Annotated in this window: 423 protein-coding genes, 12 tRNA genes, 3 rRNA genes, 2 other RNA genes and 10 pseudogenes (2 of these 450 only partly in view); 210 read left to right on the top strand and 240 right to left on the bottom strand. The window is 48.2% G+C overall.

The window, feature by feature from the left end; genetic code table 11:
- The 3 genes in view from GJV52_RS11185 to GJV52_RS11175 are tightly spaced (at most 21 nt apart) and all read right to left on the bottom strand, a layout consistent with a single transcriptional unit that may run on beyond the window.
- Positions 1-766, bottom strand: the 5' portion of a protein-coding gene (locus GJV52_RS11185) for an ISL3-like element ISPpu12 family transposase (protein ID WP_154212903.1). It extends 524 nt beyond the left edge of the window; the window shows 766 of its 1290 coding nt (coding positions 1-766); the start codon lies at positions 764-766; its stop codon lies beyond the left edge, outside the window.
- A gap of 21 nt (positions 767-787) precedes the next feature.
- A complete protein-coding gene (lspA, locus tag GJV52_RS11180; RefSeq protein ID WP_008609163.1) occupies positions 788-1300 on the bottom strand; it encodes a signal peptidase II in 513 nt (170 codons plus the stop codon).
- 3 nt (positions 1301-1303) lie between these two features.
- Positions 1304-2200, bottom strand: a complete 897-nt coding sequence (locus GJV52_RS11175) for a cation transporter (RefSeq protein WP_100564565.1) — start codon at positions 2198-2200, stop codon at positions 1304-1306.
- Positions 2201-2295: 95 nt separating this feature from the next.
- Between GJV52_RS11175 and cadR the strand changes: the two genes are divergently transcribed.
- Entirely contained in the window at positions 2296-2703 is a 408-nt protein-coding gene (cadR, locus tag GJV52_RS11170; RefSeq protein ID WP_154212902.1) for a Cd(II)/Pb(II)-responsive transcriptional regulator, read from the top strand.
- Positions 2704-2790: 87 nt separating this feature from the next.
- Here cadR and GJV52_RS11165 read toward each other — a convergent pair.
- A pseudogene (locus GJV52_RS11165) lies at positions 2791-3651 on the bottom strand (IS30 family transposase); the annotation flags it as partial.
- A 183-nt stretch (positions 3652-3834) separates the two neighbouring features.
- On the opposite strand from GJV52_RS11165, the gene argS reads away from it, so the two are divergent.
- Both argS and GJV52_RS11155 read left to right on the top strand, forming a co-directional pair.
- Positions 3835-5553 carry an arginine--tRNA ligase gene (gene argS / locus GJV52_RS11160; RefSeq protein ID WP_095501743.1) on the top strand — a complete coding sequence of 573 codons (1719 nt, stop codon included), beginning with the start codon at positions 3835-3837 and terminating at the stop codon, positions 5551-5553.
- A gap of 240 nt (positions 5554-5793) precedes the next feature.
- A complete protein-coding gene (locus tag GJV52_RS11155) occupies positions 5794-6378 on the top strand; it encodes a DUF2238 domain-containing protein (protein ID WP_100564417.1) in 585 nt (194 codons plus the stop codon).
- 78 nt (positions 6379-6456) lie between these two features.
- Here the strand turns inward: GJV52_RS11155 and GJV52_RS11150 are convergent, their stop codons facing one another.
- From GJV52_RS11150 to GJV52_RS13325, 8 genes and pseudogenes are all read right to left on the bottom strand, one after another.
- Positions 6457-7263, bottom strand: coding sequence for an aldo/keto reductase (locus GJV52_RS11150; protein ID WP_198511420.1), 807 nt, complete (start codon positions 7261-7263; stop codon positions 6457-6459).
- 160 nt (positions 7264-7423) lie between these two features.
- Positions 7424-7780: a SpoIIAA family protein gene (locus GJV52_RS11145; RefSeq protein ID WP_095501741.1), complete on the bottom strand. Its 357-nt coding sequence runs from the start codon at positions 7778-7780 to the stop codon at positions 7424-7426.
- 15 nt (positions 7781-7795) lie between these two features.
- Positions 7796-8684, bottom strand: a pseudogene (locus tag GJV52_RS11140) (DMT family transporter).
- Between the two features lie 104 nt (positions 8685-8788).
- Positions 8789-9544, bottom strand: a complete 756-nt coding sequence (locus GJV52_RS11135; RefSeq protein ID WP_095501740.1) for an alpha/beta hydrolase — start codon at positions 9542-9544, stop codon at positions 8789-8791.
- Between the two features lie 103 nt (positions 9545-9647).
- On the bottom strand, positions 9648-10229 hold the full coding sequence (locus GJV52_RS11130; RefSeq protein WP_095501739.1) for a class I SAM-dependent methyltransferase: 582 nt from the start codon (positions 10227-10229) through the stop codon (positions 9648-9650).
- An 84-nt stretch (positions 10230-10313) separates the two neighbouring features.
- The gene (locus GJV52_RS11125) at positions 10314-11264 is read right to left on the bottom strand and encodes an NAD(P)H-dependent flavin oxidoreductase (RefSeq protein WP_100564415.1); all 951 of its coding nucleotides are present in this window, start codon (positions 11262-11264) and stop codon (positions 10314-10316) included.
- A gap of 150 nt (positions 11265-11414) precedes the next feature.
- Positions 11415-12422: an NtaA/DmoA family FMN-dependent monooxygenase gene (locus tag GJV52_RS11120; protein WP_229436870.1), complete on the bottom strand. Its 1008-nt coding sequence runs from the start codon at positions 12420-12422 to the stop codon at positions 11415-11417.
- Positions 12307-12762 carry an LLM class oxidoreductase gene (locus tag GJV52_RS13325; protein WP_229436872.1) on the bottom strand — a complete coding sequence of 152 codons (456 nt, stop codon included), beginning with the start codon at positions 12760-12762 and terminating at the stop codon, positions 12307-12309. Before GJV52_RS13325 ends, GJV52_RS11120 begins: the two co-directional genes overlap by 116 nt.
- A gap of 169 nt (positions 12763-12931) precedes the next feature.
- Between GJV52_RS13325 and GJV52_RS11115 the strand changes: the two genes are divergently transcribed.
- The 3 genes from GJV52_RS11115 (at position 12932) to arsB (ending at position 14723) form a co-directional block, all read left to right on the top strand.
- Entirely contained in the window at positions 12932-13234 is a 303-nt protein-coding gene (locus GJV52_RS11115; RefSeq protein ID WP_014550505.1) for an ArsR/SmtB family transcription factor, read from the top strand.
- A gap of 64 nt (positions 13235-13298) precedes the next feature.
- Positions 13299-13703, top strand: coding sequence for an arsenate reductase (glutaredoxin) (arsC, locus tag GJV52_RS11110; RefSeq protein ID WP_095502049.1), 405 nt, complete (start codon positions 13299-13301; stop codon positions 13701-13703).
- Positions 13704-13706: 3 nt separating this feature from the next.
- On the top strand, positions 13707-14723 hold the full coding sequence (gene arsB, locus GJV52_RS11105; protein ID WP_100564413.1) for an ACR3 family arsenite efflux transporter: 1017 nt from the start codon (positions 13707-13709) through the stop codon (positions 14721-14723).
- A 212-nt stretch (positions 14724-14935) separates the two neighbouring features.
- Here arsB and GJV52_RS11100 read toward each other — a convergent pair whose 3' ends face one another.
- The gene (locus tag GJV52_RS11100) at positions 14936-15550 is read right to left on the bottom strand and encodes a cation diffusion facilitator family transporter (protein WP_100564411.1); all 615 of its coding nucleotides are present in this window, start codon (positions 15548-15550) and stop codon (positions 14936-14938) included.
- Positions 15551-15621: 71 nt separating this feature from the next.
- Between GJV52_RS11100 and GJV52_RS11095 the strand changes: the two genes are divergently transcribed.
- Positions 15622-16020, top strand: a complete 399-nt coding sequence (locus tag GJV52_RS11095; protein WP_100564409.1) for a Cd(II)/Pb(II)-responsive transcriptional regulator — start codon at positions 15622-15624, stop codon at positions 16018-16020.
- Positions 16021-16128: 108 nt separating this feature from the next.
- Here the strand turns inward: GJV52_RS11095 and GJV52_RS11090 are convergent, their stop codons facing one another.
- Positions 16129-17031 (bottom strand): zinc-dependent alcohol dehydrogenase family protein, encoded by a 903-nt coding sequence (locus tag GJV52_RS11090; protein WP_095503800.1) that lies wholly within the window; start codon positions 17029-17031, stop codon positions 16129-16131.
- Positions 17032-17122: 91 nt separating this feature from the next.
- On the opposite strand from GJV52_RS11090, the gene GJV52_RS11085 reads away from it, so the two are divergent.
- From GJV52_RS11085 to tadA, 5 genes are all read left to right on the top strand, one after another.
- Entirely contained in the window at positions 17123-18082 is a 960-nt protein-coding gene (locus GJV52_RS11085) for an IS30 family transposase (RefSeq protein ID WP_154212901.1), read from the top strand.
- Between the two features lie 544 nt (positions 18083-18626).
- The gene (locus tag GJV52_RS11080; protein ID WP_100564383.1) at positions 18627-19757 is read left to right on the top strand and encodes an aminotransferase class V-fold PLP-dependent enzyme; all 1131 of its coding nucleotides are present in this window, start codon (positions 18627-18629) and stop codon (positions 19755-19757) included.
- Between the two features lie 429 nt (positions 19758-20186).
- Positions 20187-21485: a 3-phosphoshikimate 1-carboxyvinyltransferase gene (gene aroA, locus GJV52_RS11070; RefSeq protein ID WP_100564379.1), complete on the top strand. Its 1299-nt coding sequence runs from the start codon at positions 20187-20189 to the stop codon at positions 21483-21485.
- Positions 21486-21576: 91 nt separating this feature from the next.
- Complete coding sequence (gene miaA, locus GJV52_RS11065; protein ID WP_100564377.1) at positions 21577-22527, top strand: tRNA (adenosine(37)-N6)-dimethylallyltransferase MiaA; 951 nt, start codon at positions 21577-21579, stop codon at positions 22525-22527.
- A gap of 1 nt (position 22528) precedes the next feature.
- Positions 22529-23248 (top strand): tRNA adenosine(34) deaminase TadA, encoded by a 720-nt coding sequence (gene tadA / locus GJV52_RS11060; RefSeq protein ID WP_100564375.1) that lies wholly within the window; start codon positions 22529-22531, stop codon positions 23246-23248.
- Between the two features lie 58 nt (positions 23249-23306).
- On the opposite strand, the gene GJV52_RS11055 is transcribed toward tadA, so the two are convergent.
- Positions 23307-23966 (bottom strand): cytochrome b/b6 domain-containing protein, encoded by a 660-nt coding sequence (locus GJV52_RS11055; protein WP_095503208.1) that lies wholly within the window; start codon positions 23964-23966, stop codon positions 23307-23309.
- A gap of 76 nt (positions 23967-24042) precedes the next feature.
- On the opposite strand from GJV52_RS11055, the gene GJV52_RS11050 reads away from it, so the two are divergent.
- A complete protein-coding gene (locus GJV52_RS11050; RefSeq protein ID WP_100564373.1) occupies positions 24043-24957 on the top strand; it encodes an NAD(P)H-hydrate dehydratase in 915 nt (304 codons plus the stop codon).
- Positions 24958-25176: 219 nt separating this feature from the next.
- The gene (locus GJV52_RS11045; protein ID WP_100564385.1) at positions 25177-26118 is read left to right on the top strand and encodes a bile acid:sodium symporter family protein; all 942 of its coding nucleotides are present in this window, start codon (positions 25177-25179) and stop codon (positions 26116-26118) included.
- Positions 26119-26413: 295 nt separating this feature from the next.
- Here the strand turns inward: GJV52_RS11045 and bfr (GJV52_RS11040) are convergent, their stop codons facing one another.
- A complete protein-coding gene (gene bfr, locus GJV52_RS11040) occupies positions 26414-26887 on the bottom strand; it encodes a bacterioferritin (protein ID WP_095503133.1) in 474 nt (157 codons plus the stop codon).
- Between the two features lie 19 nt (positions 26888-26906).
- A complete protein-coding gene (gene bfr / locus GJV52_RS11035; protein WP_100564371.1) occupies positions 26907-27371 on the bottom strand; it encodes a bacterioferritin in 465 nt (154 codons plus the stop codon).
- Positions 27372-27804: 433 nt separating this feature from the next.
- Between bfr (GJV52_RS11035) and typA the strand changes: the two genes are divergently transcribed.
- The 4 genes from typA to GJV52_RS11015 all read left to right on the top strand — a co-directional run bounded on the left by typA (position 27805) and on the right by GJV52_RS11015 (position 32543).
- Positions 27805-29616 carry a translational GTPase TypA gene (gene typA / locus GJV52_RS11030; RefSeq protein ID WP_095503135.1) on the top strand — a complete coding sequence of 604 codons (1812 nt, stop codon included), beginning with the start codon at positions 27805-27807 and terminating at the stop codon, positions 29614-29616.
- A 76-nt stretch (positions 29617-29692) separates the two neighbouring features.
- Positions 29693-30775 (top strand): magnesium/cobalt transporter CorA, encoded by a 1083-nt coding sequence (gene corA / locus GJV52_RS11025; RefSeq protein WP_100564369.1) that lies wholly within the window; start codon positions 29693-29695, stop codon positions 30773-30775.
- 79 nt (positions 30776-30854) lie between these two features.
- Positions 30855-31334 (top strand): acyl-CoA thioesterase, encoded by a 480-nt coding sequence (locus tag GJV52_RS11020; protein WP_095503137.1) that lies wholly within the window; start codon positions 30855-30857, stop codon positions 31332-31334.
- Between the two features lie 249 nt (positions 31335-31583).
- The gene (locus tag GJV52_RS11015; protein WP_154143172.1) at positions 31584-32543 is read left to right on the top strand and encodes an IS30 family transposase; all 960 of its coding nucleotides are present in this window, start codon (positions 31584-31586) and stop codon (positions 32541-32543) included.
- 68 nt (positions 32544-32611) lie between these two features.
- Here the strand turns inward: GJV52_RS11015 and metW are convergent, their stop codons facing one another.
- Both metW and metX read right to left on the bottom strand, forming a co-directional pair.
- On the bottom strand, positions 32612-33193 hold the full coding sequence (gene metW / locus GJV52_RS11010) for a methionine biosynthesis protein MetW (protein WP_095503138.1): 582 nt from the start codon (positions 33191-33193) through the stop codon (positions 32612-32614).
- A complete protein-coding gene (gene metX / locus GJV52_RS11005; protein WP_100564437.1) occupies positions 33190-34329 on the bottom strand; it encodes a homoserine O-succinyltransferase MetX in 1140 nt (379 codons plus the stop codon). The genes metW and metX overlap by 4 nt, the downstream gene beginning before the upstream one ends.
- 131 nt (positions 34330-34460) lie before the next feature.
- Here metX and GJV52_RS11000 point away from each other — a divergent pair, with 131 nt between their 5' ends.
- The 4 genes from GJV52_RS11000 (at position 34461) to GJV52_RS10990 (ending at position 38201) form a co-directional block, all read left to right on the top strand.
- The gene (locus GJV52_RS11000) at positions 34461-34661 is read left to right on the top strand and encodes a protein MIGRI (protein ID WP_100564435.1); all 201 of its coding nucleotides are present in this window, start codon (positions 34461-34463) and stop codon (positions 34659-34661) included.
- Positions 34662-34909: 248 nt separating this feature from the next.
- Complete coding sequence (locus tag GJV52_RS10995) at positions 34910-36496, top strand: YdgA family protein (protein ID WP_100564433.1); 1587 nt, start codon at positions 34910-34912, stop codon at positions 36494-36496.
- Positions 36497-36744: 248 nt separating this feature from the next.
- A complete protein-coding gene (locus GJV52_RS13395) occupies positions 36745-37095 on the top strand; it encodes an alpha-amylase family glycosyl hydrolase (protein WP_198511422.1) in 351 nt (116 codons plus the stop codon).
- 2 nt (positions 37096-37097) lie between these two features.
- The gene (locus tag GJV52_RS10990) at positions 37098-38201 is read left to right on the top strand and encodes an alpha-amylase (protein WP_198511421.1); all 1104 of its coding nucleotides are present in this window, start codon (positions 37098-37100) and stop codon (positions 38199-38201) included.
- Positions 38202-38284: 83 nt separating this feature from the next.
- Here the strand turns inward: GJV52_RS10990 and kdsA are convergent, their stop codons facing one another.
- From kdsA to hda, 5 genes are all read right to left on the bottom strand, one after another.
- Entirely contained in the window at positions 38285-39127 is an 843-nt protein-coding gene (gene kdsA, locus GJV52_RS10985) for a 3-deoxy-8-phosphooctulonate synthase (RefSeq protein ID WP_100564431.1), read from the bottom strand.
- A gap of 113 nt (positions 39128-39240) precedes the next feature.
- Positions 39241-39624, bottom strand: coding sequence for an aspartate 1-decarboxylase (gene panD, locus GJV52_RS10980; protein WP_095503144.1), 384 nt, complete (start codon positions 39622-39624; stop codon positions 39241-39243).
- 91 nt (positions 39625-39715) lie between these two features.
- Positions 39716-40039, bottom strand: coding sequence for a divalent-cation tolerance protein CutA (cutA, locus tag GJV52_RS10975; protein ID WP_095503145.1), 324 nt, complete (start codon positions 40037-40039; stop codon positions 39716-39718).
- A gap of 12 nt (positions 40040-40051) precedes the next feature.
- The gene (locus tag GJV52_RS10970; RefSeq protein WP_100564429.1) at positions 40052-40720 is read right to left on the bottom strand and encodes a histidinol-phosphatase; all 669 of its coding nucleotides are present in this window, start codon (positions 40718-40720) and stop codon (positions 40052-40054) included.
- On the bottom strand, positions 40717-41385 hold the full coding sequence (gene hda / locus GJV52_RS10965) for a DnaA regulatory inactivator Hda (RefSeq protein ID WP_095503147.1): 669 nt from the start codon (positions 41383-41385) through the stop codon (positions 40717-40719). Before hda ends, GJV52_RS10970 begins: the two co-directional genes overlap by 4 nt.
- Positions 41386-41575: 190 nt before the next feature.
- Here hda and GJV52_RS10960 point away from each other — a divergent pair, with 190 nt between their 5' ends.
- Entirely contained in the window at positions 41576-42160 is a 585-nt protein-coding gene (locus GJV52_RS10960) for a YqaA family protein (protein ID WP_100564427.1), read from the top strand.
- Positions 42161-42250: 90 nt separating this feature from the next.
- Here the strand turns inward: GJV52_RS10960 and GJV52_RS10955 are convergent, their stop codons facing one another.
- The 5 genes from GJV52_RS10955 to GJV52_RS10935 all read right to left on the bottom strand — a co-directional run bounded on the left by GJV52_RS10955 (position 42251) and on the right by GJV52_RS10935 (position 45733).
- Positions 42251-42673 (bottom strand): YidB family protein, encoded by a 423-nt coding sequence (locus tag GJV52_RS10955; protein ID WP_095503149.1) that lies wholly within the window; start codon positions 42671-42673, stop codon positions 42251-42253.
- Between the two features lie 158 nt (positions 42674-42831).
- Positions 42832-43299, bottom strand: coding sequence for a Holliday junction resolvase RuvX (gene ruvX, locus GJV52_RS10950; protein WP_095503150.1), 468 nt, complete (start codon positions 43297-43299; stop codon positions 42832-42834).
- Positions 43292-43840 carry a YqgE/AlgH family protein gene (locus GJV52_RS10945; RefSeq protein WP_100564425.1) on the bottom strand — a complete coding sequence of 183 codons (549 nt, stop codon included), beginning with the start codon at positions 43838-43840 and terminating at the stop codon, positions 43292-43294. The genes ruvX and GJV52_RS10945 overlap by 8 nt, the downstream gene beginning before the upstream one ends.
- Before the next feature lie 12 nt (positions 43841-43852).
- Positions 43853-44428, bottom strand: a complete 576-nt coding sequence (locus GJV52_RS10940) for a CreA family protein (protein ID WP_369832076.1) — start codon at positions 44426-44428, stop codon at positions 43853-43855.
- A gap of 162 nt (positions 44429-44590) precedes the next feature.
- The gene (locus GJV52_RS10935) at positions 44591-45733 is read right to left on the bottom strand and encodes an RNA-guided endonuclease InsQ/TnpB family protein (protein WP_095503172.1); all 1143 of its coding nucleotides are present in this window, start codon (positions 45731-45733) and stop codon (positions 44591-44593) included.
- 44 nt (positions 45734-45777) lie between these two features.
- On the opposite strand from GJV52_RS10935, the gene tnpA (GJV52_RS10930) reads away from it, so the two are divergent.
- From tnpA (GJV52_RS10930) to GJV52_RS10920, 3 genes are all read left to right on the top strand, one after another.
- Positions 45778-46194: an IS200/IS605 family transposase gene (gene tnpA / locus GJV52_RS10930; protein WP_095503171.1), complete on the top strand. Its 417-nt coding sequence runs from the start codon at positions 45778-45780 to the stop codon at positions 46192-46194.
- Between the two features lie 224 nt (positions 46195-46418).
- Positions 46419-48269, top strand: a complete 1851-nt coding sequence (locus tag GJV52_RS10925) for a murein hydrolase activator EnvC family protein (protein ID WP_095503152.1) — start codon at positions 46419-46421, stop codon at positions 48267-48269.
- Positions 48270-48498: 229 nt separating this feature from the next.
- The gene (locus GJV52_RS10920; protein ID WP_095503153.1) at positions 48499-49974 is read left to right on the top strand and encodes a S41 family peptidase; all 1476 of its coding nucleotides are present in this window, start codon (positions 48499-48501) and stop codon (positions 49972-49974) included.
- A 327-nt stretch (positions 49975-50301) separates the two neighbouring features.
- On the opposite strand, the gene GJV52_RS10915 is transcribed toward GJV52_RS10920, so the two are convergent.
- Positions 50302-52014 (bottom strand): proline--tRNA ligase, encoded by a 1713-nt coding sequence (locus GJV52_RS10915; protein ID WP_095503154.1) that lies wholly within the window; start codon positions 52012-52014, stop codon positions 50302-50304.
- Positions 52015-52443: 429 nt separating this feature from the next.
- Positions 52444-52807: a transfer-messenger RNA gene (ssrA, locus tag GJV52_RS10910) on the bottom strand.
- A 205-nt stretch (positions 52808-53012) separates the two neighbouring features.
- Here ssrA and GJV52_RS10905 point away from each other — a divergent pair.
- Positions 53013-53516, top strand: coding sequence for a DUF1841 family protein (locus GJV52_RS10905; protein WP_095503155.1), 504 nt, complete (start codon positions 53013-53015; stop codon positions 53514-53516).
- Between the two features lie 55 nt (positions 53517-53571).
- Here the strand turns inward: GJV52_RS10905 and radC are convergent, their stop codons facing one another.
- Both radC and GJV52_RS10895 read right to left on the bottom strand, forming a co-directional pair.
- Positions 53572-54249: a RadC family protein gene (gene radC / locus GJV52_RS10900; RefSeq protein ID WP_100563829.1), complete on the bottom strand. Its 678-nt coding sequence runs from the start codon at positions 54247-54249 to the stop codon at positions 53572-53574.
- A gap of 156 nt (positions 54250-54405) precedes the next feature.
- On the bottom strand, positions 54406-55200 hold the full coding sequence (locus GJV52_RS10895) for a peptidase (RefSeq protein ID WP_095503157.1): 795 nt from the start codon (positions 55198-55200) through the stop codon (positions 54406-54408).
- 483 nt (positions 55201-55683) lie between these two features.
- On the opposite strand from GJV52_RS10895, the gene GJV52_RS10890 reads away from it, so the two are divergent.
- The 3 genes from GJV52_RS10890 to GJV52_RS10880 are packed head-to-tail and all read left to right on the top strand — an operon-like array spanning position 55684 to position 58679.
- The gene (locus GJV52_RS10890) at positions 55684-56808 is read left to right on the top strand and encodes an ABC transporter ATP-binding protein (RefSeq protein ID WP_095503158.1); all 1125 of its coding nucleotides are present in this window, start codon (positions 55684-55686) and stop codon (positions 56806-56808) included.
- Between the two features lie 15 nt (positions 56809-56823).
- Positions 56824-57801 carry an ABC transporter permease subunit gene (locus tag GJV52_RS10885; protein WP_095503159.1) on the top strand — a complete coding sequence of 326 codons (978 nt, stop codon included), beginning with the start codon at positions 56824-56826 and terminating at the stop codon, positions 57799-57801.
- The gene (locus tag GJV52_RS10880) at positions 57801-58679 is read left to right on the top strand and encodes an ABC transporter permease subunit (protein WP_100563831.1); all 879 of its coding nucleotides are present in this window, start codon (positions 57801-57803) and stop codon (positions 58677-58679) included. Before GJV52_RS10885 ends, GJV52_RS10880 begins: the two co-directional genes overlap by 1 nt.
- A gap of 119 nt (positions 58680-58798) precedes the next feature.
- Here the strand turns inward: GJV52_RS10880 and GJV52_RS10875 are convergent, their stop codons facing one another.
- The gene (locus GJV52_RS10875; protein WP_100563833.1) at positions 58799-60340 is read right to left on the bottom strand and encodes an L-lactate MFS transporter; all 1542 of its coding nucleotides are present in this window, start codon (positions 60338-60340) and stop codon (positions 58799-58801) included.
- 203 nt (positions 60341-60543) lie between these two features.
- Here GJV52_RS10875 and nadE point away from each other — a divergent pair, with 203 nt between their 5' ends.
- From nadE to GJV52_RS10860, 3 genes are all read left to right on the top strand, one after another.
- A complete protein-coding gene (nadE, locus tag GJV52_RS10870) occupies positions 60544-61335 on the top strand; it encodes an NAD(+) synthase (protein ID WP_100563836.1) in 792 nt (263 codons plus the stop codon).
- Between the two features lie 62 nt (positions 61336-61397).
- On the top strand, positions 61398-61775 hold the full coding sequence (gene gloA2, locus GJV52_RS10865) for an SMU1112c/YaeR family gloxylase I-like metalloprotein (protein WP_095503163.1): 378 nt from the start codon (positions 61398-61400) through the stop codon (positions 61773-61775).
- A gap of 105 nt (positions 61776-61880) precedes the next feature.
- Complete coding sequence (locus GJV52_RS10860) at positions 61881-63785, top strand: ATP-binding cassette domain-containing protein (protein ID WP_100563838.1); 1905 nt, start codon at positions 61881-61883, stop codon at positions 63783-63785.
- A 51-nt stretch (positions 63786-63836) separates the two neighbouring features.
- On the opposite strand, the gene GJV52_RS10855 is transcribed toward GJV52_RS10860, so the two are convergent.
- Both GJV52_RS10855 and GJV52_RS10850 read right to left on the bottom strand, forming a co-directional pair.
- A complete protein-coding gene (locus GJV52_RS10855; RefSeq protein WP_100563840.1) occupies positions 63837-64322 on the bottom strand; it encodes a hypothetical protein in 486 nt (161 codons plus the stop codon).
- Positions 64323-64437: 115 nt separating this feature from the next.
- Positions 64438-67629, bottom strand: coding sequence for a DNA translocase FtsK (locus tag GJV52_RS10850; protein WP_100563842.1), 3192 nt, complete (start codon positions 67627-67629; stop codon positions 64438-64440).
- A gap of 149 nt (positions 67630-67778) precedes the next feature.
- On the opposite strand from GJV52_RS10850, the gene GJV52_RS10845 reads away from it, so the two are divergent.
- Together GJV52_RS10845 and crcB are read left to right on the top strand one after the other, a co-directional pair.
- Positions 67779-68456 carry an energy-coupling factor ABC transporter permease gene (locus tag GJV52_RS10845; protein ID WP_095503167.1) on the top strand — a complete coding sequence of 226 codons (678 nt, stop codon included), beginning with the start codon at positions 67779-67781 and terminating at the stop codon, positions 68454-68456.
- Between the two features lie 24 nt (positions 68457-68480).
- Complete coding sequence (gene crcB / locus GJV52_RS10840; protein WP_095503168.1) at positions 68481-68852, top strand: fluoride efflux transporter CrcB; 372 nt, start codon at positions 68481-68483, stop codon at positions 68850-68852.
- A gap of 24 nt (positions 68853-68876) precedes the next feature.
- On the opposite strand, the gene GJV52_RS10835 is transcribed toward crcB, so the two are convergent.
- From GJV52_RS10835 to GJV52_RS10825, 4 genes and pseudogenes are all read right to left on the bottom strand, one after another.
- The gene (locus GJV52_RS10835; RefSeq protein WP_095503169.1) at positions 68877-69509 is read right to left on the bottom strand and encodes an NAD(P)H-hydrate epimerase; all 633 of its coding nucleotides are present in this window, start codon (positions 69507-69509) and stop codon (positions 68877-68879) included.
- Positions 69510-69662: 153 nt separating this feature from the next.
- Entirely contained in the window at positions 69663-72491 is a 2829-nt protein-coding gene (locus GJV52_RS13585; RefSeq protein WP_456152478.1) for a YadA-like family protein, read from the bottom strand.
- A 1214-nt stretch (positions 72492-73705) separates the two neighbouring features.
- Positions 73706-73781: pseudogene (locus GJV52_RS13530) on the bottom strand (hypothetical protein); the annotation flags it as partial.
- Positions 73782-74457: 676 nt separating this feature from the next.
- The gene (locus tag GJV52_RS10825) at positions 74458-75915 is read right to left on the bottom strand and encodes an ESPR-type extended signal peptide-containing protein (RefSeq protein WP_100563846.1); all 1458 of its coding nucleotides are present in this window, start codon (positions 75913-75915) and stop codon (positions 74458-74460) included.
- A 734-nt stretch (positions 75916-76649) separates the two neighbouring features.
- Between GJV52_RS10825 and GJV52_RS13320 the strand changes: the two genes are divergently transcribed.
- Together GJV52_RS13320 and GJV52_RS10820 are read left to right on the top strand one after the other, a co-directional pair.
- On the top strand, positions 76650-76829 hold the full coding sequence (locus tag GJV52_RS13320; protein ID WP_198511403.1) for a hypothetical protein: 180 nt from the start codon (positions 76650-76652) through the stop codon (positions 76827-76829).
- Positions 76795-77115: a Dps family protein gene (locus GJV52_RS10820; RefSeq protein ID WP_198511404.1), complete on the top strand. Its 321-nt coding sequence runs from the start codon at positions 76795-76797 to the stop codon at positions 77113-77115. Before GJV52_RS13320 ends, GJV52_RS10820 begins: the two co-directional genes overlap by 35 nt.
- A 99-nt stretch (positions 77116-77214) precedes the next feature.
- On the opposite strand, the gene mpl is transcribed toward GJV52_RS10820, so the two are convergent.
- Complete coding sequence (gene mpl, locus GJV52_RS10815; protein WP_100563850.1) at positions 77215-78591, bottom strand: UDP-N-acetylmuramate:L-alanyl-gamma-D-glutamyl-meso-diaminopimelate ligase; 1377 nt, start codon at positions 78589-78591, stop codon at positions 77215-77217.
- A gap of 127 nt (positions 78592-78718) precedes the next feature.
- On the opposite strand from mpl, the pseudogene GJV52_RS10810 reads away from it, so the two are divergent.
- The 3 genes and pseudogenes from GJV52_RS10810 to GJV52_RS10800 all read left to right on the top strand — a co-directional run bounded on the left by GJV52_RS10810 (position 78719) and on the right by GJV52_RS10800 (position 81094).
- Positions 78719-79838 (top strand): annotated as a pseudogene (locus tag GJV52_RS10810) (S-(hydroxymethyl)glutathione dehydrogenase/class III alcohol dehydrogenase).
- A gap of 102 nt (positions 79839-79940) precedes the next feature.
- A complete protein-coding gene (locus GJV52_RS10805; RefSeq protein WP_100563122.1) occupies positions 79941-80297 on the top strand; it encodes a helix-turn-helix domain-containing protein in 357 nt (118 codons plus the stop codon).
- Positions 80201-81094, top strand: a complete 894-nt coding sequence (locus GJV52_RS10800; protein ID WP_154212900.1) for an IS3 family transposase — start codon at positions 80201-80203, stop codon at positions 81092-81094. Before GJV52_RS10805 ends, GJV52_RS10800 begins: the two co-directional genes overlap by 97 nt.
- On the opposite strand, the gene GJV52_RS13460 is transcribed toward GJV52_RS10800, so the two are convergent.
- Positions 81064-81426 (bottom strand): TolC family protein, encoded by a 363-nt coding sequence (locus GJV52_RS13460; RefSeq protein WP_100564131.1) that lies wholly within the window; start codon positions 81424-81426, stop codon positions 81064-81066. The genes GJV52_RS10800 and GJV52_RS13460 overlap by 31 nt on opposite strands.
- Positions 81427-81724: 298 nt before the next feature.
- Positions 81725-82510 carry an inositol monophosphatase family protein gene (locus tag GJV52_RS10790; protein WP_095502890.1) on the bottom strand — a complete coding sequence of 262 codons (786 nt, stop codon included), beginning with the start codon at positions 82508-82510 and terminating at the stop codon, positions 81725-81727.
- 194 nt (positions 82511-82704) lie between these two features.
- Here GJV52_RS10790 and GJV52_RS10785 point away from each other — a divergent pair, with 194 nt between their 5' ends.
- The 7 genes from GJV52_RS10785 (at position 82705) to GJV52_RS10755 (ending at position 88358) form a co-directional block, all read left to right on the top strand.
- Positions 82705-83511: an RNA methyltransferase gene (locus GJV52_RS10785; RefSeq protein ID WP_095502891.1), complete on the top strand. Its 807-nt coding sequence runs from the start codon at positions 82705-82707 to the stop codon at positions 83509-83511.
- A gap of 51 nt (positions 83512-83562) precedes the next feature.
- Positions 83563-84417 (top strand): DUF1853 family protein, encoded by an 855-nt coding sequence (locus GJV52_RS10780; RefSeq protein ID WP_095502892.1) that lies wholly within the window; start codon positions 83563-83565, stop codon positions 84415-84417.
- Positions 84418-84524: 107 nt separating this feature from the next.
- A complete protein-coding gene (locus GJV52_RS10775; protein ID WP_100564129.1) occupies positions 84525-85781 on the top strand; it encodes an RsmB/NOP family class I SAM-dependent RNA methyltransferase in 1257 nt (418 codons plus the stop codon).
- A 175-nt stretch (positions 85782-85956) separates the two neighbouring features.
- Positions 85957-86265, top strand: coding sequence for a Grx4 family monothiol glutaredoxin (grxD, locus tag GJV52_RS10770; RefSeq protein WP_096295380.1), 309 nt, complete (start codon positions 85957-85959; stop codon positions 86263-86265).
- A 119-nt stretch (positions 86266-86384) separates the two neighbouring features.
- Positions 86385-87011 (top strand): uracil phosphoribosyltransferase, encoded by a 627-nt coding sequence (gene upp / locus GJV52_RS10765; protein WP_100564127.1) that lies wholly within the window; start codon positions 86385-86387, stop codon positions 87009-87011.
- A gap of 84 nt (positions 87012-87095) precedes the next feature.
- The gene (locus tag GJV52_RS10760) at positions 87096-87413 is read left to right on the top strand and encodes a DUF2322 family protein (RefSeq protein WP_095502896.1); all 318 of its coding nucleotides are present in this window, start codon (positions 87096-87098) and stop codon (positions 87411-87413) included.
- A 141-nt stretch (positions 87414-87554) separates the two neighbouring features.
- On the top strand, positions 87555-88358 hold the full coding sequence (locus GJV52_RS10755; RefSeq protein ID WP_095502897.1) for a DUF4198 domain-containing protein: 804 nt from the start codon (positions 87555-87557) through the stop codon (positions 88356-88358).
- 82 nt (positions 88359-88440) lie between these two features.
- On the opposite strand, the gene GJV52_RS10750 is transcribed toward GJV52_RS10755, so the two are convergent.
- The gene (locus tag GJV52_RS10750; RefSeq protein ID WP_100564125.1) at positions 88441-89001 is read right to left on the bottom strand and encodes a pseudouridine synthase; all 561 of its coding nucleotides are present in this window, start codon (positions 88999-89001) and stop codon (positions 88441-88443) included.
- Between the two features lie 144 nt (positions 89002-89145).
- Positions 89146-89238 (bottom strand) — tRNA-Ser (locus tag GJV52_RS10745).
- A 325-nt stretch (positions 89239-89563) separates the two neighbouring features.
- On the opposite strand from GJV52_RS10745, the gene GJV52_RS10740 reads away from it, so the two are divergent.
- The 8 genes from GJV52_RS10740 to GJV52_RS10705 all read left to right on the top strand — a co-directional run bounded on the left by GJV52_RS10740 (position 89564) and on the right by GJV52_RS10705 (position 98373).
- Positions 89564-91789 carry an NADP-dependent isocitrate dehydrogenase gene (locus GJV52_RS10740; RefSeq protein WP_100564123.1) on the top strand — a complete coding sequence of 742 codons (2226 nt, stop codon included), beginning with the start codon at positions 89564-89566 and terminating at the stop codon, positions 91787-91789.
- A gap of 399 nt (positions 91790-92188) precedes the next feature.
- Entirely contained in the window at positions 92189-93565 is a 1377-nt protein-coding gene (locus GJV52_RS10735) for an MATE family efflux transporter (protein ID WP_095502900.1), read from the top strand.
- A gap of 114 nt (positions 93566-93679) precedes the next feature.
- Positions 93680-94717 (top strand): UDP-N-acetylmuramate dehydrogenase, encoded by a 1038-nt coding sequence (gene murB, locus GJV52_RS10730; RefSeq protein ID WP_154143180.1) that lies wholly within the window; start codon positions 93680-93682, stop codon positions 94715-94717.
- 24 nt (positions 94718-94741) lie between these two features.
- Entirely contained in the window at positions 94742-95386 is a 645-nt protein-coding gene (locus GJV52_RS10725) for a TetR/AcrR family transcriptional regulator (RefSeq protein WP_095502902.1), read from the top strand.
- Between the two features lie 78 nt (positions 95387-95464).
- Positions 95465-96049: an LOG family protein gene (locus GJV52_RS10720; protein WP_095502903.1), complete on the top strand. Its 585-nt coding sequence runs from the start codon at positions 95465-95467 to the stop codon at positions 96047-96049.
- Between the two features lie 14 nt (positions 96050-96063).
- Complete coding sequence (locus GJV52_RS10715) at positions 96064-96837, top strand: SDR family oxidoreductase (RefSeq protein WP_100564133.1); 774 nt, start codon at positions 96064-96066, stop codon at positions 96835-96837.
- Positions 96838-96879: 42 nt separating this feature from the next.
- Positions 96880-97449, top strand: a complete 570-nt coding sequence (locus GJV52_RS10710; RefSeq protein ID WP_095502904.1) for a ubiquinone biosynthesis accessory factor UbiJ — start codon at positions 96880-96882, stop codon at positions 97447-97449.
- Positions 97450-97482: 33 nt separating this feature from the next.
- Positions 97483-98373 (top strand): NAD(+) kinase, encoded by an 891-nt coding sequence (locus GJV52_RS10705; RefSeq protein WP_100564121.1) that lies wholly within the window; start codon positions 97483-97485, stop codon positions 98371-98373.
- Between the two features lie 63 nt (positions 98374-98436).
- Here the strand turns inward: GJV52_RS10705 and GJV52_RS10700 are convergent, their stop codons facing one another.
- Positions 98437-99597 carry a CdaR family transcriptional regulator gene (locus GJV52_RS10700; RefSeq protein WP_100564118.1) on the bottom strand — a complete coding sequence of 387 codons (1161 nt, stop codon included), beginning with the start codon at positions 99595-99597 and terminating at the stop codon, positions 98437-98439.
- A 194-nt stretch (positions 99598-99791) separates the two neighbouring features.
- Here GJV52_RS10700 and GJV52_RS10695 point away from each other — a divergent pair, with 194 nt between their 5' ends.
- The 3 genes from GJV52_RS10695 (at position 99792) to recN (ending at position 104219) form a co-directional block, all read left to right on the top strand.
- Positions 99792-101051, top strand: coding sequence for a GntP family permease (locus GJV52_RS10695; RefSeq protein ID WP_095502907.1), 1260 nt, complete (start codon positions 99792-99794; stop codon positions 101049-101051).
- Between the two features lie 141 nt (positions 101052-101192).
- Positions 101193-102326: a glycerate kinase gene (locus GJV52_RS10690; protein WP_100564116.1), complete on the top strand. Its 1134-nt coding sequence runs from the start codon at positions 101193-101195 to the stop codon at positions 102324-102326.
- 231 nt (positions 102327-102557) lie between these two features.
- Entirely contained in the window at positions 102558-104219 is a 1662-nt protein-coding gene (recN, locus tag GJV52_RS10685) for a DNA repair protein RecN (RefSeq protein WP_095503131.1), read from the top strand.
- A gap of 90 nt (positions 104220-104309) precedes the next feature.
- Here recN and GJV52_RS10680 read toward each other — a convergent pair whose 3' ends face one another.
- From GJV52_RS10680 to hisS, 13 genes are all read right to left on the bottom strand, one after another.
- Entirely contained in the window at positions 104310-105092 is a 783-nt protein-coding gene (locus GJV52_RS10680) for an IS3 family transposase (RefSeq protein ID WP_229439518.1), read from the bottom strand.
- 14 nt (positions 105093-105106) lie between these two features.
- The gene (locus GJV52_RS10675; RefSeq protein WP_100563122.1) at positions 105107-105463 is read right to left on the bottom strand and encodes a helix-turn-helix domain-containing protein; all 357 of its coding nucleotides are present in this window, start codon (positions 105461-105463) and stop codon (positions 105107-105109) included.
- An 89-nt stretch (positions 105464-105552) separates the two neighbouring features.
- The gene (locus GJV52_RS10670; RefSeq protein WP_100563124.1) at positions 105553-105981 is read right to left on the bottom strand and encodes a TOBE domain-containing protein; all 429 of its coding nucleotides are present in this window, start codon (positions 105979-105981) and stop codon (positions 105553-105555) included.
- Positions 105982-106033: 52 nt separating this feature from the next.
- Positions 106034-106906, bottom strand: coding sequence for a site-specific tyrosine recombinase XerD (gene xerD, locus GJV52_RS10665; protein ID WP_100563126.1), 873 nt, complete (start codon positions 106904-106906; stop codon positions 106034-106036).
- Positions 106907-106965: 59 nt separating this feature from the next.
- A complete protein-coding gene (locus GJV52_RS10660; protein WP_095503456.1) occupies positions 106966-107406 on the bottom strand; it encodes a peroxiredoxin in 441 nt (146 codons plus the stop codon).
- Between the two features lie 30 nt (positions 107407-107436).
- Positions 107437-108072, bottom strand: a complete 636-nt coding sequence (locus GJV52_RS10655) for a deoxynucleoside kinase (protein ID WP_095503455.1) — start codon at positions 108070-108072, stop codon at positions 107437-107439.
- Between the two features lie 115 nt (positions 108073-108187).
- Positions 108188-108685 carry a 2-amino-4-hydroxy-6-hydroxymethyldihydropteridine diphosphokinase gene (gene folK / locus GJV52_RS10650; RefSeq protein ID WP_095503454.1) on the bottom strand — a complete coding sequence of 166 codons (498 nt, stop codon included), beginning with the start codon at positions 108683-108685 and terminating at the stop codon, positions 108188-108190.
- 13 nt (positions 108686-108698) lie between these two features.
- Positions 108699-109070, bottom strand: coding sequence for a SirB2 family protein (locus tag GJV52_RS10645; protein ID WP_095503453.1), 372 nt, complete (start codon positions 109068-109070; stop codon positions 108699-108701).
- A gap of 49 nt (positions 109071-109119) precedes the next feature.
- The gene (locus GJV52_RS10640) at positions 109120-109689 is read right to left on the bottom strand and encodes a class I SAM-dependent methyltransferase (RefSeq protein ID WP_095503452.1); all 570 of its coding nucleotides are present in this window, start codon (positions 109687-109689) and stop codon (positions 109120-109122) included.
- Between the two features lie 87 nt (positions 109690-109776).
- The gene (gene hfq / locus GJV52_RS10635) at positions 109777-110067 is read right to left on the bottom strand and encodes an RNA chaperone Hfq (protein WP_095503451.1); all 291 of its coding nucleotides are present in this window, start codon (positions 110065-110067) and stop codon (positions 109777-109779) included.
- A gap of 312 nt (positions 110068-110379) precedes the next feature.
- Positions 110380-111849 (bottom strand): ribosome biogenesis GTPase Der, encoded by a 1470-nt coding sequence (der, locus tag GJV52_RS10630; RefSeq protein ID WP_100563128.1) that lies wholly within the window; start codon positions 111847-111849, stop codon positions 110380-110382.
- 176 nt (positions 111850-112025) lie between these two features.
- Positions 112026-112655 carry a YfgM family protein gene (locus GJV52_RS10625; protein WP_100563130.1) on the bottom strand — a complete coding sequence of 210 codons (630 nt, stop codon included), beginning with the start codon at positions 112653-112655 and terminating at the stop codon, positions 112026-112028.
- Positions 112656-113951 carry a histidine--tRNA ligase gene (hisS, locus tag GJV52_RS10620; RefSeq protein ID WP_095503448.1) on the bottom strand — a complete coding sequence of 432 codons (1296 nt, stop codon included), beginning with the start codon at positions 113949-113951 and terminating at the stop codon, positions 112656-112658. It lies immediately after the preceding gene.
- A gap of 142 nt (positions 113952-114093) precedes the next feature.
- On the opposite strand from hisS, the gene GJV52_RS10615 reads away from it, so the two are divergent.
- Positions 114094-115017, top strand: a complete 924-nt coding sequence (locus GJV52_RS10615) for a pseudouridine synthase (protein ID WP_100563132.1) — start codon at positions 114094-114096, stop codon at positions 115015-115017.
- 56 nt (positions 115018-115073) lie between these two features.
- Here GJV52_RS10615 and ispG read toward each other — a convergent pair whose 3' ends face one another.
- The 9 genes from ispG to cmk all read right to left on the bottom strand — a co-directional run bounded on the left by ispG (position 115074) and on the right by cmk (position 124022).
- The gene (gene ispG, locus GJV52_RS10610; protein WP_095503446.1) at positions 115074-116339 is read right to left on the bottom strand and encodes a flavodoxin-dependent (E)-4-hydroxy-3-methylbut-2-enyl-diphosphate synthase; all 1266 of its coding nucleotides are present in this window, start codon (positions 116337-116339) and stop codon (positions 115074-115076) included.
- A gap of 2 nt (positions 116340-116341) precedes the next feature.
- Positions 116342-117205, bottom strand: a complete 864-nt coding sequence (locus tag GJV52_RS10605) for a helix-turn-helix domain-containing protein (protein ID WP_095503445.1) — start codon at positions 117203-117205, stop codon at positions 116342-116344.
- 3 nt (positions 117206-117208) lie between these two features.
- Positions 117209-117964, bottom strand: a complete 756-nt coding sequence (gene pilW, locus GJV52_RS10600; RefSeq protein ID WP_095503444.1) for a type IV pilus biogenesis/stability protein PilW — start codon at positions 117962-117964, stop codon at positions 117209-117211.
- 3 nt (positions 117965-117967) lie between these two features.
- On the bottom strand, positions 117968-119062 hold the full coding sequence (rlmN, locus tag GJV52_RS10595; RefSeq protein WP_100563135.1) for a 23S rRNA (adenine(2503)-C(2))-methyltransferase RlmN: 1095 nt from the start codon (positions 119060-119062) through the stop codon (positions 117968-117970).
- Positions 119063-119289: 227 nt separating this feature from the next.
- Positions 119290-119715 (bottom strand): nucleoside-diphosphate kinase, encoded by a 426-nt coding sequence (ndk, locus tag GJV52_RS10590; RefSeq protein WP_100563137.1) that lies wholly within the window; start codon positions 119713-119715, stop codon positions 119290-119292.
- 122 nt (positions 119716-119837) lie between these two features.
- On the bottom strand, positions 119838-120980 hold the full coding sequence (gene zapE / locus GJV52_RS10585; protein WP_095503441.1) for a cell division protein ZapE: 1143 nt from the start codon (positions 120978-120980) through the stop codon (positions 119838-119840).
- Between the two features lie 153 nt (positions 120981-121133).
- Positions 121134-121448, bottom strand: coding sequence for an integration host factor subunit beta (locus tag GJV52_RS10580; protein ID WP_095503440.1), 315 nt, complete (start codon positions 121446-121448; stop codon positions 121134-121136).
- 11 nt (positions 121449-121459) lie between these two features.
- Positions 121460-123142, bottom strand: coding sequence for a 30S ribosomal protein S1 (gene rpsA / locus GJV52_RS10575; protein ID WP_100563139.1), 1683 nt, complete (start codon positions 123140-123142; stop codon positions 121460-121462).
- Positions 123143-123362: 220 nt separating this feature from the next.
- Positions 123363-124022 (bottom strand): (d)CMP kinase, encoded by a 660-nt coding sequence (cmk, locus tag GJV52_RS10570; protein WP_095503438.1) that lies wholly within the window; start codon positions 124020-124022, stop codon positions 123363-123365.
- Positions 124023-124223: 201 nt separating this feature from the next.
- Between cmk and GJV52_RS10565 the strand changes: the two genes are divergently transcribed.
- On the top strand, positions 124224-125450 hold the full coding sequence (locus GJV52_RS10565) for a uracil-xanthine permease family protein (protein WP_095503437.1): 1227 nt from the start codon (positions 124224-124226) through the stop codon (positions 125448-125450).
- 213 nt (positions 125451-125663) lie between these two features.
- Here the strand turns inward: GJV52_RS10565 and GJV52_RS10560 are convergent, their stop codons facing one another.
- Positions 125664-126266, bottom strand: a complete 603-nt coding sequence (locus GJV52_RS10560; protein ID WP_100563141.1) for a DUF4230 domain-containing protein — start codon at positions 126264-126266, stop codon at positions 125664-125666.
- A gap of 226 nt (positions 126267-126492) precedes the next feature.
- Between GJV52_RS10560 and ribBA the strand changes: the two genes are divergently transcribed.
- Positions 126493-127827, top strand: coding sequence for a bifunctional 3,4-dihydroxy-2-butanone-4-phosphate synthase/GTP cyclohydrolase II (ribBA, locus tag GJV52_RS10555; protein ID WP_100563143.1), 1335 nt, complete (start codon positions 126493-126495; stop codon positions 127825-127827).
- 133 nt (positions 127828-127960) lie between these two features.
- Positions 127961-128227, top strand: a complete 267-nt coding sequence (locus GJV52_RS10550) for a GNAT family N-acetyltransferase (RefSeq protein ID WP_229436971.1) — start codon at positions 127961-127963, stop codon at positions 128225-128227.
- Between the two features lie 266 nt (positions 128228-128493).
- Here GJV52_RS10550 and GJV52_RS10545 read toward each other — a convergent pair whose 3' ends face one another.
- From GJV52_RS10545 to GJV52_RS10510, 8 genes are all read right to left on the bottom strand, one after another.
- On the bottom strand, positions 128494-129837 hold the full coding sequence (locus GJV52_RS10545; RefSeq protein ID WP_100563145.1) for an aldehyde dehydrogenase family protein: 1344 nt from the start codon (positions 129835-129837) through the stop codon (positions 128494-128496).
- A 174-nt stretch (positions 129838-130011) separates the two neighbouring features.
- A complete protein-coding gene (locus GJV52_RS10540; RefSeq protein WP_100563147.1) occupies positions 130012-131184 on the bottom strand; it encodes a uroporphyrinogen decarboxylase/cobalamine-independent methonine synthase family protein in 1173 nt (390 codons plus the stop codon).
- Between the two features lie 164 nt (positions 131185-131348).
- Positions 131349-132011 (bottom strand): MarC family protein, encoded by a 663-nt coding sequence (locus GJV52_RS10535; protein ID WP_095503431.1) that lies wholly within the window; start codon positions 132009-132011, stop codon positions 131349-131351.
- 3 nt (positions 132012-132014) lie between these two features.
- Positions 132015-133154, bottom strand: coding sequence for a rod shape-determining protein RodA (gene rodA, locus GJV52_RS10530; protein WP_100563149.1), 1140 nt, complete (start codon positions 133152-133154; stop codon positions 132015-132017).
- Positions 133147-135159 (bottom strand): penicillin-binding protein 2, encoded by a 2013-nt coding sequence (mrdA, locus tag GJV52_RS10525; protein ID WP_229436969.1) that lies wholly within the window; start codon positions 135157-135159, stop codon positions 133147-133149. The genes rodA and mrdA overlap by 8 nt, the downstream gene beginning before the upstream one ends.
- 43 nt (positions 135160-135202) lie before the next feature.
- Entirely contained in the window at positions 135203-135703 is a 501-nt protein-coding gene (gene mreD / locus GJV52_RS10520) for a rod shape-determining protein MreD (protein WP_100563151.1), read from the bottom strand.
- Positions 135704-135707: 4 nt separating this feature from the next.
- Positions 135708-136559, bottom strand: a complete 852-nt coding sequence (gene mreC, locus GJV52_RS10515; RefSeq protein ID WP_095503427.1) for a rod shape-determining protein MreC — start codon at positions 136557-136559, stop codon at positions 135708-135710.
- Positions 136560-136574: 15 nt separating this feature from the next.
- Entirely contained in the window at positions 136575-137615 is a 1041-nt protein-coding gene (locus GJV52_RS10510) for a rod shape-determining protein (RefSeq protein WP_095503426.1), read from the bottom strand.
- Between the two features lie 234 nt (positions 137616-137849).
- On the opposite strand from GJV52_RS10510, the gene gatC reads away from it, so the two are divergent.
- The 7 genes from gatC (at position 137850) to glnD (ending at position 146421) form a co-directional block, all read left to right on the top strand.
- The gene (gatC, locus tag GJV52_RS10505) at positions 137850-138140 is read left to right on the top strand and encodes an Asp-tRNA(Asn)/Glu-tRNA(Gln) amidotransferase subunit GatC (protein ID WP_095503425.1); all 291 of its coding nucleotides are present in this window, start codon (positions 137850-137852) and stop codon (positions 138138-138140) included.
- Between the two features lie 70 nt (positions 138141-138210).
- Entirely contained in the window at positions 138211-139656 is a 1446-nt protein-coding gene (gene gatA / locus GJV52_RS10500; RefSeq protein WP_100563153.1) for an Asp-tRNA(Asn)/Glu-tRNA(Gln) amidotransferase subunit GatA, read from the top strand.
- A complete protein-coding gene (locus tag GJV52_RS10495; protein WP_100563155.1) occupies positions 139656-140534 on the top strand; it encodes a VirK/YbjX family protein in 879 nt (292 codons plus the stop codon). Before gatA ends, GJV52_RS10495 begins: the two co-directional genes overlap by 1 nt.
- Positions 140535-140616: 82 nt before the next feature.
- Positions 140617-142047, top strand: a complete 1431-nt coding sequence (gatB, locus tag GJV52_RS10490) for an Asp-tRNA(Asn)/Glu-tRNA(Gln) amidotransferase subunit GatB (protein WP_100563157.1) — start codon at positions 140617-140619, stop codon at positions 142045-142047.
- A 79-nt stretch (positions 142048-142126) separates the two neighbouring features.
- Entirely contained in the window at positions 142127-143134 is a 1008-nt protein-coding gene (locus GJV52_RS10485; RefSeq protein WP_100563181.1) for an FAD-binding oxidoreductase, read from the top strand.
- Positions 143135-143537: 403 nt separating this feature from the next.
- Complete coding sequence (locus GJV52_RS10475) at positions 143538-143825, top strand: helix-turn-helix domain-containing protein (RefSeq protein WP_095502157.1); 288 nt, start codon at positions 143538-143540, stop codon at positions 143823-143825.
- A gap of 34 nt (positions 143826-143859) precedes the next feature.
- Positions 143860-146421 carry a [protein-PII] uridylyltransferase gene (gene glnD, locus GJV52_RS10470; protein WP_095502158.1) on the top strand — a complete coding sequence of 854 codons (2562 nt, stop codon included), beginning with the start codon at positions 143860-143862 and terminating at the stop codon, positions 146419-146421.
- 54 nt (positions 146422-146475) lie between these two features.
- Here glnD and GJV52_RS10465 read toward each other — a convergent pair whose 3' ends face one another.
- Positions 146476-146847 carry an Mth938-like domain-containing protein gene (locus GJV52_RS10465; RefSeq protein WP_100563159.1) on the bottom strand — a complete coding sequence of 124 codons (372 nt, stop codon included), beginning with the start codon at positions 146845-146847 and terminating at the stop codon, positions 146476-146478.
- A gap of 283 nt (positions 146848-147130) precedes the next feature.
- Here GJV52_RS10465 and GJV52_RS10460 point away from each other — a divergent pair, with 283 nt between their 5' ends.
- Together GJV52_RS10460 and GJV52_RS10455 are read left to right on the top strand one after the other, a co-directional pair.
- Positions 147131-148438, top strand: a complete 1308-nt coding sequence (locus tag GJV52_RS10460) for a homoserine dehydrogenase (RefSeq protein ID WP_100563161.1) — start codon at positions 147131-147133, stop codon at positions 148436-148438.
- On the top strand, positions 148431-148859 hold the full coding sequence (locus GJV52_RS10455) for a hypothetical protein (RefSeq protein ID WP_095502419.1): 429 nt from the start codon (positions 148431-148433) through the stop codon (positions 148857-148859). The genes GJV52_RS10460 and GJV52_RS10455 overlap by 8 nt, the downstream gene beginning before the upstream one ends.
- 212 nt (positions 148860-149071) lie before the next feature.
- Here the strand turns inward: GJV52_RS10455 and GJV52_RS10450 are convergent, their stop codons facing one another.
- On the bottom strand, positions 149072-150250 hold the full coding sequence (locus tag GJV52_RS10450) for a sugar transporter (protein WP_095502418.1): 1179 nt from the start codon (positions 150248-150250) through the stop codon (positions 149072-149074).
- Positions 150251-150464: 214 nt separating this feature from the next.
- On the opposite strand from GJV52_RS10450, the gene GJV52_RS10445 reads away from it, so the two are divergent.
- The 4 genes from GJV52_RS10445 to GJV52_RS10430 all read left to right on the top strand — a co-directional run bounded on the left by GJV52_RS10445 (position 150465) and on the right by GJV52_RS10430 (position 154220).
- Positions 150465-150674: a heavy-metal-associated domain-containing protein gene (locus GJV52_RS10445; RefSeq protein WP_100563163.1), complete on the top strand. Its 210-nt coding sequence runs from the start codon at positions 150465-150467 to the stop codon at positions 150672-150674.
- 272 nt (positions 150675-150946) lie between these two features.
- Complete coding sequence (locus tag GJV52_RS10440; RefSeq protein WP_100563165.1) at positions 150947-153115, top strand: heavy metal translocating P-type ATPase; 2169 nt, start codon at positions 150947-150949, stop codon at positions 153113-153115.
- 187 nt (positions 153116-153302) lie between these two features.
- A complete protein-coding gene (locus tag GJV52_RS10435) occupies positions 153303-153548 on the top strand; it encodes a hypothetical protein (protein WP_369832022.1) in 246 nt (81 codons plus the stop codon).
- A 105-nt stretch (positions 153549-153653) separates the two neighbouring features.
- Positions 153654-154220 (top strand): SGNH/GDSL hydrolase family protein, encoded by a 567-nt coding sequence (locus tag GJV52_RS10430; RefSeq protein WP_095503598.1) that lies wholly within the window; start codon positions 153654-153656, stop codon positions 154218-154220.
- A gap of 76 nt (positions 154221-154296) precedes the next feature.
- Here the strand turns inward: GJV52_RS10430 and pepP are convergent, their stop codons facing one another.
- The 8 genes from pepP to GJV52_RS10390 all read right to left on the bottom strand — a co-directional run bounded on the left by pepP (position 154297) and on the right by GJV52_RS10390 (position 160476).
- On the bottom strand, positions 154297-155607 hold the full coding sequence (pepP, locus tag GJV52_RS10425) for a Xaa-Pro aminopeptidase (RefSeq protein ID WP_100563167.1): 1311 nt from the start codon (positions 155605-155607) through the stop codon (positions 154297-154299).
- Between the two features lie 79 nt (positions 155608-155686).
- On the bottom strand, positions 155687-156067 hold the full coding sequence (locus GJV52_RS10420) for a VanZ family protein (protein ID WP_100563169.1): 381 nt from the start codon (positions 156065-156067) through the stop codon (positions 155687-155689).
- Complete coding sequence (locus GJV52_RS10415; RefSeq protein ID WP_095503595.1) at positions 156048-156272, bottom strand: dioxygenase; 225 nt, start codon at positions 156270-156272, stop codon at positions 156048-156050. The genes GJV52_RS10420 and GJV52_RS10415 overlap by 20 nt, the downstream gene beginning before the upstream one ends.
- 26 nt (positions 156273-156298) lie before the next feature.
- Complete coding sequence (gene pth / locus GJV52_RS10410) at positions 156299-156877, bottom strand: aminoacyl-tRNA hydrolase (RefSeq protein WP_095503594.1); 579 nt, start codon at positions 156875-156877, stop codon at positions 156299-156301.
- A gap of 69 nt (positions 156878-156946) precedes the next feature.
- Entirely contained in the window at positions 156947-157225 is a 279-nt protein-coding gene (locus tag GJV52_RS10405) for an RnfH family protein (RefSeq protein WP_154212897.1), read from the bottom strand.
- Positions 157218-157649, bottom strand: a complete 432-nt coding sequence (locus GJV52_RS10400; protein WP_095503604.1) for a type II toxin-antitoxin system RatA family toxin — start codon at positions 157647-157649, stop codon at positions 157218-157220. The genes GJV52_RS10405 and GJV52_RS10400 overlap by 8 nt, the downstream gene beginning before the upstream one ends.
- A gap of 162 nt (positions 157650-157811) precedes the next feature.
- Positions 157812-159791: an ATP-dependent zinc metalloprotease FtsH gene (gene ftsH, locus GJV52_RS10395; RefSeq protein WP_229439417.1), complete on the bottom strand. Its 1980-nt coding sequence runs from the start codon at positions 159789-159791 to the stop codon at positions 157812-157814.
- Positions 159792-159855: 64 nt separating this feature from the next.
- Positions 159856-160476 (bottom strand): RlmE family RNA methyltransferase, encoded by a 621-nt coding sequence (locus GJV52_RS10390; RefSeq protein ID WP_100563174.1) that lies wholly within the window; start codon positions 160474-160476, stop codon positions 159856-159858.
- Positions 160477-160586: 110 nt separating this feature from the next.
- On the opposite strand from GJV52_RS10390, the gene yhbY reads away from it, so the two are divergent.
- Positions 160587-160871 (top strand): ribosome assembly RNA-binding protein YhbY, encoded by a 285-nt coding sequence (gene yhbY / locus GJV52_RS10385; protein ID WP_100563177.1) that lies wholly within the window; start codon positions 160587-160589, stop codon positions 160869-160871.
- Between the two features lie 72 nt (positions 160872-160943).
- On the opposite strand, the gene GJV52_RS10380 is transcribed toward yhbY, so the two are convergent.
- The 6 genes from GJV52_RS10380 to GJV52_RS10355 form a co-directional block, all read right to left on the bottom strand.
- Positions 160944-161387 carry a DUF4149 domain-containing protein gene (locus GJV52_RS10380; protein WP_100563179.1) on the bottom strand — a complete coding sequence of 148 codons (444 nt, stop codon included), beginning with the start codon at positions 161385-161387 and terminating at the stop codon, positions 160944-160946.
- 123 nt (positions 161388-161510) lie between these two features.
- Entirely contained in the window at positions 161511-162188 is a 678-nt protein-coding gene (locus GJV52_RS10375) for an IS1595-like element ISNme3 family transposase (protein WP_154212896.1), read from the bottom strand.
- A 47-nt stretch (positions 162189-162235) separates the two neighbouring features.
- On the bottom strand, positions 162236-162712 hold the full coding sequence (greA, locus tag GJV52_RS10370) for a transcription elongation factor GreA (RefSeq protein WP_095503589.1): 477 nt from the start codon (positions 162710-162712) through the stop codon (positions 162236-162238).
- Positions 162713-162984: 272 nt separating this feature from the next.
- Positions 162985-163536 (bottom strand): single-stranded DNA-binding protein, encoded by a 552-nt coding sequence (locus tag GJV52_RS10365; RefSeq protein WP_100563959.1) that lies wholly within the window; start codon positions 163534-163536, stop codon positions 162985-162987.
- 1 nt (position 163537) lies between these two features.
- Positions 163538-164920: an MFS transporter gene (locus tag GJV52_RS10360; RefSeq protein WP_100563977.1), complete on the bottom strand. Its 1383-nt coding sequence runs from the start codon at positions 164918-164920 to the stop codon at positions 163538-163540.
- Between the two features lie 135 nt (positions 164921-165055).
- On the bottom strand, positions 165056-165688 hold the full coding sequence (locus tag GJV52_RS10355; RefSeq protein WP_095503587.1) for a lytic transglycosylase domain-containing protein: 633 nt from the start codon (positions 165686-165688) through the stop codon (positions 165056-165058).
- Positions 165689-165892: 204 nt separating this feature from the next.
- Here GJV52_RS10355 and ppx point away from each other — a divergent pair, with 204 nt between their 5' ends.
- The gene (gene ppx, locus GJV52_RS10350) at positions 165893-167401 is read left to right on the top strand and encodes an exopolyphosphatase (protein WP_100563960.1); all 1509 of its coding nucleotides are present in this window, start codon (positions 165893-165895) and stop codon (positions 167399-167401) included.
- A 59-nt stretch (positions 167402-167460) separates the two neighbouring features.
- Here ppx and GJV52_RS10345 read toward each other — a convergent pair whose 3' ends face one another.
- From GJV52_RS10345 to GJV52_RS13105, 3 genes are all read right to left on the bottom strand, one after another.
- Complete coding sequence (locus tag GJV52_RS10345; protein ID WP_095503585.1) at positions 167461-167895, bottom strand: MarR family winged helix-turn-helix transcriptional regulator; 435 nt, start codon at positions 167893-167895, stop codon at positions 167461-167463.
- Positions 167896-168037: 142 nt separating this feature from the next.
- On the bottom strand, positions 168038-169090 hold the full coding sequence (locus GJV52_RS10340) for an NADP(H)-dependent aldo-keto reductase (protein ID WP_100563962.1): 1053 nt from the start codon (positions 169088-169090) through the stop codon (positions 168038-168040).
- 59 nt (positions 169091-169149) lie between these two features.
- The gene (locus GJV52_RS13105; protein ID WP_195690091.1) at positions 169150-169686 is read right to left on the bottom strand and encodes a hypothetical protein; all 537 of its coding nucleotides are present in this window, start codon (positions 169684-169686) and stop codon (positions 169150-169152) included.
- A 90-nt stretch (positions 169687-169776) separates the two neighbouring features.
- Between GJV52_RS13105 and GJV52_RS10330 the strand changes: the two genes are divergently transcribed.
- The 3 genes from GJV52_RS10330 to GJV52_RS10320 all read left to right on the top strand — a co-directional run bounded on the left by GJV52_RS10330 (position 169777) and on the right by GJV52_RS10320 (position 171955).
- Positions 169777-170400, top strand: coding sequence for a LysE family transporter (locus tag GJV52_RS10330; RefSeq protein ID WP_198511407.1), 624 nt, complete (start codon positions 169777-169779; stop codon positions 170398-170400).
- Positions 170401-170546: 146 nt separating this feature from the next.
- Positions 170547-170960 carry an NfeD family protein gene (locus tag GJV52_RS10325; protein ID WP_095503583.1) on the top strand — a complete coding sequence of 138 codons (414 nt, stop codon included), beginning with the start codon at positions 170547-170549 and terminating at the stop codon, positions 170958-170960.
- Positions 170961-170983: 23 nt separating this feature from the next.
- The gene (locus tag GJV52_RS10320) at positions 170984-171955 is read left to right on the top strand and encodes an SPFH domain-containing protein (protein ID WP_095503582.1); all 972 of its coding nucleotides are present in this window, start codon (positions 170984-170986) and stop codon (positions 171953-171955) included.
- 62 nt (positions 171956-172017) lie between these two features.
- Here GJV52_RS10320 and GJV52_RS10315 read toward each other — a convergent pair whose 3' ends face one another.
- The 3 genes from GJV52_RS10315 to clpB form a co-directional block, all read right to left on the bottom strand.
- Positions 172018-172677 (bottom strand): transporter substrate-binding domain-containing protein, encoded by a 660-nt coding sequence (locus GJV52_RS10315; RefSeq protein ID WP_198511408.1) that lies wholly within the window; start codon positions 172675-172677, stop codon positions 172018-172020.
- 318 nt (positions 172678-172995) lie between these two features.
- Positions 172996-173490, bottom strand: a complete 495-nt coding sequence (locus GJV52_RS10310) for a hypothetical protein (RefSeq protein ID WP_100563965.1) — start codon at positions 173488-173490, stop codon at positions 172996-172998.
- Between the two features lie 153 nt (positions 173491-173643).
- Entirely contained in the window at positions 173644-176217 is a 2574-nt protein-coding gene (gene clpB / locus GJV52_RS10305) for an ATP-dependent chaperone ClpB (RefSeq protein WP_095503579.1), read from the bottom strand.
- A 258-nt stretch (positions 176218-176475) separates the two neighbouring features.
- Between clpB and trpS the strand changes: the two genes are divergently transcribed.
- Together trpS and GJV52_RS10295 are read left to right on the top strand one after the other, a co-directional pair.
- The gene (trpS, locus tag GJV52_RS10300; RefSeq protein ID WP_095503578.1) at positions 176476-177486 is read left to right on the top strand and encodes a tryptophan--tRNA ligase; all 1011 of its coding nucleotides are present in this window, start codon (positions 176476-176478) and stop codon (positions 177484-177486) included.
- An 87-nt stretch (positions 177487-177573) separates the two neighbouring features.
- Positions 177574-178299: a hypothetical protein gene (locus GJV52_RS10295; protein ID WP_154143287.1), complete on the top strand. Its 726-nt coding sequence runs from the start codon at positions 177574-177576 to the stop codon at positions 178297-178299.
- 41 nt (positions 178300-178340) lie between these two features.
- Here GJV52_RS10295 and GJV52_RS10290 read toward each other — a convergent pair whose 3' ends face one another.
- Positions 178341-178610: a YihD family protein gene (locus GJV52_RS10290; RefSeq protein ID WP_095503576.1), complete on the bottom strand. Its 270-nt coding sequence runs from the start codon at positions 178608-178610 to the stop codon at positions 178341-178343.
- A gap of 143 nt (positions 178611-178753) precedes the next feature.
- Between GJV52_RS10290 and ung the strand changes: the two genes are divergently transcribed.
- A complete protein-coding gene (gene ung, locus GJV52_RS10285) occupies positions 178754-179413 on the top strand; it encodes a uracil-DNA glycosylase (protein ID WP_095503575.1) in 660 nt (219 codons plus the stop codon).
- A 91-nt stretch (positions 179414-179504) separates the two neighbouring features.
- Here the strand turns inward: ung and ilvA are convergent, their stop codons facing one another.
- The gene (ilvA, locus tag GJV52_RS10280) at positions 179505-181031 is read right to left on the bottom strand and encodes a threonine ammonia-lyase, biosynthetic (RefSeq protein ID WP_095503764.1); all 1527 of its coding nucleotides are present in this window, start codon (positions 181029-181031) and stop codon (positions 179505-179507) included.
- A gap of 318 nt (positions 181032-181349) precedes the next feature.
- Here ilvA and GJV52_RS10275 point away from each other — a divergent pair, with 318 nt between their 5' ends.
- Positions 181350-182771, top strand: coding sequence for a D-alanyl-D-alanine carboxypeptidase family protein (locus GJV52_RS10275; protein WP_100563967.1), 1422 nt, complete (start codon positions 181350-181352; stop codon positions 182769-182771).
- 208 nt (positions 182772-182979) lie between these two features.
- Here the strand turns inward: GJV52_RS10275 and GJV52_RS10270 are convergent, their stop codons facing one another.
- The gene (locus GJV52_RS10270) at positions 182980-183474 is read right to left on the bottom strand and encodes an REP-associated tyrosine transposase (protein WP_095503766.1); all 495 of its coding nucleotides are present in this window, start codon (positions 183472-183474) and stop codon (positions 182980-182982) included.
- A gap of 117 nt (positions 183475-183591) precedes the next feature.
- On the bottom strand, positions 183592-185625 hold the full coding sequence (gene uvrB, locus GJV52_RS10265; RefSeq protein WP_100563969.1) for an excinuclease ABC subunit UvrB: 2034 nt from the start codon (positions 185623-185625) through the stop codon (positions 183592-183594).
- Positions 185626-185933: 308 nt separating this feature from the next.
- On the opposite strand from uvrB, the gene aqpZ reads away from it, so the two are divergent.
- The 3 genes from aqpZ (at position 185934) to GJV52_RS13455 (ending at position 187515) form a co-directional block, all read left to right on the top strand.
- A complete protein-coding gene (gene aqpZ / locus GJV52_RS10260; protein WP_095503768.1) occupies positions 185934-186629 on the top strand; it encodes an aquaporin Z in 696 nt (231 codons plus the stop codon).
- Between the two features lie 119 nt (positions 186630-186748).
- Complete coding sequence (locus GJV52_RS10255; protein WP_100563971.1) at positions 186749-187087, top strand: general secretion pathway protein GspG; 339 nt, start codon at positions 186749-186751, stop codon at positions 187085-187087.
- A complete protein-coding gene (locus GJV52_RS13455; RefSeq protein WP_195690039.1) occupies positions 187087-187515 on the top strand; it encodes an NF038104 family lipoprotein in 429 nt (142 codons plus the stop codon). Before GJV52_RS10255 ends, GJV52_RS13455 begins: the two co-directional genes overlap by 1 nt.
- A gap of 67 nt (positions 187516-187582) precedes the next feature.
- Here GJV52_RS13455 and GJV52_RS10245 read toward each other — a convergent pair whose 3' ends face one another.
- On the bottom strand, positions 187583-188164 hold the full coding sequence (locus GJV52_RS10245; RefSeq protein ID WP_100563973.1) for a superoxide dismutase: 582 nt from the start codon (positions 188162-188164) through the stop codon (positions 187583-187585).
- Between the two features lie 169 nt (positions 188165-188333).
- Between GJV52_RS10245 and dnaB the strand changes: the two genes are divergently transcribed.
- The 4 genes and pseudogenes from dnaB to GJV52_RS13525 all read left to right on the top strand — a co-directional run.
- Complete coding sequence (gene dnaB / locus GJV52_RS10240; RefSeq protein ID WP_095503771.1) at positions 188334-189740, top strand: replicative DNA helicase; 1407 nt, start codon at positions 188334-188336, stop codon at positions 189738-189740.
- A gap of 159 nt (positions 189741-189899) precedes the next feature.
- Positions 189900-190565: a GspH/FimT family pseudopilin gene (locus GJV52_RS10235; protein WP_095503772.1), complete on the top strand. Its 666-nt coding sequence runs from the start codon at positions 189900-189902 to the stop codon at positions 190563-190565.
- 2 nt (positions 190566-190567) lie between these two features.
- Positions 190568-191212, top strand: a complete 645-nt coding sequence (gene pilV, locus GJV52_RS10230; protein ID WP_229436967.1) for a type IV pilus modification protein PilV — start codon at positions 190568-190570, stop codon at positions 191210-191212.
- A gap of 2 nt (positions 191213-191214) precedes the next feature.
- Positions 191215-191289: pseudogene (locus GJV52_RS13525) on the top strand (prepilin-type N-terminal cleavage/methylation domain-containing protein); the annotation flags it as partial.
- A gap of 627 nt (positions 191290-191916) precedes the next feature.
- Here GJV52_RS13525 and GJV52_RS10220 read toward each other — a convergent pair.
- The gene (locus tag GJV52_RS10220; protein WP_154212829.1) at positions 191917-192723 is read right to left on the bottom strand and encodes an integrase core domain-containing protein; all 807 of its coding nucleotides are present in this window, start codon (positions 192721-192723) and stop codon (positions 191917-191919) included.
- Between the two features lie 60 nt (positions 192724-192783).
- Between GJV52_RS10220 and GJV52_RS10215 the strand changes: the two genes are divergently transcribed.
- Genes GJV52_RS10215 through GJV52_RS10205 form a run of 3 tightly spaced genes read left to right on the top strand, consistent with a single transcriptional unit; the run spans position 192784 to position 194076 of the window.
- A complete protein-coding gene (locus GJV52_RS10215) occupies positions 192784-193062 on the top strand; it encodes a hypothetical protein (RefSeq protein ID WP_154212894.1) in 279 nt (92 codons plus the stop codon).
- Complete coding sequence (locus GJV52_RS10210; protein WP_095503774.1) at positions 193041-193613, top strand: pilus assembly PilX family protein; 573 nt, start codon at positions 193041-193043, stop codon at positions 193611-193613. The genes GJV52_RS10215 and GJV52_RS10210 overlap by 22 nt, the downstream gene beginning before the upstream one ends.
- 1 nt (position 193614) lies before the next feature.
- Entirely contained in the window at positions 193615-194076 is a 462-nt protein-coding gene (locus tag GJV52_RS10205; protein WP_195690038.1) for a PilX family type IV pilin, read from the top strand.
- 218 nt (positions 194077-194294) lie between these two features.
- On the opposite strand, the gene GJV52_RS10200 is transcribed toward GJV52_RS10205, so the two are convergent.
- From GJV52_RS10200 to GJV52_RS10190, 3 genes are all read right to left on the bottom strand, one after another.
- The gene (locus GJV52_RS10200) at positions 194295-194867 is read right to left on the bottom strand and encodes a 50S ribosomal protein L25/general stress protein Ctc (RefSeq protein WP_100564612.1); all 573 of its coding nucleotides are present in this window, start codon (positions 194865-194867) and stop codon (positions 194295-194297) included.
- Between the two features lie 67 nt (positions 194868-194934).
- The gene (locus GJV52_RS10195; RefSeq protein WP_095503778.1) at positions 194935-195924 is read right to left on the bottom strand and encodes a ribose-phosphate pyrophosphokinase; all 990 of its coding nucleotides are present in this window, start codon (positions 195922-195924) and stop codon (positions 194935-194937) included.
- A gap of 307 nt (positions 195925-196231) precedes the next feature.
- Positions 196232-197374 carry an RNA-guided endonuclease InsQ/TnpB family protein gene (locus tag GJV52_RS10190; RefSeq protein WP_095503172.1) on the bottom strand — a complete coding sequence of 381 codons (1143 nt, stop codon included), beginning with the start codon at positions 197372-197374 and terminating at the stop codon, positions 196232-196234.
- Between the two features lie 44 nt (positions 197375-197418).
- Here GJV52_RS10190 and tnpA (GJV52_RS10185) point away from each other — a divergent pair, with 44 nt between their 5' ends.
- On the top strand, positions 197419-197835 hold the full coding sequence (gene tnpA, locus GJV52_RS10185) for an IS200/IS605 family transposase (RefSeq protein WP_095503171.1): 417 nt from the start codon (positions 197419-197421) through the stop codon (positions 197833-197835).
- A 121-nt stretch (positions 197836-197956) separates the two neighbouring features.
- Here the strand turns inward: tnpA (GJV52_RS10185) and GJV52_RS10180 are convergent.
- The 6 genes from GJV52_RS10180 to GJV52_RS10155 form a co-directional block, all read right to left on the bottom strand.
- Positions 197957-198032, bottom strand: a tRNA-Gln gene (locus tag GJV52_RS10180).
- An 11-nt stretch (positions 198033-198043) separates the two neighbouring features.
- A tRNA-Gln gene (locus GJV52_RS10175) sits at positions 198044-198119 on the bottom strand.
- A 12-nt stretch (positions 198120-198131) separates the two neighbouring features.
- Positions 198132-198207, bottom strand: a tRNA-Gln gene (locus tag GJV52_RS10170).
- 10 nt (positions 198208-198217) lie between these two features.
- A complete protein-coding gene (gene ispE, locus GJV52_RS10165; protein ID WP_095502751.1) occupies positions 198218-199063 on the bottom strand; it encodes a 4-(cytidine 5'-diphospho)-2-C-methyl-D-erythritol kinase in 846 nt (281 codons plus the stop codon).
- A gap of 9 nt (positions 199064-199072) precedes the next feature.
- Complete coding sequence (gene lolB, locus GJV52_RS10160; RefSeq protein WP_100564208.1) at positions 199073-199657, bottom strand: lipoprotein insertase outer membrane protein LolB; 585 nt, start codon at positions 199655-199657, stop codon at positions 199073-199075.
- Between the two features lie 63 nt (positions 199658-199720).
- A complete protein-coding gene (locus GJV52_RS10155; RefSeq protein ID WP_095502752.1) occupies positions 199721-201598 on the bottom strand; it encodes a tetratricopeptide repeat protein in 1878 nt (625 codons plus the stop codon).
- A 245-nt stretch (positions 201599-201843) separates the two neighbouring features.
- Between GJV52_RS10155 and GJV52_RS10150 the strand changes: the two genes are divergently transcribed.
- Entirely contained in the window at positions 201844-202443 is a 600-nt protein-coding gene (locus GJV52_RS10150; protein WP_195690037.1) for an NUDIX hydrolase, read from the top strand.
- A 34-nt stretch (positions 202444-202477) separates the two neighbouring features.
- Here GJV52_RS10150 and GJV52_RS10145 read toward each other — a convergent pair whose 3' ends face one another.
- Positions 202478-203296: a GIY-YIG nuclease family protein gene (locus GJV52_RS10145; protein ID WP_100564210.1), complete on the bottom strand. Its 819-nt coding sequence runs from the start codon at positions 203294-203296 to the stop codon at positions 202478-202480.
- 103 nt (positions 203297-203399) lie between these two features.
- On the bottom strand, positions 203400-206186 hold the full coding sequence (gene gyrA, locus GJV52_RS10140) for a DNA gyrase subunit A (protein WP_100564212.1): 2787 nt from the start codon (positions 206184-206186) through the stop codon (positions 203400-203402).
- Between the two features lie 334 nt (positions 206187-206520).
- On the opposite strand from gyrA, the gene leuC reads away from it, so the two are divergent.
- The 10 genes from leuC to GJV52_RS10090 all read left to right on the top strand — a co-directional run bounded on the left by leuC (position 206521) and on the right by GJV52_RS10090 (position 213489).
- Positions 206521-207927, top strand: coding sequence for a 3-isopropylmalate dehydratase large subunit (gene leuC / locus GJV52_RS10135; RefSeq protein WP_095503414.1), 1407 nt, complete (start codon positions 206521-206523; stop codon positions 207925-207927).
- Positions 207928-208061: 134 nt separating this feature from the next.
- Entirely contained in the window at positions 208062-208199 is a 138-nt protein-coding gene (locus tag GJV52_RS10130) for an entericidin A/B family lipoprotein (RefSeq protein WP_095503413.1), read from the top strand.
- A 34-nt stretch (positions 208200-208233) separates the two neighbouring features.
- Positions 208234-208371: an entericidin A/B family lipoprotein gene (locus GJV52_RS10125; RefSeq protein ID WP_095503412.1), complete on the top strand. Its 138-nt coding sequence runs from the start codon at positions 208234-208236 to the stop codon at positions 208369-208371.
- A gap of 80 nt (positions 208372-208451) precedes the next feature.
- Entirely contained in the window at positions 208452-209090 is a 639-nt protein-coding gene (gene leuD / locus GJV52_RS10120; protein ID WP_095503411.1) for a 3-isopropylmalate dehydratase small subunit, read from the top strand.
- A gap of 139 nt (positions 209091-209229) precedes the next feature.
- Complete coding sequence (locus GJV52_RS10115; protein WP_100564214.1) at positions 209230-210030, top strand: cation transporter; 801 nt, start codon at positions 209230-209232, stop codon at positions 210028-210030.
- Between the two features lie 49 nt (positions 210031-210079).
- On the top strand, positions 210080-210544 hold the full coding sequence (locus tag GJV52_RS10110; RefSeq protein ID WP_095503409.1) for a YhcH/YjgK/YiaL family protein: 465 nt from the start codon (positions 210080-210082) through the stop codon (positions 210542-210544).
- A 37-nt stretch (positions 210545-210581) separates the two neighbouring features.
- Positions 210582-210887, top strand: a complete 306-nt coding sequence (locus tag GJV52_RS10105; protein WP_095503408.1) for a hypothetical protein — start codon at positions 210582-210584, stop codon at positions 210885-210887.
- Between the two features lie 64 nt (positions 210888-210951).
- Positions 210952-212022 (top strand): 3-isopropylmalate dehydrogenase, encoded by a 1071-nt coding sequence (gene leuB, locus GJV52_RS10100; protein WP_100564215.1) that lies wholly within the window; start codon positions 210952-210954, stop codon positions 212020-212022.
- 190 nt (positions 212023-212212) lie between these two features.
- Positions 212213-212776 carry a YceI family protein gene (locus tag GJV52_RS10095; RefSeq protein ID WP_095503406.1) on the top strand — a complete coding sequence of 188 codons (564 nt, stop codon included), beginning with the start codon at positions 212213-212215 and terminating at the stop codon, positions 212774-212776.
- A 146-nt stretch (positions 212777-212922) separates the two neighbouring features.
- Complete coding sequence (locus GJV52_RS10090; RefSeq protein ID WP_100564217.1) at positions 212923-213489, top strand: peptidylprolyl isomerase; 567 nt, start codon at positions 212923-212925, stop codon at positions 213487-213489.
- A gap of 48 nt (positions 213490-213537) precedes the next feature.
- On the opposite strand, the gene GJV52_RS10085 is transcribed toward GJV52_RS10090, so the two are convergent.
- Genes GJV52_RS10085 through GJV52_RS10070 form a run of 4 tightly spaced genes read right to left on the bottom strand, consistent with a single transcriptional unit; the run spans position 213538 to position 216026 of the window.
- Positions 213538-214740: a molybdopterin molybdotransferase MoeA gene (locus tag GJV52_RS10085; RefSeq protein ID WP_229439415.1), complete on the bottom strand. Its 1203-nt coding sequence runs from the start codon at positions 214738-214740 to the stop codon at positions 213538-213540.
- Positions 214737-215315: a molybdenum cofactor guanylyltransferase MobA gene (mobA, locus tag GJV52_RS10080; RefSeq protein ID WP_095503403.1), complete on the bottom strand. Its 579-nt coding sequence runs from the start codon at positions 215313-215315 to the stop codon at positions 214737-214739. The genes GJV52_RS10085 and mobA overlap by 4 nt, the downstream gene beginning before the upstream one ends.
- Positions 215312-215776, bottom strand: coding sequence for a molybdenum cofactor biosynthesis protein MoaE (locus GJV52_RS10075; RefSeq protein WP_095503402.1), 465 nt, complete (start codon positions 215774-215776; stop codon positions 215312-215314). Before GJV52_RS10075 ends, mobA begins: the two co-directional genes overlap by 4 nt.
- 1 nt (position 215777) lies before the next feature.
- Positions 215778-216026 carry a MoaD/ThiS family protein gene (locus GJV52_RS10070; protein ID WP_095503401.1) on the bottom strand — a complete coding sequence of 83 codons (249 nt, stop codon included), beginning with the start codon at positions 216024-216026 and terminating at the stop codon, positions 215778-215780.
- Between the two features lie 204 nt (positions 216027-216230).
- On the opposite strand from GJV52_RS10070, the gene GJV52_RS10065 reads away from it, so the two are divergent.
- Together GJV52_RS10065 and GJV52_RS10060 are read left to right on the top strand one after the other, a co-directional pair.
- A complete protein-coding gene (locus GJV52_RS10065) occupies positions 216231-218117 on the top strand; it encodes a histidine kinase (protein ID WP_095503421.1) in 1887 nt (628 codons plus the stop codon).
- Positions 218114-218770, top strand: coding sequence for a response regulator (locus GJV52_RS10060; protein WP_095503400.1), 657 nt, complete (start codon positions 218114-218116; stop codon positions 218768-218770). Before GJV52_RS10065 ends, GJV52_RS10060 begins: the two co-directional genes overlap by 4 nt.
- Positions 218771-218840: 70 nt before the next feature.
- On the opposite strand, the gene pflA is transcribed toward GJV52_RS10060, so the two are convergent.
- A complete protein-coding gene (gene pflA / locus GJV52_RS10055; protein ID WP_369832073.1) occupies positions 218841-219683 on the bottom strand; it encodes a pyruvate formate lyase 1-activating protein in 843 nt (280 codons plus the stop codon).
- Between the two features lie 212 nt (positions 219684-219895).
- A complete protein-coding gene (locus GJV52_RS10050) occupies positions 219896-221038 on the bottom strand; it encodes an RNA-guided endonuclease InsQ/TnpB family protein (protein ID WP_095503172.1) in 1143 nt (380 codons plus the stop codon).
- A 44-nt stretch (positions 221039-221082) separates the two neighbouring features.
- Here GJV52_RS10050 and tnpA (GJV52_RS10045) point away from each other — a divergent pair, with 44 nt between their 5' ends.
- Positions 221083-221499 carry an IS200/IS605 family transposase gene (gene tnpA, locus GJV52_RS10045; protein ID WP_095503171.1) on the top strand — a complete coding sequence of 139 codons (417 nt, stop codon included), beginning with the start codon at positions 221083-221085 and terminating at the stop codon, positions 221497-221499.
- Positions 221500-221638: 139 nt separating this feature from the next.
- Here the strand turns inward: tnpA (GJV52_RS10045) and pflB are convergent, their stop codons facing one another.
- From pflB to GJV52_RS10030, 3 genes are all read right to left on the bottom strand, one after another.
- Positions 221639-223924: a formate C-acetyltransferase gene (gene pflB, locus GJV52_RS10040; RefSeq protein ID WP_100563624.1), complete on the bottom strand. Its 2286-nt coding sequence runs from the start codon at positions 223922-223924 to the stop codon at positions 221639-221641.
- Positions 223925-224189: 265 nt separating this feature from the next.
- Positions 224190-225488, bottom strand: a complete 1299-nt coding sequence (locus GJV52_RS10035; protein WP_095503398.1) for an adenylosuccinate synthase — start codon at positions 225486-225488, stop codon at positions 224190-224192.
- Positions 225489-225511: 23 nt separating this feature from the next.
- Positions 225512-226666 carry an ATP phosphoribosyltransferase regulatory subunit gene (locus tag GJV52_RS10030; protein ID WP_095503397.1) on the bottom strand — a complete coding sequence of 385 codons (1155 nt, stop codon included), beginning with the start codon at positions 226664-226666 and terminating at the stop codon, positions 225512-225514.
- Between the two features lie 362 nt (positions 226667-227028).
- Between GJV52_RS10030 and iscR the strand changes: the two genes are divergently transcribed.
- The 15 genes from iscR to GJV52_RS09950 all read left to right on the top strand — a co-directional run bounded on the left by iscR (position 227029) and on the right by GJV52_RS09950 (position 238989).
- On the top strand, positions 227029-227475 hold the full coding sequence (iscR, locus tag GJV52_RS10020; protein WP_095503395.1) for a Fe-S cluster assembly transcriptional regulator IscR: 447 nt from the start codon (positions 227029-227031) through the stop codon (positions 227473-227475).
- Positions 227476-227507: 32 nt separating this feature from the next.
- Positions 227508-228722: an IscS subfamily cysteine desulfurase gene (locus GJV52_RS10015; RefSeq protein WP_100563622.1), complete on the top strand. Its 1215-nt coding sequence runs from the start codon at positions 227508-227510 to the stop codon at positions 228720-228722.
- A gap of 107 nt (positions 228723-228829) precedes the next feature.
- Positions 228830-229213, top strand: coding sequence for a Fe-S cluster assembly scaffold IscU (gene iscU, locus GJV52_RS10010; RefSeq protein WP_095503393.1), 384 nt, complete (start codon positions 228830-228832; stop codon positions 229211-229213).
- 68 nt (positions 229214-229281) lie between these two features.
- Positions 229282-229602, top strand: coding sequence for an iron-sulfur cluster assembly protein IscA (gene iscA / locus GJV52_RS10005; RefSeq protein ID WP_095503392.1), 321 nt, complete (start codon positions 229282-229284; stop codon positions 229600-229602).
- A 112-nt stretch (positions 229603-229714) separates the two neighbouring features.
- Complete coding sequence (locus GJV52_RS10000) at positions 229715-230125, top strand: hypothetical protein (protein WP_100563620.1); 411 nt, start codon at positions 229715-229717, stop codon at positions 230123-230125.
- 20 nt (positions 230126-230145) lie between these two features.
- Positions 230146-230646, top strand: coding sequence for a Fe-S protein assembly co-chaperone HscB (gene hscB / locus GJV52_RS09995; protein WP_095503419.1), 501 nt, complete (start codon positions 230146-230148; stop codon positions 230644-230646).
- 101 nt (positions 230647-230747) lie between these two features.
- The gene (locus tag GJV52_RS09990) at positions 230748-231464 is read left to right on the top strand and encodes a DUF6973 domain-containing protein (protein ID WP_100563618.1); all 717 of its coding nucleotides are present in this window, start codon (positions 230748-230750) and stop codon (positions 231462-231464) included.
- Between the two features lie 223 nt (positions 231465-231687).
- Positions 231688-232692, top strand: coding sequence for a porphobilinogen synthase (gene hemB / locus GJV52_RS09985; RefSeq protein WP_100563615.1), 1005 nt, complete (start codon positions 231688-231690; stop codon positions 232690-232692).
- A 414-nt stretch (positions 232693-233106) separates the two neighbouring features.
- Positions 233107-234522, top strand: a complete 1416-nt coding sequence (locus GJV52_RS09980) for an SLC13 family permease (protein WP_095503388.1) — start codon at positions 233107-233109, stop codon at positions 234520-234522.
- 112 nt (positions 234523-234634) lie between these two features.
- The gene (locus tag GJV52_RS09975; protein ID WP_095503387.1) at positions 234635-235144 is read left to right on the top strand and encodes a peptidylprolyl isomerase; all 510 of its coding nucleotides are present in this window, start codon (positions 234635-234637) and stop codon (positions 235142-235144) included.
- A 175-nt stretch (positions 235145-235319) separates the two neighbouring features.
- Complete coding sequence (gene ypfJ, locus GJV52_RS09970; RefSeq protein WP_100563608.1) at positions 235320-236156, top strand: KPN_02809 family neutral zinc metallopeptidase; 837 nt, start codon at positions 235320-235322, stop codon at positions 236154-236156.
- A gap of 112 nt (positions 236157-236268) precedes the next feature.
- Positions 236269-237114: a 23S rRNA (adenine(2030)-N(6))-methyltransferase RlmJ gene (locus GJV52_RS09965; protein WP_095503385.1), complete on the top strand. Its 846-nt coding sequence runs from the start codon at positions 236269-236271 to the stop codon at positions 237112-237114.
- Between the two features lie 143 nt (positions 237115-237257).
- Positions 237258-237458, top strand: a complete 201-nt coding sequence (locus GJV52_RS09960; RefSeq protein ID WP_100563607.1) for a hypothetical protein — start codon at positions 237258-237260, stop codon at positions 237456-237458.
- Positions 237459-237563: 105 nt separating this feature from the next.
- On the top strand, positions 237564-237953 hold the full coding sequence (locus tag GJV52_RS09955) for a hypothetical protein (RefSeq protein ID WP_095503383.1): 390 nt from the start codon (positions 237564-237566) through the stop codon (positions 237951-237953).
- A gap of 61 nt (positions 237954-238014) precedes the next feature.
- Positions 238015-238989 carry a class 1 fructose-bisphosphatase gene (locus GJV52_RS09950; protein WP_100563605.1) on the top strand — a complete coding sequence of 325 codons (975 nt, stop codon included), beginning with the start codon at positions 238015-238017 and terminating at the stop codon, positions 238987-238989.
- Positions 238990-239056: 67 nt separating this feature from the next.
- Here GJV52_RS09950 and cls read toward each other — a convergent pair whose 3' ends face one another.
- Positions 239057-240550: a cardiolipin synthase gene (cls, locus tag GJV52_RS09945; RefSeq protein WP_095503418.1), complete on the bottom strand. Its 1494-nt coding sequence runs from the start codon at positions 240548-240550 to the stop codon at positions 239057-239059.
- Between the two features lie 221 nt (positions 240551-240771).
- Between cls and ptrA the strand changes: the two genes are divergently transcribed.
- On the top strand, positions 240772-243714 hold the full coding sequence (gene ptrA / locus GJV52_RS09940) for a pitrilysin (protein ID WP_100563627.1): 2943 nt from the start codon (positions 240772-240774) through the stop codon (positions 243712-243714).
- A 61-nt stretch (positions 243715-243775) separates the two neighbouring features.
- Here ptrA and hemE read toward each other — a convergent pair whose 3' ends face one another.
- From hemE to dnaQ, 9 genes and pseudogenes are all read right to left on the bottom strand, one after another.
- Entirely contained in the window at positions 243776-244837 is a 1062-nt protein-coding gene (gene hemE, locus GJV52_RS09935; RefSeq protein WP_095503381.1) for a uroporphyrinogen decarboxylase, read from the bottom strand.
- A gap of 162 nt (positions 244838-244999) precedes the next feature.
- Positions 245000-246223: a heme biosynthesis HemY N-terminal domain-containing protein gene (locus GJV52_RS09930; protein WP_095503380.1), complete on the bottom strand. Its 1224-nt coding sequence runs from the start codon at positions 246221-246223 to the stop codon at positions 245000-245002.
- Positions 246220-247518 carry a uroporphyrinogen-III C-methyltransferase gene (locus GJV52_RS13300; protein ID WP_229439516.1) on the bottom strand — a complete coding sequence of 433 codons (1299 nt, stop codon included), beginning with the start codon at positions 247516-247518 and terminating at the stop codon, positions 246220-246222. Before GJV52_RS13300 ends, GJV52_RS09930 begins: the two co-directional genes overlap by 4 nt.
- 294 nt (positions 247519-247812) lie before the next feature.
- Positions 247813-248415: pseudogene (locus tag GJV52_RS13295) on the bottom strand (uroporphyrinogen-III synthase); the annotation flags it as partial.
- Positions 248416-248551: 136 nt separating this feature from the next.
- Entirely contained in the window at positions 248552-249220 is a 669-nt protein-coding gene (locus tag GJV52_RS09920; protein WP_100563583.1) for a thermonuclease family protein, read from the bottom strand.
- A gap of 68 nt (positions 249221-249288) precedes the next feature.
- Positions 249289-249960, bottom strand: a complete 672-nt coding sequence (gene rpiA, locus GJV52_RS09915) for a ribose-5-phosphate isomerase RpiA (RefSeq protein ID WP_100563582.1) — start codon at positions 249958-249960, stop codon at positions 249289-249291.
- Positions 249961-250056: 96 nt separating this feature from the next.
- Positions 250057-250545 (bottom strand): 2-C-methyl-D-erythritol 2,4-cyclodiphosphate synthase, encoded by a 489-nt coding sequence (ispF, locus tag GJV52_RS09910; RefSeq protein ID WP_095503376.1) that lies wholly within the window; start codon positions 250543-250545, stop codon positions 250057-250059.
- 73 nt (positions 250546-250618) lie between these two features.
- A complete protein-coding gene (gene ispD / locus GJV52_RS09905) occupies positions 250619-251296 on the bottom strand; it encodes a 2-C-methyl-D-erythritol 4-phosphate cytidylyltransferase (protein ID WP_095503375.1) in 678 nt (225 codons plus the stop codon).
- Positions 251293-252018 carry a DNA polymerase III subunit epsilon gene (gene dnaQ, locus GJV52_RS09900; RefSeq protein WP_100563581.1) on the bottom strand — a complete coding sequence of 242 codons (726 nt, stop codon included), beginning with the start codon at positions 252016-252018 and terminating at the stop codon, positions 251293-251295. Before dnaQ ends, ispD begins: the two co-directional genes overlap by 4 nt.
- Positions 252019-252354: 336 nt before the next feature.
- Between dnaQ and GJV52_RS09895 the strand changes: the two genes are divergently transcribed.
- From GJV52_RS09895 to clpP, 8 genes are all read left to right on the top strand, one after another.
- A complete protein-coding gene (locus GJV52_RS09895; protein WP_100563580.1) occupies positions 252355-252831 on the top strand; it encodes a hypothetical protein in 477 nt (158 codons plus the stop codon).
- Positions 252832-252976: 145 nt separating this feature from the next.
- Complete coding sequence (locus tag GJV52_RS09890) at positions 252977-253666, top strand: 16S rRNA pseudouridine(516) synthase (protein ID WP_100563578.1); 690 nt, start codon at positions 252977-252979, stop codon at positions 253664-253666.
- A 550-nt stretch (positions 253667-254216) separates the two neighbouring features.
- Positions 254217-254414: a CsbD family protein gene (locus GJV52_RS09885; protein ID WP_095503371.1), complete on the top strand. Its 198-nt coding sequence runs from the start codon at positions 254217-254219 to the stop codon at positions 254412-254414.
- A 307-nt stretch (positions 254415-254721) separates the two neighbouring features.
- Positions 254722-256086 (top strand): sodium-dependent transporter, encoded by a 1365-nt coding sequence (locus tag GJV52_RS09880; protein ID WP_095503416.1) that lies wholly within the window; start codon positions 254722-254724, stop codon positions 256084-256086.
- A 262-nt stretch (positions 256087-256348) separates the two neighbouring features.
- Positions 256349-258673, top strand: coding sequence for a DNA translocase FtsK (locus GJV52_RS09875; protein ID WP_369832010.1), 2325 nt, complete (start codon positions 256349-256351; stop codon positions 258671-258673).
- A gap of 169 nt (positions 258674-258842) precedes the next feature.
- A protein-coding gene (locus GJV52_RS09870) for an IS5 family transposase (protein WP_195690028.1) occupies positions 258843-259594 on the top strand; the annotation gives its coding sequence in 2 pieces (ribosomal slippage) (positions 258843-259062 and positions 259062-259594; 753 coding nt in all).
- Between the two features lie 258 nt (positions 259595-259852).
- On the top strand, positions 259853-261163 hold the full coding sequence (tig, locus tag GJV52_RS09865; RefSeq protein WP_095502197.1) for a trigger factor: 1311 nt from the start codon (positions 259853-259855) through the stop codon (positions 261161-261163).
- A gap of 270 nt (positions 261164-261433) precedes the next feature.
- Complete coding sequence (gene clpP / locus GJV52_RS09860; RefSeq protein WP_095502198.1) at positions 261434-262063, top strand: ATP-dependent Clp endopeptidase proteolytic subunit ClpP; 630 nt, start codon at positions 261434-261436, stop codon at positions 262061-262063.
- A 178-nt stretch (positions 262064-262241) separates the two neighbouring features.
- On the opposite strand, the gene GJV52_RS09855 is transcribed toward clpP, so the two are convergent.
- From GJV52_RS09855 to GJV52_RS09840, 4 genes are all read right to left on the bottom strand, one after another.
- Positions 262242-264719 carry a glycogen/starch/alpha-glucan phosphorylase gene (locus GJV52_RS09855; RefSeq protein WP_369832067.1) on the bottom strand — a complete coding sequence of 826 codons (2478 nt, stop codon included), beginning with the start codon at positions 264717-264719 and terminating at the stop codon, positions 262242-262244.
- Between the two features lie 274 nt (positions 264720-264993).
- Positions 264994-266988, bottom strand: coding sequence for a glycogen debranching protein GlgX (gene glgX, locus GJV52_RS09850; RefSeq protein ID WP_100563897.1), 1995 nt, complete (start codon positions 266986-266988; stop codon positions 264994-264996).
- Positions 266989-267294: 306 nt separating this feature from the next.
- A complete protein-coding gene (glgB, locus tag GJV52_RS09845; RefSeq protein ID WP_100563895.1) occupies positions 267295-271611 on the bottom strand; it encodes a 1,4-alpha-glucan branching protein GlgB in 4317 nt (1438 codons plus the stop codon).
- A 251-nt stretch (positions 271612-271862) separates the two neighbouring features.
- Positions 271863-272342 carry an FKBP-type peptidyl-prolyl cis-trans isomerase gene (locus tag GJV52_RS09840; protein WP_100563893.1) on the bottom strand — a complete coding sequence of 160 codons (480 nt, stop codon included), beginning with the start codon at positions 272340-272342 and terminating at the stop codon, positions 271863-271865.
- A 518-nt stretch (positions 272343-272860) separates the two neighbouring features.
- Here GJV52_RS09840 and GJV52_RS09835 point away from each other — a divergent pair.
- Positions 272861-273154 carry a hypothetical protein gene (locus GJV52_RS09835; protein WP_095503106.1) on the top strand — a complete coding sequence of 98 codons (294 nt, stop codon included), beginning with the start codon at positions 272861-272863 and terminating at the stop codon, positions 273152-273154.
- Between the two features lie 159 nt (positions 273155-273313).
- The gene (locus GJV52_RS09830) at positions 273314-274684 is read left to right on the top strand and encodes an FAD-binding oxidoreductase (RefSeq protein WP_095503111.1); all 1371 of its coding nucleotides are present in this window, start codon (positions 273314-273316) and stop codon (positions 274682-274684) included.
- A gap of 619 nt (positions 274685-275303) precedes the next feature.
- Here the strand turns inward: GJV52_RS09830 and GJV52_RS09825 are convergent.
- The 5 genes from GJV52_RS09825 to dndC form a co-directional block, all read right to left on the bottom strand.
- Complete coding sequence (locus tag GJV52_RS09825; protein ID WP_100563891.1) at positions 275304-277535, bottom strand: DNA internalization-related competence protein ComEC/Rec2; 2232 nt, start codon at positions 277533-277535, stop codon at positions 275304-275306.
- A 110-nt stretch (positions 277536-277645) separates the two neighbouring features.
- Complete coding sequence (locus tag GJV52_RS09820; RefSeq protein WP_095501660.1) at positions 277646-279217, bottom strand: FtsK/SpoIIIE domain-containing protein; 1572 nt, start codon at positions 279215-279217, stop codon at positions 277646-277648.
- 30 nt (positions 279218-279247) lie between these two features.
- A complete protein-coding gene (locus GJV52_RS09815) occupies positions 279248-281293 on the bottom strand; it encodes an AAA family ATPase (protein WP_100563889.1) in 2046 nt (681 codons plus the stop codon).
- Between the two features lie 3 nt (positions 281294-281296).
- Positions 281297-281515, bottom strand: a complete 219-nt coding sequence (locus GJV52_RS09810; RefSeq protein ID WP_095501662.1) for a DNA modification system-associated small protein — start codon at positions 281513-281515, stop codon at positions 281297-281299.
- Entirely contained in the window at positions 281512-282630 is a 1119-nt protein-coding gene (dndC, locus tag GJV52_RS09805; protein ID WP_095501663.1) for a DNA phosphorothioation system sulfurtransferase DndC, read from the bottom strand. The genes GJV52_RS09810 and dndC overlap by 4 nt, the downstream gene beginning before the upstream one ends.
- A 73-nt stretch (positions 282631-282703) precedes the next feature.
- On the opposite strand from dndC, the gene GJV52_RS09800 reads away from it, so the two are divergent.
- Positions 282704-282967, top strand: a complete 264-nt coding sequence (locus GJV52_RS09800; protein WP_095501701.1) for a helix-turn-helix domain-containing protein — start codon at positions 282704-282706, stop codon at positions 282965-282967.
- 83 nt (positions 282968-283050) lie between these two features.
- On the opposite strand, the gene metE is transcribed toward GJV52_RS09800, so the two are convergent.
- The 9 genes from metE to GJV52_RS09755 all read right to left on the bottom strand — a co-directional run bounded on the left by metE (position 283051) and on the right by GJV52_RS09755 (position 291836).
- On the bottom strand, positions 283051-285324 hold the full coding sequence (metE, locus tag GJV52_RS09795; protein ID WP_100563887.1) for a 5-methyltetrahydropteroyltriglutamate--homocysteine S-methyltransferase: 2274 nt from the start codon (positions 285322-285324) through the stop codon (positions 283051-283053).
- 60 nt (positions 285325-285384) lie between these two features.
- Positions 285385-286278, bottom strand: coding sequence for a methylenetetrahydrofolate reductase (metF, locus tag GJV52_RS09790; RefSeq protein WP_095501665.1), 894 nt, complete (start codon positions 286276-286278; stop codon positions 285385-285387).
- A 538-nt stretch (positions 286279-286816) separates the two neighbouring features.
- A complete protein-coding gene (locus tag GJV52_RS09785) occupies positions 286817-287155 on the bottom strand; it encodes a hypothetical protein (RefSeq protein ID WP_100563885.1) in 339 nt (112 codons plus the stop codon).
- Positions 287155-287349 (bottom strand): Fe-S cluster assembly protein IscX, encoded by a 195-nt coding sequence (gene iscX / locus GJV52_RS09780; RefSeq protein ID WP_095501667.1) that lies wholly within the window; start codon positions 287347-287349, stop codon positions 287155-287157. Before iscX ends, GJV52_RS09785 begins: the two co-directional genes overlap by 1 nt.
- A gap of 204 nt (positions 287350-287553) precedes the next feature.
- Positions 287554-287895: an ISC system 2Fe-2S type ferredoxin gene (gene fdx, locus GJV52_RS09775; RefSeq protein ID WP_095501668.1), complete on the bottom strand. Its 342-nt coding sequence runs from the start codon at positions 287893-287895 to the stop codon at positions 287554-287556.
- 18 nt (positions 287896-287913) lie between these two features.
- A complete protein-coding gene (locus tag GJV52_RS09770; RefSeq protein ID WP_100563882.1) occupies positions 287914-288297 on the bottom strand; it encodes a TIGR02328 family protein in 384 nt (127 codons plus the stop codon).
- Between the two features lie 36 nt (positions 288298-288333).
- Positions 288334-288771 (bottom strand): tetratricopeptide repeat protein, encoded by a 438-nt coding sequence (locus GJV52_RS09765; protein WP_095501670.1) that lies wholly within the window; start codon positions 288769-288771, stop codon positions 288334-288336.
- 53 nt (positions 288772-288824) lie between these two features.
- Positions 288825-290687 (bottom strand): Fe-S protein assembly chaperone HscA, encoded by a 1863-nt coding sequence (gene hscA, locus GJV52_RS09760; protein WP_100563880.1) that lies wholly within the window; start codon positions 290685-290687, stop codon positions 288825-288827.
- A gap of 189 nt (positions 290688-290876) precedes the next feature.
- Positions 290877-291836, bottom strand: coding sequence for an IS30 family transposase (locus GJV52_RS09755; protein ID WP_154143172.1), 960 nt, complete (start codon positions 291834-291836; stop codon positions 290877-290879).
- 159 nt (positions 291837-291995) lie between these two features.
- Between GJV52_RS09755 and hpnD the strand changes: the two genes are divergently transcribed.
- From hpnD to GJV52_RS09740, 3 genes are all read left to right on the top strand, one after another.
- Positions 291996-292844, top strand: coding sequence for a presqualene diphosphate synthase HpnD (gene hpnD, locus GJV52_RS09750; protein ID WP_100564329.1), 849 nt, complete (start codon positions 291996-291998; stop codon positions 292842-292844).
- Positions 292845-293271: 427 nt separating this feature from the next.
- Positions 293272-294597, top strand: coding sequence for a hydroxysqualene dehydroxylase HpnE (gene hpnE / locus GJV52_RS09745; RefSeq protein WP_095501673.1), 1326 nt, complete (start codon positions 293272-293274; stop codon positions 294595-294597).
- Between the two features lie 124 nt (positions 294598-294721).
- Positions 294722-295441, top strand: a complete 720-nt coding sequence (locus tag GJV52_RS09740) for an SDR family oxidoreductase (protein WP_100564331.1) — start codon at positions 294722-294724, stop codon at positions 295439-295441.
- Between the two features lie 249 nt (positions 295442-295690).
- Here GJV52_RS09740 and GJV52_RS09735 read toward each other — a convergent pair whose 3' ends face one another.
- Positions 295691-295987: a HigA family addiction module antitoxin gene (locus GJV52_RS09735; protein WP_095501675.1), complete on the bottom strand. Its 297-nt coding sequence runs from the start codon at positions 295985-295987 to the stop codon at positions 295691-295693.
- A gap of 28 nt (positions 295988-296015) precedes the next feature.
- Positions 296016-296294 carry a type II toxin-antitoxin system RelE/ParE family toxin gene (locus GJV52_RS09730; protein ID WP_095501676.1) on the bottom strand — a complete coding sequence of 93 codons (279 nt, stop codon included), beginning with the start codon at positions 296292-296294 and terminating at the stop codon, positions 296016-296018.
- A gap of 361 nt (positions 296295-296655) precedes the next feature.
- Between GJV52_RS09730 and cysD the strand changes: the two genes are divergently transcribed.
- Together cysD and GJV52_RS09720 are read left to right on the top strand one after the other, a co-directional pair.
- Positions 296656-297570 (top strand): sulfate adenylyltransferase subunit CysD, encoded by a 915-nt coding sequence (gene cysD, locus GJV52_RS09725; protein ID WP_095501677.1) that lies wholly within the window; start codon positions 296656-296658, stop codon positions 297568-297570.
- 96 nt (positions 297571-297666) lie between these two features.
- Complete coding sequence (locus GJV52_RS09720; protein WP_095501678.1) at positions 297667-298560, top strand: LysR family transcriptional regulator; 894 nt, start codon at positions 297667-297669, stop codon at positions 298558-298560.
- 384 nt (positions 298561-298944) lie between these two features.
- Here GJV52_RS09720 and GJV52_RS09715 read toward each other — a convergent pair whose 3' ends face one another.
- The 3 genes from GJV52_RS09715 to GJV52_RS09705 form a co-directional block, all read right to left on the bottom strand.
- Complete coding sequence (locus tag GJV52_RS09715) at positions 298945-301395, bottom strand: heavy metal translocating P-type ATPase (RefSeq protein WP_095501679.1); 2451 nt, start codon at positions 301393-301395, stop codon at positions 298945-298947.
- 22 nt (positions 301396-301417) lie between these two features.
- A complete protein-coding gene (hflX, locus tag GJV52_RS09710) occupies positions 301418-302629 on the bottom strand; it encodes a GTPase HflX (protein ID WP_100564333.1) in 1212 nt (403 codons plus the stop codon).
- Between the two features lie 132 nt (positions 302630-302761).
- On the bottom strand, positions 302762-303610 hold the full coding sequence (locus GJV52_RS09705) for a phosphatidylserine decarboxylase (RefSeq protein WP_095501681.1): 849 nt from the start codon (positions 303608-303610) through the stop codon (positions 302762-302764).
- 160 nt (positions 303611-303770) lie between these two features.
- Here GJV52_RS09705 and uvrA point away from each other — a divergent pair, with 160 nt between their 5' ends.
- Positions 303771-306620 carry an excinuclease ABC subunit UvrA gene (uvrA, locus tag GJV52_RS09700; protein WP_154212893.1) on the top strand — a complete coding sequence of 950 codons (2850 nt, stop codon included), beginning with the start codon at positions 303771-303773 and terminating at the stop codon, positions 306618-306620.
- A gap of 299 nt (positions 306621-306919) precedes the next feature.
- Here the strand turns inward: uvrA and GJV52_RS09695 are convergent, their stop codons facing one another.
- Positions 306920-307726: an integrase core domain-containing protein gene (locus GJV52_RS09695; RefSeq protein ID WP_154212829.1), complete on the bottom strand. Its 807-nt coding sequence runs from the start codon at positions 307724-307726 to the stop codon at positions 306920-306922.
- Between the two features lie 321 nt (positions 307727-308047).
- Here GJV52_RS09695 and GJV52_RS09690 point away from each other — a divergent pair.
- Positions 308048-308799, top strand: a protein-coding gene (locus GJV52_RS09690) for an IS5 family transposase (protein ID WP_195690036.1) whose coding sequence is annotated in 2 segments (ribosomal slippage) — positions 308048-308267 and positions 308267-308799 — 753 coding nt in all. Because the reading frame shifts where the segments join, the coding sequence is not laid out codon by codon here.
- A gap of 102 nt (positions 308800-308901) precedes the next feature.
- Here the strand turns inward: GJV52_RS09690 and GJV52_RS09685 are convergent.
- Positions 308902-310330 (bottom strand): annotated as a pseudogene (locus GJV52_RS09685) (SLC13 family permease).
- A gap of 314 nt (positions 310331-310644) precedes the next feature.
- Positions 310645-310741, bottom strand: an RNA gene (ffs, locus tag GJV52_RS09680) — signal recognition particle sRNA small type.
- A gap of 284 nt (positions 310742-311025) precedes the next feature.
- Between ffs and GJV52_RS09675 the strand changes: the two genes are divergently transcribed.
- Both GJV52_RS09675 and waaF read left to right on the top strand, forming a co-directional pair.
- A complete protein-coding gene (locus tag GJV52_RS09675; RefSeq protein WP_100564075.1) occupies positions 311026-314856 on the top strand; it encodes a DUF3683 domain-containing protein in 3831 nt (1276 codons plus the stop codon).
- A gap of 105 nt (positions 314857-314961) precedes the next feature.
- Positions 314962-315978: a lipopolysaccharide heptosyltransferase II gene (waaF, locus tag GJV52_RS09670; RefSeq protein WP_095501997.1), complete on the top strand. Its 1017-nt coding sequence runs from the start codon at positions 314962-314964 to the stop codon at positions 315976-315978.
- An 85-nt stretch (positions 315979-316063) separates the two neighbouring features.
- On the opposite strand, the gene GJV52_RS09665 is transcribed toward waaF, so the two are convergent.
- A complete protein-coding gene (locus GJV52_RS09665; RefSeq protein WP_095501996.1) occupies positions 316064-317329 on the bottom strand; it encodes a DUF2254 domain-containing protein in 1266 nt (421 codons plus the stop codon).
- A 144-nt stretch (positions 317330-317473) separates the two neighbouring features.
- Here GJV52_RS09665 and GJV52_RS09660 point away from each other — a divergent pair, with 144 nt between their 5' ends.
- The 3 genes and pseudogenes from GJV52_RS09660 (at position 317474) to GJV52_RS09650 (ending at position 322441) form a co-directional block, all read left to right on the top strand.
- On the top strand, positions 317474-318733 hold the full coding sequence (locus GJV52_RS09660; protein WP_095501993.1) for a glutamate-5-semialdehyde dehydrogenase: 1260 nt from the start codon (positions 317474-317476) through the stop codon (positions 318731-318733).
- Positions 318734-318987: 254 nt separating this feature from the next.
- Complete coding sequence (locus GJV52_RS09655; protein WP_095501992.1) at positions 318988-320298, top strand: sulfate adenylyltransferase subunit 1; 1311 nt, start codon at positions 318988-318990, stop codon at positions 320296-320298.
- A 116-nt stretch (positions 320299-320414) separates the two neighbouring features.
- Positions 320415-322441, top strand: a pseudogene (locus GJV52_RS09650) (LTA synthase family protein).
- A 56-nt stretch (positions 322442-322497) separates the two neighbouring features.
- Here GJV52_RS09650 and GJV52_RS09645 read toward each other — a convergent pair.
- Positions 322498-322836 carry a P-II family nitrogen regulator gene (locus GJV52_RS09645; protein WP_095501990.1) on the bottom strand — a complete coding sequence of 113 codons (339 nt, stop codon included), beginning with the start codon at positions 322834-322836 and terminating at the stop codon, positions 322498-322500.
- A gap of 226 nt (positions 322837-323062) precedes the next feature.
- Here GJV52_RS09645 and purL point away from each other — a divergent pair, with 226 nt between their 5' ends.
- The 3 genes from purL (at position 323063) to gloB (ending at position 328886) form a co-directional block, all read left to right on the top strand.
- Positions 323063-326956 carry a phosphoribosylformylglycinamidine synthase gene (purL, locus tag GJV52_RS09640; protein WP_100564077.1) on the top strand — a complete coding sequence of 1298 codons (3894 nt, stop codon included), beginning with the start codon at positions 323063-323065 and terminating at the stop codon, positions 326954-326956.
- Positions 326957-327082: 126 nt separating this feature from the next.
- On the top strand, positions 327083-328108 hold the full coding sequence (locus tag GJV52_RS09635) for a hypothetical protein (RefSeq protein ID WP_095501988.1): 1026 nt from the start codon (positions 327083-327085) through the stop codon (positions 328106-328108).
- Positions 328109-328130: 22 nt separating this feature from the next.
- Positions 328131-328886 (top strand): hydroxyacylglutathione hydrolase, encoded by a 756-nt coding sequence (gloB, locus tag GJV52_RS09630; protein ID WP_100564079.1) that lies wholly within the window; start codon positions 328131-328133, stop codon positions 328884-328886.
- Between the two features lie 293 nt (positions 328887-329179).
- Here gloB and GJV52_RS09625 read toward each other — a convergent pair whose 3' ends face one another.
- The 6 genes from GJV52_RS09625 to rluD form a co-directional block, all read right to left on the bottom strand.
- Positions 329180-329701, bottom strand: a complete 522-nt coding sequence (locus tag GJV52_RS09625; protein ID WP_100564081.1) for an RDD family protein — start codon at positions 329699-329701, stop codon at positions 329180-329182.
- Between the two features lie 297 nt (positions 329702-329998).
- Positions 329999-330418 (bottom strand): hypothetical protein, encoded by a 420-nt coding sequence (locus GJV52_RS09620; protein WP_095501985.1) that lies wholly within the window; start codon positions 330416-330418, stop codon positions 329999-330001.
- A 151-nt stretch (positions 330419-330569) separates the two neighbouring features.
- The gene (gene holA, locus GJV52_RS09615; protein WP_100564083.1) at positions 330570-331571 is read right to left on the bottom strand and encodes a DNA polymerase III subunit delta; all 1002 of its coding nucleotides are present in this window, start codon (positions 331569-331571) and stop codon (positions 330570-330572) included.
- Positions 331572-332051 carry an LPS-assembly lipoprotein LptE gene (locus tag GJV52_RS09610; protein WP_095501983.1) on the bottom strand — a complete coding sequence of 160 codons (480 nt, stop codon included), beginning with the start codon at positions 332049-332051 and terminating at the stop codon, positions 331572-331574.
- A 186-nt stretch (positions 332052-332237) separates the two neighbouring features.
- The gene (gene pgeF / locus GJV52_RS09605; RefSeq protein ID WP_100564086.1) at positions 332238-333014 is read right to left on the bottom strand and encodes a peptidoglycan editing factor PgeF; all 777 of its coding nucleotides are present in this window, start codon (positions 333012-333014) and stop codon (positions 332238-332240) included.
- 50 nt (positions 333015-333064) lie between these two features.
- Entirely contained in the window at positions 333065-334189 is a 1125-nt protein-coding gene (rluD, locus tag GJV52_RS09600) for a 23S rRNA pseudouridine(1911/1915/1917) synthase RluD (protein WP_095501981.1), read from the bottom strand.
- Here rluD and GJV52_RS09595 point away from each other — a divergent pair.
- Positions 334188-334991 (top strand): outer membrane protein assembly factor BamD, encoded by an 804-nt coding sequence (locus GJV52_RS09595; protein ID WP_095501980.1) that lies wholly within the window; start codon positions 334188-334190, stop codon positions 334989-334991. The genes rluD and GJV52_RS09595 overlap by 2 nt on opposite strands.
- A 95-nt stretch (positions 334992-335086) precedes the next feature.
- Here GJV52_RS09595 and GJV52_RS09590 read toward each other — a convergent pair.
- The 7 genes from GJV52_RS09590 to GJV52_RS09560 form a co-directional block, all read right to left on the bottom strand.
- A protein-coding gene (locus tag GJV52_RS09590; protein ID WP_096121706.1) for an IS5-like element IS1301 family transposase occupies positions 335087-335838 on the bottom strand; the annotation gives its coding sequence in 2 pieces (ribosomal slippage) (positions 335087-335619 and positions 335619-335838; 753 coding nt in all).
- 178 nt (positions 335839-336016) lie between these two features.
- Positions 336017-336304: a ComEA family DNA-binding protein gene (locus tag GJV52_RS09585; protein ID WP_095503827.1), complete on the bottom strand. Its 288-nt coding sequence runs from the start codon at positions 336302-336304 to the stop codon at positions 336017-336019.
- A gap of 186 nt (positions 336305-336490) precedes the next feature.
- Positions 336491-336604, bottom strand: a 5S ribosomal RNA gene (rrf, locus tag GJV52_RS09580).
- A gap of 120 nt (positions 336605-336724) precedes the next feature.
- A 23S ribosomal RNA gene (locus tag GJV52_RS09575) occupies positions 336725-339616 on the bottom strand.
- 424 nt (positions 339617-340040) lie between these two features.
- A tRNA-Ala gene (locus GJV52_RS09570) sits at positions 340041-340116 on the bottom strand.
- An 11-nt stretch (positions 340117-340127) separates the two neighbouring features.
- Positions 340128-340204: transfer RNA gene (locus GJV52_RS09565), tRNA-Ile, on the bottom strand.
- A gap of 127 nt (positions 340205-340331) precedes the next feature.
- Positions 340332-341872: ribosomal RNA gene (locus GJV52_RS09560) — 16S ribosomal RNA — on the bottom strand.
- Together the 16S, 23S and 5S rRNA genes with 2 tRNA genes alongside form the textbook arrangement of a ribosomal RNA operon.
- Before the next feature lie 513 nt (positions 341873-342385).
- Here GJV52_RS09560 and coaBC point away from each other — a divergent pair.
- Positions 342386-343567 carry a bifunctional phosphopantothenoylcysteine decarboxylase/phosphopantothenate--cysteine ligase CoaBC gene (gene coaBC, locus GJV52_RS09555; protein WP_095502109.1) on the top strand — a complete coding sequence of 394 codons (1182 nt, stop codon included), beginning with the start codon at positions 342386-342388 and terminating at the stop codon, positions 343565-343567.
- 65 nt (positions 343568-343632) lie between these two features.
- Here the strand turns inward: coaBC and GJV52_RS09550 are convergent, their stop codons facing one another.
- The 3 genes from GJV52_RS09550 to GJV52_RS09540 form a co-directional block, all read right to left on the bottom strand.
- Complete coding sequence (locus GJV52_RS09550) at positions 343633-346239, bottom strand: restriction endonuclease (RefSeq protein WP_100564477.1); 2607 nt, start codon at positions 346237-346239, stop codon at positions 343633-343635.
- 12 nt (positions 346240-346251) lie between these two features.
- Positions 346252-346854, bottom strand: a complete 603-nt coding sequence (locus tag GJV52_RS09545; RefSeq protein WP_157798132.1) for a hypothetical protein — start codon at positions 346852-346854, stop codon at positions 346252-346254.
- A gap of 100 nt (positions 346855-346954) precedes the next feature.
- Positions 346955-348448, bottom strand: a complete 1494-nt coding sequence (locus GJV52_RS09540; RefSeq protein ID WP_100564473.1) for a recombinase family protein — start codon at positions 348446-348448, stop codon at positions 346955-346957.
- A gap of 169 nt (positions 348449-348617) precedes the next feature.
- On the opposite strand from GJV52_RS09540, the gene GJV52_RS09530 reads away from it, so the two are divergent.
- Together GJV52_RS09530 and GJV52_RS09525 are read left to right on the top strand one after the other, a co-directional pair.
- The gene (locus GJV52_RS09530) at positions 348618-349277 is read left to right on the top strand and encodes a helix-turn-helix domain-containing protein (protein WP_198511423.1); all 660 of its coding nucleotides are present in this window, start codon (positions 348618-348620) and stop codon (positions 349275-349277) included.
- A 123-nt stretch (positions 349278-349400) separates the two neighbouring features.
- Positions 349401-351218, top strand: a complete 1818-nt coding sequence (locus tag GJV52_RS09525) for an ABC transporter ATP-binding protein (RefSeq protein WP_001085751.1) — start codon at positions 349401-349403, stop codon at positions 351216-351218.
- Positions 351219-351832: 614 nt separating this feature from the next.
- Here the strand turns inward: GJV52_RS09525 and GJV52_RS09515 are convergent.
- From GJV52_RS09515 to rnc, 14 genes are all read right to left on the bottom strand, one after another.
- Positions 351833-352252 (bottom strand): hypothetical protein, encoded by a 420-nt coding sequence (locus GJV52_RS09515; protein WP_229439406.1) that lies wholly within the window; start codon positions 352250-352252, stop codon positions 351833-351835.
- Positions 352253-352648: 396 nt separating this feature from the next.
- Positions 352649-353020 (bottom strand): hypothetical protein, encoded by a 372-nt coding sequence (locus GJV52_RS09510; protein ID WP_001277639.1) that lies wholly within the window; start codon positions 353018-353020, stop codon positions 352649-352651.
- Positions 353021-353060: 40 nt separating this feature from the next.
- Positions 353061-353812 (bottom strand): IS5-like element IS1301 family transposase gene (locus tag GJV52_RS09505; protein ID WP_096121706.1). Its coding sequence is split into 2 segments (ribosomal slippage): positions 353061-353593 and positions 353593-353812, totalling 753 coding nucleotides; the frame shifts between segments, so codons are not numbered across the junction.
- Positions 353813-353983: 171 nt separating this feature from the next.
- A complete protein-coding gene (locus GJV52_RS09500) occupies positions 353984-354235 on the bottom strand; it encodes a recombinase family protein (RefSeq protein ID WP_000582200.1) in 252 nt (83 codons plus the stop codon).
- Positions 354236-354896: 661 nt separating this feature from the next.
- Positions 354897-355538: a dihydrofolate reductase family protein gene (locus tag GJV52_RS09490; protein ID WP_456152474.1), complete on the bottom strand. Its 642-nt coding sequence runs from the start codon at positions 355536-355538 to the stop codon at positions 354897-354899.
- Positions 355539-355666: 128 nt separating this feature from the next.
- Positions 355667-356023: a WYL domain-containing protein gene (locus GJV52_RS13580; protein WP_000374054.1), complete on the bottom strand. Its 357-nt coding sequence runs from the start codon at positions 356021-356023 to the stop codon at positions 355667-355669.
- Positions 356024-356046: 23 nt separating this feature from the next.
- Complete coding sequence (locus tag GJV52_RS13575; protein ID WP_001079938.1) at positions 356047-356619, bottom strand: helix-turn-helix transcriptional regulator; 573 nt, start codon at positions 356617-356619, stop codon at positions 356047-356049.
- A gap of 275 nt (positions 356620-356894) precedes the next feature.
- Positions 356895-357689 carry an aminoglycoside O-phosphotransferase APH(3')-IIIa gene (gene aph(3')-IIIa, locus GJV52_RS09465; protein WP_001096887.1) on the bottom strand — a complete coding sequence of 265 codons (795 nt, stop codon included), beginning with the start codon at positions 357687-357689 and terminating at the stop codon, positions 356895-356897.
- Between the two features lie 92 nt (positions 357690-357781).
- The gene (gene sat4 / locus GJV52_RS09460) at positions 357782-358312 is read right to left on the bottom strand and encodes a streptothricin N-acetyltransferase Sat4 (RefSeq protein ID WP_000627289.1); all 531 of its coding nucleotides are present in this window, start codon (positions 358310-358312) and stop codon (positions 357782-357784) included.
- On the bottom strand, positions 358309-359217 hold the full coding sequence (locus GJV52_RS09455; protein WP_001255864.1) for an aminoglycoside nucleotidyltransferase ANT(6)-Ia: 909 nt from the start codon (positions 359215-359217) through the stop codon (positions 358309-358311). The genes sat4 and GJV52_RS09455 overlap by 4 nt, the downstream gene beginning before the upstream one ends.
- A gap of 32 nt (positions 359218-359249) precedes the next feature.
- A complete protein-coding gene (locus tag GJV52_RS09450; RefSeq protein ID WP_456152477.1) occupies positions 359250-360806 on the bottom strand; it encodes a DNA methyltransferase in 1557 nt (518 codons plus the stop codon).
- Between the two features lie 501 nt (positions 360807-361307).
- Entirely contained in the window at positions 361308-362237 is a 930-nt protein-coding gene (gene era / locus GJV52_RS09445) for a GTPase Era (RefSeq protein WP_095502112.1), read from the bottom strand.
- Between the two features lie 261 nt (positions 362238-362498).
- A complete protein-coding gene (locus GJV52_RS09440) occupies positions 362499-362948 on the bottom strand; it encodes a DUF2489 domain-containing protein (protein ID WP_100563421.1) in 450 nt (149 codons plus the stop codon).
- Positions 362949-362960: 12 nt separating this feature from the next.
- Complete coding sequence (gene rnc, locus GJV52_RS09435; RefSeq protein WP_095502114.1) at positions 362961-363677, bottom strand: ribonuclease III; 717 nt, start codon at positions 363675-363677, stop codon at positions 362961-362963.
- Positions 363678-363864: 187 nt separating this feature from the next.
- On the opposite strand from rnc, the gene GJV52_RS09430 reads away from it, so the two are divergent.
- The 3 genes from GJV52_RS09430 to nusB all read left to right on the top strand — a co-directional run bounded on the left by GJV52_RS09430 (position 363865) and on the right by nusB (position 365222).
- Positions 363865-364188 (top strand): DUF2185 domain-containing protein, encoded by a 324-nt coding sequence (locus tag GJV52_RS09430; RefSeq protein WP_095502115.1) that lies wholly within the window; start codon positions 363865-363867, stop codon positions 364186-364188.
- Positions 364189-364242: 54 nt separating this feature from the next.
- The gene (ribH, locus tag GJV52_RS09425) at positions 364243-364728 is read left to right on the top strand and encodes a 6,7-dimethyl-8-ribityllumazine synthase (protein ID WP_095502116.1); all 486 of its coding nucleotides are present in this window, start codon (positions 364243-364245) and stop codon (positions 364726-364728) included.
- A 68-nt stretch (positions 364729-364796) separates the two neighbouring features.
- Positions 364797-365222, top strand: coding sequence for a transcription antitermination factor NusB (gene nusB, locus GJV52_RS09420; RefSeq protein WP_096295558.1), 426 nt, complete (start codon positions 364797-364799; stop codon positions 365220-365222).
- A 63-nt stretch (positions 365223-365285) separates the two neighbouring features.
- On the opposite strand, the gene pyrC is transcribed toward nusB, so the two are convergent.
- From pyrC to GJV52_RS09405, 3 genes are read right to left on the bottom strand one after another with little or no spacing between them, the layout of a single operon-like run.
- Complete coding sequence (pyrC, locus tag GJV52_RS09415; protein ID WP_100563419.1) at positions 365286-366320, bottom strand: dihydroorotase; 1035 nt, start codon at positions 366318-366320, stop codon at positions 365286-365288.
- 58 nt (positions 366321-366378) lie between these two features.
- Positions 366379-366969, bottom strand: a complete 591-nt coding sequence (locus GJV52_RS09410; protein WP_100563417.1) for an NMCC_0638 family (lipo)protein — start codon at positions 366967-366969, stop codon at positions 366379-366381.
- A gap of 10 nt (positions 366970-366979) precedes the next feature.
- Positions 366980-367204, bottom strand: a complete 225-nt coding sequence (locus GJV52_RS09405; RefSeq protein ID WP_095502120.1) for a sulfurtransferase TusA family protein — start codon at positions 367202-367204, stop codon at positions 366980-366982.
- A 106-nt stretch (positions 367205-367310) separates the two neighbouring features.
- Here GJV52_RS09405 and GJV52_RS09400 point away from each other — a divergent pair, with 106 nt between their 5' ends.
- Positions 367311-367922 carry a CNP1-like family protein gene (locus GJV52_RS09400; RefSeq protein ID WP_095502121.1) on the top strand — a complete coding sequence of 204 codons (612 nt, stop codon included), beginning with the start codon at positions 367311-367313 and terminating at the stop codon, positions 367920-367922.
- Positions 367923-368025: 103 nt separating this feature from the next.
- On the top strand, positions 368026-368439 hold the full coding sequence (gene cueR, locus GJV52_RS09395; protein ID WP_095502122.1) for a Cu(I)-responsive transcriptional regulator: 414 nt from the start codon (positions 368026-368028) through the stop codon (positions 368437-368439).
- A 94-nt stretch (positions 368440-368533) separates the two neighbouring features.
- On the opposite strand, the gene GJV52_RS09390 is transcribed toward cueR, so the two are convergent.
- The 16 genes from GJV52_RS09390 to sdhC form a co-directional block, all read right to left on the bottom strand.
- Positions 368534-369640 carry a porin gene (locus GJV52_RS09390; protein WP_095502123.1) on the bottom strand — a complete coding sequence of 369 codons (1107 nt, stop codon included), beginning with the start codon at positions 369638-369640 and terminating at the stop codon, positions 368534-368536.
- A gap of 98 nt (positions 369641-369738) precedes the next feature.
- Positions 369739-370047 carry a hypothetical protein gene (locus GJV52_RS09385; RefSeq protein ID WP_095502124.1) on the bottom strand — a complete coding sequence of 103 codons (309 nt, stop codon included), beginning with the start codon at positions 370045-370047 and terminating at the stop codon, positions 369739-369741.
- 14 nt (positions 370048-370061) lie between these two features.
- Complete coding sequence (locus tag GJV52_RS09380) at positions 370062-370445, bottom strand: phage holin family protein (RefSeq protein WP_100563416.1); 384 nt, start codon at positions 370443-370445, stop codon at positions 370062-370064.
- 89 nt (positions 370446-370534) lie between these two features.
- A complete protein-coding gene (locus GJV52_RS09375; protein WP_100563414.1) occupies positions 370535-370969 on the bottom strand; it encodes a DUF883 family protein in 435 nt (144 codons plus the stop codon).
- Between the two features lie 258 nt (positions 370970-371227).
- Positions 371228-371515: a hypothetical protein gene (locus tag GJV52_RS09370; protein ID WP_095502127.1), complete on the bottom strand. Its 288-nt coding sequence runs from the start codon at positions 371513-371515 to the stop codon at positions 371228-371230.
- A gap of 99 nt (positions 371516-371614) precedes the next feature.
- Positions 371615-372082: a hypothetical protein gene (locus tag GJV52_RS09365; RefSeq protein ID WP_095502128.1), complete on the bottom strand. Its 468-nt coding sequence runs from the start codon at positions 372080-372082 to the stop codon at positions 371615-371617.
- Positions 372083-372155: 73 nt separating this feature from the next.
- Positions 372156-373586, bottom strand: coding sequence for a dihydrolipoyl dehydrogenase (gene lpdA, locus GJV52_RS09360; protein WP_100563411.1), 1431 nt, complete (start codon positions 373584-373586; stop codon positions 372156-372158).
- 49 nt (positions 373587-373635) lie between these two features.
- The gene (locus tag GJV52_RS09355) at positions 373636-373920 is read right to left on the bottom strand and encodes a hypothetical protein (RefSeq protein ID WP_229436886.1); all 285 of its coding nucleotides are present in this window, start codon (positions 373918-373920) and stop codon (positions 373636-373638) included.
- A gap of 34 nt (positions 373921-373954) precedes the next feature.
- Positions 373955-375151 carry a 2-oxoglutarate dehydrogenase complex dihydrolipoyllysine-residue succinyltransferase gene (gene odhB, locus GJV52_RS09350; protein ID WP_095502130.1) on the bottom strand — a complete coding sequence of 399 codons (1197 nt, stop codon included), beginning with the start codon at positions 375149-375151 and terminating at the stop codon, positions 373955-373957.
- 91 nt (positions 375152-375242) lie between these two features.
- Positions 375243-378071: a 2-oxoglutarate dehydrogenase E1 component gene (locus GJV52_RS09345; RefSeq protein WP_100563409.1), complete on the bottom strand. Its 2829-nt coding sequence runs from the start codon at positions 378069-378071 to the stop codon at positions 375243-375245.
- A gap of 201 nt (positions 378072-378272) precedes the next feature.
- Positions 378273-379556, bottom strand: coding sequence for a citrate synthase (gene gltA / locus GJV52_RS09340; RefSeq protein ID WP_100563408.1), 1284 nt, complete (start codon positions 379554-379556; stop codon positions 378273-378275).
- 117 nt (positions 379557-379673) lie between these two features.
- The gene (locus tag GJV52_RS09335; RefSeq protein ID WP_095502148.1) at positions 379674-379922 is read right to left on the bottom strand and encodes an FAD assembly factor SdhE; all 249 of its coding nucleotides are present in this window, start codon (positions 379920-379922) and stop codon (positions 379674-379676) included.
- Positions 379923-379924: 2 nt separating this feature from the next.
- On the bottom strand, positions 379925-380632 hold the full coding sequence (locus GJV52_RS09330; RefSeq protein ID WP_095502133.1) for a succinate dehydrogenase iron-sulfur subunit: 708 nt from the start codon (positions 380630-380632) through the stop codon (positions 379925-379927).
- Positions 380633-380756: 124 nt separating this feature from the next.
- Positions 380757-382520 (bottom strand): succinate dehydrogenase flavoprotein subunit, encoded by a 1764-nt coding sequence (sdhA, locus tag GJV52_RS09325; protein WP_095502134.1) that lies wholly within the window; start codon positions 382518-382520, stop codon positions 380757-380759.
- A 2-nt stretch (positions 382521-382522) separates the two neighbouring features.
- The gene (gene sdhD, locus GJV52_RS09320; protein WP_095502135.1) at positions 382523-382864 is read right to left on the bottom strand and encodes a succinate dehydrogenase, hydrophobic membrane anchor protein; all 342 of its coding nucleotides are present in this window, start codon (positions 382862-382864) and stop codon (positions 382523-382525) included.
- Complete coding sequence (sdhC, locus tag GJV52_RS09315) at positions 382858-383235, bottom strand: succinate dehydrogenase, cytochrome b556 subunit (protein WP_095502136.1); 378 nt, start codon at positions 383233-383235, stop codon at positions 382858-382860. Before sdhC ends, sdhD begins: the two co-directional genes overlap by 7 nt.
- Before the next feature lie 510 nt (positions 383236-383745).
- Here sdhC and GJV52_RS09310 point away from each other — a divergent pair.
- Positions 383746-384123: a YkvA family protein gene (locus tag GJV52_RS09310; protein WP_100563406.1), complete on the top strand. Its 378-nt coding sequence runs from the start codon at positions 383746-383748 to the stop codon at positions 384121-384123.
- Positions 384124-384174: 51 nt separating this feature from the next.
- Here the strand turns inward: GJV52_RS09310 and GJV52_RS09305 are convergent, their stop codons facing one another.
- The 4 genes from GJV52_RS09305 to dapF all read right to left on the bottom strand — a co-directional run bounded on the left by GJV52_RS09305 (position 384175) and on the right by dapF (position 387306).
- Positions 384175-384672: a lipoprotein gene (locus GJV52_RS09305; RefSeq protein ID WP_095502149.1), complete on the bottom strand. Its 498-nt coding sequence runs from the start codon at positions 384670-384672 to the stop codon at positions 384175-384177.
- Between the two features lie 153 nt (positions 384673-384825).
- The gene (cysK, locus tag GJV52_RS09300) at positions 384826-385758 is read right to left on the bottom strand and encodes a cysteine synthase A (RefSeq protein ID WP_095502138.1); all 933 of its coding nucleotides are present in this window, start codon (positions 385756-385758) and stop codon (positions 384826-384828) included.
- A 95-nt stretch (positions 385759-385853) separates the two neighbouring features.
- Entirely contained in the window at positions 385854-386456 is a 603-nt protein-coding gene (locus GJV52_RS09295) for a hypothetical protein (RefSeq protein ID WP_100563404.1), read from the bottom strand.
- Between the two features lies 1 nt (position 386457).
- Positions 386458-387306 (bottom strand): diaminopimelate epimerase, encoded by an 849-nt coding sequence (gene dapF, locus GJV52_RS09290; RefSeq protein WP_100563402.1) that lies wholly within the window; start codon positions 387304-387306, stop codon positions 386458-386460.
- A gap of 690 nt (positions 387307-387996) precedes the next feature.
- On the opposite strand from dapF, the gene GJV52_RS09285 reads away from it, so the two are divergent.
- The 3 genes from GJV52_RS09285 to GJV52_RS09275 all read left to right on the top strand — a co-directional run bounded on the left by GJV52_RS09285 (position 387997) and on the right by GJV52_RS09275 (position 389311).
- Positions 387997-388344 (top strand): TonB family protein, encoded by a 348-nt coding sequence (locus GJV52_RS09285; protein WP_095502141.1) that lies wholly within the window; start codon positions 387997-387999, stop codon positions 388342-388344.
- Positions 388345-388539: 195 nt separating this feature from the next.
- Positions 388540-389043, top strand: a complete 504-nt coding sequence (locus GJV52_RS09280; protein ID WP_095502142.1) for a membrane lipoprotein lipid attachment site-containing protein — start codon at positions 388540-388542, stop codon at positions 389041-389043.
- A gap of 192 nt (positions 389044-389235) precedes the next feature.
- Positions 389236-389311, top strand: a tRNA-Asn gene (locus tag GJV52_RS09275).
- 89 nt (positions 389312-389400) lie between these two features.
- On the opposite strand, the gene GJV52_RS09270 is transcribed toward GJV52_RS09275, so the two are convergent.
- Positions 389401-390891, bottom strand: coding sequence for a subtype B tannase (locus GJV52_RS09270; RefSeq protein WP_100563400.1), 1491 nt, complete (start codon positions 390889-390891; stop codon positions 389401-389403).
- A 117-nt stretch (positions 390892-391008) separates the two neighbouring features.
- Between GJV52_RS09270 and fdhD the strand changes: the two genes are divergently transcribed.
- Positions 391009-391806, top strand: a complete 798-nt coding sequence (fdhD, locus tag GJV52_RS09265) for a formate dehydrogenase accessory sulfurtransferase FdhD (protein ID WP_095502144.1) — start codon at positions 391009-391011, stop codon at positions 391804-391806.
- Positions 391807-391880: 74 nt separating this feature from the next.
- The gene (gene fdhE / locus GJV52_RS09260; protein WP_095502145.1) at positions 391881-392801 is read left to right on the top strand and encodes a formate dehydrogenase accessory protein FdhE; all 921 of its coding nucleotides are present in this window, start codon (positions 391881-391883) and stop codon (positions 392799-392801) included.
- A gap of 91 nt (positions 392802-392892) precedes the next feature.
- Here the strand turns inward: fdhE and GJV52_RS09255 are convergent, their stop codons facing one another.
- A complete protein-coding gene (locus GJV52_RS09255) occupies positions 392893-393255 on the bottom strand; it encodes a hypothetical protein (RefSeq protein WP_095502146.1) in 363 nt (120 codons plus the stop codon).
- A gap of 857 nt (positions 393256-394112) precedes the next feature.
- Here GJV52_RS09255 and GJV52_RS09250 point away from each other — a divergent pair.
- On the top strand, positions 394113-394790 hold the full coding sequence (locus tag GJV52_RS09250; RefSeq protein WP_095503842.1) for an IS1595-like element ISNme3 family transposase: 678 nt from the start codon (positions 394113-394115) through the stop codon (positions 394788-394790).
- A 74-nt stretch (positions 394791-394864) separates the two neighbouring features.
- On the opposite strand, the gene GJV52_RS09245 is transcribed toward GJV52_RS09250, so the two are convergent.
- From GJV52_RS09245 to GJV52_RS09225, 5 genes are all read right to left on the bottom strand, one after another.
- Positions 394865-395038: a type II toxin-antitoxin system prevent-host-death family antitoxin gene (locus GJV52_RS09245; protein WP_095502086.1), complete on the bottom strand. Its 174-nt coding sequence runs from the start codon at positions 395036-395038 to the stop codon at positions 394865-394867.
- A gap of 272 nt (positions 395039-395310) precedes the next feature.
- On the bottom strand, positions 395311-395634 hold the full coding sequence (locus tag GJV52_RS09240) for a protein kinase family protein (protein ID WP_198511398.1): 324 nt from the start codon (positions 395632-395634) through the stop codon (positions 395311-395313).
- Positions 395635-395638: 4 nt separating this feature from the next.
- Positions 395639-395818: a hypothetical protein gene (locus GJV52_RS09235; protein WP_198511399.1), complete on the bottom strand. Its 180-nt coding sequence runs from the start codon at positions 395816-395818 to the stop codon at positions 395639-395641.
- Between the two features lie 95 nt (positions 395819-395913).
- Positions 395914-397023 carry a tyrosine-type recombinase/integrase gene (locus GJV52_RS09230; protein ID WP_100563805.1) on the bottom strand — a complete coding sequence of 370 codons (1110 nt, stop codon included), beginning with the start codon at positions 397021-397023 and terminating at the stop codon, positions 395914-395916.
- Between the two features lie 197 nt (positions 397024-397220).
- Positions 397221-397305, bottom strand: a tRNA-Leu gene (locus GJV52_RS09225).
- Positions 397306-397473: 168 nt separating this feature from the next.
- Here GJV52_RS09225 and GJV52_RS09220 point away from each other — a divergent pair.
- The 6 genes from GJV52_RS09220 to GJV52_RS09195 all read left to right on the top strand — a co-directional run bounded on the left by GJV52_RS09220 (position 397474) and on the right by GJV52_RS09195 (position 400752).
- On the top strand, positions 397474-398148 hold the full coding sequence (locus GJV52_RS09220; protein ID WP_100563806.1) for a hypothetical protein: 675 nt from the start codon (positions 397474-397476) through the stop codon (positions 398146-398148).
- Positions 398141-398740, top strand: coding sequence for a GTP cyclohydrolase II (ribA, locus tag GJV52_RS09215; protein WP_095502083.1), 600 nt, complete (start codon positions 398141-398143; stop codon positions 398738-398740). The genes GJV52_RS09220 and ribA overlap by 8 nt, the downstream gene beginning before the upstream one ends.
- Before the next feature lie 108 nt (positions 398741-398848).
- Positions 398849-398924 (top strand) — tRNA-Val (locus tag GJV52_RS09210).
- Positions 398925-398958: 34 nt separating this feature from the next.
- Positions 398959-399035: transfer RNA gene (locus GJV52_RS09205), tRNA-Asp, on the top strand.
- 155 nt (positions 399036-399190) lie between these two features.
- Positions 399191-400285, top strand: a complete 1095-nt coding sequence (locus GJV52_RS09200) for a conjugal transfer protein (protein WP_100563807.1) — start codon at positions 399191-399193, stop codon at positions 400283-400285.
- Positions 400286-400287: 2 nt separating this feature from the next.
- Positions 400288-400752 carry a low molecular weight protein-tyrosine-phosphatase gene (locus tag GJV52_RS09195; protein WP_100563808.1) on the top strand — a complete coding sequence of 155 codons (465 nt, stop codon included), beginning with the start codon at positions 400288-400290 and terminating at the stop codon, positions 400750-400752.
- A 127-nt stretch (positions 400753-400879) separates the two neighbouring features.
- Here GJV52_RS09195 and GJV52_RS09190 read toward each other — a convergent pair.
- Positions 400880-401796, bottom strand: a pseudogene (locus GJV52_RS09190) (LysR family transcriptional regulator).
- 275 nt (positions 401797-402071) lie between these two features.
- On the opposite strand from GJV52_RS09190, the gene GJV52_RS09185 reads away from it, so the two are divergent.
- The 4 genes from GJV52_RS09185 (at position 402072) to GJV52_RS09170 (ending at position 407001) form a co-directional block, all read left to right on the top strand.
- The gene (locus tag GJV52_RS09185) at positions 402072-403166 is read left to right on the top strand and encodes a 4-oxalomesaconate tautomerase (protein WP_100563809.1); all 1095 of its coding nucleotides are present in this window, start codon (positions 402072-402074) and stop codon (positions 403164-403166) included.
- A gap of 396 nt (positions 403167-403562) precedes the next feature.
- Positions 403563-404399: a shikimate dehydrogenase family protein gene (locus GJV52_RS09180; RefSeq protein ID WP_100563810.1), complete on the top strand. Its 837-nt coding sequence runs from the start codon at positions 403563-403565 to the stop codon at positions 404397-404399.
- An 89-nt stretch (positions 404400-404488) separates the two neighbouring features.
- Complete coding sequence (locus GJV52_RS09175; protein WP_100563811.1) at positions 404489-405853, top strand: MFS transporter; 1365 nt, start codon at positions 404489-404491, stop codon at positions 405851-405853.
- Positions 405854-405972: 119 nt separating this feature from the next.
- Positions 405973-407001, top strand: a complete 1029-nt coding sequence (locus GJV52_RS09170; protein WP_095502077.1) for a 4-hydroxyphenylpyruvate dioxygenase family protein — start codon at positions 405973-405975, stop codon at positions 406999-407001.
- Between the two features lie 80 nt (positions 407002-407081).
- Here GJV52_RS09170 and GJV52_RS09165 read toward each other — a convergent pair whose 3' ends face one another.
- Entirely contained in the window at positions 407082-407900 is an 819-nt protein-coding gene (locus GJV52_RS09165) for a sugar phosphate isomerase/epimerase family protein (protein ID WP_100563812.1), read from the bottom strand.
- A 57-nt stretch (positions 407901-407957) separates the two neighbouring features.
- Positions 407958-409769: an FAD-dependent oxidoreductase gene (locus tag GJV52_RS09160; RefSeq protein ID WP_198511400.1), complete on the bottom strand. Its 1812-nt coding sequence runs from the start codon at positions 409767-409769 to the stop codon at positions 407958-407960.
- 272 nt (positions 409770-410041) lie between these two features.
- Between GJV52_RS09160 and GJV52_RS09155 the strand changes: the two genes are divergently transcribed.
- The 9 genes from GJV52_RS09155 to GJV52_RS09115 all read left to right on the top strand — a co-directional run bounded on the left by GJV52_RS09155 (position 410042) and on the right by GJV52_RS09115 (position 419036).
- Positions 410042-411373 carry an MFS transporter gene (locus GJV52_RS09155; protein ID WP_100563814.1) on the top strand — a complete coding sequence of 444 codons (1332 nt, stop codon included), beginning with the start codon at positions 410042-410044 and terminating at the stop codon, positions 411371-411373.
- Between the two features lie 110 nt (positions 411374-411483).
- The gene (locus GJV52_RS09150; protein WP_095502074.1) at positions 411484-412515 is read left to right on the top strand and encodes an amidohydrolase family protein; all 1032 of its coding nucleotides are present in this window, start codon (positions 411484-411486) and stop codon (positions 412513-412515) included.
- Between the two features lie 2 nt (positions 412516-412517).
- Positions 412518-413216, top strand: coding sequence for a 4-carboxy-4-hydroxy-2-oxoadipate aldolase/oxaloacetate decarboxylase (gene ligK, locus GJV52_RS09145; RefSeq protein WP_095502073.1), 699 nt, complete (start codon positions 412518-412520; stop codon positions 413214-413216).
- Positions 413217-413388: 172 nt separating this feature from the next.
- A complete protein-coding gene (gene pobA / locus GJV52_RS09140; RefSeq protein ID WP_100563816.1) occupies positions 413389-414558 on the top strand; it encodes a 4-hydroxybenzoate 3-monooxygenase in 1170 nt (389 codons plus the stop codon).
- A 49-nt stretch (positions 414559-414607) separates the two neighbouring features.
- Positions 414608-415531: an amidohydrolase family protein gene (locus GJV52_RS09135; RefSeq protein WP_100563818.1), complete on the top strand. Its 924-nt coding sequence runs from the start codon at positions 414608-414610 to the stop codon at positions 415529-415531.
- Between the two features lie 104 nt (positions 415532-415635).
- Complete coding sequence (gene ligA / locus GJV52_RS09130) at positions 415636-416031, top strand: protocatechuate 4,5-dioxygenase subunit alpha (protein WP_095502070.1); 396 nt, start codon at positions 415636-415638, stop codon at positions 416029-416031.
- Between the two features lie 20 nt (positions 416032-416051).
- Positions 416052-416906 (top strand): class III extradiol dioxygenase subunit beta, encoded by an 855-nt coding sequence (locus GJV52_RS09125; RefSeq protein ID WP_095502069.1) that lies wholly within the window; start codon positions 416052-416054, stop codon positions 416904-416906.
- A gap of 78 nt (positions 416907-416984) precedes the next feature.
- The gene (locus GJV52_RS09120; protein ID WP_195690035.1) at positions 416985-417938 is read left to right on the top strand and encodes a Gfo/Idh/MocA family oxidoreductase; all 954 of its coding nucleotides are present in this window, start codon (positions 416985-416987) and stop codon (positions 417936-417938) included.
- Between the two features lie 111 nt (positions 417939-418049).
- Positions 418050-419036, top strand: a complete 987-nt coding sequence (locus GJV52_RS09115; protein WP_100563822.1) for an aldo/keto reductase — start codon at positions 418050-418052, stop codon at positions 419034-419036.
- A gap of 74 nt (positions 419037-419110) precedes the next feature.
- Here the strand turns inward: GJV52_RS09115 and GJV52_RS09110 are convergent, their stop codons facing one another.
- From GJV52_RS09110 to GJV52_RS13270, 3 genes are all read right to left on the bottom strand, one after another.
- On the bottom strand, positions 419111-419857 hold the full coding sequence (locus tag GJV52_RS09110; protein ID WP_095502067.1) for an amino acid ABC transporter permease: 747 nt from the start codon (positions 419855-419857) through the stop codon (positions 419111-419113).
- 217 nt (positions 419858-420074) lie between these two features.
- Positions 420075-421475, bottom strand: coding sequence for a surface lipoprotein assembly modifier (locus tag GJV52_RS09105; RefSeq protein WP_229436894.1), 1401 nt, complete (start codon positions 421473-421475; stop codon positions 420075-420077).
- Between the two features lie 75 nt (positions 421476-421550).
- On the bottom strand, positions 421551-422747 hold the full coding sequence (locus GJV52_RS13270) for a Slam-dependent surface lipoprotein (RefSeq protein ID WP_229439404.1): 1197 nt from the start codon (positions 422745-422747) through the stop codon (positions 421551-421553).
- Between the two features lie 138 nt (positions 422748-422885).
- Between GJV52_RS13270 and GJV52_RS09090 the strand changes: the two genes are divergently transcribed.
- Positions 422886-423269 (top strand): transcriptional regulator, encoded by a 384-nt coding sequence (locus GJV52_RS09090; RefSeq protein WP_229436896.1) that lies wholly within the window; start codon positions 422886-422888, stop codon positions 423267-423269.
- Between the two features lie 274 nt (positions 423270-423543).
- Complete coding sequence (trhP, locus tag GJV52_RS09085) at positions 423544-424899, top strand: prephenate-dependent tRNA uridine(34) hydroxylase TrhP (RefSeq protein ID WP_095503792.1); 1356 nt, start codon at positions 423544-423546, stop codon at positions 424897-424899.
- A gap of 85 nt (positions 424900-424984) precedes the next feature.
- Here trhP and GJV52_RS09080 read toward each other — a convergent pair whose 3' ends face one another.
- On the bottom strand, positions 424985-425989 hold the full coding sequence (locus GJV52_RS09080) for a right-handed parallel beta-helix repeat-containing protein (protein WP_157798120.1): 1005 nt from the start codon (positions 425987-425989) through the stop codon (positions 424985-424987).
- A 346-nt stretch (positions 425990-426335) separates the two neighbouring features.
- Here GJV52_RS09080 and GJV52_RS09075 point away from each other — a divergent pair, with 346 nt between their 5' ends.
- The 4 genes and pseudogenes from GJV52_RS09075 to GJV52_RS09060 all read left to right on the top strand — a co-directional run.
- Positions 426336-427073: a methionine ABC transporter ATP-binding protein gene (locus tag GJV52_RS09075; protein ID WP_095503476.1), complete on the top strand. Its 738-nt coding sequence runs from the start codon at positions 426336-426338 to the stop codon at positions 427071-427073.
- A gap of 1 nt (position 427074) precedes the next feature.
- Entirely contained in the window at positions 427075-427761 is a 687-nt protein-coding gene (locus GJV52_RS09070; protein WP_095503474.1) for a methionine ABC transporter permease, read from the top strand.
- 93 nt (positions 427762-427854) lie between these two features.
- Complete coding sequence (locus GJV52_RS09065) at positions 427855-428796, top strand: MetQ/NlpA family ABC transporter substrate-binding protein (protein WP_100563827.1); 942 nt, start codon at positions 427855-427857, stop codon at positions 428794-428796.
- 158 nt (positions 428797-428954) lie between these two features.
- Positions 428955-429527, top strand: a pseudogene (locus GJV52_RS09060) (IS30 family transposase); the annotation flags it as partial.
- A 55-nt stretch (positions 429528-429582) separates the two neighbouring features.
- On the opposite strand, the gene GJV52_RS09055 reads toward GJV52_RS09060, so the two are convergent.
- The 4 genes from GJV52_RS09055 to GJV52_RS09040 form a co-directional block, all read right to left on the bottom strand.
- The gene (locus GJV52_RS09055; RefSeq protein ID WP_100563956.1) at positions 429583-430149 is read right to left on the bottom strand and encodes a DUF411 domain-containing protein; all 567 of its coding nucleotides are present in this window, start codon (positions 430147-430149) and stop codon (positions 429583-429585) included.
- Positions 430150-430374: 225 nt separating this feature from the next.
- A complete protein-coding gene (gene speB, locus GJV52_RS09050; RefSeq protein WP_095503085.1) occupies positions 430375-431304 on the bottom strand; it encodes an agmatinase in 930 nt (309 codons plus the stop codon).
- A gap of 65 nt (positions 431305-431369) precedes the next feature.
- Positions 431370-433262 carry a biosynthetic arginine decarboxylase gene (speA, locus tag GJV52_RS09045; protein WP_100563954.1) on the bottom strand — a complete coding sequence of 631 codons (1893 nt, stop codon included), beginning with the start codon at positions 433260-433262 and terminating at the stop codon, positions 431370-431372.
- A gap of 214 nt (positions 433263-433476) precedes the next feature.
- Positions 433477-433941, bottom strand: a complete 465-nt coding sequence (locus tag GJV52_RS09040) for a universal stress protein (protein ID WP_095503087.1) — start codon at positions 433939-433941, stop codon at positions 433477-433479.
- Between the two features lie 186 nt (positions 433942-434127).
- Between GJV52_RS09040 and GJV52_RS09035 the strand changes: the two genes are divergently transcribed.
- From GJV52_RS09035 to pncB, 3 genes are all read left to right on the top strand, one after another.
- Complete coding sequence (locus GJV52_RS09035; RefSeq protein WP_100563952.1) at positions 434128-434904, top strand: tRNA threonylcarbamoyladenosine dehydratase; 777 nt, start codon at positions 434128-434130, stop codon at positions 434902-434904.
- Positions 434901-435761 carry a segregation and condensation protein A gene (locus GJV52_RS09030; RefSeq protein ID WP_100563950.1) on the top strand — a complete coding sequence of 287 codons (861 nt, stop codon included), beginning with the start codon at positions 434901-434903 and terminating at the stop codon, positions 435759-435761. The genes GJV52_RS09035 and GJV52_RS09030 overlap by 4 nt, the downstream gene beginning before the upstream one ends.
- A gap of 77 nt (positions 435762-435838) precedes the next feature.
- Positions 435839-437062: a nicotinate phosphoribosyltransferase gene (pncB, locus tag GJV52_RS09025; protein WP_100563948.1), complete on the top strand. Its 1224-nt coding sequence runs from the start codon at positions 435839-435841 to the stop codon at positions 437060-437062.
- 67 nt (positions 437063-437129) lie between these two features.
- On the opposite strand, the gene GJV52_RS09020 is transcribed toward pncB, so the two are convergent.
- From GJV52_RS09020 to GJV52_RS09010, 3 genes are all read right to left on the bottom strand, one after another.
- Positions 437130-437654 (bottom strand): hypothetical protein, encoded by a 525-nt coding sequence (locus tag GJV52_RS09020; protein ID WP_100563946.1) that lies wholly within the window; start codon positions 437652-437654, stop codon positions 437130-437132.
- A 404-nt stretch (positions 437655-438058) separates the two neighbouring features.
- Positions 438059-438133, bottom strand: a tRNA-Glu gene (locus tag GJV52_RS09015).
- A gap of 21 nt (positions 438134-438154) precedes the next feature.
- A tRNA-Arg gene (locus GJV52_RS09010) sits at positions 438155-438231 on the bottom strand.
- A 119-nt stretch (positions 438232-438350) separates the two neighbouring features.
- On the opposite strand from GJV52_RS09010, the gene GJV52_RS09005 reads away from it, so the two are divergent.
- From GJV52_RS09005 to GJV52_RS08960, 10 genes are all read left to right on the top strand, one after another.
- Positions 438351-439742, top strand: a complete 1392-nt coding sequence (locus tag GJV52_RS09005; protein WP_100563944.1) for a 3'-5' exonuclease family protein — start codon at positions 438351-438353, stop codon at positions 439740-439742.
- 173 nt (positions 439743-439915) lie between these two features.
- The gene (locus tag GJV52_RS09000) at positions 439916-440707 is read left to right on the top strand and encodes a Cof-type HAD-IIB family hydrolase (protein WP_095501887.1); all 792 of its coding nucleotides are present in this window, start codon (positions 439916-439918) and stop codon (positions 440705-440707) included.
- 384 nt (positions 440708-441091) lie between these two features.
- Complete coding sequence (locus tag GJV52_RS08995; protein ID WP_100563942.1) at positions 441092-444763, top strand: nitrate reductase subunit alpha; 3672 nt, start codon at positions 441092-441094, stop codon at positions 444761-444763.
- Between the two features lie 129 nt (positions 444764-444892).
- Positions 444893-446449: a nitrate reductase subunit beta gene (narH, locus tag GJV52_RS08990; protein WP_100563940.1), complete on the top strand. Its 1557-nt coding sequence runs from the start codon at positions 444893-444895 to the stop codon at positions 446447-446449.
- Complete coding sequence (gene narJ / locus GJV52_RS08985) at positions 446449-447108, top strand: nitrate reductase molybdenum cofactor assembly chaperone (protein ID WP_369832025.1); 660 nt, start codon at positions 446449-446451, stop codon at positions 447106-447108. The genes narH and narJ overlap by 1 nt, the downstream gene beginning before the upstream one ends.
- Positions 447109-447121: 13 nt before the next feature.
- Positions 447122-447805 (top strand): respiratory nitrate reductase subunit gamma, encoded by a 684-nt coding sequence (narI, locus tag GJV52_RS08980; protein ID WP_095501891.1) that lies wholly within the window; start codon positions 447122-447124, stop codon positions 447803-447805.
- A gap of 98 nt (positions 447806-447903) precedes the next feature.
- On the top strand, positions 447904-449127 hold the full coding sequence (locus GJV52_RS08975; protein WP_095501892.1) for an MFS transporter: 1224 nt from the start codon (positions 447904-447906) through the stop codon (positions 449125-449127).
- 73 nt (positions 449128-449200) lie between these two features.
- Positions 449201-450583 carry a NarK family nitrate/nitrite MFS transporter gene (locus GJV52_RS08970; RefSeq protein ID WP_100563938.1) on the top strand — a complete coding sequence of 461 codons (1383 nt, stop codon included), beginning with the start codon at positions 449201-449203 and terminating at the stop codon, positions 450581-450583.
- A gap of 97 nt (positions 450584-450680) precedes the next feature.
- Positions 450681-452579 (top strand): type IV pili methyl-accepting chemotaxis transducer N-terminal domain-containing protein, encoded by a 1899-nt coding sequence (locus GJV52_RS08965; RefSeq protein ID WP_100563936.1) that lies wholly within the window; start codon positions 450681-450683, stop codon positions 452577-452579.
- Positions 452576-453229 carry a response regulator gene (locus GJV52_RS08960; RefSeq protein WP_095502191.1) on the top strand — a complete coding sequence of 218 codons (654 nt, stop codon included), beginning with the start codon at positions 452576-452578 and terminating at the stop codon, positions 453227-453229. The genes GJV52_RS08965 and GJV52_RS08960 overlap by 4 nt, the downstream gene beginning before the upstream one ends.
- A gap of 55 nt (positions 453230-453284) precedes the next feature.
- On the opposite strand, the gene GJV52_RS08955 is transcribed toward GJV52_RS08960, so the two are convergent.
- Together GJV52_RS08955 and GJV52_RS08950 are read right to left on the bottom strand one after the other, a co-directional pair.
- Positions 453285-455135 (bottom strand): lytic transglycosylase domain-containing protein, encoded by a 1851-nt coding sequence (locus GJV52_RS08955; protein ID WP_100563934.1) that lies wholly within the window; start codon positions 455133-455135, stop codon positions 453285-453287.
- 193 nt (positions 455136-455328) lie between these two features.
- A complete protein-coding gene (locus GJV52_RS08950) occupies positions 455329-455925 on the bottom strand; it encodes an adenine phosphoribosyltransferase (RefSeq protein WP_369832068.1) in 597 nt (198 codons plus the stop codon).
- 101 nt (positions 455926-456026) lie between these two features.
- Between GJV52_RS08950 and gmk the strand changes: the two genes are divergently transcribed.
- The 3 genes from gmk to GJV52_RS08935 all read left to right on the top strand — a co-directional run bounded on the left by gmk (position 456027) and on the right by GJV52_RS08935 (position 459263).
- Positions 456027-456644, top strand: a complete 618-nt coding sequence (gene gmk, locus GJV52_RS08945; protein ID WP_095502194.1) for a guanylate kinase — start codon at positions 456027-456029, stop codon at positions 456642-456644.
- Positions 456645-456697: 53 nt separating this feature from the next.
- Positions 456698-456904, top strand: coding sequence for a DNA-directed RNA polymerase subunit omega (gene rpoZ, locus GJV52_RS08940; protein WP_095502195.1), 207 nt, complete (start codon positions 456698-456700; stop codon positions 456902-456904).
- A gap of 202 nt (positions 456905-457106) precedes the next feature.
- Positions 457107-459263 (top strand): RelA/SpoT family protein, encoded by a 2157-nt coding sequence (locus GJV52_RS08935; RefSeq protein WP_100563930.1) that lies wholly within the window; start codon positions 457107-457109, stop codon positions 459261-459263.
- Positions 459264-459313: 50 nt separating this feature from the next.
- On the opposite strand, the gene GJV52_RS08930 is transcribed toward GJV52_RS08935, so the two are convergent.
- Positions 459314-460273 carry an IS30 family transposase gene (locus GJV52_RS08930; RefSeq protein WP_154212888.1) on the bottom strand — a complete coding sequence of 320 codons (960 nt, stop codon included), beginning with the start codon at positions 460271-460273 and terminating at the stop codon, positions 459314-459316.
- Between the two features lie 427 nt (positions 460274-460700).
- Between GJV52_RS08930 and rpsU the strand changes: the two genes are divergently transcribed.
- On the top strand, positions 460701-460913 hold the full coding sequence (gene rpsU / locus GJV52_RS08925; RefSeq protein WP_003680926.1) for a 30S ribosomal protein S21: 213 nt from the start codon (positions 460701-460703) through the stop codon (positions 460911-460913).
- A gap of 126 nt (positions 460914-461039) precedes the next feature.
- Positions 461040-461373 carry the 5' portion of a GatB/YqeY domain-containing protein gene (locus GJV52_RS08920; protein ID WP_095503702.1) on the top strand. Its footprint extends 116 nt past the window's final position, so only the first 334 of its 450 coding nucleotides appear in the window; the start codon lies at positions 461040-461042; the stop codon falls past the right edge of the window.

Below are 461373 nucleotides of genomic sequence, written 5' to 3'. Positions count from 1 at the left end.
GGCTCTGGGACGGTTTCAGCTCCTTTCTGAGGCCCTTGCGCACTCTCTCTAGGGCATCGTTGGCCATGCGCACCACATGGAACTTATCGACCACGATACGGGCCTGGGGCAGCACAGCCTTGACCGCTGCCCGGTAGGGGTTCCACATGTCCATGCTGACGATCTCGACCTTCTGCCGGTCTTTCAGCTTCATCAGGTAGTTGGTCACTACGTCCTGGCGGCGGGTGGCCAGCAGGTCGAGCAGGGTTCGCTCCTCAATGTTGGTCAGAATGCAGCGGTAGCGCTTGTTCAGGTATAGCTCGTCAATGCCCAGGATGCGGGGCGTCTCGAAGCGGTGCCAGCACCCCAGGAACTCGGCGCGGGCGTTGAAGATGTCGCGCACCGTCTTCTCGTCCAGGCCGGTCTGTGCCGCCACAAAGGTGTAGGGGTGGTTGAAGGATTCCTTCTCCACGTACTCATGCAGCCGCAGTGTCATACGGAATCCGTCCACCATCTCCGGTAGCTGGGGCCTGAATGTTGTCTTGCAGGCCCGGCAGGTGTATCGGCGGCGGACCACCCAGAGAGTGACCCGTTTGCCGTGGATGAGCAGATCACGATAGGGAACGTCACGCTTGCCGAACCGTACGAACTCACCCTGCATGCCGCATCCCTCGCAGGCGATGGGATCGGGCACGTCCACCTGGAAGTGCATTTCGTCGTCGGTTGATTTGCAGCCCAGTACTTGGTATTGCGGCAGGTGAAGGATGTTGTCGGGAAGTTCGGTCATGGTGTTGTATAGGCGTAGGTGTCAGTCAGATCCATCCGGCTCGGCATTGGTGTTTGCTTTTTTACCCAACAAGCTGCTGGAAACGAAAAGTAAGGCACCGAGGACAATTGCAATATCAGCCAGGTTGAAGGCCGGCCAATGCCAGTCTCGCCAATAGAAATCAAAGGAATCCACAACATAGCCGCGAAAGACCCGGTCAATCAGGTTACCCATGGCGCCACCGAGGATAAGACTGTAAGCGATGGCTTCTCCTTTATGACGATTTTCAAGGATCAGCTTGATCAGAAAAATCGAGACCACTACCGCGATTCCGATAAAAAAGTAGCGCTGCCAGCCTCCACCATTCGCAAAAAGACTGAATGCGGCACCGGTATTCCATACGTGTACCCAGTTAAAGAATGAGGTCACTGAAATAGACTCGCCATATGCCATTGATTGTTGCACCAGCCATTTTACGGCCTGATCAGACGCTGCCAGCAGGCCCGATATGGACAACAGAGCGTACGGTGACAGATGTTTGCCAAAAATGGACATTGCTTAATCCTTGAGTGCCAGAATGCGTCTGGCACCGTTAAGTACAATTACCCCCGCGATGGTGCCGATAATCAGATCCGGATAATTGGACCCGGTCCACGCGACCAGAGCGCCGGCGGTGATGACCCCCAGGTTGATCACCACGTCGTTGGCCGAGAATATCCAGCTTACCTTCATGTGCGCCCCGCCTTCCCGATGTTTGGATATGAGCAGCAGACAACTGGTATTGGCAATCAATGCGACGAATGCGATAGCCATCATCACCAGCGATTCAGGCTCACTACCGAATACAAAGCGTCTCACCACCTCGACGAGCACGCCCACAGCCAAGATCAGTTGCAGTACACCAGCAAGATGCGCGGCACGTACCTGCACTTTCACGCTATGTCCAACCGCATAAAGGGTAAGCCCGTACACCGCCGCATCGGCAAAATTGTCCAGGGATTCTCCAATCAGGCCGGTGGACCGGGCGATCAGACCGGCAGTCATTTCCACCACGAACAGAAGTGCATTGATGCCGAGCAACCAGCGCAGGGTCCCGGATTCTTGCTTAGCAGAAGCTGCCGAAAACTCGGCGGCCTTGATGGTCTCCGGATTTGCAGCGACGGTTTCCTGAAGCGAGGCGCCTAGCCCCAAGGTCTTCAGTTTCGCGGTAATGGGCTCAGCCTCGCCGTCATGCACGACCTTCAGCCGGCGGTTCGACAAGTCGAAGGACAGTGCCCGAATCTCCTCAACGCCGTTCAGGGCCAGGCGAATCATTCGTTCTTCTGATGGACAGTCCATCTTCGGCACGGCATAAACACTGACCCATCTCCCTGGCCCCTCGGAGGAGGCCTGTATATCGGTATCCGCTGCGGACGTTGCATCACCGCCACAGGCGCCACCACAGGATTTACTCATGATATGACTCCACTTGAACAATGTTGTGGTACCATTTTAAACTATAAAGCTACTATAAGGTCAATAGAGTAAAGAATCCGTTGGGGAGGAGGCTGATGCGCATTGGTCAGTTGGCACAGTTGGTAGGGGTCGAAACACAGACGATCCGCTTCTATGAACAGCAGGGCTTGTTGCCGCCGCCTGATCGGCAGGACAACGGTTACCGTGTCTATACCGAGAAGCATGGTGAGGGGCTGGCCTTCATTCGTCGCTGCAGAATCCTAGGCCTGTCACTGGCTGAGATTCACGAACTACAGAGCTATCAGGACGACCCTCATCAGCCTTGTACCGCCGTCAACACCTTGCTCGATGATCACATCTCTCATGTGCGGTCGCAGATAACCGCTCTGCAAGCGCTTGAGAAACAACTCGTTTCACTGAGAGCGAGTTGCAACGATGACCGGGAAATTGAGGCGTGTGGGGTTCTTGCTGGAATTAGCGAAGGAAACATGCACCAGCAGTAGGTGAAGCATCAACCAGATAATCCGATGAGATGCCGGTCTGTCTCACTCTCATGCAAAGGTAAGATCAACCATTTAATCCGCTTACCCAATCTTTTTAGCACCCAGTTTCCTAAAATCCGTCCCCTTTGGGAAGTATTGTCTGATCAGCCCGTTGGTATTCTCCACCAAGCCTTTTTCCCAAGAATGGTATGGACGGCAGAAGTAAGTTTCCGCACCCAGGGCTTTGGCAAAGGTTTTATGTCGGTAAAACTCTTTACCGTTATCCAAAGTAATCGTTTGAATGATATCTTTAAACGGCTTCAATGCCCGAATCACTACCCGGGCTACATCTTCTGCTTTGAAATTGCTGATTTTGCGGATAACGACAAATTTGGTTTTTCTTTCAACAGCAACCACCAGTCCGCTTTTTTGGTCTTTACCGACAATGGTGTCCATCTCGAAATCGCCGACCCGCTCTTTTTGATCGACAATGGCAGGTCTGTGTTCAATGTCGGTTCTGTCCGGTACGCTGCCTTTTGTCCATGCGCCGCTGCCGTATTTTCTGCGGTAGGGTTTGGAAACGATACGCAGATGGGTGTACAGGTCGCCGCCGTTTTGACGGTCTTTGGCGAGATAGCGGTAAAGGGTGCTGTGGTGCAGTTTGATGTGTTGATGTTTCAGCAGGTAGCCGCAGACTTGTTCGGGGCTGTATTTTTGGGTAATCAGTTTGTTAACAGTCTGTTTGACGGCAGTAGTCAGTTTGGTTGGCTTTTTGTTTTTCTTTTTAACTTCGCTTTGCTGTTGTGCTTTTCGGTAACAGTAGGTTCCGTTGACGGAATGCCGTCTGATTTCCCGACTGACGGTGGCGGGATGACAACCGATGTTCTGTGCGATTTGGTTTAGGGGTAGGTTGCGGTAATGTCTGGAAATGTAGTATCTTTGGTGTGAGGTCAGTTGTGTGTAGGCCATATTGCAATCTTTCTTGTCAGGAAAGGCAGTATACTACCGCATACTGGCCTTTTCTGTTATTGGAAATTGCACTTGTTAGGCGAATGTAAGGGCCTTTATGCTGTTTTAAAGCACCGATTTCCCTTAAAATACCGCCTGAACAAACGACCGCATGACTTGCATTTATTAAGAGACTGAAACACCATGAATTTACACCAAACCGTAGCGCGTGAAGCCGAAGCCGCTTTCGCCGTCGCCAATATTGCCGGTGCGCCTGTTGTATTGCAACCGGCCAAAAATGCCGATTTCGGCGATTTCCAAATCAACGGCGTGATGGGTGCGGCCAAACAGGCCAAGCAAAATCCACGCGAACTGGCACAAAAAGTGGCCGATGCGCTGGCTGGCAATGCCGTTATCGAATCTGCCGAAGTGGCGGGTCCGGGCTTTATCAACCTGCGTTTACATGCTGATTTTTTGGCACAAAATATTCAGACGGCCTTAAACGACACCCGATTGGGCGTGGCTGAAAATACCAACCCGAAAACCGTGGTCATCGATTATTCTTCGCCCAACTTAGCCAAAGAAATGCACGTCGGCCATTTGCGTTCGAGCATCATCGGAGACAGCATTTCGCGCGTATTGGAATTTTTGGGCGACAACATCATCCGTCAAAACCACGTCGGCGACTGGGGCACGCAATTCGGCATGCTGGTGGCCTATATGGTGGAGCAGCAAAAAGACAATGCCGCATTTGAACTGGCCGATTTGGAGCAATTTTACCGCGCCGCCAAAGTGCGCTTTGACGAAAGCCCTGAATTTGCCGACACTGCGCGCGAATATGTGGTGAAACTGCAAGGCGGCGATGAAACCGTATTGGCCTTATGGAAGCAGTTTGTCGAGATTTCCTTAAGCCACGCGCAAGCCGTTTACGACACGCTGGGTTTGAAGCTGCGCCCTGAAGATGTGGCGGGCGAATCAATTTACAACGACGATTTGCAGCCGGTGGTCGATGACTTGGTGGCGCAAGGTTTGGCGGTTGAAGATGACGGCGCGAAAGTGGTGTTTTTGGAAGAATTCAAAAACAAAGAAGGCGAACCAGCGGCGTTTATCGTGCAAAAACAAGGCGGTGGCTTTTTGTATGCATCCACCGACTTGGCTTGCGTGCGCTACCGTGTAGGCCGTCTGAAAGGCGAGCGCTTGCTGTATATCGTTGACCACCGCCAAGGTTTGCATTTTGAACAGCTGTTCACCACTTCACGCAAGGCCGGCTACTTGCCGGAAAACGTAGAAGCGGAATTCATCGGCTTCGGCACCATGATGGGCAAAGACGGCAAACCGTTCAAAACCCGTTCGGGCGATACGGTGAAGCTGGTGGATCTGCTCGATGAAGCGGTTGAGCGTGCCACCGAATTGGTGCGAAGCAAAAACCCGGATTTGAGCGCGGAAGAAGTCGCCCAAATCGGCCAAACCGTCGGCATTGGCGCCGTAAAATACGCCGACTTGAGCAAAAACCGCACCAGCGATTATGTGTTCGATTGGGATGCGATGTTGAGCTTTGAAGGCAACACCGCGCCTTACCTGCAATACGCCTACACCCGCGTGCAAAGTGTGTTCAAAAAAGCCGGCGAATGGGATGCAGCCGCCCCTTTGGCTTTGACCGAGCCTTTGGAAAAACAACTGGCGCTGGAGTTGCTGAAATTTGAAGACGTATTGCGCAGCACCGCCGAGAGCAGCCATCCACACTACTTGGCCGCCTATCTTTACCAAGTGGCCACGCTGTTCTCACGCTTCTACGAAGCCTGCCCGATTTTGAAAGCCGAAGGCCAAGCACGCAACACACGTTTGCAGTTGGCCAAGCTTACCGGCGATACGCTGAAACAAGGTTTAAATTTGCTCGGCATTGAGACCTTGGAAGTCATGTAATTAATTAGTTAATGATGATTAAAGCTGAGACCTTTGCAAATCCCTATCTTTGGCACATTTCTTCGTTGTGCGCTGCTCGAAAGCTTGCCTATCTTTATGATATGTCTGCGCTTTCTGCGCTGCTCTACAACTTTGAACTGTACTCAAATCTAGGGTTTTGCAAAGGTCTCAGGCCGTCTGAAAACATATTTTTCAGACGGCCTTTTTGCTATTATGCCATTTTGATTCCTTAAGATACTTATGAACCGTTATCATCTGATGCTGGCGATTGTCGGCGCGACGTTAATTTGGTCGGGCATCAGCCCAAAAGACTACCCGACTTGGGGCTTGGAAGTGGCGCCGGCTATCATCGGCACGGTTTTGCTGCTGGCAACCTACCGCCGCTTTCGCTTCAGCGATTTTGCCTATTGGGTGATGACGTTTCACGCGGTGGTGCTGATTGTCGGTGGGCATTATACTTATGCCGAAGTGCCACTGTTTGACTGGCTGAAAGAGCCGATGGGCTGGGAGCGCAACAATTACGACAAACTCGGCCACTTTATGCAGGGCTTTTCACCGGCAGTCATCGCAGCGGAAATTTTGTGGCGAAACCAAGTCATCACCAGCCGAAAATGGTTGGTTTTCCTCAGCCTTTGCGTGTGCATAGCGATTAGCGCGGTGTATGAATTGATTGAATGGCTGGTGGCGGTGTTGAGCGGCCAAAGCGCGGAAGCATTTTTAGGCACGCAAGGCTATGAGTGGGATACGCAGGCCGATATGATGTGGTGTGGTATCGGTGCATGCGTGATGTTAGCTTGCTTGGTGTGGAAAAAGCATTTTCGCTAAGAAGCTGACTGACTCTCTTTAAGTTGGCATCCTTCCTCTTATGCAGGCATAAAAAGGCAGGATGCCAAGTCCCGACCATTAAGGCACTTCATGCCCCAATGCGGCAGAATACACATTAATCCATGCTTCTTCGCTGAAGCGGATAGTCAGCGCATCAACGGCATTTTTCACGCGCTCGATTTTGCCGGAGCCGACAATCGGCATCATGCCACTCGGGTGGTTGAGCAGCCAAGCATAGGCCAGCGTGTCGATGCGGGTTTCGTTGTAAGCCTCGCCTGCTTTCAACAAAGCTTGGGCAACGCGTTGGCTTTGTTCATCACTGCCATCAAACAATTGACCGCCGGCCAAAGGCGACCATGCCATTGGTTTGACGCGTTTTTCCAAGAGATAATCCAAGCTACCGTCTTCAAATGGGACGATGTGCAAAGGAGAAATCTCGATTTGGTTGGTCGCCAAGGTTTGGTTAACATATGATTGCAACATATTGAATTTTTGAGTGGAATAGTTTGACACACCAAAATGGCGCACCAAGCCACGCGAATGCAGGTTATCAAACGCTGCCGCCACTTCTTCTGGGTTCAGGCAAGGTGGCGGACGGTGCATCAGCAATAAGTCGAGATGATCGCAATTTAATTCTTTGACCGAACGCTCGGCCGACCAGATAATATGTTCCGCGCTGTTGTCATAAAATTTGCTTTTCATCTGTGGCAAGGCTTCGTTGGGGAACGAAATGCCGCATTTGCTCACAATCGTCATTTGATCGCGCAGGCTTTTTTCCAATTTCAATGCTTCGCAAAATTGGCCTTCGTTGATGAAACCACCATAACACGCGGCATGGTCGAAAGTGTTGATGCCTAAATACAACACCTCATGAATCAGCTTCAAATAGCCTTGGGCATCTAATTACCATTCATGCGCGCGCCAGTAGCCATGCACCAAACGGCTCATGTTTAAATCTTGGTTAATCGTGTGGTAATGCATATTCGTTCCTTTATGTTTGCAAAGCGAAAAGCCGTCTGAATCATGTTCAGACGGCCTTAAATCATTATTTGGAATTGCGCTCCAACAGCCAAGCTTGCGCTTCGGCCACATCATCAAAATATTTCGGATGCTGGTTGGTAATCAGGCTGGATAAACGTGCGCCGAGCTTAATCCAAATGTCGTCGGTCACCACCGCCACACGGCCGAAATCGTCTTCGTGTTCGTTTAAAAACTTAATCTGCTCCACCGCCATATCGATGGTGAAATCTTTCAGCAGCGTCATATCCAAAAGCATATCGGGCAGACGGATTTTTTGTTTGCAGTCAAGCAAAGCCTGCTCCAATTCGCGGAAATCATCTAAGGTAAATTCGTTGTACAAAGCCACATTCAGGCCGTAAGACTGCTCGCGGATAGAAATCATGTTTTGCTCCTCGTTTTATTTGAAAAAAAGCCGCTTTATCCAAACCGGCTTAATGCCGCTTAATACACCGCTAGCCACAATAATAATCATACCGAGCACTTCCTGCCAAGTGATTTTATCGCCCAGCAGCCACATGCCCGACAAAGCAGCGAATACCACCGTTAAATACGACAAGGATGCCACGGTAAATTTGTTGCCCACTTTATAAGCATGGGTCATGCACAACTGCGCCACCGTCGCGCTGGCACCAATCCCCAGCAAATACGGGGTACTGCCCCACGATAACGCATGCCAGCCGGAAACACTCGCCCACACCGCCGACACTACCATGCCGGTAATCGACAGGAAAAACACCACCCGCCAGCCCGGTTCGCCCAAAAGCGACAATTCGCGCACCTGCATATATGCCCAACCCGACATCGCACCACCGGCCAAACCAATCAGCGCCGGAAACACCTGACCGCTCTCAAACGACGGGTTCAGCAACACCACCACGCCGATAAAGCCCAACACCAACACCGCCTGCGTATAAAGCGCAATACGTTCTTTCAACACCAAAAACGAAAACACCGCCAAAAAAAATCGACGAGGTATAGCCCAGCGTCACGCCCGTGGCCAGCGGCAAATGCATCACCGCGTAGAACAGGCACAACATCGCCAAGGTGCCGACGACGCTGCGGTTAAGATGCAGCTTCCAATGCGGAGAGCCGAATGTTTCGCCACGCATTTTCGCCATCAAGCCCAACACCAGCGCGGCAAAGCTCATGCGCCAAAACACCAGTTCGCCGCTATTCAAGCCAAATTCCTGCGAAGCCGCTTTGATGCACAGGTTCATAATGGTAAAACCCACCGCGGCCACAATAATCCAAGCGGAGCCGAGCAGGTCTTTGTTGCTTTCAGTCATGTTGACAGAGTTCAAAAAATTAATCGGTTAATATTATAACAAAGGCCGTCTGAAAATACGCGGTTCAATCGCATCAGCAAAAAATATTCAGCGTTCAGACGGCCTTAATCGGCGAAGAAGCCGATAATCTTCTGAATCGCCACGTCCATATGCTTGGGTTGGGAAAACGGATGATCCGCGCCCTCCACCGCAATCAATTCGACCACATTGTTTTCAGCAAAGGTTTTCGATACACCAATGTCGATCATCTCGTCGACCGTACCGTGTAGAATTAACAGGTTATCCGCATCGTCCAAATAATCATGCTGCATCACGTCCGCCGCTTGCAAGGCATCCAAAAAATCCCTGCCAATCTTCATTTTGCGCTCAAAGCCGAGCAACACTTCCTTGCCCTTCTCCACCTTGCTACGCTCGTCTGCCGACATATTGTCCAGCAGAGTTTGATACATTTGAATCGCCGGCGCGCGCAATGCCACTTTGTGAAACGGATTGCCGTTTTGCGCCATATAATTCAGCGTGAGATAGCCGCCAAAACTATTGGCATAAGCATAAACCCGCTTGGCACCAAGCTGCGTTTGCGCATATTCAACCACCAGCGACAAATAAGCAAGGCATTCATCCAGCAGCAATTTTTTACGCGCATCCGCCCCATGACAAGGCCAATCAAACGCCAGCGCGGCATAATTGTGATACTTGGCAATCAAACGCTCACCAAATTTCACCGTCGAGCGGCCGTCTTTACTGCTGCCGAAACCATGCATCACAATCACCACATTTTCCACCGCATGCAGGTCTTTTTCGTAAAATAATTTACAACGCACGCTGTAACCGCGCTCGTTGATGTCGAATAGTTTTTCCATATTGATTCACATCATTTCATTCTTCATGATTGGCATCATAACGCTATTGGCTTGCCGATAAAAGGCTGAGGCCGTCTGAAGTGAAAGCCTGAGACCTTTATTTTCAGACGGCCTTTCGTCCCAATAAATAAATCACCGATTTGGCATCATCGCCTTCGCCTGTGCGATGGTGTTCGGCAATCAACCAATCTAAGCCGCTAAAGGCTGTCTGAAGCGTAGCCAAATCAGCCAACATATTGATATCGCTAGGCCCTTTCACCAATGCCGCCTGCTCGGGATGAAAAAACACACCGGCAAACAGGCCGTCTGAAACCAGCGCGTTAACGATATTTTGCGCCACGCGGCTGCGCACCGGTTCGGCAAAATGACAGTTGACCGAGCTAATCACCGCATAGGTTTCAGACGGCATCGCCATCTCAGCAACATCAGCCACGCGTGCGGCAAAATCCACACCTTTCAATGCCGCCAACCTTTGCGCCTTGGCAATACCCACCGCCGACAAATCCACCCCTTCCGCCAGCAAACCCTGCTGCACCAGAAACACACCGTTGCGCCCTTCACCGGTCGCCAAATCCAATGCCCGCCCTGAAGCAGGCAAATACGGCTGAATGCGGCGAATAAACTCATGCGGCTCGGTGCCGAAAATAAATTCATCGGCGGCGTAGCGTTCGTCCCATTTGCTCATGGCTGCCTTTCTATCGGCAAAAGCGTATTTTAACGCAAAAGGCCGTCTGAAAAATCACTTTCAGACGGCCTCAATTTAAGCATTTCAGTTCATCAATTCATCCACCAATTCCTGCACGGTTTTGATTTTATCGATGGCGGAAATGCCGTTGCCCACCGACACATAACCCTGCTCAAAATTGCCTTCCAGCATGCCCAAACGCATGCCTGTGCCGGCGTTCATCAGCTTGGCGATTTCGCTGCGCGGTGCACCGCTTTCGCTCAATTCAAAACATTGTTTGGCCAATTCGGTCGGCAGCGAGCGGTAGTAATAAGGCTCGGTGCGGAACAGCAATAAATCGTTGGCGCTTGCATCCACAATCCAATCTTTCACTTTTTCGCTGGCGCGACATTCTTCGGTGGCGATAAAGGCCGTGCCAATCCACACACCTTCTGCACCCAAAGTATAAGCCGCCTGCACGCTGCGTTTATCGGCAATGCCGCCCGCCAGCATAATCGGCAAATCGACTTTGCCGACAAATTCGGCCAACACAGAAAAGCTGCCCATTTCTTTCATCGGCAAGGTGCCGCCTTCATCAAAACCGGTCAACACCAAAATATCTGCGCCCAATTCCTGCGCTTTCAAAGCGTCGGGCAAATTCGGATTCGGTAAGCGGCAAATAATTTTGATGCCGGCCTGTTTGAATTTGGCGTAAATATCCGCGTCCAACCAGCCGTTATCCAACACCACCGGCACGCGCTCTTCAATAAACAAATCCACCATGTGCGGAATCAGCGAAAAATCGTAAGACAAAATAAACGGCACACCAAACGGTTTGTCTGTCAGCGCTTTCACTTTGCGAATCTCATTGCGCATACGTTCAATCACATCTTTATTGGAAGTGGGATTTGTGGTTTGCCCTGCGTGCGGTGCCAAAAAGCCCAAACCGCCGGCTTCGGCCACCGCCGCCACTAAGCGCGCATCAGTCAGCCAAGACATCGGCGCTTGCACGATAGGATGTTTGATATTCAGGATTTCAGTAATGCGGTTTTGCATGATATTTCTCGTTGCTTGATTAGGATGGGTGTATTTTATATTTCTAAAATAAAAATAAGAATAGCGATAAATCGAAATATTATTTTCATTATTGGAAACCTTAAACCATAAAAAGGCCGTCTGAAAAAATTCTTTTCAGACGGCCTAGCTTTATGTTTTTAATCCATATTGATACGGCACATCCAAATGCTCTCGCAAAGTTGAACCTTCATAATCAGTATGATAAATCCCACGCTCTTTCAAAATCGGCACGACTTTTTCCACAAAATCTTGCACGCCTTTTTGGCTGTCTGGGGCAAGCGAAAAGCCGTCTGTTGCCCCTGCTTTAAACCACTTTTCCATAAAGTCCGCTACGTCTTTTGCCGTGCCGACCACCACAGGGTGGTAGTTAATCACGCCATTGGCAAGGGCTTCTTTGGGCGACATGCCTTGCTTGATAAGTTCTATCGCTCGTGGCGAACGGGGGTCATGCGGGTGCGGTGTCGCTTGATTTTGCAAATGTTTTGGCAAAGGCTCATTCAAATCAAGCCCGTGTAAATTCACGCCAATCATCGCCGATAAATAGCGGATTTGCCCATAAAATTCATCATCACTCATAAAATCAATGAGCTTCATTCGGCGAGCCAACGCTTCTTCGTAAGTATCGCCAATCGTGAACATAAATCCGCTAAACATATTGATGTCGTCAGCGTTTCTGCCGTGCTGTATGGCACTTTGTTTGAGTACATGGCGGTAGGTTCGAGCTTCGTCAATCGTAAACGGATTGGCATACACACCACTGGCAAAACGTCCAGCCAGCTCTATCCCCTCTGGGCTTGGCCCTGCCTGAAAAATCGGCGGTTGCCCCTGTGGTGTCGCTGGAATGGGCAACGCCCCTTTGACTTGGTAATGCTTGCCTTTGTAATGGGCAGGTTTGATTTGGCTCATGTCGGCAAATACGCCTGTGGTTTTGTCGGTGATGTAGGCATTTTCGCCAAAACCGCCCCACAAGGTTTGCACCGCTTCCACCATTTCGTGTGCCATTTCGTAGCGTGTGGTCGTGTCAGGCAGGGGCTTGTCGCCAAAATTGTAGGCGGTCTCTCGTGTGCCTGTGGTTACCGCATTCCAGCCGACACGCCCTTTGCTTAATGTGTCTAGCGTTTTTAATTGACGAGCCAAATTGTAAGTCGTGGAAAAAGTCGCCACCATGCCGATTTTTTTGTGTGGCGTAGGCAACGGCAGAGAACATCACCATCGGTTCAAGCGGAAACGCAGGCGAACGCGTGGCAATGTCTGCACCACCGCCAGCCCCACCAAACGAAGGTGTATCGGCAATAAACAGGGTGTGGATTTTGCCTTGTTCAGCCGTTTTTGCCATTTGGACATAAAAATCAATGTCGGTATAGGCACGCTCGTTGCTGTCGGCAAGTCGCCACGACTGGAACTCACCGCCATAACCTGAAACCAGTTGTAGGGCGAGTTTGATTTGTTTGTTGGAATTATCAAGATAGTCGGTCATTTTGGGTTCTCCCATTAAAAAATATGGGGATATTATAGGATTTTATTTTTAGAAACAGAATGGCGATTTTTGGGAAAGTGATTTTTGGATTTGGAAAGGTGGTTTCGGGTAATTAAAAAACATTTCAATCATACTTGAAATATTGAAATTTCTTGTTATAATTACGCCTATGAATACGATACAAGCAAGCAAACTCTTTGAGAGCCTGTCTTCTCCGATAAGACTGGCGATTTTTCAACAACTTACCGCCGCAGGCAGTACTGGCATGATTGCTGGCGACTTGGCAAAACAGCTTAACCTTGCCCCGAATAATGTGTCTTTTCATCTAAAAAGCCTGTTGCATTCAGGGCTTGTGCGTGTGGTGCAGGAAGGACGGCACATGCGTTATTTTGCCGAGCTGGATTTGATGATGGCATTGACCCATTTTCTGACCCAAAACTGCTGTTCTCAAACAGGCGAATCTTGCCAGTGATTTTCAGGCAGCCTGAAAAATTATTGCCAAATATTTCTATATTTCTTGAAAGATTGGAGTAACTATGAACATTACCATTTATCACAACCCAAACTGCGGTACTTCACGCAATGTGCTGGCACTCATCCGCCACGCTGGTATTGAGCCACAAGTGATTGAATATTTGAAAAATCCGCCAAGTGAAACGACTTTGCGTAATTTAATCAAACGCATGGGCATCACGCCCCGCCAGTTACTTAGGACGAATGTAGTGCCGTATGAAACGCTTGGTTTGCAAAACGAAAAGTTAAGCGATGACGAACTCATTTCCGCCATGCTTCGTGAACCGATTTTAATCAATCGTCCGATTGTGGTGAGCGAAAAAGGCGTGAAATTATGCCGTCCGTCCGAAACAGTTTTGGCATTTTTACCGCCTTTTGCGATCCCGTTTATCAAAGAAGACGGCGAAATTATTAATCATAAGGAGTAAATCATGGGGTTGTTTGAACGTTTTTTAAGCCTTTGGGTGGCGTTGGCGATTGTGCTGGGCGTGGTTTTGGGTGTTTGGTTTCCCAATGTATTTCAATGGGTTGCATCTTTGGAAGTGGCTCATGTGAATTTGCCTGTGGCGATACTGATTTGGCTGATGATTTATCCGATGATGATTCAGATTGATTGGTCGGCAATCAAAGACGTGGGCAAAAAACCAAAGGGCTTATTTTTAACCTTATTTATCAACTGGTTGGTCAAGCCGTTTACGATGGCGGTGTTCGGCTGGTTATTTTTTCGGGTGTTTTTTGCAGGTTGGGTGGACGCACAGTCGGCACAAGAATACATTGCCGGCATGATTTTGCTGGGTGTGGCACCGTGTACGGCAATGGTGTTTGTGTGGTCGCAACTGGTCAAAGGCGACCCCAATTACACTTTGGTGCAGGTTTCGGTCAATGATTTGATTATGATTGTGGCGTATGCTCCGATTGCAGGCGTATTGCTCGGCGTAAGCGACATAGAAATTCCGTGGAATACCTTGATTTTAAGCACGATTTTGTATGTGCTGTTGCCCTTGCTGGCTGGGTGGTTTACCCGCTCTTATTTACAAAAATCGGGTAAATCGGTGGCACAATTTTCAGGCAGCCTGAAACCTTTTTCCATTACGGGTTTGATTTTGACGGTGGTGTTGCTGTTTGCCTTTCAAGCCCAAACCATTATTGCCAATCCCTTGATTATTTTGCTAATTGCCATTCCCTTGCTGGCGCAAACTTACGGCATTTTTGCCTTGGCTCACGTTTTGGCAAAATGGCTCAAATTACCCCACGAAATTTCCGCCCCTGCGTGCTTGATTGGCACGAGTAATTTTTTTGAATTGGCGGTGGCGGTGGCAATTTCTTTGTTCGGTTTGCATTCTGGGGCGGCATTGGCAACGGTGGTCGGTGTGCTGGTGGAAGTGCCTGTGATGCTCTCGCTGGTGTGGTGGATAAACCGAAAATCGCTGGAAAATAAAGGGGTGTAGGTTTTTCAGGCAGTCTGAAAGTTACAGCTAGCAAAATTAAATTTTACTACACAAACCACTCGCCCTAAGCTTGTCAAAAATTCGGTTTCTTCTATGGTTTGACAGGCTTTTCATGAGTGGAAAGCGTAGCACTTTTTCATTTTGCAGAGTGTATTTTGCAAAATTTAAAAATAAAAACACCGCTTGAACATCAATCCAAACGGTGTTTTAAATTAACTGACTTTTAATTCCGCCCAAGCCCTTTTGATGATTTCTTGGCTGGCTTGTAACGCCAAAAATGCCAAAACAAACGCCACAATTAAATCAGGATATTTTGATTGAAAAAAATAAACTGCCATACCCGCCAAAATTACCGCCACATTACCAATCGCATCGTTTCGGGAACACACCCACACACTGCGGACATTGCTGTCGCCATCACGAAATTTTAATAATATCAACAATGCCGACACATTGACCAATAACGCCAAAAATCCCACAATACTCATTTCAGAATAACTGGGCATTTCCCCATAAAACACACGATAAATGGTCGTCATTAAAATAAATAAACCAAAACCGCCCATCGTTAGCCCCTTAACCATAGACGCTTTGGCACGGTAACTTAACGCCATTGGCAAAACAATCAAACTTATCAAATAATTGGCACTGTCGCCCAAGAAATCCAAACTGTCCGACAACAGCGAAATTGAACCCGATTTAACCCCCATCACAATTTCCACAAAAAACATTGATAAATTTAATATCAAGACAATCCACAAGGCTTTTTTGTACTTGGACGATTGATGAATGGGCTGATTTGAAGTGCAACAATTTTGGCACGCCATTTTTTTGCTCCTGTTTTGAGATGAAATTTGCTATACTATAAACTCCGTAGTCATTACAGGGTCAAGCCAAAATGTCAAATTTTTTTAAAATAAAACAAGCCAGTGAACAAACAGGCGTACATTTGGAAACCATTCGTTATTATGAAAAACAAGGCTTAATCACCCCTACACATCAACAAAATGGCTATCGTGTGTTTGATGAAAATCAGTTAGAACAATTACGCTTTATTAAAACTTGCCGTAATATCGGTTTTTCTTTAAGTAACATCAAAACGCTGTTGCAATTACAACAAACGCCTAACAAACAATGCAATGAAATCGATGCACTTGCCGAGCAACATTTGGCATATTTGGACGAACAAATCACAGAACTACAACAAGTTAAAACTTTTTTAATGCAATTTGTGGGTTGTGAAAATAAAACTGTTGATAAGTGTCAGATTATTCAAGGTATTAAAGAAAAAGAGTAGCGGAATATTTTTCAGGCAGCCTGAAAACAAAAATGCCGTCTGAAAATTTTCAAACGGCATTTTATTTCATTTAAAAAACAATCAAACCTTAACCACAATCTTACCAATCTATTGATTGCTTGCCATATATTCGTGGGCTTTGACCATTTCATCAAAGGCAAAGATTTTGTCAATTTCTGGGTGTAACTGACCGCTTGCCAAGCCGTCATAGACAAATTGTTTGGCTTTGGCGAGTTTTTCAGGCACGGTGGTGATTTCAAAGAGTTCATAACCCCGCACCGTCAAATGTTTGCCCAAAATCGGGAACACAGGCACGGCAATGTCATCGTGGCTTAATGCTCCGTAAATGATGTAGCGACCGTCTTGTGCCATTCCCTGAAAAATGTGCGATGCCCCTTGCCCGCCCACAGGGTCAAACACCACATTCACGCCTTTGCCATTTGTGATTTTAAGAAGTTGGGCGGTTACATCGTCTTCGCTTGTGACAATCACAAAATCCGCTCCTTTTTCCAAAAGCACATCGCCTTTGGCGTGGGTGCGAGATAAGGCAATCACGGTTGCCCCTTGCATTTTGGCGATTTGGATACTGGCTAAACCAACCGAACTGGTTGCACCGCCCAGCAGCACCACATCGCCTTTTTGTATTTTGCCAAACTCAATCAGTCCGCCATAAGCGGTAACAAACGCCATCCAACTGGCGGACGCTTGTTCCATTGTCAGCGTGTCAGGGTGCTTGACGACTGCGTGTTTGGGCATATTAACAATCTCGCCATAAGTGCCGTATTCAGTAAACATAAAAGACGGAATAATGCTGACCTTATCGCCAATGGCAAATTCGCTCACGCCATTGCCAATCGCTGTTACCACGCCTGCCCCTTCGTAGCCCAAAATCGCAGGGAATACAGGGTCAATCACATACGCCCCTTCTCGGTACATCATTTCGGCACGGTTTAAACCAATGGCGTGGATTTGGATTTGTACTTCATTTTCTTTTGGTGCAGGAACTGCCACACTTACATTCGCCTAACAAGTGCAATTTCCAATAACAGAAAAGGCCAGTATGCGGTAGTATACTGCCTTTCCTGACAAGAAAGATTGCAATATGGCCTACACACAACTGACCTCACACCAAAGATACTACATTTCCAGACATTACCGCAACCTACCCCTAAACCAAATCGCACAGAACATCGGTTGTCATCCCGCCACCGTCAGTCGGGAAATCAGACGGCATTCCGTCAACGGCACCTACTGTTACCGAAAAGCACAACAGCAAAGCGAAGTTAAAAAGAAAAACAAAAAGCCAATCAAACTGACTACTGCCGTCAAACAGACTGTTAACAAACTGATTACCCAAAAATACAGCCCCGAACAAGTCTGCGGCTACCTGCTGAAACATCAACACATCAAACTGCACCACAGCACCCTTTACCGCTATCTCGCCAAAGACCGTCAAAACGGCGGCGACCTGTACACCCATCTGCGTATCGTTTCCAAACCCTACCGCAGAAAATACGGCAGCGGCGCATGGACAAAAGGCAGCGTACCGGACAGAACCGACATTGAACACAGACCTGCCATTGTCGATCAAAAAGAGCGGGTCGGCGATTTCGAGATGGACACCATTGTCGGTAAAGATCAAAAAAGCGGACTGGTGGTTGCTGTTGAAAGAAAAACCAAATTTGTCGTTATCCGCAAAATCAGCAATTTCAAAGCAGAAGATGTAGCCCGGGTAGTGATTCGGGCATTGAAGCCGTTTAAAGATATCATTCAAACGATTACTTTGGATAACGGTAAAGAGTTTTACCGACATAAAACCTTTGCCAAAGCCCTGGGTGCGGAAACTTACTTCTGCCGTCCATACCATTCTTGGGAAAAAGGCTTGGTGGAGAATACCAACGGGCTGATCAGACAATACTTCCCAAGGGGGACGGATTTTAGGAAACTGGGTGCTAAAAAGATTAAAGCGGTTGAGGAGGCCCTTAACCGCCGACCGAGAAAGACATTGGACTATGAGACACCGGGTGATCTGTTTTCAGCAGCCCTTGCCAATGGCATTTGAGCGTTGCACTTGAAATGCGAATGTAAGGCCGTCTGAAAGATTCAGACGGCCTTTAAAAGCATAGTCAATACAAAAAAAGAGCGGTATGACCGTCTTCAAAGCCATACCGCTTAAGTTTGCGACACACGCAAGTTGTTAACCCGAAACCTCGTCTGACACTATCGGCAAGTGCCTGTCGTTGACGCCATTAAAAACGCAAGCATGCAGTTTGGCTAATTTTCTTTTTTGATAATTTCGATTAGTTTTACTGATAATTTGCTCAAATATATAATAATTTCAAAATCTTAAAATATTCAAAACCAATCAAATTTATTCACTCTTCGCTTTGGTATTTTTTAAAGGCCGTCTAAAAATCAAATTCAGACGGCCTGAAACTTTTGCAAGACTGATGAATCATTAATAAAACCAAAAATGCCGTCATTAGCTTCATTTTTGTTTACACTGACTTTCAAAAGCGTTTCGCAAAGGTTTCGGCCTTTTATTTGCCTTTTTTAAATGATATGATTTCCGCACAACATCCAACTACAACGCAAGGAGAAACGCCATGTCCGCCCAATTGCCTCGCCCGGAAATCGATTCAGACGGCCTGCTGGAATATTCGGTGGTTTATACCGACCGCGCTTTAAACCACATGTCGCAAAAATTTCAGACGGCCTTACGCTATATTTCCGCCACCTTAAAATCTGTTTACCACGCCCAGCACGTTGCCGTGATTCCCGGCAGCGGCACCACCGGCATGGAAGCCGTGGCTCGCCAATTTGCCCGCGACCAAAAATGCCTGATTGTGCGCAACGGCTTTTTCAGCTACCGTTGGACGCAAATCATTGAGCAAGGCCGCATCACCGACGACATCAAAGTCTTGACTGCCCGCCAAGCCGACGAATACCAAGCGCCTTTTGCGCCCGCACCGATTGACGAAGTATGCGCCGAAATCGCCGCATACCGTCCAGCCGTGGTGTTTGCGCCGCACGTTGAAACCGCATCCGGCATTATCCTGCCCGACGACTACATCGCCCGTTTAGCCGAAGCCACGCATGAAGTCGGCGGCTTGCTGGTGATTGACTGCATTGCTTCTGGCTGCATGTGGCTGGATATGGAAAAGCTCGGCATCGACGTGTTGATTTCCGCACCGCAAAAAGGCTGGAGCGGCTCGCCGTGTGCCGGTTTGGTGATGTTGAACGAAGCCGCCTACCAAAAAGCGCAAGAAACCCAGTCCGACAGCTTTGCTGTGGACTTGAAAAAATGGCTGCAAATCATGGAAGCCTTTGAAAACGGCGGCCATGCTTATCACGCCACCATGCCGACCGACGGCTTGTTCCGCTTGAGCGAAGTCATCCGCGAAGCCGAAGCCATCGGTTTTGAAACCCTACGCGACCGCCAAACTGAATTAGGCAACAAAATCCGCCGTTTATTGGCCGGACGCGGCTTTCCGAGCGTGGCTGCTGAAGGTTTTGAAGCACCGGGCGTAGTGGTGGCCTACACCGACAATCCCGATATTCAAAACGGCAAAGCCTTTATCGCACAAGGCCTGCAAATTGCTTCGGGTGTACCGCTGCAAGTGGGCGAGCGCAGCGATTTCCAAACCTTCCGCTTAGGCTTGTTCGGCTTGGATAAGCTACAAAACATCGACCGCACCGTTGCTTCATTTGCCGATGCCTTAGCCAAAGTAGGCTAAGCGCAATATCAATCAATAGATAGGCTGAGACCTTTGCAAAACTTCAGATTTGAGTATAGTTCAAAGTTAGAGCAGCACCGAAAGCGCAGGCATATCACTTAGATAGGCAAGCTTTCGAGCAGCGCATAACGAAGAAATGTGCCAAAGATGAAGATTTTGCAAAGGCCTCAGGCCGTCTGAAAGCCAATAACTTTCAGACGGCCTTTTTAATCTTGGCCACACCCAATCATTTATATTTTTATTTATCCAAGTTGCGCCATTTTCATGCGCGATTGAGCTATTTTCTAATACAAGGCCGTCTGAACATGGATTCAGCTTCATTAAAATAGCGCAAATCCACATCAGCCTTGCAGAATGCTTATCCGTAATCAAGGCGAACTGTGTATAATGCGTTTATTCTGTTAGCCCACTATTTTCATTCTCAACATCATGACTGAATCCATCCGCTTACCCGCTTCCCGCCTCAAACCCTCCACCGTTGCCCTGCCCGGCTCAAAAAGCATCAGCAACCGCACGTTGCTGCTGACCGCGTTGTCCGACAATGTCTGCGAAATCCGCTCGCTGCTCAAATCCGACGACACCGACCGCATGCTTGAAGCCTTAGACAAACTGGGCGTAAAAATTGAATGCTTAGAAACAGGCCGTCTGAAAGTACACGGTACAGGCGGTGCGTTCCCTAATCGCGAAGCCGATTTATTTTTGGGTAATGCCGGCACCGCATTCCGCCCATTAACCGCTGCCTTAGCCGTTTTGGGTGGCAATTACCATTTACACGGCGTGCCGCGTATGCACGAACGCCCGATTGGTGATTTGGTCGATGCGCTGCGCATTGCCGGTGCCGACATTCAATATTTGGGCAACGAGCATTATCCTCCGCTGCAAATCAACACCTTCACCGACAACGGCACGCGCGTGATTCCGATTAAAGGCAACGTATCCAGCCAATTTTTGACCGCGCTGTTGATGGCGTTGCCGCTCACCGGCGAAGCGTTTGAAATCCACATGGTCGGCGAGCTGATTTCCAAGCCCTACATCGACATCACGCTGAAGCTGATGGCGCAGTTCGGCGTGAACGTGGCCAACGAAGACTACCGCGTGTTCAAAATTCCGGCAGATGCGCGTTACCATGCGCCCGATGTTCTGCACGTCGAAGGCGATGCCTCAAGCGCGTCTTATTTCTTGGGTGCCGGCCTGATTTCCGGCGCACCGATTCGCGTGACCGGCATTGGTTTGAACAGCATTCAGGGCGACGTGGCTTTTGCGCGCGAATTGGAAAAAATCGGCGCCGATGTGGTGTGGGGCGATAATTTTATCGAAATCTCACGCGCAGAAAATCAAGCGGTAGAAGCCTTTGATTTGGATGCCAACCACATCCCCGATGCAGCAATGACTTTGGCCGTGATAGCCTTAGCCAGCGGCAAGCCCTGCACCCTGCGCAATATCGGTTCATGGCGCGTTAAAGAAACCGACCGCATTGCCGCAATGGCCAATGAATTGCGTAAGCTCGGTGCGGAAGTAGTGGAAGAGGCCGAAGCCATCCACATCACACCGCCGGCGCAATTAAACGCCGATGCCGCTATCGACACCTACGACGACCACCGCGTCGCCATGTGTTTCTCGCTGGTGTCGCTGCTGGGCGTGCCGGTTGTCATCAACGACCCGAAATGCACGCATAAAACCTTCCCGACTTATTTTGACGTGTTCGGTGAGATTACCGAAGCGTTGTAAGATTTAATATGCCAAGGCCGTCTGAAACTTCAAAACGTTCAGGCGGCCTTTTTGTTATAATTTACCGTTCTATATTATTTGAATCGTTTTTATGAACACGCCCAAAGCCTTTGCCATTCTCGGCCCGACCGCCAGCGGCAAAACCGGCCTCGCGCTTAAAATCGCCGAAACCCTGCCGGTGGAAATCATCAGCTTGGATTCGGCGCTGGTGTACCGCGACATGGACATCGGTAGCGCCAAGCCCACCGCTGAAGAACGCGCCGCCGTGCCGCATCATATGATCGACATCATTTCACCGCTGGAAAGCTACAGCGCGGCGGAATTTGTCACCGATTGCGTGCGCTTGATCAACGAGATTCATGCGCGCGACAAGCTGCCTTTGATTGTCGGCGGCACCATGATGTATTTCCACGCGCTGACCGAAGGTTTGAACGATTTGCCCGAAGCCGATGCCGCTGTCCGCGCTCAGCTTCAAGCCGATAAAGCCGCGCACGGTTTGGCGCATTTGTATCAGCGTTTACAGGAAATCGATCCCGAAACTGCAGGCCGTCTGAAAGCCAACGACAGCCAACGCATCGAACGCGCTTTGGAAGTGTTCATGCTCACCGGCAAACCCTTAAGCCGACATTTTGCCGAACAACCCGCCCACACGCCGCCGCTGGATTTGTGCACCATTGCGCTGATTCCCGAAAACCGCGCCTTATTACACGCGCAAATCGGTAAGCGCTTCGAACAGATGTTGGCACAAGGTTTTTTAGACGAAATGCAGATGCTCAAAAGCCGCTATCCTGAATTAACGCCCGATTCCACCGCCATGCGCTGCGTCGGCTACCGCCAAGCATGGGATTATCTCGACGGCCTGACCGATTACGACACCTTTGTCGAAAAAGGCATCATCGCCACGCGCCAACTAGCCAAACGCCAGCTCACTTGGTTGCGCAAAATCCCTTTTGCCCACGCGCTTGATCCTTATGGCGAAGACGATTATGTTCAGACGGCCTTGAATTTGGTGCGCCAGCATTTTGATCAACAGGCCGTCTGAAATGAAATTAAGCACTCCGCCCATCGCCCCAAAAACCTTAGCCATGCTGAATCGCTTGGGCATCGAAACCTTAGCCGATTTGCGTGAAGTTGGTTCGGCCAAAGCCTTTTTACTGCTCAAAGCCGCCGGTTGCACGGTTACCCAAAGCACCTTATGGCAACTCGAAGCTCTGCTGTTGGGCATTGCCGCTACCGATTTGAGCGATGCCCAAAAAGCGGCATTAAATGAACACATTAAGCAGCATCCGCCCGTAGCCGTGTTCCCTACGCCGTCTGAAATAGCAGAATTTATGCAAGCGGCGTTGCAGCAAGCCGAGCAGTCTGCCCAAATGGGTGAAATTCCCGTCGGCGCGGTGGTGGTGCACAACGGCCAAATCATCGCCGCTGCCCACAATACTTGCGTGCACGACCACAACATCAGCCACCACGCCGAAATCCGTGCATTGGCGCAAGCAGGCGCGGCATTAGGCAATTACCGCCTTGACGACTGTGATGTCTACATCACGCTCGAACCCTGCGCCATGTGCGCGTCCGCCCTGATTCAAGCGCGGGTGAAGCGGGTGATTTTCGGCGCATCCGAACCTAAAACCGGCGCAGCGGGCAGCGTGTTGAATTTGTTTGAAAATAGTTTGCTCAACAAGCACACCGCCGTTTTGGGCGGCGTATTGGCAGATGAATGTCGAAATTTGTTACAGGATTTTTTTCAGAAAAGACGCAATTAAACTAAAGGCCGTCTGAAAGAAAATCTTTCAGACGGCCTTTAGTTAATGAAACATCGATTTAACCGATATTCGCCACAATCGCCACCACAATCACCGCCACCGCCAAAGCCGCAATGAATTTGCCGGAACTGGCAAATTTCAGCAATGGCAGCTTGCCTTCTAATTCTTTATAGCCGGTAATCATCGGCGTAATCAAATTGTGTTTTTTCAAAAATTTATACGCCAAAATGGTGATGATGTGCACCGCCGCCAAAATCAGCAGCAGATTGAAAAAGCCAAAGTGGATTTTGCGCATGGTCGCGCCAGTGCTGCTGCTCACCAAGCTGTTTAAATAGCCGTTGTAAATAAAGGTATTATCATCGGGTGAAAACAAGCCGGTCGTCACTTGCACCAACACCGCGCCTAACAAAGCCAACACCATCAATGCCCCCAATGGATTGTGGCCGGGCTGCTCGTTTTCAGTGATTTCGCCTTTAAGGTAGCGGATAATCTGTTTCGGCCCGCGCACAAACTGGCTGAATTTGGCCGTATCGCTGCCCCACAAACCCCAACACACACGAAACACCACCAAAGCCAAAATCAACAGGCCGCAGCGTAAATGCCAAGCCAGTAAGTTGCCGCCAGTTTGACCGCTGTACCACATAAAGGCAATCGCCAACACCAGCGTCCAGTGAAAAATACGCGTAGGCAAATCCCAAACTTTGATTTTCTGTTTCATTGTCGTGTTCTTTCTTATAAGATGGAAATAAGTTTGTGTTTGCCCTATTTTAACCAAATTTGCCAACGGTATCATCATGATTTATCCACCTTATCACATTCTTAACCCGGAACAAATTTTTCAGACGGCCGCGCAATTTCCCAATGTGTTCCGTCCGCGTGAAGCCGAATCCCACAAAGGCACTTACGGCACTTTAGCCATCATCGGCGGCGCGACAGGCATGAGCGGCGCCGTTGTGTTGGCCGCCACAGCGGCGATGTATCAAGGCTGCGGCAAGGTTTGGGCAGGATTTAACCAACCCGGTTTGCCCTTTGCCGTGATTCCCGAGCGGCCTGAAATCATGCTGGCCACGGCAGAGCAACTCCACCAACGAACAGACATCAGCGCATGGGCAGTCGGCTGCGGTTTGGGTTTGCATGAAGAATCGGAACACATCATCACATGGGCGTTGCAACACACCCAAAACCAGCCTTTATTGCTCGATGCCGATGCGCTCACCTTACTCGCCCACTCGCCGACCAGTCGCGAATCAGCCAAACAGCACGGCCGATTGGTACTGACACCGCACCCTGCCGAAGCCGCGCGATTATTGCAAGCCACTACCGCCGATATTCAGGCCAACCGCATGGAATCAGCAAAAACGATTAGTCAAACATTCAATGCCGTCACCGTATTAAAAGGCCATCAATCCTTGGTCGCCACACCCGATGGGCAGGTTTACACTAACTTCAGCGGCAATGCCGGATTAGCGACGGCAGGCAGCGGCGATGTGTTGAGCGGCATCATCGGCAGCTTGTTGGCGCAAGGGATTGAGGTACAAGAAGCCGTGCAAGCCGGTGTGTGGCTGCACGGGGCAGCGGCAGATGTATTGCGCGACAGCCAAATCGGCGAAATCGGTATGCTGGCCGCTGAGATTGCACCGGCTGCGCGTTGGCTACGCAATTGGCTCGCCAATCAAACGATGAATCCGGTGAAGCTTTGGCATGCCTAATGATTAAATGTTGAATAACAGGCCGTCTGAAAATAGAAAACTCGTTTTCAGACGGCCCGATACCTTTGTAAAACCCTTGATTTGAGTACAGTTCAAAGTTGTAGCAGCGCACAACGAAGAAATGTGCCAAAGGTAGGGATTTTGCAAAGGTCTCGGCCTATTTTGCATTCTGCCGCCAAGGCGTGTATGCTTGCGATTTTTATTTTATTGTCAACAATCATGAATAAACTTACTCAAATCAGCCATTTCATTGGCAAAACCTTTGCTTTTTGGGCAGCCTTGTGCGCCATCATCGCGTTTGTTTCCCCTGAAACCTTTAAATGGGTGCTGCAATATGTGCCGATTTTGCTCGGCGTGGTGATGTTCGGCATGGGTTTGACGCTCAGCCCATCAGATTTCAAAACCATCACCCAACATCCCAAAGCCGTGATTATCGGTGTGGTGGCGCAATTTGTGATTATGCCGCTGGTGGCTTATCTGCTCACCCGATTATTTAGCCTGCCACCTGAAGTGGCTGTGGGTGTGATTTTGGTCGGCTGCTGCCCGGGCGGTACATCATCCAATGTGATGACTTATCTTGCGCGCGGTAATGTGGCCTTATCGGTAGCGGTGACTTCAATTTCTACCTTGCTGGCACCGATTTTCACACCGATGATTTTTATGCTGCTGGCCAACGAATTGCTCGACATCAATGCTACGGCGATGTTTGTATCGATTCTAAAAATGGTATTGCTGCCGATTGTATTGGGTGTGATTGCGCATACGCTATTTAAAACCCAAACCGAAAAAGCCGTCGGCGTATTGCCGTTGATTTCGGTGATTGCGATTGCGCTGATTATCGGTGCGGTGGTCGGCACCAGCAAAGGCAAAATCGTCGAAAGCGGCTTGTTGATTTTCGGTGTGGTGGTTCTGCACAACGGCATCGGTTATCTGCTGGGCTTTTTGGCAGGCAAATTCTGCAAACTGCCTTACGATGCACAAAAAACCTTATCCATCGAAGTGGGCATGCAAAATTCCGGCTTAGGCGCAGCTTTGGCGGCGGCACACTTTGCTGCGGCACCGGTGGTGGCTGTGCCGAGCGCGCTGTTTAGCGTATGGCACAATATTTCCGGCTCGCTGCTGGCTTCTTATTGGGCCGGTAAAGCGGATAAAAACGCTTAATTCTTGCTGAATTAAAACAAGGCCGAGACCTTTGCAAAACCCAAGATTTAAGTACAGTTCAAAGTTGTAGCAGCGCAGAAAGTGAAGACATATCATCAAGATAGGCAAGCTTTCGAGCAGCGCACAACGAAGAAATGTGCCAAAGATAGGGATTTTGCAAAGGTCTCAGGCCGTCTGAAAAGTTCATGACTTTCAGACGGCTTTTGATTGTCAATCATAAAGAAAACGGCATATCTTCGCAGATATGCCGTTGATTGGGTTAAGAGAACCGCTATATAGGGTAGTGGTTTGTGTTTTAGTCCTCTTGCGCCCCGGTTTGCAGGTAGTTTGCCAAACCAATTTTGGCAATCAATTCCTGCTGGGTTTCGAGCCAGTCGATTTGCTCTTCGTTGGTGTCTTTTTGTTTTTCCAACAAGTCGCGGCTGACGTAATCTTGTTTTTCTTCACACAAGGCAATGGCAGCAGCCAAGGCTTCGTGTTTTTCGTTTTCTTTGGTCAAATCGCAAGCGATGATTTCTTCGGTGCTCTCGCCAATCAGCAATTTGCCCAATTCTTGCAGATTTGGTAAACCTTCCAAAAACAAAATACGCTCAATCAAATCATCGGCTGCTTTCATTTCGATGATGGATTGTTTGTAGAAATGTTTGCCCAAATCCTCAAAGCCCCAGTTTTTCAAAATACGGGCATGTAAGAAATATTGGTTGATGGTTACCAAAAGCAAGCCTAAGTTTTTATTCAGCTCGCGGATAACTAAACGGTCGCCTTTCATAGATAGCCTCCTCGTTCAATTACATTTGGCTTTGGTAATAATTGCCTTCACCGATCAATTCGATCAGGCGCAATTGTTGCTCCAGCCAGTGAGCGTGATCTTCTTCGGTGTCTTTCAATTGCTGAATCATCAAGTCGCGGGTCACGTAGTCTTGAACTTCTTCACACAATTTGATGCCTTTTTTCAACGCATCGCGTACTTCGTATTCGGTGTTTAAATCTGCTTGCAGGCAGCTTTTTACATCGGTACCGATATTGATTGCGGCAGGAACCATTTTCGGGGTGCCGCCCAACATCAAAATACGGCGGATGAAGTCTTCAGCGTGTTGGGTTTCTTCTTCCATCTCGTGATTCAGACGTTCGAACAATTTGGTGTAACCCCATTCTGAATACAGACGCGAGTGGATAAAATATTGATCACGGGCGGCCAATTCGCCGGCCAGCAATTCGTTCATATAGTCGATAACTTGTGGATTGCCTTGCATGGTGTTTCCTCTTTCTTGAAATGCCGCCTCGGGCAAATGTGTTGGTTTTGGGATTGAGTGTATTGTAGTAAAGATTGCGGCCCAATACAATTTTTCTATTTAAAATACAAACAATTATCAAAAATATCTTGAAGTAAAAAGGCCGTCTGAAAAAATCAATTGGCTGATTTTTATCGCTTTTTATTGCCATTGGTATTAAGAATCTGTTACAACGCAACCATATATTTACATTCCTTAACCATAAATAAAAGCAAATAAAGCAACAAAACCCATCAAATTTAATTATGAATTATTCTCAACTGCTTTTAGGCAATTTCCTACAACACCTCCTCTCCCAAGCATGAAAAATATCCGCCCCAATCCAACGGCTTTAATTTTATCGTGCTATAATGCCGAGTTATCTTAAAAATCTTATTAAGGCACGATTCAAGCCATGAAACAAATTCGCAATATTGCCATCATCGCACACGTCGACCACGGCAAAACCACATTAGTTGACCAATTATTACGCCAATCAGGCACCTTCCGCGACAACCAGCAGGTTGACGAGCGCGTGATGGACAGCGGCGACATCGAAAAAGAACGCGGCATCACCATCTTGGCCAAAAATACCGCCATCGAATACGAAGGCTACCACATCAACATCGTCGATACCCCGGGACACGCCGACTTCGGCGGTGAAGTAGAACGCGTATTGGGCATGGTTGATTGCGTGGTGTTGTTGGTTGATGCGCAAGAAGGCCCTATGCCGCAAACCCGTTTTGTGACCAAAAAAGCTTTGGCTTTGGGTTTGAAACCGATCGTTGTGATCAACAAAATCGACAAACCAAGCGCGCGCCCAAGCTGGGTAATCGACCAAACATTCGAACTCTTCGATGCATTGGGTGCGACTGACGAGCAACTCGACTTCCCGATTGTGTACGCTTCCGGCTTAAGCGGCTTTGCCCGCTTGGAAGAAGACGGCACCGAAAACGACATGCGCGTGCTGTTTGAAACCATTTTGAAACACACACCGGCACCAAACGGCAGCGCCGATGAAACGCTGCAACTGCAAATTTCCCAACTCGACTACGACAACTACACCGGTCGCTTAGGCATTGGCCGCATTTTGAACGGCCGCATCAAACCGGGCCAAGTCGTTGCCGTGATGAACCACGACACCCAAGTTGCCCAAGGCCGTATTAACCAATTGCTCGGCTTTAAAGGCTTAGAACGCGTGCCATTGGAAGAAGGCGAAGCCGGTGACATTGTGATTATTTCCGGTATCGAAGACATCGGCATCGGCGTGACCATCACCGAAAAAGACAATCCTAAAGGCTTGCCTATGCTCAGCGTTGACGAACCAACCCTGACCATGGACTTTATGGTGAACACTTCTCCATTGGCCGGCACCGAAGGCAAATTCGTGACTTCGCGCCAAATCCGCGACCGCTTGCAAAAAGAATTGCTGACCAACGTTGCCTTGCGCGTGGAAGACACCGATGATGCGGATATTTTCCGCGTTTCAGGCCGTGGCGAATTGCACTTGACCATTTTGTTGGAAAACATGCGCCGCGAAGGCTACGAATTGGCCGTCGGCAAACCGCGTGTGGTATACCGTGAAATCAACGGTGAAAAATGCGAGCCGTATGAAAACCTGACTGTTGACGTACCTGACGACAACCAAGGCGCGGTAATGGAAGAATTGGGTCGCCGTCGTGGTGAATTGACCAATATGGAAAGCGATGGCAACGGCCGCACTCGCTTGGAATACCACATTCCGGCGCGTGGTTTGATCGGTTTCCAAGGCGAGTTCATGACCATGACCCGCGGTACCGGCTTGATGAGCCACGTTTTTGATGACTACGCACCGGTGAAAGCCGACATGCCGGGTCGTCACAACGGCGTGTTGATTTCGCAAGAGCAAGGCGAAGCCGTGGCTTATGCTTTGTGGAACTTGGAAGACCGCGGCCGTATGTTTGTGTCTCCAGGCGAAAAAATCTACGAAGGCATGATTATCGGCATCCACAGCCGCGATAACGATTTGGTTGTGAACCCATTAAAAGGTAAAAAACTGACCAACGTGCGCGCAAGCGGTACTGACGAAGCCGTCCGTTTGACCACGCCAATCAAGCTGACTTTGGAAGGCGCGGTAGAATTTATCGATGATGATGAACTGGTTGAAATTACGCCGCAATCCATCCGCTTGCGTAAACGCCACTTGAGCGAGCAAGAGCGTCGCCGTCACTTTAAAAAAGTAGATTAATTTCGGTTTAATCATACAAAGGCCGCCTGAAAAGCTATAATGCATTTTTCAGACGGCCTTTTTTAATTTGTCTAATATGATTAATCCTTCCGCTCAAACTGCCGATGGCGAACACATCGACACCAATGTCGAACAAACCGCCCCACGCAGCAACACCAGCAACGCGCCCAAAGCCGCCATTCACCAAACTTTATATACTGCCGACAGCTTTGCGCAACATGATTATTTAGCCAAAGGCAAAAAGCTACCCAAAATCACACCGGCTGAAGTCGGGCAAACCAATTGGCTGCACTTTGTCGGCATCAACAATATCGAGCTGCTCAGGCACGCGCTTCAACCCTACGGCATTCACGAATTGGTGATTGAAGATATTCTCAGCCGTAAGCAGCGCCCAAAAATCGAAGATTACGGCCACTATATCTTCATCGCCGCACAAGTGTACAATTACGGCACCACCAAGCTGCATTCCGACCAAGTGTATCTGGTCATCGGTAAGGATTTTGTGTTGTCGTTCCAACAAAAGCCGTTGGGTTTGTTCAGCCAATTCCGTCAGATTATGCGACACAACCCGCATCACGTTCTGGACAAAAACGCCGCATTTTTGGCTTATTATCTGCTCGACCGCATTGTTGATGACTACTTCATCGTCTTGGAAGATTACGATAACCGCGTCGAAGCCATCGACAAAGCCCTATTCAAAAATGAAAACGGCGACACACTGTTAAGCCGCATCCACCGCCTCAAACGCGATGCCGTACGCCTGCGCCGCACCCTACTGCCCATGCGCGACGTGTTTTACCAGCTTGCCATGCGTGGCGACTACGATATCTTCGAAGGCGGATCCACCGTTTACCTGCGCGACGTGTACGACCACAACCTGCAATTAATCGAAACGCTGGAAGCCTCGCGCGATATGGTAGTCGGCATGATGGACGTGTATTTGTCGTTCCAATCCAACCGCATGAACCAGCAAATGCGTGTCTTGACCGTCATCACCATTATGTTTATGCCATTAACCGTGCTCACCGGCATCTACGGCATGAACTTCGACAATATGCCCGAATTGCATTGGCATTACGGCTATTACGCCGTGCTTGGTTTGATGGCCACCATCATCATCGGCCTGTTAATTTTCTTCTTCCGTAGAAAATGGTTATAGCTAAATTTATAAATTAAATTGGATTATATCTTTTAATTTACTATAATCATTAAACCTATAACAAACACAAGTCATCCATATGGAAAATACCCAACGCCAAGCATCACACGAATTGATCATGTCCGAGCTGATGATGCCCGACACCGCCAACTTCAGCGGCAACGTCCACGGCGGCGACTTACTGCGCTTGCTCGACCAAGTGGCCTATTCATGCGCCAGCCGTTACAGCGGATACTATTGCGTCACCCTTTCCTGCGACCGCGTGTTGTTTAAAGAGCCGATTCACATCGGTGAACTGGTCACATTCTACGCCAGCGTCAACTACACCGGCTGCACGTCCATGGAAATCGGCATCCGCGTCGAAGCGCAAAACATCCGCACCGGCGCCATCCGCCACACCAACAGCTGCTATTTCACCATGGTTGCAATGGAAAACGGCAAAACGGTTGAAATTCCGCAACTGGAAGTAAAAACCGAATTGCAACGCTGCCGCTGGGAAAAAGCCAAAAAACGCAAAGAAATGAGCCTGCAAAGCAGCAAGATTTCCTGCGAGTCTTAATGCTTAGACCAAGTTAACAATGCCGTCTGAAACTTTTCAGACGGCATTGTTATTGTGATTCAGAATAGCAAGATTTTTTATAAAATTCAAAACACTCAAAAATTACCAATTACTATGATTAAATTCAATCCGATAATTCAATATAGAAATCATCAGGCCCTTACATTCGCCTAACAAGTGCAATTTCCAATAACAGAAAAGGCCAGTATGCGGTAGTATACTGCCTTTCCTGACAAGAAAGATTGCAATATGGCCTACACACAACTGACCTCACACCAAAGATACTACATTTCCAGACATTACCGCAACCTACCCCTAAACCAAATCGCACAGAACATCGGTTGTCATCCCGCCACCGTCAGTCGGGAAATCAGACGGCATTCCGTCAACGGAACCTACTGTTACCGAAAAGCACAACAGCAAAGCGAAGTTAAAAAGAAAAACAAAAAGCCAACCAAACTGACTACTGCCGTCAAACAGACTGTTAACAAACTGATTACCCAAAAATACAGCCCCGAACAAGTCTGCGGCTACCTGCTGAAACATCAACACATCAAACTGCACCACAGCACCCTTTACCGCTATCTCGCCAAAGACCGTCAAAACGGCGGCGACCTGTACACCCATCTGCGTATCGTTTCCAAACCCTACCGCAGAAAATACGGCAGCGGTGCATGGACAAAAGGCAGCGTACCGGACAGAACCGACATTGAACACAGACCTGCCATTGTCGATCAAAAAGAGCGGGTCGGCGATTTCGAGATGGACACCATTGTCGGTAAAGACCAAAAAAGCGGACTGGTGGTTGCTGTTGAAAGAAAAACCAAATTTGTCGTTATCCGCAAAATCAGCAATTTCAAAGCAGAAGATGTAGCCCGGGTAGTGATTCGGGCATTGAAGCCGTTTAAAGATATCATTCAAACGATTACTTTGGATAACGGTAAAGAGTTTTACCGACATAAAACCTTTGCCAAAGCCCTGGGTGCGGAAACTTACTTCTGCCGTCCATACCATTCTTGGGAAAAAGGCTTGGTGGAGAATACCAACGGGCTGATCAGACAATACTTCCCAAAGGGGACGGATTTTAGGAAACTGGGTGCTAAAAAGATTAAAGCGGTTGAGGAGGCCCTTAACCGCCGACCGAGAAAGACATTGGACTATGAGACACCGGGTGATCTGTTTTCAGCAGCCCTTGCCAATGGCATTTGAGCGTTGCACTTGAAATGCGAATGTAAGGCCGTCTGAAAACCATGTTTTCAGACGGCCTGCTATTCATCTCAACCCACGCGGTAAAACGCCAAACTGCCCAACAAATTCGGCAAATATTTGACCTGCTTGCTGCCGGCCATCACTGCGCGTTCCTGCACGCGGATTTTGTTTTTTGCACACAGCAAATCGAAATCTTTGAGCGTACACCAATGAATATTCGGCGTATTGTACCAATGATAAGGCATGCGTTCCGACACCGGCATATGGCCGCCCAACGCGATTTGAATGCGGTTGCGCCAATAGCCGAAATTCGGGAAGGTCACAATAGCCTGTTTGGATACGCGCATCAGGCTTTGCAAAATCAATTCGGTATTCTGCATGGCCTGAATGGTTTGGCTCAACACAATCACATCAAACGAATTGTCACCAAACTCTTCCAAGCCGCGCTCCAAATCGGCCTGAATCACGTTCACACCGCGCGCCATGGCGGCGATGATGCTGTCGGTGTTGATTTCAATGCCGTAGCCGCTGCAGTTTTTGTGTGCCACCAAAGCGGCCAGCAATTCGCCGTCACCGCAGCCCAAATCCAATACGCGGCTGCCTTCTGGAATCCAATCATAAATCAATTGTAAATCATCGCGTAAATTCATGATTGAATCTCCTTGGCAACATTGTTCATATAAGCGGCAACAGCGCGGATATAGGCATCGTCTTCCATCAAAAAGGCATCATGGCCGTGGTTGGACTGCACTTCGATATATTGCACCGATTTACGCGCGGCAATCAGCGCCTTGACCAATTCTTTCGAGCGCTCGGGTGCAAAACGCCAGTCGGTGCTGAAGCTGGCTACAAAAAATTTGGCCTGCACATTTTGCAGCGCTTTACTGAGATTGTTATTAAAATCGGCCGCCGGATCGAAATAATCCAAGGCTTTGGTCATCAATAAATAGGTGTTGGCATCAAAGCGACCGGCAAACTTATCGCCTTGATAGCGCAGATACGATTCAACTTCAAATTCCACGCCGTAGCCATATTGATAGCCGTCTGAATGCAGCTCACGACCGAATTTTTTGCCCAACCCTTCTTCGGCCAAATAAGTAATATGCCCCATCATGCGGGCAATGCGCAGGCCGCGGGTTGGAATTTTTTGTTCGCGTGCATAATGCCCTTCATTGAAATCAGGGTCGGTTAAAATCGCTTGGCGGGCAACATCGTTAAACGCAATATTTTGTGCGGAAAGTTTTGGCGCAGAAGCAATCACCAAAGCGTGGCGCACGCGTTCGGGAAAATCAATCGTCCATTGCAAGGCCTGCATACCGCCCAAACTGCCGCCGACAACCGCTGCCCATTGTTCGATGCCCAAGGCATCTGCTAGCATGGCTTGTGATTTCACCCAGTCTTTGACCGTCACCACCGGAAAATCGGCGCCGTAATCTTGACCGGTAGCCGGATTTTCCGACAAAGGCCCTGTTGTGCCATGGCAACCGCCCAAATTATTCAGCCCGACCACAAAAAAACGCTTGGTATCAATCGGCTTACCGGGGCCGACCATGCTGTCCCACCAGCCGGGATATTTGTCCTCAGGCGTATGGTAGCCGGCAACATGATGGTTGCCCGATAACGCATGGCAAATCAATACCGCGTTGGATTTTTCCGCATTCAATTCGCCATAGGTTTCAATCATCAAATCAAAACGCGGCAAAGTCCGGCCGTTTGCCAGCGTCAAGGGCGTTTCAAATGCCATTTTTCGGGGTGTGACAATGCCCACCGATCCATTTTTATTCATGATTATTCCAAGGGTCATGCAAAAAATGTATTATAACGTTTAGCCAACATTTTGACATATCTTGACCATAAAATTCCTTTACTGCCTTCTTTCAGACGGCCTTATTTAAAAAACCACCAAAGAGCCACCCCATGATCGGCCGCCTGCTGCGAATCTTTTTCCTTTTTGCCATCATTGCCCTGATTATCAACCGCCTGTTCAGCCGCAAGCAGAAACGCGCCATGCGTGAAGTGGCGCAAATCAGCGCGTGGGTATTGGTGGGGGCTTCGGTGGCGACGCTGATTTGGTATTTGATTATGCTGTATTTCAAGCATATCCCGAACAGTTATTAATTAATGTAAAAGGCCGAGACCTTTGCAAAACCTTAGATTTGAATACAGTTCAAAGTTGTAGCAGCGCAGAAAGCGCAGACATATCGTAAAGATAGGCAAGCTTTCGAGCAGCGCACAACGAAGAAATGTGTCAAAGATAGGGATTTTGCAAAGGTCTCAAGCCGTCTGAACAGCCTTTACTCAAGACAAATCCACTAAAAAATGCTATGCTTTGTGCTTTAAATCTGTCGAACTGATTGTTTGAAGCAATGAAAAAGTTTCTTATTCCGACTGCTGCTGTGATTATCGCCGCAGCCCTCGGCACACCTTATTATCTGGGCATTCAAGCCGAAAAAAGCCTGACTTCGCAGCAAAAATTACTGCAAGAATCGGGCTTTCTCACGGTTGAATCACACGATTACGACCGCGGCTGGTTCACCTCCACCGAAACCACCATCATCCGCTTGAAGCCAACCTTGCTGCAAAACACGCAAAAATACCTGCCTGACAATCTGAAAACCGTGTTAAAAGAGCCGATTACCGTGGTCAACCACGTTACCCACGGCCCTTTTGCCGGTGGCTTTGGCACGCGTGCCAAAGTGGATACCGAATTCCAATACCATCCTGAAGCAGCTAAAGTATTGGCGCGATTCTTCGGCGACAAAACACCGGTCAGCATGACCAACACCGTTTATTTCAACGGCAACGGCGTGATGAAGCTCAGCATTCCGGAATTCGACTATGAAGAATTGTCCGGCATCAAGCTGATTTGGCAAGGCTTGAGCGGTCAAACCGATTATGAAAACGACTTTGTCGGCTATGCGCACGATTATGCTGCGCCTTCATTGCAAGTGAAATTGGCCGACAAAGGCGATATTTCCCTAGAAAACCTACATTTCAAATCGGAAACTTCAGACGGCCTCAACAAACTTTCCTTAGGCAAAAGCAGCATCACACTGGATAAATTCCTGCTGCAATGGAAAGAAGGCATTGATTACAATGTCAAATTAAACGAATTGGTGAATCTGGTGACCAATCTGCAAATCGGCGCGTTTATCAACCCGACCGGCACAATTGCCCCTTCCACCATTGAAGTGGCTAAGCTGAAATTTGAAACCCAAACCAATGAAGTGGACAAATTCATCAACAGCGAAGGCCGTTTCCAATTCGATACACTCACCTACGGCAAAGACCGCTACGGCCCGCTCGATATTAATGTTGCTGCCGAGCATTTGGATGCGCAAGGTTTGCTGGCGCTCAAATCTAAACTGGCGCAGATTTCCGATAAGGAAATGAGCGAAGAGCAAATTCAAAACGAATTGATTCAGACAGCCAAGACCGATGCATCAGGCTTGTTTACCCAAAATCCGGTGTTAAACGTGAAGACGTTTAAATTCACCATGCCGCAAGGCAATGTCGATGCTTCCGGCACATTGGCCTTTAAAGGTTTGGCACAAAAAGATTTGGATAATCTGGCCGATATGCTGAAGAAAACCGAAGCCGATTTCAACCTGCAAGTGCCGCAAAAATTGCTGGAGCAAATGGCCATCAACCAAGCACACAGCATTTTCAGCGTGAATCCTGAAGACGAAGCCGCCGGCCGCGCCACCATTGAAGATATCAACGAAACCTTGCGCTTAATGGTCGACAGCACCATCCAAAGCATGGCACGCGACCAATACCTGACCTTGCAGGATAACCATGTCAAAACGCATCTCAATCTGCAAAACAGCGAATTGAAGCTCAACGGCAAAGTATTGGAAACCGAACCGGAAGCGGCATTTGACGAGAGTGATATGCTACCCGATGAAGCATTTGAAAATGAAGCGGCATCGGCAGTCTCTGCTGCTCCTTAAATCTTTTATTACCATCTAAATAGGCCGTCTGAAACACACGTTTTCAGACGGCCTTTTGCATCACTTAATCTTTTACTGATGATAAAAAAATCAAAGCATTAGTGATGAATACCGATGCCCAACATGCCTAATGATTAAATTTAACGAACTATTCAAAAATAAGTTTGGCGCTTTACCAAAATTGGTGCCACATTCAAACTGTTCAAAACAAAATAACAACGAAACAAACTTTCAATCAGAGGTCGCCCATGAAAAATCAAACCATCATGCAATATTTCGAGTGGTATTTGCCCGATGACGGCAAACACTGGCAACGCTTAGCCGACGACGGCCAACATCTGGCCGATATCGGCATCAGTAAAGTCTGGCTGCCACCTGCCTGCAAAGCCACCGGCACCAATGATGTCGGCTACGGCATTTATGATTTATACGACTTAGGCGAATTCGACCAGAAAGGCGCCATCCGCACCAAATACGGCACCAAAGACGAATATCTTCACGCCATCGCTACATTAAAAGAGAAAAGCATCCACCCAATTGCCGATGTCGTGTTAAACCACAAAGCCGGAGGTGATAAAAAGAAGCGTTCAGCGTATTGAAAATGAACCCCGATGACCGCCAACAACCGATTTCCGAACCTTACGAAATCGAAGGCTGGACGCATTTCACCTTTCCCGGCCGCAACAATCAATACAGCGATTTCCAATGGCACTGGCACCATTTCAGCGGCACCGATTACGATGCCAAGAATAAAGAAACCGGCGTTTTCATGATTTTAGGTGAAAACAAAGGCTGGGCGGATAACGAATCGGTCGATTCCGAGTATGGCAATTACGACTATTTGATGTTTACCGACATCGATTACAAACATCCCGATGTGACCGCCCACGTGCGCGACTGGCTAAAATGGTTTGTCGACACCACCGGCGTGACCGGCTTGCGTTTAGACGCCATCAAACACATCGATCAAAATTTCATGCGCGAGCTGATTCAATACGCCAAAGAACTTTACGGCGATGAATTTTACGTGTTTGGCGAATATTGGCACGGCGATTTCGACACCAAAGACAATTATTTAACCAGCACCGACTTTACCTTCGATTTGGTCGACGTGGGCTTACACATGAATTTCTTTAATGCCGCCCAAGCCGGTGAAGGCTATGATTTAACGCAGATTTTTCAAGGCAGCTTGGTCGAGTATATCCCGACTTTAACTGTCACCTTTGTCGATAACCACGACACCCAGCGCGGCCAATCGCTGCAATCCACCGTGGATGATTGGTTCAAACCCATGGCTTACGGCATTATCTTGCTGCGTGAGCGTGGTCTGCCCTGCGTGTTTTACGGCGATTATTACGGCATTGATGGCGAATTCGGCCAAGCCTCTTTCCGCGAAGTTATCGACAAATTGCTTTATTTACGCGGACATCATGCCTACGGCGAACAAATCGATTATTTAGACGACCCCAACTGCATCGGCTGGACGCGCTTAGGTAATGAAGAACATCCCGACGGCTTAGCCGCCATCATCAGCAACAGTGCCGAAGCAGAAAAAAGAATGCACGTCGGTATTCTCAACGCCAGTAAAACCTTTGTCGATTATCTTGGTCATCACGATGCCGAAATTCAAATTGATGAAAAGGGCTGGGCAGTGTTCCCTGTACGCGGCGGCAGCATATCGGTATGGGCGGTGAAACAGATGTGATGATTAGCCAGCCTTCACTTTAAATCAAAAGGCCGTCTGAAACACAATTTTTCAGACGGCCTTTCGCTCAATCACCAAAAATCTTAATCAATTACCAACGGCAGGAATGATTTCACCGTTTCATCAACCGCTTTCACGCGCAGCAAGAAATCTTCCAATTGTGCCAACGGTAATGCACTCGGGCCGTCGCAACGGGCTTGGTCGGGATTTTCATGCGCTTCCAAAAACAAACCGGCCAATCGGGTCGCCATACCGGCCAGAGCCAAATCGACCACTTGTGAGCGGCGGCCACCGGAAGCGGCGGCACCGGAATCACGCGTTTGCAGCGAATGGGTCACGTCGAAAATAATCGGCGTTTGCTCGCAGGTTTTCTTCATCACGCCGAAACCAAGCATATCGACCACCAGATTATCGTAGCCGAAATTGCTGCCGCGTTCGCACAAAATCAATTGGTCGTTGCCGGCTTCTTTGAATTTTTCGATGATGTTTTTCATCTGCGACGGGCTTAAGAATTGCGGTTTTTTGATGTTGATGACATTGCCGGTTTTCGCCATCGCCACCACCAAATCGGTTTGGCGCGCTAAAAATGCCGGCAATTGGATCACATCGCACACTTCCGCTACAGGCGCGCATTGGTAAGGCTCATGCACATCGGTAATCACAGGCACATTAAATTCACGCTTCACCGCTTCAAAAATCTTCAAGCCTTCGTCCAAACCCACGCCGCGGAAGGAATGAATCGACGAGCGATTAGCCTTGTCAAAAGATGCTTTAAACACATACGGAATGCCCAATTTATCGGTTACTTTAACGTAATGCGCGCAGGCTTTGAGCGTGGAATCCATGTCTTCCAACACATTGATGCCGCCAAACAGGGTAAACGGCAAATCGTTGCCGACTTGGATTTGATTGATTTGAACATTCATGGCTGAATCCTTTTCTAGGCCGTATGAACATAACGGCGCTCGTCACTATTTAAAAACTACTGAATATTAAAAGGCCGTCTGAAAGTATCAACCGTTCAGACGGCCTGTGTACCTTACAAAACCGTATGCGGCGGCTCATACGAAATCACATCGCGGATTTTATTGCGCTCGTCCACCAGCACCACTTTTGGCTCATGGTTGGCGACTTCTGGTTCAGACAACATCACATACGACATAATAATCACGATGTCGCCCTTTTGCACCAAACGCGCCGCTGCGCCATTCAAGCACACCACGCCGCTGCCGCGTTCGCCGGGAATGGTGTAGGTTTCAAGGCGTTCGCCATTGTTGTTGTTGACGATGGCGACTTTTTCGTTAACACAAATACCGGCGGCATCCAGCAAATCTTGGTCAACGGTGATGCTGCCGACATAGTTTAAATCGGCTTCGGTTACGGTGGCGCGGTGAATCTTGCCGCCGAGCATGGTACGGAACATGGGTTTCTTTTTCTTTCTCAATCAATTTGGGTTTACAGCATTTCAAACGGCCTCAAGCGTTAACTTAGGCCGTCTGAAAAATAAACCGCTATTATAACCCCATTTGCGTCTTCATCCAGCGCAAATATGCCGATAAACCACGCGATACCGGCTGCATCACAATTTGTGGGCAATCGTAGCTGTGGTTGGACAAAATCAGCTTTTCCACCGCTTTATAATGACAACGCGAAGATTTAATCACCACGCGGATTTCTTCATCGCAACACACTTCTCCCTGCCACACATAATGGCTGCGGATGGCTTCATACTGCACGCACGCGGCAATTTGGTTTTGCAACAAAGCCATGCCGATTTTCTCGGCTTCTTCACGCGTGGCGGTTGTGGTGGTAATGATAACGGGCTTGAATGCGGGCATTTCAGACGGCCTTTATTTAAAATTCAACACCGGCCAGCCTTTTTCTTGCGCTTCGGCCAGCAATTCGGCATCCGGATTCACCGCCACCGGCTCGTTCACATGGCGCAGCAATGGTAAGTCGTTTTTGGAATCGCTGTAGAAATACACTTTGTCGTAGCTGTCTAAGGTTTCGCCACGCGCGGCCAGCCATTCGTTCAAGCGGGTAATTTTGCCTTCTTTCAGGCTCGGTGTGCCGTGATAATTGCCGGTATAGCGGCCGTCTGAACCGATTTCAAGCTGGGTGCCGATGACGTTTTCAATGCCGAATGCGTGACAAATCGGGGTAATGATGAACTCGTTGGTGGACGAAATCACCAATAATTCGTCGCCGGCATTTTTGTGGCTGTCCACCAGCATACGCTGCATCGGCGTGATGTTCGGGATGATGAATTCGGTCATAAATTCGCGATGCATTTCAGCCAATTGTTCCATGCTGTATTCTTTCAACGGAGCAAGATGGAATTTGAGAAATTCATCGATATTCAAGCAGCCGTTGCGGTAATCTTGGTAGAATTTTTCGTTTTGCGCTTCGGTGTATTCGACATCGACCAAGCCTTTTTTCATCAGGTATTGCGGCCATGTGTGGTCGGAATCGGTGTTGATTAAGGTGTTGTCGAGGTCGAAGATGGCGAGGTTTTTCATTCTGTTTCCTGTTGTTTTAAAAGTTGGCGCAAAAGCGGTAAGGTGATGCGTTTGCCCATCATCACGGCGTAATGGTCGAGCGTGTCGAGCATTTGCACGAGACTGTCCATGTCGCGCCGCCAATGGTTTAAGAGGTATTCGAAGATTTCGGTGTCGATGGTGACTTGTCGCGCGGCGGCCATGCTGGCGAGAGCATCGATTTTTTCTTGGTCGGTTAAGGGTTTCACTTCGTAAACCAAGCAATAAGCCATGCGGGTACGTAAATCTTCACGAATCACCAATTGTTGCGGGGTGTATTCGGAACCAAGCAGTAGAAAGCCTTTGCCGCTGTTGCGAAAGCGGTTGAAAATGGCAAACAGCAGGGCTTGTTCTTCATTATTCAGCCGCTCGACTTGGTCGATGGCCAAATAGTCGGCATCAAAGGCTTTTTCGGTTAAGGGGTGAACGGCGGCATCGATGTACACGGCATTTTTACCGGCTTCTAAGGCTTGGGCGATCCATGCTTGCAGCAAGTGGCTTTTGCCTGCGCCCTGCTCGCCCCAAACGTAGATAAACTGACCGTGTTTATGCCGCAAAACGTACACCAGCTCGGCATTTTCGGTGCCGAGAAATTTATCAAAGCTGGGGTAATCGTGTGCGGCAAAATCGAAAATAAGCTGGTTCACGGAAATATTTTGGCCTGTATGGGAATCGGGGTTATTTTACGTTGTTTTAGCGGCTTGTATCAAGGTTTCAGACGGCCTGCAAACTTAAGCAAAATTTTCTTGTCTAAGCCTGCATTTGGTTTAAAATGCTCGCTGATTTTGGCGGATGCTTCGTGCATGGCCGCCGTTTTTCTTGTTTGAAAGCCCTTTAATGAAAATTTTTGAATCCGTTTACGACAAAACGCTGCAATGGTCAAAACACCGTTTTGCGCCGTTTTGGTTGAGTTTTGTCAGCTTTATCGAAGCCATTTTCTTCCCCGTGCCGCCGGATGTGATGTTGATTCCGATGTCGATGGCCGAGCCGAAAAAAGCCTTGCGCTTTGCAGTATATACCACGCTGGCATCGGTTTTGGGCGGCATGATTGGCTATGCCGTCGGCTATTTTGCCTTTGATTGGGTGTCGGGCTATATTCAAAGCTGGGGCTTGCAGGCCAAATTCGATCAGGCGCAGCTTTGGTTTGAAACGTGGGGCGTGGTGGTAGTGTTTTTGGCAGGTTTCTCGCCAATTCCGTTTAAAGTCTTCACCATTTGCGCCGGCGTGATGAACATGGCATTTTTGCCGTTTGTATTATCCGCCGCCATTTCCCGCTTTGCCCGCTTCTTCTTGGTGGCCAGATTATCCGCTTGGGGTGGTGAAAAATATGCAGATAAAATCCGCCACTACATTGAAATGCTGGGCTGGGGCACGGTAGCCTTGGCTGTAATCGGTTATGCGGTGTATAGCTTTACCCATTAATCTATCTAAAGGCCGTCTGAATATTCAGACGGCCTTTAAACGATTAAAAAACCTTGGATAAAATTTATCCAAGGTTTTTTATTTCAGCGCTTATTTGATGAAGTTTTTCAACACCAATGACGCAATGTCGTCCAAGCCGAAACCGTCGGCTTCTTGCGGATTACCGTTTGGCGTGGCGCTGTCTACCAAGTTTGGCAACACTTGCGCCAACAAATCGCTGGCTTGCTGGCCGTCCATACCGAATTTTTGTGCCACTTGGCCAATCACATCGCTGCCCAAGGCGCTTTGCAATTCATTGCCTGAAACCGGCGCATTGTCTTGAGAAGTAGAAACCCAGCTACCCAATGCATCACCTAAGCCACCTTGTTGCAATTGGTTAATCAAGTTGCCCACGCCGCCTTGCTGTTGCACCAAATCCATCGCCATATCGATCAGCGGGTTTTGGCTGGTGCCGTTGTTATTGTTGTTCAGGGCTTGGGTTGCCACGTTCAACAAAGTATCCATTAAAGCCATGATGTATCCTTTAAATGATGTGTTGTTGTAAAACGACTTGAGTGTAGCAAACATTGGCGCGTTTACCTGTTTTCTTAACGCAAATATACGCAGGCCTTCTGAAAAGATGTTGCACAGCACAATCGGTTTATTTCAGACGGCCTCAATCAAAAGCCTTTTTATTTACTGTCTTCCGCTTCCCGACCATTAAAATATTCCGCCGCACCGCCTTCAAAAAAGCCCTGCAAAATGGCTTGCGCCGCCACTTGATCCAACACCGATTTCTGTTTGCGGCCAAACACCTGCGCTTCAGCCAACAAACTTTCGGCATACAGCGACGACATGCGTTCATCCACCCAATACACCGGTAGATTAAACCGCCCCTGCAAACGGCGGCCAAACTTGCGGCTCAAGCGCGTTAAGTCGTGCTCGGTGCCGTCGGTATGCGTGGGCAGGCCAACCACCAATTGACGCGGCTGCCATTCTTTCACCAGCTTGGCAATGGCTTCAAACTTGGCATCGTTGCTATTGCCGGTGACGGTTGCCAGCGGATGGCTCATGCCCAATTCGGCATCGCCCTGCGCCACACCTATGCGTGCTTCGCCAAAATCAAACGCCAGCGTCGTGCCTTTGGGTGCTTTATGCATGCCCTGCCCCTGTAACCAAACGGTCAGGCTGAATGCCGAGCTTTTCAAACACAGCCGCATAGCGGTGTTCATACGGCACGTCAAACAAAATATGCTCATCGGCAGGCACGGTCAGCCACACATTATCGGCCAATTCGCGTTCCAATTGCCCTTTGCCCCAGCTTGAATAACCAATGCTCACCAAAGCTTTATCCACCGCACCGGGCTCGGATAAATTTTCGATAATGTCGCGCGAAGAGGTTAGCGCCACGTTATCGGTTACCGCCAGCGTGCTTTGCCAATTGCCCAAAGGCGTATGCACCACATAGCCGCGGTCAACCTGCACCGGCCCGCCCATCATCACGCTTTCGTGCTGCATGCGCAACGGAATATTGCGGTCGCTCACGGCAAAAATCATGTCCATCGTAATCGGCGACGGCTTATTGATGATAATGCCCAATGCGCCTTCTTCATCATGCTCGCAAAGATAAATCACACTGTCTTGGAAAAGCGGGTCATCCATATTGGGCATGGCCACCAAAAAATAGTTTGCTAAATTCATATGCTCTCTTGATTATTTAGGTTGCGCCGGTGCCGCCACTTCAACAATACACGCACCATGCACTTCTTTATTGGCCAAACCGGTGATTTCTTTTTCATCTACGCGCTGCCCATCGAAGCAGGAAATCGCGCTCAAAGAATTTTTCGGTGAACCTTGCACAATTTTATCGCTGTACACCAAATAGGCGAAAGCCTTACGCTTCGGGTCGTAATAACGGATAATCTGCTGGCTCTTAAAAGCTACGCTGGCACTGCGCTTGAAAACCTGCTTCGGCTTGGTAACTGCTGCTTCATTGTAGCGGATGATATTGGCAGACTGTACACACGACACCGAAGCATCGCTGGCGTCTTCTTCCAAATTCACGGTTTCTTTCAAGCCACCTTTTTTGGCATAGGAAATATAACACGCCACACCCTGCACATCAGGGTCGTCAAACGCTTCCACTTCAATGCGGTCGTTTTTACCCAGCATGTGAAACACCGTACTGGCCTTACCGATTTTATCCGAATCGCTGCCACCGCAAGCCGCCAACAATGCCGCTGTAATCGCGGCCAACGTTAATTTTTTCAACATCGCTACTTTTTTCATCCTTGACGTCCTTCCCTCCCTGAAGGGAGGGAATTCCTACGGCGATTTGTGAACGGCATTGAGCCATTCACAAATCGCTTCGGTGGGTTTCTGCTGCTGACCGCCTTACTGCACGGTTCACTTCACAGACGCTACGGGCACGTCCTGCCCTGAAACTTCATTTTACTTTTGCGCTGCCAAAATCTCTTGACCGCGCTTTAACACATTGATTGCACCCACAATATCCGCATTGTTTTGATAGCCACATTGCACACATTCAAAGTTTGCCTGTGTTTGACGGTTATCTTTGGCAGTATGTCCGCAAGCTGGGCAACAACGACTGGTATTTTGTGGCGGAACAGCCACCAAATGCCCACCGCGCCACAACAGCTTATAGTCCAACTGACGGCGAAACTCAAACCAAGACTGGTCTAAAATCGCACGGTTTAAGCTTGATTTGGCAGCAACGTTTTTTCCATGCTGCACGGCGTTGCCTTTAGCGGATTTGGACATATTCGCCACCTGCAAATCTTCCACATACACAATCGCGTGGTTTTGGCTGATTGCGCTGCTGATTTGGTGCAGGTAGTTTTTACGGATATTGCTGATTTTGTGGTGCAAACGGCTGATTTTTGCTTTCAGTTTCTGCCAGTTTTTGCTGAATTTGGTTTTGTGTTTGAACTGTTTTTGCAGTTTTGCTAGTTTGCCTTTCAACGTTTTGAATGCGTTGATTGGCTCAAAAAACTGACCATTGGACAATGTTGCAAATTTGGCAACACCCATATCAATCCCAGTTTCGCCACCGTTTGGCTGCGCGATTTCCTGCTCGGTTTCGGTTTGCATAGATACAAACCATTTACCGCATTTTTGCGATACGGTTACGTTTTTCAGGCTGCCTGAAACGTGTCGGCTGTTGCGATAGCGCACCCAACCGATTTTGGGCAAATAGATACGATTATTTTGCTGCTCCAATTTACAGCCTTGCGGAAAGCGGAAACTGTCTTTTTCGCCTTTGCGTTTGAATTTGGGGAAATCTGCGCGTTTGGCAAAGAAGTTTTTGAATGCGCTTTCCAAGTCTTTCAAACTTTGCTGCAAAACTTGGCTGTGGCAGTCTTTTAGCCAGTCTAATTCTCGTTTCCATTCAGGCAGCAAATTTGCGATTTTGGTGTAGCTAAATTTGAACGAATTATCTTGTTGATATTGTTCGTTTTGATACGCCAAAGCACGATTGAATACGAAACGCGAACAACCGCAAAATTGTTTCATTTTGCGGATTTGCTCGCCGTTTGGCATCAGTTCAAATTTGAATGTTTTGAGTATTAACATGATTTCATGGATAATGGAATTTTTAGCAATTTTACACTTGGTCTATGGAAAAAGAAACTGATTTAAGACGTGGTCGGCACGTTGTTTTTAATCTTCATGTACATTTGGTATTTGTCGCAAAATATCGCCGAAAAGTGTTCACAAAAGAAATTTTGGACGATATGCGCGGTATTTTTGAGAGCGTCTGCACCGATTTTGAAGCGCAACTGGTGGAATTTGACGGCGAAGATGACCATGTTCATTTACTTGTGAACTATCCGCCCAAAGTGTCTATTTCAAAACTGGTGAACAGCTTGAAAGGTGTATCTAGCCGCATGATTAGACAGAAAAATTATCCAAGCATCAAACAAAAATTATGGGGCGGTGCGTTGTGGTCGCCGTCTTATTTTGCAGGTAGCTGTGGTGGTGCGCCGATTACGATTATTCGGCAGTATATTGAACAGCAGAAAACGCCTGATTAACTGAATATCAACGGTTTTAGGACTGCTACGCAGTCCGCGCCTTATATCTCCGCCGTGAACGGCGAAGTTTTACGGCGCAGCCTGATAAAATTTACGGATACTATATAAGACCGTTTAATAAGATTGCAAGCATTTGTGAAACGCGTTTAAATAAGATTTTCAGACGGCCTGACAATCAGTATAATCGGGCTTTGTCGCTTTTAATGACTTTAAGAAAATACATTATGCGTTACACACCTCTTTTACTCGCCTTATTGCTCTGTTTCGCCGCTCCTTCATTCTCAGCCAACGATTCGGCCAAAGAAAAAGCCGCTGCCGCGAAGAAAAATACCCAAACCAAAAAAGCAACCGCCCCAAAAGAAGCGGCCAAAGCCAACGATAAAAAAACCGCTGCCAAAGACAAAAAAGACAGCGGCAAAACCGCATCAGCCAAAACCAAAGAAAAAGCAGACAACAAACCAACCGAAAAAGCCAAAGCTGTTGCCAAAAAAGACGATAAAGTCGACAACAAAAAAAGCAACGCCAAAGGAGCAGACAATAAAAAAGCAGCTGCCCAAAGCAAAGAACAGCCAGTGAAAAAAGCTGCCGCGAAAAACACTAAAGAATCAGCCAAAGAAAAAGAAAGCAACAGCAAGCAAACCAACAAAAAAGCCGCCGCCAAACCTGAAACGGCAGCAAAAAAAGACAATAAAAAAGAAGCGGCCAAGCAGCCTGCCAAGCAAGAAACGGCTAAAAAAGAATCTGCTAAAAAAGAGCCGGTAAAAAAAGCAGCTGATAAAAAAGAAACAGCCAAACCAGTCGCTAAAGCCAATGCGGCCAATGATAAAAAATCCGCTGCCGCACCAAGCAAAGACAGCGACGAATTACGCTCCGCCGTCAGCGCCGCCACTAATGATTTGAACGCCAAGCAAGCTTTGAACAAACGCACGGCCGATTTCTTGGTGCGCGTGAATGCTGATTTGAAAAAGCTGCAACAAACCCGCAACAGCTTATCCAACATCAACCGCCAACAGCGCGATGCATGGAACAAATTGCAACAATTGGATAAAGATTTAACCCGTCTCAAAGCCGAAGTGGGCAACACCCGCGCACAGATTTCGCGTTTTGTTTCAGGCAATTATAAAAACAGTCAACCGAATGCCGTTGCCCTATTCTTGAAAAATGCCGAACCGGGCCAGAAAACACGTTTCCTGCGTTACACCCGCTACATCAATGCTTCTAACGAAAAAGTGATGGCGGATTTGGCCAAGCAGCAAAAAGAATTGGCCGCACAAGAAACCAAAATCAACAATGAATTAAGCCGTCTGAAACGCCTGCAGGCCAATGCGCAAGCGGCGTTGAAAAAACAAGGCGCAAAAAATACTCCTGAGCAAGTCGAAAGCCGCCGCCAAAATGCCGCGATGGCCAAAGACGCCAAAAAATCAGTTACCCAAAAAGACAACGAGCAGCGTTTGAACAATCTGATTAAAGATTTGGACAAACAAAAAGCCGAGCAGCGCAAAAAAGAGGCCGAAGCGCGTAAAAAAGCAGCGGAAGCGCGTTTGGCCGCTGCCGAAAAAGCACGCCAAGCCGCCAAAGCGAAAGAAGAGCAAGCCGCGAAAGAGCGTGCCGCCATGTCAAATCTCACCGATGAAGACATGAAGCTGCAAGCACCGAAATCCGGCAGCTTTGTGACCATCAGCAATCCAAATAGCTTCAGCCGCATGCAAGGCCGTCTGAAAAAACCGGTCAATGGTATGCTCTCAGGCTTGTTTGGTCATCAGCGTGAAAGCGGCGAAATGTGGAAAGGCGTGTTCTACACCACGCCACCTGCTGCGGTGAACAGCATTGCCGCCGGTAATGTGGTATATGCCAGCGAACTAGAAGGCTACGGCAATGTGGTCGTGGTCGATCATGGCGACAAATACGTCAGCGTGTATTCAGGCTTGAGCGAAATCGGTGTGGTGAAAGGATACAGCGTCAGCCAAGGCCATAAAATCGGCACCAGCGGCACCCTACCAAGCGGCGAAGAAGGCCTGTATTTGGAAATCCGCTACAACGGCCAAAACATGAATCCGCTCTCTTGGATTAATTGATGTTCAGACGGCCTTTATATGCAGATTCAAAGCATACTGAACATTCATGAATGGTGATTAACATGACGAATTTGCTGCCAAGCAAACAGTTGCTAGCATTTTTTTACCCTAAAACGGTTGTTTCATCGGGCCAAATCGCCTAAAGTTTCACGAACGATGACTTAGGCCGTCTGAAATAACCCCACCTTTTCAGACGGCCTCACAAAGCACACAAAGAAAGTTAACAATAATGTCAAAATCCACTTTGAAAAAAGTTGCACTTTACACCTTGGGCGCGTTCAGCGGCGTGGCACTCAGCCTCAGCGTTCAAAGCATTGCCGCCGAAAAAAGCGCTAAAGACGAATCTTTACCGGTAAAATCCATCCGCACCATGGCCGAAGTTTACGGCCAAATCAAAGCCAATTATTACCAAGACAAATCCGATGAAGAATTATTCGAAGGCGCGATGAAAGGCATGGTTGCCGGCCTTGACCCACATTCGGAATACATGGATAAAAAAGGCTATTCCGACCTGAAAGAAAACACCAGCGGCGAATTTGGCGGCTTAGGCATGGAAATCGGCCAAGAAGACGGCTTCATCAAAGTAGTTGCCCCGATTGAAGACACACCGGCCGAGCGTGCCGGCGTAAAAAGCGGCGACTTCATTGTCAAAATCGACAATACTTCAACCCGTGGCCTGACCGTAAGCGAAGCGGTGAAAAAAATGCGCGGCAAACCGGGCACCAAAATCACCCTGACCCTGTCGCGTAAAAATGCCGACAAACCAATTGTGGTGAATCTGACCCGCGCCATCATCAAAGTGAAAAGCGTACGCCATCACCTGCTAGAACCGGGCTACGGCTACATCCGCGTGACCCAGTTCCAAGAGCGCACCATCGCGGGCGTGAATGATGCTGCAAAAGATTTAACCAAGCAAAACGGTGCGCCATTAAAAGGCTTAATTTTAGACCTGCGTGACGACCCCGGCGGCCTGCTTAACGGTGCAGTCGGCGTATCGGCTGCTTTCCTGCCGAATGATGTGAATGTGGTCAGCACCAAAGGCCGCGACGGCAAAGCCGGTATGGTATTAAAAGCCACGCCTGAAGATTACATCTTATCCAGCGGCAAAGACCCGCTTGATGGTTTACCTGCCGAGCTGAAAACCATTCCGATGACGGTATTGATTAACTCAGGCTCTGCTTCTGCTTCGGAAATTGTGGCCGGTGCGCTGCAAGACCACAAACGCGCCGTAGTCGTTGGCACACAAAGCTTCGGCAAAGGCTCAGTGCAAACCGTGATTCCGTTGTCCAACGGCAGCGCGGTTAAATTGACAACTGCCTTGTACTACACGCCAAATGACCGCTCGATTCAAGCGCAAGGCATTGTGCCGGATGTGGAAGTGAAAGACAAAGACCGCGCCTATGAAAGCCGCGAAGCCGACTTAATCGGCCATATCGGCAATCCGTTGGGCGGCGCCGATGTCAACAGCAGCAACGAAATCCCTGAAACGGTTGAAGAAGCCTTGAAGCAAGAAGCCAAACCGAAAACCGACAAGGAAAAAGAAGAAGACATCATCGCCCGCCGGACACCGAATCCGGCTAAAGACGACCAATTACGCAAAGCTTTGGATTTGGTGAAAAACCCGACCGAATGGCAAAAATCCTTAGGTTTGGCAGCGAAAAAACCAGCACCGAAAAAAGACGATAAAAAAGAAGATAAGGAATAATCCTTAATCCACATTTAAAACCAAACAGGGCAGAATGTTTTCTGCCCTGTTTTTTGCTATCTTTCATCATTAAATAAAGGCCGAGACCTTTGCAAAACTCAATTTGAAGCGAGAAAACTTATACTTGTCATTCCCGCGCAGGCGGGAATCCAGTGCGTCAAATTACTAAAATAGTTAAACATTCCTAAAGCCGATAGATCTGGATTCCCGCCTGCGCGGGAATGACGGTTTAAAGATTTCTAAAAATTAATGAGTTTTGCAAAAGCCAAAGGCCATCTGAAATTATTCTTTTCAGACGGCCTTTTTGACTATAAACACAATAAATACTTAAGCTTTCAGCGCCGCTACAACTTGCGCCACCACATCACCAGACGCAATGCTTTGCGATTCGGTATCACGGCGTTGCGCATATTCTACATTGCCTTCTTTCAAACCACGGTCGCCAATCACGATACGATGCGGAATGCCCAACAATTCAGAATCGTTCAGCAACACACCGGCGCGCTCATCACGATCGTCCAGCAACACATCCACACCCTGCGCTTGCAGTTCGGCATAAATGCGGTCAGCCGCTTCACGCACCGCTTCAGATTTTTTGTAGTTCATCGGCACAATCACCACTTCAAATGGCGCCATGGCTGGTGTCCAAATGATGCCGCGTTCGTCATGGTTTTGCTCAATGGCTGCTGCCACCACACGCGTCACACCGATGCCGTAGCAACCCATTTCCATGATTTGCGATTTACCGTTGTTGTCCAAGAAAGCGGCATTCAAGGCTTTAGAATATTTATCGCGCAATTGGAACACATGTCCCACTTCAATGCCGCGCGCCAGTTTCAGACGGCCTTGTCCATCCGGGCTGGCATCGCCCTCCACCACATTACGCAAATCAACAAATTCAGGCTCTGCCGAATCGCGGCCGAAGTTAAAGCCGGTATAGTGGTAGTCGTCTTCATTGGCGCCAATCACCCAATCCGCACCTTTTTCAGTGGCGAAATCGGCATAAATCTTGCCCTTAAAGCCAACCGGCCCCAGCGAACCACCATTGGCACCAAATTGCGCCAAAATCGCTTCCGGAGCCGCCATGCTCAAAGGCGATTTCACACCGGCCAATTTTTCCGCTTTAATGTCGTTAAACTCATGATCGCCGCGCAACAGCAGCAACACGATTTCGCCCTCTTCCTCGCCTTCAACCACGATCGATTTCAGCGTTTGCTCAATCGGAATATTTAAAAATTCCACCAACGCCGCAATCGTTTTCACATTCGGCGTATGAACCTTATCCAATGTCGCTTGCGCTGCCGCACGCTCACCGCTCAAAGGCAGCGTCGGCGCCAATTCAATATTGGCCGCGTAATCAGACGCATCGCTATAGGCAATCACGTCTTCACCGCTGTCAGCCAACACTTGGAATTCATGCGAACCGGTACCGCCAATACTGCCCGTATCCGCTGCAACAGGCCGGAAATCCAAGCCCAAACGGTTGAACACGCGGCAATAAGCGTCATACATATCCTGATAAGTGGCCTGCAAAGACTCAAAATCCGCATGGAACGAATACGCATCTTTCATCACAAACTCACGCGCGCGCATCACACCGAAACGCGGGCGGATTTCATCACGGAATTTGGTTTGGATATGGTAAAAATTCTTTGGCAATTGCTTATAGCTGCTGATTTCCTTGCGCACAATATCCGTAATCACTTCTTCACAAGTCGGCCCCATACAGAAATCAGCATCTTTACGGTCTTTCAAGCGCAGCAATTCCTTACCGTAAAACTCCCAGCGGCCAGATTCCTGCCACAATTCAGCAGGCTGCACCACCGGCATCAGCAATTCCACACTGCCGGCACGATTCATTTCCTCGCGCACCACGTTTTCCACCTTACGCAACACGCGTAAGCCCATCGGCATCCAAGTATACAAACCCGACGCCACCGATTTAATCAAACCGGCACGCAGCATTAATTGATGGCTGGCAAGCGAAGCTTCCGCAGGTGCTTCTTTTAAAGTAGAGATAAAAAATTGACTGGCTTTCATGATGTCTGGTTCGAGTGTTCAAAATAAACGGCTATTGTAACGCGATTGGCAAAAATTTAATAATTTTTCAGCTGTCAACGAAAATTTGTACACACCTTTACAGCGCTTTGTTTTACTTAGAAATTTTATTTTCAGACGGCTCGAAATATCAAAAATACATAACCTATTGATTTTATTGAATTTAAATTGATTAATTTTTAAGCAACTTAACAGCATGATTGTCGCTAAAACGTTTTTTTTGTTTATTCAAAGTTTACCCACAAGGTTATCCACAGAGTTTGTGTATAGATTTTCACGCTTCTGCAATATAAGCTTTTGTCATTCGAATGACTGTCAAATTGCAATCATATACATGCGTTTGTCAAGATTTTTTCTCAGCTAATACAAAATAAAAAACGCCATGTTTAGCAACATGGCGTTTAGAGAATCTGGTGGAGGCGGGGGGAATTGAACCCCCGTCCGAAAGTCCTCTACAAAGCGTTCTACATACTTAGTCTTGCCTACTTAAAATCTTGCTCCCCTTGCGCCGACAGACAGGCTCTTGGGAAACCAGTTACCTTAAATCTTATTTTCCGCCAAGTAACCCGACGGAAAACCAGCCAATGTAAAATGACGTTGCCGTAGGTTTGACCCTACACAGCCCATCGGCCAACTGCTGCAACGGCTAGCCTTAAGCGGCTAAAGCGTAAGTTTCGTCGTTTGCGACTATTTAGATTCAGTGTTTTACGGGAATCTGAGACCCCGGTATGCCCGCATCTGCTTCGCAACCCCCGTCGAAACCAAGATCGCCCCCAGATAGGAAAGTGTTATTATACGCAGTGTATGCGGTTTTGCCAATCTTTATCAGGCCGTCTGAAACGATTGTTTATGGCAAGCCGGATAAAAAAGGGCTACACTCTCTCGATTATTTCGCAACACCTACTTAATTTTCAGACGGCCTATTGATATATTTGTTTCAAATAGCAATAACGCAAGGCCGTCTGAACAGGATAACCACTATGTATGATGTTAACACACACGATGTGCGCCGTTTCTTTGCCTATGTTTGGCAACACCGCTTCACGCCGCTGCAACTAGATGGCTTGCAACAAAAGGCTTTGCGCATCATTGAAGCGCATCCGGAATATGAACATTATTTGGCTGACATCGACAATTATTTAGATAAAAACTGGCTGCCGGAAGATGGGGAAAGCAATCCTTTTTTACATATGTCGCTGCATTTGTCTTTGCAGGAACAAGCGGCCATCGACCAGCCGCCGGGCATTCGGGCGATACATGCGCAATTGTGCGCGCGTTATCATGATGACTGGATTCGCGCCGAGCATGAGATGATGGACGCGCTGGCGGAAACCTTGTGGGAAGCGCAGCGCTATGGTCGCGGTTTGGATGTGAATGCCTATATGACACGTTTGCGTAAACTAGTCGGCTTGGGGCAGGAAGAGCACGCGCGGTTGAATCCGCATGACGTGGGTTTGTCCGATAAAATCAGTGAGCGTGAGTAACAGAATGATGAGGCCGTCTGAAAGTTGATTGGCTTTCAGACGGCCTTGTTTCATGTTAGCCCATCAACCCCGCCTGCCGCATGGAATAAGCCTCCTGTGCTGTCACTACAAAATGATCCAACAACGAAATATCCACCAAATTCAACGCCTGCGCCAATCTCTTGGTAAACTGAATATCCGCTTCAGACGGCCTCGCATGTCCGCCCGGGTGATTGTGGGCGAGAATCAAGCTATCGGCGTATTCTTCAAGCGCCAGTTTGACGATCTCTCGGATATAAACCGTGTTTTCCGCCACCGTGCCGCGCGACAATTCACGCACGGCAATCAGTTGGTTTTGACGGTTAAGCAACAAAGCCAAGCTGACTTCGACTTTTTCGTACCCTAAGTTGAGCCGCAAATAATCACCGGCAGCCTGCGGATTATCGAGCGTCATGTTTTGCTGCAACTCTTCGCTTAAAATCCGCCGCCCGATTTCTTTAACCACAGCAAACTGGGTAAAGCTGGCCAAGCCCATGCCTTTATGTGCCGCCAATGCACGCGCATCCGCATTCATCAGCTTGCCCAAGCTACCAAACTGTTGCAGCAGATAGCGCGCCAAATCCACTGCGCTCATGCCGCGTGTGCCTACTCTGAGCAAAATCGCCAGTAATTCTGCATCGCTCAATGCTGAAGCACCACGCGCCAATAATTTTTCACGCGGCCTTTCCCCTTCCGGCCATTCTTTAATACTCATACAAACCTTAATAATTACTTTTATTATAGTTTTATAGTATATTAATTTAAGACAGTATCCAATCTTTCTTTATTCAAAATATAGAAATCATGGCGAATGCGTTTGCTGCATACAACAATGCCGTCTGAAATTAGTTTCAGACGGCATGGATACGTTTTAACTGCCTAATTTGCCATAAGCCTGATAATCACTCAAACGCAGCACGCCCACGGTTTCACCGTCTTTTTGATAAGGGTAAAGCAAAACATAATGTCCATTTGCATAATCAAAACGCGGCGTATTGGCTTGTTGTTGAAAGGCAGTGTTTAAATATTCGCGCTCGGCCAAATCGGTGGCATAAAGAAAATCACTTTTACCGGCCAATTGAGTTTTGTCACCCAAATAAGCCATTTTATCCAGACTTAAGTTCAGCAACACCGCTTTGCCATTAATCTGATCAGGCACAATCAAGGAAACCTGAGTAAACGAGCTGTCTTGTTTGTTCAGCAGGGTCAAAATCTCTTTGGCCGTCTGAAACTGTTCGGGCGCAAAACGATAATCCGCAAGCCATGCCACTTGTTGCTGATTATCTTGAATCAGGCTTTGCGCAGAATGTTCTAACAACTGATGCTTTTGCTGAATGGTCTGGTAATTTCCGCCGAATAAAATTGCCGCCAACACAGGAAACACCAGCAATACGCCATAAATCAGTTTCTTACTGCTGGCAACGGCCACTTCCTGCCCACGCTCGGCAATGCGCGTTAAATTAGCCATGATATTCAACATCAATGCGCCGGCCATCAAAGCCAAAATACCCAAAATGCTCAAGCCGAACATGCCGGTCATATGTTCACGGAAAACTTTCAGCCCAAACACTTCAATCAACACAAATGCAAACACCCAATACATCAACAACAATATCGAAATCAGGCCGATGATGTTGCTGATTTTGACTAATTTTTTGAGTTCCATCTCTTTCCTCCCATGCTGCCATACAATCTGCTTATGCTTATCTTAGCGAAAAATTCAGGCTAAATATATGCTTGTCACTATTTTGCTTTCAGACGGCATTCTAGGCCATCTGAAAACATCATCGGCTTAAATCAATCAATTTTCCACCTTATCCCTTTTTTGCCACTAAATCACGGCAAATCTATTTAAATAAGCCATTAACAAAAATTTAATATTGCCCCCAACCCACTTAGGCTAATATAATATCGAGTTCACTTAACATCTTTTCACGTCTTCAAAATTAAATAGTCTGCGAGTCAGCCAGTTTATTTAATTTTGGGAACGTTGTTCCCCTTTTCCCGCTGCCCGTGCGCTTTGCAAGCGTTTTCAGACGGCCTTTTTTTATGCCGTCTGAAAACGCCCTCCAGCAATCAAACAGCTTTTTATCACCCATCGAAAATCCGTTTTGCCGGTACTCGTTTCAATTTTTGGAGTATTGCCATTATGACCGCAACCACTGCGTCTTCTGCCAAACCTTATTTGCAAATCCAAGGTTTGGTGAAAAAGTTTGGTGACAATTACGCTGTCGATAACATCGACTTGGATATCTATCAACACGAAATCTTCGCCCTTTTGGGCAGCTCGGGCAGTGGTAAATCGACGCTGCTGCGTATGCTGGCGGGCATGGAAATCCCGAATCAGGGCAAAATTATTCTGGATGGCCAAGATATTACCAAGCTGGCGCCGTATGACCGCCCGATTAACATGATGTTCCAAAGCTATGCCCTATTCCCGCACATGACAGTCGAGCAAAACATCGCCTTCGGTCTGAAGCAGGACAAAATGCCCAAAGGCGAAATTGATGCGCGCGTGGAAGAAATGCTGCGCTTGGTGCAGATGACCAAATTTGCCAAACGTAAACCGCATCAAATGTCCGGCGGTCAACAGCAGCGTATCGCCTTGGCACGCAGCTTGGCAAAGCGCCCGAAAATTTTGTTGCTTGACGAACCATTGGGCGCACTTGATAAAAAACTGCGCCAACAGACCCAATTGGAATTGGTGAACACGCTTGAGCAAGTGGGCGTAACCTGCATCATGGTGACACACGACCAAGAAGAAGCCATGACCATGGCAACGCGCGTGGCCATTATGTCTGACGGCCAATTGCAGCAAGTCGGCACCCCAAGCGATGTGTACGATTACCCAAATAGCCGCTTTACCGCTGAATTTATCGGTGAAACCAATATTTTCGAAGGCGTTGTGGTGGAAGACCATGCCGATTACGCGATTATCCAATGCGAAGGCTTGGAAAACCATGTGCGTATTGACCACGGTTTGGGGGGGCCTGCCGAGCAAGATTTGTGGGTGAGCATTCGTCCGGAAGACATCGATGTATACAAAGACAAACCTGAGCATTTGGGCAATTACAACTGGGCGCAAGGCACGGTTAAAGAAATCGCCTACTTGGGCAGCTTTGCCATCTACCATATCCAATTGCCAAACGGCCGCGTAATTAAGAGCCAAGTACCGGCGCCTTACTGGTATGTGCGCAATATTACCCCGCCGACTTGGGATGAAACCGTTTACGTAAGCTGGCCTGAAAACCAACCTACTCCGTTGTTCCGATAAACAAGGAATACCGCGATGAATTTAACCCAATTAAAGAAAAAGCTGTTCCGCAAGCCGGGGCAGCGCATGGTGATTGGCATCCCGTATTTGTGGCTGCTGGTGCTGTTTCTGATTCCGTTTGCGATCGTGCTGAAAATCAGCTTCGCCGAGCAGGAAATTGCGATTCCGCCGTTTACACCGCTCACTACTTACGATGAAGATTTCCGCCGTCTGAATATTCTGCTCAGTTTCCAAAACTATGCGGATATTTTCCAGAATTTCTGGGCGACGTTGGGTCAATTGCTTAATCCGTTCAGCAACAGCAACGGCGAAAACATTTATCTGCTGACTTATTGGTCTTCGATTAAAACCGCGCTGACGACAACCATCATCTGTCTGCTTATCGGCTATCCTACGGCCTATGCCATTTCCCGCGCTAATCCGTCGATTCGTAACGGCTTGCTGCTGGCGATTATGTTGCCGTTTTGGACATCATTCTTGCTGCGTGTTTACGCATGGATGGGCTTATTGGGACACAACGGCATCATCAACAACTTCTTGATGAAAAACGGCATCATCAGTCAGCCGCTGGATTTGTTCTACAACGCATTTTCCTTAAATCTGGTGATGGTTTACGCCTATTTGCCGTTTATGATTCTGCCTTTGTACACGCAATTGGTGAAACTCGACGGCCGCTTACTGGAAGCCGCTTCCGATTTGGGCGCCGGACCGATTAAATCATTCTTCACCATTACCCTGCCGTTGTCGAAAACCGGCATCATTGCAGGCTCTATGCTGGTATTCGTACCGGCAGTTGGTGAATTTGTGATTCCGGAATTGGTTGGCGGCTCAGAAAACCTGATGATCGGTAAAGTATTATGGCAGGCATTCTTTGACCAAAACAACTGGCCGCTGGCTTCTGCCGTTGCCGTGGTGATGGTGATTCTGCTGGTGATTCCAATTGCGCTGTATCAGCATTACGACAACCGTCAAATTGAAGAAGGATCGAAATAATGCATAAACAAAAATTATCTTGGTTCTTAAAGCTGATGCTGTTTATTTCATTGGCGTTTTTGTATATCCCGCTGTTTGTGTTAGTGATTTACTCATTCAATGAATCCAAACTGGTAACGGTTTGGGGCGGCTTCTCCACCAAATGGTACTCAGCCCTGATGCAAAACAGCACCATCTTGGAAGCTGCTTGGTTGTCGCTGCGTATTGCTGTGGTTTCATCATTGGCCGCGGTGGTACTCGGCACACTGGCCGGCTATGCCATGGCACGCATCAAGCGTTTCCGCGGCAACACCTTGTTTGCCGGCATGGTTTCCGCGCCGATGGTGATGCCGGATGTAATTACCGGCTTGTCGATGTTGCTGCTGATTATTCAGGTGCAGATGTTCCTGCAAAACAGTGAATGGCTGCAAGCGCTCTACTTCGACCGTGGTTTTTTCACCATTTTCTTGGGTCACACCACCTTATGTATGGCCTACATCACCGTGGTGATTCGCTCGCGTTTGATTGAATTGGATCAATCACTGGAAGAAGCGGCCATGGACTTAGGTGCACGCCCACTGAAAATCTTCTTCGTGATTACCCTGCCACTGATTGCGCCTGCGATTGCTTCCGGCTTCCTGCTGGGCATTACCTTGTCGCTGGATGACTTGGTGATTACATCGTTCTTGTCGGGCCCTGGTTCTTCAACCTTACCGCAAGTGATTTTCTCCAAAATCAAACTGGGCTTAGATCCGCAGATGAACGTATTGGCAACCATCTTTATTGCTGTGATCGGTACGCTGGTTATCCTTGGCAACTATTGGATGATGCGCCAAGCCACCAAGCGTGATCGTGAAGCTGCCGAAGCTTACCGTCAAGAAAAAGCAGCTATTCAATAAATCAGCTGCATGATGCAGAAAAAGAGCCACTTTTATAGTGGCTCTTTTTATTAGGTGTATTAAGTACGTCCCAAACAAACAGAGGCCGTCTGAAACATTTCAGACGGCCTCTCATTAAACTAACGGAACAAATCCAATGATTTCACGAACACCATCACGATGCCGTAAAACAACGGAATCCCCACCAATGCCCAGCGCCACCATACTGAAAAACCACCGCGCTTAATGTTTTCTTGCAGCAGATAAGCATCGGAAATTGCGGTTTCATCATCAGGATTACTGCTGGCAGCGGCTTTGTGAATATCGATTTCATGGTGTTTTTCATGCACGGCTTTCACGCATAAATTACACAGCAAACCCACCAACAGCAAACCGGCCATAATATACATGGTCACGCTATACGCCTGCGCCGCCGGAATGCCGCTGTCGATTTGACTTTGGCGGATATAATTGACCAATACCGGACCAATCACCGCGGCCGTTGACCAAGCCAGTAAAATCCGGCCGTGAATCGCACCCACTTGGTAAGTGCCGAATAAGTCTTTCAAATAAGCCGGAATCGCCGCAAAACCGCCGCCATACATCGACATAATCACGCAAAAGCAAATCACAAATAAGGTTTTGTTGCCACTGGCGCCAATCGACGGCACGGCAACATACAGCAGCGAACCGAGCACGAAGAAAATGGTGTACACATTTTTGCGGCCGATTTTATCGGAAATACTCGACCAGAAAAAACGTCCGCCCATATTAAACAAGCTCAACAAGCTTACAAAACCTGCCGCCGCCCCCACACTAATCGCCGCCTGCTTGCCTACTGAAGCTTCAGAAAACAATTCCTGAATCATCACCGCCGCCTGCCCCAATACACCGATACCGGCGGTAATATTCAGGCACAACACCCAAAACAGCAGCCAAAATTGCGGCGTTTTCATCGCTTGGTTGACGTTGACATGATTGCTGCTGACCAGTTTATTGTTCACTTTCGGTGCAACATAGCCTTCCGGCTTCCAATCCGCCGCTGGCACGCGAATGGTAAACGCACCAAACATCATCAAAGCAAAATAAATAAAAGCCAACACCACAAACGTCTGCGCCACGCCTACGGAAGTATCGCTGCTGAACAACCCCATCAGCCACACCGACAAAGGTGATGCCACCATCGCGCCGCCGCCGAAACCCATAATCGCCAAACCCGTGGCCATACCCGGTTTATCGGGGAACCATTTCATCAAAGTCGAAACCGGTCCGATATAGCCCAACCCCAAGCCAATGCCACCAATCACGCCATTGCCTAAATACAGCAAAGCCAAATTGTGGGTGCTGACGCCAATGGCCGACACCAAAAAACCCAAGCTGAAACAACAGGCCGCCACAAACATCGCTTTTCTCGGGCCGACACGCTCCATCCATGTACCAAACATCGCCGCCGATGCGCCCAATACTGCTAAGGCAATGCTAAAAATCCAGCCGACCGTGGTCAGCTTCCAATCGCCCGCCGTCGATTCGGTGATCCCGATTACTTTCGTCAGCGGCGCATTAAACACAGAATACGCATAAATCTGGCCGATGGCCAAATGCACGGCCAATGCCGCAGGCGGCACCAGCCATCGATTGAAACCCGGCTTGGCTATGGTAGCCTCACGGTCTAGAAATTTCATGGCAACCTCAAATGATAATGGATTAACTGATTGATTTTACCCATAAATCGGGAAAATTGTCGACAATTATATCAGTTTTCAACCTTTTCTCTATGCCACAAAATAACTATTTTTAACAAAAATCCCCACAAAATTGCCTGATTTACTTTCAGACGGCCTCAAATAGCATTATCATCTTACTTCCCGCTATCAGGAGCTGATTTATGCAAACCCAAGCTGTTGTCCGCCATATTGTCGATTGGTTGAAAAATTATGCCGAAAGCGCACGCGCCAAAGGCTTTGTAGTAGGCGTATCCGGCGGCATTGATTCTGCCGTTGTGTCCACGCTGGCCGCCGAAACCGGTCTGAACGTGTTGCTGATTGAAATGCCGATTCGCCAAAAAGCCGAGCAAGTCAACCGTGCACGCGAACACATGGAAAACTTGCAGCAACGCTACACCAACGTCACCGCCATGAGCGTGGACTTAACCCCGACATTTAACACTTTTGCCGAAACCGTTGAAGTCGATGAAAGCGCGTTTCCAAACAAACAACTTGCGCTAGCCAATGCCCGATCCCGCCTGCGCATGGTCACACTTTATTACTACGGCCAACTGCACGGCCTGCTCGTGACCGGTACCGGCAACAAAATCGAAGATTTCGGCGTGGGCTTTTTCACCAAATACGGCGATGGCGGCGTGGACATCAGCCCGATTGCCGACTTAACCAAAACCCAAGTTTACGAATTAGCTAAAGAACTGAATGTCATCCAATCCATTCAACAAGCCGTGCCGACTGACGGTTTGTGGGATACTGAGCGCACCGATGAAGAGCAAATGGGCGCAAGCTATCCCGAGCTCGAATGGGCGATGAGTGTTTACGATACCCATCAACCTGAAGATTTCAGCGGCCGTGAGCGCGAAGTTTTGGAAATCTATACGCGCTTGCATAAAGCCATGCAGCACAAAATCAACCCGATTCCGGTTTGTAACATTTCGCCTAAGTTAATGAAATAAATTCAAGGCCGTCTGAAACTTCTTTTTCAGACGGCCTGATTAAAAAAGAAAACCATCCAACCATGCGCCTACGCCACGTCGCCTTAATTTGCGCAGATTACGCGCGAAGCAAACATTTCTATACCGAGATTTTAGGCCTAAACATTCTCGCTGAGCACTACCGCGCCGAGCGAGATTCTTATAAATTGGATTTGGGAATCGGTTCGCATTATGTGCTGGAGCTTTTTTCCTTCCCCAATCCACCGCCACGCCCAAGCTACCCCGAAGCCTGTGGCCTGCGCCATTTGGCTTTTGCCGTGGATGATGTCGCTGCCAAACACGATGAATTAAGCGAAAAAGGCATTGCCTGCGAAGACATCCGCATCGATGAATACACTGGCAAAGCGTTTTTCTTCTGCCAAGATCCCGATGGTTTGCCGATTGAGTTTTATCAGGAATAAACTAGGCCGTCTGAAACTTTGCTTTCAGACGGCCTGTCACCTTATAAACCGCTGCAAAATCAGTTAAAATACGCCCTTTCTGTTACTTTACCTACCGCTACCGTTATGAATATTCTGCAAGTTGAAAACGCTTCTTTTGCCGTCGGCCATGTCGCTTTATTGGATAAAGCCGCTTTCCAGCTCGACAGCGGCGAAAAAATCGGCTTAATCGGCCGTAACGGTGCGGGTAAATCTTCGTTTTTAAAAATCCTTGCCGGCGTGCAAAAGCTGGACGACGGCCAGATTATTCTGCAAAACAACCTGAAAATCGTTTATGTGCCGCAGGAATCGTTTTTTAATAACGCGGCAACGGTGTTCGACATCGTGGCTGAAGGCTTGGGCGAAATGCGCGGGCTGTTGAGCCGTTATCACCAAGTCAGTCATCAGCTGGAAAGCAGCAGCGATGAAAGTTTATTAAAAGAACTCAATGAATTGCAGCTAAAAATTGAAGCACAAGACGGCTGGAAACTCGATGCGGCGGTGAAACAAACCATCAGCGAATTGGGCTTGCCGGAAGACGAAAAAATCGGCAATCTTTCCGGCGGCCAGAAAAAGCGTGTGGCCCTGGCGCAAGCATGGGTGCAAAAGCCTGATGTATTACTGCTTGATGAGCCGACCAACCATTTGGACATCGACGCGATTATCTGGCTGGAAAACCTGCTGAAAAACTTTGAAGGCAGCTTAGTGGTGATTACCCACGACCGCCGCTTTTTGGATAATGTCGCCACCCGCATTGTTGAGCTCGACCGCGGCACGCTGCGCTCCTATCCGGGCAGCTTCTCCAAATACAGCGAGAAAAAAGAGCAGGAATTGGCCGTTGAAGCCGAACACAACCGCTTGTTCGACAAATTTCACGCGCAGGAAGAAGCGTGGATTCGCAAAGGGATTGAAGCCCGCCGCACACGCAACGAAGGCCGCGTTCGCCGTTTGGAAGAATTGCGCCGCCAACGTGCCGAGCGCCGCAATGTGCAAGGCCAAGTCAATTTCAAGCTCGACAGCGGTGAAAAAAGCGGCAAAATCATCGCCGAATTGGAACACGCCTCTTTTCAATACGGCGACAAAGTCATCATGGATAAATTCTCCGCAATCATTCAGCGCGGCGACAAAATCGGCTTAATCGGCCCCAACGGTATCGGCAAAACCACGTTTTTGAAACTGATTTTGGGCGAATTGCAACCAACTTACGGCCGCATCCGCATCGGCTCCAAACAGGAAGTGGCCTATTTCGACCAATTCCGCAGCGCGTTGAACGAAAACGACACCGTGTTCTACACGCTCGGCCAAGGCAATGATTTTGTCGAAATCGGTGGCAAAAAACGCCATGTCATGAGCTATTTGGAAGATTTCCTGTTTCACCCCGCGCGCGCGCAATCGCCGGTTTCTTCACTTTCCGGCGGCGAACGCAACCGCTTGTTGCTAGCAAAATTATTCACCAAACCAGCCAATATCTTGGTGCTGGACGAGCCGATCAACGACTTGGACATCGACACACAAGAATTGCTGGAAGAGCTGCTGCGCGATTACCAAGGCACGGTGTTTTTGGTCAGCCACGACCGTATGTTCCTCGATAATGTGATTACGCAAAGCATTGTTTTTGAAGGAAACGGCCGTCTGAAAGAATACATCGGCGGCTATGAAGACTATCTCGATGCCAAAAAGCGCGAGCAAACCCTTCAGACCGCCTCAACCCCGAAAGCGGCAACCGAGCCGGTGAAAGAAAAGCCCAAAGCCAACCGCACAGTGAAATTATCCTATAAAGAACAGCGCGAACTCGATGCCCTGCCCGATGAAATCGCCGCGCTAGAAGCCGAACAGGCCGAGCTCAATACCCAGCTTTCTGATCCGGAAATTTTCAAAGACTACGAAAAAGCCGGCGCATTACAAGCGCGCGCGGAAGAAATAGAAATGCTGCTGTTGGATAAGCTGGAATTGTGGGAACGCTTGGAAGCCAAGCAAAATGGTGTGCAGTAAGGTTTCTCTTTCCAACAAAATGCCGTCTGAAACTTTTCAGACGGCATTTTTTTAATTTTTCGGCTGCTTTTTTAAAAAACATATTCCATGAAATAAACCGATACATAAGCCATATACAGCCAATGGAACCACGATAAACATGACCAGCCAAGCCAACCATCCTGCCACCTGATTGTCTTGTGGCAACGGTGTTTCCAGAAAAGCTGCAATACACACTGCCCAATATAAACAGCAACTTATCCAGAAAAAGGCTTTGATGATTCTTAAAATATCATACCTGACTATAGGTTGAACTACCGAAGTAAGTAATTGTGGTTGGGATAAGCGTGGTTGAGCTTTTAATTTGATATGCGGTTTGATTTTATAGGGTTTTGCTGAATGATATTTTTCTTTTTGCATCAAGCCTAATAACAAACCGATGATGAGAAAAATGGTTTTCCAATCCCAACTCCAAATCCATATGATTAATGCAGATAAGACAATAAACCCGACCCAAAACGCAAAAACACTCATGACAATACCGATTAATGCACCCATTATTTTGCTTTCTTTTTAATCAAGTACATTCTCATTATAAACCACCCCATAAAATAAGGCCGTCTGAAAATATTTAAATCAAATATTTTCAGACGGCCTCGATTGAATCTAAACCTTAGTCCAAATGACTGCTACTTGGTGCCAATACGGTGCGGTTGCCGTTGGCTTCTGCCGATGACACAATGCCGTCGGCTTCCATTTGTTCTACTAAGCGGGCGGCTCGGTTGTAGCCGATACGCAATTGACGCTGCACACCGGAAATGCTGGCTTTACGCGTTTTCACCACATAGGCAATAGCTTCGTCATACATCGGGTCTTGGTCGCTGTCGCTGCGGTTGCCCATGCCCGGTAAATCCTCGGTCATGCCACCGCTCAGAATTTCTTCAACGTAATCCGGTTCGCCGAATTGTTTCAAGTATTCCACCACGCGGTGCACTTCGTCATCGGAAGCAAACGCGCCGTGAACACGCTGCGGATAGCTGGTTCCCGGCGGCAAATACAGCATATCGCCTTGGCCTAACAGATTTTCCGCGCCCATTTGGTCAAGAATGGTGCGGCTGTCGATTTTGCTGGAAACCTGAAACGCGATGCGGGTCGGGATATTGGCTTTAATCAAACCGGTAATCACGTCCACGCTCGGGCGCTGGGTGGCCAAAATCAAATGGATACCCGCAGCACGGGCTTTCTGCGCCAAGCGGGCAATCAATTCTTCGATTTTCTTACCGGCCGTCATCATCAAATCGGCAAACTCATCCACTACCACCACGATAAACGGCAGCTTTTCCAAATACTCCGGATTATCCGGCGTGAGCGTAAACGGGTTGACGATTTTCTCGCCACGCGCTGCGGCTTCGGCAATTTTTTGGTTGAAACCGGCCAAATTCCGCACGCCGGCATGGCTCATCAGGCGGTAACGTTTTTCCATTTCGTTGACGCACCAATTGAGCGCATTGGCAGCCAGCTTCATGTCGGTCACCACAGGCGCGAGCAGATGCGGAATGCCTTCGTAAATGCTCAATTCCAGCATTTTCGGGTCAATCATAATCATACGCACATCTTCCGGCGAGGCTTTAAAGAGCATCGACAGAATCATCGCGTTCACGCCCACCGATTTGCCGGAGCCGGTGGTACCGGCCACCAGTAAGTGCGGCGCTTTGGCCAAATCGGTAATGACCGGTTCACCCGTAATGTCTTGCCCCAAGGCCAAAGTCAGCTTGGATTCTGATTCGGTAAACACCGGTGAATTGAAAATTTCACTTAAGCGTATCATTTGGCGACGCGGGTTCGGCAATTCCAAGCCCATGCAGGTTTTACCCGGAATGGTTTCGACCACACGGATAGAAGCCACGCCCAAAGAGCGTGCCAGATCTTTTTCCAAATTAATCACCGCGCTGCCGCGCACGCCGACATCCGGCTCGATTTCGTAGCGCGTAATCACCGGGCCCGAATAAGAATCCACCACCTTAACCTTGACTTTAAATTCAGCCAGTTTGTCTTCAATGATGATGCCGTTTTCAATTAAGGCTTCTTCGGTTTGCGTCGCTGTCGGGTCGAATTGCGGCGGCAACAATAAATCTACGCTCGGCAGATTCATTTCAGACGGCATTACCACTGCTTGCTGAAGCGCAGGCGCTGGTTGGCTGATGGCATGGGGGGCTTCAGCAGATACAGGCGCGGCAAGCTCATCATTTTCTTCAGGCCATTGGTCGGCTAAAGATGGCTCTTCATCATAACGCCCATCTTGCGCCGCTGCGTATTCATCCGAATTCGCCGCATCATCGTACAAGTGTTCAGACAACATAGACTCATGTTCAACTGAATGTCCACGCTGCTCAAACACGGATACGGTTGCCTCATCCAAGGCCGTCTGAACGGCAGGTTTCGGCTCGGTGATGATTTCTTCGGTTTCACTGATTAAAAAGTCTTGCAGCGAACGCAACGGGCGGTTGCTTACATGCGCATTGACCGACACTTCCGGCAAGGTCACGGCAGGCGGCTCTTTGAACGCTGGCGGCTCGGGAATATTCACCGGCACAGGATCTACTTTCGGCACGACAGGCGGCTCGACTACCGTCGCATTCGGCGCAGGCGGGCGCGAGATAAAGGCTTCGTTATTTTGGAAACGCGATGCTTTCGGCGCCGGTTTGGCAGGTTGCACCACTGCGCTGCTTTTCTCAACCACCACCGAATCAGGAATCACGCTTTCACGCGTACGGGTATCGATGCGGCGAATTGGCTGCACGCGGCGATTGAGCGGCGAAGTGCTTTGCGACAGGTTCGCTAAAATTTCATCATCTTGAATAATGGTCGGCTGATAATCTTGAATCGGCGCAACCGCAGCGGCCAAGCGGCTGCGGGCGGCGGTTTGGCGCGCCAGATTTGAGTGGATTTTTTCCACGTCAATTTCATCCCAACGGCTCGGAATGTCTTTGACCGGAATGGTTTCACGCTCCACTGTACGCAAAGCATTTTGCGCCGATTCAATGCGCGGCTTTTGCGCCGGATTGATGTGGATTTCCTCCACTTGTGCCAACACACGCTCGCGAGTGCGGCGCAAAGCCGGATCATCGAAATCAATCACTTCTAAATCTTGGCGCGGACGGCGTGACGGCTGGAATGAGGCCGTCTGAACCGATTGCTCTTCAGAGAATACTTGTTTTTTAACGTTTTTTTGCTCCGTTATTTCCTGCAACACGGCTTCGCTTAACGAACGGGTGGCATCTTCCAAAGTGATTTCTTCAAAAGCTGCGCCCTGCACCTTGCGCGGCACATATTCGGGAATATCGGTTTCTTCAAACGGCACAATCACCGGATCAGGCACGGCAGACAAGCGTTTGGACGCGCGCGCAGGACGGATAAATTCTTGCACCTCCTCCAACGGCTGCACGGGTTTATTGACTTTTTGATAGGTATGTTGCTGAAACTCACGCTGAAATTCTGCTTCTTCTTGAGCTTGCGCCAATTCGGCTTCATGGTAAGACTGCTCGGAAAAAGCAGAAGAATCATCCACATAATCTAATTCTTGCGTTTGATTATCTGCTGATTTGGCACTGTGGCGTTGCGCCGCCAACAGACGCAAACGGGCGACGGTTCTGCTGTAAGCAGCTTTGGCTTGATGGCCGAACTTGTGTGCCGCTTGCGCTTCTTCAGGATTTTCGGCGTATTGTGCCAATTCGGCTAAGTCATCGCCTTCGCCTTTTTCCATGCGGCCAAGCTCCTGCCGCCATTGTTGGTCTTGTTGGTAATGGAACCACAACAATCCGCCGATAGCGCACAACAGAAGGAAAATCAACACCGTCCACAACATAGGAAACCTTAATATCCGATTCAACTACAAAGGCGGTTATTTTATCGTGTTTCCGCATTAAAAAGAATAAGTAAAACCGCTATCGGCGCAATATTTTAACGATTCGGCGTATAATAAGGCCGTCTGAAAATATTGAGCGCGTATTCCTTATGATTTTTCAAGCCGAATGGTTTTCATCTGCTGCTTTGATTGCGGCATGGCTCATCTTGGCTGCCTTGCTAGCGGCGTGTGCCAAACCTGCTTTCAAAGCTATTGCCGCACATCGCTCGGCCGTGACCTTGGCTATTTTGATTTTGACCACAGCATGGCTTTTGAGCGCGACACCTGATGACGGCCAACTTGCCGGCATGAGCTATCACCTTTTGGCAATGAATTTAGTGGCACTCATGATTGGCACACCAGCGGCTTTTTGGTTGGGCGCATTGCTGCTTTTTTCTTATGTATGGCTGTTTGGCGGTGATTGGCAGGTGTACCCTATCAATGCTTTGGCGCTATTACTACCGCCTCTGGCCATCAATATTTTATTTCGCCGCTTGGTGAATATGTTGCCGGCCAATCTGTTTATTTTTATTTTCGTCAACGGCTTTATCGGCTCGGCAGCCAGCATCTTGTTTACCGGCTTGGTGTTGGTCACAGTTTTGGATTGGGCTGCAGCCTTTCCTAGCGAAGTATTGTGGTCCACCGCCCTGCCCGTTTTTATTCTGATTGCTTGGGCGGAAGCCTTTTTAAGCGGCATCACCACTGCGATTTTTGTGGCGTTACGGCCGCAATGGCTCAATACTTTCGACGACAACCGCTATTTAAAATCAAGCAATCAAATTTGGTAGCTTCAGACGGCCTTAAGGAACCATATGTCTCCCGCTTCTTTTCTGCCGATTGCTATTGGCGCTGCATTTGGTGCCGGTATCCGCTGGCTGTTCGGCCTTTATTTTGCCCATATCACCACTTCATTTGCTTTCGGCACTTTGGCGGCAAACTGGGTCGGCGCACTGCTTATCGGCATTTGCGCCGAATTGGTGCAACATCCGCAATGGAAGCTGCTGCTGATTACCGGCTTTCTCGGCAGCTTGACGACATTTTCCAGCTTTTCGTTGGAAATGGTTCAGCTTATGCAGGCACAGCGTTGGGGCGCGGCTTTTGGCGCAGCGACCTTGCACGTTTTCGGCTCTTTTGTGCTGACGGCTTTAGGCATGTGGCTGGCACAAATGTTTAAGGCCGTCTGAACGTTCAGACGGCCTATAGTTAAATTAATCTATTCCAATTTCCAAGCACACCACTTCTCCACAAAATGCCTGCGCAGTTTCATTCATATGCGCGGGCTTGTATGCGCCAAAAGCGTAAGTCATGTCGGCGCAAAAAGTGTGTTCATCGCATTCAGCCGTATCGCCGTTTAAACCTGTGGGCATATCCAAAGCAATTTTGAGGCCGTCTGAAGCATTTAGTGCTTGGCAGACAGCAACGATATTTCGCGGCAAATTCCCGCTGAAACCAGTGCCGAATATACCGTCAATCACCACATCATAAGCATTTCTTGTTTTCAGACGGCCTAATAAATCTTCTTCATCTAAAAAAGTGATGCCTGACAACCCTTTTAAACGTCGGCGATTAAGTTCTGATAAATCCGATAATGTATTGCCGCAGACCAAGGCAATATCCACTTGCCAGCCATGCCGCTGCAACACGCGTGCAATCACCAATCCATCACCGCCATTATTACCTTTGCCACACACAATCAATACTTTTTGCCGACCAGCACAATGCTGCAAAATATCCGCTGCCGCCGCTTGCCCCGCGTTTTCCATCAACTGCTCAAATGATGTGCCTTTATCCACCGCGGCTTGCTCGGCGGCACGCATTTCTTTGGCATTGTAAATTTTCATATCCGCGTCCGATTCAGAATAGTCATCATAAAATTATAGTCTTATCACAGCGAAATCGCTTACTTTCATGCGCCCATTTATATCAATCAATAAAAAGGCCGTCTGAAACATCCAGTTTCAGACGGCCTTGATTCAAGCTAAGGCTCGATTAGATTACCATTGGTACAACGCACCTGCACCCACGCCCACATGGCCGCCGGTATTGGTTGAGAAGTTACCTTTGATAATCCAGTTGCCACCATCGCTCATCGAAGATACACCGATGGCCATAGCAGATTCGCCACCGTAGTGACCACCACCGATACCCAAGCCGGTCGCACCCGGACGGGTTACTTGCGGAATTGAGCTTTGGGCAATCGCACCAGCCACACCGGCATAAGCTTTCTTGCCGACATTGTCAATGTTTTGTTGCAACTGATTACCCATACCAACCAACTGATTCACGTTGACCGCATCGGTACCGTTTTTACCCGGTGCCACGTTGGTAATGGTATTACCACCGTTATTCAGGCCGATCGGGCTGATGCTCACGGTATTTTGCGGATTGGCTTCAGTTGGCGCGGCAATGGTCACACCGTTGTTGTTAACCACGGTATTACCGGTAGTCAGTGAACCTTCTTGACCCAGATTCACATCTTTAGCCAATTTCACTTCCAAGGTATCGCTACCATTGGCTACCACACCGATGTTGCCGTCTGAAAGCTTGGCAGTATCGGTTACGCCGCCTTTCACATTCACGGTTTGACCCAGCTTGCGGTTAACATTGTCACCACTGTCACCAGCAAAGGTAAGCGGCTGATTCACGGCTTTGTCCAAACCACTAATCGCATCGCCGACATTATTCACCGCAGTTGTGCTGCCATCTGCAGGATTGGTCAAGGTATAGCTAGGGGCGCTTACCGTACCATCTGCATTCACAGTCGAGCCGCCACCCAAATGGTTGGCAACGCTGTTGGCTGTAGCATAGAGCTGGCTGCCATTGACCGCATCTTTGCTGTCTGCGGCAACCTTACCGGCTGCTACGTTGGTGATCTTTTTATCAGCGGCATCAATACCTGTCTTCGTTACGCTCGGGCCATTATTAATGGTTAGGCCGTCTGAATTCAGGGTACTGTCACCAGTGGTTACCGTCTTGGCTGTAACGGTGTTGAAATCAACATCGTCTTTAGTGGCAACGGTAAAGTTAGCACCGTCACGTTTAATGGTGATGTTTTTACCATCAACGAAGTTCACTTCATCACCTGAGCTGATGAATTCACCTGTATCACCGTTTGCTTTAGCAGTAAAGCCAGAGTTATTGATGGCATCGGTCACCGTTTGGGCAGTCGCCAGCGCATTAGGCATGGTCGTGCTGGCATTGCCTTTACCGTCAGTAGTGATGTCACCAGTGATGGCGGCAATGTTGCCGTTAGTATCAACTTCAGTGGTTACACCGTCGGTTTTGGCTGCAACGGTGTAAGTGGTGCTGCCGTCCTGTTGGCTTACTTTAGGAGTAACAGTTACACCCTGATCACCTCCAACCTTAGTAGTCGCCGCAGCTTGAGCTGCTTTCAGCTGACTAACGTTGACTGCATCGGTATCGGCCTTGCCAGCTTTCACATTGGTGATTTTATTACCACCGTTGTCTAAGCCATCTTTGGTCAATGTAACAGGTTTACCTGCTGTACCGTTATTGATGGTAATGCCATCTTTAGTCAGGCTGGTGTCACCGTTCTTAACACCCTCATTACTGATGGTGGTATCACCGGCTTTAACGCTGTCAACGGTAATGTTTTTAGCAAGATTGTAAACAACATCATTACTATCAGCTGATTTACTGATCACGATATTGCCATCAGTATTTTTCATATCAACTGTTGAACCCGGTTTTACCAATGAGCCATTTTCACCTTGAGCGGTCAAAGTAAAACCAGAATTGTTGATGGCTTCTGCTACGTCACCTGCGGTGGCCAATGCAGTCGGGGTCGTTGCGCTAGAAACACCTTTGTCGTCTGCAGTAATGTCGCTGGTTACAGCGGCAATATTGCCTGCTTTATCAACTTTGGTGGTCACACCGTCGGTTTTAGCCGCCACGGTGTAAGTGGTGCTGCCGTCCTCTTTACTTACTTCATGGGTAACAGTTACACCTTGGTCACCTTCAACTTTGGTAGTCGCTGCTTTTTGGGCTTTTTCCAACTGACTTACGTTGACCGCATCAGTTGGTTTTTCACCTGCTTTCACATTGGTGATTTGGGTGCCAGCTGCATCAATACCTGTCTTCGTTACGCTCGGACCATTGTTAATGGTCAGGCCGTCTGAATTCAGGGTGGCGTCACCAGTAGTCACTGTAGTTGCTTTAACAGTATTGAACTCAACATCATCTGCAGTAGCGTAAGTAAATACGTTGCCTACGCGTTTAACAGTCAGGTTCTTACCTGCGTTAAACTCAACTTCTTCGCCTGGGTTAATCAAGGTTGCTTCGGCTTCGTCACCATCAGCTTTGTTACCGCCTGATTTAACGTTGAAGCCTGAAGCGTTAATGGCTTCGGCTACGTCACCTGCGGTGGCCAATGCAGTCGGGGTCGTTGCGCTAGAAACACCTTTGTCGTCCGCAGTAATGTCGCTGGTTACAGCGGCAATATTGCCTGCTTCATCAACTTTGGTGGTCACACCGTCGGTTTTAGCGGCCACGATATAAGTTTTGCTGCCGTCTCCGTTGTCCTTAGGGGTAACAGTTACACCCTGATCACCTTCAACTTTGGTAGTCGCTGCTTTTTGGGCTTTTTCCAACTGACTTACGTTGACCGCATCAGTTGGTTTTTCACCTGCTTTCACATTGGTGATTTTATTACCCGCAACATCCACTTTCTCTTTGGTAATGGTTGGACCATCTGTGATGGTTATACCATTGTTGTTGATGGTGGTATTCCCTGCTTTAACACTGTCAACCGTGATATCTTTGGCTAATTTGATATCCAAAGTGTCACTACCATTAGCTACCACGCCAATGTTGCCATCTGAAAGCTTAGTGGCATCAGTTACACCACCTTTAACATTAACGGTTTCACCCAACTTACGAGTAACATTATTACCACTGTCGCCTGCAAAGGTTAGTGGTTTAAATGCTTGAATTGCAGTTTGGTTGATGGAATCATTGATGTTATTAACAGTAGTGCCGTTTACAGTAACAGGGGCGTTGGTTACGGTAACATCGCCAACTTTTAAGCCATCGTTGTTGATGGTGGTGTTGCCTGTGGTTACAGAACCAGTGTTGCCTAAGTTTAGGTTATTTTTCAATGCGACTTTATACTTTTTGCCACCTGTGTCGTTGGTGCCATCTTCGGTGACGGTTACGTTATCACCGGCTACAACGCTTTCTTCTTTGGCGATTTGTGCTTTAGTTGCATCAGACAAATCCAGTGCGTAATCCGTGGTCACTGCTTTTGTAGTCGCATCTGTAACAGACGTTTCTGTTTTCTTCAATGCATCGCTTACTGATACCGTCGCTTTGTCTGCACTAACGGTGTATTCAGTGTTGTTACCATCAACTTTAGATTGAACATGAGTATTGCTGCCGTTTACCACTGTAGTAGTTTTTTCAGTGCGCTCAGCTGCCTCATTAATAGCATTGGCAACATCTGCTGCAGTTGCAAAATTATCACCTGCAGTATTCGCGGTAACTTTACCTGCTTCATCGGTTGTCAAACCGCTCTTATTCACATCAAAGGTAATGTCAGAGCCTGAAGCACGTGCAGTTGTACCAGTGCCGTTTACAAAACCAATGTCCTTGTTACTTTGATTCAAAGTTTCAACATTGTTTCCGTTCACCGAAGTAGTCAATTCTTGGACAGCAGTATCCGCTTTGGCCAAAGAATCCTTAGAAGCTTGTGACAAATCAACTTTGTAATCGGTCACGTTCTGCTTATCTTTTTTACCGGCGAGAACTGTTACAGCCTCAGAACCATTGCTCACAGTTGTGCCATTGGCATTAACAGTATAAGTTTTGGAACCATCCGCATTACCTGTAGCAACAACATCAGTCACATTCGTACCAGCAGCTACCGTAGATTTGGCAGCTTTAATGGCATCGTGAATATTATTTTTACCAGTATCACCAATATTGGTAAACGTAATATCGCCTTGTTTATCAGGATTTAAGGCTGCATTACCACCAAAGTTATTTACAACTGCCTTAGCAACATTACCTAAACGATCTTGAGTAAGGTAAAGTTGGCTACCGTTAATCGCATCAGTCGAGGTAGATGAGATTTCACCGGCTGCAACGTTTTGAATACGGCGCTCTGCGCCAGCAGCACCAACTGAAACGGCGCCCACGGCTGTTTGACCAGCAAAAGTACTGTAGCTGATGCCATTCACTTTAGCTGTGCTTACTGTGCCGGTTGCACCGCCGGTAGTGGTCGCTCCTGCCGCAGTAGCGTTTTTCGATGCGTTAAATAGCGTACCTTTGCCCTGTTCTGTAACAGAGCCTGCACCTGCAGTGACCGAGCTGTCATTACCTAAATACACTGAGTTAGCAACGGTTTCACCCAATCGAGTTTTACCATCTCCACCAGTATTGATGCCGCTACCCAATACATAAGTATCTTTAGAAGTAATGGCATTATTGTTACCTACTACACGTGAGCCGGTTGCATCAACAGTGTCTGCTAAGCCATTAGCAAGTTGTAATTTACCGTTGTCATCATAAGTGGCAGTTGCACCGATTTGGTTATTGTTACCAAACGCGCCAGTATTGGCTGAACTTGAGCCAACAGCGTTGTCATTACCCAAAGTATAAGAGCCTGCACCAGAAACGATAGATAGATCACCAATCGCACCCGCATTTTCAGCATTTACTAAGTTACCAGTACCGATAGAGATAGAATCTACAGCAGTGGCTTGTGCGCCTTTACCGATAGCAATGGCATTAGTACCTTGGTTTGTTTGATCTTTAACACCCGTTTTTGCATTAGAGCCAATCGCAATAGAATCTACACCAATTAGTATTGGCGTCATACTTTTCTGTCGAATTCCCAGTTGATGTACCAATAGCGATTGAACGATCACCTAGTGAGGTAGTCGAATGTCCCATTGCTAAAGATTTTTCACCAACAGCAGCTGATGCTACGCCATAAGCTTGTGATGCGTGACCCTTTGCAACAGCTTGACGACCAACTGCCACCGCGTTAATGCCTTGGGTTTCAGCTGCCGCACCAACTACCACACCGCCTGCACGCGATGTTGCAGATGCGCCAATCGCCACACCTAAGCCACGTTCAAATTCGCTTTCCACTCTTGCCGAATCACCAATAGCAACACCGCCATATTCTGCATGTGCCTTCTGACCTACAGCAACAACTGAAGAAGCTAGTAATTTATTGTTTGCATCAGCAACTCCATCTCCTAGTTTTTTGAATGATGTGTAAGGGTTGTTGTAATGAAAATGATAGGTTTCATGTCTGGTTCCAGAGTAACCATTATTTCCTCGGCCTTGGGCTGTTGATGCTCCTGAACCAATAATAACAGCACCGGTTTGATTTTGAGCATTAGTATTTGAACCAATGACAACTGCTTTATCTACTGAAGCAATTGCATTTTTACCAATGGCAATACCTTCTTGACCAACTTCACCGTTTTTATCAGCAAATGAAATGCTAAATTTTGCCATTTCTTCACGGGCAGAATCGGCATAACCTTGAACTTTTTCATGGTTAATTTGCCCTTTGTCACCATCCCACAGCTTGCCGCCTCCTTTAGTTTCTGTGGTGATGTATTCTGAAGTGCCATTAATCTTATCGACAAATAACTTTTTCTGTGCATCGCTCAGCATGGTGTCACTTGTGATCGATTGTCTGGCTTTTGCTAGCGCAGCTTGGACTTCCGAAACATTGTGAGAAGTTTTAGAAATCGCAGCTAAATCCTTCTGAAGCGTAATCAGAGCTTCATGATTTTTGGCAATACGGCCTACGGTTGCTTCTGCACCAATCGCAACAGAATCTTTGGCTGCTGCATTGGCGGTACCACCAATTGCCACTGCTTTATCGCCAGATGCAGTTACTTGTGAACCGATTGCCACACTGCCATGGCCAGTAGCTTTAGCTGCACGCTCATCAGTCGCACTGAAGCTATCTGAACCGATGGCGATTGATTGCGAGTTACCCTTAGCAATTGCATGACCAATCGCCAAGCCCTCTTCGTAGTGATAATTAATAATGGTATTGTTTTTCGGATCCGAAAGGTCGCCCTGTTGAGCGCCCGGCTTGGATTGTGCTGCCATTGCAGGTGCGGATAAGCTCATAGCCAACAAGGCAGCCGCAGCTACTGCAACTGATGATTTAGAACTTTTTCCTTTTGAAGTTGAGATCTCTGCAACAGCAGTCCATGTTCTAGTGACTTCGTTAAAAACCACTTTATAAACTTTATTCATTATTTAGCCTCTGCTTCCAATTAAATTTTAAGGTGATATAAAAGCGACCTACCCCACCTTTGCCTGCTTTATAGCGCTTACACAGCTGACATGTGAAATCTTGTTCCACCTATTTATGTTGCTTTCTTTCAATCATATGTGAATCGGTTACGTAGGTGTGCATATGACAAAGTATACTCCACCTGAGTATTCCATAGCCAATTTTCTTGCCAAAATTATTGTAATTACTTAATTTATCTTTACATTCAAACTTTCCCAGCCTATCCGACATTGAATCAACTTCTGGGTTTAAAATTTTCAAAATTCAATTTAAATAAAAATGATAAAACTCAACAATTCATTATGTATTATATTTGAAAATTTCACCTAAAGATATCTTATTATTATTATTATTATTATTATTAATATGTTTATTATTTTTTGATTATTATGCATTTATTATATTTTAATTAGGTTATAAGCATGATGATAAGATGGGAAATAAAAAGTATGAGAACTTAAATTACTGTTTCTTTTTTTATACACTCGGGTTTTATACACTCGGGACCATTCGTATAAATTAACGGAAAACATACTTTTATATAATAATAGCGTTGGGGTATTTATCTTGGCGTCAAAATGTGGAAATAGCCTTGATTAATCTCTCTTGAAGAACTAAATTTATTCCCAGTACTTTTCGAAAATGGAGCTTGAGGGCTTCCATTATTTATCCATATTGATCAAAGGAAATCATCATGGCTAAAGCAAAAAAAGAGAAAACCAATCAAATCGGCCTGGAACAAAGTGAGGCTGCGCCAATCAGTGAGAAGCTGAATGCTTTATTGTCGAGCTATCATGTGTTTTATCAAAATGTGCGCGGCTATCATTGGAATGTTAAAGGTGAGCATTTTTTTCTCGCTGCATACCAAATTTGAAGAGCTTTACACCGAGTTGCAATTGCAGATTGATGAGATTGCCGAGCGTATTTTGACTCTTGCGGGTACGCCGTTGCATACTTACAGTGATTTCATCAAACATGCTTCTATCAAAGAAGATAAAAATGTATTCGACGGCTGCGAATGTGTTGAAGGTTTGGTCGGTGGCTTACAAGAGCTGATTGAGGAGCAGCGTTCTGTGATTGCAGCGGCAGATGAAGCCGGTGACGAGGGCACGGCGGATTTGATTACCGGCTATGTGAAAGCGCAAGAGAAGTTGATTTGAATATATAACGCTTTTTTAGGCGTGAAGAAATGATGTAAATAAAATATTGTTTTTACTATCAATAAAAGGCCGTCTGAAAAATATCAGACGGCCTTTGTATTATTTCAAGGCTCCAAGCAGCTTAGAATGAATGCCGCCGAAGCCGCCGTTGCTCATAACTAAAATTTGATCACCGCTTTGCGCCTGTTTGGCAATTTCGGCCACAAAAGCCTCAAAATCTTGGCCGACATGCAATTTATCGCCCAATGATGCTAAGGCTTCGGCCACATCCCAATCCACGCCTCCGGCATAGCAGAATACTTGGTCTGCTTGGCGCAGGCTTTCGGGCAGCGCGGCTTTCATGGTGCCGAGTTTCATGGTATTGGAGCGTGGTTCCAATACGGCCAAGATGCGGGCACTGCCGACTTTTTGGCGCAAACCGGCCACGGTGGTACCAATCGCGGTCGGATGGTGGGCGAAATCGTCGTAAACGGTTATGCCGTTGATTGTTCCTTTGATTTCCATGCGGCGTTTCACGTTTTGGAATTGGCCTAAGGCTTCGCAGGCCGTCTGAATATCTACACCGACATGACGTGCAGCGGCGATTACAGCCAGTGCGTTCAGGCGGTTGTGTTCACCCAATAATGCCCAAGCGATATGGCCGACGTGTTCGCCTTTGAAAAAGACGTCAAAGCCGCCCTGCCCGTCTGCTTCGCCGATTTGCCAGCCGGCTTGGTTGCCGAAGAGCTCGACCGGTGTCCAGCAGCCTTTGTCTAAGGTTTCGTGGATGCTTTCTTCGCGGCCGTTGGCCACAATCAGGCCGTCTGAAGGTACGGTGCGTACCAAATGGTGAAATTGGGTTTGAATCGCACCCAAGTCGGCAAAAATATCGGCATGGTCAAATTCGAGATTGTTTAAGATGGCGGTGCGCGGTCGGTAATGTACGAATTTGCTGCGTTTATCGAAAAATGCGGTGTCGTACTCGTCGGCTTCAATCACGAAAAATGGTGATGTGCTGTTGGGATCTTGGCGTGGGGTTTGCGGCAAGCGCGCCGACACGCTGAAATTCTGCGGTACGCCGCCAATCAAAAACCCCGGCGCCAAACCTGCATATTCCAACACCCAGGCCAGCATGGAAGCGGTGGTGGTTTTGCCGTGTGTACCGGCTACGCCCAAAACCCAATGATGATGCAATACGTTTTCTGCCAACCATTGCGGGCCGGAAATATACGGCAAGCCGCGGTTTAATATGGCTTCAACCACGTCCATGCCGCGCTTGGCGACATTACCAATCACATACACATCGGCTTGAAACTCATCCAGCTGGGCGGCATCAAAGCCTTCATGTACGGCAATGCCCAAGGCTTCCAGCTGGGTACTCATCGGCGGATACATTTTGGCATCGCAGCCGCTGACTTGAAAACCTGCTTCTTTGGCAATGGCTGCCACGCCGCCCATAAAGGTGCCGCCGATGCCGATAATGTGGATGTGTTTCATGATGCAAATAATCTTGTTCAAAAACACTCATTATAGCGGAAATCGACTTAAAAGGCCGTCTGAAAATATGAGAAGCGTTTATGTGCGGTATAATGTTCAGATATAACCACAACAGAGAGAGCCAACCATGGAATTTATTAAAACCCGTGCCGCCGTTGCTTGGGTGCCGAATGAACCCTTAAAAATCGAAGAATTAGATTTAATGCCGCCGCAAAAAGGCGAAGTGTTAGTACGCATTGTCGCCACCGGCGTGTGCCACACCGATGCTTACACATTGAGCGGACAAGATTCGGAAGGCGTGTTCCCTTGTGTGTTGGGACATGAAGGTGCCGGTATTGTCGAAGCTGTCGGCGAAGGAGTCACTGATTTTGCCGTCGGCGATCATGTGATTCCGCTTTACACCGCCGAATGCGGCAAATGCAAATTCTGTATTTCGGGCAAAACCAACTTGTGTTCGTCTGTCCGCACCACCCAAGGCAAGGGCTTGATGCCCGATGGTACCGTACGCTTTTTCAAAGACGGCCAACCAATTTACCACTATATGGGCACATCAACCTTCTCGGAATACACCGTTGTAGCCGAAGTGTCTTTAGCCAAAATCCAACCTGAAGCCGATTTGAAAGAAGTGTGCTTGCTGGGCTGCGGCGTAACCACCGGCATGGGGGCGGTGATGAATACGGCTAAAGTTAAACGCGGCGACACCGTAGCGATTTTCGGCTTGGGCGGCATTGGTTTGGCTGCGATTATCGGCGCACGCATGAGTGGCGCCAGCCGCATCATCGGTATCGACACCAATCCGTCTAAATTTGCTTTAGCGGAAAAGCTTGGCGCAACTGATTTTATCAACCCGAAAGATTTCGATAAACCGATTCAAGAAATAATTATCGAGATGACCGATGGCGGTGTGGATTATTCGTTTGAATGTATCGGCAATGTGGAAGTAATGCGCGCGGCTTTGGAATGCTGCCACAAAGGCTGGGGGGGAAAGCATCATTATCGGTGTGGCACCGGCCGGAGCGGAAATTTCCACCCGTCCGTTCCAATTGGTTACCGGCCGCGTATGGCGTGGTTCGGCATTCGGCGGCGTAAAAGGCCGCAGCGAATTGCCGGGCATCATCGACCAATACATGCGCGGCGAATTTGCCTTGAGCGATTTCATTACCCACACCATGCCTTTGGAAGAGATCAACACCGCTTTTGACCTGATGCATGAAGGTAAATCAATTCGCAGCGTGATTCATTATTAATCGTGTAATGTGAAACAAAAGATAGGCCGTCTGAAAGGAAATGTGAACTGCACCCCAAAAGTTGGACACTTTCCCCCCAACTTAAAAAGGTGCAGTTTTCTTATGTCCAAATATACACTAGACTTCAAATACCGAGCCGTACTTCATTACCAACAAGTGCACAGCCAACAGCGCACCGCAGACCATTTCAACGTCTCACGCACACATCTGCGCCGTTGGATTGCCGCCTACCGACAAGGAGGTATAACCGCACTTCAACACCCACAGGCTACGCTTATGAAGACTATGCAGACCAAACGCAAGAATCCCTTTATCGTCGACAAACCCGACCATGAAAAAACTCAGGCAGAGCTGATTGAAGAATTACGCTACATGAGGGCGGAGAACGACTACCTAAAGCACATGAAAGCCCTCAACGAAAAGAACGCCGCCAACGCTGCGAAACCGTTCAAACGCTGAGGGCGAAGCACCCGCTGAAATACCTGTTGCACAGTGCCGGCATACCCAAAAGCAGTTTCTACTACCACATCGGCAGACCTGATCCCGATATAGAAGCCAAAGCAGCGGTGAGTGAAGTCTATCACCGACACAAAGGCCGCTACGGCCAACGCCGGATTGGTGCCGTATTGTCGTGGAATAAAAAGAAAGTGCAACGTATTATGAGACTATTGGGTTTAAAAGCCAAAGTGCGCAACAAAAAAGCCTATCGTCCGCAAGTTATAGGCGAGACCTCGAAAAACATCCTTAAGCGTGCATTCACTGCCGATAAAGCAGGAGCTAAATGGTTGACCGATGTGACCGAGTTTAAATGCACCGACGGCAAACTGTACTTATCGCCGATATTGGATGTATTCAATCGTGAGATTGTGGCTTATGAGCTCAGTAGAAAGCCGGACAGCAAGATGGTGATGCAGATGCTGGATAAGGCATTCGGCCGTCTGAAAGGGCTGACCCCGCTGCTGCATTCTGACCAAGGTGTGCTTTACCGAACCCAGGCTTATCGGGAAAAGCTGGCTGAGAAAGGCATTGTGCAGAGCATGTCGCGCAAAGGGAATTGCTGGGACAATGCACCGATGGAGAGTTTCTTCGGGACATTGAAGGTGGAGAGCTTCTATCAGGAAGGTGTGTTATCGGTGGCAGAATTGACCAGAGTGATAGATGATTATATACATTACTATAATCATGAACGTATTAGTTTGAATTTAAAAAAGCTGAGTCCTGTGGCTTACAGAACCCAGCTTGAACAGGCTGTTTGAGAAAGATTATTAACTTGTCCAAGAATTGGGGGACAGTTCACATCGCTTCGGTCTTGGTTTTTTTCAGCCAATACTTGAACACCGGTCAAGGTCAATATCGGATAGTGACCGGCACGGGTGGCTTTGGTGGTGCTTTTCGCAGACTCTTCCGTGGCTTTCGCTTCCAATACAGTTGGATCGGAAAGCAGGGATGCTTTAAGAATATCTTTAAGATCGTGCGCGGAAACAGTTTGCGCAGACATCATGCAGACAATCGAGAATAAAGAGATTTTTTTCAGAAACCCCGATTGGCGGGCGCTGAATGGCATGAGATGGGAAAATGGGGTTTGCATATGATTCACAACAAGTGTATCCGTATATGTGTTTGTTATGGGCTAAGAAATTCTTGTAATTTAATTGATTGACAGCCTGTTAATGTTCACAGCATATCATCATATTTAACATTTCTCATCATTTCTCAGATAAAAGGTATCGATACACTACCAAAAGTACACGTTTTTTTATACTGTCAGCAAAGTGATTATTTATACAAGGCAAGAATCAACCAATCATCATGTATTCATTGCTGAGACAGTGCAAACCATATAAAACAAGAGGCCGTCTGAAACGACCTCTTGCAATCAGCTTAACTTACTGATGCGCAGCAATAATCTGCAACATTTGCGCCAACACTTTCGGATTACCGGCCACTACATCACCAGTTTCCAACCAGCTTTCGTTGCCTTTCATGTCAGTCACAATGCCGCCCGCTTCTTGCACAATCAATGCACCGGCTGCAATGTCCCAAGGTTTCAGGTTAAATTCAAAGAAACCATCCAAACGACCACAAGCCACCGCGCACAAATCTAACGCAGCCGCACCTTCGCGACGGCCACCGGCAGTTTTCGACAAGAAATCTTTCAAAATAGCCAAGTATTTGTCCATCATGCTTTGATCAACTACCGGAAAACCTGTACCAATCAAGCAACGGTTTAACTCGATGCGGCTGGAAACGCGGATACGGCGGTCATTCAGCAATGCACCCTTACCACGCGAAGCCATATACAAATCATTGCGCTCCGGTGCATACACCAAGGCTTCTTGCAACACACCTTTGTGCAGCAGCGCCATAGAAATCGCATATTGGGGATGACCATGCAGGAAATTGGTGGTGCCGTCTAAAGGATCGATAATCCATTCGTATTCGGCATTGTCTTTACCGTGAGAACCGGTTTCTTCGCAGGTGATTTTGTGATGTGGATAGGCTTCTTTAAGCGCATCCACCAGAATCATTTCTGATTCACGATCAACATTGGAAACAAAATCGTTGAAGGCTTTGCTGTCGATTTTGACAGTATCCAGATTGCCGCTGGCACGGGTCATCATCTGGCCGGCACGACGGGCAGCTTTAAAGGCAGTATTTAAAATCGGGTTCATGGGTTTCTTTCTAAATAAGGTACAATACCGCCTGACGCGCAGCAACCGCACACACACCAAGCGCAACGTTTTCACGTTTCCAATGTTGTTAAAGAACGTTTCAGATTTTCAGACGGCCTGTTTTCATAAAGGCCGTCTGAAAGAAATGGAAGTATGCTGCATTATAACCGATTAGCTTTGAAACCGAAACAAACATGATTGCCAAACCCGCTCTGCCCGACTATTTAAACCACATCCACATCATTCTCACGCGCACCAGCCATCCGGCCAATATCGGCTCAGCCGCGCGCGCCATGAAAACCATGGGTTTGCACAAGCTCACCATTGTCGCGCCCAACCTGATGGCCACGCCGATGACGGAACACCCGCCTGTGTTCGACCCGCAAAATCCGCAAAATTTCCAATTACCGGAAGAAAGCTTCACGCTGGCATCAGGCGCAGCAGATGTATTGGCCAACGCCAAAATCGTCGCCACTTTAGATGAAGCTTTGGCCGACACCACCATCAGTTGCGCACTCACCAGCCGCCGTCGTGAAATCACGGCACCGCTGCAAACTCCGCGCCAATTGGTGCCTGAGTTATTACAAGCGGCAGCCAACGGAGAACAAGTGGCCTTAGTATTTGGCAACGAAACATTCGGCCTGTCGATTGAAGAAGTACAAGCCTGCAACCGCTTGATGACCATCAACGGCAACCCCGATTATTTCTCGCTGAACCTCGCCCAAGCCGTGCAAGTGGTGTGCTATGAAATTTTCAGCCAAACCGATGTACCGATGACACATTTGCAACAGGAAGACCACGCCGCCACACACGAGCAAATCAAAGGCATGGTGTCGCACATGGAATCCTTAATGCACGATGTGGACTTTTTCAAACGCCGCAACAGCGAACGCCTGATGCGCCGCATGCAAAGCCTGTTTGGCCGTGCCAACACGCAAACGGAAGACATCGACATTTTGCGCGGCTTTTTTAACACCTTAAAACAACGTTTAAAAGATTAATTTTTCAGACGGCCTGATTGATAAAAGGCCGTCTGAAAGTAAGATACCCTTATGAATTACGCTCTTGATGCCTTATGGTGGAAACTCACCAGCCAGCCCGTGCGCGAGTTGGCTACCCTGCTCACCGCCCCGCCCTTGTGGCACAGCGGCGCAGAATTGCCGGTGCGCGAATTACTGGGCGAACATGGTTTCTGCTACCTGCTCTCGCTCGACCAAAATCCGCAGCCGCTTACCGATTATCTGGCGCAACACGCTCCGTTTGGCCGCCGTTTGGGTTTATATGCCGAACATTTGTTGGCGTTTTGGTTCAGCCACGCACCGCATACCGAATTGTTGGCACAAAACCTGCAAGTGGTTTCAGACGGCCTCACCATCGGCGCGGCGGATTTTATCGTTAAGCTCAACGGCAAAGCTTATCATATTGAATTAACATGTAAATATTACGGCAGCGCCAGTGGAAAATTTGATGATTTGCGCGGATTAAACCAGCAAGACTGCTTAGCCGACAAAGCTAATAAATTACCGCAGCAACTAATGCTGCTGAAATTTTCAGACGGCCTCAAAACCTTGCAGCAACAGCAATTACCCAGCGATTTACAACCGGCTTCGATTGTGCGCGGCATCGGCTTTTTTGCCGAAGGTTTTGCTGATTTCCAAGCACCGCTCAATCCTTATGCTTGGCGCGGCGTGTATCTGGCCGACTGGAACACACACGATTTCAGCCGCACCGATACGCGTTATTACCTGCTCGACCGCATGGCCTACCTCGCCCCCGCCCGCGTGATTGAAGCCGAAACCTTAAATGCCGAAGCCGTGTGCCAAATCGACAGCGGTTTGGTCGCGGTATTGGAACTGCGCCCCGACGGCTATTGGCACGAAATATTACGCATCATGAAAAGCGTGTAAGCGCCAACCAATCTGTTGCCTAGCTGCTTTTTCAGACGCCCTCATCTTCAGGCCGTCTGAAAATCCCGTATAATCGACCCATTCCATGATTTAAAGTAACCAAGCCCATGACACCGATTCAACTCGAACACACTGCCGCATTGCTGGCTGACATGCTGACTTTCAAGCAACCTGCCGATGCCGTTTTGTCCGCCTACTTCCGCGAACATAAAAAACTCGGCCGCCAAGACCGCCACGAAATCGCCGAAACAGCGTTCGCTGCCTTGCGCCATTATCAAAAAATTGCCGCCGTATTGCGCCGCCCACATGCCCAATCGCGTAAAGCCGCGCTGGCGGCATTGGTGCTCGGCCGCAGCGTCAACATCGGCAAAATCCAAGATTTGCTTGACGAAGAAGAAACCGAGTTTCTCAGCCATCTAAAAGCGCGCAAAGCCGAATTTTCAGACGGCCTGCACACCGCTGCCGAACTGCCGGAATGGCTGATTGCGCAATTGCAAACCCATTACAACGATGAAGAAATTCTCGCTTTCGGCCGCAGCGTCAACCAAGCTGCGCCGTTGGATTTGCGCGTGAACACCTTGAAAAATAAACGCGACAAAGTCTTGGCCGCCTTGCAAGCCGAAGAGCCGAGCGCCGAAGCCACGCCGTTTTCACCGTGGGGCATCCGCCTGAAAAACAAAATCGCCTTGAACAAACACGAATTGTTTCTTGACGGTTCGGTTGAAGTGCAAGACGAAGGCAGCCAATTGCTGGCTTTATTGGTCGGCGCCAAACGCGGTGAAATCGTGGTCGATTTTTGTGCCGGTGCGGGCGGTAAAACCTTGGCCATTGGGGCGCAAATGGCGAACAAAGGCCGCATCTACGCTTTCGACATCGCCGAAAAACGCTTGGCCAACCTCAAGCCGCGCATGACCCGCGCCGGCCTGACCAACATCAACCCCGAGCGTATCAGCAGCGAACACGACAGCCGCATCGCCCGACTCACCGGCAAAGCCGACCGCGTCTTGGTTGATGCGCCGTGTTCAGGCTTGGGCACATTGCGCCGCAACCCCGATTTGAAATACCGCCAATCGCCGGAAACTGTGTCCAATTTATTGGAACAACAACACAGCATTCTCACCGCTGCGGCCAAACTGGTGAAACCGCAAGGCCGCTTGGTGTATGCCACCTGCAGCATTTTGCCGGAAGAAAACGAACATCAGGTCGAGCATTTCTTGGCTGAAAACCCCGAGTTTGAATTGATCGACAGCAGCGAATTGCTCGCCGCCGCCAAAGTGGATTTAAACACCGGCAAATACCTGCGCATGGATTCTGCAGTTCACCATACCGATGGTTTCTTTGCCGCGGTGTTGCAGCGCAAATAACAATGGGCCGTCTGAAAAACAAAGTTTATATTTTCAGACGGCCTTTGCTTGAATTTCATCCGTTACGCCTTATTTACTCTCCAGCGCAGCAAAAGAGTCATTTTAAATTCCCGCAACTTGCGTATAATGATGACGTTCAAACCGAATCACTCCGATTGTTTTAAAGGAATCACACATGAGCATTCATGATCAAATCAAAGAAGTTGTCACCACCCACCGCGTTGTCTTGTTTATGAAAGGCACCAAACAATTCCCGCAATGCGGCTTTTCATCTCGCGCCGTGCAAATTTTGAACGCAGTCAACTGCACTGATTACGTAACGGTTAACGTGTTGGAAAACGACGAAGTGCGCCAAGGCATTAAAGAATACAGCGACTGGCCAACTATTCCGCAACTGTATGTTAACGGTGAATTCGTCGGTGGCTCCGACATCATGATGGAAATGTTTGAAGCCGGCGAATTGGAAGAAGTGTTAAAAGCCTAATTGTTGACAAAGGCCGTCTGAAACCCTGTTCAGACGGCCTTTTGCATGGTTTGCACTGTTTGCGCGACACCCAAAAAAAAGTATAATAAACCCACTTTACCAGACATCGAGTAGAAGCAATGAATGTGACCGTCATCGACCATCCCTTGGTCAAACACAAATTAACCCTAATGCGCGAAGCCGAATGCAGCACCTATAAATTCCGCACACTCGCCACCGAACTCGCCCGCCTGATGGCCTACGAAGCCAGCCGCGATTTCGACATGGAAAAATACATCATCGACGGCTGGTGCGGCCGCATTGAAGGCGACCGCATCAAAGGCAAAACCTTAACCGTGGTGCCGATTTTGCGTGCCGGCTTGGGCATGCTCGACGGCGTATTGGATTTGATTCCCACCGCAAAAATCAGCGTGGTCGGCCTGCAACGCGACGAAGAAACCTTAAAACCGGTTTCCTACTTTGAAAAATTCGTCGACAGCATGGACGAGCGCCCTGCCTTGATTATCGACCCTATGCTGGCCACCGGCGGCTCGATGGTTGCCACCATTGATTTGTTGAAAGCCAAAGGCTGCAAAAACATCAAAGCCTTGGTATTGGTTGCCGCACCCGAAGGCGTGAAAATCGTTAATGACGCGCACCCGGATGTAACCATCTACACCGCCGCGCTCGACAGCCATCTGAACGAAGACGGCTACATCATCCCGGGCTTGGGCGATGCCGGCGATAAGATTTTCGGTACGCGCTGATTCAAATAAACAGGCCGTCTGAAAAATATCCGCTTTCAGACGGCCTGTTCCTCCTTTTCCCCACCCATCAAATTAAGGAACATCATGAGCTTTCAAGACAATCTGGCTGCCATGCCTGCAATCGACCACTTAAGCGGCCTAGACGTTCACAATGAGCAAGGCGAAACCATTCACCACATTCCTGCTGCACCGGGCAAGCTCGGTTCATTAAAACTCTATCACGCGCTGGCGCAAGAATTCGATAACCAACTAAACGCCGCCGCAGCCGAACGCGGTTTAGCCTTGTTTGCCGAACACGTAGCCGATGCCGAAGCCAATCCGGGCAAACACCCTAACATCGATTTGCTGTTTAAAGTCAAAGCCGAAAATTTGGTTTATCAATTGAAACCGTTACAAGCTTAATTCAACATTAAATGCCGTCTGAAATTGATTTCAGACGGCATTTTGTTACCCTATAACAAAATCGTTTACATTGTTTAAAGTGTGTTATACCATAACTCACCGTTTTAATTGACCCACCCACTTTTATAGAGAACACCCATCATGAAAAAATCTATTTTACTGATTACTTCCGCATTGTTCCTGTCCACCGCCGCACACGCCCACCGCGTATGGGTTGAAACTGCCCACACCCATGGCGGCGAATACCTGACAGCCGAACTGGGCTATGGTGAATTTCCGGATTTAGAGCCAATCGCCAAAGACCGCCTTAACATTTTCAAACCATTGCAACTGGTGACCGAAAAAGGCAAAGAAAACCTGATTCAAAAAGGCCAATTCAACTACCAATACCGCAGCAACCGCCCAGTTAAAGACGGCAGCTACTTGGTGATTGCCGAATACCAACCAACTTTCTGGTCAAAAAATGCCGCCGGTTGGAAACGCGTGAATAAAACCGAAATGACTGATGCCACCTACTGCGAAGAAAGCCGCATGTATGGCAAAAACATCGTCAACGTTGGCCATGAAAGCGCAGACACCGCCATCATCACCAAACAAGTCGGCCAAAACTTAGAAATCGTACCGCTCGACAATCCGGCTAACGTGCACGTCGGCGAACGCTTTAAAGTACGCGTGTTGTACCGCGGCGAGCCATTGGCCAACCATCCGGTAACCGCAACTTTCGACGGCTTTGACAACAGCGACCGCAGCAAAACCCACAAAGTAGAAGCGCAAGCATTCTATGACGTGACCAACGACAAAGGCGAAGTGGACATCATCCCATTGCGTCAAGGTTTCTGGAAAGTCAACGTTGAGCATAAAACCGATTTCCGCGACCAAAAAGTCTGCGAAAAAGAGTCTAACTACACCACACTCACTTTCCAAATCGGTCATACCCACCACTAATAAAAATCGCTGAAACACGCGACAATACATTGCAAACGTCAAAGGCCGTCTGAACATTCAGACGGCCTTTTATCATAAATATTCAAGGCTGATGCGGCGCAAACTGCCACTCCCCTAAAGCCAAATCCAATTCAAAAATATTCAAGCGCCCAATTGCCACCCGCACCAAACGCAAACACGGATAACCGGCCTTCGCCGTCATGCGACGCACTTGGCGGTTTTTGCCTTCAGTAATCTTAATTTCCAGCCAAAAATCCGGCACCGTTTTACGCACCCGAATCGGCGGCTGACGCGGCCACAGTTTATCCGCTTCGCCTTCGCTCAACACACGCACCTTGGCCGGTCGCGTCACAAAATCCCCCAAATCCACGCCACGGCGTAACACATCCAATTTCGCCTCATCCGGCACACCTTCCACCTGCGCCCAATAAGTTTTTTCCTGCTTAAACTTCGGATCGGCGATTCTGGCCTGCAAACGCCCATTATTCGTCAACAATAACAAACCTTCACTATCCGTATCCAAACGCCCAGCCGGATAAAAACCCGGTTGCTCAACATAATCTTTTAAGCATGGGTGTTTCTCATGCGGCGAAAACTGGCAAATCACGCCATAAGGTTTGTTTAAAACGAGCAAATCATTCATTCAGACGGCCTCAATATTATGTTGGATATTCGAGCAGCAACCGCACACCAATCGAACACGTTTACGTCATTATGGTTAATAACACAATCAATGTGCAAATACCAAAACAAAACCCGCTGACTAATCAGCGGGTTTTGTTTGTTCTGGCGGAGTAAGAGGGATTCGAACCCTCGATGCAGGTTGACCCCACATGCTTCCTTAGCAGGGAAGTGCCTTCAGCCTCTCAGCCATTACTCCTAAGGAAGTCCGAACTATACTGGTTTGCAGCTGGGCTGTCAAGCATGAAAAAAGGATGGTTCAATAAACATCTGAATTAATTGGGAACAAAAGTAATCATTTGCTCTGAACAGCAATATTAGCTTGGTTTCACCCTACTTGTTTTACCCTATAGCCGATATTCATACTTTACCCACCTCTCTTTTCAGACGTCCTTTTCCTATACCAAAGAACTAGTTTATTGATAATGATTGCATTCCCCCAACTCCTTTAAATTGTGCCATAATAACGCGTGCCATACCGCTTGGCATGGAAAAGAAAAACCTTAACCTACAAGAGAATCTCTATGACTAACAAAGCCACCATTATCTATACCCACACCGATGAAGCACCTGCTTTGGCAACCAAATCATTCCTGCCTATCGTGCGTGCGTTTACCCAATTCGCCGACATCGACGTGGAAACCAAAGATATTTCATTGGCCGGCCGTATTTTGGCCACTTTCCCGGATTTCTTGAAAGAAGAGCAACGCGTGCCGGATGCTTTGGCCGAATTGGGCGAGCTGGTGAAAAAGCCTGAAGCCAACGTGATCAAGCTGCCGAACATCAGCGCGTCTGTGCCGCAACTGACTGCTGCGATTAAAGAATTGCAGGCGCAAGGTTTTGCTGTGCCGGATTTCCCGACCGACCCGAAAACCGACGAAGAAAAAGCCATCCGCGAGCGCTACGACCGCATTAAAGGCAGCGCGGTAAACCCTGTTTTGCGCGAAGGCAACTCTGACCGTCGCGCGCCTAAAGCCGTGAAAAACTTTGCCAAGAAAAACCCACACAGCATGGGCGCTTGGTCTAAAGATTCCAAAACCCACGTTGCCACCATGCAAAGTGGTGACTTTTTCCATAATGAACAATCGGTTACCGTACCAGCCGCCACTTCTGTGTCTATTGTCTTCACCGACAAACAAGGCAACAAAAGAGAATTGCGCAAACCAGTTAACCTGAAAGACGGCGAAATCATCGACGCAACCGTGATGAACAAAAAAGCCTTGGTGAGCTTCTTGAATGAGCAAGTGAAAGAAGCCAAAGAGCAAGGTTTGCTGTTCTCATTGCACATGAAGGCGACCATGATGAAAGTGTCTGACCCGATTATTTTCGGTCACGCCGTCAAAGCTTTCTTTGCCCCTGTATTCGAAAAATTCGGTGACGAATTGGCTGCTGCCGGTGTTAACGTAAACAACGGTTTCGGTAACTTATTGGCCAACTTGGACAAACTGCCGTCTGAAACCAAAGCTGCGGTTGAAGCCGAAATCGCTGCCGTATATGCGGCCAACCCTGATTTGGCAATGGTAGATTCCGACAAAGGCATTACCAACCTGCACGTGCCAAGCGACGTGATTGTCGATGCGTCTATGCCTGCGATGATCCGTAACTCGGGTCAAATGTGGGATAAAGAAGGCAAGCAGCAAGACACCAAAGCCGTGATTCCAGACAGCAGCTATGCAGGCGTATATCAAGCCACCATCGATTTCTGCCGCGAACACGGCGCATTCGACCCGACCACCATGGGCACTGTGCCAAACGTCGGCCTGATGGCGCAAGCAGCTGAAGAATACGGCTCGCACGACAAAACTTTTGAAATCGAAGCCGACGGCGTGGTAGAAGCGGTTGATGCTTCAGGCGAAGTATTGATGAAACATGATGTTGAAGCCGGCGACATCTGGCGCATGTGCCAAACCAAAGATGCGCCGGTGAAAGACTGGGTGCAATTGGCAGTAAACCGCTCACGCTTGAGCAACACCCCTGCCGTGTTCTGGCTGGATGAAAAACGCCCACACGACAAGAGCTTGATCAATAAAGTAGAAGCCTACCTGAAAGACTTGGATACCAATGGTTTGGACATCCGCATTCTGTCACCGGTAGAAGCCACCAAGTTCAGCTTGGAACGCATCAAAAAAGGCGAAGACACCATCTCGGTAACCGGCAACGTATTGCGCGACTACCTGACCGACTTGTTCCCGATTTTGGAATTGGGCACCAGCGCGAAAATGTTGTCTATCGTGCCTTTGATGAACGGCGGCGGCATGTTTGAAACCGGCGCGGGTGGCTCTGCTCCGAAACACGTACAACAATTCTTGGAAGAAAACCACTTGCGTTGGGATTCTTTGGGCGAATTCTTGGCCTTGGCAGTATCGTTTGAGCATTTGGCACAAAAAACCGGCAACAGCAAAGCCCAAGTTTTGGCCGACACTTTAGACGCTGCGACCGAGCAATTGCTGTTGAACGGCAAATCACCAAAACGCAAAGCCGGTGAACTCGACAACCGTGGCAGCCACTTCTACATCGCACTCTACTGGGCACAAGCATTGGCCGCTCAAGACAAAGATGCTGAATTGAAAGCCAAGTTCGCGCCATTGGCCGAAACCCTGACTGCCAACGAAGACAAAATCGTGGCAGAATTGGCTGCCGGCCAAGGCAAAGCTGTGGACATCAAAGGCTACTACAGCCCGAACGAAGAGTTGGCTTCTGAAGCCATGCGCCCAAGCGCTACTTTGAACGCTGCTTTGGCTGCACTGTAATGAAAGCAAAGCCGAATCTTATGTAAATTGATTGGATTTGGCTGCTGACATTCATCAAAGGCCGTCTGAAAGTGAATCATGCTTTCAGACGGCCTTTTGATATATTGCTTTATCGTTCAGACGGCCTGATACCTTTGCAAAACCCTAGATTTGGGTACAGTTCAAAGTTGTAGCAGCACAGAAAGCGAAGACATGTCACTAAGATATAAAAGCTTTCGAGCAGCGCACAACGAAGAAATGTGCCATAGGGATTTTGCAAAGGTCTCAGCCTGAAAAACCTGATTTAATACCACCCGAAACAATCTATCCGCCTACCCTGATTTAACCTATAATACGACTTTAACGATTCCGCGCCGTTTGAATATTCAGACGGCCTGTTTTATTTTCTGTGCCATTGTCATGTTTCTCGATATCAACCGTTACCCTGTTCCCGTTTTCAAAAAAGAAATCCGCCATTTGATTCTGCTGGCGGTGCCGATGCTGTTGGCGCAAGTGGCGCAGGTCGGCATCGGTTTCGTCGATACCGTGATGGCCGGTGGCGCGGGTAAGGAAGACTTGGCCGCCGTGGCTTTGGGCAGCGGCGCGTTTGCCACGATTTTCATCACCTTTATCGGCATCATGACCGCGCTCAACCCCATCATCGCCCAGCTCAACGGCGCTGCTAAATTCGATGAAGTCGGTGAAACCGGCCGACAAGGTTTGTGGTTCGGGCTGGCGTTAGGCGTGTTCGGTATGCTGCTGATGTGGGCGGTAATTGTGCCTTTTCGCAATTGGCTGGATTTGGGCGACTACATCGAAGACACGATGGCGCTGTATATGATTTTTACCGGCTTGGCCATGCCCGCGGCGATGATACACCGTGCGCTGCATGCTTATGCCTCCAGCCTCAACCGACCGCGCGTAATTATGTGGGTGAGCGTGGCGGCGTTTTTCCTGAATGTGCCACTCAATTATATGTTTGTTTACGGCAAATTCGGCATGCCGGCTTTAGGCGGTGCGGGCTGCGGCTTGGCAACGGCTTTGGTGTTTTGGTTCAACGCCATTGCTTTGTGGTTGTATGTGACCAAGCAGGATTATTTCAAGAAATTCAAGCTCACCGACCGCTTCAGCAAGCCCGATTGGGCAGCGTTTAAAAACTTTTGGAAACTGGGCGCGCCGATTGGCCTGTCTTACTTTTTGGAAGCCAGCGCGTTTACCTTTATCGTGTTTTTGGTGGCGCGTTTGGGCGAAGATTATGTGGCCGCGCAGCAAGTCGTCATCAGCCTGACCGGCATTATTTATATGGTGCCGCAAAGCGTTGGCGCCGCATCGACTGTGCGCGTGGGCTTTGCACTCGGTCGCCGCCAATTTGCCCGCGCCCGCTATATTTCCGGCGTATCATTGATTTTAGGCTGGGCATTGGCTGTTATCACTGCCTTGGCTTTGGTATCATTGCGTTATCCTTTGGCAGGCATGTACACCGATGATGCGATGGTATTGAACATTGCTGCGGGCGTGTTGCTGCTGGCGGCGGTGTTCCAACTATCAGACTCGACCCAGTGCATTGCTTCTTATGCCTTGCGCGGCTATAAAGTCACCAAAGTGCCGATGTATATCCATGCGGTGGCGTTTTGGCTGTGCGGCTTGCTGCCGGGCTACATCTTGGCCTACCGCTTCGACATGGGCTTAAACGGCTTTTGGACAGCCTTAATCGTATCGCTCACCATTGCCGCGATTGCATTGGTTTGGTGCTTGGAATTGTGCAGCAAATCCTTTGTGAAATCCTATACACGATAAATTTCAGACGGCCTTATCATATGCCGTCTGAAAGTAAGTGATATATTATAATATTATTATTTTTTTCAGGCGGCCTCATGCTCTGCCGTCTGAAACCTTTCTTCAGGCTTTATCATGAAACTCAGTTATCAAACCGACCTGACCCCTTACAACACCTTCGGCCTTAAAGCCAACGCCCATGCTTTTGCCGTTTTGGAACAGGCAGAAGATATCCGCGAAATCATCCGCCTGCCCGAATTCAGCCGCGACAATGTTTTGTGGTTGGGTGGCGGCAGCAATATCCTGCTGATGGAAGATTATTCCGGTTTGGTGGTGCACATGGCGAATAAAGGCGTGCGCGAAATCAGCCGTTCAGACGGCCTTGTGTATATCGAAGCGCAAGCCGGTGAAATTTGGCATGAGTTTGTGTTGCACACGCTGGATTTGGGCTTGAGCGGTTTGGAAAACTTAAGCCTGATTCCGGGCACAGTCGGTGCTTCGCCGGTACAAAACATCGGTGCATACGGTTTGGAAGTAAAAGACGTGATTCGCAGCGTGCGCTGCTTTGATTTGGATACCGAAACTTTTGTCGAATTGAGCAATGCCGATTGCCAATTTTCTTATCGTGAAAGCTTTTTTAAGCAGGCAGGCAAAGGTCGCTATGTGATTGTGTCGGTGGTATTTGCGCTCAAAGAGCATTTCACGCCTAATTTGAAATATGGTGATTTGGCCGCCGCAGTCGAAGCCATCTGCCAAGTCCGTGAAGCTACGGCGAAAGATGTGTCGAATGCCGTGTGTGCAATCCGCAACAGTAAGCTGCCCGACCCGAACATTCTCGGCAATGTCGGCAGTTTCTTTAAAAATCCGATTGTCAGCGCCGAGCAAGCTGCATTATTATCGAGCAAATACACTAATATGCCGCAATATCTACAAGCCGACGGCACGGTCAAGCTGGCTGCAGGCTGGCTGATTGATCAATGCCGTCTGAAAGGCTTCCAAATCGGCGGTGCGGCCGTGCATGATAAGCAGGCTTTGGTGTTGGTGAATAAACACAACGCCCAAGCCCAAGATGTTTACCGCTTGGCACAACACATTTGCCGCGAAGTGGCCGAAAAATTCCAAGTCTCGCTGCATGCCGAACCCAACTGGCTGCCGGCTTCATACAGTTTGTAATCTATACCATTAAGGAATAATCACGTGGTACGAGAACCCAAAATCAACACTTACACCCGCATTATTAATGCCAGCCTTGTTTTGTTTAACGAAGAAGGCGAGCGCAACATCAGCACCAACCACATCGCAGCACACTTGGGCATCAGCCCCGGCAACCTGTATTACCATTTCCGCAATAAAGATGAAATCATCATCCAGCTTTTCAAGCGCTACAGCGAAGCCCTGCTGCAATACCTGCAAGAAGCGGAGCTACCAAAAGACGTCGAAGGCGCGATTACCTATATGGCGGGCATTTACACTGTGATGTGGGAATACCGCTTCCTGTTTAGCGATGTGAACACCTTGTTGGCACGCAGCGCCGAATTATTGGGCGAACACAACAACTTCACCCACGCCAAAGTATCGCCATTATTGGTAAAATTATTAAACGAACTCAACGACCACGGCATCATCCGCGCCGACAAAACCGCCATTGACGACTTGGCCGTGAATATGTGGATCATGACCAAATACTGGTTCGACTTCGACGGCTCGCTGCAAGGCCGCACCAAATTGACTGAAGATTCCAAAGCCCGCGGTGTGCAACGCTCATTGAGCCTGTTGCGCCCTTATCTGCTGCCGGATCATATGGTTGAATTTGACCAAAAAATCAGCAATCCGCCGGTTTAATTTTTTACTTTTATTCAGGCCGTCTGAAAAAGAATGGATTTTCAGACGGCCTCAGCTTTTACTTAGAAAATCAATAATATGAAAAACATCGCTGTTTATTGCGGTTCGAATTTAGGTAAATCGCCTGCTTTTTATCAAGCTGCCCAAGTCATGGGGCAAGCCATTGCCGAACGCGGCAGCCGCTTGGTGTACGGCGGCGGCAAAGTCGGCCTGATGGGCACGGTCGCCGATGCGGTTTTGGCGCACGGTGGCGAAGTCATCGGCGTGATTCCGACCTTTTTGCGAGAAAAAGAAGTTGCCCACCAAGGCTTGACCGAGCTTATCGAAACGCCCGATATGACCGAGCGCAAAACCAAAATGATTACGCTATCCGATGCCTTTATCGCCATGCCCGGCGGCATCGGCACTTACGAAGAATTGTTTGAAGTGTTGTCGCTGTCCCAACTGCGCCAACACACCAAACCCATCGGCCTCCTGAATATCGAAGGCTTTTTTGATCCATTGATCAACTTAATGCAACAAACCGCTGCGCAAGGCTTTATGCCACAAACCAATTTGAATTTGCTCTGCGTAGCCGACAATCCGGCCGATTTGCTGGCCAAAATGGCGGCGTATGAATTTGTTGATGCACCTAAATGGGCGCAACCGAGCTGGCAAAAATAAAAGGCCGTCTGAACATGAACGAAACGCTCCCTGCTTGCGCCATTCTCGGCCTTGGCTACCTTGGCCGCCCTTTGGCACAAAAATTCTACGAAAACGGCTATGAGGTGACGGCCATCAAACGTCACCTCACTTCCGACGACATCAACCTGCCGATTCAGCTTGATGCCGTTGATTTAAACCAGCCCAACGCTTTTCAGACGGCCTTACCACATTGGGCGGACAAACCGACATGGTTCTGCCTGTTGCCGCCGTTTTCACTCCACGATTACACCGCCGCGCTGCAACAATGGCTGCAATTAGCCGAATCGCTTGATGTGCAACATATTATTTTCACCAGCAGCACCAGCGTTTATGGCGATGGAGCGCGCGAGTGCGATGAAACCAGCCCACTCAACCCGCAAACCGACAACGCCAAGCAGATTGCCACCGTGGAAAACCTGCTGCTCAACAGTGCCATTCCCCATGTCGATATTTTGCGCTTGGGCGGCCTTTATTCCGCCGAACGCCATCCGGTGACGCGTTTGGCGTTGAAACGCAACATCAGCGGCGGCAAGCAGCCGGTGAATGTGGTGCATCAGGATTTGGCCGTGGCCGCGCTGTTTCATACGGCCTTGAATCCCGACGGCAAGCGCATCAAAAACGTGGTCGAACCCAAGCACCCGACCCGCGCCGAATTCTATACCGCCGAAGCTGCCAAGCTCGGTTTGCCCGCGCCCGATTTCAATCCCGATGACCAAAGCAGCGGGAAAATTGTAAATACCGTTTGCGTGCACGGCTTAAGTCTGTAAAATCAAGGTTTGTTTTATTTTCAGACGGCCTCAGAGAAAACCATGTCCGCCCTCCTTCCAGTCATCAACCACCTGATTCAGCAGAATCCCGAGCATCAATATGATTTGGCCGGATTTGCAGGTAAAACCCTGAGCGTTCAGATTGCCGGTTTCCGTATTCACGGCCGCATCAGCGAAAAAGGCTTTTTAGAAGCCGCCGCCGATGCGCCCGATACCGAAATCACTTTCCACAACAGCGCCATTCAAAAAATCCTGCAAGGCGAGCAGCCCGGCGTCGGCGACATTGCCATCGACGGCGATTTGATTCTAGGCATGTCGCTTTTACCGATTTTCGGCGGCCTACGCTATTATGCCAACGACGATTTAAGCCGCATTTTCGGTGATGCCGCCGCCGGTAGCATTGCCACCCGCGCTGCCGTTATCGGCCATACCGTCAAACAAATCGGCAAAAGCATCGCCGAGCAAATCAGCGAGTTTTCCCGCGAACCGGAATCGCCGGTTATCGACCAAACCACGCTGGCCGCATGGATGGAAGAAGTCGATCAACTGCGCGACGACGTTGCCCGCCTACACGCCCGCCTCGATCGCCTCGAGCGCGATATCTGGCTCTGATTTCAGACGGCCTCTTACCCTTATTCCACCGCCATGAACAGTCCATTCAAAAACATCGGCATTGTTACCCGCCCGAACACACCCGAAATCCAAGCCACCGTGCATACTTTGGTGGAGTTTTTGTGCCAATCCGGATTTGCCATCTATGTAGACGAAGAAACCATCGTCGAACACAGCATCCTTGCCGATGATATTCCACTCTGCACCACCTGCTGCAAAGCCGATTTAGGCAAATATTGCGACTTGGTGATTGTATTGGGCGGCGACGGCACTTTCCTTTCTGCCGCCCGTGAAGTGGCCGGACGCGGCATTCCGATGATTGGCGTCAACCAGGGTCATCTCGGTTTTCTCACCCAAATCCCACGCGAACAAATGGTCGAAGATTTGCGGCCGGTTTTGGAAGGCAAATACCTGCCGGAAGAACGCATTTTATTGGAAGTGGATTTAGTGCGTGACGGTGAAATTCTTCATCGCTCACTGGCTTTAAACGATGCCGTACTCTCGCGCGGCGCAGCAGGCCAAATGATTGAATTTGAAGTATTTATTAATCAAGAATTTGTCTACACCCAGCGTTCGGACGGCTTGATTGTATCCACCCCGACCGGCTCAACTGCCTACGCCTTAGCCGCCGGCGGCCCGATTTTACAGGCCAGCTTACGCGCCTTTACCTTGGTGCCGATCTGCCCGCAATCGATGACCAACCGCCCGATTGCCGTGAGTGACACCAGCGAAATCGAAATCTTGGTCACCAAAAGCGGCGATGCCCGCGTGCATTTCGACGGACAATCGTTCCACGACATCCAAAACCTCGACCGCCTGATTATCCGCCGCTACCACAATCCGCTGCGTGTGTTGCACACCACCGATTACCAATATTTCAAAACCCTGCGCCAAAAACTGCATTGGGGCGAACAACTGGTTTAATAATGAAAGGCCGTCTGAAAAGCAGAAATGTTTTTCAGACGGCCTTTGTTTAGTCGAGATGAATTACACCATATGCACAGCGATATACAGCAAAAAACGGTCATCGGTGTGATCAAGATTCAAGCGGGTCAATTCAGCAATTTTGTGCAAACGGTACTCTAAAGTATTACGGTGGATAAACAACGCTTTAGCTGTCTCTGCTGAATGCATGTTGTGATTAAACCAAGCCAGCAAAGTTTTGGTCAACAAACCGTTTTTATCTGCCTGTTTGAGCTTATTGAGCGTTCGTTCCAATTCGCGTCGCTGCCAGCCGTCTTTCAGCTGGTTGAGTAATACCGGCAAGATCAGTTCTTGATAATTGTAAATGCGCTGTTCAGGAAAACGGTTTTTTCCTACTTGCAACGTCGTATTGGCCGTCTGGTAAGACAAGGCAATACTGTTGGTCTCTTCCTCACAATCGGGGAAATAGTTACCCAAGGCGATGCGCACGTTTAATGACGTTTGCTCACTCATACGTGACACCAGCAATTTCACCCGCTCCATATGGTTATGAACATCCCAACGGCCAAGCGAATCTAAAGCAGGTTTGAGAATCACGATTTGCGTTAAGGACAAAATGGCCACTAAATTATCGCGTTCGGGATAATGCAGCAGGTTTTGCAGATTATGTAATTCGTTGCTGATGGCTTCGATATCCAGATCGCCGGTATCAACTTCAATGATACACACCACGCGCGGAGTAGATAAATCCACGCCTAGGCGTTTCGCCCATTCGTTCATTGACGGACTGATTTTTTCCGTTGAAATCAGGTTAAGAATCAGCTCTTCTTTCAAACGCGCATCCTGCGCCAGCATTTCAAACAACTGTGCCTGCTCCAGCATCATTTCGGCAGTCATACACACCAAACGACCGAATTCGCGCAAATTTTCCGGTTCGCCGGTTAAACCGATAACGCCGACCGTTTCGCCATCTAAGCGCAAGGGTAAATTAATGCCCGGGCGAACACCATGTAAGTTTTTAGTGACCTGTTCATCAATATCGACAATGCGCCCCTGCGAAAGCACCAATAATGCACCATCGTGTATGCTGCCTATACGGTTTTCATCACCGCTGGCAATGATTCTGCCTTTAATGTCCATAATATTGACGTTACAACCGATGATGTCCATCGTACGTTCGACAATTTTTTGGGCAAGCTCGGTGTTGAGTGGGTAAACAGACATAGTATTTTCTCTTGATTACAAAAGATTAGGTATCGGGTAGACATAACAATTGTGCCATAGTTGATATGCCATGAAATTATAAATTTGCATAAAAAAACAGATTATATGGCGTATTTTTTATACATCCGCACAAAGACTTTACACACATTTCCATACATAATAATGTCACAAATTGACAAACTAGGAGATTAACTATGCCTACTGTATCCGCTCTTGGCGCACTCATAGCGTTATGCGTCGCTATTTTCCTTATTCTCAAAAAAGTACCGCCTGCTTACGGCATGATCGCCGGTGCATTAATTGGCGGCTTAATCGGCGGTGCAGATTTGGCGGCGACGGTTAAGCTTATGATTGAAGGCGCACAAGGCATCACCACGGCTGTCATGCGTATTTTGGCTGCCGGTGTCTTGGCCGGTGTGTTGATTGAATCGGGTGCTGCCACCTCTATTGCAGAAACGATTGTCAAAAAGCTCGGCGAAAACCGCGCACTTTTGGCTTTAGCTGTGGCAACCATGATTTTAACTGCTGTAGGTGTATTTGTTGACGTTGCCGTCATCACCGTATCACCAATTGCATTGGCCTTAGCCAAACGTGTCGACTTATCCAAACCAGCCGTTTTATTGGCCATGATCGGTGGTGGTAAAGCCGGTAATATTATCTCACCTAACCCCAATGCCATTGCCGCTGCGGATGCGTTTGATTTAACCCTTACTTCAGTCATGGCTGCCGGTATCATTCCCGCAATTTTCGGTTTGATATTTACTTATTTCCTTGCGAAGCGACTGATTAATAAAGGCTCTCGCGTTAAAGCAGAAGAAGTGTCTGTTGAAAATACTACACAGCTGCCAAGCTTCGCTACTGCTATCTCGGCTCCTCTTGTTGCCATTTTATTACTGGCCCTGCGTCCTATCGCCGGCATTGCTATTGATCCTATGATCGCTTTGCCTGTAGGCGGTTTGGTCGGTGCTTTATTGATGGGTAAAATCCGTAGCGGTAACCAATACGCAGTAAGTGGTTTAGGCAAAATGGCGCCGGTAGCCATCATGCTGTTGGGTACCGGTGCTTTGGCCGGTATTATTGCCAATTCAGGTTTAAAAGATGTATTAATTGATGGCTTGACTGCTTCGGGTTTACCTTCCTACATCCTTGCCCCGATGTCCGGTATGTTGATGTCACTGGCAACCGCCTCTACAACAGCAGGTACAGTTGTAGCCTCTAATGTATTCGGTAGTACTTTAATTGAACTCGGTGTCGCCGGTATTGCTGGTGCTGCGATGATTCATGCCGGTGCAACAGTACTTGACCATATGCCTCACGGCTCATTCTTCCATGCAACAGGCGGCAGCGTTTTCATGGACATTAAAGAGCGTCTCAAACTGATTCCTTATGAAAGTGCCATCGGTTTGCTGATGACCATCATCTCTACCCTTATCTTCGGCGTATTTAAATTTTAACCAACCGGTTCAGACGGCCTTATGCTTAAGAAAGCCGTCTGAAACTAAAAAATATTTTTTCGCAACCCCGCAATTATTTTTATTCTTTCAGACGAAATCAGTCTGCCCACACTCCTGATACAACCTCAAAAGGATTAACTCATGAAAATCGTTATTGCCCCCGACTCCTTCAAAGAAAGTCTGACCGCATTGGAAGTAGCAGAAGCCATCGAAACCGGCTTAAAAAAAGTTTTGCCTGAAGCAGAATACATCAAAGTACCGATGGCCGATGGTGGCGAAGGTACGGTGCAATCACTGGCCGATGCTACAAAAGGCCGTCTGATTGAAACAGAAGTCACCGCACCTTTAGGCATTAAAATCACTGCTGCTTTCGGTATTTCTGGCGATGGAAAAATCGCCATTATCGAAATGGCCGCCGCTTCAGGCTTACATTTGGTGCCGTCTGAAAAACGTAATCCGCTGCTGACGACCAGTTACGGAACAGGTGAGCTTATCCGTGCCGCTCTTGATAAAGGCGTACAAAAAGTGATTCTCGGCATTGGTGGTAGTGCTACCAACGATGCAGGTGCTGGTATGCTACAAGCTTTAGGCGCAAAATTAACAGATGCGGAAGGCAAAGAAATCGGTTATGGCGGCGGCAGTCTTGAGCAATTGGATAAAATCGATTTAAGCGGACTAGACAAGCGTTTAGAAAATGTGTCTTTTGAAGTGGCGTGTGACGTGGATAACCCCCTGTGCGGCACCAACGGTGCTTCTGCCGTATTTGGGCCGCAAAAAGGCGCCGACCCCCATATGGTGCAGCAATTGGATAAGGCACTCTCCCATTTTGCCGAGATTGTAGAACGAGATACCGGTGTATCTATCCGCGACCACGCAGGCGCAGGTGCAGCCGGTGGTATGGGTGGCGGTCTGCTTGTATTACCACAAGTGAAACTAAAAGCCGGTGTCGAAATCGTTATCGAAGCGACTCAGTTGGCCGAAAAAGTTAAAGATGCCGATTTAGTCATCACTGGCGAAGGACGCATGGATGCCCAAAGCATTCGCGGTAAAACACCGGTAGGCGTTGCTAAAACTGCTAAGAATTTCGACAAAACCGTCATTGCAATCGTAGGCTGCTTGCGTGAAGATTATGAAGTTGTTTATCAAGCAGGTATTGATGCCGTATTCCCGATTATCCGCCACTCAGCCCCCTTGGATGAAATCTTAAAACAAGGTCGTGAAAATCTGGTTTCTACCGCACAGAATGTTGCTAAATTGTATCTCTTAAGCAAGTAGGCAAACCTTAAGAAATCATAACCAAAGGCCGTCTGAATTTCAGACGGCCTTTTTTACAACAAATAAAACCATACAATTCAACACTTTAAAAATAAGCTCAACAAAATCAGCAATAAAATATATAAAATCTTATTCCAATTACGAAAAATCTTAGTTAAAATAAACCCATCTAAAGAAAACCGTTTAAATCATTCTTTTCAGACGGCCTTTATCATACTAAGGAATACCATCATGTTGCTGGCACTCTCTTTACGCGATTTCGTGATTGTTGAAAACCTAAACTTAGATTTCCAAAACGGCTTTACCGTCTTAACCGGTGAAACCGGTGCCGGTAAATCCATCACGCTCGACGCGCTCGGTCTGCTTTTGGGCGATAAAGCCGATTACAGTCAAGTGCGCAACGGTGCCAAAGAAGCGCAATTTTCAGCCTTATTTGATATCGGCAGTCTGCCGCAATTGCAAGCCCAATTGCGCGAACAAGGCTTGCTGGAAGACGAGGCAGAAGAACTCAACATCCGCCGCATCATCGATGCCAAAGGCAAAAGCCGCAGCTACATCAATAATCAAGCTGCTACTTTGGCGCAGCTCAAAACCATCGGCGAGCAATTAATCGATATCCACGGCCAAAATGCCCATCATTCCCTAAACCAAGAATCCGCCCAGCGTCAGCTTTTGGATGCCTTTGCCGGTGCATTGGAGCAAGCCGAAAGTGTGCGCCAACAATACCAAAGCTGGGTTGCCGCCAAAAAATCGCTGCAAGAAGCGCAAGAGCAATCTGAAAATATCGCCATCGAGCGCGAACGTTTGGAATGGCAGTTCAACGAATTAACCCAGCTCAACCTGCAAGCCGGCGAATGGGAAACTCTCAGCCAAAGCCACGACAACTTGGCGCATTCTGCTGAATTGTTGCAAACAGCCGAACAAATCGGCGAAAACATCGATGGTGACAACGGCATTCAGCGCCAAATCTACCAATGCCAAAAACTTCTTGGCAACCTGCAAAACATCGAACCACGCTTTGCCGAAAGCCTGAATATGCTCGCCAGCATCGAAGCAGAATTGGGCGAAATCAGTGCCAATATGCGCGATGTCGCCGGCCGCACCGACATCGATCCCGATGAATTGGCCGAACAAGAACGCCGCATGGCCGAACTCATGAGCATGGCGCGTAAATACCGCATCGAGCCGGAAGCCCTGCCAGATAAATTAGCCGAAATCGCCAGCCAATTGGAAAGCTTACACGCCGCTGCCGATTTGGAAGCCTTGGAAGCGGCTGTCGCGCAACAATTTGCCGAATACCAAGAAGCCGCGCACACACTTTCAGCCATGCGCCATCAAGCTGCCGGCCGATTGAGCAGTGAAACCACCGAGCATATGCAACACTTGGCAATGAAAGGCGCGCGTTTCGACATCGTTTTGCTGCCATCATCACCAACCGCACACGGCTTGGAGCAAGTGCAATTCCAAGTGGCTGCCAACAAAGGCAGCGTATCGCGTCCATTAAACAAAGTCGCCTCAGGAGGTGAATTGGCGCGCATCAGCTTGGCCATCCAAGTCGTATCCAGCCAATACACCCATGTACCGACCTTGATTTTTGACGAAGTCGATACCGGCATTGGCGGCGGCGTGGCCGAAATGGTCGGCAAAGCCTTGCGCGCTTTGGGTAAACAGCATCAAGTTTTGGCCGTCACCCATTTACCGCAAGTTGCCTCATGCGGCGAACATCATTGGCAAGTGCGCAAACACAGCGAAGGCGAACAAACTGTCAGCGAAATCCGCGTGTTAAACGAACAAGAACGCGTGGAAGAAGTCGCCCGTATGCTGGGCGGTGAAATCATCACCGACACCACCCGCCACCATGCCGCCGAATTGCTGACACTGGCCGCGGCTTGATTGGGTTCAACTTACCAACCACAAAATAGGCCGTCTGAAAATCTACTGATTGAACTGTCCCCCAATTCTTGGACAAGTTAATAATCTTTCTCAAACAGCCTGTTCAAGCTGGGTTCTGTAAGCCACAGGACTCAGCTTTTTTAAATTCAAACTAATACGTTCATAATTGTAGTAACGTATATAATCATCTATCACTTTGGTCAACTCTGTCACCGATAACACACCTTCCTGATAGAAGCTCTCCACCTTCAATGTCCCGAAGAAACTCTCCATCGGTGCGTTATCCCAGCAATTCCCTTTGCGCGACATGCTCTGCACAATGCCTTTCTCAGCCAGCTTTTCCCGATAAGCCTGGGTTCGGTAAAGCACACCTTGGTCAGAATGCAGCAGCGGGGTCAGCCCTTTCAGACGGCCGAATGCCTTATCCAGCATCTGCATCACCATCTTGCTGTCCGGCTTTCTACTGAGCTCATAAGCCACAATCTCACGATTGAATACATCCAATATCGGCGATAAGTACAGTTTGCCGTCGGTGCATTTAAACTCGGTCACATCGGTCAACCATTTAGCTCCTGCTTTATCGGCAGTGAATGCACGCTTAAGGATGTTTTTCGAGGTCTCGCCTATAACTTGCGGACGATAGGCTTTTTTGTTGCGCACTTTGGCTTTTAAACCCAATAGTCTCATAATACGTTGCACTTTCTTTTTATTCCACGACAATACGGCACCAATCCGGCGTTGGCCGTAGCGGCCTTTGTGTCGGTGATAGACTTCACTCACCGCTGCTTTGGCTTCTATATCGGGATCAGGTCTGCCGATGTGGTAGTAGAAACTGCTTTTGGGTATGCCGGCACTGTGCAACAGGTATTTCAGCGGGTGCTTCGCCCTCAGCGTTTGAACGGTTTCGCAGCGTTGGCGGCGTTCTTTTCGTTGAGGGCTTTCATGTGCTTTAGGTAGTCGTTCTCCGCCCTCATGTAGCGTAATTCTTCAATCAGCTCTGCCTGAGTTTTTTCATGGTCGGGTTTGTCGACGATAAAGGGATTCTTGCGTTTGGTCTGCATAGTCTTCATAAGCGTAGCCTGTGGGTGTTGAAGTGCGGTTATACCTCCTTGTCGGTAGGCGGCAATCCAACGGCGCAGATGTGTGCGTGAGACGTTGAAATGGTCTGCGGTGCGCTGTTGGCTGTGCACTTGTTGGTAATGAAGTACGGCTCGGTATTTGAAGTCTAGTGTATATTTGGACATAAGAAAACTGCACCTTTTTAAGTTGGGGGAAAGTGTCCAACTTTTGGGGTGCAGTTCATTGTTTTTCAGACGGCCTTCTTTAAATATGATTACGCCAATACACCCAAAATTACGCTACCTGCTTTAAACACCGCTGTGGCGTATTGCCCCGGGTGCAAATCAAGCTGTTCGGTGCTTTGCACGGTAACACTCGCATGAATATGGATATTGCTGCCCAAATCCAAGGTCACAATCGAATTGACCGTACCACGTTCGACATGTGCAATCACACCCTTCAACTGGTTGCGGGCGGAAAGTTTGATGTGGTCTAAATCGGTGGCGATGATGATGTTGGTGGATTTAATCAAGGCAATCACCGTATCGCCCTCTTTCAAACCCAATTCAGCGCAGCTTTCGCTGGTGATGGTGGCGACCACTTCATGATTGCTCGGCAAAGTCAGCACCACTTGGCTGTGAATGCCGCTGGTTTGAATGCTTTTAACAATGCCTGCGAATTGGTTGCGTGCGCTGGTTTTCATGATGTTCTCTTTATGTTCAGACGGCCTATCCTGATAAAAGGCCGTCTGAAAGTCAGTTTCTCGGATGATGTTGCTCGACCACGCTTTTTAAACGCTGGTTGGCAACATGGGTGTAAATCTGTGTGGTGCTGATGTCGGCATGCCCCAATAAGGTTTGCACTACACGCAAATCGGCGCCGTGATTGACCAAATGTGTGGCAAAAGCATGGCGTAAACCGTGCGGGCTTAAGGCGGTAATCCCTGCCATCTCGGCATATTCTTTCACAATCATCCACGCCAGTTGGCGCGAAATGCCGACCCGCTTTTGGCTGACGAACAGTTCGTCACACATTTTGTTTTTCAGTAACAACGGGCGCGATTCCTGCACATAGCGTTCAATCCAATATACGGCCTCACCGCCCAAAGGCACGATACGCTGCTTGTCGCCCTTGCCGATGGTTCGAATCCAGCCTTTATTTAAATCAATATCGCCCAATTGCAATTTCACGGCTTCAGTCACACGCAAACCGGTGGCATACATCACTTCCAGCAAGGCTTTATCACGCAAACCGTGCGGCGTGTCGGTATCGGGCGCGTTCAAGAGGCGGTCGATTTGTTTTTCGGTAATCAGCTTCGGCAATTTTTGCGCCTGCTTTGGTGCTTTTAAAAAAGTGGTGGGATTGTCATGGTGCTGCTCGGTTTCTTCCAGCCACGCATACAACCTTTTACACGCAGATAATGAGCGCGCTTGCGAACTTGGCTTTTCTGTGGCATCGTACACCACATCCGCCAAATCTTCACGCGCCGCATTCAGCCAGTCAAGATTTTTCTGGCTTAAACGTGCCGCCACTTTTTCCAAATCACGACGATAGCTTTGCAGGGTGTTTTGACTAAGGCGGTGATTGAGCCAGAGGTGCTCTAAAAGCTTGTCGATTAAGGTATTCATAAGAATTTAATATTGAGGCCGTCTGAATATGGTTTTCAGACGGCCTGAAACTTTTAAAGCTATTTCTCGCTCACCGTTTCCAACACTTCTTGCGCATGTCCGGCCACTTTGACCTTGCGCCATTCGTGTTCGATTTCGCCAGACTTGTTCAACACAAAGGTGCTGCGCTCGATGCCCAACGATTCTTTGCCGTAAAGCTTTTTCAGCTTGATGACGTCAAACATTTTGCACACGGTTTCGTCTTTGTCGCTCAAGAGCTCAAATTGAAAGCCTTGTTTGGCGCAGAAATTTTGGTGCGCTTTCACACCGTCGCGCGAAATGCCGACCACGGTGTAGCCCAATGCTTTGAATTGTTCCAAGCGGGCATTGAAATCCAAGCCTTCGGTGGTACAGCCGGGGGTGCTGTCTTTCGGGTAGAAATACACAATCAAAGGCAGGTGTTCGGCAGAGTGGAAATCTTCACCGCTGCTGGATGGAAGGGTAAATTCGTATGTTGACATAATCAATTCCGTTTCAGACGGCCTATCAGGCTATTTTTCACTCAAATTCAGATAATTGCGACTGCCCTGCAAATCGCTCATCGCACGCAGCAGCAAATCAAAATGCTCGTCGTTGCCGTTAACGTCCAACTCATCGGCATTCACAATCAGCAAAGGGGCGTTTTGATAAAGGTGGAAAAAGCGGCTGTATTCTTCGTGAATGCGGTTGAGATAGCCGGCTGGAAACAGGTTCACCACACCATCGCCGCGTTTTTGCAAGCGTTTGCGGTTGGTATCGGCGGCGGTTTGCAGATAAATCACCAAATCCGGCACAGGATATTGCGGCATGGCGCGGCGTTTTAACTCCCAAAACAGGGTTTGTTCTTTATCGTTCAGCACCACCGGCACGAAAATTTGGTCTTTTTCCAATAAGAAATCGGCCACAATCACGCTGCCTTTTTCTTCTTCGGCATTAATCACGTCCACGCTGTCGGCTCGGCGCATCAAGAAAAACAGTTCGGTTGCCAAACCGTGATTATTGGCATTGGCATAAAATTGCGCTAGAAAAGGATTTTGGTCGGCATTTTCGGTCAAATGCAGTGCATTAAATTGAGCGGCCAAGCGGCGGCTCAATTCTGATTTGCCGCTACCAATCGCACCCTCAACCGCAATATAACGATAGTTCATGTTGATTTCCTACTCTGTCTTTTTATTGTCAGGCCGTATTTTATCAGACCCTGCAATGCTGAACAGTATCAAAATGCCGTCTGAAAGCTTTTCAAACTTTCAGACGGCCTATTTATTATTCCGCTTCACTCAATAAGCGAATACCATCATCGCCTAATCGAGCGACAATATCGGCAGCATTACCGTGTTGGCCCAATTTGAAATCCGGCAGAATTTCGGCCAATGGTTTCATCACAAAGCTGCGCTCATGCGCACGCGGATGCGGTAAGCTTAAATGCGGATCATCACTGCTTTGATGATCATAATCGATGATGTCTAAATCCAAGGTGCGCGGTGCATTGCGGAATGTGCGTTCGCGACCAAAATCGGCTTCGATTCGGTTCAACACCGCCAACAAAGCCACATCGCTCAAATCAGTGGATACGGCACACACGGCATTCACAAAATCCGGCTGGTCATCATAACCAACGGGCGCGGTGATGTAGAGTGACGACGTGTGTTCAAGCTTAATTTGTGGATGGGCGGCAACCGCTGCCAATGCCGCACGGATTTGCTGGGCTGGGTTCTGTAGATTGCTGCCCAGCGCAATAATGGCAGATTTTCGGTTTAACATGGTTCAGACGGCCTTAGAAATAAGGTTTGAATAAAGCCATGTACACAATCGTCGCCACACACGCCATGGCGCACAAATAAGTCACATAGAATTTGTTTGAACGCGGTGCAGAACGCATCATCGCCACGCCAAAACCAATATATACCAACAATAAAACGATTTTCACTGCCAACCAAGGCGCATTAAACGGGGTGAAATGGGTCAATTTCATCAGCCACAAGCCGGTAAACAACAACATGGTGTCGTTTAAGTGTGGCAAGGCTTTCAGCAGGCCACCCAAAGGTTTTTGCGGGTTTTTCCACAACAAGAAAAAACGCAGGTTAAACAATAAAATCGTAATCGCCACAAAAAGCATGTGGCTGTGTTTGACAATTAAATATTGCATGGTAGTGATGGTGGTTGGTTTAAGAATGCCGCTATTTTACCCTAAACATTCATTTCTGACGTAACTTTTGTATCGCCAACACATAAGGCGGATGGTTTTGACGGTTGATAAAATGGTATTTCAACACAGCAAATTCTTGCTGTGGCAAAGATTGCGCCCATGCTTCAATGGCTGCTGCTTCCACACACCCCGAATCATGGCCGGGGTATAACACTGTTACCACAATGCCATTGGGATTTAATAGTGATAACGTGCTGTTGAGCGCCGCAAGGCTGCTGTCGGCTGATGTGGTGATGTTTTTATCGCCCCCCGGAAGCCAGCCAAAATTAAACACTGCCGCATCCAAGCCTTGTCGGATATGACGTTCAATATATTGATGACTGTCGTGAACCAAATTCACGCGGCTCAGCAGGTTTTCCGCCATCAATCTGGCTTTGGTCTGCTCAATGGCTTGCTGTTGCACGTCAAACGCCCACACTTTGCCGCGATAACCTACGGCTTCGGCCAAAAAAACCGTATCGTGACCGTTACCAGCCGTGCCGTCTAAGGCCGTGTCGCCATTGTTTAAATGTTGAGTTAATAGTTGATGGGTAAAAGGAAGAATATTCTGAATTGACATCACATTCTCTTGGTATGACTTAAAAGGCCGTCTAAAAATAAAAATACCTTACCGTTACCGGTAAGGTATTAAAAATAATGACCTGCATTATTCTGCTGACTGTGTTTCCACTTGCACCGGCGCAGCTGCTTGTGCTTGGGCAGCCGGTTTGTTTTCGTGCTGCAAACTTACCGCACGAGCCGGAACGATGGTTGAAATAGCATGTTTGTAAACCATCTGGGTCACTGAAGTATTACGCAGCAGAACAACGTATTGGTCGAATGATTCAACTTGGCCTTGCAGCTTAATGCCGTTAACCAAGTAAATCGAAACCGGTACGTGCTCTTTACGCAACGCATTCAAAAAAGGATCTTGTAACATTTGTCCTTTAGCTGTCATATTCTTTACTCCGTTATTATGATTTTAAGGAAAGCCGTGAATAGCTTTATGGGTGATTGTAGCCTTGAATGTCGATTTTTACCAACAATTTTGGGTAAGAATATGCAAACTTTTTAACATGGTTTAGTTATTGCCCCCGCTTGATTTAGCTGATATTCGGCGCTGATTTGTTTAGATATTTACTCTATTTACGCTTATCTCTTTCTTCTTTTTCAGTTTTATTTCCTATCCGGCATGTTTCACGACTGACTTACTCAACGCATATCAAAAAAAACCGGAAAACGAATTTGACTATCGCTTTCCGGTTTGGCTTTATTTGCTGTGCTGTTTTTTCACGCTGACTTGGCGTTTCTTCGCTTTACTGCCGCTGTTGCGCACTTTTTCATCTTTGCGCTCTTCACGTTTGGCAATGCGATTACTGTAAGCCGCGCGGCGCAACGGTTTTTTCTTCGGCTTGTCTTCTTTTTCTTCGTAAGGGTTTTCCGAAACATTATATTGAATGCGCAACGGCGTGCCTTGAAGATTGAAGGCTTTGCGGAAAGTTTGCGTCAGATAGCGCGTGTAGCTGTCGGAAATCGCGTGCAGCGAATTGCCGTGCACCACAATCACCGGCGGATTCATACCGCCTTGGTGGGCATAACGCATTTTCGGACGGGTCAAGCCTGAACGCGGTGGTTGCTGGCGCTCAATGGCCGTCTGAAGCACGCGGGTAATTTTCGGCGTCGGCATTTTAATCATGGCTGCGTCATAGGCCGCCTGAATGCTGTCGAACAAACCGTCAATGCCGCGTTCTTTCAAAGCGGAAATAAAATGGAATTTGGCGAAATCCAAGAAATACAATTTGCGGTTGATGTCGCGCTTCACTTGCTCACGGCGCTCTTCGCTGATGCCGTCCCATTTATTGACCGCCACGACCAAAGCACGCCCTGCTTCCAAAGCGAAGCCGGCAATCGTGGCATCTTGGTCGGCGATGTCTTGCTGCGCGTCCAATACCAATACCGCCACATTAGCCGCTTCAATCGCCTGCATGGCTTTGATTACCGAGAATTTTTCCACCGCTTCATCTACTTTGCCGCGACGGCGCACACCGGCGGTATCGATGATGGTAAACGGTTTGCCTTCACGCTCGAAATCGATGTGGATACTGTCGCGCGTAGTCCCGGCCATGTCAAACGCAATCACGCGCTCTTCGCCCAAAATGGCATTCACCAAAGTCGATTTGCCGACATTCGGGCGGCCAATCACGGCAAAAACCGGATGCTTAGCGGTTTCTTCCTCTTCTTCCGGCTCTGGGAACTCGGCCAGAATATCTTCCATCAGGTAATACACGCCATCGCCATGCGCACCGGAAATCACATACGGCTCGCCCAAGGCCAGCTCAAAAAATTCGGCAGACAATACTGCCTGATTGCCACCCTCACCCTTGTTCACGGCCAAATACACCGGACGCGGGCTTTGGCGTAAACGGTCGGCAATGATTTTGTCTTGCGGCGTTAAGCCGGTACGGGCATCGACCAGAAATACCACTGCATCGGCTTCATCCACCGCTTGCAGGGTTTGGCGTGCCATTTCATGCAGGATGCCGCTATCGACCACCGGCTCGAAACCGCCGGTATCAATCACCAAATAAGGCTTGCTGCCGACTTTGCCGTGACCGTAATGGCGGTCGCGCGTTAAGCCGGGCAAGTCGTGTACCAACGCATCTTTAGTGCGCGTTAGTCGGTTGAATAAGGTGGATTTGCCGACATTCGGCCGTCCCACCAATGCAAATGTTGGTTTCATTTTTTCACTTTCCTTTTTCAGATGGCTTATATTTACAGGCCGTCTGAAAACACATAACGGCTTGCCGGACACACTACCCGACAAGCCTGCTGTTTGTTTCTTAAATCTGCATAATCGTATTTAATTACTTGGCACCATCATGCAGAATTACACAACCATCTCTATTTCAGACGGCCTTATTTTTGCGAATCCAATTTCATTTGAACCAATTCGCGACCCACCGAATCTTTCGGCAATTTGGCCAATGCCTGCTCATAGCTGGCAGCTGCTTCTTTGGCTTTGTTTTGCGCTACGAAAACATCGCCTTTGGTTTCCAGCAGCAAGGCTTCGTAATCGGCATCCACTTTGGCATCCAACGCCGCTAAAGCTTCATCGTATTTCTTTTGCTGCAATTTTACCACGGCCAAACGTTGCGCCGCCAAAGCTTGAACCAAAGGCTCTTTTTGGTTTTTCAACACCCAGTTCAGATGGCCTGAAGCCACATCGTAACGACCGGCATCAAACTCAGTCGCCGCCACCATCAAGGTTGCTTGTGCAGCTGGAATGGTTTCGGCAAAGTTTTGCTGCAGGTTTTGCAAATCGGCATTAATGGCTTTGGTATCGCCTTTGTTTTGTGCTTTTTCAACCAATTGCGCCAATACATCAGCTGCTTCTTGGCTTTTTTTCACCAAATGGCTTTGGTACATGGTATAACCCAAATAGCCCAATGCAGCCAGCATCAGTAAGGCAAACAGCCAGCGGCCGATGCTTTTCCAAAAGTATTTGAAATTATCTAACTCTTGTTGTTCTTCCAAATGAGCTGCCATTTATGCGTTCTTCCATTGTTGTAAAGTGTTGATTAAATCAGCGGCGGCCACGGTAATTTGGCCTTTTTCGCCCTGCATGTCTTTCAGCGTCACTTTGCCTTCGGCCAATTCGTCTTGCGCCACAATCAGGGCAAAATGTGCGCCACTGCCGTCGGCTTTTTTCATTTGCGCTTTCAGGCTTTGATAACCGGAATGCTGCAACACATTAAACCCTTCGGCACGCAAGGCTTGGGCATATTGCATCACCTGCAAAGCGGCACCTTCACCTTGATGCATGGCATACACATCAGGCGCAGCATTGGCTTGCAAGGTGCCGTATTCGTGTACCAGCAACAATAAACGCTCAATGCCCATGGCAAAACCAATCGAAGCAGCCGGTTTACCACCCAATTCTTCAATCAAACCATCGTAACGGCCACCGCCGCATACAGTCGCTTGTGCGCCCAGTTTGTCTGTCGTCCATTCAAACACGGTTTGGTTGTAATAATCCAAGCCGCGCACCAAACGCGGATTTTCGGTGTATTGAATATTCAAACCATCCAGCATGGCTTTGAAGCGGCTGTAATGCGTGCGCGATTCTCCGCCCAGATAATCCACCAAGCGCGGCGCAGCGTTACAAATTTCCTGTAATTCCGGATTTTTGGTATCCAATACACGCAGCGGGTTGGTTTTCAGACGGCGTTTGCTATCTTCATCCAATTGCGCTTCATATTCGGTCAGATACGCCACCAATGCGGCACGATGGGCGGCGCGTTCTTCGCGATTACCCAAGCTGTTAATTTCCAGCGTCAAATAATCACTAATGCCCAATTTTTTCCATAAATCGGCCGACATGGCGATGATTTCGGCATCAATGTCAGGACCTTCAAAACCCAAAGCCTCAATACCCACTTGGTGAAACTGGCGGTAACGGCCTTTTTGCGGGCGTTCGCGGCGGAACATCGGCCCCATGTACCATAATTTCTGTGGGCTGTTGTACAAAAGATTATGCTCAACCACTGCGCGCAAGCATGAAGCCGTGCCTTCTGGGCGCAGGCTCAAGCTCAGTGAATCGTTAGAATCGGAAAAGGTGTACATTTCCTTGCCGACCACATCGGTTTCTTCGCCGATAGAGCGCACAAACAAACCGGTTTGCTCCACAATCGGTGTGCGAATTTGCTGATAGCCGTAAGTGCGCGCCCACTGGCTGACCATGTCTTCAAAAGCCTGCCAAAAAGCAGCGGTGAGTTTGAAATCTTTTTGTTCGACAGGTAAAAGGTCATTCATACCTTTTACGGATTGGATTTTTTGTGCCATTTCAAATCAGGATGCTTAAATCAAATAGTCGGTAATTATAGCTTATTTTTAGCGGATTGTGTTCTCAGACGGCATCTTCCTTACGGTAAGGCTGTCTGAAAATCATTTCAATGCCAAGAAGGCTTCGGGTAAAATACGCGGTATGAATACACGCATCAATCCCCTGCCGCTGCTTGACGGCGTAAAGCCCAGCTATCTGGTGTTGCCGCACGACAAATCGTTTTACGGCTTACCGCTTTTGCATTTCTTATGCGCCCGTTTTCCGTTTGTTGATGACACCAATTGGCGCAAACGCTTAAACAGCGGATTTGTGGTCGATTCAGACGGCATGGCTTTGAATGCGGATACAATATTTCAACCCGGGCAAACGATTTATTATTATCGCGAAATCAGCCGTGAAGACGAACCGCGCATCCCGTTTGACGAAAAAATCCTGCATATTGACGAGCATTTGATCGTGGTGGACAAGCCGCATTTCCTGCCGGTGATTCCCAGTGGCCGTTTTCTGCACGAAACCTTGCTCACTCGCTTGCGCCTACACCCCGATTTGCAACACCTAAACGTGGAGCACATCACCCCGATTCACCGCTTAGACAAAGACACGGCAGGCGTGATGCTGTTGTCGCACAATCCGGCCAGCCGCCGCGATTATCAGACCATGTTCCAAGATAAAACGGTGCGCAAAACCTACGAAGCGGTTGCCCCCACGCGCACGGATTTGGTTTACCCTTATTCGATACAATCGCGGCTGGTGCGTGGGGATCAATTTTATTTGACGAAAGAAGTTGATGGCGAGCCGAATGCCTTTACCACCATCGAATTGGTTGAAAACCGTGGCAAAACCAGCCTTTACCGCTTGCAGCCGATTACCGGCAAAAAACACCAACTTCGAGTGCACATGATGAGTTTGGGCATGCCGCTGTTAAACGATGCGCTTTATCCTGTTGCGCTGGCGGTTGGCGATGAAAATTATGAAAAGCCGTTAAAACTATTGGCAAAAATCATTGAGTTTAGCGACCCTATTAGTGGCGATATTCGCAAATTTGAAAGCATGCAGAAGCTATAAAATAAAGGCCGTCTGAAATATTGCTTTTCAGACGGCCTTTATTTGAATATTAAGAATTAAGCATTTTTAATCGGAATCACACGCGGCTGAACGCGTTTGGCACCGCCTTCACGGTAATTCTCTTTCACATACTCTTCGACAATCAGCAAGAATTCTTGTGCAATGTTGTCGCCTTTTAAGGTGACTTTGCGTTCGCCATCAACATAAACCGGCGCAACAGGGGTTTCACCCGTACCCGGCAGGCTGATGCCGATGTCGGCCAATTTACTCTCGCCGGGTCCGTTCACCACGCAGCCCATTACGGCCACATTTAAGGATTCCACACCCGGATAAACCGTACGCCACACGTTCATCTTTTGACGCAGATAATTTTGCACATCTTGTGCCAATTCTTGGAATACCGTGCTGGTGGTGCGACCGCAACCCGGACAAGCCGTGACCATTGGGGTAAACGAACGCAAGCCCATGGTTTGCAAAATTTCTTGTCCGACAATCACTTCTTGCGTGCGCGAGCTACCCGGTTCCGGTGTTAATGATATGCGAATGGTGTCGCCAATGCCTTCTTGCAGCAACACGGCCAGCGCCGCCGTAGACGCTACAATGCCTTTGCTACCCATACCGGCTTCGGTCAAACCCAAATGCAGCGGATATTGGCAGCGGCTGCCCAACTCACGATACACTTGAATCAAATCCTGCACCGCGCTGACCTTACACGACAAAATGATTTTATCTTCCGGCAAGCCCAAGCTCACCGCTTTTTCAGCCGACTCTAAAGCAGAAACGATCAAGGCTTCTTTCATCACTTCTTCCGGCGGCAGCGGCGTAGCCGAAGCCATGTTGGCATCCATCATGCGCTTGGCCAAACTTTGATCTAAAGAACCCCAGTTCACGCCGATGCGCACGGCTTTGTTGTTTTCAGCCGCGGTGCGAATCATGTAGGCAAATTTTTCATCGCCTTTTGCACCCTTGCCGACATTGCCCGGATTGATGCGGTATTTGGCCAATGCTTTGCCGCACTCGGGATATTCGGCCAACAAGCGTTCACCGTTGAAATGGAAATCACCTACTAACGGTGTGTTGTAGCCCATATCATCTAAGCGCTGACGGATTTCAGCCACTTTGGAGGCTGCTTCAGGGCTGTTGACGGTAATCCGCACCATTTCCGAACCGGCATCGCTCAACTCTTTAACTTGTAAAGCGGTGCCTTCCGCATCAGCGGTGTCGGTGTTGGTCATGGATTGCACCACCACCGGTGCGCTGGAGCCAACGGTAATATGATCAATTTGGACTTGATGTGTTTGGCGGCGTTTGAGTGTGTTCATGTTTATTTTTTTCCTGCAATAAAGGTGGCAGACTGTTTGCCCGGGGCACGGTAATCAACCGGACGAATGCTGGTGCCGCCATAATTGGCTTCGGCACCAGCCGCGATACCGACCCATACTTCATACGGCGCACCGCCTTTGAAGCGGCGCTCACTGCCGGCCGGAATGATATTGCTGAACACCATTTTGCCATCTTTATCATGAATAATCAGATTACTGCGGTATTGTACTTTCACCCACAATTCATCGGCAGCCACTTCGACTTTCGACTCGGAAGCCGCAGAAGCGGCGACATCTGAAGCAGCAGAAGCAGCCGCAATCACTTGTGTGCCTTGCTCGGTCATTTTCGATACTTCAACATTGCTGGCTTTTAAAGCCGGCGCTTGCAAGCTGTTTTGCACGGCACTGCTGTCTTGTGCGTATTGTTGGCTACTTTCTAAATTCGACTTGTTTTGCCATAAATAAATACCGCCCACAATCAAAGCCAATGCCGCCACGCCCAAAATCCATTTTGGGAAACCGTTTTTCTCGACACTTTGGTAATTAAAACCGGCATCTTTTTCGCGATTAACCGCATACACATGATCAGCAGTTTGCGGCACAACGGTTTTCAGACGGCCTGCAATTTGCTGTTCATCCATTTTCAACAAACGCGCGTATGAACGCAGAAAGCCAGTGGCAAATACCAAACCTGAAAAGCTGGAATAATCGCCTTTTTCCAAATCTTGAATTTGCTCAACCGATAATTTCAGACGGCCTGCAATATCGCTGATGTCAATGCCTTGCTTTTCACGTAATTGGCGCAATTCATTGCCCAATGCTTTTGCTGCTTCGATGTTGTGTGCTGTTTTTTGTTGATTGTCCATGTATTATCGACCTGTCGTCACTGCCTGTAGTTCTTCGGAATAAGGGAAATTGGCTCTTAACTGCGCTTCGTATTCATAAGCGGCTTGGGTGTTACCCAGCGCATTAGCCAAGCGCCAACCTAACAGCAAATCATCTGCCTGCAATACGTCAACCTTGCTTTGGTATTGGCGGAAGTAATAATCGGCATCGTTCAGACTGCCTGCCAACATTTTGGTGCGTGCCAATTCTTTGAATGCGGGCGGAAATTGCGGCGCAGCAGCCAAAGCGCGCTCTAAATATGCTTCAGCCAATGAGAATTGACCCATTTTTGCGCTACAAATGCCTTTGTTTAAATTCGCCACATACGGGCTGGGATACGTCGGATCCGACAGCGCTTTGTCGAAATACTGAATCGATTCAGCCGGATTATTCATGTGGCTGCACACAAACCAGCCGTAGTTATTATTGATTTCCGCGCTATCCGGTTTCAACGACAAGGCTTTCAAAAAGCTTTCTTGCGCTTTGTCTTGTACCTTCAAGTATTGGTAAATCTGCGCACGCACCAACCAAGCCACTTCGTTTTTACCATTAGAATTTAAGGCATCTTCAATCGCCTGCGTTGCCTGACGGTAATCCTGAACGCGCATGTATTCCAAAGCCAATTGCGTTTTGATATTGGATACCTGCTCTGCACGTTCGCGTGGGCTTGGGCCTGACGAACCGGCACACGCTGCCAATGTTAAGGTCACAATTAAAGACGATAAAATATTTAATTTCATGGCTTAACCCTGTTGCTCAACCAAAATTTGCTGCCATTTTTGCTGACGCTTGGTTTTATCCTGAACCTGACCTGCCAACTGGCCACACGCCGCATCAATATCATCGCCGCGTGTTTTACGCACTGTCACCACATGGCCGGCCTGCTGCAAAATATCGCGGAACACACGAATATTTTCATTTGAAGAACGGTCGTAACCAGAATTCGGGAACGGGTTAAACGGAATCAGATTGAATTTACATGGCACATCTTTCACCAATTCAATCAACTCACGCGCGTGTTGCGGTTTATCGTTAATGCCATCCAGCATCACATATTCAAAAGTAATGAAGTCGCGCGGTGCTTTCACCAGATAACGCTGACATGCAGCCATCAATTCTTTCAGCGGATATTTTTTGTTCAACGGCACAATCTCATCGCGCACGGCATCATTAGACGCGTGCAACGATACCGCCAAAGCAACCGGCAAGGCGTCGCGCAAGCGATCCATCTGCGGCACCATGCCAGAAGTCGAAACGGTTACACGGCGGCGGCTCAAGCCATAACCATGATCGTCAAGCATAATGCTCAAAGCGGTGACTACGTTATCGAAGTTGGCCATCGGCTCGCCCATGCCCATCATCACCACATTGGAAATCACGCGCTCGTTTTTCGGCGTGACACCCATCGCTTTGTTTGCCCACCACAATTGGCCGATGATTTCGGCAGCGGTCAAGTTGCGGTTGAAGCCTTGGCGACCGGTAGAACAAAACGTGCATTCCAATGCACAGCCCACTTGCGATGAGATACACAATGTGCCGCGTTCGGCTTCGGGGATAAACACCGTTTCCACGCCGTTGCCGGTGCCGACATCCAGCAACCATTTGCGTGTGCCATCGGTCGATTCTTGCGACGTCATCAATTGCGGGATGCCAACAGTAGCTTGTTCGTTTAATTTTTGGCGCAACGATTTGGCCAAATCGGTCATTTCATCAAATTCAGAGGCACCCGATTGGTGAATCCAACGCATCACCTGCTTAGCGCGAAATGGTTTTTCACCCATCGCGGCGAAGTGTTCGGTCAAGCCTTGTAAATCAAAATTCAGTAGATTGGTTTTCATGTATTCTTAAACTATGAGAAGCTGTTAAATTAAAATTATATAGAACGGCAAGATACAGCTTTAATTTAAAAGCTTGTTATTTTGTTATTTTCAGACGGCCTACCTTTGATAAAAGGCCGTCTGAAACCTATCCGACAAAGTCTTTTAGCCGTCTGCCTGTTTTCCTGAATACAAGTTGCATTCAGAAAATCATTTAGACGGCCTCAAATAAATCGACAATGCGTCAATTAACGAGGGCAGATTTCGCTGTCGTTAAAGAAGTAAGCGATTTCGATGGTAGCGTTTTCCAAGCTGTCAGAACCGTGTACCGCATTCGCGTCGATAGATCCAGCAAAGTCAGCGCGGATGGTGCCGGCAGCTGCTTCTTTAGGATTGGTCGCACCCATCAGCTCGCGGTTTTTCGCCACGGCATTTTCGCCTTCCAATACTTGAATCATCACTGGGCCACTGGTCATGAATTTAACCAGATCAGCAAAGAAAGGACGCTCTTTGTGCACAGCGTAGAAACCTTCGGCTTCTTCTTGGCTCAGGTGTTTCATTTTTGCGGCAACAATTTTCAAGCCGTTGCTTTCAAAACGGTCATAAATTTTACCGATAACGTTTTTGCCTACGGCATCCGGTTTTACGATAGAGATGGTGCGTTCAATAGCCATGTCATGTCCTTATATTTATTGCATTTTGCAATAGGGTTTTTCAAAATTCGACGAAGCTTTATTTTACCAAACTTCATTTGCTTTTGGTAAAAAGCAGCTTCGACCGGTCAAAAAAATGATGCTTATTTTTTCTTACCCAGCGTCAAATGCGGCTGCTCTAAATACACTTCAGACTGCATCTCCACCATACGGCTGGCGGTACGGGTAAATTCTGCGGCAAAATCGCCTTCAACATAAATATCGTTCACATCGACTGCACTGGTGGCGCACAATTTCACGCGGAAATCATACAAAACGTCAATCAGCCACGTCAGACGGCGCGCTTCGGCTTTTTCCAGCGGGGTCAAACGCTCTAAGCCGGACACAAACACAATTTCGTAATTCTCCGCCAAATACAGATAATCCGCTTGTGAGCGCGGACCAAAGCACAAGGCACGGAAATCAAACCAAATGGCTTTGTCTGATTTGGCTTTATGCGGAATTTCACGGTCGTGAATGATGCTGATACCCGGATTCAATTCCGATGTATGCGCCATTTCTTTAAACAATTCGGCCAGTTTGTTTTCATTTTCTTCATTGCTCGGCACAAAGAAAATTTCAGCCGGCTTCAAAGTGCGCAAGCGGTAATCTTCGCCGCCATCCACGTTCAACACCGTCAGGCTGGACTCAATCAAAGCAATGGTTGGCAAGAAACTGCTGCGGTTTTGCCCTTGCGGATACAGTTCAGACGGCGCATAGTTGGAAGTTGCCACCAACACCACACCTTCATTTAACAAATTTTCCAACAGGCGGCCAAGAATCATGGCATCGGCAATGTCGCTGACGTGAAATTCGTCAAAACACAAAACGCGTGTTTCTTGAGAAATCTCGGAAGCCACGGCTTTCAATGGATTCGCTTCGCTTTTCAAGCCTTTCAAGCGCTGGTGAATTTCCGCCATAAAGGCATGGAAGTGAACACGACGTTTGCGTTTATATGGTAGGCAGCCGAAAAAAGCATCCATCAGAAAGCTTTTACCACGGCCTACACCGCCATAAAAATACAAACCTTTCGGCACTTGCGGCGAACGCAGGCTGCGGCCTAAAAAACGGTTGCGCTTGCGTTTGAACATCATCAATTCAGTCCACAAACGATCTAAATGCTCAATGGCAACGGCCTGCGCTTCATCACGGATAAAATTAGGCTGCTGAGCAGCGGCCTGATACCACGTCAACGGACTGTGGTTTTCAAAACTTGGCGGGACAAACAGATTTTCTCTATCACTCATTACCGAACCTTATTATTTATTAATTCTAACTGAATGGCAGCCATTATAAATGATTTCAGACGGCCTCCAAGCATTTATCGTATGAAACTTCTTTATTGCTTGAATTTATAAGAGAAAACGCCGCATTTCTGCGGCGTTTGTTTACTCAGGTTTTTAGTTGGCGTTCTCTTGCAGAGCCAAGTCCACACGTTCGCGCAATTCTTTACCTGGCTTGAAATGTGGAACATGCTTTTCAGGCACTTCCACACGCTCGCCGGTTTTCGGGTTGCGACCCACGCGGGCTGGACGGTGATTCAAGTCAAAGCTGCCGAAACCACGGATTTCAATACGTTGGCCGCGAGCCAGCGAACGGGTCATGGTATCTACCAAAACTTTCACGCTATACTCAACGTCTTTAGCCATCAATTGATTTCCGTTTTTCTCGGCAAAAACCTCTGCCAAACGAACCATTAATTCAGACTTAGTCATTGTCTGTAACCTTATTCTTCACCAGACAATTTGGCTTTCAGCAAATCACCCAAGCTGGTGGTACCGGCATTGGCAGTTGCTGCAGAATTTACTGAGTTCAAAGCGTCACGGTTTTCTTTAGCGTCTTTGGCTTTTACAGACAAGCGGATGCTGCGGTTTTTGCGGTCAACAGTTGCAATCACGGCTTCAACTTCGTCGCCTTCTTTCACAACATTGCGCAAGTCTTCAACACGCTCGCTAGACCATTCAGCTGCTGGCAAGTAAGCTTCTACTTCGTCAGACAAAGCCACTACAGCGCCTTTAGCGTCAACAGATTTCACAGTACCTTTAACCAAAGCACCTTTATCGTTTACGCTAACGAAGTTACCGAATGGGTCGCCTTCCAATTGTTTGATGCCCAAAGAGATGCGCTCTTTGTCCACATCGATGGCCAATACAACAGCTTCAACTTCTTCGCCTTTTTTGTATTTGCGAACGGCTTCTTCGCCAGATTCAGTCCAAGACAGGTCAGACAAGTGAACCAAACCGTCGATGCCACCAGGCAAGCCTACGAATACACCGAAGTCGGTAATCGATTTAACCGCACCAGACAATTTGTCGCCTTTGTTGTGGTTGGCAGCAAATTCTTCCCATGGGTTAGCTTGACATTGTTTCATGCCCAAAGAAATACGACGACGGTCTTCATCGATTTCCAAGATCATCACTTCTACTTCGTCGCCCAATTGAACCACTTTGCTTGGGTGTACGTTTTTGTTGGTCCAGTCCATTTCAGAAACGTGTACCAAACCTTCGATACCTTGTTCGATTTCAACGAATGCACCGTAGTCGGTCAAGTTAGACACTTTACCGAACAGGCGGGTACCTTGTGGGTAACGACGGGTCAGACCGCTCCATGGATCTTCGCCCAATTGTTTCATACCCAGAGAAACGCGTTGTTTGTCTTGGTCGAATTTCAATACTTTGGCTTCAACTTCTTGGCCGACTTCCAACACCTCGCTTGGGTGTTTCACACGGCGCCATGCCAAGTCGGTGATGTGCAGCAAACCGTCGATGCCGCCCAAGTCAACGAATGCACCGTAATCGGTGATGTTTTTAACGATACCTTTAACAACCGCACCTTCTTGCAGATTTTCCAGCAAGGCTTTGCGCTCTTCACCCAAAGTGGCTTCCAAAACGGCACGACGTGATACCACCACGTTGTTGCGTTTTTTGTCCAATTTGATAACTTTGAACTCGATCTCTTTGCCTTCAAAGTGTGAAGTGTCTTTAACTGGACGAACGTCAACCAAAGAACCCGGCAAGAATGCGCGGATGCTGTTGATCATCACAGTCAAACCACCTTTTACTTTGCCGTTGATCACGCCAGACAAGATGTCGCCGTTTTCCATTGCTTCTTCCAAAGCAATCCAGTCGGCAGCGCGTTTGGCTTTTTCGCGAGACAGTTTGGTTTCACCGAAGCCGTTTTCAACAGATTCGATGGTTACGGTAACGAAGTCACCAACTTTAACTTCAATTTCGCCTTGAGCGTTTTTGAATTCAGCTACATCAATCAGAGATTCTGATTTCAGACCTGCGTTAACGGTCACAAAGTTTTGGTCGATTGCCACTACTTCAGCGGTAATCACCTCACCTGGGTTCATCTCTTGCAGGGTGAAGCTTTCTTCCAATAACTGAGCAAAATTTTCCATAGACATAAATAACTCTTTTCGGTACACCGCCAAGGGGTGCGGGGTAAGTTAGACATCGCTCACCGCCCTTGGCACGGCAAGCGTCAAAATCAAATTGATTAAAATAAAAATGCTGCGGTAGAAATACTTTTACAGCCTTCTTATTTTAACCGACTATAATTTTTCAGACGGCCTTTTACGATAAAAAAGCCGTCTGAAATCAAGCAAAAGAATTATACAGCAATTTTCAGACTTTGCTATACCAATCAAGCACTTTTTTTACACTTTCTTCGATACCCAGCTCGGTCGTATCCAAAAGCTGCGCATCCGGCAATTGCTGCAACGGTGCAACAGCACGGCGGCGGTCAGCTTCGTCACGCGCTTCGATATCCGACAGAATGCGGTCAAATTCCACACCCTCACACGGCAAGCCGATTTGCTTGGCGCGGCGTTCGGCGCGCACTTGCGCGCTGGCAGTCAAAAACACCTTCAATGCCGCTTCAGGGAAAATCACGGAACCGATGTCACGACCATCGGCCACCAAGCCTTTATCGGTTAAGAAATCACGTTGGCGCTGCAACAAAGCGGTACGCACTTGCGGCAATTGCGCCACAGCAGATGCGCCCATACCGATGGCTTCGGTGCGGATTTGCTCGGAAACATCTTCACCATTGAGCAATACTTTTTGGCCGTCAAACTCAGCCGGCAAACGTTCCGCCAATTGGGCTACGCCGGCTTCATCCGTCCACTCGACATTTTCTTTTTGGGCATATAAAGCAGTCAGGCGGTAAAGCGCGCCCGAATCCAGATAATCAAAGCCCAAGGCAGCAGCTACGCGTGATGCAACTGTTCCTTTTCCTGAAGCACTCGGCCCATCAATGGCAATAACTTTTTGTTTTTCCGACATATCCGTTCTCTTTATCGTGTTGGGTTTGAAGGCAGCGCAAAGACCATCTGAACAACCATTGCGGCCGTTAGCGACATTATAAACAATCTCGACCGCAAATTCATGGTTTCAGACGGCCTTTGCATGCAAAGACGATACAAAAGCTACCAGAATCATCGTATAATCGCGCCCGATTGTTTCAAAATCATCACGGAATTTAACATGCAACAACTTAAACTTGCCATTTCCGGCGCACAAATTTTATTTGTCGCGTTCGGCGCAATGGTACTCGTCCCCCTTCTTACCGGCCTGAATCCCGCCCTAGCCTTGCTTGGCGCAGGTATCGGCACACTTTTATTTCAATTGCTCACCAAACGCAAAGTGCCGATTTTCTTAGGGTCTTCGTTTGCCTTCATTGCGCCGATTATTTATTCCATCGGCGAATGGGGCTTACCGTCAACCATGTTCGGCTTATTTGTCGCCGGTTTTATGTATTTCATTTTTGCCGCACTGATTCGCTGGCGTGGCTTGGAAGCGGTGCACAAATTATTGCCGCCTGTGGTGATTGGCCCGGTGATTATGGTGATCGGTTTATCTGTTGCCGCTGCTGCCAGCCAAATGGCCATGGGTCAATCCGGCGGTCAGCAAGTCATTGAATACAGCGATTCTTTGATTTTAGCCGGATTCACTTTTGCCGTGACCGTGGTCGTGTCGGTATTCGGCAGCAAAATGATGAAGCTGATTCCGATTTTAATCGGCGTGGCTTCGGGCTACATCTTGGCACTTATGATGGGCTTGGTTGATACTTCGCCGATTGCCGCCGCACCTTGGTTTGCTGTTCCTCACTTCGAAACACCCGAAGTCAACTGGCAAGCGGCTTTGTTTATGCTGCCCGTCGCCATTGCACCCGCCATCGAACACATCGGCGGCATCATGGCCATCGGCAACGTAACCGGCAAAGACTATGCCAAAGACCCGGGCTTGGATAAAACGCTGGCCGGCGACGGCTTGGGCGTGTGCGTGGCCGGCTTAATCGGCGGCCCGCCTGTGACCACTTACGGCGAAGTCACCGGCGCGGTAATGATCACCAAAAACAGTAACCCAAAAATCATGACTTGGGCAGCCATTTTCGCTATTTGCATGGCCTTTTTCGGTAAATTCAATGCATTTTTGGCATCGATCCCCTTGCCGGTAATGGGCGGCATTATGATTTTGCTGTTCGGCACCATCGCATCACTGGGCTTGAAAACGCTGATTGATGCCAAAGCGGACTTAATGCAGCCGAAAAACTTGGTGATTGTCAGCTCAGTACTCACTACCGGCGTGGGCGGCATGATTATCAAGTTTGGCACTCTCAGCTTCGCCGGTGTCGGCTTGTGCGCGATTTTGGCGATTTTGCTGAACTGGATTTTACCGACAGCGAAAGAACCTGCCGCACCGGTTGAATAATTTTATTGGTATCACAAAGGCCGAGACCTTTGCAAAATCCCTATCTTTGGCACATTTCTTCGTTGTGCGCTGCTCGAAAGCTTGCCTATCTTGATGATATGTCTTCACTTTCTGCGCTGCTACAACTTTGAACTGTACTCAAATCTAGGGTTTTGCAAAGGTCTCACGCCGTCTGAAAAAATCATTTTCAGACGGCCTTTTCACTTTCATTTCCTATTTACACACCGGCACCGCAGCCGGATAAATCGACACTTGCGTTTGCGTCAATCTAAACAAATCTTCCAGCTGCCGTTGCGCTTGCGCGGTTGCATTCTTCAAAATATCGGCTTTACACGCACTGGTGAGCACCTGCTTGCGCGCCTGCTCTTGCACAATTTTAAACACCGTTTTATCCATCGGCAAAATATTCAGCGAACCTGTTTGAATGTCGTAAACTTCAATATCTTCCAAATCTACGCTGAGGATTTCCACTTCCGGCAAGCTGACGATGACTTTTTCATCGATGATGTTCACATTATCAGCAGTGATTTTATCCAAATCGACGCCGGCCAACACTTTGCCGCGCACGATAAACAAACCGCTTTGCGCATCCTGCCACAGCTTGCGCCAGTCGCCTTTTTTCTCGGTGCGGATAATGGTGTCGATATAAAACGCCGTGCTTTCCAAGCGGTTGAGCTGCTTGATTTGCGTCAGCACCCCTTCGCGCGACAATACTTCAGCCCGCTCTTGTGCAACGCGTTCATGATAAAGCCAACCACCTGCCGCCGCAGCCGCAACCAACAACAACACCAGCAGCCCGCGAAAAAATGTCTTCATCGCATTAACCTTAAAACTTTTAATAAAATCAAATGGTAATATGCTTGCTTTTGATAAAATTTCAATCACAAAGGCCGTCTGAAAACCTAATTTTACGTTTCAGACGGCCTTGTTTTCTTATTTAAAATAATTACCATAAAGTAATATAAATACCTCATATTACCAAATTTGCTTTTTGGTAAAGTTGGGACTACAATCAATTACGTTCTCACACACAGGACACACCATGACCATTACCGAATTGCGCCGCCACAATCTGCGACTATGGATTAACCAGCAATGCGGCGGTCAGCAAGCCCGATTGGTTGCGGCAACCGGCATCAATCAGGGCGAACTCTCCGCTTTATTGAAAAACAAATCCTTCGGCGAGAAAAAAGCCCGAAAAATAGAGCGCGATGCCGCCATGCCCGAAATGTGGCTCGACACCGTACACACACCCACTCCCTCCGAATCTCAAGAAAGCAAAGCCATGAATATTGCCACCATTCCAGAAATTTTAGCCGACATCAAAGCCGGTAAAATGGTCATCATCACCGATGCCGAAGACCGCGAAAACGAAGGCGACCTCTTAATGGCCGCGCAATTTGTCACGCCCGAAGCCATCAATTTTATGATTAAACACGCCCGCGGTTTGGTTTGCCTGCCGATGGCCGAAGAAATGGTCGAAGAACTGGGTCTGCCGATGATGACGCAGAAAAACGGCGCACAATACGGCACCAACTTTACCGTCTCCATCGAAGCGGCCAACGGCATCGCCACCGGCATTTCCGCAGCCGACCGTGCCTTAACCATTCAAACCGCCGTATCGCCGACTGCCAAACCGGAAGACATCGTACAACCCGGCCATATTTTCCCCTTGCGCGCGCAAAAAGGCGGCGTGTTGGCGCGTACCGGCCACACTGAAGCCGGTGTCGATTTGGCGCAAATGTGCGGCCTGATTCCGGCAGCGGTGATTTGTGAAATCATCAACGACGACGGCACCATGGCGCGTATGCCGGAATTGATGAAATTTGCCGAAGAACACGGCCTAAAAATCGGCACCATCACCGACTTAATCGAATACCGCAGCCGCACCGAAAGCCTGTTAGAAGAAATGGGCGACTCGCCGGTCAACACACCGTGGGGCGCATTCCAACAACACGTTTACGTCGATAAATTAACCGGTGAAACCCATTTAGCCTTGGTCAAAGGCACACCGACTGCCGAAAACGAAACCTTAGTGCGCGTGCATGAGCCATTCAGCGCCATGGATTTTATTTCACCGAATCCGCGCCATTCTTGGTCGCTGCCGCAAGCCTTAACCCGCATTCAACAAGCCGAAAGCGGCGTGGTGATCTTAATGCACCGCACAGAAGACGGCGCGTCCCTGCTCGACCGCACCTTGCCAAAAGGCGCCAACCAAGCTTTTAAATGGGACAGCAAAAGCTACGGCATCGGCGCGCAAATCTTGGCCAACCTCAATGTCAACAAGCTGCGCGTATTGGGCAAACCGTCTGCTTTCACCGGCCTAACCGGCTTTGGCTTAGAAGTAGTCGGCTTTGAAGAAGCGGAAAATCAGTAATTAAATTCTTTTGAGCCAACAGGCCGTCTGAAACTTACCATTTCAGACGGCCTCAATTTTTTCTTGCACCCTGCGGCAAATCTTTTATACTGATGAAGCAACCCGTCGATTTTCAATAACAAAGGAGAAAGTCATGCCGAATATCCAGCATCAAATCGAGTCGCAAAAATTTGTCTTATTGGCCGATGACGAAATTGTCGGCGAATTGGATTACCGCACGTTTGGCAATACGCTCGACATTACCCACACCCGCATCGAGCCACAACATCGTGGCAAGGGCTTGGCACGCCATTTGGTGAATGCGGCCATTCAGGAAGCCGAGAAAAACGGTTTGAATTTGACCGCCAGTTGCGATTACGCCGAACAAATTCTGGCGCGCGAAGGCCGCTTATCGCATTGATTTCATCTATTTTATTTTGAAGGCCGTCTGAAAAAATCATCTTTCAGACGGCCTGAGACTTTTTAAAACTCCTTGAAAAATGATAGCACAAAGAACCGCCGTCATTCCCGCGCAGGCGGGAATCCATCTTAAAATTTCAGAAACTTATTTTATTCAATAGTTGCCATGCTCAAAAATGGATTCTCGCCTGCGCGGGAATGACGGTCGTTTTGGTTTTTATTGATGATTCACAAGGTTTCGTAAATGTCTCGGCCTTTAACTATGAATTACTTCTGCCAATACGTTTTCACGTTCACAAATTCATACAAACCGAATTCCGACAACTCACGCCCATAGCCCGACGCTTTTACGCCGCCAAACGGCAAGCGCAAATCGCTGCTGGTGTGGCGGTTGATAAACACCGAACCGGCTTGAATGTGTTCAGCACATTGCCAAGCCTGCTCGGTATTGCCCGAATAAATCGCCGCGCCTAAGCCAAACGGCGAATCATTGGCCAATTCAACCGCATGCGCTTCGCTGTCTGCCCGCAAAATCATCGCCACCGGCCCAAACACTTCTTCATGATACACGCGGCAGGCCTTATTCACCCGATCCAAGACCGTAGCCGGATAAAACCAGCCTTTACCTGCGGGGATTTCACCACCCATCAAACAATCTGCACCATGTGCAATTGCATCTCGTACTTGCTCATGCACGGTATCGCGCAAATCGGCTCGGTGCAAAGGCGCAAGTGTGGTGTCGGTGTCTTTGGGATGGCCGCTTTTCAGCTTATCGCATTCTGCCAAAAACAAAGGAATAAATTGACCGGCAACCGCTTCGGTCACAATGATGCGCTTGGCTGCATTACACGATTGGCCAGCATCGCGAAAACGTGAATAGCAGGCATCTTTTGCCGCTTGTGCCAAATCGGCATCGGGCATCACAATGAAGGCATTGCTACCGCCCAGTTCCAAAACGGTTTTCTTCAAATGCATACCGGCATGTGCGGCAAGTCGGCGGCCGGTATGGGTCGAGCCGGTAAACGCCATGGCATCGGTAGCTTCAATGGCTTTCAGCGTATCGTCATGGCTTAGCCAAGCCGGCATCATTGGTAAATCTTCACCGATGATGTCAAACAAAGCGGCAGTAACACGCGCCACGCTGGGGGCTGGTTTCACCACGCAGGCATTGCCAGCGCACAAAGCCGGAATGGCAAAACGCAGCACCTGCCACACCGGATAATTCCACGGCATCACCGCCAACACCACACCCAAAGGCTCAAATCGGACTTGGCTCAAACTCGCTTGCGTAGCGATGGTTTTGTGCGCAAGCAATTCCGGTGCCAGTCGCACATAATAGCGGATTAATTCAACCGATTTTTTCAATTCGGCCTGACACTCATGCAAGCATCTCCCCACTTCTTCGCACACCATTTCCGCCAAGCGCTCTTGCTCGTCGGCCAAGCGGTCGGCAAACTTGTTCAGTAAAGCCGTGCGCGCGGTGACATTGAGTGCGGCAAATTGCTGTTGGCGTTGCTGAAGCTGGTGCAGTGCCGTTGAAAATTCATCCCAACTTTGCGCGTCTCGGCGGTAAAGCATTTCGCCATTGGCGACGTTTATGCTGTGAAACAAAGTGTGCTCCTTTGAGTGCGTGTGTTTTTTATAGGTAAACCGATATTATAACGAAGGCCGTCTGAAATTGTTACCGGATAAAATGGCGCAATATTGTTCAGACGGCCTGATGAATAAAAGTTTAAGGCCGTCTGAAATATTTCAGCCGGCCTTGATGAGCTGGTTAAGCTGGTTTTACTCACCCCAGAATTGGCGCGCAATGCGTTGACCTTGCTGGATTTTTTTCCATTGCTGCGCTTCAGTCAATTCGTTGCCGCCGTCACAAGACGCAAAGCCGCATTGGTGTGACAGGTATAATTTATCTTTCGGCACATATTGCGTGGCTTCTTCCAACAATTTCAGCGTACGCGCTTCATCGTCTAAATCAGCGGTTTTGCTCGACAAGAAACCCAATACCACTTCAGCTTCCGGTTTATCAGCAAAGGCTTTCAAGGCGGTCAGGTTGCCGGCGCGTTCGTCGTCCCATTCCAAATAAAAACGGTCGTAATTTTGTTTTTTCAGGAACAAATCGGCGATGGTTTCGTAGCTGCCGTCAGCCATGTTGCGCGAATCGTAGTTACCGCGGCAATTGTGGGTGTACACTTTCAAGCCCAATTCGTGGGCAAAAGCGATGATTTCATTGTTTAAATCGATGAAATCTTGTGCCAAGTTTTGCGCTTCGGCAGTAAAGCCTTGGCCGCTGAACGGGCTGTGTTCATTATCGGAAGCAAACAATTCCCACAAGCAATCGTCAAACTGAATGATTTTGCCGCCGGCTGCGTAGTATTCACGCAAGAAATCTTTGTATGCTTCAACCAAATCGGCACGCAAGGCTTCTTTGCTCTCATACACTTTGCCGCCGATGTTTTTCGACATGATGCCCAATTCGCCATAAATGTGCGAAGGAGACGGAATACAGTGTTTCAACACGCTGCCTTCAGGCGACAAGGCTTCTAAGCGTTTGTAGTGGTCGATGAACGCGTGGTGTTTGCAGCAAACATGGTCGGTAAATTCAATGCCAACGTCGCGACGGGTTTCGTATTTCTCATCAGGATTGTTGTCGCGGAAAAAGTAACCGTGTTCGGCAATAAAGCGGCGAACACCGGCCAAGCCCCACACGAAATCCAAATGCCACAACGAGCGCGAAAATTCGCCATCGGTGATTTCAGGCAATTGATGCTCGGCTTGCTCTTTCACGATTTTGGCCACGGCTTCGTCTTCGGCTTCTTTATAGCCTTTCAGTTCATCGTAAAATGGATATTGGATATCGTCGCGCTTTCCAATTTCACGCTTGAAAACCAACAAATCTTCTGGGCGCAGGAATGAGCCTACGGTTAAAAAGCGTTTTGAAGTTACTTGTTCTGTCATGTTATTTCCTTCTCTGGCGTTATTTTTTATTGAGATGTCCCACTATACCCAAGCTTCTATACAACAATCAAACGCTTAATTTTCGCAAAAAACATGAATTTCATTCATAAAGAGGCCATCTGAAATATTTCAGACGGCCTTGAAAACCTTTTGTTGATTGTATCTTAAGCAGCCAATTGAGGGAAAATAGCCTTCAAACCGGCCACAATAATTTCCACTGATACCGCTGCCAGCAGCATGCCCATAATCCGGTTGAGAATGCTCAAACCGGTATCGCCCAGCCATTTGCTGACTTTTGCCGATGCCATCAACACAATATAGCAAAACAGGCTAATCAAAAATCCGGCAGCAATGATGCTGACCACATCCCAATAATTTTGCGCCGCAGAGGCATAAATAATCACAGTAGAAATACCACCCGGGCCAATCATCATAGGAATAGCAATCGGCACCACGGCAAACGACATCACATTATCTTTAGGTTTTGCCGTAATCGTAATCTCACTGTCTTCACTGGTGCCCAAATCAGGCTTAGCCGGATTGTCGTCGCCTTTCATCATCGAAATGGCAATCAACAGCACCAAAATACCGCCGCCAACTTGGAACGAACCAACACTAATGCCCAGCAGCTTCAAAATCAAACCGCCGCTGACGGCAAAAACTGAAATCACGATAAACACCGACAAAGTCGCCACTTTGGCAATTTTACGTCGCTCGCGTGTGCTGTGGTTGCGGGTTAAATCGAGATAAATCGACAACGCACTAAATGGATTAATCAACACCATAAAGGCGACAATTAATTTGGTGATTTCAACACCGAGTTCCATGTTTTATCCCTTTTGTGTTTCTGTTTTTGGTCGCGGTAGTTTTTGTTCGTTGGCAATGCCCATCAACAACGCCAAAATCATCATGATGGAAATGGTTGCCGTGCCGCCGTAGCTCACCAGTGGCAATGGCACCCCCACCACCGGTAAAATACCGCTCACCATGCCCATGTTCACAAAGGCGTAGCAGAAAAAGGTCATGGTCAACGCGCCGGCCAATGTGCGGCTATATAAAGTTTGTGCGCGGCCGGCAATGTACAAACCGCGCCCCAAAATCACCAAATACACCAGCAATAATAAGATATTGCCGATTAAACCGAATTCTTCGCCAAACACGGCAAAAATAAAGTCAGTCGTGGCTTCAGGAATATAGTCGAGATGCGTTTGTGTGCCATTGAGCCAGCCTTTCCCCCACACACCACCCGAGCCGATGGCAATCATCGATTGGATAATGTGATAACCCGCGCCAAGTGGATCTTTAGTCGGATCAAGCAAGGTCAACACGCGCGTTTTTTGGTAATCGTGCATGCCGTAATTCCAAACTAAGGGCAATACGGCCACAAAGCCTACAATGGCGGCAAAAATCACTTTCCACGGCAATCCGGCAAAATAAACCACAAACAGACCCGAAGCCATAATCAACGTGGCCGTGCCCAAATCAGGCTGTTTCAAAATCAACGCCACCGGCACCGCCATCAAGCCCAACGCGGCCAGATAATGCCACCAGCGCAATCGGCCTTCAAAGCGCTGGAAAAACCACGCCACCATCATCGGCAAACCAATTTTCATGATTTCAGACGGCTGAATTCTGATACCGAGATCAAGCCAACGGGTTGAGCCGTTGACCGTTACGCCCGCAATTTCAACGCCAATTAACAAGACCACGCCCACCGCATAAATCGGCAACGCCCATTTGGCAATAGTTTTGGGCGGGACTTGCGCGACAACCCACAATAAAATAAAGCCGATAACCGTGTGCAGCGTTTTGTTTTCCAGCTGACCAAATTCTTGCCCATCGGCCGAATAAAGCAAAAACAGGCTCATGATGTACACGGCCAGCATCGCAAAAAACAGCCAAGGATCAATCGGCGCCCATACGGTTTGCTTGATTTTTTTCGCCCAACCGACGCTTTGAGGTTCAGTCATTATGCGTTTCCTTTGTCGGTTGTGAGGTTACAGAATGTTGATAGGCCGTCTGAAAAATCGAAGGGGGAACCGGTTTGGCTTGTTGCACACCAATTGTTGCCTGTTTGACCCATGCTTCAGATTCAGGCGGAAACTGATTTTGTTTCACGTTCAGCATATAAAAATCGGTTAAACTGCGCGCCAATGGTGCTGCATTCGCACCCCAACCACCGTTTTCCAGCAATACCGCAATGGCGATTTCCGGTTTATTCACCGGCGCAAACGAAATAAACCATGCGTGGTCGCGATGCTGCTCGCGCAAAGCGGCCGCATTATAGGATTTACCCTGCTGAATTTGCACCACTTGTGCGGTACCGGTTTTACCGCCCATGGGATAGGCCAAGCCTGCACCGATGCGATGGCCTGTGCCGCCCGGTTTCAATACTTTCACCATCGCATTTTTGATGTATTCAAAATTATCGTGCTTAAATGGAATGGTGCGTTCAGGAACTGGATTGATTTTGGTGATTTCCCGATTGTTGTAATTCAAAATTTCTCTAACCAAATGCGGGCGGTAAACCACGCCATCATTAGCCAAAGAGGCCGTGGCATGCGCCATCTGTAAAGGGGTATAAGCGTTATACCCCTGCCCCACACTCACCGACACCATTTCCCCCGGCATCCATTCGCGCGCCGATGGCGATTTGGCTTTAGCAAAACGTTTTGCTTTCCATTCACGGCTTGGCAGGATGCCGCGGTATTCATTCGGTAAATCGATACCGGTTTGCGCACCTAAACCAAACTCAGCCAGATAAGGATGTGTTTTATCAATGCCCAATTCATAGCCGGCACGATAAAAGAAGGTATCTGATGAAACCTGAATCGCTCGGCTCAAATTTGCCGAACCATGACCGCTGCGCACCGCATCGCGGAATAAATGTCGGCTACCGGGAATGCTCCACGCACCCGGCGCAGGTAATACTGTCGATTGGGTCAGCTTACCGCTTTCCAAAAAAGCCATACCGATAAAAGGTTTAAACGTCGAGCCCGGCGGATAAAGACCTTGCGTCACACGATTGATTAACGGGCGCTGCCAATCTTCATTCAGCGACTTCCATGTCTCCGTATCAATGCCATCGATAAACAAATTCGGGTCAAAAGAGGGTTTGGAAACAAACGCTAAAACATTACCGTTTTGCGGATTAATCGCCACCACAGCGCCACGCTTGCCGCCTAAAATACGATCGGCTTCAAGCTGCATGCGGATATCCATGCCTAAGCGCAAAGTTTGCCCCATTTTAGGCGGCACATCTTTCAACACTTTGACGATATTGCCATAGGCATCTTTTTCTACTTCTTGATAACCCGGCACACCATGCAGCTGGTGTTCATAATAATTTTCCAAACCAGATTTGCCGATGTGGGTGCTGCCGCGATACAGGGCGGTCAAGTCTTCTTCTTTTAGCTTTTCTTGGTCTCGATCGCTGATACGACCGATATAACCGACAAAATGTGAAGTTAACGCGCCATAAGGGTAAGAACGGAAAGTACGCGAATTGACTTCAACCCCTTTAAACTCATGCAAATGCACGGCCAACTTGGCAGCTTCTTCATCCGTCAGCTTTAATTTGAGCGGAATATTTTCGTATTTACGATAAGTTTCGCGGTATTTTTTGAAACGTTTCAAATCCGTTTCGCTGATGTTGACATACTGCCTTAAGGCTTCGATTAAATCATCCATCTTGCCTTCAATTTCACTTGGAATCACTTCCAATGAGAACACCGGATAATTTTTCGCTAAAGGTACGCCATTGACATCAACAATTTCACCGCGAATGGGCGGTTTGGGAATGATGGTGATGCGGTTGGTAGATGCCCGACCGGTAAAGTCATCATGGCGCACTACTTGCAGATAAACAAAGCGTGCCAATAATAGTGCGAAAAAAATTAAAATCAGCACAAAAACCACCAACAGTCGCAAGATAGAATCTGATTGCGACGCATTGGCGGCTGATGGTTTAGGCATAGATTTCACCGGCTCGGCGGACAAATTTCGTTTCAACATGACTTTATCGACGGGAACGGCTGAAATTGATCAGAATCAGCATCAATTGGCTGAGCAAAGGCCAAAGCAGTGCACCGATAAATGGCGCAATAAAACTTTGCCAAGTAATGATTTGATGGCTTAGGAACAAACGCGCAGCAGCAAGCAAAGCTTGATTACACAACAAAGCCGCCAGCACCACTAAAATCTGCATCACATGACCATAGAGCATAATTTGGCGATGATAGCTCAACACAAAAAACACCATTATCGTATAAGACAAGGCGTGCAAGCCCAAAGAAGCGGCCGTACCGATATCAACCAAAAGCCCAACCACAAAAGCCACGCCCATACCGACAGCTTGCGGCCGTTGCATGGTCCAATACAGCAAGGTCAAAGCCGTTAATTCCGGCAGCCAGAAAAACACGTCGAAAGGAAACGGCATGAAATCCAGCAGCATCGCCACAATAAAGGTAACCACCATACTCAACGGCACAGCGTGGAAAGAATCATCAAATTCGTTCATGAAATTAAGGTTCCGTCGGCGCGTAAATATGTTGCGGCAAAACCAGCACAAAGCGGCTGCCTTGCAGCGCAGCAAAAGGTGTGAGTGTCGTGTCGTAATAAGGCGTACCCGAAGCACGCACCACTTGATTGACCGTTGCCACCGGAATACCGGCCGGATACACACTATCCAAACCTGAAGTTAACAAAATATCGTTGGGCTTTAAATCAGAGGCCGTCGGAAAATAACGCAAATCCAATTTACTGCCGCTGCCGTAAAGCAAGCTGCGTTCACCGGTACGCTCCACCACCACCGGCACGATGGTTTTACTGCTAGACAATAAACTGATTTCCGAGCTTTTCATCTGCACTTGAGTGACCTGACCGATTAAGCCTTCGGTATCGATAACCGCGTCACCGTTTTTCACGCCGTTGCTGCTGCCTTTGTTGATAATCAGCTTTTCAGAAAGTGGATCTTTACCATTGGAAATCACTTCAGCACCAATCACATCGCTGATGCCGCGCTGTTGCAAGCCATAAAGCTTTTTCAACTCACTCAATTCGCTTAAGTTGACTTTATCACGCTGCAAACGGATTTTCAGACGGCCATTTTCTTCCTGCAAAATACGGTTTTGCTCCAGAAGCTCAGCCTGAGATTGCGACAAATTGCCGACATATTGATAGAGTCGCACAGGTTGATTGGCCAACCACTGTATCGGATACAAAATGGTTGCACCAACCTGACGAATAGATTGAACGGCGGCAAAATGGCTGTCGAGCATCATCAAAGCGATGCCCAACACCACGTAAACCGCCAACTTAAATAATGGCTTACGGCTATTATTGTCACCGTCAAACCGTAAAGACGATTGTTTCATACCTACCCTTTACGGTTAAGGATTTTCAGCAAAAATGGCATCCCACTTGCCGATATAGTCCAAAGCCTTACCTGCACCATAAGCCACACAATTCAAAGGCTCATCGGCAATACCGACCGGCAACCCGGTGGCATCGGCCAATAAAGTGTCGATGCCTTTGAGTAACGCACCGCCACCGGTCAACATAATGCCGCGATCGGCAATATCGCCCGCCAATTCCGGTGGTGCCTGCTCCAGCGCCAAACGCACTGCACGGACAATTTGATTTAATGGTTCGCTCAATGCTTCTCGAACTTCATCTGTGGTAACCGCAATCGATTTCGGCGTACCTTCTGCCAAATCTCGCCCCTTCACACGCAAAGCACTCATATCATCGTCATCAAATGCCGAGCCGATTTTCTTTTTCAATTCTTCCGCGGTCGCCTCTCCAATCAAGACACCGCGTTTACGGCGCACATAATGAACAATGCTTTCATCAAATGCATCTCCGCCGGCGCGTACCGAATCCGAATAAGCCATGCCCCCAAGTGACAAAATGCCGATTTCAGTCGTACCACCGCCAATATCGACAATCATCGAACCAGAGGTTTCTTCAATCGGCAAACCTGCGCCCAAAGCCGCAGCCATTGGTTCTTCAATCAAATGCACGCTGGATGCACCTGCTGCAAATGCAGAATCACGAATCGCTTTGCGCTCTACCTGAGTCGAGCCACCCGGCACACAAATTACCACGCGCGGTGGTACCACCATGCGGTCGCCGGTCGCCTTTTTAATTAGCAAACCCAGCATCCGTTCGGTAATATTAAAATCAGCAATCACACCGTCTTTCATCGGACGGATAATCTCAATATTTCGCGGCGCACGACCCTGCATTTTTTTGGCTTCGGTACCGACCGCCAAAATTTTGGCTTTACTGTTGGCCTGACCAGTTTGCACCGCCACAATCGACGGCTCATCCAATACGATACCGCGGTCACGCACATAAATCAGCGTATTGGCCGTACCTAAGTCGATGGCAATATCATTTGACAGAAAACGGGATAAAAAACGAAACATGAAAATACCTGAAATATCGGGCAACCGCCCCTAACGTGTTATTTTAAATAATCTTCTCAGAATACATAGACACAACAATTCAGACGGCCTGCCATTATTTAATGAATAAAACCAAGCCATCCCAAAATCACCATGCCACCCTGATGGGTTTTCGGTTATAATTCTTCATTTCATTGAAGATGAACGCAATGATACCTTATAAAGGTTGGATTTGCTATCAGACAAGGACATTTTATGGCTTTAACCTTAAACGATGTGGAAAAAATTGCCAAGCTTTCCCGTCTGCGTTTAACCAACGAAGAACAAACGCAAACCTTAAAGGAATTAAACGACATTTTCGCCATGGTTGAAAAAATGCAAAACGTGGATACCGATGGTGTTGATCCAATGGCACACCCGCATGAAGTCGCGCTGCGCCTACGTGATGATCGCGTTACCGAAAGCGACCACGCTGCCGAATACCAAGCTGTTGCGCCTGAAGTGCGTAATCGTTTATACATCGTACCGCAAGTCATCGAAGAATAAATTTATTTTCAGACGGCCTGTATAAATTTCAAACGAGAGGCCGTCTGAAACACAAAATTCGGAAACCATCATGCCTCAATATACCTTAAAACAAGCCAGCGAATTGCTGCAAGCCAAGCAAATTTCCGCCGTCGAACTCGCGCAAGAATATCTTGTCGCCATAGATGCCAAAAATCCGGCCATCAACGGCTACATTACCTTAGATAAAGACTTGACCTTGGCCGAAGCCAAAGCCGCCGATGCCCGTATCTCTGCAGGCAATGCCACCGCGCTCACCGGTGTGCCGATTGCGTATAAAGATATTTTTGTACAACAAGGCTGGCGTTCTGCCTGCTCGTCGAAAATGCTCGACAGCTTTGTTTCACCTTACACCGCTACCGTGGTGCAAAACCTGCTTGATGAAGGCATGGTCACTTTAGGCCGCGCCAATATGGACGAATTTGCCATGGGCTCGACCAATGAAACTTCATTCTACGGCGCCACGCAAAATCCTTGGAATACCGCACACGCACCGGGTGGCTCATCAGGTGGTTCGGCCGCAGTAGTTGCCGCGTGTTTAGCCCCTGCCGCGCTCGGTTCCGATACCGGCGGTTCTATCCGCCAACCTGCCTCACATTGCGGCATCACCGGCATCAAACCAACTTATGGCGTGGTTTCCCGCTTCGGCATGGTGGCTTATGCATCGAGCTTCGACCAAGCCGGCCCGATGGCGCAAACCGCCGAAGACTGCGCCTTGCTGCTCAACGCCATGGCCAGCTTTGACGAGCGCGACTCCACCAGCTTGGAACGTGAAAAAGAAGATTACACCCGCGATTTGAACCAGCCGTTAAAAGGCTTGAAAGTCGGCTTACCAAAAGAATATTTCGGCGAAGGCAATAGCGCCGATGTTCAGACGGCCTTACAAAATGCTATTGATTTATTGAAGGCTCAAGGCGCAGAAATGGTAGAAGTCAGCCTGCCGCAAACCGAGCTTTCCATCCCAGCTTATTATGTATTGACTTCCGCCGAAGCCAGCACCAACCTGTCGCGCTACGACGGCGTACGCTACGGCCACCGCGCCGCTCAATTTGGCGATTTGGAAGAAATGTACGGCAACACCCGCGCCGAAGGTTTCGGCAGCGAAGTGAAACGCCGCATCATGATCGGTACTTACGTATTGAGTCACGGCTACTACGATGCCTACTACCTGAAAGCCCAAAAACTGCGCCGCTTGGTCGCCAATGATTTTCAGACGGCCTTTGCCCAATGCGACATCATTCTCGCGCCAACTGCCCCGACCGCTGCGCCCAAACTTGGTGCCAACGCCACACCGGTGGAAACCTACTTGAGCGACATCTACACCATCGCCGTAAACCTCGCCGGTTTGCCTGGTTTAACGTTGCCTGCCGGTTTCAGTTCAGACGGCCTGCCGATTGGTGTGCAATTGATTGGTAACTACTTTACCGAAGCGAAGATCTTGGGTGTGGCGAACCAAATGCAGCAAAATAGTGATTGGCATACCCAAAAACCATTGTAATGAAGAAGTTTGCTTTTCCTACCTTCCGTGATGTTTATAATTTTGCGCCTAAATACAAGCTCCAGCATTTAAAATTTACGCTGCGCTGCCTGTTTTCCCGCAACAACATCAAAGCATTTGAAACGTTTGTAAACACTTGCGAAAGCTATCTAAATTTTTTCAGAAACCGTTCCCAAGATGCCTATCCACTGATTCATGCGTATATGGACAAACGTTTCAATGGCAAACAGCGGCTGTCTGTCATGACAAACGATTTAAAAGCAGCACGTTCATTATTTGGCCAACGGGCTTTTGCGCAGATTGCACATGCAGACTCATCCACAAATTCGATTGTGTTATCACAATTAACCGATGAGTTGAGTTTATGCCTTCATCGCAACGACAATTGTGTTGATGAAGGCTGGTGGGCGGTATCATTGCGTGATACTGCAAATCAACGCCTTTACGCCGCTACTTTTGCCTTTATCAATCATCGCTTAGTGGTTGGCTCTGTACAAGGCCCTGCCGGAGAACATGCAAAAGACTTGGTCAAAAAGCTGACAAAACAGCTTCATGGTTTGCGTCCGCAAAATTTAGTCGTTACCGCACTGCAATACTTAGCCGCTTGCTTGTCGCTGGAAAACATTGCCGGAATTTCGCAGGCTGATCAGGTTAAGCTGCGCTGGCGCTTAAAGAAACGGGTGCAAATGGATTATGATGTATTTTGGCAAAACGTCGATGCCAAACTGCATGATGATGGCTATTGGCACTTACCTGCTATACCCACGCGTAAAGAATTAACGGAAATCGAAAGCAAAAAACGATCAATGTATCGAAAACGTTATGAAATTTTGGATAAATTGTTTGCTGATACTGCAACATGCCTGCAAACCAATTAAAGAATGGCAATTAAACTACCTTTCTTTGCACATGCAACTTGATTCAGATTGCTTAAAATAACCAAATTATTGAGAGAATCCTATGACTTGGGAAACCGTAATCGGACTGGAAATCCACGTCCAATTAAACACAAAATCGAAAATTTTCAGCGGCGCGTCCACTTCTTTCGGCGCCGAGCCGAATGCCCACGCTAGTGTGGTGGAATGTGCGTTGCCGGGTGTATTGCCGGTGATGAACCGTGAAGCCGTGGCCAAAGCGATTAAGCTGGGCTTGGCCTTGGATGCGAAAATCAATCAGAAAAATGTGTTCGACCGCAAAAACTATTTCTACCCTGATTTGCCGAAAGGTTATCAAATCAGCCAACTGGATTTGCCGATTGTGGAACACGGCAAATTGGAAATCGTGGTCGGCGATGAAGTGAAAACCATCAACGTCACCCGCGCGCACATGGAAGAAGATGCGGGCAAGTCGGTGCACGAGGGCTTGAACGGCGCCACCGGTATCGACTTAAACCGCGCCGGCACACCTTTGTTGGAAGTGGTTTCCGGGCCGGAAATGCGTTCGGCTGCCGAAGCCGTGGCCTATGCCAAAGCCTTGCATAGCTTAGTGACTTGGCTGGATATTTGCGATGGCAATATGGCGGAAGGCTCGTTCCGTGTCGATGCCAACGTATCTGTGCGCCCGAAAGGCCAAGCCGAGTTCGGTACGCGCCGTGAAATTAAAAACCTGAATTCATTCCGCTTTTTGGAAGCTGCTATTAATTACGAAGTGGGAGCGCAAATCGAAATCATCGAAGACGGGGGCAAGGTTCAGCAAGCAACCATGCTGTTTGATCCGGAAAAAGGCGAAACCCGCGTGATGCGTTTGAAAGAAGATGCCCACGACTACCGCTACTTCCCTGATCCTGATTTGTTACCAATCATCATTTCAGACGACCAATTGCAAAAAGCCAAAGAAGACATGCCGGAATTGCCGTCTGAAATGGCCGCGCGTTTTGTGGCGGAATACGGTGTGAGTGAATATGATGCCCGTTTGCTGACTGCTTCGCGCAACCAAGCTGCTTATTTTGAATCAGCGGCAAGCGATAAAGCACAAGGCAAGTTGGTCGCCAACTGGATGAACGGCGAATTAGCCGCTACGTTAAACAAGGCAGGCTTGGAATTGGCCGACAGCCCAATCAGCGCAACGCGCTTGGCCAGCTTAGTGGCGAAAATTTCAGACGGCACTTTAAGCAGCAAATTAGCGAAAAAAGCCTTTGAAGCAATGTGGGCGGAGCCGGAAGCAACAATCGAACAAATCATTGAAAAACACGGTTTGGTGCAAATCACCGATACCGGCGCAATTGAAGCGATGGTGGATGAAGTGTTGGCCAACAATGCTAAAGCGATTGAGCAATTCAAATCCGGCAACGAAAAAGCGTTAAATGCCATCGTCGGCCAAGTGATGAAAGCCAGCAAAGGTAAAGCCAATCCGGCGCAAGTTCAGGATTTGATTAAAGCCAAACTGGCTTGAAGCCACACTCAATCTAACTTTTAGATAAACCCAGGCCGTCTGAAAACACTTTCAGACGGCCTTAATGATGAAATATACCATGAGCCACACTATTACCCTTGGTGAAGAAACCCGTTTCCATGTTTCTTCCCATGAAACCGTCTTAAGCGCCGCCACGCGCCAAAATCTCAATCTACCGCACTCCTGCAAAAACAGCATTTGCGGCCAATGCAAAGCCGATTTGATCAGCGGCGAAATGACCATGAGTGAGCATTCAGCAAAAGCCTTATCGGCTCAAGAAAAAGCACAGGGAAAAATTTTGCTTTGTTGCACCACGCCTCAAAGCGATCTCAGCATTCATATCGATGGCTACGACCCCCACGCGCAAAAGGTCAAAACCTTACCCGCCCGCATTGAACACATCCGCATTCAGCATAATGTCGCTATCTTGCGCTTGGGTCTGCCCAAAACGTCTGCTTTTTCGTTTTCGGCCGGACAATACATTGATTTGCTGCTTCCCGGCAATATTGTCCGCAGCTACTCCATTGCCAATTCACCCGACCAAAACGGTTTTATCGAGCTACATATCCGCCGCCGTAACGATGGCGTGTGCAGCAATATGATTTTCAAGCAACCACCTGTCTTAAAGGAAAAAGGCATCGTGCGCATCAAAGGTCCGCTGGGCACATTTGGCCTACAAAAAGAAAGCAACAAACCGATTATTTTCTTAGCCACCGGCACCGGCTTTGCGCCGGTACGCAGCATGTTGGCCGAACTTATCCGCCAGCAAAGCAATCGCGCCGTGCATTTATATTGGGGTGCGCGAGAAATACAAGATTTGTATGCCTTAAGCGAAGCACAAGACTATTTAGGCCGTCTGAACCATTCGCGTTTTACGCCAGTATTGAGTGCGCCAACACCTGATTGGCAAGGTGATTGCGGCCATGTGCAAGATATTACTGCACGCGATTATCCAGGTTTAAGCGCATACGAAGTCTATGCCTGCGGCGCACCGGCCATGATTGAGCATGCCTTTTCTTTATTCACTACCGAATGCAGCTTACCTAAAGATGCATTTTATTCGGATGCTTTCACGCAGGCCGCCTGAAATACAGCACCTTATCGAAAATCATAGAAAGTATTTTCACTCAATGAATAAATAACTTTACAAATAAAATGCCAATATTTTGAATTTAATTCCTACTAAATTTCTTTAATATTTCATTTTATTTGCATTTAAATGGGAAAATTCTTTTTCAAACCGCTTTTATGAGAAAAGAAAGGCGAACTTGATTTGAATCAAAACCGAAAAATAATTTTCATCTATAATTCACTCATTGAATTCAGGCAGAGGCCGAAACGCCGAAGCCACTTGCTTTCATTACCTTTTATCTCTTTCCTCTTGATGTGTGTGTGTTTGGGTGTGGCCATGTTTGCCACCCCTTTTTTTTTGGCTTTTATTCTGTGAAAATGTGAAGTAAAATCCGTGATAACAAATACAAAGGACAACCATGAGCAACAAACTCACACCACCCACCGAATTGCCCGATGAAAACGACTTACGCGCCGTACTTGCTTATAACATGCGGCTGTTTCGCGTCAATAAAGGCTGGTCGCAAGAAGAGCTTGCCCGCCAATGCGGCCTTGATCGGACTTACGTTTCGGCAGTAGAGCGCAAACGTTGGAATATTGCCCTTTCTAATATTGAAAAAATGGCTGCAGCTTTGGGCGTATCCGCCTATCAACTGCTGTTGCCACCGCAACAATTATTGAATTTGATGTCTCATGCCCCTCAATAGGCCGTCTGAAACGATTTTGCCCAAAGGAAAAACCATGCTTGCCGATATCCAAACCATGCGCGAATGTTTTTTGACGGAGAAACAACAGGCCATCGACGCTTTTTTGCGCAAAAACCAGCCCATGACTTTTTTTGCCCAATATGGCGCTGCCGTTGATAAACTCTTACAACAGCTTTGGCAACATTTCATGGCCGACAGCGGCATGAGTCTGCTGGCAACCGGCGGCTATGGCCGCAATGAGCTTTATCCCTATTCCGATATTGATTTGGCGATTGTATCGCCGGAAGACATTTCAGACAGCCATAAAGAACAAATTACCCAATTTGTGCAGACATTGTGGGACATGAAGCTTATGCCCTCGGTTAAAAGCGGCAGCATGGGTCAATTGTGCGAAAGCATTGAAGATGAAATCACCGGCGACACCGCTTTTTTGGAAGCGCGTTTTTTATGTGGTGACCAAGATTTGGCACAGCGTACCATCACCTGCATGAACAAGCAGCGTGATGTATCCACTTTTATTGAAGCCAAGCTGCTGGAAATGAAGCAGCGCCACACCAAATCACAAGGTTCGGGCGCAGTATTGGAACCCAATATCAAAACCTGCGCCGGCGGCTTGCGTGATATTCATACCATGCTTTGGCTTGCCAAGGCTCAAGGGCTTAACACGCGCCCTTCTTCTCTGATTCGCGAAGGCATTCTGACCCGCTTGGAAGCCTGTATGTTAACGCAGGGCTACAAGCAACTTTCTACCATCCGCATCCATTTGCACTTATGCGCCAAACGCGCAGAAGACCGCCTGATTTTCGACTTGCAAGCACAAGTGGCTGAAAACATGGGCTGGGTCAACGAGAGCTACCGCCAAAAAACCGAACAATTAATGCACAATTTCTACCGCGCGGTAAAAAGCATTAACCAGCTCAACGGCATTTTGATTCCTATGCTGCAAGGCCGTGTTTATTCCGACCCCATGCGGGTGACGTTGCGCATCGATGATGATTATGTGCAAGTGAACAACCAAATTGCCGCCCGCGACAAGTCTATTTTTGCCAAACAGCCGACCAACATTTTCAAAATTATCCAAATCTGGCAAAACCACAACGACATCAATGCCATCGAACCGCAAACCTTGCGGGCATGGTGGGCGGCAACGCGCAAAATGAACCGCCAGTTTTACCAAAATCCGACCAACCGCCATTATTTTGTCGGCTTTTTCCGCAATGGCAACGGCCTGACCCATGTTTTGCGTTTCTTAAATCTATACGGCGTGCTCGGCCATTATCTGCCAGCATGGGAAAAAATCGTCGGCTTAATGCAGCATGACTTATTCCACGTTTATCCGGTGGACGATCATATCTTAGCCGTGGTGCACAATATGCGACGTTTGGCTTTAGATAACCACAGTCACGAGCATCCTTTTGCCTCTGCACTGATGCAATCTTACGACAGAAAAGACATTCTCTATTTGGCCGCTTTCTTCCATGATATTGCCAAAGGGCGCGGCGGCGACCACTCAATTCAAGGCATTGAAGATGCCAAACAATTTTCAGACGACCATTTTCTTACCCAAGAAGAAGGTGAATTACTCGCATGGTTGGTCGAGCATCATTTATTGATGTCCACCGTTGCACAAAAAGAAGACATTCAAGATCCTGAAATCATCCGAACGTTTTGCGAGCAAGTACAAACTTATGAACGCTTGTGCGCGCTGTATCTACTCACCGTCGCCGATATCCGCGGTACCAACCCCAAGCTCTGGAACACATGGCGCAGCAGCTTATTAGAAAGCCTGTTCCACGCCAGCAGCCGCTATTTGGCCGGTGACAGCTATTCGACTACCATGCTGCTGAGCCGTCGCCAACAAAAAGCCACCGCATTGCTTACCCGCACCGGCGCACCGGAAAAGCAACAGCAAAAACTGTGGAAAGTATTGGGTTCGACTTATTTTATCCGCCACCAAACACGCGAAGTATTGTGGCACACCGCCAATTTGGTACACGATTTTGAAACACCGCTAATCCGCAGCCGCATTTTGCCGAAAAGCGATTCATTCCAAGTGATGATTTTCATGCCCAACGGCCCACGGCTTTTCCCACGCTTATGCCGCATTTTCAGCCGTCACGGCTTTGACATTTTGGCCGCACGCGTGTTCATCACCGAACACAATTACATTCTCGACACCTTTATTGTGCAAATTCCGTCGCAACACGACCCAGATTATTACCCGAATATCCAAAGCGCATTAGAAGCGGAATTAAACAGCTTTATCCACGGCTATACGGTTTTGGAAAACCAAAACTACGATTACCGCTTAAGCCGCCGCAGCCTGTATATGGCTATTCCGCCACGCGTCACCATCACACAGGAAGAAGATTATCCGGGCTGGTTTACCGTGGAAGTGGTGGCCGTCAACCGCGCTTACTTGTTGGCCGATATGGCCGATGTGTTCTTCAACCACAACGTCAGCCTGCGCTACGCCAAAATCACCACCTTGGATGAGCGCATTGAAGACAGCTTCACCGTGTATTGTGAAGACTTGGATAACCCGAAAAAACAATTTGCACTCAAGCAAGCCTTATTAGAACAATTAACGATTTAAAACCAAATAAAAGGCCGTCTGAAAATAATTTTTCAGACGGCCTTTGACGTATCTTCACGGCCACAACCACGCCCACACGCTGCGGCCTTCGCCTTGCAACAACACCAGCGTGCGGCAAGCCGAGGCGGTATTCATACACTCTAATCCGACACCACGCGATGCTGCTTCAGCGATAATTTTCGGATGGATAAATTCTTGTTTTGCGCCGGTGCCGACAATAGTCACTTCCGGTAAGTTTTCTTCTGAGGCCGTCTGAAAGAAATCGCTGAGGTGTAATTCAGACGGCCTTTTGTCTGCCATTAAGGTAATGGTATCTGATTTTAAAACAATTGGTTGTGTCCACATCTTTCCGCCTGCTTCAATCACACCGTGTCGGTATGCGGTGATGGCAGTGGGTGCTTTTGCGGTGTTTTCTTCAATCAGCATGATGTTGTTGTCCTTCGATTTTTAGCCATTTTTGATGGTCTTTTAACCTGAATTTCATCTAATCGGTTTAAATTGCCTTTCAGACGGCATGATTCATTCTACAAAATCAGCCATGACATTATTTTATTCTACTGCGGAACTTCTTTAAAAAAGGTGCAAAAACAGGCAATTTCGGGTAGGATTAGCAAATTTGACGTCCGCACCGCGCCTGCTTGATTTCAAGGCTGCATTCTGTGTGCGACAGTTTACGCTATTGAAAATTTCGGCTCAACAAGGAGACACAATGAAGCCAGTGAATATCGGTCTTTTAGGTTTAGGTACGGTAGGCGGCGGCACCGCAACCGTTTTGCAGGAAAACGCCGCGGAAATCAGCCGCCGTTTGGGTCGCAACGTGAACATTTCAGCCGTGTGCGACAGAAGCGCCGAAAAAGCAGCCGAAATTGCGCCGAATGCGGCTTTTGTGCAAGATCCTTTTGAGTTGGTACGACGTGATGACGTGGATGTGGTCGTTGAATTGTTCGGCGGCACCGGCATTGCTAAAGATGCCGTTTTGAAAGCGCTTGAAAACGGCAAACATGTTGTTACCGCCAATAAGAAACTGCTGGCCGAATACGGCAACGAAATTTTCCCGTTGGCCGAATCAAAAAACGTGATGGTGCAATTTGAAGCAGCCGTAGCCGGCGGCATTCCGATTATCAAAGCCCTGCGCGAAGGCTTAGCCGCCAACAACATCAAATCCATCGCCGGTATCATCAACGGCACCAGCAACTTCATCTTGAGCGAAATGCGCGAAAAAGGCAGCGCGTTTACCGATGTATTGAAAGAAGCGCAAGCCTTGGGTTACGCCGAAGCCGACCCGACTTTCGACATCGAAGGCCACGATGCCGGCCACAAAATCACCATCATGAGCGCATTGGCGTTCGGCACACCGGTTGATTTCAGCGGCTGCTATTTGGAAGGTATCAGCAAACTCGATAGCCGCGACATCAAATACGCGGAAGAATTGGGATACCGCATCAAATTATTGGGCATCACCCGCAAAACCGACAAAGGCATCGAATTGCGCGTGCACCCAACCCTGATTCCGGAAAGCCGTCTATTGGCCAACGTGAATGGCGTGATGAATGCCGTGCGCGTGAATGCCGATATGGTGGGCGAAACCTTATATTACGGCGCAGGTGCCGGCGCATTGCCGACTGCCAGCGCTGTGGTTGCCGACATTATCGACATCTGCCGTATGATTGGTGCCGATGCGGCGAATCGCGTACCGCATTTGGCCTTCCAACCTGAAGGCGTAAAAGCACAAACCATTCTGCCGATGGACGAAATCACCAGCAGCTACTATCTGCGCGTGCAAGCCAAAGACGAACCGGGCACATTGGGTAAAATTGCCAACCTATTGGCCGAACAAGGCGTGTCTATCGAAGCTTTGATTCAAAAAGGCGTGATTAACAAAACCACTGCTGAAATCGTGATTCTGACCCACAGCACAGTTGAGAAAAACATCAAATTAGCCATTGCCGCCATCGAGCAATTGGATTGCGTGGAAACACCGATTACCATGATCCGTATGGAAAGTCTGTATGGCTGAGCAACCGTTAACCCCTGAAGAACAAGCGGCGAAAACCAAAAAAGCCAAGGCCAAAATCCGCACCATCCGCATTTGGGCGTGGATTATCATGGCCTTGCTGGTGAGCTTTTTCTTTTTGTCGCAATGTGCCTTGTCGAAGCCAAAAGCCAAACAAGCCATTATCGAATCGTGTGTGAAAAACATTCCGTTTGCCGACAAATGGCAGACTGATTTGAAAGCACGCGGCTTGGAAGGCAAAGGAGAGCAAGTCATCGGTGATTACTGCGTGTGCATGTGGGACGAGCCTTTGGAAAAATTGACTGAAAAGCAAATTCAATTGTTCAGCAAAATCAGCGCACAAGAGCAGCTTGAGTTGCTCGGTGGTGCCGCTGCTTTTGAAGCCCGCGATCAGCAATGTATTGCCGGTTTGAAAGCTGAATAAACAAGCAGAGACCTTTGCAAAACCCCAGATTTGAGTGCAGTTCGAAGTTAGAGCAGCGCAGAAAGCGCAGACATATCACAAAGATAGACAAGCTTTCGAGCAGCGCATAACGAAGAAATGTGCCAAAGATGGGGATTTTACAAAGGTCTCGAGCAGATATAAACAAAGGCCGTCTGAAATATTACGTTTCAGACGGCCTTTTTATGTGTTTTTTAAACCGATTTATTCATAAAATCATCGCTTTTAATCAACACATAAGCCAGCACCACTGCCAACAATGCCGTGCCCGCACCGACAAAACCAATGCTGCCCAAGCCTAGACCAACAGTCACATAATGCCCCAACAGCGCACCGCCGCCGATACCCACGTTATACAGACCCGAATAAATCGAGGTGGCAACATCGGTGGCATCCGAAGCAAAGTTCAACACTTTGGCAATCATCGACAGGCTGACCACGCTGATGGCAATGCCCCACACAAAACACAGCGCATAAACCGCCCATGCCGAACCAACCAACGGCCACAGCAAGGCCGTCATCAATACCACCAAGGCCGCTGCGCCGATAAAGAATTGGCGCGGAAACTTGGCAAACCATTTGCCGAACACAAACGAAGCCACAAAGCCGGCCGCACCATACAAGCCCAGCACAATCGTTACCTGCTCCGGCTTAAAGCCGCCGATTTGCAGCACAAACGGCTCGATGTAGCTATACGCGGTAAAATGCGCGGTAATAATCAGAATGGTAAAGCCATACAGCAACATCAGATTTTTGCGTTTCACCAGCAACGGCAAGCTGCTCAATGAACCGGAATTCACACTCGGCAGCAAGGGCAAATTTTTCGCCAGCACAATCATCACTACTGCCGCGCAAATGCCTATCAGCAAGAAGCTGATTTGCCAAGAATAAAACTGCCCAATTACGCGCCCCAGCGGAATACCCATCACCATCGCCATCACCGTGCCGGTACTCAACAAACCCAGTGCTTGCGTGCTTTTACCTTGTGGCGCAACCCGCACGGCCAAAGATGCCGTAATCGACCAAAACACCGCGTGTGTTAAAGCAATACAAATCCGGCTGGCCAACAACACGCCGAAATTCCAAGCGAAAAACGACAACACATGTCCGCCCACAAACACGGCAAATAAAATCAACAAAAGCTCGCGGCGCTCGAAATTTTTCGTCGCCAACATCAGCGGCAGCGACAACAACGCCACAATCCACGCATACACCGTCAGCATAATGCCGACTTCGGTTGAAGCCATGCCAAAGGTTTGGCCGATGTCGCTCAACAGCGCAATCGGAATAAATTCAGTGGTGTTGAAAATAAACGCCCCCACCGCCAAGGCTAATACACTCAGCCATTGTTTTTTCTCTTTTGCCGCCGACATAATCTTACTCTTCCCGATTAAAACAGGGGCGTTATTCTACTCCGTTCGCGCAATAATTAAAACGATAACAATAGACTACATTTCATTTGATTTCAAATGTTTCAGACGGCCTTTAAGAATAAAGAGGCCGTCTGAAAAAATACTTGACCCTAACCTAGCGTTAAGGTTTATATTATATTTAAGTTATCCAACCCACGAACGAAAGGAAGAAATCATGGAAACCATTACCTTAAATGTAGAAGGCATGACCTGCGGCGGCTGCGTGAAGAGCGTCACCCGTATTTTGGAAAACACCGATGGCGTTACCAAAGCCGAAGTAAGCTTGGAAAACAAAAATGCCGTAATTGAATTCGATGCTGCCAAAACCAATGCTGATGCGTTAATCGAAGCGATTGAAGACGGCGGCTTTGATGCTTCACGTTGATCACAATATCAAGGCCGAAACCTTTGCAAAATCCCCATCTTTGGCACATTTCTTCGTTATGCGCTGCTCGAAAGCTTGCCTATCTTTGTGATATGTCTTCGCTTTCTGCGCTACTCTAACTTCGAACTGCACTCAAATCTGGGGGTTTGCAAAGGTCTCGGTGCCGTCTGAAAGCAAAATTTTCAGACGGCCTTGATTTTTAAGAATACTTGACTTTAACCATCCATTAAGGTTTAAGCTTTTTTTATCTCATCATTGACTGGACAACGAAAATGAAACAAAAAGTCCGCTTCCAAATCGAAGGTATGACCTGTCAAGCTTGCGCCTCACGCATTGAAAAAGTATTAAACAAAAAAGACTTTATCGAAAGTGCGGGTGTGAATTTTGCCAGCGAAGAAGCGCAAGTCGTGTTTGACGACAGCCGCAGCTCAATAGCCGACATCACCCGAATTATCGAAAAAACCGGTTTCGGCGCGCAAGAAAAAACCGATACGCTGCCTAAAGCCGACAGCGATGAACCGGTGCATATCGGCTGGCGTTTGTGGCTGCTGCTGGCGATTAATGTGCCGTTTCTCATCGGCATGGCAGGCATGATGATTGGCCGCCACGATTGGATGATGCCCGCCCTATGGCAATTTGCTTTGGCCAGCATTGTGCAGCTTTGGTTGGCGATTCCGTTTTACAAAAGCGCGTGGGCTTCAATCAAAGGCGGCTTGGCCAATATGGATGTGCTGGTCACCATCGGCACGGCGTCGATTTATCTTTATTCGGTGTATATGATGTTCCACCACCGCGGCATGGGGCACGACGGCATGGCGCATGTGTATTTTGAAGCAAGCGTAATGGTGATTGGCTTTGTGTCGCTGGGCAAATTTTTGGAACACCGCACCAAAAAATCCAGCCTGAACAGCTTATCGCTGATGCTGAAACTCACACCGAGCAAAGTCAATGTGCAGCGCGACGGCGCATGGCAGTCGCTGCCGTTAGACCAAGTGCAAACCGGCGATATGCTGCGTGCCAATCACGGTGAACGCATTGCCGCTGACGGCGTGGTCGAAAGCGGCAGCGGCTGGACAGACGAAAGCCACTTAACCGGCGAATCCAATCCTGAAATGAAACAGCAAGGCAGCAAAGTTTTAGCTGGTGCGCTGGTGACTGAAGGCAGCTTGATTTACCGCACCACCCAATTGGGCAGCCACACTTTGCTGGGCGACATGATGAACGCGCTTTCCGAAGCGCAAGGCAGCAAAGCGCCGATTTCACGCATGGCCGATAAAGCGGCGGCGGTGTTTGTGCCGGTGGTGGTCGGCATTTCGCTGCTCACGTTCGCGCTCACTTGGGGCATCAAAGGCGATTGGCAAGCCGGCTTGATGCATGCCGTGGCGGTGCTGGTGATTGCCTGCCCGTGCGCGCTGGGCTTAGCCACACCGGCGGCGATTATGGTCGGCATGGGCAAAGCGGTGAAACACGGCATTTGGTTTAAAGACGCGGCTTCGATGGAAGAATCGGCGCATGTCAACGCCGTGGTGCTCGATAAAACTGGCACGCTTACCGAAGGCCGTCCGCAAGTGGCTGCGGTTTATCTGGTGCCGGATAGCGGTTTTGGCAAAGACGATTTGTTCCGTATTGCCGCAGCCGTCGAGCAAAACGCCACTCATCCGCTTGCCAACGCGATTGTTTCGGCTGCCTTAGCGCGCAATTTGGATTTACCGCCAAGCAGTCAGACGCAAACGGCAGTCGGCGCGGGCATTTCCGCCGAAATCAGCGGTTTGGGTTTGGTGAAAGTCGGCAAAACCGATTACGCCAATTTGACCTTGCCGACCGATTTAGAGGGCGTATGGCCAATTGCCAGCTTGGTGGCCGTATCGGTTGACGACCGTCCCATCGGTGCATTCGCCTTAGCTGATGCACTTAAAAGCGACACCGCCGAAGCAATACGCCGTCTGAAAGCGCATGATATCGATGTGTATGTAATGAGTGGCGACAATCAAAATACCGTCGAATACATCGCCGCGCAACTGGACATTGAACACGCGTTTGGCAACATGAGCCCGCGCGATAAAGCAGCGGCGGTGCAAAAACTCAAAGACGACGGCAAAGTTGTCGCCATGGTTGGCGACGGCATCAACGATGCCCCTGCTCTGGCTGCGGCCAATGTCAGCTTCGCCATGAAAGGGGGCGCCGATGTGGCCGAACACACCGCTTCGGCAACATTGATGCAGCATTCGGTCAACCAACTCGTCGATGCCCTGCTTGTGTCACGCGCTACGTTGAGGAACATCAAGCAAAACCTGTTTTTTGCCTTTTTCTACAATATCCTCGGCATCCCGCTGGCTGCTTTGGGTTTTCTCAGCCCGGTGATTGCCGGCGCGGCAATGGCGCTGAGTTCGGTATCGGTATTAACCAATGCGTTGCGCTTGAAACGTGTGAAAATTGAATGATGCCATTATTCGAAAGGATAAAGGCCGAGACCTTTGCAAAACTTCAGAAACGAAGAAATGCGCCCAAGATGGAGAGCTTGAAAAGCTCTCAGGCCGTCTGAACGCGATATGCATTCAGACGGCCTTTTTTCGTTTATAATCGCCTTTATTTTTTGATGAAAGCCCAACCATGGAAATGATGGCTGCAATGAATATCTTTTTGATTGCGTTGTTGATTTTTACCGTATTACTGGTATGGTCGCGCAATTGGAAACGCAAACAGGCTTATTTAGAACACATCAAAAGCAAGCCGGATACATTTGAATGGATCAGCCAAAACCTCACCGGCGTAGAAATCAAAGATTTAAAAGCCGTGGCCGACCGCTTCGGCCTGCCGATGCTACAAGCTAAACAATTGATTGATTTTTACCGACAAAATTATCAAGCCAAATAAGCTTTACAGAATCCAACCTAATGATTTGACCCATGTTAAGGCCGTCTGAAATAATTAATATTATAATATTAATTATTTCAGACGGCCTTAACAGTAGGGGGAAACATGACGGTTTATCTTATCGGCGACTCAATCCGACTGGGCTATGAAGCTACAGTACAAGCTGCCCTATCCGATGTACCCATACTCTCACCGATCAACAATTGCCGCTCATCACATGATGTGTTGCAACACATCGAACAATGGACACAAGGTGCGCAGGCCGGAGACATTATTCACCTAAACTGCGGTCTGCACGACATCCGCTACAATGCAGGCAGCAGCCAACCCTTAACCGACATTCAAGCCTACCAAGCCAATCTGAGACAAATTTTTAACCGCTTGCAGCAAACCGGCGCACACCTTATCTGGGCAAGCAGCACGCCTTTTTTACAAAGCGTACACAATGTGACCAAATCATCGCGCCGCTATTTGAAAGATATTCAAACCTATAACCAAATAGCCCAAGACTTGGCACATGAATTCGGTTTTGCCATTAATGATTTATATGCGTTGATGTTTATGCAAGACTTAACCGCGCTGACCATCTGCGACGGGCTGCATTTCAATGAGTTCGGTAATGAAATATTGGGTGAGGCCGTGGCTGAATCGATTCGGAAAGTTAGTTTTTGAATAAATTAATCAAAATGAGGCCGTCTGAAACTTAATGCTTCAGACGGCCTTTTGGCGTTATTCAATTTCAAGCGACCTAGCCACGCATCACTTCTTCAATATCCGCTACGCTTTTCGGCGCTAAGGCGGTGTAATTTTCACAACCGTTTTCGGTTACCAATACATTGTCTTCAATGCGGATACCAGTATTGTGGAAGACTTCAGGAATATCATCGGCCGTGGCAATATACAAGCCCGGCTCGATGGTGCTGCACATGCCTGGTTGCAGCAATAAAGGCTTGCCGTTGTGCCAGCGTTTACCGACATCATGTACATCCAAGCCGACCCAATGACCCAAGCCGTGCATGTAGAAACGTTGATAGGCTTGTGATTCGATGTTGCCGTCAACTGTGCCGCGCAATAATTTTTGATCAATCAAGCCTTGCACCAAGATTTTCAGCGCGATTAAGTGAACCTCACCCCAATCGGCATTCGGTTTCACGGCGGCGATGGCGGCTTCATTGGCCGCCAACACGATTTCGTAAATGTCTTTTTGTGCCGCGGTAAATTTACCGTTTACCGGAAAAGTACGTGTGATGTCGCCGGCGTAAAAATTATATTCGGCACCGGCATCAATCAGCAGCAAATCGCCGTCTTGCAGCATATCTTTGTTGTCAACATAGTGCAGACAGCACGCATTTTTACCGCCTGCCACAATGCTGTTGTAAGACGGAAAACGCGCGCCGTGACGCATGAATTCGTGCAAAATTTCGGCTTCAATCTGCAGCTCATTCATGCCCGGTCGTGTTTTCTGCATGGCTCGGATATGCGCCAACGCGCTAATTTCACCGGCTTTTTTCAAGAGCGCAATTTCGTGATCGTCTTTAATCAAGCGCATACCGTCCAACAACGCCGCCAAATCAGCCAAATTTTCCGGCGCATAAGTGTTGGTTTGAATACGGCGGCCGGCACTTTGCTGCACGCTGTGCCATTTGGCCATCACTTCTTTATCGTGTTCGGGATATAAGCCCCACAAGGCATACAGGCTTTTTTTATTCAGCAGCACTTGCGTTAATTTTGCCGGCCATTCGATATTTGCATAGGCTTCATCAAAACCGAACACTTCCAACGCCGCTTCTGGCCCATAGCGAAAGCCGTTCCAAATCTCGCTTAAGGCATCTTTTTCGCGACAGAACAAAATGCTTTTTTGCGTCGCACCATCCAGCAGCAACACCGCTTGCGGCTCGTCAAAGCCGGTCAGGTAATGAAAATAGCTGTCTTGGCGGAATGGAAATTCGGTGTCGTTGTTACGGTGCTGTTCTGGCGCGGCAAACAAAACCGCCACGCCTTCGCTGCCGATTTGTTGCAGCACGCGTTGGCGGCGTTGGATAAACGGGGTATTGTTCATTATGTTTCCTTAAAGCCGTCTGAAACTTTTCCAAGCTTTCAGACGGCCTCTATTATTAATCACTGTTTATAGTTAAAGATTAATCAGGTAATTTCAACCCTTTGGCTTGCTCGATTTTTCGGGCAAACCACAAAGCTGCCGCCGCACCGCAGACATCGGCCACCGCATCCCCAAACGAACCTTCGCGTGTTTGGGTAAACATTGCCTGCGCGCACTCGCTGGCAATGGCAAACACCACGGCGGCAATCATCAGGCCGCGATACGGAATCGGGTGCTTATCGGCCATATATGCTTTGGTGAGCAGCCAAAAGTGTGCGAAAAACAAAGCAAAATGCGCCACTTTATCGAAATTTGGAAACGGCGGCGCGCCGCCTGTTGATTCTCGCAACAGCAGTGAATAAATGGCAGCCGCAAACCACAGCGCGGCCAATGCGGTAAATTTATTGCGCGGTAAGGTCATGTTCACCCTCTTCGTCCAGCCATGTTTGGCAGATTTTGGCCAATCGTACGAATTTGCCACCGCGCCCGTTTAGCAAGTCGCGCCATTGTTCTACTTCTTCACGGCTTGGGGCATCATCTAAGCTGCATTCGTATAACAAAAAATCAAGGGTTTCTTCGACTGTACCGAGGCTTTCGGTTTCAATCAAATCAATCAATTCACTCATGGTTTAGGCCGTCTGAAAATATAAAGTTATCGACTGTGTAAAAAACGCTGCGCCTCTTCAAATTCACCCGCCGTCAATAGCGGTATGCCTTTGATGGATTTATTGACCGAATCTTCAATCAATTGGCGGTGTTCCGTGCTCGGTTTGTTCAACACATAAGCCGACACCAGAGCCTTATCGCCCGGATGATCAATGCCCAGACGCAGGCGGTAGAAATTCGGCGTACCCAATCGGGCTTGAATGTCTTTCAAGCCGTTGTGGCCGCCATTACCACCGCCGAGCTTGAATTTAATGCGGCCGCATTCGATGTCGAGTTCATCGTGCACCACCAGAATTTCTTCGGGTTCAATCTTGTAAAACTGTGCCAAGGCCGCCACCGCCTGACCGGAACGGTTCATAAACGTCATCGGTTTAATCAGCCAAATATCCCCTTCAGGGCGGCTGACACGCGCCACTTCGCCGAAGAATTTTTTCTCATCTTTAAACGTCGCTTTCCATTGCCACGCCAATTCATCGAGCAGCCAAAAGCCGACATTGTGGCGGGTTGCTTCGTATTCTTTGCCGGGGTTGCCTAGGCCGACGATCATTTTAATTGGGTTAGACATGATTTTCTCTTTGGTGTGTGGTTCTTACAGAAGGCCGTCTGAAATAAAAGGGTTCAGACGGCCTCAAATTCAATCTTCCTGATTTTGCACGCGCTGTCTGCGTGCCTCTTTCGGGTCGATCAGCAAAGGGCGATACACTTCAATGCGGTCTTTATCGCGTAATACGGTATCGTCTTTGGCTATTTTGCCGAAAATGCCAAGCTTGGCCGAATATAAATCCAAATCGGGAAATTCGTTTTCCAAACCGCTTTGCAAAGCTGCTTGGCGGATGGTCGTCCCTTCTGCCACTTGCATGGTTTTCAACACTTGCTTATCCGGCAATCCGTACACGATTTCAATATTAAGCATAGCGGCGGTCAGCCTCTTTAACAAATGCGTCCACCAAAGTGCCGGACAAATGATTAAACACCGGCGAAATCATCGCCGACAAAATCGAACTGCTGAATTCGTATTCCAATTTAAATTCGATTTGGCACATATCGTCACCCAAATCAACAAATCGCCAAGTGCCGCGCAGGGTTTTAAACGGCCCTTCGAGCAAATCCATTTTGATTTCTTGACCGGGAATATTGTGGTTATGCGTGGCAAACGATTGGCGCACGCCCATGTAGTCCATAAACAGGCGCGCTTTCAATTCGGTATCGGTGCGCTCGATGATTTCGGTTTTGCTGTACCACGGCAGGAATGTCGGATAATCCTCCACGCGGTCAACCAACTCAAACATCTGCTTGGCGCTGTGTAACACCAACACGCTTTTTTCTACTGTTTTCATGGCGGAATCAAACTTAAGCAAAAGTGTCATTATAAACGAATTTTCCGGCCTTTTCAGACGGCCTGAAGCAATAATCTTCAATATTGATGCTCTTTTTACTTTATTTTGATGGTTTCAGATATGAAAAAACGGCAGCGTTAACGCTGCCGTTTGATATGCCGATTATGGCTTGTTCACACCCGAATCATGATCAGAAGAATGTTCAGGTTTAACATTTTGCACTTCGGTTTGCGGACCTTCAGGCGTAATCACCATCACTTGCTCCGGCTCACCTTTTTCTTCTTCAGGCTCATCTTTGCGCAGATTATGACTGTAATCTTTCGGCGGGCTAGGTTGCTCGCCTGCCATGATTTCCAATACCTGATCACGATCGATGGTTTCCCAATCCATCAGTGCTTTACACATGGTTTCCATCTTATCTCGGTTTTCGTCCAAGATTTTGTAAGCCACGGCGTATTGCTCATCCAAAATGCGGCGGATTTCGGCATCCACATCTTGCTGGGTTTTTTCAGAAATATTTTGTGAACGGGTCACGCTGCGACCCAAGAACACTTCACCTTCATTTTCCGCGTAAACCATCACGCCCATTTTGTCGCTCATGCCGTAGCGGGTCACCATTTCACGGGCAATTTGCGTTGCGCGTTCAAAGTCGTTGGACGCACCGGTAGAAATACGGCCGACAAAAATATCTTCGGCAATACGTCCACCAAACAAAATCGCGATTTGGCTCAGCATTTGATCTTTATACATGCTGATGCGGTCGCGTTCCGGCAGCTGCCAAGTCAAGCCCAAGGCTCGGCCGCGCGGCATAATGGTGACTTTATGCACCGGATCGGTGAAGTCCAAGCTCTCGGCCACAATGGCATGACCCGATTCATGATAAGCCGTCGCACGTTTTTCATCTTCGTGCATCACCATTGAGCGGCGCTCAGGACCCATGTAGATTTTGTCTTTGGCATCTTCAAAGTCGCTTTGATCGACTTTGATTTTATTGCGGCGACCGGCAAACAAAGCGGCTTCGTTTACCAAGTTAGCCAAATCGGCACCAGAGAAACCCGGCGTACCGCGCGCCAATGAAGTCAAATCAACCGATTCATCCAAAGGCACTTTTTTGGCGTGCACTTTCAAAATTTGCTCGCGGCCACGGATATCCGGCAGCGGCACCACTACTTGACGGTCGAAACGACCTGGGCGTTGTAAAGCAGGATCCAATACGTCCGGACGGTTGGTTGCAGCAATCACAATTACGGTTTGATTGCTTTCAAAGCCATCCATCTCAACCAGCAATTGGTTCAAGGTTTGTTCGCGTTCATCATTACCGCCACCCAAGCCTGCACCACGCTGGCGACCTACGGCATCAATCTCATCGATAAAGATGATGCAAGGCGAGTTTTTCTTGGCTTGCTCAAACATATCGCGCACACGGCTGGCACCAACACCAACAAACATTTCCACAAAATCCGAACCGGAAATGCTAAAGAACGGCACACCTGCTTCACCGGCAATTGCTTTAGCCAGCAAGGTTTTACCGGTACCCGGGCTACCGGCCAGCAAAATACCGCGCGGCACGCGACCACCCAAGCTTTGATAGCGGGTCGGCGCTTTCAGATAATCAACGATTTCCTGAACTTCTTCTTTTGCTTCATCGCAACCGGCCACATCAGCAAAGGTCACTTTGTTGGCATCTTTATCCAACAATTTGGCGCGGCTCTTACCGAATGAAAACGCACCGCCTTTACCGCCGCCACCGCTTTGCATGCGCATGAAATAGAACCATGCGCCAATCAACAGCAATACCGGCAACAGGCTGAAGAACAAGCTGCCGAGCATGCTCGGTTTTTCTTCAGGCGTCACTTTGACGCGGACATCTTTATCCAATAAAGTCTGAATCAGCTTATCGTCAAGCGGCGCATTGGTGAAAAACGAAGTTTTATCGGCGCGCTCACCTTTAATCAGATAACCGCTCACGACCGAACCTTCGATATTCACGCTGGCCACTTCACCGTTGTTTACCTGTTGGATAAACTGCGAATATTCGATTTGTTGTTTATTTTCCTGCTTGTCATTAATGGCATTGAATGCCGCCATCAGGCAGACACCCAGCACCAACCAGACCAATACATGTTTAATGGTATTCCCCACTGAATCAGGCTCCATATATAAAGGTAAACGAAAGAAACGATTTTAATGCACGCTGCCCATATTGTCAGCGTTTATTTTTGCCCAATAAATAAATCTCACTGGAACGATTGCGGGAAGCCTCAGGCTTGCGTGTTTGCACCACGCCAAAAACCACCCGCATGGCCGCCAGATATTCCTGATAGCCTGCTCCCTGAAATACTTTAACCAAAAAATTACCACCTGTTTTCAAATGGTTGGCAGCAAAATCCAAAGCCAATTCGCATAAATAAAAGCTCTTGGCCTGATCGGTCACGGCATTACCCGACATATTGGGTGCCATATCACAAATTACAAGGTCTAAGGGGCGATTATCCAACAGCGATTCAAATTGCGCCAACACATCGTCTTCGCGAAAATCACCTTGAATGAATGAAACGCCTTCGATTTCGTCCATTGGCAAAATATCCAAAGCAAATACTTGGCCGTTTTTACCGACCAATTTGGCTGCTACCTGAGACCAGCTGCCCGGTGCACTGCCCAAATCAGCCAAAATCGTGCCCGGCTTGATGAGCTTGTCTTTTTCGTTGATTTCCAAAAGCTTATAAGCTGCACGCGCACGATAACCGTCTTTTTGCGCCATGTGGACATAATGGTCGTTCACATGCTCGTTGAGCCATGCTTTAGAAGATTTGGAACGTACTGCCATAGTGTGTGAATGTGAAAATTGAATGGCTCTATTGTACGTTATTTTCTCGCAGCCCGCCGTTAAATCGCGTACAATATCAGATTATTATTTTTAATTTAAGCAATACAAACATGACTGACGATAAATTAAGCACCAAAGAAATTTTGGAACTCAAAGCCCGCGCGCATCACCTGAATCCGGTGGTAATGATCGGACAACACGGTTTGACAGAATCTGTGATCAAAGAAACCGATGCTGCCCTCACCGCTCACGAATTGATTAAAGTGCGCGTATTGGGTGACGATCGCCAAGAGCGCGTAGAAATCTGCAATGCATTGTGCGAAGCGGTGGATGCGCAATTGGTGCAACACATTGGTAAATTATTGGTTTTATGGCGTAAAAACTTAGAAATGTAAACCGATTAAACGATTCCATTATAAAGGCCGTCTGAAAAAATGATTTTCAGACGGCCTTTTGATTTTTTAGATTTACTTCCATTCCAAAGCAGAAATCCGCCACACCAGCACCAGCGCCAAAATCGCGCAAATCATGTAAATCAAGCTGGAAATACCGTGCCACATGCCGAATGAACCGCCGGTTAAGCTCAGCAACCAATTGGTGGTTTGTGTTTTATGCGCTTCAATCACCGGTGTCACCAAAAATTGATTGGCAGCCAACCCCAGCCACAATACCGCAATCAATTTACCGTTGATTGATTGCACGTTGCGCACCGCCGCAACACGTTTGCCGACAAAATACACCAATGCCCAAACCACCAAACCGGTGTAAGACACCACGTTAAACAGCTCGCCCGCAATTGCACCGGCCTGCAATTTAGGCAAACTTTTAAACAAGACCGGCGCGGCAACATAGCCTGCCATCACTTGCATACCCAGCCATATACCGGCTAAAGCAACAACCAATTTATTCATCATTTCTCCCTTGTTAATCAGGCCGTCTGAAAGTATATGCTTTCAGACGGCCTGGTTCAAATCCCATAACGGATTTATTACCTTATAATAGATAAATTAAATGGGGCTTAGGAAGCAAAAATATTAAATTGGGTTATTTCGAAGCATCTTCATTAATATTTTACCTAAATCTTCATGCCGGTGGTTAAACCTAAACTCCGTTTCTTTGAGATGCAGATAAAACATCTCTTTGGAAATACCATGAAATTTAGCCAAACGCCCCTTAGCATAACTCCAAAAAGATTCAATACCATTGATATGTTGCTTTCCTCGAGCAAACTCATTGGAACCATGATGGACACGGTAATGCTTCTCATAGCCCATATCGACAAGACCGTCATATGCTTTCCAGCCGTCAGTATTGATTTCACTGTCAGCAGATATGTGACCACGTATGACCTTGATTAGTGAGGCTTTCGAAGCGTCGGGAACGATTTCCGTATAGACCACGCCATTGCGTTTCAGTATGCCAAATACGATGGTTTTACCTGACGCTCCGCGACCGCGCTTACCCCTGATACGTCGCGTACCAAAGTAAGATTCATCTAATTCGACCACACCGGACAGTGGTGAGCTTTGTTCGCACAGAGCAGCAATCCTGTGTCTGATTTTCAGGAAAATAGGATTGATACTGCGTACACTAATGCCGGTCATTTTAGCAGTATCGGAAGCGGTCAAATCAAGAGCGAAACAGCGGATTATTTCTCTAAACTTTTGCTCTGAAATTTTGCTGAACTTTTGATACTTATTTTTTGTTTTCATATTAGGAGCTTATCAGGTTTTTTGATGATTTTGCTTCCTAAGCCCCATTAAATATATTGCACCGAAATGATATCGTATTCACGCACACCACCCGGCGCTTGCACTTCCGCGACATCGCCTTCTTCTTTTCCGATTAAAGCGCGGGCAATCGGTGAGCCGACGTAAATTTTGCGCTCTTTAATATCGGCTTCATCTTCACCGACGATTTGGTAGGTCACTTGCTCTTCGGTTTCCAAGTCTTCCAAGGTCACGGTGCTGCCGAACACGATTTTGCCTTCGGCATGGATTTCGGCAGGATTGATGATATGTGCCAAAGACAATTTGTTTTCCAATTCGGAAATGCGGCCTTCGATGAAACCTTGGCGCTCTTTGGCAGCTTCGTATTCGGCGTTTTCCGACAAATCACCGTGCGAACGCGCTTCGGCAATCGCTTCAATCACTTCCGGACGGGCAACGCTTTTCAAGTGTTGTAATTCTTGTTTCAACAATTCTGCGCCGCGCACGGTCAATGGAATTTTTTGCATGGTATGTTCTCCGCAAAGCGTTTATACGCTTCTTCATTGATGGTGTCGCGCCCACGGTCGGTCAGACCGCGGGCGCAAAATAAAAATACAAGCCGCCTGTGTTCGGCGGCTTGTTCGTAAGAAATTGAATAGCGTTATTGTACCACCAAACCTGAAAACCGCAATCCCAAAAGAGGATTTCACGGCGATTCGTGGTTTATTGGGTACACAAGCAATAGGCCGCCTGAAAAAAATGTAACCAGTTTTTCAGACGGCCTATTTATGCTTAATGATTAAAACGGAATATCGTCATCAATATCGTCAACCGGAGCAGCCGGAGTAGTTGGTGCGCGGCGAGCTGGGGCAGCCGGTAGCGCGCTTGGCGCTTCTTGCTGGTGAGCCGGAGCAGATTGATAAGATTGCTGTGGTGCCGATTGTTGGTAACCACCTTGCGAACCTTGATAGCTACCTTGGTCATAGCCGCCACCATCATAAGGTGCGCCGCCTGAATTATCGTTGCGGCCGCCGAGCATTTTCATTTCGCTGGCGATGATGTCGTAAGCAGTGCGCTCGATGCCGTCTTTGCCTTGGTATTTACGGCTTTGGATACGGCCTTCCAAGTATACTTGGCTGCCTTTGCGCAGGTATTGGCCGGCGATTTCAGCCAAACGGCGATACATAGTGATGTTGTGCCACTCGGTACGCTCTTGGCGTTGGCCGTTGCGGTCATTCCATGTTTCGCTGGTGGCGACGCTGAAGTTGCACACCGCTTCTCCGTTGGGCATGTAACGGACTTCCGGATCACGACCCAAGCGGCCGATAAGGATGACTTTATTCAATGACATATTAATCTCCTGAAATGATTTTTTCCGCCGCCGACGGGTCGAAACCTTTTTGCAACGCTTTAATATAAACGGTTTGTTTGTCTTGGCTGAACGTCACCGCTTCCACACCGGATAATCCGGTCAACGCATGGTAAAGTGTATCGGTTCGCCCCTGCCATTGCGGCTGCACCGCATAAGCTATGTTTTTCACCGGCTTCGGCGCTGGTGACACCCAAGCAATCAGCAACCACACCAACATCAACGCGCTGCAAAAGGCAAACACACCATTGAAACCGTAATGCTGGAACAACACCCCGCCAATCGTACCGCCGACAAATAGGCCGATGGATTGCATGGTATTGTACACACCCATTGCCGTGCCCTTCAAATCCGATGGCGCGATTTTCGACACCATCGATGGCAGGCTGGCTTCCAACACATTGAAACCAATAAAATAAATAATCATAAACGCCGTGATGAGCCAAATCGAGTTCAGGCCGAACATCAAAGCGATTTGCGCCGAAGTAATACACGCAATGCCGAAAATAAACACTTGTTTCAGCTTATTGCGTGTTTCACCGACAATAATCAACGGCACCATCAACACCAAGCCGATGATGGTTGCCGGCAGATATACTTTCCAATGCTGGGTTTTCAGCAAGCCCAATGCTTCCATGGCAAATGGTAAGGTGGTAAACAGCGCCATTTGCGCCGCATGCAGCGCGAAAATACCGAAATCCAAGCTTAATAATTGACGGTTTTTCAATACTTCCGCCACCCGACCCGGCTGGGCTTGCGCATCATCGTGCACGCGGGATTGTTCGGGATTGGGCGTTAACCATGCCACCACGCCGATGCTGATCAGTGTCAGCACACCGGTCAGGGCAAACAAGCCTTGCACGCCAATCCAAGCCGATATCATCGGCGCTAATACCAAGCTCACGGAAAAAGTCAGGCCAATACTCAAGCCTATCATCGCCATGGCACGGGTGCGCACTTCATCGCGCGTCAAATCCGCCAGTAAAGCCGTTACCGCCGCGCTCACTGCACCTGCGCCCTGCAAAGCACGCGCCACCACCAGCATGGTTAAAGAATCGGCCACCGCCGCCATAAAGCTACCGGCAGCAAAAATAATCAGGCCGATGTAAATCACTTTTTTACGGCCAAACTTATCCGAAGCCATGCCCATTGGCAATTGCAGCAAGGCCTGCGTCAAGCCGTAGATACCCATTGCCAAGCCGATTAAGGCTTTATTATTTTCCGCGCCGGGCAAGGTTGCCGCATATAAAGCCAATACCGGCAACACCAAAAACATACCCAGCATGCGCAGCGCATAGACACCTGAAAGCGTCGTGCTGGCACGCCATTCGTGCGGAAACATTTGTATGCGGTTATCTCTAGCCATCATTATTTTTCAGACGGCCTGATGAAGCATCAGGCCGTCTGAAACCTAAAAAGTCGTTAACGGAAAGATTATACAGGATTCAAATTTCTTTGCATTTGCTTTATCGCAGCTGCCTGATTTCGTATGCAAAATCCATCAGCCATGCCATTGCCAGCGGTTGCGCCATGCACCCAAAACGGCATTGGGATATTTATTGCTGCCCAAGCTGCCGTTAAACCGTGCCAACGCGCGCGCCAAATTGCCTTTTTCCACATTATTATAGTGGCGCAAAATGGTGCAACCGTAGCGCAGGTTGGTGCGGATATCGAAAAGATTGTGCGAAGGCTTGCCGATGTAGTTTTTCCAAAACGGCATCACCTGCATCAAACCGCGCGCCCCCACGCCGCTAATCGCATATTGGCGAAACGCGCTTTCCACTTCAATCAAACCCAATACCACTTGTGGATCCAATCCGGCGCGGCTGGCTTCGTAGTGAATATTGATGAGCAAACGGCGGCGCTCTGCGGCATCAGGCACGAATCTTGCCAAACGCGACGACATGGTTTGCAGCCAACGCTCGCCTTCCGCCGCACTGGCAAACACCAAACGCGCCGGATTAACATTATTAATCGAGCCGCGCATCACCGATGCCACATCGTCCGACAACGTCTCTTCGCGTTGCGCACCGGCAACGGCCAAAGCGGGGCTAAAAAGCAAGGCGCCGCCCGCAATCAGCAAGCGGCGGCGTGATAAAGAAGGTTCAACAATCAGATGAGCAGTTTTTTCCATGAGCTAACGTATTGTGTTTACAGATATTATTAATATAGGATTTATGCCGTTTAACAGGCCGTCTGAATATCGGGTTTATTTTTCAGACGACCTATTATATGAGTATCTTTGCACTGAATCAAAGGATATCCACATTGGGGGATGACAGTATTTTTGGCGCCATGTAACATAACGTCTTCATTTTATCCCATCCGATTCATTCCTATGACAGCCCCCAGCTCAAACCTTCTTGCTTCTGTGGACTTAGGTTCCAACAGCTTCCGCCTGCAAATCTGTGAAAATAATAACGGCCAACTTAAAATTATTGACTCCTTCAAACAAATGGTGCGCTTGGCTGCCGGTTTGGACGAACAAAAATTCCTTAGCGAAGAGTCACAACAACGCGCTTTGGAGTGTTTGGCTAAATTTGGTGAACGGCTGCAAGGCTTTCAGTCTGAGCAAGTACGCGTAGTGGCTACCAATACCTTCCGTGTCGCTAAAAATATTGCCCAATTTATTCCCAAAGCAGAAGCTGCGTTAGGCTTTCCGATTGAAGTTATTGCCGGCCGCGAAGAAGCACGTTTGATTTACACCGGCGTGGTGCACACCCTACCACCCAACGGCGACCGCATGTTGGTCATCGACATCGGCGGTGGTTCGACAGAATTTGTCATCGGTTCAGACTTAAAGCCGACCAACACCGAAAGCTTGGCTTTAGGCTGCGTGACCTACAGCATGCGTTTTTTCCAAAACAAAATCACCGCCAAAGATTTCCAAGCCGCCATTTCTGCCGCGCGCAACGAAATTCAGCGCATCAGCAAAATGATGAAACGAACCGGTTGGGATTTCTCGGTGGGCACTTCCGGCTCGGCCAAATCTATTCGTGACGTATTGGCTGCCGAATATCCGCAAGAATCCGACATCACTTACGAAGGCATGAAAAAGCTGGCCGACCGCATCATCGATGCCGGTTCGGTGAAAAAAGCCAAATTAAGCGACTTAAAACCAGAGCGCGTGGAAGTATTCGCCGGCGGTTTGGCCGTGATGATGGCGGCTTTTGAAGAGCTGGAAATCAAAAAAATGATGGTCACCGAAGCCGCATTGCGCGACGGTGTATTCTACGATTTCATCGGCCGTAAATTAAACGCCGACATGCGCGACCAAACCACAGCCGAATTCCAAAAACGCTACCATGTCAGCCAAAACCAAGCCAAGCGCGTGTCGGAAACGGCTCAAGCCTTTATGGAAAATATGTGTTTGGCGCTGAATGTGCCAGTGCAGGATTTGGCCAATTGGAAGCAATTCTTGCGCTGGGCAGGTTTGCTGCACGAAATCGGCTTAGACATCGCCCACACCGGCTACCACAAACATTCGGCCTATATCTTAGAATACGCCGATATGCCTGGCTTTTCACGCAAAGAACAAATCATCTTGTCGCAATTGGTGCTCGGCCATCGCGGCGATTTGAAAAAAATGGTTGATGTCGTCGGCGACGATCAAATGCTGTGGTATGCCATTTTGTCGCTGCGCTTGGCTGCACTCTTCTGCCGCGCACGTTTGCCGCTGGAATTGCCGAACCAACTGCAATTCCGCACCGATGAAGACAAGCAAAGCGTGTTGCTGCGCATCAGCGAAGCTTGGCTCGACAAGCATCCATTGATTGCTTCAGCGTTGGAATACGAAAGCCAGCAATGGAACAAAATCAATCAGCCTTTTGATGTGCAAACCTTGTAAATCAAAAATTAAACAGGCCGTCTGAATTTCAGACGGCCTGTTTAATTTGCTTATTAAGATTAAGAATGGCTTTTCTGCCATTTATTAAACGATTCCAACGCACGCTCAAGCAAGTTTTGCAATTGCGCCCATTCTTCATCAGATAAATCGGCAAACATGTCTTTTTCCAAATTGTGCCCGATGGTTTCCGCCACCAACCAAGCTTCTTCACCGCGTTTGCTCAAATGCAGGCATTGGCGGCGGTTATCGCGTTCATCTACCGTACGGGTAATCAGACCACGCTGCTCCAAAGCGGCCAAATTTTTCGACAACAGCGTTTTATCCAGTTCCAAATTTTCCAATAACTCTGTCGGCGTACTACCGGGCATATCGTGCAGCAAACGCAATACACGCAACTCACGAATTTTCAAACCGACGGCATCGTAGTAATAAACATCGGCCGCTTTAATCGCCGCTGAACTGATTTGCACTAAACGGTAAGTCAGGTATGCCATGTTCTCTTCCTTTGTGATGATTGTATTTATTTTCAGACGGCCTCCATTTTCAGCCGTAAGCTGCATCAGGTAATATTAACGTAATCAAGGCCGTCTGAAAACCTGATTTGTTTTCAGACGGCCTTGTTCTACCGCTTAATGATTAAGGGCAAGGATTGCTGATTTCGGCATGCACATCATTAATCGCATTCAATAGATCTTCGCTTAACACCACGTCAGCCGTGGCGATGTTTTCGCGCAATTGATCCATCGTGGTCGCACCGATGATGTTGCTACCGACAAACGCTTGCTGCGTTACAAACGCCAAAGACAATTGCGTCAGCGTCAAACCCGCTTCTTCGGCGATTTTGGCATAACGCTCGACCGCTTCTTCCGCTTTCGGCTTGGTGTAACGTTGGAAACGTTCAAACAAAGCCAAGCGGCTGCCTTCCGGTTTCGCGCCGTGACGGTATTTACCGGTCAACACGCCAAACGCCAGCGGCGAATAAGCCAACAGCGGGATGTCTTCACGCAAAGAAATTTCGCTCAAGCCCACTTCATAGCTGCGGTTGAGCAGGTTGTACGGATTTTGCACCGAAGCCACGCGCGGCAAATCGGTGTTTTGTTCGTGTTGGTTGAGATAGCGCATCGTACCCCACGGCGTTTCGTTCGACAAACCGAAGGCACGAATTTTGCCCTGTTTCACCAATTCGCCCAAAGCATCGACGATTTCTTCAATCGGTGTAAAGGCTTCGTCAGCCGGCAAGTCGGCTACGCCCAATTTGCCGAAGAAATTCACTTTGCGCTCCGGCCAATGCAGTTGGTACAAATCCAAATAATCGGTGTTCAAACGCTGCAAACTGGCATCACAGGCTTCTAGGATTTGCGCGCGCGAAAAGTCGTTGCCGTTGCGGATATAACTTTCCAAGCGGTTGGCACCGGTCGGGCCGGCGATTTTGCTTGCCAACACAAAATCATCACGCTTGCCACGCGCTTTAATCCATGAGCCGATATAGCGCTCGGTGGTGGCATAGGTTTCCTTACCCGGCGGCACAGGATACATTTCCGCCGTGTCGATAAAATTCACGCCGTTGGCCAAAGCGTAATCCAGCTGCTCATGAGCTTCTTGTTCGGTATTTTGCTCGCCCCACGTCATGGTGCCCAAGCAGATTTTGCTCACTTCAATGCCGGTGCGACCGAGTTTGCGCTGTTCCATAAAATTCCTTTCAGAATGTTTTCAGACGGCCTAATGCTTCAATGCCGTCTGAAAATCAATTAATAATTGCGGCGGCGGAAGAAAAATGCGCCATCGCTGTCGGCTTCCAAAATATAGCGGCCGGTTTGTACGGCGGCATAGCCCGATTTGTTTTCAGAATACGATTTCAAACCGGCATGGCTAATCAGATAATCGGTCAGCTTAGCACTGTCTTCCGCCACATTGTCCACCAGTTTGGCAAATAAAGTGTGGCAGGTACCGTCTTTGCGCCAACCGATGTTTTTACCACCATCGGTTTCCATACAGGTGCCGCGAATCATTTCTAAATCGTTGCCGCGCTCACCGATAAGCTCGACTTGGTTGCCATCACCCATACCCTCAATCGGATAGACTGCGCTCGGCTTGCCGTCAACCGTTTGACCTGCTTGCGCAGCACCCAATGCCAAACCGTTAATCGCGCCCTCATCAATATATTTCACTTTAAACAAAGGCTTCGGCGGTACACCGGCTTGCGCTTCATCGGCCGGTTTATCAGACTGGCCACCGCAGGCCGCCAGCATTATTGGCAATAACAACAAGAAAAATTTGCGCATGATTTCTATCCTAACGATTCGGAATGATTCAGAAAATGTTATTATAGCCACCCTGTAATGGTTTTAACACCCACCAAGCCCACGAAAAACCCCATGATTTGGAACATTATTATCATCCACCTGCTCGGCATGATGGGCCCCGGCCCCGATTTTTTCTACATCGCCCGCACCGCCGCGTTACACGGCCGCAAAAATGCCGTGTTTGCCGTATTGGGCATCGTCACCGGCGTGATGTTTTGGGCCAGCGCCACCATGCTCGGCTTATCGCTGCTGTTGAAAACCTTTCCGATGTTCAACACCGTATTGATGTGTTTGGGCGGCAGTTATTTGATGTATTTGGGTTGGAAAATGGTGAATGTGCGGCAAAACGCCGATTTCCGCCATGCCGAAGCCGCTGCGGCTGCCACGCCTACCACCCCTTTGAACGAGATGAAAAAGGGCTTGTTCGTCAATCTTTCCAATCCCAAAATCGTGGTCTATTTCAGCAGCGTGATGTCGGCAGTGTTGGCAGACATCACCGAAACATGGCAAATTGCCGGTGTCTTGCTGCTGCTTTGGGTGGAAACCATCGTTTTCTTCACCGGTTTGGCGGTTTTGTTTTCCGGCCAAGCCGTGAAACGGTTTTACAGCCGCTACAGCCGCTATTTGGATAATTTTTCCGGCTTGTTTTTCTTGTGCTTTGGTGGCTACTTGATTTATAAGGCTTTATTTTCGTAACCGATTTAAACGAGGCCGTCTGAAACATTCAGACGGCCTTTTTTATTACAAATGAATATGTAAAAATATGCTATAAAACTTTTAATTTCCAAAGCTATTTGATACATTTAATTGATTTAACCACAACAATAATAAGGAGACGCGCAATGATTTGGTTTATCTTAGCCGCCACCCTGCTGATACTCGAGCTGTTTATCGGCACGATTTATCTGATGGTGGTGAGTGCTGCTTTATTCGGCGCAGGTTTAGTGGCATGGTTGACCGCCAACACCGTGGCTGCGATTCTTACCGCAGCTGTTTTATCCGCTTTAGGCATCTGGTGGGCGCGCGGTTGGATTCAAAAACACCGCAAGCCGGATGAAATTGAAAACCTTGCCAATGATCTCGATGTCGGCCAAACCGTGCAGATTTCACGCCATTTACACACCGATTATTACGAAGTGATTTATCGCGGCACACATTGGCAGGCGCAGGCATTGAATGCACCAGCCGCTGCCACCGCACAAACCGGCGTGATTACCGGCAAAAACGGCAATATTTTATTGATTCACTTACATTAATCCATTCACATTAAGGAAAAAACATGGAAATTTTATACAGCTTTCCAATTCTGATTTTGGCGGCGGTAATCGTCTTCGGCTTTAAAGCCTTTGTGGTCGTGCCGCAGCAAGAAGCCTATGTGGTCGAGCGTTTGGGGCGTTTTCACAAAGTGCTTAATCCCGGTTTGAGCATTCTGATTCCCTTTATCGATCGCGTGGCCTATAAACACACGCTTAAAGAAATTCCGCTTGATGTACCCAGCCAAGTCTGCATCACGCGCGACAACACCCAGCTTACCGTTGACGGCATTATTTATTTCCAAGTAACCGATCCAAAGCTCGCTTCATACGGCACTAGCAACTATATTATGGCCATTACCCAATTGGCGCAAACCACTCTGCGCTCGGTTATCGGCCGCATGGAATTGGATAAAACCTTTGAAGAGCGTGACGAAATCAACAGCATCGTCGTGGCTGCGCTAGACGAAGCAGCCACTTCTTGGGGCGTGAAAGTGTTGCGTTACGAAATCAAAGACTTGGTTCCGCCGCAAGAAATTCTGCGCTCAATGCAGGCACAAATTACCGCTGAGCGTGAAAAACGCGCCCGCATCGCCGAATCGGAAGGCCGCAAAATCGAGCAAATCAACTTGGCCAGCGGTCAGCGTGAAGCCGAGATTCAACAATCCGAAGGCGAAATGCAGGCAGCGATTAACGAATCACGCGGCCAAAAAGAAGCGCAAATCAACCGCGCCCAAGGTGAAGCCGAAGCCCTGCGCTTGGTGGCCGAAGCCAACGCCGATGCCATCCGCGCCGTGGCCGCTGCCTTGCAACACCCGGGCGGTAATGAAGCGGTGAATCTGAAAGTGGCCGAACAATACGTCGAAGCCTTCAGCAAACTGGCTAAAGAAAACAATACCTTGATTATGCCGGCCAACGTGGCCGACATCGGCAGCTTGGTTTCCGCAGGCTTGAAGATTGTGGAAGGAAATAAAAATTCTTCATCGATTTTGAAATAATCATTTAGTAAAAAGGCCGTCTGAAAATGATTTTTCAGACGGCCTTTTTATGTATTGAAAACTTAGCGAGGCAACCAGCGTTGGATGGTTTGATCCAATCCGCCGGATAATTTTTCCAAACGCAGGAATTGGTCAACATAAGCTTTAAAGCGGAAATCATTGTCACGAATCAGCCAAGCATTTTGCGCCGGACGCAGCGGTTTATCCGGATTCACGCCGCACAACACGCCTTTGTGTTCATGGGTTTTCACAATCGCTTCGGCTGCTTCTGTCACAAACACATCCGCGCGCCCTTCTGCCACTTCATTAAAAATGGTCAGGTTTTCAGGGTGCATGGTCAGCTTGGCGCTGGTCAATACCGTGCGGGCATAATTTTCGTTGCTGCCGCCCGGATTGGCCACAATACGCACATGCGGCTGGTTGATTTGTTCGGCCGTTTGGTATTTAGATACATCTTCGCAGCGCACCAGCGGTGTTTTGCCATTGGTAAAATACGGCTCACTCATCAACGCTTGCTGCTGGCGCGGCAACGTAATCGAAATACCGCCCACACCCAAATCACATTTTGATTTGAAATCAGCAATCAAAGTCGGCCAGCTGCTTTTCACAATCTTGACTTTCGCGCCCATGCTTTGTGCCAAACTCTCGACCAAATCATTGTCGATGCCTTCAAATTTTCCATTATTGTCAAAGCTGAAAGGCTTGTAATCATCGGTGAGCACACCAGCAATTCTTTGCTTTTCATCACTTTTGCCAAAGTATCCGGTGCTGCTGCGGCGTGCGCTTGAACAGCCAATGCCGACAACACGGCAGCCATCAATAATTTTCTCATCTTTTCTTCCTTAGGGTTTGTTCATGCGCTATTTTAACCTTAGCATGAAAAGATGAAAAACTCGCTTTAAGCAATTTTATTTCGTTTTTGAAAATAATTAAAATATTATCTTTCTTATTTAGTAGATTATTTCAATTAATTTTAAAGAATAGCCAAACCGATAACGCCTTACACCTTTTATTCATCATTCAATATCATTTAAATGTGTTCAGACGGCCTCCAACAACCATTGCGGTAATGCCGCTTTACGTTTGCACACTGTATTCAAACGCTGCTGCCTGTCTTTTTCAAATACCAAATCCACACCGCTTTGCAGGCGTAAAATCACGTTGGCCGCATCTTCAATTTTGAAAAAATCGATGTGATGACGGATTAATTGGTTGAGTACAAAATTCAAATTCAGCTTTTCCGGCTGGCCAAATAGCCAAGGATGCAGCAAAATCGAACGCCCGCCGTCTAAGCTGCCAAAAGGCAGATGCTCCAAGCGGATTTGGCTCAATATGCCGTCTGAAAAATGAAATTCGATGTTGCCATAAAGCCAAATATTCAAGCCCTGCTTGACGATTAAGCCTTGCGATGTGCAATCGGGATCGGGAAACATCTGCAAAATCTGCTCGTCGCTTTGGCCGATTTCTATGTAATCAAAACGGCCGGTTTTCAAAAATTCGTGCATATTGACGGCAATGGGAAAATTGAATTTCATGCGCACTACTCCATCGATAAAACGCTATGGTGTTTATCTTAAATTAAAATACGAATGAAATCTATTCTTATTTAAGATAAAAACAAAAGGCCGTCTGAAAGATGGAGTTCTTTCAGACGGCCTGCTAAACCAACTAATACTAATCAGCTAAGCTTATTCAAATGCCAAGCGGTCGCCGTCGGCAGTTACGTTAATCACGCTCTCCGGTGCATAACGGCCGGACAACAAGGCTTTGGCCAGCGGATTCTCAATCTCGGCTTGAATCGCGCGTTTCAAAGGTCGCGCGCCATATACCGGATCGAAACCGGCTTCGGCGATGATGTCCAACGCCGCATCAGACACACGCAAATGCAAGTCTTGCGCTGCCAAGCGTTTTTCCAAACCGCGCAACTGGATTTTAGCAATGCTGCGGATGTGTTCCTGCGCCAAACCGTGGAACACGACCACTTCGTCAATGCGGTTAATCAGCTCAGGGCGGAAATGCTCTTTCACATCTTCCATCACCACTTCTTTGAGCGCGTCGTAATCGGCGGTGCCCATTTGCTGAATGTGCTGGCTGCCGATATTCGAGGTCATCACCACTACGGTGTTTTTGAAGTCCACCGTGCGGCCTTGTCCGTCGGTCAGGCGGCCATCATCTAGCACTTGCAGCAAGATGTTGAACACATCGGGATGCGCTTTTTCGACTTCGTCCAGCAAAATCACGCTATACGGTTTGCGGCGTACTTGCTCGGTGAGGTAGCCGCCTTCTTCGTAGCCGACATAGCCCGGAGGCGCGCCGATTAAGCGGGCGATGCTGTGTTTTTCCATGTATTCCGACATATCGATGCGGATTAAATGGTCTTCGCTGTCGAACAAGAAACCGGCCAGCGTTTTGCACAACTCGGTTTTACCCACACCGGTCGGGCCTAAGAACAAGAAGCTGCCGTATGGTTTGTTCGGGTCGGCCAAACCGCTGCGGCTGCGGCGGATGGCATCGGCCACGGCACGCACGGCTTCGTCTTGGCCGACCACGCGCTGATGCAATACTTCTTCCATCTTCAGCAGTTTCTCGCGCTCGCCTTCCATCATTTTCGCCACCGGAATGCCGGTCATGCGCGATACGATTTCGGCCACTTCGTCCGCGCCCACTTCAGTGCGGAAAAGTTTGTTGGCTTTTTTGGTTTCCGGATTGCTCTCGGCGGCGGCCAGTTGCTCGCTCAATTTCGGCAGTTCGCCGTATTCCAGCTCAGACGCTTTGGCATAATCGCCGCTGCGTTTGGCCTGCTCGATTTTCACTTTCAAATCATCGATTTGTTTTTTGATATCGGCCGAGCTGGACGATGCGGCTTTTTCCGCTTTCCAGATTTCGTCCAAATCGGCGTATTCTTTTTGCAAACCATCGATTTCTTCGTCAATCAGCTCCAAGCGTTTTTTGCTGGCTTCGTCGCTTTCTTTCTCAACGTGCATTTTTTCCATTTTCAACTGGATAATGCGGCGGTCGAGTTTGTCCATCTGCTCCGGTTTGGAATCCAATTCCATTTTGATGCGGCTGGCAGCTTCGTCAATCAAATCAATGGCTTTATCGGGTAGGAAACGGTCGGTAATATAGCGGTCGCTCAATTCGGCTGCGGCCACAATCGCCGGGTCGGTAATGTCGATGCCGTGGTGAATTTCGTAACGCTCTTGCAAGCCGCGCAAAATCGCTACCGTGTCTTCCACGCTCGGTTCGCCCACCAATACTTTTTGGAAACGGCGTTCCAGCGCGGCATCTTTTTCGATGTATTGGCGGTATTCGTCTAAAGTGGTCGCGCCGATACAGTGCAATTCACCGCGCGCCAAAGCCGGTTTCAACATATTGCCGGCATCCATCGCGCCATCGGTTTTACCTGCGCCGACCAAAGTATGGATTTCATCGATGAAAATCAATGTGTTGCCATCGTCTTTGGCCAAGTCGTTCAACACGGCTTTCAAGCGTTCTTCAAATTCGCCGCGGTATTTCGCACCGGCAATCAAGGCCGCCAAGTCCAACACCAGCAGACGTTTGCCGCGCAACGATTCCGGCACTTCGCCATTGACAATGCGCTGCGCTAAGCCTTCTACAATGGCGGTTTTACCTACGCCCGGTTCGCCAATCAATACCGGATTGTTTTTGGTACGGCGTTGCAACACCTGAATCGCGCGGCGGATTTCGTCATCGCGGCCAATCACCGGATCGAGCTTGCCTTCGCGGGCGCGCTGGGTTAAATCGGTGGTGTATTTTTTCAAGGCTTCGCGTTGGTCTTCTGCATTGGCGTCATTCACGGTTTGTCCCCCACGCACAGCATCAATCGCCGCATTGATGTTTTGCTCGGTCGCACCGGCATTTTTCAACACTTTGCCGGTGGCATCGTTTTGCTGCACCAAAGCCAACAAAAACAATTCGCTGGCAATATAGGCATCACCGCGCTTCATTGCGGCTTTATCCATCAGGTTCAAGACAGCCTGCAATTCACGGCTCGGTAAAATCTCGCCACCATTGCCCGATACTTTCGGGAAACCGTTCAACAAGGTTTGCAATTCGGCTTTCACCTGCGCCACATTCACACCAGCATGCGCCAGCAATGCCGCCGCGCCGCTGTTTTGATCGTCTAATAATGCTTTTAAAACATGACCTGCTTCCAAATAGCTGTTGTCTGCGGCTAAGGCCAAGCTTTGACCTTCCTGCAGCGCTTGTTGGAATTTTGCGGTAAGTTTGTCGAATCTCATCTTTTGCTTCCTTCTCGTGGAAATATTCTGTTAACCCCTATATAAAGCCATCTGTGGATAACTCAATATGCGAATGCGTATTTTTTGATGATTTTATCTTATATTATTGTTTTATATATAATTAAAATTGTGCATAACTTTTCAGATGGCCTTTTCCCTTATCTTTAAGGCCGTCTGAAAAAATCCCTACAAATCAGGTATAATCAAGCCCTATTCTTTTTCAGACGGCCTTTTCAAGCCGAAACACAGGAATCCACCATGAGCAAAAAACGCGTTCTTACCGGTGTTACCACCACCGGTATTCCCCACTTGGGCAACTATGTCGGTGCCATCCGCCCGGCCATCCGCGCCGCGCAAGCCGATGATACCGAATCTTTTCTGTTTCTCGCCGATTACCACGGCATCATCAAATGCCACGATCCGGCAATGATTCACGAATCCACCCAAGCCGTGGCCGCCACTTGGCTTTCATGCGGTCTTGACCCCGAGCGCACCACGTTTTACCGCCAAAGCGACATTCCTGAAATCATGGAACTCAATTGGATTCTGACCTGCATCACCGCCAAAGGCCTGATGAACCGCGCCCATGCCTACAAAGCCGCCGTGCAGGATAACCTCAACAACGGCCAAGAAGACCAAGACCACCAAATCGAAATGGGCTTATACAGCTACCCGATTTTGATGACCGCCGATATTTTGATGTTTAAAGCCAACGAAGTTCCCGTCGGCCGCGACCAAATCCAACACGTGGAAATGGCACGCGACATCGCCGGCCGCTTCAACCACCGCTTTAAAGAAGTGTTCACCCTGCCCGAAGTGAAAATTGACGAGCAGGTTGAATTGCTGGTCGGCTTAGACGGCCGTAAAATGTCAAAATCCTACGGCAACACCATTCCGCTGTGGGAAAACGACAAGAAAACCCAAAAATCGGTCAACAAAATCATCACCAACCTGAAAGAGCCGGGCGAACCGAAACAGCCCGACGAAAGCCCGTTGTTTGAAATCTATAAAGCCTTCGCCACGCCGTCTGAAACCGCCGAATTTACCCAAATGCTGGCCGAAGGCTTGGCTTGGGGCGAAGCGAAAAAACTGTTGGCCGCCAAAATCAACGCCGAATTGGCCGAACCGCGCGAACGCTACGCGGCACTGACGGCCAATCCCGCCCAAATCGAAGAGATTTTGCAGGCCGGTGCCGCCAAAGCCCGCAAAGAAGCGCGTGTGTTGTTGGACGAAGTGCGCGATGCGGTGGGTATTCGTGCATTGAAATAAGGTTTGAACATGGCAAAGGCCGTCTGAACAATCGATTTGATTTTCAGACGGCCTTTTATCCATGAAAGCTTTTTTTAAGGAATAAAAATGCTTCCTCACAACCATCCCTTATTCATGACAACACAACAGCAAGATTTAATATATCGAATGCAACAATCCGGTTGCGCTTTTCAATTCAGCGTTAAAAAATGGCCTCAAGCAACTGCGCCCACAGAAGCTGACCACCAAGCTGCTGTCATCGCATTTTTTGAAAACGTGATTCGTCCGCAATATGACGATTTACGACAAAAAGTACACACAGAAAATCTTCATAAGCTACACAATATTCGAGCCCATCCCAACCCCAAAAGCCATCAACAAGACCAACAACGCTTGCTTAAGAAAATGGCAGACGATGATGCATACTTTACTTTACGCTTAATGCCCGAGCGCATGTCTTGTGCACCATTACCGCCTTTATCGCCTCAACAAGCTTATGACGAAATGTCTTTAAACCATGTTGAATATACACAAAACTGGGGCGCACAGCTTTGCCATCAGTTCATTCACCCACCCTATGAGTTACAAAACATTGATGAAGCTGCACGTTTGGCTTTATGGTTGGATTTCTGCGATTTATGTGGATTAAACCAATCTCAAGCCAAAATTTTGGACTGGGTTAGCCATCAAGCATATGCCGATGATTTCCAAGAAAATTCATTATTCAGCAATTACTTCGATGAAGGCTTGGATTGGTGGGGCGTGTGGTGTTTGAGCGTATATAACCCTGATAACCAAACGCTTGCAGTTATTACGGCAAGTGAAAATGATTAGTCTAGAGAAAACCATCTGAATAATTTTCAGACGGCCTTTTTTCAATCCTTCAAAATCCCACGCGCACGCAGCAATGCGGTTTTGAAATCTTCTTGGTAATCTTTGGCAATTCCCGGCACAGGCGCGGTTTTGTCTTTGCCGTGCATTTTCAAATGATAGATAATCACTTCGTCGGTCAACTCGGCAACCGGCTTGTCAAAACCTGCTTCGTCGGCAATTTTCTGCAAAATTTGGGTTAAGTGCATTTCCGGCTCTTGTTTCCAATAAGGCTCGAGCAATTCTAAAAGTTCGCGCAATCGGTGTGAACGCATGATGTTTCCTTTCGGGTAAATGAAAACGGTTTTATGTTTATTTTAATGGATTTATCGGCGCCGTTCAAAGACACATTCAAACAGCCTTCAGGCCGTCTGAAAATGCTATAATCCGCAGCATTGATGTTTACAGGCAGACGATTATGCAAACTTGGCACGAAGCCATCGGCGCGGAAAAAGAGCAGCCCTATTTCCGACACATTATCGACACGGTCAAGCAAGAGCGGCAGTCGGGGCGGGTGATTTATCCGCCGGCGGCGGATGTGTTTAATGCGTTTAAGGCAACCGAGTTTCATCAGGTGAAAGTGGTGATTTTGGGGCAAGATCCGTATCACGGCGCAGGTCAGGCGCATGGTTTGTCGTTTTCGGTGCGGCCGGATATTCAGATTCCACCTTCTTTGGCGAACATTTATAAGGAATTGGCCACCGACATCGAAGGCTTTCACATTCCGCAACACGGCTATTTGCAGCACTGGGCGGAACAAGGCGTGTTGCTGCTCAATACGGTGTTGACCGTGCGCGCCGGACAAGCGCATTCGCACGCGCCTTTAGGCTGGGAACGCTTCACCGACCGCGTAATCGCCCAGCTTAACGAACACCGCGAGCATATTGTGTTTATGCTGTGGGGCAGCCACGCACAGAAAAAAGGCACTTTTATCGACCGCAGCCGTCACTTGGTGTTGACCGCGCCACATCCCTCGCCGCTTTCCGCCTATCGTGGCTTTTTCGGCTGCCGCCATTTCTCGCAAGCCAATGCGTATTTAAAGGCGCAAGGTTTGGCGGAAATTGATTGGCAGGTTTAATCAAGTTTTACCTTAAATATAAACGCAGTATGATTTTTATTTGAAACGACTATTACAAAAGCCGTCTGAACATTCAGACGGCCTTTGTTTTTTACGCCAAGAATAATTGATAGGCTTGGTTATCCGTTTCGTCTTGATAAACATAACCCAAGCTGTCTAAAAATTCGTTAAACGCGGCTTCATCAGCAGGCGGCACGTCAATGCCGACCAAAATGCGGCCGTAATCCGCGCCGTGGTTGCGGTAATGGAACAAGGTAATGTTCCAGCCGCCTTGCATGTGGTTCAAAAAGCGCGCCAATGCACCCGGGCGCTCAGGGAACTCAAAGCTAACCAAGCGTTCGTTTTTCACCTTATCGGTGCGGCCGCCGACCATGTAGCGGATGTGGATTTTAGAAATTTCATCGTTGGTCAAATCCACATTCGGCAAACCGGCATCGTTAAGCTGCGCGTGAATGGTCGCCAAATCGCGTGAACCGGCGGTTTGCAGGCCGACAAACACATGGGCTTTGTCGTCATTGCCGTAGCGGTAGTTAAATTCGGTGATATTGCGGTTGCCCAGCAAATCGATAAACTTGCGGAAGCTGCCCGGTTCTTCCGGAATCGTCACCCCGAAAATACCTTCGTTGCCCTCACCCAGTTCGCTGCGCTCAGAAACGTGGCGCAGACGGTGGAAATTCATGTTGGCGCCGCTGGTCACGGCGATCAAGGTTTGGTTTTGCACGCCATTGCGGGCGATGTAGGCTTTCAAACCGGCCAAAGCAAGCGCACCGGCAGGCTCCATAATGCTGCGTGTGTCGTCAAAAATATCTTTAATCGCGCCACAAATGGCATCGGTATCGACAGTAATCACGCCATCGAGCAATTCTTTGCACAAGCGGAAAGTTTCTTCGCCCACCACTTTTACCGCCGTGCCGTCTGAAAAAAGGCCGACATCTTTCAGCGGCACGATTTTACCTTCTTCAATCGATTGCTTCATGCAGCAGGAATCATCGGTTTGCACGCCGATCACTTTAATATCGGGGCGAACTTGTTTGATAAACGCCGCCACACCGGCCGCCAAACCGCCACCGCCAATCGGCACAAACACGGCATCGATTTTATCCGCACGCTGGCGCACGATTTCCATGCCCACCGTGCCTTGTCCGGCAATCACATCGGGATCGTCAAACGGCGCGATGTAGGTCAAGCCGTCTTTTTTTACCAATTCCATGGCGTAATCATAAGCATCGTTATACGACACGCCTTTCAACACTACTTCGCCGCCACGGTTTTTAACCGCATCGATTTTGATTTGCGGCGTAGTTTCCGGCATCACAATAATCGCACGACAGCCCAAACGGTGTGCCGACAATGCCACACCTTGCGCATGGTTGCCCGCCGAAGCCGCAATCACGCCGCAGGCCAAGGCTTCTTTGGATAATTTGGCCATTTTGTTGTAAGCGCCGCGAATCTTGAATGAAAACACCGGCTGCAAGTCTTCACGCTTGAGCAGGATATTGTTGTTCAGACGGCCTGACAAACCACGGGCAGGCTCCAACGGGGTTTCCACCGCAACATCGTACACAGAAGCGGTCAAAATACGAATCAGATAATCGGAATAAGAAGGGCGAGTGTTCATGGGGTATCTATTAGAATCAATCGTTTACAAAATAATTAAGCCATCGCCGTCAAAATCTTCGTCAAACTTTGTCAACAAAACAGCGAAAAGGTAAAACCATACCCCTCAGGCCGTCTGAACGCAAGAAAAATCTTAGCAAATCAAGCCCGAATCGGTATAATGTGCGGCTGTCCTTTAGCGGCCGTCTGAATATTCAGCTTTCTATCCTGCTGATTTTTTTAGCCAGTTGTTGCCATTCAATCTTGCACAACTCACGATTCAGCTTTTCAGACGGCCTTTTTTACGCATTACGCCAACGAATATTGATATACCCAAGTTATGAAAAAAACGCTATTCAGCCTGACCCTAGCCGCCTTATTAAGCAGCCATGCCTTGGCCGCGCCGCAACCTGCCGCTAATCCCGCATCCGCACCGGCCGACCAAGCCGCTTCTGCCGCGCAACCGGAAATCTTGATGCCGAGCATCAACAGCCCGACCACGTCGCCGGAAATCGCCGCCACCGCCTTTATCGTCAAAGATTTATACAGCAACCAAGTTTTGGCTTCCAACAATCTCGATACCCAAATCGAGCCGGCATCATTAACCAAAATGATGACCGCCTACCTCACCTTCAAAGCCTTGGAAAATGGCACTTTAAAAGCCGACCAAATGCTGACCGTGTCCGACCAAGGCTGGAAAATCGAAGGCTCGCGTATGTTCCTCAACCCGAATGTGCCGGCCAGCGTCAGCGACTTGATTAAAGGCATGGTGATTCAATCCGGCAACGATGCCGCCATCACCTTGGCCGAAGCCATGGGCAACGGCTCGGTGGAAGAATTCGTCAAACAAATGAACGAAGAAGCCAAACTCTTGGGCATGAACAACACCCATTTCAACAACCCGACCGGTCTGCCTTCAGACGGCCACGTTTCCACCGTCAACGATTTGGCTTTATTGTCGGCCGCATTGATTAAAGATTTCCCGAAATACTATCCCGTATTCTCGATTAAATCGTTTAAATACAACAATATTGAGCAACCCAACCGCAACCTGCTGCTCTACCGCGACCCGAATGTCGATGGCTTGAAAACCGGCCATACCGAAAGTGCTGGCTACAATTTGGCCGCTTCCAGCAAACGCAACGGCCGCCGCATTGTATCCGTTGTGGTCGGTACCGAATCCATCGAAGCACGCGCAGCCGAGAGCGGCAAATTGTTAAACTGGGCATTGCAAGCCTTTGATACACCTAAACTTTACAGCGCCAACGAAGCCATTTCGCAAGTCAAAGTGTATAAAGGCGCAGTCAACGCCGTGAACATCGGTTTTGTCGATGAAACCTACATCACCATTCCGCACAACACCGGCAGAAGCCTGAAACCAATCTTAGAAACCGTGCAGCCCGTCTTGGCGCCGATTGAAAAAGGCCAAATCTTAGGCAAACTTAAGCTGATGAAAGACAACGAAGTCGTGGCCGAAAAAGACGTGCTCGCGCTCAACAGCGTTGCCGAAGGCAGCTGGTTCAGCCGCACATGGGACAGCATCGTTTTATGGTTTAAAACCACATTCGGCGGCAGCGTAGCCGACAAACCGGCTGCGTATGACAAACCCAAAGCCACACCGGCTCCGGCCAGTGAACCTGCTTCAGCACCGGCCTCACAAGCAGCCAGCGCCGCCATGCCTCAAGCTGCTTCTGCTGCTTCTATGCCAAGCAATACACCGGCCAGCGCACCGGCTTCTGCCGCCGCATCCGCCGCGAAATAAGTTTTAGGTTTCACCATAAAACAAGGCCGTCTGAACAGATATGTTTCAGACGGCCTTTTGTTTTAGGTTGAGTGCTTAAACACAATCAATGGCAATAGTGAGATAAGCTTCCTTGTAGGTCGGATTCTTGAATCCGACACTTTTGTTCAGAAAACAAATATTTACGCACCACAAGCAAATGTCGGATACGAGTATCCGACCTACAAGTTTAATCATCATAATCAAGCGCAAGCTCAACATCTCCACCGCCCCAATTCAACGGATAAATGCCTTGCTTTACACAACGATGAAAAGTAGAAAATTCCCAATCAGCGACTTGAGCGGCATAGCCGTGCTTCACAGGATTAAAATGAACATAATCGAAATGTTGGGCAAAATCCAATTCATCTCTAATTAAATGCTCCCAAAAACGGTTTTGCCACAATTTCACATGACTCCCCACCAAATATTGGCTTTGTCGCTTAATCTGCCGCCAACGCTCCGAAAAATTAACATCGTTTTCAGGTAATCGCCAAATGGTGTGCATATGATCGGGTAATAACACCCATGACAAAATTTCAAAAGGATATTTTTCGCGTACCGTTAAGATAGATTGGCGTAATGCAACGCGTACCGTTTCATCGGTTAAAATAGGTTTGCGTTGATGCGTGGCCACCGTGAAGAAATATGTACCACCTGCGTGATAAACACGGCGGTATTGCATGATGATTCCCCATTTAACTTATCGTAGGTCGGATTCCTGAATCCGACAATTTTGTGTCTTGAGCAAATGTTTCTGCAGCCAAAGAAAATGTCGGATACAAGTATCCGACCTACTAGATTACTCCGCTCCAAACAACAAGTTTTCTTTAATGGTACGGATTTTATCCCGCAAGACCGCTGCCTCTTCAAACTGCAAATCCCTAGCCGCTTGCTGCATCTGTTTCTCCAGCTTGGCAATTTCTTTAATCGCATCTTCTTCGGTGTGAATCTCGCCGACTTTCACCTTGCCTTTGTTTTTCAGACGGCCTTTGGCTTTGCTGTCATTTTCATCACTATATACACCATCGATAATATCTTTGACTTTTTTATTGATTTGTTGCGGCACGATGCCGTGTTCTTCGTTAAATTTAATCTGTTTTTCGCGGCGGCGTTCGGTTTCGTCGATGGCGGCGCGCATTGAATCGGTGATTTTGTCGGCATACAAAATCGCCAAGCCGTTGACGTTACGAGCGGCGCGGCCGATGGTTTGAATCAGGCTGCGATGTGAGCGCAGGAAGCCTTCTTTGTCGGCATCGAGAATGGCGACCAGCGACACTTCGGGAATGTCCAAACCTTCGCGCAACAGGTTGATGCCGACCAAAACGTCAAACAAGCCTAAGCGCAAATCGCGGATGATTTCCACGCGCTCGACGGTGTCGATGTCACTATGCAGGTAGCGCACTTTGATGCCCAGCTCGCTGTAATAATCGGTGAGCTGCTCGGCCATGCGTTTGGTGAGCGTGGTGACTAAAGTGCGCTCGCCTTTTTTGATGCGTTCGTTGATTTCGGATAACAAATCATCGACTTGCGTGCCGACTGGACGGATTTCGATAATCGGATCGACCAAGCCGGTCGGGCGTACTACTTGCTCAACCACTTGTCCGGCGTGTTCTTCTTCGTATTTGGCCGGTGTGGCGGACACGAAGATGGTTTGCGGCATGATTTTTTCAAACTCATGGAATTTAAGCGGGCGGTTGTCGCGGGCGGAAGGCAGACGGAAGCCGTAATCGACCAGATTTTGTTTGCGCGATGCATCGCCTTTGTACATGCCGCCGATTTGGGTCACGGTCACGTGGCTTTCGTCGATGAACATGATGGCGTTGTCGGGCAGATAATCCATCAAGGTTGGCGGCGGTTCGCCTTCTTTTTTGCCGGAAAAGTGGCGGCTGTAGTTTTCAATGCCTTTGCAAAAGCCCATTTCATAGAGCATTTCCAAATCGAAACGGGTGCGCTGTTCGATGCGCTGCTGCTCGACGGGGCGTTGTTCATTGGCAAAAAATTCAATGCGGTCGCGCAATTCTTCTTTGATGCCTTCGCAAGCTCGCAACACGGTGTCGCGCGGGGTAACGTAATGGCTGCTCGGAAACACGGTGTAGCACCCCACCCGTTGCAGATTGCCGCCGGTAAGCGGATCGAACAAATCCAGTCGGTCGATTTCGTCGTCAAACAAGCTGATGCGCAACGCGCTTTCTGAGCTTTCCGCCGGATACACGTCAATCACATCGCCGCGCACACGGAATGAGCCGCGTTTGAAATCCATTTCGCCGCGTTCATACTGCATCGATACCAGCGTAGAAATGATGTCGCGCTGCTCGAGTGTGTCGCCTTCTTTCACTGACAACACCATTTGCTTGTATTCAGTCGGGTCGCCGATACCATAAATCGCGGACACGGTGGCGACGATAATCACGTCGTTGCGCGTCATCAGGTTTTTGGTGGCACTCAACCGCATTTGCTCGATGTGTTCGTTAATCGCCGAATCTTTTTCAATGAATAAGTCACGGCTCGGCACATAGGCTTCGGGCTGGTAATAATCATAGTAAGACACGAAATATTCCACCGCATTTTCGGGAAAAAATTCGCGCATTTCGGCGTAAAGCTGGGCGGCCAGCGTTTTGTTGTGCGCCATAATGATGGCCGGACGGCCACTTTGGGCAATCACATTGGCCATGGTGTAGGTTTTGCCCGAACCGGTCACACCAAGCAGGGTTTGATAAGCAAGGCCGTCTGAAAGCCCTTCCAGCAAGCCGGCAATCGCCGTGGGCTGGTCGCCTGCGGGCGGAAACGGCTGATGGAGTTTGAAAGGTGAATTGTCGTATTGGATGACTTGCATTTCAGACGGCCTTGGCATAATTTTGAGAACGCATCATTATAGCAAAAAGGCCGCCTGAATAATGCTTGCAATCAGGGATAAAACGCAACGGATATTAATGAATTAACCATAAAATTCTCTATATATATTACAAATAGATAAACGGCAAATTTTAGGATTTAGTGGTTTTTAATGTCTCTTTTCATAATTTCAATGGTCTAGTTTTGTCAAAGCCTGAAAAATAACGTAAACCTGTTTCCCAAGTTTACGCTAATTTACTTATCATGCGCTTCGATGATAATCACCTCATTCCTCAGAAAGGAAATGAAATGAAAAAATATTTTGCTGAGTTCTTCGGCACATTCTGGCTGGTTTTCGGCGGCTGTGGTAGCGCGGTTTTGGCAGCAGCTTATCCGGAACTGGGTATCGGTTTTGCCGGTGTATCTCTGGCATTTGGTCTGACTGTTTTGACCATGGCTTACGCAGTTGGCCACATTTCAGGTGGCCACTTCAACCCTGCGGTATCTGTGGGCTTGTTTGTGGGCGGCCGTTTCAACGCTAAAGATTTGTTGCCTTACATCGTTTGCCAAGTGATTGGTGCGATTGCAGCAGCCGGCGTATTGTATTGCATCGCTTCAGGTAAAGCAGGCTTTGACGCTGCGGCTTCAGGCTTCGCCAGCAACGGCTTCGGCGAACACTCGCCAAACGGCTACGATATGATGGCTGCTTTGCTGATTGAAGTGGTATTGACCGCATTCTTCTTAATCATCATCATGGGTTCGACCGACCGCCGCGCACCAGCCGGTTTCGCGCCAATCGCCATCGGTTTAGCTTTGACCCTGATTCACTTGATCAGCATTCCGGTAACCAATACTTCGGTTAACCCTGCTCGTTCTACCGGCGTGGCTTTGTTCCAAGGCGGTTGGGCTGTTGAACAATTGTGGCTGTTCTGGGTGGCTCCGATTATCGGTGGCGCCATCGGTGCGGCAATTTACCGTTTTGTATTATCAAACGACGAAGAATAATTTTAACGGGACGATGTCCGTGGTTATCACCCATACAGCCGCATGAAAGTGCGGCTGTATTTTTTTCAGACGGCCTATTACAATAGCGACTGATATTCTCTGATAAACAGAAAGCAGATATGCAAACCTTACCTTTCCAAGCAGAAATCGCCGAACGCATGCTCATCGGCACTGAAAACGAAACCATCCATCCAGATGCGCAATTTATTGAAACAGCCAACGGCTATTGGATCGCGTGGCACGAAGGCATCGCTGCCCTCTTGGCACCGGATACCCCGCCTGATATTCCGTGTTTCTGGGTGGAAGGTGCCGACAGCTTGGCCGAGCTGGTGGCTTTGGTCGAAAACGGCCAATTTGACGAAGTAGAAGAATTTGACGGCGACGACGATGCTTGGCACGAAGCAGTAGCCGGTTGCGGCAGCCATGATCACGACGACCATTGCGGGTGCCAAAAGTGATGAAACTCAATACCTTGATTTTGCCGCTCATCGTATCGTTTACCTTGAGCGGTTGCGTGGTAGGCGCGGCTGCCGATTTAGCCGCCACAACTGTTCTGACTGCCGGCAAATTAGCGGTCAAAGGCACAGGCGCATTGATTGACGCGGCCATCCCTGATGGCGATGATGATGACGATAAAAAAGAAAAGAAAAAATCGCGCAAAGAAAAGCGGCAAGAGAAAGCTGCCGAGCAACCGACTTATCGCCAGCCGCAAAGCAGCCCTTATTCTTATCAGTCAAATACACCGACTGTTTACCAAACAAGCCATCCGACTCAAACCACGTCGCAGCCGCGCTACATCACCATTGATGAATACGGCAATGCACATGAAACACCTGCACCTTATACTATCCAGCAGCCAAGCTATACGGTTGAGCAGGAATATTGATTTGCAGTAATAAGATAGGCCGTCTGAAAGTTTCAGACGGCCTTGATTTATCATCTATCAATCAGCATTAAGCAGCAAAGCGTTTCGCCACTTCATCCCAATTCACGATTTCCCAGAAACCTTTCAGGTAGTTAGGACGGCTGTTGCGGTAGTCGATGTAGTAAGCATGTTCCCACACGTCGCAAGTCAGCAATGGGGTGTTTTCAGTGGTCAACGGAGTCGCTGCATTAGAAGTCGATACCAAATCCAATTCACCGGCTGGGGTTTTCACCAACCAAGTCCAGCCTGAACCAAACGTACCGGCCGCACAAGCGTTGAATGCTTCTTGGAATGCTTCAAAGCTGCCCCATTTGGCATCAATAGCCGCAGCCAATTCGCCGGCAGGTTTTTGTTGGCCTTTAGGCGTGAAGCCCAACCAGTAGAAAGTGTGGTTCCAAGTTTGGGCTGCGTTGTTAAACACGCCGCCTGAAGATTTTTTCACGATTTCTTCCAAAGACATTTCTTCAAATTCAGTGCCTTTGATTTGGTTGTTCAGATTGGTGATGTAGGTTTGATGGTGTTTGCCGTAGTGGTATTCCAGCGTTTCTTTAGACAGATGTGGCTCCAGAGCGTCCAAAGCGTATGGCAATTCAGGCAGTTTGTGTTCCATGTTGATACTCCTATTTATTGATATATGAATTATCTTTTGGTCGTGTGCATTACCCTTGAAAAGGTAACGTCCCTTATTCTACCCGTCTCGGCTTTAAAAAACCAATTAAACTTATACTACGATATAATAGCAGTCTCTTATTCAAAGCATTTTTTGGGGATGAAACGCCATGAACGATTATCTTGACATGCCGTCTGAAGACCGTGAAGTCACGGCTTTGGCCTTGCCGCCGCATTCGATGGAAGCCGAGCAATCGGTTTTGGGCGGTCTGCTTTTGGAAAATGCAGCATGGGACAGAATCGCAGATGTCGTTACCGGTGAAGACTTCTACCGCCACGAGCACCGCCTGATTTTCCGTGCCATCGCCATGCTGATCAACGAAAGCCGTCCAGCCGACGTCATTACCGTGCAGGAAGCCTTAGAGCGCAATGACGAGCTCGAATCAGCAGGCGGTTTCAATTACCTGATTACCCTCGCGCAAAACACCCCTTCTGCCGCCAATATCCGCCGCTACGCCGAAATCGTGCGCGAGCGCTCCATCATGCGCCAATTGGCTGAAGTCGGCACCGAAATCGCCCGCAGCGCCTACAATCCTCAGGGGCGTGATGCCGGGCAGTTGCTCGACGAAGCCGAAAACAAAGTGTTCCAAATTGCTGAGAGTACCGCTAAATCCAAACAAGGCTTTTTAAGCATGCCCGATGTATTGGATGAAGTCGTCGCCAAAATCGACATGCTCTATTCGCGTGAAAACCCCGAAGAAGTCACCGGCGTATCCACCGGCTTTATCGATTTGGACAAAAAAACCTCCGGCCTGCAACCGGGCGATTTGATTATCGTCGCCGGCCGCCCGTCTATGGGTAAAACCGCTTTTTCTATCAACATTGCCGAGCACGTTGCCGTTGAAGCACAATTACCTGTTGCCGTGTTTTCGATGGAAATGGGCGCGGCGCAATTGGTGATGCGTGTGTTAAGCTCCGTCGGCCGCGTCGATCAGCAGGTTTTGAAAACCGGCAACCTGCAAGACCAACACTGGCTCAATTTCAACGAAGCCGTGATTAAACTCACCAACGCGCCGATGTATATCGACGAAACACCGGGTTTGACCGCGCTCGAGTTGCGCGCCCGCGCCCGCCGCTTGGCACGCCAGTTTAACGGCAAACTGGGCTTGATTGTGATTGACTACCTGCAATTGATGTCCGGCTCCGGCCGTTCCGACAACCGTGCGTCTGAATTGGGTGAAATTTCCCGCTCACTCAAAGCCTTGGCCAAAGAATTGCAAGTGCCGGTGATCGCCCTGTCACAGCTTAGCCGTACCGTTGAGCAGCGCACCGACAAACGCCCGATGATGTCCGACTTGCGCGAATCCGGTGCCATTGAACAGGATGCCGACCTAATTATGTTTATGTATCGCGATGAATACTACAATCCTGAATCGCCGCTTAAAGGCTTGGCAGAATGCATCATCGGCAAACACCGTAACGGTCCAACAGGCAAAGTCCACCTCACTTGGATGGGGCAATTTACCAAGTTTGACAATGCCGCCTACGTTCCCGAGTCTGCATTGATGGAAGATTGAGACAGATTCCGCCGCCAAACTAAGCGTTTTTCATATTTTATTAGGCAATACTTGGCAATATCGTTTAGAATGAAATACGCGTAACACGCATATAAACAAATATAAAACCAAGCATTACCATACATTACCGATAAACTTCCGCCAAACTTACCGATACTCATGCACGCCAAACAAAAAGGTTTTACCCTTATCGAACTGTTGGTCGTGATTGCCATCATTGCAATCATGGCCGTCATCGCCCTTCCCAACATGAGCCAATGGATCGCATCGCGCCGCGTGGCCAGCAATGCGGAACAAATCGCCAATCTTCTGCGCTTCGCCCGCAGCGAAGCCGTTCGTCTAAATATTCCAGTTTATGTTTGTCCGGTTCAAATTAAAAAAGATGGCAAATCTAATGGTAGTTGTAATGCCAGTTTCGGTAACCAAGGTTTGATGGCTTTTGCCGATACCGATAAAAACAAACAATATCAACGCACTTCTACCGATATTCAATTACGCGCTATCATCTTAAACAGTAAAGATAATGATCGCATAACCCATAGCTATTATGCTTACCCCTTTAGCGGCAGCAAAACCACCGATAGCAACGTCCGCTGGACTTTCCTACCTAACGGTAATTTTGTACGTTGGAATAAATCTCCTACTGCGACAGACAATTTCCCGACACCTAGCGGTTACACTCAAATTATCTTAACTGATGCCCGTGCAAGCAGCGATAATGATAAAAAAGCCCGCTCTACCGTATTGTTTATCGACGGCAGCGGCCGTGTAGAAATCTGCGCCAAATCCGACTCGCGTGATATTTGCCAATATTCCGAAAAATAACAATGATGAAAACAACGACATTACTCTTTTCTGCTCAGCAGCAAGGCCGTCTGAAAGCCAATCAACAAGGTATGACTTTGATTGAAGTCTTGATTTCCATGTTTGTTTTGGCCATCGGCATTCTTGCCTTACTTTCTGTACAGTTGCGCGCCGTTTCCAGCGTTCGTGAAGGGGAAACGCAAACTATCGTTTCTCAAATCACGCAAAATATGATTGAAGGCATGTTAATTAATCCGGTTTTATCAGTTGAATCCAAGACAGATATTTCAGGCAATGAAGTAGAGCGAGTAGTTAAAAAATCTTATGACCATTATCTAACTACTGATAAGAAAAAGTCCTCTGGTATAGAAAGTAAAGATAATTTTGCAATATCTCAAATTGAAGAATTTCGTCAAGCATTATTATCTGCTTTTCCTGACAAACAAGTTTTCTTTGTGATTTGCCGTGATGACTCTGGTAAAGCGCCAACATACGCTTCCCCAACTCCTAAGTGGGAGTGTAGTGGCAGCGGAGATACCGTTATTAAAGTTTTATGGCTAGCCGATGCAGAAGAAGAAGAGGATAATGAAGAAAACAAAAAAAATAAAAGCTTAATTACATCAGGAAATTATATAGTTTACACCCATCAATCACGCGTTACGGAATAACAATGAAAAATAAACGCCCTACTTTTAATCACCCACCTAAAATGCAAGGCTTCAGCCTGATTGAATTTTTGGTGGCCAGCGCATTAAGCATGATTGTTTTAATGGCCGTTACTTCAACCTACTTTACCGCCCGCAACCTCAATAATGCAGCAACTTCTCGATTAAGCGTGCAACAAGATTTACGCCATGCTTCAACTTTATTAGTCCGCGATGCACGTATGGCAGGAAGTTTTGGCTGTTTTAATATGGTTAACTATCCTCCATCAGCTATTATAAAAGATGAAAGCAAAGCTCCATTTAATTTGGCAAGCAACGCAACAGATAAAGGAATGATTCCTATCGTCGAAGTTACTACAATTAATTCTCCAGGGTTTAGCCCAAACGCCGATAGCACCATACTCATTTTTCAGTATGGTATTGATGACACCGCTCCTAATAAAAACGTTGCTGTTTTCAGTAGTTGCAATAGACTTTATAAACCTATTAACAATAATTTGAATGATGCCAGCGATACATTTTCTAAAGAAATAGGTGAGGATAATAAAGGATCCATTTCTATCCTTAGGCATATGGTTGTAGCCTATGCAGTTGGAAAATTTGGTGAGCAAGAGGGCTTGTACCGTTTCCAATTAAATGACTCAGGAAACTGGGAAGCACCTCAACTTCTAATCAAAGATGTTACATGTAGGAAATCATCGCGTTGTTTACACCACAGGTTGAGAAAAATAAGCCTGCAAGACCTCAAACGGCGTATCGCCGTTCAAACTGCGGTGCGGCTTCACAGTGTTATAGAAATTAACAAAGCGGCACAACTCCTTTCGCCGGTGTTCCGGACTGTCAAACAACTGTTTCTCATGCCACATCTCCATCAGGGTGCGGATAACCCGTTCCGCCTTACCGTTGGTCTGCGGACGGGCAACCCGGGTAAACTTTTGACCAATCCCGTTCTCATAACAGGCTACACCGAAAGCATGGTTGGCTGAGCCTTTATATTCCGTACCGTTGTCGGAGTAAACGCACTCAATCAGGTATGGGCAAGGATCAATCAGGTGTTCGGTCAGAAACTTGGCAGCACTGTCTGCGGTTTTGTCCGGCAAAATGGCGGCGTATAGCTCCCTTGAGAAATCGTCAATGGCGACAAACAGGTAATCCCGCTTATCGGTGGCTTTCTGCCCTTTGAGCAGCGGCAGCCGTTTGGTATCGAGATGTACCAGCTCTCCGGGATAGGATTTATTGTAGCGTTTGGCCTGCCTTTTGAGTTTTTCCTGAATGCCGCGTTCTACCTTGGCCAGGCGTTTCATTCCGTACTTTGCCTGTTTGAAACGGTTGTTGGTACTGGTTTGGGGTTTGAGCAATCTGCCTCTTGCGGCTTTAAGTGCGCGGTAAATGGTGACGCGGCTGACTTGGTAGCGGCGTGCCAGGGAGGTGACGCTTTCCTTTTCCTGCGTGTAGGCCAGCCAAATGGCTTGGCGGTGGTGCGGGGTGAGACGGGTGTTTTTGTGCATGTTCATGTTTCAGTATTCTCCTGGAAATGCTGTAAACAACGCTACTAGTTTCTACATGTTACATCCATGGAAAGAGAATACACCTATGTAGATTCTTGCCCAGAAAATATTTTAGTTGATTCTACCTCTACACCGAAAGAAGAAAATTTCACTACAATTAACCCAAAGGATCCTCTACGCACAAACCCTGCAGAAAATGAGGCTACTACTCCGGCTTTAATTCGTATTACATTGAAAGGTAAAGGGGGGCAAAATATAGAAGCCTCTAATGAGAATAATGTTCAAATTTATAATATTGACGCCGCAATAAGAGGAGGCAATACATGCGCCGACCGACCAATCTGATAAATTCTTTTCATGAAAAATCTTCTCAGCAAGGTTATGCTTTATTCATTGTATTGATGATTATGATTGTAATTGCGCTTTTAGTAGTAACAGCAGTGCAATCTTATAACACTGAACAACGTATCAGCACTAATGAGGCAGACCGTAAATTAGCAATGAGCTTAGCTGAAGCTGCTTTACGTGAAGGTGAAAATAAAATTATAGATTTTGACAACAAGGTCACAACCTTTACAGCAGATTGCAAGCAGGGGCTTTGTTTAGCTCAAAATATAAAAACCCCTTCAACAGATAGCCTTATAAAACTTGAAGGATCTGCTACCGACAATGCATGGCAACGTAGCTGTGATAAAGAATTATGTATTGATAAGAATGGACAACAGACCAATATTAAACAAATAGATGGAGTTAAAATAAAACCCCCAAGATACATTATCGAATACATCAGTACCGATACTTCCCAAGGCAGCATGATTTATCGTGTTACTGCCAAAGCATGGGGTAAAAACAATAATACTGTCGTTATGCTTCAGTCTTACGTAGCGAATGAATAATATGAAAAATAATCAAGGCTTTACTTTAGTTGAATTGATGATCACGGTTGCCATTATTGGTATTTTAGCAACCATCGCCCTGCCTTCTTATAATCGTTATATTGAACGTGGCTATTTGGCACAAGCGCATACTGAGTTAGTGAACGTTAACAACCAAATCAAAACTGAATTGGTTAAAAATCCATCATTGGATATTGCTGATAAATTGGCAAAATTTGAAGACAATTATGTCAAAGGTATGGATAAAGCCGTTACCGACCGATATACATTCAAGGCACAATTGGCAAACAAAGATTCCGGTCGCCGCTACCGTATTTCAGCCGTGCCTAAATCTGAAACAGGCTACACCTTAGCGATGTGGATAGACAGCTTAGGCAACGCATACCGATGTTCCGATGCTGCTTCAGCAACAGCATTTTCTACCGATGGTAAGTGTGAACCCATTTCAAACAAAAAGAAATAAACCATTGGAGAGGCCGTCTGAAACAATTTCAGACGGCCTCAGACATTCGTACGGTTGGCTTTGCTTTGAAAAAGCTAACCGTACCTACGTTTTAAATTATAGGTACGTTTAAGACGGTACGCCGTAACAGTACGAACGCCTGCGCGGATATAACAGGCTGCTCCAATTCTGTAAACAATAAAAAAGCCCGCAAGTGCGGGCTTTTTTATTACATTTTCTTAGCGTTTTTTACCAGTTACAGTAGCAACAGCCAAGTTTTCATCACGTTTCAGAGAAACGCTTTCCACGCCTTCCGGGAATTTGATGTCTGACAAGTGCAAGATGTCGCCGGCAACAACAGCAGAACAATCCAAATCCAAGAACGCAGGAATGTTAGCAGGCAAAGCGTACACTTCTACTGAAGTGTTCAGCAAAGAAACGCGGCCACCTTGCAATTTAACAGCATGTGAGTTTTCAGCATTAACCACGTGCAATGGTACACGGATGCGGACTTTTTGATCGGCTTTAACAGCTTGGAAATCGATGTGTTGAACTTGTTGACGGAATGGGTGCATCTGGAAATCGCGCACGATAACGTCTTGAGTTTTACCTTCCAAAATCAATTTGATCAACGCAGTGTGGAAAGATTCTTTTTCCAATGCGTAGTACATGGTTTTGTGGTCTACTGCGATTGCCACGGCATCTTGGCCTTCACCGTACAAGATGGCAGGGATTTGACCTTCGCGACGCAGGCGGCGGCTCGCACCAGTGCCTTGATCTTCGCGAACAGTAGCTTGAATTTCGTATGACATAATAAAAATACTCCAATTAGATTAAAAATATCGTCATCGGCCGCGACCAGCTTAAGACGACTGAGTGTTATGGCAGCAAAATACCACCAAAGGTTGTGGTCACTTCTTCATTGAAAAGATAGGACACAGATTCTTCATTGCTGATACGGCGAACCGTTTCAGCCAACAAACCAGCAATAGTTACTTGACGGATGCGGTCGCAATTTTTTGCCGCTTCCGACAAAGGAATGGTATCAGTTACCACTACCTGATCAATGTCAGATGATGAAATGCGCTCTACGGCAGCGCCGGAGAATACAGGATGCGTTGCATAAGCCAAAACACGTTCAGCACCACGCTCTTTCAGTGCAGAAGCGGCTTTGCATAAGGTATTGGCGGTATCAATCATATCGTCAATAATCAAACAAGTACGGCCTTGAACATCACCGATGATGTTCATTACTTCGGCAACGTTGGCTTTAGGACGACGTTTGTCGATAATCGCCAAGTCCACATTCAGCGCTTTAGCTACTGCACGCGCACGCACCACACCACCGATATCAGGGCTGACGACGGTCAGGTTTTCGATGCGTTGCTGGGCAATGTCATTGAGCAAAACCGGCGTGGCATAAATATTGTCCACTGGAATATCAAAGAAGCCTTGGATTTGGTCGGCATGCAAATCAACGGTCAACACGCGGTCGATACCGGCTGAATACAACATATTGGCAACCAATTTGGCCGAAATCGGCACACGAACCGAACGCGGGCGGCGGTCTTGGCGGGCATAGCCGAAATAAGGAATCGCGGCAGTAATACGGCCGGCAGAGGCGCGCTTCAAGGCATCTGCCATGGTCAGAATTTCCATCAGGTTGTCATTGGTTGGCGCACAAGTCGGCTGCAGAATGAATACATCGCGGCCGCGTACATTTTCCAATAATTCAATGGCGACTTCACCATCGGAGAATTTGCTTACATTGGCTTCGCCCAATGAAATATCCAAGTGTTTCACAACACGTTGGGCTAAATCGGGATTGGCATTACCGGTAAATACCATCAAACTATCATATGCGGCCATATCATTTTCACCTGATTTTTGATTCAAACATTGCTCAGAAAACATCTTGCTTTCCTCTGCTTGTGTACATTGACGTTAAGCCCGACATTATACGCAAAATAAGACACAAACCCAAGGATTCAGCAGATAAATTCGTCAATTTACAACTTGACGTCCTTCCCTCCCTGAAGGGAGGGAATTCCTACGGCGATTTGTGAACGGCATTGAGCCATTCACAAATCGCTTCGGTGGGTTTCTGCTGCTGACCGCCTTACTGCACGGTTCACTTCACAGACGCTACGGGCACGTCCTGCCCTGAAACTTCATTTTACTTTTGCGCTGCCAAAATCTCTTGACCGCGCTTTAACACATTGATTGCACCCACAATATCCGCATTGTTTTGATAGCCACATTGCACACATTCAAAGTTTGCCTGTGTTTGACGGTTATCTTTGGCAGTATGTCCGCAAGCTGGGCAACAACGACTGGTATTTTGTGGCGGAACAGCCACCAAATGCCCACCGCGCCACAACAGCTTATAGTCCAACTGACGGCGAAACTCAAACCAAGACTGGTCTAAAATCGCACGGTTTAAGCTTGATTTGGCAGCAACGTTTTTTCCATGCTGCACGGCGTTGCCTTTAGCGGATTTGGACATATTCGCCACCTGCAAATCTTCCACATACACAATCGCGTGGTTTTGGCTGATTGCGCTGCTGATTTGGTGCAGGTAGTTTTTACGGATATTGCTGATTTTGTGGTGCAAACGGCTGATTTTTGCTTTCAGTTTCTGCCAGTTTTTGCTGAATTTGGTTTTGTGTTTGAACTGTTTTTGCAGTTTTGCTAGTTTGCCTTTCAACGTTTTGAATGCGTTGATTGGCTCAAAAAACTGACCATTGGACAATGTTGCAAATTTGGCAACACCCATATCAATCCCAGTTTCGCCACCGTTTGGCTGCGCGATTTCCTGCTCGGTTTCGGTTTGCATAGATACAAACCATTTACCGCATTTTTGCGATACGGTTACGTTTTTCAGGCTGCCTGAAACGTGTCGGCTGTTGCGATAGCGCACCCAACCGATTTTGGGCAAATAGATACGATTATTTTGCTGCTCCAATTTACAGCCTTGCGGAAAGCGGAAACTGTCTTTTTCGCCTTTGCGTTTGAATTTGGGGAAATCTGCGCGTTTGGCAAAGAAGTTTTTGAATGCGCTTTCCAAGTCTTTCAAACTTTGCTGCAAAACTTGGCTGTGGCAGTCTTTTAGCCAGTCTAATTCTCGTTTCCATTCAGGCAGCAAATTTGCGATTTTGGTGTAGCTAAATTTGAACGAATTATCTTGTTGATATTGTTCGTTTTGATACGCCAAAGCACGATTGAATACGAAACGCGAACAACCGCAAAATTGTTTCATTTTGCGGATTTGCTCGCCGTTTGGCATCAGTTCAAATTTGAATGTTTTGAGTATTAACATGATTTCATGGATAATGGAATTTTTAGCAATTTTACACTTGGTCTATGGAAAAAGAAACTGATTTAAGACGTGGTCGGCACGTTGTTTTTAATCTTCATGTACATTTGGTATTTGTCGCAAAATATCGCCGAAAAGTGTTCACAAAAGAAATTTTGGACGATATGCGCGGTATTTTTGAGAGCGTCTGCACCGATTTTGAAGCGCAACTGGTGGAATTTGACGGCGAAGATGACCATGTTCATTTACTTGTGAACTATCCGCCCAAAGTGTCTATTTCAAAACTGGTGAACAGCTTGAAAGGTGTATCTAGCCGCATGATTAGACAGAAAAATTATCCAAGCATCAAACAAAAATTATGGGGCGGTGCGTTGTGGTCGCCGTCTTATTTTGCAGGTAGCTGTGGTGGTGCGCCGATTACGATTATTCGGCAGTATATTGAACAGCAGAAAACGCCTGATTAACTGAATATCAACGGTTTTAGGACTGCTACGCAGTCCGCGCCTTATATCTCCGCCGTGAACGGCGAAGTTTTACGGCGCAGCCTGATAAAAAAGCGTGTAAGAAAACTTACACGCTTTTATTTGGCTGGGGAGGAAGGATTCGAACCTTCGCATGCTGGAATCAAAATCCAGTGTCTTAACCGCTTGACGACTCCCCAATAAAGGGTGTTGGCTGGGGAGGAAGGATTCGAACCTTCGCATGCTGGAATCAAAATCCAGTGTCTTAACCGCTTGACGACTCCCCAACAAAGTGTGGATGGCTGGGGAGGAAGGATTCGAACCTTCGCATGCTGGAATCAAAATCCAGTGTCTTAACCGCTTGACGACTCCCCAACTGGTTCACTTATACATGAAACAAAGGATGAACAGCTAAACCTTCAACACAATATGCTTCATATATTTTAGAAACTTGTTGGTATATATTTTCTGCTTCTTCTTGAAGCTGACATGGAATAAAAATACACGCACCGGAACCGGTCATTAATGCGTCACCATGCTTCGACATCTCAAGATAAGCTTCCCAAACTTCAGGATACTCCTGAAACACCACCGCCTGCATATCATTGCGAAATGGCTGTAATGCTTGGAAAGCAGGCATTATGCTTGGTTTGGAATCGCGTGTCAAGTGTGGATGGGAAAAAATTTTTCCGGTTGCCACATGCACATCAGGCTTCACAATAACATACCATTGTTTTGGCACATCTATTTCGATTAATTTCTCTCCGACACCACGCGCAAATGCGCTGCGCCCAAAGATAAAAAACGGCACATCTGCCCCCAGCGTAACGCCCAAATCAATCAATTCTTGCTCGCTCAAGCCGCATTGCCATAATCGGTTTAACGCCATCAAAACCATTGCCGCATCGGAGCTGCCTCCACCTAATCCGCCACCCATTGGAATCTTTTTGTCCAACCAAATATCCACCCCACCGGCAGATTGGGTATGCGTTTTTAATGCAGCAGCTGCACGATAGGCTAAATCCTGCTCCTGCGTCACTCCTTCGACAGGCGTGTGCAGCACAATCTGGCCATCGTCGCGCAAAGCCAGATAAACAGTGTCATACAAGTCAATCAGGCAAAAAATGCTTTCCAATTCGTGATAACCGTCTGCTCTGCGGCCGGTAATGCGCAAATCCAAGTTTAACTTAGCCGGCGCTAAAAAAGCTTGCGCATGCTGCGGAATGTTCATACGGCCTCCTTAGCCACGGGTGGCGCATTGTTGTTGCGCAGTCGGTTCCGGCTGGGTATCCATTTCATCAAACACCAGCCGCACGCTCAATTTCGCGCTTTCCAATAACAATACACGTGCTTGGCCTGCCTGATTGAGCGTTCGGCTGATGGTCCAGTCGAATTGCTGTAAACGGCCGTCTGAAAGCAATTGATACGGCGCATCGGCCACGCGTTTACCATTTGCCCAAATATGCAGATATTGCACCGGCAATTCAAAGCCCAATAACTGCTGGCTTAATTGTTCTGCGGTTTGGGCGTGATAAACCTGCCCTTTATTGTCCACCGCCAATACGCCCTGCTTATCTTGGCACAATTGGCCGACCGTATTGCCCAATGGGGTATTCACGTTGATGGTTTGCACTTGGTTTTGATACGCCCAATCAAAATTGGCATACGAACCTTTACCGTCCATTTTTACTACCAAGCGGCCTTCTGCGGTAAAGTTGCTTGTGTTATCCGCTTGCGGCCAACTGTTTTGCTGCGGCATATTGGGTTGGGCACACGCTGCCAATACCAAGGCTGCCAAAGTAGACACATATAATTTAAACGTCATCATCACTCCGAATTACTTCAGTCAGGCCGTCTAAAAACGACGATATTTTCAGACGGCCTCGTATTATTTTGCTTTAGGTTTTGCTTTGCGCGCAGGCTGCGCATTTGGCACTGCTACGCCAAAGCGTTTCATGGTCGCTTTTAACAAGGCTTTGTCACCCTCTTTTTGCAAACCATCTCGCCAAATTTGTTTGGCTTGCTCTTGTTGACCCAGTTGCCACAACACTTCACCCAAGTGTGCCGCCACTTCCGCATCGGGATACTCACGATAAGCATATTCCAAATACGGCAAGGCTGCTTGCGCATCGCCTTTCAGGTAATAAGCCCAACCCAAGCTGTCGTTAATTGCAGCAGACTCCGGCTCCAAATGGTAGGCCGTCTGAATCAACTGAAACGCTTCATCAAAATATGGCTTGCTATTAGGCATAATCAATAAAGTATAGCCCAAAGCATTCATGCCGCTGGCACTATTGGGATTCAAATCGTTATAGCGGCGCAAATCGGCAATGGCTTTTTCATGCTGGCCTAATTTTTCGTAAACCATCGCACGTTGATACAGAATATCCGGCAAACGATCAGCAACTTCAGGCTGTTTGGCGGCTTTAGCCATCATCTGATTCAATTCTGCCAATGCGGTTTGCGGTTTATCGCTTTGCGCCAAAGCAAACAGGTAAACACGCTGCAATTCTGCCGCACCAAAGAACCTGCCTTGTTGCTCAGGCAGCTTTTCTGCACGGCGGGCTTCGGTTAAGGCTGCGGCCATATTGCCTTCTTCTGCCGCAATCGAAGCTTTCAACACCGCTTTATCAAACGCATATTCCGGCGCGCTGATTTTATTCACCCATCTTTTGGCATCGGCATAATTTTTCATATCCGCATAACGCATGGCACCGATAATCGCTGCGTGGCCTTGCTGCTCGCGTGTGCCGGTATTGTAGGCTTTTTCCAAATAATTTTCGGTGACCGAAATATCTTCTTTACGGCTCGCCGACAATAAGGCCGCCTGAACATACAAATCGGCATTCGGATTGGCTGCCAATAATTGTTGCAGACGCACATAGGCTTTGTCCAACTGTCTCGAGGCAATCAGGCTGCTGATTTCCAACTCCTGCCACACCGGTGACAAATAAGCGGTATTGGTTTCTTCAAAAAAGCGGTTGAGCATTTGCGGCTGGCGTTGCGCCACCAAACGCATGGTTAATAAGGTCGGTGGCAAAATTTCCGCATCCAACATAGCCAAGCGCTGCATGGCTTCTATCGCATGGCGTTCGTCACCTTCTTGCGCGCTGAAAATTACATCGGCAATCGCCGCTTCCGGCATATTGGGATATTTTTTCGCCGCTTTATGCACTTCTCTGCCTGCTTTTTCCGCCAAGCCTTGCTGCTGCACTGCTGCTTGCGCCAGCAGCAAGAAGATACGCTGCGTTTGCTCTTCAGTGGCATTGTGCAACACATCATCCAAGCCACTTAGTTTTTGGTCGGCATTGCCCATCAGCAAATCGCGTACCCAAGCCATGCGTTTTTGTGCCGCACTCGGTACCGGCTCAATTTCACGCCACTTCTGATAAATCATCTCGGCTTGTTCAAACGCATTGAGTGACACCGCCATTTCTAAGGCACGCTCGGCCACTTCCGGAGATTTTGTACGGTTGAGCGACACCATATAGGTCGCCAATGCCGTGCCGGCATCACCTTTTTGCAATGCCATTTCACCGCCCAATAAGGTAAATACGGTATTGGCACGATCAATCACGCCTACACGACGCTGGCGCTCTAATTCACGCTCTTCGGGCGTATAGCGGCTTTTTTTCTGAATCAGCTCTTTTACTTCTTTGGCCGCTTTGGGCTGGACTTTGATTTCGTTGGCCGCATAACTTTCAACAGCAAACAACATCATCACCGCTGCAGCCACAGCGCGGACACGGGAAGGGGCAAAAAACATAATCATTCCTTTACATCGCCGACTGTGTTCAGACGGCCTTGAGTTTAGGCATAACTTTATCACAAGCCGTCTGATTTGTAGATTTAAGCAACCGTAAACCTAATGTATAGTCTTTTAAAATAAAAATAATACCGTGTTGCCGACGCCCTTATTTACCAGCGTACACAGCAATCGCTGCCACCTTGTCTTATTTCTATTTTAAGCGACTATAATATAATCATGTAAACACGTTACGGATACCTCCAATGACCCGACCGCTTTCCGATTTCCTGCTGCGCGCGCACGAGTTTGACAGCTCCACCCAAAATTTGCGCAACCGTTTTCTCAATCCGGCCGAATGCAAAGTGGCGGCGGTTTTATTGGCCGTGGTCAAAAAAGATGAACAATGGCAGATATTGTTTACCTGCCGCTCCGGCTCACTGCGTCACCACACCGGCCAAATCGCTCTAGCCGGTGGTCGCTACGAGCCTCAAGACCTCAACTTAACCCAAACTGCCTTACGCGAAACACACGAAGAAGTCGGCATTCTGCCGCAAACTTGGCAAACCTTCCCCTCTCTGCCGCCGCACTACACGCCATCGGGTTATGAAGTACATCCCATTCCCGCGCTTTCTAATGAGAATCCTCACATTGAAACCAATCCGGACGAAGTAGCAGAAGTGTTTTATGTGCCGTTTGATTTTGTGATGAATTTGCAGCATTACGAAATGCGGCCGCTGCAACACCAAGGCAAAACCATCGCCATGCCGACGTTGCCTTTCCAACATTACGATATTTGGGGCTTAACCGCGGTGATTCTTTATGGCTTGGCCGAGCGCTATCAACAATATTGTAAGGCCATCTGAACGCATATTTTCAGACGGCCTCAGACCTGCATCATCAAAATAACGAATCAAACAAAGAATCCGAACGCTTAGCCGGTTTGGTATTTTGTCCGGCCAAATTATCAGCATAGACCCAACCTTCGACAATATTATTCTGCGCCCATGATCGGCAGCCTTGTCCACGCTCATAATGCTCTGGATAACACACATCGCCTTGAAACTCAGCATATACCCAGTTTTTCGCCGTGCGCGTGTTTGGCTTGATTTGGATTTTTTGATTGGCCGGCAAAACAGAAATTACGCTGCATTCGGTTGATGAGCAAGCACGGATATTGATGTCTTCTTTGCCGATTTTGCCGGGCACATAACCTATGACTTGTTTCGCTTCACTTAATTCGACCGTTTCGTCTGCGCCACGAAAGCCCAACCAAGCAAGCCAAACAATAGCCAAAACCAAGCCGCCACCAATCAAATAATGACGAATCCGCCAATGATGTGAAGCCGTCTGAACATTTATTTTTTCAGACGGCTTATTTACCGGTTTATTTTGCCACACTTCACCCGTGCGCAAATCTTGCGCTGAAATCAGGTTTTTACCGGCGCATTGTCGGATAACTTGCGCTGCTTCTTCAACCGAGCAGGCAAAAAACTCACGGCCGCCATTGACCCGCTTGTCACTTAGTCGCGCATGTACCTCGCGCTCAACTTGCGGATACTGATGGCAGCGCACCTGATACGCCACCTCAAACGGATAAGCCACGCCCGTACTATACAGCGCCCGCGCCCGCTCTTGTGGCAGGTTTTTGGTAAAGCCGATTTTAATCAAACCGGGCATGCCCTGATTGGTCAATACATACACCCAACCTTGCTTCAAAATTGTGTCCTTCTTATTTCAATGATATTCATTAAAAGGCCGTCTGAAAAGATACAAACCTTTTCAGACGGCCTCGAAAAAAAACATTACCTAATGTCTTTTATCATACTTCGCTTGAATCGTTTTCACCTTCGATTGGCGCAGCAACGTTATGCAGCTCCTCGCCTTCTTCAGCCGCTTCTACTTCCGGCTCTTCCGCCACACGCTCCAAGCTTACCAAGGTTTCGCCTTCGTCCAAATTAATCAGGCGCACACCTGCTGCGGCGCGACCGGTTTCACGGATTTGCTCGACTTTAGTACGAATCAACACGCCGCCGCTGGTAATCAGCATCAAATCGTCGCATTCCTCCACCAAAGTGGCCGCCACCAAATCGCCGTTACGCTCGCCGGTGTTGATGGCGATATTGCCTTGGCCGCCTTTATTTTTACGGCTGTAATCAGCAATCGGCGTGCGTTTACCGTAGCCGTTGGCGGTGGCCGTCAACACTTGCAGCGCGCTTTGTTCGCATTCAGGTGAGAAAGTAATCAGGCTGACAATCTTACCGTCGGCCGGTAAACGCATACCGCGCAAACCGCCACTGCCACGACCGGAAGGTCGCACGCCGTGTTTGCCGCTAGGCAGGGCGTTTTCGTTGTCAGCCTCTACTGCTTCATCATCGAGGCCGTCTGAAACGTCATTTTCATTATCGATGTCCGCATCTTCACTTTCATCGCCGCCGCTGCGTTCCCAATATTCATTAAAGCGGATGGCTTTACCCAAATTGGAGAACAGCATGATGTCGTCCGCACCGCTGGTTTGCGCTGCGCCGACTAAGTAATCGCCCTCTTTCAAGGCAATGGCTTTAATACCTTGACTGCGCACGTTTTTAAACGCCGACAATTGTACTTTTTTCACCATGCCTTGTGCGGTGGCGAAGAATACATATTGGTCTTCAGGGAATTCGCGCACGGCCAAAATCGCGCTGACTTTTTCGCCTTCTTCCAACTGAATCACGTTGTTAATCGGGCGGCCGCGGCTGTTGCGTCCGCCTTCCGGCAGTTTGTACACTTTAATCCAGTGGCATTTGCCGAAATTGGTGAAACACATCAAATAGTCGTGCGTATTGGCCACAAATAAAGACTCGATGAAATCTTCTTCTTTGGTGGCTGCCGCCTGCTTGCCGCGCCCGCCGCGACGTTGCGCCTGATAATCGGTGGTCGGCTGGGTTTTGATGTAGCCGCCATGAGTCAAAGTAACTACCATTTCACGCTGCGGAATCAAGTCTTCATCGGCAATATCACCACCAAATGGATTGATTTCGCTGCGACGCTCGTCACCAAAATTGGCGCGGGTATCTTCCAATTCTTCGCGGATAATTTGGGTGATGCGTTCAGGCGTGGCCAAAATATCCAAGAAATCAATGATTTTTGCCATAATCGCTTTATAGTCGGCGACAATTTCTTCTTGATCCAAGCCGGTCAGGTTGCGCAAGCTCATGCGTAAAATGGCATCGGCCTGCAATTCGCTCAGATAATAGCCTTGACCTTGCAAGCCCAAGTTTTCTGGCAAACCTTCCGGACGCGCCATGCGCAAATCCAAATCAGTGCGGCTGAGCATGTCTTCCACCAAACCGCTGCGCCATGCACGCGCCAATAATTTTTCTTTGGCTTCCGGTGCATCGGCTGATTCTTTAATTAATTGAATCATCTCGTCGATATTCGACAAAGCTACCGCTTTACCTTCTGCAATGTGGCCTTCATGACGCGCTTTTTTCAAGCGGAACAAAGTGCGACGGGTCACCACTTCACGGCGGTGGCGGATAAACTCGCTTAAGATTTGCTTCAGATTCAGCAAACGCGGCTGGCCATCGACCAAAGCCACCATATTGATGCCGAAGCTGTCTTGCAGCTGGGTTAATTTATACAGTTGATTTAAAACGACTTCTGAATTTTCGTTGCGTTTTAACTCAATCACCACGCGCATACCGGATTTATCCGATTCGTCGCGCAGATCAGAAATGCCTTCCAAAGTTTTCTCGCGCACCAAATCGCCGATTTTCTCAACCAATTTGGCTTTGTTGACTTGATACGGAATCTCGTCAATCACAATCGCTTCGCGCTCACCGTTTTTACCGATTGGCTCGATGTGCGTTTTACCGCGCATCACCACGCGGCCACGACCAGTTTTATAACCTTCACGCACACCGCTCATGCCGTAAATGGTGGCACCGGTAGGAAAATCAGGCGCTTTAATGATGTCGATTAAGGTATCGATGTCGGTTTCAGGCTCGTCCAACAATTGCAGACAGGCGTTAATCGTATCGGTCAGGTTATGCGGCGGAATATTGGTTGCCATACCCACGGCAATACCTGAAGAACCGTTTACCAGCAAAGCCGGAAAACGGGTCGGCAACACCAGCGGTTCATGCTCGCTGCCGTCGTAGTTTGGGCCGAAATTCACCGTTTCTTCTTCAATATCGGCCAGCATTTCATGAGCGATTTTTGCCATACGGATTTCGGTATAACGCATGGCTGCCGCACCATCGCCGTCAACCGAACCAAAGTTACCCTGACCGTCAACCAGCATATAACGCATAGAGAAATCCTGCGCCATACGCACAATGGTATAGTAAACTGCGCTGTCACCGTGTGGATGGTATTTACCGATCACGTCGCCGACAATACGGGCAGATTTCTTGTAAGAAGCATTCCAGTTGTTTTTCAATTCGTGCATGGCATAAAGCACACGGCGGTGAACCGGCTTCAAGCCATCGCGCACATCTGGCAGCGCGCGCCCCACAATCACGCTCATGGCGTAATCAAGGTAGCTTTTGCGCATTTCATCTTCAAGGCTTACCGGGATGGTTTCGAGTGCAAACTTATGGTCGTTGCGGACTGTTGCGTCTGTCATGATTCCTAGCATTTCTTATAGCAATAATTACGCGTGATTTTACCACAAAACTGCATCATCACCTAACCGCAAGCAATCATTTTGACAACAGGCCGTCTGAATCCAAAATGCGTTCAGACGGCCTATTTCACTCAAGGCAAAAACAAAGGCATAAATGTAACAAAATAGCCAAATTCAAAAATAAAATTGTACAAATTGTCTAAAATTTTCTAAAAATTTGGCGAAATTTTATTTCATAGATAAAAATTAGACAAAATCAGTTGCTTTTCTAAGTTAATAAGTCTAATATTCCCCACATACTATTCACCACTACCCATTGATAAAAGAACACACCATGAGCGCACAAACCCTCTACGACAAACTTTGGAACAGCCACGTCGTCCGCGAAGAAGAAGACGGCACTGTTCTGCTTTATATCGACCGCCATCTGGTACACGAAGTCACCAGCCCGCAAGCCTTTGAAGGCTTGAAAATAGCCGGCCGCAAATTGTGGCGCATCGACAGTGTGGTTTCCACCGCCGACCACAACACCCCGACCGGCGACTGGGACAAAGGCATTCAAGACCCGATTTCTAAGTTGCAAGTCGATACCTTAGATAAAAACATCAAAGAATTTGGTGCATTGGCTTACTTTCCGTTTATGGACAAAGGCCAAGGCATTGTGCATGTAATGGGACCTGAACAAGGCGCCACCCTGCCTGGTATGACTGTGGTATGCGGCGACTCGCACACTTCTACCCACGGCGCATTCGGTGCATTGGCACACGGCATCGGCACATCCGAAGTCGAACACACCATGGCCACCCAGTGTATTACTGCCAAAAAATCTAAATCCATGCTGATTGACGTATCAGGCCGTCTGAAACCGGGCGTGACCGCCAAAGACGTGGCCTTATATATCATTGGCCAAATCGGTACCGCCGGCGGCACGGGCTATGCCATCGAATTCGACGGTGAAGCCATTCATAGCCTGTCAATGGAAGGCCGCATGACTTTGTGCAACATGGCTATTGAAGCCGGTGCGCGCTCAGGTATGGTATCGGTTGACCAAACCACCATTGATTACGTTAAAGACAAACCATTCGCACCGAAAGGTGAAGCATGGGATAAAGCCGTTGAATACTGGCGCACATTGGTTTCCGATGAAGGTGCCCAATTCGACAAAGTATTCCGTTTCAAAGCTGAAGACATCGAGCCTCAAGTCACTTGGGGCACTTCACCGGAAATGGTGCTCGACATCAACGGTAAAGTGCCGAATCCGGCCAACGAAACCGACCCGGTCAAACGCAGCGGCATGGAACGCGCTTTGGAATACATGGGCTTGGAAGCCGATACGCCGTTAAACGAAATTCCGGTGGACATCGTATTCATCGGTTCTTGCACCAACAGCCGCATCGAAGACTTGCGCGAAGCCGCTGCCGTGGCCAAAGGCCGCAAAAAAGCTGAGAACGTTCAGCGCGTGTTGATTGTGCCAGGTTCAGGCTTGGTAAAAGCACAAGCCGAAGAAGAAGGTTTGGACAAAATCTTTATCGATGCCGGCTTTGAATGGCGTGAACCGGGTTGCTCAATGTGTTTGGCCATGAATGCCGACCGTTTAGAGCCGCAACAGCGCTGCGCTTCTACCTCCAACCGCAACTTTGAAGGCCGACAAGGCAACGGCGGCCGTACCCATTTGGTCAGCCCGGCCATGGCTGCTGCAGCTGCGGTGAACGGCCGATTTGTGGATGTGCGCTGCCTGTGAAACTATCTGACAATAGCACGTTGATATTTAAATATTTATATATTCACATTAACTATTGCTATTTAGAAAGATGGTGGATATTATAAGAAGTACAGCAAACCAGGCTGTACTTTTCAAACCATAAGGAGCTTCATATGAAAAAATTTGCCCTGATCGCTTTGACCGCCATGACACTTTTGTCTGCTTGTAACACCATTTCAGGTGCAGGCAAAGATGTAAAAGCAGCCGGCAATGCAGTCAGCAACTCTGCTGAATCTGTAAAAAGCTACTAATCATTAGCTCAACTTCTACAATAGGAAATTCAATATGAAAAAATTTGCATTGATCGCTTTGACTGCCATGACTTTGCTGTCTGCTTGCAACACCATTTCAGGTGCGGGCAAAGATGTGAAAGCTGCCGGTAACGCAGTTAGCAATACCGCAGAAGAAGTAAAAAGCTACTAATCATCAGCTTAATAAATAAGCGTAAATGCCCCGTGAATCGGGGCATTTTATAATCTTAAATAAACGAAAAAGTACAGACCATGAAAGCATTTACCAAAATTACCGCCCTCGTTGCCCCGCTTGACCGCAGCAACGTCGATACTGATGCCATCATCCCAAAACAATTCTTAAAATCCATCAAACGCAGCGGCTTCGGTCCTAATGCCTTTGACGAATGGCGCTATCTTGACCACGGCGAACCGGGCATGGACAACAGCAAACGCCCGCTTAATCCCGACTTTTCCCTCAATCAGCCCCGCTATCAAGGCGCACAAGTTTTGCTGACCCGCAAAAATTTTGGCTGCGGCTCATCACGCGAACACGCACCATGGGCATTAGACGACTACGGTTTCCGCGCCGTCATCGCCCCTTCGTTCGCCGACATTTTCTTCAACAATTGTTACAAAAACGGCTTATTGCCGATCGTCTTGACTGAAGAGCAAGTCGACCAATTGTTTAAAGAAGTCGAAGCACAAGAAGGCTATTCACTAAATATCGATTTGGAAGCACAAACTGTGACCACGCCAAGCGGCGATGTGTTCACTTTCGACATCACCGAACACCGCAAACACTGCCTACTCAACGGCTTAGACGAAATCGGCTTGACGCTGCAACACGCAGATGAAATCAAAGCCTTTGAAGAAAAACGCAAAGCCGCGCAACCTTGGTTGTATCACTAAAAAATCCAAACAAGTCGGGTAAACACATACAAACTGTGTTTACCCGACCTGCGGACAAATGCGTAGATACCATGCTGTCTGAAATTCACCTAGCTCCTTTATTCCAATCCATATAGGCCGTCTGAAACGGGCTTGCCTTATGCAGAAAAGTATTTTCCATATCACGAAAATGGATTGCCCTTCAGAAGAGCAAATGATTCGGATGAAGCTGGGCGCTATCGAAGGCATTCATGCGCTTGAGTTTGACATTTCCAACCGCCGCATGACTACCTACCACCACGGCAGCGCTGATGAAATCTTGCAGGCACTTGCACCGCTGAATTTCGACAGCCGCTTGGAAAGCACCGAATTAAACACTGACCCATTGGCCGACAACGCTCAAGACCATAAAGAACGCACCTTATTGTGGCAAGTCTTGGCGATTAACCTGTTCTTTTTTGTGTTTGAATCTGTCAGCGGTTGGTTGGCCGGTTCGATGGGCTTATTGGCCGACAGCTTGGACATGCTGGCCGATAGCTTGGTGTACAGCATGGCTTTGCTTGCCGTTGGCACCACTGCCGCGCGTAAGAAACTAACCGCACGCGCTGCCGGCTATTTGCAACTTGTCTTAGCCATTTTGGGATTCAGCGAAGTGGTTCGCCGCTTTTTCGGCTGGGAAGGTATGCCGGATGTCAGCTTGATGATTGGCGTTTCTCTGCTGGCATTAGCCGGAAACGCCCTCTGCCTTTACCTGCTGCAAAAAAACAAAAGCCGCGAGGCGCATATGCAGGCCAGCATGATTTTTACGTCTAACGATGTGATTGTGAATCTGGGCGTGATTGCAGCCGGTATCCTGACCTTACTGACACATTCGGCTTATCCCGACCTGATTATCGGGCTGATTGTGTTTGGCTTAGTAGCACGCGGCGCGATTAAAATCTTGCAGCTTGCCAAGCAATAATGAAAAGGCCGTCTGAAACCCTTCATTCACATTCAACATTGATTACACCATGATTACCGACACCATCGCCAACGCCCAACGCTATGCCGCCCTGCACCCCGACTTTGCCGATGCCATTGCATTGCTGCAAACGCTGGACTTCAGTCAACTGCCAGACGGGCAATACCCCTGCGACAATCCCAATATCCGCCTATTTGTCGGCAACGAAGCCATGCGCACACGCGAAGCCGCCCAGCCGGAAGCCCACATCAAACACATCGACATTCAAGTACCCATCAGCGGCGTGGAAACATATGGCTGGATAGACCGAGGCCGTCTGAAAAATGGTTTGGGCTATCAAGAAGAAAAAGACATTGAATTTTTTGATTGCGCACCCGAAACTTGGCTGGATATCGAACCAGGTGAATTTGTGCTGTTTTTCCCCAACGACGGTCATGCACCGCTGGTCGGCGATGCCCCTACGATTCGCAAAGCCGTGTTTAAAATCCGCACATTGGAAACCCGCGAATCTTAATCAATAGGCCGTCTGAAACTTACTTCTTATTAAAATCATGAAAACCAGAGAATATCTGTTTGAAGGCTTAGAAAACTTAAATGACGGCTTCGATGCCGAAAGCATTATTTATGTTTCCGAGCAAGATTTTGAAACCGTGCTCAACCGCGCCGAAGCCAAAAACATTGCCATTTACGGCATTGAGCCTTGGTATGAACGCGATTTTTTTGATGTGCGCGTATATGATTTCACCGGTTACGAAGCCAATGATCCGCGCTGGTATCGCGCAGCATTTGAAGAATTCAAAAGCGAACAATCCGGCTTGATGTATGCCATGACTTACGACAATTTCACCATCGAGTAAATCACGGCAGCACACGATAACCCTTCCCCATTTTTCACTCTTTTATTCATAAAGGAAATCAACAATGACCAAACAAATCGCCATTCTTCGCGGCGACGGCATCGGCCCTGAAATCATCGGCCAAGCCGTGCGCGTATTAGACAAACTGATCGAGCGAGGTCTGGATGTGGCTTACGAATACGCGCCTTTAGGCGGTGAAGCCTACGACCAATACGGCCAGCCTTACCCAGAATTCACGCAAAACCTGTGTCGCAAAGCAGATGCGGTGTTGCTGGGTTCGGTAGGCGGTCCGCAATACGACAATCTCGATCGTCCGCTGCGTCCGGAACGCGGCTTGTTGGCCATTCGTAAAGACCTGAATTTATTCGCCAACCTACGCCCTGCCATTTTGTATCCTGAATTGGCCAATGCTTCTACCTTGAAACCTGAAGTCGTGGCCGGCTTAGATATTCTGATTGTGCGTGAACTCACCGGCGACATTTATTTCGGCGAACCACGCGGCATCCGCACCTTAGAAAACGGCGAGCGCGAAGGTTTCAACACCATGAAATACAGCGAAAGCGAAATCCGCCGCATCGCCCATGTTGCCTTCCAAGCAGCGCAAAAACGCAATAAAAAAGTCTGCTCTGTGGGCAAAGCCAACGTATTGGAAACCACAGAATTGTGGCGCGAAATTTTTGAAGAAATCGGCAAAGAATATCCCGATGTGGAATTGAGCCATATGTATGTCGATAACGCCGCCATGCAGTTGGTGCGCGCGCCGAAACAATTCGACGTGATTGCCACCGGTAATATTTTCGGCGATATCTTGAGCGATGAAGCATCCATGCTCACCGGCTCTATCGGGATGCTGCCTTCAGCTTCCCTGAATGAAAACAACAAAGGTCTGTATGAGCCTTCTCACGGTTCCGCACCAGACATCGCAGGCCAAAACAAATCCAATCCGCTGGCGACTATTTTGTCGTTGGCGATGTTGGTACGCTACAGCCTGAACGACGAAGCACGCGCGCAACAAATCGAACAAGCCGTGCAAACCGTGTTGAAACAAGGCTTCCGCACCGGCGATATTTTCGAAGAAGGCACCAAGCTGGTTTCTTGCTCGGAAATGGGCGATGCCGTATTGGCTGCACTGTAAGGCCGTCTGAAGAATGCGTGGTAGCTACCACGCATTTTTTAATGTTTCCGTTTCATATTCTCTACCATCATCAACATTAATCAAATAGAGAATTAACCATCAGGAAACGTTTATTTGCATTAACTATGTTAAGATATTTTCGTAATATTTGATGTATTCATTCCCATTCGCTCTCACAAAGGATATCGATATGAAGAAAATGATTTTTACCGTATTGGCTGCTGTCGTAGCCGCTTCTGCTTCTGCCGCAACTTACAAAGTTGACGAAGCCCACACCAATGCCCGCTTTGCCATCGACCACTTCAACACCAGCACCAACGTAGGCGGCTTCTACGGCTTGAGCGGTACTGTTGATTTCGATAAGGCCAAACGCCAAGGCAAAATCGACATCACCATTCCGGTGAATACTTTGCAAACCGGTTCTGAGCGCTTTACCGGCCACCTGAAATCACCGGATTTATTCAATGCCGAAAAATTCCCGGAAATGCGCTTTGTTTCTACCAAATTTAACTACGTTGGCAAAAAGCTGACTTCTGTTGACGGCAACCTGACCTTGTTGGGCAAAACCCACCCTGTGAAACTGAAAGCCGAAAAATTCAACTGCTACGACAGCCCGATGGCCAAAGCCGAAGTGTGCGGCGGCGACTTCTCAACCACCATCGACCGCACCAAATGGGGCATGAATTATTTGGTTGACAGCGGCATGGCCAAAAAAGTGAAATTGGATATCCAAATCGAAGCTGTGAAACAATAATACGTTTAATCAGCGAAAAGGCCGTCTGAAAGGTAAAGTTTCAGACGGCCTTTTACGTTTTCTTGTCTATTTTTCACACAGAAAAAGCCGATAATAGCGCATTCAAAATTTATCCTGAATGCATGCGAATAATATAGGAAACGCACATGAACACTGTAACAAAATTGACCTTAGGCGCGCTGATGTTGAGCGCAGTTTTTGCCGCCCAAGCCGAAACCCGCGCCGTGATTGAAACCAATATGGGCAAAATCGAATTGTCGCTTGATGAAGCCAAAGCACCGAAAACAGTCGCCAATTTCGTCAACTATGCCGAAAAAGGCTTTTACAGCAACACCATCTTCCACCGCGTGATTGACAATTTCATGATTCAAGGCGGCGGTTTTACGGAAAACATGGCGCAAAAAGCCACCGATAAAGCGATTGCAAACGAAGCCAACAACGGCCTGAAAAACACCGTCGGCACCATCGCCATGGCGCGCACTGCCAATCCGAATTCGGCCACCAGCCAATTTTTCATCAATACCGCCAACAATGATTTTCTCAACTTCAAAAGCGCCACACCACAAGGTTATGGCTATGCGGTTTTCGGCAAAGTCACTTCCGGCATGGACGTGGTAAACAAAATCAGCAAAGTGCAAACCGCTACCCGCGGCTTCCACCAAAATGTACCAGTGAAACCGGTAGTGATTCAAAAAGTCAGCATCATCAAATAACACAACAGGCCGTCTGAAATTCAGACGGCCTTTTTCAATTATCAAAAATCAATTCGGCAATAAATAAACGCTGACACCATCGCCTTCACTTACCGTTTGCCCTGCCGGCACTTCACACAAAGCATCAGCGGCCGTACAAGTGCTCAACATCGCGCTGCCTTGGTTCGGCAATAATTTCACCACCGTCTCGCCAGCTTCGCCATTTTCTAACACCACGCGTAAAAACTCGCGGCGCTTGATGGCTTTTTTGGTTTGAAAGGCGGCTTTAGCCGTAACTTTCGGCAAATGCCAATGTTTTGCCTGCTTGCCGGCCAGTTTGTTTAATACCGGCAACAACAGCATATTGGATGTGGCAAACGTGGCCACAGGATTGCCCGGTAAGATAAAGATTTTGCATTCGCCAATGTGCCCCCATGCAAACGGCTTACCCGGCTTGATGGCCAAAGTGTGCATGGTCAGCGAGCCGATGCGCTCAATCGCCTGCTTCAAATAATCCGCCTCACCCACAGATGCGCCGCCGCTGGTAATCACCACATCGAATTGCTTAGCAGCTGCGGCTAAGGCGGCTTCGGTTTGCGCCAAATCATCGGGCAAAATGCCGCCGTCGCTCACCTGCAAACCCAATTGCTGCAACCAAGCCAGCAATTGATAGCGGTTGGCATCGTAGATTTGGCCGTCTGAAAGCGCTTGGCCGGGTTCGACCAACTCGTTCCCCGTAGAAAACACCTGCACTTTCAAAGGTTCATACACAGTCAATTCGGCATAGCCTTGCGAAGCGGCCAAGCCTAAAGCGGCCATGTTTAATACCGTGCCTTGCACCAATAATTCTTGGCCGACTTCGATTTCTTCGGCTTTCAGACGCATGTTTTGTCCGGCTTGAATGTCGGCATTCACCAGCAAGCGCTCGCCGTCGGTTTCGGTTTGCTCCTGCATCACCACAGCAGTGGTGTTCGACGGCAATGGTGCGCCGGTAAAAATGCGTACCGCTTCGCCTTGAGCCAACGGATTTACTGCCGTTTCACCGGCTTGAATGCGGTCGGTAATACGAAATTCGCGCAAGCTGCCTTCGTTGTCGCATACTGCATAGCCATCCATCGCGCTGTTGTCAAACATCGGGCTTGGATATTTGGCGTGCAGACTTTGCGCCAAAACGCGGTTGGCCGCTTGAGCTAAAGGCAGCGTAACCGTTTTCAGACGACATGGGTGTTGTTCCAACAAAGCCGCAAGTGCTACTTCAAAATCAATCATCATGCTTCTTTCAAATCTTCAGGCGTGTTGTAATTCACGAAACATTTATCCGAATCAAAATTCACTGCGCGCGCGCGTTGCTGTTGCAGCCAGCCGCGTATGGTGCGCATACCGGCATAAAGATACGGCACGGCGCTTTGCAAAATCTGCGGGCGGATAAACATAATGCTATATTGCTGGCGCTCGGGCGTTTCCACATAAAACGCATTGCATAAAGGCGTGCGCTTGGCCACCGCTAAAAAACGCGCCACCAAATCTTCGGGCAGCTTGGGCATATCGCACGACACAATTAAGAGCCAATCGGCTTTGGCCAGCTGCAAATCATTGGCCGCCGTGCACAAAGCTGCCAGAGGGCCCAAATGATGCCATTGACGCACATCGGCAAACACATGCGGGCTGCGGCGGGCGTATTCTTCCAAATTGCGGTTGGCGCTGATGGCGATGTGATCGACCTGCGGCGCAATCCGCCCAATCACATGGTCAATCAAAGGCTTACCTTTCCATTCGACCAAGCCTTTATCCACACCGCCCATGCGGCTGCCTTGTCCGCCTGCGAGAATAAGCGCGTACGTTTTCATGGTGTGTTCCATTGCTGCGCGGCCGCTTGGTCGCTCTGTTTGGCTTCTACCCAACGTTCGATGCCGTCTGAAAAGGTTTCTTTTTTCCAAAACGGCGCTTCTGTTTTTAAATAATCCATGATGAATTCGGCGGCGGCAAACGCTGCTTTGCGATGCTCGGAAGCCGCCAACACCAGCACGATTTGTTCATCGGCACGCAATTCACCCACACGGTGAATGATGGTGCAGGCGGTCAGCGGCCAGCGTTCGGCGGCCGTCTGAACAATACGGGCGATTTCGTTTTCAGTCACTTCGGGAAAGTGCTCGAGAAACAGGCTTTGCAAAGGCGTATCGGTATCACGGTCGCGCACCAAGCCGACAAAGCCGACCACCGCGCCAATATTACGGCCTTGCATGAGCAATAAGTCGTATTCTTGCTGCAACTGAAAATCCTGTGTTTGGATGCGGATATCAACCTGCATATCAGCCCCCTGTTACCGGCGGCAGCAAGCCGACTTCAGCAGCATCGGGAATATCGGTTTCCCATGTGCTGATTTTTTTATCCACCACCAAACGGAAAATATTGCCAACAGCCAAGGCTTCTGCCCAGTCGTCGCCACGCGCGTGCAACAAGGCCAGCAAATCACGACCATTACCGCCCTGCCATTCGATTTGCTCTTGGGCGGTTTGTAATTTTTGTTTTAAAACACCGAAATATAAAATGGTAATCATGCGAAATTTTCAAGAGTGGTTTTGCAGGCCGTCTGAAAAGCTTTTACCATCAAGCCTGCAAAATGTTCATATAAATTGAATTTTATCATAACTGGATTTTACACGAATCCGCATGAAATTCTAGCCGATAAATACATTTCTTTGCATTATTGTGATTTAGACCAAACAATGCTATTTTTAGGGCATCATTTAATTGCCATCATCATGAACAGATTAGCCCAATTTTCAGACGGCCCCAGCCTTTCGGCGCGGCTCAAATTTCTGACCGTATTGTGGGTCAGCTCAGCCTTGTTTTCAGTCGTATTCACCTTGATTTTATCATGGCGGCTGGAAGGTGCCGGCACAGCCATCAACCATGCCGGCAGCCTGCGTATGCAGACCTACCGCTTGACGCATTTGGTACACGAAAAAGAACCTGCCGAACATGTGCGTCAACAGATTCAAGCGTTTGAACACACTTTGCTGAAGGTCAGCGAAAGCGATGTGATCAAGCCGCTCTTGCCTTCTCGTTCCGGCAATGCCATGAATTCCACCCTGATTCAAACCAGCCTGATGGACGATTGGCAGCACAAAATCCGCCCGTCTTTAGAAGCCAATCAATTGCCCGACAATCAGGATTTATACCGCTTTGCCGGTAATTTGGATTTATTCGTGCAGGCTTTGGAAAATGCCAACGAAGAAAACACCCAATGGCTGCGCCGCTTTCAGATGGCCTTAATTCTAATGATTTTTGTTGCGGCCGGTTTCATGATCAGCTTGCACTATGCGTGGATTATCCGCCCATTGGAAGCCTTGAGTGCGGGCGTGCGTGCCATCGGGCGCGGTGAATTCGGCACGGAAATCAACACCGACTATATCCGCGAGTTTGCCCAAGTAAATAAAGGCTTCAATCAGATGAGCACGAGCCTGAAGACACTTTATACCGACTTGGAAGGCCAAGTGGCACGCCAAACGGAAGACCTTGAGCGGCAAAACCGTGATTTGGCGCTGCTCTACCAAACCACGCGCGATTTGCACCAAATCCACCAACCGAAAACCGCCGCCACCGAATTTTTAGGCCGCACCTTGCCCGCCGTCGCCGCCATTGCCGGCAGCGTGCATTTATTTGATGCCGAACACAAACGCTCTGATTTGGTTGCCAGCTTAGGTTTACCGGAAGATTCGCAAGCCGAGCCTTATGCCGATTTAGATAGCGGCTTTTCCGACTCAATCGAAAACCTGCCGCTGCATTATCTCAACAGCGAACACAAAGGCCGTCTGATTGCCATCGAGCATCCGCGCTTCGAGCAGATGGCCGTGTTCCCGATTACTTATAAAGAAGAAGAGCTGGGCTTATTCACACTGTATTTTTCAGACGGCCACACCTTAAGCCAAAGCGACCAAGAATTGCTGCAAACTTTAAGCAGCCAATTGGGCGTGTCGATTGCCAACAGCCGCTTTGCCCAAGAGCGCCGCTTGCTGGCCGTTTTGCAGGAGCGCAACTTAATCGCCCAAGGCTTGCACGACAGCATTGCGCAAACGCTGACCTTTTTAAATTTACAGGTGCAAATGCTTGAAAGCGCGTACAATGCCGAACAGAAAGAGCAAGTGGATGAAAACATCCGCTTCATCAAAGACGGCGTGCAGGAATGCTACGACGATGTGCGCGAATTGCTGCTGAATTTCCGCACCAAGCTTAGCAACAAAGATTTCCCCGAAGCGGTATCGACGCTACTGGCACGATTCGAGCAGCAAACGCAAATTGAAGTAAACACCACCTGGATTGAAGAAGGCGGCTGGCTCAACCATGACGAGCAGCTGCAAATCATCTTTATTTTGCAGGAAAGCCTGTCGAATATCCGCAAACACGCGCAAGCCGATAAAGTGGATGTGAGCCTGATTAACCGTCAAGATTTCACCCTAAAAATCAGTGACAACGGCATAGGATTCGACACCGACACCATCGACAGCTTATCTGGCGAACACGTTGGACTCGGCATTATGCAAGAACGCGCCCGCCGCATCGACGCCGTGTTGGATGTCGCCTCGCAACCCCACAAAGGAACCACCGTAACCTTAGTGTTACCGCAACATAAGAGAACCGCATCATGAGTATTCAAATTATCTTGATTGACGACCACACCTTGTTTCGCAGTGGCATCAAAGCGCTGCTTTCCCGCCAAAACGATTTTGAAGTCATCGGCGAAGCTTCAGACGGCCTGTCGGGTGTGAAATTGGTTGAGCAGCAAAAGCCCGATATTGTGTTGCTCGACTTGGATATGCCGGTCATGAACGGCCGCGAAGCCTTGGCGCAGATTTTGAGTGCCAATCCCAACCAGACCGTGATTATGCTTACCGTTTCCGAAGACAGCGATGATTTGACCGAATGTATGCGCATCGGCGCGCGCGGTTTCTTGTTGAAAAACATCAACGCCGATTTCCTGCTCGACAGCATCCGCAAAGCAGTTGACGGCGACAATGTATTCTCACCGGAAATGACCTCGCGCTTGGTGCAATCCCTGATTTCCCCAGCCGCACCGCGTACCGACGTGGCTTTGTCCGCCCTCACCCCACGCGAGTTAGAAATCTTGGGCTATCTTGCCGCCGGCCACAGCAACAAGGTTATCGCCCGCCATTTGGATTTGGCTGAATCGACGATTAAGGTTCATGTGCAAAATATTTTGCGTAAACTCAATTTAAGCAGCCGCGTACAGGCTGCGGTTTATGCGGTGCAACATAAAGTGCCGCAGCCTGAAGGGATTTAACGTTAATAGTAAAGGCCGTCTGAAATATTTAGTATTTCAGACGGCCTTTTATTAACCAAGAAACAAGCAATCAGTAAATAATATTTTTACCGTAGCCTTCCAATATTTCCTTAATTTTCAATACGGTCTCTTTCGGTGGCGGATGCACGCCGGTTAATTTGTATTCATCGCCGCACAACGCCCATTTGTGCGCACCCAATTCGTGATACGGCAACAGCTCAACGGTTTCGATGTTATCCATACCACCGATGAACTCACCCAACAGATTAGCTGAGCGTTCGTCATCGGTGTAGCCCGGCACAATCACATAACGCACGCGTGTAGGCTGTTTGCGTTCGGCCAGATAGTGGGCGAAGTTTAAGGTTTTGGTATTGGGAATGCCGACCAATACTTTATGAATGTCGGGATCAATCTGTTTCAAATCCAGCATCACCAAATTGGTGTGATCCAGCAAACCGTCCAAAATCGAATCGTAGTGCAAAGCATAGCCGTTGGTATCCAAGCAAGTATGGATTTCCTGTTCGCGGCAGGCGGTAAACCAATCGCGCACGAATTCATATTGCAGCAGCGGCTCGCCGCCGGTGGCCGTTACCCCGCCGCCGGTTGCACGCAGGTAATGGCGGTAAGACATCACTTGCTTCATTACTTGCTCAACCGTTAATTCTTGGGCTTTGTCAGTATGCAAACCCCATGTATCGCGGTTATGGCAATACAGGCAGCGCATCAGGCAGCCTTGCAGGAACAAAACATAACGCAAGCCGGGGCCGTCGACCGTGCCGCACGATTCGATAGAATGCACAATGCCTTTGCCCTGATAATGGCGATGCCCTGCAGCGCTATCGGCTTTGGCGCGGATACGCGGTTTGATGTCTTTGGCTTGCTGTTCGGGGGTAATGGTGAATGTTTGCATAATCTTGTCCGAATACATGAAGACGTTGGCCATCTGAAAACATACGCTTCAACGATTGACGTCCTTCCCTCCCTGAAGGGAGGGAATTCCTACGGCGATTTGTGAACGGCATTGAGCCATTCACAAATCGCTTCGGTGGGTTTCTGCTGCTGACCGCCTTACTGCACGGTTCACTTCACAGACGCTACGGGCACGTCCTGCCCTGAAACTTCATTTTACTTTTGCGCTGCCAAAATCTCTTGACCGCGCTTTAACACATTGATTGCACCCACAATATCCGCATTGTTTTGATAGCCACATTGCACACATTCAAAGTTTGCCTGTGTTTGACGGTTATCTTTGGCAGTATGTCCGCAAGCTGGGCAACAACGACTGGTATTTTGTGGCGGAACAGCCACCAAATGCCCACCGCGCCACAACAGCTTATAGTCCAACTGACGGCGAAACTCAAACCAAGACTGGTCTAAAATCGCACGGTTTAAGCTTGATTTGGCAGCAACGTTTTTTCCATGCTGCACGGCGTTGCCTTTAGCGGATTTGGACATATTCGCCACCTGCAAATCTTCCACATACACAATCGCGTGGTTTTGGCTGATTGCGCTGCTGATTTGGTGCAGGTAGTTTTTACGGATATTGCTGATTTTGTGGTGCAAACGGCTGATTTTTGCTTTCAGTTTCTGCCAGTTTTTGCTGAATTTGGTTTTGTGTTTGAACTGTTTTTGCAGTTTTGCTAGTTTGCCTTTCAACGTTTTGAATGCGTTGATTGGCTCAAAAAACTGACCATTGGACAATGTTGCAAATTTGGCAACACCCATATCAATCCCAGTTTCGCCACCGTTTGGCTGCGCGATTTCCTGCTCGGTTTCGGTTTGCATAGATACAAACCATTTACCGCATTTTTGCGATACGGTTACGTTTTTCAGGCTGCCTGAAACGTGTCGGCTGTTGCGATAGCGCACCCAACCGATTTTGGGCAAATAGATACGATTATTTTGCTGCTCCAATTTACAGCCTTGCGGAAAGCGGAAACTGTCTTTTTCGCCTTTGCGTTTGAATTTGGGGAAATCTGCGCGTTTGGCAAAGAAGTTTTTGAATGCGCTTTCCAAGTCTTTCAAACTTTGCTGCAAAACTTGGCTGTGGCAGTCTTTTAGCCAGTCTAATTCTCGTTTCCATTCAGGCAGCAAATTTGCGATTTTGGTGTAGCTAAATTTGAACGAATTATCTTGTTGATATTGTTCGTTTTGATACGCCAAAGCACGATTGAATACGAAACGCGAACAACCGCAAAATTGTTTCATTTTGCGGATTTGCTCGCCGTTTGGCATCAGTTCAAATTTGAATGTTTTGAGTATTAACATGATTTCATGGATAATGGAATTTTTAGCAATTTTACACTTGGTCTATGGAAAAAGAAACTGATTTAAGACGTGGTCGGCACGTTGTTTTTAATCTTCATGTACATTTGGTATTTGTCGCAAAATATCGCCGAAAAGTGTTCACAAAAGAAATTTTGGACGATATGCGCGGTATTTTTGAGAGCGTCTGCACCGATTTTGAAGCGCAACTGGTGGAATTTGACGGCGAAGATGACCATGTTCATTTACTTGTGAACTATCCGCCCAAAGTGTCTATTTCAAAACTGGTGAACAGCTTGAAAGGTGTATCTAGCCGCATGATTAGACAGAAAAATTATCCAAGCATCAAACAAAAATTATGGGGCGGTGCGTTGTGGTCGCCGTCTTATTTTGCAGGTAGCTGTGGTGGTGCGCCGATTACGATTATTCGGCAGTATATTGAACAGCAGAAAACGCCTGATTAACTGAATATCAACGGTTTTAGGACTGCTACGCAGTCCGCGCCTTATATCTCCGCCGTGAACGGCGAAGTTTTACGGCGCAGCCTGATAAACACAATGCCGGACTCATCACCCGGCATTGTGTTCACAACCCACACTCAGATTACATGGTTTCCGTGAAGGTACGGGTAATCACGTCTTGTTGTTGCTCGCGGGTTAATGAGTTGAAACGCACGGCATAGCCGGATACGCGGATGGTCAATTGCGGATATTTATCCGGATTTTCCATCGCATCTTGCAAGGTTTCACGGTTCAACACGTTGACGTTCAAGTGTTGGCCTCCTTCCAATTCACCGGCTTCGTGGTGGAAATAACCATCCATCAAACCGGCCAAATTGCGTTCGCGTGAGCGTTCGTCTTTACCTAAGGCGCCCGGCACAATCGAGAAGGTATAAGAAATACCGTCTTTGGCAAATTCAAACGGCAGTTTCGCTACTGAAGTCAACGAAGCAACCGCACCGTTCACATCGCGGCCGTGCATAGGGTTGGCGCCCGGGCCGAAAGGCGCACCAGCGCGACGGCCGTCTGGGGTGTTACCGGTTTTCTTACCATAAACCACGTTGGAAGTAATGGTCAACACGGATTGAGTCGGAATCGCATCGCGATAGGTTTTGTGGGTAGCCACTTTACGCATGAAGCGCTCTACCAAATCACAAGCGATTTCGTCAACACGGTCGTCATTGTTACCGAATTGCGGATATTCGCCTTCGATTTCAAAGTCAACCGCAACGCCGTTTTCATCGCGAATCGGTTTCACTTTAGCATATTTGATGGCAGACAGCGAGTCGGCTGCCACAGACAAACCGGCAATGCCGCAAGCCATGGTGCGGATGATGTCGCGGTCATGCAAGGCCATCAGCGCGGCTTCGTATGAGTATTTGTCGTGCATGTAGTGGATGATGTTTAAGGCGGTGACATATTGAGTTGCCAACCAATCCATGAATTGATCCATGCGGGCAAATACGGTGTCAAAATCCAATACTTCATCCAGAATCGGGTCAGATTTAGGACCTACCTGCTCTTTCGATTTTTCGTCCACACCGCCGTTGATTGCGTACAACAAGGTTTTGGCCAAGTTAGCACGCGCACCGAAGAACTGCATTTGTTTACCGATAATCATCGGGCTCACACAGCAGGCAATCGCGTAGTCATCGCTGTTGAAATCAGGGCGCATCAAATCATCGTTTTCGTATTGAACTGATGAAGTGTCAATCGAAACTTTGGCGCAGAATTCCTTAAAGCCTTGCGGCAATTGCTCAGACCACAAAATAGTGATGTTTGGCTCTGGTGAAGGACCCATATTGTAAAGGGTATGCAATACGCGGAAGTTGCTTCGGGTCACTAAGGTGCGGCCGTCTAAGCCCATACCGCCAATCGATTCGGTTGCCCAAATCGGGTCGCCTGAGAACAATTGATCGTATTCAGGGGTACGCAGGAAGCGTACCATACGCAGTTTCATCACCAAATGGTCAATGAATTCTTGCGCTTGGCTCTCGGTAATCAAGCCTTTTTGCAAATCGCGCTCGATGTAGATATCCAAGAATGAGGATACACGACCAAACGACATGGCGGCACCGTTTTGCGATTTCACGGCAGCCAAGTAAGCGAAGTAAGTCCACTGAATCGCTTCTTGCGCATTGGTCGCCGGTTTAGAAATATCGTAGCCATAAGACGCTGCCATTTCTTTCATTTGCGCCAAGGCATTGTATTGGTCGTTGATTTCTTCGCGGCGGCGGATTACTTCCTCCAAATTCACGCCGTTTTCCAAATCTGCTTGCAATGAGTTGTATTGATTCAGTTTGTCTTTCATCAAGAAATCAATACCGTACAAAGCCACACGGCGGTAGTCGCCAATGATACGACCGCGACCATAGGCATCAGGCAAACCGGTAATCACGCCTGATTTGCGGCAACGGCGGATATCAGGGGTATATACGTCAAACACACCTTGGTTGTGTGTTTTACGGTATTTGGTGAAGACTTCTTCGACTTCAGGATTCAAATCAACGTTATAGACCTTACACGCATCTTTCACCATTTTCAGACCGCCAAACGGCATGATGGCGCGTTTCAAAGGCTCATCGGTTTGCAGGCCAACGATGGTTTCCAAATCTTTGTCGATATAACCCGGCGCATGGCTGGTAATACCGGAAACCACTTGCGCATCAATTTTATAAGGCTCGTGGGTACGGTTTTCAACTTTGATGCCTTCCATCACTTCTGCCCACAATTTAGTTGTGGCTTCAGTAGCCGGCGCTAAGAAGCTGGCATCGCCTTCGTAAGGTGTGTAGTTTTTCTGAATAAAGTCACGAACATCTACGCTGGTTTCCCAGTCGCCGCCTACAAAGCCTTCCCAACCTAATGGGCGTTCTTGTACATCAGCAGACATATCAAACTCCTATTTTAAATAAAGTAAAAGCAAAGTGAACTAGATAATTTATATATTAAGAATAGCACTTTTTGCCCTAAAGAGATAGGAATAAACATGAAATAAAACTACTTATCTAGCCCGAGTTGATTTATATCAAGTCCGATTATAGCTACTTAAAACTACATTTAGATTACCCTGAAATTTTCTAAAAATCGGCGTAGAATAAAATAATTCAGCCCTTAAAATCTTGTCGATTTTAAGGGCTGAATTTCAGACGGCCTCGTTATGCAAACGGATGATGCAGCACAATGGTCTCTTCACGATCAGGGCCAGTCGAAACAATCGCCACCGGCGCGCCGCAGATTTCTTCAATGCGCTTCAGATAGGCTTTGGCATTCTCCGGCAAGGCATCGTATTCTTTCACGCCAAAAGTGGATTCCGTCCAGCCTGGCATGGTTTCAAAAATCGGTTTGCACAATTCCACAGTATCGGAGCCGCAAGGCAGGATGTCGGTTTTGCTTCCATCCGGCAATTCGTAGCCGATGCAAATCTTGATTTCTTCGATACCGTCCATCACGTCCAATTTGGTGATACACATACCGGAAATACCGTTTACCTGAATCGAGCGTTTCAAAGCGGCGGCGTCGAACCAACCGCAACGGCGTGCACGGCCGGTAACCGAGCCAAACTCATGACCACGTTCGGCCAAACCCGCACCCACTTCGCAGAACAATTCCGTTGGGAACGGACCCGAGCCCACGCGTGTGGTGTACGCTTTCACGATGCCCAACACATAATCCAACATTTGCGGACCCACACCGGCACCGGCAGAGGCCGCACCGGCCAAGCAGTTAGACGAGGTCACAAACGGATAAGTACCGTAGTCGATGTCAAGCAAGGTACCTTGCGCACCTTCAAATAGCAATTTTTCACCGGCTTGTGATTTATCGTTCAACACGCGTGATACATCGGTAATCATCGGTACAATGCGCGGCGCCACTTTTTCAATCACCGCCATCACGTCTTCCGCTTTTACCGGCTCAGCACCATGCAAATGTTGCAACTGAACATTATAGTAAGCCAAAATCGCTTCTAACTTTTCAGGAATTTTGTCCAGATTCAGCAAATCGCCCACACGAATCGCGCGACGAGCCACTTTGTCTTCATAGGCAGGGCCAATACCGCGGCCGGTGGTGCCGATTTTGCCTTTGCCGCGAGACGCTTCACGCGCCTGATCCAAGGCAATGTGGTAAGGCAGAATCAAAGGAGCAGTCGGCGCAATTTTCAGACGGCCTTCTACGTTTTTCACACCGGCGGCGTTCAATTCATCAATTTCACCCAGCAATGCTTCCGGCGAAACCACCACACCCGAGCCGATGAAGCAATCCAGTTGCTCATGCAAAATACCGCTTGGAATCAGGCGCAAAATGGTTTTTTTACCGCCTACCACCAAAGTGTGGCCTGCATTGTGGCCGCCTTGAAAACGCACCACGCCAGTGGTTTCTTCTGCCAACCAGTCAACAATCTTACCTTTACCTTCGTCGCCCCATTGCGCGCCGATTACGACAACATTCTTAGCCATAAATCAAAATCCTGATCTAAAAATTAATTAATTTCAATGATTTTCCACTCACCGTCGATTTCTTTCAGACGGCCTGCAATATCTTTTGAGCCATTGTGTTCCATGCCGTAATCAACAATCACACACTGACCTTGTTCACGCAAATCTTCAATCGCCTGTTTGGCATTGAGCACATCTTTTTGCGCCACCATCACCACCGATTGGCGATCGATTTTTGGCAAGCGACCGATAAAGCTGCGTAAGTCGAAACTGAATCCGGTGGCCGGACGCGAACGCCCAAAATATTCGCCCAATCCATCATAACGGCCACCACGCGCGACAGCATCATGGCTTTTCGAGCCATAAGCAGCATACAGCAAACCGGTGTGGTAATTATCAACACGCAATTCCGATAAGTCGATGTGCACATTTTGCTCAGGGAAGGCATCGCAAATCGCTTGCAATTCATCTAAAGCCTGACCAACAGCAAACAAATCCGGCAATTTAGCACGTGCTTCAGTTAATACTTCACGGCCACCATATAAGCTTGGCAACAAAGTAAACGCTTTTGCCCACATGCCGTCTAGTTTCCATGCTTTCACTTCATTGGCTACGGCTTGGGCATCTTTATCCTGCATTAAAGCCAATAATTGCGCAGCTTGCTCTTCATTTAGTTGCGCTGCCTGCGCCAAAGCACGAAACACGCCAACATGCCCCAAAGACAATAGCAACTCACCCAAATCGGCGATTTTCATGCTTTTGAGCATCAAGTCAACGACTTCAATATCAGCAGCGATATCAGTAAAGCCGTAAAGCTCCGCCCCGACCTGCAAAGGCTCACGCGTTTTCAGAAAACCGTCAGGACGCGCATGCAATACCGAACCGGCGTAACACAAACGGTTAATGCCGTTATTGGCAGAAAGCAAATGCGCATCGATACGTGCTACTTGCGGGGTAATGTCCGCGCGGATACCCAATTGGCGGCCGCTGATTTGGTCGGCCACGCGGATGGTTTTCAGCGACAAGCCCGCATCGATGTGGGTAAGCAGCGAATTGCTGTATTCCATCAGCGGCGGCTGCACCAATTCATAACCGTGCACGCGGAATAAAGCCAACAATTGCTCGCGTGCGCTTTCCAATTGGCGGGCATTTGTCGGCAAAACATCAGCAACATGCTCGGGTAATTGCCAAGATTGCATGATTGTGTACCTTTTGTAAACATAAGTAAGGCTGCTTAAGCTTAAAATCAGACGGCCTATACGGCCTTCCCGTGTATCCTGATTTTAAATTTAAACAGCCCCTGATGATGGCGCAAACCATCGAGTTATTAAAATCAGACTTTAACACAAAAATTACATTTGTGCAGTTGCTTTTCAATCTTACAAGGCCGTCTGAAATGTTCAGACGGCCTATCCATATTCTCAACGTCTATTACGACTTGAAAGAAATCAATGTCACGATTAAAACAAACAATCGCCAAGCCTTGCCACATACTTGACTAAACTACTCAGATATTAGAAAATTGACCTATGATAAAAAAAGCCACACACAGGCACATACCATGAGACTAACCACTAAAGGCCGCTTTGCCGTGACGGCCATGATCGACTTGGCGATGAACGCACAAACCGGCGCCGTCAAGCTCAGCGCCATCAGCGAGCGGCAAAGCATTTCCCTCTCTTATCTCGAACAGCTTTTCAGCAAGTTGCGTCGTGCGCAATTGGTGGAAAGCTTGCGCGGCCCGGGCGGCGGTTATATTCTGGCTGCCCCTGCCTCTGAAATCAATATTGCCCAAATTATCGAAGCGGCTGAAGACAAGCTCGACGCGACCCAATGCAGCAGCAAAGCCAACTGCCACCACGGTGTCCCTTGCCTGACGCACGATTTATGGGAAAATCTCAATACGACCATCAACAATTATTTGAGCAGCATCACCCTGCAAAGCATTATTGAGAAAAAGCATACTGAAAACGACGGCAAAGTCGTCACGTTTACACACATCCATTAAACTACCCGATATATAAAAAGAAAGAGCAAACCATGTCTGTTAACACCCCTGTATATTTAGACTATGCTGCGACCACACCGGTTGACAAACGCGTTGCCGAAAAAATGATTCCTTATTTAACCGAATTATTCGGCAACCCAGCTTCCAACAGCCACAGCTTTGGCTGGACTGCTGAAGAAGCGGTTGAAGAAGCACGCGCCAACATCGCAGCTTTGATTCACGCCGATCCGAAAGAAGTCGTGTTTACCAGCGGCGCCACCGAATCCAACAACTTGGCCATTAAAGGCGCGGCGCACTTCTACAAAAGTAAAGGCAAACACTTAATCACCGTGAAAACCGAGCACAAAGCCGTGCTCGACACCATGCGCGAATTGGAACGCCAAGGCTTTGAAGTGACTTATCTGGATGTACAGGAAAACGGCTTGGTAGATTTGGAAGTGTTGAAAGCCGCCATCCGTGAAGACACCATTTTGGTTTCCGTAATGTGGGTCAACAACGAAATCGGCGTGGTGCAAGATATTCCTGCCATCGGCGAAATCTGCCGCGAACGCAAAATCATTTTCCACGTTGATGCTGCCCAAGCCTGCGGTAAAATTCCGGTTGATGTTGAAGCAGCTAAAGTGGATTTACTGTCTATGTCCGGCCACAAAGTTTACGGCCCTAAAGGTATTGGTGCTTTGTATGTGCGCCGCAAACCACGCGTACGCTTAGAAGCACAAATGCACGGTGGCGGCCATGAGCGCGGTTTCCGCAGCGGCACCTTGGCAACCCACCAAATCGTCGGCATGGGCGAAGCCTTCCGCTTGGCGAAAGAAGAATTGGAACAAGACACCGCCCATTACCTGAAATTGCGCGACGTGTTCTTGAAAGGCATTGAAGGCATTGAAGAAGTGTACATCAACGGCGATTTGGAACACCGCGTACCAAACAACCTGAATGTCAGCTTCAACTTCGTCGAAGGCGAAAGCTTGATTATGGCTGTGAAAGAATTGGCCGTATCCAGCGGTTCGGCGTGTACTTCCGCTTCATTGGAGCCTTCTTATGTATTACGCGCACTGGGCCGCAACGACGAATTGGCGCACTCTTCCCTGCGCATTACCTTCGGCCGCATGACCACCGAAGAAGAAGTGGCTTACGCTGCTGAGTTGATTAAATCAAAAATTGACAAACTGCGCGAATTATCGCCACTGTGGGAAATGCATTTGGACGGTATCGACTTGAATACCATCGAATGGGCCGCACATTAATCGTATTCAACCCAACATGCCGTCTGAAACACGTTATGAATCAACTTTGATTATCCGGTTCAGACGGCCTTAAGAACAATCACAGCAAAAGATAAGGAACCCACATCATGGCATACAGCGATAAAGTAATTGATCATTACGAAAACCCACGCAACGTCGGCACTTTCGACAAAGGCGATGATACCGTCGGCACCGGCATGGTCGGTGCACCAGCTTGTGGCGATGTAATGCGCCTGCAAATCAAAGTTAACGATGAAGGCATTATTGAAGATGCCAAATTCAAAACCTACGGCTGTGGCTCTGCCATCGCCTCTTCTAGCCTGATTACCGAATGGGTGAAAGGCAAGAGCTTGGACGACGCTTTGGCAATTAAAAACAGCGACATCGCCGAAGAATTGGAATTGCCACCGGTAAAAGTCCACTGCTCAATTTTGGCCGAAGATGCGGTGAAAGCAGCGGTTGCCGACTACCGTAAGAAAAAAGAAGTTTAATCATTGTTCAGACGGCCTATGCCTATTTTTAGGTCGTCTGAAACATTCAGTTCAATAAAGGAAAGAATATGATTACGCTGACCGAAAATGCAGCCAAACACATCAACGGCTATTTGGAAAAACGCGGCAAAGGCTTAGGCGTACGCTTGGGCGTGAAGACCAGCGGCTGCTCGGGCATGGCTTATAATCTTGAATTTGTCGATGAAGCCGATGCAATGGATACTGTTTTTGAAGCCTTTGGCGCCAAAGTATTCGTCGATCCAAAAAGTCTGGTTTACTTAGACGGCACACAAGTCGATTACACCAAAGAAGGTTTGCAGGAAGGTTTCAAATTTGAAAACCCGAATGTGAAAGATTCTTGCGGTTGCGGTGAGAGCTTCCACGTGTAAGTTATAAGATTACTGTCGAAACCATTGTTCAAATTAAAGTATTTATTCAGCATTACTTGCGCTATACTCATTAAATATTAAAAAACAATATTTATATTACGGGTATAGCGTTATGTTTATCGAATTAAATCAAATACTTTTACAAAGCCAGCATTATTCACACGATTATTGGGAAGATTGCGGCTTATTGGAAGCCGAAGATTGCCTGCGCAGCTTTCAAAGCCACGACTGGCAAGCCTTAGTGCAAAATCTGCCAAATCAGCCCGAGTTTTGGCGCACAAATCTGATTGCGGTTTTACAACAAATCCCGTCGTCAGAAGGTGTGCATATTTTGGCTCAATTGTGCCGCGATTCGCAGCCATCAGTTGCGCGAGCAGCCAAGCGCAACATTCTCAAAATGGCAAAAAATGCCCAGCCAGAAAGCACCTATGCAGCCGAGCTGCAACAATTGGCTGCCGATATTGCTGCTGAGAAAAAACCTTTCCGCTTGTTCCACTTTTTACACAGAAAGCAGCCGCACTGACCGGCTGTATGATTTTCATCATGAGCCAATATTTCAACCTATTCCAACTGCCAGCCCAATTCGATCTTGATGAACAAAAGCTCGAACAAACCTATCGCGATTTAGCGGCGCGTTTTCACCCCGACAAATTCGCTGCAGCTTCTACTTTCGAGCAAAAACAGGCAGTGATGATGTCGGCTACCATCAATGAAGCTTACCAAACCTTAAAAAATCCGATCGACCGTGCTTCCTATTTATTAAAAGCACAAAATATTGAAGCTGATGCACCGGAACACACAGCTTTCTCACCGGAATTTTTGATGCAGCAAATGGAATGGCGCGAAACCTTGATGGATGCCCAAATGGCACAAGACCAAGCAGCGATTGCCGCTTTAGATGAAGAAATTCTCAACGAACAACAATCACTGTTTGCCGCACTCAACAGCGCATTCGCCAAAGAAGATTACGACAACGCCGCCCAACTGGTTCGCCACTGCCGTTTCTTGAATAAACTGCGCAGCGAAATCGCCGCCGCTTTATAACCCGCTGATAGGCAAAATGAGGCCGTCTGAAATTTTTTTGCGATTTGACGTATTTTTATGTTAAATACTGAAAGCAATATCAAGACAATATCATTTTTACCATGACACATACTCAATTACTCATTCTGACCTTGAGCGGCTTATTGCTGGCCGGCTGCCAAAGTTACCGAGATGACCAAAGCCGCCGCAGCAAAATCGCCCAATTTTTTATTAGTCACCCCGTTGCTGCACAAGCTATTGGCGTTGAAGATAAAAAATCTACCAATATCACCAGCAATGCTGCCCGTCTATCGCAACGCACCGGTTTGGATAACCAAGCCAACGGTGATGGCCGTGGCACACAAGTCAATGCCGTCCGCCATACTTTGTGGCAGGCAGCCATCGCCTCACAATTTGACAGTGACATAGCTGAACGTATCGGTAATGCCTACCTGAACGACACCGATGTACGCGAGGGCAAAACCGATTATTACAGTCGTCTGGCTGCCGACCAAGCTGTCGATCTGCGCAACAACATCATCGGCCGCAATATTGGTAGCGATAAGCCGGCTGCCGATATGAAAACACTGGCGCATGATGTTTTACTCCATTATCACAAAGTCGGTTTGTGGACAGCCAATCAAACCAGATCCAAAGGACGAAAAGTTTGGCGTATCAGTCAAAATAAATTGAGCACAATAGAATATAAAAAAGCTCTTGCCAACTTGGCATCCTTAAATTCAGATGGCATGAATGCAAAAGAGCAGCTCGAATATTCTTCTGGCACATTGCGTGACATCAGCAAATCAGTGCAGGCCATCAGCAAGGTTCAAGATTAATCAAAATCTTCACATATTCAGCGGGAGCCTTCAAAGGCTCCCGTAATTTTTTCAGCGACTGCACTTCTGCCGACCGACAAATCGGCGTACACTAATGCCGTATCCGAAATTGGGCTTTTGCATGCTGCCAAACATCACACAAGTCTCAAGCTGTTGAACTAGTGAAGGCCGTCTGAAACCTTATCGTTCCTCGGCAACAGCGTTTTCACAGAAAGGTTAAAACATGAATTTCCCATCTCGCTTTGTTTCTGCAACCCGTATGCGCCGTATGCGCAAAGATGATTTCTCCCGCCGCCTGATGCGCGAGCATACTTTGACGGCTGATGATTTGATTTATCCGGTCTTCGTATTGGAAGGCGAAGGCGCGGAAGAAAATGTGCCTTCTATGCCGGGTGTGAAGCGTCAAAGCTTGGATAAATTATTGTTCACCGCAGAAGAAGCCTTAAATTTGGGCATTCCGATGTTGGCTCTGTTTCCTGTCGTGACACAAAACAAAACCGAATTGGCCGAAGAAGCTTACAATCCGGAAGGCTTGGTGCCGACTGTGGTGCGCACCTTGCGTGAAAAATTTCCTGAATTGGGCATCATGACTGATGTCGCGCTCGACCCTTACACCATCCACGGCCAAGACGGTTTAACCGATGCCGATGGTTATGTGATGAACGATGAAACCATCGAAGTATTGGTCAAACAAGCTTTGTGCCATGCCGATGCTGGTGCGCAAGTGGTGGCACCTTCCGACATGATGGACGGACGCATTTTAGCCATTCGTGAAGCCTTGGAAGATGCCGACCATATCCACACCCGCATTATGGCCTACTCTGCCAAATATGCTTCTGCCTTTTACGGCCCCTTCCGCGATGCCGTGGGCAGCTCGGGCAATTTAGGTAAAGCCGATAAAAAAACCTACCAAATGGATCCGGCCAACACCAACGAAGCTTTGCAAGAAGTTGCTTTGGATCTTCAAGAAGGTGCGGATATGGTGATGGTGAAACCGGGCATGCCTTATCTGGATGTCGTCCGCCGCGTCAAAGATAAATTCGGCGTGCCAACTTACGCTTACCAAGTATCCGGTGAATATTCTATGTTGCAAGCGGCGATTCAAAATGGTTGGCTGGATGGCGAGAAAGTGATCTTGGAAAGTTTGCTCGCTTTCAAGCGCGCCGGTGCTGATGGCATTCTGACTTACTACGCCATTGAAGCGGCAAAAATGCTGCGTGCTAAATAAGCCGTATATTTCATTTGATTATTTAGGCCGTCTGAAACATCAAACACAAACGCTGTTTGATGTTTCAGACGGCCTTTTGACATTATTAGTATTGCTAACGATTTAATCACCCAACGCGGTTTAACTGATTCAATCTTATTTTTAACATTCCAACCTTATTCATGACTGTTTTATTTCAAAAACACTTCTCAAAAATAAATTAAACCATTGTTTAAATTTGATAAAAAATGTAGGCACTGAAATTATCGCTAAAAATGCTTTACATTATATTTACACTATCTTCAATTACAAATATACTTCTATTCAATTATTACTATTATTTCGAACCCACGCAATAAAATTAAGTTCTTGATAATAAAATAATCTTTCCAAAATTCTGTCTTTTTCAATTCACTCTCAACAAAGGAACGCAGTATGGATTTACATGCAAAAGACAAATCCGAACACGCGGAAAACGTCGAGCTGCTCAGTGCACAAAAGCCGATTACAGACTTTAAAGGCCTGATTATCACGCTGGTGGCCGCTGTGCTCTGCTACGGCATTTACCACATTCTGCCTTACGAAACCAATGCCAACAAAGGTTTGGCTTTATTGCTTTTCGTGGCAATTTTGTGGTTTACCGAAGCGGTACACATCACCATTACCGCACTGATGGTACCGGTGGCCGGTGCGATTTTGGCGTTTCCGGAAATGGATATCAAAAAAGCCATGGCCGGTTTTGCCGACCCGACCATCTATATTTTCTTCGGTGGTTTTGCCTTGGCAACGGCCATGCACATGCAGCGCCTTGACCGAAAAATTGCCGTCAGCCTGCTGATGCTCTCTCGCGGCAACATGAAAGCCGCCGTCTTGATGATGTTTGGTGTAACCGCGTTCTTATCCATGTGGATCAGCAACACCGCCACCGCCGCGATGATGCTGCCGTTGGCCATGGGTATGATGGATCACTTGGATAAAGAAAAAGACCGCAAAACCTTCGTTTTCGTGCTGCTGGGTATCGCTTATTGCGCCAGCATCGGTGGCTTGGGTACCGTAGTCGGCTCCCCGCCGAACATGATTGCTGCCAAAGCATTGGATTTAGACTTTGTCGAATGGATGAAACTTGGTCTGCCGATGATGCTGCTGATTTTGCCGCTGATGTTGCTGGCTTTGTTTATCATTCTGAAGCCGAATTTAAACGATCGTGTTGAAGTTAAAGCCGAAGTGATTCCGTGGACCTTACACCGCGTCATCGCCTTGATGATTTTCTTGGTAACCGCCTGCGCGTGGATTTTCAGCTCGAAAATCAAAGCCGCATTCGGCATCGCCAATCCGGATACCGTGATTGCTTTGATGGCCGCGATTGCCGTGGTGGTGTTTGGTGTGGCGCAATGGAAAGAAGTTGCCCGCAACACCGACTGGGGCGTATTGATGCTCTTCGGTGGTGGTATCAGCTTGAGCGCATTGCTGCAACAATCCGGTGCATCGCTGGCTTTGGGTCAACAAGTGGCCACCACTTTCTCAGGCGCGCATCCATTGCTGGTGATTTTGGTGGTGGCGGCGTTCATCATCTTCCTGACTGAATTTACCAGTAACACCGCTTCTGCCGCGCTGTTGGTGCCAATTTTTGCCACCATCGCCGCACAAATGGGCTTGCCTGAAGAAGTATTGGTATTCGTCATTGGTATTGGTGCATCGTGTGCATTTATGCTGCCGGTGGCCACACCACCAAATGCGATTGTGTTCGGCACCGGCATGATTCGTCAGAAAGAAATGATGAATGTCGGCATCTTGCTCAACATCATGTGTGTATTCTTAGTGGCTTTCTGGGCATACTTTATGTTGATGTAAGCAATGATTTAATACTTTGATTCAAGGCCGTCTGAAAATAATTCTTTCAGACGGCCTTGAATTTTCTCTGGTACACTCCATTTTGCAAAAGATGTTTAACGAAAGGAATCCCATGATTATTCTGCACACCAACAAAGGCGACATCAAAATCGAATTGGATTTTGACAAAGCACCGGTAACCGCGGCCAACTTCGAACAATACGTTAAAGAAGGCTTTTACGACGGCGTGATTTTCCACCGCGTGATTAAAGGCTTTATGATTCAAGGTGGCGGCATGGATGAAAACATGAGCGAAAAAAACACCCACGAGCCGATTCAAAACGAAGCAGGCAACGGCTTATCTAACGATAAATACACCATTGCCATGGCACGCACTTCCGACCCACACTCGGCCAGCGCGCAATTTTTCATCAACACTGCCGACAACGCATTCTTGAACCACCGTTCAAAAGAAATGCACGGTCGCAATGTGGTGCAAGAATGGGGTTATGCCGTATTCGGTAAAGTGGTTGAAGGCTTTGATGTTGTGGACGCAATTGAAGGTGTGGCCACCAAACGCCACAGCTACCACGATGATGTGCCGACTGAAGCAGTGATCATCACCAAAGCCGAAGCAGTTTAATCATTGATTGATTTATGCCGTCTGAACTTTTTTCAGACGGCATTTTTATCATCTGTTTAAAAGTACATAATAGTGCATTAAATTTAAATATCATCCGCTCATTTTCACGCTAACAGAATTTTCCATTGTCACGTATAATAAGCAGCAAAACCATGACATCACAAGGAATCGACACATGAAATGGCAAGGACGCAGACAAAGCTCAAATGTAGAAGACCGCCGCGGCAGAAGTAGCGGCGGTGGTGGCGGTAAAACGCCCGGCATTATCGGCATCATCGTGTTGCTGGTCGGCGCTTATTACGGTGTCGATTTATCCGGTTTGGTCGGCACCCCAAGCGTGGGCATGAGCCAGCAATCCACGCTCGATAACAAATTGGAAAGCCAATTAAACGAGCTCTCGCGCGTGGTATTGGCCGATACCGAACAAACTTGGAGCAAGATTTTCGCTCAACACGGCCAGCAATACCGTCCGGCCAAAATGGTGCTCTACACCGGCGGCACCTCCACCGCCTGCGGCACCGGTCAGGCAGCCATGGGGCCTTTCTATTGTCCGGGCGACCAAACCGTTTACTTGGATTTGTCGTTTTATGAAGACATGCGCACCAAACTGGGTGCATCCGGCGATGCTGCCTTTGCCTACGTGATTGCCCATGAAGTCGGCCACCATGTGCAAAACCTGTTGGGCATTTTGCCACAAGTGACCCAAGCGCAACGCGGTGCAAGCAAAACCCAAGCCAATGCCTTATCAGTGAAACTTGAATTGCAGGCCGACTGCTTTGCCGGCATTTGGGCGCGCGATTCCATCAACCAAAACCTGCTCGACACCAATGACGTGCAAGAAGCCATGCTGGCCGCCGAATCTGTGGGCGACGATCGCCTGCAGAAAAAATCGCAAGGTTATGTCGTGCACGACAGCTTCACCCACGGCTCATCTGCCGAGCGCATGGCATGGTTGAAACGCGGTATCGACAGCAGTGACATCAACCAATGCAATACTTTCGCCACCAATTGATTTTGAGTTTAAAAAAGCCGTCTGAATTAATTATTCAGACGGCTTTTTATTGAAATCTGCTACACCAAGTTTGCTATAATCTTTTCCCTTATTCATTTTTCAGACGGCCATTATGCTCAGCTACCGCCACGCCTTTCATGCCGGCAACCATGCCGATATGCTCAAACATTTCACCCTGTTTCTCGCCTTAGAATATTTCAACCGCAAAGACAAACCCTATTGGTATATCGACACCCACAGCGGCGCCGGTTTATACGACTTGGGCAGCAGCGAAGCACAAAAAGTCGGGGAATACAAACAAGGCATTGCCCTGCTCAACCAAGCGCAAAACCTGCCCAACGAGCTGGCGGAGTTCACAGGCCGTCTGAAACAAATCCTACCGCAAACCAACCTTTATTGCGGCTCGCCTTGGCTGGCACAAGTCCTCACGCGCGACAGCGACAAGCTGCGATTATTTGAACTGCATCCGAGTGATTTTCAACATCTGCAAAACAATATGCGTGAAGCCCGCTTAGGCCGCCGTGGCATCATCAGCCAAAGCGACGGCTACCAAGGTTTGATTGCCCTGCTGCCGCCACCTACTCGCCGCGCCGTGGTGCTGATTGATCCGCCGTATGAAGAAAAACAGGATTACCAGCGTGTAGTGCAGACATTGAAAGAAGCACAAAAACGCTTCGAATCCGGCTGCTACATGGTGTGGTATCCATGCTTAAGCCGCGAAGAAAGCCGCAAATTGCCGGAGCAATTGCAAAAGCTGTCGCCGCAAAATTACCTGCACGCCGAATTACACGTCCACACGCCACGCGCCGACGGCTTCGGCATGCACGGCAGCGGCATGTTTATCATCAATCCTCCTTACCTTTTGGCCGAACAACTGCAAAACAACCTGCCCGCACTCACCGATATTTTGGCGCAAGACCAAGGGGTGAACTTTGTGTTGGATTATCAAATTAAATAAATCCTATCATCTTTAGGCCGTCTGAACGATTCAGACGGCCTAAAGATTATATTCATACTGGCCACTATCCTTGTAGACATTGTCAAATCTGATAACATTACGTAAATTCATTTGTAATAACCGATTGAAATAAAGAGGCTGAAATGAAAGCATTATTGGCTTATATAAGAGATATGATTTCTATGATTTTCATTCTTGCCTGGATGGTTTTCTTTGCAGTTTTCGGTTTGATTGCCGCTATTGCCTACAGTTTTTATCCAACCACCACCTTAATCATCGTTGCCCTGACATTACCCGGCTTGATAGTTGAATTTTTAAAAGATCTTAGATCTAAAAACAATTAAATCCCTTTTCGGCAGCCCAAAGTATGCCGCTGATTTCTGCTAAAGATAGCCTACACCTGCATTTTCCATTACAATTAACTACATCTTTTCAGACGGCCCTATATCATGCGCCCACGCCTTTATTTGCTTGCGTTATCCCTTACCCCATTCTTGTTAAGCTCATGCAGCGGCGCGGAAAACGATCCCATTTCCCAAGCCGTCAACGAGCAAATGCGCAATGGCTTTATCACCGTGGTTTCCGAACAATGCGTCAACCGGGTTCCGCAAGACCAACAATTCGTATCGGCAGAAAAAGTTCGCCAAATCTGCGACTGCACGGCCGGTAAAATGTTCGACAGCGTTTCCACGCAAGACTTAACCGATATGCTCGCCGGTAAAATCAGCCCCGAACTCACCGACAAACTCAGCAGCGCTGCCATGGCGTGTGCGGAAGAAAGCATCAGCCAGCCTGAAGCGGCATCAGCCGTGGCCTCGGAAATTACGCCAGCGCAATAAAACTGGGGTAGGCCGTCTGAAATCAAAATTCCATGACTTTTATTGAAGAAAAGAGTGTGACATGACTACTTTAGCGCAATTTTTACCACAACACCTGCAACAAAACAACGTGCCTACCGAATTGGGCAGCGTGTTGCAATCCGTTGTTTCTGCCTGTGAAGACATCAGCGATAAAGTCCGCTTGGGCGCATTGGCCGGTGTGTTGGGCATGGCCGGAACGGGCAACGTGCAAGGCGAAGACCAGAAAAAACTCGATGTTATCGCCAATGATGTGTTGATTGATGTATTAAAAAGCAACCCGAATGTGGCCGGTTTGGCCAGCGAAGAAGAAGACACCTTTGTCGCCTGTAACAATAATGGCGGCTATTTGGTATTGTTCGACCCGCTTGATGGTTCGTCCAATATCGATGTGAACATTTCCGTTGGCACCATTTTCTCGATTTTGGCCAAACCTGAAGGCACGTTGAACACCGAATCTTTCCTGCAAAAAGGCCAAGACCAAGTCGGCAGCGGCTATGTGTTATACGGCCCGCAAACGCAATTGGTGTTTACCTTGAAACACGGCGTATTCGTGTTCACCCTGAATGAGCAAAACGAATTTGTGTTGACCCAAGAAAATCCGCAGATTCCGGCAGCCACCAAAGAATTTGCCATCAATATGTCGAACCAACGCCACTGGTTCGCGCCTATGCAGCAATATATTGAAGAACTTTTGGCCGGTGAAACCGGTGCGCGCGGCAAAAACTACAATATGCGCTGGGTCGCCAGTATGGTCGCTGAAATCCACCGTATCTTGATGCGCGGCGGTGTGTTTATGTATCCGCAAGACAAACGCGACCCGAGCAAACCGGGCAAACTGCGCTTGATGTATGAAGCCAACCCGTTGAGCCTGATTTTCGCCCAAAGCGGCGGCATGGCCAGCAATGCATTGGAAGACATTCTCAGCATCCAGCCAACCGGCCTGCATCAACGTGTGTCAGTCATCATGGGCAGCCGCGAAGAAGTAGAACGCGTTAATGAATTGCATAAAGCTTGATAGTTAAACCGATTTTATTTAAATCACTAGAAAAAAGGCCGTCTGAAATTTCAGACGGCCTTTAATATTAAAGCAATGGACTCATCAAACGCACCACGTTTTCCACCAAAATCCACCATTTAGAGCGTTGCTGCCATTCATCGGCGGAAATATATTGACTGTCGGTCAGATAGCTTTGCTGCAAATCATAAATTTTCTGCGTCATACCGTGGTTGTAAATCGCCAAGCTGATTTCCAGATTCAGGAAGAAACTGCGCATATCCATGTTGACCGTGCCAAACAGCGCGTAATCGTCGTCAATCGTCATGGTTTTGGCATGCAGCAAACCGCCGTCGAACAAAGCCAGTTTCACGCCCGATTCGAGCAGCATCGGATAATAAGCGCGTGAAGCATAATGTACCATGGTCGAATCGACCTTGGCGGGTACAATCAGCGTCACGTCCACACCGCGTTTGGCGGCAGAAGTCAACGCCAGCAGCAATGGTTCGTCCGGCACAAAATACGGCGTGGTGATGGTGATTTGATAAGTGGCGGCATAAATCGCGCTGACGATGGTTTCGTAAATCACATGGCTACTCTGCTCAGGGGCAGACGGAATCACTTGCGCGATGACATTGCCCTGCTTCATTTTCTCAGGCAGCATTTGCGGAATGCGGTCTTCATGCTGCTTCAAATATTGCTGAATGCCTTGCAAGTTTTCATCATCTTCCACCGCCAAATCGGCAAAAAACACCGCCGCCATTTCCAACACCATCGGCCCGGTGCAGCGCATCATCACATCAATCCACTCGCCCACGCCGGAATCTTGTTTGAAATAGCTAGGGTCAACCAAATTGAAGCTGCCGGTGTAGCCGATTTTGCTGTCCACCACCAAAATTTTGCGGTGATTGCGCAAATCGGTGCGGGTGAACAAAGTTTTGAGCAAGCCCACCGGTAAGGCGCATTCGATTTCCACACCGGCCTGACGTAAACGCCCGACCCAATAGCTGTTTAAAAAATCACGACTGCCCACGCCATCGGCTAAAATCGCGCAATCAACACCACGCTGCGCCGCGTTCATCAGCGCTTCCAATAATTTTTCAATCCGCCCCTGCGCATCAATAATGTAAAACGCCATCATCACTGATGTTTCTGCTTGTTCGATGTCGGCAATCATGGTGTCGATGATGGTGTCGGTGGTGGAAAGCAAGGTCATGGCATTGCTTTGCGTCGCGCCTAAGCCGGTGGTATGCGCCGCCACTTGGCTGATGCCGTGCAGATGCGGTTTCATTTTACCGCTGATGTCGAGATGCACATCATGCAAGTATTTGTCGGCAAACTCGCCATAAAAGCGGTTCATTTCGCCGCTACGTTTAGCACGCGCCGTGCCTAAGCGCGGCTCGCCGATTAAAATATAAGCAATGGTGCCAAACACGGGAAACAAAAACAAAATACTCAGCCAGGCAAAGGTCGAGCCGATGTTTTTTTGTTTGTAGAGCACACGCAGCATACAAATCAAGGCTGCGGTGGTGTGGATGACGACGAAAATCTCCGTCCAAGTGATGTCTTTTAAAAAAGTCATGCTGCAAATTAAGAAAATCAGAATAAGCGAATTATACGCCAAACCCATGCAGCAACTGCCAACGGAATACCGTCTGAAAATATATTATTGAGAAAGCTTATCAAATTTGTTAAGTTTTGTTATACTGCTACTAAACTTACCCATTCCACCATAAAACCTTATTCAGACAGCATAATATATTAAAGGCCGTCTGAAAACACAGCCAACATGCAGGAGCGATGATGAGCCGATTTTTTGGATTCTGTACTGTTTACACCGCCGTTTTCACCGCACTTTTAAGCATTTCCCTGCCCTATGCCGCCGCAGAAAATGTTCAGACGGCCTCTGCCACAATAGCCGCGCCTTACCGTTTTATCGATGAAACCATCCACAAAGCGCCAAAAGACAAAGCCGAATATCACGCAGTCGAGTTGGCCAACGGCATGACGGTATTGCTGATTTCTGATCCCAACGCCAACAAATCCATCATGGCTGCGGCCTTGCCCATTGGTTCAAAAGACGACCCGATCACCCAGCAAGGCATGGCGCACTATTTGGAACATATGATTTTTATGGGCTCCAAGCGCTATCCTGATGTCGATGGCTTGATGACATTCCTACAAAAAAACGGCGGCCGCACCAATGCATCCACCAACTTCATGCGCACTGCCTACCATTTCCATGTCAACCATGATGCTTTCAACGAAGCCGTCGCACGCATGGCTGATGCTTTGGCGTTTCCGATTTTGTCGCCCGAATATTCTAAAAAAGAGCTGAACGCCGTGAATGCCGAATTAGTGCGCGCCAAGGCCAGCGATACCGCGCTACTGGCCAGTATCGCCGCCAACACGGTCAATCCTGCGCATCCAAATGCCAAATTTATGCATGGCAACCGCGAAAGCCTGCGTGACAAACCCGGCAGCAAATTGCACGACGAATTGCTGAAATTCCATCGCCAATACTATTCTGCCAATCTTTTTAAGGCCGTTTTATATTCCAAGCAACCGATTGAGCAGCTGGCCAAACTCGCCGCCGATACCTTGGGAAAAATGCCGAATAAACAAGTGGTTGAACCGAAAATCGATGTGCCGCTTTATCGAGCGCAGGATAAAGCCGTTTTACTGCAATACAAGCCGCTTCAGCCGTCAAAATCCATCGCGCTGTCATTTAGCTATCCGAAAAACGAAGAGCATTTGTTCCGCGCGAAAACCGGCGCTTATCTGGCTTATCTCTTCACCAACAATACCGCCGGCACACTCAGCGACTATCTGATTAAAAACGGCCTATCCGACAGTGGCCTGATTGCGTTACCCGCAGACAACAATGGCGGCAACGAAAGCGCGTTTGTCTTGACCTTGGCCTTAACCGAAAAAGGCTGGCAACAGCGTGATCATATTGTGTCGATGATTTTCCAGCAGATTAAGCTCATCAAACAATCCGGTATCGACGATGCCTACTATCAGGAAATCCGCGAAAGCCTGAAGCAATCCTTCCAAACCACGGATGTGCCAAAAAGCGTGGGTTATGCCTCTGCATTGGCAGAAACCATGTTACGCTATCCGCTGGCCAATATTATTGATGCCGGTTTTGTTGCTGATGGTTTGGACAAAGCCGCTGTCATGGAAAAACTCAATGGCATGACACCCGACAACATGCGCATGATAGAAGTTTCAGACGGCCTCAATCCATCGCAACACACCACGCCTTATTTTGGTGCGGTGTATGATATTCGTCCGTTCACAGCGCAGCAAAAAGCAAAATGGCTGGATTTCAGCGGCAATCCGAAATTGGTTTTGCCCCAGCGCAATCCTTATTTTGCCGATGATTTTTCAGCCAATGCCCAAGGCGTGAAACGCAGCCACCCCAAAGCGCTGCACAATCAAAAAGGCTTAAAAGTTTTCCACATGCCTTCGCAGCATTTTGGCGAGAATCCCGAAGTTACCACTACCATGATGTTCACCATCATGCCCAATCAGCCCGATCTTAAGCTCGGCGTAGCGGCGTTGGCCTACGGCTACATGAACGATTTGGCGCAAAGCCAGCTGAGCTATCAATCACAAATTGCCGGTATGTCAGTGGGCATTACACCGACGGAAACCGGTTTTGTGCTCAACAGCGGCGGCTATGCCCAGCATTTAGGCAAACTCACCACCGATTATCTGAAGAATTTCACCCAAACCCCGCTTAACGCCGACCAGCTCGAACAAGCACGCAAGCGTTTGCTGGACGGCTTGGAAGCGCAGAAAAAAGCCGGCAGTTTGGCGCAAGCGGTATCAGTGTTCCATGATTTTGAGCGCTACCCTACCTTCGATTGGGACGATCTTTATGCCAGCGCCAAAGAAGTGAATCTGCAAGATGTTGCCCTTGTGCGAGAGCGGATTCTCAACAACATCAATGGGCTGCGTGTCTTCTCATTCGGCAATTTTTCCGACAAACAAGTAAAAAAATTGGTGCGCGACGTACAAAAAATCGTGCCGAACGCCAATCATGATGTCTATCGCATGCGCTATCCCGATGTGAGCCAATCCGAGCGCAAACTCAACCACATTGTCAACGTGCCGCATGAAGACAACGCTTTGAGCATCATCTACATGCCCAAAGGCTACGAGCGATTGGAAGGCCGCGTGCGCGCTTCCTTGCTCACGCGCCTCTTGAGCCGCTGGTATTTCGATGATTTACGCACCGACAAGCAGCTTGGCTATAGTGTCAGCCAAGGCGTTTATACCATCGGTAAAACAGCAGGTTTGCAGTTTTCCGTGCAAAGTGCCGATGCGACACCGGCCGAAATCATGCACCACAACCAGCGTTTCTTTAATGAAAGCTGGCAAAAGCTGCAAGACTTGAGTGAAGAAGACGTAGCACGCCAGCGCAACAATATGTTGATCCACTTGCGTCATAAACCCGAATCGCTGAGTCAGGAAGCCGGACGATATTCCAGCGACTTTCTCTATGGCAATTATGAATTTGACACCCGCCAAAAAATTATGGCGTTAACAGAAAAGCTCACCAAGCAAGACTTACTCGATTTCTACCGCAAAGCCGTGATAGAACGGGAAGGTTTCGTCTTCGCTTCACAAGCGCTCGGCAGCAAAGCAAAAAATGGCGATGCTGCGCAATTTGAAGGCTACGAAAAGGTAAACAGCATTGCCAAATTACAGAAGGAATTTGAAATCAAAGAATATTAAAATTGTGTTCCATAAAATAAAAAGGCCGTCTGAAATTCAGACGGCCTTTTCTAAGCTTCAATTATTTGTGATATTGGCGTGATAACTCATGCACGGTATCGACCAAGATTTTTGCGTGTTCCGGATTGGCATACTGATTGATGCCGTGACCGAGATTAAACACATGGCCGCTGCCTTGGCCATAATCGCCGAGAATACGCGCCACTTCAGTGCGGATGCTTTCCGGAGTGCCGAACAAAGCAAATGGATCAAAGTTGCCTTGCAGTGCCACTTTATCACCTACACGGCGGCGCGCTTCGCCGATGTTGCAAGTCCAATCCAAGCCCAGCGCATCGGCACCGATAGCCGCCATTTTTTCCAACCACAAGCCGCCGCCTTTGGCGAACACAATCACCGGCACTTGGCGGCCTTCGCTTTCGCGTTTTAATCCTGCGACAATCTGCTGCATGTATTTTAGGCTGAATTCTTCAAACGCAGCATCGCTCAACACGCCGCCCCAAGTATCAAAAATCTGCACCGCCTGCGCACCGGCCTCGATTTGCGCATTCAGATAAGCCGTCACTGCTTGAGCATTGGTGGTCAAAATTTTGTGCAGCAAATCAGGGCGCGAATACATCATGGTTTTAATGGTGCGAAATTCCTTGCTGCTGCCGCCTTCGACCATATAGCAAGCCAGCGTGAACGGGCTGCCGGAGAAGCCAATCAACGGAACGCGGCCGTTTAAGGCAGTGCGGATGGAAGTAACCGCGTCAAACACATATTGCAATTTGGCCATATCCGGCACTTCCAATTTAGCGATGTCGGCTTCGTGCTGTAACGGGCGCTCAAATTTTGGCCCTTCGCCTTCGGCAAAATACAGCCCCAAACCCATGGCATCCGGCACGGTCAGAATGTCGGAAAACAAAATCGCCGCGTCCAAATCAAAACGCTCCAAAGGCTGAATAGTCACTTCGGTGGCCAGCTCGGTGTTTTTACACAAATCCAAAAAGCTGCCCGCCTGCGCGCGCGTAGCTTTATATTCCGGCAGATAGCGTCCGGCTTGACGCATCATCCAAATCGGTGTGTATTCAACAGGTTGCTTTAAAAGAGCACGGAGAAAAGTATCGTTTTGCAATGGAATCATGACAGCTTTCTAAATATAAGGCCGTCTGAACAGGCGGCCGGGATCAATGAAATACGCGTCTTGTGTCACCGCGCATGATGAACGTATTGTAAACATAAAAAGGCCGTCTGAACAGGTTTCACACGCATGGAAACGTTTCAGACGGCCTTTACGTGAATGCGCTTAAGCTTTGGTCATCAAGGCAACCGGTTCTTCCTCTCCCACCACGCTTTCCAACACCAGTTTGCGCTGGGCATCGGCTTTTTGCGATTGGTTGGTTTCATCGAACACACGCGCCAGCGTCAAATGCGCGCTCAAGCTCGGTTTAATGGCCAAGCTGGCTTCCAAATAGCCTTGCGCCTTGCCCCACAGCTGCTTACTGTAAGCCAATTGACCCAAATACATCAGCAATTGCGCATTATCCGGGCGTGCCTTCAACCAAGAATCGGCGGTATCGATGGCTTTTTGTTGCTCGCGGTCACTCAAATAGCGCACGCTTTCAACAAACGGTTCTAGCAATTCGACTTGCTGCGTTTGCGGATAATATTGGTTGACCCATTTCACCGCTTGCTCATACAAGCCCAAACGCTCGTATTTCTGCGCAATTTCGATACACATTTCACCGGCTTTCAAATTATCCGGAATGCGTTTCAAGCAGGCTTTCAAGCCGTTTTGGTCGGAAGCCAGTGCCAGCAGGCGACGGTATGCCCAAGTTTGGTATTGCTCGGCTTCATAATCGTTAATCGCACCGGCTCTCACCAGTTTTTCCGCTTTATTCAACACTTCCAACGCATTACCATGGTCAAACGCATAACGCAATTGCAAGCGCACCAAGCGGGTCAGGTTTGGGTTGATTTGTGCGGCGGCATTCAGGTTTTCTTCAGCAGCCGGATAATCGCGGCGGCTCAAAGCAGATTCGGCCAGCAGCAAGTAGCGCGACAATTGCTGTTTTTTCGGCAGCAATTCGATGTCTTTCAAATAGCGGTCGCGCAAGTCTAAATTATCCATCTGGTCGGCAGCGTGTGCGCCCAACATCAAAGCCAAGGTACGGTTGTCGCCCGCTTCTTTGTTGGTCAATACTTTGGCCGCTTCCAGTTCGGCTTTTTCAAAGCGGCCTTCAAAAAACGCCAAACCTGCGCTATTCAAAGCATGCACAGCTTGATTGCCTTTGCGCGCTACGCCGAAGCGTTGCAAGCGGCTCGGCACATTCAACACGCTGGCCAAGAATTTCACCAACAAATACAACACCACAACCACCGCAATCAAGCCCAGAATAAAGGCATGCAGATTGATGCGCAGCATGGTTTGCTCAACCACTACATACACGTTACCGGTGTAAATACCCGAGGCAAGTGCCAAACCTACGGCAACGGCAAATAAAATCACAATCCAAATGACGCTTTTCATGCCTGTTCCCCTTTCGCTTGCGCCGGTGCTTCTTGAGCGGCTTCAGGTTTGGCAGCAGGTGCGACCGGTGTTTGCGGCTGCGATGCTTTGTTTTCAGACGGCAACGCAGGCGCTTCAGGCATAGTCGCAGCGGAAGCCGGCGCCGGTGCGGATGCTTGCGCTTCAGCAGCTTCGGAAGCGGCTTTCGGCTCGGCTGCTTCGGTTTCCACTGGTGCCGCGGCTACTGCAGCTTGCACACGGCTGCCGTCTTGATAAGCGCGTACGGCAGCCAAGCTGTTTTTCAGTGCGTCACCGCTGGTCATGCGGATATCCAAGGCTTTCAATTCGGCCAATTCTTTCAGCCATGATTGGGTGGCCGGTGATTTATTGTCGAAATACTGTTTCACCGCGGCTTCGACATTGTTCAAATCGCTTTGATACACTTCACCGTTGTGTTGCAGCAAGGCGGTGCGGGCATCCAAAAGGCGCAGGCGTAAGTTTTCACGCACGAAATAAATCTGCTCCGGCGACAACAACATCGAATCGTTGCTCTCCAAATTGCGCACTTCCACCAAGCCTTTCAATGCACCGAGTGATTTTTCCCAGGCGTTTTCCCACCATGAAAGCTGCGGATTTTCTTGAACCTGCTCTGCCGCGCCCGGTTTCAGCGTGCCATCCACCACCAACGGCAAACCGGCCACAGCAGTTTCTAAGCGGTCGATACGCAAAGCGGTACCGGAAACATCGACGTAAGGTCGGTTTTTCAATTCAGCCAAATCGCTGCTGATGGCTTGCTTAATCGGCAATAATTCAGGCTGGTCGAAACGACTCAAACGGCTGTTGACATGTTCCAACACGCCCACCGCACCCGGCACATTACCCGACAGCATCAATTGCTGCGCGGCCAGATTCAACATGCTTTCTGATTCGTCCACCAACCAGTTGACGCGGCCTTTTACCAATTCCTGATAGGCTTTTTGGTTTAACTCGATTTGGTCGCTGTTGGCTTTTTGCGCATTGGCCAAACGCTCAATTTCGGCTTGAATGGTGGTTTGGCGGCTGATGTTGTCTTTCAGCAAAGAAGCATTTTCAGATTCGCCCAACGCGGCTTTGTCGATTTTTTGGGTAAAGGCCAACTCTTGATTTCTCAACACATTCTGACCTTGAACAAACAAGAAACCGCTCGCACCCAAGCCCAGTAAAGCCAGCACCAGCGCACCAACAGCCAAACCTTTGCCGGATGATTGCTGAATCACCACCGGCGCAGGAGTTTGGGAAGATGACTCGTTTTTCGGTGTATTTTTATTGTCTGACATAGTGTTTCCTGTATTTCGAGATTCGGCCACCTCTGCGGCGGTCGGCTTCGGTTCGGCCGGTACGCTTTCTGACTTGGCTTTTTTAGACGGCATGGCTTTGCCTTCTGCATTGACCGCAATCACGCGCTCGTCGTTGTTTTGATTGATTTCGGGTTGTTTGTCTTCGGTTTGGCTCATATCGGCTCCGTTTGAGACATGGGATAAAGCCGCGGCATCGAGTGCGGCGACCAATTGGATATTTTGCGCGCCAGCCTGCCGTAAAGCATCGGCCACGCGCTCGTGATGGGTCAAGTATAGCAAGGTTTTGAAGCGTTGCGCCAATGCCGGCGGCACTTGTTCGAACAAGGCTTTTACGCTTTCGGCAGAAGTGATGTATGCCGCTTGCACATTTTCTTCGGGGAAATCTTGCCAATTCAATTCTTTAGGACGTCTGAAATACACCTCGGCCACTGCCACACCAAAGCCTTGTTTGCGCAAATTTTCGATGAGAAAATCGCGTCCGCCATGCCCACGAATCACCAAAATTTTGGCATTTTGCGGCAGGTTTTGCCAAATCAGCAGCCGCAACACGGCTTCGCTGTCGTTGCCGTCGGTCGGGCTGAAAATTTCGTGCTGGGTAAAACGGCTTAAGGTTCGGCGGCTGGCTTCACCAACGGTAATTTGCACTTTCATGCCGTCTGAAAAATCAACATGCGGCGCGGCAATTTCAATGGCGGTAGGGCTAACCCAAAACACAGCGTCGCATTGTTGGAACACTTCCGCCAAGCCAGCCAAAGCGGTTTCATCGGGTTCGATTTCGATGGGGTTGAACGCAACCGCATCCCAACCCAATTGACGGCATACGGCAATGTCTTGTTGCGCCCGCGCCTCGGGGCGCACGATTAATAAGGTGGACATATTCAGACGGCCTTTCTTAGAATCTGGGGGAATCGTGGGAAAAGAATCAAATCCAACATACCGATTTATTGCCGATTTCGCAAGTGTTGGTGTTCAGACGGCCTGTTTAAAATCAAATGAAAAGGCCGTCTGAAAACTACCAGCCAAACCATTTGGTATTGGTGCTTTGATTTTTCTCAGCATTTTGCTGCTTGCGAAAATCCCACGGCGCTTGCGGATTTTTTGCCCGCCACAAGCCTTTGCGGTCGCGCTTGGCTTGTTTTTGCGCGGCGGCGTATTCGGCAAAGGCCAGCTTGTTTTGCTGCTTCTTGGCATAGTATTCATAATGCCACGCCGCACCTTCGCGCACCATCATCAGGCTCAAATCGGTATTGCCTTTAAACACTTGCGCCACTTCGCGCCCGTAGCGGTCCAGCTCGAACACTTTCACTTTGACTTTGGCATTATCCGCCACCGCTTTTAATTGGTCGCGCGAACGGGTGCCGTAGGCTTGGTTCATTTCCGGCGCATCGATATGCGCCATGCGGATTTTGTGTTTGCGACCGTTGGCATCGGTGACGTGGATGGTGTCGCCATCGGAAATGCGTGTGATGCGGCCGGTGTAATTTTTCTGTTGGCTTTGCTTCTGCTTGTCTGCTTGCTCGATGCCGGCCAATTCATACAAATCGGGCAGCACACTTTTCCAATTGCTAACCTGTCTGACACGCTCGACAACTTCGCCACCGACTTTCAACCAGTCGATTTTATCGCTGCTATACCCCAAGCCACCGGCCACTGCGGCCAAAATGGCCAACCATTTCAACATATTGTTATTCCATAATTATCAAGGCCGTCTGAAAATTGACACTTTTCAGACGGCCTGAAGATTCGGGTTTAATCCTGACCCGGATAAATCACTTTAGCACCTTCCGCCGTACCCAATACCAACACATCTGCGGCATTGCGGCCGAAAATGCCGTTTTCCACCACGCCGACGATTTGGTTGATTTCGTCTTCACGCGTTACCGGGCGGTCGATATTCAAACCATGCACATCCACGATTTGGTTGCCGTGAAAAGTGGTCACACCAAGACGCAATTCAGGCTGGCCGCCCATGGCCAACAGTTTGCGCGATACCAATGAACGGGCATTCGGAATCACTTCCACCGGCAGCGGGAATTTACCCAAGCGTGAAACGTATTTACTCTCATCGGCAATACAGATAAATTTATCCGCCGCGCTGGCCACGATTTTTTCGTTCAAATGCGCCGCACCGCCGCCTTTAATCATTTGCAGCATGTGGTTCACTTCGTCGGCACCATCGATATACACCGCCAAATGATGCACATCATTGAGCGACAATTCGGGAATGCCGTATTGCGCCAACAATTCGCTGGATTTTTTCGAAGTCGATACCGCGCCTTTGATTTTTTTACCGCTCTTACCCAAAGCTTCGATAAAGAGATTGATGGTCGAACCGGTGCCGATGCCGATGTATTCGTTTTCCGGCACAAATTCAACCGCTTTTTCCGCTGCAATTCGCTTCAATTCGCCTTGTGTCGCCATGATTGCTCCCTTATAAATGATGGTGGATGAATGTTGAGCCTTTTACAAACTGCTCACTTTAATTTTAACATCGAGACGGCAAGCCGTCATGACAGATTATTCGCTGCCGATACGCGCTAACAACACCGCCGCCTGCGCTTCAATCGCTTCCATGCGGCCGAGATAGCCGAGCTTTTCGTTGGTTTTACCCTTCACGTTGACACAGGCCATATCAATGCCCAAATCTTCGGCAATATTCGCGCGCATGGCATCGATGTGCGGGCGTAGTTTCGGCTGCTGGGCGATAATGGTGCTGTCCACATTCACTACTTGCCAACCCTGCGCCTGCACCGCTTTATAGGCTTCACGCAGCAAAAAGCGGCTGTCGGCATCTTTGTTTTCCGCCGCCGTATCAGGAAACAGCTTCCCGATGTCACCCAACGCCGCTGCCCCCAATACCGCATCGGTAATCGCGTGCAACAAAGCATCGGCATCGGAATGGCCGAGTAAGCCTTTTTCAAACGGAATCTTCACGCCGCCGAGAATCAAATCGCGCCCCTCGACCAGTTGGTGAACGTCATAACCTTGTCCGATACGGATATTCATGTTTTCTTTCCTATTGTGTATTGGTTTCATGTTTCAGGCCATCTGAAAAAAATTATTTCAGACGGCCTTATATTCAATTAGCGAGCAATAAACGCACAATAAATTCATCTTGCGGTAAGGTCAGCTTTAAATTGCGCGTGTCGCCCAACACCAGCAACGGCTGCACGCCCAGCATTTCCACCGCCGATGCTTCATCGGTCACGCTGCTTAAATCATCGGCAGACAAAGCGCGGTGCAATAAGGCCGTCTGAAAAAGCTGCGGCGTTTGCGCCTGCCATAATCCGGCGCGCGAAACGGTTGCCGTGATTTGGCTGTCTTCACCCGCGCGTTTCAAAGTGTCCGCCACCGGCACCGCCAGAATCCCGCCTTGTTCGACATTGGCTGCTGCTTCAATCAAGCGGCTCAAGGCTTCGGCAGGCAGGCAGCAACGTGCGGCATCGTGCACCAAAATATTGTCGGTTTCCGCTGCCAAACCTTGTTTTAATAAAACTTCCACACCGTTGCGCACGGTTTCGGCACGCGTTTCCCCGCCCACCTTAAATATGCCGACTTTATCCGAGGCTGTCTGAAAAATATGGTCTTCCGGCGACACGATAACGGCAATAAAATCAATTTGCTCATGCTGCTCGAAAATATCGACAGTGTGTTGCAACACGGTTTTGCCGTTGATTTCCACATATTGCTTGGGCTTGCCCGCGCCAAAACGTGCGCCGATACCGGCAGCCGGAATCAAAGCGATATTGCGTTTCATGCCTGCTGCTCCGCCGTTGCCGGTTCGCGCCAAATGCATTCATCACCCAGCGCATCTAAATATTGTTCATGCTCGGCCAATTCGCTTTCATCGGCACGCACCACTTTCAGACGGCCATTGCGTGTGGTTTGCACCAAATTCACCTGCGCTTGCCCCTCGCCGCTTTCTTCATTTGTGCCGCCCATCAAGTCAAATTGCTGGCGGGTCATAGCCAGATACACATCGGCCAATAATTCGCAGTCGATCAATGCACCATGCAACACACGCTTGCTGCGGTCGACAGAAAAGCGGTTACACAATACATCCAAGCTGTTTTTTTGACCGGGGAACATTTCACGTGCCATTGCTAAGGTGTCAGTCACTTGGCAGCCGAGTTCTCGCACATTGGGCAAACCGATTTTGGAAAATTCGCGGTTTAAAAAGCCTTCATCAAACGGCGCATTGTGGGCAATGATTTCGGCATCGCGGATAAAATCGGCGATTTGATTCCCCACCGCCGCAAAAACCGGCGCGTTTTTTTCTTCCAACACTTCCAATGTCAAACCATGCACTTTAACTGCGTCTTCCGGAATATCGCGTTCGGGATGGATATAAAGATGCAGATAATTGCCGGTCAATTGACGGTTGATCATCTCAACACCGGCAAACTCAATCATGCGGTTGGTCGGGTCGTCAAGAAAACCGGTGGTCTCGGTATCGAATATAATCTGGCGTTTGCTCATGAGGCTGTCCTTTTTTCGTTGCCCGAATCATACTAAATCAATGCGTGAAAGTATAGTTTGCAAAAGTTTAGTCGGATTTTCATTCACCCAAATACTCAGGCCGTCTGAAAACTTTTAGACAACAATTAAAATATGCCGCAAAAGCTGATTTTTACTATTTCCCTACTAAATCACTCAAGCTTTGAAAATTTATCTCAAATTAATTTTAATAAAAATCAAAATCTTATCTCATTATTAAAAAATAATAACAATTATCATTTGCAAATTAGAGAGAAATCCGTATAATTCAACTCATCGAAACACACAACGCAACACACAGAAAGAAAGGAGAAGCACATGCCAGAAAGTATTTTTAAGCAAGTCTCTCTCGACATTCTGAGACTGCACCAACACACCATCCGCTCGCTTTTGGCCACACAAGGCTGCGGCGATTGTGAAATACACGACGCAGTGTATGTGACTTTAGATGGTCGATATTATGTTGGATTACCGTGTATGCCGTCTGAAAATCCATCTGATACCGGTATTTTGCTGATTGAAGACGAAGTTTCACAAGCGCGGTTAAGTTGGGTTGCCCACACCCGCGAAGTGAAACAGAAAGACAATTTATACCAGCGCGTCAGCAGCGCCCTACAGCGTCGCTTGGAACGCAGCAAAGGTAAGCACACCCAAGCAGCCCCCACCTGCCTATTGGAGCTTACCCCACAACAAGGCCGCCTGACCACAGGCAGCAAAGATTTATCGCTCTCACCGCATGATTTGATGAAAGCACTTTATCCGGCAACACATAAATTAGGAGAATTTGCCCTGTAACAGTTTTGGTAGTGGTTTGTGTTCCTTTTGCGCCCCTTAATTATTTTAAAGGGGCGATTTTTTTTGCTGTCCAAATCCTGAGACCTTTCAGACGGCCTAAATTACAGTACAATAGGCCGTCTGAACCTTGATTCCCTATACTATTATGCAACTTCTCAAATACCTGCAATCACAAGGCCTCGGTAGCCGCAAGCAATGCCAATGGCTGATCGACAACGATTGCGTCGTGATTAACGGCGACATTTGGAACAACGCCAAAAGCACCATCGAACCTGCCGATGTCAACACGCTCAGCATTGACGGCGATGACGTGGTGGTCGTACCCATGCCCCACTTCTATATTCTGCTCAACAAACCTGCCAATTACGAAACCTCGCACAAACCGCAGCAATACCCGAGTGTATTCAGCCTGTTTCCCGACCACATGCGCAATATCGATATGCAGGCAGTTGGCCGCTTGGATGCCGACACCACAGGCGTTTTGCTGATTACCAACGACGGCCAGTTCAACCACCGCGTGACCTCACCCAAGCATAAAGTGGCGAAAATTTACCGCGTGACACTCAAACACGCCGCTGATGACAGCTTGTGCGAAACCTTGAAAAACGGCGTGCTATTACATGACGACAACGAAACCGTTCGCGCAGCCGAAGCTTATTTGGAAGATGCCAACACGCTGATCATGACGATTACCGAAGGCAAATACCACCAAGTCAAACGCATGGTGGCCGCTGCCGGCAACCGGGTCGCACAGCTACATCGCGATAAATTCGGCGATTGGGACACGCAAAATTTAGCCGCGGGCGAATGGAAATTTATCCAAATGGATTATTGAATTGTGTTTTTGCAAAAAATCATTACACATTTTGAATTTTTAAATTCAATAAAATCAATTAATTATTTAGCATCTTTTATAATTAACAAAACTTAACACAAATATCGCTGAACTATTATATAATTCGCCTGTCTGAGTAACACTTGCTTCGAGAGAAGTAAGTAAGTGAGTAAGACGTTTTCCCCGTAATGTGTTTGGCCATCTATACTTTTCCCCTTAGTATAGATGGTTTTTTTTATCCCAAATTTATCATCAATTAACAAATAGCTTTTGATTAATTTATTTTACTACTCTAGCCAATTTAGCCTGCTATCTAAATCGTCATTCAAGTTTTACCAAACCATGATTTTGTCTGTTTTCTTTAAAATTTAATTGTTTAAGTAAATGCTATTTCATTCATTTTAAATATTTTTCTAGAAAACAATGAGATAAAATATTTAATTGTAAAGGCAGTGATTTCCCTACTTGCACAGCCAAGCGCGTTTGGTTACGATGGTTTCACACAAGACACAAAGTGTGTACCCCTTAAAACATAACGAAAGGAACTGGTATGAACTGGGATCAAGTAGAAGGTAAATGGGATCAATTAAAAGGTAAAGCCAAAGTGAAATGGGGCCAATTAACCGATGATGATTGGGCAGTCGTAGAAGGCCAACGCGATCAGTTGGCAGGACGCATTCAAGAGCGTTACGGCTACACCAAAGAACAAGTTGAAAAAGAATTGGACGATTGGGTTAACGACCGCTAATCCGACATCTATTTTCTAGATGAACATTAAAAAACCTGCCTATGGCAGGTTTTTTCGTTTTAATTCTCTACAGGTTTGCGCAGTAACAGCACAAGATCTTTCTCAAATCTGAATCGTTAACTCAATCTCAAACCAGTCTTTTTACCTGTTTTGTTTTCAGATGGCCTAAATTATGACTATTTTTCACTACAAAATTTCTCTTTTTTAGTATTATTCACTATAGGCCTTTTTGATATTCAGCTAAATTGCATACTTTATCAGGCGTATAATATTGCCGTTTAGTTTTGCTTGTTATGAATATATTAATATGAATTCTTCCCAACCCCGTCAAACCTGGTCAAACCGATTGACCTATATTCTGACTGTTGCCGGCGCGACGGTCGGCTTCGGCGCTACTTGGCGTTTTCCCTATTTAGTCGGTGAAAACGGCGGCGGCGCGTATGTATTTTTATTTTGTATTGCCATGATTGTGATCGGTATTCCGATGATTTTGGTGGAAAACGTGATTGGTCGGCGTAAAGGCGTCAACGCGCTGGATGCCTTTGGCGGCGAACTCAACGGCAAACCGGTACCAAAAATCTGGAAACTTGTCGGCTGGATGGGCTTACTCGGCGCATTCGGCATCATGGCTTATTATATGGTGCTTGGCGGCTGGGTTATCAGCTATATCATGAACTTAATCGATGGCGGCTTGGATGTGTCGCAACCGATTCACGGAGAAGTCACCAAAGCATTTTTTAGCGAACATATTGAAAATAGCCCATGGTCGATTGCGCTTTACACCCTGCTGTTTGTGTTGGCGAACTATTTTATTTTGGTCAAAGGCGTGATTGGCGGCATTGAAAAAGCAGCCAAATACTTAATGCCGCTGCTGTTTTTATTCCTGATTGCGATGGTGGTGCGCAACGTTACCCTACCCGGCGCGATGGAAGGCATCACGTTTTATCTGAAACCCGATTTCAGCAAAATCACGGCGCAATTGTTTGTCTTCGTGCTCGGACAAGTATTTTTCGCCTTGAGTTTAGGCTTCGGCGTGATGATTACCTTGTCGAGCTATTTGGATAAAAACGAAAATCTGGTTCAGACGGCCGTCATCACCGCCGTTACCAATACCTTGATTGCAGTATTGGCGGGCTTTATGATTTTTCCTTCACTCTTCAGCTTTGGTGTAGCGCCAAATTCCGGCCCGACATTGGTGTTTCAAAGCCTGCCGATCGTGTTTTCCAATATGTGGGCAGGCTCTGTGTTTGCGGTGATTTTCTTCTCGCTGCTGCTGATTGCCGCGCTCACCACTTCTTTAACCATTTACGAAGTGTTGATTACGGCGCTACAGGAAAAAACCAAAATCCGTCGTGCTGCAGCGATTACCATTGTATTGGGCGGTATTTATGTATTGGGCAATATTCCATCGATTTTAGCTTATGGCCCTTGGCGGGATATTTCAATTTTCGGCCGCAATATTTTTGATGCTTTCGATTTCATCAGCGGCAATATTCTGTTTATGCTCACGGCTTTGGGCTCGGCATTGTTTGTCGGCTTTATGATGAAAGATGAAGCGAAAGACGAATTGCGTCATCAAGGCAACGACACCACTGTGAATATTTGGTTCAACTATGTCAAATATTTGGTGCCGTTGGTGATTCTACTGATTTTTATCAGCAACCTGATTTAAGACCAATCATTTAGGCCGTCTGAAACATTTCAGACGGCCTTTGTGTATATTACGACAGCGGTTTATTGTATAATTCGGCATTACGCACATTACTTTTAGACGCCGTTTCAGACGGCCTCTGCAACAGAATTCTATGGCCACAAAATCTACGAAAACACCTCCCAAACCCAAAGTCAAAGCCAAAACGGAAGCCGCCAAGCCTGCTGTGCGCCGCTCAGCCAAAGCACAAGCTGCTGCCCAGCCCAATAAGTTGTCGGAAAGCCTGAAAGCAGCCAAAGCCTTACAAAAAGACGAAGAAAAAAAAGCCCGCCCCGAGCATGTAGTGAACCTCATCAACGACACCATGTGGCTGTTCGGCTTGGTGATGACCATTTATCTGGCGATTTCTTTATTGAGCTTTGACATGAGCGATCCGGCGTGGTCGCGCAGCGTGGCCAACACCAGCAAAGTGCAAAACTTCGGCGGCTTGTTCGGCGCGTATGTATCAGACATTGGCTATTACCTATTCGGCCTGTCGTTTTGGTGGTGGATTATCGCCTCGGGTATGTTTCTCTATAAAAACTTCCGTCCGCTGCAAAAGCAAGAAAACCATAAACCCTACAATCACGGCGTAGCGGCTTTGGCCTTATTTTTGCTGCTGGTGTGCAGCCCGATTTTGGAGCACTTCGCATTCGATGCCGCATTGAATGACTCGCTGCCCGTGGGTGCCGGTGGTTTAATCGGTGCGTTTGCCGGTTCGGGATTGGGTTGGCTGCTGGGCAAATCCGGCAGCCTGTTGATTATGTTTGTTGTGTTACTGTTGGCTATTTCACTGCTGGCGCAAGTTTCGTGGCTGGAAGTATTGGCTAAAACCGGCCACAATGCCGAAAAAAACCTGCAAAACCTCAAACAAAAAATCGCCGATAAAAAGCAGCAAAAAGCCGACGACACCACCGATTTGCGCGACACCAAACCGGCTCGCCGCCTATTGAAAGAAGCCAAGACCATCACTGCTGAGCCTATGCAGAAAATCGAAGGCAGCAGCAGCAACCGCAAAGCCGTGACCGTATCCGTAGCGCCGCCGCCTAAAATTCAAACGTCTTTGTTTGACGACCATAAAGAGCCGCAAGCCGTGGGCGAATACCACAAACCGAGCATGAATTTGCTGCGCATACCTGAAGGTGAACCGGTAGCCGTTGATCCCGATGTGTTGCAGCAAACTGCCGAACGCATCGAATCCAAGCTGGCCGAATTTGGCATTGGCGTGCAAGTAGTGTCGGCCACCGCAGGCCCTGTGATTACCCGTTTTGAAATTGAACCGGCGCAAGGCGTGAAAGGCAGCCAGATTGTTGGTTTGGCCAAAGACTTGGCGCGTTCGATGTCGGTGCAGGCCGTGCGCGTGGTGGAAACCATTGCCGGTAAAAACACCATGGGCATCGAATTGCCAAACGAACACCGCCAAGACGTGATGCTGAGCGAAATCTTGTCTTCAGAAGTGTTTAACGAAGCGAAATCGAAGCTGACTGTCGCCTTGGGCAAAGACATTTCCGGCAATCCGGTAGTCGGCGATTTGGCCAAAATGCCCCATTTATTGGTAGCCGGTATGACCGGTTCGGGCAAATCCGTCGGCGTCAACGGCATGATTATGTCCATGCTGTATAAAGCCACGCCGGATGAAGTGCGCTTCATCATGATTGACCCCAAAATGCTGGAATTGAGCATTTACGACGGCATCCCGCACCTGCTCTGCCCGGTGGTCACCGATATGCGTGAAGCCGGTCAGGCGCTGAACTGGTGTGTGGCCGAAATGGAAAAACGCTACCGCCTGCTTTCCCATGCCGGCGTGCGCAATTTAGACGGCTTCAATAAGAAAGTCGAAGATGCCAAAGCAGCAGGCAAGCCGTTGCTGAACCCTTTCAGCTTAAATCCTGATGACCCCGAGCCATTGGAAAAACTGCCGCTGATTGTGTTGGTGATTGATGAATTGGCCGATTTGATGATGACCGAACGCAAAGCCGTCGAGCAGCAAATCGCCCGCTTGGCGCAAAAAGCGCGTGCCGCTGGCATTCACATGATTGTTGCCACACAACGCCCGAGTGTCGATGTGGTAACCGGTTTAATCAAAGCCAACATCCCGACGCGCATGGCCTTTACCGTGCAAAGTAAAATCGACAGCCGCACCATTCTCGACCAAATGGGCGCAGACGAATTGCTGAAATACGGTGACTCTTTATTCCTGCAACCGGGCAGCGCCGAGCCAACCCGCGTGCAAGGTGCGTTTGTCTCGGATGATGAAGTGCATAAAGTCGTTGCCCATGTCAAAGAACAAGCCCCAACCCGCTACATCGAAGGCTTGCTCAGCGGTGAAGCAGCTTTGGAAACCACAAACATCGTCAACCCAAATGCCGACAGCGACGAATTATTCGACCAAGCCGTTGCATTTGTGTTAGACAGCAAAAAAACCTCAATTTCCGCTTTGCAACGCCAATTACGCATCGGCTACAACCGTGCGGCTAATTTGATGGAAGCATTGGAAAACGCAGGAGTGGTCACCCCTGCCGACATCAGCGGCAGCCGCCGCATTTTGGCGCAAAAAGACCAGCTTTGATTTTAAACATGGCAAAGGCCGTCTGAAAATTTTAGTTTTCAGACGGCCTTTTTAGATATACAAGGATAAAAAATAAATCAGCGTATTAGGGCGTGTCCCTAATTTGAATAAGCCCAAAAGAGCCCTATTTTAACCCTATATTCCAACGAAATATAGGCAAACACAAACAATGGCGAGAACCGCAATAACTGACAACATATGGGAACAATTACAAACAACCATGAAAGCGCACGGCTGTCATCAATGGAAGAACGACCGTACCGTGATGGAAGCCATACTATGGAAGCTAAGAACAGGTGCACCATGGCGAGACATACCTATTGAGCTAGGGTCATGGAAAACCGCTTATAACCGCTTTAACCGATGGTCTAAAAAAGGCTTGTGGCAGAATTTTTTTTTGATCTACGAAAAGAAATTGACAAAGAATGGGTATTCATCGACGGAAGTTATGTACGGTGTCATCAACATGCAAGTGGAGCTCGGCGTGGTTTCGATAGAGCAATTGGACAAAGCCGTGGCGGAAACACGACAAAAATACACCTATGTGTGGACTCGCATGGAAATCCGCTCGATTTTAAAGTCACTGGGGGTAACGTGCACGACAGTCAAGTTGCAAACGACTTGATAGAAGTCATACAAGAAGCCCAGTATTTTATCGCTGACAAAGGGTATGACTCGCAAGAAATCAGAGATAAAGCGATAGAACACGGTATGAAAGCTATTATACCAAAGCGTAAAAATGCCAAGAAAACTAACCCTGATTTTGATAGCTACCTTTATAAATTACGCCACTTAGTCGAGAATGCATTTGCACGATTAAAGCAGTTTCGTAGTATTGCTACTCGCTATGAGAAATTAGCTCGTAATTTTAAATCGATGCTTTACTTGGCTTGCTCTATTATTCATGCTAAGTTAAATTGAGGACACGCCCTAATCTGAATCATGGTTTATTTTGTTACCTGCTGATTCAAATCACACCACAGGCCGTCTGAATCGACCAATTTTCAGACGGCCTTATCGCCTATTATTCAAACATTGTGCTATACTAGTCGGCTGAATTTTATCCCTTTTGCAACCAATGGCCGCCTGAGGCTGCCGATTGTTGTTTTGCCGCCTTTGAAGGCAAATCACGCAAACAGGTTTCCATCCATTAATCAACAAGATATTTAAGGGCTTACGATGAGCGTAACTGTAGAAACTTTAGAAAACTTGGAACGCAAAGTAATTGTGTCTCTGCCTTGGGCTGAAATCAACGCAGAAACCGACAAACGTTTGAAACAAACCCAACGCCGCGTAAAAATCGACGGCTTCCGTCCGGGCAAAGCCCCATTGAAAATGGTTGCGCAAATGTACGGCGCAAGCGCGCAAAACGATGTGATGAACGAATTGGTTCAACGTGCATTCTACGACATCGCGGTAAGCGAAAACCTGAAAGTAGCCGGTTTCCCACGTTTTGAAGGCGTGGAAGAGCAAGACGACCAAGAATCTTTCAAAATCGCTGCGATTTTTGAAGTATTTCCTGAAGTCGTAATTGGCGACTTGTCTGCACAAGAAGTTGAAAAAGTAACGGCCAACGTTGGCGATGCCGAAGTTGACCAAACAGTTGAAATCCTGCGCAAACAACGTACCCGCTACAACCACGTTGAGCGCGAAGCGAAAAACGACGACCGCGTAATCATCGATTTTGAAGGCAAAATCGACGGCGAATTGTTTGAAGGCGGTTCTTCTAAAAACTACGCATTCGTATTGGGCGCGGGTCAAATGTTGCCTGAATTCGAAGCAGGCGTTGTGGGCATGAAAGCCGGCGAAAGCAAAGACGTTGAAGTAAACTTCCCTGAAGAATACCACGGCAAAGAAGTGGCCGGTAAAACTGCCGTGTTCACCATCACTTTGAACAACGTTTCTGAGCCGACCTTGCCGGAAGTGGACGCTGATTTCGCTAAAGCCCTGGGCATTGCAGACGGCGATGTGGCTAAAATGCGTGAAGAAGTGAAGAAAAATGTTGGTCGCGAAGTTGAGCGCCGCATTCAAGACCAAACCAAAGATTCTGTAATGGAAGCTTTATTGAAAGCATCTGAATTGCAAGTGCCTAACGCTTTGGTAAACGAAGAAGCTACCCGCTTGGCCAACGAAATGAAACAAAACTTCGTAAACCAAGGCATGGCTGATGCTGCCAACTTGGATTTGCCAATCGACATGTTCAAAGAGCAAGCCGAGCGCCGCGTATCTTTGGGCTTGATTTTGGCTAAAGTGGTTGAAGAAAACAAACTGGAACCAACTGAAGAGCAAATCAAAGCCGTTGTGGCCAACTTTGCTGAAAGCTACGAAGATCCACAAGAAGTCATCGACTGGTACTACGGCGACGAAAGCCGCTTGCAAGGCCCGACTTCTTTGGCCGTTGAAAGCAACGTGGTTGACTTCGTATTGGGCAAAGCCAAAGTTACTGAAAAAACCTTGTCATTTGACGAAGTAATGGGCGCACAAGCCTAATCTGCCGTCTGAAAAATGACATCATGAAGCACTAAAGCGGCGCGCAAAGCGCGCTTTGGTGCTTTTTGCTTCTTGAGTGCATTATCGTTGTTTACAATAAAAATAAAATAAGGCAACAGCGGCCGCTTGTATATCCGACATAAGGACGATGGCAACGCTGTATTATTTTTATGTTAAACCGCCATACGTTGAAATGCCGGCCATTTGGCACCATATACGGAAAAGATGATTTACCGATTTCCGTATCACTTACTGACAGGAAAAGTCCGCATGACTCCAGACATTCAAAACTATCTCGTTCCCACCGTTATCGAACAAAGCGGCCGTGGCGAACGCGCTTTCGATATTTATTCCCGCTTGCTGAAAGAGCGCATTGTATTTTTAGTCGGCCCCGTAACCGACGAATCTGCCAATCTGGTGGTGGCGCAATTGCTGTTTTTAGAAAGCGAAAATCCGGATAAGGATATTTATTTCTACATCAATTCCCCGGGCGGCTCGGTTACCGCAGGCATGTCGATTTACGACACCATGAATTTCATTAAGCCTAACGTATCGACTTTGTGTTTGGGTCAGGCTGCCAGTATGGGCGCATTCTTGCTGTCTGCCGGCGAAAAAGGCAAACGCTTTGCCCTGCCAAATAGCCGCATCATGATTCACCAACCATTGATTCACGGCGGCTTATCCGGCCAAGCATCCGACATCGAAATCCATGCCAAAGAGCTGATTAAGATTAAAGAAAAACTCAACCGTTTGCTGGCGAAACATTGCGACCGCGATTTGGCTGATTTGCAACGCGATACCGACCGCGACAATTACATGTCTGCCGATGAAGCCAAAGAATACGGCTTAATCGACCAAGTATTGGAAAGCCGCGAAGCATTGTTGGCAGAAACCAACTAAATCTGTTATCTAAAAAGGCCGTCTGAAATCCATTTTTTCAGACGGCCTTTTGATAAATAAATAGCAAATAATCAAAATATCTCTTTGCTTTATCTTGTATGATACAAATCTTCTTCGCCATTAAGAAGGCCGTCTGAAAGCTTTACGTTCAGACGGCCTTTTACATCATCACATTTTATTAGGCACGATGTGGCAACTCTTCTTCAGTCAACGGTTTGATGTACCAAATATCGCGACAATAATCAGCAATCGAGCGGTCTGACGAGAAGAAGCCCATATTGGCAATGTTAATCAAGGCAGAGCGGTTCCAAGCGGCTTTGTCTTTGAAATGCGCATCTGCTTTGGCTTGCGTGTCGATGTAGCTGCGGAAGTCGGCCATCAATTGGTAATGGTCACCATTAGGCTGCAAAACATCGTTGTAGCGGGTCGGCTCTTCCGGTGAGAAGGTGCCGTGGCTGATTTGGTTGACCACACGGCGCAAGTCATGGTCTTGCTCGATGTAGCTCAATGGATCGTAGTCATTGCGGCGGATTTCTTCCACTTGTTCAACAGTGTTACCGAAGATGTAGCAGTGTTCCGCACCAACTTTATCCAGAATTTCAACGTTGGCGCCATCCAAAGTACCCATACAAATCGCGCCATTCAAAGCGAATTTCATGTTACTGGTGCCTGATGCTTCGGTACCGGCCAATGAGATTTGCTCGTGCAAGTCGGCGGCAGGAATGATGATTTGCGCCAAGCTCACGCTGTAGTTCGGGATGTACACCACTTTAATCAAGTCGCGGATGCGGCTGTCGTTGTTGATGATTTTGGCCACATCGTTAATCAAGCGAATGATTTTCTTCGCCATGTAATAAGCCGAAGCGGCTTTACCGGCAAAGATAAACACGCGTGGCTGCCAATCAGCATCCGGGTTTTCCAAGATTTTGTTGTAACGGTCGACAATGTGCATCACGTTCAAGGCTTGGCGTTTGTATTCGTGGATACGTTTGATTTGAATATCAAACAAAGCGTCAGAGTTGACTTTGATGCCCAACTCTTTTTCGATATAGTCGGCCAAGCGTACTTTGGCGGCTTTTTTCACTTCGGCAAACTCGGCCTGAACTTGCGCATCATCGGCTTTGTCGTTCAGTTTGACCAAATTATCTAAGTGCAAACGCCAATCTTGTTCACCCAAATGTTTGTCCAAGAATGAAGTCAATGCCGGATTGGCAATATTAATCCAGCGGCGCGGGGTCACACCGTTGGTCACATTGGTGAAGCGCTCTGGGAAGATTTTGGCAAAGTCGGCAAAAATGGTGTTAACCATCAAATCAGAGTGGATTTTGGCCACACCGTTGACTTTGTGCGAACCAATCACTGCCAACCAGCCCATGCGCACACAGCGGCCATGGGTTTCGTCAATAATCGACACACGGCTGACAAATTCATCATCAAAATTACCAATGGCACGCAAGGCATTCAGGAAGTAAGCATTGATTTCAAAGATAATGTCCAAATGGCGCGGCAACAAGCGACCCATCAAATCAACCGACCACGTTTCCAAGGCTTCGCTCATCAAAGTGTGGTTGGTGTAAGAGAACACTTTGCAGGAAATATTCCATGCTTCAGTCCACGATAAGCCCTCTTCATCGATCAAAATGCGCATCAATTCAGGAATCGCCAATACCGGATGGGTATCGTTCAAGTGAATCGCTACTTCATCGGCCAAGGTGCGGATATTCGGGAAACGGCATTTGTGGCGTGCGATGATGTCTTGCACGGAAGCTGAAACCAAGAAATATTCTTGTTTCAAGCGCAATTCGCGGCCGCTTTCGGTTGAGTCGTTCGGATACAACACGCGGGAAATGTTTTCATCGCTGTTTTGCGCGCGCACGGCAGATGCGTAATCACCGCGGTTAAAGTCGGCCAAATCAAACAGATTGCCGGCATGTGCTGTCCACAAGCGCAATGGGTTGGCCACGTCGCCGCCGTAGCCAGGAATAATTTCATCATAAGCCCAAGCCGAAATTTCTTCGCTCGGATGCCATTCTTTTTTGTCGCCCATGTTCAACACTTGGCCACCGAAGCTGACCGCATATTGTTTGTTTGGACGGGCAAACTGCCATGCCAAATCCTGATCCAGCCACAAATCGGGTTTTTCAACCTGCTGGCCGTCCACGATTTCTTGTTTGAACATACCGTATTGATAGCGAATGCCGTAGCCCATGGCCGGAATGCGCAAGGTTGCCAATGAATCCAAGAAACACGCAGCCAAGCGACCCAAACCACCGTTACCCAAGCCCGGATCTTGCTCTTGTTCGCATACATCGGCAAATTCTTTGCCCAATTGCTTGAACGCTTCTTCAAATTCAGCGTACACGCCCTCGTTAATCAACGCATTGACAAACGAGCGGCCCAACAAGAATTCCATAGAAAGATAGTAAACCATGCGTTTGCTGTTTTCGATGTGGGCGCGGCGGGTTTTGAGGAAATCCTCGGCAATTAAATCGCGTGCAGCCAGCATGGCGGCATTCAGCCATTGATGCTCATCAGCATCTTTCGGGTCAACACCCAAAATAAAAATCAGTTTGTAAACAATCGATTTGCGGATGGTTTCAGCATCCGGTTTCGGCATAACATAATCGTAGCCTGAGATAGGAAGTTTCTGAGCCATGATAGCCTTTCTTTTTTCGTGTGTTTCAACACACAGTGATGAAATCAGGCCGTCTGAATGGTTTCAGACGGCAAAAATAGGAAAATGGATTGAATCAAATTCAATATACAATTCGATGTAAAACTACAAAATTAGTTTAATTCTGGGCAATCAGTGTATCTTTCCGACTGCCAATATATTCAGACGGCCTCAGATGAATACCACTCAATCTTGAGCTGAACAGAACCGATATGCGTCGATTTTACCTGAGCTTCTATTAAAACACTATTAAAATCTATGCTTTACTCGCTTTGCGTAAAACCCATATACCCATGTGCGACACTTCGCATTGCTGAGCCATCGGTTCGTAATTAAATTTCTCAGATGGTACGCAAGAAACTTTCCAACTTCCTTGAGGTAGGTTAAATAACTGCGTACTACGCTTGCCATTCACCAATAACAACCATTCGTCATCCAGCAAAACCTGCATGGCTTTTACGCTGTGGTCATTCCAGCATTTATCCGTCATTTCAAGGCCGTCTGAATTGAGCCAAGTGACGTGTGTTTTATCCCACCATTTATCTGCATTTAATGATTTGATTTTCTTGCGAATTTCAATCAAATCATGCACATAATCCTGCAGTACATGCGTTTCAGACAGCCAATCCAGCCATGTGATGGCATTATCTTGGCAGTAGCCATTGTTGTTGCCCTGCTGGCTATTGCTGAATTCATCGCCAGAAAGCAACATCGGCGTGCCGGCAGATAAAAATAATGAGGCCAGCAAAGCTTTGACAGTGTATTCGCGCGACTGCAATACACACGGATCATCGCTCTCACCTTCTACGCCGTGGTTGTAGCTGAAGTTTTCATTGTGGCCGTCGCGGTTTAGCTCGCCGTTAGACTCGTTGTGTTTTTCGTTGTAGCTCACCAAATCCTGCAAGGTAAAACCATCGTGTGCGGTGATGAAATTGATGCTGGCCGATGGCAATCGCCCACTGTGGTCGAACATATCGGCAGAACCCGACAAACGCTCAGCAAATGCACCAAGATTGCCGTTTTCCCAGCTCCAAAAAGCGCGCATATCATCGCGGAACAAGCCATTCCATTCGGCAAAAGGCTGTGGGAATTTGCCCACATGGTAGCCGTCTTCACCAATATCCCACGCTTCGGCAATCATTTTACGACCAGCCAACAGCGGATCTTGAAACAGCATATTGAAGAAGCGGCCATAAGTTTTAAATGCCGGTTCGCGGCCGAGAATCGTGCCCAAATCAAAGCGGAAGCCGTCAACGTGAAACTCTTCCACCCAATAGCGCAGGCTATCCATCACCCAGCGGCTGATGTCACGGTTCACCACTTTAAGTGTGTTGCCGCAGCCCGACCAGTTTTCATATTCATACTGCGCGTCTTGCCAATACCACAGCGAATTATCCATGCCGCGTTGACATAAGGTCGGCCCTTCAATGTCTTGTTCGGCAGTGTGATTGTAGACAACATCCAAAATCACTTCGATACCGGCCGCATGCAAAGCTTTGGCTGCCTGCCTGAATTCGTCGGCGGCATTGTCGGGATTAGCCGCGTAATCGGGTTCTACCGCAAAATGCGAATAAGTGTTGTAGCCCCAATAATTCGACAAACCCATTTTCTGCAAATGGTATTCATCCAAATGCTGATGTATAGGAAGCAACTCAATCGTGGTGATGCCCAATTTTTTCAAATAAGCAATCACGCGCTTATCGGCCAATGCTTGATAAGTACCCGCATTCGCCAAATCAGGAAATTTCTTGGTAAAACCTTTGACATGCGCTTCATAAATCACCGTATCGCCCCAAGCAATATCGGGATGGCGGTCATCGCCCCAATCAAAATCAGAAGGCGGCACCACCACGCTTTTGGGCGCAATGGCCGCATTATCACGGCCGTCTGTATGATGAAACCACGCCATTTCTTTTTCGTTGCGGTATTGCGGCACGCCGTCAATCTGCTTTGAATAAGGGTCAATCAGCAGCTTTTGCGGATTGAAAAAAGCACAATGCGCACCATAGCCCTGCCCATACACACGAAAACCATAGCGCTGCCCTGCTTTAATATTGGGCACAAAGCCGTAAAACACCGTGCCTGAGCGACAAGGCAGTTCTAAGCGCGTTTCTTTTTCCCCGTCAAACAAACACAATTCAACCGATTGTGCGTAATACGAAAATACAGCAAAATTCGCCCCGTTTTCCCGCAAAGACACGCCCAAAGGATACGGGCGGCCTGCTTCAATATGCCATGCTTCGGCATTCATATCATTTACCTTATTTCAACTTATGGATTCAAACTGATGATGTGGCTATTTCTTACATATCAGGCTGAGACCTTTGCAAAACTCCAGATTTGAGTACAGTTCAAAGTTATAGCAGCGCAGAAGCGCAGACATATCACGAAGATAGGCAAGCTTTCGAGCAGCGCATAACGAAGAAATGTGCCAAAGATGGGGATTTTGCAAAGGTCTCAAGTCGTCTGAACATGCCAACATCAAAACTTCTATATTATATTTAGCCTAAACCGCTGTTTCAGACGGCCTCTGAAACAGCGGTTTCCGATAAACTGCTTATGCTTCGACAGTATCGCTTTCAAGCTCTTCTGCTTCAAGTGTTTCAGGCTTATCGGCGGCTTTATACAAATACACGGTGGCCAACGGCGGAATTTTCACCGACAGTGAATTCGGTTTGCCGTGTGAAGCGATGTCTTCACTTGCCACTTCCGCACCGGCACTCACGCCGCTGCCTTTATAGGCGGTTTGGTCGGAATTCATGATTTCACAATACACGCCTGCTTGATTCACGCCGAAGCGATAGGCATCGTGCACCACTGGCGTAAAGTTGCTGATGACGATAATGGTGTTGCCTTCGCGGTCGCGGCGTTCAAATACGAATACAGAATTGTTGCCATCATCGGTCACCAGCCATTCAAAGCCTTCTGGCCATTGGTCAAGCTGATACAGTGGTGCGTTGGCTTGATAAATGTGGTTTAAATCGCGCACATAATCCTGCATGCCTTTGTGCCAGCCGCCTTCTTCTTCCAGCAAATACCAATCCAAGCCTTCGTTGTAATTCCACTCGCGGCCTTGCGCAAATTCGTTGCCCATAAACAGCAATTTTTTGCCCGGGAAGCCGAACATAAAACCGTAATAAGCGCGTAAATTGGCAAACTGCTGCCAGCAATCTCCCGGCATACGCCCCAACAGCGAATATTTGCCATGCACTACTTCATCATGCGACAGCGGCAACACAAAGTTTTCGCTGTATTGATACATCATGGCAAAAGTGATTTTGTCGTGATGGTATTTGCGGTTGATTGGGTCTTCCTGCATGTAGCGCAAGGTATCGTTCATCCAGCCCATATTCCATTTGTAGCTGAAATTCAAACCTTCTTGGCGGGTCACATTTGGAAATGAAGTCGAATCTTCGGCAATTTGCGTCGAATTTGGCACTTCTGATTTCAACATGGTGTTGGTGTCATGCAAAAATGCAATTGCTTCCAAGTTTTCATTGCCGCCGTATTGGTTTGGAATCCATTCGCCTTCTTTGCGTGAATAATCACGGTTAATCATCGATGCAATCGCATCCACGCGCAAACCGTCAAAACCAAAACGCTCAATCCAATACAGCGCATTGCCTTGCAGGAAGTTTTTCACTTCATTGCGGCCGAAGTTGTAAATCAGCGTGTTCCAATCCTGATGGTAGCCTTCGCGTGGGTCAGCGTGTTCGTATAAAGCGGTGCCGTCAAATTTGTTCAAACCATGATCGTCGACCGGGAAATGGCCGACCACCCAGTCGAGAATCACGCAAATGCCCACATCGTGCGCAGCTTTAATCAAGGCGCGCAATTCATCGGGCGAACCGAAACGGCTGGTCGGCGCATACAAACCAGTGGCTTGATAGCCCCACGAGCCGTCAAACGGATATTCCGAAATCGGCAGCAATTCGATGTGGGTAAAGCCCATGTCTTTCACATACGCCACCAATTCGGTTGCCAGCTGCTCATAGGTCAGCCAGAAATTGTTTTCCGGATTGCGCTTCCACGAACCCAAATGCACTTCGTAAATGCTGATTGGCGCATCAATGGCATTGGCGCGGGCGCGGAATTCCGGCTCAGCCACTTTATCCGGCAAACCGCGCACCACAGAAGCCGTACCCGGCCGCAATTCGGCGGCAAACGCATACGGGTCGGTTTTTTGGCGCACGTTACCGTGAATGTCGCGGATTTCAAAGCGGTATAAATCGTTGAGCTTGATGCCGGGGATAAACATATCCCAAATGCCATTATCACGATGGAAGCGCATCACATGGCGGCGGCCGTCCCACTGGTTAAACTCGCCAATCACCGACACGCGCTGCGCATTCGGTGCCCACACAGCGAAGCTCACACCTTTCACGCCATCGACTTCAGCAAAGTGCGCGCCTAAAGTTTCATACGGCCGCAAATGCTTGCCTTCTGCCAACAACCATGAATCCATGTCTTGCAAAGCCGTGCCGAAACGGTACACATCTTCTTCGCGCACCGCTTCGCCATGTTCGCTGTATTTCACGCTCAAGGCATAGCCGGGCGCATGTTCCGGCAACACGGCCACGAAGAAACCGCGTTCATCAATTTTTTCAGACGGCATAATCAATTTGCCATCGTGGCGGTTGACGATGTCCACACTAAACGCACCCGGAAACAGCGTACGCACCACTTCATCGCCTTCTGCCAAACGGTGTCGGCCGAGATAAGCAAACAAATCGTTGTGTGTCGCCAAAAACAGGCTCTCGACCGTGTCGCGTTCGACGGAATCCAGCTCGTGATAAGCCTTGGTGTGGCTGTTTTTCTTCATGCGTACCTCGTCAATCATGGCAAGTTGTCCGCTCATTAAGCGGTGGTTAGAGAAATCTTCCAGCGTAACCGGCATTTTGCGCGCCCAATTCGGATAACCTTCGGCCACGCCCGGCACGTTGAGGTTATCGCTCATGCCCAGCAGGTTTTCTAATTGCAGGGCAAGCAGTTTGCACTCAGTTTGCGCGGCATAGCGGTGCACCGAACTCATTAAGCCTTCGGTCATTTCAGACGGCATGTCTGTATCTTCAGGTAAGCAGCGGCTTTGTTTTAATTTGGCAAACAAATCGGCTTTATCGTCTTCGCGCTGTTGTAAGGCCGTCTGAAACGCTTCGTCATCGGCAATCGTGCCCAAGCGATGCATGGTGGCCAAATCTTTACCGGTCCAATACGCAGCCAATGGTGCCACGTCGTGGGTGCTGATGACCGCAATCGCTTGATGCGGATAATCTTGCGGCCATTCAAAACCTTGTGCATTTTTACTGAAATACACCACTTTATAAGAATACACCTGATAGCGGTAAAGCAATTCCCGCGCCTGATCTGGCACCGTGCCCAAGTCTTCACCGATAATCACGCATTGATGGCGCTGGCTTTCCAAAGCCAAAATGGCAAACATCGCTTCGGCATCGTAATGCACATACGCGCCATGATCGGCGGTTTGGCTGCCCACCACCCACCACAGGCGGCACAAAGCCATTACATGGTCAATGCGCAAAATACCATATAAACGCATGTTTTCACGCAATAATTGGGCGAATTTTTCATAGCCGTTGTGTTTGAGTGCATAAGGATTCAGTGGCGGCAAATTCCAGTTTTGACCGGTCGGGCCCAGCGGATCCGGTGGCGCACCGACCGACATATCCATGCAGTAATCACGGCGATTCAGCCAAGTATCCGAGCTACCACGCGCCACGCCGACGGCCAAATCGCCGTAAATGCCCAGCTTCACGCCGTGTTTTTGCGCGGCTTGGTTCACTTCGGCCAATTGTTGCGCACACAGCCATTGCAGCCACATATAAAAACGAATTTCGCGCTCGTGGCCTTTGGCAAAATTCTGTACCGCTTCGCTTTGCGGATCTTGATATTCAGACGGCCACGATGTCCAGCCTATCTCACCCGGCTGGTTGTAATATTGGTCTAAGGCTTCAAACAAGCCGAAACCACGCAAGGCTTCGCCCTTTTCAGCAGCAAACACGGCAAAGGCTTCGCGTTCGCGTTGCGCTTCTTCGCAGGTTTCTTTTTCAAACGCATTAAACGCCAATTGCAGCGCATCACGCTTAAACGCCCAAACAGCGGTATAGGTCACGGTATCGGTCAGGCGCAAGGCGGCGATGCGTTGCTGGATATTGGGTTGCGCCAGCCATTTTTTGGCTTTTTCGCCATAGCTGAACGCAGCGACTTTGGCGACATCCAAATAAATCGGATTGAGCCATTCGCGCGATGACGGGCTATATGGGCTGGCATAAGCCGGACGGCTGGTAAACAGTGCATGCAATGGATTAATGCCGATAAAATCCAATTGCTGTTCGGCCGCAAAAGCCATCAAATCGGCCAAATCGGTGAAGTCGCCAATGCCCCAGTTTCGTTCCGAACGCAAGCTGTAAAGATGCGTGGTCAGGCCATTCATTCTCAGGCCGTCTGAAAGCGCTTTAGGCTGATAAACGGATTTCGGTGCCACAATTAAGCGCAGTTTCACCACCGCACCATCGGTGTCGGCAGACAACACATAATAGCCGGCGACCAATTCAGGCAAAGCCACCCGCAAGTTACCGTTGTCGTCATAGGCATTTAAAGCCCAGCTTTCACCGGCTTCGTTTTCCAAACGGTATTGTGCGGCTGAATGAAATGCGGCAGGCAGGTCTAAAGTTTGCCCTTCCTGCTCGCGTACCACCAAAGTATCGACAAACAGGCCGTCTGAAACATCGGTTTGCTGTAAAGATTGAAGAATGGCCTGTAAGACTTCAGGCATGGTTTCATGGTAAATGCCATTGATGTCGTAAAAGCCTAAATCGATGCCGTATTCGCCGGCTCGTATTTCTAATGAGTTCATCGCGTAAATCTGCCGTTGCGGTTAAGAATGTGGTGAGGCTAATCTTAATATAGATTGTGCGGTATCAAATATGTAATCCGACGTAGGCCGCCAATAAAGCGTATTTTTCTCGGCTTGATTTGATTTAAGCCAAGATTTGGTAATCTTTTCAATCAACTGTTTGACTGCACCCATTCAGACCAAAGGCCGTCTGAAGGGTTCGACACACAGGTCAAAACTTTTCAGACGGCCTTTTATTATCCGTTCACAAATTAGTGATGGTGACCATGCGGGCCATGTACATGGCCGTGTTCGATTTCTTCGGCAGATGCTTCACGGATACCGTCGACAGTCGCTTTAAACAACACTTTCATGCCGGCCAAAGGATGGTTGCCATCAACCACGGCTTTACCGTCGGCCACATCGGTTACACGATAGATCAATACTTCGCCGGTTTCGGGATCATCGGCTTCAAACATCATGCCCACTTCTACTTCAACCGGGAACACACCAACATCTTCAATGCGCACCAATTCCGGATCTTGTTCGCCAAACGCATCATCAGGCGACAATGCCACTTCTACGGTCTCACCGACATTTTTGCCGTGTAATGCTTCTTCAACCAATGGGAAAATACCATCGTAGCCGCCATGCAGATACACGATAGGCTCTTCGGTTTTATCCAATAATTGATTGTTGGCATCGTACATTTCGTAATGCAGGGATACTACTGAATTTTTAGCAATCGCCATTTTGTCGTCCTTGTTAATTGTTACCACGTTGATACAAGCTGCATTCTAACACAGAGCCGCTGCTTGAAGTGTGTCATTCTGACGGCGCTAATAAAAGCCGGTAAGCACCATCTTTCGCCACTTGCAAATTAAAACCCGACTTTTCACAAAATTAATATTTATTGTTGCTTTTCCACAACCAAATTGCAAAAATTTCTCAAAATTTAACACTTGGCTTAAATTTTCACGAGATTGTCACAAACTCTGTTATTCAACAGAATAAATAGTTGAATTCAAAAATATTTAGCCGGGATTTTACTGAAGAATTGTTACAAAATTTCCAAAAATCTGGAGCTATTTTGTTATTTTTTCAAACTAAGCAATTCATTCTGCGCTCTCTCTTAATTGTGCGCCGTTGCAATGGCTTATACGGTGGGGCATAATTAAGAAAATTCAGTAATGAATTTCTACTGTAGAGGCCGCTATGCGGCCGTTTTTTAGTTTTTACTTTAAATCGATTTAAAAAAGAAGGTTATAAAATGAAAAATTCATTGTTTGCTGCTGCTTTGTTGTCTTTGACTTTGGCTGCTTGTGGTGGTTCTGAGCCAGCTAAAGATGCTGCTGCTGAAGCTGCTTCTGCTGCCTCTGTTGCTACTGAAGCTGCTGCTTCTGCTGCTGACGCTGCCGCTTCTGCTGCTACTGAAGCTGCTTCTGCTGCTACCGAAGCAACTGTTGAAGCTGCTTCTGAAGCTTCTGATGCTGCTACCGAAGCCGCTTCTGCTGCTGCCGTAGCGACTGAAGCTGCTGCTTCTGCCGCTTCTGCTGCTAACTAATATTCTGATTCAGAATAAAAAAGCAGGATACTTTTTATAAGTATCCTGCTTTTTGTTTTTCAGACGGCCTGTTATACCCTTTTACTTGCACCCAGCTTCTTTACAGATTTGCGCTATAATCCTGATTCATCACAAAACAAAACCAATCATCAGGCCAGCATGGATACCCCGCTACTCACCTCGTTTCAATCATTTCTCGATGCTTCAGAAATTATCGAGCCAACCCCCTCGCTCATCATCGACCAACGCCGCCGCTTCACTTCCACACCGGATATTATCCTGCAACCCAATTCCGTTAAAAGCGTGCAAAAAATCCTGCGCTTTTGTCATGAAAATCGCATTACCATCACCCCGCAAGGCGGCAACACTGGCTTATGCGGCGCGGCGGTCGCCCGTCAAGGCGTGCTGCTTAATCTTTCCAAGCTCAACAAACTGCGCGAAATCAATCTGGCGGATAACAGCATGACGGTCGAAGCCGGCATGATTTTGCAACACGCACAAGAAGCCGCAGCCAATGCCGGCCGCTTGTTTCCCTTAAGTTTGGCCAGCGAAGGCTCCTGCCAAATCGGCGGCAACATCGCCTGCAATGCCGGCGGCCTGAATGTGTTGCGCTACGGTGCGATGCGCGATTTAGTCTTAGGCTTGGAAATCGTCTTACCCAACGGCGAATTGGTTTCACACCTGCAACCTCTGCATAAAAACACCACCGGCTACGACCTGCGCCACTTATTTATCGGCAGTGAAGGCACGCTCGGCGTGATTACCGCCGCCACCTTAAAGCTTTTCGCCCGCCCACAAACCACCGCCACCGCATGGATTGGTTTAGCCAGCATCAATGAAGCGGTGAAGCTGCTCACCCAAATCCAAGGCCACTTTGCCGAACGCTTATCCAGCTTCGAGCTTATCAGCCGCTTCGCCTTAGATTTATCGTCTGAATTCAGTCAATTAACCAAGCCCACTGATGCCGATTGGCATATCTTGATGGAATTGACCGATTCTGTTCCTGATACCGATTTGGCCGATCAATTGGCCGAATACCTTTATGCCCAAGGCTATGAAAACAGCGTGTTAGCACAATCCGAACAAGAACGCCAAGAATTGTGGACTCTGCGCGAAAACATCTCCGCTTCCCAACGCAATTTAGGCACCAGCATTAAGCATGACATCGCCACCCCAATTGCAAATGTGGCTGATTTTGTATCCGAATGCGCCGCCGCCTTAAAAACTCGTTTTGCCGATATCCAAATTGTCTGCTTCGGTCATTTGGGCGACGGCAGCCTGCATTACAACACCTTCCTGCCCGACATCCTAAGCAACGAAGTGTATGAATACGAAAACATCATCAACACCATCGTTTATGAACATATCCTAAAACACCAAGGCACCATCGCAGCCGAACACGGCATCGGCGAAATCAAAAACCATTGGATTCCGCATGTGCGCGATGCGGCCGAAATCGCCTTAATGCGCGCCATTAAAGCGCAATTGGATCCGCACAATATTATGAATCCGGGTAAGCTGTTACCCTAGCTTCATGTATCCAATTATCAGGCTGTCTGAAAAGAAATTTTTCAGACGGCCTGAGACTTTTGTAAAACTCAATTTGAACCAAGAAAACTATACCCGTCATTCCCGCGTAGGCGGGAATCCAGACTGATAATTTTCAGGAATATTTAATTATTTCAGTAATTTTACGTTCTAGATTCCCGCCTACGCGGGAATGACGGTTTGAAGATTTCTGAAAATTGACGATTTTTGCAAAGGTATCGGCCTCTTTATTATTGCTTAAATTTTGAGCAATAATTTTTTCTCATTAAAATTCAAACAATAAAACCAGTTATCCACATGATTCACACATCATCACACACTTTAATCACGGATATCAGCCAAACTTATCCCGTGATGACTATTCCCAAGCCATCTCCAATTCGCAACAAAATGCCGTCTGAAATCATACTTTAAGCTTGACGGATTCAGCGCTTTTTGCATAAAAATTACTTTGCCTATTTTTTAAACAATCCAATTTTTTCTTTAAATTTCAATCCACAAACCTGATTATCCACAGCCGAATTCACACAAAGTAAGGATAACTATACTTTTGTTAAGTTTGTGCTCAGGCCGTCTGAACGCATTTTTTGATTGGATTCACTCAATCAAATGGCTTTTTCTGCCAATAAAACTTTCCTTGTTTCAGACGGCCTTGAAAAACTTCCGCCCCACCGCCCAATTCGAATACCAGTGCACCCGATAAATCCGTACGCAACAATGTCGCCCCATGCGCCGCAACTTTGTTTTGCACCGCCTTAGTCGGATGGCCGTAACTATTCGCATAACCGCTTGAAGCTATGGCATATTGCGGTGACACCGCATTCAAAAATGCACTCGCGCTGGCGGTATTGCTGCCGTGATGCCCTAACACCAATATTTGGCTATACAACGCATCACCGTATTTTTGCACCAAATCCAGCTCGCCCTTCTGCCCCATATCGCCGGTAATCAGCAGCGCCTTCCCGTCGGCCAACACGCGCAGCACACAGCTCTTATCATTGTCATCCTTACCCGAATGCGCTTCAGACGGCCTTAAAAATTCAAAGGCCACACCGTCCCACATCCATTGCGATTCATCGCAAAACTCGGCCTGCGGATAAAATTCAGGCTGACCGGCCAGCAGCTTTTCTGGCGGTTGGCCGCGCTGAATGGCCGCATAGCCGCCGTCGTGATCGATGTCGTGATGCGACAACACCAGTTTATCCAGCCGCCGAATGCCCAGCGCATTCAAGCTCGGCACAATGCCCGCACCCGCCGCATGCGCCGTGCCGGTATCGAACAGCAAACGGTGTTCGCGCGTTTGCATCAATACCGACAAACCCTGCCCCGCATCCCACACCCACACTTTCAGACGGCCTTCCGACAAAGGTTGCACACGGTAAAACACAAATCCAACCAGCACCAAGCAAGCCCACGGTTTCAAAGCCGTACCACGTGGCAGCAGTAAAACCAATGCCGCCAAAACCGCCAACACCATCAGCGGCCAAGGTGCAGCCGCCACCGCAAATTCAGGCGAATACGCTGCCAGCCACACCAAAAACCGCAGCGTGTATTCCGCCAACGCCGCCGCCAACCATTGCAGCGGCGCAAACGGCAGTGCCGAACTGAGCAAAGCCAGCGGTGTCAACACCCAAGAAAACCACGGAATCGCCACCACATTCACCAGCGGGCTCAACAGTGGCAGCGAAGCAAACATATAGCCCAGCAACACCACCGACAACAAAGTCGCCGCCCATTGCCCGCGCACGGCCAACCACCAGCCGCGCTCATTCAGACGGCCTGCCGACGACCAAATCAGCGCCGCCACCAAACCGAACGACAACCACAACCCCACGCCCAATGCCGCCAAAGGATCAAACAGCAACACCAGCGCCAAAGCCTGCCACCAGCCCGTCCACGGCGATGAACCGCTGCCGCGCCACCACGCATAAGCAAACGCCGCCAACATCAACACACTGCGCTGCGTCGGCACGCCAAAACCCGCCAACCCCGCATACAGCAACGCCCCCAGCACACCGCCCGTCAACACCCACAATCTCGGCCGCTTCGGCACCACAGGCAGCACCCGCAGCAACAGTTTCACCAAAAAACCAAACCACACCGCCACCATCGTCACATGCAGCCCCGAAATGCTCACCAAATGCGTCAAACCCAAAGGCCGAAACGCCTGCCACAATTCCGCACGCAATGCCGATTGTTCGCCAATCCCCAATGCCCGCATCAAGCCGATGCCGTCTGAAAACTCGTGTCCATAAAGATTCGCCTGCTGCCAATTGCGGCTGATGCGTTCACGCCACAATGTCAAATTTAGGCCGCCCGACTCCGCCAGCAACACCCTGCCCTTACCCAACGAACCCATGCCACCCACACCATTGGCCAATGCCCAAGCCTCACGATTGAGCCCGCGCAAATTCACTTCCCCCACCACCGGCCGCACCCGCGCCGATACCTGCCAACGGCTGCCCACCGGCCAATCACGCAGCTGATAATCCGACAACATCAAGCGATACTCACCGCCATCCTTATCCCAAGCCTTGGCCGCAAACTGCACCCGCCGCTCATCACGGCGCGGCAAATCGTCCACCACCACCGTCAACGCCACATTCTCCACCCGCGCCACCGGCCATTGCCGCGCCAATGCCGATTCCGTACGCCACACCCCATAAGCCATGCCAAGCAACATACACAACAACACCGCCGCCGGTTTCCAACGCCAAGCTGCCAATAAAATCAATCCAAACGCCGCAAGCCACGCCCACAACGGCGGCACCACAGGCAACAGGAACGACACCAATACCCCGAATGCCCAGCACGGCAATACATAACGCAACATAAATTATTTCTCTTGTAATCGTTTTTTGTTATGATAAATTAGAAATAATAGATGTGCATAGAAAAAGCCGTCTGAAAAATATTTTTCAGACGACTTTTTTCTATTTAAACCTACACATCAAATCCATGCAGAAAAAACGGAGTACCATTATCCCATTTAACTAAATGATCACCTTTACCAAGTAAAAGTTCAGCACCCGTTTCATCTAAGATAATCTTAGATTCAGTAGACTTTTGCACACTTAGTGCAATCCTTGCCGGTAAATTACTACGCAGTGTACCATCTAATATTTTTGCATCAGGACGCTGGGTACTCAAAATTAAATGTATTCCAGAAGCCCTTGCTTTTTCAGCCAACATCATTAGTTGCTTTTCAATTCCATTATGATATTTGAGTAAATTAGCTAGCTCATCCACTACAATCACACGATAACGTGGACGGATATGTTCAGGAAGTTGGGCAATTTTTTCAACTCGATGTTGGCTCATAAGTAAATAGCGCTTTTCAGATTCTTCTACACTTTCAAGAAGAAATTGGTACATTTCATCATAGTTATCTAGAATCCGCTCCTCATAAAGATCTTCTTCATTTTCAAATATCCGATAATCAACTTTTTTTGGATCAAGGATCGCCACTTCCATCTTGTCCTGACCTTTACATAAATCAAATAAGCTGCGTAATAGTGTACGCACAAATACAGATTTGCCCGAGCCAGTAGTACCACCAATAAGCAGATGCGGTGCAGAAGCCAAATCTTTAAAATGAGCTTTGCCGTATTCATCTATTCCTACACACACAGGCAATATATAATCTTTATTATAACTTTGTAGGGCCTCTGCAAATTTTTCTGCGCCTAATTTATGCCATGTATTCTCGTCACGTAGCAGCTTCACATCATAAGCATGACTTTCATTGTTGTAACATGGCACAATATGTAAAGCGCTCTCTTTCACACCTAATTCTGAGCACAAGCCTTGGTGATATCTATCTAAATCAGCATATTTGCTCAAACGCAAACGATAAATATCATAACGTGCCCCTGCGTGATGGAATTTCAAATCTGCGATACTAATATTTTGGCGTATGAATGCACTACGCAGGCGTTGTTCTTGGTTCTCGAATGGTATTTTCTCTCCTTCTTGGTAATCTGAAACTATTTTTTGTTTTCCTAAACCTGCATTTTTCACAGCTAAATCAGCTAACTCATTTAAGAAGATTTGTCTAGCTGCTAATTCATCATCAGGCTTAAAGCGCTTACATCCCTCCCAAAAATGTTCCAGCTCCACTGCTCCTGTATGCCATAACGAATGGATAAATATATACAAATCTTCTTTACTTAAATCTTTATCAGGATTCAATCTAAATAATGCCTCACTTAGCATAACCAACCATAGCCTTGAATAATCCTGAAAACAGGTTTGAAAAGAAGCAATCTCCGTACCCTTAGCATTTGGTGCTGGAATAAGTTTATTTGGAGTATCAGTGAAGCCCTTAACAAAACAATAACCTATACACAACATTGCCCAATCGTAATGGCCATCAAAGGCTGGAAGTGCACCTGCCTCATTGAGCTTAACACGAATTTTTTTTGCTTCTTCGCTGGAAATAATTCGCTTTTCACTCATCAAAGTATGAAAAAAGTCGGTATCCCACTTTTTATCAGTATGTTCTAATCGGTACATGATGTTTCCCTGTATATCTCAGATAGCTGATTATTCAAAATAAACGTCAGCAGTAACCTGCGAACGCGCGCCGGCACTTGCCAAAGATTCAGCTTCCACTAAATAAGTACGACTGATATGCGGCTCTAAACGATGATAAACCTCAGGCGTGATTTCTGTATCCTGCGACAATAAAATAACTTGCTGATTTAAACTGCTCCAATGCTTAAATAAGCCTTCACGATGACCTTCATCCAAACGAGCTAACGGAGTATCAATGATAAACGGTGCCTGATAGCGTGTGACCTCTGCCAATGCTGATACCAACGACATAATGAGAATCTGCATTTGTCCTGCTGATAAATCTACACGTGATTCGTATCCGTCTCGGCCAAATAAACCCATTTTTCCACTTGCTTCAATGCGTATGCGGTCTATACGTTCATCATGCGCAATCGAACGGTTAATCCGTGTAGCAGCTTCACCAACTGCTTCAACTTTCTTTTTCAATAATTCCTCTGTTAAGCGTACAATTACTTTATCCATCTCACCAGCACGACGGGATTTAATTAACTGAGGATTACTTTCACTAATTTTATTTTGTAAATCAGAAACTTCTTTAAGACAGCGTTCTTTAGTTTTTTCATGTTGAATCAAATTACTTTTCAGATGGCCTGTACGTTCTTTATATTTATCGGCTTCCTGATTAGCCTCTTTCAGTTGTTCAACCAATTCATCGTTGTTGGTTCCTTTCAAATTTTCTATTTCAGCAATAATATGCTTTCGTTCAGCTTCTTTTTTTGCATTTTCTTCAAGCAATTTACCAATCTCACCCTGCGGCATACCACTCAAACGAGCGATTTCATTTTGAATTTCAGCATGGGCATTAACGGAAAGATAATTATGTTCGATTTTATCGGCACAGTTTTCAGGTAACGGATAAAACAATTGTTCCCAACAATCTTCTACAGCCTCTTTCAGTAATGGCTGACTGAAAATCACACCAGCCATTTGCCCTAATGCCTGATTTACTTTTTCACTACCAACAAACGTATTCCAAAAATCATCAACTTTTTCGGCAATTTGGTTTTTTCCTGCTTCATGGTTTAAACGATTTTTCTCATACTCTAATTGTTTCTGCAAATCGTTCAAGCGGCCTCTAGGTAAAAACGCCAGCGGCATGGCTTTAATAGCAGCTTTGATATGGCTTTGGAATTCAGCCATTTCTTTGTCTAGTTTCTCACGTTGAGCCATTAAATCTTGAGATGAACGTATATCACTACCACCACCAAGCTGTTGCATTAAACTATCTCGTTTTTCTGTCCAATGCTGCCATTGTGCGTTTGCATCAGATAATTCTTCGTTAAACACATCCAAATGGGCTTCAGCGTGGCTTAACTTACGTTCTGCATTTGCTAATTCTTCCTGCATTTTATTACTACTGTTTTGAGAAATATTTTTAGTACAATAATCTCTCAAGCTAACACGCAACTTCTCCAATAAAGTAACACCTAATAAACCTTTCAGAGCCTGGTTAAGCCAAACCCCCGCACCACTTCCTTCTGCCGTTTTAACGATTTTCTCCCCATCAAAAAAGAAAAAAGGTGCATAATCAATAGGTAAAGCGAATGCATTAAGATATTTTCCTGCCATATCTTCATCAATCAATTCATAATAGCCATTTTTAGCTAATTCGATGATCATTGAACTATCAGTAGGTTTGTATTTTCCGTCAGCATCGAAATACCATTTTCTTTTGATACGTAACCCGTATTCTTGTCCTTGATAGTGCTGACAAATTTCCAGTTCTAATACCATTTCACTGCGGCCATATTTCATTTCTGCTTGATGATGCAGGGCAGATTGCAGAAACTCAACATAACTTTTTTCTTTACCTTTGAGACCAGCTCGTTGGAGATGACTAATCGCATCTTTATCGTATAAACAAAGATAAACTGCTTCTAAAAGCGTGGTTTTACCATGACCATTTTGAGCACCAATTAAGACAATATTTCTCTCATCCTTTGGCTCGGGAAAATGAAAAACAGCATTATCGTAAGACTTAAAATTCCGTAACCGGATTGAATGTATCCACATAATTTATTTCCAGTAGTTTTTGTTATCAAAAATTTCATCAAACATTTCTGTCATACCACGTCTGCGAATTCGCTCTTGTTGGTCGCGCTCCCATGCTACTAGTTCTGCCAATGCTTCAATGGATACACCATGTTCTTCAGCAATTTCAATCATGAGCTTTTTGGCCGCTTCATCACTCCAGAGTAGTAAATCAGCTACTTTTTCTTCGATTTTCCTGTTCATGCTTTTTTCCTTGTATGAGATTGAATCAAATCTTCCGCCCAAATCTGTTTAATCAAATCGACTTCTTCCTGCGTAATCAATTGCTGCCCGTAAACTGCTTGAATTTCCAACAACTTCGCTAAAATCATTTGTCTCGCTTCGACGGTAAACGGTCCTGGAATATGCTTACCATCTTTAATCGTGATGGTGCCGTTGCGCCGCTCGACTTGGCGGTATTCAGGCTTATTACGGATTTCTACCAACCAATCTCTAAAATTAATTAGCGGCTGATACTCAGTTTTTCCCACATCAACAAAACCTTGTAAGCTTCTATCTTTATTCACGACTGTGCATGTCCAACAGCCAAAACGGCTGGAATTAGTACCACAACCAGGCGCTTCTTCCTGTGACAATACAATTGGACATTCGCCCCCCGCAGCTTCACGGTAAAGTTTGACCAATGCAGAATGTGAACCACCCCACGGTGGATTGTTGCTTGCTAAAAACTCCCATACATCGTCAGTGCTTAAATCAACAATTGGGCGATATACAAAGGCGTTGGGCAAACTACCATGCGGCGTAAGATTAGAATCAGTAAGGTTTTGGTGACTTTCAATGCTCGCTTTACGAGTAGAGGATTCATCTTTGCGTACACCTAAAATAATGATGGCTGCACCATTCTCGGCAACTTTATCCAAAATAAATTTACTGGTTGGCTGAATTTTTAAACGGTCAGTACACCACCGCATACTGCGATTAGGCGATGGATAACCTTTACCAATTAACAGCGTCCAGAATGTCTCTTGTAATTTTGGTGTAGTAACCTCACCACTAACCGGCAATTTGAAAATCTTAGCGGCTTTTAAAATTTTATTAAGTTCACCGCGCATATGCTGCACAACCAATGGGCTTTCCACTAATGTGTCATTGGATACAAAAAATACCTCCCGCTTACGCATACTGGCAGGCAAAGCAAGCAAAGCCTCAAAAACCAAATGCGCCACTAAAGTACTGTCTTTACCGCCTGAAAATGTCACAATCCAAGGATAGGACTGCTGCAAACTCAAATATTCTTCAATAATTTGTTCACGAATATTGTCAAATGGTGTTTCTGTATAAATAGGGATGGCGTTCATAAACTACTTTTAAGATTAAATGTTATTTGCACCTAAAACAGGTGCAAATAACATTGTACCTAAAATCGGTGCAATGAAAAACCTGCGCCTCTCTATTTATTCAACTGAGCATTTGTATTTACGACAAATGCTAACTGCACGACGCATTGAGCTTGGCTTATCCCAAAGAGCATTAGCCGAACGGCTTGATGTTGTACATTCTTTTATTGGCAAAGTTGAAACTGGAGACCGCCGCTTAGATTTGTTTGAGTTTTTGGTTTATTGCGAAGGTTTAGAATTAGATTCCTTGAAAGTAATAGAAGAAATAATTCATCGAACCAGGCCACAAAAATGGTAGAAAATATTGATACAACAAAAATGCCGTCTGAAAGATTTCCTCTTTCAGACGGCCTTTATCATTTAGTTAAAATCAACTCAAAATCAAGCCAATTCTTTGCGTAGTTTCTCGGTGACGTTCATCATTACTTGCAGCTGTTCGATGGTTTCTTTCCAGCCGCGGGTTTTCAAGCCGCAGTCTGGGTTGACCCACAGGCGTTCTACCGGTACGACTTCGATGGCTTTGCGCAGCAGGTGTTCGATTTCGCCTTCGGTCGGCACGCGCGGGCTGTGGATGTCGTATACGCCCGGGCCGATGTCGTTCGGGTATTTGAATTCGCCGAATGCGGTCAACAATTCCATGTCGGAACGTGAGGTTTCGATGGTAATCACGTCCGCGTCCATGCTGGCGATGGCCGGCAGGATGTCGTTAAATTCTGAGTAACACATATGGGTGTGGATTTGGGTACTGTCTTCGCAACCGGTTGACGACAGGCGGAAAGCTTCGCTTGCCCAAGCCAAGTAGGCATCCCAATCGGCACGTTTCAACGGCAGGCCTTCGCGGATGGCCGGTTCGTCGATTTGAATCACTTTAATACCGGCTTTTTCCAAATCCAATACTTCGTCATTTAAGGCCAAGGCGATTTGTTTGCACACGGTGCTGCGCGGAATATCGTTGCGCACAAATGACCATTGCAGAATCGTTACCGGGCCGGTCAACATGCCTTTCATCGGGCGTTTGGTCAGGGTTTGGGCGTAGGTTGACCAAGCCACAGTCATGGCGTTCGGGCGGCTGACATCGCCGTAAATCACCGGTGGTTTTACGCAGCGTGAGCCGTAGCTTTGCACCCAGCCGTATTGGGTAAAGGCAAAGCCTTCCAGCAATTCGCCGAAATATTCCACCATGTCGTTACGCTCGGCTTCGCCGTGTACCAACACATCCAAATTGAGTTTTTCTTGCTCTTCAATCACCAAGGCGATTTCTTTTTTCATCGCGGCTTCGTAATCAGCGGCAGACAATTCGCCTTTTTTGAACGCGGCACGCGCTTGGCGGATTTCAGTGGTTTGCGGGAACGAACCGATATTGGTGGTCGGCAGCAACGGCAGGTTCAGCCACGCTTGTTGCGCTTTAATGCGCTCGGCAAACGGTGATTTGCGTTGATCGGCATCGGCCGGCAAATCGGCCAAACGTTTGGCCACTTCGGCGCGGTGGATTTCGGTACTGTTGGCGCGTGAATCGGCAGCGGCTTGGCTGTCGGCCAATTCGGCGACAACCGCTTCGCGGCCTTGGTTCAATGCGGTTTTCAACACGCGCAATTCTTGGGTTTTCTGCAAGGTGAAGGCCAACCATGAGAACAAGGCAGGTTTGTTGGCTTTCAGTTTTTCCTCTACCGACAAATCATATGGCGTATGCAGCAGCGAACATGAGCTGGAAATCCACAAGCACTCGCCCAATTGGGCTTGCAAAGGCTCAAGCGTGGCCAATACGTTGTTCAAATTAGCGCGCCAAATATTGCGGCCGTCAATCACGCCGGCAGACAATACTTTGTCGTAATCGGCAAATGCATCCAATTGCTCGGGCGCGCGCACCAAATCAATGTGCAAACCATCTACAGGCAAGGCTTTCAGACGGCCTGCGTGTTCTGCAACCGAGCCGAAATAAGTGCTCAGCAAGATTTTGGCATTGACTTGGCTTAAAGTTGCGTAAACATCTTGGTAAGCATCCAACCACGCTTGCGGCAGGTCAACCGCCAATGCAGGCTCGTCGATTTGAATCCATTCGGCACCGGCAGCAGCCAATTCGGTCAGGATTTCAACATAAACCGGCAATAATTTTGGCAACAGGCTCAAGCGGTCGAATTCGGTTGCGCCTTTTTCTTTACCGATCCACAGGTAAGTCAGCGGGCCGACGATGGTCGGTTTGGCTTTATAGCCCAAGGCTTGCGCTTCTTTCAATTGTCGAACATAGTGCGCGGCATTGGCTTTGAATTCGGTATCGGCGTGGAATTCAGGCACCAAATAGTGGTAGTTGGTGTCGAACCATTTGGTCATTTCGATGGCAAACTGATCTTTATTACCGCGCGCCAATTGGAAATATTGTTCCAAAGTCAGGTTTTGGCTGTCGAAACCAAAACGCGCCGGAATCGAGCCGGTAGCCACTTGCAAATCCAAAATGTGGTCGTAAAAAGTGAAATCGGCCACCGCCACAAAATCCGCATCGGCTTCGGCTTGGTGTTTCCAGTTTTTCTCACGCAAACCCTTTGCCACGTCCAGCAGCTCTTGTTCGCTCACTTCTTTGCGCCAGTATTTTTCTTGCGCAAATTTCAATTCACGGAATGCGCCAACGCGCGGGAAACCTGAAAAATGTAATGTAGCCATGTGCTCTCTCCTGATTAAAAATGTTCGTTATTGATTCAAAAATAAAAGCTTATTCAATATTTAAGCGGCTTGCGGCAATGGGCGTACACCCAAAGTGTGACAAATCGCATAAGTCAATTCGCTGCGGTTGAGCGTATAAAAGTGGAAATCTTTCACGCCTTCACGCGACAATACTTTGACCATATCGATGGCAATGCTCGCCGCCACCAAATTGCGTGTGCCTTGATCGTCGTCCAAACCGTCGTACATACGCGCCAGCCAGTTCGGAATCTTCACATTGGTCACTTGCGCCATCTTGCCCAATTGCTTGAAATTGGTTACCGGCAAAATGCCCGGCACAATTTCGGCATCAATGCCAACCGTGACGCAGCGGTCTCGGAAGCGCAGATAGCTTTCGACATCAAAGAAAAACTGGGTAATCACATGATTGGCACCGGCATCGATTTTGCGTTTTAAATTAATCAAATCCGCCTGCGCCGATTTGGCTTCGGGGTGCACTTCCGGATAAGCGGCCACGGAAATATCGAAATCGGCCACCGAACGCAACACTTTGACTAAGTCTTCAGCATAAAACGGCTTTTTCGCATAACCTGCCGGCTCATCACCACGCAGCGCCACAATGCGGCGGATACCACTGTCCCAATAATCTTGCGCAATTTGTTTCAACTCTTCAGGCGAAGCATCGATGCCGGTCAAATGCGGTGCAGCATCCAAACCGGTTTGCTGCTTGATGTTTTTGACGATGCCGTGTGTGCGGTCGCGCTCGCCCGAATTGGCGCCATAAGTCACCGAAACAAACTTAGGATGCAGGTTTTTCAGGCGATGAATCGAATCCCACAGCATGGTTTCCATTTGCTCGTTTTTCGGTGGGAAAAATTCAAACGATACGTTGATATCGCCTTTTAAATCACACAAACTGTTGTTTAGTGCATTAATTTCTTTTGCGTAACTCATGGCTTTTACCTCTTGTGCAATGGTGCTGTGTTTTCTGTTAACGCTATCTTATTTTTTTCTTCATCATGAGTCAATTTCAAAATTTTCCAATTAATCATGAATTTTTTTAATAATAAAGTAAATTTGTATTTTTATCAGATTTTCATAATCCTTTTTTAATTCAGATAAATATTAAAAATGCCGTCTGAAAAAGAGTGTTTTCTTTTTCAGACGGCATTTTCAAAAGATTCATGCTTAATGCACACAATCGAACGCGGAATGCTTAACACATATCCACTTAAATATGAATTTCGTTCATCAAAAATAAAAAGGCCGTCTGAAAGTGAATACTTTCAGACGGCCTCTTAGTTTTTCAAAACTCAATTTGAACCAAGAAAATAAGGGTCGTCATTCCCGCGCAGGCGAGAATCCAGAATTATCGGTTTCAGGAATGCTGAACTATTTCAGAAATTTGACGTTCTGGATTCCCGCCTGCGCGGGAATGACGGCCTAAAGATTTCTAAAAATTTACGAGTTTTACAAAGATCTCGATCGCTTTTCAATCTTTATCCTGCTTCTGCATTTTCAACCAAAACAAATGGCGACAAGAATCGGTAAAGCGCTTACGCTCAGGTGTGATGCGACCATGCTCCGGATGCTTCAACACCTGATAGCTGATTTCACACGGCAAACAAGCAGCCGCCTCGGGCTCGATATCGAAATTACCTTCGTCTTGCTCCACGCGGTAGCGCAACATCGCTCCATCGACAAAACGGTACATCGTTTCATCCAACACGCCGTCTGAAAGCTTTTCAGACAGCGTGTCTTCTTTGGTAATCACGGCCACGTCGCCCAAACCATGCGCGGCGCGGACATACCGTCCCAGCGGCAAATCCATTATTCAGCTTCTTCAATCCAAGCCTGTTGCACGGCTTCGAGAATACGCTCACCACAACGCGCCGGATCGTCGTCAAATTCCGGCAGCGCCATAATCAATTCGCGCAAGTGGGTGAATCGGATGGTTTTCGGATCGATGTCGCCGTGTGTGTCATACAATTCTTCGGCGATGCGTTGGGTATCAGTCCATTTCATGAATGTGTCCTTTCGATGTGTAGCGACTTGGATGTTTATCAAAGCGCTTTTATCCATACAGCATACCAGGTTACCAATAAAAGCATCTTGAGTATATTTCTTTACCCTATACTTTTCAAATTTAAGCCTTATTCCAAGATGTTCACACACGCACAGTTTTTACTTTAACTTCAATCTGCTTGTGCAACGGCTCCAACTTGTTCATTAATGATCTTCACGCGCATGGTTGATGGTGTATTTCGGAATTTCCACCACCAAATCTTCATCGGCCACCACTGCTTGGCAGCTCAAACGTGAATCGGCTTCCAAGCCCCATGCTTGGTCGAGCAAGTCTTCTTCGATTTCGGTCGGCTCTTCCAAGCTGTCGAAACCTTTGCGGATAATCACGTGGCAAGTGGTGCAGGCGCATGATTTTTCACAGGCGTGATCCACTTCGATGTCGTAATCCAACAAAACGTCCAATACGGTTTTGCCTTCCGGCGCATTCTCGATAACTGCGCCTTCAGGGCACAATGTTGCGTGTGGTAATACGGTAATTTTTGGCATTTTATGTTCTCGTTGATGTCAATGGTTTGTGTCGGGCATGTGTAACACGATGCCTTTTTGCTTTAAATTGTCCCAGCATTCTTGCAGATAATCCGCATCATGCTCGGGGTAAATCGGGTGGTCGGCAGGTAACGGCGTTTGCTCGGCATAAGGCGGCTCGGTTTTACCGCGATACAGCGGGTCAAACCACGCTTCATCAGGCCGATAACCGCGCCGGTGCATTTCCTGCATAATCAGCACATGATACTGAAAAAGCTTATACGGCGGATGGGTAAACACATAATCCACCGTCGCATGCGGCCGCGCCCAGCCTGCCCCGCGCAAGGCGGCACATTCGCGGTGTTGTCCCAAAAGCTGCTGGCGCGGCAATTGGCTAATCAAAGATTCGTGCCACAAGCGCATGATTTTCTTTCATTATTTTTTCAGACGGCCTGAATATTAAGGAATCACAATGCCGTCAACTTTGGCCGCCAAAAATTGCAGGTATTTTTCGTCTTCACCGTCCCACAATTCTTCATCGCCCAATTCATAGGCCGTCTGTAAGGCTTCGAGCGCAGCTTTTTCTTCGCCCAATTCAAACTGGCTTTGCCCCAAGCGCAGATAGATAAACGGATTATCCAGCGCATTGATATAGGCCAAGGCTTCGGTCAAATCTTTAACGGCTTGGCGGTATTTGCCGTTTAAAAAATGCGTGTCGCCCATCGCGGCCAAAATCCACGTTGCCGCTTCCCATTGCGATTTTGGTTCGGGCAATAGCTTCCATGCTTCCTTATATTGCTTAACTGCTTCGTTAAACTGGCCTTCATCCGCCAAATCATCGCCTTGATCGCACAACGCGCTGATTTGTTGGTATAAATCTTGATTTAATGATTCCATATCGACTTTCTTTTTTCAGACGGCCTTAATTGAAAAAGGCCGTCTGAAACTGCTTAAATATTATCTACGCTCTGCCCCATCAACGCGCGCTGGATGTTGCGGTTCATGCGCTTGGCGGCGAAACCATCGGTGCTGTGGCTCAACGCCGTCACAGCGGCGCGAATATCATCGGCACTGCCATTTTCTACACGGCCTTGCAAAGCAGTGATGTCGGCTTCGATTTTGGCCAATTCTTCCGCTTCGAGCAAATCGCTGTCGAGTTCCAGCGCGGCTTTGATGGCGTCCATCAGGCTTTCGGCTTCAACCGTCGCTTCGGCGCGTGCGCGCGCGGCTTTATCGTCGGCAGCATTGCTCATGCCTTCTTTCAACATTTGCGTGATGGTGTCGTCGTCCAAACCGTAAGACGGTTTCACTTCGATTTGCGCGCTCACGCCGGTGGTTTGCTCTTGCGCCGATACCGACAGCAAACCATCGGCATCCACTTGGAACGTTACCCGAATCCGCGCCGCACCGGCCACCATCGGCGGAATGCCGCGCAAGGTGAATTTGGCCAAGCTGCGGCAATCGGATACCAATTCACGTTCGCCCTGCACCACATGAATCGTCATGGCGGTTTGGCCGTCTTTAAATGTAGTGAACTCTTGCGCACGCGCCACCGGTAAGGTGCTGTTGCGCGGAATGATTTTTTCCGCTAAGCCACCGTAGGTTTCCAAGCCGAGCGACAAAGGTGTCACATCAAGCAGCAGCCATTCGCCCTCGGTTTTATTACCGGCCAACACATTGGCCTGCACCGCCGCGCCCAGCGCCACCACTTCATCGGGATTCAGGTTATTTAAAGGCATTTGTCCGAAGAAAGTCGCCACCGCTTGTTGAACGTGCAACATACGGGTCGAGCCGCCCACCATAATCACGCCTTTGATATCGGCCTTGGTCACGCCCGCATCTTTTAACGCCTGCTTCACCGGATCAATGGTTTTTTGCACCAAATGCTGCGTTAATTGATGAAACTCTTGGCGCGTGATGGTTACATCAACCTTGTGGCCGTCTGAAAGCGTAGCCTGCACGGTCGCGCTGGTTTCAGTGGTTAAGGTTTCTTTGGCTTCGCGGGTCAAGGCCAGCAATAATTGGCTGTCTTGCTCGTTGAGTTTCGACAAATCGGCGCGCTCCAAAATATGGCAGAACAAACGATGGTCGAAATCATCGCCGCCCAATGCAGAATTGCCGCCCGTAGCCTTCACTTGGAACAAACCTTTGGTCAATTGCAACACCGATACGTCAAACGTGCCGCCGCCCAAATCGTACACCACAAACGTGCCTTCCGAGCCGTTGTCCAAACCGTAGGCAATCGCCGCCGCGGTCGGCTCGTTGAGCAGACGCAACACATTCAATCCGGCCAAACGCGCCGCATCTTTAGTTGCTTGGCGTTGCGCATCATCAAAATACGCCGGCACAGTAATCACCGCGCCCACCAAATCGCCACCCAAACTCTCTTCGGCGCGCGCTTTCAAGGCTTTTAAGATTTCCGCCGACACTTCAATCGGCGTTTTCGCGCCCTGCCGCGTGTTCAATTCAATCACGCGTTCGTTGTTGCCGAAGCGGTAAGGCAGGTAGTGCGTTTCTTTTGATAAGTCGGCCAAAGTGCGGCCGATTAAGCGTTTGGCCGAACTGATGGTATTGAGCGGATCGATTTTTTGCGCTTTCAAGGCATCCGCGCCAACTTCCACGCGACCGTCTTCGCAATAGCGTACGACAGAAGGAAAAGTTTTGCGACCGCGTTCGTCAGACAAGCAGACTGCACTGCCGCTGCGCACGGTGGCGACCAAGCTGTTGGTGGTGCCGAGATCGATGCCAACGGCTAAACGGTGTTGATGTGGTGCGGCAGACATGCCGGGTTCGGAAATTTGCAAAAGTGCCATGGTTGGTGTGCCTTTTGGTTTTATGGTGTCATCGGCCATATTCTAACAGATTTAACGCCGATAGTTGAGTGGTTTAGTCGGGAATAATAGCCAATCTCAATGGGCTATTTAGCCCTGCAACATATCAAAGGCCGTCTGAAAAACACAATTTTTTCAGACGGCCTTACATTCGCATTTCAAGTGCAACGCTCAAATGCCATTGGCAAGGGCTGCTGAAAACAGATCACCCGGTGTCTCATAGTCCAATGTCTTTCTCGGTCGGCGGTTAAGGGCCTCCTCAACCGCTTTAATCTTTTTAGCACCCAGTTTCCTAAAATCCGTCCCCTTTGGGAAGTATTGTCTGATCAGCCCGTTGGTATTCTCCACCAAGCCTTTTTCCCAAGAATGGTATGGACGGCAGAAGTAAGTTTCCGCACCCAGGGCTTTGGCAAAGGTTTTATGTCGGTAAAACTCTTTACCGTTATCCAAAGTAATCGTTTGAATGATATCTTTAAACGGCTTCAATGCCCGAATCACTACCCGGGCTACATCTTCTGCTTTGAAATTGCTGATTTTGCGGATAACGACAAATTTGGTTTTTCTTTCAACAGCAACCACCAGTCCGCTTTTTTGATCTTTACCGACAATGGTGTCCATCTCGAAATCGCCGACCCGCTCTTTTTGATCGACAATGGCAGGTCTGTGTTCAATGTCGGTTCTGTCCGGTACGCTGCCTTTTGTCCATGCACCGCTGCCGTATTTTCTGCGGTAGGGTTTGGAAACGATACGCAGATGGGTGTACAGGTCGCCGCCGTTTTGACGGTCTTTGGCGAGATAGCGGTAAAGGGTGCTGTGGTGCAGTTTGATGTGTTGATGTTTCAGCAGGTAGCCGCAGACTTGTTCGGGGCTGTATTTTTGGGTAATCAGTTTGTTAACAGTCTGTTTGACGGCAGTAGTCAGTTTGGTTGGCTTTTTGTTTTTCTTTTTAACTTCGCTTTGCTGTTGTGCTTTTCGGTAACAGTAGGTTCCGTTGACGGAATGCCGTCTGATTTCCCGACTGACGGTGGCGGGATGACAACCGATGTTCTGTGCGATTTGGTTTAGGGGTAGGTTGCGGTAATGTCTGGAAATGTAGTATCTTTGGTGTGAGGTCAGTTGTGTGTAGGCCATATTGCAATCTTTCTTGTCAGGAAAGGCAGTATACTACCGCATACTGGCCTTTTCTGTTATTGGAAATTGCACTTGTTAGGCGAATGTAAGGGCCTTTAGTTCAGCCCCAAATCACTATACAATCCATCACCATAACCATACCAACTCACAGGACACGCTGTGCAACCCATCGAATACTGCCGCCAAAAAGCCGCCGAAAGCGGCTCCAGCTTTTTATCGGGCTTCAAATTCCTGCCCGAACACCAGCGCGATGCGATGACGGTGTTATACGCCTTTTGCCGCGAACTCGACGACGTGGTCGATGATTGCAGCGACAAAAACATCGCCCAAACCACGCTCAACTGGTGGCGCATCGATTTGGCACGCGCCTTTTCAGACGGCCTGCCCGAACACCCCGTCAACCAAGCCCTACAGCCCGTTGCCCGCAGCTTTAATCTACCGCAAAGCGAATTTGTCGAACTCATCGACGGCATGCAGATGGATTTGGATCAAGCCCGCTACACCACGTTTGACGAACTCAAACTCTATTGCCGCCGCGCCGCCGGCGTGGTCGGCTGCCTGATTGCCCGCATTTTAGGCTTCACTAATCCCCAAACCCTTGATTACGCCGACAAAATGGGCTTGGCGCTGCAATTAACCAACATCATCCGCGATGTCGGCGAAGATGCCCGCAACGGCCGCATTTACCTGCCGATGGAAGACCTGCAACGCTTCAACGTGCCCGCCGCCGTGATTATGCAATACCAAGCCACACCCGAATTCGGCGACATGATGACCTTCCAAATCCAACGCGCCCGCGACACCTACCGCCAAGCGCTTACCCTGCTGCCTGATGCCGACAAAAAAAACCAAAAAGTCGGCTTGGTCATGGCCGCGATTTACTATGCTTTATTAAATGAAATCGAACGCGACGGCGCGCAGAACGTGTTGAAATACAAAATCGCCATTCCTTCACCGAGAAAGAAACGGATTGCGCTGAAGACTTGGGTGTTTGGGTTTAGGGTTTGAGTTTGTTTTTCAAATATTTAGGAAAGATTAGATGACGGCTTTTGAATAAACCTTTTTCGACAACATTCAAAATCTTGAATAAAAGGTCTTATCATAAAGGAATGAAAAATGAATTGTATTCTAGAAGATATTTTAAGTTCTTTCTTTCGCCAATATGATTTTTCACAGAAAAAATATATTAATGCCGTATTCAAAGGGATTTTATTGGGAACAATAATGTTCTTATTATTTTTTGTCGGTACCTTTTTAAACCAAGCTTAGATTTCAAATTTATAGAGTTAATCGTCATCTTGCTAGAAATCAACCTCATCAGTGTTGCTATCATGTCATTAGTTTATTTGATTGATCGTGTTATGAACAAGCTATAAAGGATGAGCTTTAATGCCGTCTGAACCCTCCCTTAACCCCAACCCAAAAAAGAAAAGCCATGTTCCCTAATCAACAATCCAAACCCAAAATTGCTGTTATCGGTGCCGGATGGGCCGGTTTGTCGGCAGCGGTAAAACTGGTTCACCGTGCAGATGTGACACTATTTGAGGCAGGCAAGCTGGCGGGCGGGCGGGCGCGTTCGTTTGGTGGCGACAAGGGCGGGTTTTCATTTTTAGACAATGGCCAGCACATCATGATTGGCGCGTATCACGGCGTGTTGGCTTTGATGAAGCAAATCGGTGTGCGCGAACAGGATGCGTTTGTGCGGCTGCCGTTGCAATGGTATCTGCACGACGGTTTGCGCTTTCAGACAGCCGCATTGCCTGCACCTTGGCATGTGTTGCTGGGTTTGTTAGGCGGCAAGCAGATTTCTTGGGCGCACAAATTTAAATTGTTAGGCGATATGCATGCGTTGCAAGGCCGTCATCGCCGAAATTTGCCGGATACGCCGATTGCTGCGTGGCTGAATGAGCGCGACACGCCGCGCAAATTGATTGCGCAATTTTGGCAGCCGCTGGTGTGGGGCGCGCTCAATACGCCGCTGGAGCAGGCGAGTTTGAATATTTTGTGTAACGTGCTTTCAGACGGCGTGCGGGCAAATAAGGCAGGCAGCGATTATCTGTTGCCGAAAACGGATTTGGGCAACATTATGGCCAATCCGGCGCTGGCTTATCTGCGCAATCATGGCGCGACCATCCGCTTGGAAACGCGCGTGCCGCCTTTGGAAAACCTGCCCAGTGGCCAAGTGCAGGTTAATGGTGAAGCATTTGATGCGGTGATTTTGGCCGTTGCGCCGTATCATGCTGCAGCCTTAATGCCGTCTGAAACGCCGGATTACATTCAGACGGCCTATCAGAATATAGAATACCGCGCGATTACCACGGTGTATCTGCGTTATGCGCAAGCGGTGAACCTGCCAGCGCCGATGACGGGTTTTGCCGAAGGCACGGCGCAATGGCTGATTGCACGCGGTGCGCTCGGTTTGCCGCCGCAGGAAGTCGCCGCCGTGGTGAGCGTATCCGACCATATTGACGCGGTGAAAGCGGATGAATGGGCGGCTAAAGTGCATGCCGATGTGAAACGCGTTTGCCCTGATGTCGGCGAACCGGTGGCCAGCCGTGTGATTACGGAAAAACGCGCCACCATCGCATCGAAAGTCAACCGCCCTCTCCCCGATTTTGCGTGGCTGCATCACCGCGGCATTTATCCTTGCGGCGACTACCTGCACCCGCGCTATCCGGCCACGCTGGAAGCGGCGGTGCAATCGGGTGTAGCGGCGGCGGATTTGTGTTGGCATGATTGGCAAACGCGGATTCAGCCATAGCGTGTGGCAAACAGGCGAATCAAGCCAGTTGTAAAGGTTAGCAAAGTGCAATACACTGTTAATATTCTTTAAAAGGCCTTCTGAACGTTTTTCAGACGGCCTAGCCGAACACCGAGGATTCTTCATGTCAACATTACAAAACAAAACCATCATCGTCACCGGCGCATCACAAGGCTTGGGCGAACAAGTGGCCAAGGCGTATGCCGCCGCCGGCGCGACCGTGATTCTGATTGCGCGCCACCAAAAGCGTTTGGAAAAAGTGTACGACGCGATTGTCGAAGCCGGCCATGCCGAGCCTTACGCCATCTGCTTTGACCTATTGACCGCCGAAGACAAAGAATTCGACCAACTGGCGGCTACCGTGGCCGAAGCCACTCAAGGCAAGCTCGATGGCATCGTGCATTGCGCCAGCTATTTCAACGCCCTGTCGCCCTTGGATTTCCAAACCGTGCCCGACTGGATTAAGCAATTTCGCATCAATACCATCGCCCCGATGGGCTTGACCCGCGCCTTTTCGCCATTATTGAAAGAATCGCCGGACGCTTCGGTGGTGTTCGTCAGCGAAAGCCACGGCGAAACCCCGCAAGCCTACTGGGGCGGCTTCGGCGCTTCCAAAGCCGCGCTCAACTACTTAGGCAAAGTCATCGCCGACGAATGGGAACGCTTCCCTAACCTGCGCGCCAATATCTTGGTACCGGGTGCGATTAACTCGCCGCAACGCATCAAATCCCACCCCGGCGAATCGCAAAGCGAACGCAAAACCTATGAAGACGTGTTGCCGCAATTCGTTTGGTGGGCGAGCGAAGAAAGCAAAGGCCGCACGGGCGAGATTGTTTATTTGTAAGATTCGGTTTGAACAAAGGCCGTCTGAAAAATCATGTTTTCAGACGGCCTGAGACCTTTGCAAAACTCAATTTGAACCAAGAAAACTATGCCCGTCATTCCCGCGTAAGCGGGAATCCAGATTGATAGTTTTCAGGAATATTTAATTATTTCAGTAATTTTATGTTCTGGATTCCCGCTTACGCGGGAATGACGGTTTAAAGATTTCTGAAAATTGACGAGTTTTGCAAAGGTCTCGGCCTTTTTGTGTTTAAGCCAATGCCAAAGGCGCAATGCGCATTAAGCTGTCTTGAATTTGCTCGCGCACCATTTCGGCATCGTAATGGCTTTGCAGATTCAGCCAGCTTTGTGCATCCGTGCCGAAAAAAGCGGCCAAGCGCAGCGCAGTATCGGGCGTGATGGCACGTTTGCCGTGTACGATTTCATTGATTCGGCGCGGCGGCACGTCAATGGCTTTGGCCAGCGCATATTGACTGATGCCCAGCGGAATCAGCCAGTCTTCCAGTAAAATTTCACCGGGATGAGATAAAGGAATTTCTCGTTTCATAATGGCTCCTAACCTTTTCATCCGCAGATTAATGATAATCCACGATTTCTACTTGCGAGACATGCCCGTTGCGCCAAACAAAACATATCCGCCATTGTGCATTGATGCGTATGCTGTGTTGCCCTTCACGATCGCCACTCAGGGCTTCCAAATGATTGGCGGGCGGAATACGCAGAAAGTTTAAATCGGTAGCGGCGTGAAGCTGCTGTAGCTTTCGAATTGCCACCCTCTCGATATTGACGAAACGCTTCACCCTTTTGCCTGCAAACAGCATTTCCGTTTCTTTGCACGCAAAATCTAAAATCATGCTGGTTCCTTATTTTGCGTTTTGAATTATCATAACGTTATGCGTTAATATCGTCAAGCGTTATGAATGATTAAAGGCTGAGACCTTTGAAAAACCCCAGATTTGAGTACAGTTCGAAGTTATAGCAGCGCAGAAAGCGCAGACATATCAATTAGATAGGCAAGCTTTCGAGCAGCGCATAACGAAAAAATGTGCCAAAGATGGGGGTTTTGCAAAGGTCTCAGGCCGTCTGAACAATATTATTCAGACGCTCTCAGCAATATAACAAAATCATCTTTCTATCAAACAAACCATTCTTTCCCTTTTTCAGACGGCCTGTTTAAAGTATGCGCTATCGAGCATTCCACAAAAGAGAAACCGCATGTCTATTCAAAACCACCACCTCGATTGGCTTGAAGCCGAATCCATCCACATCATCCGCGAAGTCATCGCCGAAGCGAAGAATCCGGCATTGCTGTTTTCCGGCGGCAAGGATTCTGTTGTGTTGCTGTCGCTGGCGGTTAAGGCGTTTCAAATCGAAGGCCGTCCGCTGAAATTGCCGTTCAAACTGCTGCACGTCGATACCGGCCACAATTATCCCGAAGTGATTCAGTTTCGCGATGAAACCGTAGCGCGTACGGGTGTGCAGTTGGTAGTAGGCAGTGTGGAAGAATCCATCCGCAAAGGCACCGTCGTGTTGCGCCGCGAAACCGATTCACGCAACGCCGCGCAAGCGATTACTTTGGTGGAAACCATTGAAGAACAAGGCTTTGATGCGCTGATGGGCGGTGCGCGTCGCGACGAAGAAAAAGCGCGTGCAAAAGAGCGGATTTTCTCGTTCCGCGACGAATTCGGCCAATGGGATCCGAAAAATCAGCGCCCTGAATTGTGGTCGCTTTACAATACCCGTCTGTTCCAAGGCGAAAACATGCGCGTATTCCCGATTTCCAACTGGACGGAACTCGACATCTGGCAATACATCGCCCGCGAAAAACTCACCCTGCCGCCGATCTACTACACCCACAAACGCGAAGTGGTCGAGCGCGACGGCCTGCTGATTCCGGTAACTCCACTCACGCCGAAACGTGACGGCGATGTATCGGTGATTCGTGACGTACGCTTCCGCACTGTCGGCGACATTTCCTGCACCGCACCTGTGGCCAGCACCGCCGCCACACCGGAAGACATCATCGCCGAAACCGCTTCCGCCACCATCTCCGAACGCAGCGCCACCCGCATGGACGACCGCGTTTCCGAAGCCGCAATGGAAGAGCGCAAGAAAGCAGGCTATTTCTAATTTTTCGGTATAACAGGCCGTCTGAAAGCCGATTGCTTTCAGACGGCCTCAATCACGATTCCACTTTACCCGTTCAGACGGCCTTTATCGACCACCATGCAAACCATCAAAACCCTAGACCTGAACCTGCTCAAAGCCCTTAACGCCCTGCTCGACGAGCGCAACGTTACCCGCGCCGCCGAGAAGCTTTCCGTGTCGCAACCGGCCATGAGTGGCATGCTCACCCGCCTGCGTGACAGTTTCAACGACCCCCTGTTTATCCGCACCCAACACGGCATTTTACCCGCCGACCGCGCTTTGGGCTTGGCCATTCCCGTGAAGCAGATTCTCGAGCAGGCGCAAGGTTTGCTGGCTGAACCCGAGTTCGACCCTGCCAGCGCCGAACTCAAGATCAACATCGCCGCCAGCGATTACGCCATGCGCACCATCGTCACGCCTTTTCTGGCCGCGCTACACCACCAAGCGCCCAATATTCAAGTCAACATTACCTTATTCAACCCGCGCAGCATACAGGAAGATTTGGAGCGCGGCACACTCGATTTTGTGCTGACCACATCCGAGCAAGCACCGGATAATCTGCATACGCGTGCTTTGTTTGACGAACATTACGTCTGCGCCGTACGCACCGACCATCCCGTTTTGCAGCACGGCCAGCTCGATTTGGCTACATTTTGCGCCTTGCAGCATGTTATCGCTTTATCAGAGCATACCATCAACAATACGCCTGCCCGCGCCCTAGCCGACATCGGCATCAACCGCCGTGTATCGGTACAAAACGCATTGGCACTGCCCGATATCGTGCGCCACAGCGATTTATGCGCCGTCACCCCTTACCGCCTGATTGCCGGACAAACCGACATCAGCCATTTTCCGCCACCGGTCAATATTCTCGGATTCACCACTACCTTAGTGTGGCACGAACGCACCCAGCGCAATCCAGCACACCAATGGCTGCGTGATTTAATCGTGCAGAGTTGCCAGCAAACGTAGGTCGGATACTTGTATCCGACATTCTTGAATATGCGGCAAACAAATAACAACTTCCCAAGTAAAATTAAGCTGAGTTTTCATGCCGTCTGAAAAGTTTGATCATCTTTCAGACGGCATTTTTCGTATTTTAAAATGTCGGATACAAGCAAACGTAGGCCGGATACTTGTATCCGACATTCTTGAATATACAATAAGCAAATAACAACTTCCCAACCAAAATTAAGCTAAACTTTAATGCCGTCTGAAAGTTTGATCATCTTTCAGACGGAATTTTTCGTATTTTGAAATGTCGGATACAAGTATCCGACCTACGATTATGACAAGCGGCAAAAAATTTTAAGAAAAAGATTTCAGACGGCCTTCCATACCCGCGCAAACCCAAAATCACTTGCGTTTCAATAATCGCAACGCATTCCCCAACACCAGCAACGAGCTCAAACTCATACCCAGCGCAGCAATCCACGGTTTGACATAGCCCAACACCGCCAAAGGCACGGCAATCAGGTTGTAGGCGGTTGCCCAAGTCAGGTTTTGCTGAATGATTCGTCGTGTGCGGCGGGCTTGGTCGAGCATCTGCGGCATAATGCGCATATCGTCGTTGAGCAACACCACATCGGCGCCATCACGCGCCACATCAGCGCCACCGGCCACCGCCACGGAGACATCAGCCTGCGCCAACACGGGCGCGTCGTTGATGCCGTCGCCCACCATCAACACTTTACGGCCTTGTTTTTGCAGCGATTCGACATAGTTCAATTTATCTTCCGGCGTGGCTTCGGCGTGATGGGCATCAAGCGCCAAGGTTTGGGCGACATGGGCGACGGCGGCTTCTCTGTCGCCGCTCAATAAGTGCAGGCGGATGCCCTTGGCTTTCAAATCGGCCAACATTTCTGCCGCACCGGCTTTGATTTCGTCTTCCAATAAAAAGGCCGTCTGAAAGCCGCTTTGGTTGCCGAGAAACACCATGCTGTCGTTGTGGGCAATGTGGGCTGCTTCGGGCAACGTGCCGGCAATTTCGGCCACAAACTCCGCCCGCCCCAATGCCCAGATTTGCGTTTGTCCTTCAAAAGTAATTTGCGCGCTGACACCGTGGCCGACGCGGTTGACCCGTTGTCCGACAATCACGCCGTCTGAAAAGGTATTATCGGGCGCATGATTCAAAATAGCGCGCGCAATCGGGTGTTCGGATTGCTGCTCCAAGGCTTGCGCGATGGCTAAGCCGTCTTCATTGTTCAGACGGCCTAAGGCGATGATGCGGCTGACGGATAATTCGCCGCGCGTGAGTGTGCCGGTTTTGTCGAACACCACATCATCAATCTGCCCCAAGGCTTCCAGCGCGTTTTTACCGCCAATCAACACGCCGTCTTTGGCGAGCGCGCCGGTGGAAGCGGCCAGCGCGGTCGGTGTGGCCAGCGATAAGGCACACGGGCAGGTAATCACCAACAGCGCCACGGTGATCCACAAGGCAGTTTGCGCATCGGCGTATAAGGTCCAGCCGATAAATACCGGCACCGCCAAAATCAATTCGGCAGCAACAAAATTAGACGCATATTTTTCAGCCAACTCGGCCACACGCGGCTTTTGCGCCAACGCGCGGTCGAGCAGTTTCACAATATGCGACAAGCGCGTTTCGCTGCCGACGGTATCAGTGCGGATAATCAGCGGGCTGGCGGCATTGAACGTGCCGGCAATCACTTTATCGTCAACACGCTTGACCACGGGCAGACTCTCGCCGGTAAGCATGGCTTCGTTGACTTCACTCTCGCCCGATAAGACCGTGCCGTCAACCGGAATCACTTCGCCCGGTTTCACCACAATCATTTCGCCGCGCTGCAATTTGGCGACCACGGCTTCTTCGGTTTCATCGCTATTCGGATAATCTTTCAGGCGATGGCAAAACGCAGGCACGAGTTTCACCAAGCGTTCGGCTGCATCACCGGCTTTGCGTCGCGCGATTTGTTCCATAAAACGGCCGCCGAGCAGGAAAAACATCAACATGGCGATCGATTCGAAATACATGCCCTCACTGGTATTTTGCACCATGCTGTAAATACCGGCGGCAAACGTCATCAACACCGCAATCGCAATCGGCGTATCCATACCGGCGCGGCGGTTTTTGAAATCACGCAGCGCACCTTTATAAAACGGCACGGCGCAATAAAACACCACCGGCAACACCATCAAAAAGCCGCCCCAATGCAAAATTTGCAGATAAAGCGGTTCGATGTCATTGCCGTAAAGATAAGTCGGCAAGGCAAACATCATGGTTTGCATGGCACACATACCTGCCACCGCCAAGCGCACGATAAATTGTTTGCGCTCTTTATTGGCCGACTCTTCCACTTTTTGTGCATCATAAGGCGAAGCGGTATAACCGGTTGACTGCACGCGCAATAAAATATCCGAAAGCGCGACTTGGTCGTTATTCCACGATACTCGCGCGCGATGGGTGCTGTAATTCAAATCCACGCGTTTCACCCCCGGCAGGCGCAACAATTGCTGTTCAATCAGCCACACACAAGCCGCGCAAGTAATGCCGCCAAGCATCAACACCGCTTCACGCTCATCACCCTCGCCCACTTCGACAAATTCGGCTTGCACTTCGGGCAAATCATAGAGCTTCAGTTGCGACAAAATATCCTGCTCGGGCAAAGCGGCTTTTTCCGCATCGGCGGTGCGCTGTTTGTAGTAGTTGCCCAAGCCGGCATCAATGATGCTTTGCGCCACTGCCTGACAACCCATACAGCATGTTTCGCGCTCTTCATTGTCATAAATTACGGGTAAATGAATATGCTCGGGAATTTCGAGTCCGCAGTGGAAACAATTTTTTTTCATAATAATAACCGTCAATCTTCAATTATTCTTTTGTCGTTGGCAACGAAGAGGAATGATGGCATAAAACCATTTCAGACGGCCTATCCGCCAACGCATATTCAATCATCGCTTCGCGCAAAGCTTCCAAGCCCAAACTTTTCTCCACCGAAATATTCACCGCCACCGCTTTGCCGCGATGGTCGCGCAATACACCGGCTTCACGCTCACCTTCGGGCAGCAAATCGATTTTGTTATACACCACCAATTGCGGCACTTCATGCGCCTTAATTTCATGCAATACTTCGTTCACGTCATCGATTTGGCGTTGAAAATCCGGATTCGATGCGTCCACCACATGCAGCAACACATCCGCCAGCGCCGTTTCTTCCAATGTAGCCGAAAAAGCCGACACCAATTTATGCGGTAGATCGCGTACAAAGCCCACCGTATCCGTGAGAATCACACTGGCTTCATGCGATAAAAACAAGCGGCGCGCGGTGGTGTCGAGCGTAGCGAACAATTGGTCTTTCGCCAACACATCAGCCTTGGTTAAGCGGTTGAACAAGCTGGACTTTCCGGCATTGGTGTAGCCGACAATGGCAAAGGTTTTCAGACGGCCTGATTCACGCGATTTGCGGCGTGTGGCACGCTGCTTACGTACGCTTTGCAATTGTTTTTTCAACGCGGTGATTTTTTGGTTAATCAAGCGGCGGTCGGTTTCCAATTGCGTTTCGCCCGGCCCTTTCAAGCCGATACCGCCTTTTTGGCTCTGCATATGGCCGTAACCGCGTACCAAGCGGCCGCTCAAATGCGACAGCTGCGCCAATTCCACCTGCAATTTACCCTCTTGCGATTGCGCGCGTTTAGCAAAAATCGCCAAAATCAAGCCCACACGGTCGAGCACACGGCATTGCAATTCTTTTTCCAAATTGCGCTCTTGTGTTGGCGTGAGTTCGTGGTTGAACACCACCAAATCCACATCATGCTGCTTCACCGCTGTGGCCAGCTCATCGGTTTTACCCTTACCGACAAACAGCGCCGTATGCGCTTTATCGCGTTTGGCAGTTTCTATCTGTACCAAATCGCCACCGGCTGCGCGCACCAAATCGGCCGCTTCCTCCAAGGCCGTCTGAAAAGACTGCTCGCGCAATTCATTGGCACCGGAATAATCCGCACTCAACATCACCCCGACCAACATCACGCGCTCAGGTTTTTCCAAAGACTTATCAACGGGGAACAAACGGGCTTTACTCAAGAGATTTCCTTTTTCAGACGGCCTGAATCAAAATACCTATTCTACGTCAAACACACCAAACGTGCGCTTGTTTCACACATAAAAAAAGGTTTTCAGACGGTCGTCTGAAAACCTTTTCATCATTTCATATTATTAAGACTGAACAGCTTTAGCCGCTGCTTCTCGCACTTTGTCCGCCGCTTCTTCAATCGCTGCTTGGCTCACCTCGGCAGTATTTTCCGCAGCTGTCACCACTGATTCGGCAGTTTGCGGGGCTGTTGCTGCCACTGTTTGCAGCGCTGCATTAGCCGCATTCACCGGCGCATCGTCAAACGGTTTAGCATCCGGTGATTGCAACGGCAAACGCGCCAAGATGGTGGTCACGCCGGTCACTTTGTCCCCAATCGCCACTTCTGCTTTGGCATCCAAAGGCAGGTAAACATCAACGCGCGAACCGAAGCGGATAAAGCCGTAGCGTTCGCCGCGGCTTAATTTGCGGCCAACTTGGGTGTAACACAAAATGCGGCGCGCCACCAAACCGGCAACCTGCACAAAGGTAATTTCGCGGCCTGTGGCGGTGGTCACCAACACGGCATTGCGTTCGTTTTCGGTGCTGGCTTTGTCTAAATCCGCATTCAGGAATTTGCCGCGGTTGTATTCAACGGCTTCAACTGTGCCGTCCACCGGCGATTTTTGCGAATGCACGTTAAACACGTTCATAAAAATACTGATTTTCAAGGCTTCGGTTTTGCGGTATGGGTCTTGCGCGCGCTCAACCACCACCACGCGGCCGTCAACCGGACTCAACACCGCATCCGCATCTTGCGGAATGTAGCGCGCCGGATCGCGGAAAAACTGCAAGGCAAAAATGGTAAACAGCCAAAACGGCAGCGACAACCAGCCATTAACGGCCGTCACCAACACGCTGGCGATAAAACCGATGGCGATAAATGGCCAGCCTTCGCGGGCAATAATTGGATGCGGATAAGAAGGTTTGTTCATGCAGATTCCTTTATTCGTAGGGTTTGGGTGATTATAACGGATTATCGGCGTAAATAGTCAGGCCGTCTGAAAAAATCAACGGCGCACATCACCATGTTGAACATCAGAAAAATGCTACAATATCCTATTCTTGATTTTATTTTCAGACGGCCTAAACACTATGTGCAACCATCATCACAAAAACGCTTCCGACAACGACACCATCCGCATCCGCGGCGCGCGCACGCATAATTTGAAAAACATCGATTTGGATATTCCGCGCCATAAATTGGTGGTGGTCACCGGTTTGTCAGGCAGCGGCAAATCCAGCTTGGCGTTTGACACGCTGTATGCCGAAGGCCAGCGTCGCTATGTGGAAAGCCTTTCCGCCTATGCGCGCCAGTTTTTGCAGATGATGGACAAACCCGATGTCGATTTGATTGAAGGCTTGTCGCCGGCGATTTCGATTGAGCAGAAATCCACCAGTCACAACCCGCGTTCTACCGTCGGCACGGTGACCGAAATCCACGATTATTTGCGTTTGCTGTATGCCCGCATCGGCACGCCTTATTGCCCTGAACACGACCTGCCTTTGTCGAGCCAAACCGTGTCGCAGATGGTCGATCATGTGTTGGGCTTACCGGAAGACACGCGCGTGATGATTTTGGCACCGGCCGTGCGCGGCCGCAAAGGCGAATTTGTTGATTTCTTTGCTGATTTGCAGGCGCAAGGCTTTGCACGCGTGCGTGTGGACGGCGAAGTGTACACGCTGGATGAAGTGCCGAAACTGCAAAAAAACATCAAACACGACATCGATGTGGTCATCGACCGCGTGAAAGTAAAAGCCGACATCAAACAGCGCTTGGCCGAAAGCTTTGAAACCGCACTGCGCCACGGCGAAGAACGTGCGCTGGCTTTGGAAATGGACAGCGGCGAAGAACATTGGTTTTCCGCGCGTTTTGCCTGTCCGGTGTGTTCATACAGCTTACAAGAATTAGAACCGCGCCTGTTTTCCTTCAATAATCCGGTCGGTGCCTGCCCAAGCTGCGACGGCTTAGGCAGTAATAATTTCTTCGACCCTGAGCGCGTGGTGGCACATCCCGAATTGTCTTTGGCCGCCGGTGCGATTGACGGCTGGGACAAGCGCAATCAGTTTTATTTCCAAATGATTCAATCGCTTGCCGCGCATTATGATTTTGACGTGAAAACACCGTTTGAAGAATTACCGGCCAATATCCAAAAAATCGTGTTGCACGGTTCGGGCAAGGAAGTGATTGAATTCCAATACCTTTCCGAGCGCGGTGGCACATTCACACGCAGCCATGCTTTTGAAGGCATTATCCCCAATATGGAACGCCGTTACCGCGAAACCGACAGCGAAACCATCCGTGACAAACTGCGCGAATACCAAAGCCACCGCGCCTGCCCGAGCTGCGGCGGCGCGCGTTTGCGTAAAGAAGCGCGTTATGTTTATGTCGGCAAACAACCTTTGCACGAAATTTCCGCATGGCCGCTCACCCAAACCTTAAATTTCTTTGAAACGCTGGCTTTAGAAGGCAACAAGCAGCAAATTGCCGAAAAAATCCTCAAAGAAATCACCGAGCGCTTGGGCTTTCTGATTAACGTCGGTCTCGATTACCTCAACCTGTCTCGCTCCGCCGAAACCCTATCCGGCGGCGAAGCGCAGCGCATCCGCTTGGCCAGCCAAATCGGCAGCGGCCTGACCGGCGTGATGTATGTGTTAGACGAACCTTCCATCGGCCTGCACCAACGCGACAATGACCGCCTGCTCGCCACCCTCAAACGCCTGCGTGATTTGGGCAACAGCGTAATTGTGGTCGAACACGACGAAGATGCCATCCGCGAAGCCGATTTCGTCATCGATATGGGGCCGGGTGCGGGCGAACACGGTGGCAATGTCTTGATTGCTGACACACCGGAAAAAGTTGCCCAAAGCAAAGATTCCATTACCGGCCAATACCTCAGCGGCCGCAAAACCATTCCCGTGCCGTCTGAAAGAACACCGGTCAACCCTGACCGCATGCTGGTCTTAAAAGGCGCGCGCGGCAACAACCTCAAAAACGTCACCCTCGAACTGCCGCTGGGCTTGATTACCTGCATCACCGGCGTATCCGGCAGCGGCAAATCCACCCTGATTAACGACACGCTGGCCAAAATCACCGCCCGCGAGCTGAACCGCGCCCACGAAGAACCCGCACCCTACGACGACATCAGCGGCCTCGACCACCTCGACAAAGTGATCAACGTCGACCAATCCCCCATCGGCCGCACCCCGCGCTCCAACCCCGCCACCTACACCGGCCTGTTCACCCCCATCCGCGACCTGTTCGCCGGCGTACCACTTGCCCGCGAACGCGGCTACAACGTCGGCCGCTTCTCGTTCAACGTCAAAGGCGGCCGCTGCGAAGCCTGCCAAGGCGACGGCGTGATTAAAGTAGAAATGCACTTCTTGCCCGATGTCTATGTGCCCTGCGAAGTGTGCCACGGCAAACGCTACAACCGCGAAACCCTCGAAATCCAATACAAAGGCAAAAACATCAGCCAAGTGCTGGACATGACCGTGGAAGAAGCACGAGCATTCTTCGATGCCGTGCCCACCGTATCGCGCAAACTGCAAACCCTGATGGACGTAGGCCTCGGTTACATCCGCCTCGGCCAATCCGCCACCACCCTCTCCGGCGGCGAAGCCCAACGCGTGAAACTGGCATTAGAATTATCCAAACGCGACACCGGTCGCACCTTATATATCCTAGACGAACCAACCACCGGCTTGCACTTTGCCGATATTGCTTTGCTATTAGAAGTAATAGGCCGTCTGAAAGGCAAAGGCAACTCGATTGTGATTATCGAGCATAATCTGGATGTGATTAAAACGGCGGATTATATTGTTGACTTGGGGCCGGAAGGCGGCGATGGTGGGGGGAGGATTATTGCTTCAGGTAGCCCTGAGCAGGTGGCGAAGGTTAAGGGGAGTTATACTGGAATATACTTAAAAAAACATATGACTTAACTATCTAAAGGATAGGAGTAAATGGACAAGAAATACTGGAAAAATATAGTGGAAAACCCATTGTGGTCTATTTTGAAAAACTCACTATGGGTTGGCGCAACCGTCTGTATTATATACTGCATCCAACTCGGATTTTTCCCAAAAGGAATAACAATAGGAGAAACTATTACTTTTATTATCTTCACATTTGCATTCTCAATAGTTTACTTATTTTATGTACTAATCTTTTTAGTATGTGGTGTTTTTATCATTAGACCTACTGCATATATTATTTATCATGTAGGAAATCATCGCGTTGTTTACACCACAGGTTGAGAAAAATAAGCCTGCAAGACCTCAAACGGCGTATCGCCGTTCAAACTGCGGTGCGGCTTCACAGTGTTATAGAAATTAACAAAGCGGCACAACTCCTTTCGCCGGTGTTCCGGACTGTCAAACAACTGTTTCTCATGCCACATCTCCATCAGGGTGCGGATAACCCGTTCCGCCTTACCGTTGGTCTGCGGACGGGCAACCCGGGTAAACTTTTGACCAATCCCGTTCTCATAACAGGCTACACCGAAAGCATGGTTGGCTGAGCCTTTATATTCCGTACCGTTGTCGGAGTAAACGCACTCAATCAGGTATGGGCAGGGATCAATCAGGTGTTCGGTCAGAAACTTGGCGGCACTGTCTGCGGTTTTATCCGGCAAAATGGCGGCGTATAGCTCCCTTGAGAAATCGTCAATGGCGACAAACAGGTAATCCCGCTTATCGGTGGCTTTCTGCCCTTTGAGCAGCGGCAGCCGTTTGGTATCGAGATGTACCAGCTCTCCGGGATAGGATTTATTGTAGCGTTTGGCCTGCCTTTTGAGTTTTTCCTGAATGCCGCGTTCTACCTTGGCCAGGCGTTTCATTCCGTACTTTGCCTGTTTGAAACGGTTGTTGGTACTGGTTTGGGGTTTGAGCAGTCTGCCTCTTGCGGCTTTAAGTGCGCGGTAAATGGTGACGCGGCTGACTTGGTAGCGGCGTGCCAGGGAGGTGACGCTTTCCTTTTCCTGCGTGTAGGCCAGCCAAATGGCTTGGCGGTGGTGCGGGGTGAGACGGGTGTTTTTGTGCATGTTCATGTTTTAGTATTCTCCTGGAAATACTGTAAACAACGCTACTAGTTTCTACATTTAGCAATACAACCAAGTTTAACAATCCTTCCTAAATCCACCATCAGAATACTAAATCTTAGTTTCGATAAAATAACTGTTCATGTTAAAAATCCATATAACAAGCTAATAACTAGTAATGGAATATATGGAAATAAGAGTCAACTTGGAAGTGAATATTTATGTTATGAAAAAAGTGATATTTTATTAGGGCGTGTCCCTAATTTGAATAAGCCCAAAAGAGCCCTATTTTAACCCTATATTCCAACGAAATATAGGCAAACACAAACAATGGCGAGAACCGCAATAACTGACAACATATGGGAACAATTACAAATAACCATGAAAGCGCACGGCTGTCATCGATGGAAGAACGACCGTACCGTGATGGAAGCCATACTATGGAAGCTAAGAACAGGTGCACCATGGCGAGACATACCTATTGAGCTAGGGTCATGGAAAACCGCTTATAACCGCTTTAACCGATGGTCTAAAAAAGGCTTGTGGCAGAATTTTTTTTTGATCTACGAAAAGAAATTGACAAAGAATGGGTATTCATCGACGGAAGTTATGTACGGTGTCATCAACATGCAAGTGGAGCTCGGCGTGGTTTCGATAGAACAATTGGACAAAGCCGTGGCGGAAACACGACAAAAATACACCTATGTGTGGACTCGCATGGAAATCCGCTCGATTTTAAAGTCACTGGGGGTAACGTGCACGACAGTCAAGTTGCAAACGACTTGATAGAAGTCATACAAGAAGCCCAGTATTTTATCGCTGACAAAGGGTATGACTCGCAAGAAATCAGAGATAAAGCGATAGAACACGGTATGAAAGCTATTATACCAAAGCGTAAAAATGCCAAGAAACCTAACCCTGATTTTGATAGCTACCTTTATAAATTACGCCACTTAGTCGAGAATGCATTTGCACGATTAAAGCAGTTTCGTAGTATTGCTACTCGCTATGAGAAATTAGCTCGTAATTTTAAATCGATGCTTTACTTGGCTTGCTCTATTATTCATGCTAAGTTAAATTGAGGACACGCCCTAGTATGTGCTGACATCAAAACATTGTAGTGACACGTCATCATGAAGTAAAGGCCGTCTGAACGTTTCAGACGGCCTTTGAATAAAGCTATTTTAAATCAAAAAGAAATATGACCAAATCGTAATAATCACCACGCTAAATGCGCTCAACACCAAACCTACTGAGAGCATTTCCCGCTGGCGAATTTTGCCCGAAGCAAAAATCAGCGCATTCGGTGGGGTACCCACCGGCAACATAAACGCACACGATGCACCAATGCTGATAATCAACACCAGTGCGGTTTCCGGTAAGCCCATTTGCTTGGCAATCGAAGCAAACATCGGAATCAGCAAAGCAGATGAAGCCGTGTTACTTGTGAAGTTGGTCAATAGAATAATAAACAAGAATAATAAACACGGTTACCGCAATCGTCACCAATAATGGCGACGTGCCGCTCAAGACTTGCGCCACTTCATTACCCAGCGCAGCCGAAGCACCGGTTTTCTGCATCAGGCTGCTCAAGGTAATGCCGCCGCCAAACAGCAACAACACACCCAAATCCACGTTACGCGCTACCTCACGCCAACCGACCGTGCCCAAAATCACCACCAATGCAGCGGCGGTTAAGGCAATCACGCTGTCGATGGCGGTAATGCCGGTGGCTTCAGCGATTTTACCGCTCAACATCCAAGCCAATGCCGTACCAACCGCGACCACCACAGTCAAAATGCGGTGCAGGTTCCACGGAATATCTTCATGTTCAACATCGCCCATGTTGATTTTCTTAAAATCGGGATTTAATACTAAAAACAGCGCAACCAACATAGCAGGCATCAAAACCAACACCATTGGCAAACCATATTTCATCCAGCCCATAAAATCCAAACCCAAGTCTTTGGCGGCAATGGCATTGGGCGGCGAACCAACCAACGTACCAATACCGCCAATACCTGCGCTGTAGGCCAAACCCAATAGTACAAAAGTGATGATGTTGCGGTCTTTTTCCGGATTCAATTGGCTCATCATGCCCAAGGCCAAAGGTAACATCATGGCTGCTGTAGCGGTATTACTGATCCACATTGACAAAAAAGCCGCTGCTGCAAAAATCAGCAGCGAAGCGGTAAGAAAGCTACCACGAGATAGAGCAATTACCTTTAAAGCCAGCTTGCGGTCAAGCCGCTGAATATGCATAGCGGCGGCTAAGGCAAAACCACCAAAGAAAATATAGATAATCGGGTCGGCAAAATTGGCCAGCGCTGTTTTGGTATTCATCTCCGGCACATGAAATACCACCGCCAATACCGGAATCAGCAGCGCCGTCACGGTGATGTGCACGGCTTCCGTCAGCCACATAATGCCGACAAACAACAAAATCGCCAAACCCTTATTCGCCTCAGCATCGTAAGGCAGAATATAGTAAAGACCAAAACTCAACAGCGCAGCAACCAAGGTAATCATCAACCCGCGCCAACTGGTCGCCGGTGGTTGCGCACTTCTCAGCGAGAGATTCTCAGGCAAATGCTTCTGAGTGTCGTCATGGATAAATTTTCCCAAAAGAAGCGCCCTTTTCTGATTGGAGTGGAAATATTTTTTTCATGCGGTGTAGGCGAGCGAAAACATTTTGACAAGCTCTTAACAATAAATAACTGAAATTGTAAAATTGAATAAATTACCTATATTTATCATGCATTTATTTTTATGACATTTTGTTTATAGTTTAATTAATTGACTTGAATCAAAAACTTATTCATTAATGCATAACATTTTCCTAGATTGCATTACAGCAAACTACCCACCTTTTCAGACGACCAAACAAAAAAACACCGCAAGCAAAGCTTGCGGTGTTTTTTAAATAAGGTGGCGAGCCGAACCCCCGGCACTGGCGCATCAGAGTGGGCTGCTGGCTTCCGCCCCTGACCCGGTGTTCCAAATAACCATGCGGGGAGACCCGCCAAAGAAGCCATGATTATAACGCTTTTCGGGTAAATTTCAAGCCTATTCTGGCATCAGGCCGTCTGAACATTAAAACAGTCGAAAAATGCAACTAAAAAAGCAGTAAAATTGTCAACAAAACAAATTCCATAAAAAGCGATTTCAGTATAAAATAAACGGTCTTTTTCCATTGAAAAATAATGGTATTTAAACTACATTAACACACCTCGTCACAGACTATCTGAAATTCCAGACGGCCTGAACAACCAAAAATTGTCAAAATAAAAAGATACGGACCACACCCCATGACCACGACTGCTGCTCCGCAACGCATCCGCGAAATCCCCTACAACTATACCTCTTATACCGACCGCGAAATCGTCATCCGCCTGTTGGGCGAAGAAGCTTGGCATATCCTGCAAGATTTGCGCAGCCAACGCCGTACCGGCCGCTCGGCGCGTATGCTGTTTGAAGTATTGGGCGACATGTGGGTGGTGGTGCGCAATCCTTATTTGGTTGACGACCTGCTTGAGCATCCCAAGCGCCGCGAAGCTTTGGTGCGTGAAATGCGCCATCGCCTGACTGAAATCCAAAACCGCCGCGACGACAATCAACAAGTCGAAACCTTGGTGCAATCTGCCCTGACTGCGGTGCAGGATTTTGATGCCAGCTTCGACATCACCAAGCAAAAACGCAAACAGATTCTCGAGCGCTTGAGCCAAATCACCAAGCCGCACAATATTATGTTTGACGGTTTGGCGCGTGTCACGCATGTGACCGATGCCACCGACTGGCGCGTGGAATATCCGTTTGTGGTGATTAATCCCGACAACGAAGCCGAAGTCGCGCCTTTGATACGTGCGCTGATTGAGCTGGATTTGGTGATTATTCCGCGTGGTGGCGGCACAGGCTATACCGGCGGTGCGATTCCGTTGGATGCCAACAGCGCAGTCATCAATACTGAAAAACTCGATTTACACAACGGCGTGCAATTCGTCACCCTCCCTGGTTTGGACGGCACGCATCCGATTATCCATTGCGGTGCCGGTGTCGTTACCCGCCGCGTGGAAGAAACCGCGCAAAAAGCCGGCTTGGTGTTCGCCGTTGACCCTACTTCTGCCGACGCATCTACCGTCGGCGGCAATGCAGCCATGAATGCCGGCGGTAAAAAAGCCGTATTGTGGGGCACCGCGCTCGACAATCTGGCCTACTGGCAAATGGTCAACCCGAAAGGCGAATGGCTGCGCATTGAACGTGTGCGCCATAATTTCGGCAAAATCCACGATGAAAAAACCGCGATTTTTGATGTGCACACTCTTGACACCAGCGGCAATAACATCGTCAAAACCGAACGTTTGGAAATTCCCGGCCACAAATTCCGCAAAGTCGGCTTGGGCAAAGACGTTACCGACAAATTCTTGAGCGGCTTACCGGGCATCCAAAAAGAAGGCACCGACGGCATCATTACCAGTGTGGCTTTTGTGTTGCACAAAATGCCGAAACACACCCGCACCGTCTGCATGGAATTTTTCGGCACCGTTGCCAACGCCACGCCATCTATCGTTGAAATCCGAGATTACCTACTCGGGCATGAAAAAGTGCAATTGGCGGGCTTGGAGCATCTCGACTGGCGCTATGTGCGTGCGGTCGGCTATGCCACCAAAGCTGCCGGCAAAGGCCGCCCGAAAATGGTGTTGCTCGCGGATGTGGTTTCCGACGACGAACAAGCCGTGCAGGAAGTAGCCGAGCACATGATTGAAATGACGCGCAAACGCGAAGGCGAAGGCTTTATCGCCATCACGCCTGAAGCGCGCAAAACCTTCTGGCTCGACCGCAGCCGCACCGCAGCCATCGCCAAACACACCAACGCCTTCAAAATCAATGAAGACGTGGTGATTCCGCTTGAGCGCTTGGGCGAATATTCAGACGGCATCGAACGCATCAACATCGAATTATCGATTAAAAACAAGCTCACCCTGTGCGCCGCCCTGCTCGATTACCTGCAAGGCCGTCTGCCAGTCGATGCGATGGGCACCGACTTGCCAAGCAAAGAATTATTGGGCGACCGCGCCACCCACGCGCTGAATCATGTTTCCGCGGTTAAAGAGCGCTGGGAATGGCTGCTGGCCAATCTTGATGCGCCGTTGAGCGAATACAAAGCGCGTTACAGCAAAGCAGTATTTGCCGATCCGGAAGCGCGTGATGACGAAAGCTGCTTTATCGCCTTCCGCGATTTCCGTTTACGCGTATCAATTAAATCCGATGTGATGAAGCCTTTGAGCGAAATTTTCAGCGGCAAAACCGACGTGAAAATTCTCGAAGATTTGGCCAAAATCCACGGCAGAATCGTGCGCGGCCGCGTATTTGTCGCGCTGCACATGCATGCTGGCGACGGCAACGTACACACCAATATTCCGGTGAATTCCGACGATGCCGAAATGCTTCAGACGGCCTATCACTCTGTTGACCGTATCATGCAAATCGCCCGCAGCTTAAACGGCGTGATTTCCGGCGAACACGGCATCGGCATCACCAAAATGGAATTTTTGAGCGATGAAGACATGCAGCCGTTTTGGGATTACAAAGCCAAAGTCGATCCCGAAGGCCGCTTCAACCGCCACAAATTGATGAAAGGCGCGGACCTGCGCAACGCCTACACGCCGTCGTTTGAATTACTCGGCGCGGAATCACTGATCATGGAAAAATCGTCTTTGGGCACGATTGCCGAGTCGGTGAAAGACTGCTTGCGCTGCGGCAAATGCAAACCGGTGTGTTCAACCCATGTGCCGCGCGCCAACCTGCTCTATAGCCCGCGCAACAAAATTCTCGGTGTCGGCCTGTTGACCGAAGCCTTCCTTTACGAAGAGCAAACCCGCCGCGGCGTGTCGTTGAAGCACTTTGACGAGCTGACCAACATCGGCGACCACTGCACTGTGTGCCACCGCTGCGTGAAACCGTGTCCGGTCAACATTGACTTCGGCGACGTGACCGTGGCCATCCGCAATTACCTGAACGAAACCGGCCACAGCACCACCGTGCCGGCAGCGGCGATGGGCATGGCGTTTTTGAACGCCACCAACCCCAAAGCCATCAAAGCCCTGCGCGGCGCGATGATTCAAACCGGCTTTCCGGCGCAGAACTTTGCCTACAAATTGGGCAAAATGTTCCCGATTGTGAAAAAAGAAAAAGCCGCACCAGCCGCCACCGTCAACAAGCCGAGCATTAAAGAGCAGGTGATTCACTTCATCAACCGCCCGCTGCCAAAAGGCGTACCGGCCAAAACACCGCGCTCATTATTGGGCATTGAAGACGACAAGAGCATCCCAATTATCCGCAACCCGCAAACTGCCGATGACAGCGAAGCCGTGTTCTACTTCCCAGGCTGCGGCTCCGAGCGTTTGTTCAGCCAAATCGGTTTGGCCACCCAAGCGATGCTGTGGCATGTCGGCGTGCAAACCGTGTTGCCGCCGGGTTATCTCTGCTGCGGTTATCCGCAAGATGCGGGCGGCGACAAAGCCCGTGCCGAGCAAATGAGCACCGATAACCGCGTGCTTTTCCACCGCATGGCCAACACGCTGAACTACCTCGACATCAAAACAGTGGTCGTCAGCTGCGGCACCTGTTACGACCAGCTGGAAAAATACCGCTTTGAGGAAATTTTCCCCGGCTGCCGCATCATCGACATCCACGAATTCCTGTTGGAAAAAGGCGTGAAACTCGACGGTGTGGAAGGCCAGCAATACCTGTATCACGACCCATGCCACAGCCCGATTAAAACCATGAACGCCACCCAAATGGCCAGCGAATTAATGGGACAAAAAGTGGTGTTAAGCGACCGCTGCTGCGGCGAATCCGGTATGTTTGCCGTGAAACGCCCCGACATCGCATCGCAGGTGAAATTCCGCAAACAGGAAGAAATCGAGAAAAACCTCAAAGAGCTGCCGCAAGGCCAGCCGGTGAAAATGCTCACTTCCTGCCCTGCCTGCCTGCAAGGTTTGAGCCGCTACCGCGACGACAACGACATGCCGGCCGACTACATCGTCATCGAAATGGCCAAGCACATTTTGGGCGACAACTGGCTGAATGAGTTTGTCGATAAAGCCAACAACGGCGGCGTGGAGAAAGTGTTGCTGTAAAGTCTGTGTTAAATTCAAAGGCCGTCTGAAAAACATTTTTTCAGACGGCCTTTCCTATTCTGCATTAAAATAATGCCCTATTACATAAATCACTGCCCGCAAACCATGTCTAAAAAAATCCTCATCATTTCCCCAAGCTGGATTGGCGATTGTGTTATGACCCAGCCGCTTTACCGCCGCCTGCACGAGCTACATCCGGGCTGCACCATCGACGTGTTCGCCCCGAAATGGTCGATGGCGGTCTTCGAGCGCATGCCGGAAGTGAACGAGATTCTGGAAAACCCGTTCGGCCACGGTGCATTGGATTTGAAAAAACGCTGGCAAGCCGGGCGTGAACTGCGCAAACGCGGTTACGACCAAGTCATCGTGCTGCCCGGCTCACTCAAATCCGCCATCATCGCCTTGGCTACCGGCATCAAACAGCGCACCGGCTATGTAGGCGAATCGCGCTATATTTTGCTTAACGACATCCGCAAGCTCGACAAAGCTGCCCTACCGCTGATGGTCGACCGCTACACCGCGCTTGCCCATCCGAGCCAAGCCGATTTTAACGGTCATTCCGACCAGCCTTTGTTCCAAATCGATGCCGCCAGCCAGCAAGCCGCTTTAGCCAAGCATGGATTAAATACCGACAAACCGATTATCGCCTTTTGCCCCGGCGCAGAATTCGGCCCCGCCAAACGCTGGCCGGCACGTCACTTCGCCGGTTTAGCGCAAAACCATCTGGCCAAAGGCTGGCAGGTTTGGCTGTTTGGCTCGCAAAAAGATTTTGACATCGCTGAAGAAATCAACCAGCTTTCAGACGGCCTCTGCACCAATTTATGCGGCAAAACCTTGCTTTCCGAAGCCATTGATTTACTGGCCTGCGCTGAAAACGTGGTCTGCAACGACAGCGGCCTCATGCACCTTGCTGCCGCGCTCGACCGCAAACTCGCCGCTGTGTACGGCTCGTCCAGCCCCGACCACACACCGCCGTTGAGCAACAAAGCCGAAATCGTCACCCTTAATCTCGATTGCTCACCTTGCTTTAAGCGAGAATGTCCGCTGGGACACACCGATTGCTTGAACAAAATCGAGCCGCAAATGGTCGAACAGGCTTTATTGAAAATTCATGTAGAATAAGCATAATCGCCATAGATAAAAGCCATGCCGTCTGAAAAGTTTCAGACGGCATGGCTTTTTAAATATCATTAATTAAATCATTGATTTAATCTTTCGTAACTTGTCCAAACAATTCCTCATGCTGCCGCAACAATCTTTCCTTATCGTCTTCAAAATCCAAAATTTGTTCAAAACGCTTTAACACCGCATGCGCGGTATCTGCAGCCGAGGCGGCAATATGCGGATCTTGGCTGTTGGCAGCAATACCGGCCAGCACTTTTTGCATGGTCAGGCCGACTTCGGCTGCGCCTGCACCGTCGCGCGCAATGGGTAAAAAGGTTTGCGGCACCCATTGGTTGCTGTCGGCGGCGATGATAGACAAGCGGTCATATTGCGTTTCTTCGCATTCAGGATTCGGCTTGGTCAGCAAACGCAATATCATCACCATCACGCTGATGGCGGTGCCGGGATCGTTGATGCCGGGCGACAAGGCGCGTTGGGCAGCTTCACTCAACACATTCAAGCCCCATTGCGGATCTTGTTCATAGGTGCGCTCTTGGTTGATGACGAAGCATCCGGCGAATTTGTCCGCCAAATCCGCATCGTCTTGACCGGCAGACAAACACGCCATTACGGTGTTGGGCGTTAACAATTTGCCCGGCCTAATAATAATTGAGACATACGTTTCATGCTCTTCCGCCAGCTTTTGCAACGATGCCATATCGATGTGGGTGAGATAACCGGGCTGCTTAGCATAAATCGGGCGCACCGGCTGCTGCAAGCTGCCTTTCCACGCCGCGCCCATATCGGGTGCGGTGTAATAATGATCCAGCGCGCTTTCGGTTTTGGCACTGATTTTGTTCAAAGTGTTACCCAAGCTGCCCAGTTGCGACAGGGTAAACACCCAACGAATCAGCGTCACAATCAAATACACCAACACCGCAATCGTGCCGACAAACAAAATAAAGCGGCCGTTTTGCCCGTAATATTCCATGCCCAACGCGGTTTTGGCGATTACGGCATAGATAAACGCGGCGATAAAGCTGGCGATGGCGGTGCGCGTATTGTCATCGGCCATCACCAAATTCATGGCGCGTGGTGTGGCACCATTGGCCGCTGATGAAAACGCCGACACCATAATCGACAGCGAAAACGTGCTTACCGAAAGCATACTTGATGCCACAATGCTCAACAGGCCGTCTAAGGTGCTGCGTTCAATATCGGGCAAGATACCCGCTTGCAACATATCACCGAAAAAGCGCGCAATAAAGGCAAAAATCACGGCAAAAATCGCCCAATAAGCGGGTACCAGCCAAAGTTGGTTGGCTGGTTTCTTCACAGCAATCAGCCAGCGGTAAAAAGTATTGGTCATGAGTTTTAAAAAAATGCACAAGCAAAACACAATTATAAATCAATCAGGCGGGCAAACCTATTTCCACGCTTTTTTGCTTGAATTCCCTTTCAGACGGCCTTATCATCATTGTCAATCTCGTTCATATAATAAAGGCACACAATCATGCAGGATATTCAACAATACGTCCGCGACACCGCCACCGCGGCCAAACAGGCTTTCTATCTGATGGCAAACGCCACCACCGCACAGAAAAACGCCGCGCTGTTGCGCATGGCCGAATTGATTGCGCAGCACCAAACCGCCATTCTGGCTGCCAACGCGCAAGACATGGAAAACGCTGCCGCCAAAGGCTTGGATTCCGCCCTGCTCGACCGCTTGAAATTAACAGAAAAAACTGTCGAATCCATGTGCGAAGGTTTGCGCCAAGTGGCCGCGCTGCCTGATCCGGTCGGCGAGATGGACGAATTTCGTACCCGCCCAAACGGTTTGCAAATCGGTAAAATGCGCGTGCCGCTGGGTGTGATCGGCATCATTTACGAATCACGCCCAAACGTTACCATCGATGCAGCCGCCTTATGCCTGAAATCCGGCAATGCCTGCGTGTTGCGTGGCGGCAGCGAAGCCTTTGAAAGCAATATGGCAATTGCCAAACTCATCCGCCAAGCGCTGACCGAAAACGATTTACCGCCGGCCGCCGTGAGCGTGATTGAAAACACCAGCCGCGAAAGCGTCGGCACCATGCTGCAAAGCCCTGAACTGATTGATGTCATCATTCCGCGCGGCGGCAAATCGCTGGTTGCCCGCATCGCCGCCGAAGCACGCGTGCCGGTGATTAAGCATCTCGACGGCATTTGCCATGTGTACATCGACCAAGCCGCCGATACGCAAAAAGCCATTGGCATCGCCTTCAATGCCAAAACTTCCCGCTACGGCACTTGCAACACCATGGAAACCCTGCTGATTCACGCCACACGCGCCGAAGAAATGTTGCCTTTGCTGGCAGAAAAATACGCAGAAAAACAAGTCGAGCTGCGCGGTTGCGAACGCACTTTGGCGATTTTGCACAACATCAACGCCGCCACCGAAGAAGATTGGGACACCGAATACCTCGCCCCTGTTTTAGCGGTGAAAATTGTCGATGACTTGACCCAAGCTATCGCCCACATCAACACCCACGGCAGCCACCACACCGATTCCATCATCACCGAGTCTTACACCGATGCGCAAGTCTTCCTGCGCGCAGTGGACAGCGCCAGCGTGATGGTCAACGCGTCCACCCGTTTTGCTGACGGCTTTGAATACGGCTTAGGCGCAGAAATCGGCATTTCCACCGACAAAATCCACGTGCGCGGCCCGGTTGGCTTACACGGTCTGACTTCGCAAAAATGGGTTGTGTTGGGCAACGGCCAAGTACGTGTTTAAACCCGATTATCAAGGCCGTCTGAAAGCTTATTTTCTTTTCAGACGGCCTGAGACCTTTGCAAAATCCTAGATTTGAGTACAGTTCAAAGTTGTAGCAGCGCGCAATGAAGAAATGTGCCAAAGATAGGGATTTTGCAAAGGTCTCGGCCTCATCATTGATATAACAAAATCATCTTTATTATAAACAAACCATTCTTTCCCATTTTCAGGCGGCCTCGTTAAAGTATCGGCAAACCCAATATGAAGGAACGCACATGACCGCCACCACCGCCCCATTACTCCGTTTCATCACCGCTGGCAGCGTTGACGACGGCAAATCCACCCTAATCGGCCGCCTGCTCTACGACAGCAAAACCCTGCTGACCGACCAAATCGACAAGCTCAACAAAGCCTCTGAAAACGGCGACACACCCGATTTCGCCAGCCTCACCGACGGCTTGGCCGCCGAGCGCGAACAAGGCATCACCATCGACGTGGCCTACCGCTATTTCGCCACACCAAAACGCAAATTCATCATCGCCGACACGCCCGGCCACGAACAATACACCCGCAACATGGTCACCGGCGCTTCGACCGCCGATGCCGCCATCGTCTTGGTCGATGCCACCCGCGTTGATTTCAGCGGCGAAGAACCAGTTTTACTGCCGCAAACCAAGTGCCACAGCGCCATTTTGAAACTGCTCGGCTGCCCGAACATCATTGTCGCCGTCAACAAACTCGACTTGCTCGATTTTGACGAAAGCAAATACCAAGCCATCACCGCCGCCTATCAAAAGCTCGCCCAACAAATCGGCCTCACCGCCGACGTGCATTTCCTGCCCATCAGCGCCTTGAAAGGCGACAACATCGTCAACGCCAGCGCGCAAACGCCGTGGCATCAGGGTTTGCCTTTGCTGCCGCTCTTGGAAAGCCTGCCCGTTTCCCGTAAAGACGCGCTCGCCCAAGCCACCCATTTCCCCGTGCAACGTGTGGCGCGCCAAGACGGCAGCAGCAGCGACGATTTCCGCGGCTACCAAGGCCGTTTGGAAGCAGGCCGTCTGAAAGTGGGCGATGCAGTCAAAGTATTACCCAACGGCCAAACCGCCAAAATCGCCGAGATTTACAATCCGAACGGCAAAACCGATACTGCCGAAGCCGGCGAAGTATTGACCATTACGCTCGACACCGACATCGACATCTCGCGCGGCAATGCCATCGTCGCCGCCGACAGCCCTGTTGCGCCAAGCCAGCAATTCCAAGCCGCGCTGTGTTGGTTCGACGATATTCCGCTCAACCCGCGCCGCAAATACCTGCTGAAACACACCACCCAAACCGCCGCCGTCAAAATCAGCGAAATCGCCTACGTTTGGGACGTAAACACCCTAAGCCAAGTGCAATCCGCCACCGAGCTGAAACTCAACGATATCGGCAGCGTCAGCCTGAAAACCCAACAGCCGCTCAACGCCACTACCTACGAGCAAAGCCCGGCCACTGGTGCGTTTATCATCATCGATGAAGCCACCAACCACACCGTCGCCGCCGGCATGATTCGCGGGGGTGATGAAGCGGATACCTTTGAGATTTAACACCGGTTTCGTTAGAAATAACCATGCCGTCTGAAAGATATGCTTTCAGACGGCATTATTGTTAAGTTTAGCAAAAATATGCCATAATATTTCGATTTTTTTAACCGGTCTAAAACATGGCTAACGATATTACTTTCAATAAAACCTTCTCCCGTTGGGCAGTTTATCGCGCCGGCCTGAAACAAACTTTTGTTTTTTGGCTTTCACTCATCTTGGCATTCAGCTTAGAACGTTTTCTCATGCTGAATCATTTTGTTTCCGAAAATATTACCCAACAATATCGTGATGATATTACACCACTGTTTTTAAAAGGTTTATTGTTTGATATTAAAGCCTCATCGCTCTTATCTGCCGTCGCCTTTCTATTGCTTTTGGTAAGCTTAATCCACCCGACATTGGCACGCATTTATCAAAAAATCCACAAAAAACTTTTAACCTTATTCTTCGTCATTTCCATCGCCTTTGCCTTGGGCAACTGGTTTTATTTCTCTGTTTATGAAAAACAATTTGATGTTTTTGTCTTCGGGCTGTTTGATGAAGACACCAATGCGGTTATTAAAACCATTTGGTCGGATTACCCCGTTGTTTCCGGCAGCTTGGCATTGCTGGTTTTGGGCGGATTATTTGCTTGGTTGCTCAACAAATTACCACGCGCCAATCAACAGGCAGCTGCACCGGTATGGCTCTGGGTTGCCGGTATTGTGCTGCCATTATTGGCGTTAACATTAGGCATTCGCGGTTCCGTGGGCAAATTTCCTTTGCGCCAAACCGCCATGCAGATTTCCGCCGCTCCGCAATTGAACAAACTGGTTCCTAATGCCTTGATTTCTTTAGACTGGGCAAGAAAAGAATATCGCAACAGCAGCTATTTTGAGCCTGTCAGCGATGCAGACGGCAGCCGCATAATCAGTCAACTCTTGGAAACTGAAGCAACTGCTGATTTACAGCAGCTGGTAAAAAACACGCCTGCCAACCCTACCGTAGCGCAGAAAAAACCGAATATCGTGTTGGCCGTGATGGAGAGCATGAGCAGCCATTTATTGGATTTCGACAATGCCGAAAGAAACTTATTAGGCCGTCTGAAACCGCATTGGCAATCAGATTGGGTATATAAAAAGTTTATTTCTGAAGGCGATGGCACCAGTGATACCCTACACCGCCTGTTTGTGCGCAGCCCCCGCTTAGACTTAAGCCAATCGACTGCGAAAAACAAAACCTTCATCAGCAATATGTTCAAACCTTATGCCGATGCCGGTTATCACATTGTTTATCTCACCGCAGGCAACGGCGGCTGGCGTGATTTTGATACCTTCCTGCGTCATTTGGGTGTGGATGAAATCATTGATGAAAATGGCTTGAAAGACCGCTTCCCTGAAGCGAAATCCAGCAGATTCCTGATGAGTATATGTTCCGCTATGCAGAAGAATTGCTGCAAAAAGCAGAACAGCAAAAGCAGCCCGTATTCATCATGATGCTGTCTGTCACCAACCATCCGCCTTACCGCTTACCCGATACGCAACAAAGTGTCGATTTCCGCTTAACAGAATCTGAATCCGCTCGCTTAAAAGCATTGGCGCAAGGTAAAGAATTGAATGAGATTTTCAACACCTTCCGCTACAGCAACGACCAATTGGGCGGCTTTATCGCCAACGTGAAGCAAACAACGCCCGATACCATTATCGCAGCAACAGGCGATCATAATATGCGTGCCATCGGCTACCCCGAAGCCAATGAAGTGGCTTTAGGGCATGGTGTGCCATTTTATCTTTATGTTCCGGAGAAATACCGCCATCAAACAGTGTATCAGCCGGAGCGAGCGGGTTCGCATAAGGATGTTTTACCGACACTGTATCATTTAAGCCTGTCTGATACACCTTATTACGACACAGGCTGCAATCTGACTGCGCCACAAGCCAATTCGCCTTGGTGCGGTTATGGTTACAATAAAGAAGTGCTCATTACTGAAAACGGCTTCTATCATCTGCATAATCAAAAATTCCACCCTTGGTCTAAAACACAAGGAGATTTGCATGCTGATTCGCCTACCCAGCCGAATGAACACGACCTGAAACACATCAAAAAAGGCAGCGTGTACACGGAATTTCTCGAATGGCAAATTAACCGCATCGTCACCGCCCAGTAATAACAATGCCGTCTGAAAGCAAACCTTTCAGACGGCATTTTCTGATTGCTAACCAATCACACCGCCGCTTCGCTGCGCTCACCCGTGCGGATACGGATTGCTTCTTCCACCGGGTACACAAAAATCTTGCCGTCACCGATTTTGCCCGAACGGGCGTTTTCGATGATGGCTTCGATGGCGCGTTCCACATCATGATCGGCCAACACCAGCTCAATTTTCACTTTCGGCAGGAAATCGACGGCGTATTCTGCACCGCGGTAGATTTCAGTGTGACCCTTTTGGCGGCCGAATCCTTTTACTTCGGTCACGGTCATGCCGGTGATGCCGATTTCGGTTAAGGCTTCGCGCACGTCGTCGAGTTTGAAAGGTTTAATGATGGCTTCGATTTTTTTCATGGCTGGCTTTCTATTTGTTTTTCAGACGGCATACATTAATCATCAAGTTAATCATCAAGGCCGTCTAAACAGGAAAAGATGACTGGAAAATTATCACAATCCGCTTTTTTATTCAATCGCGTTTTATGGTGTGAATTGTTGACACTTCGCGGCAAAATACCCAAGCAAAATAGCCCTATTATGCGTATAATATCGTTTTTCCCAACCGCATTTGAGAGCCGAATCCATGTCTGTTGTTTTGCCCTTGCGCGGCGTTACCGCCCTGTCTGATTTCCGTGTTGAAAAACTGTTTCAAAAAGCAGCCGCCACCGGCCTGCCTGAAGCGAAGCTGGAAAGCGAATTTTGGTATTTTGTCAGCAGCGAAAATACTTTAGACGCTGAGACCGTTGAAAAACTGCAAGCCTTGCTGGAAGCTGACCGTGTTGCCGAAACACCAAAGCCCACAAACGGCTTGCATTTATTTTTGATTACCCCACGCTTGGGCACGATTTCGCCTTGGGCTTCTAAAGCCACCAACATCGCGGAAAACTGTGGTCTTGAGGGCATCGAGCGCATTGAGCGCGGCATGGCGGTGTGGATTCGCGGCGATTTGACTGCCGAGCAGCAACAACAATGGGTGGCGCTGTTGCACGACCGCATGACCGAAAGCGTGTTGACCGACATTGATGCGGCGGCGCAATTGTTCCACCACATCCAATCGGAAACTTTCTCAACCGTCGATTTGCTAAACGGCGGTAAAGAAGCCTTGGTCAAAGCCAACAGCGAAATGGGCTTGGCCTTGTCGCCTGACGAAATCGATTATTTGGTGGAAAACTACCAAGCCTTAGGCCGTAATCCGAGCGATGTCGAGCTGATGATGTTCGCACAAGCCAACTCGGAACACTGCCGCCACAAAATCTTCAACGCCGATTTTATTTTGAACGGCGAAAAACAGCCTAAGTCGCTGTTCCGCATGATTCGTGACACCCACGAAGCCCACCCTGAAGGCACAGTCGTGGCCTACAAAGACAACTCTTCCGTGATTGAAGGCGCGAAAATCGAGCGTTTCTATCCTAATGCCGCCGATAACCACGGCTACCGTTTCCACGAAGAAGACACCCACATCATCATGAAAGTGGAAACCCACAACCACCCGACCGCCATCGCCCCATTTGCAGGCGCGGCCACCGGAGCGGGCGGTGAGATTCGTGACGAAGGTGCGACCGGTAAAGGTTCGCGCCCGAAAGCAGGCTTGACCGGCTTTACCGTGTCCAACCTGAATATCCCCGGTTTGGAACAGCCTTGGGAACAAGGCTACGGCAAACCCGGCCACATCGCTTCGCCTTTAGACATCATGATTGAAGGCCCAATCGGCGGCGCGGCGTTTAACAACGAATTCGGCCGCCCTAATCTGCTGGGCTATTTCCGCACCTTTGAAGAAAAAGTCGACGGTCAAGTGCGCGGCTACCACAAGCCGATTATGATTGCCGGCGGCTTGGGCAACATTCAGGCGCAGCAAACGCATAAAGACGAAATCCCTGAAGGCGCATTATTAATCCAACTCGGCGGCCCGGGCATGCTGATTGGTCTCGGAGGCGGCGCGGCTTCGTCTATGGATACCGGTACCAACGACGCTTCTTTAGACTTTAACTCGGTACAACGCGGCAACCCTGAAATCGAACGTCGCGCGCAAGAAGTCATCGACCGCTGCTGGCAGCTGGGCGACGACAATCCGATTATCTCCATTCACGACGTGGGCGCGGGCGGCTTGTCAAACGCTTTCCCTGAATTGGTTAACGATGCCGGCCGTGGTGCAAAATTCAAGCTGCGCGATGTGCCTTTGGAAGAACACGGCCTGACCCCACTGCAAATCTGGTGTAACGAATCGCAAGAGCGTTATGTGTTGTCGATTTTGGAACAAGATTTAGACACCTTCCGCGCCATTTGCGAACGTGAACGCTGCCCGTTTGCCGTGGTTGGTGTGGCCACCGATGACGGTCATCTGCAAGTGCGTGATGATTTGTACGACAACAATCCGGTCGATTTGCCGCTGAATGTTTTGCTCGGCAAACCACCTAAAACCACCCGCAACGACACCACCGTAACGCCGTCTGAAAGCCAGTTTGACTCTTCTGCCATCGACATCACCGAAGCCGCTTACCGCGTGCTGCGCTTGCCGACTGTCGCTGCAAAAAACTTCCTGATTACCATCGGCGACCGCAGTGTGGGTGGCATGACCCACCGCGACCAAATGGTCGGCAAATACCAAACACCGGTAGCCGATTGCGCCGTGACCATGATGGGTTTCAACACCTATCAAGGCGAAGCCATGTCTATGGGGGAAAAACCGACTGTCGCCCTGTTTGACGCACCGGCTTCCGGCCGCATGTGTGTCGGCGAAGCGATTACCAACATCGCCGCTGTCAACATCGGCGAGATGGGCAACATCAAACTTTCCGCCAACTGGATGGCCGCCTGCGGTACCGAAGGCGAAGACGAAAAACTCTACCGCACAGTCGAAGCCGTTTCCCAAACCTGTCAGGAACTGGGCATCAGCATTCCCGTGGGCAAAGATTCGCTATCGATGAAAACCGTATGGCAAGACGAAGCAGAACAAAAATCCGTGGTTTCGCCTTTGAGCCTGATTATTACTGCGTTCGCGCCGGTAAAAGACGTGCGCAAAACCATCACGCCTGAATTGCAAAACGTGTCAGACAGCACCTTGCTGCTGATTGACTTGGGCAACGGCCAAGCCCGCATGGGCGGCTCGGCTTTGGGTCAGGTGTATAATCAAATGGCAGGCCAAGCGCCGGATATTGAAGCAGGCCGTCTGAAAGCATTTTACAACGCCATTCAGCAATTGGTTGCCGAAGACAAACTGCTGGCCTACCACGACCGTGGCGACGGCGGTTTGTTTGCAACCTTGGCGGAAATGGCGTTTGCCGGCCGCGTGGGTTTGAATGTGGACATCAGCGCATTGACCGCTGCACAAGCAGACCAAAACGCTGCCGCTGCCCGTGCCTTGTTTAATGAAGAATTGGGTGCAGTAATTCAGGTGAACGCGGCCGATTTAGCGGCTGTAGAAGCCTTGTTTGCCCAAGCCGGTATTGATGTACACAACGTCGCTACCTTGGCTGCCGATGAAAAAATCGTTATCCGCAACGCAAACGGCATCTTGCTGGAACAATCCCGCGCCGACCTGCAACGTGCATGGCAAGAAACCAGCCACGCCATTCAAAAGCTGCGCGACAATCCGGCCTGCGCCGACAGCGAGTTTGCCTTAATCGGCGACAACCAACGCAGCGCGCTGTTTGCCGAGTTGACTTTTGATGTGAACGAAAACATCGCCGCACCGTTTATCAACAGCGGCGCAAAACCAAAAATCGCTGTTTTGCGCGAACAAGGCGTGAATGGCCAAATCGAAATGGCCGCCGCCTTTAATCAAGCCGGTTTTGATGCCTATGACGTGCATATGTCCGACCTGATGAGCGGCCGCGTGAACCTCGACACCTTCCAAATGCTGGCAGCGTGTGGCGGCTTCAGCTACGGCGACGTATTGGGCGCGGGCGAAGGCTGGGCGAAATCGATTCTATTCCACCCTGCTTTGCGCGACCAGTTTGCCGCCTTCTTCGCCAATCCGAACACGCTCACGCTGGGTGTGTGTAACGGCTGCCAAATGGTCAGCAACTTGGCCGACATCATTCCGGGTACCGCTACATGGCCTAAATTCAAACGCAACGAAAGCGAACAGTTTGAAGCGCGTTTGACTATGGTGAATGTGACCAAATCGCCTTCGCTGATTTTGAACGAAATGCAAGGCGCCAGCCTGCCGGTGATTGTCAGCCACGGCGAAGGCCGCGCCGACTTTGCACTCAAAGGCGGCCAAGTACCGGCCGATTTAGCCATCGCGCTGCAATACGTTGATGGTTTGAACCAAGTCACCCAAACCTATCCGCTCAACCCGAATGGCTCGCCGCAAGGCATTGCCGGCGTCACCAATGCCGACGGCCGCGTTACCATCATGATGCCGCATCCGGAACGCGTCTTCCGCGCTGCGCAAATGAGCTGGAAACCTGAAAACTGGGCGGAACAATCCGGCTGGGCGCGTCTGTTTGCCGGTGCGCGTAAAGCATTGGGTTAATCCGCCAACTAAGGTTTGAATATCAAGGCCGTCTGAAAAACACTTTTCAGACGGCCTCAGCTTTTTTGCATTCTGCTCCATATAGAGTATGATAAAGCCTGATTTGCTTTCTAGGCCGTCTGAAACATGAAACACGCTTTTATTCTCAGCGATTACGAGTATCCGGAATGCGACACCAAGCCGTTTGCCTTGCTCACCGCCAATCCGACCAAAATGCACCATTATGTCGCACAAACCGAGCAGCGGCAGCACGCGCATAATTCGTCGGTTGGCACGCAAAACCAAAACGTGTACCGCCTGCCGATCAGCCTGTTTCACAAGCCTTATCGCGGCGAAGTGGATAATGTGAATATTATCACCAATCTGGCCGCCAAAAACCTTTACACGCTAACCTTTGTTGAAGATTCGCCCAATCAATACAATCTCGAAAGCTGGTTCAACCGTCATGAAAGCGGCTATGAAGATTCATGCCAAATGCTGCGCAGCCTGCCTGCAGGCCATCTGAAAGCGCCCGATGCCATTTGGCGGATTCTGCGCTTGAAGCTATTGGGCATTTTGCGCAACCCAAACAACCACAAAACCTTGTTTGCCCACCGCCTGCACCAAGCCATCCGCCGCCAATTGCCTGATGTGAGCCGCGAATTCGTGCATTTAATCCGCGCACGCGACCCGAAGCGCATCCGCTCAATTTTGCAGGATTTCGATTTCAATTTTCACGGTTATGTCAATTGGCTGTCGAATCTTTACGGCATGTTGAGCGACGGCGTGTCGCAACCTTCGCTGTTTGAACAGATGTTCCGCGCGGCGTTTGATGTGCCCGAAGCGGTAAAAATCGAGCTTTACCGCTATCCTAACAACTCAGGTTTGTGTCTGTTTAACGACCGCTCGTTTTGCCTGCAGGAATCGAAAAAAGAAATCAGCGTCGGCGTGAACCTCACCCACGATATGTTCGCCATCGTGCATGTAAAGCTGGAATTATGGCGCACGCTGAAAAGCGAGTTCCCTCACAAGCAAACGCGCAAACAAGGCGAAATCCATATTTACGACCACAACCAAACCCAACGCCTGACCTACAACCGCTTAACCATCAAACAAGCCCGCGCCGCCGTGTACGGCTTAAGCCGCAACCACCGCGATTATGTGCAGGAATAGACATTATAAAAAAAGGAATAACATGAAAATCACCCCAGTCAAAGCATTCAACGACAACTATATTTGGATGATTCAAGAAGGCAATCTGGCCGTCTGTATCGATCCGGGCGATGCCACGCCTGTCTTGAAATTTCTGGTCAACAACCGCCTGATGCTCGCGCAAACATGGATTACCCACCACCATGACGACCACCGCGGCGGCGCAGCGGCCTTATGGCGCACATTTTTAGAATCACCGGTTTACGGCAACAGTGACATTCCCGAAGCCACCCACCGCGCCGAAGCCGGTTTGCAGATTCCGTTTGGCGACGGCTTGACCACTGTTTGGGCCACGCCCGGCCACACCAGCCATCATTTAAGCTATCTGTTTGAAACTTCAGACGGCCTGCATGTTTTCTGCGGCGATACCTTATTCAGCGCAGGTTGCGGCCGCGTGTTCACTGGCACGATTGAAGAATTGTTCGACAGCTTCCTGCGTTTCAACCAATTGCCGGAAAACACCTTGTTTTACCCTGCACACGAATACACGGCCTCCAACTTACGCTTTGCCGCCCACATCGAGCCGGACAACGCCGACATTCAGACGGCCTTGCGCGAAGCCGAATCCGCCAGTGCCCCGACCTTGCCGGTAACACTGTTGCACGAGCGCAAAGTCAATCCGTTTTTACGCGTCGGCTTGCCACAGGTTTGGGAACGCGTAGAAAGCTTGAGCGGCAAAAAATTGGATACCGAATTGGAAGTGTTTGCCGCCTTACGTGAATTGAAGAATCAATTTTAAGGCCGTCTGAAAAGCAGTTTGATACCTTTGCAAAACTCGTCAATTTTCAGAAATCTTTAAACCGTCATTCCCGCGTAGGCGGGAATCCAGAATGTAAAATTACTGAAATAATTCAATATTCCTGAAAACTATCAGTCTGGATTCCCGCCTACGCGGGAATGACGGGCATAGTTTTCTTTGTTCAAATTGAGTTTTGCAAAAGTCTCAGTTTGTGAGCTTTTTAAATTGCAAAAAGGCCGTCTGAAACATCATGTTTCAGACGGCCTTTTGTATGGGAAAGCCAATATTGCCTGTTATTTCTTCTTATCCTGCTTCAAATCCACCAAGCGCGTGCCCGCCAAGAAATCATATAAAAACTGACGGTCAGGATTCAGCAACGCAAAGCCCCACGGCAGAATCAGCCAAAACAAGGCTGCACCGAATGCAAGCATCGGCGGAATATTCAAAAAATGGCGTAATCCGGCATAGGCCAGCATGGGGATAAAAACCACAAACACGCAAGCCCAGATGAAGCGTTGACGCAGTTGGTGCAGCGGCGGTTGCACGTTTTGCTGATTGGCCAAGCCAATTTTCCAAGTTTGCATTGCCAGCGTTTGGCCTTTTTGCAGCCAATTCATGCGGAAGTAATACCACCAAAAACCAATCACCAACACACAGGTAACAAAGCTGGATAAATAGGTAGAAATCGGATTGAGAAAAATTGCCAGTATGCCCGACAAAATCGCGGCAATGGCGGTCACGGCGCCGACCAGCAGCATTTCATACATCAAGGCGGCAAGACGGCGTTTGAGGGAAACAGTGGGGAATCGGGTCATGGGCATAGTGGAATACAAAGGGCGAGATCTTTGCAAAACTTCTTCAAAAGCCACTGCACAAAAAATCGACGTCATTCCCACGCAAGCAGGAATCCATTTATGGAAACGGAAACCTATTGAATAGAAATAGTTTCTTAAATACCAAGATAGATTCCCGTCTGCGCGGGAATGACGGCTGTTTTGGTGTTAATGATGGTTCATGAAGTTTTGCAAAGGTCTCAGGCCGTCTGTAAGACCAAAGCGAAATCAGGAAATAATTTCGCTTCGACCTATTTCAGACGGCCTGTCGGTTTAAAATCAACGGTGCGGGCGTTTTTGGCCTTTGGCTTGTTGCGCCGCCATTTGGTTCATTTCCTGACGGGTCGGGCGTTTTTTAAACATGGCATGCGCTTCGTCAACCGAACATTTTTGCGACAAACAAATCAAAGTAATCGCATCTTTTTGCGCTTGGCCGCCACGGTGATACATGCGGCGCAAGTTGGCTTCGTTGATGCGGCCTTTTTCAGGGTCGATGTCGAATTTTTTCAGGCGCTCAATAAATTGGCGTTGCTGGCGGCGCGAAGTCCACACGAAACCACCGGCAGCGGCAGCCATAATGATGACGGCAATCAAAATGGCCAGCGGCCATGAATCGACGATCAACACCAACAGCAGGCTCAAAACGGCGGTGGCCAGAATCATCAGGCCGGCTAAGCGGATTTTTGCTTTTGTATCCATGGATTGTGTTTCCTTAAAACAGTTTGAGGCCGTCTGAAAAAATTCCGTTGAGCTTTTCAGACGGCCTTGGAATGATTTAACGCTATTTTACAGTATTTTCTTGCTTCAGGGGAAAGATTGGCGGCTTTTTCATTGAAACGGGCGAATCGTTTTACACCGCCAAACCCATCACTAATTGTTTGAATTCCGTCCACGCATCGCCTTCTTCTGCCCCTTTAATCATGCGGTCGATTTTGGCACAGGTTTGCAGCGCGTCTAATAGTCGGCTGATGGGAATACGGTTGGCGGCCATCGGTGCCAGCGTTTGTTTTTCGCCCCACAGGCGCAGGCTGTTGCGCAGCGATTGGATATTCTGCCCTTGTTTTAACGCAGCGGTCAGTCGAATCAGCGTGCGGATGTCTTCGGCCACCGCCCACAGCAGCAACACCGGTTCTTCGCCATCGGCTTCCAACCCGTCAAGCAAACGCGCCACCCGTTGCGCATCGCCCTTCATCCACGCGCCGGCCAGTTGGAACACATCAAATCGCGCCACATTGGCCACTGCCGCTTCGGCATCGGCCATGTTCAGCAGATGGCCTTTGGGGTGCAGCAAGGCCAGCTTGTCGATTTCCTGCTTGGCAGCCAGTAGATTGCCCTCAACGCGTTCGGCAAACAAAGCCAACGCATCGTTTTCAATTTCCAAGCCCCATTTCTTCAGACGGCCTCGAATCCATGCTGGTAAGACTGCCGCACCCACCGCTTTGGCTTCCAGCATCACACCGTTTGCTGCCAGCGCGCCAAACCATTTGGCTTGCGTTTGCGCTTTTTCCAGCTTGGGCAACATGATGACGGTGACGGTATCTTCGGGTAACTGTTGGGCAAAATGCTGCAGCGCTTCACCGCCGTTTTTGCCCGGTTTGCCGTTGGGAATGTGCAATTCGAGCAGTTTCAAATCGGCAAACAAACCCATGCTGCCCGCCGATTGCAGCCACTCATTCCAATCAAAATTAGTTTCGGCGGTATGCACTTCGCGGTTGAGATAGCCCTGCTGCCGTGCGGCTGCACGCAAGGTATCAAGTGCTTCAATCCGCAATAAATCTTCTTCGCCGTGAATAACATACAGGGGCTTGAGCGGCATATCGGCACTGAGCTGCTCGATATTCATCGCCGCCATTTACTGCGTCGCTTTCAAAAAGGTCAGGCGGCGCACGATTTGGTCGGCAGCATCGGTGCGCATTTCCGACCAGATGTTTTGTTCTTCTTCGGCTTTACCCAACACTTCGCTGTCGGCGTAATCCATGGTGCGGTGTACCATCACGCTCATCGGTTCGCCCACCGGCTCGCCGTTGCGGGTCGCTTGTGCATCCACGCGCAGCATCAGCAGGTATTCGTTGATATCGGCTGCACGGGTGATGGTGTAAATATCGCGGCGTGTTTCAATGTGGGTCACATTCACCGTCATTTGTGCCTGATCCATACCGACCGGACGGCCGTCTGAACGGCGCAGAGAATTTTCCAAAGCCTGTTGCAATGCGCCGCCGTTAACATACCAGTTTTGATAGGGCAGCGGCTGCGAGGTGCCGGCCGTGCCTTTCAAATGGAAACCGCAGGAAGCCAGCAGTAATACAGCGGCGGTCAGGATGATTTTTTTCATGTTAGGCTTTCGTTTTCAAGACGAGAATAGCTGGATTATAGCGGATTATCAGGCCGTCTGAAATCTTTGGGTTTCAGACGGCCTGATGAGATAAAAGCAACTTCGGTCAAACTAATTGAATCGAGGCCGTCTGAAAAGCAATAAACTTTTCAGACGGCCTCGCAATACTTTCAACTTATAGAAGCATTATACTTCATTATCCAGCCAAATCACGCTCACCATACGGCCGGTCTGCCCGTCGCGGCGGTAGGAGAAAAAGCTGTCACGCTCCAATACGGTGCAATGTTCGCCGCCGTAAATCATACTTACGCCCTCGCGCTGCAGCACCATTCGCGCCAAAGCATACATATCGGCCAGATATTTGCCACCGCCGATGGATTCAAATGCGCTTTCGGCAGCGGGCATTTGTGCGGTAAACGCATCAAACACGTCCTGCCCCACTTCAAAAGCTTCCGGCCCAATCGCCGGCCCCAAGTAGGCCATGATTTCTAAAGGTGCTACCTGCATGGCGCACACGGTATTTTGAAGCACACCACCCGCCAAACCACGCCAACCGGCATGTGCCGCAGCCACAACCGTCCCTGCTTTATCGCAAAACAAAACCGGCAGGCAATCGGCGGTCATGCTGGCACAAGCGGCTTTGCCGGTGGTATCGACGCTGGCATCGGCATCGATAAGCGTTGCCAGCGCATCAGTGGCGTTCACCACAATATCGCTGTGGATTTGATTGAGGTAGGCAACGGGCAAACCGATTTGGTTTTGCACGATTTCGCGGTTGCGCGCCACATGCTCGGGGTTATCGCCGACATGCGCGCCGATATTCAGGCTGTGAAACGGCGCTTCACTCACCCCACCGTTGCGCGTGGTGATTAAGGTTTTCACATTGGCAGGCGCAGGCCAATCAGCAGTCAGGAAAGTTTTGCTTTGCGCTTTAATGCCCAAGGTTTCGCTTAAGGTTTTCATGCAGTTCCTTTTTTCAGACGGCCTATTTCATTAATAGGCCGCCTGAAACATTATTCTCGTACATAAACGACTTCAACATCGTAATCGTCTTCGTTCCAATCATCGTCATCATCACTATCGAGCTTGTCTTGCCATTCTTCTTCATGGCTCAACGATGAATCCAAACCGGCTTCCAAACGCAATACTGAAAGCAGATGGTAAATATCATCCGGCAACGGCGCTTCAAACGACACCGTTTCATTGGTTTTCGGATGAACAAAGCTCAAACGGTAAGCATGCAAGGCTTGGCGCGCGCCCAAAGCCTTCACCGCTTCTTTCACGCCTTCGCTGCACGGATGGCGTGGGTTGCCGTAAACCGGATCCGCCGCCAACGGGTGATTGGCTTCGCGCATGTGCACGCGGATTTGATGGGTGCGGCCGGTTTCCAAAGCGCATTCGATATAGCTGTGCGACAAATAGCGTTCCAGCACTTTCACATGAGTCACAGCAGGTTTACCGCCATATTTCACCACCGCCATTTTCAAGCGATTATGCGGATCGCGGCCGATTAAAGTGTCGATTTTACCGTCAAACGGCACCACACCGTTGGCTACGGCACGGTAAATGCGTTTCACCGTACGCGCTTGAAGCTGCTGCACCAAAGAAGTTTGCGCCGGTAAATTTTTCGCCACCACCATCAAACCGCTGGTTTCTTTGTCCAAACGATGCACAATCCCCGCACGCGGTACTTGGCTTAGTTCCGGGCAATGTGCGAGTAAGCCGTTTAATAACGTGCCTGTCCAGTTACCCGCAGCGGGATGCACCACCAGCCCGGCAGGTTTGTTGATAACAATCACGGTATCGTCTTCGTAAACAATATCCAAATCCATCGTTTCAGGCGTAAACGCCAGATTTTCTTCGCTCGGACGCACGGTAACTGTGATAAACTCTCCGCCAATCATTTTTGCTTTCGGCTGGGCAGGTTTGTCGTTTACCATGACATCGCCGTCTTTAATCCAAGTGGTCAGGCGGCTGCGCGAATAATCGGGCATGAGTTTGGCCAGTGCCGCATCCAAACGCAATCCGGCCATCTCGACAGGAACGGTCAATTTAACACAACTTTCTGCTTCAGGGACTGCCGCAAAGTCTAAATCATCGCTATAATCAGCTTCATTATCAAAGGAAGTATTCTGCATGAAAAAAATTCTTTTATTAGTTTCTTTAAGTTTGGCGCTCAGCGCATGTGCCAATAAAGGCACCATCGATAAAGACGCTCAAATTACTCAGGATTGGAGTGTGGAACAGCTTTATGCTGAAGCACAGGATGAATTGAACAGCAACAATTATACGCGAGCCATCAAGTTATATGAACTGCTGGAATCACGTTTCCCTAATGGCCGCTACGCGCAGCAATCGCAATTGGATACGGCCTACGCATACTATAAAGACGACGAACCGGAAAAAGCCTTGGCCGCTATCGACCGCTTCCAGCGCCATCACCCGCAACATCCGAACATGGATTATGCCTTATATTTAAAAGGCTTGGTATTGTTTAATGAAGATCAGTCTTTCTTAAATAAATTAGCCTCGCAAGACTGGTCCGACCGTGACCCTAAAGCCAACCGCGATGCCTATCATGCTTTTGCCCAATTGGTAGAACGCTACCCGAACAGTAAATATGCACCGGATGCCACAGCACGCATGACTAAATTGGTTGATGCATTGGGCGGTAACGAAATTGCTGTTGCCCGATACTACATGAAGCGAGGCGCATACCTTGCAGCCATTAACCGCGCGCAAAAAATCGTTCAGCAGTATCAAAACACACGTTACGTCGAAGAATCATTAGCCATGATGGAACTGGCTTATAAAAAACTGGAAAAACCGCAATTGGCTCAAGATACCCGCCGTATTTTGCAACAGAACTTTCCAGAAAGTCCGTTCTTAACCCATGAATGGCGCAATGGCGATATGCCTTGGTGGCGTTATTGGAAATAATGTATTGTATTGATATAAGAAATCAGCCTGAAATATTTCAGGCTGATTTTTTTGATTTGTGTTTAATGTATTTTAAACTTGACTAGGGCGTGTCCTCAATTTAACTTAGCATGAATAATAGAGCAAGCCAAGTAAAGCATCGATTTAAAATTACGAGCTAATTTCTCATAGCGAGTAGCAATACTACGAAACTGCTTTAATCGTGCAAATGCATTCTCGACTAAGTGGCGTAATTTATAAAGGTAGCTATCAAAATCAGGGTTAGGTTTCTTGGCATTTTTACGCTTTGGTATAATAGCTTTCATACCGTGTTCTATCGCTTTATCTCTGATTTCTTGCGAGTCATACCCTTTGTCAGCGATAAAATACTGGGCTTCTTGTATGACTTCTATCAAGTCGTTTGCAACTTGACTGTCGTGCACGTTACCCCCAGTGACTTTAAAATCGAGCGGATTTCCATGCGAGTCCACACATAGGTGTATTTTTGTCGTGTTTCCGCCACGGCTTTGTCCAATTGCTCTATCGAAACCACGCCGAGCTCCACTTGCATGTTGATGACACCGTACATAACTTCCGTCGATGAATACCCATTCTTTGTCAATTTCTTTTCGTAGATCAAAAAAAAATTCTGCCACAAGCCTTTTTTAGACCATCGGTTAAAGCGGTTATAAGCGGTTTTCCATGACCCTAGCTCAATAGGTATGTCTCGCCATGGTGCACCTGTTCTTAGCTTCCATAGTATGGCTTCCATCACGGTACGGTCGTTCTTCCATTGATGACAGCCGTGCGCTTTCATGGTTGTTTGTAATTGTTCCCATATGTTGTCAGTTATTGCAGTTCTCGCCATTGTTTGTGTTTGCCTATATTTCGTTGGAATATAGGGTTAAAATAGGGCTCTTTTGGGCTTATTCAAATTAGGGACACGCCCTAGATTCTAAAAATTTTTCTATTAATTCATCAAAAAGCCGTCTGAACCCAATAAGTATTTCAGACGGCGTCCTTCTTTCTCATAAGCCAGCCTGCTGCTACTTCTTAACAGCAGGCTGAGCAGCTTTCTTAGCCGGCGCAGCGACAGTGGCTTCATTCTTTAATTTCGAGAAGATTCCTTCACCAATGCCTTTGACGTTTTTCAGTTCGTCCAAGGTCTTAAAGCTACCATGCTGTTTGCGATACTCTACAATCGCTTTGGCTTTGGCAGGGCCTACACCCGGCAGTGCCGTCAGTTCGCTTTCGGAGGCGGTGTTGACATTCACTGCGGCAGCAGAGACAGAAGCAACTAAAGTGGTCAGTGCGTAGAAGATGATTTTCTTCATCGGATTCATGCGTTTTCTCCTGAATGTGTTGATAGTATCGTAGATTATATTTACTCAATATTAATAATGCAAATATTATCTACTGATTATTTCATGACTGTTTCATCATGACCACGCTTTTACTTAGTTACAGTTGTATCAAACGTAAAGAAGCCTCTGACATTCATCAGAGGCTTCGGAATGGGTGTTTGGCAGTGACCTACTTTCACATGGAAGAACCACACTATCATCGGCGCTGAGTCGTTTCACGGTCCTGTTCGGGATGGGAAGGCGTGGGACCAACTCGCTATGGCCGCCAAACTTAAACTGTACAAATCGGTAAGCCGTTATGCAGTCTCCTGCACTTATTTATTCTTTAATCAACTGTTGGTGATGACTGAATCATCAGTAAGCTTTTATCTTTGAAGTTCTTCAAATGATAGAGTCAAGCCTCACGAGCAATTAGTATCGGTTAGCTTCACACATTACTGCGCTTCCACACCCGACCTATCAACGTCCTGGTCTCGAACGACTCTTTAGGAGGATTAAATCCTCAGGGAAGTCTCATCTTCAGGCGAGTTTCGCGCTTAGATGCTTTCAGCGCTTATCTCTTCCGAACTTAGCTACCCGGCTATGCCACTGGCGTGACAACCGGTACACCAGAGGTTCGTCCACTCCGGTCCTCTCGTACTAGGAGCAGCCCCCGTCAAACTTCCAACGCCCACTGCAGATAGGGACCAAACTGTCTCACGACGTTTTAAACCCAGCTCACGTACCACTTTAAATGGCGAACAGCCATACCCTTGGGACCGACTACAGCCCCAGGATGTGATGAGCCGACATCGAGGTGCCAAACTCCGCCGTCGATATGAACTCTTGGGCGGAATCAGCCTGTTATCCCCGGAGTACCTTTTATCCGTTGAGCGATGGCCCTTCCATACAGAACCACCGGATCACTATGTCCTGCTTTCGCACCTGCTCGACTTGTCGGTCTCGCAGTTAAGCTACCTTTTGCCATTGCACTATCAGTCCGATTTCCGACCGGACCTAGGTAACCTTCGAACTCCTCCGTTACTCTTTGGGAGGAGACCGCCCCAGTCAAACTGCCTACCATGCACGGTCCCCGACCCGGATTACGGGTCTGGGTTAGAACCTCAAAGTCACCAGGGTGGTATTTCAAGGACGGCTCCACAGAAACTAGCGTCTCTGCTTCTAAGCCTCCCACCTATCCTACACAAGTGACTTCAAAGTCCAATGCAAAGCTACAGTAAAGGTTCACGGGGTCTTTCCGTCTAGCAGCGGGTAGATTGCATCTTCACAACCACTTCAACTTCGCTGAGTCTCAGGAGGAGACAGTGTGGCCATCGTTACGCCATTCGTGCGGGTCGGAACTTACCCGACAAGGAATTTCGCTACCTTAGGACCGTTATAGTTACGGCCGCCGTTTACTGGGGCTTCGATCCGATGCTTGCACATCTTCAATTAACCTTCCAGCACCGGGCAGGCGTCACACCCTATACGTCCACTTTCGTGTTAGCAGAGTGCTGTGTTTTTAATAAACAGTCGCAGCCACCTATTCTCTGCGACCCTCCAATGCTTACAGAGCAAGTCTTTCACATCGAAGGGCATACCTTCTCCCGAAGTTACGGTATCAATTTGCCGAGTTCCTTCTCCTGAGTTCTCTCAAGCGCCTTAGAATTCTCATCCTGCCCACCTGTGTCGGTTTGCGGTACGGTTCTGATTCAACTGAAGCTTAGTGGCTTTTCCTGGAAGCGTGGTATCGGTTACTTCAGCACCTTGGTGCCTCGTCATCACTTCTCGGTGTTAAGAAGACCCGGATTTGCCTAAGTCTTCCACCTACCGGCTTAAACAAACTATTCCAACAGTTTGCTAACCTAACCTTCTCCGTCCCCACATCGCATTGAATCAAAGTACAGGAATATTAACCTGTTTCCCATCGACTACGCATTTCTGCCTCGCCTTAGGGGCCGACTCACCCTACGCCGATGAACGTTGCGTAGGAAACCTTGGGCTTTCGGCGAGCGGGCTTTTCACCCGCTTTATCGCTACTCATGTCAACATTCGCACTTCTGATACCTCCAGCACACTTCTCAATGCACCTTCTTCGGCCTACAGAACGCTCCCCTACCATACGTGTAAACACGTATCCGCAGCTTCGGTTATAGATTTGAGCCCCGTTACATCTTCCGCGCAGGACGACTCGACCAGTGAGCTATTACGCTTTCTTTAAATGATGGCTGCTTCTAAGCCAACATCCTGGCTGTCTGGGCCTTCCCACTTCGTTTACCACTTAATCTATCATTTGGGACCTTAGCTGGCGGTCTGGGTTGTTTCCCTCTTGACAACGGACGTTAGCACCCGCTGTCTGTCTCCCGAGGAGCAACTTGATGGTATTCTTAGTTTGCCATGGGTTGGTAAGTTGCAATAACCCCCTAGCCATAACAGTGCTTTACCCCCATCAGTCTCATACTCGAGGCACTACCTAAATAGTTTTCGGGGAGAACCAGCTATCTCCGAGTTTGTTTAGCCTTTCACCCCTATCCACAGCTCATCCCCGCATTTTGCAACATGCGTGGGTTCGGACCTCCAGTGCGTGTTACCGCACCTTCATCCTGGCCATGGATAGATCACTCGGTTTCGGGTCTACGCCCAGCAACTATTCGCCCTATTAAGACTCGGTTTCCCTACGCCTCCCCTATTCGGTTAAGCTCGCTACTGAACGTAAGTCGTTGACCCATTATACAAAAGGTACGCAGTCACGGAACATGTCCGCTCCCACTGTTTGTATGCATCAGGTTTCAGGTTCTATTTCACTCCCCTCCCGGGGTTCTTTTCGCCTTTCCCTCACGGTACTGGTTCACTATCGGTCGATGATGAGTATTTAGCCTTGGAGGATGGTCCCCCCATATTCAGACAGGATTTCACGTGTCCCGCCCTACTTGTCGTACGCTTAGTACCATTGATCAGATTTCGAATACGGGACTATCACCCACTATGGTCAAGCTTCCCAGCTTGTTCTTCTATCTCAACAATTATCACGTACAGGCTCCTCCGCGTTCGCTCGCCACTACTTGCGGAATCTCGGTTGATTTCTTTTCCTCCGGGTACTTAGATGGTTCAGTTCTCCGGGTTCGCTTCTCTAAGCCTATGTATTCAGCTTAGGATACTGCACAGTATGCAGTGGGTTTCCCCATTCGGACATCGCGGGATCAAAGCTTTATTGCCAGCTCCCCCACGCTTTTCGCAGGCTTACACGTCCTTCGTCGCCTATCATCGCCAAGGCATCCACCTGATGCACTTATTCACTTGACTCTATCATTTCAAGAACCTCTTTGACTTAATCCGCACTACCGTTGACAAGTAGTGGAACTAGATGTTTTTACTTTGATAAAGCTTACTGCTTTGTTGTGTCTTAACCCTGCCTTTTGTGTTTCAGGGTTAAGTCGATACAATCATCACCCAAATACTGTGATTTACTTCTTCACAACAATCAGCCATTTGCAAATAGCTAATTGTCAAAGTAAATCAACATTGTCTTTGTTTGTTGATTTCGGCTTTCCAATTTGTTAAAGATCGATGCTTTTCAATATTGCTATTGACTTCGCAAATCAAAATGAGCTGGCCATTATATCAGCCTTCTTTTTGCAGTCAAGCTTTTTCAGTCGTTAAACAAAAAATCAGCGCTAAGCGCTTTTTTATTTAACTTCTGCCAACTGACTTTGATTTGGGAAGTGTGTGGTGGAGGCAAACGGGATCGAACCGATGACCCCCTGCTTGCAAAGCAGGTGCTCTACCAACTGAGCTATGCCCCCAGTATGAGTTGTGGTGGGTCTGGGAGGACTTGAACCTCCGACCCCACGCTTATCAAGCGTGTGCTCTAACCAGCTGAGCTACAAACCCAAGGTCGTTATTTTGAAATCGTTTAAGTTCAGCTTTTAAACCGTTCTTTTTCAATCTCTCAATATCTTTTGCATCTTCTACAGTTTACCGATAAGTGTGAATGCGAGAAGCCTCTTCTTTTCTCTAGAAAGGAGGTGATCCAGCCGCAGGTTCCCCTACGGCTACCTTGTTACGACTTCACCCCAGTCATGAAGCATACCGTGGTAAACGGGCTCCTTACGGTTACCCTATCTACTTCTGGTATCCCCCACTCCCATGGTGTGACGGGCGGTGTGTACAAGACCCGGGAACGTATTCACCGCAGTATGCTGACCTGCGATTACTAGCGATTCCGACTTCATGCACTCGAGTTGCAGAGTGCAATCCGGACTACGATCGGTTTTGTGAGATTGGCTCCACCTCGCGGCTTGGCTACCCTCTGTACCGACCATTGTATGACGTGTGAAGCCCTGGTCATAAGGGCCATGAGGACTTGACGTCATCCCCACCTTCCTCCGGCTTGTCACCGGCAGTCTCATTAGAGTGCCCAACTGAATGATGGCAACTAATGACAAGGGTTGCGCTCGTTGCGGGACTTAACCCAACATCTCACGACACGAGCTGACGACAGCCATGCAGCACCTGTGTTACGGTTCCCGAAGGCACTCCTCCGTCTCTGGAGGATTCCGTACATGTCAAGACCAGGTAAGGTTCTTCGCGTTGCATCGAATTAATCCACATCATCCACCGCTTGTGCGGGTCCCCGTCAATTCCTTTGAGTTTTAATCTTGCGACCGTACTCCCCAGGCGGTCAATTTCACGCGTTAGCTACGCTACTAAGCAATCAAGTTGCCCAACAGCTAATTGACATCGTTTAGGGCGTGGACTACCAGGGTATCTAATCCTGTTTGCTACCCACGCTTTCGAGCATGAACGTCAGTGTTATCCCAGGGGGCTGCCTTCGCCATCGGTATTCCTCCACATCTCTACGCATTTCACTGCTACACGTGGAATTCTACCCCCCTCTGACACACTCTAGCTAGCCAGTTCAAAACGCAGTTCCCAGGTTGAGCCCGGGGATTTCACATCTTGCTTAACTAACCGTCTGCGCTCGCTTTACGCCCAGTAATTCCGATTAACGCTCGCACCCTACGTATTACCGCGGCTGCTGGCACGTAGTTAGCCGGTGCTTATTCTTCAGGTACCGTCATCACACAGTGATATTAGCACTATGCTTTTCTTCCCTGACAAAAGTACTTTACAACCCGAAGGCCTTCTTCATACACGCGGCATGGCTGGATCAGGCTTGCGCCCATTGTCCAAAATTCCCCACTGCTGCCTCCCGTAGGAGTCTGGGCCGTGTCTCAGTCCCAGTGTGGCGGATCATCCTCTCAGACCCGCTACTGATCGTCGCCTTGGTAGGCCTTTACCCCACCAACTAGCTAATCAGATATCGGCCGCTCAAATAGCGCTAGGCCCGAAGGTCCCCAGCTTTCCTCCTCAGAGAATATGCGGTATTAGCTAATCTTTCGATTAGTTATCCCCCACTACTCGGTACGTTCCGATATATTACTCACCCGTTCGCCACTCGCCACCCAAGAAGCAAGCTTCTCTGTGCTGCCGTCCGACTTGCATGTGTAAAGCATGCCGCCAGCGTTCAATCTGAGCCAGGATCAAACTCTTATGTTTAATCTCTAACTTATTTAACTTCTGGTCTGCTTCAAAGAAACTGACAAAGTATAGATAAATCTACATCTTGTCTGTTTTTGTCGCAGTGTGAGGCTTGTCGCACTCACACTTATCGGTAATCTGTTTGTTAAAGAGCAAGAACCGAATTATACATCACTCAAACTGCTTGTCAACTCTTTTTTCAAAATTCATCGAAAAATCAAATCAACCGTGCTATAATTATAAGTTCGTTTCGCCACTGCGTCAGCAGCGAAGAACCGAACTATACCCCTCCCTCCAAAACCCGTCAACTCCAACAAACAACAAATTTCTACAAAATCCAACAAATCGCTGTTTTACAATAAAATTTAATTCTTACAAAATTACAAGAAAACTGACTCAACCGCTAAAAACTTATCAGCCTATATACAAAAGCCGTCTGAAATGAAGCTTTTCAGACGGCCTTATTCTATACTTCATGATATAGTGGCAACATTCTTTCTCTTTTTAATAATAGATACAAACTTCATTGATATGAGCAAACATATTCTACTGGGTATCAGCGGCGGCATTGCGGCTTATAAATCTTGCGAGCTGGTGCGTCTTTTGAAAAAACAGGGTCATAACGTGACTGTGGCCATGAGCCGTGCGGCGGCAGAATTTATTTCCCCACTTACTTTTCAGGCTTTAAGTGGCAATCCTGTGTTGACCGATACCCATAACGGGGAATCGGGCGGCAACGGCATGGCGCATATTAATTTAACGCGTGAAGCGGATGTATTTTTAATTGCACCTGCTACGGCCAACACTTTAGCCAAAATCGCCAACGGGATTGCCGATAATTTACTAACTAATTTGGCTGCGGCGCGCAAATGCCCTTTGGCCGTCGCGCCGGCGATGAATGTGGAAATGTGGTTTAACCCTGCCAATCAGCGCAATATCCGCCAACTGATTTCAGACGGCATTACCGTCTTCCAACCCAATAGCGGCGAACAGGCTTGCGGCGAAACCGGTGTCGGACGCATGCCGGAAGCAGTAGAGCTGGCTGATTTAATCCCCGATTTATGGTCATCCAAAGCCCTTGCCGGCAAAAAAATCCTGATGACTGCGGGTGCAACTTTTGAAGCCATCGATCCCGTTCGCGGAATTACCAATATTTCCAGCGGGCAAATGGGCATAGCATTGGCACGTGCTTGCCGCGCAGCCGGTGCAGAAGTCACCTTAATCTACGGTCAAATTCAGACGGCATTGCCTGCCGGTTTGCACCATATCCAGCAGGCAGTCAGCGCAGAAGCCATGTATCGAGCCGTTCATCAACAGATTCAGCAACAGGATGCCTTTATTTCCGTTGCCGCTGTGGCCGACTATAAAGTCAAAAACAGCAGTGAGCAAAAATTGAAAAAAGACGGCAGCGGCCAAGCACCGATTATCGAGCTTACCGAAAATCCCGATATTCTTGCTTCGGTGGCTGCGCTACCTCATCCGCCATTTTGTGTCGGTTTCGCCGCCGAAAGTGAAAACGTATTGGAATATGCCCGCACCAAACGCCTACGTAAAAACATTCCGATGATTGTTGCCAACCAAGTATCGCAAGCGATGGGCAAAGCCACCAATCAGATTACGATTATTGATGACGGACAAGAAACCACGTTCCCCGAAAGCAGCAAACAGCAGGCTGCCGAAGCGATTGTGAAGCGATTGGCTGAACTGATTTAACGGTTTTTAAATAAAAATGCCGTCTGAAACATTCCGATTTCGTTTTTTCAGATGGCATTTCGCAATCACAATTCACTTAGCTTTTCCACCACACGATAGTTTACCCCGTCAAACACGGCAAAATGCTTTTTCGCGCACGCAATTTTTTGCTGTTCTTTCAAATACAATTTATCCAAATCCACACCATCTTGAATGCCTTTGCCTGTGTTTTTGGTTTCGGCAACAAAGTAAACTTTGTCGTGATGATTCATCACAATCGCCCAATCGGGATTGTGATGGCCAATCGGCGTAGGGATTTTAAACCAACCGGGCAATTTGAAATACAAACGCACATCTTCATGGCTTTCACACTGTCGGGCAAACGTGTTTTCTGTGCCGGAATCCAGCGAAATATAATCCGAAAAAATCGTTTTATCGGCATTTCCAATGGCGAAAGTATGCTCATTTTTAAAAAATTCCGCGCCATTTTCTTCCAAATCGCACCAACGTGCCAAACTTTGCGTGTATGCCGTTTCATCTTTTTCAGGCTGCCTGAAATACTGAATGCCGTCAATCATCAAACTATGCAATGCCAGCAAAATTTTCTCACTGACCAAATCAATAAAACGCTGCGGATTATTGGCTAATTCATCAATCCGCTCGGATTTTTGGATAATCTCAAAAATCGTTTGGCGCGTGAGTTGCGTTTTGCGTTGGATTTCGTGCAACACATCGGGCATTTCCCAATCATTTTCCAGCGCATGATTTTGCGAATCAATCTCTTCGCCCCAAATGCCGTCTGTTTGCGTTTGATTGATTTTGGCTTTTTGCACAACTAATTGCGTTTTTTGAATGGGGGGCATTTTGCGAACCGATTCGAAGGCTGCCTGAATCAAATCTTCGCGTTCAAACATCACTTTATAATAAGTTTTGCAACACAATTTCTGCCAAATTGCCAAAAATTCAGGGTCTAGCGTAAAACCTTTGCGATACGTCTGCCGGGTTCTGTCGCTTGCCTTTTTCGCGCCACCGTTACCAAATTGGATACCGCATTCATCTTCATACTCTTTTTGCAGATTGGCGGCGAAACTTTCATAGCTTTCATTCGGAATCACGGTCAAAATATTCACGCCGTCATCGCGCACGCGCTCGCCTTGTTGATTGACCGCCAAACGCAAACCGCGCCCGATTTCCTGCCGTTTTTTAATCGGCGAACGCGTTTCGTTGAGCGTACAGATTTGAAACACATTCGGATTGTCCCAACCTTCTTTTAAAGCGGAATGCGAAAAAATAAAGCGCAATTTGCTGTCAAACGACAACAATTTTTCCTTATCTTTCATAATCAAATCATAAGTAGCTTCATCGGCTTTGCTGCTGCCGTTGGTGTCTTTGTCCTTGCCTTTGTCTTGCGAAAAATAGCCGTCATGCACACCGTCCGCGCTTTCGCCTGTTTCGCGCTCGTAAATTTCCGCAAACCAACGCGCAAATTTGCCGTTTTCACGATAATTCGCCACTTTATCAATAAAAAACAACGATAAAACCTTAATTCCTTTCGGATTTAAACGCTTCTCTTTTTTCAAATGTTCTTGAATCGTGCATTCCATCTGCTTTTTCATGATTTCATCGCGGATTAAATCATCGTCTTCGCCCAACGTGATGATTTGGCCGTTTGATAATGCCATTTCGCCCGATTCCGCATCTAAACTATTGACAATAAAACCGTGCCGATAACTTTCATTACCGCCTGATTTATCAAACAAATCATCGTCCTTCTTAACGCTAACCGTTTTTTTCTTGGTTTCTTTTTTATCCTGAACATGAAGTTCCACTTTGGCGGTTAATTTCTTCTTGCCCGCCACAAATTCTTTCAATACCACATACGCACCATTGACATCATTTTTTGCCAACACAGGTTCCACTTCAATCTGCTTCACCAATTTTTTGTTATAGGCCTGCACGGGATTTAAGCTGTAAATTTTGTGATACGGATTTTTATGCGTGGCGGAATAACGCAGCACAAACAAAGGGTTTAACGAATCAATCGCTTGTTTTGCCAAATCGGTTTCCATATTTTGCGGTTCGTCCACAATCACAATCGGCCGGGTTTGGCTGATTTGCAAAATGGGGGCTTCTCCACTTTCATTAGGAGTATTAATCACATTGTCTTTTTTATTGAATGCGTCAATATTCATAATCAAAACATCAATATGCGTGCCGGTGGCAAAGCTGCGCAAACGGTTCAAACGGTCGCTGCTGTACACCGAATGGGTGAAATGCACGCCGTCAAAGGCCGTCTGAAAATGTGCCGTCATCGCGCGAATGCTTTGCAACACGCCTTCACGAATCGGCACACTCGGCACGACAATCACAAATTTCCGCCAACCATATTGGCGGTTCAATTCAAAAATTGTCCGCAAATACACATAAGTTTTGCCCGTTCCCGTTTCCATTTCTACGGAAAAATTCAAGCCGTGTTCGCCGATTTGCGTTTCAGGCAGGCTGAAATTGTGTTGCACTTCGTTTAAATTTTTGCCGATTTCGTCTAACGGCAAAACGCGCCGATTGCCCACAACGGGCGAAAAATCCGATTGCAAAGCAAAGGTTTGCTCCTGATTGGGTTCGCCCTGAAACAAATGCACGACTGCGTTAACGGCTTCGTGCTGATAATCTAATTGTTCAAATTTCAATTCCATTTTGCACCACCGTTACAGCGTTTCAAAGTCAATATTGGCATCTTTAAACTGCAAGGCGGCATTGGTTTTCAGCGCGTCATCGCCTGCAAATGCTTTGTCCAGCACAAACACTTTTTTGGGCGATTGGGCACGCACTTCGTCCAACACCGCTTGATTGACGGTATCCAGCAACAACGCGGTTTTGCGCGTTTGCGCGGCATTGTTCAGCCAAACCACATGATCAACAAATTCAATGCTGTCCGTTAATTCAAAACCCAAGCGCAACATCAATTCATAAGCCATATTTTCAACGCTGGCGTGTTCATGGACGATATTTTGAAATTCTTCCAGCAAAGCCAATTGCTGCTGCTCGTTCAGGCTACCTGAAAGCGGTCTGCGCCATTGTTTGAAATGGCTTTCGGTTAGTTTGAATACTTTGAAACCCGTGTCCACGCTTTGCCCGTCTTTCAGGCTGCCTTGTAGTTGCGTTCCTGCACGGCGGATGCGTTCTTTGGCTATTTCGGCAATATTGGCGAAACCGGCTTTGCGCGCTTCAGAGTTTTCATCGGTTTCTTCGGGTAATTGCACGCAGATATAACGGCGGTTGCCGCCGTCTTCGGCGTTGAGTTGCATCACGGCGTGGGCAGTTGTGCCGCTGCCCTCTCATGTCAAGCTTATGACAAAAAAGAGGTTATTGTTATGTAATTTAAAAGAGAGTGATTGATCACTCCCTTTGCTACTTCCATATTATGTTCAACACTTCGTTTCCTTCGCAGATTACTGAGTCTATATATTTCTCCATCAATTCTCTGGTAAGTTTAGTGTTGTCTATTACTTCTTTTTCTTCTTTTGCTTTTTGTATTTTTTCTTTTATTGCTTGTATTTCTTCATCTATCGAATTTTTAGAGTCAATGAATTTTTGTCTATTCATCTTACCTAATTTATACTTCTCAAAATTCTGCATTTTCTTAGCTTCAAGATCTTCGATAGATTTTTCCAAAGGTTTAACTTTTATTTTTTCATCCTTGATTGGATCTTCTATACCATATTTTTCTTTTATTGCTTCAAATACCTGCTCTTCAAGGCTTCCTGCTCTTGAATTTTTGTGTTTTACATTATTACACTTACATATCCTACAAGTAAAATATGTGTGAACTCTTATGCTTCCATCTTGTCGTTTTCTTTTTGATTGAGTACATCCTAAAATGTGATTGCAAGTTGGACATTTTGCAAAACCTTGTAGTGGAGATTTCTTTCTCCATTCATAATCGGTATTTTTACCTTTCATAAATAGGTTCTTCTCTTTAATCTTCTGAACTTTTTCAAAGTCTTCTCTAGAAATAATAGCTTCATGATTATTCTCAACTCTTCCCCATTCTTCTTTTGGTTTGAATTTAAAAGAAGACGGATTTAATACTGACTTATCTTGCATATTGAAAGTATAAGTTCCAGTATAATTTTCATTTGCTAATACATCTATTACATTGCCATTAGTCCAAGTTGGTCTAGGTTTTTTCTCAGTTCTGATTATTGAATATTCGAAATCAAGATTTGTTAATTCGCTCTTTCTTTTTGATGGTGTTGGAATTTTTTCTTCATTTAATATCTTAGCTATATTTCTTGAAGATATACCATCAAGTGCAAGTTTAAAAATCTTCTTTACTATCCAAGCTGTTTCTTCATCAACTATGATTTTATGTCTATCATTAGGATCTTTCATATATCCTAAAGGTGGACTCCAAGCTAAAAACTTTCCTTGTTTTTTAAGTGTAGTCATAGATGATTTTACCTTTTCAGAAATATCTTTTGTGTAGAAATCATATAATAATCCCTTGAATTGAATATCTAAATCTGTTCCATTTCCTTTTTCTTTGTTACTATCATAGCCATCATTTATGGCAATAAATCTTACTCCAAGGAATGGAAATATATTTTCAAGATAATCTCCAAGTGTTATATAATCTCTCATAAATCTGGACAAGTCTTTTACAATTATCGTCTGAATATTATTTTTCTTTACATCTTCGAGCATTCTTTGAAAGGCTGGTCTATTTTCATTTGTTCCAGAATATCCATCATCAACATATTCTTCTCTTGTGAAGTTTTTAAATTCTTCATTCTTGTCGAGATAATCGTTTAGATATGCTCTTTGGTTTATGATACTTTCACTCTCATCAGTCTTTATCATATCTTCAACGGATAATCTAATATAAAGAGCAATCTTACTCATCGTCTGTTCCTCCTACCAAATTGTCTATATTGAATTTAAAGACTATTTCAAATTCGTGTTTATCATAAACTATTATTTTTTCAATTAAGCTATGGATTAAATCACCAGGTATGAATGTGAATTTTCTAATCATCAGATGTTTTATTTGTCAGAAGGATATTTCAGTATTATGGGGACTAAACATTTGCCTATATCTTTTTCCTTTCCCCTAAAAAAATGTTACGCATTTAGCTTAGTCATAGATAAACACGCCCTTAGTGCAGATACACAAAAAATTCTAAATGATTTTTGCTTAGATATGGACAAAATAAGTGAAAGATTAAAGTTAAATAAAAATGGATATTTAAGTCATGCAGACTTTGAGTTAGGACATCTTTTTGAAGAATTTTATAATGCTAAAGATAAGGAAAGTATTACCTATTTTCGTGTTAAAGCAATCGAATTTTTATATTTCATCAACAAACTGTCGGGCAATGAAGAAACTGAATTTCGATATTTCAACAAAAAATATATACAAATAACAAAAGATGTTTGCAAATATATGACAGAACATTTAGAAGAAAAAGTATCTCTGGAACAATTAGCTTATGAAAAAGGAATTAACTTGTCGTTACTGTATAAAGTCTTTGCACAAGTATATGGAGATACTCCTTATTCTTACATAAAAAAATACAAGATGAATATAGCGTCTAATGAATTAAGAAATTCAAAGCGTAAAATAAATGATATTGCGTTAAGTCTTGGATATAGTAATGCAAGTAAATTTTCTATTGCATTTCAATCGGTATATGGTATTTTACCTAAAGATTATCGAAAGGCAGAAAATTAACACTTTTGGGCTATTTTTTGGATAGATATATAGCTATGGAGTAGAAGCAAATAAATATAAAAAGTAAAATGATGTATGTTAGCAAGAGCTAACTACATCATTTTTTAGTTAGGAGGATTTATTATGGCAAAGAAAACGCCAAAACAGGTAAAGCCTAAAACTGGCTTGGCACGATGTATGGAACTGGCTTCAAATAAGAAAGGACTGATTTTTATATCCGCTATTCTTTCTTCCTTAGCGTCGATTGCTTCATTTATTCCTTATATTGCAGTTTACTTCATCATTCGTTCTATTCTTCAAGTTTATCCAAATTTGAATAGCTTAGATGTCAATGAAGTAATAGGGTATGGCTGGTTGGCTCTGGGTGGAATTATCGCAAATATTTTGTTGTATTTTTTGGCGATATTTTGTTCTCATCTTGCGGCTTTTGGAACATTGTATGAATTAAAGGTTAAATTTGCAGAACATATTACCAAAATACCTTTAGGTTATCATTTGACGATTGGAAGTGGACGGTTAAGAAAAATCATGGACGAAAATATAGAAAGTGTTGAGGGTTTCATTGCACATCAATTTCCTGATTTTGTGGCTTCCGTAACTGCTCCGATTGTTATGGTTATTTTATTATTTGCTATTGATTGGAGATTCGGCATTGCTTCTCTTGTTGGTATTATTTTAGCTTTTATTGTTCAGTTTATGGGTTATGGAAGTGGGGCAATGAAAGAAAATATGGGGAAATATCAAATTGCTCTTGAAGATATGAATAATGCGTCTGTTGAATATGTACGAGGTATGCCAGTCGTTAAGGCTTTTAATCAGACAGCTAATTCATTTGAACAGTTAAAACATGCAATCTCTCAATATACAGAATGGGTATTGAAATTTTCATTAGGTTGGCAAAATTGTATGCCTGCATTTACAACGATAATTAACAATATTTATCTTGTGCTTATACCCGTAGGTATTTTAATTGGTACTAATGCAGTAAACCAGAAAGAATTTCTGATGACTTTCATCTTCTATTTGCTCTTTGTTCCAGCAGTAGCGGGTATACTTAACAAAATTATGTATGTTTCAGAATCGTTTATGCAAATCAATGGAAATGTTGCAAGAATGGACGAAATATTTAATATTCCAGTCTTAAAAGATACACAAATATCAAAGACTTTTGATAATGACAATGTTACATTCGATAATGTTAGTTTTTCTTATACTGGAAAAGAGAATGAACTGGCAATAAAAAATGTTTCTTTTGAAGCAAAGCAAGGGGAAATAACAGCGATCGTCGGCTTATCTGGTGGTGGAAAAAGTACGATTGCTAATTTGATTTCTCGTTTTTGGGACGTAACCTCTGGAAGCATTAAAATAGGAAATGTTGATGTTCGTGAAGTTGGAACTAATGACTTAATGAAACATATTAGCTTTGTGTTTCAAGATATATTTCTTTTTAAGCAAAGTATTTTCGATAATATTCGCATGGGAAATCCAAACGCAACAAAAGAGCAAGTCATATCAGCTTCTAAAGCGGCACAGTGTCATGATTTTATTTCTAAATTACCAAACGGATATGATACAGTAGTCGGAACACAAGGTATACATCTTTCAGGTGGAGAACGACAGAGAATTGCTATCGCAAGAGCTATTATTAAAGACGCCCCTATCATTGTATTAGATGAAGCAACTGCATTTAGCGACCCTGAAAATGAATATTTGATACAAAAGGCTTTTGAGAAACTTATGCAAGACAAAACTGTCATTATGATTGCACACCGTCTTTCTACAATTCGTAATGCAAATAAAATTATTGTTATGGAAAATGGTCGCTTAATTGAAAGTGGAAAACATAATGATTTAATACAGAAAAATGGACGTTATGCTGAAATGTGGAAACATTATACAGAGGCGATTGATTTGAAAGTTCAAACAAAGGTGGTGCAGTAAAATGAAAAAATTAAAAGAAATATTATTTTTATCAGATAAAAAAAATGTAAAATTATCATCTGCCATTTCAATCGCCTCTATAATGGTACTTATATTAATCTTCATCTTGACATTCTCCTATTCCATTTTAAATGTGTTTTTTATTCCATATCGAGCATAACATAATTTTTTATTAAAATACAAATGAAAGCAGTATTTTTGAGTAGACATAAATAAAAGAAAGCCTTTGTTTATCAGGCTTTTCAACTCTACATAGCAATGCTATGACTCCACATACAGTAAAATAAAGGCCTTATACACCATGACAAAAGTATTTTCATTACATAATGGTGGAGTAAATTTATTCGTTAAAATTCACGGGGTTTCTCCACTCGCATAGGCAAGCGATAATGTGTCCAACTCAATTCGCGACACAATACGTAGTTTTTGGAAAAGCAAGATAAAACTGACGCATATTTTAAAGATTTACAATAGTAAATTCTATTCCGAAATCTGCCAATTTATGTTTAGATAGTTCAACTATTAATCTGGTCCATACTCAGACTCTTCCTCTCAACCCTGCTTATCTATAATACTTTTATCCTTATTCCAATATGCTTCCACCATTGCAAAGGTTACAGATTGATATATTTTACTTCCGGCTTCTGAACGAATACTTTTATTTTATTCATAAAACTGTTCCATTTCATTCCTTTGAAAATTGTATACAGCTCATTTTCCATAGTTTTGAATACAGAAATATTTTCCCTGTATAAATACCTTTGCCAGACTTGATGGAATATTATTAAAATATTTTCTTTAGTTACTTGGATTAATTTATCCCTTCCAAATGCGTTACTAATGTCTTTTAATGCTTTAAACTTTTTACAGATTCTAAGTAACTGCTGAAAAAATGAAGGAATTGAATCAATAACCTTATCCCGCATCATTTTATCTAAATAGAATTGCATTATATTATCAAAAGATAGTATGCCCTCTTTATATTCCAACATAAGCAACTCACTTTCACCTGAATATTCCCACTTACTATACATCTCTAAATCATTTATAAAGTAGACAAACATTTTATCGCTAAAAGACCAGTTCACACCTTCAATTTTGGTTACTACTCTGTCAACTCCACTGTCCGTATTGATATGTTTCCATGCCCTGATTTACAAGCATTTTCGTGATTTCAATGTACTTAAAAATTACAATCTATTTTTAAAATGACCTATTTTCAAGCCTTTTTCACATGTTACTTCTGAACCCTTGACATCAAGACAACACTCTCAACGTGAATCAAAGATTAAAAGAGATAAGCAATGTGTATAGTAATCCCTTATTGAAAATATAAGATTAAACTTCACAAATATCATAGGTATATTATTACTATCTGCTAATAATTCCGCTAAAAGTTGAAGATTTACCCATTATCGAGTAAAACTTTTTTAATATACAACTTCGTCTTCTATGATAATCGAATGGTGTTTTTCACAAATTTCATCAAAACAATCCTTACAAAGATCACCAGATAATACTCCATCTTCTTTATTGCTAAAAATATCATAATACTCTCTACACTCATCTAATGCATCATAAAGACCATATAACTCATTTGTTTTCTTTAAACATCTAGCACATCTACATCCATCAAAACATGCAATCGCTTCATACGTATTTCCATCACAATAATGTACAGCATTTCTTGTGGTGTATAATAAATCTTTCGCAACACTAAATTCAATTTTCCCTTCATCATACAACTCTAATACCTTTTTAGACACTGAATTTAATCCATGCCCAATACTATGACAACTCATATTTTTAGCTCTTTTTTTTTATTATCACTAGGGCGTGTCCTCAATTTAACTTAGCATGAATAATAGAGCAAGCCAAGTAAAGCATCGATTTAAAATTACGAGCTAATTTCTCATAGCGAGTAGCAATACTACGAAACTGCTTTAATCGTGCAAATGCATTCTCGACTAAGTGGCGTAATTTATAAAGGTAGCTATCAAAATCAGGGTTAGGTTTCTTGGCATTTTTACGCTTTGGTATAATAGCTTTCATACCGTGTTCTATCGCTTTATCTCTGATTTCTTGCGAGTCATACCCTTTGTCAGCGATAAAATACTGGGCTTCTTGTATGACTTCTATCAAGTCGTTTGCAACTTGACTGTCGTGCACGTTACCCCCAGTGACTTTAAAATCGAGCGGATTTCCATGCGAGTCCACACATAGGTGTATTTTTGTCGTGTTTCCGCCACGGCTTTGTCCAATTGCTCTATCGAAACCACGCCGAGCTCCACTTGCATGTTGATGACACCGTACATAACTTCCGTCGATGAATACCCATTCTTTGTCAATTTCTTTTCGTAGATCAAAAAAAAATTCTGCCACAAGCCTTTTTTAGACCATCGGTTAAAGCGGTTATAAGCGGTTTTCCATGACCCTAGCTCAATAGGTATGTCTCGCCATGGTGCACCTGTTCTTAGCTTCCATAGTATGGCTTCCATCACGGTACGGTCGTTCTTCCATTGATGACAGCCGTGCGCTTTCATGGTTGTTTGTAATTGTTCCCATATGTTGTCAGTTATTGCGGTTCTCGCCATTGTTTGTGTTTGCCTATATTTCGTTGGAATATAGGGTTAAAATAGGGCTCTTTTGGGCTTATTCAAATTAGGGACACGCCCTAATCTAAATATATCATATTTTTTTATTTTACTACAATGCTTTATTATAAACCTACTAACTGATTTTGTAATAATGTAATCAAATTTGCCTTATAATCCATCTACAATCATTTTTTTATAGCTTGTTCTTCCATTCTTTATTAACCCACTTCTTCCAACATCGTGATACACTTCAGCTAAATCGATTTCTATTACTTTGTTAGAAAGTTCTTTAAAATATGCAATTTGACTATTTAAACCTGAACGTTGTTCTTCTATATTTTTACTTACTCTACAATATACTGTAATTCTTACTACTTCTTTCGTTTTATTTTTAACTGGTATCTTCACTACATGTATCATTTTTTATCATCCTTATCACTCCAATCTTAACATATGAAAAAGATGCAAGTTATCATCAACAACTTACATCTCTATAAAACTGATTTGATTTTTTATCTTTTTCGCAACAGAACAATGGACTCTACATGCCTTGAGTGGGCAAAAAAGATGTCGCACCCCACTGGTATCCCCTTGGCGGAAGCCCATATTTCTGAAACAGTCGCCTGGATAGGCTATTTTTCATTGATTTGGTGCCTGCTTTTGCGTTACAATCCAAGTAATTGTAAGCAATAAAGCCTTCAAAAGCATGTTGTCCTCTTGAAGGCTTTATTCGGTACAACTTTAAAATTGGTTTACTTATCTTTATCTTCCTCTCTAAGATACTTAACTAGCCCCGGATAATTGCTTATCCTTACAGTTCGGATCAATTAGAATTAGCCGAAAACGGCGGCGAAGAAACGAACCACCGAGAAGCACCGCCGCATTGCCGAGCTTGATACCCTCATTGAACGACTGTATGCGGACCGGAAAAGGCGCGGTTGACCGCCTTGCCCTCAAAGGCTTAGGGGCATATCAACTATATATTGGGGCCGAGTGCCGTTACTTTAACACCGCCGCTAGCCATGAGCTTATGCTTCCTTTAGGACACTGTCCCAACAGACACTTTTTAAAGTATGCTGCACTAATCCTTATTTTTCACAGCATAGCGCAATGACAGACAGCCATGTTCTGCATTCTCTGTTCCCTGCAATTCCAAATTAACTTTTTCAGATAACAGAAGGTTATCAAATAGTTGTTTTTCTTTATTACCTACAAAACATGGTGATATCACAAGACTGATTTCATCAATAAGTCCGTTTTCTAATAATTTGTTGGTTAATCCACCGCCACTGTCTGTCCGCATGTATTTACACCCATATTGCTCATGCAGGATCTGAAAGGCTTTTTCATAGTCCACATGATCATTTCCTGACACAATATATGGGTAATGCCTTTCCTCCAAATAATTCAAATATTCCTTCGGAGTGGCAGTTGATACCAGAATGACAATTTCCTTCAGATATCCAAGATTTCTTAAGCAATGAAGACTTCTCAAGATACCTCTGCTGTCAGGTATGACTCCTATTGGTCTGGGGTCCTCCGGGCTTGTTATGATTTTCTCAAAATCAGCCTCTGTTTCAGCAGGATATTTTTCAAATGCAGTAAAAACAGTATTGGACCCAAACAGCACCGCATCCGAATGAATTCCCCCGGCAACCTGGTAGTAAACTTCCGGATTATCAAAGCCTTTAATGCGGCCATCAAGGCTAATTTGTGTGTGCATAATTATCTTTGGTTTCATATTTTTCAATCCTCCTTTTTGATAGTAGAATATCATAATACACTGACAGCTGTATGTCAGCAGGGGATATGAAACCTTACAAAAAATACATAACAGACCAATCGCTTTCTCTAAATCAAGTTTAGGCAGTGATTCGTAATTTGTGCCAGGTGTTTACGGGTTATGCATTTTAATTCATCAGGTTGGACTATTTCAATGCCTGATCCATATTCAATCAGCTGCTTGCTCAATATCTCAAAGGAATCTGTCTGGAATTCGATTTCCATTTTACTTCCCAAATCGGTTTCTTCAAGGAAGCCGAGAGAATACCTGTTCTTGATAGAATTGTATGTCTCCCCTTTTTCAGCTCTAAGAATTACATTATATAGTTTTTTATATGAAAGCATTTGTTTTAATATTTGTTCCAAAGAGCCATCATGGCTTTGACAGAGCTCTTCTTCTATGCAAATGCTTTTAATCCGATCCACACGAAAATTCCTATATTCATTTCTTAGCCTGCAAAACCGATTAAGTACCAGTTCTGTTCATAAAACCCCAGTGATATAGGCTCTATCATTCTGCTTTCCGGTTCTTGCCCTCCTGATGCAGGATATTGAATTGATATTACCCTTTTATTGCAGATTGCAGTCTGAATTGCTGCAATAACGTTATCCGCCAATGTATTTTTCTGTCCAGATGTGCTGTACACGTTAATACTGTTCTCCAACTCCTGTGCATAGTTTTTTTCACCATGCTTCAAAATAGATTTGATTTTATACATAGCTGAATCAAAATCCTTTATAAATGATTCATCTCCATGGCAATTTAAAAATTTCCCTGCTGTAATCAATGCACCCACTTCCGCCGCTGTAAACATTACCGGCGGAAGTAGGAAGCCCTCTACAAGAAAATATCCTTTTCCGGCCTCAGATCCAATTGGTATTCCGGCTTCTTCAAGTGTCCGGATATCTCTGTAAACTGTCCTTAAGCTTATATTAAATCGCTGTGCAATTTCTTTGGCAGGAATTATTTTTTTTGATTGCAGCTGAATAAGAATAGAGGTTACTCTGTTAATCCTGTTCAAATTTTATTCCTCCTCTGTGACTTCCATAAAAAGTATATCCTATGCGTTCTTAAGCTAGCTGCTGTTAGTGCTTCTCATTGCACCCTGGTTATAAAAGCCATACTCACAAACCTCTTCACCAAAACTCTTTACATCTCTAATATAGAACTCTATCTAGCGAACTTTTAGAAAAGATATAAAACATCAGAGTATGGACAGTTGCGGATGTACTTCAGAAAAGATTAGATGTCTAAAAAGCTTGTAGTTAAAGCTTTTTAGACATCTAAATCTAGGTACTAAAACAATTCATCCAGTAAAATATAATATTTTATTTTCTCCCAATCAGGCTTGATCCCCAGTAAGTCAAAAAATAGCTCGACATACTGTTCTTCCCCGATATCCTCCCTGATCGAGCGGACGCAGAAGGCAATGTCATACCACTTGTCCGCCCTGCCGCTTCTCCCAAGATCAATAAAGCCACTTACTTTGCCATCTTTCACAAAGATGTTGCTGTCTCCCAGGTCGCCGTGGGAAAAGACAAGTTCCTCTTCGGGCTTTTCCGTCTTTAAAAAATCATACAGCTCGCGCGGATCTTTAAATGGAGTGTCTTCTTCCCAGTTTTCGCAATCCACATCGGCCAGATCGTTATTCAGTAAGTAATCCAATTCGGCTAAGCGGCTGTCTAAGCTATTCGTATAGGGACAATCCGATATGTCGATGGAGTGAAAGAGCCTGATGCACTCCGCATACAGCTCGATAATCTTTTCAGGGCTTTGTTCATCTTCATACTCTTCCGAGCAAAGGACGCCATCGGCCTCACTCATGAGCAGATTGCTCCAGCCATCATGCCGTTCAAAGTGCAGGACCTTTGGAACAGGCAGCTTTCCTTCCAGCCATAGCATCATGTCCTTTTCTCGTTCCACATCATAGGTGGTCCCTTTATACCGGCTGTCCGTCATTTTTAAATATAGGTTTTCATTTTCTCCCACCAGCTTATATACCTTAGCAGGAGACATTCCTTCCGTATCTTTTACGCAGCGGTATTTTTCGATCAGTTTTTTCAATTCCGGTGATATTCTCATTTTAGCCATTTATTATTTCCTTTCTCTTTTCTACAGTATTTAAAGATACCCCAAGAAGCTAATTATAACAAGACGAACTCCAATTCACTGTTCCTTGCATTCTAAAACCTTAAATACCAGAAAACAGCTTTTTCAAAGTTGGCGTATAACATAGTATCGACGGAGCCGATTTTGAAACCACAATTATGATAGAATTTACAAGCTATAAGGTTATTGTCCTGGGTTTCAAGCATTAGTCCATGCAAGTTTTTATGCTTTGCCCATTCTATAGATATATTGATAAGCGCGCTGCCTATGCCTTGCCCCCTGAAATCCTTACATACGGCGATATCTTCTATATAAGCGTACCGGTTCCAATTTTTTCGCAGTTTAACTTTTCCGACGCATTTATCGTCTTGGTAGTAAAGATATATTATCTTATCAGTATTGTCAATATATTCAAGGCAATCTGCCTCCTCATCCTCTTCATCCTCTTCGTCTTGGTAGCTTTTTAAATATGGCGCTTCATAGAGTAATTCTGTAAAGGTCCAATTCTCGTTTTCATACCTCGGTATAATCTTACCTATCACCTCAAATGGTTCGCTGGGTTTATCGATATCTTTCAGGTGCCCTGCTTTCATTTCTGTAATCACTGTTCCCGCCTCTCTTCTATATCAGCGGCATATGTGCTATCCAGGCAGCCGGTTTTACCAGTGTATTTTTTATACATGTCCCTGGTATATTTTGTTATATTCCTATCATACTCCGGATAGGCATAATGAAGCCTTTCCGCCACCTCACCGGATACCGCCCTGAACAATTGATGGCATAGAAATAATGCTTCCCATATGTTTTCATAGGAATCCATCCGGTAGGTGGACAAAAGTTTCTCCCACAAATCCTCGGATATATACCTTTCAATAAACTTATAGTTCTTGCCTACACTTAATTTAAAGCCTGTTTCGATGCCGACCTTCCATGATATCATTCTCAGCAGCTCATGGCGAACAATCTGATTAAAATGATCAATAGCAAATAAAATTTCCTTACGGCACAGTCCCTTAACCACATAGGTAGTGGTGTTCCAGAATTCATTGCAGCAGTCATCGTATTCCCGGGCACTGGGTTTTCTTATATGATAATCCATGTCGGTCGGAACTACAGCTTGCTGAATCCTTCCATCCTTATCCAGAATAATCTTTATCAATTTATCGTCATTCAGGTAGTTTCCCAACTCTTCCAGGGGCAATAAGGTAAGGTCTATTTTATTATAATCATCAAAAAGTATTATATAGGAGTAGCCTTTCTCTTCAGCCGGGAATAGTTCCATATCCTCCGGTTTTTGCATCATTATAATATTCCCAAATTGATTAAGCCAGTCATCATTAGATATAAACGGTTCTATATCACTTACAAAATATGTAATATCATAATCCTGAAATTCATCTTTAGGTATATTAATATTTGCGCGTGACCCCTCAAGGGTCACAATTCGAATACGTTCATCCTGTTCTGCTAAAGAAAGTACTAAATCCATCATTTCTTTTTCTGATCTCATTTACATACTCCTCGTTTATTTTTTCTATATTATTACATCTTCTTTTTTGCCGATACAATCAGCATCATTGGGCGTCGCATTTCATCCGCCATCCCCGGAATATCCATCATGTTCTCTGGCGGCTGTGGCTCCACAATCTGATTTATTATAAAACTATTTGAAAGCAGTGTATTTAGATATGTGGTCAGTGTTCTATGATATTTTGTAACCTTTTCTTCCAAAAACATAGCTGTCCGTTTGCCCTCATAATAATAATTGTCCACCGGGAAATGCAGTATTTCTCCTTTTTCGTTATAATACCAGTCTTGTGTTCCATGAGCAGTAAAAACAGGATGTTCAACTGTAAAAACTAAATTGCCACCAGCCTTCAGCATCCTATATATCTTTTTTATTAAATTCTCATAGTCTGCTACATAATGAAACGCAAGCGAACTTAGTATTACATCAAAGCTCTCCTCTGGGAAATCCACATCTTCTATGGCACAGCATTCATATTCAATCTGTGGAAAATGGGTTTTTCCTTTTGCTACTTCGAGCATTTTATGAGAAATATCAACACCTACTACAGAGGAAGCACCGTTTTCCATCGCATATATACAGTGCCATCCATAGCCTGAAAAGAAGTCTAGGATTAAATCATTTGAATTTGAGCCTAATTTCAATAAATTAGTTATTAGCAAAGTTGGTTTTGGGAAATCAAAATAACGATTTTCTAGTAACTCCTCTACTTCTAAACTGCCACGTTGATTTGTGCCAAATTCAATACCCCAGAAATCATTAGGAATTTGTCCTTTTGAATTATCTAAATATAATTTTCCATAAGGTTGTTCATCTCCTCCGCTAGTCCAATAAATTCCATTTTCCGCATCTAATTTTTCAAAATCTTCTTTTTTTATCATCCAAGGACCAGTCAGAATATTTCCTGATTTGGTTTTTACATCATAAAAGTGTCTTCCCCTTGTTTTATCTAGCAATATTTTTCTACGAAATAATCCATTTTCATCTGAATACCTATATTCCTTTAATGCCTTATCTGTTAATGATAATTTTCCCAGCTCAAGTTCATAAATATTCTTAGCATAACAAAGTAGATATTCTTTTACTTTAGCTAAATTTCCAATATTTGGTTGATTATCTGTTCTGCGCCAAACAATTTCCGATACAAAATTCTCCGCCCCAAATACTTCATCGCAAAGCAATTTCAGTTGCGCCTGTTCGTTGTCGTCAATGCTGATAAAAATCACGCCGTCTTCGCGCAACAGCGTCTTTGCCAAATGCAGGCGCGGCAACATCATGGAGAGCCAGTTGCTGTGATAGTGTCCGTTGTCTTTGCTGTTTTTGCGCCACGCGCCGGCAAATGCGCCGTCGCGCAATAAATAGCCGTCTTGGTCTTTGTCGCCCACACGTTTGGCGTATTCTTCGCGGGTTTCGGCGAATTTGTCGGGATAGACAAAGCTGTCGCTGCCTGTGTTGTAGGGCGGGTCGATGTAAATCATTTTGACTTTGCCCGCGTAGGATTTTTGCAGAATTTTCAGGGCTTCCAAATTTTCCGCTTCGATAAATACGTTTTGCGTGTCGTGAAAATCCACGCTTTCGGCAATGCAGGGCGCAAGGGTGTTGAATGTGGGCGATTGCAAGGTGCGGTAGGCATCGGATTTGCCTGCCCAATTAAGTTGATAGCGTTCGTTCTGGGCGCAAAGGTTGTCTTCGCCCAACGCTAATTTGAGTTTTTCAAAATCAATTTGGTTTTCGCTGAAGACTTCAGGAAAGAGGGATTTGAGTTTGGCAAGATTACCTTTTAATATCGTATTCGGGTTTTCAGCCGGGCAGTCTACCCCCCCCCCCCGCAAATATTTTTAACTTCTTGATTATTCATAATATTTTCCTTAATTTTTTGATTTAAAATGCCGTATGGATTTGCGGGTAAACATACCCGACCTACGCGCTCTGTCTTGTTGTATTTAGCGGATAGGCATATCCGCCCTATGTGTGATGCCGTCTGAAAATTTTTCAGACGGCATAACTGGCATGGTTTTGCTTTATATTCAGTCGGTTGTGTCGGCGAAGCACGCCACCCTACACTTTTTTTCTTACAGCCCCAATTCGCGCAGGAAACGGATATCGTCCGCCCAGCCGGATTTGACTTTCGCCCACACTTTTAAAAACACTTTGGCATTAAAAAGTTTTTCCATGTCCAAGCGTGCTTCGGTAGAGATTTTTTTCAGGCGTTCGCCGCCTTTGCCGATGAGGATGGCTTTTTGGCTGTCTTTGTCGACCAATACGGCGATGTAGATGTTTAACATGCCGGTTTCGGTTTCTTCGAATTGTTCGACTTCGACGTTCATCGCGTAAGGCAATTCTTCGCCTAAGTAGCGGAACAGTTTTTCACGCACGATTTCCATGGCCAAGAAGCGGCTGGATTTGTCGGTGACCATGTCTTCGGGATACATGGGAATGCTTTCGGGCAGATACGGTTTGAGCTGCTCCAGCAGGTTGGCGATGCGTAAGCCGTGTTTGGCGCTGACGACTTCGTGGCCGGCAAATTCAAATTCGGCTTTCACTTCGTTAACAAAGGCTTCAAGCGCGTATTTGTCTTTGGCTTTGTCTTTATCGATTTTGTTCACCACCAGTACAACCGGCGTGTGTGACGGCAATTGTTTCATCACTACGCGGTCAGCATCGGTAAAGCGCATGGCTTCTACCACAAACACCGCCACATCGACGCCGCTTAATGCTTCGGTGACGTTTTGGTTGAGGCGGTCATTTAAGGCGTTGCGGTGATTGATTTGAAAACCGGGGGTATCGACGAACACGAATTGTGCGGTGTCGTCGGTGTAGATGCCGGTCACGCGGTTGCGCGTGGTTTGGGCTTTTTTGCTGGTGATGCTGATTTTTTGGCCGATTAAGTGATTCATCAGGGTAGATTTGCCCACGTTCGGTCGGCCGACAATGGCCACGAAGCCGCAGCGGTAGTTTTCGCTACGCTGGGATTCGTTGTTTAAGAAGGTTTCGATGTCCATGTTTTTCTTTCGTATTTTTGGTTTTCAGACGGCCTGAGACTTTCGCACAACTTAATTTGAACCAAGTAAACTCTACTCGTCATTCCCGCGCAGGCGGGAATCCAGAACTTCAAATTACTGTAATAGCTAAATATTCCTGAAGCCGATAGGTCTGGATTCCCGCCTGCGCGGGAATGACGGTTTAAAGATTTCTAAAAATTTTCGAGTTCTGAAAGTTCTCAGCCTATTGATAAAAACAGGCCGTCTGAAAACTCTTTTAAATTATTGATTGGCCTGCTTCGGCAACCACGCTTCCACAGCTTGTCGCATATTCACGGCCTCTGCCACAATTTCGCTTTCCAGCCCGGTTTCGCTGCTTTCTCGGATTAGATCCAACTTCATACGCTCGTTGCGCTTGAGTTGTCGGCGTTCTGCCAAAATCGGCATATCGGCCACCACTTCATGTAGCTTGTTCATGGCCGGATATCTGCTGAAATCGAGTCCGGCTGATTCAATTAAAGGCTTTAGCCGCAACACGCCTTCGGATAAATTGCATTGTCCTTGCGCCATCGCCATAGCAATCAGATCTATGCTTTGAGCGAGTTTGCGACGGCGCTCGTCTTGGGCTTGTTCGGCTTGCTGTTTTTGGCGGTACACTTTCAACCATAAATAAGCGGCATACGCGGCCATGGCCACAATTACCAACACGCCGATTATTATCAAAACTTTCATACGGCCTCACCCTTATTTTTTGCGCTTGATCGGGAATGTTTGTTCCAACCATTTCAGTGCTTCGGCAGCGGCTTCCTGCTCGGCGGTTTTGCGGCTGGTGCCTTGGGCTTTGCAGATGAAACCGAGTTCGCCCAAATCGCAGGAAATCACAAACCGACTGTCGTTGGCTGTGCCGATTTGCTCTTCGATGCGGTATTTCGGCAAGGCCAAGCGGCGGGCTTGCAGGGCTTCTTGCAGCGTGGTTTTGTTGTCTTTGCCTTGATTTTTGAAATCGACGGACTTCACTCGGCTGGCAAACAAATGGCGCACCACCTTCTCCGCCGTGGCAAAATCGGCATCAAAGCTTACTGCGGCGAACATGGCTTCCATGGCATCGGCCAAGATGGAAGGCCGTCTGAAACCGCCGCTTTTGAGTTCGCCCGTGCCTAAATACAAGCCGTCACCGACATTCATTTCTAAAGCGATTTCAGCCAATACGCCTTCGTTGACCAAGTTGGCACGCAAGCGCGACAGCTCGCCTTCGGTCAATTTCGGAAAGGCATCAAACAACATTTTAGCGATGGTGTAATTCAAAATCGCATCGCCGACAAATTCAAAGCGCTCATTGTGTTTTGCGTTGAAACTGCGGTGGGTCAAGGCTTGCTGCAATAATTCGATACGGCTGAACGCATAACCCAAATGCTGCTGGATTCTTTGGTGCGCCTGCTGCTTCAATACATCGGATTTCATCGGTTTCCTTTATGCGCAGCCCGAATGGGTTTCCATACTCCGCTAAAAATATGCAAACACTTTAAGGCTGATTGTTTTTCAGACGGCCTATTGTAACATCAATCCCCACATTTCATGGGCGATAGCAAGTGCGAAAAACAGCCGAATCGTGTAAAATCCCCTCCACATCATTGAGAAGCCAAACCTTATGAATATTTTTGCCCAAGCCCTGCAAACCGCGCTCGACCGCTGCATCGCCACCAAAACCGTGACCGAGCAAGGCCAAGCCGTGGGCTTTTTATACCGCGAAGAACCGGTGTTTGAAAACGACAGCGGCTGGCGTTTTTTCACCGGTGAAGAAAGCGACGAATACACCGACAATCCGGATAATTTCACCGTGTGCAGCATGTCGGACATCACCAAAAACAACCCCGACATCGTCGCCCTGCTTACACAGCCGCAAGGCAGCGCATGGGAATTGAACGAAGACGGCGAATTTCAAGCCGTTGCCGATTGGCAGCCTAAAGATTAATTGTTCAGACGGCTCTATTTCATGCCGTCTGAAACCACTTTTAAAGGATTAAACATGAACATCATCGAACCCGTTTTAGACGGCAAACAACTGCGCATCGGCATCGTGCAAGCGCGTTTCACCAACGAAATCGGCGGTGAAATGCTGAAAGTCTGCTGCCGCACGCTGCAAGAATTGGGCGTGGCCGACGGCAACATCACCATCGCAACCGTACCCGGCGCGCTGGAAGTGCCGATTGCCTTGATGAACCTCGCTTCATCCGAGCAATTCGATGCCCTGATCGCCATCGGCGTGGTGATTCGCGGCGAAACCTACCATTTTGAATTGGTGTCGAACGAATCCGGCTCCGGCGTGACCCGTGTCGGCTTGGATTACAACATCCCGATTGCCAACGCCATTCTCACCACCGAAAACGACGAACAAGCCGTTGCCCGCATTGAAGAAAAAGCATCTGATGCCGCCAAAGTTGCCGTAGAAATGGCCAACTTGGTGAACCGTTTGCTCGAAAACCAATTCGACGCAGAAGAAGACGAAGAATAATCTGACGCTTTGTTTCAGACGGCCTGTCACCGATCAGGCCGTCTGAAACCTTTTATAAGGACATCCCCATGAAAACACCACGCCGCCGCGCCCGCGAGCTTGCGGTACAAGCGCTGTACCAATCCAACATCAACAACACCGCCGCCCCTGAAGTGGCCAAAAACATTCAAGACCTGCCCGACTTTGAAAAAGCAGACCAAGAATTGTTCACCAAATTATTCTTCGGCACCAAAACCAACGCCGCCGAATACATGGAACGCATCCGCCCGCTGCTAGACCGCGACGAAAAAGACTTAAGCCCGATCGAACGCGCCGTATTGCTGATGGCCTGCCACGAATTATCCGCCATGCCGGAAACGCCGTATCCGGTCATCATCAATGAAGCGATTGAAGTCACCAAAACTTTTGGCGGCACCGACGGCCACAAATTCGTCAACGGCATTCTCGACCGCTTGGCCGTGCAATTGCGTCCGGATGATCCGAAACGCGGTTAATTGTTTAGTGTATAAAAAATGCCGTCTGAAAAGTTTCAGACGGCATTTTTGTTTGTCTATCAATCAATATTGCACCGACCAAGCCACGGTTTGGCCTGCGCGCATCGGCACCAATACTTCATCACCGTAAGGCACGTTTTCAGGAACAGTCTGCGCTTGTTTGACTAAAGTAATGGTACGGCTGTTTTCCGGCAAGCCGTAGAAACGTGCGCCATTTTTAGAGGCGAAAGCTTCGAGTTTGTCGAGCGCACCGGCGTTTTCAAACACTTCGGCGTAAAGTTCGATGGCGGTCATGGCACTGAACATACCGGCGCAGCCGCAAGCATTTTCTTTGGCAGATTTGGCGTGTGGCGCTGAATCGGTACCCAAGAAGAATTTATGTGCTTTGTCACCGGTAACGGCGGCAACCAAGGCTTGGCGGTGGGTTTCGCGTTTCAACACCGGCAAGCAAAAATGATGCGGATGCACGCCGCCGACCAGCAAATCGTTGCGGTTGAGCAGTAGATGTTGCGGGGTCACGCTGGCCGCTACGTTGTCGCCGGCTTCCAGTACTAAGCGGGCGGCATCGGCAGTGGTGATGTGTTCAAACACCACTTTCAAATCGGGAACCTGCTGCAAAACGGGCTTCATCACGCGCTCGATAAAGGTGGCTTCACGGTCAAAAATATCGATTTCGGCATCGGTGACTTCGCCATGCACCAAGAAACGCATGTCTTGCGCCGCCATTTCCTGCAACACGGGAATCAGTTTGAACAAATCGGTTACGCCGGAATCGGAATTGGTAGTGGCACCGGCCGGATACAGTTTGAAGGCCACAATGCCGGCGGCTTTGGCTTCGCGCACCAACTCAGGCGTGGATTTGTCGGTGAGATATAGCGTCATCAACGGCTCGAAAGTGCTGCCTTCAGGTAAGGCATCGAGAATGCGCTGCTTGTAGACCAAGGCATCGGCCACGCTGATCACCGGCGGTTTCAAGTTGGGCATAATCACGGCACGCCCCATTTGGCGGGCGGTGAAAGGCGCTACGGCTTTGAGTGCATCGCCGTCGCGCAGGTGCAAATGCATGTCGTCCGGCTGGATAATGGTCAGGGTTTGCATGATGGTTTCCTTTTGGTTGTTCGGTTTCAGACGGCCTTTGGTTCAGGCCGTCTGAAAATCAGTTCGTTTGGTTCAATACGGGTTTGGAATGATAAATCTGATGGGTGAAATATAATGCGGCTTGTGTGGGCAACTGCTCCGATGGCGATGTATTGGCCGTCAGCACCCATTCTTCCGGGCTGCCTGATTCGCGCCACGCATAAGAAAGCTGGCGGAAAGGAAACGGCGATTGCGTGGATTTTTCGGAACGCAGTTCATGGTTCAAGCCCTGCGGCGCTTGCTCGACCAATTGCATGAATTGCTGGCGTACCATGTTTTCATCGGCTTTTTCGGTTTTGATGCTGCAGCTTTCCGGCGCAAGGCTGAGATAATAGGCCACTTCATTTTTCTCAAGCTTCCAAACAGCGTTCCAGTCAAGCTCCATCATACCGAACGGCAGCTTTTTAATATCGTCTTCGGTCATGGCTTGCGCATTTTGTGCGCCCGCCCACGCGGCCACTTGAGCCGGTTCGCCACGCAGCGCCACGCAGGATTCGTTAAAAAGCTTCACCGCTTCTTGCGCGCGCTCTTCTTTTTGCTTGGGTGACAATTCCTCGCCCCCACAAGCGGCCAACATCAATAACGCGGCACACAATAAGGTTTTCTGCATTTCAGACGGCCTATTTGTGTTTGACCACTAAGGTAAACACCCCTTCGTTTTCAGTTGACTCCAATAAAACATGGCCGGTTTGGCGGCAAAAGGCTTCAAAGTCGCCCGGTGCGCCCGGGTCAGTGGCCAATACGGTCAAGACTTCATCGGTTTGCATTTGTGCCAAGGCTTTTTTGGCACGCAAAATCGGCATCGGGCATTTCAAGCCGGTTACGTCTAAGGTTTGGGTCATGATGGTTTGCGTTTAATCTGGTTAAATATTAGGTTAATTATACCTGACTTGCTTGCACCTGCGCTTTTGAAACCCTAAAATGCAGAATATTTTCATCATGGAGAGCGTTATGCGCCGCATCAGTTTGCTGGTTATGGCCTTGGCCGCCACTTCCGCTTTTGCCCTGCCCACAAGCGACAAAGACAGCTTGGTCAACAGCCGCTACCAAGAAAGCGCGCAAGAAAAAGCCGCCCGCGAATTTAAAGAAGCCGAAGCCGATTTACCTGCCCTGCCGGACACTAAATCAGGCGATTGGTTTGATATTTATGTGAGTGAAACCTATGCCAAGCAGCCGAAAATTTTATTGAGCAGCCTGCAAATCATGCCTTCGCCCGACACCAGCATCCGCTATATTTTGAACACGCAGTCTTCGCAAGGTTACGATAACCTGACCGCCGAAGGCATTTTCTGCGCCCGTTCCAGCTTTAATTATGGTGGCGACAAACGATCTTCGTATAAAGTATTCGGCTATGGCGATCCGATAAACAACCGCTGGATTAAACCGCGCAATGCGGATTGGAAGCCGATGGGCGGTGCGATAAGCCGCAACGACGAATTGCACAGCGTGCTTTATAACGCATTCTGTGTTGATGGCGCGCCGAATACGGTAGAAGGACTGATTGAGCGCTTGCAACAACGCGCCGGCCGCCACAAACCAAGTTTGGTTAATACCAATAAATAAACTAAATAGGCCGTCTGAAAGACTTCTACTTTCAGACGGCTTTTCACTTTGATTTTTTTCAGATGGCCTCATATCAAGTCTAAACACTTGAAGGATCCCCCCCATGAACATCAGCGAAATCGCCAAACGCTCGGGTTTGAGCAGCAAAATGATTCGTGATTATGAAAAAATCGGCTTGATTCCGGCTGCCGGACGCAGTGAATCGGGCTACCGCCAATATCAGGAAAAAGATTTAGATACGCTGATGTTTATCAAACACGCGCGTGATGTTGATTTTTCATTGGCGCAAATCGAGACTTTATTACAGCTCAAACATAATCCGCAACGCACCAGCGCACAAGTGAAGCAATTAGTGGCGGAACATATTGCCACGCTTCAGGAAAAAATCAGCCGCCTGCAAAGCATGACCGCTACGCTGCAATCTTGGCACGATTGCTGCCAAGGCAATGATGAGCCTGAATGTGCGATTATTGAGCAGCTTTCGGAAAATACGGTTAAAACATCTTGTCATGGCTGATTCAGACGGCCTGAAAAATCATTACTTTTTTATAGCCAATAAAAATACAAAAACCTGCCTAAATAGCTCAGGCAGGTTTGTTTCATGCGCAATCTTAGAAGCGGTGATGCAAGCCCAAAGATGCGGCTGCTTGTTCTACTTTGCCTTTATTTGTTGCGGTTAAGCGTGTTTTATTGCCTACGCGCAGGTAGCCGACTTGGCCGCGTGCAGAAGTGCGTTTGCTGAAGCGGTAATCACCGCCAACAATCACTTGGTCGAATTTATCCACCAATTTTTCGCCGCTATCCACGCCTTTAGCCGGCCAGCCGTGTGCGTAGGTAATGCGCGGACGCCAGTTGCCAAAGTTGTAGCCTGCGGTTACTGCGGCATCAATCACTTTTACAGCTTCTTCTTTACCGGCATCGGCAGTAATGTCGCTACCGTTGTAGGTATTGAAACCATCGGTGAAGTTAGCCAGATAAGTGTTGGCACTTTCGTTGGCTTTGGCATATTGTGCACCTAAGCCCAAGAATACATTATTAGCATCGTAAGCAGTTTCCAAGCGAACGATGTGGCCGTCTTCGGTGCCGACACGGTTTTTACGTAAGTTATAAGCCAGCTTGGTAAAGAATTCAGGATTGCTGTAGCTTACGCCTGCAGTGTATTGATCGCGGCCTGCTTCGGCATGGGTGTATTTGTCTTCAGGGTTTTGGTTATCGCGCGGAGAATATTGCGCATTGAATTGGAAACCTGATAACGATGGGCTATCGTAACGAACCGATACATTGCGCGAACCGGTGCGGGTAAACACGCCCAAACCTGTAGCGGTATGGCTCCACATCCAGGTATCGATGGTATCCATTTCGTTGAGCATATTATTCAAATTACCGGCGCGCAACTTACCGAAGCTGCCTTCCACACCGATAAATGAATCACGATTGCCCCATTTTTGGCTGTTGCTTTGACCCAAAATCGAAGCACGTTGTTCCAACTGCCAAATCGCAGTCAAATCATCGCTTAATTTTTCTTTGCCTTTGAAACCGATGCGTGACGTATTGTCGTTAATACGGGTTGAGGTTGCGCTTTTTTCAGTGCCGGAATCGCCTTTGATTTTAACTTGGCTGGTGCTGACGCTGCTTTTGATTTGACCGTATAAGGTCACATCGGCATAAACGCCGCATGAAAATGCGGCGCAAGTGAGTGCGAGGATGGTTTTTTGCATGGTGAGAATCTCCCTTTTCAAAAATATGGTTAAACCAACCCTGCTATCTTAATAAATTTTCACTTTAAAGACAATATTTTTTAAAACGATAGGCGTTTTTATTTATTTTGACTTTGCTTTAAATGATTTTGCCACGCTTGTAGAGCAAACAGGGCAAATATAGCGCCATAGCGGTAAGGCTTGGGCAACGGTAAATGCGATGTTTTTGACAACAAGCTGGTCGATGATGTGGCAAAGCTGCTGCCAAAATCAGCCAAGCGGTAGAGCATGGCTTCATTTTCAGCCGATTTTTGCGCACGGATTTCTTTGAGTTTGCGTTGTTTCAAATAAGAAGCAGCCACTTTCAAGCGCGCCAGTTTGATTTCCAATTCCAGCAGTTCGCGGGTTTCTTTTTGTTGTTGGTTCATGGGGATTCTCCTTGTTATTCTTCGTTGATTTGACCACGCAGGTAGGCAATATCGGCTTGAATGTCTTTTAATGTATTGCCGATGCGGTTGTTTTGTCCTTTCCAGCTGCCGATAATGCGGGCGCAGGCAATGACGATAATCAACAGGCTCAAGCCGGTGATGCCGAAAAATGTCCAAATTGCTTGCTGATCGGTCAATACGCGATTTAAACCGAATAACAAACTAATCAACGCTACCAACAGCAATATGGCTGAAATCACCAACCAAATCACGCTGCGCACGGCATTGCCCGCTTGTGCGGCTAAATCCAGATTCAGCAACTGCAGGCGCAGCATCAATAAATCGATACCTTGGTTGAATAGTAATTTGGTATGCTGGATATTCTCTTTGAGATTCATTTCTCTTCCCTTTCTCAACTTTATTCTGCTTCAAGCGTGTGAAATAGAAAGGCCGTCTGAAACCTTTCAGACGGCCTATTCATTCGCAATTAGCGGCGGTTCAGCAATACACCGACCACCAGACCGGCTAATGCGGCAAAGCCCATTGCGTAATAAGGTTTATCGCGTACGGCTTCATCAGCTTGTTGGGCGTGGTGTTTCACACGCTCGCCGACTTCGGCTTCAAATTCTGCAAAGCGTTTTTTGCCTTCTTTGAAACGCTCGCTTGCTTCAGCTTCAAATTCAGCGTATTTGTCGCGTGCTTGTTCGGCATGGTGACGCAAACGCTCGGCAGCTTCAGCTTCAAATTTGGTCAGGCGGTCTTTAGCAGCATCCAATTTTTCTTGCAATTTTGCTTTGGCCTCTTTGGCTTCTTCAGTCGTTGCTTCCGCACCTGCATTGTACAAATCTTCTACATCATTCATTACTTCACGAATATCTTTCAACAGAGCTTCTTTTCGAGTTTCATAATCATGTTTTTTCATTGTTACGCTCCTTTGCGTGTTCGTTTGATGTGCTTTCAGTATAGTGATGATTACATCGACTTACAAGACAATTTCCATAAAGATAATTTGAATTCTTGTAAAGATTGTTAGATTTTGAATGATTCAAATTTACTGTGAAAAGTTTTTAAAATGATTTAGTGAACTTAGCTGAAATCCGCTATTCTGTTGTGCGCTTTAAAATAGATTGATTGAAATAGGCCGTCTGAAATCCGTATTTCATGACGGCCTTGCAGATTCTTAGCGATTAAAAGGCAGCCACACACGCGCTAAAACATACATTAATGCTCCACCTGCTCCTAATATAAAAAACACCACGCCTTTTTTACGCGCATTCGGACACAGCCAATACACCGCCAAACTAAAACTCAAAAACAACACCGCCACGCGCCAGACCAAGGCTTTATCTTTATAGCGGTTGAGCGTATAGGTTTCGGTCATCATCACATACAGCTGAAAAACTGCGGCCACACACATCAATATAATGCCGGTCGGTAAGAAAATCAGCCCGAGTAATTCTTTATTCATCACTTTAATGCCGTCTGAAAAATCAATATGCCATTATAGAAGATTTTGCCATGCCCTGCTTTATTGGTTTGGCCGAGTAAGGCCGTCTGAAAAAGTGATTTATTTTAAGAATCGACGCTGCAAACGGTTTTCCCATTCATCGGTATAAGGCTTAAAATAATGCGGCGAAATACGGTTTAACTTCATATCCAAATCGTCCCAACATTCATAGTTCTGAATTTCCTTACCGGTTTGGCTGGAGGTAATCGTCACGCTGGCATCGCCATTATGAAATTGCGCCATCTCATAAATGTATTTTCCCGATTCAAAACTGAGCGCTTCTGAATTGGAGGTGTAGGCAAAATAGGCAGAATCCGCTGCAGCCTCTGCCATATATTTTCCGGCATGAAACGACAATACATAACCATTTGCTTGGCGCAAACTTTTCAGGCTGATTTTTTCGCCGGCTTTGGTCTGGCATAAAAATAATGTCAGGTTGTGGCTGAGAGTTAAATTTTGATTTGCCCATGCAGATTGCACCATGCTCATGGAAAACAATACACACATGGCTAATTTTATCAGTTTCATTATCTCATTCCCCATTACTCATTAAAAATGCCGTCTGAAACGTTTTCAGACGGCATTTCAAACACTTCAGCAATTAGCCGTGCAAAGCGCGCTTGTCGGCAGCCAATGCCGCCTCATGCAACACTTCCGACAAGGTCGGGTGGGCATGGATGATGCGGGCGATGTCTTCGCTGCTGGCTGAGAATTCCAAGCTGGTCACGCCTTCAGATACCAATTCGCTCACTACTGGGCCAATCATGTGTACGCCCAAAATGCGGTCGGTTTTGGCGCAAGCCAATACTTTGATGGTGCCTTTAGCTTTGCCCATGGCCAATGCGCGACCATTGGCGCCAAAGCCTGAAGTGCCTTTTTTGTAGTCAACGCCTTCAGCTTTCAATTGCTCTTCGGTTTTGCCTACCCAAGCAATTTCAGGATCGGTATAAATCACGAATGGCACGTTATTGAAATCGATATGTGGTTTTTGACCGGCAATGCGTTCAGCCACGGCCACGCCTTCATCGCTGGCTTTGTGTGCCAACATCGGGCCGCGCACCACGTCACCAATTGCCCAAACGTTTGGCAGGTTGGTTTTGCAATCGCCATCTACTTTGATGAAACCGCGCTCATCTTTTTCCAAGCCCACAGCTTCAACATTCAAACCATTGGTGTTCGGAATGCGACCAATGGCCACGATCAATTTATCAAAGGTTTCGGTTTTGGCTTCGCCTTGAGCAGTTTCGTATTGAACGGTCACGCCTTTTTCGGCTTTAATATCGCCAATTTTCACGCCCAATTCAATTTCTAAGCCTTGTTCTTTGGTGAAGAATTTGAACGCTTCTTTGGCAATTTGCTGGTCGGCAGCAGCCAAGAAAGTCGGCGCAGCTTCCAAGATCGTCACTTCCGAGCCCACACGCTTCCATACCGAGCCCATTTCCAAGCCGATCACGCCGGAACCGATTACACCCAATTTAGCCGGTACTTCAGTCAGGTTCAAAGCACCTTCGTTGTCCAATACATTCACGTTATCAATGGCAATTTGTGGCAACGGACGTGGCACAGAACCGGTCGCCACAATCACGTGTTTGGCTTCAACAACGGTTTTTTCGCCTTTGTTGTCCACTTCGATTTGGTACAAATCGCCGTTTTTACCTTTGAACGAACCCAAGCCAAACAAGCTGTCGACTTTATTCTTTTGGAACAGGAATTTCACGCCGCCGGTCAATTTATTCACGATACCGTCTTTGCGCTCAATCATCTTAGCGGCATCAAACTTGATGTCGCCCACAGTAATGCCGTGTTCGGCAAAATCATGTTGCGCAGCATGAAAATGCTCTGAAGATTGCAACAAAGCTTTTGATGGGATGCAACCTACGTTCAAGCAAGTGCCGCCCAAGGCAGGTGCATCACCTGCTTTGTTCACGCCTGCATCGATACAGGCTGTTTTGAAACCTAATTGTGCAGCGCGGATGGCAGCAACATAACCGCCAGGGCCCGCACCGATAACTACTACATCATATTGTGACATTTGAAATCCTTTGTCCTTCAAAAAGAATGTGCTGAAAAAGAAGTGATGCCTAGCGTTTGTGGCGGCATGAATAAGGACTGAATTCCTTCACTTCCATGCGTGTGATGTTGTTGTAAACACGAATAGTGGCATTCGGATAGGTTTGGCAAAGCGATTGGCGCGCCATTTGAATGCCCGCTTTATTACTATCAAGCTCAAATTTTTTATTCAGCTGCTTACCTTGTGCATTATAAGCATTCACCGAATATTCCTTGCCGGAAAAAGCGGCACACGCCGATAAAGCCAGCGCAGATAAAATAATCAATGTTTTCTTCATGTTTACGACACCCAACATGCTTTCAGACGGCCTTAAAGGCCGTCTGAATATATTACAGATCTAACAACAGACGAGCCGGATCTTCCAAGGCATCTTTAATGGCTACCAAGGTCAATACCGCTTCGCGGCCGTCAATGATACGGTGGTCGTAAGACAATGCCAGATACATCATCGGACGAACCACAACTTGGCCGTTTTCAACCACAGCGCGCTCTTTAGTGGCATGCATGCCCAAGATGGCAGATTGTGGCGGGTTGATAATTGGGGTAGACATCATCGAACCGAAAGTACCGCCGTTGGTGATGCTGAAGGTACCGCCAGTCAAATCGTCCAAAGAAATTTTACCGTCTTTGGCTTTCACTGCGTAATCTACGATGGCTTTTTCAATGTCAGCAATGCTCATTTGGTCTGCATCACGCAAGATTGGCACCACCAAACCGCGTGGGCTGCCGATGGCGATACCGATGTCGAAGAAGCCGTGGTAAACAATGTCGTTACCGTCAACAGAAGCATTCACGATTGGGTATTTCTTCAGCGCAGCAACCGCAGCTTTCACGAAGAAAGACATAAAGCCCAATTTAGTGCCGTGTTCTTTCTCGAATTTGTCTTTGTATTTCGCACGCAAGTCCATAATTGGTTTCATGTTGACTTCGTTGAACGTGGTCAAGATGGCGTTTTCTTGTTGAGAAGCCAACAGACGCTCTGCCACACGGGCACGCAAGCGGCTCATTGGAACACGTTGCTCAGGACGGGCACCGGCAGGAACTGGGGCGCTGGCAGCGGCAGCAGGTTTAGCCGCAGCATTTTGCACATCTTCTTTCAAGACACGACCATCACGGCCTGAACCTTGAACTGAATTCACATCTACGCCTTTTTCAGCAGCCAATTTGGCAGCAGCCGGCATAGCAGGCGCACCGGTTTGTGTAGCTGCAGCAGGAGCAGCAGCTTCTGGTTTTACTTCGGCAGCTTCGGCTTGAGGCGCAGCTTCAGCAGCAGGTTGCGCCGCAGCAGCTTCAGTATCGATGCGTGCCAATACTTGATCGGCTTCAACAGTTTCACCATCGCCAACGATGATTTCAGCCAATACACCGGCTTGTGGAGAAGGCACTTCCAAAACCACTTTATCGGTTTCGATTTCAATCAAAATTTCATCGCGAGCAACTGCTTCGCCCACTTTCTTTTTCCATTCCAACAAGGTACCTTCCGATACGCTTTCAGACAACATTGGCACTTTTACTTCAATGATCATTTTAGTCTCCGGTTTGCCGCCTTTCAGACGGCCTTGTGATGTGTTCTTATTCCTACGGCCTGAATCAGACCGTAGGCGTTTCTCTCTTCAATTAGCCATTCAATGCGTCTTCAACTAATTGCTTCAATTGGGCAACGTGTTTGCTCATGTAACCGACTGCAGGCGATGCGCTGCTTGGACGGCCAGCGTAAGACAGTTTTTGGTCTTCGGCAATCACCGCTTCCAAACGATGGCGGATTTGGTAGAACGCGCCTTGGTTTTGCGGCTCTTCTTGTGCCCAAACCACTTGTTTGGCATTCGGATATTTCGCCAATTCTGCTTTCACCTCATTATCCGGGAACGGATACAATTGCTCTACACGGATAATGGCTACATCGTCTTCCAGCTTGCGCTCGGCACGGCCTGAAGCCAAATCATAGTAAACCTGACCGGCACACAGAATCACGCGTTTCACGCTGTCATTGCTGCTGCGTTCGGCTTTGTCTTCAATCACCGGGCGGAAACGTGAACCTTCAGTGAAATCAGACAATGGGCTCATGGCATCTTTGAAGCGCAACAGGCGTTTCGACATGAAGATTACCAAAGGCTTACGATAAGAGCTCAATACCTGACGTTGCAACAAGTGGAACATTTGCGATGCTTCAGACGGCATCACGATTTGCATATTGTGTTCGGCACACAATTGCAACCAACGCTCCAAACGAGCTGATGAGTGTTCAGGGCCTTGACCGTCATAACCATGCGGCAGGATGGTGGTCAAACCACACAAACGACCCCACTTGGTTTCACCTGATGACAGGAATTGGTCAATCACCACTTGCGCACCGTTGGCAAAGTCACCGTATTGGGCTTCCCAAATGGTCAATTTATCCGGTGCTGAGCAAGCAAAGCCGTATTCATAAGCCATGACCGCTTCTTCATTCAAGATTGAGTCGATTACCAAGAAGTCTGCCGCGCCTTCACCCATGTTACGCAATGGCACATAAGCACCATCGTCCCATTTTTCACGTTTTTGATCGTGAATCACTGCATGACGGTGTGAGAAGGTACCGCGACCTGAGTCCTCACCGGAAATACGCACACCTGCGCCTTTGGTGACCAAATTGGCATAGGCGATGGTTTCGGCCATACCCCAGTCAATCGGCTGCTTACCTGAAGCCATGGCTTTGCGCGCTTCATTCACACGCTTGGCATTGGCATGCAGGGTGTAGTTATCCGGAATATTGGTAAATTTATCGGCCAAGCGTTGGATATCGGCAGCAGGCAAGCTGGTATCTGCATCTTCACGCCAGTCTTTGCCTTGGTATTTGCTCCAATCGATGCTGGTGCGTTGGAAATTGCTCAATGTGGTTTGTTCCACATGCTCACCTTTATCCAATGCATCACGATAGGCCTGTACCAAAGCATCGGCTTCGGTTTCAGTGATCACATTTTCAGCTACCAATTTTTCAACATACATGGCACGAACGCCTGGATGCTGGGCAACTTTTTTGTACATCATCGGCTGGGTCAATGTCGGGTCATCGCCCTCGTTGTGCCCCCATTTGCGGTAACATACCACATCAATGACGATGTCTTTTTTGAAGGTTTTACGATAATCCAAAGCAGCTTGGATGGCAAAACATACACGTTCCGGATCATCACCATTAACATGGATGACTGGCGCAGAAACCATTTTCGCCACATCGGTACAATACACGGTAGAACGGACGTCGCGGGTATCAGAAGTGGTAAAGCCGATTTGGTTATTGATCACGATGTGAACCGTACCGCCGGTGGTGTAACCACGGGTTTGCGATAAGTTGAATGTCGCTTGGTTGACACCCAAACCGATGAATGCAGCGTCACCGTGAATCAACACCGGCAACACTTTTTCTTGACCGTTTTTACCCAAACGCTCTTGTTTCGCGCGAGCCGAACCTTCCACCACCGGATTCACGATTTCCAAGTGTGACGGGTTAAAGGCCAATGAAACGTGCATAGGACCGTTTGGTGTAGCAATATCGGAGCTGAAACCCATGTGGTATTTCACGTCACCGCTTGGATGTTTAATCTCGGCACGGCCTTCAAACTCGGCAAACAAGTCACCCGGTTTTTTACCCAAAGTGTTGACCAACACGTTCAGACGGCCACGGTGCGCCATACCGATAATCACTTCTTCTACGCCATCTTTACCGGCATTTTGAATCAGGTAATTCAAGCCGGCAATCACGCTTTCACCACCCTCAACACCAAAGCGTTTTTGACCGACATATTTGGTATGCAGGTAACGCTCCAAAGTTTCGGCTGCAGTCAATTGCTTCAATAAATATTGTTTTTGCTCTTTGGTATAGCGTGGTGTAGACAGCACGCTTTCAAAGTAATTGCGAATCCAGCGACGCTCTTCGGTTTCCGGAATATACATGTATTCCACTGCCAAATGGCCGCAATAAGTTTGTTTCAAGTTTTTAACGATATCAGACAAGGCCATTTTTTCTTGACCGTCGAAATCGCCTTCGCCCATACTGAACTTCACTGCCATATCTGCATCAGTCAAGCCATGGAATTTAGGATCCAATGCTTCCAAATATTTTGGCGGCATACGTTTTAACGGATCCAATTGCGCCGCACCAACACCTTGAATGCGGTAAGCAGAAATCATGCGCAACACGCCAACCTGTTTTTTCAACATGGCCTCATCAACATTGCCTGCAATAGCGGCTGTTGATTTCGTCTTAGCCAAATTGGCAAATGATTCACGAATCGGTGCATGGGCAACGTCTACATCAGTTGCACCCGGCAGCTTGGTTAAGTCAGTAAAGTATTGTTTCCACTTATCTTCTACTGAGTTTGGATCAACCAAGAAAGCTTCGTATAACTCCTCAATATAAGGGGCATTTGAACCAAACAGATAAGAGAAATTGAGTTTTTCGTCCATCATGGCGTGTGCTCTTTTCTTAAGATATAAATAAAGGGTAGAACTTTGTGCTACTTTAACGGAGTTCAGGCCGTCTGAAGATGACACTTTATTCTACCCTATTCCGAACTAACTGCCTGTAGATATTTTGTCTTAAATCGATAAAACTAATCAAACAGACTTTTTAGTCTTTAAAATGTAAATCAACAATCATTAATAAGATAATTAACGTTGCTCAACCGGTACGAAATCGCGACGGTCTTCACCAGTGTACAATTGACGCGGACGGCCAATTTTCAGCGCTGGATCACCGATCATTTCGTGCCAATGAGAAATCCAACCTACGCTGCGCGCCAAGGCGAAGATAACGGTAAACATCTCTGTTGGAATACCCAAGGCTGACAATACGATACCTGAATAGAAGTCAACGTTTGGATACAATTTGCGTTCCACAAAGAATGGATCTTTCAGTGCAATTTGTTCCAATTCCATTGCCAATTTGAATTTAGGACTGTCTTCCAGACCCAATTCTTTCAAGACTTCATAGCAAGTTTCACGCATGATGTTGGCGCGCGGATCCATATTGCGGTAAACACGGTGACCAAAGCCCATTAAGCGGTATTTACGCTGCTTCACGCCTTCCATGTAGGCTTCTACATTAGAAACATCACCGATTTCGTCCAACATATTCAAAACGGCTTCATTAGCACCACCGTGCGAGGCACCCCACAGGCAAGCAATACCTGCTGCAATACATGCAAACGGATTGGCGCCTGAAGAACCTGCCAAGCGGACAGTCGAAGTCGAAGCGTTTTGTTCGTGGTCAGCATGCAAAATGAAGATGCGGTCTAAGGCGCGTGCCAAAACAGGATTTGGTTTGTATTCTTCACATGGTGTCGCAAACATCATATGCAGGAAGTTCTCTGCATAAGTCAGGTTATTTTTCGGATAGTTAAACGGCAAACCGTTTGAGTAGCGGTAACACATTGCCGCAATCGTTGGGATTTTAGAAATCAAACGATAAATCGCAATTTCACGGTGTTTTGGATCAGTAATGTCCAAGCTGTCTTGATAGAATGCAGATAATGCACCAACCACACCCACCATCATCGCCATTGGATGCGCATCACGACGGAAGCCACGGAAGAACCATGTCAATTGCTCGTGCACCATGGTGTGGTGGCTTACAATATCGGTAAACTCTTTTTTCTGTTCCGCATTTGGCAGCTCACCATAAATCAACAAGTAGCAAACTTCCAAATAATCGGATTTCTCTGCCAATTGCTCAATCGGATAACCGCGGTAGTAAAGCAAACCTTCTTCACCGTCGATATAGGTAATCTTAGACTCACAGCTTGCAGTCGATACAAAACCAGGGTCAAATGAGAACAAGCCGGTGTGTTTGGTTAATGCACGAATATCGATTACATCATTACCTAATGATGCTTCCAATACCGGTAATTCCAATGCCTCTTGGTTTGGGGTGTTGAGTTTTACTGTTTTAGACATTCTCTGCTCCTTTGTAAAATGGGGCTTTTATACGTTTTGCTTTACAGCACGGTCTTGCTTTCAGACGGCCTATGAATATTTCTACAATGTATCAGAAACACTGTATCAATACCCATTTTATGCCTGTCTGATTCTATTAAGCAATGGAATCAGATGAGTTTTTTCAGTTTGTGTATAACCGTTAACCAAAGCTAACAAGTCTTGATCTTGAAATTCAAGAATCTCAACAAACGCAGCTAATTCCTCATCATTTAATTGCTCAAATTCTCTCTCCATAAACCGGCCGAGAACCAAGTCAAGCTCTAACAGTCCTCGGCGGGTTTGGAAACGGATTTTGCGTTTTGCAGTATCGTCAAATACCATCATCATTAAACTGCTCGTTTCAACATGATTTCTTTAATCTTACCGATTGCACGGGTAGGATTCAAGTGTTTCGGGCAAACGTCAACACAGTTCATAATGGTATGACAACGGAACAAACGATATGGATCGTTTAAATCATCCAAACGCTCGTTGGTAATGGTATCACGGCTGTCAGCAATGAAGCGGTAAGCATTCAGCAAGCCAGATGGACCGACGAATTTATCAGGATTCCACCAAAATGAAGGACAAGCGGTTGAGCAGCATGCACACAAGATACATTCATACAAACCATCCAGCTCTTTACGGTCTTCTTGAGTTTGCAGACGCTCTTTATCCGAGTCAATCGGCGTATCGTTTACCACATAAGGCTTAATCGAATGATATTGTTTGAAGAATTGGGTCATATCCACAATCAAATCGCGGATAACCGGCAAGCCTGGCAATGGGCGGATTTTAATCGGCTGCTTCAGGCTACGAATGTCGGTCAGACAAGCCAAACCATTTTTACCATTAATGTTCATGCCGTCTGAACCGCAAATGCCTTCACGGCAAGAACGGCGGAACGACAAGGTGTCGTCTTGAGCTTTCAGCTTAACCAATGCATCCAATAATTTTACGTCGGTCGGTTCGATTTCCAACTCGTATTTCTGCATATAAGGTTTCGCATCAACATCAGGGTTGTAGCGGTAAACTTCGAAACTTACTTTTTCCATGAGAAGTGTTCCTTTTCTCACGAGCGGTTTGATGAATGATTATAGAATTTCAAACCGTCGGTGTAGGGTCATTTTTCTGATATTTTTCAGACGGCCTTTGATAGGCCGTCTGAAACTGGATACATTAATAAACGCGCTTGGCCGGTTCGATATAATCAACGGTCAATGGTTTGGTGTGTACCGGTTTGTAGCTCAAGGTATTGCTCAATGAATGATACAGGGTGTGTTTCATCCAGTTATCATCATCGCGCTCTGGGTGGTCATCTGAAGCATGCGCACCACGTGATTCTTTACGCGCTTCGGCAGATACCAAGGTCGCTTTCGCTACTTCAATCAAGTTATCCAATTCCAAAGCTTCGATACGCGCAGTATTCCAAACCTTGCTCTTATCTTTAATTTCGGTGCGTTTCACACGCTCGGCGATTTCCAAGATTTCTTTCACACCTTTGCTCAAGATTTCATCGGTACGGAATACACCGGCGTGAAGTTGAACAGAGCGCTGCAAATCACGACGCAATTCATCAACATTTTCACCATCGGTTTGGTTATCCAAACGATCCAAGCGCTGAGCAGTCAATTGACCGGCATTTTCCGGCAATGCTTTCCAGCCTTCTTGTGCTTTAATGAAGTCGATCATACTGTCGCCTGCTGCTTTACCAAATACCACCAAGTCAAGCAAAGAGTTAGTACCCAAACGGTTGGCACCGTGTACTGACGCACATGCACACTCACCAGCAGCATACAAGCCTTTTACTACCGACTCATATTCGTCACCCTTAGGCACAATCACTTCACCATGATAGTTGGTTGGAATACCGCCCATCATATAGTGGGTAGTCGGCACCACTGGAATCGGGTCTTTAATTGGGTCGATACCGGCAAACTGGATGGAAATCTCACGGATGCCCGGCAGTTTTTCCATAATTTTTTCGGCACCGATGTGGTCGATTTTCAGCAATACATGGTCTTTGTTTTTACCACAGCCGCGACCTTCGTAAATTTCCATCGCCATTGCGCGAGAAACCACGTCACGAGAAGCCAAATCTTTTACAGTTGGCGCATAACGTTCCATGAAACGCTCGCCGTTGGCATTCAACAGAATACCACCCTCACCGCGCACACCTTCGGTAATCAATACACCAGCACCGGCTACACCAGTCGGGTGGAATTGCCAGAATTCCATGTCTTCCAATGGAATGCCCGCACGCGCACAAATGCCCAAACCGTCACCGGTATTCATGTAGGCATTGGTTGAAGATGCGTAAATACGGCCACCACCACCGGTAGCAAACATCACCGCTTTAGCATGGAAAATGTACACATCACCGGTTTCCATTTCCATCGCAGTCACGCCAACCACATCACCCTCTTCATCACGAATCAGGTCTAAAGCTGTCCATTCCACAAAGAATTGGGTATTGGCACGCACGTTTTGCTGATACAAAGTATGCAGCATGGCATGACCGGTACGGTCAGCAACGGCGCAAGCACGTTCTACCGCGCGCTTACCGTGTTCGGCAGTATGACCACCAAACGGACGTTGATAAATTTTGCCGCTTTCTACGCGGTCAAAAGGCATACCCATGTGTTCCAGCTCGATAACCGCTTCAGGTGCCGCACGGCACATAAATTCAATCGCGTCTTGGTCGCCCAGCCAGTCAGAACCTTTTACGGTGTCGTACATATGCCAATCCCAACGGTCTTCCTGCACGTTACCCAAGGAAGCAGAGATACCACCTTGCGCAGCAACAGTATGCGAACGAGTTGGGAACACTTTAGACAATACGGCACAATTCAGACCGGATTTAGACAATTGCAGGGCAGCACGCAGACCTGCACCACCGCCACCAACAATCACGGCATCAAACTTGCGAACAGGAAAACTCATACTTACCCCCAAATAACTTTAACTGAATATACCAAGCAGCCAATCAACCAAACGATGGTGGCTACTTGCAAGAATAAACGCAGACCAAACGGTTTAATATAGTCCATCCACAAATCACGGATACCAACCCATGCGTGCAAGAACAAAGCAATAAAGCTCACTTGAGTAAACAATTTCACCCAAGTTTGGTCAAAAAATGCCTGCCATGCAGCGTATTCTTTTGGCAGTGCCAACAAGAATACAATCAACACAACAGTATAAATCAGCATAATAACAGCAGTTGCACGCTGCATTGCCCAATCTCTCAAACCGTAGTGGGCACCGGTTAATTTACGATCTACCATAACAAGGCTCCAATCACTACAGTCAATACCAAAGCAGCAATAAACACCAGCTTGGCAGTATTACGGGCTGTGTTTAATTCCAAACCTTTATGCGCATCCAACAACAGGAAGCGGATACCGGCCAAACTGTGATGCAGATATGCCCACAGCAAACCAATCAAAGCCAGTTTCACCAGCGGATTGGCAACAAAGGCACGATAAGCTTCAAAATCTGATTCTTGACTTAATGTGCCTGAAAGCAAGTAAAGTAATACCGGCAAGGCAACAAACAAAACAACACCGCTGACGCGGTGTAAAATAGAAACAATCCCCGGTATCGGCAAGCGAATATTAGGGATTTCTAGAAAGACAGGACGTGGTTTGGCGGACATGGTCTGTTCCTCTGAATTTATTTTCTTCTCAAAATCGGGTAGCGCAAAACTACAATGAATTACACTTGCTATAATTTACATGGTTTAGCGCCGTTTGAACAGCCCAATTTGTAAACAACCTAATAAATTTTTACAAAAAAGAGACAAATAATTTTATCGTATTTCTTTTTAACTACTCCTTTCGCCTGATAATTGATAATATCAACCTAAATCGCCATTCCCTAGATAAACATTCAATTTATCTGAATTTATTCAGTCGGCAGCACCTACTCAATTTCTACATAGTCGTGAGCAATGGAAATTATTTTGATATTAATTAAATAAGGCGGTTATCTTAATCTTACTTAAGGATTTTACTTTTTGGCTGCTTATCATAAAACTGCATTGAGTTGACGTATCTTATCATCCAATCTCTTATACTTGCTTTTGGTTTTCCGTTCCAATGTTTTCACTAAACAAGAAGAATGGCCAAGTAACACATATCACGACAACGATTAAAAGGGCTTTTCTATGAACGACTCAAACTCTGCTTCTCCTGAAGACTATATTCCCAAATTCAGACGCAAAAAACTCGATGAACCCGGTTTCTTGCGCAAGCTTGGCCGTTTTGCCGGCAGATTGGGCGCGCCGGTAGTGCGCCAGCTTTATGCGCTGTATTTTTTATGGAAATCACCGCATACACCCAAACAAGCCAAGATGATTATCTTAGGCGCATTGGTATATTTCTTCAGCCCGATTGATGCCATTCCTGATTTATTGGGACCATTGGGGTTCACCGATGATATTGCCGTAATCACAATGGTGTACAGCCAAATGAAAGCTTATCTGACTGAAGACATTCGCGAACAAGCACGCATTGCCACCGATAAGATTTTAGGTAAAAAATAACCAACAATAAAAAGGCCGTCTGAAATTCAGACGGCCTTTTTTTATATCAAATCATTGCAATGGCGACATATTCATCACTTCCATCAGGAAGTTGGTAAATGCCGGATTGCTTGGTTTGCTGTTCATGCTCTTCCAACGCTGCTGCCAACCGCGCAAAGCGTTTTGAATATACAGCTTAGATTGTTGAGTGGTGATTTCACCACGTTGGCTATCTACGGCAGAACGCAAATACACTTCATACATACTGTCGTCAACAGAGTTGCGGCCAACCAATTGGATGCGATAGCGATTCAAGTATTGAGCCGCTTGAACTTTGGTCATCTTTCCTTGACTGACCTGATAGCTCAAACGCGTCGCTTCGTCACGGATTTTGGAAACATCCGACCAGTGACTAGAAGCTAGACGGAAACCGGCAGCCGGCTTCTCAGTTACTTGGACATTAGTCGGGCGCACCGGCACTTCTTTTAAGGTTGGCACGTAAATAGATTGACAACCGGCAAGTGCCGCCAATGTAAATAAGAGGGGGATATATTTTTTCATGTGGGTCATTATAATCAGATTCGTCGAATAGTCCAAATGATGGCAGCACGGATACATCATCAAGTTTGCTCAATTACAACATATTTCGAATAGGCCGTCATCATCTGAAAAATGAAAACACACAAAAAAGGCCGTCTGAAACGGCCTTTTTAATCACTGATATTATGCCAAATCGGCAAACAATGGCGTAGAAAGATAACGCTCGCCATAAGAAGGAATCAATACTACAATCAATTTACCTTCGTTTTCAGGACGTTTCGCCAGTTGCAATGCGCTCCAAACGGCTGCACCGGAAGAAACACCCACCAAGATGCCTTCTTTTTCTGCCATCGCACGAGCAGTTTCAAATGCTGCTTCGTTTGGTGCTTTAACGATTTCATCGTAAATGGTGGTATTCAATACGCTCGGTACGAAACCGGCACCAATACCTTGAATCGGATGTGGGCCTTTTTCACCACCGCTCAATACAGGTGAGGCTTCCGGTTCTACCGCAACGATTTTGACATCAGGTTTGTGCTGTTTCAACACTTCGCCCACGCCAGTAACCGTGCCGCCGGTACCCACACCAGCTACAAAGATATCCACTTTACCATCGGTATCACGCCAAACTTCTTCGGCAGTGGTTTCCCGGTGGATTTGTGGATTGGCAGCATTGTCAAATTGACGCGGCATGAAGTAAGTGCTTGGATTTTCATCAACCAAAGATTGTGCTTTGGCAATCGCACCACCCATACCTTCAGCAGCCGGAGTGAGAATCAATTCCGCACCAAATGCACGCAACAGCATTTTACGCTCTTTACTCATGCTCTCTGGCATAGTGATGGCCAATTTATAGCCGCGAGCAGCACACACCATTGCCAAACCGATACCGGTGTTACCGCTGGTTGCTTCAACAATCACGGTATTTTTGTTGATTTTACCGGCCTTTTCCGCCTGCTCAATCATCGCTTCTGCAATACGGTCTTTTACGCTGCTACCTGGGTTGAAAAATTCCAACTTCACAGCAACGTCGGCTTTCAAACCCTCGGTCAAACGGTTTAATTTCACCAAAGGAGTATTGCCGATTAATTCGGTAATGTTGTTTGCAATTTTCATGTTCTGCTCCTGAATAAAGATAATACAACCTGCATATTAAGCTGAGGCCATCTGAAAAACCAATATTTAATATTTCTTACTTTATAACTTTTTGTTTAAAAACGCCCTACGATGATGATGGACAAAACCACCGCCACTTGGACGACCAACAACATCAAAAACCCACTTTGCAATTGCCGGCTGCTAAATAAGCTGGCAGGCTGCTTCATGATTTTAACGCGGTGCACATAAAATACTGCCATTAAAACCAATTGCACGATAAACCAATAGCTCGGCTCCAAGGCATAAAAAGCCAATAATGCCGGCATGGAAAAAATAGAGGTGCCTTCCGGATAATGATACCAAACCATACCTGCCAATAAAATAAATACCGCAGTCATCAGTGCATTGCTGACTGCAAACAAGCTCAGCAAAGGATGCGCTTCATCAGCCTGCCAAAATTGGCCGTCTGGTGTTTTTTGCCAATGGTTCAAAAAGAAAAAAATACTGCCTATCGTTAAATAAAAATGCGGAATAAACAAAGGCCCAACATGGGTAATGCCCCAGGCACCAGGTATAATTTCCGCGCCCCAAAAGCCCACGCCCAACCATGCAATCACTGCCGCCCAAAACCATTGGAATTTCTCAGCTTTAAAAATCAGCCCCAAGAAAAACACGGCATAAATCACGGCTGCCCATAAATCAAAATGAAAAGCCATCTTAATATTGCAACTCGCCTTCAAATACTGTTTCAGCAAGACCGGTCATCATCACATCATCACCATTCTGCCAGCTGATAAACAAATCGCCCCCCGGCAAGCTCACCTTAACCGGCACACCCCCATCCAGTAAACCTAAGCGTACACCGGCCACAACTGCCGCACACGCGCCGGTGCCGCATGCTTGCGTTTCACCCGCCCCACGTTCATACACACGCAACTGAATCGATTGGCGATCCACAACCTGCATAAAACCAACATTTACGCGTTCCGGAAATTGGCTATGCGATTCAATGGCCTCACCCCAATGCTCGACTGGCGCATTTTGCGTATCTTCCACTACAATGACCGCATGCGGATTACCCATATTGACGCAACTTACCGGAATGGATTCCAAGCCCACCAGCACAATATGTGTTAAGGCATCATCTGCTTCATCACTAACCGGCACAAACGGAATTTCAGACGGCATAAATTTTGGTTTGCCCATATTCACAGTAACCAAGCCATTATCCAACAATTTGGGCACAATCACACCACTGGCGGTTTCCACCAAAATTTCCTGCTTGTCAGTCAACCCTTTATCCACCACAAAACGCACGAAACAACGCGCACCGTTCCCGCATTGCTCTACCTCCCCGCCATCGGCATTAAAAATGCGGTAACGAAAATCCACCGCTTCAGATGATGGTTTTTCCACCACTAAAAGCTGGTCAAAGCCCACCCCACGGAAACGGTCAGACCATTGTGCCAAAGGCGCTTCTGTTGGGTCAAACTGCTGTTCGATCGCGTTGACCACCATGAAATCATTACCCAAGCCATGCATTTTTGTGAATTTTAAAGTTTTCATTATTGCTTCCTAGCTGTTATCTGCCTAAAGGATGCTGTTTAGCCAACAGGCAAACTATATATAAAGAATCACGCTTGCCCAATCAAACTGTTTCGACGACTAACATTCTTATTATGATTCAAAAGGCCGTCTGAACACATTCTACCTTAGTTCCGCAAAATTTTTATGCCCTATCGTTTTTAACTATGGCCACATTGAATAGAAACAACGCAGCACCTTGATTACATTTTGCAAGAATCATCTAAAAATATTTCAACAAAATCCAAATATATGTATTAAAAAAAACAACATTTTTAATAATCGGTGCAAAAATACGACAAGCGGTATTTTTAAATAAATAAACGGTGTTTTTTAGTTTCAAAACACCTATATTTTTATTCTTAACTGAGTTATTCAAAATAAATATATGATTTTAAAATAATTAATTTGTCATATTTTCTCAAGTTACTTTCAATAAAGTATAAATTCTAAGCTTAAAATGCCAACAATTAGAATAATCACTACTAAAAAAAATAAACCGTTTATCGCAATTTTTGCGCATTTATCGCTTGCTAATTCTCTGCCAACATTGCAAAATGCATACATCGAAACACGGAACACAACAAGTTCCAACAAAACATAATCTTTATAAATTAAAGAATTACACATTAACAAAATTACGACAAACGTTTAACTCACAAGGACAATATCATGAACATCCGTCAAACTTTAACCGCTTTAGTTGCTTTCACCGTTTTAGCTGCTTCACAAGCCGCCATGGCAAACAATATTGCTTTCTATCAAAAAGCATCTGAAGCCACCGCTCCGATTACGGGCAAAGTTGCGGTGCGATTGACCATTGGTGCAGACGGCGATGTTCACAATGTACGTGTGGTTCGCAGCAGCGGCTCAAGCAGCATCGACAACAGCGCCGTTCAATGGATGGAAGCGCAAACCATGTCACCTGTTTTGATCAACGGCATTGCCAAAGAATTCAGCGTTGTGAAAGAAATTAAATTTTCAGAAGGCAAAAACATTCAACAAGCCAGCTTGAAATAACCTTTTCATCTCCCTGCTTACCCCAGAGCGCCAAAAAGCACTTTTCCCAAGAAAGTGCTTTTTGGCGTTTTCGTTTCCAAAAACCAACAAAATTCCTGCCAATTCTTGCCTTTTACCTAGCATAACGAAAATCAGCAATGAAAACCGCTATACTCATTGCCGTCAGTTAATAAAGAAATTTCCAAAGGAAAAACAATGAAAAAGATTCTGTCAGCTGCACTCGCCATCACCGCTTTAAGTGCCTGCTCGGTAGGCACACCCGGCATGTCTGTGGGCTTAGGCGTGGGCACCCGACTGGGCAGCCATGTCGGCTTGGGCACTTCTTTAAATATCCCTGTGCGCTTGGATCAAACCAAAATCGGTTCCAACACCAACCAAAGTAAAAACAACGGCGGCGTCAATATTGTTGACGAGCAAATTGTGACTTATTTTGACGCCCACGGTAATGCTTCAAATAATGCGGTGAAAGGCGGTTTTTACCGTCAATTATTAAGCAAACGCAATAATGAATATGTGGTGCAAGATTTTTACAGCGACAACAGCATCAAGCGCACCGACCCTTACACCATCAACCGCAACCAATTGATGCAATTTCGCGCAACACCGACCAACGGCTCTCTGACAACTTATGCCTACAACGGTAACGTTATGCAGCAACAAGTTTTCCAAAACGGTAAATTGGTTAGCGCAAAATACTGATTACGGCAAAATAAATAGCTTACGCAAATAATGTGCATACCTAGCTTTCAGACGGCCTGACAACACAAGCTTGCCATCGTATGTTAGCGATAAAATAAATTTTCTTAGCTTTCAATTATTTGTAATATTGCTACGAATTTATTGCCTTTTATCGGTTGACACATTTTTTGCAGACGCTATAATACGCTCCATTCCCCGATAGCTCAGTCGGTAGAGCGACGGACTGTTAATCCGCAGGTCCCTGGTTCGAGCCCAGGTCGGGGAGCCAAATTAAAAAGCCTGAACAGAAATGTTCAGGCTTTTATTCTTATGTATCTCTAAAAAACAATACCGTCTGAAAAGGTTCAGACGGCATTATTATTGCGTACTCACTTGTTTCATCCAAGCAAACAATTCATCTAAATCATAGTCTCCGCTATGTGGCACGCCCCACGGTAAGGCATAATCAACGTTGGCGCCATGGTTTTGCAGCTTGGCCGCCAACACAGCAGAGACCGCCAATGAAGTATCGCGGTCGTTGGTGCCGACACGAATCCGCCAGTTTTGCGACATTTTCGCGTCGGTATCCCCCACATAATTCAGCGGATTCATCATTTTAATGTCTTGCGCTGCGGCCATGGTTGCGCCTGCTACGGTGCTGTTGCTCATGGCAAAGGTAGTGAAATGCTGTTTGTCGGTATCGGCATTGCCAAATAATTGGTTTTCACCGGTCGATAAATCCACGCCGTCAAATGCAGGCGGCGTTTTCTGACGGACTGCGGTTTGTGCATATTGGGCAAAATCAATTGCCGTTACTTTGCCGTTTTTCACCGCCAGCCAATCCGCTTTTACTTCTTTGCCGGCATCCAATTGCTGTTGTGCCGATTGCGCCAAGAATCCGGTCACGAAATCTTTAAAGCTGCCGTTGCCGCTTTGATCCAAGGTCAACGCACGGCCTTGTGCGTCTTTCAGATTCAAGCTGTTGATGTAAGCAGGATACATGGGCTTGAGTTTATCGGACAAGGATTTTTGTGCTTCGGTGAGCGTACCCGGCACCAGTTCACGCTTGACGTTGTAATCCAGCATGGTCACACTCATTTTCTTGTAATCGTTGACACCGTTAAACTGCCATTCATAAGCCATGTCAGCGTGTTCCAAATCGGTAATCGGGCAATATGCGGAAACCGCAAAAATATCATCGCCCGCATTCGCTGCGCCTAGGGCTTTCAAATGCGCTTCATAATCCGGATGATTGCCGCTTGCACCCAATAATGAAGACTGCGCACCGCCCGCGCTGGTGCCGTTGGAAATGATTTTTTCAGCATCACCCGGCATCACTTTATCGTTAGCTTTCAAATAGCGCACTGCCGCTTTTAAATCGACAATTGCCGCCGGTGCTTTACCAGTAGCCGCAGTCCGTCCGCGCGCGCCTGCCGATGCCACCACATAACCTTTTGACAAGGCTACCGCTGCGGCATTCGGTGATTGCACCGCATTTTCAACCATAGGTCCACGCGGGCGTTTCAATTCAGGCTTCGCCGGTTTGGCCGGCATATAGCCGCCGATTTGATTAGGGAAGAAAATCGGTGCCGTTTCTGCTGTAAAGCCGTCAATATTACCGTTTTGGTAATATTGCTCCGGCACATAAATATTCATCACTTCATATTCAGCATCGATTGGATTTTTAACGTACACAATGCCTTCATAGGCACGGAATTTAATCGTTTCACCATTCACCACCATACTTTGTTCGGTGTATGGCTGTTTGGAAAAATCCAAATCATGACTTGTTTTGCCCGATGTTGCCGCACAAGCACTCAACCCCATCGCCACAGCAGCCGCCAATAATGTTTTATTTACTGCATTCATGCTGATAACCTTAATCATTCAAATAAACGATTGCGATTATGCGCCCAACTTTGGTTTATTCCGGTTAAGAAGCAGAAAAAATCGCGCTATAATAGCGCTTTTCAGACGGCCTCACTCATGACTTCCCTTCCCCTGCAAAGCTATACCGTATATCGCGCTGATTCAGACGGCCTGCGTGAAGAACAAGACGTGCTAGCCGAAGAAACCGCCATCGCCTTGGTCTACAACGGCATTACCCATGTGGTATTGATGGCTACGCCGCAAAATTTGGAAGCCTTGGCCTTGGGATTCAGCTTGAGCGAAGGCATTTTGACCACCGCTTCCGAGCTGTACGACATTGAAGTCAACGAAGCCTGCGATGGCATTGAAGTGCACCTCGACATCGCTTCCGCACGTTTTCAAGCCTTAAAAGAGCGTCGCCGCAACATGACCGGCCGCACCGGTTGCGGTTTGTGTGGCATCGACAGCTTGGCTGCGGTCAAACCGCAATTGCCGCAAGTACCCCGCGGCCAGGCATTGGCCATCCGCAACATTCAGACGGCCTTAGCCGATTTCGACAACCATCAGCCCTTGCGTCAATCCGTTGGCTCGGTACACGGCGTGGCTTGGGTACAAAACGGTCGTATTTCAGCCGCGTTTGAAGATGTCGGCCGCCACAATGCCTTAGACAAATTAATCGGCCACGGCACGCAACAGGCTTACAATTGGCAGCAAGGTTTCGCGCTGATTTCCAGCCGCGCCAGCTATGAGATGGTCGCTAAAGCCGCTGCGATGGGCATAGGCTGCATTGTTGCCGTCTCCGCCCCAACCGCGCTGGCCGTGCGCTTGGCCGAACAAGCCGGCATGACCTTAATCGGCTTCGCCCGCCCGCATAAATTTACCGTTTATACCCACCCGCAATATATTGTGAAATAATCATTCGAATCACATATCTTTTCAGACGGCCTGTTGATCAATAGGCCGTCTGAAACACACCACAAGGAAAATACATGAAAACCACCACCATCAAGCCGGTTGAAGAAATCCAAAAAGGCTTGTTCCACACCCCATTCTGGCTCGCGCCGGAACAAGAAATCTTTGCCGAGCGCGCCGTGCGTTTCAAAGAATTGGCGCAGGCAGACAAAAGCGAATGGAATCTTTACCTGACGCTGCTTTCCACCGTTTGCGAAGCGCAACAAGCCGTGATGGCGCGCCATGATTTGACCTTGAATCAATTGAGCGAAGGCGCAACTGTTTTGCCGGAAGCCTTGAATAGCGATGTACCGTCTGAATTTTATGACGTATTCGGCGACATTCTGAAAGAAGTAAACGGCAAAATCACTGCCACCGCCGCCATCGAAGTGAGCAAATTAAAAGCCTTAAGCCAAGAACAAGCCAAAGCCTTGGCCAAGCGCGTATTAACCCAAACCACCGAAGACCAAGACCGCTCAGCCGAAATCTGGGTGCAAGCCGCATTGCAAGTGATTTGGACGGCATGGGCTTTGCAACTGACCGAAGATCATGTACCGCCAACCGAAGACCGCACCATCTGCCCTTGCTGCGGTACCGAACCGGTCGGCAGCGTGGTGTTGATCAAAGGCGATTTAAACGGCTTCCGCTACATGCACTGCCCATTGTGCAACAGCCGCTGGAACGTGCTGCGCGCCAAATGCCCGACTTGCGGCGATGCCGGCAATATGCGCATTCAACACATCGACGAAAAAAGCACGCCTGAATTGGCGCCGGTCTATCAAGGCGCGCATGCTGAAAGCTGCAAATCCTGCCACAGCTACCGCAAACTCTACCGCCTCGACAAACAGCAATACGCCGATCCAGTCGCTGACGACTTGGCCTCACTGGGCTTGGACATTGTGGTCGGTGAAGCCGGTTTCGATCGCGCCGGGGGCAATCCGTTTTTATTGTTAGATTGATCCAATAATTGCGTTATTATTAAACGAAAAGGCCGCCTGAAAACAAATTTTCAGGCGGCCTTTTTATTCAATCATCCAAACCAATCACATCTTAACGTGGCACCGGTTCACACTTGGTTTGGAATTTATTGTTTTTATCATCGTAGGTCAGCGTTGTCACACCATCTACAATGCGTAATTCTGTTGCGTTACCAAAGAAACCGGCATTATTTTGGAAACGCTCACCTTGACCCGCCGGCGCTTTTTGCAATACCGCGCTTGGGTTACCTGCCACGTTCAGCGCAGTGACTTTCACACGGTCAGCACCGCCTTTGGTCGTACCGGACACACGGATTTTTGCACCATTGTCACATACAAAATCATGTTCCGCCTCAACCTGCTGCGGGTGTACCGAGCTACACGCTGCCAAAACCGCTGCAACCGGCAATGCTGCTAATAAATGAGCAACTTTCATATCCATCTCCTATCGTATTAAATTATTAATATTAATAAATTCATTTCACTAGACTACAATTTCATACTAGCAAAACTGATTTGAGATAGCAAACTGGCTTGGTCAAAAATACCCTATTTATCCTTTAAAAAACAGCCAAAAGCGGCAAAACACCATTTTCTTTACTTATTTTTCATAAGAAAAATAGATAGTTAAAATGATCGTGTAAAAAAACATTAGTTTATTTAAGATAATACGATATGATTTATTTCGCTTAGCTAAAGCAATACTAAACCATAGATAATAAAAGCAAAGCCTTAGATGCAGTAAAACCGCTTTTCATTAAAAGCGGTTTTACTTAATCATGATGTCAACAGATTACCAATTTGCATTATAATATAACCTGTTGATTTTATTGATTTTTTGGTAAACGGAGAGACCCTAATTTTTAATTCAAATATATGATTTTAAATAAATAAATTTATTCAATATTTTAAAATACCCCCAAAAATACCCCCATTTTGCACAAGTCACCCATTTTTTACCCTGTTTTTTTTCTCACCGGCATAAATCAGATTTAGGCCGCCTGCATCATTTTTCAGACGGTCTAACCTATCGGCTGAAACAGCCCCATCATACCCCAAATTAAAAATAAGCGTATATAGGTGCTAAAAAACAGCGGGAACAGCGGGAACGCAGGAACATTTGACTTAAGTAATTTATTTTTTGTAACAAAATGTCCCCGCTCCCTTTTTTGGCCAGCGGGAACACTTTCCGCCAAATCCGCCCTATTTACTATCTATCCCAATGATTTAAAACAATAAATATCGAAAGGGCTTAGGAAGCAAAATCATCAAAAAACGTGATAAGCTCCTAATATGAAACTAAAAAATAAGTATCAAAAGTTCAGCAAAATTTCAGAGCAAAAGTTTAGAGAAATAATCCGCTGTTTCGCTCTTGATTTGACCGCTTCCGATACTGCTAAAATGACCGGCATTAGTGTACGCAGTATCAATCCTATTTTCCTGAAAATCAGACACAGGATTGCTGCTCTGTGCGAACAAAGCTCACCACTGTCCGGTGTGGTCGAATTAGATGAATCTTACTTTGGTGCGCGACGTATCAGGGGTAAGCGCGGTCGCGGAGCGTCAGGTAAAACCATCGTATTTGGCATACTGAAACGCAATGGCGTGGTCTATACGGAAATCGTTCCCGACGCTTCGAAAGCCTCACTAATCAAGGTCATACGTGGTCACATATCTGCTGACAGTGAAATCAATACTGACGGCTGGAAAGCATATGACGGTCTTGTCGATATGGGCTATGAGAAGCATTACCGTGTCCATCATGGTTCCAATGAGTTTGCTCGAGGAAAGCAACATATCAATGGTATTGAATCTTTTTGGAGTTATGCTAAGGGGCGTTTGGCTAAATTTCATGGTATTTCCAAAGAGATGTTTTATCTGCATCTCAAAGAAACGGAGTTTAGGTTTAACCACCGGCATGAAGATTTAGGTAAAATATTAATGAAGATGCTTCGAAATAACCCAATTTAATATTTTTGCTTCCTAAGCCCCAAAATCAATATAGTCTATTTTATCAATCATATTACTGCTCCATCAGTAACGTTTCAGACGGCCTTTGCGGTTTCCTGCGCTTGGCCGGTCAATTTCAGATATTCCGCATAAATCATCAATACAAATTCAGGCTTTCCCCGATTGGTTATGATAACCGGCGCGGCTTGCGCGGCCTGCTTTGCCTTCCCGCTCTGCTGGTTAAATTCACGGCTTGTCATGGTTTGCATGATTGCTTTTTCCTTGCTTGGAATCATCGGATAATGTAGCTACATTTTACCATGCAATAGACGGCATTCAACGTGATTGCATAATTTAGGCAACAAAAAGCCCCGCCGCATTGCAAACGGTCGGGGCTGTATTGTTCAGGCTGCATTCAGTTTTATACAAAATTATACATAGCATGGCTAATTATACAAATGCTGTATAACGTGCAAAAAAAACACCAGCGGCGCGGCTGGTGTTTGTGTTTTCAAACCGTTTATTGACAGATATGCGCCGGTTAGGCCGCATCGCTGTCTTGGTTTTCACGCTGTTTTAGTGTTTCGCGTATCATCTCATTAGCCAGCATTTTTTGTTCACTCTCGATAAAACGTGCCAAAATCTGCTTAATCAACGGTTGATAGCCTATGCCATGAAAGGCGGCAATAGCTTTCAAATCGTCAATCATGCCTTGCTGTAAACGGATTGAGATAGGCTTTAAGCCTAGTGATTCATCTAGGGCGTTTAAGTCTATATCAGCGCGGCGCGCGTATGTCTCGCTTGCTCCTAATTCTCTACTTTCCCATTTTTCCGTGTCTTTGTGCATTTCGTCTTGTCTGTTCATGGCGTTAATCCTTGTATTTGTCATAAATTCGTATCTCTTCGCGGTTTGGCTCATAAGCGGTTTTGATGATGGTGTTTTCTCCATCTTGAATAAAGACAATTTTTAATAGACGGCCTTTAAAGGTTTCGGCGATAAACCATAATGTCGGCGGTATAGTTCTGTTTTCGGCGCGTGTATCTTCCAATATGCCGCCATCTCGGCTGGCAAAAGCTTCGTGTATCTCCGCTTCACTAACTTTATGGCGCGTTACCAGCTTAATCTGTACCGCTTCAGATATGCTTAACTAGGCCGCTCTAAAATCCTGTTTTCGTCAATGTGGGCTAACTGCCTTTCAATGGCATCGGCATTATAGCCCTGCTCATTCAGAATGCTGCTTGCAAGGGAGCGGAAACCGTGGGGCGTGGCAATGCCGTAATAGCCCATGCCGTTGATGATTTTGCCTGCGGTGTTTTCACTGATATAGCCATCGGCGGCGGTGCGACTGGGGAATAGATAGGGGGTATCCCCTGTTTGGTCGTGCAGTTCGTTTAACAGCTCAATCGCCCAATCAGATAAGGGGATTATATGCTCACGCGGCCGCTTCATGCGCTTGGCTGGGATAGTCCATATCTTGCGCTCAAAGTCGATTTCATGCCATTGGCCGCCGCGTATCTCTTTATTGCGGGCAAAGCAAAGCATAATCAGCATAATGCAAATACGGTTTGACTGCTTACAGTCTGCCAATATCAAACGGCGGTAAAACTCGGTCAATTCTTCACGCGGCAAGGCGGGCATAGGGCGTGTTTCAGATGGCTTGATATAGCCTTGCAGTAAGGCGGCGGGGTTGCGGTCGGTTAATTCTTCAAAGCCCGCGTATGTAAATACCGCGCCTATCCATTGTCTGATTTTCTCGGCGGTCTCTGGTACGCCCCGCGCGGTCACTTTATCCAATACGGCCTTTATCTCTTTCTTGCCGATTTCGTTTATCGGCATTTCGCCAATAACGGGGAAAACATCGGTTTCAAAATACCGCCAAACACGGGCGGCATGATTGGGCTTCCAGCCTTTACGCATGATGTTCTTTTTGTGCCATGCCTTGGTGACGTGGGCAAAAGTATTGAGTAAGGCTGCTCTACGCTCTTGCTTGGCCTGCTGCTTCATGGCGGCGGGGTCTTGGCCTTGGACAATCATACGGCGGGCATTCTCGGCTGCTTCTCGGGCTTCCACTAAAGAGATTTCTGGGTATTTGCCGATTGAAAGTAATTTCTCTTTGCCGCTTATACGGTACTTCAACCGCCATAGCTTGCCGCCTGCTGGTGTAACTTGCAGATACAGGCCGCCACTATCAGCCAGTTTGTAGGCTTTATCAGCGGGTTTTGCATTCTTTATTTGTCGGTCGTTTAGTGGCATTTGGGGGTATTTTTTTCAGGGGTATTTTTCAACACCCCCAAATATACCCCAATTTATGGTTTATTCAATTAGACGGCATTAGACGATATTAGACAGCAAGGAAGCATTGAATCAGCCTGAAAGCCTTTCCAGTATTGAATTTGGTCGATTGCGTTAGATTGCATTAGACAAAAAAAATACCCCTAAAAGGGGTTGGATGGTGCGGACGGAGAGACTCGAACTCTCACACCTCGCGGCGCCAGAACCTAAATCTGGTGCGTCTACCAATTTCGCCACGTCCGCAAACCAAGTAGCGGATTATACACACAATTAAAAAGCATGCAAAGCCTCCTGTCTTGAAAAAAGGTATAATCAGCCTCATATCGACATAAATTAACTTTAAATGGCCGTCTGAAAAGCTTGGTTTTCCCTTTTCAGACGGTCTCGCTACTGTATCTTGAGGAATGGCACATGCCAAGATTATTAATTGAAGATTTCCTGCAAACACAAGGCTTAAAGCTGCCTGTGGATGACGTGTATGTTGCCTATACTGCGGCGCAGGCGGTGATTAACATGGGCAATGCCGCGATTGACCGCTCGGTATTGTGGCCGGAAAAAAACGGCTTTACGTTGGCGGAACACATCGAGCCAAATGCTGATAACGATGCTTTATTGAAACAAATTTTTATGGCTTTGGATTCTGTATACAGCCGCCAAGCCAACATCAAAACCGCGGCAGTTTATGCGCACATGCCGTCTGAAACGCTAACACCGAAATTGGTTGTGCTGACCCAGCAAGGTTTAAGGCTGGAACCGCATTTGGATGTAAATGAAGACAACAGCCAAATCTATCTGGTTTCGCGAACGGCGCAAAGTGGCTGGATGAATGTCGCCAACGATATTGCCTATTGGATAACTTTGGGCGAAATTTCGGGCGAACGCAATGCGGCCAGTAAGGCGCAAGTATCGGTGCCGATTTGTACCAAAAGCGGTGCGGTTTTGGGCGTGGTGCATATTGAGTTTAACGATAAAGACCAAGCCGATGATGCCGCATTAACCGAATGGACGGCCTTATCGCTGGCGTTAAGCGAGCCAATGAAAGCGCTGTTGAACGTAGTGGACAACGAGGAAGCACAAGATGACTAAAGCAGTAAAATTCGTGGCTTCCTGCCGTCTGCCGACTGAATTCGGTGTGTTTACCATGCATGGCTTTGAAGAAGAAAGCGGCCAAGAACACGTGGCACTGGTGATGGGCGATGTTTCAGACGGCCTGCCGGTTTTGTCGCGCATCCACTCGGAATGCTTGACCGGCGACGCCCTATTCTCGCAAAAATGTGATTGCGGTCCACAATTGCAGGCAGCCATGCAGGCAGTGCAGCAAGAAGGCCGCGGCGTGATTGTTTATTTGCGCCAAGAAGGCCGAGGCATCGGCTTGATCAACAAAATCCGTGCCTACCAATTGCAAGACCAAGGCCGTGACACAGTGGAAGCTAATGTTGAACTCGGCCTGCCAGTCGATGCACGTGACTTCACCTTGGCTAAAAGTATTTATGATCACTTAGGCGTGCATGAAGTAAAACTGTTGACCAACAATCCGGAAAAAGTCAAAACGCTGCAAAAAGCCGATATTAATGTAGTGGCACGCATTCCGTTACAGGTTGGTGAAAATGTTGAAAACGAGCGCTATCTGCACACAAAAGCGGATAAATTAGGCCATTTCCTTTATGAAAAATCCTAATCACACACAGGCCGTCTGAAAATTTTTATTTTAGTTTCAATAATCTGGCAAATAATCCGCATAAATCACTTGCGCACAACGCGGATATTTGGTTTAATTCGGCTTCTCGGGTGATTAGCTCAGTTGGTAGAGCGTCTGCCTTACAAGCAGAATGTCGGCGGTTCGACTCCGTCATCACCCACCAAGTTTCTTGTAATTGTGGCAACACAATTACTTGCGCGGTGGTAGCTCAGTTGGTTAGAGTACCGGCCTGTCACGCCGGGGGTCGCGGGTTCGAGCCCCGTCCGCCGCGCCAAGATTAAAAAGCACTGATTCATATCAGTGCTTTTTTCATTTCTATTATCAGATAAATCAAGCGGATAGAAATTTTTTCCGCTTGATTCCCGACTGTTTCAGTCAGTTATTGCTATAATCTTTGCTCTTTCAAAACAACAATATCAAAGGTAGAAAATGAACACCCCTTTCATTCTTGCCGACACACGACCTTACCCTGAAACACCGGTTAAAAACAATCTCTTGCTGCACGCTTCCAACTTGGCACACAGCACTTCCGCCGCGCAGCGCAAACTGTCCGCCGAATCGCTGCAAACCGAAATCCGCGGCATGTTTCAGCAAAATTATTATTTGGGTTTGTCGGTGGCCATGAGCATGGTGGCCGATGCCGAAAGTTACAAAGTCTTGCTCGATAACCTGACCACGGTTTTGAATGCCGAAAAAGACGAAGAAAGCCAATGGTTTGCCATGCCTTTGGTGTTAGTGGCCGGTTGCAATCAAGAACAAACCCTGCCTTTGAACGTACCAACTGCCGCGTTGTTTGCCGTATTGGAAAACCATCCGCATTTGCGCGCATTCAATCAGGCCACATGGCTGCCGTTTCTCGTGCCGTCGACTGTATTGAGTGAAATCAATGCCGGCCAATGGTTTGAAGCCAAACAAAATCCTGAAGCCGCTGCGCAATTTGCCGCTCAATTTACGCCGTCTGAATTGCGGATTCCTAGCGGCCAATCGGTGCATGTGGTGTTTGCCTTGGGCTACGGTGACAAAAAATTGCAAGAATCGCTCAATCAAAACCTGTTAAAAGCCGCTTTGCCGCTGATGCAGGTATGGCAGGAAGCCCTCACCCAGCCGGGCTTAACCTTATTCGTCAATCCCCTGTCGCCTGATGCGCCGCTGTCTGCACTGACAACCGGCAGCCACATGCGCCAACGCATGGCGATGGACGTTTTCGCCACCAACGCCATCCGCGCGATCCGCATGCAAAGCCCGCGCGTGGGTGTGGTGGTGGCCGCTAAAGCCGGCGGGCTGATTCAGTTCGGCTTTAACGCCACCGGCAGCGCGTTTGAAATTGCGCCGCAGGTCTATACTTGGACCTTGTCGCCAACCGACAACATCGCCGTTATCCAGCAAAATTTCTTGGATTTAATGGCCGAATGTCGTGTGGAACATGTTTACATGCTGCATGATGTGGTGCCGGAAAACAGCGAATTGCCGACCTACGCGCAAGCCTTAAAATTATCAGGCCATAACCCGTTTTTCGCGGAATAATCATGAAAACATACCATATTTTATTCGTGTGTCTCGGCAACATCTGCCGCTCGCCGATGGGTGAATTCGTGTTGCGCCACCGCGCTGAAGAAGCCGGTGTCAGCCACCGCATTCACACCGACAGCGCCGGCACTTCCGGCTGGCACGACGGTGAAAACATGCACCAAGGCACGCGGCAAATGCTGGCGCAACAAGGCATGGACAACACCGGTTTTACCAGCAGCAAAGTCAAACGCAGCGACATCGGCCATTACGATTACATTCTCGCGATGGACGACAACAACTTGCGTGATTTGGAAAAGCTTTTTGGTAAGCATCCTGAAAAATTATTCAAGCTGACCGATTTGATTCCCGAGAGTGGTTATGACCATGTGCCCGACCCGTGGTACACCGGCGATTTTGACGAAACCTTCCGCTTGGTCGATTCGGCCAGCATGGCTTTATTGAAGAAGCTGGATTTGGTTTAAAGATTTAACATCAAGGGTTTCCATACAACGAGGCCGTCTGAAAAGTTTGAATGATTCAAAACTTTTCAGACGGCCTTTTTTTTCGTGGTTTTAAGTATTTCATATATTCAGACGGTCATCATCCACTTTAAAGGCCGTCTGAAACTTCCTCCACCAAATTCAAACACACCCGCTTCAAAATTTTATCCACTTCTTTTTGCGTGCGCGTGAGTGCATGCTTGGCCGAAGTCGCCAAAAACAGGCGGCTGACGAATTGCGGCGACTCAATCGGAATCACCTGAATCGATTCTTTATAGTTCATCAAATCAATGGAATATTTCGACAAAATCGAATAACCCATGCCTTCTGCCACCAGTTGCAGCATGGTTTCCACGCTGTCGATTTCCATCACGATATTGGCATAAGATTGTGCCGCGCCATTTCCTGCTCAACCAGCAGGCGGAAGGTATTGGGCACGGAAGGCAGAATCAGCGGCAAGGCGGCCAAATGTTCAGCGTTGATCGGCGTGTCGGCGTTGAGCAGGTGATCGTTTTTCGGTGCCATCAGATACAGACGTTCTTCATACAGCAATTGCGTTTCGACATCAGCCGAATAGGCAGGGTTATACAGCAGTGCCATGTCGATTTTGCCTTGCTGCAAACGGTCTTGCAGCTGCGCGCTCAAGCCTTCTGTGATGCGCAATTGGGCATCGGGCAGATGTTGGCGAAACGCTCGGATAATCGGCAGCGACAATAATTTGGCAATCGTCAGCGGCAAACCAAGCGTGATGTGGCCGCTGAGTTTACCGCTGTTTAAACTCAAATCTTCCTGAATCATTTCAATCTGTTGCAAAATCACGCCGCAGTGTTCCAGCAAAATCCTGCCCGGCTCGGTCAGGGAAACGCCGCGTCCGTGACGATTGAGCAGGTTTTGCCTTAATTCGGTTTCCAGCAGGCGGATTTGGCGGCTCAATACCGGTTGCGCCACGCCCAAAATATCGGCGGCACGCGTATAGCTGCCTTGTTGCGCCACCTGCTGAAAATATCGTAACTGTTTCAAATCCATGACTTTTTCTCAATCTCTAATTATTGGTTTTATGATATTAATTATCTTATCGTCGTTTAAAATAGGAATCAGACAAGGCGACAGCGACCGCCGTGCACACTTAATACATCAGGAAAGCTGGCAACGGTGTGTGATTTTATTCTAAACGACTATAGTATAGCTGGCCTTTGCAATTATACTATTTTGATATAGCTGATAGTCGCTTCAACGCCTTTCCAAACATTTCTTTACCTATAATAATCCACTACATACCACTACATTACAAAGGATTCGAAATGGCTGCCCAAACCGCTGTCCCTGCCATGCTGATGCGTGGCGGTAGTTCCAAAGGCCTGTTTTTCGCCGCTGCCGATTTACCCGCCGATGAAGCGACCCGCAATCAAGTGTTGCTCGCGGCCATGGGTTCGCCCGATCCGCGCCAAGTTGATGGTGCCGGCGGTGCGCACCCTCTAACCAGCAAAGTGGGCGTGGTGTCTTTGAGCGAGCAAGAAGGCGTGGATTTGGAATTTTTGTTTGCCCAATTGCAGCCCAAAAACGATATTGTCGATACCAAGCCCAACTGCGGCAATATGCTGGCGGCAGTGGTGCCGTTTGCTTTGGAAAAAGGCTTGATTCAGGCGCAAGGCGATGAAACGACCGTGCGCGTGCTGACCTTGAACACCGGCATGTTGAGCGACATCACCGTTGAAACGCCCGACGGCATCATCAATTACGACGGCGATGCCAAAATCGACGGCGTACCCGGCACCTCCGCCCCCATCCGCATCCGTTTCTTAGACACCGAAGGCTCGGTAGCCGGCAGCCTTTTGCCGACCGGTAACACCAGCGACGTGTTCGACATTGAAGGTTTCGGCCAATTGGAAGCCACCTGCATCGACAACGGTATGCCGATGATTTTGGTGCGCGCCGCCGATGTGAAGCGCACAGCCTATGAGAGCGTGGAACAATTAAACAACGATGACGAACTCAAAGCCATTTTGGAAAAGCTGCGCCTAACTGCATCTTTAAAAATGGGTTTGGGCGATGTTTCTGCCAAAAACTATCCGAAAATGTGTCTGCTGAATGCCCCTGTTGACGGCGGTGCAGTACACACCCGCTGCTTCATTCCGCACGTCTGCCACGAAGCCATCGGCGTATTGGCGGCCGTCACCATCGCCACCGCCTGCGTGATGAAAGACAGCGTGGCCGACGGTTTGGCTGTGGCCGACAATCCGGCTTCGCTTTCCATCGAACACCCAAGCGGCGAGTTCAGCGTGGCCTTGGAAACCGACGGCAATGGTAAGGTCAACGGCGCGGCTTTAATCCGCACCGCCCGCAACATCATGCGCGGCGAAGTGATGGTTCCGGCACGCGTTTGGGATGGCAAATAAATAATGACAAGGCCGAGACCTTTGCAAAACTCATTCAAATGCTGGAACGCATATAACCGCCGTCATTCCCGCGCAGGCGGGAATCCATCTTAGAATTATCAGAAACCTATTTTATTCAATATTTTGTCATACTCAAAAATGGATTCCCGCCTGCGCGGGAATGACGGCAGTTTTGGTTTTATTGATGGCTCATGAGGTTTTGCAAAGATCTCAGGCCGTCTGAAATCGCCATCTTGCTTTTTCAGACGGCCTTAGTTGAAATATTCAAAAATAAACAGCCATCAAACACAGATTAGGTTTATGATTCTATTTTTTTCAGACGGCCTGAGAATTTATTAAAGGCCGTCTGAAAAATCCATAACAACCGTATTTCACTCAAACAAAAGGAGAAGCTTCATGAACATCAACGGCTTGACCCAAGTCATTGCCCACATCGGCTACCCCACTCAAACTTTCAAATCGCCGATGATTTACAACCCTTATTTCGAAGCGGCCGACATCAATGCGCTGGTGGTGCCGTTTTCTTCGCAAACACCGGTTTATCCTGATTTTCTGAAAAGCGTGTTCACCTGCGAAAACGTCATCGGCGCGCTGGTGACCATGCCGCACAAAGTCACCACCATCGATTTGGTTGACCGCCTGACGCCGACCGCGCAAATTGCCGGTTCATGCAATGCCGTGCGCCGTGGTGCCGACGGCAAGCTGGAAGGCGATATGTTCGACGGCGAAGGTTTTGTGCGCGGTGTGCGCCGCAAAGGTTTTGCACCGGAAGGCAAAGCGGCTTTGGTCGTCGGCAGCGGTGGCGTGGGCTGCGCGATTGCGGCCTCTTTGGCGGCAGCGGGCGTGGCGCGTTTGGCTTTGTTTGATGTCAACGCAGCCGCCGCCGAAGCATTAGCAGGCCGTCTGAAACAGCACTATGCCGATTTAATCGTCGAAACCGGCAGCAATGATCCGCAAGGCTTTGATTTGGTGGTGAATGCCACACCGATGGGCATGTATGAAGGCGACCCGATGCCGGTTGATGTGGCGCGTATTGCGCCGGAAGCCTTTGTCGGCGATGTGGTGCTGCAAAGCAAAATCACCGCATTTTTGGCCGCCGCCCAAGCCAAAGGCTGCGTGATTCAAGTCGGCACCGATATGCTGTTTGAACAAATTCCGGTTTACTTGGAATACTTCAACCTGCCGACCACGACTGCCGAACACCTGCGCGAAGTGGCACGTATTCAGTATTAATGGTTTCAGACGGCCTCTTACCTCAAGGCCGTCTGAAATTAATGTAACTCAGCTTGATAAGAAAAACGCGATTAATAAGGAGAAACCAAATGTCGCAAAATCATGAAATCAACGTCCGCGAGCTACTCGACAGCCGTGGCGTGAGTACCTACCAGAAATTGGTGATTTTCCTCTGCTTCCTGATTGTGGTCATGGACGGCTTCGATGTGGTGATTATGGGCTTCGTCGGCCCAAGCCTGAAAGAAGCTTGGAATTTGCCCAACAACGATTTGGCGCCGGTATTGAGTGCCGCCCTCTTCGGCCTGACCTTCGGCGCACTGACCGCCGGCCCTTTGGGTGATCGCTTCGGCCGCCGCAAAGTATTGATTGTGAGCGTGTTTATTTTTGGCTTGTTCACGCTGCTGGTGGCGTTTGCCACACAAATTTGGCACATGATTGTGTTCCGCTTCATCGCCGGTTTTGCCATGGGCGGCATTATGCCGATGGTGGCGACCTTGGCCAAAGAATATTCACCTGAACACCGCAGCTCGCTGTTGGTGACCATCGTGTTTGCCGGCTTCACCGTCGGCGCGGCTGGCGGCGGCTTCTTGGCAGCGTGGATGATTCCACAATGGGGCTGGCCGAGCGTATTCTGGTTTGGCGGTATCGTACCGATTCTGTTGAGCCTGTTTATGATTTTCAAATTGCCGGAATCGCTGGCGTATATGGTGCACAAAGGTGCCGACCGTCAAGAAATCCGCAAAATCGTGGAGCAATGCGCCCCGGGCAGCACCACTGAGCAATCGACTTTCTTCATTCCTAAACCGCAAACGGTGCAAAGCAATGAAACCCCGATTAAAACCGTGTTGAACCATCACTACGCCAAAGGCACCTTGCTGCTGTGGGTGATTTACTTCAGCCATTTGTTCTTGGTGTACCTGTTGGGCAGCTGGATGCCGACCATGATTAAAGAATCCGGCATGACTGCGGCGCAAGCATCGATTATTTCGGCCATGTTCCAATTGGGCGACCCGTTGGGTTCGATTATGCTGGGCTGGTTTATGGACCGCTTCGAGCCACACCGCGTCTTGGCGCTCTCTTACGTCAGCGGCGCAGTAGTATTGGTGTTCATGAGCAGCTTGGGCGCAGAATATCTGCTGCTGTGTATTACCTCATTCTACATCGGCGCAGCGTTTAACGGCGGCGGCACCAGCATGAACGCCTTGTCGAGCAACTTCTTCCCATTGAGCGCCCGCGCGACCGGCAACAGCTGGATGCACGGTATCGGCCGCACCGGTGCGATTATTTCCGCATTTGCCGGCGCATGGATGTTGAATGCAGGCTGGAATTTCTCAACCGTGGCGATGGCTTTGACCGTACCGGCTCTGCTGATTGCCGTGTCGTTGGCCATCAAATACCTCCTGTACCGCAACCAACCGGGGCTGAAGTTTGAGTGCGTTGAAATAAGCCGTTAAAATAGGCCGTCTGAAATCAGATTTTCAGACGGCCTTTCGACAAGGTTATATCAAAACAGCATCTGGAAGAACAAGTCGCCGGCCGTCTGAAACAGCAAAACCTGACCGTATCGGCCGAATTGTTCACCCCGCCTGCCGCGCCTGAATTTCAAGACACCGATTTCGTCGAATTTGCCGTCAACGATACCAGTGCCCAGCGTTTGGATAATATTTTGCGCCAATTCGGCTTCCAAAAAACCGGTTTGCACAAAAGCAAAAACGTTTCGCTCTACCAACACGGCGGCGTGAACCTGATTCTCAACGCCGAGCCGGATTCTTTGGCCGATGCCTTTTTCAACGTACACAGTACATCGGTGTGCGCGGCGGCGTATAAAGTCAGCGATGCCGAAGCCATGTATCAGCGCGCCATCGAATATGGCAATATTTTCTACCAAGGCAAAGTCGGCCCGAACAAGCGCCATGTGCACGCCATCCGCTCACCTAATGGCGGTTTGCAGTATTTTGTCGACAGCGACATTTACAGCGTCGATTTCCACAAAACCAAATTCCAAGGCGAGCCGAAACTCAGCCGCATCGACCACACCGCTTATGGCGTGCCCAACGACATGATGGATCGCTGGACGCTGCATTTCGCCGCCTTATTCGGCTTCAACATCGAAAACGACTTAACCCTGCCCGACCCTTACGGCCTAATGAAAAGCCGTGTGTTGCGCAGCCAAAACGGCCAAATCCGCCTACCGTTGAACATTTCTGACAACCAAAATACTTTAGTTTCACGCTCAATGGCCAACTACAAAGGCGCCGGCCTGCAACACATCGCCTTTGCCAGCGACGATATTTTTGAAACCGTGGCCTTTATGCGTCAAAATGGCACCAATCTGCTCGACATCCCGCAAAACTATTACGATGATTTGCAGGCACGATTCGGTTTGGCCGACGATTTCATCGACCGTTTGCGCGAACATCATTTGCTCTACGATGCCGACGGTAACGGTGGCGAATTCCTGCATGCTTATTCGCAATTGATTGAAAACCGCTTTTTCTTTGAAATCTGCGAACGCCGCGGCGGCTACGACCAATATGGCGCCGCCAACGCCCCTGCTCGCTTGGTGGCACAGGATTTGTATTGGAAACAGCATCATGAATAATGGCCGCTGGATATAAGCGCAATCAAAAATGCCGTCTGAACGTTTTTCACGTTCAGACGGCATTTTTTTAAATGATTCACTTAAACGCGTAAAGCTGCGGCTTTTTCCAATACCTGCTCGGTGGCCGCTTTCAAATAGCGCAAATAGCCTTCCAAGCCCAATTCGGCAAATTTCGGATTCGGCACTTCAATGCTCACCGGCATGTCTTCCGGCAACAAGGCTACACATTCGGCCAATTTGAAATCGCCTTCGCCCGGCACGCCGCGTTTGGCACGCGATTCTTCAATCAAGCCTTCACGCGTATCGGCACGTTCGGCCAGCACACCATCACACAATTGAATCATATTGGCCAAATACGGCAAGGCAGGAATGATGTGTTCCGGTTCGCCGAATGCACGGTGGAAATGCAACGTATCAAACAATACCTGACAGCCGGTTTGCTCGGCCACATCCGCTGCTTCGGTTAAAAGTTTGACGGTTTGATAGGAAATCGGCTCTAAGGTAATGATAAGATTGGATTTTTTGGCATCTTCTACCAAGCACGCCATCACATCCGTCGCGCGCGCCAAATCCGGATCGGTGATGGTAGCGGTCAGGCTTTGCGCACCCAATTGCGCGGCGGCTTCCAGCATAGGTAGCCAAACATCGGGCGTAACATGTTCATCGATGGCTAAAAATTCGGTATCGACCACTTTCATGCCGGTGTCTTTCAAGGCTGCCAATACTTCTTTCATGCGCGGATTGTTGTGCAACAGATTCAGGTCTTTTTCGGTGGTGGTTACCGGACGGGTGCGCAGGCCGATGAAATCGAAACCCGTCTTCGCCGCGGCTTGGATAAAATCCACCGGCTCGGTGCCCAATACGCTCAAAGGCGCCATGCCGATTAGGCGTTTGCTCATTATTCTCTCCTTAGAAAAATGGTTGTTAGGCCGTCTGAAGCTTTCAGACGGCCTCTCTTAAAAACTGCCTTGATAATCTGCCGATGGGAAACTGCTGCCATCGTCTTCATACGCGGTCACACCGGCGATGTGGCGGGCAGCGGCATAACCGAATGTCAGCGCGGGACCGATGTTGATGCCACCACAAGGGTAATTGCCGCCGAACACGGATTTCTGATCCAGCCCGACGGCATACAATCCTGCTACCACGCTGCCGTCTGAACGCAACACGCGCGACCATGCATCCACCGCGATACCGGCAAATGTACCGAACGAGCCGACCTGCACTTTTACCGCGTAATAAGGGCCTTTGCCCAACGGCGCTAACGATGGATTGTGAAAGCCGGTTGACGCGTCGCCGCCGGAACGGTTAAACGGCGTGTCGCCACGGCCGAAATCGGTATCTTTACCTGCTTTGGCCATTTGGTTGAACTCGGCAACGGTATGCATCAAGCCAACCGGATCGATGCCGCATTTTTCCGCCAGTTGATCCAAAGTATCGGCTTCGGTAATGCAGCGCAGATAGTCGGTGTAAATCTGCAGCGGAATCGGGCGCGGCTTGGCATAACCAAACATATAGCTGCGCACGGCGCGTTTGTCTCCAATCAGCCAAGATTCGACTTTTTCACCTTCCGGCACCGCGTTGAGCATACCGGTCACATAGTCGTAACAGCCGTTGGCTTCATTGACAAAGCGTTTGCCGTTTTTCAAGACACCGATGATGCCCGGCTTGGCGCGGTCGGCAATATGCGGGAACACGCCTTCGCTGCCGTCTTTGAATTTCACCAGCGAAACCGGACACCACGCCGCCGGCGAGCGGCCGGAATCATCTAAATAACCGCCCGCGCTTTCGGCCAAAGCGAGTCCGGCACCGTCTGCTTCAGGCGGTGCCAGCGTCCAATGTTCTTCGCCGCTTGGGTTGCGCGGAAAATTCTTGCGCCGCTCGACATTGACCGGATAGCCGCCGGTGGCCAAAATCACGCCTTTGGCCGCCGATACACGCACCAAGCCTTGCGGCGTCTTCAGATAAGCGCCAACAATGCGGCCGTTTTCATCTTCAATCAGCTCTTTGATGGCGGTATTCACTTCAATGCGCACGCCTTTTTCATCAGCCGCCTGTACCAACTTGGCAATCAGCGCCAAGCCGTTAACCATCTGCATATTGCGCTTGTGTACGGCTTTGTCCCACACATGGATGGAAAAGCGTTTGGCGGCATGAAGAAAGCTCTGCGGCTTTTTCATGGCGTTGAGAAAATGCCCTAAATCCGGCCCCGCCATGATGCCCATGCCCCAAAACGAAGTCATCTTGTATTGGTCGGGCAAAATAGCCAGCAGATGTTTCGGCAGCGATTTGGCGTAAAACGGTGTTGCCGCCACCGAGCGATGGCCGCTACCGGCACCGGGCAAATGGCCGTAAATATCACAAATTTTTGCACCGGGCGTGAATTTCAGCGGCGTTTTCTGCTCGAAAAAGCTGACCATGTGCGGCACATTTTCCAAAAACATTTCAATGCGCTCGTGATCATAATCCTGCTCACCAATCACGGCTTTCAGATAGCTGCGGAAATCATCGCGCGGCTCGTTGACGCCGTCAGCTTTAGCAAAGGCGTTGCCCGGCGTCCAAGCCCAGCCTCCCGAACGCGCCGTCGCGCCGCCGCAAGTCGCTGCACGCTCAGCCACCAATACATTCAAGCCGTGATGCGCCGCTGTCACCGCTGCCGACAATCCGCCCGCGCCGCTTCCGGCAATTAATATGTCGCACTGCCAATCGGCAATGGTCTGGCGTGCTGGCTGCTGCATGGTTTCCATCTCTGTAATCATTTGTAACATACTGCTATTTTAGTGAATTCATTCATATAAACCATATCATTTTAATTATAGCTCCTATGTTTTATCTATCCATTTTTGCTATAATCCTGCTTTGAAATAGCAGATTGACTTTCAGCCGGCCTTTTAGCTATTCATTTTTGTTATAACTCTTAGAAAGATTACATACTTTAACTTAACAGTTTTATCTACAATAATGGAATTACAAAAACATACCTATAAATCATTAGGTTTCTAATGATTACAAGGTGACTCAATAACATTTGGAGAAACTCATGGAAATCACCGGCCGCACGATTAATGTGCAAAATTTCTTAAATGAAAATAAATTTTCCGGTTATCAATGGATGATTTTTATCATCTGCCTGCTGATTGCCTTTTTTGACGGCCTGGATACCGCAGCCATCGGCTATGTCGCACCGAGCCTTTTGGAAGAATGGGGCATTGAAAAAAGCCAATTGGCACCGGTATTGAGCGCGGCGCTGTTCGGCTTGGCCATCGGCGCGATGACTTCAGGGCCGATTGCGGATAAATTCGGTCGCAAAATCGTATTAACTGCTTCTGTTTTGGTGTTTTCCGGCTTCTGCGTGGCTTCGGCTTTTGCCCAAGATTTGACGCAAATGACCATCTTGCGCTTCATCACCGGTTTGGGCTTGGGCGCAGCCATGCCGAATGCGGTGGCAATGCTGTCTGAATACTGTCCGGATCACAAACGCTCGTTAATCCTGAATACCATGTATTGCGGCTTCCCTGTGGGCGCAGCTGCGGGTGGTTTCTTTGCTTCGTTTATCATTCCTGAATACGGCTGGCGCACAGCGATGTTGTGGTGTGGTTTGCTGCCTTTGATTTTGGGCGTATTGATGATTTTCATCATGCCGCGTTCGGCTTCGTTTTTGGTGTCTAAAAACCAACCGGCCGAGAAAGTGCGAAAAATCCTGCAACGCATTAACCCTAAAGCTGATTTGAGCAATGCCGTGTTTGTGTTGCCTGAAAAAAATACCGAACAGAAGACCGACAACCCGATGGCGATGGTTTTGGGTAGCCACTTCCGCGCCGGTTCGATTTTGCTGTGGCTCTCTTACTTCAGCGGCCTGATTATTTTCTACGCCATGATCAACTGGATGCCGGTGTTGTTTAAAGAAGCGAATATGCCGCCTGAACTGGGCCCGCGTATTTCCGGCTTGTTTGCCTTGGGTGGCTTAGGCGCGATTGCCAGCGGCTACTTGATGGACCGCTTCAACGGCAACCGACTGATTGCATTCTTGTCTTTCTTAACTGCAGTATCGGTGGCCTGTATCGGCTGGTCGCTGGGTCAGGGCTTGGGTATGTTGATTGCCGTGGTGTTGTTCGCCGGCGTGATGCAAAACACCGCGCAAACCTCCCTGCCTGCTTTGGCTGCCAAATTCTATCCGACCGAATGCCGCGCCACCGGTGTGTCTTGGATGTTGGGTATCGGCCGTTTCGGCGCGATTGCCGGCACCTTCTTAACCGGCCAATTGATTGCATGGAAACTGGATTTTGTCACTATTTTCGTGATTCTGGCGATTCCGTCATTAGTGATGACAGTCTGCCTGCTGTTGAAACAAAAAATCTACGGCGACAGCTAAGCCCTACTTTCAGACGGCCTATTGTATTAAAGGCCGTCTAAAACACCCTACCCACACGCCGCTTTTCAGACGGCCTGTTTACCCCATAAAAAATCATCAAGGAGCAACCCATGAGCCTGATTATCGACTGCCACGGCCACTACACCACCGCCCCGCCTTCACTCGAAGCATGGCGCAACAAACAAATCGCCGCCATCGGCAACCCTTCACAAATGCCAAAAGCCAGCGAATTGAAAATCAGCGATGACGAATTGCGCGAAACCATCGAAAAAAACCAATTGCGCCTGATGAAAGAGCGCGGCGCCGACATGACCCTGTTCTCACCGCGTGCCAGCTTTATGGCACACCACATCGGTGATTTTGAAGTGTCGTCCACTTGGGCGGCGATTTGCAACGAATTATGCTACCGCGTGTCGCAACTCTTCCCCGACAATTTCGTGCCGGTAGCGATGTTGCCGCAAAGCCCGGGCGTGCCGATTGAAACCTGTATTGCCGAATTGGAACGCTGTGTCAATGAATTCGGCAACGTCGGCATCAACCTGAACCCTGATCCATCGGGCGGCCATTGGACTTCCCCACCGCTGACCGACAAATACTGGTATCCGATTTACGAAAAAATGGTCGAATACGACATTCCGGCCATGATTCACGTTTCCACTTCGTGCAACAACTGTTTCCACACCACTGGTGCGCACTACCTGAACGCCGACACCACCGCATTCATGCAATTGCTGCAAGGCGATTTGTTTAAAGACTTCCCGACCCTGCGCTTCCTGATTCCGCACGGCGGCGGCGCGGTGCCTTACCACTGGGGTCGTTTCCGCGGTTTGGCGATGGTGCTGAAAAAGCCGGAATTGGAAGAACATTTGTTGAACAACATCTTCTTCGATACCTGTGTGTACCACCAACCGGGCATTGATTTGCTGCTCGACGTGGTGCCGAACAAAAACATCTTGTTCGCATCCGAAATGATTGGTGCCGTCCGCGACATCGACCCGCGCACCGGCTTCTACTTCGACGATACCAAACGCTACATCGAAGCAGCCAACATTTCAGCCGAAGACAAACACCAAATTTACGAAGGCAACGCCCGCCGCGTGTTCCCACGCTTGGATGCCCGCCTGAAAGCGAAAGGACTGTAATCATGACCGACGTATATCTGAATCAATTGGGCGTGGTGAAACGCAACATCAAGCGCGCCGACCCTGCCGCCGTGGAAAAACTATCGCGCTTCGGCAGCGCCACGATCCACGAAGCCATGGGTCGCATCGGCCTGATGAAACCTTACATGCGCCCGATTTACCCGAGCGCGAAAATCTGCGGCACCGCCGTGACCATTTTGCTGCAACCGGGCGACAACTGGATGATGCACGTTGCCGCCGAACAATTGCAGCCGGGCGATGTGGCCGTGGCCGCCTGCACTTCCGACAATGCCGACGGCTTTTTCGGCGACCTGCTGGCCACTTCGTTTAAAGCACAAGGCTGCAAAGGTTTGATTATCGACGGCGGCGTGCGCGATGTGGCGGATTTGACCGAAATGGAATTTCCGGTGTTTTCCAAAGCCATTCACGCCAAAGGTACGATTAAAGCGACTTTGGGTTCGGTGAATGTGCCTGTTGTGTGCGCCGGTGCGCTGGTTAACCCGGGCGACGTGATTGTGGCCGACATCGACGGCGTGGTTGTGGTTCCGGCCGAACGCGCCATGGAAATTGCCGATGCTGCTGAAAAACGCGAAGCCAACGAAGGCGACAAACGCCAAATCTTCGCCAACGGCACTTTAGGCTTGGATTACTACAAAATGCGCGAAGGCTTGGAAAAAGCCGGTTTGAAGTATATCGACTAAGCCGCCAACAGATTTCAGACGGCCTCAATCAAACTAGGCCGTCTGAAACACCCGACACACCCTCATCTTCATATCCATTATAAAAAAGCGGCCAGATAACACACATCTTCTGCTCAGGCCGTCTGAACATACATTGAGATCTAGCTGCTGAATCAAGTTTAGGAGAAAAACCATGAAAACCCAAGTTGCCATCATCGGCGCAGGCCCGTCGGGTTTGCTGCTCGGCCAATTGCTGTATCAAAACGGCATCGACAATGTGATTTTAGAGCGCAAAAGCGGCGAATATGTGTTGAGCCGCATTCGTGCCGGCGTGTTGGAACACACCACCGTGCAAGGTTTGGAAAAAGCCGGTGCTGCCGAGCGCATGCACGAAGAAGGCTTGGTGCATACCGGCGTGGAATTGTTGTTCAATGACCAACATGTGCGCATCGATTTTGAAAAAGAAGTCGGCAAAAACGTGGTCGTGTACGGCCAAACCGAAGTTACCCGCGACTTGATGGACGCGCGTGCAGCCACCGGCGGCGTGACCGTTTACGAAGCCGACAACGTTGCCCTGCACGACATCGACACCACCGCGCCTTATGTCACCTACACCAAAGATGGCGAAGAACACCGCTTGGATTGCGACTTTATCGCCGGTTGCGACGGTTTCCATGGCGTATCGCGCCAAGGCATTCCGGCCGATGTGTTGAAATCTTACGAACGCGTGTATCCGTTTGGCTGGTTGGGTTTATTGTCCGACACACCGCCGGTATCCGACGAATTGATTTACGCCAAACACGACAACGGTTTCGTGTTGTGCAGCCAACGCTCGACCGCCCGCAGCCGCTACTACCTGCAAGTGCCGCTGACCGACAAAGTGGAAGAATGGTCAGACGAGCGCTTCTGGGCAGAATTGAAAAACCGTCTGCCGGCCGAAACCGCCGCTAAATTGGTGACCGGCCTGAGCTTGGAAAAAAGCATTGCCCCATTGCGCAGCTTCGTGAGCGAACCGATGCGCTACAAATCTTTGTTCCTAGCGGGCGATGCGGCGCACATCGTGCCGCCGACCGGCGCCAAAGGTTTGAATCTGGCCGCGGGCGACGTGCAATGTCTGGCCGATGCATTTGACGACTACTACCGCAACCAAAGCAGCACGGGCATCGACGGCTATTCCGAGCGTTGCCTGAAACGCGTGTGGGCGGCGGAGCGTTTCTCTTGGTACATGACCAAGCTGCTGCACACCTTCCCCGATAGCGACGATTTCGAACGCAAAATGCAGGAAGCCGAGTTCAACCAATTGAATTTGACCGAAAACGCGGCCAAAACCTTGGCGGAAAACTACGTCGGCCTGCCTTATTAAAAGAAAAAGGCCGTCTGAAACGTTTAAGACGGCCTCATAGGAGAACTTCATGAGCGCATTTGAAAAAACACCGGGCTGGTTGGATTTCTACCCTAACCCGTCTAAGCCGAAACTGCAATTGCCGCAAGGCGCGGTCGATGCCCATTGCCACGTTTTCGGCCCGGGCGATAAATTTCCTTACGCCCCCGAGCGCAAATACACCCCTTGCGATGCGGGTAAAGAAAAGCTGTTTGCCCTGCGCGATTTGCTCGGCTTCGAGCGCAACGTGATTGTGCAGGCCACCTGCCACGGTGCCGACAACCGCGCCTTGGTCGATGCCCTCGAAACCGCCGGCAACAAAGCGCGCGGCGTAGCCACGGTAAAAGCCGATGTGACGGAAGAAGAATTGCAGCGCTTACATGCCGCCGGTGTGCGCGGCGTACGCTTCAATTTTGTGAAACGCTTGGTCGATACCGCGACGGTCGAAGCCTTGCGCACCATCGCCGACAAAATCGCGCCGCTGGGCTGGCACATCGTGATTTATTTCGAAGCCGCCGATTTGGCCGAATACTACGATTTCTTTACCTCGTTGCCGACCACCGTAGTGGTTGACCACATGGGTCGCCCTGACGTAGCCCAACCAGCGCATGGCGGTGATTTTGAATTGTTTGTCAAACTCATGCGCGAAAACGAGAATTTCTGGAGCAAACTGTCTTGCCCTGAACGCCTGAGCAACACCGGCCCGAAAGCGCTCGACGGCGAACAACACGCCTACACCGATGTCGTGCCGTTTGCCCGCCGCCTGATGCAGGAATTTCCCGACCGCGTCTTGTTCGGCACCGACTGGCCGCATCCAAATTTAAAAGACCACATGCCGGACGATGGTTTGCTGGTTGACTGGGTGGCGCAAATCGCCCCGACCGAAGCCGAACGCCAAAAACTGTTGGTCGATAATCCGATGCGTTTATACTGGCCGGAAGAATATCAAGCTTAACCTCTTTCAGACGGCCTTTGGTTGCTCCCACTAAAAGGACGCGTTATATTTAAACGCATAAAATCAACAGGCCGTCTGAAACATTTCACAAAGGAGTCCACATCATGGCATTGAACAAGCCTTATAAAGACATTCCCGGCACCCGCATTTTCGATTCAGAGCAGGCCAGCAAGGGATATCATCTCAACCAATTCTGCATGTCGCTGCGTTCTGCCGCCAACCGCGAGCGTTTCAAAGCCGACGAGCGCGCTTATCTCGACGAATGGCCGATGAGCGAAGAGCAAAAGCAAGCCGTGATGGCGCGTGATTTAAACCGCTGCATGGAATTGGGCGGCAATATTTACGTGTTGGCCAAAATCGGCGCCACCGACGGCCTGACCTTCCAACAAATGGCGGGCAGCATGACCGGCATGAGCGAAGAAGAATACCGCAACATGATGATCAACGGCGGCCGCAGCATCGAAGGCAACCGCTACTTACACGAACAAGAAAACCAATAATCCCAACCGGAGAGACCCACATGGCTAAAATTACCGCAAGCGTTTACACTTCCCACATTCCGGCCGTCGGCGTGGCTTGGGATTTGAAAAAAACCGGTGAAGACTACTGGAAACCGGTGTTCGCCGGCTACGAATACAGCAAAGAATGGCAAAAAGAAAATAATCCTGATGTGATTATTTTGGTGTACAACGACCACACCAACAATTTCGGTTTCGACCTGATTCCGACCTTCGCCTTGGGCATGAATGAAGAATTCCAACCTTCCGACGAAGGCTGGGGTCGCCGCCCAGTGCCGAATGTGCCGGGCGACCAAAATTTCGCATCGCACTTGGCGCATTCTGTGATCGAGCAAGGTTTCGATTTGACGTTGTGCTACGAAATGGAAGTTGACCACGGCCTGACCGTGCCGATGACCGTGATGTTCGGCGATGTCGAAAAATGGCCGGTTAAAGTAATTCCACTGCACGTGAACGTGGTGCAATATCCGGTACCAAGCGGCCAACGCTGCTACGATTTGGGCAAAGCCATCAAAAAAGCCGTCGAAAGCTACGATGAAGATTTGAACGTCCACATCTGGGGCACCGGCGGCATGAGCCACCAACTGCAAGGCCCGCGCGCCGGCTTAATCAATAAAGAATGGGACAACCAATTCTTAGATGATTTGATTACCGACCCGAAAGAATTGGCGAAAAAACCGCATGTCGAATATGTGCGCGAAGCCGGTTCGGAAGGCATTGAATTGGTGATGTGGCTGATTGCCCGCGCCGCCATGTGTGACGAAGGCGAAGAGCCTATCGTGAAACACCGCTTCTATCATGTTCCGGCGTCGAATACCGCCGTCGGCCATCTGATTTTGGAAGCGCCTAAGAAGTAATCTTTTCAAATGTCTCAGGCCGTCTGAAAACTTTCAGACGGCCTTACCCACTCATTTTCTAAAAAGTAAGGATAGATTATGGCACAAACAATCAAAGTCGCGCTGGCCGGTGCCGGTGCATTCGGCGAAAAACACCTTGACGGCATCAAAAACATTCCCGATGTTGAAGTCGTAGCGCTCATCAGCCGCGATTTGGAAAAAACCAAAGCCGTGGCCGAAAAATACGGCATCGGTTTTGCCACCACCGAATTGGCCGATGCCTTGGCCATGCCTGAAGTCGATGCCGTGATTTTGTGCACCCCGACCCAGCTGCACGCCGAGCAAACGCTGCAATGTCTGCGCGCGGGCAAACACGTTCAAGTGGAAATCCCGTTGGCCGATTCTTGGGCGGATGCCGAAGAAGTGTTGCGCGTGCAAAAAGAAACCGGCTTGGTTGCCATGGTCGGCCACACCCGCCGCTTCAACCCAAGCCATCAGTGGGTGCACAACAAAATTAAAGCCGGTGAGCTGAACATCCAACAAATGGACGTACAAACCTACTTCTTCCGCCGCACCAACACCAACGCCAAAGGCGAAGCGCGCTCATGGACAGACCACCTGCTGTGGCACCACGCCGCCCACACCGTTGACTTGTTCCAATACCAAACCGGCAGCAAGGTGGTCAAAGCCAACGCCATCCAAGGCCCGAAACATCCTGAACTGGGCATTGCCATGGACATGTCGATTCAACTGCAAGCCGAAAACGGCGCGATTTGCACCTTGTCGCTGTCGTTCAACAACGATGGTCCGTTGGGTACATTCTTCCGCTACATCTGCGACAACGGCACCTACATTGCCCGCTACGACGATTTGGTCAACGGCAAAGAAGAGCCGGTTGACGTGAGCAATGTGGACGTATCGATGAACGGCATTGAGCTGCAAGACCGCGAATTCTTCGCCGCTATCCGCGAAGGCCGCCAGCCGAACTCCAGCGTTGAAAGCGTGATTGAATGCTACAAAGTATTGGGCGAACTGGAAAAACAGTTGGCTTAATCTGATAGCCGCAGGCCGTCTGAAACATCATTCGTTCAGACGGCCTGTGCCTTTTGTATTTTGCTATGCCGTCTGAAAAAATATTCAGACGGCCTCAAATAAGGAATCACCATGTCCCCAAACCGCACCATCAACAACACACCTGTCCACCCCATCGGCCTCGGCTGCATGAACCTCAGCCACGCCTACGGTACACCACCGGACGAGCAAACCGCCATTAATTTCCTGCAGCAAGCCATCGATTTGGGTTACAACCATTTCGACACCGCCACCCTATATGGTTTCGGCGCCAATGAAACCTTAGCCGGCAAAGCCTTGAAAAACCACCGCAGCCATATTTTCCTTGCCAGCAAATGCGGCATGGGCGGTGTCAACGGCAAACGCGTTATCGACGGCCGCCCCGACACCCTAATCCGCCAAGCCGACGAATCACTGCAACGCCTGCAAATCGATGTCATCGACTTGTATTACCTGCACCGCTGGGATAAAAACGTGCCGATTGAAGAAAGCGTCGGCGCCCTGTCGCGCTTGGTCGAGCAAGGCAAAATCCGCGCCATCGGCTTATCCGAAATTTCTGCCGATACCTTAGAAAAAGCCCACGCCGTGCACCCGATTGCCGCCGTACAAACCGAATATTCCTTGTGGACGCGCAACCCTGAAATCGCCGTGCTAGACAAAACCCGCGAGCTGGGCATCGCCTTTGTCGCCTTCAGCCCGATTGCCCGTGGTTTTTTGGGCGACCTGCGCGACATCACCGCCTTGGAAGAAAAAGACATCCGCCGCCCGATGCCACGCTTTAGTGCCGAAAACTATCCTGCTAACTTACAACTGCGCGACCAACTGCAAACCCTCGCCGATGAAGCAGGCTGCACCGCCGCCCAACTGGGCTTGGCATGGTTACTGGCACAATCCGACAATATCCTGCCGATTCCTGGCACCACCAATCCTCAACACTTGGCCGACAACATCGCCGCCGCAGATTTGGCTATTGCCGCAGACGTGTTGCAACAAGCCGGCGAATTAATCAACCAACACAGCGTCAAAGGCGCGCGCTACCCTGCCGCCACGCAAACTGAGATTGATACGGAAGAATTCTAAAAGCTGAGACCTTTGAGCCAAATAAAATGCCGTCTGAAACTTTACGTTTCAGACGGCATTTTCTATTCATTTAATCAACGATGTACCACGTTATAACGCTTTTCCAAACGCAAGAAGATCCAGCCCAAGCACGTTGTCATGATCAAGTAAATCAATGCAACCGTATAAAGCGGCTCTTCATACACCGAATAGCGGCCGGAAATCGTATTTTGCACATAAGCCAACTCAGCCACCGCAATCGCCGACAACAGCGAGCTGTCTTTCAGCAGCGTGATAAATTCATTGGCCAACGGCGGCAACATGCGGCGCAAAGCCTGTGGCAAAATCACATAACGCATGGCTTGCGGATAAGTTAAGCCCAACGAGCGCGCTGCTTCGATTTGGCCTTTGTCAATCGATTGGATACCCGCGCGGAAAATCTCAGTGATGTACGCGCCTGCGTTCACCATCAACGCCAGCGTACCGGCAATCAGCGCACCATAACCGCGACGCAATTGCACCGCCGCATCACCGCTGATCAACCAACCGTCTGTCGGGTGAATCAACGCCACTACCCAAATGAAGTACCAAATAAAAATCTGTACAAACAAAGGCGTACCGCGAAACAGCGTCACATATACCAGCGACAAAGTGCGCAACAGCCATGCCACCGCTTTAAGCAACACACCGCCTTTTTCAAAATGCACCAACCGCGCCAGCGCACCAATCAAACCCAATATCGTGCCGCCTAACGTCGCCACCAAAGTCAAACCCAGCGTGGTCAACGCGCCGTAAAAGAACATCCAGCGATATTCATAAATAATGTCAAAACGAAAATCCATATCCCGCTCTTATCAGAAGTTTGCACCACGCCCTAACCGCATGGCGCTGAATCGTGGCAAATAAACCAGACATTTTACAAGAAAATACAAACTTTGAATGCCTTTTATCACAAAAATTTGATTTCAGACGGCCTTTTTACACTTAATATAGGCCGTCTGAAATATCAACCACAGACTTTTAACTTTGCAGAAAGAAAGAGATGCAATACTCATTCCATTACCATGACCGCTCGACACTTATAAACCATTGGTTACTTTTTCGAGAATAAAAACCCTTCATATTGCTATCAATTTTCCCATAACGGAAATTTAATTGTGGTATGAAGCCTTTCCACGACAATTTACTGTGCCACACCGCTGCCGCAGCGTGATATTCATGGTCGCGGCGGGTAAAGTCATACACCAGCCAGCCCGGCGCTTTGAATTCGCGCCGCATATAGCGCAGATTGGCGCGCATACCAAGGCCGTCTGAAAACTGTTTGACCGCGCCCACGCGCATCCCGTAACGCCAAGAAGCCTGTTCGCGTTCGCGCGTATCGTCGTTCAGCACATCCAAGCCGCCGTAAACCAGCGCATTATTGTCCATGCGGCGGCTGGCAGTGATGCCTGCTGCCGTTACCCTGCTGTTGTAGCGTTCGGCCAAATCCGCTTCGCGGTAACGTTTCTCGCTGTATTGCGTGTAGGCGGTCAACTGCCATTGCTCGTTCAGACGGCGTTTGTAATCTGCCGTTGCGCCTATACTATGGTTGTAACGCGTGCCACCTAACCAGTTTTGTTCGACAAAAGGCACCAGCCCCCAATCTTGGCGGATATCTTGCCAGCGGTAGCCTGCGGCCAATTGGACAGTCTGTTCGTTAAAGTCTTGCGCATCCCAATAATGCACACCCTCACCCTGCACAGAAACATGGGCAAAATGATGGCCTTTGATATTTTTGGTGCGCTCAATACCCAGCCCGTAACGCAAACCTTTGGCACTTTTGGGCAGACTGTCTTCCGTTTTGCGCCATTGCCGCCCGTTCCAATCAATGGTGCGCTCGGCAGAAGCATTATTGACATTATCCGTCTGCTCGAAATTGAAATGGAACGAAGGCTGCCAAGCTTGTACTTTTTCCGCTGCATTGCGATAAGCCACGGCTATCTTATGCACCGAAGGTGCAATATCTGCCTGCTCTAATTGAGTGAGTATCTCTGATGCTTCACTGTATTGCTTGTCTTCCGCCAGCATCAAAGCCAGATCAAGCTGAACATAGGGCAAATCAGGGCTTGCGATATTGCGGTATTGCTCAATCGCTTTTGCCTGTTGCCCTTCCGCCCGCAATCGCGCGCCCTCGGCATACGCGATTAAAACAGCATCAGCATCGGCTTGTGCGCGGTAGGTTTGCAGCAATGCCGCCAAGCCCGTCCAATCTTTGCCAACCACCGCCTGAGAGATTTGCGCTTCCATACCCGCACCCGCAAGCGGTTTGGCAGCATGTTCGGGCAATTCCAACGGCGTTTCAACCGGATTTTCCATCTGCTTGGGCGTATCGGATTCAAAAAAGATTTGCGGCACGCTGATTTCTTCCGCGTGTACGAACGCAGCAGGCAGCAGTAAATAAGTCAGTAAGGTTTTCTTCATATTGTATTTTTATCATTTGACGAACAGAATGCCGTCTGAAAAAGGTTTCAGACGGCATTGGATTAGGAATAAAGGTTATTTGGTGATGTCGCCGCGTTGGCCGCCGAAGCCGACGGTATCTTTTCTGTTAAACATGACTTTACCTGCAATTTCTTCAGCAGTTTTACCGTAGAAGTCAAGCATGTAGCTGCCTGTGCGGTAGCCTTGTTCGGCATTGGCTGAAATACCTGTACCGGAAATCGATCCTTGTTGCAAAGTAATGGTATCCCCCAAGCCTGTAATAGAACCTGAGCCAGTGCGCTTGCTAAAGTCAACTAAATAAGACAACGCACCTTGGGCAATTTTATCTTCCTCCCAAGTTCGGTTATCCCAATCGTAACTTCCTGCAAGATATGCTCCATTGAATGCCTTGCCGATATATGTTGCCTTACCTGCATTTGGAATAGCACTTTCTTCAGTTTTCAGACCTTTAATGGCAATAGCAGATGATCTATTATCACTGATTAAACCTGCTGTACTATTATTGTATGAAACGCTGCCAGCATAATCTCCAATTACAACAGAATAGGGCTGGTTATAAACAACTGTCTGAATTCTAGATTCTTGAGTAACTGCATTGATTGTGCTTGAAGCAGATGAGCGGCTTTCTGCTGTAATATCATTCAGCACATAACGCGAATCTGATACACCTTTCAAGGCCTTAGCCTGAGCTAAAGCTTTCTCTTCTTGCAATTGAGCAACAAAAGTATCTAACTTGTTTTTTATTTGATTTTCAGGAGTGTTAACGTTTTGGTCTGCAAAGTGTTTAGCCTCTTCAGAATTTAGACCCGCCGCAATTGCCTGTTCTTTAAGTTCTGTAATTTTTGCATCGCGGGCAACTTTCTCGGCTGCAGCTTTTTCTGCAGTTGCTTTTTCTGCGGCTGCTTTCTCAGCAGCAGCTTTCTCAGCAGCAGCTTTCTCGGCTGCGGCTTTCTCGGCTACGGCTTTCTCGGCTGCAGCTTTTTCTGCGGCTGCTTTCTCGGCTGCGGCTTTCTCGGCTGCAGCTTTCTCAGCAGCAGCTTTCTCGGCTGCGGCTTTCTCGGCTGCGGCTTTCTCAGCGGCGGCTTTTTCGGCAGCTGCTTTCTCAGCAGCCGCTTTCTCGGCTGCGGCCTTTTGTGATGCTGATGTATTCGTTGATTGCGCTTTCAGCTTAGTTGTGTCGTTATTACTGCTGCTACAAGCAGCAAGCGCTAATACGATAGCGGTAGCTAATGCACTCTTCTGTAAAGACATTTTCAAACCCTCCTATTGTTGATAAAAATTTGGTGTAATCGAGTGTTAACCCAAATTGAATTATCAATCATTCAACTTGTAAAATCAACTAAAATGTTTATATTCACAACAAAATAGTTTAAAAAAAGAGTTGTTCTGATGGCGATAATACACTTTATGCATTCAGAACAAGAGAAACTTGGTTTCAGTCGCCGCCTTCAGACTGCTTTAAAACTGGCAGGCTTAAATGGCTTATCAAACAATAAATTAGCTGACCGATTTAATCTGCGACATCCGAACCAATCCATCAGCGCACAAACGTTCCATCATTGGTTGATTGGACGTTCTATTCCTACGCCTGATAAAGTTGCAACTTTAGCAAAATGGTTAGAAACCAACGAATCTTGGTTGCGCTATGGCCGTTCAGAAGATGAAAATGGAATACAAACAGCAGAAGAATTATTACTGCTGAAATATTTTCGCATGCTTCCTCCCGAAAAACAGCAGGCTCTCATTATGTTTTTACACACAAAAGAGCCATAATTATTGCCTCAATATTGATCACTTACTTCGCTAGTAAGGCATAGTGTTTTTAGAAAACCGTCTAAAATATTTGCTGATCAAACTTCTTCATACTTCTTTCTTGACTTTGATATTTATTGAGTAATCTTAAGCAAAACAATGCTGAAGCAGCCAATGAAAATTGACCCCTCCAGCAAAAAAGCGGATAATCCACCCATTCCGATTAATTTTATTTCAGACGGCCTCTACGTATTTCAAGGCCGTCTGAAAACATTTATAAAACAAAGAACACAAGATGAAAGCACCTGAATTACTCCTCCCTGCCGGCGGTTTGGAACGCATGCGCGCCGCTTACGATTTCGGCGCCGATGCCGTGTATGCCGGTTCGCCGCGCTACTCGCTGCGCGCGCGCAACAACGAATTTGCCAAACTCGACGTGTTGGAACAAGGCATTAAAGAAGCGCACGAGCGCAATAAAAAATTCTTCCTGACCGTCAACACCTTGCCGCACAATTCCAAGCTGAAAACCTTCGTTGCCGACATGGAACCGTTAATCGCCATGAAGCCCGACGCGCTGATTATGGCCGACCCCGGCCTGATTATGACCGTGCGCGAAAAATGGCCGGATATGCCGATTCACTTGTCTGTACAAGCCAACACCACCAACTATTGGGGCGTGAAATTCTGGGAAAAAATCGGCGTTGAGCGCATCATCTTGTCGCGCGAATTGAGCATGGACGAAATCGCCGAAATCCGCCAAGAATGCCCCGACATCGAATTGGAAGTATTTATTCACGGCGCATTGTGTATTGCCTACTCAGGCCGTTGTTTATTATCGGGTTATTTCAACCACCGTGACCCCAACCAAGGCACTTGCACCAACTCTTGCCGCTGGGATTACAAAGTGCACGATTCGGAAACCGACGACATGGGCGATGCCAAGCTGTTGCAAGGTTTCAACTTTGAAAAAGCGCAGGAAGAAGCCAACCAAAACTTTGAAGGCATCAACGGCCAGCAGCGCCACCCTGCCGCCAACAAAGTATTCCTGATTGAAGAAAGCAACCGCCCGGGCGAATTCATGCCGATTATGGAAGACGAACACGGCACATACATCATGAATTCCAAAGACTTACGCGGCATTGAAGTGGTCGACAAACTCACCCAAATCGGCGTGGACAGCCTCAAAGTCGAAGGCCGCACCAAATCGCTGTATTACGTTGCCCGCGTGGCGCAAAGCTACCGCAAAGCGATTGACGATGCCGTCGCCGGCCGCCCGTTTGACTTGAGCCTGTTGAGCGAACTCGAAGGCTTGGCCAACCGCGGCTACACTTCCGGCTTCTTGGAGCGCCACAAAACGCAAGATTACCAAAACTATCTCAACGGCCATTCCGTAGCGAAACAAAGCCAATACGTCGGCCATGTGACCGACATCGACAACGAAGGCTGGGCAACCGTTGAAGTGAAAAACCGCTTTGCCGTGGGCGACACCATCGAAATCATCCACCCGAGCGGCAACCAAACCATCACGCTTGAGCAAATGACCCGTAAAGGCGAAGCAGTAGATGTGGCACCGGGCAACGGTATTCAGGTGAAAATCCCGAATATGCAAGGTAAAGAAAAAGCCTTGGTGGCGCGGATTATGAATCCTTAATTTAGTTGAAATGAAAAGGCCGTCTGAAAATGTATCAAGCATTTTCAGACGGCCTTTTATCAATTTAATCAAATAGTAAGTTAAATTATTTTATCGTACGATTCTCACTGATTCGGTTATTACTCCCCTCATCACGAATCATTCTACGAATGGGCAAGCGGTAAATTTGGTTATTCTCAACCACATTAAAGTCGGCAAAATCGCGGTTATCCAAACTGCTGCCAAACGCATAGCCCGCATCTGCTTCACAATAATTGCGGTTGCCATCACGTGCGCCCAGCCATATTACCGGCAAGCGTCCTCTATATCGATGATAGTAAAACACATTTTGGCTTAAGGTATTGTAAGACGGCGTTTGGTGACGGATGGTGCCGCCCTCGCCGCAATTGCGGTAAAAATAAATACCGCCATGATTGAGCGCGGAAAAACGGTTATGGCTGAACGCATTATGTGCCGAGCCGTCAATGGCAATCAATTCCCGCTTTGATGTTTTGGCGTCAATAGTATTACGGGTAAAGGTATTGTGACCACTCTCTGCATCCAGATAAACAGCCACACTTTTGCTATGCCCTGTAATGCGGCTGTTGGCAACCGTCACATGATTCACGCCCGGCGCCAGATACAAAGGAATACGGCCATTTCCGACAATAGTCATGTTTTCTAAACGAATACGACTGGGCGCAGCTGCCTGCGCACGCTCCGTATGACCGTTCTCAAGCGAAGACAAGCGCACGGCTTCCACTTCCCCATTCGCGCCCATACCCATCACACGTACCGAACCGGCTACTTTACAGCTGCGAATGGTTAAGTTTTCCGGACGCAACCATTGATTTTGCTGCTTTTTCGAGCGAATGACTATGCTGTCTCCGCCCGTAATATGGGTAGGCGCAATCGTATTGCCATTGCAATCAAACACCTGATTGCTTGCCGCTGCGCCCGTAAAATACAAACGCTTGCTAATGGTACGGTTTTTCGGCAAGGTAGCCGAGCAGGCAACTTCTACGCTGTTTTGCTGAGCTGTTGCCGGCGCTAAAATTTCGTCTAATTGCGCTGGTGTGCAGGTTGCCGCCCATACAGGAAATGCTGCCATTACCCCGCCTAGGCTTGCTAAAATTTTGATGGTTTTCATTTTTTATCGATTAATCATAAGATATAGAACACTCAACAGGCCGTCTAAAAACTTACCTGCCGACTTCAGACGGCTTTCTATCACAACACTCGGTATTTTTCAAAACAAACCCGCCCCAAACATTCAGACGGCCTTGATTCTTGACACGATTTCACGTTTTCGTTACTATTCCCCATTCACACTTTTATGCCGATTTGACACAGCTTGCGGGCACAAACAGCTAAAGCGTTTGCAGATGATATTTTATTTCCGCTGCAAAACCAGCCCGTTGTGTCAGACATCGGGCTTTGTTGTATTTGAGAACATTATGATTATTTTAGACAAGGTTTCCAAACGCTACCAAACGCGCGACAAATCGTGGTTTACGGCGGTGGAGCCGACCAGTTTGGAAATTAAAGACGGTGAAATTTTCGGCCTGATGGGCTATTCCGGCGCGGGCAAATCGACCTTATTGCGGTTGATTAATCTGCTCGAGCGGCCGGATTCGGGGCGTGTTTTGGTCGGCAATCAGGATTTGATGACGCTAAATGGCGCGCAGTTGCGTCAGGCACGGCAAAATATCGGTATGGTGTTCCAGCAGTTTAATCTGTTGAGCAACCGCACGGTGGCGGATAATGTGGCTTTTCCGTTGGAAATTGCCGGATGGTCGTCTGAAAAAATCCGTGCGCGCGTGGCGGAATGTTTGGAAATTGTCGGTTTGCAGGAGCGCGCCGGTCACTTCCCTGCCCAGCTTTCGGGCGGACAAAAGCAGCGTGTCGGCATTGCCCGCGCGTTGGCACCCAATCCGCAAGTGATTTTGGCCGACGAACCGACTTCCGCACTCGACCCTGCCACTACCCGCAGCGTGTTGGAATGCTTGGAAGACATCAACAAACGATTCAACGTGACCATCGTCATCGTGACCCACGAAATGAGCGTGATTCGCCGCTTATGCGACCGCGCCGCCCTGCTGGACAACGGCCGCCTGTTGGAAGTGGTAGAAGTGAACAACAACCAAATTCATGCCCAATCGGAAATCGGGCGCGAACTGATTCGGGAGGATTGAGATGGCGGATTTGACTTTTTCCAAAGCCCTCGCCACCATCAGTGGCATGAAAGGTGAGATTTACCAAGCCTTGGGCGAAACCTTTATCATGGTCGGTTTATCCACCTTGTTTGCCGTGGTGTTCGGCACTTTATTGGGTGTGTTGCTGTTTGTCACTTCCAACCGCCAATTGCACTACAACAAGCCGCTGAATTTTGTGTTGGACAACTTGGTCAATTTAATGCGCGCGTTTCCGTTTGTAATTTTGATGATTGCGCTGATTCCGGCCACCCGCGCCATCATCGGCAGTACCATCGGCCCTTACGCCGCATCGCTGGTGTTGAGCGTTTCCGGCCTGTTTTATTTTGCCCGCTTGGTCGAGCAAAACCTGCGCGAAGTGCCGCGCGGTATGATTGAAGCGTCGATCAGCATGGGGGCGACACCGCTCACCATCATCCGCAAAGTGCTGCTCAATGAAGCGCGCGCCGGCATGGTGTCCAGTATTACCGTATTGGCCATCGGTCTGCTCTCTTACAGCGCGGCGGCCGGTATGATCGGCGGCGGCGGTTTGGGCGACCTGGCCATCCGCTACGGCTATTACCGCTATCAAACCGAGGTCATTATCTTCATCGTGGCGATTTTGGTGCTGATGGTGATTGCCATGCAGGGCTTGGGCAACTGGATTTCGCGCCGCCTCGACAAACGATAGAAGAATTGTTTATAAAGGCCGTCTGAAAAATCATTCATCTTTTTTCAGACGGCATGTTATGATTTCTGCCACACACATTTAAGGAGTATTGTTATGAACGTAAACAGCGTATTGAAAACCTTCTCAGCCGCCGCTTTGGCCTTGGCTTTGGCCGCTTGCGGCGGGCAAAAACAAGAAGCCGCTCCGGCCGCTTCTGCCGCCTCACCGGCTGCCGACAGCACCGGTGCCAAAAAAGAAATCGTCTTCGGTACCACCGTCGGCGACTTCGGCGACATGGTGAAAGAACAAATCCAACCAGCCTTGGAAAAGCAAGGCTACACCGTGAAACTAATCGAATTTACCGATTATGTGCGACCTAACCTGGCTTTGGCCGAAGGTGAAATCGACATCAACGTCTTCCAACACAAACCATACTTGGAAGATTTCCGCAAAGAACACAAATTAGACATCGTGGAAGCCTTCCAAGTGCCGACCGCGCCATTGGGGTTGTATCCGGGCAAATTGGCCTCATTGGATGATGTGAAAGAAGGCAGCAGCGTTTCCGCGCCAAACGACCCATCCAACTTCGCCCGTGCTTTGGTGATGTTGAGCGAATTGGGCTGGGTCAAACTGAAAGACGGCATCAACCCATTGACTGCCTCTAAAAACGACATCGCCGAAAACCTGAAAAAAATCAAAATTGTCGAGCTGGAAGCCGCGCAATTGCCGCGCAGCCGCGCCGATGTTGACTTTGCCGTGGTAAACGGCAACTACGCCATGAGCAGCGGCATGAAACTGACCGAAACCCTGTTCCAAGAACCTAGCTTTGCCTACGTCAACTGGGCAGCCGTGAAAACCGCCGACAAAGACGCTCAATGGTTGAAAGACGTAGAAGCCGCCTACAATTCGGAAGAATTTAAATCTTACGCCAAACAACGCTTTGCTGGTTACAAATACCCTGCCGTATGGGGTGGCCAAGCTGCTGACGAAGCCAAAGTTGTCGCCGCTGAAGCCGAAGCCGCTTCAGAAGCATCTGCTGCTTCTGCCGCACAATAATTGAGTCGTTTTGATTAAATATTGAATAGCTGCAATAGGCCGTCTGAAAGTCTAGTCTTTCAGACGGCCTTACATTCGCCTAACAAGTGCAATTTCCAATAACAGAAAAGGCCAGTATGCGGTAGTATACTGCCTTTCCTGACAAGAAAGATTGCAATATGGCCTACACACAACTGACCTCACACCAAAGATACTACATTTCCAGACATTACCGCAACCTACCCCTAAACCAAATCGCACAGAACATCGGTTGTCATCCCGCCACCGTCAGTCGGGAAATCAGACGGCATTCCGTCAACGGAACCTACTGTTACCGAAAAGCACAACAGCAAAGCGAAGTTAAAAAGAAAAACAAAAAGCCAACCAAACTGACTACTGCCGTCAAACAGACTGTTAACAAACTGATTACCCAAAAATACAGCCCCGAACAAGTCTGCGGCTACCTGCTGAAACATCAACACATCAAACTGCACCACAGCACCCTTTACCGCTATCTCGCCAAAGACCGTCAAAACGGCGGCGACCTGTACACCCATCTGCGTATCGTTTCCAAACCCTACCGCAGAAAATACGGCAGCGGTGCATGGACAAAAGGCAGCGTACCGGACAGAACCGACATTGAACACAGACCTGCCATTGTCGATCAAAAAGAGCGGGTCGGCGATTTCGAGATGGACACCATTGTCGGTAAAGATCAAAAAAGCGGACTGGTGGTTGCTGTTGAAATGCGAATGTAAGGGCCTTTGTTTGGTGCCATCGCCAATATAATCATGGCTATTGGAATCATTAATACTGATCGGATGGCTGGTCGATTTTAGCAAAAACCTGATAAGTGCCATCATGATTCAGCTGCATAACTTCATAAGGCATAAAATGCCCCCCATTCTCCATACCCATGCCGCCTACGGGCATGCCCGGTACAGCAAGACCAATCGCATTTTCAGGGGGATTTTCTAAAAAGGCAGTCATTGCCTTCATGGGGACATGCCCTTCAAATACATAACCGGAGCTGCTGACTGTGGTATGGCATGAGCGCATTTCCGGTGCAATCGCATACTGATCTTTGATTTCAGCCACTTTGGCATTACTTGAAAGCACCACATCCTTTATCACCCAGCTATCCGCTTTGGCATGTTCTATCCATTGATGGCAGCAGCCACAGTTAGCATCACGGTTAACCGTCAGTTGCTCTTTTAATCTTTTTTGAGCAGATGTTGAATATGAAGAAGAATGCCCAGCGACAGATACCGGCGCTGTTTTCTCCTGCAAATTCACGTTTTCCTGTTGAATATCCGTTTTTTGACACGCAACGAGCAACAGGCTCAAAACAACAAAACTCAGTTTATTTTTCATAAAATACCCTATTCATGGTAATGGATTCCACTATTTTAAAAGCTGCTTTTTAATGATACTAGACTTTTAACTGTGCTGGAGAGGCAAGTTATTTTCAGACTCACACGAAAGTATTATTCGCAACTTTTCGAGTGGTTGACCAAAGCATATGCCGTATCAATCCTAATAGTTTCAGACGGCATATTGATTTAGCCAAACACTGATTATCCAACAATTTAAATTACATCAACCAGCTTTTTTTGCCCCTTGCAAATACAACATTTCCAGCGCAATGGTCGCGCCGGCCAAGGCGGTGATGTCGGCTTGGTCGTAAGACGGGGCAACTTCGACCACATCCATGCCGACGATGTTTAAATCAGTCAGGCCGCGCAGGATTTTCAGGACGCGGTCGGTGGTCAGGCCGCCGCACACAGGCGTGCCGGTGCCGGGTGCAAAGGCGGGGTCGATGCAGTCGATGTCGAAAGTCAGGTACACCGGCATATCACCGACGGTTTCTTTGATTTTGGCCACGGTGGTTTCGACGCTGTCGTCATTGACTTGCGGTGCGCTCAAAACGGTAAACGGCAACGATTTGTTGTGTTCGGTGCGGATGCCGATTTGCACCGAGCGCGACGGGTCGATTAAGCCTTCTTTCGGCGCGGTATAAAACATGGTGCCGTGATCGAATTCGCTGCCGTTGGCGTAGGTGTCGGTGTGGGCATCGAAATGCACCAAGGCAAGTTTGCCGAAATGTTTGGCGTGGGCGCGCAATAAGGGCAGGGTCACAAAATGGTCGCCGCCCAAACTCAAGCATTTTTTACCGGCTTGCAGCAATTGTGTCGCGTGGGCTTCGAGTTTTTCGACAAAATCGCGGCTGTCGCCAAAGGAATAAACCAAGTCGCCACAATCGACGATGTTTAAGCGTTCGCGCACGTCGAATGTCCACGGAAAACGCTTGTGTTCCCACGTCAGGTTCACCGAAGCCCGACGGATGGATTCGGGGCCGAAGCGTGCACCGGAACGGCCGGATACGGCGATGTCGTAAGGAATGCCGGTAATCACCCACTCGGCATCGCCTTCGTAAGGGTTGAAATCAAGCGGCAGACGCAGGAAGCCGAAACTGTTGGAAACCAGTGAATTATCGGTTTGTCCGGCAAGGGTGGTGTATGGGTTCATTTTGTATCCTTTTAATATATAACTGTTTTTTCAGACGGCCTTTTTATCAATAGGCCGTCTGAACATCATTCTTCTTCCAAATAAGTATAGCCATTCAGCCCGATTTCCAGCTCTTTCAAAAACGCCATCGCTTGCGAAGCCGGTAAATCGGAATGTTCGATTTGTTCGCGGTAACGGCGCATCAACTCTTTCGGGTCTTGGTACACATATTCGAGCATATCGGCGACGGTATTGCCTTCGTCGTAATCGACCACGTCAAATTGATTTTCACCGTGTACCATCACGTCGATGGTGGTGGTATCGCCGAACAAGTTGTGCATATTGCCCAAAATTTCCTGATACGCGCCGACCATGAAAAAGCCCAGCAATGGCGGATTGTCATCAGGATAATCGGGCATTGGCATGGTGGTGGCAATGCCGTCGCCGTCGATGTAGTGGTCGATGGTGCCGTCTGAATCGCAGGTGATGTCCAACAACACAGCGCGGCGGGCAACTTTTTGGTTCAAACCGGTAATCGGGCAAACGGGGAACAATTGGTCAATGCCCCACACATCAGGCAGCGATTGGAACAGCGAAAAATTCACATACAATTTATCGGCAAACCGCTCTTGCAATTCATCAATGATGGTGCGGTGCGAGCGGTGTTTTTCGTTGAACAATTCGCCCACTTCGTGACAGATATTCAAATAAAGCTGCTCTGCCCACGCGCGTTGCTCAAGGCTGAGCAGGCCGACGTTGTATTGATTGTGCACGTCCGACAAATCAAACTGGCTTTCGTGTATCCAGCTTCTAAGTGAACGCTTTTCGCGTGAAGCGAAAATATCCGTCCATGTTTCCCACATGCTGTGTAACACACGCGGATCGTCTTCAGACGGCGCACTCAACTCTTGCGGCGTGTAACGTTCCGCACCAATCACATTCGCCACCAATACGGCATGGTGCGCGGTAATGCCGCGACCGCTTTCGGTGATGATGGTCGGGTGTGGCAGATTGTGTTCGCGACAGGCTTGGCCGATGCCCCACACCACGGTTTCGGCATATTCGGTTAGGCTGTAATTGACCGAGCAATCCGATTGCGTGCGGTTGCCTTCGTAATCCACACCCAAGCCGCCGCCCACGTCGAAGCATTGGATATTCACGCCGAGCTTATGCAATTCGACATAAAACCGCGCCGACTCACGCACGCCGGTGGCCACGTCGCGGATATTGCCCAGTTGCGAGCCAAGATGGAAATGCAGCAATTGCAGGCAGTCCAAGCGGTTGCTCTGTTTCAACACATCGACCAAATGCAGCACTTGCGAAGCCGACAAGCCAAATTTCGATTTATCGCCGCCCGAAGCCTGCCATTTGCCCGAGCCTTGCGAAGCCAAACGCGCACGCACGCCCAAGCGCGGTTTCACGCCCAGTTTTTCCGCTTCTTCCAGCACCATTTCGATTTCGGAAATTTTCTCAATCACCAAATAAACCTGATGGCCGAGTTTTTCGCCCATCAAAGCAAAGCGGATGTATTCGCGGTCTTTATAGCCGTTGCAGACAATCAGCGTCTGCGTGGTGCCGGCGTGCGCCAACACGGCCATCAGTTCCGCTTTCGAGCCTGCTTCCAAACCATGCGGCTGCCGGCTGTGAATCAGCGTTTCAATCACGCGGCGGTGTTGGTTGACCTTAATCGGATACACCAAACAATAATCGCCTTCATAGCCAAAACCGGCTCTGGCCGTCTGAAACGCCTGATTAATCGAGCGCAGGCGGTGTTGCAAAATTTGCGGAAAGCAAAACAAAATCGGCAACCGTGCACCCTGCTTTTGCTGCACCGACTCGGCCAGCTTTTGCAGCGACACGGTTTTCTCCGGCTCGGCCGGATTCGGGCGCACAATCACCTCTCCCTTGTCATCGGCATCATAATAATTAATGCCCCAATAACGGATATTGCAGACCTCGCTGATGGTCGGTACAGCCATGTTTGCTTCCCTTCAAATAGAATGATTACGCTAAACTCAAAAAGCGATTATAAAACCAATTGGTGACAAAATAAGGATTTTTTCGGCATTTTGAGAAATTATTTGCCAATATTTTCAAGATAATGAAAAACAAATATTCACATTGCCTAAATCATAACAAAAGGCCGTCTGAAATATTTCAGACGGCCTGTATTCAGTTGCGCTTAAAGAAGCATTATTCTTCTTCGGCTTTGCTGCGGATTACCAACAATGGCAAGTGGCTTTGGCGCATCACGGTTTCGGCGAAGCTGCCCATCAGCAAATGCATGAGACCGGTGCGTCCATGTGTGCCCAACACCAGCAAATCAGCGCCGTTGGCATCGGCGTAGTCCACCAATTCTTGTGCCATTTCACGCGCGCCTTTGTTGGCCACCAGCAAGTGTTTCACAATGTTGGTCACACCGTCTTCACGCGCTGATTTTTCAGCAAATTCCAATACTTCATTACCCTGCGCCACAGCAGCAGCTTCGTAGCTTTCGTGTTGCAAAAACTCAGGAGCCAAAGCCATGTATTCCGCCGGATTGGCCACATGCACCAAAGTCAGGCGGGCTTCGTTAACGCTGGCCAAATCAGCCGCATGTTTCAACGCGTTTAAAGAGGTTTCACTACCATCAACGGCAACAACCAAATGCTTATACATTGTCATCTCCTTCCAATGCCTTTTTGCGGCACGATATTTTCAAGTGATGGGATTATAGACTGTTCTTTCAGCTTTACACAACAGCCTTCATGGTTCAAGTATAATACGTCTTTGGCTTTTTGCGATGAATTTTTGCTTCACGCCACCGCCTTTTCATTTATTTTTTGATTTATCACAAGGTTGACCATGTCCGAGATTGATTCCCTGTCATCACGCCGTTTTGGCGGCATTGCCCGATTGTATGGCGATTCAGCATTACAACGCTTTCATCAGGCGCATGTGTGCGTGGTCGGGGTCGGCGGGGTCGGCTCGTGGGCGGTAGAAGCATTGGCACGCAGCGGCATCGGTCGTTTAACTTTGATTGATTTGGACAATGTCGCCGAATCCAATGTCAACCGCCAGCTCCATGCCCTGACCGACGACTTCGGCAAGGCCAAAGTCAGCGCCTTGCACGAGCGCATTTTGCAAATCAATCCGGCTTGTCAAGTGGTTGAAATTGAAGATTTTGTGACCGAAGAAAACCTGCCTGATTTGTTTTCAGACGGCTTTGATTTTGTCATCGTTGCCATCGACCAAGTGCGTGTCAAAGCAGCGATGGCGGCTTATTTCGTGCAACACAAACAGCCGTTTATCTTAAGTGGCGGCGCGGGTGGCCAAAAAAATCCTGCCTTGATTCAGACGGCCGATTTAAGCAAAGTCACCCACGACCCTTTGCTGGCCAACTTGCGCTACACCTTGCGCAAACGCTATGGCTTCAGCCGCAACACTGCCGACAAAATGCGCGTGCCGTGTGTGTATTCCACCGAAAACATTACCCCGCCGCAATCGGGTGACGCCTGCGCTGCGGATGCGGCACCGCAAGGTTTGTCGTGCGCCGGTTATGGCGCGAGTATGCTGGTCACCGCCAGCTTCGGCCTGTATTGTGCGCAAGCGGCGATTGGCCATATTGCAGGTGGCAAATGAACGCTGCCGAGATGATGAGGCCGTCTGAAAGCGCGGTGGCGTATGTGTTCGGCCAACCCGTTACCGACATCCCGCAGGATTTGTTTATCCCGCCCGATGCGTTGGAAGTGGTGTTGTCGAGCTTTCAAGGGCCGCTGGATTTGCTGCTGTATTTAATCCGCAAGCAAAATATTGATGTGCTCGATATTCCGATGGTGAAAATCACCGAGCAATATCTGCACTACATCGCGCAAATGGAAGCTTATCAATTTGATTTGGCAGCAGAATATTTATTGATGGCGGCCATGCTGATTGAAATCAAATCCCGTCTGCTGCTGCCGCGCCCCGAAGAAATCGAAGACGAAGAAGTCGACCCGCGCGCCGAATTGGTGCGCCGTCTGCTGGCTTACGAACAAATGAAACTCGCCGCACAAGGCTTGGATGCCCTGCCCCGCGCCGGCCGCGATTTTGCGTGGGTGTATCTGCCTTTGGAAATTGCCGCAGAAACCAAGCTACCTGATGTCGCCGTGGCGGATTTAACGCAGGCTTGGCTCGGTATTTTATCGCGCGCCAAACACACGCGCAGTCATGAAGTGGTGCGCGAAGCCATTTCCGTGCGCGCGCAGATGACCTCGATTTTACGCCGTCTGAACGAACACGGTTTCAGCCGTTTTTCTACCTTATTCAAGCCCGAGCAAGGCGCGGCTTATGTGGTGGTGAATTTCATCGCGCTGCTGGAATTGGCCAAAGAAGGCTTGGTGCGCATTGTGCAGGAAAGCAGCTTTGACGAAATCGAAATCCATTTGAAACAGGCCGAAACCGAGGAAATCGAGCTGCCCGAATCACTTTCAGACGGCCTTGATGCCCAAAATCCATAAAAATTTGTAAACTTTCGGTCATCTTGGTGGCCAAACATGTTTTAATACTTCATTCGCCCGTTAATGAGAACATCTTTATGACCTCACACGACCCTATCATCAAATCGCTGCTCGACACCGATTTATATAAATTCACCATGTTGCAGGTGATTTTGCATCAATTCCCGCAAACCCACAGCCTGTATGAATTCCGTTGCCGCAACAAAGAAATGGTTTACCCACTGGCCGACATTCAGGAAGAATTCGAACGCGAATTGGATGCCCTGTGCCAACTGCGTTTCACCGACGACGAATTGGATTACCTGCGCCGCCTGCGTTTCATCAAAAGCGACTTTGTCGATTATCTCGAGCTTTTTCAACTGAAACGCCGCTTTGTCAAAGTGCATTCCGACGAACAAGGCCGCTTGCACATTCGCATCGAAGGCCCGATGATTCAGGCGATGTTCTTTGAAATCTTCATTTTGGCGATTGTGAACGAACTCTTCTTCCGCCGCTTGGAAACGCCGGAAGTATTGGCCGAAGGTGAACGCCGTTTACAAACCAAAGTCGATGCCCTAAAACAAATTGCCGCCCAGCAAGACCCTTCCGACCCGCCGTTTTTGATTTCCGATTTCGGCACCCGCCGCCGCTACAATCTTGCGTGGCAGGAACACGTTGTGCGCACCTTAAACGATGCCGCACCGCATATCGTGCGCGGCACCAGCAATGTTTACTTGGCGAAAAAACTCAACATCACGCCCATCGGCACCATGGCGCATGAATTCCTGCAAGCCTTCCAAGCCTTGGATGTGCGCTTGCGCAATTCGCAAAAAGCCGCTCTTGAAGCATGGGTACACGAATACCGCGGCGACTTAGGCATTGCACTGACCGATGTGGTTGGCATGGATGCTTTCCTGCGCGATTTTGACCTTTACTTTGCCAAGCTGTTCGACGGCCTGCGACACGACAGTGGCGACCCGTATGCGTGGGGCGACAAAGCCTATGCGCATTATAAAAAGCTCAAAATCGACAGCCACACCAAAATGCTGACCTTTTCAGACGGCCTCGACATCAAGAAATCTTGGGCATTGCACCAATATTTCAAAGACCGTTTCAAAACCAGCTTCGGCATCGGCACCAACCTCACCAACGATATGGGGCATACGCCGCTCAACATCGTGTTGAAACTGGTCGAGTGCAACGGCCAATCGGTTGCCAAGCTTTCCGACTCACCGGGTAAAACCATGACCACCAACGACACTTTCCTCGCCTACCTGCGTCAGGTGTTTGAAATTCCCGAGCCTGAAGCGGATAAGAAATAAACTTGATAAAAAGGCCGTCTGAAAAATTAATTTTCAGACGGCCTTTTATATTCATTTTATCAAACGATTATTTTTTCAAACGCGCAGTCGCGGTTTTATCCAATGAACAACCGCGGGTCACGATTTGATCCACTACTTCGGTTTTACCGTTGACTTGAGTCGTACCACGGATGGTCAGCATATTACCGTCAACTTTATCTACGTTAGCCGGAGTGGCTTTCTCAGCAAACCAAGCCACGTTCTCACCCCAGAAAATATTCTGGTCATTGGCACCGACAACGCGGAACAGATTCGGCGTTAGCTCGTTTTTAAAGCGAACTTGCGCTGCGACCAACTGATTGTTTTTCACACCATACATTACGGTCAATTTCTCTTCGCCTTTAGGGCCGCATTTGTAGGCCACTTCTTTGGTTGAATCAATAGAATCGACCTTAACCGTTTGCGGACCGCTCGCAGCTTGCTGTTGCGCTACCACTTGCTCTTGAGTCGGCTGCTTAGCAGAGGCTGGCTTGGTGCTGCCGGTACTGCTACATGCCGACAAAGCCACTGTAGCCACGATTGCCGAAGCGATCCCTTTCAAATTTGCATTCATGTGTTTACTCCTATTCAGTTGATTCTGACTAATGTGCTGCTACCTTAGCAGAGAATATTGTATTTGTATTGGATTTGAATGAAAGCATTCTTACCTTATGCTCATAAACTCAATTAAATCGGCCATCACAAGATAAATAAAACCATGAAAACAAGCTTCTAAACCAAGGCTTTACACACGAAAAACTTAATCAATTTTAGTAAAGAGATAATTTACATATAAATTATTTGTTCCTAAGCTATCTAAAACTGCTCGATTGGTAAACGGCATGACATGAAAATCAAGTATGCTTGTAAAGATGGTTTTCATGTCATCTGAAACAGAGTTGAACGAAAAGACACACAGCTTTAAAAAACACAAAAAATTAAAGCCTTGCTGAAATCAGCAAGGCTTTAATCAAAATCTGGCACGCCCACGGGGAATCGAACCCCGGTTACCGCCGTGAAAGGGCGATGTCCTAACCGCTAGACGATGGGCGCGGAATAAAGGATTTTCTTAGCTGGCGCACCCGGAGCGATTCGAACGCCCGACCCTCTGGTTCGTAGCCAGATACTCTATCCAACTGAGCTACGGGTGCGCTGTAAGAAAGATTTGAATTATAGGGATACGCTTAAAATCTGTCAAGCGTTTGACTGGAAAAAAATCTCAAAAAGTGTAGAATGCGCGTTTGTTTGTTGAATTTACAGGAAAAGAAAAATGGCGCACGCTTCGCGTTGGCCGCGGTTGGCTGCTGCTTTTTCCCGCATAGGGTTGCCGGTGGCGGTGGTGGATTTGGAAACGACCGGCGGCAATCTCTATCAAGACCGTGTCACGGAAGTAGCGGTATTGCGCTTTGAAAACGGCCAAGCCAAGCGTTATGAATGGCTGGTCAATCCGCAGCAGCCAATTTCGGATTTTATTGCCCGCTTAACCGGTATTGACGATGAGTTGGTCAAAGATGCGCCGTTTTTTGGCCAAATTGCTGCCGATTTGCTGCCACTTCTGCGTGGTACGCTGCTGCTGGCGCACAACAGCCGCTTTGATTACACGTTTTTGCGACATGAATTTCAACGCATAGGCATTGATTTTGCCGCACCGGCTTTGTGTACGGTGCAATTGTCGCGCCGTCTGTATCCGCAATTTCACAAACACAATCTCGACAGCATCATTGAACGCATGGGTATTTCGGTGGAAAACCGTCACCGCGCCATGACCGATGTTCTGGCTTTGGTGGATTTTTTGGAAAAAAGCCTGGAAGAAAAAGGCGAAGAAGAATGGCTCAACCACAGCCGCGTATTGCTGAATCCGAAAATGCTGCCGACTTGGCTGCCGAACATATTGGCCGAACAGCTCTACGCCCTGCCCGACAGCGAAGGTGTGCTGGTGTGGCTGGATAAATACGGTCAAGCGCAGGCGGTGCAATCGCATACACGCGCTTATTTTGAAGTAGCGGCCATGTTAAACGGCAAAAAAATTCCGAGCTTTGCACAAAGCGCCGCTTCTATCCGCTTTATGCCGGCCATCGGACCTATGCATGCTTTGTGGTTGAAAGCGCAAGCCATGGTGCAATTTAATCTCAGGCCGTCTGAAACCGTGCGCACATTTACCACGGTGCAATTTTCACCGGATGAACACGGCGTGTTGCAAGCGCGATTGGTGCCAATGAGCAACGGCATTCACCCCCACCGCCCTTATGGTTTTTTCCTGCACAGAAAAGGTGCCAAACGCGCTCTAGCAGCATGGGCGCAGGAATACGGCCTCTGCCCCGATTCCCTGAATATCCTGCCGGAAACCAACGCCAAAAATGAACCTTGCCCGATTCAAGCCATCGGCCAATGTGATGGCTCGTGCCAAGATGCAAACGGTGTGCAACAGCAAAACCGCCGCATCCTCTCGCTCGCTCCCTTGCTACCAGTCGCCGATTGGGGCAGAGCGCACGAAATCGATATTCGCGAAACAGACGAATTATCCGGCGAAACACTGGCGTTCCGCTGCACCGCCAATGCCGTCGCCCTGCCCGATGGCCGCTGGTATTTCGATGACACGCTGCCCGCTATTATTAAAGCGAAATTCAAGCAAGGCAAAACCGCCATTGAAATTCTGAATTAAGTTTCAGACGGCCTTAAATGATGATTTTGCCAACAGGCCGTCTGAAAAACATTGATTGTTCAGACGGCCTGAGACCTTTGTCAAACCCATCAATCTTTCCCCAGCCATATCGCCAAACGTAACGAGTGTTATACAATAGGCCGTCTGAAACCATTTCCCCCACGGCCTTTCCCATGCAAAATCCTAAAATTGTTTTTTTCGACATCGACGACACCATTTACCGCAAATACACCGACACCCTGCGCCCGTCGGTCGGCGAAGCGTTGGCTGCCTTGAAACAGCGCGGCATTTTGACCGCCATTGCCACCGGCCGCCCACCTGTGGCCATTCCTGCCAAAGTCAAAACCTTGATTCAAGAAGTTGGCATCGATATGCTGGTGACCATCAATGGCCAATATATTGAGTTTCAAGGAAAAACCTTGCAGCATTATCCGATGGTAGCCGATGAAGCAGCAGCGGTGTGCAACTTTTTAGCGCAACAAAACATCGCTTATGCTTTTGTAAACAATGCCGAAATCGCCGTTTCCGAAGAAACCGAATGGGCCAAAGATGCCTTATCGAGAATTATCTCGTCGTATCAAGTGGATGCCCACTATTACCGCCAACAACCGGTGTACCAATTATTGGCTTTTTACACACAGGAACGCGATTCAGAAATCGATGCCGCCGTTGCGCAAATGGGTTTCAAAACCGTGCGCTGGCATGAAAACGCGGTGGATATTCTGCGCCAGGAAGGCTCAAAAGCACGTGGCATTGAACATGCCATTGCGAAACTCGGCATAGACATGAAAGACGTAATGGCCTTTGGCGACAGCTTCAACGATGTGGAAATGATGCAGGCCGTCGGCTTTGGCGTGGCGATGGACAACGGCGAAGAAAGCGTAAAAGCATTGGCCGATTATGTCTGCCCGAGCGTAGATGAAGATGGTGTATTGCGCGGCTTGAAAGATTTGGGTGTGATTTAACCATATCAATTGATGGTCAAGCCAAAGCCCGGAGCCTTTACTATCACCCTTTTTCTCTTTGCCACTACCTACTAAAGTAGGTAGTGGCATTTTTATTTGAGATTGAACAGCAAGGCCGTCTGAACACAGGTTTTAGACGGCCTTTTGTTGATTTTTCACTGTTTAGCGCGTTTTTCTACCTTAAGCACAAGGTTCATATCCACTATTCATTTGAAATGGCGCACTCTTTTTCAATCACGGCCATACCGCCGAAAGTCGGTTTGTGATACCGCTGTTTTATACCTCCCATTCATGCTTTAAGCGCGTGGCGGTTTGGCACCTCACGATTTATATTGTTAATCGACAATAAAACATCCGGCAATCATCGCCAGTGAGGACACGACCATGAGCCATTTCTTAGACCGATTGAAATTTTTCACCCAAAAGCATGAAACGTTTGCCAACGGCCACGGCGCCGTGACCACGGAAGACCGTAAGTGGGAAAACGCCTACCGCAGCCGCTGGGCGCACGATAAGGAAGTGCGTTCCACCCACGGCGTGAACTGTACCGGTTCATGCTCGTGGAAAATTTTCGTGAAAAACGGTTTGATCACTTGGGAAATCCAGCAAACCGATTATCCGCGCACCCGCCCCGACCTGCCCAACCACGAACCGCGCGGCTGCCCGCGCGGCGCATCGTACAGCTGGTACGTGTATTCCGCCCAACGCGTGAAATACCCGATGTTGCGCGGCGTTTTGGCGCAAATGTGGCGCGATGCCCGTCAAACCATGTCGCCGGTGGAAGCATGGGCATCGATTGTGGAAGACCCTGCCCGCGCCAAAGCCTATAAAACCCAACGCGGCTTGGGCGGTTTCGTGCGCTCGACTTGGGACGAAGCCTACGAATTGGTGGCAGCAGCCAATGCCTACACCATCAAAAATTATGGCCCCGACCGCGTCATCGGTTTCTCACCGATTCCGGCCATGTCGATGGTGAGCTATGCCGCCGGTGCGCGTTATCTGGGTTTAATCGGCGGTGTGCCACTGTCTTTCTACGACTGGTATTGCGACTTACCGCCGGCCAGCCCGCAAACTTGGGGCGAACAAACCGACGTGGCCGAATCGGCCGACTGGTACAACGCCAACTATCTTTTGGTGTGGGGCTCCAACGTGCCGATGACGCGCACGCCCGATGCCCACTTCTACACCGAAGTCCGCTACAAAGGCACCAAAACCGTGGCCGTGTCTTCCGATTACGGCGAAATGGCCAAGTTCGGCGACATCTGGCTGGCACCGAAACAAGGCACCGATGCGGCCTTGGCGATGGCGATGGGTCATGTGATTTTGAAAGAATTCCATCTCGACAAGCCGTCTGAATATTTCCAAGACTATGTCCGCCGCCTGACCGACATGCCGATGCTGGTGCGCCTGAAAGAAGACGGCCAAGGCTTCCAGCCGGAATATTTCCTGCGTGCTTCCGCCCTTGACGGTAATTTCGGCGAACAAGAAAACCCCGATTGGAAAGTCTTGGCTTGGGACGAGCTTTCAGACGGTCTGATGGCACCGAACGGCTCGGTCGGCTTCCGTTGGGACGGCAGCCAAAAATGGAATCTGGAAACGCGCGCGCAAGGCCAAGACGTGAAAGCCGCCTTGAGCCTGAAAGAGCGTGCCGATGAAGTGGTCAATGTCGGCTTTACCTATTTCGGCAGCGACAACGACGAGCTGATTTACCGCAAAGTGCCGGCCAAACGCATTCAATTGGCCGATGGCAGCAGCGCTTTGGTGGCGACCGTGTTCGACCTGATGATTGCCAACTACGGCGTCGATCACGGCTTGAACGACCCGAATGCCGCCAAAGATTACAGCGAAGACAAACCCTACACCCCTGCTTGGCAGCAAAAACACACCGGCGTCGATCCGAAGCTGGTGATTCAAGTGGCGCGCGAGTTTGCCCAAAACGCGCACGACACCGAAGGCCGTTCGATGGTGATTCTCGGCGCGGGTCTGAACCACTGGTACCACATGGACATGAGCTACCGCGGCATCATCAACATGCTGATGATGTGCGGCTCGATCGGCAAATCTGGCGGCGGCTGGTGTCACTACGTCGGCCAAGAAAAGCTGCGTCCGCAATCGGGCTGGACACCGCTCACCTTCGCGCTCGACTGGCACCGTCCGCCACGCCAAATGAACGGCACATCGTTCTTCTATGCCCACACCAGCCAATGGCGTCATGAGAAATTGGGCGTGGACGAAATTCTGGCACCGGGCTTCAGCGACAGCATGCCGAATATGTCGATGATTGATTACAACGCCAAAGCCGAACGCATGGGCTGGCTGCCTTCTGCGCCGCAACTGACGCAAAATCCGCTCGACGTGGTGGATGCCGCCGAAGCCGCGGGTGTAAATCCGGCCGACTATGTGGTCAACGGCTTAAAAGACGGCAGCATCGACATGGCTTGTAACGACCCCGACAACCCGCTCAACTTCCCGCGCAACCTGTTTGTGTGGCGCTCGAATATTTTGGGGTCATCCGGCAAAGGCCATGAATATTTCCTGAAATACCTGCTCGGCACGCAAAACGCGGTATTGAGTGATGAAGAAGACTGCATCACGCCGTCTGAAATCACCGTGCGTCCGGCGGCGGAAGGCAAACTCGATTTGCTGACCCTGCTCGATTTCCGCATGAACACCACTTGCCTCTACGCCGACGTGATTTTCCCGACCGCGACTTGGTATGAAAAAGACGATTTGAACACATCCGACATGCACCCGTTCATCCACCCGCTGACCGAAGCGGTGCAACCTTTGTGGCAAAGCAAATCCGACTGGGAAATCTACAAAGGCTTGGCGAAAAAATTCAGCGAAATCGCCAAAGATTATCTGGGCGTGCGCAAAGACATCGTGCTGACCCCGCTCATGCACGACAGCCCTCAAGAAATGGGACAGCCTTTTGACCCGAAAGACTGGAAACACGGCGAATGCGAACCAATTCCGGGCAAAACCATGCCGGCCATGACCGTGGTCGAACGGGATTACGGCGCGGTGTACGACAAATTCACTTCCATTGGTCCGTTGCTGGAAAAAATCAACAACAACGGTAAAGGTTTGGCATGGCAAACCGGCCATGAAGTGGAATTCCTGCGCAAACTCAACGGTACACGCAGTGAAGGCGTGGGCAAAGGCCAGCCGAAATTGGAAACCGCCATCGATGCCGCCGAAATGATTCTGACCTTGGCACCGGAAACCAACGGTCATGTGTCGATGAAAGCATGGCAGGCTCTGGGTAAAGCGACCGGCCGCGATCACACGCATCTGATTGCCGCCAGCGAACACACGCAAATCCGCTTCCGCGACATCGTGGCGCAGCCGCGCAAAATTGTGTCTTCGCCGATTTGGTCGGGCGTGGAAAGCGAAGAAGTCTGCTACAACGCCGGTTACACCAATGTACACGAACTGATTCCGTGGCGCACCATCACCGGCCGCCAGCAGTTCTACCAAGACCACCATTGGATGCGTGCGTTCGGCGAGCATTTATGTGTGTACAAACCGCCGGTGGATTTCAAAACCACTCAAAAACTGTTGGGCAAATACCCCAACGGCAATCCGGAAATCACGCTTAATTTCCTGACGCCGCACCAAAAATGGGGCATCCACTCCACCTATTCGGAAAACATCCGCATGCTGACGCTCTCGCGCGGCGGCCCGCATGTGTGGGTATCGGAAATCGATGCCAAACGCGCCGGTTTGGTGGATAACGACTGGGTAGAAGTGTTCAACGCCAACGGCACCATCGCTTGCCGCGTAGTGGTGAGCCAGCGAATTCCGGAAACCATGATTCTGATGTACCACGCGCAGGAAAAAATCGTGCACACCCCTGCGGGCGAAGTGTCGAAAAAACGCGGCGGCATCCACAATTCCGTGACCCGCACTATATTGAAACCGACCCACATGATCGGCGGCTACGCCCAACAAGCTTACGGTTTCAACTACTACGGCACCGTCGGCTCCAACCGCGACGAATGGGTGATTGTGCGCAAGATGAACAAAGTGGATTGGATGGACGATCCGGCCTGAGTTTCAGACGGCCTTATACCAAGCATCAAGGCCGTCTGAACACTTCCTGCACGCAGAACATACCCATAAAAAATCTTTCAGACGGCCTCTGAAAAGGCCGTCTGAAACAAAAACACAAGGAACACCATTATGAAAATCCGAGCGCAAATCGGCATGGTTTTGAATCTCGACAAATGTATCGGCTGCCACACGTGCTCCGTAACCTGTAAAAACGTCTGGACGGCACGCGATGGTGTCGAATACGCATGGTTCAACAACGTAGAAACCAAGCCCGGTATCGGCTTTCCAAAAAACTGGGAAGACCAGGAAAAATGGAACGGCGGATGGGTGCGCAAACCCGACGGCAAACTGGTACCGAAACAAGGCGGCAAGCTGAAAATTTTGGCCAATATTTTTGCCAACCCGAACATGCCGCAAATTGACGACTACTACGAGCCGTTTACCTACGACTACGAGCATCTGCAAAACGCACCGAAAATGAAAACGCCGCCGACCGCGCGCCCTGTTTCGGTGCTGACCGGCAAGAAAATGGACAAAGTCGAATGGGGACCCAACTGGGAAGACGACTTGGGCGGCGAATTTGAAAAACGCGCCAAAGACGTTTTATTCGAAGGCATTCAAAAAGACATGCACGCCGCATTCGAGCAGACTTTCATGATGCATCTACCGCGCCTGTGCGAACACTGCCTGAACCCGACCTGCGTCGCTTCTTGCCCGTCCGGCAGCATCTACAAGCGCGAAGACGACGGCATCGTGTTGATCGACCAAGACAAATGCCGCGGCTGGCGCATGTGCGTATCGGGCTGCCCGTACAAAAAAATCTACTACAACTGGACCAGCGGCAAAGCGGAAAAATGCACTTTCTGCTACCCGCGCATCGAAAACGGCCAACCGACCGTCTGCTCCGAAAGCTGCGTCGGCCGCATCCGCTATTTGGGCGTGCTGCTGTATGACGCCGACAAAATCGAACAAGCCGCTTCGGTGGAAAACCCGCAGGATTTGTATGAATCGCAACTGGGCGTGTTCCTGAATCCGAACGACCCCGAAGTGCAACGCCAAGCATTGGAACAAGGCATCAGCCAAAGCTGGCTCGATGCGGCCAAACGCTCGCCGATATACAAAATGGCGATGGAATGGAAAATTGCCTTCCCATTACATCCCGAATACCGCACGCTGCCGATGGTCTGGTATGTGCCGCCATTGTCTCCGATCCAATCGGCCATCGAAAACGGCTTGGTCGGCGAAAACGGCATCATTCCGAGCGTGGACGAAATGCGTATTCCGCTGCGTTATTTAGCCAACCTGCTCACCGCGGGCAAAATCGAGCCGATTAAAGAAGCGCTCGAACGCATGATTGCCATGCGCCGTTTCAAACGCGGTCAAGTGGTGCACGGCGAAACGCTGGAGCAAACCTTAGACGGCACCGGCCTGACCCCTGCCCAAGTGGAAGAAATGTATCAGGTGATGGCGATTGCCAACTATGAAGACCGCTTCGTGATTCCGACCAGCCATAAAGAAATGGTGGAAGAAACCTTCAACGAAAAAGGCTGCGGCTTTACCTTCGGCAACGGCTGCTCGGGCGGAGAAAGCAACGAAAGCCTGTTCGGCAAACGCAAAGCCGCGCCGATCGTGTTCCACGGTTTGCGTAAAGACAACGAGAAAAACCGCGAAGAAGGAGTGCACTGATGAGCAACCCTTTGGTTTACAAATGGCTTTCGGCCTTGATGTGTTACCCCGAGCAAGCATTGATTGATGCCTTGCCCGAGTTTCAGACGGCCTTGAACGAATGGCCCGAATTAAATCCGAAACGCGAAGCTTTGCAAGCTTTTTTGGATTATCTGGGCAATACGTCTTTGCGCGAATTGCAGGAATATTATGTGTTGAATTTTGACCGCAACCGCCATCAGGCGCTGTATCTGTTCGAGCATGTCTATGGTGAAGACCGCGACCGCGGCAGCGCGATGGTGGATTTAATCGAAGAATACCGCCGCCACGGCTTTGAGTTGGGCGATGAAGAATTGCCGGATTACCTGCCTGCGGTGTTGGAATTTTTGTCGTTTATTCCGGAAAGTGAAGCGCAAAAAATCCTCGGCGATGCGGTGCATGTGATTGCACACATTGCCGGAAAACTCGAAACCGCCGGTTCGCCTTATGCCGCACTATTGCAAGCAGCGGCAGCGCTGACGCCGGTCGAGCCGAAAGCCTTAATCGAGCCGCCGGTGCGCGACATGGACGAAGCCATGGAAATGTTCGGCCCCGACATGGCAGGCATCGAGCCTTTGCTGAAACCGACCATCGAAACCGTACAGTTTTACCCCAAGGGCAGCCTTGGCGCACGCCCTTAAAGGAGGATAAATCATGAATACCTTCAATCAATTTTTCTTCGGCATTTACCCGTATATCTGTCTGGCGGTGTTTTTCTTCGGCAGCTTGGTGCGCTTTGACCGCGAACAGTATTCGTGGAAAAGCGATTCGAGTCAATTACTGTTTCACGGCCAATTGCGCTTGGGCAGTATTTTGATGCACGTGGGCATTTTAGCCGTATTTTTCGGCCACTTGTTCGGCCTATTAACCCCGTTGTGGTTTTGGGATGCCATCGGCGTGAGCCACGGCGCGAAACAGGTGTTTGCGATGGTGATGGGCGGCGTATTTGGCGTGATGGCGCTGGTCGGCCTGATTTTGTTGATTTTGCGCCGTTTCAAAATCGACCGCATCAATGCCAATAGCTCTTGGCAGGATAAATTGGTGTTGATTTGGCTGTTGATTACCTTGGTATTGGGTTTATGTACCATCTTTGTCAGCATGGGTCATCTCGATGGCCACGAAATGGTGAAACTCATGCACTGGGCGCAGTACATCGTCACCTTCCGCGGCGGTGCAGCTAGCTATCTGGCAGACGTGAATTTCCTCTTCAAGCTGCATATTTTCATGGGCATGACTTTCTTCTTTATCTTCCCGTTCACCCGCATGGTGCACGTTTGGAGCGGTTTTGCCAGCGTGGCTTATGTCGGACGCGCATGGCAGTTGGTGCGCCGCCGTTAAATCCGGTTTTTCAGACGGCCTTTGCATCACATCAATTCAAGGCTGTCTGAAAGCTGAATCTGAATTCGTATCAAACCATTAAGAAAGGCAGGGGGACAATGGCCTCCGAAACGTATAAACGCTATTCCGTGCTGATTACCAGCACCTTCGCATTCACCGTCTGCTTCATGATTTGGATGATGATGGCGGTGGTTGGTATTCCGGTGAAAAACGAGCTGGGCTTGTCGGAAACCGAATTCGGCATTTTGGCCGCACTGCCGGTGTTGTCCGGCTCGCTGATTCGTGTGCCGCTGGGCATTTGGACCGACCGTTACGGCGGCCGCATCGTGATGTTTGTGCTGATGATGTTGAGCGTGCCGGCGATTTTCCTGATGAAATACGCCGATGCCTACTGGCAGTTTCTGATTATCGGCCTGATGATGGGTTTGGCCGGCGGTTCGTTTTCAGTCGGCACGCCTTATGTCGCACGTTGGTTCCCGAAAGACCAACAAGGCTTGGCCATGGGCGTGTTCGGCGCGGGTAATGCCGGTGCCGCGGTCAACAAATTCCTCGCCCCGGCCCTGATTGCTTACGGCACTTGGCATTTTGTACCGACCGTTTACGCAGCGGTGATGCTGGGCACAGCGATTTTGTTTTGGTTCACCAGCTACCACGACCCAAAACACTTGGTGCCTTCCAACACCAGTCTGAAACAGCAATTACTGCTGTTGAAAGACCCAGGCGTGTTGCGTTACAGCCAATATTATTCGGTGGTGTTCGGCGGTTATGTCGGTTTGTCGTTGTGGATGACCAAATACTACATTGATGAATACGGCCTGAGCATCCAGACAGCCGCATTTTTAGCAGCCTGTTTCTCGCTGCCGGGCGGCGTGTTGCGCGCGCTGGGCGGCTACCTTTCCGACAAATACGGCGCGTATAAAGTCACTTGGGGCGTGATGTGGGTATTGTGGGTGTGTTTCTTTATCTTGTCTTACCCGCAAACCGAAATGGTGATTCAGACGGCCAAAGGCCCAATGAGCATGAGCATCGGCTTGAACGTGACCGTGTTTACCCTGCTGATGTTTGCCGCCGGTATTGCGATGGCGGTGGGTAAAGCTTCGGTATTTAAATTCGTAGCCAATGACTACCCCGACAACATCGGTGCGGTTTCCGGCGCGGTCGGCTTGGCCGGTGGCATGGGCGGCTTTTTATTGCCGATTATGTTCGGCGCGCTTTTGGACTTCACCGGCATCCGCTCGACTGCGTTTATGCTGTTGTACGGCACGGTGTGTATCTCACTGATTTGGATGCACTTCTCGTTCAAAGGCAAACGCCAAGAATAAACTTTTAAGGCCGTCTGAACGATAATCTTCTCTTTCAGACGGCCTTTGTCAAAACACCATAAGGAGTAACGCGATGTCGCGTTTGATTCAAGACTGGCGGCCGGAAGATTCCGATTTCTGGCAAAACGGCGGCAAGAAAACCGCTTCCCGCAATTTGTGGATTTCCATTCCCGCGCTGATGCTGGCGTTTGCCATTTGGCAGGTGTGGAGCGTGGCGGTGATTAATCTGCCGTCTATCGGTTTCCAATACAATGAAAACCAACTCTTCTGGCTGGCGGCGATGCCGGCATTGTCGGGCGCGACCTTGCGTATTTTTTATTCGTTTTTGGTGCCGATTTTCGGTGGCCGCCGTTGGACGGCGATTTCCACCGCCAGCCTGCTCTTACCCGCCGTCGGTTTGGGTTTGGCGGTGCAAAACCCCGACACCAGCTACACCACCATGCTGATTCTGGCTTTGCTGTGCGGCTTTGGCGGCGGCAATTTCTCATCCAGCATGGCCAACATCAGTTTCTTTTATCCGAAAGCGGAAAAAGGCACGGCCATGGGCTTGAACGCAGGTTTGGGCAACTTGGGCGTATCGGTGGCGCAGTTTCTGGTACCGCTGGTGATTACCGCCGCTTTGTTCGGCAGCTTGGGCGGCGAACCGCAAACTTGGGTCAAAGACGGCGTCGCCAAACAAATCTGGCTGCAAAACGCGGGCTTTGTGTGGGTACCGTTTATCATCCTGTCAACCGTCGTGGCGTGGTTCGGCATGAACGATTTGGCCAGCGCCAAAGCCAGCTTCAAAGATCAGGCGGTGATTTTCAAGCGCAAACACAACTGGATTATGTGCATCATTTATTTGGGTACCTTCGGCTCATTCTTGGGCTTTGCCGCCGGTTTCCCGCTGTTGACCAAAAGCCAGTTTACCGGTGTTGATCCGGTGAAATATGCCTTTATCGGCCCTTTGGTCGGTGCGCTGGTGCGCCCTTTCGGCGGCTGGTTGTCGGATAAAATCCAGAGCGGCGCAAAAATCACGCAATGGGTGTTTGTCGGCATGATTATCGCTGTGTTCGGCGTGCTGTTTTTCCTGCCTTCAGACGGCCACGGCGGTCATTTCTGGGGCTTCTTCGCCTGCTTTATCGCCCTATTTGCGCTCACCGGCATCGGCAACGGTTCGACCTTCATGCAGATTCCGATTATCTTCCTGATTCAGCAGCAGCGTTTGGCCGAACAAGGCGTCATCAGCCGCGAGCAAGCCTTAATCAACGCGGGCAAAGAAGGCGCGGCGGTGGCCGGTTTTACCGGTGCGTTTGCGGCCTACGGCGGCTTTTTCATCCCCAAAAGTTACGGCACATCCATCGCGCTGACCGGCAGCGTCAACATGGCTTTATATGGCTTTATCGCGTTTTACGTCATCTGCCTGTTGTTGAATTGGTGGTATTACACCCGCGCGCAAGCGGAAGTGAAATGTTAGCCTAATCATGGTTTTCAGACGGCCTTATGCAAGGCCGTCTGAACCTGTTAATATAGTTAGATTAAGATGTTAAAAAGTTTGTGATTTGAGTATTAATATGCTGCCCCAACGCCTTTCCACCCGCTTGAAACTGTTAACGCTGCTGTGGCTGATTGCCGCCGCAGCTTCAATTGTTTTGACACTGATTTTATCTTGGCGCTTGGAAGGCGGAGCCGCCGCCATCAACGACACCGGCAGCCTACGCATGCAAACCTACCGTTTGAGCTTGCTACTCAACAGCCATGCGCCGCAATCGGAAATCAACCATTACATTGAAGACTTCGACCAAACCCTTGCTGATTTAAGCAACGGCGTGCCTGAGCGTCCACTGTTCTTGCCTGATGATGAAGATGTGCAAGCCAATCTGGCCACTTTAAAACACACTTGGATTCACGACATCAAACCGTGGTTTCAAACCATTTCGGCCGAGCGCTTGGCTTTCGATCGCAGTAAAATCCCGCCGTTTATCCAATCCATCGATACGCTGGCTAAATCGATTGAAATCGTCAACAACCAATACATCAATAAATTACGCATTTTCCAATTAATGCTGCTTGGCATGGTCTGCATCAGCTCAATCATTATGGTTTTGCTGCTGTATCGCTGGATTATCCTGCCGCTGACCCACCTGCAAAATGGCGTAACTGCCATTCACGACGGCCAATTCGGCAAACAAGTGCCAATTGAAAACGTGACTGAATTTGCCGAAGTCGATCACGGCTTCAACCAAATGAGTACTCGCCTACACAACCTATACCAAAACTTAGAGCAGCAGGTCGCCGATAAAACCCATGATTTAGCCCAGAAAAACCATACGCTGGAAACGCTCTATTATTTCAGCCATTTATTGAGCCAAGCCCCCACCGTGGCCGAAGCTGCTGAAGGGTTTCTCAATAAAATTATGGACATGGTTCCGGCTCAAGCAGGCAGCATCCGCTTAATTGATTTCCAACGCAAACGCATGGATTTGATTGCGCATTCCGGCTTGCCCGAAAACCTGCAAACCGCCGAAGCCTGCCGCAAATTGGAAGAATGCACCTGCGGCGAAGCGGTCAACCAACCCGGCCACCAAACCGTCAACTTCTACAAAACACCGCCTAAAAACCACCAATTGACCGAGCCCTTGTGCAGCCAATCGGGTTTTCACTTTTTGCGCGTGTTCAAAATCAGCAGCAACGGTGTGGATTTGGGCATGATGACGCTGTATTTCAATCATGCCGGCGCAGACAACGGCGACGATCATTTGCTCGAATCGCTGTGCCAACAATTGGGCATCACCGTGAGCAATTTACGCTTGGGCATTGAAAACCGCCAATTGGCCGTCTTGCAAGAGCGCAATCTGATTGCACAAGGGCTGCACGACAGCATCGCCCAAACCCTGACCTTTTTAAACCTGCAAATCCAAATGCTCGACAAAGCTTTGGAAAAATCTGGTTTAAACCAAGATGCCAAGGTCAATGAAAAACTGCAATTCATCAAAGAAGGCGTGCAGGAATGCTATGAGGATGTGCGCGAATTATTATTAAACTTCCGCACCAAGATCACCCATAATGAATTCAACGATGCGGTTGAACGTTTGATTGCCCGCTTCCGACAGCAAACACAAATAGACACCGTTACCGACTGGCAGGACAACGGCCCGCTGTTGACCTCCGAGCAGCAATTGCAGTTTATCTTCATTTTGCAAGAAAGCCTGTCGAATATCCGTAAACATGCACAGGCAACGCGGGTACACGTTTCGTTTCATAATCAAGACGATTTTGAAATGAAAATTGAAGACAACGGCTGTGGTTTTGATACCGCCGATTTAAATGATTTTGCCGAAAACGGCCACGTCGGGCTGAATATTATGTTTGAGCGCGCGCAACGCATTCACGCCGATTTAAATGTAAGCTCTCAACCCGGCCATACAAAAATTTCACTGCTACTACCAAAAAAAGAAAGAATTTTAGAATGAGTACAAGCATTGTTTTGATTGACGATCACACGCTGTTTCGACGCGGCATCAAATCCGTGTTGGGCGAAGCGGATTTTGAAATAATCGGTGAAGCCGAAGATGGTTTGAGCGGCGTAAAACTGGTTGAACAAGTTCACCCCGATGTGGTGTTGTTAGATTTAGATATGCCGGTGATGAACGGCCGCGAAGCGCTCGGCCAGATTCTCAGCAGCAATCCGTCGCAAAAGGTGGTAATGCTTACTGTATCGGAAGACAGCGATGATTTAATCGAATGTATGAAACTGGGCGCACAAGGCTTTTTGCTGAAAAACATCGATGCTGATTTTCTCATCAACGCCATCGTCAAAGCCGCCAACGGCGACAGCGTGTTTTCCCCTGAAATGACCGCACATTTGGTGCAGTCACTCATCAATCCGGCGCAGGAAAACACGCCCAATGCACTTAAATCATTGACCCCGCGCGAATTGGAAACCCTAAAATATCTCGCCATCGGCCACAGTAATAAAGTCATTGCCAGACAGTTAAATTTGGCCGAATCGACTATTAAAGCTTATGTACAAAGCATCTTGAAAAAACTCAATTTGAGCAGCCGCGTGCAAGCCGCTGTTTATGCCATACAACATAATTTAATTTCCGAAGCCGATAAATAACACAAAGGCCGTCTGAATGTTTCAGACGGCCTTTGTTCATACTGAATCTACAGCATTAATAACGTGCAGGAATCGTGCCCATACGGCGTTTCAGTGAAGTTTGCGGCTCATTAAACAATGACGCATAGTAAGTCGCATTGGTCATCACTTTTTTCACATAATCGCGCGTTTCGGTAAACGGAATGGTTTCGGCGTAAATCGCGCCTTCCAATGGCGTTGAAGCCTGCCATCTGCGTGCGCGGCTCGGGCCGGCGTTGTAACCGGCGGTTGCCAATACTTCGTTATTCTGCAAACGGCGACGGGCATCGGCCATATACCATGTACCCATGCGGATGTTGCCGTCCATGGTGTAGAGTTCGCTGCTGCTCATGCCGATTTTACCGGCGATTTCGCGGGCGGTGGCCGGCATTACCTGCATCAAACCTTGTGCACCGACATGCGATTGCGCGCCCATTACAAAACGACTTTCTTGGCGGATCAAGCCATACACCCAAGCCGGATCAACGCCCACTTGGTTGGCGTAACGCACGGTGGTATCTTTAAATGGCGACAAATAGCGCAAATTGTAATTCAGCTTATTATCGGTGCGGTCGGCGGTGTTGATGGCCATGTCGTAAAACTGGTTGTCATAAGCCACTTGGGCGGCGGTAAGCAGATTGTCTTCGTTGAAACCGCGTGTGGCATAGCGCCATTCCGCCTGTGCCTGACGGCGCATTTTGCTGTCGCCGTTGGCTTGGCTGGTTTTAAACAAAGTCAAAGCACGGTTGATGGCACCGTCTTTCGCCATACGGCTGACATCGCTGCGGCTGGCATTACCGACATTGTTTTTGGTGTTGATGCGGCGGCCGAGTTCTTCGGTTGCCAACACGGCGTAGAAATTGCGGCCGGAAGCAGCGGCTTGTTCATACAATGATTTGGCGCGTGAGCTGTTGCCTTGTGCGGCATAGCTGCGTGCCAACCAATATTGCCAAGTCGGCGATTGCTGCAGCTTGGTCGGCATGTCTTGAATCACGCTCGCCAATTCGCTCCAACGCTGCAAACGCAATGCGGCGCGGGCATACCATTCCAATTGTTCATCGGTCAATTGTTTGCGGTCAGCAACGCGGCCGTAGTAGCTCAAAGCGGTTGACATATTTTGGCTGTAAGCCTGATGTTGCCCCAACACGCCCCAAGCAAAGCTGCTTTGCGCGCGGCTCAAGCTGCCTTCCATGGCCGATAAGCTGGCAGCAGCAGAAGGCGATTTACGCGCTTCTTTTCCGATTACCGACAGCAAACGGTATTCTTGCGAACCTTGCGCACCCGTATCAAACGGGCTGCCCAATGATGCAGCCAAATTACGCGCATCGGTGATTTGATTGTTGCTCAACAAGCCGCGGACACGACGCCATGCATCATCGACTTTCAGACGGCCTGAAGCCGCCGCTGCTTCGACCAAACGGGTACAGCCTTGTGGCAAACGTGCGGTTTCACGCACCAAATCAGCGGCTTTGGCATAATTGCCGCTGCTCAAATCGGCATAACATTCCACTTCTTGCGCACGACCGGCCGCTTCTAATTTTTTGTATTCTTGTTGAAACACCGACCATTGGCCGCGTGAACCCAAACTTTTCAGCCACTCATTGCGCACGGTTTCCGCCATGGCGCTGTTACCTGCTTGCGCCAAATATTGCTGCGCCCAAGCATCATCACCGCGCTTGGCGGCGTTCAATGAGCTTTCATATTGGCTGAAATCGGATAAAATTTTCGATTGGCTGTCGGCACGGCGTGACGGAATCGATGCCGGCGATTGGCTTTCGACACGTGATTCGCGGGTCACAGTCGGTTTACTGCTTTGCGAAGCGCAGGCAGCCAACACAGCCAATGCCATTACGCTCAGCGACAGGGTAAAGGTGCGTTGCAAATTCATGTTGTCGTCCTTCTTCATCAGGTCCTAATATATGATTTATTATCGATATGGTTGCAGCATTCTAAATGATTTATGCCAAATATCCGAATTGCAAACTGATATTTACATTTTTTGCCGGCCTGAATACCACAATAGCAAGGCCGTCTGAACAGCCATACGCTTTTTCAGACGGCCTTTTGCTGGTTGATATCGATTACATGCAGCCTTCGTTTTGACACAATGTAAACAGCGGCACACCGGCATCGCGGATTTTCTTACCGCCGGTTAAATCGGTAAATTCCAAAATCGCCGCCGCTTCAATCACCTCGCCGCCAAGCTTGCGAATCAATTCCACACCCGCCAACATGGTGCCACCGGTTGCCACCAAATCATCCACCAGCAACACGCGTGCGCCGGATTTAATCGCATCAGTGTGAATTTCCACCGTGGCTTCGCCGTATTCCAAGGCATAGCTTTGCGATACGGTATCAAACGGTAATTTGCCTTTTTTGCGAATCGGCACAAAACCCACATTCAATTGATAGGCCAAAGCCGCACCGATGATGAAACCGCGTGCATCCAAGCCGGCCACTACGTCGATTTTATTCCCCATATAGCGGTAAACCAACAAATCCACCAGCAAACGGAAATACTCCGCACTTTGCAAAACCGGCGTAATATCATGAAATAAAATGCCTTTTTGTGGCCAGTTTTCAATTTTGCGGATTTTTTCCGCCAAGGCATCAACGCCCATCACGTCAGGATGAATCAACATGCTTAATCTTCCAAGATTGAATATTTTTAACATCATATTGTAACAAATTTATGCTGTCGATGTTGAGACCGTCTGAACAACCAAATCCGGCAGGCATTGTGTTATAATTTCTTGAAAATATCCCATGGCAAAACATCATGCAACACAATAAAAAAGGCAATATTTTCATCATCTCTGCCGCTTCAGGCACCGGCAAAACTACCTTGGTTTCACGCCTGTTGAAAAACAACAGCGATTTACGCGTATCGGTTTCCCACACCACCCGCCAGCCACGCGAAGGCGAGCAGCATGGCGTGCATTATCATTTTGTTCCCAAAGAAGAATTTGAATCTTTAATCGCACAAAAAGCCTTTTTGGAACACGCCAATGTGTTCGGCAATTACTACGGCACCAGCATCGCTGCGGTCAACCAATTGAGCGAGCAAGGCTTTGATGTGATTTTGGAAATCGATGTGCAAGGAGCCGAACAAGTGCGCCGTGCGCTGCCGGAATCTATCGGTATTTTTATCCTGCCACCGTCGTTTGACATCTTGGCAGGCCGTCTGAAAGGCCGCGCTACCGACAGCGAAGAAGTCATCGCCACCCGCTTGGCCGAAGCGCGCCATGAAATCGAACAAGCCTCTGATTTTGATTATATTGTCGTCAATGAAGACCTAGATGTTGCCGAAGCCGATTTACTGCATATTATTAAGTCAGGCCGTCTGAAAAAATCTGCCCAGCAAGGTTTTCTCACAAATCTGTTGGAAAATTCTTAAAAAACAGCGAAAATACGCTATCCGATTTATTTTTTTGAAAGAAAGCAAGCAATATGGCTCGTATCACCACCGAAGACTGCACCCCAAAAATCCCTAACCACTTCGATTTGACCTTAGTTGCCGCCCGCCGCGCGCGCCAATTGGAAAACGGCAACCAACCTTTGGTTGACGACATCCGCAACAACAAACCGACTGTGACCGCATTGCGCGAAGTAGCCGCCGGCCAAATCGGCGTTGAATTGCTGTCTCGCAATAAATAATACATGCGCTGCCGCTAAGGCTTATGCAACCATTCAACCGCGCCCTTATGCGCGGTTGTTTGCCCACTTAACTTTGACATAACAATATGGCAAGCCATGCGTTTGATTGCGCATCTGCCTGCCGATAATATTTACCGCTTCTTGAATCAACTGATAACGTCCCCACCATCTAGTTATCCAACCCGAGAGAGGCCGTCTGAACATGCCCGCACCCCTACCTACCGCTCCCTACGATGCGCTGACAGCCGAAGCCCGAGACTTACTCTTTAAAACGGCATCTTATCTCAGCAAAAAAGAACAGGCACAGCTCGAAAAAGCCGTAGCCTACGCTTTTCACGCCCACGACGGCCAAACCCGCAAAAGCGGCGAACCTTACATCACCCATCCGATTGCCGTGGCCACCCAATTGGCCGTTTGGCACATGGACGTGCAAGGCTTGTGTGCCGGTGTGATGCACGATGTTTTGGAAGATACCGGCGTATCCAAAGTCGAAATGGCAGCGGAATTCGGCGACACCATCGCCGAAATGGTAGATGGCTTATCCAAGCTGGAAAAACTCAAATTCGAAGACCATGAAGAACATCAGGCCGAGAGCTTCCGCAAGCTGATTCTCGCCATGACCAAAGACGTGCGCGTCATCATCATCAAGCTTTCCGACCGCCTGCACAATATGCGCACACTCGGCTCGATGCGCCCAGAAAAACGCCGCCGCATCGCCAGAGAAACGCTCGACATCTACGCCCAAATCGCCAACCGCATCGGCTTAAACAATGCCTATCAGGAATTGCAAGATTTATCGTTCCAAAACCTGCATCCAAAGCGCTATGAAACGCTGCAAAAAGCGATGGACAACAGCCGTAAAAACCGCCGTGATGTAGTCGGTAAAGTATTGCGCGCATTCGGCCACCGCTTGGTTGATGCCAACATTGAAGCCAAAATCAAAGGCCGCGAGAAAAACCTTTACAGCATTCACCAAAAAATGCTGCAAAAGAAACTTCGCTTTGCCGATGTGATGGACATTTACGCCTTCCGCGTCATCGTCAACAGCGTACCGGCTTGTTACGCTGCATTGGGTGCGTTGCACAATCTCTACAAACCCAAACCCGGCCGTTTCAAAGACTACATCGCCATCCCAAAAAGCAATGGCTATCAAAGCCTGCACACCACGCTGGTCGGCCCTTACGGCTTGCCGATTGAAGTGCAAATCCGCACCCACGAAATGGATGCCGTCGCCGAAGGCGGCGTGGCCGGCCACTGGATCTACAAATCGGGCGAAAACACCATCGACCAAGCCATGTTGCACACCAATCAATGGCTGAAAAGCATTCTCGATTTACAGGCCAGCAGCGCCAATGCGATTGAATTTTTGGAACACGTCAAAGTTGACCTATTCCCGAACGAAGTCTATATCCTGACCCCGAAAGGCAGAATCCTGACCCTGCCGAAAGGTTCAACCCCGATTGACTTCGCTTATGCCGTGCACACCGACATCGGTCACAAAACCGTGGCCGCGCGCATCAACAACACCATGATGCCTTTGCGCACCAAGCTGAAAACCGGTGATTCGGTCGAAATCATCACGTCCGAACATGCCAAACCGAATCCGGCATGGCTCAATTTCGCCATGTCCAGCCGCGCCCGCAGCGCCATCCGCCAATACATTAAAACCATGAATCGCCATGATGCGATTGTATTAGGTGAAAACCTGCTGCAAAAAGCCCTGTCGAGCCTGTTGCCGAAAGATGTATTGATTTCAGACGACCTCAAAGAAAAATATTTAAACGATTTGAGCGACAAAAAAACCTCGTTTGAAGAAGTGTTATACAACGTCGGCATGGGCAATACCCAGCCTGTTTCTGTGGCCATGCACATTGCCGAGCTCGCCGGCCAACACTTCGGCAGCGAAGTCAAACTCAGCCCGATCAAAGTCAATGGCCAAGAAACCGGTCGCGTGCATTTGGCTGAATGCTGCCATCCTGTCGCAGGCGATGCCGTCCGCGCCCTATTGGTGCAAGGCAAAGGCATGATTATCCACCGCGACACCTGTAGCGTGTTGCTCAAATCCGACCCCGAGCAGCAACTCGATGCCGATTGGGACAGTCTCAACAATCAAAGCTACCGTCTCAGCCTCAACATCCAATCGGAAGACACCCACGGCCTGTTAGCGCAAATGGCGCAAGCCATTTCCAGCTCTGGTGCCGACATCGAATCGGTCAACACCCCGTCGTCCAACCGAGCCGGCAGCGAAGGCTTTGTCGAATTTGGCTTCATCATCAAGGCCAAAGATTTGGCTCAGGTCAACCAAATCATCCACAAGCTACACGCCATTCCGCATGTGCGTAAAGTGATTCGTGGCTAAACGTTTGAAGGCATCTTTAGGCCCTTACATTCGCATTTCAAGTGCAACGCTCAAATGCCATTGGCAAGGGCTGCTGAAAACAGATCACCCGGTGTCTCATAGTCCAATGTCTTTCTCGGTCGGCGGTTAAGGGCCTCCTCAACCGCTTTAATCTTTTTAGCACCCAGTTTCCTAAAATCCGTCCCCTTTGGGAAGTATTGTCTGATCAGCCCGTTGGTATTCTCCACCAAGCCTTTTTCCCAAGAATGGTATGGACGGCAGAAGTAAGTTTCCGCACCCAGGGCTTTGGCAAAGGTTTTATGTCGGTAAAACTCTTTACCGTTATCCAAAGTAATCGTTTGAATGATATCTTTAAACGGCTTCAATGCCCGAATCACTACCCGGGCTACATCTTCTGCTTTGAAATTGCTGATTTTGCGGATAACGACAAATTTGGTTTTTCTTTCAATAGCAACCACCAGTCCGCTTTTTTGATCTTTACCGACAATGGTGTCCATCTCGAAATCGCCGACCCGCTCTTTTTGATCGACAATGGCAGGTCTGTGTTCAATGTCGGTTCTGTCCGGTACGCTGCCTTTTGTCCATGCACCGCTGCCGTATTTTCTGCGGTAGGGTTTGGAAACGATACGCAGATGGGTGTACAGGTCGTCGCCGTTTTGACGGTCTTTGGCGAGATAGCGGTAAAGGGTGCTGTGGTGCAGTTTGATGTGTTGATGTTTCAGCAGGTAGCCGCAGACTTGTTCGGGGCTGTATTTTTGGGTAATCAGTTTGTTAACAGTCTGTTTGACGGCAGTAGTCAGTTTGGTTGGCTTTTTGTTTTTCTTTTTAACTTCGCTTTGCTGTTGTGCTTTTCGGTAACAGTAGGTTCCGTTGACGGAATGCCGTCTGATTTCCCGGCAGACGGTGGTGGGATGACAACCGATGTTCTGTGCGATTTGGTTTAGGGGTAGGTTGCGGTAATGTCTGGAAATGTAGTATCTTTGGTGTGAGGTCAGTTGTGTGTAGGCCATATTGCAATCTTTCTTGTCAGGAAAGGCAGTATACTACCGCATACTGGCCTTTTCTGTTATTGGGAATTGCACTTGTTAGGCGAATGTAAGGCCGTCTGAAAATTTTCAGACGGCCTTTTTCAAATATATCCAATATTATCCATTCCAAAATGACACAATCCCCATTAAAACGCCTGCACCAAACTTGACACATAAAAGCAATTTATAAGATAATCGCAAAATTGTTTCCGGTCTTTTACCCAGAGAAAAGACCCCTATCCGGCACCAAGCCGACTTGTTAGGAGGTGATGTTCACATCACGGCGCGTATCCCGCCAGCTTGTTTTAAGCACCAGCGATACAAACAAAACCCTATTGATAAGGCCGTCTGAACCCAAATCAAATCTTTTCAGACTGCCATAAACTTAAAGAATTTTGAAGGAAATAAAATGCCTGCAATCCGTGTAAAAGAGAATGAACCATTTGAAGTTGCCATGCGTCGTTTCAAACGCGCCGTAGAAAAAACCGGTCTGTTGACTGAACTGCGTGCCCGTGAAGCTTACGAAAAACCAACTACCGAACGCAAACGCAAAAAAGCAGCTGCTGCCAAACGCTTGCAAAAACGCCTGCGCAGCCAACAACTGCCTCCTAAAATGTACTAATACGGGCGCAATCCTGTATTGAGCAAGACACACCGTAAGGCCGAATGCCCTACGGTGTTTTTGCCTTTATAAATTCATTATAATGCTGTCATTACCTAGGTCGTCTGCAACCCCACGGAGTCCATCATGAGCCTGAAAACCCAGCTTACCGAAGACATGAAAACCGCGATGAAAGCCAAAGACCAATTGTCTTTAAGCACCATCCGCCTGATTAATGCCGCTGTCAAACAATACGAAGTCGATGAACGCGTCGAAGCCGATGATGAAAAAGTCATCGCCATTCTGACCAAAATGGTCAAACAGCGTAAAGACAGCGCCAAAATCTACGCCGAAGCCGACCGCTACGATTTGGCACAAAAAGAAATCGACGAAATCGAAGTACTCAACCGCTATCTGCCGCAAATGATGAGCGAAGAAGAAATCAAAACTGCCGTCGATACCGTCATTACCATGACCGGCG

Source organism: Neisseria brasiliensis, assembly GCF_009671065.1.
GTDB lineage: Bacteria > Pseudomonadota > Gammaproteobacteria > Burkholderiales > Neisseriaceae > Neisseria > Neisseria brasiliensis.
This window is presented reverse-complemented; position numbering and strand designations above follow the sequence as displayed.

What these genes read in the sequence shown, in the direction of transcription:
- GJV52_RS09000 (WP_095501887.1), top strand. Translation starts at nt 439,916, where the DNA reads ATGCAAAATCCTAAAATTGTTTTTTTCGACATCGACGACACCATTTAC.
- GJV52_RS09635 (WP_095501988.1), top strand. Translation starts at nt 327,083, where the DNA reads ATGAAACACGCTTTTATTCTCAGCGATTACGAGTATCCGGAATGCGAC.
- GJV52_RS13325 (WP_229436872.1), bottom strand. Translation starts at nt 12,762, where the DNA reads ATGACCGACTATCTTGATAATTCCAACAAACAAATCAAACTCGCCCTA.
- GJV52_RS10105 (WP_095503408.1), top strand. Translation starts at nt 210,582, where the DNA reads ATGAAAACCAGAGAATATCTGTTTGAAGGCTTAGAAAACTTAAATGAC.
- GJV52_RS09385 (WP_095502124.1), bottom strand. Translation starts at nt 370,047, where the DNA reads ATGAACCAACAACAAAAAGAAACCCGCGAACTGCTGGAATTGGAAATC.
- GJV52_RS10345 (WP_095503585.1), bottom strand. Translation starts at nt 167,895, where the DNA reads ATGGCATACCTGACTTACCGTTTAGTGCAAATCAGTTCAGCGGCGATT.
- GJV52_RS09330 (WP_095502133.1), bottom strand. Translation starts at nt 380,632, where the DNA reads ATGGAAAAAGTAAGTTTCGAAGTTTACCGCTACAACCCTGATGTTGAT.
- GJV52_RS09380 (WP_100563416.1), bottom strand. Translation starts at nt 370,445, where the DNA reads ATGAATCTCAAAGAGAATATCCAGCATACCAAATTACTATTCAACCAA.
- GJV52_RS11020 (WP_095503137.1), top strand. Translation starts at nt 30,855, where the DNA reads ATGGAAAATACCCAACGCCAAGCATCACACGAATTGATCATGTCCGAG.
- recN (WP_095503131.1), top strand. Translation starts at nt 102,558, where the DNA reads ATGTTGCTGGCACTCTCTTTACGCGATTTCGTGATTGTTGAAAACCTA.
- GJV52_RS10805 (WP_100563122.1), top strand. Translation starts at nt 79,941, where the DNA reads ATGTCCAAATATACACTAGACTTCAAATACCGAGCCGTACTTCATTAC.
- clpB (WP_095503579.1), bottom strand. Translation starts at nt 176,217, where the DNA reads ATGAGATTCGACAAACTTACCGCAAAATTCCAACAAGCGCTGCAGGAA.
- GJV52_RS09440 (WP_100563421.1), bottom strand. Translation starts at nt 362,948, where the DNA reads ATGAAAGTTTTGATAATAATCGGCGTGTTGGTAATTGTGGCCATGGCC.
- iscA (WP_095503392.1), top strand. Translation starts at nt 229,282, where the DNA reads ATGATTACGCTGACCGAAAATGCAGCCAAACACATCAACGGCTATTTG.
- GJV52_RS10095 (WP_095503406.1), top strand. Translation starts at nt 212,213, where the DNA reads ATGAAGAAAATGATTTTTACCGTATTGGCTGCTGTCGTAGCCGCTTCT.
- GJV52_RS09345 (WP_100563409.1), bottom strand. Translation starts at nt 378,071, where the DNA reads ATGATGGACGAAAAACTCAATTTCTCTTATCTGTTTGGTTCAAATGCC.
- GJV52_RS09120 (WP_195690035.1), top strand. Translation starts at nt 416,985, where the DNA reads ATGGCACAAACAATCAAAGTCGCGCTGGCCGGTGCCGGTGCATTCGGC.
- GJV52_RS09525 (WP_001085751.1), top strand. Translation starts at nt 349,401, where the DNA reads ATGGCAAAGAAAACGCCAAAACAGGTAAAGCCTAAAACTGGCTTGGCA.
- GJV52_RS10440 (WP_100563165.1), top strand. Translation starts at nt 150,947, where the DNA reads ATGAAACAAAAAGTCCGCTTCCAAATCGAAGGTATGACCTGTCAAGCT.
- purL (WP_100564077.1), top strand. Translation starts at nt 323,063, where the DNA reads ATGTCTGTTGTTTTGCCCTTGCGCGGCGTTACCGCCCTGTCTGATTTC.
- yhbY (WP_100563177.1), top strand. Translation starts at nt 160,587, where the DNA reads ATGACTGACGATAAATTAAGCACCAAAGAAATTTTGGAACTCAAAGCC.
- GJV52_RS13455 (WP_195690039.1), top strand. Translation starts at nt 187,087, where the DNA reads ATGAAACTCAATACCTTGATTTTGCCGCTCATCGTATCGTTTACCTTG.
- GJV52_RS10190 (WP_095503172.1), bottom strand. Translation starts at nt 197,374, where the DNA reads ATGTTAATACTCAAAACATTCAAATTTGAACTGATGCCAAACGGCGAG.
- GJV52_RS10605 (WP_095503445.1), bottom strand. Translation starts at nt 117,205, where the DNA reads ATGGACAATCAACAAAAAACAGCACACAACATCGAAGCAGCAAAAGCA.
- GJV52_RS10390 (WP_100563174.1), bottom strand. Translation starts at nt 160,476, where the DNA reads ATGGCAGTACGTTCCAAATCTTCTAAAGCATGGCTCAACGAGCATGTG.
- clpP (WP_095502198.1), top strand. Translation starts at nt 261,434, where the DNA reads ATGACTCCAGACATTCAAAACTATCTCGTTCCCACCGTTATCGAACAA.
- gatA (WP_100563153.1), top strand. Translation starts at nt 138,211, where the DNA reads ATGCCTCAATATACCTTAAAACAAGCCAGCGAATTGCTGCAAGCCAAG.
- GJV52_RS10155 (WP_095502752.1), bottom strand. Translation starts at nt 201,598, where the DNA reads ATGTTTTTTGCCCCTTCCCGTGTCCGCGCTGTGGCTGCAGCGGTGATG.
- GJV52_RS10460 (WP_100563161.1), top strand. Translation starts at nt 147,131, where the DNA reads ATGAAGCCAGTGAATATCGGTCTTTTAGGTTTAGGTACGGTAGGCGGC.
- narI (WP_095501891.1), top strand. Translation starts at nt 447,122, where the DNA reads ATGAATACCTTCAATCAATTTTTCTTCGGCATTTACCCGTATATCTGT.
- GJV52_RS10790 (WP_095502890.1), bottom strand. Translation starts at nt 82,510, where the DNA reads ATGAACCCGATTTTAAATACTGCCTTTAAAGCTGCCCGTCGTGCCGGC.
- GJV52_RS10295 (WP_154143287.1), top strand. Translation starts at nt 177,574, where the DNA reads ATGCTTCCTCACAACCATCCCTTATTCATGACAACACAACAGCAAGAT.
- GJV52_RS09200 (WP_100563807.1), top strand. Translation starts at nt 399,191, where the DNA reads ATGAACACCCCTTTCATTCTTGCCGACACACGACCTTACCCTGAAACA.
- GJV52_RS09110 (WP_095502067.1), bottom strand. Translation starts at nt 419,857, where the DNA reads ATGGATTTTCGTTTTGACATTATTTATGAATATCGCTGGATGTTCTTT.
- fdhE (WP_095502145.1), top strand. Translation starts at nt 391,881, where the DNA reads ATGAAAACCACCACCATCAAGCCGGTTGAAGAAATCCAAAAAGGCTTG.
- GJV52_RS10735 (WP_095502900.1), top strand. Translation starts at nt 92,189, where the DNA reads ATGTTTCTCGATATCAACCGTTACCCTGTTCCCGTTTTCAAAAAAGAA.
- GJV52_RS10615 (WP_100563132.1), top strand. Translation starts at nt 114,094, where the DNA reads ATGAATACACGCATCAATCCCCTGCCGCTGCTTGACGGCGTAAAGCCC.
- upp (WP_100564127.1), top strand. Translation starts at nt 86,385, where the DNA reads ATGAATGTGACCGTCATCGACCATCCCTTGGTCAAACACAAATTAACC.
- GJV52_RS10720 (WP_095502903.1), top strand. Translation starts at nt 95,465, where the DNA reads ATGAAAAACATCGCTGTTTATTGCGGTTCGAATTTAGGTAAATCGCCT.
- GJV52_RS10955 (WP_095503149.1), bottom strand. Translation starts at nt 42,673, where the DNA reads ATGGCTTTAATGGATACTTTGTTGAACGTGGCAACCCAAGCCCTGAAC.
- GJV52_RS10780 (WP_095502892.1), top strand. Translation starts at nt 83,563, where the DNA reads ATGAATTACGCTCTTGATGCCTTATGGTGGAAACTCACCAGCCAGCCC.
- GJV52_RS09105 (WP_229436894.1), bottom strand. Translation starts at nt 421,475, where the DNA reads ATGAAGAAAACCTTACTGACTTATTTACTGCTGCCTGCTGCGTTCGTA.
- rpsU (WP_003680926.1), top strand. Translation starts at nt 460,701, where the DNA reads ATGCCTGCAATCCGTGTAAAAGAGAATGAACCATTTGAAGTTGCCATG.
- GJV52_RS10580 (WP_095503440.1), bottom strand. Translation starts at nt 121,448, where the DNA reads ATGACTAAGTCTGAATTAATGGTTCGTTTGGCAGAGGTTTTTGCCGAG.
- GJV52_RS09815 (WP_100563889.1), bottom strand. Translation starts at nt 281,293, where the DNA reads ATGTGGATACATTCAATCCGGTTACGGAATTTTAAGTCTTACGATAAT.
- ligK (WP_095502073.1), top strand. Translation starts at nt 412,518, where the DNA reads ATGACCGACGTATATCTGAATCAATTGGGCGTGGTGAAACGCAACATC.
- ung (WP_095503575.1), top strand. Translation starts at nt 178,754, where the DNA reads ATGCAAACTTGGCACGAAGCCATCGGCGCGGAAAAAGAGCAGCCCTAT.
- GJV52_RS10885 (WP_095503159.1), top strand. Translation starts at nt 56,824, where the DNA reads ATGAATTTAACCCAATTAAAGAAAAAGCTGTTCCGCAAGCCGGGGCAG.
- pncB (WP_100563948.1), top strand. Translation starts at nt 435,839, where the DNA reads ATGACCTCACACGACCCTATCATCAAATCGCTGCTCGACACCGATTTA.
- rpoZ (WP_095502195.1), top strand. Translation starts at nt 456,698, where the DNA reads ATGGCTCGTATCACCACCGAAGACTGCACCCCAAAAATCCCTAACCAC.
- GJV52_RS10670 (WP_100563124.1), bottom strand. Translation starts at nt 105,981, where the DNA reads ATGAAAACCAGCGCACGCAACCAATTCGCAGGCATTGTTAAAAGCATT.
- GJV52_RS10760 (WP_095502896.1), top strand. Translation starts at nt 87,096, where the DNA reads ATGAGCTTTCAAGACAATCTGGCTGCCATGCCTGCAATCGACCACTTA.
- GJV52_RS10960 (WP_100564427.1), top strand. Translation starts at nt 41,576, where the DNA reads ATGAAAATTTTTGAATCCGTTTACGACAAAACGCTGCAATGGTCAAAA.
- GJV52_RS10710 (WP_095502904.1), top strand. Translation starts at nt 96,880, where the DNA reads ATGTCCGCCCTCCTTCCAGTCATCAACCACCTGATTCAGCAGAATCCC.
- GJV52_RS10895 (WP_095503157.1), bottom strand. Translation starts at nt 55,200, where the DNA reads ATGGAACTCAAAAAATTAGTCAAAATCAGCAACATCATCGGCCTGATT.
- GJV52_RS10560 (WP_100563141.1), bottom strand. Translation starts at nt 126,266, where the DNA reads ATGAAGACATTTTTTCGCGGGCTGCTGGTGTTGTTGTTGGTTGCGGCT.
- GJV52_RS09500 (WP_000582200.1), bottom strand. Translation starts at nt 354,235, where the DNA reads ATGATACATGTAGTGAAGATACCAGTTAAAAATAAAACGAAAGAAGTA.
- GJV52_RS09515 (WP_229439406.1), bottom strand. Translation starts at nt 352,252, where the DNA reads ATGTATAGTAAGTGGGAATATTCAGGTGAAAGTGAGTTGCTTATGTTG.
- iscU (WP_095503393.1), top strand. Translation starts at nt 228,830, where the DNA reads ATGGCATACAGCGATAAAGTAATTGATCATTACGAAAACCCACGCAAC.
- GJV52_RS10090 (WP_100564217.1), top strand. Translation starts at nt 212,923, where the DNA reads ATGAACACTGTAACAAAATTGACCTTAGGCGCGCTGATGTTGAGCGCA.
- GJV52_RS09055 (WP_100563956.1), bottom strand. Translation starts at nt 430,149, where the DNA reads ATGAAAAATAAACTGAGTTTTGTTGTTTTGAGCCTGTTGCTCGTTGCG.
- cadR (WP_154212902.1), top strand. Translation starts at nt 2,296, where the DNA reads ATGCGCATTGGTCAGTTGGCACAGTTGGTAGGGGTCGAAACACAGACG.
- GJV52_RS10195 (WP_095503778.1), bottom strand. Translation starts at nt 195,924, where the DNA reads ATGGCCGCATATGATAGTTTGATGGTATTTACCGGTAATGCCAATCCC.
- GJV52_RS09840 (WP_100563893.1), bottom strand. Translation starts at nt 272,342, where the DNA reads ATGGCGATTGCTAAAAATTCAGTAGTATCCCTGCATTACGAAATGTAC.
- iscX (WP_095501667.1), bottom strand. Translation starts at nt 287,349, where the DNA reads ATGAAATGGACTGATACCCAACGCATCGCCGAAGAATTGTATGACACA.
- hscA (WP_100563880.1), bottom strand. Translation starts at nt 290,687, where the DNA reads ATGGCACTTTTGCAAATTTCCGAACCCGGCATGTCTGCCGCACCACAT.
- gatC (WP_095503425.1), top strand. Translation starts at nt 137,850, where the DNA reads ATGGCTTTAACCTTAAACGATGTGGAAAAAATTGCCAAGCTTTCCCGT.
- sdhC (WP_095502136.1), bottom strand. Translation starts at nt 383,235, where the DNA reads ATGTCCGCCAAACCACGTCCTGTCTTTCTAGAAATCCCTAATATTCGC.
- GJV52_RS10995 (WP_100564433.1), top strand. Translation starts at nt 34,910, where the DNA reads ATGAAAAAGTTTCTTATTCCGACTGCTGCTGTGATTATCGCCGCAGCC.
- miaA (WP_100564377.1), top strand. Translation starts at nt 21,577, where the DNA reads ATGAACACGCCCAAAGCCTTTGCCATTCTCGGCCCGACCGCCAGCGGC.
- GJV52_RS09530 (WP_198511423.1), top strand. Translation starts at nt 348,618, where the DNA reads ATGGGGACTAAACATTTGCCTATATCTTTTTCCTTTCCCCTAAAAAAA.
- cysK (WP_095502138.1), bottom strand. Translation starts at nt 385,758, where the DNA reads ATGAAAATTGCAAACAACATTACCGAATTAATCGGCAATACTCCTTTG.
- GJV52_RS10405 (WP_154212897.1), bottom strand. Translation starts at nt 157,225, where the DNA reads ATGCTTAATATTGAAATCGTGTACGGATTGCCGGATAAGCAAGTGTTG.
- GJV52_RS10845 (WP_095503167.1), top strand. Translation starts at nt 67,779, where the DNA reads ATGATTTTTCAAGCCGAATGGTTTTCATCTGCTGCTTTGATTGCGGCA.
- GJV52_RS13320 (WP_198511403.1), top strand. Translation starts at nt 76,650, where the DNA reads ATGGCTAAAGCAAAAAAAGAGAAAACCAATCAAATCGGCCTGGAACAA.
- gloA2 (WP_095503163.1), top strand. Translation starts at nt 61,398, where the DNA reads ATGCGCCTACGCCACGTCGCCTTAATTTGCGCAGATTACGCGCGAAGC.
- GJV52_RS10340 (WP_100563962.1), bottom strand. Translation starts at nt 169,090, where the DNA reads ATGGAACAGCGCAAACTCGGTCGCACCGGCATTGAAGTGAGCAAAATC.
- waaF (WP_095501997.1), top strand. Translation starts at nt 314,962, where the DNA reads ATGTCTAAAAAAATCCTCATCATTTCCCCAAGCTGGATTGGCGATTGT.
- GJV52_RS09960 (WP_100563607.1), top strand. Translation starts at nt 237,258, where the DNA reads ATGAAAGCATTATTGGCTTATATAAGAGATATGATTTCTATGATTTTC.
- GJV52_RS10645 (WP_095503453.1), bottom strand. Translation starts at nt 109,070, where the DNA reads ATGCAATATTTAATTGTCAAACACAGCCACATGCTTTTTGTGGCGATT.
- nadE (WP_100563836.1), top strand. Translation starts at nt 60,544, where the DNA reads ATGCAAACCCAAGCTGTTGTCCGCCATATTGTCGATTGGTTGAAAAAT.
- ispF (WP_095503376.1), bottom strand. Translation starts at nt 250,545, where the DNA reads ATGAATATCCGTATCGGACAAGGTTATGACGTTCACCAACTGGTCGAG.
- GJV52_RS08935 (WP_100563930.1), top strand. Translation starts at nt 457,107, where the DNA reads ATGCCCGCACCCCTACCTACCGCTCCCTACGATGCGCTGACAGCCGAA.
- arsB (WP_100564413.1), top strand. Translation starts at nt 13,707, where the DNA reads ATGGGGTTGTTTGAACGTTTTTTAAGCCTTTGGGTGGCGTTGGCGATT.
- GJV52_RS10750 (WP_100564125.1), bottom strand. Translation starts at nt 89,001, where the DNA reads ATGAATGATTTGCTCGTTTTAAACAAACCTTATGGCGTGATTTGCCAG.
- lspA (WP_008609163.1), bottom strand. Translation starts at nt 1,300, where the DNA reads ATGTCCATTTTTGGCAAACATCTGTCACCGTACGCTCTGTTGTCCATA.
- GJV52_RS11015 (WP_154143172.1), top strand. Translation starts at nt 31,584, where the DNA reads ATGGCCTACACACAACTGACCTCACACCAAAGATACTACATTTCCAGA.
- GJV52_RS09720 (WP_095501678.1), top strand. Translation starts at nt 297,667, where the DNA reads ATGCAAACCATCAAAACCCTAGACCTGAACCTGCTCAAAGCCCTTAAC.
- ispD (WP_095503375.1), bottom strand. Translation starts at nt 251,296, where the DNA reads ATGAAACGCAATATCGCTTTGATTCCGGCTGCCGGTATCGGCGCACGT.
- tadA (WP_100564375.1), top strand. Translation starts at nt 22,529, where the DNA reads ATGAAATTAAGCACTCCGCCCATCGCCCCAAAAACCTTAGCCATGCTG.
- GJV52_RS10060 (WP_095503400.1), top strand. Translation starts at nt 218,114, where the DNA reads ATGAGTATTCAAATTATCTTGATTGACGACCACACCTTGTTTCGCAGT.
- hemE (WP_095503381.1), bottom strand. Translation starts at nt 244,837, where the DNA reads ATGATTCCATTGCAAAACGATACTTTTCTCCGTGCTCTTTTAAAGCAA.
- glgX (WP_100563897.1), bottom strand. Translation starts at nt 266,988, where the DNA reads ATGAATGCCGAAGCATGGCATATTGAAGCAGGCCGCCCGTATCCTTTG.
- GJV52_RS09665 (WP_095501996.1), bottom strand. Translation starts at nt 317,329, where the DNA reads ATGACCAATACTTTTTACCGCTGGCTGATTGCTGTGAAGAAACCAGCC.
- rlmN (WP_100563135.1), bottom strand. Translation starts at nt 119,062, where the DNA reads ATGAAAACCAATCTACTGAATTTTGATTTACAAGGCTTGACCGAACAC.
- GJV52_RS09880 (WP_095503416.1), top strand. Translation starts at nt 254,722, where the DNA reads ATGAATTCTTCCCAACCCCGTCAAACCTGGTCAAACCGATTGACCTAT.
- gloB (WP_100564079.1), top strand. Translation starts at nt 328,131, where the DNA reads ATGAAAATCACCCCAGTCAAAGCATTCAACGACAACTATATTTGGATG.
- GJV52_RS10510 (WP_095503426.1), bottom strand. Translation starts at nt 137,615, where the DNA reads ATGTTTCGTTTTTTATCCCGTTTTCTGTCAAATGATATTGCCATCGAC.
- mpl (WP_100563850.1), bottom strand. Translation starts at nt 78,591, where the DNA reads ATGAAACACATCCACATTATCGGCATCGGCGGCACCTTTATGGGCGGC.
- gatB (WP_100563157.1), top strand. Translation starts at nt 140,617, where the DNA reads ATGACTTGGGAAACCGTAATCGGACTGGAAATCCACGTCCAATTAAAC.
- GJV52_RS09675 (WP_100564075.1), top strand. Translation starts at nt 311,026, where the DNA reads ATGACCACGACTGCTGCTCCGCAACGCATCCGCGAAATCCCCTACAAC.
- ypfJ (WP_100563608.1), top strand. Translation starts at nt 235,320, where the DNA reads ATGAAATGGCAAGGACGCAGACAAAGCTCAAATGTAGAAGACCGCCGC.
- typA (WP_095503135.1), top strand. Translation starts at nt 27,805, where the DNA reads ATGAAACAAATTCGCAATATTGCCATCATCGCACACGTCGACCACGGC.
- argS (WP_095501743.1), top strand. Translation starts at nt 3,835, where the DNA reads ATGAATTTACACCAAACCGTAGCGCGTGAAGCCGAAGCCGCTTTCGCC.
- ispG (WP_095503446.1), bottom strand. Translation starts at nt 116,339, where the DNA reads ATGAACACACTCAAACGCCGCCAAACACATCAAGTCCAAATTGATCAT.
- GJV52_RS10365 (WP_100563959.1), bottom strand. Translation starts at nt 163,536, where the DNA reads ATGTCATTGAATAAAGTCATCCTTATCGGCCGCTTGGGTCGTGATCCG.
- GJV52_RS11175 (WP_100564565.1), bottom strand. Translation starts at nt 2,200, where the DNA reads ATGAGTAAATCCTGTGGTGGCGCCTGTGGCGGTGATGCAACGTCCGCA.
- coaBC (WP_095502109.1), top strand. Translation starts at nt 342,386, where the DNA reads ATGAGCAAACATATTCTACTGGGTATCAGCGGCGGCATTGCGGCTTAT.
- GJV52_RS09660 (WP_095501993.1), top strand. Translation starts at nt 317,474, where the DNA reads ATGCAGGATATTCAACAATACGTCCGCGACACCGCCACCGCGGCCAAA.
- GJV52_RS10925 (WP_095503152.1), top strand. Translation starts at nt 46,419, where the DNA reads ATGCGTTACACACCTCTTTTACTCGCCTTATTGCTCTGTTTCGCCGCT.
- GJV52_RS09955 (WP_095503383.1), top strand. Translation starts at nt 237,564, where the DNA reads ATGCGCCCACGCCTTTATTTGCTTGCGTTATCCCTTACCCCATTCTTG.
- GJV52_RS10210 (WP_095503774.1), top strand. Translation starts at nt 193,041, where the DNA reads ATGCGCCGACCGACCAATCTGATAAATTCTTTTCATGAAAAATCTTCT.
- GJV52_RS10740 (WP_100564123.1), top strand. Translation starts at nt 89,564, where the DNA reads ATGACTAACAAAGCCACCATTATCTATACCCACACCGATGAAGCACCT.
- GJV52_RS13395 (WP_198511422.1), top strand. Translation starts at nt 36,745, where the DNA reads ATGAAAAATCAAACCATCATGCAATATTTCGAGTGGTATTTGCCCGAT.
- trhP (WP_095503792.1), top strand. Translation starts at nt 423,544, where the DNA reads ATGAAAGCACCTGAATTACTCCTCCCTGCCGGCGGTTTGGAACGCATG.
- pyrC (WP_100563419.1), bottom strand. Translation starts at nt 366,320, where the DNA reads ATGCAAACCCTGACCATTATCCAGCCGGACGACATGCATTTGCACCTG.
- GJV52_RS10125 (WP_095503412.1), top strand. Translation starts at nt 208,234, where the DNA reads ATGAAAAAATTTGCATTGATCGCTTTGACTGCCATGACTTTGCTGTCT.
- GJV52_RS10940 (WP_369832076.1), bottom strand. Translation starts at nt 44,428, where the DNA reads ATGAAAAAAGTAGCGATGTTGAAAAAATTAACGTTGGCCGCGATTACA.
- GJV52_RS09285 (WP_095502141.1), top strand. Translation starts at nt 387,997, where the DNA reads ATGAACATCCGTCAAACTTTAACCGCTTTAGTTGCTTTCACCGTTTTA.
- GJV52_RS10115 (WP_100564214.1), top strand. Translation starts at nt 209,230, where the DNA reads ATGCAGAAAAGTATTTTCCATATCACGAAAATGGATTGCCCTTCAGAA.
- GJV52_RS09115 (WP_100563822.1), top strand. Translation starts at nt 418,050, where the DNA reads ATGTCCCCAAACCGCACCATCAACAACACACCTGTCCACCCCATCGGC.
- ptrA (WP_100563627.1), top strand. Translation starts at nt 240,772, where the DNA reads ATGAGCCGATTTTTTGGATTCTGTACTGTTTACACCGCCGTTTTCACC.
- GJV52_RS09135 (WP_100563818.1), top strand. Translation starts at nt 414,608, where the DNA reads ATGAGCGCATTTGAAAAAACACCGGGCTGGTTGGATTTCTACCCTAAC.
- GJV52_RS09070 (WP_095503474.1), top strand. Translation starts at nt 427,075, where the DNA reads ATGGCGGATTTGACTTTTTCCAAAGCCCTCGCCACCATCAGTGGCATG.
- leuC (WP_095503414.1), top strand. Translation starts at nt 206,521, where the DNA reads ATGAGCGCACAAACCCTCTACGACAAACTTTGGAACAGCCACGTCGTC.
- GJV52_RS11050 (WP_100564373.1), top strand. Translation starts at nt 24,043, where the DNA reads ATGATTTATCCACCTTATCACATTCTTAACCCGGAACAAATTTTTCAG.
- GJV52_RS09335 (WP_095502148.1), bottom strand. Translation starts at nt 379,922, where the DNA reads ATGATGGTATTTGACGATACTGCAAAACGCAAAATCCGTTTCCAAACC.
- lpdA (WP_100563411.1), bottom strand. Translation starts at nt 373,586, where the DNA reads ATGTCACAATATGATGTAGTAGTTATCGGTGCGGGCCCTGGCGGTTAT.
- GJV52_RS10970 (WP_100564429.1), bottom strand. Translation starts at nt 40,720, where the DNA reads ATGAAAAACCTCGCCATCTTCGACCTCGACAACACCTTAATCAACACC.
- GJV52_RS09810 (WP_095501662.1), bottom strand. Translation starts at nt 281,515, where the DNA reads ATGAACAGGAAAATCGAAGAAAAAGTAGCTGATTTACTACTCTGGAGT.
- arsC (WP_095502049.1), top strand. Translation starts at nt 13,299, where the DNA reads ATGAACATTACCATTTATCACAACCCAAACTGCGGTACTTCACGCAAT.
- GJV52_RS10270 (WP_095503766.1), bottom strand. Translation starts at nt 183,474, where the DNA reads ATGCAATACCGCCGTGTTTATCACGCAGGTGGTACATATTTCTTCACG.
- gyrA (WP_100564212.1), bottom strand. Translation starts at nt 206,186, where the DNA reads ATGACAGACGCAACAGTCCGCAACGACCATAAGTTTGCACTCGAAACC.
- GJV52_RS09005 (WP_100563944.1), top strand. Translation starts at nt 438,351, where the DNA reads ATGGCGCACGCTTCGCGTTGGCCGCGGTTGGCTGCTGCTTTTTCCCGC.
- GJV52_RS09090 (WP_229436896.1), top strand. Translation starts at nt 422,886, where the DNA reads ATGGCGATAATACACTTTATGCATTCAGAACAAGAGAAACTTGGTTTC.
- GJV52_RS10290 (WP_095503576.1), bottom strand. Translation starts at nt 178,610, where the DNA reads ATGCGTTCACACCGATTGCGCGAACTTTTAGAATTGCTCGAGCCTTAT.
- GJV52_RS10430 (WP_095503598.1), top strand. Translation starts at nt 153,654, where the DNA reads ATGACGGTTTATCTTATCGGCGACTCAATCCGACTGGGCTATGAAGCT.
- greA (WP_095503589.1), bottom strand. Translation starts at nt 162,712, where the DNA reads ATGCAAAAAATTCCATTGACCGTGCGCGGCGCAGAATTGTTGAAACAA.
- GJV52_RS09230 (WP_100563805.1), bottom strand. Translation starts at nt 397,023, where the DNA reads ATGCCACTAAACGACCGACAAATAAAGAATGCAAAACCCGCTGATAAA.
- GJV52_RS09975 (WP_095503387.1), top strand. Translation starts at nt 234,635, where the DNA reads ATGATTATTCTGCACACCAACAAAGGCGACATCAAAATCGAATTGGAT.
- GJV52_RS10030 (WP_095503397.1), bottom strand. Translation starts at nt 226,666, where the DNA reads ATGCAATCTTGGCAATTACCCGAGCATGTTGCTGATGTTTTGCCGACA.
- nusB (WP_096295558.1), top strand. Translation starts at nt 364,797, where the DNA reads ATGAAAACACCACGCCGCCGCGCCCGCGAGCTTGCGGTACAAGCGCTG.
- gmk (WP_095502194.1), top strand. Translation starts at nt 456,027, where the DNA reads ATGCAACACAATAAAAAAGGCAATATTTTCATCATCTCTGCCGCTTCA.
- GJV52_RS10535 (WP_095503431.1), bottom strand. Translation starts at nt 132,011, where the DNA reads ATGGAACTCGGTGTTGAAATCACCAAATTAATTGTCGCCTTTATGGTG.
- rpiA (WP_100563582.1), bottom strand. Translation starts at nt 249,960, where the DNA reads ATGGCGACACAAGGCGAATTGAAGCGAATTGCAGCGGAAAAAGCGGTT.
- GJV52_RS10695 (WP_095502907.1), top strand. Translation starts at nt 99,792, where the DNA reads ATGCCTACTGTATCCGCTCTTGGCGCACTCATAGCGTTATGCGTCGCT.
- cls (WP_095503418.1), bottom strand. Translation starts at nt 240,550, where the DNA reads ATGACTTTTTTAAAAGACATCACTTGGACGGAGATTTTCGTCGTCATC.
- ispE (WP_095502751.1), bottom strand. Translation starts at nt 199,063, where the DNA reads ATGAACATTCCGCAGCATGCGCAAGCTTTTTTAGCGCCGGCTAAGTTA.
- GJV52_RS10320 (WP_095503582.1), top strand. Translation starts at nt 170,984, where the DNA reads ATGGAAATTTTATACAGCTTTCCAATTCTGATTTTGGCGGCGGTAATC.
- GJV52_RS09990 (WP_100563618.1), top strand. Translation starts at nt 230,748, where the DNA reads ATGACACATACTCAATTACTCATTCTGACCTTGAGCGGCTTATTGCTG.
- GJV52_RS09645 (WP_095501990.1), bottom strand. Translation starts at nt 322,836, where the DNA reads ATGAAAAAAATCGAAGCCATCATTAAACCTTTCAAACTCGACGACGTG.
- GJV52_RS08955 (WP_100563934.1), bottom strand. Translation starts at nt 455,135, where the DNA reads ATGAATTTGCAACGCACCTTTACCCTGTCGCTGAGCGTAATGGCATTG.
- GJV52_RS09620 (WP_095501985.1), bottom strand. Translation starts at nt 330,418, where the DNA reads ATGGATACAAAAGCAAAAATCCGCTTAGCCGGCCTGATGATTCTGGCC.
- GJV52_RS09890 (WP_100563578.1), top strand. Translation starts at nt 252,977, where the DNA reads ATGCAACTTCTCAAATACCTGCAATCACAAGGCCTCGGTAGCCGCAAG.
- GJV52_RS09930 (WP_095503380.1), bottom strand. Translation starts at nt 246,223, where the DNA reads ATGAAAAGCGTCATTTGGATTGTGATTTTATTTGCCGTTGCCGTAGGT.
- GJV52_RS09830 (WP_095503111.1), top strand. Translation starts at nt 273,314, where the DNA reads ATGGATACCCCGCTACTCACCTCGTTTCAATCATTTCTCGATGCTTCA.
- GJV52_RS10050 (WP_095503172.1), bottom strand. Translation starts at nt 221,038, where the DNA reads ATGTTAATACTCAAAACATTCAAATTTGAACTGATGCCAAACGGCGAG.
- GJV52_RS09550 (WP_100564477.1), bottom strand. Translation starts at nt 346,239, where the DNA reads ATGGAATTGAAATTTGAACAATTAGATTATCAGCACGAAGCCGTTAAC.
- fdx (WP_095501668.1), bottom strand. Translation starts at nt 287,895, where the DNA reads ATGCCAAAAATTACCGTATTACCACACGCAACATTGTGCCCTGAAGGC.
- GJV52_RS10625 (WP_100563130.1), bottom strand. Translation starts at nt 112,655, where the DNA reads ATGGCAGCTCATTTGGAAGAACAACAAGAGTTAGATAATTTCAAATAC.
- GJV52_RS10915 (WP_095503154.1), bottom strand. Translation starts at nt 52,014, where the DNA reads ATGAAAGCCAGTCAATTTTTTATCTCTACTTTAAAAGAAGCACCTGCG.
- GJV52_RS10550 (WP_229436971.1), top strand. Translation starts at nt 127,961, where the DNA reads ATGCCGAATATCCAGCATCAAATCGAGTCGCAAAAATTTGTCTTATTG.
- GJV52_RS09020 (WP_100563946.1), bottom strand. Translation starts at nt 437,654, where the DNA reads ATGAATGCAAATTTGAAAGGGATCGCTTCGGCAATCGTGGCTACAGTG.
- GJV52_RS11045 (WP_100564385.1), top strand. Translation starts at nt 25,177, where the DNA reads ATGAATAAACTTACTCAAATCAGCCATTTCATTGGCAAAACCTTTGCT.
- GJV52_RS09180 (WP_100563810.1), top strand. Translation starts at nt 403,563, where the DNA reads ATGAACATCAACGGCTTGACCCAAGTCATTGCCCACATCGGCTACCCC.
- GJV52_RS10660 (WP_095503456.1), bottom strand. Translation starts at nt 107,406, where the DNA reads ATGTCAACATACGAATTTACCCTTCCATCCAGCAGCGGTGAAGATTTC.
- GJV52_RS09250 (WP_095503842.1), top strand. Translation starts at nt 394,113, where the DNA reads ATGAAACTAAAAAATAAGTATCAAAAGTTCAGCAAAATTTCAGAGCAA.
- GJV52_RS09365 (WP_095502128.1), bottom strand. Translation starts at nt 372,082, where the DNA reads ATGAAACTGATAAAATTAGCCATGTGTGTATTGTTTTCCATGAGCATG.
- metW (WP_095503138.1), bottom strand. Translation starts at nt 33,193, where the DNA reads ATGAATTTACGCGATGATTTACAATTGATTTATGATTGGATTCCAGAA.
- crcB (WP_095503168.1), top strand. Translation starts at nt 68,481, where the DNA reads ATGTCTCCCGCTTCTTTTCTGCCGATTGCTATTGGCGCTGCATTTGGT.
- GJV52_RS10465 (WP_100563159.1), bottom strand. Translation starts at nt 146,847, where the DNA reads ATGCTGATTGAAGAAAACACCGCAAAAGCACCCACTGCCATCACCGCA.
- GJV52_RS10835 (WP_095503169.1), bottom strand. Translation starts at nt 69,509, where the DNA reads ATGAAAATTTACAATGCCAAAGAAATGCGTGCCGCCGAGCAAGCCGCG.
- GJV52_RS10130 (WP_095503413.1), top strand. Translation starts at nt 208,062, where the DNA reads ATGAAAAAATTTGCCCTGATCGCTTTGACCGCCATGACACTTTTGTCT.
- GJV52_RS09965 (WP_095503385.1), top strand. Translation starts at nt 236,269, where the DNA reads ATGCTCAGCTACCGCCACGCCTTTCATGCCGGCAACCATGCCGATATG.
- GJV52_RS09455 (WP_001255864.1), bottom strand. Translation starts at nt 359,217, where the DNA reads ATGAGATCAGAAAAAGAAATGATGGATTTAGTACTTTCTTTAGCAGAA.
- GJV52_RS10565 (WP_095503437.1), top strand. Translation starts at nt 124,224, where the DNA reads ATGCAACAACTTAAACTTGCCATTTCCGGCGCACAAATTTTATTTGTC.
- GJV52_RS09540 (WP_100564473.1), bottom strand. Translation starts at nt 348,448, where the DNA reads ATGAGTAAGATTGCTCTTTATATTAGATTATCCGTTGAAGATATGATA.
- GJV52_RS09735 (WP_095501675.1), bottom strand. Translation starts at nt 295,987, where the DNA reads ATGAAACGAGAAATTCCTTTATCTCATCCCGGTGAAATTTTACTGGAA.
- cysD (WP_095501677.1), top strand. Translation starts at nt 296,656, where the DNA reads ATGTCTATTCAAAACCACCACCTCGATTGGCTTGAAGCCGAATCCATC.
- GJV52_RS10110 (WP_095503409.1), top strand. Translation starts at nt 210,080, where the DNA reads ATGATTACCGACACCATCGCCAACGCCCAACGCTATGCCGCCCTGCAC.
- corA (WP_100564369.1), top strand. Translation starts at nt 29,693, where the DNA reads ATGATTAATCCTTCCGCTCAAACTGCCGATGGCGAACACATCGACACC.
- sdhD (WP_095502135.1), bottom strand. Translation starts at nt 382,864, where the DNA reads ATGGTAGATCGTAAATTAACCGGTGCCCACTACGGTTTGAGAGATTGG.
- GJV52_RS10655 (WP_095503455.1), bottom strand. Translation starts at nt 108,072, where the DNA reads ATGAACTATCGTTATATTGCGGTTGAGGGTGCGATTGGTAGCGGCAAA.
- cmk (WP_095503438.1), bottom strand. Translation starts at nt 124,022, where the DNA reads ATGTCGGAAAAACAAAAAGTTATTGCCATTGATGGGCCGAGTGCTTCA.
- dnaQ (WP_100563581.1), bottom strand. Translation starts at nt 252,018, where the DNA reads ATGAGCAAACGCCAGATTATATTCGATACCGAGACCACCGGTTTTCTT.
- pgeF (WP_100564086.1), bottom strand. Translation starts at nt 333,014, where the DNA reads ATGAAAACCTTAAGCGAAACCTTGGGCATTAAAGCGCAAAGCAAAACT.
- GJV52_RS10075 (WP_095503402.1), bottom strand. Translation starts at nt 215,776, where the DNA reads ATGCAGGTTGATATCCGCATCCAAACACAGGATTTTCAGTTGCAGCAA.
- GJV52_RS11100 (WP_100564411.1), bottom strand. Translation starts at nt 15,550, where the DNA reads ATGGCGTGCCAAAATTGTTGCACTTCAAATCAGCCCATTCATCAATCG.
- GJV52_RS10945 (WP_100564425.1), bottom strand. Translation starts at nt 43,840, where the DNA reads ATGAATTTAGCAAACTATTTTTTGGTGGCCATGCCCAATATGGATGAC.
- uvrA (WP_154212893.1), top strand. Translation starts at nt 303,771, where the DNA reads ATGTGCAACCATCATCACAAAAACGCTTCCGACAACGACACCATCCGC.
- ppx (WP_100563960.1), top strand. Translation starts at nt 165,893, where the DNA reads ATGACAGCCCCCAGCTCAAACCTTCTTGCTTCTGTGGACTTAGGTTCC.
- GJV52_RS10310 (WP_100563965.1), bottom strand. Translation starts at nt 173,490, where the DNA reads ATGAAATTCAATTTTCCCATTGCCGTCAATATGCACGAATTTTTGAAA.
- speA (WP_100563954.1), bottom strand. Translation starts at nt 433,262, where the DNA reads ATGGCTGTACCGACCATCAGCGAGGTCTGCAATATCCGTTATTGGGGC.
- GJV52_RS09240 (WP_198511398.1), bottom strand. Translation starts at nt 395,634, where the DNA reads ATGAACAGACAAGACGAAATGCACAAAGACACGGAAAAATGGGAAAGT.
- GJV52_RS13270 (WP_229439404.1), bottom strand. Translation starts at nt 422,747, where the DNA reads ATGTCTTTACAGAAGAGTGCATTAGCTACCGCTATCGTATTAGCGCTT.
- GJV52_RS10330 (WP_198511407.1), top strand. Translation starts at nt 169,777, where the DNA reads ATGATTTGGAACATTATTATCATCCACCTGCTCGGCATGATGGGCCCC.
- GJV52_RS10065 (WP_095503421.1), top strand. Translation starts at nt 216,231, where the DNA reads ATGAACAGATTAGCCCAATTTTCAGACGGCCCCAGCCTTTCGGCGCGG.
- GJV52_RS10785 (WP_095502891.1), top strand. Translation starts at nt 82,705, where the DNA reads ATGATTGCCAAACCCGCTCTGCCCGACTATTTAAACCACATCCACATC.
- GJV52_RS09220 (WP_100563806.1), top strand. Translation starts at nt 397,474, where the DNA reads ATGCCAAGATTATTAATTGAAGATTTCCTGCAAACACAAGGCTTAAAG.
- GJV52_RS09625 (WP_100564081.1), bottom strand. Translation starts at nt 329,701, where the DNA reads ATGACCCGATTCCCCACTGTTTCCCTCAAACGCCGTCTTGCCGCCTTG.
- narJ (WP_369832025.1), top strand. Translation starts at nt 446,449, where the DNA reads ATGAGCAACCCTTTGGTTTACAAATGGCTTTCGGCCTTGATGTGTTAC.
- GJV52_RS09730 (WP_095501676.1), bottom strand. Translation starts at nt 296,294, where the DNA reads ATGATTTTAGATTTTGCGTGCAAAGAAACGGAAATGCTGTTTGCAGGC.
- GJV52_RS10380 (WP_100563179.1), bottom strand. Translation starts at nt 161,387, where the DNA reads ATGAATAAATTGGTTGTTGCTTTAGCCGGTATATGGCTGGGTATGCAA.
- GJV52_RS10455 (WP_095502419.1), top strand. Translation starts at nt 148,431, where the DNA reads ATGGCTGAGCAACCGTTAACCCCTGAAGAACAAGCGGCGAAAACCAAA.
- pobA (WP_100563816.1), top strand. Translation starts at nt 413,389, where the DNA reads ATGAAAACCCAAGTTGCCATCATCGGCGCAGGCCCGTCGGGTTTGCTG.
- holA (WP_100564083.1), bottom strand. Translation starts at nt 331,571, where the DNA reads ATGGCGGCGATGAATATCGAGCAGCTCAGTGCCGATATGCCGCTCAAG.
- GJV52_RS09855 (WP_369832067.1), bottom strand. Translation starts at nt 264,719, where the DNA reads ATGGCTCAGAAACTTCCTATCTCAGGCTACGATTATGTTATGCCGAAA.
- GJV52_RS10275 (WP_100563967.1), top strand. Translation starts at nt 181,350, where the DNA reads ATGAAAAAAACGCTATTCAGCCTGACCCTAGCCGCCTTATTAAGCAGC.
- GJV52_RS09765 (WP_095501670.1), bottom strand. Translation starts at nt 288,771, where the DNA reads ATGGAATCATTAAATCAAGATTTATACCAACAAATCAGCGCGTTGTGC.
- GJV52_RS10675 (WP_100563122.1), bottom strand. Translation starts at nt 105,463, where the DNA reads ATGTCCAAATATACACTAGACTTCAAATACCGAGCCGTACTTCATTAC.
- GJV52_RS09175 (WP_100563811.1), top strand. Translation starts at nt 404,489, where the DNA reads ATGTCGCAAAATCATGAAATCAACGTCCGCGAGCTACTCGACAGCCGT.
- GJV52_RS09950 (WP_100563605.1), top strand. Translation starts at nt 238,015, where the DNA reads ATGACTACTTTAGCGCAATTTTTACCACAACACCTGCAACAAAACAAC.
- GJV52_RS10860 (WP_100563838.1), top strand. Translation starts at nt 61,881, where the DNA reads ATGAATATTCTGCAAGTTGAAAACGCTTCTTTTGCCGTCGGCCATGTC.
- ribBA (WP_100563143.1), top strand. Translation starts at nt 126,493, where the DNA reads ATGACCATTACCGAATTGCGCCGCCACAATCTGCGACTATGGATTAAC.
- GJV52_RS09165 (WP_100563812.1), bottom strand. Translation starts at nt 407,900, where the DNA reads ATGAGCAAACGCCTAATCGGCATGGCGCCTTTGAGCGTATTGGGCACC.
- GJV52_RS10215 (WP_154212894.1), top strand. Translation starts at nt 192,784, where the DNA reads ATGGAAAGAGAATACACCTATGTAGATTCTTGCCCAGAAAATATTTTA.
- GJV52_RS09245 (WP_095502086.1), bottom strand. Translation starts at nt 395,038, where the DNA reads ATGCAAACCATGACAAGCCGTGAATTTAACCAGCAGAGCGGGAAGGCA.
- GJV52_RS09490 (WP_456152474.1), bottom strand. Translation starts at nt 355,538, where the DNA reads ATGCACACACAAATTAGCCTTGATGGCCGCATTAAAGGCTTTGATAAT.
- GJV52_RS09825 (WP_100563891.1), bottom strand. Translation starts at nt 277,535, where the DNA reads ATGTTGCGTTATGTATTGCCGTGCTGGGCATTCGGGGTATTGGTGTCG.
- GJV52_RS08970 (WP_100563938.1), top strand. Translation starts at nt 449,201, where the DNA reads ATGTCGCGTTTGATTCAAGACTGGCGGCCGGAAGATTCCGATTTCTGG.
- xerD (WP_100563126.1), bottom strand. Translation starts at nt 106,906, where the DNA reads ATGAATACCTTAATCGACAAGCTTTTAGAGCACCTCTGGCTCAATCAC.
- GJV52_RS11000 (WP_100564435.1), top strand. Translation starts at nt 34,461, where the DNA reads ATGATCGGCCGCCTGCTGCGAATCTTTTTCCTTTTTGCCATCATTGCC.
- der (WP_100563128.1), bottom strand. Translation starts at nt 111,849, where the DNA reads ATGAAACCAACATTTGCATTGGTGGGACGGCCGAATGTCGGCAAATCC.
- GJV52_RS10415 (WP_095503595.1), bottom strand. Translation starts at nt 156,272, where the DNA reads ATGAGTGAATTGATTGATTTGATTGAAACCGAAAGCCTCGGTACAGTC.
- GJV52_RS10775 (WP_100564129.1), top strand. Translation starts at nt 84,525, where the DNA reads ATGACACCGATTCAACTCGAACACACTGCCGCATTGCTGGCTGACATG.
- pflB (WP_100563624.1), bottom strand. Translation starts at nt 223,924, where the DNA reads ATGTCTGCTGATGTACAAGAACGCCCATTAGGTTGGGAAGGCTTTGTA.
- pilW (WP_095503444.1), bottom strand. Translation starts at nt 117,964, where the DNA reads ATGAAATTAAATATTTTATCGTCTTTAATTGTGACCTTAACATTGGCA.
- GJV52_RS09375 (WP_100563414.1), bottom strand. Translation starts at nt 370,969, where the DNA reads ATGAAAAAACATGATTATGAAACTCGAAAAGAAGCTCTGTTGAAAGAT.
- ribH (WP_095502116.1), top strand. Translation starts at nt 364,243, where the DNA reads ATGAACATCATCGAACCCGTTTTAGACGGCAAACAACTGCGCATCGGC.
- GJV52_RS10360 (WP_100563977.1), bottom strand. Translation starts at nt 164,920, where the DNA reads ATGGCTAGAGATAACCGCATACAAATGTTTCCGCACGAATGGCGTGCC.
- GJV52_RS10880 (WP_100563831.1), top strand. Translation starts at nt 57,801, where the DNA reads ATGCATAAACAAAAATTATCTTGGTTCTTAAAGCTGATGCTGTTTATT.
- tnpA (WP_095503171.1), top strand. Translation starts at nt 45,778, where the DNA reads ATGGAAAAAGAAACTGATTTAAGACGTGGTCGGCACGTTGTTTTTAAT.
- GJV52_RS10035 (WP_095503398.1), bottom strand. Translation starts at nt 225,488, where the DNA reads ATGGCTAAGAATGTTGTCGTAATCGGCGCGCAATGGGGCGACGAAGGT.
- GJV52_RS09080 (WP_157798120.1), bottom strand. Translation starts at nt 425,989, where the DNA reads ATGGCAGCATTTCCTGTATGGGCGGCAACCTGCACACCAGCGCAATTA.
- GJV52_RS10445 (WP_100563163.1), top strand. Translation starts at nt 150,465, where the DNA reads ATGGAAACCATTACCTTAAATGTAGAAGGCATGACCTGCGGCGGCTGC.
- GJV52_RS11155 (WP_100564417.1), top strand. Translation starts at nt 5,794, where the DNA reads ATGAACCGTTATCATCTGATGCTGGCGATTGTCGGCGCGACGTTAATT.
- GJV52_RS09610 (WP_095501983.1), bottom strand. Translation starts at nt 332,051, where the DNA reads ATGAAAAAAATCATCCTGACCGCCGCTGTATTACTGCTGGCTTCCTGC.
- GJV52_RS09655 (WP_095501992.1), top strand. Translation starts at nt 318,988, where the DNA reads ATGACCGCCACCACCGCCCCATTACTCCGTTTCATCACCGCTGGCAGC.
- GJV52_RS09695 (WP_154212829.1), bottom strand. Translation starts at nt 307,726, where the DNA reads ATGAACATGCACAAAAACACCCGTCTCACCCCGCACCACCGCCAAGCC.
- hscB (WP_095503419.1), top strand. Translation starts at nt 230,146, where the DNA reads ATGAGCCAATATTTCAACCTATTCCAACTGCCAGCCCAATTCGATCTT.
- GJV52_RS10640 (WP_095503452.1), bottom strand. Translation starts at nt 109,689, where the DNA reads ATGTCAATTCAGAATATTCTTCCTTTTACCCATCAACTATTAACTCAA.
- hisS (WP_095503448.1), bottom strand. Translation starts at nt 113,951, where the DNA reads ATGGCACAAAAAATCCAATCCGTAAAAGGTATGAATGACCTTTTACCT.
- GJV52_RS10705 (WP_100564121.1), top strand. Translation starts at nt 97,483, where the DNA reads ATGAACAGTCCATTCAAAAACATCGGCATTGTTACCCGCCCGAACACA.
- folK (WP_095503454.1), bottom strand. Translation starts at nt 108,685, where the DNA reads ATGTTAAACCGAAAATCTGCCATTATTGCGCTGGGCAGCAATCTACAG.
- era (WP_095502112.1), bottom strand. Translation starts at nt 362,237, where the DNA reads ATGGACATCGAAACCTTCTTAAACAACGAATCCCAGCGTAGCGAAAAC.
- GJV52_RS10245 (WP_100563973.1), bottom strand. Translation starts at nt 188,164, where the DNA reads ATGGAACACAAACTGCCTGAATTGCCATACGCTTTGGACGCTCTGGAG.
- GJV52_RS09035 (WP_100563952.1), top strand. Translation starts at nt 434,128, where the DNA reads ATGTCCGAGATTGATTCCCTGTCATCACGCCGTTTTGGCGGCATTGCC.
- GJV52_RS09920 (WP_100563583.1), bottom strand. Translation starts at nt 249,220, where the DNA reads ATGTTGAAATGGTTGGCCATTTTGGCCGCAGTGGCCGGTGGCTTGGGG.
- iscR (WP_095503395.1), top strand. Translation starts at nt 227,029, where the DNA reads ATGAGACTAACCACTAAAGGCCGCTTTGCCGTGACGGCCATGATCGAC.
- ruvX (WP_095503150.1), bottom strand. Translation starts at nt 43,299, where the DNA reads ATGCATAAAGCACCCAAAGGCACGACGCTGGCGTTTGATTTTGGCGAA.
- odhB (WP_095502130.1), bottom strand. Translation starts at nt 375,151, where the DNA reads ATGATCATTGAAGTAAAAGTGCCAATGTTGTCTGAAAGCGTATCGGAA.
- GJV52_RS10875 (WP_100563833.1), bottom strand. Translation starts at nt 60,340, where the DNA reads ATGAAATTTCTAGACCGTGAGGCTACCATAGCCAAGCCGGGTTTCAAT.
- GJV52_RS11135 (WP_095501740.1), bottom strand. Translation starts at nt 9,544, where the DNA reads ATGGAAAAACTATTCGACATCAACGAGCGCGGTTACAGCGTGCGTTGT.
- GJV52_RS09895 (WP_100563580.1), top strand. Translation starts at nt 252,355, where the DNA reads ATGCCAGAAAGTATTTTTAAGCAAGTCTCTCTCGACATTCTGAGACTG.
- GJV52_RS08995 (WP_100563942.1), top strand. Translation starts at nt 441,092, where the DNA reads ATGAGCCATTTCTTAGACCGATTGAAATTTTTCACCCAAAAGCATGAA.
- GJV52_RS10015 (WP_100563622.1), top strand. Translation starts at nt 227,508, where the DNA reads ATGTCTGTTAACACCCCTGTATATTTAGACTATGCTGCGACCACACCG.
- tnpA (WP_095503171.1), top strand. Translation starts at nt 221,083, where the DNA reads ATGGAAAAAGAAACTGATTTAAGACGTGGTCGGCACGTTGTTTTTAAT.
- rluD (WP_095501981.1), bottom strand. Translation starts at nt 334,189, where the DNA reads ATGCAGAATACTTCCTTTGATAATGAAGCTGATTATAGCGATGATTTA.
- GJV52_RS10450 (WP_095502418.1), bottom strand. Translation starts at nt 150,250, where the DNA reads ATGTCGGCGGCAAAAGAGAAAAAACAATGGCTGAGTGTATTAGCCTTG.
- trpS (WP_095503578.1), top strand. Translation starts at nt 176,476, where the DNA reads ATGAGCAAAAAACGCGTTCTTACCGGTGTTACCACCACCGGTATTCCC.
- kdsA (WP_100564431.1), bottom strand. Translation starts at nt 39,127, where the DNA reads ATGAATGTTCAAATCAATCAAATCCAAGTCGGCAACGATTTGCCGTTT.
- rnc (WP_095502114.1), bottom strand. Translation starts at nt 363,677, where the DNA reads ATGAAATCCGATGTATTGAAGCAGCAGGCGCACCAAAGAATCCAGCAG.
- gltA (WP_100563408.1), bottom strand. Translation starts at nt 379,556, where the DNA reads ATGTCTAAAACAGTAAAACTCAACACCCCAAACCAAGAGGCATTGGAA.
- GJV52_RS10325 (WP_095503583.1), top strand. Translation starts at nt 170,547, where the DNA reads ATGATTTGGTTTATCTTAGCCGCCACCCTGCTGATACTCGAGCTGTTT.
- GJV52_RS10435 (WP_369832022.1), top strand. Translation starts at nt 153,303, where the DNA reads ATGAATATCTTTTTGATTGCGTTGTTGATTTTTACCGTATTACTGGTA.
- GJV52_RS09835 (WP_095503106.1), top strand. Translation starts at nt 272,861, where the DNA reads ATGAAAAATTCATTGTTTGCTGCTGCTTTGTTGTCTTTGACTTTGGCT.
- GJV52_RS10700 (WP_100564118.1), bottom strand. Translation starts at nt 99,597, where the DNA reads ATGTCTGTTTACCCACTCAACACCGAGCTTGCCCAAAAAATTGTCGAA.
- bfr (WP_100564371.1), bottom strand. Translation starts at nt 27,371, where the DNA reads ATGCAAGGCAATCCACAAGTTATCGACTATATGAACGAATTGCTGGCC.
- GJV52_RS09770 (WP_100563882.1), bottom strand. Translation starts at nt 288,297, where the DNA reads ATGCGCTTGTGGCACGAATCTTTGATTAGCCAATTGCCGCGCCAGCAG.
- GJV52_RS10905 (WP_095503155.1), top strand. Translation starts at nt 53,013, where the DNA reads ATGTATGATGTTAACACACACGATGTGCGCCGTTTCTTTGCCTATGTT.
- GJV52_RS10475 (WP_095502157.1), top strand. Translation starts at nt 143,538, where the DNA reads ATGAGCAACAAACTCACACCACCCACCGAATTGCCCGATGAAAACGAC.
- GJV52_RS10255 (WP_100563971.1), top strand. Translation starts at nt 186,749, where the DNA reads ATGCAAACCTTACCTTTCCAAGCAGAAATCGCCGAACGCATGCTCATC.
- GJV52_RS10205 (WP_195690038.1), top strand. Translation starts at nt 193,615, where the DNA reads ATGAAAAATAATCAAGGCTTTACTTTAGTTGAATTGATGATCACGGTT.
- GJV52_RS11055 (WP_095503208.1), bottom strand. Translation starts at nt 23,966, where the DNA reads ATGAAACAGAAAATCAAAGTTTGGGATTTGCCTACGCGTATTTTTCAC.
- GJV52_RS10825 (WP_100563846.1), bottom strand. Translation starts at nt 75,915, where the DNA reads ATGAATAAAGTTTATAAAGTGGTTTTTAACGAAGTCACTAGAACATGG.
- aqpZ (WP_095503768.1), top strand. Translation starts at nt 185,934, where the DNA reads ATGAAAAAATATTTTGCTGAGTTCTTCGGCACATTCTGGCTGGTTTTC.
- GJV52_RS11080 (WP_100564383.1), top strand. Translation starts at nt 18,627, where the DNA reads ATGTCCGCCCAATTGCCTCGCCCGGAAATCGATTCAGACGGCCTGCTG.
- GJV52_RS09160 (WP_198511400.1), bottom strand. Translation starts at nt 409,769, where the DNA reads ATGTTACAAATGATTACAGAGATGGAAACCATGCAGCAGCCAGCACGC.
- GJV52_RS09980 (WP_095503388.1), top strand. Translation starts at nt 233,107, where the DNA reads ATGGATTTACATGCAAAAGACAAATCCGAACACGCGGAAAACGTCGAG.
- GJV52_RS10420 (WP_100563169.1), bottom strand. Translation starts at nt 156,067, where the DNA reads ATGACCTTACCGCGCAATAAATTTACCGCATTGGCCGCGCTGTGGTTT.
- cueR (WP_095502122.1), top strand. Translation starts at nt 368,026, where the DNA reads ATGAACATCAGCGAAATCGCCAAACGCTCGGGTTTGAGCAGCAAAATG.
- GJV52_RS10355 (WP_095503587.1), bottom strand. Translation starts at nt 165,688, where the DNA reads ATGGAAAAAACTGCTCATCTGATTGTTGAACCTTCTTTATCACGCCGC.
- murB (WP_154143180.1), top strand. Translation starts at nt 93,680, where the DNA reads ATGAAACTCAGTTATCAAACCGACCTGACCCCTTACAACACCTTCGGC.
- GJV52_RS08950 (WP_369832068.1), bottom strand. Translation starts at nt 455,925, where the DNA reads ATGATGTTAAAAATATTCAATCTTGGAAGATTAAGCATGTTGATTCAT.
- uvrB (WP_100563969.1), bottom strand. Translation starts at nt 185,625, where the DNA reads ATGCAAGTCATCCAATACGACAATTCACCTTTCAAACTCCATCAGCCG.
- GJV52_RS10495 (WP_100563155.1), top strand. Translation starts at nt 139,656, where the DNA reads ATGAAGAAGTTTGCTTTTCCTACCTTCCGTGATGTTTATAATTTTGCG.
- GJV52_RS09185 (WP_100563809.1), top strand. Translation starts at nt 402,072, where the DNA reads ATGGCTGCCCAAACCGCTGTCCCTGCCATGCTGATGCGTGGCGGTAGT.
- GJV52_RS11095 (WP_100564409.1), top strand. Translation starts at nt 15,622, where the DNA reads ATGTCAAATTTTTTTAAAATAAAACAAGCCAGTGAACAAACAGGCGTA.
- GJV52_RS09030 (WP_100563950.1), top strand. Translation starts at nt 434,901, where the DNA reads ATGAACGCTGCCGAGATGATGAGGCCGTCTGAAAGCGCGGTGGCGTAT.
- mobA (WP_095503403.1), bottom strand. Translation starts at nt 215,315, where the DNA reads ATGAAAACGTACGCGCTTATTCTCGCAGGCGGACAAGGCAGCCGCATG.
- GJV52_RS09430 (WP_095502115.1), top strand. Translation starts at nt 363,865, where the DNA reads ATGAATATTTTTGCCCAAGCCCTGCAAACCGCGCTCGACCGCTGCATC.
- GJV52_RS10755 (WP_095502897.1), top strand. Translation starts at nt 87,555, where the DNA reads ATGAAAAAATCTATTTTACTGATTACTTCCGCATTGTTCCTGTCCACC.
- GJV52_RS08930 (WP_154212888.1), bottom strand. Translation starts at nt 460,273, where the DNA reads ATGGCCTACACACAACTGACCTCACACCAAAGATACTACATTTCCAGA.
- ndk (WP_100563137.1), bottom strand. Translation starts at nt 119,715, where the DNA reads ATGGCTATTGAACGCACCATCTCTATCGTAAAACCGGATGCCGTAGGC.
- dapF (WP_100563402.1), bottom strand. Translation starts at nt 387,306, where the DNA reads ATGAAAACTTTAAAATTCACAAAAATGCATGGCTTGGGTAATGATTTC.
- GJV52_RS09065 (WP_100563827.1), top strand. Translation starts at nt 427,855, where the DNA reads ATGAACGTAAACAGCGTATTGAAAACCTTCTCAGCCGCCGCTTTGGCC.
- GJV52_RS10990 (WP_198511421.1), top strand. Translation starts at nt 37,098, where the DNA reads ATGAACCCCGATGACCGCCAACAACCGATTTCCGAACCTTACGAAATC.
- leuB (WP_100564215.1), top strand. Translation starts at nt 210,952, where the DNA reads ATGACCAAACAAATCGCCATTCTTCGCGGCGACGGCATCGGCCCTGAA.
- radC (WP_100563829.1), bottom strand. Translation starts at nt 54,249, where the DNA reads ATGAGTATTAAAGAATGGCCGGAAGGGGAAAGGCCGCGTGAAAAATTA.
- ribA (WP_095502083.1), top strand. Translation starts at nt 398,141, where the DNA reads ATGACTAAAGCAGTAAAATTCGTGGCTTCCTGCCGTCTGCCGACTGAA.
- hpnE (WP_095501673.1), top strand. Translation starts at nt 293,272, where the DNA reads ATGTTCCCTAATCAACAATCCAAACCCAAAATTGCTGTTATCGGTGCC.
- lolB (WP_100564208.1), bottom strand. Translation starts at nt 199,657, where the DNA reads ATGACGTTTAAATTATATGTGTCTACTTTGGCAGCCTTGGTATTGGCA.
- GJV52_RS11130 (WP_095501739.1), bottom strand. Translation starts at nt 10,229, where the DNA reads ATGAGCAAATGGGACGAACGCTACGCCGCCGATGAATTTATTTTCGGC.
- panD (WP_095503144.1), bottom strand. Translation starts at nt 39,624, where the DNA reads ATGTTCCGTACCATGCTCGGCGGCAAGATTCACCGCGCCACCGTAACC.
- dndC (WP_095501663.1), bottom strand. Translation starts at nt 282,630, where the DNA reads ATGAACGCCATCCCTATTTATACAGAAACACCATTTGACAATATTCGT.
- fdhD (WP_095502144.1), top strand. Translation starts at nt 391,009, where the DNA reads ATGACTTCCCTTCCCCTGCAAAGCTATACCGTATATCGCGCTGATTCA.
- GJV52_RS09400 (WP_095502121.1), top strand. Translation starts at nt 367,311, where the DNA reads ATGCGCCGCATCAGTTTGCTGGTTATGGCCTTGGCCGCCACTTCCGCT.
- GJV52_RS11085 (WP_154212901.1), top strand. Translation starts at nt 17,123, where the DNA reads ATGGCCTACACACAACTGACCTCACACCAAAGATACTACATTTCCAGA.
- grxD (WP_096295380.1), top strand. Translation starts at nt 85,957, where the DNA reads ATGAGCATTCATGATCAAATCAAAGAAGTTGTCACCACCCACCGCGTT.
- GJV52_RS10085 (WP_229439415.1), bottom strand. Translation starts at nt 214,740, where the DNA reads ATGATGATTGATTTTGAAGTAGCACTTGCGGCTTTGTTGGAACAACAC.
- GJV52_RS09785 (WP_100563885.1), bottom strand. Translation starts at nt 287,155, where the DNA reads ATGGATTTGCCGCTGGGACGGTATGTCCGCGCCGCGCATGGTTTGGGC.
- GJV52_RS10690 (WP_100564116.1), top strand. Translation starts at nt 101,193, where the DNA reads ATGAAAATCGTTATTGCCCCCGACTCCTTCAAAGAAAGTCTGACCGCA.
- GJV52_RS09255 (WP_095502146.1), bottom strand. Translation starts at nt 393,255, where the DNA reads ATGAAAGTTGCTCATTTATTAGCAGCATTGCCGGTTGCAGCGGTTTTG.
- dnaB (WP_095503771.1), top strand. Translation starts at nt 188,334, where the DNA reads ATGAACGATTATCTTGACATGCCGTCTGAAGACCGTGAAGTCACGGCT.
- GJV52_RS09585 (WP_095503827.1), bottom strand. Translation starts at nt 336,304, where the DNA reads ATGAAGAAAATCATCTTCTACGCACTGACCACTTTAGTTGCTTCTGTC.
- GJV52_RS09390 (WP_095502123.1), bottom strand. Translation starts at nt 369,640, where the DNA reads ATGCAAAAAACCATCCTCGCACTCACTTGCGCCGCATTTTCATGCGGC.
- tig (WP_095502197.1), top strand. Translation starts at nt 259,853, where the DNA reads ATGAGCGTAACTGTAGAAACTTTAGAAAACTTGGAACGCAAAGTAATT.
- GJV52_RS09510 (WP_001277639.1), bottom strand. Translation starts at nt 353,020, where the DNA reads ATGAGTTGTCATAGTATTGGGCATGGATTAAATTCAGTGTCTAAAAAG.
- GJV52_RS09195 (WP_100563808.1), top strand. Translation starts at nt 400,288, where the DNA reads ATGAAAACATACCATATTTTATTCGTGTGTCTCGGCAACATCTGCCGC.
- ligA (WP_095502070.1), top strand. Translation starts at nt 415,636, where the DNA reads ATGGCATTGAACAAGCCTTATAAAGACATTCCCGGCACCCGCATTTTC.
- GJV52_RS10235 (WP_095503772.1), top strand. Translation starts at nt 189,900, where the DNA reads ATGCACGCCAAACAAAAAGGTTTTACCCTTATCGAACTGTTGGTCGTG.
- narH (WP_100563940.1), top strand. Translation starts at nt 444,893, where the DNA reads ATGAAAATCCGAGCGCAAATCGGCATGGTTTTGAATCTCGACAAATGT.
- leuD (WP_095503411.1), top strand. Translation starts at nt 208,452, where the DNA reads ATGAAAGCATTTACCAAAATTACCGCCCTCGTTGCCCCGCTTGACCGC.
- GJV52_RS10850 (WP_100563842.1), bottom strand. Translation starts at nt 67,629, where the DNA reads ATGTTGTGGACGGTGTTGATTTTCCTTCTGTTGTGCGCTATCGGCGGA.
- mrdA (WP_229436969.1), bottom strand. Translation starts at nt 135,159, where the DNA reads ATGCCTAAACCATCAGCCGCCAATGCGTCGCAATCAGATTCTATCTTG.
- GJV52_RS09595 (WP_095501980.1), top strand. Translation starts at nt 334,188, where the DNA reads ATGAAAAAAATTCTTTTATTAGTTTCTTTAAGTTTGGCGCTCAGCGCA.
- GJV52_RS09310 (WP_100563406.1), top strand. Translation starts at nt 383,746, where the DNA reads ATGAACGACTCAAACTCTGCTTCTCCTGAAGACTATATTCCCAAATTC.
- pepP (WP_100563167.1), bottom strand. Translation starts at nt 155,607, where the DNA reads ATGAACAATACCCCGTTTATCCAACGCCGCCAACGCGTGCTGCAACAA.
- pth (WP_095503594.1), bottom strand. Translation starts at nt 156,877, where the DNA reads ATGTCTAACCCAATTAAAATGATCGTCGGCCTAGGCAACCCCGGCAAA.
- GJV52_RS09740 (WP_100564331.1), top strand. Translation starts at nt 294,722, where the DNA reads ATGTCAACATTACAAAACAAAACCATCATCGTCACCGGCGCATCACAA.
- hfq (WP_095503451.1), bottom strand. Translation starts at nt 110,067, where the DNA reads ATGACAGCTAAAGGACAAATGTTACAAGATCCTTTTTTGAATGCGTTG.
- GJV52_RS09125 (WP_095502069.1), top strand. Translation starts at nt 416,052, where the DNA reads ATGGCTAAAATTACCGCAAGCGTTTACACTTCCCACATTCCGGCCGTC.
- GJV52_RS11125 (WP_100564415.1), bottom strand. Translation starts at nt 11,264, where the DNA reads ATGCAAAACCGCATTACTGAAATCCTGAATATCAAACATCCTATCGTG.
- GJV52_RS09075 (WP_095503476.1), top strand. Translation starts at nt 426,336, where the DNA reads ATGATTATTTTAGACAAGGTTTCCAAACGCTACCAAACGCGCGACAAA.
- aroA (WP_100564379.1), top strand. Translation starts at nt 20,187, where the DNA reads ATGACTGAATCCATCCGCTTACCCGCTTCCCGCCTCAAACCCTCCACC.
- GJV52_RS10715 (WP_100564133.1), top strand. Translation starts at nt 96,064, where the DNA reads ATGAACGAAACGCTCCCTGCTTGCGCCATTCTCGGCCTTGGCTACCTT.
- GJV52_RS10485 (WP_100563181.1), top strand. Translation starts at nt 142,127, where the DNA reads ATGAGCCACACTATTACCCTTGGTGAAGAAACCCGTTTCCATGTTTCT.
- GJV52_RS13460 (WP_100564131.1), bottom strand. Translation starts at nt 81,426, where the DNA reads ATGCAAACCCCATTTTCCCATCTCATGCCATTCAGCGCCCGCCAATCG.
- GJV52_RS09715 (WP_095501679.1), bottom strand. Translation starts at nt 301,395, where the DNA reads ATGAAAAAAAATTGTTTCCACTGCGGACTCGAAATTCCCGAGCATATT.
- GJV52_RS09040 (WP_095503087.1), bottom strand. Translation starts at nt 433,941, where the DNA reads ATGTATAAGCATTTGGTTGTTGCCGTTGATGGTAGTGAAACCTCTTTA.
- rodA (WP_100563149.1), bottom strand. Translation starts at nt 133,154, where the DNA reads ATGACTGAACCTCAAAGCGTCGGTTGGGCGAAAAAAATCAAGCAAACC.
- GJV52_RS10150 (WP_195690037.1), top strand. Translation starts at nt 201,844, where the DNA reads ATGACCCGACCGCTTTCCGATTTCCTGCTGCGCGCGCACGAGTTTGAC.
- GJV52_RS09155 (WP_100563814.1), top strand. Translation starts at nt 410,042, where the DNA reads ATGGAAATCACCGGCCGCACGATTAATGTGCAAAATTTCTTAAATGAA.
- metF (WP_095501665.1), bottom strand. Translation starts at nt 286,278, where the DNA reads ATGAGTTACGCAAAAGAAATTAATGCACTAAACAACAGTTTGTGTGAT.
- pilV (WP_229436967.1), top strand. Translation starts at nt 190,568, where the DNA reads ATGATGAAAACAACGACATTACTCTTTTCTGCTCAGCAGCAAGGCCGT.
- rpsA (WP_100563139.1), bottom strand. Translation starts at nt 123,142, where the DNA reads ATGTCTATGGAAAATTTTGCTCAGTTATTGGAAGAAAGCTTCACCCTG.
- GJV52_RS10935 (WP_095503172.1), bottom strand. Translation starts at nt 45,733, where the DNA reads ATGTTAATACTCAAAACATTCAAATTTGAACTGATGCCAAACGGCGAG.
- GJV52_RS09800 (WP_095501701.1), top strand. Translation starts at nt 282,704, where the DNA reads ATGAAAAACCTGCGCCTCTCTATTTATTCAACTGAGCATTTGTATTTA.
- GJV52_RS10220 (WP_154212829.1), bottom strand. Translation starts at nt 192,723, where the DNA reads ATGAACATGCACAAAAACACCCGTCTCACCCCGCACCACCGCCAAGCC.
- GJV52_RS08960 (WP_095502191.1), top strand. Translation starts at nt 452,576, where the DNA reads ATGAGTACAAGCATTGTTTTGATTGACGATCACACGCTGTTTCGACGC.
- metX (WP_100564437.1), bottom strand. Translation starts at nt 34,329, where the DNA reads ATGAATAAAAATGGATCGGTGGGCATTGTCACACCCCGAAAAATGGCA.
- GJV52_RS11115 (WP_014550505.1), top strand. Translation starts at nt 12,932, where the DNA reads ATGAATACGATACAAGCAAGCAAACTCTTTGAGAGCCTGTCTTCTCCG.
- GJV52_RS09885 (WP_095503371.1), top strand. Translation starts at nt 254,217, where the DNA reads ATGAACTGGGATCAAGTAGAAGGTAAATGGGATCAATTAAAAGGTAAA.
- GJV52_RS09355 (WP_229436886.1), bottom strand. Translation starts at nt 373,920, where the DNA reads ATGTTGGGTGTCGTAAACATGAAGAAAACATTGATTATTTTATCTGCG.
- GJV52_RS09370 (WP_095502127.1), bottom strand. Translation starts at nt 371,515, where the DNA reads ATGAATAAAGAATTACTCGGGCTGATTTTCTTACCGACCGGCATTATA.
- speB (WP_095503085.1), bottom strand. Translation starts at nt 431,304, where the DNA reads ATGAACCCATACACCACCCTTGCCGGACAAACCGATAATTCACTGGTT.
- GJV52_RS08965 (WP_100563936.1), top strand. Translation starts at nt 450,681, where the DNA reads ATGCTGCCCCAACGCCTTTCCACCCGCTTGAAACTGTTAACGCTGCTG.
- GJV52_RS11145 (WP_095501741.1), bottom strand. Translation starts at nt 7,780, where the DNA reads ATGATTTCTATCCGCGAGCAGTCTTACGGCCTGAATGTGGCTTTGTAC.
- cutA (WP_095503145.1), bottom strand. Translation starts at nt 40,039, where the DNA reads ATGCCCGCATTCAAGCCCGTTATCATTACCACCACAACCGCCACGCGT.
- GJV52_RS08975 (WP_095501892.1), top strand. Translation starts at nt 447,904, where the DNA reads ATGGCCTCCGAAACGTATAAACGCTATTCCGTGCTGATTACCAGCACC.
- GJV52_RS10855 (WP_100563840.1), bottom strand. Translation starts at nt 64,322, where the DNA reads ATGGGTGCATTAATCGGTATTGTCATGAGTGTTTTTGCGTTTTGGGTC.
- GJV52_RS09305 (WP_095502149.1), bottom strand. Translation starts at nt 384,672, where the DNA reads ATGACCCACATGAAAAAATATATCCCCCTCTTATTTACATTGGCGGCA.
- GJV52_RS09755 (WP_154143172.1), bottom strand. Translation starts at nt 291,836, where the DNA reads ATGGCCTACACACAACTGACCTCACACCAAAGATACTACATTTCCAGA.
- GJV52_RS10920 (WP_095503153.1), top strand. Translation starts at nt 48,499, where the DNA reads ATGTCAAAATCCACTTTGAAAAAAGTTGCACTTTACACCTTGGGCGCG.
- GJV52_RS09280 (WP_095502142.1), top strand. Translation starts at nt 388,540, where the DNA reads ATGAAAAAGATTCTGTCAGCTGCACTCGCCATCACCGCTTTAAGTGCC.
- GJV52_RS09270 (WP_100563400.1), bottom strand. Translation starts at nt 390,891, where the DNA reads ATGAATGCAGTAAATAAAACATTATTGGCGGCTGCTGTGGCGATGGGG.
- GJV52_RS10375 (WP_154212896.1), bottom strand. Translation starts at nt 162,188, where the DNA reads ATGAAAACAAAAAATAAGTATCAAAAGTTCAGCAAAATTTCAGAGCAA.
- GJV52_RS09150 (WP_095502074.1), top strand. Translation starts at nt 411,484, where the DNA reads ATGAGCCTGATTATCGACTGCCACGGCCACTACACCACCGCCCCGCCT.
- mreD (WP_100563151.1), bottom strand. Translation starts at nt 135,703, where the DNA reads ATGAACGAATTTGATGATTCTTTCCACGCTGTGCCGTTGAGTATGGTG.
- GJV52_RS13300 (WP_229439516.1), bottom strand. Translation starts at nt 247,518, where the DNA reads ATGTCAGACAATAAAAATACACCGAAAAACGAGTCATCTTCCCAAACT.
- bfr (WP_095503133.1), bottom strand. Translation starts at nt 26,887, where the DNA reads ATGAAAGGCGACCGTTTAGTTATCCGCGAGCTGAATAAAAACTTAGGC.
- GJV52_RS09410 (WP_100563417.1), bottom strand. Translation starts at nt 366,969, where the DNA reads ATGCAGAAAACCTTATTGTGTGCCGCGTTATTGATGTTGGCCGCTTGT.
- hemB (WP_100563615.1), top strand. Translation starts at nt 231,688, where the DNA reads ATGAATTTCCCATCTCGCTTTGTTTCTGCAACCCGTATGCGCCGTATG.
- mreC (WP_095503427.1), bottom strand. Translation starts at nt 136,559, where the DNA reads ATGAAACAATCGTCTTTACGGTTTGACGGTGACAATAATAGCCGTAAG.
- GJV52_RS09295 (WP_100563404.1), bottom strand. Translation starts at nt 386,456, where the DNA reads ATGGCTTTTCATTTTGATTTATGGGCAGCCGTGATTTATGCCGTGTTT.
- zapE (WP_095503441.1), bottom strand. Translation starts at nt 120,980, where the DNA reads ATGAGTGATAGAGAAAATCTGTTTGTCCCGCCAAGTTTTGAAAACCAC.
- GJV52_RS10200 (WP_100564612.1), bottom strand. Translation starts at nt 194,867, where the DNA reads ATGTCATACGAAATTCAAGCTACTGTTCGCGAAGATCAAGGCACTGGT.
- GJV52_RS10070 (WP_095503401.1), bottom strand. Translation starts at nt 216,026, where the DNA reads ATGATTACCATTTTATATTTCGGTGTTTTAAAACAAAAATTACAAACC.
- GJV52_RS09820 (WP_095501660.1), bottom strand. Translation starts at nt 279,217, where the DNA reads ATGTACCGATTAGAACATACTGATAAAAAGTGGGATACCGACTTTTTT.
- GJV52_RS10540 (WP_100563147.1), bottom strand. Translation starts at nt 131,184, where the DNA reads ATGACAGAACAAGTAACTTCAAAACGCTTTTTAACCGTAGGCTCATTC.
- tnpA (WP_095503171.1), top strand. Translation starts at nt 197,419, where the DNA reads ATGGAAAAAGAAACTGATTTAAGACGTGGTCGGCACGTTGTTTTTAAT.
- sdhA (WP_095502134.1), bottom strand. Translation starts at nt 382,520, where the DNA reads ATGAGTTTTCCTGTTCGCAAGTTTGATGCCGTGATTGTTGGTGGCGGT.
- GJV52_RS10890 (WP_095503158.1), top strand. Translation starts at nt 55,684, where the DNA reads ATGACCGCAACCACTGCGTCTTCTGCCAAACCTTATTTGCAAATCCAA.
- glnD (WP_095502158.1), top strand. Translation starts at nt 143,860, where the DNA reads ATGCTTGCCGATATCCAAACCATGCGCGAATGTTTTTTGACGGAGAAA.
- GJV52_RS10400 (WP_095503604.1), bottom strand. Translation starts at nt 157,649, where the DNA reads ATGAAAACAGTAGAAAAAAGCGTGTTGGTGTTACACAGCGCCAAGCAG.
- ilvA (WP_095503764.1), bottom strand. Translation starts at nt 181,031, where the DNA reads ATGAACACTCGCCCTTCTTATTCCGATTATCTGATTCGTATTTTGACC.
- GJV52_RS09705 (WP_095501681.1), bottom strand. Translation starts at nt 303,610, where the DNA reads ATGAACAAACCTTCTTATCCGCATCCAATTATTGCCCGCGAAGGCTGG.
- glgB (WP_100563895.1), bottom strand. Translation starts at nt 271,611, where the DNA reads ATGAACTCATTAGAAATACGAGCCGGCGAATACGGCATCGATTTAGGC.
- metE (WP_100563887.1), bottom strand. Translation starts at nt 285,324, where the DNA reads ATGGCTACATTACATTTTTCAGGTTTCCCGCGCGTTGGCGCATTCCGT.
- GJV52_RS10000 (WP_100563620.1), top strand. Translation starts at nt 229,715, where the DNA reads ATGTTTATCGAATTAAATCAAATACTTTTACAAAGCCAGCATTATTCA.